The sequence below is a fragment of the Sorangium sp. So ce281 genome (assembly GCF_051527395.1).
Lineage (GTDB): Bacteria > Myxococcota_A > Polyangia > Polyangiales > Polyangiaceae > Sorangium > Sorangium cellulosum_B.
Genome location: NZ_CP150322.1, coordinates 519,043 through 980,415, shown reverse-complemented (window position 1 = coordinate 980,415; position 461,373 = coordinate 519,043). Strand labels below are relative to the sequence as shown.

The following is a 461,373-nucleotide window of genomic DNA, read 5'->3' as shown; positions in this document are numbered from 1 at the left end:
CCAGCGCAGCACCTCGGCGCTGCAGTAACCCCCGTCCTCTGCCGCAGCGAGCCGGTGCTCCGGGTTCCTGAACCCCCCCTGCTCGCTGATCCTCGCCTCCTGAACCGCCGCCACCTGGCTGCAGCCACCGGCGCAGAAGGCCCAGACGATCGCGATGGCGGTCCAGAGTCGGCTCGACACCATGCACTTCTCCATTTCCTCTTGGCTGGCTGGCCAGGGCGGTTCGTCCCACTTTCGGTGCAATTTTCCAGCCAACTCTCCCCCTGAGCAGTCCGGAGGCTAACCGCGACCGACGCAGTGGGCCAAGGAACCGGGGGCTGCGAGCGCGGTCTCCCTTCACCTTCGCTCGCAGCAGGGGCGCGGGAGGGCGCGCAGGAACTACCCACGTCAGACGTGCCGGGACGTAAAAAGTTGTCGGGGAGAGAACGCCTGGCTCAGCCACGATGCGGGCGGCCCTCGATCGGACACACGCCGGATGTCCGAGCCATGCCCCGCGGCTCGCCCGCGTCAGTTCTTCGCTTCGACGGCCTTGCCGGGCGGAAGAGGATCCCAGCGCAGGGAGTCCCCGAGGAGGTTCGAGATGCGCTTCGGGCGCTGCCCGTCGACGCGCATGACGTAGAGCCCTGGCCCCTCGCCGGAGGTGCGCGTGGAGAAGAACGCCACGAGGCGCCCATCGGGGCTGCAGGCAGGGTACCCGTTCCTGCCCTGATTCTGGGTCAACCGCACGAGGCCGCCGCCCGTCTCCCCCGAGGCGACGAGATCGGTGTTCTTCCCCACGCCGACGGCATAGATGGCCTTCACGCCGTCGGGGTGGTTGCAGAACGTGGGCGCCGAGGCGAAGAGCCCGTCCGGAGAGATCGCCTTGTCGCCGACGTAGATGCGCTGTCCGTACCTGCCCTCGCCGGAGAAGGCGAGCTTGCCGGTCGGCGTGAACACCGGGTGGAGCGCCATCCCCACCTCGGACGCCGGCTTGATGCTCTGGAGATCGGGCCCGGAGAACAGCTTGATCGTCGACCCCACCCCGATGCTGAGGGCGACCTGGGCGCGATCCTTCGAGAACGCGATCCCGTAGACCGAGCCCTTCACGGGCAGCGGCAGCGGGCCGCCGGCGGGCGTGAAGACCTTGTACTCGTCGCCCTTCACGCTCGCCGCGTAGTGGAGCTGCTCGTTCTTCCCGAACGCCGGGGCGATGGCGGTCTGGTCGGGCGGCGAGACGGCCCTGGCGTCATGGCCGTCAGCGTCGATTGTGAAGACACGCCGCAGCGAGCCCGAGCCCGAGGCGAACGTCATGTGGCTGGCGAAGCCGCCGTTCTGGCCGGTGAGGGCGCCGATCAGCTGGTCGGCCACCCGGTGCGACTCGAAGCGCACGTCGCGGAGGGGTACGATGAACTTCTTGTCGAACACCGGGGCCTGCCCGCGGTTCACCAGGAACGCCTGGCCGACGAGCTCGACCTTGTCAGCGGCGACCTTCTTGCCGCTCACGCTCACGACCGCCTCGACCCCCTTCGCGGACCACGCCTTCACGTCCACGGGGCTGTCGGAGAGGTACAGGCCTTCGGGCGCGGCGGTGTCGGGCAGCACCTCGAACTCGCCGCACAGCTCGAGGTCGCGCCGGACCACGCTGTGGATCGTCACGTCCTCGGGGTCCGAGACGAGCGACGGCAGGACGCCGATCTTCGGGAGCGGGCGCGTCGCGCCGGCCACGACCGTGATGTGGCCGAGCAGCTCGTCCGGGTTGGGCGGCGCCGCCGAGGAGGCCGGCGCCTGCGCAGGAGCAGGGGGAGCAGCGAGCGCGGCGGCGGCGAGCGCCAGGGCGCCGAGGGCGGTTCGAGCTAGTCGCATGTGGTCTCTCTACAGACGAACGTGACGCTGACCTGCTTCTGCCCGAGGTTGGGATAATTCTCGGGCGGCGGCGGCAGCGCCTGCCCCTTCGCCGCCTCGAGGGTCGCCTGCGCGGCCGCGTCGAAGGCGGGATTCCCGCTCGGCGTCAGCGTGTAGCTCACCATCTGCCCGTCGGACAGGACGATGACCGCGCGCGGCTTGTGCTTCGTGAGCTCCTCCGGCGGGAGCCCCGAGCCGTTCACGCGGAACCTGCTCGAGAACCAGCCCGCGATGCGGGCCAGGTACAGATCCACCGCGCGCGCCTTGAGGGGATCGACCTCGGTCCCCTCCTTCACGCCGTCCTCGTGGCCCTCCTGGTCGACGTTGGCGGCCGGGGCGGCATCGGTCTTCGGATCGAGCTCGGTGTCGACCTGCTTCGCGATCTCTGCGTCGGGCGGCGGCGGCGCGGTGCCCGCGTCGGCGATCTTGACCTCCGGGGGCGGGATGTCCGCCTCGGTCTTGCCCGCGCTCGGCGACACGAACGCCTTCTGCTCGACGCGCGGCTTGGGCGTCTGGCGCACCCACCGGTCGGGCAGCTTCATCTTGTCGCGCTTGCCGCCCAGCTTGAGCAGCGGCGTGTCCATGTCGAGCACCGGCACGACCTTCACCGGGATGCTCGGCCCCTTGTCGATCTCGGGCGCCGCGGCGGGCACGGCGAGATCGGCCAGGCTGACCGCGACGGCGGCCCCCGCCTGCACGGCCATCGCCACCGCGACGGCGAGCGCGATGTCCCGCGGGCGGAAGTCGCTCGCCGGCCGGCGCTGCCCCGGCGGCGTCCTCGGTCCGGGCGCGCGCGCCGCAGCCGTGCTCACGGCGCGGCTCCCCCGGGCCGCGGCGCCGTTCCCCCGGGCGGCGGCGCGCCCTCCGGCTCGATCTCCGGCTGGACGAGGAGGTTCAGCCCCTCGACCCCGGCGGCCCGGGCGGCGGCGACGACCCGCGCCACGGCGCCGTAGCGGGCGTCCTTGTCGGCGCGGATGTAGAGCTCCTTCTCCTTCTGCACGCGCCCGTTCGAGGCGAGCACGCCCTCGATGTCGGCGGTCGCGTCGTCCTCGCCGAAGAGGATCTTCTCTTCCTTCGTGACGGTCACGACGAGCTTCGTGTCCTTCGTCGGCGCCTCCTCGGCGGAGACGTTGGGCAGCTCGACCCGGAGCCCCGCCGTGAGCAGCGGGGCCGTGACCATGAACACCACGAGGAGCACGAGCATCACGTCCACGAGCGGCGTGACGTTGATGTCGCTGAAACCGCCGCCGCCCCGCCGCCTGCGCCCGCCACCGACCGACATGCCCATGATCGGCCCCGCCCCTCAGCCCTTCGGCATCACCGGCGTGGGCCGGTCGCTCGACCGCTGGAGCGCCAGCGGGATGGACTCCTGCATCCCCCGCGCGGAGAGCGACGCGATCTCCACCCAGCCCTCGCTCGCGGCCTCGAGCGCGGAGAGCAGGTCGTCGACGCGCTTGTTGAGCCCGTTGTACGCGATGACCGCCGGGATCGCGGCGAACAGCCCGATCGCGGTCGCGATGAGCGCCTCGCCGATGGCCGGGGCGACGACGGGCAGCGACGCGCTCTTCTGCTGACCGATGCGGAGGAACGCGTCCATGATCCCGTAGACCGTGCCGAACAGGCCGATGAACGGCGACGCCGCCGCGATCGACGAGAGCGTCGGCATGAGCGCGTTCGCCCGCTGCGTCTCGGTCACGATCGCCCGCTTCGCGATCGAGTCGAGGAGCCGGCTCGTGCCGACGCGGCGGCTGAGCTCCATCACGACGCGGGCGCCGGGCGCGTCCGCGTGCCGCTGCGCGAGCGCGAACAGCTGATCGGGCGAGTGGGCGTGCGCCGACTCCTGCTCGAACCGCGCCTGCAGAGAGGCGAGCCGCGCGAGCTGGAGGACCTTGAGGACGGCGATCACCCAGACGAGGATCGCCGCGAAGATCAGCAGCCAGACGACCAGGAAGACGGGACCGGAGGCGTGGAGGACCAGGGAGACGGGGTCGAGCTTGATCGGGACCGCCGTCGCCAGCTCAGGGGCGCTTTGCAGGAAGGCCATTTCGATCTCTTCGGGTCAGGGAGTCGTCGGCTCGTCAGGGTTCCGCGCGCGCGGCCCCGTTCGGTGGAGTTTGCGACCGCGGCCCCCTCTCTCGCCTGGAAGCGCGGCCGTGGCCCTCTTCAAGTTCGCCCAGCGCCGCACGCGCCACGGCGCTCAGTCCGCGAGCAGGATGTCGACCTTCCGGTCGCGCGCCCAGCCCTCTTCGTCCGTGCCGGTCGCCTCGAACTCGCCCTTCGACGAGGTCGCGATGCGGCCCTGATCGAGGCCCTTCTTGCCGAGGTACTCCGCGACGCTGCCGGCGCGCTTCTGGCCGAGGCCCAGGTTGTACTCCGTCTCCCCGCGGGGGTCGGCGTGGCCGATGAGCTTCATCCCCTTGCCCTTCAGCGGACCCGAGACGAAGCAGCGCGCGAGCGCGTCGAGCGCGCCCGCCGCCTCGCCCTCGATCGACGTCGAGTCGAACGCGAAGCGGGCGGTCGGTAGATCGCCGCAGGCCTTGAGGATCTTGTCGTCGATGCGGATCGATCCGCTCGTCGGCTTCTCGGTGTCCTGCTTCGGCGCAGGCGGGGCGGCGGTCTTCGCCACCGGAGGGGGCGCGACGTCGCTGGCAACATTCGCCGGCGGCTGCGGATCGGAGCCGCAGCCGGCCGCGAAGGCGGCAAGGGGCGCCGAGACCACGAGGATCAACGCAGGCAGTTTTGTCATGGGCATGCCGTTACCACGCCGGGAGGCGCGTTGCAGCATTTTGAGCGCCCGCCGGCGAGCCGGCGCGCCTGGATGACACCCATTCCGTTAAAGTGCCGCGATGCATCGCCCGATCCAGGCGCGGGAATATTTTGGGCACCAACGGGTTGGCCCGCCTCGCGCCCTCCGGGCCGCCGGCGCCGCGCTCCTCTCGCTCGGCGCAGCGGCGTCGGTCGCGCTCGCCGCCCCTCGCCCGGCGCGGGCCGAGGCGCCGGTGCAGCGCACGTTCTTTCGCCTGCCCTCGTCGAACGGCTTCGGCGCGGTGCTCCTCGATCTGGGCGCGGGGAGGCTCACCCACTTCCGCGAGCACCTGTTCGCCACCGAGGAGCCGCTCCTCGACGAGCGCGGCGAGGAGGTCTGGATCGGCAACCAGCCGCAGGCCGTAAGCACGCGCGATCTGCTCTACGACGCGTACTTCGGGCTGCGCTCCGACGGGCACCAGCGGTGGCTGACCGAGGTCCCCGTCGACCTCGACGCGAGCGGCTACGCCGGCTGGACCGACGGGCAGCGCGGCGGCACGGGCGTCGTCACGATGGTGCAGCGGGTCGGCAACCTCGAGTGCACCCAGCTCTTCTTCGCGCCGCAGGGCCTCCCGCAGGCGGGGTTCGTGATGGCGATGCGGGTCGAGAACCGGGGCGAGCGGCCGGCGGAGGGCGTGTCGGCGTTCTCGCTGCACAATTTCCACCTCGGCTTCGGCCGCCCGGGCGTGATGGCCGACATCGGCGAGTCGGGCGAGACCGTCGCCTACGACGCGAGCCAGGGCCGGCGCGACTTCCTCGAGCGCGCCTTCGCCGGCGTGGTGGTCGCGCGCGCGCTCGAGCCCCCCGCGCGCCACGGCGCCTCCAGGGCGGGCAGCCCGCCGGGCCTCGACGTCTACCGGATCGTCGCGGACGACGGCGGCGCCGACCTGCCGGACCTCGACGGGGCCGCGCCCACCGCGGACGGCTCCGTGAGCGCGTTCCAGTGGGACCTCGGCAGCATCGGCCCGGGCGAGGCGCGGTGGGTCGGCGTGGCGTTCGCGCACCACGGCGACCCCTCGGGCGCGGCGGACCCGCTCGTGCAGGGCGCCCTCGACGCGTACCTCGGCGCGAAGCGCGCGGCGGAGGTGGTCGCGGACGAGATCGCCGCGTACCGCGCGTTCCAGGGCGCGATCCGGGTGCCGCCCTCGGCGTCGCCCGAGGAGACGGCCTTGCTCCGGCAGTCGGCCGTGACGCTCCGGATGGCGCAGTCCCGCGAGAGCCACGCCTTCCTGCGCGAGCACCTGACGCGGGACTCCGAGCCGCGCGCCACGCGCTTCGGCACGACGCTCGGCGGCGCGCCGGCCACGCTGCCGGCCACCATCGCCCACCGCGGCCACGGCGCCGTCCTCGCGAGCCTCCCGCCGGGCGAGTGGACGGTCGCCTGGATCCGCGACGGCGCCTACGCCACCGTCGCGATGGCCGCGCTCGGCATGCAGGCCGAGGCGCGCGACGCGCTGGGATTTTACCTCGACGCGGAGGCAGGGCGCTTCCAGGGCTGGAGCGAGCTCGCGTCGTACGACATGCCGCCGTACCAGATCAGCCTGGTGCGCTACCACGGCTTCGGGGTCGAGGAGACCGACTTCAACGACTTCGGCCCGAACCTGGAGTTCGACGGGTTCGGCCTGTTCCTCTGGGCGCTGCGCCAGTACGAGGAGCTCACCGGGGATACGGGCTTCGTGGACGAGCGCTGGGCCGCCGCGTCGGCGAAGGTCGCGGACGCCCTCGTCGCGCTCATCGATCCGGACACGGGGCTCGTCCGGAAGGACTCGTCGATCTGGGAGACCCACTGGAACGGGCGCCAGCGGTCCTTCGCGTACACGAGCATCACCGCGGCGCGCGGCCTGTGCGACGCGGCGGCCATCGCGGAGCGGCGGGGCGAGGCGGACCGGGCCGCGGCGTACCGCGGCGCAGCGGAGCGGCTGCGCGCCGCGATCGCCGTGCGGCTCACGGACGCCTCGGGCGCGCTCGCCGCGAGCCTGGAGGAGCTCGCGTCGGGCGCGGGCTACTGGGACGCGGCGGTGCTCGAGGGGATCGCGATGGGCCTGTTCGATCCGCAGGGGCGCATCGCCGCCGCCACGCTCGCCGGGCTCGACGAGCACCTGCGCGTCCCCGCGGGCGCCGGGTGGTCCCGGAACGACGATCGCACCGATCACGCCGGCGCGGACGACCTGAGCCCCTGGGGCAGCGAGTACGACAGCGCCGAGTGGGTCGTGACCGACCTGCGCGGCGCCGTCGCGGCGCGGCTCATGGGGGACGTCGCGCGCTCGGAGCGGCTGCTCCGGTGGGTGCTCGATCAGTCGGCCGCGAACTACCTCGCCATCGCGGAGACCTACGACGAGATCCGCGGCACCTACAAGTTCAACGCGCCCATGGTGGGGTTCGGCGCCGGCGTCTACGCGCTCGCGCTCGCGGCGCGCGACGGGCTCGTCGTTGGCCCGGCCTGCGGCGCGTACTTCGAGGAGAGCGCCGCGAGCGGCGGCGCCGGCGGCCCCCCGAGCAGCGGCGCCGGCGGGGCGGGCGCCGCCGGAGCGGGCGCCGCCGGCGGTAGCGGCAACGACGGCAACGGCGGCGGCGGCAGCAGCGGCGATCTCCGGGAGAACGCCGGCTGCGGCTGCCGCCTCGCGAGCGTCAGCGCCGCGCCCTCGGCGCTCGCGGCGGCCGTGGCCGCGGCCGCGGCCGGCCTCACGCGACGGCGCCGGCGGGCGCGGCGCTGACGCTCGCCGAGCGCGCCCTCGGCGCTGGCTATTCCTCGCTGGTGTCGGCCTGGCGCTGCGCGTCCACAGCGGCGGGGGCCGGGGGGTCGGCGACGGCTGCCGCCATCGCGTCGGTGAGCGATATCGGCGCCTGAGGCCGCGACGCCTCCTCGGGCGCGAGCGACGGCGACGGCTGACGCTCGGGCCGGGCGCGGGCGCCCGGAGCGGCGGGCGGGCGCCCCCCCGCCCCGGAGGCCTCGCGCGCGCCCGCCTCCGGGGCGGCGCGCGGCTGCGGCGCCGTGACAGGCTCGGCGGCGCCGGCCCCATCGTCGTCGGTCGCGGGCGCGCGCGCGTCGAGCCCGCGCAGCGCCGTCCTCCGGGGGCCGGGCGCCTCGACCGGCACGCTCACCTCGCGCGCGATCTCCGCGGCCCGGGACACGCCGCGCCGCGCTGCAGGCGGCACGACGTCATCCCCCGGCGCACGCGACATCCGGCCGGCGATCAGCGTGAGCCCGACAGCGATCACCAGAGCGCCGGCCACGGTCGCCGCCGCAAGGATGCGCACGCGGGCTCGAGATCGCGCCCGGGAGGGCACCGCGACCGGCACGAGCGCGTCGTGGACGCGCATCACATCGCTCACGCTCGGCGCATCGACCCCGACCGGCGCCGTACCCGCGAGCGCGCTCGGGGCGGTCGCCGCGGTCGACTCCGCGCCCCGGGTCGCCTGTGGCGTCGTCAGGCCCACCGCCGCCGGAGCGACCGGGCCGCTGCCCGGCGCGACCGAGCCCGCCGCCGACACGCTCGACGTCGTCGTCGCGGCGGGGAGCGTCGCGGTGAACGACTTCAGCGCGAGCGACCGGAGATCCATGATCGTCGGGTCGTCGTCGCTCCGTGGCACCGAGGGCGCGCTCGATCGCCGGAGCGGCGGAGGAGGCCGGCTCGATCGCCGGCCGGCGCCTCCCGCCGGGGGCGCAGCCGCACCCCTCCCATGCGCACGGAGCATCGCACCGCCGCAGACGCTGCACTCGAGCGCAGCCCCGCCGCGCGCGTCGCTCGACACCGTGGTGACGATTCCGCAGATTTCGCAGGTAACGTCCATGAGCCCCCCGCAGGCCTCGCGACACGACAGCGGCGAGCGCCCGCCACGCCAAACTGTGATTCAAATTACATCTTGAGTATGGCGCGCGAGGGGCGGCCATGCATGCGGTCTCCGCGCGGCATTTCCGAGAATCGAGCGCGCGGCGGCGTTGCAGTGCCATCCCGGACGGTCGACATCGGACGAGAGCCGTCCTGGACCGAAGGATTCCCGGGTGGGCGCTTGCGATGCCGGCCTTCGGGCCGCTGTGGTAAGAGGCGCGCTTCGATGTGGTCGGGAGCGGACCACCGGTCCGCTCGACGTGGTCGCGGCTCCCTGCCGGGGGTCACGCGGGGGTCACGCTGACATGGGTCTGGGGGCCGCGACCGGCCTCCGAAGCGCCGGGAGGAGTTCGAGAATGGGTCTCAGCGAAACGCTGCTCGATGCGAACAAGAAATCCAAGGTCGTCGCCGACTGTTGCACGCTGGTCGACGAGGAGGTGGCTTCGAAGAGTGGACTCTCCGGCCTGGCGGTCAAGGCCGGCTACGCGGCCGTGAAGGGCATCAAGCCCGGCTTCATCCAGCAGGTGGTCGAGAAGCTCCTGCCCGAGTTCGCCAAGAAGCTCGATCCCATCTGGACCGAGGCCGCGAGCAGCGGCAACCCGAGCTCCTTCTTCACGTCGAACCGCTCGCGGATCGCCGACGCGCTCCTCAGCATCACCGACGAGAAGGCGAAGTCGTCGTCGAGCGGCGTGGTGCGCGGCACCTACGAGAAGCTGCGCGGCTCAGCGAAGAAGAACGTCGAGGAAGCCGTTCCGCGCCTCGCCCAGCTCATCCAGAAGCACACGGCCTGAGCGGCTCGGCGCAGCAGGCTCGCTTCGCGCCGGCCTGCTGCGCGCCGCGGCGAGGCGCCCCCGCGGCCGCGTGCGCGGCGGAGGGCGCCCCTGCGATCGGCGCTCAGCCAGGCTCGCCGAAGCTCCGCGCGAAGAGGTCGCGGATCGCGTCGCGGCCGGCGTCGTTGAGATCCTGCGTGCCGATGCCGGCGAAGTTCTCGCAGGTGATGCTCGGCTGCCGCGCCATCTCCCAGGCCGAGCCGCTCCAGCGGAACCAGCCGCGCTTCTCCTGATCGTAGACGAACAGCTGCTTCTTCCAGAGGCGCGCGAGCTCCGCGCCCCAGCCGGTGCCGCCGCGCACGGTGCCGTCCTCCTGGAGCGTCCCCACGACGAAGACCTGGCTGGACGCGTTGATCTGGTGCCAGATCGTCTGGAGGATGTTGCGCACGAGCGGGATCTCGCTCAGCACGCGGCCGAGGCGCCGCGACACGTAGACGAGGCTGAAGTCGCCCTTGCGCAGCTCGTCGTCCCCCAGCACGACCACGCCGCGCTGGCGCTCGAGGAGCCGGTGGCCCTCGAAGCTGTAGTTCAGCTCCTGCACCCCGTACCGCTCGGCGCACGCCCCGAACTCGGCCTCGGCCCCCTTGGCGCCGCCCGAGTGCACGCGGAAGCTCCGCGGGTCCTTCGGCCGCTCCGAGGGGGGCCGCACGTCCTCGTCGATGACGCGCATCGAGTGGGGATCGAGCCGCAGGTGGAGATCGGCGAGATCCTTGTTGCCGTGGTCCTTCAGCAGCCGCAGGCGAACCACGTCGCGCTCCGGCTGCAGGTAGACGACCACGTTGAGGTGGCGCTCGACCCGCTGGAGCGCGGCAGGCAGCTTGCCGGGAGGGCCCGCCTCGTCGACCTGGGCCGCGACCCAGACCTCGGCGGAGCGCTCCTTCGCGAGCCGCCCGAGCGCCTCCATCGCCTGCTCCGACGCGACCGCCACGTCGAAGCCGTCGACGATGATCACGTCGGGCTCGAAGTGGGCGACGCCGCGCGCGAACGCCACCGTCTCGAGCATCTTCTCGACCCACAGGTGCGCCGCCTCCTCGGGCGCGTCGACCGGCGCCTTCACGTGGCCGAGGTGCGAGTAGATCTGCCGGTGCCGCTCGACCTCGAGACGGACGGCCTCCGGCTCCTCGAGCCGCATCGACTGCGCGAGATCGTGGAAGATCTCGTCGTAGTACGCGCGGACGTGATCGACCGCGTTCTCGTGCGAGATGTGGAGGACCCGGCGATCCCGCAGCAGATCGTCGAGCGCGATCTGCACGAGCAACGCCGTCTTGCCCACGCCGGGCCGGGAGACGATGACGCCGACGTTGCCGCGACCCAGCCCGCCGTGCATCGACCCCTCGAAGACCCGCATGGGGCTCCGCTCGTTTACCTCTTTGCGGTACATGCCGACCCCCTCACTTGGCCTTCTTCGCCTGCTCTTCCCGGTATTTCTTGATGAGCTCCTCACCAAGCGCCGCCGGAAGAGGAGCATAGCGCGAGAACTCCATCGTGAACTCGGCTTTGCCCTGGGTGGCAGAGCGGAGGATCGTCGAGAAGCCGAACATGTCGGAGAGCGGCACCTCCGCCTCGACGCGGCAGAAGCCGTCTGCCTCGGTCGAACCCACGATGATGCCGCGCCGCTGCATCAGGATGCCGACGATGCCGCCCTGGTACTCGCTCGGCCCCTCGCAGGCGACCTTCATCAGCGGCTCCAGGATCTGCGGGCCGGCCTTGGGGTACGTCTCGCGCCAGGCGCCGCGCGCGGCCTCCTGGAAGGCGATGTCGGACGAGTCGACCGCGTGGGCCGCGCCGTCGTTCAGCGTGACCGACACGCCCGTGACGGGCGCGCCGATGAGCTGCCCCTTGGCGAGCATCGACACGAAGCCCTTCTCGACCGCCGGGATGAACTCGCGCGGGATCGCGCCGCCGACGACCTGATCGTCGAACCGGAACGGCGCCTCCGTCCACGGCTCGATGAAGCCGCCGACCTTGCCGTACTGACCGGAGCCGCCGGTCTGCTTCTTGTGCGTGTAGTTGAAGTCGACGCGGCGCGTGATCGTCTCGCGGTACGCGACGCGCGGCGGGCTCGTGACCACCTCGGCCGCGTACTCGCGCTTCATGCGCTCGATGTAGACGTCCAGGTGGAGCTCGCCCATGCCCTGGATGATCGTCTCGCCGCTCTCCGGATCGGCCCCGACGCGGAAGGTCGGGTCCTCCTTGGTGAAGCGGCGCAGCGCCTTCGACATGTTCGCCTGGGCCTTGTTGTCCTTGGGCGTCACGGTGAGCGAGATGACGGGCTCGGGCACGTGCATCGACGTCATCGCGACGCTCAGGGTCCCGTCCGTGAAGGTGTCCCCCGAGTTGCAGTCGATGCCGAACATCGCGACGATGTCGCCCGCGCCCGCGGAGTCGATGTCCTCCATCTCGTCCGCGTGCATGCGGACGAGCCGGCCGGCCTTGTGGCGCTTGCCCGTGCGGGTGTTCGTGATCTCGCCGCCGCGGGCCAGGTTGCCCTGGTAGATCCGCAGGTACGTGAGCTGGCCGAAGCGGCCGTCCTCGAGCTTGAACGCGAGCATCACGAGCGGCTTCTCGGAGTCGCTCGACAGGACGACCTCGGCCTCGTCCTTGTCGAGATCCACGGCCTTGTTCGTGATGTCGGCGGGCGTCGGCAGGTAGCGGGTCACGCCGTCGAGCAGGACCTGCACCGCCTTGTTCTTGTAGGCCGACCCCATCATCACCGGGACGATCTGGAGCTTCACGGTCGCCTCGCGGATCGCCTTCTGGAGGAGCTCCTCGGTGACGCGCTCCTCGAGGATCGCCTCCGTGAGCTCGTCGGAGTGCATCGAGAGCGCATCGAGCATCTCCTCGCGCGCCGCCTTCACCTCGTCGGCCATCCCGGCCGGGATGTCGCCGACGACGATCTTCTCGCCGTTCGCCCCCTCGAACCGGTAGGACTTCATCGCGACGAGGTCGACGACCCCCTCGAACTTGTCCTCGAGCCCGATCGGCAGCTGCAGCAGGACCGGGTTCAGGTTGAGCTTCTCGCGCAGCTGCGCGCGGACCCGCAGCGGGTTCGCGCCGGCGCGGTCGCACTTGTTCACGAACGCGATGCGCGGGACGCCGTAGCGGCGCATCTGGCGGTCGACCGTGAGCGACTGGCTCTGCACGCCGGCGACGGCGCAGAGGACCAGGATCGCCCCGTCGAGCACGCGCATCGCGCGCTCGACCTCGATCGTGAAGTCCACGTGGCCGGGCGTGTCGATCACGTTGATCTGATGCCCGTTCCAGAAGCAGTGCGTGGCCGCGGACTGGATGGTGATCCCGCGCTCGCGCTCGAGATCCATCGAGTCCATCTTCGCGCCGACGCCGTCCTTGCCCTTGACGTCGTGGATGGCGTGGATCCGCTTGGTATAGAAGAGGATGCGCTCGGTCAGCGTTGTCTTGCCCGAATCGATGTGGGCGCTGATCCCGATATTGCGCAGCTTGGACAGTTCGCTGATCACAGAAGGCTCCCCGCCGCGCACCCGTGAGGGCGTGCCCGTGGAGGGCGTGCGGCACGCATCGAACGTCAGCCAGGCGGCGCACTCTTGCGATCGCCCAGTCAGAAATTCGGCGCGGCTCTTAATTCGGCCCCATGGCCAGCGCCAGGGGGAAAATGATCGCGCGTGAACATTTCACGCTACTTGGCTTGAATCCTGGAAAGCCCGACCGTCTCGTCCCACTCCGATCCGTAGCCGTCGTAGTGGATGCGGTAGCGCTCTTGCCCCACGATGCCGGTGACGACCGCCGGGTACATCTGCCCGTGCCACTCGACGCGGACCCTGTCGCCGATCTTGTAGACGTTGGTCTGCGACGCCTGCAGGCCCTTGCTCCGGACCTTCGGCGGCGGGGGCGGGTGGACGACGTTGCCCTCGACGAGGCCGCGGATCCGTTCACGAGGTACAATTTCGTCCCAGATGTCATCGTACCCTTGGTAGTGGATCTTGAACTTCGTCGGACCCACGACCTCGATGACCTCGGCCGGGTAGACGTTCCCTTCCCACGTCACGAGGACGTGATCGCCGATGGCGTATTGGCGCTTGCAACCCCCCAGAACCAGCGCGAGGGCCAGAAGGAGGGCCGCAGCGTGGGCGCGCGCTGCGGGCATACTTCACGCCCGCCTTACCGTCCTCGCCGGCGCCCCGCAAGAGGCTTCGCTCAGGTACGCGCGCGGGTCGGCGCTGGACGGCGCGACGGCGCCGGGCCACGCCATGCCATGCCGTGCCGTCCTGCCGCAGGCCGCGGCATGCCGTGGTGAGCCGTCCTGCCGCAGGCCGCGCCATGCCGTGGTGAGCCGTCCTGCCGCACGCCCGCCGCGCCCCGTCCTCGACGCCCCCCAGGGCGCTGCAACGGGGCACGAACCCGTGTAGAGAACGCCCATGACCCGAGATGTTCGTCCTGGTACGGGGACCCTCTCCCGCCCGTGCCCGTGCGGCTCGGGGCGCTCGTACCGCGAGTGCTGCGCCCCCTGCCATCTGGGCGATCGCGAGGCCCCCGACGCCGTGGCGCTGATGCGCTCGCGGTACGCCGCGTTCGCCGTCGGAGACACCGCCTACCTCTGGCGGACGCTGCACATGGGCCACATCGATCGCGGGCGCGACAGGGACCAGGTGCTCCGCGAGCTGAAGGTGACGATCCACCACCACCGGTACCGGGGCCTCCAGATCCTCGACAGCCTGCAGAGCGGCGACTCCGCGTCGGTGCTGTTCCTCGCCAAGATCTTCGAGGCAGGCGTCGATCGATCGTTCGTCGAGCTGTCCGATTTCCTCCACGACGGCGAGGGCTGGCGCTACCTCCACGGCGTCGCCATCCCGCGCGCCCGCATCAGCGTCCCGCCCGACGCGCTGACGATCGCCCGGTTCTCCTCCCTCGCCAGCTGACCGGCCCTCGCCGGCCGAGCGGGCGCTCGGGCGGCCGATGCGCCCTGGGCCCGCTGACCAGGCCCCCCCGGGCGAGCGATGCGCCTCAGCCGGCCGACGGGCCCGACGCGCGGGCCTCGTGCCACCCCATCGCCTCGACCACGGCGCGGTTCTTGTCCATCCACACCGCGATGCGCTCGCGCGTCGTCCGGTAGGCGTACTCCAGGATGGCGCGCCGCGCGCGCAGGTTGGCGGGGTTGTGGAGGAACAGCAGCGCGTCGTTCCGCGCGGGCTCGAGCACGAGGACCTGCATCTTGCCCTCGACGAGCGCGCGCCCCACCGCCTGGTGGAGCCGCGCGTGCGCGCCGATCCGCATCGCCTGGTTGAAGATCCAGAGCATGCCCTTGTCGCGCACGCTCTCGCGCACCCCGTGCCCTGTCGGGACGGGGCGGTGCGCGGTGGAGACGGGCACGAGCGGGCTCACGACGATCGTGAGCTCCACGCCGGCGGCCTGCGCGAGATCGAGGTGCGCCACGTGGCCCAGCCCGCCGTCGAGGTAGTGGCGGTGCTCGACGCGCACCGGGGAGAAGAACAGCGGGAGCGCGAGCGACGCCGCGCAGGCGAGCGACACCGGGACGTGGTCGAACCCCTCGGCGCCGAAGACGACGCGCTCGCCCGAGTCGAGGTCGTGCGCCGGGATGCGCAGCGTCCGCGGCATCGCGCGGAACGAGTTCGGGATGCCGCGCCGCAGGAAGAACTCGCCGAGGAACCGCTCGTAACGGTCGAGCTGGAAGAGCCCCGCGGGGAGCGAGTCGTTGAAGCGATCGAGCTGCTCGAACAGGTACTGCTGCGCCGGCGCGTTCGGGGTCGCGTCGCCCCGGGTCGTGAGCCGGACGATCGCGTGGCGGAGCGCGACCAGGCTGGTGCTGAGCGCGCGCCGCCACTCGCCGACGTCGATGTGGAGGAGGTGGCTGCGCTCCAGCGGGAAGAAGTTGTCGACCGGATCGAGCAGGGCGCGGTAGAGCCGCTCGATCGGAATGCCGCCCGCCAGGGCCGCGGCGACCGCGGCGCCGCTGCCGTGCCCGAGGTAGAGCGAGAAGCTCTGGTTGTCGATCCCCTCGACGCCATCCTCGAGCGCCGCGAGCGCGCCGATCTGGTAGAGCGCGCCCGTCAGGCCGCCCCCTGGCAGGCAAAGGCTGACGCGCGCTCGCTTCGCCCCGGCGCGCGGGGCGGCGCGGCCCTCGCCGCTCGCGTCCACGGTCCCGGACGAGCGGCCCTCGCCGTCCCCCGCTGCGATCTGCGCGGCTCGGCTCTCGCCGCCGCCTTGGCTCCCGAACGCCGGCATCATGAGAGGTCCTTTTCCCTCGCGCGGGCCGCCCCCTCGGCGCGACGGCCGAGGACGCAGGCGAGCGCGGTCAACACGAGCGCAGAGGCGGAGCTCACCGCCACGAGCCACACCGGGCTCGCCGCGGCGTCGGGCAGCGCGGCGCCGGCGGCCGAGGGCGCGCCGTCGGCGGCCCCTGCGCCCGCCGCGGAGAGGAGCGAGAAGCACTGGATGGCGTTGTAGGTGCCGTGGAGGAGGATGGACGGCAAGAGCGACCCGCTCGCGACGCGGAGCACGCCGAGGGCCGCGCCGAAGATCCCGATCGGCAGGAACTTCTGCCACCCGACGTGGGCCACCGCGAAGAGCGCGGCCGTGATCGCGATCACGACCGGGGCGCGGTGCGTCCAGCGCAGCGGGCGGGCGAGCGCTCCCCGGAAGAAGACCTCCTCCAGCGCGGGGCCGAGCACGATGAAGATGAGGCCGAGCGCGGCCTGCTCGGGCGCGCTCGCGTCGACGAAGACCCGGACGAGCTCGGCGTCGTCGATCCCCGACGGCCAGCGCGCCTCGATCGCCGTGTAGAGCGCGGCGATGGGCCCCTCGAGCGCGAAGCCGAGCGCGATCGCGAGCGGATAGAACGCCACGTGCGTCCTGCGCACGCCGAGGAACTGCCGGATCGACGCGCGGGGCGCGTGCACCTGGAGCACGCCGAAGAGCCCGAGCAGGTACGCCGCGGCCTGGCACGCGAAGCTGCCGATGATGTCGAGCTTCGGCGCCGCCCGGAACGAACCCGCGCCGTCGAGCGCCGGCTCCATCCGGAAGGAGGAGATCAGGCCGAGCAGGAACAGGAACAGCGCGGTGACGCCCACGGTCCAGCCGATGGCCCCGGGGATCGACATCGGTCGCTCCTCGCCGCCTCGCCGGACGAGCGGGCCAGGCCCTCCGCCGCTCGGCGGAGGGTCGGGGGTGCCATGAAGATCGCTCATCGACCTCGCAGATAAGGCAGGACGCCCCGCTTCACGACCGTGTCCGTGCCGAGGCGATCGCTCGTCTCCGGGTAGTCGATCGTCGTGTGCAGCCCCCGGCTCTCGTGCCGGGCGGAGGCGCAGCCGACGATGAGCTCGGCCACGGTGGCGATGTTGCGCAGCTCGAGCAGATCCCGGGTGACAAGGTGCTTCCAGTAGTACTCGCGGATCTCCTCCTGGAGCAGGGAGATCCGCCGGGCGGCGCGCCGGAGGCGGGCGTCGGACCGGACGATGCCGACGTAGTTCCACATGGTGCGGCGCAGCTCGTCCCAGTTGTGGGCGACGACGACCTCCTCGTCGCTGGCGACCGCGTTGCCGACCTGCCACTCGGGCACATCGGGGAACGCGCTCTGCCGGAGCTCGGCGATCTGGGTGCCGAGGCGGGCGGCCGCGCGCTGGCCGAAGACGAGCCCCTCGAGCAGCGAGTTCGAGGCGAGCCGGTTCGCGCCGTGCAGCCCCGTGCACGTGCACTCGCCGATCGCCCAGAGCCCGGGGATCGTCGTCCTGCCGTAGAGATCGGTCGTGATCCCGCCGCACATGTAGTGGGCGGCCGGCACGACGGGGATCGGCTGCACGGTGATGTCGATGCCGTAGCGCAGGCACTGCGCGTGGATGGTCGGGAAGTGCTCGCGGACGAAGCTCGCGGGCCGGTGGGTGATGTCGAGCAGCACGTAGTCCGAGCCTGTCCGCTTCATCTCGAAGTCGATGGCCCGCGCCACGATGTCGCGCGGCGCGAGGTCCTTGCGCGGATCGTGGCTGGCCATGAAGGCCGTCCCGTCCGGCAGCCGGAGGATGGCGCCCTCGCCGCGCAGCGCCTCGCTCACGAGGAAGCTCTTTGCCTCCGGGTGGAACAGGCACGTCGGGTGGAACTGGTAGAACTCCATGTTCGCGATCTCGGCGCCTGCCCGGTAGGCCATGGCGACGCCGTCGCCCGTCGCGACGTCGGGGTTCGTCGTGTAGAGGTAGACCTTGCCTGCGCCGCCGGTCGCGAGCACGGTCGCCCGCGCGAGGTAGGTCTCGACGACGTGCGGCTTCGAGGCTGGCCGGTGCCGGGGCGCCGGCCGCTCCGAGTCGCGCGGCCGCGGCCCGCCGTTCAGCGCGGCGTCGGTCTCGTCGAGCACGTAGGCGCCGGCGCAGATGTCCGGCCCCCCGAACCGGGAGAGCGGGATGAGGTCGATCGCCGTGTGGTGCTCGGCGAAGCGGATGTTCGGGTTCTGCCGGGCCTGCTCGAGGAGCGCGCGCTCGATCTCGAGGCCGGTGGCGTCGGCGGCGTGCACGATCCGCCGCGCGGAGTGCCCTCCCTCGCGCCCGAGGCGCACCCGGCCGTTCTCGTGATCGAACTGGGCGCCCCGCGCGATGAGCTCGCGCACCCGCTCGGGCCCCTCCCGCGCGCAGATCTCGACGACCACCTCGTGACAGAGCCCCGCCCCCGCCTCGAGCGTGTCGGCGATGTGCGCCTCGGGGGAGTCGTCCGGGGCGAAGACCGCGGCGATGCCGCCCTGGGCGTACTTCGTGTTGGACTCGTCACGCGCGCGCTTGGTGACGATGATCACTTCGCCGTGCTCGGCCGCCTCGAGCGCGAAGGTCAGCCCAGCCACACCGCTACCGATGACGAGGAAATCGGTCGTTATCGCCACGGCCAGGAGGGTAGCAGGAGCGGGGCGCACGGAGGTAGGCCGTGGTGCGCTTCCTGCGTGCGACGGCGCTGCGGCCAGGCGCTCGGGCGGGAGGCCGGCGTGTCCGGGGAGAGCGGAGCGCCGGCGTGCGCTTGCGGAGGCGTGGGCGCGCGCTCGGGCTGATCGCGCTCATGGAGGAGCGCCTCGGCCGTTGTCGACGCGTGCCGGGGCGCGCGTCGCGCGCTCGGGCTCGCAGCGCGAGCCCATGAGCGCAGTCCATCCATCAGGAGGCGCGACTCGCGCAGCAGGTTGCGATGCGCCGTCGAGGATGCCGGAGATGCGGTGTTCCGGCACAACACGACAGGTTCCCGGAGAGCACATCAGAGCCAGCGTCCCCGACACACCCTCTGGTCGACTCGCTCGATCCAGCCCCTTCGTGAAGGGGCCTCTCGCTCAAGAGTCCTCGCTTCTGCGGTGCGCCGAGGGCACGAGCATCAGCTTCGGGCGACGCTTGCTTCGCGCTTTGGGGCCACCTGCCGGGCGTGGGTTCTTCGCCCACAAGAGGCTCTGCGACGCGGGCAGTCTGGGCCCTGACGGCGGCGCAAGCTCCTCCGCCGCCGCTTCGCGAGCTTCCCGCTCTGCGATGCAATGCACGCAATACTTCTCGGGATCCCAGTCGATGTCCTCGAGACCCAGCCGCCGTACCCACATCCGCTCCCACTCCCCCATCTTGCTCGAGCTGGGGCGCTTACCAGAGGGAGGGGGGTCGTCTCCGCGGGACCTTCGGCGCTTCGGCATGGGGCTCCTTGAATTCGGGCGGCGCCCATTCTGCCGGCAACGAATGAGCGCGCCAAGGGGATTCTTCGAATCATCGTTGCCGTTTTGCCGAGTTACGTTCAGCCCTCCGAAATTGCCACGAAATCATACCGCCTCTCATTTTTTCTTCGACGCTCGCCGCGATCAGCAGTCCAGCGGGCTCTGCTCGCCGCTCCACCCCTTCCCCGGGCAACCCGCCGCAGCCGCGGGATCCGCCGCTGCCTCCGTTCGCTCCGGCGCCCGGCCTGGCTCCCGGGAAGATCGCCGCCCCGTCCTTCGCGCCGTCACCTTCGTCCACAAGAAGGCTGCCCCCCCGGCCCGTGCTCGGCCCTCCGGGCCTGCGCGAGCTCCGGCGCGTCTGCACCGCTCCACCTGACGAGTTCAACCCACAGACCCCGCCACGCGTGCCAGGACGCACATTACCTGCTCGAGCTCGCCGTTCTCATGAGCGCAGTCCATCAGCAGGCTTGCCGCCAGGCGCAGCTCACGGTGCGCGGCGAGGATGCCGGCGATGCGCTGCTCGGACACCGAGCCCCAGAGGGCCCCCGAGCACGCGAGGAAGATGTCGCCCGGCTCCGTGTCCTCGACCTGGGCCGTCATCTCCACCGCTGCGTCGCGGCCGAGCGCGCGTGTGGCCGCGCTGGCGTGTTGTCCCAGCATGGCTGGGGCATCCGGCGAGGCGGATCCGTCCAACGCCCCACCGTCGCGCGCCGCATCCTCACGCGTTCGCGCCTCCAGCTTCCCCCCACGGAACCGGTAGATGTGCATATCGCCGGCGTAGACGATGTACGCCGCCCCTGGCGCGAGCAGTACACCGGCGAAGCTCACCTGCACGCCGCTCGGCCCCGGCCCCGGATGTTCGTCCTCGGAGCGGCCTGTTCGACGCGGGCGCATCATGAGCCGCACTTCATCCCGGCACTGCGGCGCGATCGTCTCACCAGCACCAAGGGCGTCCGCACAGTCTGCCTCGACAGCGGGTTGCACCGTCTCGATCGCCGTGCGGGAGACGACCTCTCCGCCAAGCCGGCCCGTGATCAGGAAGAGCCCCAGACAAGGCAACTCCCCAGAGCGCTCTCCGTTGCTCGCACGACGCCTCGACACAAGGGCCTCCGCCCCTGCCTCGATGGCGATCGTTGGACACACCATCGTCCACCTCGCACGCTCGTCGCAAGGACGAGCCGAGTCAGCGCGCACCACGCTCGCGGTGCGCCGGTCTCCTGTTCTGTCGCCCAGCGCGCCGCGCCGCCGCCGTGCTCCCTCGGCGTGCTCAGGCCGTCAGCGGCTGCTCGCTCGAGCTGGGAGCTCGCGGCGGGACCTTTCGCTCAGGCGCTCAAAAATCCTCGCGCACGAGACGCGCCAGTCGCACCATTTTCAGCAGCAGCCGCCTGCAGCGGCCCTTGCTCCGCCTGCTTCGCCTACCCGCCCTCGGTGGAATCTTCTCCCACCCAGGGCTCAGCCGCAGCTTCGGTCGGTTCGCCGACCGTGATGCCAGCTCCTCCATCACCGCTTCCCAGGCCGCTCGCTTCGCGATGCAGTGCTCGCAGTGCAGCTCGGGGTCCCACTCCACATCCTCGAGACCCAGCCTGCGCACCCACATCCGCTCCCACTCCCCCATCCCGCTCGGGCTGGGGCGTCTTCCGGAGGGAGGGACGTCGTTTCCACTGGAATTCCGGCGCATCGGCAGGGCGCTCCTTGGGATCGAGCGGCGCGCATACTGCCGGCCACGAACGGGCTCGCCAAGCGTTTTCGTCCAGAAATCGATGTCTTTCGATTACTTACGCGCAGCCAGGCCGGGTCGTCACAAAATCGTACGGTCGTCCTCACTTTCTCCGCCGCTCGCCGGTGGCAGGAGCCCGGCGGGCGCGGCTTGCCGCTGTACCCGTCGCCTGCGGGAGGCGCCTCGCCCGCTCGATTGCCCGCTCGATTGCGCGTCGCGCGATCGTCGGGGTCGGCTCCAGCACACTTCGCGGCGGCAGGCGGCACCAGCGACGAGGCCGCCCGCTGCCTCGTCGCTCACTTACGGAAGTTGCTGCTCCGCCGCCGCCGTGCCTGCCGCGCCCGTGCTCCCGTCCGGCGTCGCCCCCGCCGACGCCTGCGGCGCGGCTTTCACCGGCGTTATCGCCAGCTTCACCTCCGCCGTCGCTCCCTTTGCCACACCCACCGTCTGGCTCGCCGGCTCGTAGTCCAGATGCGTCGCCTCCACCCGGTGCTCGCCGGGGTCGACGAACACCTCCCCTTCCAGAGGCGCCCGCCCCAGGCCCTTGCCGTCCACCAGCGCATCCGCTCCCGCTACGGTGACCGACACCTTGAGCGCACCCACCTGCGCCCGCGACTCCGCCAGCCACTTCTCCGCGTTCGGCTTCAGCTTCGCCACACCCTTCAGCAGCAGCCAGTTCCTCAGCGCGAACGACAGGTACTTCGCTGCTTCCTTGTGCTTCTTCAGCTGGTACTCCGTGTTCCCGAGGTTGTACGCCACGTCGAACGTCGGGTTCAGCTCCCACGCCGACTCAAGCTCAGCCTCCACGGATTTCCTCGACGCCATCGCAGTCGATGAACCGCGTTCCTCGCCCCATGCAGCGCGCGCTGGCATGCAGCAAAGAAGGACGGCCACAAGGATGCTGCCCACCCCCGGCCCGTGCTCGGCCCTACGGGCCTGCGCGCGGTCCGCCCCTCCCATGTCCTGCGCTCCGCGCGGGACGGGAGGGGTCTCCGTCGCGACGGCCACTCCGCGGCCACCACCACAGCGGCGCGTCCGCCCCCTCGCGCCCCGCGGCTCCCCCGCCGCGTAGAAGTGATCTGCTGCCGGGCTGCCTTCAGCGACCGTAGGATGGTATCCGGGTTTTAGCCCCAACGCAGAAGCGGTCAGCAGACCAACGGTCCCTCCGCCCGCACCTCTTGCAGTCCACTCCAGGGTGGTGAAGTTTTCAGCGCCGGGCAGCCCGCCCTGCCGCGTCTCCGCGACAAAAGAGTCCTTACCACCCCGGCGCGGGGTGCGTCCAACCATTTCTTGTCTCCTCCTTCAGCTCAGCTGTTCGCAGAGCACCGCGCTCGTCCGTCGCTCCTCTGCATTGCGCTCAGCTATCAACAATTCTCACTCATTCTCACCGCACTGCTGCACTTCACTGGCCGCAGCTCGCTTTGCCTGTGAAGTCCCAACATTCTCCGCTCACCCCCACATCACCGGCATTTCCACCCGGCGCCGTGCTACCGCCCTCGCCCGCTGTTCCCCCGATGAAATTCGCCAGCGTCACCGCCGCGCCCGGCGCCGCCGCGTAGGCGATGCCCACCGCGTGCCCGCCTCGGCCGCCTGCTCCGGGACCGCCGGCCCCGCCTGAGCCACCTCTCCCGCCGTCGCAGCCACGGATCGAGGGGGAGATTCCCGAAGCGGCGCCGCCGGCGGCGCCGACGCCGCCATCCGCACCACTCTGACCGGCAACCCCATCCCCGCCCTTCCCCGCCTTGCCCACCGTGACGCTCACCTCCCTCAGCGCCAGCTTCGTCCCCAGGCTCACGATCCCGATGCTCGACCCGCCGGCCTTCCCGCCGCCGCCGCCCTTGCCACCACAGCCTCCGGCACCACCGCCACCGCCGCTGGCGCCCGGGCCCTCGACGGTGTTCGGGCCCGCCGCGCAAAACAGCCCCGCCTTCGATCCGCCACCACCACCTCCCCCTTGACCTCGCTTACCGGATGTGCCGCTGCTGCCATCTCCGCCAGCGATGCCAGCAAGCGTCAGCGTCGTATCGCTGCCGACGATTCCGGGATCGCCTGAAGCTCCAAGAACCCCGGGCTCTCCCTGCCGGCAATTGCCACTGGTCTGTCCATTTCCTCCGAGCCCGGATCCATCGGGGTTCGGCTCCGGCAACGGCGCTCCATCCGCACCCTTCTGCCCGTTGCCCTCCTCGATGCCCGTGAGCCCGCCGAGCCCACCGGCGCCGCCGCGCGTCTCGCCGTCGTCGCACGTCGTCACGCCGGGGTCTCCGCCGTACACGAGCTCGTCCCGTGCACACGCCGCCGATGCACTCGTCATCAGCGCGCTCGCTCCCGCCTGCGGCGCCTCCGTCGGCGTCTCGCCGTTCGCGCCATCCATCCCGTCGCCGGCCGTCACATCCACCTGCGCGAGCTCCGCCTCCACGTCCGCCACCGCCACGCCGATCGACGACTCACCCAGTTCCGTCGCGCTCGCCGCGCGCACCGCGAAGCTCCTCACCTTTGCCCCGCTCGCGCCTTCCGTCATCGTGAGCGCCGCCGCGCCCGCCGGTCCCTCGATCGCGCTACGCGCCGCCTCGCTCCACGTCCACTCCGCCTTGCAGTCGAAGCCCCCTATCACCTCGACCTTGGCCCCAATCGTCACGCTCTCCTCGAATGCCCCGCTCGCGCACGCGAGCACCCGCTTGCTCCCCGCGTTCGCAACCGCCTCCCCGAGCGACGCGTACGGGTTCGCCTTCGTCCCGTCGCCCCCCGGCTCCGCCGTCGCGCTCGCGAACACCGCGCACTCGTCCCTCACCGTGCTCGCATTCTCCCTCGGATCAGCATCGCACTCGGGGTTCGGCACGCTGCCTCCGGTGCCATCCCGCAACCCGCGGTGGTGCTCACACATCAGGGTGAACTCGCAGTCCTCCGCGACGTTGCTCCACACCGTATCGCAACCGGCGGAGCAAACGACAAACCCCACGGAGCACAGCTGCCAGCGAACTCGATTCCTCTTCATCGCACCCTCGTGTCGGCTCTTCACCATGCCCCCTGCACCACAATTCCCCTGTAACCCACCTGCGTTTCGGGCAGGACACGCACCTTGCCTGCCGCCTTGGTCCCCGAGCGCGGCCACAGCGCGTAGGTCACGGCTGCAATGGCGAGCACGCCCGACGCCGTGTACGCCACGGTGGCTGCACGCCCGAACGTGTCGACCCGCGAAGCCGTCGATCGGAGGTCAGAGCACGCTTGACTGTATGCAGCCGGTGCATCCGGGCAGCCACCACCCGCCTTGAGGATCGCATCCGCTTGCGCATGCCCATCGGCGCTCGCAGCGTTCGACGCCGCCGTCATCCCGATCCCCACGCCGAGCCACACCGCGCTCGCCGCCCCCAGCGTGATCACCGGCCCCCAGTTCCTCTTCGGCGGCAGTGGCCGCTCCACTGGCATTGCAGGCGGATGCTCCACCATCGGCGCACCGGCCGTCACGCCCGTATCCCCCTCCGTCGCCGCGCCCGCCGCCTGTGCCTCGCCCTTCGCGAGCACCATGGCCGGCGCCATGTCCCTGGCCTCTCCTTTCCTCGAAGCCGTGACAGTCGACGAGCCGCACTCCTGGCCCCACGCAACGCGCGTTGGTGTGCAGCCCAGCACGATAGCCACAAGAAGGCTGCCCACCCCCGGCCCGTGCTCGGCCCTCCGGGCCTGCGCGCGGTCCGCCCCTCCCAGGTCCCGCGCTGCGCGCGGGACGGGAGGGGCCGCCTGTACCACGGTGACGCTCGCTCCGGCGCTGCGGCTCCGCCATCGGGCCGCGTCTCGAAGCTCTCCCGCTGCGCAAAAGCGACCTGCTGCCGGGCTCCCTTCAGCGACCGTCGGATAACATCCGCTCTCGCGGCCCGACGCAGAAGAAGTCAGCAGATCAACGGTCCCTCCGCCCGCGCCTTGGGCAGTCCACTCGGTGGTGGTGAAGTTGTCAGCGCCGGGGAGCCCACCGTGCCGCGTCTCCGCGACAAAAGAGTCCCTATCACCCCGGCGCGGGGTGCGTCCAATCATTTCCTGTCTCCTCCTTCAGCTCAGCTGCTCGCGGAGTACCGCGCTCGTCCGTCGCTCCTCCGCATTGCGCTCAGCTATGAAGAATTCTCACTCACCCTCACCGCGCTGCGCACTTCACTCGCCGCAGCTCGCATTGCCTGTGAAGTCCCAACATTCTCCGCTCACGCCTGCCTCACCGGCGTTTCCGCCCGGCGCCGTGCCTCCACCCTCGCCCGCTGTGCCCCCCATGAAGTTCGCCAGCGTTACCGCAGCCCCCGGCGCCACCCCATACGCGATGCCCACCGCGTGGCCGCCTCGGCCGCCTGCTCCGGGACCGCCGGCCCCGCCTGCGCCACCTCTCCCGCCGTCGCAGCCACGGATCGAGGGGGAGGTTCCCGAAGCGGCTCCGCCGGCGGCGCCGACGCCGCCGTCCGCACCGCTCTGTCCTGCCACTCCATCTCCGCCCTTCCCCGCCTTGCCCACCGTGACGGTCACCTCCCTCAGCACGAGCTTTGTCCCGAGGCTCACGATGCCGAGGCTCGACCCACCGGCCTTCCCGCCTCCGCCGCCCTTGCCACCACAGCCACCGGCTCCACCGCCACCGCCGCTGGCGCCGGGTCCTTCCACGGGGTCCGGAGTGTCGGGGCAAAATTGCCCCGCTTTCGCGCCCCCTCCACCGCCCCCCCCTTGACCTCGCTTCCCAGTTGTGCCGTTGCCAGCGTCGCCACCAACGATGCCGGTCAACATCAGCGTCGTGGCGCTGCCGCGCTCGCCGGCGACGCCGGCGACGCCGGCGACGCCCGGCGCGCCCTCTTCGCCACGGCTGCAACTGGCCGCCGCGTCGGTTTGCCCGGCACCGCCAAGCCCGTAATCCCCGGGGTCCAGTTCCGGCAGCGGTACACCGCCGTCACCTTCTTGCCCGTTGCCATCACCCATGCCGGGGATCCCGCCAGGCCCACCTCGACCGCCGCTGCTCGTCTCGCCGTCCTCGCACATCGTCACGCCCGCCTGCCCGCCTCGAACGGCAGCGGGAAGCGAGCATGCTTTAGAACCCGTCATCCCCGGCGCTCCCTCCTGCGGCGCCTCCGTCGGCGTCTCGCCCTTCGCGCCGTCCATCCCATCGCCCGCCGTCACGTCCACCTGCGCCAGTTCCGCATCGATGTCTGCCACCGCCACGCCGATCGATGACCCGCCTGGTTCCGTCGCCCTCGCCGCGCGGACCGCGAAGCTCCTCACCTTCGCCCCGCTCGCGGCCTCCAGCAGCGTTAGCGCTACCGCGCCCGCCGGTCCCTCGATCGCGCTCCGCGCCGCCTCGCTCCACGTCCACTCCGCCGCGCAGTCGAAGCCGCCGATCACCTCGACCTTGGCCCCAATCGTCACGCTCTCCGCGAAGGCTCCGCTCGCGCACGCGAGCACTCGCTTGTTCCCCGCGTTCGCAACCGCCTCCCCGAGCGACGCGTACGGCCTCGTCTTCGTCCCGTCTCCCCCCGCTTCCGCCGTCGCGCTCGCGAACACCGCGCACTCGTCCCTCACCGTGCTCGCGTCCTGCGTCGGATCTGCCTCGCACGCGGGGTTCGGCGGTCCGCCGCCCGCTGCTTCGATCCAGTCGTGTTCTGGACACGTCAGCGTGTAGTTGCAGTCGCTGGTCACGCCCATCGACAGCGCGTCGCACCCGACGGCCGCAACCACTGCGCAGAGGGTGCCAGCCGTGATGCCACCAAGTCTTCTCACGTTCGCATCCTTTCCTTCCCGTCGCCGCTCACCACACACCAACCACTCCCAGACCTCGCTCTCCCTGCGTTACCCAAGCGGTCGGCAGCACACCCGCCGCGTTGCGCGATGCAGATGAGCGAGGCCACAGCGCATAGACCAACGCGCCTGCGGCCAGCGCACCGGACGCCGTATAGGCCACGACGGCGCCGGTGCCGACCGTTTCAGCCCGCCCCGCTCTCTCGTCGAACGTGCTGCACGCACTCGCAACATCGCTCGGCGCGTGAACGCACCCAGGCCCCTGCGACAGGATCGCAGCGCGCTGCGCATCCGCTTCGCTCCGCGCATTTCTCGACGCCACCGTCATCCCGATCCCCACGCCGAGCCACACCGCACTGGCCGCTCCCAGCGTGATCACCGGCACCCAGTTCCTGTTGTCCGGCAGCGGTCGCGGCTCCGCCAGCACCGCCGGCGGCCCCGCCACGGGCCCGACGATCCCCACATCCGTTGCGCCCCCTCCCCGCTCCGTCGTCGCTCCCGCCGCCGGCGACTCCTCGCTCTTCGCCAGCGCCGCGTCGGCCGTCTCTCCCATAACCTCCCGCACCCGCTGCTCGCACCACGCAGTTCGCGCAGGGGTGCTGACAGCGACAGCAATGAGCACGAGGATGCCCGCCCCCGGCCGGTGCTCGGCCTTGCGGGCCTGCGCACGATCCACCCCCAGGTCCCGCGCTCCGCGTAGGACGGGAGAGAGCTCGCCGGCTACGGTAGTCCGGATGCCAGCGTGTCCACGCTGCCGCCCCACGACCACGGCACCGCGCAGCTCTCCCGCCGCGCAAAAGCGATCTGCTGCCGGGCTCCCTTCAGCGACCGTCGGATAACATCCGCTCTCGCGGCCCGACGCAGAAGCAGTCAGCAGACCAACGGTCCCTCCGCCCGCGCTTCTTGCAGTCCACTCCAGGGTGGTGAAATTTTCAGCGCCGGGCAGCCCACCGTGCCGCGTCTCCGCGACAAAAGAGTCCCTACCACCCCGGCGCGGGGTGCGTCCAACCATTTCTTGTCTCCTCCTTCAGCTCAGCTGCCTGCGGAGCTCCGCGCTCGTCCGCATTGCTTTCAGCTCGCTGAAATTCTCATTTCATCTCAACCATCGTCGATCTTCACTGGCTGCAGCTCGCATTGCCCGCGAAGTCCCAGCACTCGCCCGTTGTCCCCAAATCGCCGGCGTTGCCTCCCGGACCGCCGACGCCGCCCTCGCCCACTGTGCCCGCCACGAAGTTCGACAGCGTCACCGCTGCTCCCGGCGACACTGCGTACGCAAGTCCTACCGCATGCCCGCCTCGACCGCCTGCACCGGGGCCGCCCGCTCCGCCTCGGCCGCCTCGACCGCCGTCGCAGCCGGGGATCGAGGCGCCGAGCCCCGAGCCCGCACCGCCGGTCGCGCCGGCTCCTCCTGTCGCCCCTGCCTTCCCCTGCGCTCCATCTCCGCCCTTGCCCGCCTTGCCCACCGCAACGGTGACGTCGGTCAGCGCCAGCTTCGTCCCGAGGCTCACGATCCCGATGCTCGATCCGCCCGTCTTGCCGCCCCCCCCGCCCTTTCCGCCACAACCGCCGGCGCCACCTCCGCCGCCGCTGGCGCCAGGACCAACCATCGGGTTCGCTGAGGGCCCGCAGAACAGCCCTGCTTTCGCGCCCCCGCCGCCGCCTCCCCCTTGACCCTTCTTCCCCGTTCTACCTTCACCGCCGTTGCCTCCGGCAATGCCAGCCAGAGTCAACTCCGTGCCGCTCCCAGCCTCACCGGTCTCGCCGTCAGTGCCGGGCAAACCATCTTCCCCGCGCCTGCAGTTGGAATCAGTTTGCCCAGCTCCGCCGAGCCCGTACGCCTCGGGGTTCGGGTTCGGCAGCGGCACACCATCCGCCCCTTTCTGTCCGTTACCCTCGTCGGTACCCGTCATCCCGCCGAGTCCACCGACGCCGCCGCGCGTCTCACCGTCGTCACACGTCGTCACGCCGGGCTCGCCGCCGAAGACAACGGTATTGCATGCATTCGACAGCTCTGCCGGTGCGCTCGCCCCCGCCTGCGGCGCATCCGTCGGAGTCTCACCACTCGCCCCGGCCATCCCATCGCCCGCGGTCACATCCACCTGCGCCAGTTCCGCATCGACGTCCGCCACCGCCACGCCGATCGACGACCCGCCCGGCTCCTTCGCGCTCGCCGCGCGGACGGAGAAGCTCCGCACCTTCGCCCTGCTCGCGGCCTCCGACACCGTGAGCGCCACCTTATCCGCTGGCCCTTCGATCGCGCTTCGCGCCTCTGCGCTCCACGTCCAGTCCGCCCCGCAGTCGAAGCCCCCGATTACCTCCACCCCCGCCTCGATCGTCACGCTCTCCCCGAACGCCCCGCTCGCGCACGCAAGCACCCGCTTGTTCCCCGCGTTCGCAACCGCCTCCTCGAGCGACGCGTACGGGTTCGCCTTCGTCCCGTCGCCCCCCGGCTCCGCCGTCGCGCTCGCGAACACCGCGCACTCGTCCGTCACCGAGCTCGCGTTCTTCGTCGGGTCCGCCTCGCACTCGGGGTTCGGCACGCTGCCTCCGGTGCCATCCCACAACCCACGGTGGTGCTCACACATCAGGGTGAACTCGCAGTCCTCCGCGACGTTGCTCCACACCGTATCGCAACCGGCGGAGCAAACGACAAACCCCACGGAGCACAGCTGCCAGCGAACTCGATTCCTCTTCATCGCACCCTCGTGTCGGCTCTTCACCATGCCCCCTGCACCACAATTCCCCTGTAACCCACCTGCGTTTCGGGCAGGACACGCACCTTGCCTGCCGCCTTGGTCCCCGAGCGCGGCCACAGCGCGTAGGTCACGGCTGCAATGGCGAGCACGCCCGACGCCGTGTACGCCACGGTGGCTGCACGCCCGAACGTGTCGACCCGCGAAGCCGTCGATCGGAGCTCAGAGCACGCTTGACTGTATGCAGCCGGTGCATCCGGGCAGCCACCACCCGCCTTGAGGATCGCATCCGCTTGCGCGTGCCCATCCGCGCTCGCAGCGTTCGACGCCACCGTCATCCCGATCCCCACGCCGAGCCACACCGCGCTCGCCGCCCCCAGCGTGATCACCGGCACCCAGTTCCTCTTCGGCGGCAGTGGCCGCTCCACCGGCATTGCAGGCGGATGCTCCACCATCGGCGCACCGGCCGTCACGCCCGTATCCCCCTCCGTCGTCGCCCCCGCCGCCTGTGCCTCGCCCTTCGCGAGCACCATGGCCGGCGCCATGTCCCTGGCCTCTCCTTTCCTCGAAGCCGTGACAGTCGACGAGCCGCACTCCTGGCCCCACGCAACGCGCGTTGGTGTGCAGCCCAGCACGATAGCCACAAGAAGGCTGCCCACCCCCGGCCCGTGCTCGGCCCTCCGGGCCTGCGCGCGGTCCGCCCCTCCCAGGTCCCGCGCTGCGCGCGGGACGGGAGGGGCCGCCTGTACCACGGTGACGCTCGCTCCGGCGCTGCGGCTCCGCCATCGGACCGCGCCTCGAAGCACTCCCGCTGCGCAAAAGCGACCTGCTGCTGGGCTCCCTTCAGCGACCGTCGGATAACATCCGCTCTCGCGGCCCGACGCAGAAGAAGTCAGCAAATCAACGGTCCCTCCGCCCGCGCCTTGGGCAGTCCACTCGGTGGTGGTGAAGTTGTCAGCGCCGAGGAGCCCACCGTGCCGCGTCTCCGCGACAAAAGAGTCCCTATCACCCCGGCGCGGGGTGCGTCCAACCATTTCTTGTCTCTCCTTCAGCTCAGCTGCTCGCGGAGCACCGCACTCGCCCGCCACGCCTCCGCATTGCGTTCAGCTATGAAGAATTCTCACTCACCCTCACCGCGCTGCGCACTTCACTCGCCGCAGCTCGCATTGCCTGTGAAGTCCCAACATTCTCCGCTCACGCCTGCCTCACCGGCGTTTCCGCCCGACGCCGTGCCTCCACCCTCGCCCGCTGTGCGCACCAAGAAGTTCGCCAAGGGCTTTCTTCCGAAATCGACGGCTTTTCGAGTAGTTACGCTCAGCCATGAGGGATTGTCACAAAATCGTACGGTCTCCTCACTTTCTCCCCCGCTCGCCGGTGGTAGCAGTCCACCAGACTCTGCTCGCCGCCGCGCACCTCATCCGCGGGCACACCCCTCCCCTTCGATGGCGCTTCGCGCCATCGCCAGCTCCGCCTTCCTCCACGCTTCTACGCTTCGCGGCGCAGGCGGCGCCACCGCCCGCTACCTGGTCGCTCGCTTACAGGAACTCCTGCTCCGTCGCCGTCGTGCCTTCCTCGCCCGCGTTCTCCGACACGTTGTTGCTTCCGCCTGGCCCCCCAGCGCCCGGCGTGCCGGGCATCAGCATCGTCTGCCCTTCCTGCTTCACCGCCTCGCCCCGATACGCGATCGCCAGCGACGGCCCGCCAAGGCCTCCTCCTCCGGGGCCGCCATTGCCTCCCTGACCTCCCTTTCCGCCATCGCACGCAGCTTTCGAGCCGCCTACACCCGTGCCGCCAGCTCCACCGAGACCACCGAGCCCACCCGGCTGAAGGTCGCCGCCCGCGCCTCCCTTGCCTCCGTTGCCCGCCTTCAGCACGCAGTCCTTCAGCGTCACCTTCCCCTGGACGCTCGCCAGCGCGATGCTCGCACCGCCCGCTCCACCGCCTTGCCCCGGCAGCCCGCCGCAACCGCCAGGTCCGCCACTGCCTCCGCTCGCCCCAGCTCCCCGCACGCTGCCTGGGCAGATCGCCGCACCGCCCTTTGCGCCGCCGCCTCCGCCTCCACCTTGCCCTGGCTTGCCCGCTTCGCCGCCTCCGCCGCTCACGCCTGCATAGCCCGACGAACTCAGCCTGCCGAGGCCGCTCCCGGGGACGCCAGCGTCGCCGAGGACGCCATTGTCGCCGCCCTGGCCAGTGCCACCGGCAGCACAACTCCAGTCGCCTGCCGCCGGCTCTCCGGAACCTGCTGCGCCAAGGGCGCCTGACGCACCGATGTCGCCGCCAGTGCCGTTGGTTACATTGCCATCACCGCCACCACCGCCAATCGACAGCTCCCCGCCGCACTCGTTGACCACCTGGGCGCCCCCGGCCAGCGTCGCGTCTGGCCCCGGCGTGCCATCGAGATCGCTGCACGCGTTCGTTCCGGTATTCCCGGGCGACGCCTGCGCCGGCGCCTCGCTCGGCGCATCCTCTCCCTCCGCACCATCCGCTCCCTTGCCCGCGACCAGCTCGCACCGCGCCAACTCAGCCGTTGCTCCATCCACCAGCACTGCGATCGACGACGTGCCCGGTGCCTCCGCATCCGCTGCGTGCACCGACACGTCCTCGATCCTCACGAGGGCATCGCCCCGCAGCACCTTCAGCGCGATACCTTCCTCGCCCGGCGCCACCGTCGTCTTCTGCTCCTCGCCGACCCAGGCCCACCCGTTCGCGCAGTCGAGCCCGCCGAAGATCGCCATGCCCGCGGGCACCTCAGCCGCCTCTTTAAACTCCTCCGCGCACGCGTACACCGCGCTCCCGTGCTCTCCCGCTCGCGAGATCGCGACGCTCAGCGTCTTCACGGGCGCCGCCTTCGTCCCGGCGTCCTCGTCGTCGCCGCCCGTCGACACGAACACGCCGCACGTATCGCTCACGGCGGACGTCAACTCGCTCGGAATGCACCCTTCGGGCGTGCCGCCGGCATCACCGCCCAGGAAGTGGTCGCACGTGAGCAAGTGCTCGCAGTCGTTCGTCAGTCCGAGAGATAGCGCGTCGCAGCCGCCCACAACCATGGAGGCTGCAATGCCCCAGCGCGTCCACCTCGCCACCCGCGTCTTCTTCATTGTGCTCACCATCGCCCAGCTCACCATGTTCCCACGACGAGGACACCGCCCCCGCCTGCGTGCGACTGAGGCAATACACGCAGTCCGTTCCCCACAGGTGCAGGTTGTCGAGGCCACAACGCGTAAGCGGCTGCTGCGATCGCCAGCGTGCCCGACGCCGCGTAACCGACGACGGATATAGTACCAAAGGTCTCGGCACGCTTCGTCTCGTGTCGAAGCTCGCGACACTGTTGTATCACGTGACTCGGAGGCTCGATACACCGTCCGTTTGCGTCCAGAATCGATTTCTTATGCCCATCCGAAGACTCACGCGCATTCATTGACAACACCGTCGACGTGATGCCTACCGCCAACCCCACCGCGCTCGCCGCCCCCAGCGCGATCACCGGCACCCAGTTCTTCTTCGGCGGCGGCTGCGGCTCCACCGGTCCCGCAGGCGGCTGCCCCATCACCGACCCACCAGCTGTCGCCCCCGCCGCGCTCGTGCCCCCGTCTGGCGTCGTCCCCGCCGACGCCCGCGGCTCGGCTTTCACCGGCGTTATCGCCAGCTTCACCTCCGCCGTCCCTCCCTTCGCCACACCCACCGTCTGGCTCGCCGGCTCGTAGTCCAGATGCGTCGCCTCCACCCGGTGCTCGCCGGGGTCGACGAACACCTCCCCTTCCAGCGGCGCCCGCCCCACGTTCTTGCCATCCACCAGCACTTCCGCTCCCGCCACGGTGACCGACACCTTGAGCGCGCCCACCTGTGCTCGCGACTCCGCCAGCCACTGCTCCGCTCTCGGCTTCAGCTTCGCCACCGCCTTCAGCAGCGGCCAGTTCCTCAGCGCGAACGACAGGTACGTCGCTGCTTCCTTGTGCTTCTTCAGCTGGTACTCCGTGTTCCCGAGGTTGTACGCCACGTCGAACGTCGGGTTCAGCTCCCACGCCACGAGCAGCGCCTCCTCGGCCTCTTGGTACTTGCGCTCCAGATAGAGCGACTTCGCTTTGTCGACGAGCGCCTCGGCGCGCTTCGCCGCGTCGGCGGCGCTGGCAGGCGCCGTCCCTGGCGCGGCCGACGGCGCGGCTGGCTGTGCGGCAGCGATGTCGGGGTCGGCGATCAAGGTCGCAACGGTCAGCACTACAGCAAGCGATCGGCTGGTCATCATCATGGCTCCACGCGGTCTCACTCCATCCATCCTTCGTCTTGTGGCCGCTCCGTAGGCGCAGGCGCGACGGGCGCCTGCGGAACGTGCGGCGCCGCACGCGTCGGCCGCGCGGGCACAGGCGACACCGGCGCTGGCGGCGCCGGCGGCGCTGGCGGTTGGCTCGCCGTCGCGGTGTCGTCGAGGCTTGGCTCGACCGCCTCCGGCGGTCCCGGCACCACCGGCGCCAGCAGCTCCGAGGCCGCCGGCGGCGCCTGCGTGCTCGGCGCAGGCGCCGCGCTCGGCGGCGGCGCCGGCTCCGGCTCTTTCGGCGGCTCCTCTCGCCCCAGGATCCTCGCCAGCAAGAACGGGCCGAGCACCGCGAGCACCGCGAGCAACACCATCAGCCACGTCGGCATCCACTGCCGGCGCTTTCCCGTCGTCTCCGTGGCGGCCTGCGCCTTCGGCACCGCGACCGGCGGCGGCGTCACCGGCAGCAACGACGACGGCAGCAGCGCCTTGTCGATCGGCGGCAGCGCTCGGTCCGCCCACTGGCTCTGCACCGGCACGCCCTGCTGCTGCACCGGCACGCCCTGCTGCTGCACCGGCACGCGCTGCTGCTGCATCGGCGCGCCCTGCGGCGCAGCCGCGCCCCCGAACACCGGCACTCGCTGCGTCATCGTCGCGCCGCCCGCATGCACCGGCGCGCCCTGATGCACCGGCACTCGCTGCGTCATCGTCGCGCCGTGGTGCGCCGCCGCCGCCCCGTGCTGCACCGCCGCGCCATGCTGATGCGCCGCCGTCACCTGCGGTCCTGCCGGCTGCTGCGCCGTCGCCGGAAACGGCGGCGGCACAGCTTGCGCCGGCACCGCTTGCGCCGGAAACGGCGGCGGCACCGCCTGCACCGGCAGCGGCGGCGGCACCGCGGGTTGCCCCTTGGCCAGCGCAGGCACCACCGGGAACTGGAACAGCGGCTGTCCCGTCGCCTTCTGCTGCTGCATCTCCGTCAGCGCGCGGTCAAGCTCCGGGTTGTTCTGCGCCTGCCGCAGCTTCCGCTCCGCAACCTCAGGATCCGCCTCGCGCCGGATGCTCTCGAGGTCCGGCAGGTACTGCCGGATGTCGTCGCTGTCCTTGTTGCTGCCCATCGAAGACCTCTCTCCTCAGCGACCACACACTAGAACGGCCTGCACCCCGCCGTGGCGCACGGCCCGGCTGGCTTCGCGCCCTGTTGCTTCGCAGGCGCCGCCTTCTTCCGCTCCTCGATCACCCTCAGAAACGACGGCTTTTGACGCTTCGGCATCGGGTAGAAGTCCTCGTCGTCCTCCGTCTCCGCCGCTGCCTTCACAGGCGCTGCCTTCGCCGGCTCTGCCTTCACCGCCGCCGCTTGCTCCTTGGGAGCAGGCGCCTCGGCCTCCGCTGCTGCCCGTGCCTTCTCCGCTGCTCCAGCCTCCACCACCTCGGCCGTGCTCGCCGCCGCCGCGCTCGCCGTCGCCGCGCTCGCCGCCTCAGGCGCTGGCGCCACCGTCGCCGCCTCGGCCGGCGGCGCCGCGCTCGCCGTCGCGCTCTCCACCGGCGCCGCCGTTGCCGCTGGCTCTCCCGTCACCACCGCCGGCCCGGCGTCGCGCGCCGCGCGCAGTCCCAGCACCACCCCCACGCCCCCCAGCGTCAGCGCCAGCGCCACCAGCGGTGCCAGCACGTACGCTTTCGGCGCCCGCCGCGGCTGCGTCAGCAGCGCAGCCGGCGCCGGCGTGGTCGGCGTCTCTTTCCTCAATGCCTCCACCGGTCCCGCGCTCGGCGCTGTCACCGAGCTCGGCGCCACCGGCCGCGCCGCGACCGGCCGCGCCGCGACCGGCTGCGCGGCCGGCTGCGGCGCCGATGCCGTTCGCTGCATCTCCATCAGCGCCACCGGCGGCGTCACGTACGGCGCCCCAGCATCCGGCCGCGACGGCACCACCGCCGCTGGCTGCTGCGCCATCGCCGGATACGGCGGCGACGCCGCCGCTGGCTGCTGCGCCATCGCCGGATACGGCGACGACGCCACCGCCTGCGGCCCCGTCACCGGCAGCGGCGGCGGCGCTACGTACTGCGGCGTCACGTACGGCGGCTCGACCTCTGGCCGCGACGGCGCCGCCGCTCGGTGCGTCTCTCTCCACGACGGCTGCGACGCCGCTACGTACTGCGGCTCCATCGCCGCCCTCGGCGGCGGCACCGCGTAGCTCTCCGCCCTCACCTCCACCGCCCTCGGCGGCGGCACCGCGTAGCTCTCCGCCCTCACCTCCGCCACCCTCGGCGGCGGCACCGCGTAGCTCTCCGCCCTCACCTCCGCCGGCCTTTGCGGCGGAACCCCATACCCCTGCGCTCCCGCCTGCGGCAGCGGCGGCGGCCCCGTCCGCCGCGCCATCTTCTCCGCCCACGCCCCGGACAGCTTCGCCGTCGACGGCAGCGCCTTCAGCGCCGGCAGCGGCTCCGTATGCCCCACCCCCCGCCCCCGCGGCACGCGCGACGACGGCGCGAACGGCAGCGCGCTCGCCGGCGCCACGAACTGCTCCAGCGGCGCCGTCTCTCCGTGCACCACCCGCCGCGCCCGCTTCTCGCCCTCCTGCCCCGCCTCCTCCGTCTCCTCCTCCCCCGCCCGGCCCGCCGCGCCCCTCTCCTCCTCCACCGGCGCGCTGTCCTCCAGCGCCACCCCCGCGAACGCCGCCTGACGCTCCGCCTCCAGCCGCTCCCGCGCCAGCCGCTGCGCCAGCACGTGCCCCGCAGGCACCGTCTCTCTCAACAGCCCCCGAAGGTCCCGCGCCACGTCGTCGAACCTCGGATACCGCTCCTCTCGGTCGATCGCGATGCACCGCGACACCACCGGCCACACGAACTCAGGGCAATCCGGCACGATCTCGTGCACTGGCTCTGGCGCAGCCACAAGGTGCCCTGTCAGCGTCTCCTCCGCCGTCGCCGGCTCGCTGTCGTCCAGGAACAGGTGCTTCCCCGTCAGCACCTCATAAAAAATCGCACCGAACGCGTAGATGTCCGTACGCCCATCCGGCCTCGCACGCTCCACGCGCTCCGCCTTCCTCGAGCTCGTGTACAGCATCTTCACCTGCTCCGGCGAGATGTACCTCACCGTCCCAACGTCCGGCAGATCATCGGTGTTCATCCCCCCGTCCGCGAACTTCGCTATCCCGAAGTCCAAGAGCCACACGTGCCCTTTCGCGTCCGCCTTCGTCCCCACCATGATGTTCTCGGGCTTCAGGTCGCGGTGCCATATCCCCTTCGAGTGCACGAACGTCATCGCGTCCGCCACCTGCAGCATCACGTGCATCGCGCTCAGGAAGTCCAGCCGGTACGCCTTGTTCAAGAGCTTCCTCAGCGTCCTCCCTTCGAGGTAATCCATCACGATGTACGCCACGTGATCCGGCGACACACCCGCCTTCTTCATCCTCACGATGTTCGGGTGCTTCAGCTTCGGATAGAACTTGCACTCCTGACGGAACCGCCTCGCAAAGTCCTCTCTCTTCAGGTGCCGTGGCAGCATGCACTTGATCGCCACCACATCCTCCGAGTAGTCCTCCACTGCCTTGTACACCTCACCCATCCCACCCGCGTCGATCACCTCCGTGATCCGGTAGTCAAGGAACACGTCCCCGGCCTTCAGCGCCTCCCGCGCCATCACCACACCCCCATCCCGCGCAGCACCAGCGCCGCGATCGCCGAGAACACCGCCGTGCTCGCCAGCGTCAGCCCCGCGAACAGCCACGCGTCCACCGGCGCCGCCCCCGCCGTCACGCCACCGCCGGCCCTCACCCCGCTCGTGCCCTCCGCCACCGCCTCGAACCACGCCCTGCTCTGCGGTCCCCACCCTGCCCCCGCCTCCGGCGCCCGCCCCGCTCGCCAGCTCCCTCCCCCCTCCGCCAGCTCCGCCGCGATCCGCCCGAGCTCCGCCGCGAACGCCTCGGCGCTCTGGAATCGCTCCTCCGGCCGCTTCGCCAGCGCCTTCAGCACCGCACGGTCCAGCTCCGCCGGGATCCGCTGCCCCGCCACCCGCGACGGCGGCGCCGGCGCTTCCTGCACGTGCGCGCGCAGCACCCCCAGCGCGTCCTCGACATGGGCGAACGGACCGTGCCCCACAACCAGCGTATACATCAGCAGCCCCACCGCATACACATCCGCCCGCGCGTCCACGGGCTGGCACCGCGCCTGCTCCGGCGAGGCCGTCCGCGGCGTCCCCACCAGCAGCCCGGCCTCGGTCGGATACGCCGGCCCGTCCACCGCAGGCGGCGCCCCCGGCGCCGCGCCGGCCAGGGCGCCGTCGAGCACCTTCGCGACGCCGAAGTCGAGCACCTTCGCGACCCGCGTGTCGCCCGGCGCGGCCGCCCCCGGCGCGCACAGGAACACGTTGTCGAGCTTCACGTCGCGGTGGACCACCCCCACCCGGTGCGCCGCCGCGAGCCCCGCCAGCACCTGCCGCACCCGATCGATCGCCTCGGCCACCGGCAGCGGACCGCGCCGCTGGAGCTCCTCCCCCAGCGTCCTCCCCTCGAGCCGCTCCATCACGAAGTAGGGACGCCCCGACGGCGTCTGCCCCAGATCGAGCACCGCCACCACGTGCGGCGACGACACCGCCGCCAGCGCCCGCGCCTCCACCTGCAGCCGGTCCGCGAACCGCGGATCGTGCGCCAGCGCGCGGCGGACCAGCTTCACCACGACCCGCTTCCGGAGCGCGCGGTGCTCCGCCTCGACGACCTCCCCCATGCCCCCGCGCCCGAGCACCCGGAGCGCACGGTAAGGTGTCCCTTCCAGCACATCCCCTGCGGCGCCGGAGGGCCCTGAGCTGTCTGACGTGCGGCGTGCCACCACCGGCGAGGTCTCCTGAGATGGAAATCACGACGAGGGGACCCGTTCAGACAAAGAAAATGCACGGGCGATGTCGATTCCTGAAAAACGACGTCGATTCGAGGTGTTACCCGCCCACCAAGGCCCGCCCGCCGCCCGCTCCGGCGCTCCGGCGCACGGTCCAGGCCCGCCGCCCGCCGCGACCTCCCGGGGCGCGACAAATCGATCCCGGTGTGTCGCTTTCCTTGTCTGAACCGGCCACCCCGCAGTGATTTAGGAGAAGGAACGGGCGCCGCACGCACGCGGCCCCCCCCTGCGCGAGGTCCCCATGACGCACGACGCTTCCGACCAGCACGACGACCTGGAGCCGCCCGGCGACGCCGATCCCATCGTGGAGGCCTGTCTCGCCGACGCGCTCGGCCCGTACCTCGGGGCGCTCTCCCCCGAGGAGATCGAGGATTACCGCAGGTACCTCACGGTCTTCATCACGACCCACCCGACGGCGGCGCCGCTCCACGCTCGCTTGCGGGCGAAGGGCTACGTCCCGGCCGGGAGCGGCGCGATGGCCCGCGAGGGCGGGGGCGCGAGCGAGGAGGCGGCGGCGCCCGACGACGGGACCTCCGGCGGGCGGCATTGATCAGGGACCGGCGTCCTCCTCCTTCGCTTCACCCCCCGCGGGAGCGCATCATGGCGGCGCTCCCCCTCGCTCGCCGCGTCGCCAGGGCGACCGCGCGGATCTACGGCGTGCGGACGCGCCAGGGCATCGAGGACTGCGAGCAGACGGCCTACCAGGCGCTCCTGGAAGCCGGGCTCGGCTTCGATGAAACACGCGGCGTCCCCCTCGGCATCTATGCCTGGAAGCGGGTCGCCGGCGCCGTGATGCGGCAGCTGACCCGCGACGCGCCGATCCGTCGCGCCGGCGCCGCCGCCGCGCTCGACGCGGCGGAGTCGATGCGCGACACCAGCGATCCGTTCGGCGACGACGACGACGACGCGTCGGGCCAGCTCATGGCCCATTGCCGGACGCTCGTCTTCACCCGCTTCGTGGGGGACACGGGCGAGCGGCTCAGGGCGCCCCCGGAAGACGCGCTCGCGCGCACGCGCGCCTTCGCGGCGCTCGCCGGGGCGCTCCGCGGCCTCGACGAACGGGAGGCGCGCCTCATCGAGCTGCGGTACTGGCAGGAGCTCTCGTGGGCCCAGGTCGCCGCGGCGCTAGGCGTCCACGAGAAGTACGCGACCCGCATGGACGAACAGCTGCGGAGACGCCTCCGGGGCGATCTGCAGGCGAGCCACGTCGAGGAGCCGCCGCCGAGCGAGGGGACCTGAATGGACCTCAGCGCCGGACCACCCGAGCTTCCGGAGCAAAAGGCAATTACAGGCGATAACACCGACCTCCCCCTCGAGCCCCTCTCGAGCCGCGAATCAACTGCAATTGAGCCGTAATCGAGCCGCGGCGCCCCTCCCGGGCGCGCCGCGGGCCGACTCGAAATCTCCTGCCGACCGAAAGGGCATTTACAATCTCCACACGCCCTGAGAGCGTGACGCATGGTGCATTCCCCGGCGCGTCGCCGGAGGACAACCAAGGAGGCACCATGGCCCTCAAAGACCTCTCTCCTCGTCAAATGGTCCAGATCACCGGCGCATGGCTCGACCCGGAGCGCGAAAGGCCGCGCCTCGCGTCGCTGAAGCGGTGTGCCCCGCTCATCGACGATATCGAGGAGGCGCACGAAGGCGTCTTGAAGTCGCACCGGCGGCAGAAGAAGGCGGACGACCAGATCTCCGAGATCCAGCAAAAGCTGGTCGCGACCGATCAGATCCATGATCGCAAGGCGCGCGGCGCCCATGCGGTGCTCACCGGCTTCGCCGATCTGGCCGACGATCCCGAGGACGCGGCGATCTACCTCGAGATCCGCGATCAGCTCTTCGCGGATGGGCTCAAGTTCATCGGGGCGAGCTACAGCGATGAGGCGGGCGAGGTGAAGCTCGCGCGCGACCGGCTGACGCCGGAGTCCAAGGCGGCGCTCAGGGCGCTGCCGACGCCGGGGGGCAACCTGCTCAAGGCGGTGCAAGCGTGGTTTACCGCGGGCGACGAGCTCGGCACGCTCGACGCGCAGCGGATCCACCTTTCGGCGGAGGACCGGCCGGGCGCGGCCGCGTCGCCCGGCGGGCAGCTCCGGGCGCGCAACCGCTGGATCAAGGTGGTGCGCAGCGTCCTCCAGATGCTGGAGCTCGAGGAGGCCGATGAGGAGACGGCGCGCCGGCTGCTCGCGCCGCTCCAGCGGGAGACGGCCAAGGCCGAGCGCCGCCGCTCGGGCGGCAAGGAGGAGACCGACGTGGAAGGCGGCGCGCCGCCCGACGCCAACGAGCCAGCGATCGACGAGGGAGCCCCGGCGACCGGCGTGGATTGACGAGGCCGCCCCTCCGCCGGGCCCTCCGCGCTGACTCGATCCGTTGACCACCCCCCTCCGCCGGGCCCTACGGGCTCACTCGATCCGTTGACCCCCCCCCTCCGCCAGGCCCTCCGCGCTGACTCGATCCGTTGACCGCCCCCTCCGCCAGGCCCTCCGCGCTGACTCGATCCGTTGACCACCCCCTCCGCCGGGCCCTCCGCGTTGACTCGATCCGTCACCAACCCCCTCCGCCACCCCCCTCGCAACGGATCGCGTCCGTCACCAACCCCCTCCGCCACCCCCCTCGCAACGGATCGCGTCCGTCACCAACCCCCTCCGCCACCCCCCTCGCAACGGATCACCTCGCCTCTCCCGCTCCGCGAGGCCCCTCACAGGCTCGCGCCCATCGAACAGGGCCGCAGCGCCTGCTTGACGCACCACGTCGGCGCTGCCATGACCGGCTCCCTCCGCCTCGGGCGTGCTGTTTCAGCCGCGCGCGCCGGGTCCACGCATGGGGCCGCCGGGCCGGCTGCCGCAGGCGTGGCGCGTCCTTGCCGAGGCGGACTACGCTCTGCGTTACCACACAGCAACAGGAGCCACCGAGCCGTGAAGATCCTCGTTCCGCTCAAGCGCGTCGCCGATCCGGATAACGCGAACAAGGTGAAGATCCCCGCTTCCGGGGACAAAATCGAGACGACCGGGCTCGAGTGGAAGCCGAACCCGTTCGATGAGTACGCGCTCGAAGCGGCGCTCCGCCTGACCGAGGACGGCAAGGCGCCGAAGACGCGGGCGGGCGAGGTCGTCGTCGTCACCTTCGGACCGAAGGAGGCCGAGCAGACCCTCCGCGCCGCGCTCGCCACCGGCGCCGACAAGGCCATCCGGGTCGACGCCACCGACGACAAGCTCGACGGCGACCTCGTGGCCCGCGCCCTCAAGACGCTCGTCGAGCGCGAGAAGCCCGACGTCGTGGTCATGGGCAAGCAGGCCGTCGACGGCGACTCCAACCAGGTCGGCCAGATCCTCGCCGAGCTGCTCGACTGGCCGCTCGCCTCGTTCGCCGCGACCATCAGGGAAGAGAAGGGCGCGCTCCTCGTCGGCCGCGAGGTCGACGGCGGCGTCTCCACCCTCCGCGTGCGCCTGCCGGCCGTCGTCACCGTCGACCTCCGCATCGTCGCGCCGACCAGCGTCTACTCCCAGAAGACGGCGCCCGCGTTCAAGTACAACGACGGCGTCCGCTTCGCGGCGCTCCCCGCGATCATGGCCGCCAAGAAGAAGCCCCTCGCCGAGGTGAAGCTCGCCGACCTCGCCGCGGACCAGGCGCTCAAGGTCCAGTACACCGCGTTCCAGCCGCCCCCCGCGCGCAAGGCGGGCATCAAGGTGAAGGACGTCAGCGAGCTCGTCTCGCGCCTCAAGAACGAGGCGAAGGCCCTCTGACGGGACGCAGCGAGACGAGACGGGACGAGAGGAAGGCGACAAGAGGTCGAAGACATCGAGGGTGCCGCCGACGCGGACCCCCGACCCGCGTCGACGGGTCGACGAGGTGCAGGAGGGATCATGGCTGACGTTCTCGTGGTGGCCGAGGCCGCCGATGGAAAGCTGAAGAAGACGACCCACTCCGCGGTCACGTTCGCGAGGCAGGCGGCGGCGGCGCTCGGCGGGACGTACTCGATCCTCGTGATCGGCGACGCCCTCGGCGACGCGGCCGCCGAGGCGGCGACGCTCGGCGCGGCCAAGGTGCTCGTCGCCCAGGCGAGCTCGCTCAAGGACTACGTCGCCGAGCGCTACGTGCCGACCGTCGCGGCGGCCGCCAAGGGCGCTGCCGTCGTCGTGGGCACCGCGAGCGCCTACGGCAAGGACCTGCTCCCGCGCGTCGCGGCGCGGCTCTCGGCGGGGTTCGCGAGCGACATCTCCGAGCTCCTCCCCGAGGGGAACCAGCTCAAGTACAAGCGCCCCATGTACGCCGGCAACGCGTACGGCGTCTGCACCGTCTCGACCCCCGTCCAGGTCGTGAGCGTCCGCCAGAGCGCGTTCGCCCCCGCCGAGCCCACCGGGTCGCAGTCGCCGATCGAGCCGGTCGCGGTCGTCCCGCCGAGCGCGGCGGCCGAGCGCGTCGAGTTCGTCTCCTTCGACCAGGTGAAGAGCGAGCGCCCCGAGCTCACCGAGGCCAAGGTCGTCGTCTCCGGCGGCCGCGCCCTGAAGGAGCGCTTCAACGAGATCCTCGACCCGCTCGCCGACGTCCTCGGCGCCGCCCTCGGCGCCAGCCGCGCCGCGTGCGACGCCGGCTACGCCGCCAGCGACCTCCAGGTCGGCCAGACGGGCAAGGTCGTCGCCCCCTCGCTCTACATCGCCGTCGGCATCTCGGGGGCCATCCAGCACCTCGCAGGGATGAAGGGCTCGAAGGTCATCGTCGCCATCAACAAGGACGCCGACGCGCCCATCTTCCAGGTCGCCGACTACGGCCTGGTCGCCGATCTCTTCGCGACCGTGCCCGAGCTCGTGAAGCAGATCCAGGCAGCCCGCAGCTGAATCCTCGCGCGACCGACGCAGCCAGCGCGACCAACGCGACCAACGCAACCAACGCAACCAACGCAACCAACGCAACGGACGCGACCGCGACGCGGCCACCGCGACCAGCACAACCGACCCCGCCGGGGTGCACCTCGTCCGCCCTCCAGCGAGGCAGGCGTACCCCGGCTCACCGGATGAGTCCGTCCAGCGAGGAGTTCACGTTCGCGGGCGCGATTTCCGTGTCAGGTCGCGCACGTAGCATCTTGTTCGCGTCCTGCGGCCGTGGGATCCCTTGAGCTCTATGCCCGAACGCCCGGACATGCCGATCGTCGCGGCGCTCGCGCAGGCGCGGGCATTGCTGTACGACGCGGCCACGACCACGGAGCAGCGGCGGCTCATCGGCCCCACGGTCATGGAGATCGACCGCGCGATCGTGAACCTCGATCCGACCGCGAGCGCCGCCTTCGAGCTCACGCCGCTCGCGGCGTCGGTGCCGCCGGTCGACACGGAGGTCGAGGCGCTGCGCCGCGAGGTCGAGCGGCTGCGCGTGATCACCCAGCACGAGCGCGGGCTCCTCGACGCGCTCCTCAGCGAGAGCCCGCACGGCATCATCGTCTCCGACATCCAGGGCAAGCTGATCCTCCAGAACCGCGCCTCCGAGCGGATCTGGGCCGGCAGCTCCACCGCCGAGAACGTCGAGGGCTGGGGGCGCTACCGCGCGTTCCACCCCGACGGGCGGCCGTTCGAGGGCGGCGACTGGTCGATGGCGCGGTGCCTGTCGCGCAAGGAGACCGTCCCCGCGGAGGAGATCCACTTCCAGCGCTTCGACGGCACCCACGGGATGCTGCTCGGCAGCTGCGCGCCGCTCTTCTCGCCGGAGGGCGAGATGCTCGGCGCGGTGTCCATCTTCGCCGACATCACCCAGTTCAAGCAGCTCGAGGCGGACCTCCGGGTCAGCAAGACCAAGTTCTCGACCACCCTGAAGAGCATCGGCGACGCGGTGATCTCGACCGACGGCACCGGGCGGATCGACTTCATGAACGCCGTGGCCGAGACGCTGACCGGCTGGACGCTCGACGAGGCGAAGGACCGCCGCCTGTCCGACGTCTTCCGGATCATCTCCGAGCAGACGCGCGACGACCTCGACAACCCCGTCACCGAGGTGCTGCGCCACGGCGGCATCATCGGGCTCGACGACACCACGCTGCTGCTGCGCAAGGACGGCTCGGAGCTCGCGATCGACTCGAACGGCGCGCCGATCCGGAGCGAGGAGGGCGAGCTCGTCGGGCTCGTGCTGGTCTTCCGCGACGTGACCGAGAAGCGGCTCGCCGACAAGCGGCGCTACTTCATCGGCGAGGCGAGCCGGCAGCTCGCGCTGTCGGGCCTCGACTACGAGAGCACGCTGGCCAACGTGGCCCGCCTCGCGGTGCCGCACATCGCCGACGCCACGGTGGTGGACATCGTCGAGCCGGACGGCTCGCTGGGCCGGCTCGCGGCCGTGCACGCGAGCGAGACGAAGAAGGCGCTGGGGCGGGATCTCCCGGCCCGCTACCCGACGGATCCCGAGGTGCCGCGCGCGGTGCACGCGGTGCTCCGGTGCGGCGAGTCGCTCCTGCTCCCCGAGGTCGAGGGCATGGCGTGGCAGCGCGCCGCGTCGCTGAAGCCCGGCAACGAGTGCTGGTCCGGCGCGCACGACCCGGCGTACCTCGCGCTGCTCCGGGAGCTCGGCGTCCGCTCGGCGATGATCGTGCCGCTGCGCGCCCGGGACCGGACGCGCGGGGCGATCACGCTGCTCTCGACCGAGTCGAGCCGGCGCTACACCGTCGAGGATCTCGCGCTCGCCGAGGAGCTCTGCAACTTCGCCGCGCTCGCGCTCGACAACGCCCAGCTCTACCGCGAGTCGCAGCAGGTCAACCGCGCCAAGGACGAGTTCCTCGCGACGCTCTCGCACGAGCTCAGGACCCCGCTCACCGCGATCCTCGGCTGGGCGCGCATGCTGCGGCAGGGCTCGCTGAAGCCGGACACGCACGTCCGCGCGCTGGAGGCGATCGAGCGCAACGGCACGCTCCAGGCGCAGCTCGTCGAGGACCTCCTCGACGCCTCCCGCATCATCACCGGCAAGCTGCGGCTCGACGTGATGCTGATCGACCTGCCGCCGATCATCAACGCCGCCATCGACGCGGTCCGCCACGGCGCGGACGCGAAGGGGATCGAGCTGCTCGTGCAGCTCGACCCGAACGCGGGGCCGATCTCGGGCGACCAGACGCGGCTGCAGCAGGTGGTGTGGAACCTCCTGTCGAACGCGATCAAGTTCACCCCGCGCGGCGGCAAGGTCTCGATCCAGCTCGGCAAGGCCGACGGCCTGGCCCGCATCCAGGTGAGCGACACCGGCCAGGGCATCGTGCCGGAGTTCCTGCCGTACGTGTTCGACCGCTTCCGCCAGGCCGACAGCACGAGCACGCGGCCGCACAGCGGGCTCGGGCTGGGCCTTGCGATCGCCCGCCACCTCATCGAGCTCCACGGCGGCACCGTGAAGGCGGAGAGCGCCGGGGACGGCAAGGGCGCGACGTTCACGGTGGACATCCCGCTCGCGCCCCGGGGCGCCATCGCGGCGCTCCGGCGGGCCGACGGGCTGGTCCCCCTGTCCAACGAGCTGGAGCCGACGCTCCAGGGCGTCCGGGTGCTGATGGTCGACGACGAGCCGGACGCGCGGGAGCTCGTGACCACGGTGCTGGAGCGCAAGGGGGCGAGCATCACCGCGGTCGCGACGGTCGACGAGGCGCTGTCCGCGATCGAGCGCGAGAAGCCCGACGTGATCCTGAGCGATCTCGGGATGCCCGGGGAGGACGGCTACAGCCTGATCCGGCGCCTGCGCGCGCAGAGCCCCGAGCAGGGAGGGCGCATCCCCGCCGCGGCGCTGACCGCGTACGCGAGCGCCCAGGACCGGACCCGCGCGCTGCTGGCCGGCTTCCAGTCGCACGTGCCCAAGCCGATCGAGGCGTCGGAGCTCGCGGCCGTGATCGCCAACCTGGCGGGCCGCACGGGGTAGTACCGCCGCCGACCACGTCAACGGGATCGTGGTCGTGGACGTAAACGGCCAGACGTCCGTGTGGACGCCCACGACCAGGGAGGTCGCCCCGCTCCCCGTCTTCCCGCCGGCACGTCCAAACGACGAAGGGCGACCCTCAGGCCGCCCTTCGTGAAATCCCAGATGAACTGAGTCGGGGCGAGAGGATTTGAACCTCCGACTCCTCGGTCCCGAACCGAGTGCGCTACCAGGCTGCGCTACGCCCCGTTCGCTGCCTCAAGAGCAACGCCCGCTGAACAGCGGGCGCGCAACATCGCCAAGAGCGAGCCTCTTGTCAAGACGAAATGATCAGGGCTCCACGGCCGCACCGCGGGCGCGCACGGCGTCCCCGGGAGCGCCCGCGCGCCGTAGGACAGCCAGATGACAAAAAGCGGCAAGAATTCGCTCACTTCGGGGCCGTCCCCGGCGCCCCGGACGTTTCACGAAGCCAAGAATCGTGGGAGCGCAAGAAAAATGTCCCGTCCTGACTTGCTCAGCCCGTGTTAAAGTGTCACTGGAATCCCGATGTTGCCGAAAGGAAGCAGAGAGCGAGGCGCCTGGTGCGCCGGTGAGAGCCTCGCACCCTGCTCGCGCAACTTGAGCAGGGGACCGCACGGGCGGCCCCTTCCAGAACGGACCAGGGCGACCGGCCGGCTCCGGCGGTCGTGACGTGAGAGGAGGAACAGGTGGCAATTGAGCTTCCCGCTGTACGCATTCTGATCGTCGACGACGACCGCGCGATCTGTGACTACATGCAGACGCTTCTCGAGCGCGACGGGTACCAGGTCAAGACGCTGGGCGACCCCACGACCGTGGAGGAAGAGGTGCGCACGGGCGGCTACCACCTCATCATCCTCGACCTGATGATGCCGAAGCTCGACGGCATCGAGGTGCTCAAGCGCATCCGCAAGGTCGACAACGACATCGCCGTCGTCATCTTCACCGGCTTCCCCAACCTCGAGAGCGCCGTCGCGTCTATGAAGCTCGACGCGGTCGACTACATCAAGAAGCCGTTCAACGTGGACGAGTTCCGCGAGGTGCTCGCCCGCGTCATGCGCAAGAAGGGCCTCGCGCGCACGCCCGAGGAGCAGCTCCACCGCGTCATCGGCGACACGATCAGGAACCTCCGCAAGGACAAGGACCTCACGCTGAAGCAGATGGCGCGCCGCACGGGGCTCAGCGTGTCGCTGCTGTCGCAGATCGAGCGCGCCGAGTCGTCGGCGTCCATCTCGTCGCTCTACAAGATCGCGGTCGCGCTCGAGTCGCGCATCCAGGACCTCTTCGGCCACTACTGATCCGCTCGCCGAGCGGCGACGCCTGGCCCGCCGCGCGCGCAGCGTGGACGCGCGCGCGCCCGGGCCGGCGCCGGCTCAGCGCCGCGCGCCGCGCTCGATCGCCGCGTCGAGCTCGTCGGGCGCGAGGCCGGCGATCTCCTCCACCCGCGCGCCCGCTCTGTCGAAGACGATCACGTACGGCAGCCTCGAGACCTGCTTCAGGTACCGCCGGGCGAGCGGGCTGTCCCAGTCGACGATGTCGAGCTTGCGGTACGCGACGTCCTTGCGGGCCGCGAGCACCGTGACCATGTGCGCGTCCAGCTTGCGGCAGGGCAGGCACCAGGCCGCCACGAAGTCGATGACCGTGACCTTGCCGGGGACGATCTGGGCGCCGAGGTCGGGGATGTCCGCGCCGCCGTCCTCGATCGTCCGGGCGTCCGCGCCCTCGGGGAACGTCGCCCAGCCGAGGTACTGCCCCTGGCCGGCGCCGAGCACCGCCTCGAACCCCTCGTCGGCGGCGAGCCGCTTCACGGTCCCCGCGACGTCGAACGACCGCGAGGCGGTGACGGAGATCTCGGCGCGGCGCCTGTCGAAGGCGGCCGAATAGACGCCCGGGCGCTCGCGGAGATCCGCGACGAGCTCGGCGCCGCACGCCTCGCAGTCGATCTTCCGCAGCGAGACGACCGTGGTGCTCGCGCCCTCCGGGACGGGCTGCGCGCCGCCGCAGGCAGCCGCCGCCAAGCTGCCAAAGGCGACCATCCAGCCGCCGCAAGCAGCCATCCAGCCGCCGCAGGCAGTCAAACCGAGGGCCGAGGAGAGGGCGTTCGCGCTTCGCACCGCGTCCTTCCAGGTACCTTGCCCGCCTTCGCCGCACGATGCAACGTCGTGTAGGCTGGGCCGCGATGAGCTCCGTCGTGACCCGTACCCTGCCGGCCGATCACGTCACGCCGGTCCGCGCCTACGCCGCGCTCCGCGCCCAGTCGCCGGGCCGGTCGTCGTTCATGCTCGAGTCCGCCCTGCCCGGCGAGCGCTGGGGCCGCTACGCGATCCTCGGCTACAGGGCGCGCGCCGAGACCCTCCTCCCGAGCGGGTTCGACCCGTTCGCGACGCTCGCGGACGGGCTCGCGCACGCCTCGGCGCGAGAGGCGCCGGACGCACAGGACACGGCGCGCGACCTGGCGGCCCGCGTCTGTCAGGCCTGGGTCGGCTTCCTCGCCTACGATGCGGTGCACCTGCTCCTGGGCGTCGAGCCGTGGCCCGACGAGGCCTACCTGGGACGGGTCATGAAGGACGCGACCGTCGTCGTGTTCGACAGCGTGGCGCAGACCATGACGATCGCCGGCCAGTCGCAGGGCGCCGTGAGCCGATGCGCCTGGGAGCTGTCGCACGGGCCAGAGCAGATGAGCCTCCCCGCGCTCGATCCGCAGGCGCTGCCAGAGCACGTCGAGACGCCGGTGGCCGACGAGGACTTCGCCGCGAAGGTGGCCGCCGCGCACGGCCGCGTCGCGGCCGGCGAGGCGAAGGAGGTCGTGCTCGCCCGCAGGTTCCGAGCCCCGCTGCGCGGCGCGGATCCGTTCGACGTGTACCGGGCGCTGCGGGTGCTCGCGCCGTCGGCCCACCTCTACTTCCTCGACTTCGCGGAGTCGCCGTTCGCGCCGAGGCTCACCGTGGCAGGCGCGTCGGGCGAGACGCTCGTCCGCGTCGAGCGCGCTCCGTCGGCGGGGCCGAGCGCGGGCGACGCGTCGCCCGTCGAGGCGCTGCGCGCCGCCTTCGCGCGCGGCAGCGCGGTCGGCGCGCCGGCGGCGCGCGCGAGCGGCGTCAGCCGCCGCCTCGAGGTCGGCCCGCGCCACATCTACGGCGGCTCGGTCGGGTACTTCGGGCCCGAGGGCGCGGAGATGGCGCACACGCTCGGCGCCGTCTGGGTCGAGTCGGGGTACTTCGAGACGATGACCGGCGCGCGCATCGGGGACGGGAGCGACCCGCGCGCGGCGTCGGAACGGACGCGCGGCGACGCGCGCGCGGCGCTGTCGGCGATCCGCGCGGCGCAGGAGGCGCGCAAGGCGAGCGACGCGGCCGCGGAGAAGAGGGCCGCAGACGAGAAGGCCGCAGGCGAGTAAGGCCGCAGACGAGTAAGGCCGCAGACGAGTAAGGCCGCGGACGAGAAGGCCGCAGACGACGACGCGGTCCGGAGCGCGTAGCGCGCAGCGCTCAGTCGCGCAGCTGGTTCTGGCGCGCGCGCGCGCCCGTGGGGGCGGCCCCCGTGGCGGTGCCTGGCCGCGCGAGGCGCGACGAAGCGGTGGCCTGGGGCGCGGTCGCCGCCGCGCGGGCGCCGCTCGGAGCAGGCTCGGGAGGCGCCGGCCGAGCCGGCGGCGAGGCGATCGCCTCGCGCGCGGCGGCGCGCGCCGCCCGCGCCTTGCCGGCGGCGAGCACCGCCGTGAGCACGGCCGCCCTGGCGCCGGTCGCGGCCATCGCAGGCCTCGGGCGCTCGGGCCGCGTGAGCGTCACGAACGTCGCGACGCCCATCAGCGCGACGAGGCCGGCGGGGAGGAGCCAGCCCAGGCGCGCGGGCGACGCGAGGCCGCGCGGCACGCCGGCGCTCTCCGCGCCGAGCAGCGTGTCCGGCGGCGTCGTGCGGCTCGCGGGCGGCGGCTCGGAGCCGGCCTCCGGCTGCACGACGGCGCGAGGGGCCGCCGCGCTCCCCTGCGCGAACGCCGCGACCGGCGCCCGCACCGAGGCGACCCCGGAAGCGCGCGGCGACAGGGGTGGGCGCTGGAGACCCGAGGAGGGCGGCGGCGCGTGCTCCGCGATGCGAGCGAGCGACGACACCATCTCCTCCACCGAGCGGAAGCGCCGGGCCCGGTCGCGCGCGAACGCCTTCTCGAAGAAGCCGTCCAGAGCGGCAGGCAGCCTCGGCGCGAGCCGCGTCGCGAGGGGCACCGGCGCGAGCAGGATCTTCGAGGCGACGACGCTGGCGACGTCGCCGGGGAACGGGAGGTGACCGGTCACCGCGCGAAACAGGATCGCGGCCAGCGACCAGAGATCGGTCTGCGCGTCGAGGGTCCGCTCCGCCCGGATCTGTTCCGGGCTGAGGTAGTGGAGCGCGCCCGCGCTGATCTCCGCCGCGATCTCGCCGACGAGCCGGGGCGCGAGCGCCCTCGGGAGGCCGAAGTCGAGCACCTTCACGACCTCCTCGTCGCCCTCCAGCGCGAGGAAGAGGCTCTCCGGCCGGAGGCCCTGGTGAAGGAGGCCCGCCGCGTGGGCGGCCTGCAGGGCGTCGCCGGCCTGCGCCGCGACGCGCGCGGTCTCGTCCAGCGAGAGCCGGCCGCGCCGGACGAGGCGCGCCGCGAGATCCTCGCCGGAGAGCAGGTCCATCGCCAGGTAGACCACGCCGTCCTCGGTGCCGTGATCGCGCACGCTCACGACGTGCCGCGACGAGAGCTCGGCGGCGGCGCGGACCCAGCGGTCGAGCCAGAGGATCTCCCCCGTGGCGCCGGCGTCGGGGTCGAAGAGCTTCAGGGCGACGCGAACGCCCAGCCGGAGCTCGCGCGCGGCCCAGACAGAGCCGCGGTCGCGCGCGATCCGTGCGAACGGACGCGCGAGCTGCCTCTCCAGCAGATACTTCCCCCCAACGATGGTGCCCGGTGAGATATCCATGGGTTACCTGAGCCTCCTCCCCCACCGTAAAGTTGCACATACGCCATGCGGCGCAATTTGGCGTTGCGGATCGCCGCGCGGTTTGCCTGTGCGACCGTGCGGGCGGCGGGAGCGTTCGCACCGCACGCCGCATGCGGGAAGGGGCGAGTCGTGTCGCGGAGCACTAAGGAGCCCGTCCCGGTTGGGGCGGACCGAACCCGGCCCTAGGGCTCCGAGGGCCGCGGATCCGGCGAAAACCGGAGCGGTGCGACGAAGCGCAGGTCGCCGCCCTCCGGCGCCGGGAACGTGAGCGCTCGCGCGCGCCGGAGCACGCAGCGGGTGAGCCGTTCGTCCGGGAAGCGCGACTCGGCCTCGAAGGCCTCGTCGACGGCGCCGCTGTCGGTCACGTGGAAGCGGATCGCGAGGCGGCCCCAGAGCGCCGGCGCGCCCGCGAGGGCCTCTTCGTAGCAGCTACGCCACGCGGGCAAGGCCTCGGCCAGGGCCGCGGAGATCGCGTCCGGCTGGAGCTCGCCCGGGCCAGGAGCGAGGACGGACGGCGGAGGCTCGACCGGCTCGTCGCCCGGATAGACCTGCAGCGTGGCCACGACCGTCGAGCCGGCCTTGGCCCTGGGGAGCGGGAGCGACCGCGCGCGCGCGGCGAGGCACGAGACGACGTCCGGCGCGGAGAGCGTGGACGAGGTGGCGCGCGCCCTCGTGACCTTGCCGGCGCGGCTCACCGTGAGCCGCACCGTGGTCTTGCCGTGCAGCGTCGGGTCCCGGTACGCGCGCAGGCGGTAGCACGAGTAGACGTGGATCCAGAGGTGCCGCCGGGCGATGCGCTGCACCTCGCTCGCCTTGAGCGGACCCTTCACGTGGTCGATGTCCACGATGATCCTCGGCAGCGGGTGCCCCTCGGCCGGAGGCGGCGGCGCGGGGGGATCCCCCCTGCCCCCGGCGTTCCAGCGACGCTGCTCCGCCGCCTCGGCCTGACCGCGAGGGACGAGGTGGCGGCCGAGCTTGTAGGGCGGATCGATCGCGATCGAGGGCCCCTGCGAGGCGCCGCGCGCGTCGCCCTCGACGGCCGCCGCGGACGGGTCCCCGAGGGAGGCGCCCGGCGCCGCAGGCGAGGCCGCCGGAGGCGCGGCCGGGGCGCGCGGCTCGGCGGAGGAGGCGGCCGGCGCGAGGGCGTCCACCCGCCTGGGCGGACCGGCGGCCGGAGCGAAGAGGCCGGCGGCGCGCGGGGCCGGGCGCGGCGGCGCCGGCGAGGCGCACGCGGCGAGCGCGAGGGCCACGGCGAGGAGCGGACCGCGCGCGCGGCCCGCGCCGCGCCGGGAGGCCGCGCTCAGAACCGGAGATCGCCGCGCGGCGCCTCCACCTTGCCGTCGAGCGCGTCGATCGCCTTCGCGACCTCGGGGTCGTCGACGGTGGGGACGTGCACCACGAACTTCACGTAGAGATCCCCGGGCTCCTTCGACTTGCGGGCGATGCCCTTGCCGCGCAGCCGCATCACCTGGCCGGTCTGGGTGTGCGCCGGGATCTTGAGCGTCACCTCGCCGTCGGGCGTGGGGACGCGGATCTTCTCGCCCCGGTAGGCTTCTCCCAGGGTGACGGGGACGTCGAGGTGGAGGTCGTCGCCCTCGCGCTTGAAGAACGGGTGCGGCGTGACGTGGATGTTGAGCAGCAGATCGCCGGGCTCGCCGCCGCCCATGCCCGGCGCGCCCTGGCCGCGGATGCGCAGGCGGCTGCCCTCGGCGGCCCCGGGCGGGACGCGCACCGTGACCGGCTCGGGATCGCCCTCGCGCTGGAGCTGGAGCGTCGTGCCGCGCACCGCCGACACGAAATCGATGGTGAGGTTCTGCTCGATGTCGCCGCCGCGGCCGCGCGCCGGCTGCGGGCGGCGGCCCGCGCCGGCGCCGGCGCGGCCACGGCCAAAGAGGTCGCCGAGGATGTCGCTGAGATCGCCCCCGCCGGGGGCGTTGCCGAAGATCTCCTGGACGTCGAAGCCGCCGGGGCCGCGGCCCCCGCCGCCGGCCCGCGCGTTCGCGTAGCGGCGGTAGGCGCGGGCGCGCTCGGGATCGAAGTTCTGCGAGAGGCTCTCCTCGCCGAACTCGTCGTAGAGCGCGCGCTTCGTCTTGTCGCTCAGCACCTCGTGAGCCTGGTTGATCTCCTTGAACCTCTGCTCGTTGGCCTTCCCCGGGCTCTTGTCCGGGTGGTACTTCATCGCGAGCTTGCGGAACGCCTTCTTGATGCTGTCCTCGTCCGCGTCGCGCGAGACGCCGAGCACGGAGTAGAGATCACGAGCCATGGTCGTCCGTCATCGTTCTGGTCCGCGGGAGGTGCGAGGCGCGCGGACCGCTGCGGGCCTTCATCGGGCCGAAACCTAGATCTGCCGCCGGTCCTCGTCCACTGGGCGCAGCCGCCTGCGCGAGCGCCAGCGGTGGAACGCGCGCGGCGCGGCGCGCCTCAGGCGCTCACCCGGAATGTCGTACCGGTGGGAGAGTCGGCAACCTCGATGCCGTCGCGCTCGAGCTCCTTCCGGAGGGCGTCGCCCCGCGCGAAGTCCTTCGCGGCGCGCGCCGCGGCGCGCTCGGCGAGCTTCGCCTCGATCGCCTGCCGGGTCGTGCCGAGGAGCCCGAGGCGCTGCTCCTGCGTGCGGGCCTGGTAGACCGGAGACGGCGTCTGCAGCAGGCCGAGGGCGTCGAGCGAGGACCGCAGGGCCGCGTGGAGGCGGCGCGCGAGCGGCGGGGCGGCGCGGGCGACGTCCTGGTCCTTCCCCCGCCGCTGGGCGGCGTCGGCGAGCTCGTTGGCGGCCTTGGCGACCTCGGCGATGATCGAGAGCACGACGGGGGTGTTGAGGTCGTCGTCGAGCGCGGCGGCGGCGCGGCCCGGCGCGCCGTCCGCGAGCGCGGCGAGCGCCGCGAACCCCTTCGGGAGCCGCGCCGGCAGCTCCGGCGCTTCCCCCTCGCCGGCGGCGGGCGGGCCGGCGAGCGCGGAGAGCGCGGACAGTCGATCGAGCGTCGCGTACAGGTAGTCGACGCGGCGCTCGGCCTCGACCACGCCGGGGAACACGACCCGGCCGTCGTCGCGCTTGTGGGTGTCGAACTCGAGCGGGCCCCGGTAGTGGACCGTGAGCAGGAAGTAGCGGAGCGCCTCCGGGTCGTTGCGCGCGTAGACGTCGCGGAGCTTGACGAAGTTGCCGAGCGACTTCGCCATCTTCTCCTTGTCGACGTTGACGAAGCCGTTGTGGATCCAGATCGAGGCGAGCGGCGCGTCGTCCGGGTGGGCGGCCTCGCTCTGGGCGATCTCGTTCTCGTGATGGGGAAAGACGAGATCCATGCCGCCGCAGTGGACGTCGAAGCCGGCCCCGAGGTAGCGGCACGCCATGGCAGAGCACTCGATGTGCCACCCGGGGCGCCCCTTGCCCCACGGGCTGTCCCAGCCCCACCCGCCGGGGGCGACCCCCTTCCAGAGCGCGAAGTCGAGCGGATCGCGCTTGTCCTCGCACGGACCGACGCGCGCGCCGACCCGCAGCTCGTCGAGGTTGCGCTTCGAGAGCTTGCCGTAGGAGGGGAAGCTGCGAACGGAGTAATACACGTCGCGAACGTCGCCGGGCCGCTCGACGACATAGGCCGCGCCTCGCTCGATCAGCCGCTCGACGAGGGCGATGACCTCCGGGATGTGCTCCGAGACCTTCGGCTCGACGTCGGGCGCCAGACAGCCGAGGGCGGCGACGTCCTCCTGGTACAGGCGAGCCATCCGCGCCGACAGGTCCATGGGCGGCTCGCCGGACTCGGCCGACCGCTGGAGGATCTTGTCGTCGACGTCCGTGACGTTTCGAACGTAGACGACGCGGAGGCCGCGCGCCCTCAGGTGGCGGACGAGGATATCCGGGGCGAGCGCGGCGCGGCCGTGCCCCACGTGCGCGACGTCGTAGGTCGTCGGGCCGCAGCAGTACATGCGGACCTCGCCAGGCCGCCGTGGGGCGAGCGGGGCGAGCTTCTGGGTCAGCGTGTCGTGGAGGCGCAGGGCGGGCATCGGCCGGGGGTCTATCAAGGCGGGCGGATGCTGTCACGGGCCCGCGTGCTTAAGGTGATCCCGATGCTGCCCCTCCGTGACCAACTGCCCACCCGAAGGACGCCGATCGTCAACTACCTGCTGATCGCGCTCAACCTCCTCGGCTTCTTCTGGATGCGATCGCTGATCACGGCCGGGTTCCCGCCCGACCGGCTGCTCTCGGCGTGGGGCCTCGTCCCCCGGCAGTTCCTGGAAGCGCCGGGCGACGCGTGGTGGACGGTCTTCAGCAGCATGTTCCTGCACGATCCGACGGGGTGGGCCCACCTCGGCGGGAACATGCTGTTCCTCTGGATCTTCGGCGACAACGTCGAAGACGCGCTGGGCAGGGCCCGCTACGCGGCGTTCTATGTGCTGTCCGGGATCGCCGCCGCGGGCGCGCAGATCGTCATCGATCCCGGCTCGATGATCCCCATGGTGGGCGCCTCGGGCGCGATCTCGGGCGTGCTGGCCGCGTACGCGTCGCTCTACCCGCGATCGCCGATCACGGTGCTGAACCCGATCTTCCTCCTGTGGTTCATCTTCGGGCTGTTCCTGGAGTTCCCGGCGTGGCTGGTCATCCTCGCGTACTTCGTGGTGAACCTGCTGAACGGGCTCGGCTCCATCGGCGGCGTGAGCGGCGGCGGCGTGGCGTTCTTCGCGCACCTCGGGGGGTTCGTCGCCGGGCTCTTCCTCGTCCGCGCCTTCATGACAGGGCGCGACCGGCGCGAGCACGAGCGCTGGCAGCACTTTCGCCCGTCCCCCCGGCGCCCCGCTGCGCGCCGCGTACGGGGCGCCGCGCCGTGGGACGCGCCGCGGCGGCGAGACTCCTGGTGACGGAGAGGCGGGGTCAGGAGCGACTCGAGGTGCGGCGTTCCGTACGCGGCGCGCGGCGAAAAGGCCGGTGGGATCCGAAGGATCTCGCCGGAACGGCCAGGCGGCTCGCGGTTCGCCCAGGATGCAAAAGCGTGATAGCGTCGGCCCGCAGCGATGCGACGACCCCTTCGAAGGCGCCTCACCGCCGCGGGTTCTGCGGCCGAGGCAGCGCACCCCCGAGCCTGGCTGCTCGCCGTCGCGATCGCGCTCGCCGGCTGCGGAGGGTCGTCGTTCGACGGAACGGTCTACCGCGGCACGGACGTGGCGTTCCGCGTGCCCCCGGCGCCGGCGAGCTGGAAGCGGCTCGAGGTGTCGGACGCGGCGGTGGCGTACCGCGACGACGCGAACGGGGCGACCATCGCCCTCAACGGGCGCTGCCGGAACGAGGAGGACATCCCGCTCGTCTCGCTGACCAACCACCTCTTCCTGCACTTCACCGAGCGCGAGGCGCTGAAGCAGGAGGTCGTGCCGTTCGACGGCCGCGAGGCGATGCACACCGTCATGTCGGCGAAGCTCGACGGGGTGCCGAAGGTGTTCGACATCTGGGTGCTCAAGAAGAACGGCTGCGTGTACGACATGCTCCTCATCGCCGATCCCGCCGGCTACGCCGCCAGCGAGCCGGCGTTCACGCGGATGGTCCGCGGCTTCTCGACCCTGCGCACCGATGACCGATGACGACTGATCGCAAACGGCGCGTGGCGGCGCCGCCGCCCGCCTCGAACGGCCCGCCGGCCGCCTCCTCCGGCGGGGGCTCCACCAGCGTGCCCCCGCAGAGCCCGCAGCCGAACAGCGTGCCCCCGCAGAGCCTGGCGCCGAACAGCCTGCCCCCTCCGCCGCTCCCCCCGCCCCTCGCCCGGCTCAACGAGAGCGCGGTCGGGTTCGTCGAGCACCTCGGGCAGTTCGGGCGGATGACCTGGGGGGCGCTCAGGTCGATATTCGAGCGGCCGCTCGAGATCCGCTCGACCCTCTATCAGATGGAGGCGCTCGGCGTCCGCTCGGCCGCCATCGCGTCGGTGACGGCGCTCTTCGTCGGGATGGTCATGGCGGTGCAGTTCGCCATCGGCCTGCAGAAGTTCGGCGGCATGGAGTACACCGGCCGCATCATCGGCCTGTCGTTCTCGCGCGAGCTGGCGCCGACGCTGACGGCGGTGATCGTCGGCGGCCGCATCGGCGCCGGCATCGCGGCCGAGGTCGGGTCGATGGCCGTCACCGAGCAGATCGACGCGATCCGCGCCCTCGGCGCCAGCCCGCTGAAGAAGCTCGTCTTGCCGCGGCTGCTCGCGAGCGTCGTGGTGATGCCCGTGCTCGGCGCGTTCGCGCTCGTGCTGGGCTTCGGCGGGGCGATGCTGGTCTGCGCGACCGAGTTCGGCATCCCCGCCGGCTTCTTCCTCCGGACGGCGCTCGGCTCGGTCACGTTCATGGATTACTTCAGCGGGATGTACAAGACGCCCTTCTTCGGAGCGATCATCGCGCTCGTCGGGTGCCACTTCGGGCTGATCACGCGGGGCGGAACGGAGGGCGTCGGCCAGGCGACCACGCGCACGGTGGTGGTGACGTCCATCACCATCCTGATCGCCGACTTCTTCCTGACCAAGATGTCCATCCTGCTCTTCCCGACCCGGTGAGCAGGGGCGGTCCGGGAGGCGCCCAGATGCCGCCGCCGACGTCGCAGCGAACGCTGGCCGGGCTCCTGCCGGTGCTGCTGTCCGGGGTGCCGTTCGTGGTGCCGTTCGTGGTGCCGTTCGTGGTGCCGTTCGTGGTGCCGTTCGTGGTGACCGCGTGCCAGGGGGACGCCGGGAGGGAGGGCGGGGTCGCGGAGGCGAGCGACGGCGGCGCCGCGCTCCCGGAGGGTGCGCCGGCGCCGCGGCGGCCGACGCGGCACTACCACCTCCGCCGGACGGACGACGGGTGCGAGATCTTCTGGATCGACGGGGATCTCGTCTCCGCGTCCCAGGCGGTCGTGTGCCCGGCCGACCTCGAGGTGGGCGAGCGCCTCCGCCTGACCGGCAAGACTTGCCTCCGCGAGTCGGCGCAGACCCCCGCGCGCGCCGTGCCCGTCGTCTGCCCGCTGCCGCTCATGAACATGGAGAAGGCGGACAGGGTGCCGCCCGACGCCGGCGCGCCGCCCGACGCCGGCAAGCGAGACGGCGGGTAAGCGACGGGCAAGCGACGGGCAAGCGACGGGCAAGCGACGGGCAAGACGCGGGGCCATCGAGGGCACAAGCGCGCAGCCGGCCACGTCCCTGGAGCATCGTAGTCCGGGGGGTAGCGTCATGCGACACGCGGATACCGTCGTGATCGGATCGGGCGCCGGCGGGCTCACCGCGGCGCTCGCGCTGGCGCGCGCGGGACAGAAGGTGCTCGTCGTCGAGCAGCACTACCTGCCCGGTGGGTGGACACACAGCTTCTCGTTGAACGGGTACCTGTTCAGCCCGGGAGTCCATTATATCGGCGGGCTCGGCCCGGGGGGCGCCGTGCGGCGGCTCTACGAGGGGCTCGGGCTCTCGGGAGATCTCGAGTTCTGCGAGCTCAACCCGGACGGGCTCGATCACCTGATCATCGGCGACGAGCGGCTCGACGTGCCCAAGGGCCTCGATCGGCTCATCGCCCGGCTCACGGCGCGGTTCCCGCACGAGGCCGCGGGGATAACGCGGTACTTCCGTGTCCTGCGAGCGGTCAACGACGATCTCGGGCGGCTCGAGGCGATGCTCGAGTTCCCGAGGGTGCTGCTCGCGCCGTTCAAGGCGCCGAGCCTCGTGCGCTGGGGCCTCCGCACCCAGGAGGATCTGCTGGACGCGACGATCCGCGATCCCCTGCTGCGCGCGTTCCTGTCGGCGCAGGGGGGCGATCACGGGCTGTCGCCGTCGCGCGTGGCGCTGCCGGTCCACGCGGGCATCGTCTGCCACTACATGGATGGCGGGTACTACCCGCGCGGGGGCGCGAAGCGCATCCCGCTCGCGATGATCAGGGCCCTTCGCCGGCTCGGCGGGCAGGTGCGGACGCGCGCGCGGGTGAAGCGGATCCTCGTCGAGCGAGGGAGAGCGGCCGGCGTCGAGCTGGAAGGGGGAGAGGTCCTGCGCGCGGCGAGCGTCGTCTCGAACGCGGACCCGGCGATCACCTATGGAGAGCTGCTGCCGCCCGAGCTGACCGCCCGGGAGCGCCGCAAGGTCCAGCGGATGGAGTACTCGGTCAGCCTGCTCAGCGTGTTCTGCGCGGTGGACATGGACCTCCGGTCGATGGGTTACGACTCGGGCAACTACTGGTGGTACCGCGGGCAGGACGTGGGGCGCCTCTACGAGCGCATGGAGCACCAGCTGCCGTGCGGGGCGGTGGACGGGCTGTTCCTGACCATCACGACGCTGAAGGACCCGGGCCACCCGACCCGGGGCAACCACCACACGATCGAGATGTTCACGTTCGTGCCCCACGGCCCCTTCACGCGCTGGGAAAAGACCCGCACGGGCGAGCGAGGGGCGCACTACGAGGCGTTCAAGGAGTCGATCGGAGATCAGATGATCGCGGCGGCGGAGAACGTCATCCCGGGCATCTCGCGCGCGCTCGTGTTCCGCTCGGTGGCGACGCCGCTGACCAACGACTTCTACTGCGCCACGTACCGCGGCGCCGCCTACGGCACCGCCAAGACGAGGTGGCAGCTCGGCCCGCTGTCGTTCTCCATCGGGACGAGGATCCCGGGGCTGTACCAGTGCGGGGCCAGCACGCTGAGCCACGGGGTGGCAGGCGCCGCGATGTCGGGCCTCATGGCCGCGCAGCGGATCACGGGCGCGGCGCGCGCGGAGGATCTGCTCGGGCCGGCCGACGGCTCGCTGCGGACCTACCCCGCCGATCGGCCGGAGGAGTGGCTGCACGAGCGGAGGATGGCGAGCGCGGCGGCGCAGGCGGACACGGGCGACGAGGTGCCCGAGTGGACGTGAGGGGACGTGAGCCGCGCTGCCGCCCTGTCGAGCGCTAACCGGCCGGCGTCCTGGACCGGAACGTGATCTGCACGAGCGGCATCACGTCGGGATCGTCCTGTGTCTCCCGCTCGAACTGGAGCACGTCGTAATAGCCGCACCGCGGCCTGCCCGGGTAATCGCGGCAGACCTCGGGCCGGGCCTCGTAGATGGTGCAGCCGCGGGTGGTGAGATCGAGGAAGCGGCAGACCCGGCCGAGCACCGGATCCGACTGCCGCCGGAGGATGCGCTCGTCGTTGTAGCGCTTCGTGAAGCGCGCCTCGGCGGCCTCGAGCGTGAGGCCGAAATGGCGGGCGAGCCGGCGCAGGTCGCGCGGCGTGACCTCGACCCGCTCGTAGATGGAGCAGCAGTAGGCCGGGCACTTCGAGCAATCGTAAGAGACACGGGGCTTGGCCTTGAGGGTCGTCGTCATGGATCGTGGGGGGGACGTGCCTTCACTCGTTGAAGCCGAGCTGCTCCCGCGCCTCGGTCAGGCCGTCGCTCACGGCGAAGACGATGAGGTCGCGCGCCTCCGCGTTGCGCCCGATCCAGGTGACGCGCTCCTTGCCCGCGGCGGGCGGCGCGTTCGTGTTGCCGCCGGACCAGGCGATGCCCGTGAGGACGACGTTGATGTCGCCCACGGCGAGGAACGCGGCCCGGTTCCCCCAGCCGTTGATCGCGGTGTTCAACGTCGAGGCGCGGTTGCCGATCGAGCCGATGACGTCGGCGGCGAGCACGCTGATCTTCGGATCCACGCCGCCCACCATCACCCGCTCGATGCGGCCGTGGTACTCGCGCAGGCGCCCGGCGTCCGCGCCCTGCGGCGACCACGTCGGGACGAACGCCTTCAGGTAAGCCGCGAGCAGCGGCCAGAGATCGATCGGCGCCGTCCGCGAGAAGGCCGAGGCGTTGGTCTGGAGGATCTTGACGGCGCGGTGGATGAGGGCGACCCGGACGTCCTCGCGCGGCGAGGTGACGAGCGCCTGGCCGAGGACGATCTTGGGCGGGCTCGTGGACGCCGGCACGCAGACGGCGCCGAGCGCGCCCGTCATGTAGACCTGCAGGCCGGGGAGGCCGTACGCCGCGCCGATGCCGCGCGCCAGATCGGTGATCTCGGCGTGCTGGGGCGGCAGCGGCGTCGCGCGGATCGAGTCGAGATCGAACGACACCGCGGCGTCGAGCAGCGGGCCCGTCTTGAGCAGGAGCTCCCGGAACGCCGGGGTCATGAGCTCCGGCGCGAGGTGGGCGTCGAGGCGGGCCGCGCCGGCGGCGTTGCCCGCGCCGCCCATCGCGGCGTCGCGGCCGTCGAGCGCGTCGACCGTCGCGCGCGCGATCCGCGCGGCGCCGGCGCGGCCGCGGAGCTCCGCGACCGTCGCGACCGTCGAGAAGAGGTAGGGCTCGAAGCGGCCGGTGTTGAGCGCGCGGCGCGCGTCGGCGAGGGCGCGATCGAGCAGGGTCGTCGCCGCGGCGGTCTGCTCGGTGCGCTGGTAGTAGCGGGCCAGCGCGCCGAGGGCGAAGTCGTCCTTCGGCCACGTCTTGCGGGCGGTGAGCAGCGTGGCCTCGGCCTTCTTCGCGTCCCCCATCGCCTCGTAGATCTCGGCGAGCTCCGCGGTGCGGCGGCACTTCTGCTCGGGCGCCTCCGCGGCGCTGATGAGGAGGTTCTGCTGCTCGAGCGCGCGGGCGCCGTCGCCGGCGCGCTTGTAGAGCGAGACGAGGCGCTCGCGCGCGCTCACGTCGCCCGGCGAGCGCTTCAGGATCTCCTGGTACGCGAGCTCGGCGCGCTCCGCGTTCGGGAGGTGCTCGTCGTAGAGCTCGCCGAGGCGGAGGTAGATCGCGACCTGCTTCGCGGGCTCGGGCACGAGGCGCGCGAGGCGGATCCACGCCTGCTCGGCGCCGGCCCAGTCGCCCTCGCCGGCGCAGACGTCGGCGAACGCGGACAGGGCCTCGACGTGATCGGGGTTCGCGTCGAGCGCGGCGGCGAGCGCGCGCTTCGCGGCCGCCGCGTCGCCGACGTCGGCGAGCGCCCGGCCGCGCAGGACCTCCATCTCGACCCGCTCCGCGGGATCGGTCACCGCCTCGAGGCGGCGCTCGAGGAGCGCGGCGAGCTCGGCGCGCGCCCCCTCGGCGATGTAGATGGCCCTGAGCCGCGAGAAGACGTCGGCGTACGACGGATCGACCGTGGCGACCGCCTCGAGGACGTCGCGCGCCCGCGCGACGTTCTGGACCTTGTCCTGCCAGAGCACGGCCGCGGCGTAGAGCGAGTGCGCGCGCCCCTCGGGGCCGACGCTCGCGCCCGCGGCGGACTCGAGCGCCGCGGCGGCGGCCGCCGGGTCGCCGCCGCGATCGAGCGCGTCGGCGAGATCGAGGTGCGCGACGAGGTAGTGCGGGACGAGCGTGATCGCGTGCCGGAAGAAGGCGACGGCGTCCTCGATCGAGCCCGCGAGCAGGGCGTCCCTGGCGGCGCGCACCGAGAGGGCCGCGGCCTCGGACGGGCGATCGGTGCGCTCGATGAGCTGGCGATCCGCCTCGATCGCGACGGCGTGATCCGCCTTCGCGCGGGCCTGGGCGGCCATCTGGCGCAGCGCCCAGATGCCGCGGGGCTCGTTCCTGTACGCGATCTGGACCGGCTCGAGCGCCTCCTCCCACGGGAGCACGCGCAGGCGCAGCCGCGCCGACAGGAGCGCGTGGGCGATCGCCTCCGGGCCGTCGAGGACACGGGCGATCTCGAGGGCGATCGGCTCGAGCTCCTCGTCGCGGCCCTCGCCGATGAGGTACGAGGCGACCCGGCGGAGCGTCGGCAGGTGGTGCGGCGTCTCCTCCAGGATGGAGCGGCGCCAGAGCAGGGCGCTGCCGGCGTCCTTGCGCCCGTGCTCGTCCAGCTCCGCGAGGCGCTCGTAGATCTCGAGGCGCTCCGCCGCGTCCGCCGCCTCGCGGGCGCGCGGGATCAGGGCGTCGACGAGCTCTCCCGTGCCGTGGCCCGCGACGGCCGCGCGGTAGAGGGCGATCGGCGCGAGCGCGTTGTCCCCGGCGGCGATCGCCTGGCGGGCGCACGCGGCGGCCTGCGCGAGGTCGCCGGCGCGCTCGTGGTCGAGGGCGGCCTCGAGCGCGAGGCGAGCGGCCTCGATGCCCGCGGCGGCGCGGTCGTCATCCGAGCGGCCGGCGTCGCCATCACCGCCTGCGTCGAGGGCGCGCAGGAGCTCGGCGGCGCGCTCGGCGCGCCAGGAGGCGCGGTCGGCGGGCGGCTCCGGCGCGAGCCGCTCGAAGAGCTCGCGCAGGCCGATGTCCTGGGGGCGCGAGCGGTGCGCCGTCTCGAGGAGCGACGCCGCGGCCGCGGGGTCGGCCTCGGCGACGAGGAGCGCCTCGCGGACGAGATCGTGGGCCCGCTCGAGGGGGTCGGCCGCGCCCTCGCGGCGGGTCCTGAGCCACTCGAGCAGGCCGTCGCGGTCCACCCGGGCGCGCGCGCTCCGCTCGCCGAGGTGGAGCGCGACGGGGAGCTTCGGATCGATCTGGGCGGCGCGCGAGAGCAGGCGCTCGCCCTCGTCGTTGTCGCCGCCGTCGAGCAGGCGGATCGCGGCCTCGGTGACGAGCACCGCGGCCCGCGGCCCCTCGTCGAGCGTGAGCGCGTGCTCCGCGAGGATGCGGGCCGCGCCGACGCCGCTCTCCTGCGCGGCGCGGGCGCGCGCGGCGCCCTCGTGCTGCGGGTCCGCGGCGCGGGCGCGATCGAGATCGCTCATCGCCGCGCGCTGATCGCCCGCGATCTCCGCGAGGACGGCGGCGGCGAGCGCGCTGTCGCGCTCGGACGCGACCTCGCGCAGCGACGCCACGGCCCTGGCGACGCGGGCGCCGCGATCGCCGTCGAGATCGAGCTCGAGCGCGAGCGCCCGGAAGAGCGGGCTCTCCGGCGCGGTGTCGCCGTACGTGACGACCGCGCGGGAGAAGGCGTCGCTCGCGTCGACGCCGCCCTCGGCGGGGACGGCCTCGCGCGAGAGCGCGCGACCGAGGGCCGCGGCGGCGCGAGCCCTCGGGCCGCCCAGGGGGCGCACGCCCCTCGACGCGGGCGCGCCGTCCACGACGGAGGCCACCGCGGCGTCGCCGCCGGCGTCGCTCAGGGCGGCGCTCGCGGCGGCGCAGAGCGGCGCGAACTCGGGCTCGTCGGCGAGGGCGTCGAGCCACGGGTCGATCTCGCCCGCGGCGCCGCCGGCGAGCGCCGAGAGGACGATGCGATCGGCCGGCGAGAAGGCGCCGTCGTCGTCGAGCGTCGCGTCGCGCACGGCCGCGGCGTCACCGAGCTCGATCGCCTGCGCCGCGAGGGCGCGGCGCGCCTGGCCGCCGTGCGAGCCGGCGGCGACGGCGCGGAGCGCGCCGAGCGACGCCGGGCGGGTCTCCCTGCGCGCGGCGCTCAGCGCGGCGGTGAGCCACGCGACGGCGGGCGCGAGCGAGGTGCCGCGCAGGGGATCGAGGGTCGCGAGGCCCTCGGCGAGGTCGCCGGCGCCGAGCAGGGCGCGGGCGCGGAGCAGCGCCTCGTACGGCGTGGCGGGGGCGGCGCGGCCGCGCGCCGGCCTCGGGGCGCCGCGGTGCGCTGCGACCTGAGCGCTCGCGGCGGCGAGCGGCGCGAGCTCGGGCGCCTCGGGGAGGCGGAACTTCGCGAGCACGGCGGAGGCCGCCGCGTCCGAGTCCGGCGCGGCGAGCGCCTCGCAGAAGCGCTGGACGTGCGCGCGGGGATCGGCGGGGTGCGTCCGCGCCGCGAGCTCGAAGCGTTTGTGGGCGCCCTCGGGATCCGCGAGCGGGATGCGGCAGAGCTCCGCGCCGAGCACGAGGTTGTGGCAGCGCGCGGCCGGCGTGCCGAGGACGCGGGTCTCGCTCTCCAGCGCCTCGAGCGCGGCGGGCAGATCCGCCTCGCGCATCAGGAGGCCGCGGAGCTGGCGGTGCGCGAAGATCTGGCTCGGGGCGAGATCGCGCGCCTCGGCGGCGATGGCGCGGGCGGCGGCGTCCTCCCCGGCCATCACGTAGAGCTCGGCGACGGGAAGCAGCGCGCGCGCCCGGGCCGCGGGGTCCTCGATGAGCTCGGCCTCGGAGCGGAGCCACGCGGCGCGCGCCGCCCACACGTCGCGCTGCTGCGACTGGACGAGGATCGCGCTCGCGTCCTGCTCGCCGTCGAACACCGAGGCGGGCGGCGGGATCGACGGCAGCGGCGGGAGGCTCTCGGGCGCGCGGGAAGGCGACGACAACGGCGGGCCCACAGGAGGCGCCGACGGGACGCGTGCTGACGAAGACGGGCGCGGCGGCGACGATGACCCGCGCGGCGATGAAGACGGCACGAACGACGGCGACGGCACGAACGACGGCGACGGCCGGACGTGGGACGGCGTGAACGGGCGCGGCGGCGACGACGCCGCGCGCGGCGATGAAGGCGGGCGCGGCGGCGCGAACGCGACGCCGCTGTCGGGTCTCCGGGTCGCGACGCGCGTCTGCGCGAGATCGTCCTCGAGCTCTTCGTCGGTCGGCTCGGTCGTCCCGCTGATCAGGCTGGACTCGTCCACGAGCTCGCCGGGATCGCTGTCGGCGGCGGGCTGATCCCAGCGGCTGGCGGAGGCGGACGACTGGCCGGCGTACGGCCGGGTCGTGGGCCCGGGCCCGTCGAGGGCGTTCGTCTCCTCGTCGTCGATGCCGTGCGTCTCCTCGTCGTCGAAGGCGTGCGCCTCCGAGAACCGGCCGCTGCTGGCGCCGCTGGGCGGCGCGAACTCGAACGGGGAGTCGCCGCCGTCGGGGATGGGCGTCGCGCGGTCGCCCGGCTCGGCGGTGTCCTCCTCGAACACAGGCTCCCGGCGCACCGACGGCGGCGGCAGCGGGGCGGCGGCCTGCGGGCGCGGCGCCGTGAACCTCGCGGACGGGGCCGGCGGCGGGATCTTCGGCGTCCTTTCGCCGGGCGTGAGCTCCGCGCCGAGCGACGCCTTCACGTCGCCCGGCCTGCTGCCCGAGCGGGGCGCGGCGGCGGGGCGGGGCAGCGACGGGGGGCGCGGCGGCGGGATGGGCGCCGGGGGCCGGCGCGTCCCGTGCAACGCCGGCGCCGAGGTCACGACCCCGTCGTCGGCGTCGTCGACGCGCTGATCCTCGAACAGCATGTCGAGCAGCGCGTCGCTCTCTCCGGCGCTCTGCGCGGGCCTCGCGGGCACGGGCACGGGCTCGCGGGAGAACAGCTGCTTCAGGCCGCCTTCGCCGGCGCGCTCGCCCTCCTCCGCGCCGCGGATCGACTGGATGAGCTCTTCGGGGATCTTCGCGAGGAGCGTGGCCTCCTCGACGTCGCCCTCCGAGACCGCCGCGCCGTACATCGCCGGCGGGGGGACCGTGATCTTCTCCTGCGACGGCGCGCCCTCGTCGCCGCCGCCGCCAGAGGAGCTCTTGGATTGCGGATTCTTGCTCACCGGACCCCCATGCCGAGCTTCTTCCGGAGCTCGAGGTAGCTCTGCGAGAGGACGAACGCGACCAGCTGGCGCGCGCGCTCGCTCTCGACGACGACACCGCCGAGCTGCTCGCGCGGGGTGTTGAGGATGTCCGAGAGGACCAGCGAGACGTCGCCGGCGGCGATGACGGCCATGCGGTCGATGCTCCTGCGCGCGGCCTGCGCCCAGCGGAGCGGGTCCTGCTGGCTCGAGACGATGCGCTGGCAGACGTCGGCGATGGCCTTGCGGGTCGCGCGCGACATCTCCTTGTGGATGGCGCGCGAGACCTCGCCGAAGACGGCGTAGGGCGGCTGCGGGACCGCGAAACCCGCCTCGATGCACGCGGCCGCGACGAGCGAGGCGACGGCGCTGTCGTCCCGCGTCCTGAGCGACGAGATGCCCCGGCGCAGCGCGAACGCCTCGCGCGCGATCGCCGAGCGCGAGGCGGCGTCGAGCGGCGTCGTGATCTCGGGGCCGAGCACGAGCGCCGGCAGCTGGCCGTAGACGCCGGTCGCGCCGCGAGGGCTCGGGCCGCCGACGTAGAGCTCGAAGTCCGTCTCGAAGCTGAGCGCGCCCATCCACTCGGCGACCGCCACGCGCAGCGGGTGGCCGCCGCGCGAGTCGATGCGGTCCTTCTTGCCGACGCCGAGCGACACGAGCGAGGGGCCGAGCGCCATGCAGATGGTCTCGGCCATCTTCGCGAACAGCTCGCCGACGGGCCCGGTGTCGAGCGGATCGGCGATGTCGGCCATGGCCTTGGCGTCGAGGGCGATCTGCGGCCGCGCCGGGACGCGGGCGTCGATCTTCCTGAGCTCCGCGGAGATGCCGTCGTCGATGCGGACGAGCGAGACGAGCGCGCCGAGCGTGGCCTGCCGGAGCGCCGCGTCCTGCCCCGCGCCGGCGATCTTCGCGAGGAGCGCGACCCGGTCCGCGTCGAGCGGCTCGGACGCGAGCGCCTGGATCAGCGTCGCCTTGGCGCGGCCGAGCACGCGGGTGCGGAAGGCGGGCTCGTAGTCCGTCGTGAGGACGAGATCGATCGCCTCGCCGTCGTCCGGCGCCTCTTCGAGGAGCTTCGCGACGGCCCGCTCGGCGCGGCGCGGCGCGCCGAGCTGATCCCGGTAGATGGCCATCGCGAGGCGCGCCGCCTCGATCCGCCCCTCGGGGGTGTCGCGCTCGACCATGAGCTCCTCGAGCAGGCGCGTCGCCTCGTCCCAGGAGCCGACCCGGGCGGCGACGCGGACGAGGCGCTCGCGGACGACGGGCGTCGACAGCCCGGCCCGGTGCAGGCCGATCAGCACCTCGAGCGCCCTGTCGTGCTCGCCGAGCTTCTCGTAGGCGTCGACGGCGGTGATCCCCGACATGAGGCGCTGCTCCCCCGGCGCCTTCGCGACGCGCGAGAGCTCGGCGTAGAAGGCGGCCGCCTGGCCGAGGTCGCCCTGCGCCTTCGAGATGTCGGCCGAGAGCGCCAGCGCGCCGATGTGGTCCGGCTCGAGCAGCGTCACGTTCTCGAGCGCGGCGAGCGCGTCGTCGAGCTTGCCCTTCTTGCGGAGCACGCGCGCGCGCTCCCAGAACAGCTTGCAGAGCTCGAGGTCGCTGTCCGCCACGCCGAGCCGCCTCTCGATGATGTCGAGCAGCCGATCGTCCTCGTTGCGCGCGCGGACGCGGCGGAACAGCCGGTCGAAGGCGACGCCGCGCCGCGGGTCGCGCGCGAACGCGCGATCGAAGGCGATCTCCGCGTCGTCGTGGGCCTCGGTGTGCTGGACGAGCAGGAGCCCAGCGCTCTCCCAGAACCCCGCGCCGCGCGCGTCGTCCTTGCAGAGCGCCCCGAGCTGCGCCGAGGCGAGCGCCGTCGACACGGGGTCGCGCAGCGCCTCGGACGTCGCGCGGACGCCCTCCCAGGCGGCGACGTCGTCGGGCCGCCGCTCGACGACCGCGCGGAACGCGGCGAGCGCGCGCTCGTGATCCCCGGCCGCGAAGTCCGACCAGCCCGCGAGGCCGAGCGCGGTGAGCTGCGCCTCCTCGCCGAGCGCGTCGCCGAGCCCGTGCAGCGCCGCGGCGCGGCGCCGCGGATCGCAGCCGGGGAGCGCGAGCTCGAGGTTGGCGAGCTGCGCGGGCGCGTGCTCGCCCGTGAGGAACGGCCGCGGCAGGTTCGGCTGATCGAGCGCGCCGACGATCGCGGCCGAGGCCTCCATCGCGGCGCGGGCCTCGCCCTCCATGTGCCGCGCGAGCGCGCTCCGCGCGGCGACCTCCGCCTCGCGGTCCTCGGCGCCGAGCGCGGCGCCGAGCCACTCGAGCTCGGCGTGCGGGCTCGGGTCTGCCGCGGCCCACGCCGCCGCGCGCGCCGCGGTGCGCGCGCGATCCTGGTCCAGGGTCCGCGCGAGGCGGAAGCGCTCGGCGTGCGCGATCGTCGCGGCGCCGTCGCCGCGCTCCTCGATGTAGTCGAGCGCGCGCTCGACGGCGCTGCGCTGCTCGAGGGCCGGCTGCCAGAGGAGGCGCCCGAGCGCGGCGGCCAGGGCGAGGTCGTCGCTCGCCTGCGACTCCAGCGCCTCGAGCGTCGCGAGCGCCTCGTCGGCGTCGCCGCCCTCGGCCGCGCCTACCTCGAGGCCGAACCGCGACAGCGCGAGCGCCGCCGGGTCCTCGCCCGCCTCGCCGGCGACCTCGAGGGCGCGGCGCCGGCTCTCCAGATCGCCCGCCTCGTGGCCGCGAAGGGCCCAGGTGAGCGCCGTCGCGCCGGCGCGCGGCGCCTTGCCGCGCGCCGCCTCGAGCTCCTCGACGGCGCGCCCGCGCTCGCCGGCGCGCCAGAGCAGGATCGCCGCCTCGATGTGCAGCGCCGCCGAGAGATCGGCGTCGTCGATCGCCGCGGCGCAGGCCGAGAGCGTCGCGGCCGCGGCGGTGGGGCTCCCGGCGCGCCGGTGCAGCTCGGCCAGGAACACCGCGACGACCTCGTCGTCCGCGGATCGCTCGAAGAGCGCGCGGAGCCGGCTGCGGGCGCGATCCAGATCGCCGCCGCGCGCGCTGCGCAGGGCAGCGACGAGCCACAGCCCGCGCGCGGTCTCCTCGCCCTCGACCTCGGCGAGCGCCTCGATGACCGTCGGCGAGCGCCGCGGGCCGGGGGCGCCGGGCTCGTCGCCGCGCTCGCGCCGGGTGCGGACGAGATCGACCGCGAAGGCGCCGAGCGCCCGCCCGAGCCACGCGTTCGGCGTGGCGCCGTCGTCGGCGCCGGCGTTGGCGAGCTCGGCGAAGGCGCCCTCGGCGCCGTTCGCGTCCCCCCGGAGGAGGCGGCTCCGGCCGATCTCGAACCACAGGCTCGCCTTCTCGGCCGGGTCGACGCCCGTCGAGAGCAGCCGCTTCGTCGACTCCTCGTACCAGGCCGCGTCGCCGCGGAGCGCCGCGAACGACCGGCCGAAGCGCGCGAGCACGCCCGGGTGGACGCCGGCCATGCCGGCCTGCGACAGGGCCGCCTTCGCCGCGCCGACGTCGTCCGTCCGCACCGCCCAGACGTAGGCCGCGAGCAGCAGCGCGCGCCCCCGCGCGTCGTCGCTGGCGTAGGAGGCCGCCGTCGCCTCGAGCGAGGCCGCGAACGCGGACGGGTCCTGACCGTCTCCGAGGAGATCGATCTCCAGCGCGCGGGCCGGGATGCACTGCGGGTCGGCCGCGAGCGCGCTCCGGAGCGCCGCGAGCGCGGCCTCGCGATCACTCGCGAGCGCCGCCGCCTCGGCGACGCGGAGCCACAGGGCCGCGGCGCCGGGCCCGCTCGCGCCGCGCGCGATCTCCTGCTTGGCCAGGCTGGCGGCGGCCTCGGCCTCGCCGGCGGACTCGAGCGCGGCGATGCGCGCCCGGCCGAGCAGCGTCGACTCGGGCAGCCGCTCCGCGGCCCGCTCGAGGAGCGACGCGAAGCCGCCCGTCCCGGTCCGCTGCGTCAGCTCGGCGGCGCGGAGCCACGCGTCGGCCGCGTGCTCCGGCTTGCGCAGGGTCCGCGGGACGCCGTTGGCGTCGCCGCTCGCCTCGTCGTCGAGCGCGTCGGCGATGAGCTCCGCCTGCCCCTCGAGGGCGCGCGCGAGCGCGCCGAGGTCCTCCTCGCGCCGGGCGATGACCTCGAGCGCGAGCTGCGACCTGAAGCGCGCCCGCCCCTCCAGCGCGGCGGCCGCGTCGAGCAGCTCGTAGGCGCGCTCCACGTTCTCGGTCGCCGCCGCGAGGTCGGCGAGCTCGATGAAGAGCAGCCCCTTCCACGTCGCGTCCGTCGCGAGCTCCGCGCGGGCCTCTAGCGCGCGCATCCGGCCGGCGAGGTCCCCTTCCTTGGCCGCGATGAGCTCGAGCTCGAGCCACGGGGTCGCGTCCTCCGGGTTGCTGAGCGCCGCCTCTTCGAGCGCCTCCTTGGCCGCCGCGAGGTTCTGCTCGTGGTCCTGGAGGTACGCCGCGCGCTCCCAGAACGAGCGCGCCCGCTCCTCGGGCGTGGCCGCGGCGCGCGTGAGCGCGTCGAGCAGCTTGCCGAGGTTCTTGATCGACTTGCGCCGCGTGAGGATGCGGACCAGCGCCTCGAGCGGCTCGCGGAACTGGGGATCCGCGTTGAACGCGGCGAGGTAGTCGCGCGCCGCCGTGGGCTCCTCGCCGAGCGCCTCCTCGAGCGCGCCGAGCTCGTGCAGCAAGAGCGCCTGGAGCTGCCGCTCCGGTTGCTCGCCTTGCTCCGCGCGGAGCCGCGCGATCAGGGCCGTCATGCTCTCCACCTGCCCCTCGGGTGCCTGAACCGTCATCTCGCTCGCGACGCCTCCGAACGGGGTCTCATCTGTGCGCACCGCATGACGATGGCGGAGAGTAGCGAACCGAACCTGACGGAGTAAAGCGCGCCGGGCAGGGAGCGGGCTCGAACAGCGCCGAGCGGCGTCGAGCGGCGTGCCTGGCCGCACGCGATCGGTGGGTCGAGCGGCGGACACGAGGGTGCGCGCGCTCGCGCGCGGCGCGAGCAAGCGGGCGGAGGCCGCTCGCTCGCGAGGAGGAGGAGGAGGAGGAGCGCGTGTCGGCCGGGGCGCCGCCCGCTGCGGGGCGGCTCGGTCGATCGAGCCGCCGGGGCGCGCCTGGCCCGGCTGCCGGGCTAGGCCCTGCCCAGCACGGCGTCGAGCTTGTCGTTGACCTTCGACTCGACCATGCCCTTCATCGCCTTCAGCAGGAACGGGAGATCGATCTCCACGTGGACAGCGGACGCCTCGACGCGAACGAGGCCCTTCGTCCCCTTCGCGGCGCCGCCCGGCGCCTCGAACCGGATGACGTCGCCGTCCCATCGCCACTGGATGCCGAGCTTGTCTTCCATGCCCCGCGCAAGCTCTTCCGCGCGCTTCCTGGCATCGTCCTTGGTGAGCGCGTGCTGCCGACGGATGTCGATCGTCGCCATACGGTATCTCCACTCGTTCGCGTCCACGGCGACGCGCCGCGCGCGGTACGCTCTACTTACTCGATCCGACGCGCGATCCAAAAGCCGCGCGGCGTGTCGACCGGGCCGCTCACGCCCCCCTTGGAGAGGCTGAACAGCTCGTACTCCGGCGCGGGCTCGAGCACGCCGCGCGGGATGTAGCCGAGGTCGTCGGTCGACCCCTTGTCGCCCTTCTCGATGGCGGCCTTGAAGTCCGTCTTGGCCACCTCGGCGAGCTCCCTGGCGAGCGCCAGCGCGGCGTCCTTGGAGCGCGCGGTCGGCGCCGCGCCCTGCGCGCCGCGGTACTGGATGAGCACGACGCCGAAGCGCACCTTCTTCGGCGCCTCGGCCGGCAGCGAGGGCGGCGCCTCTCCCGAGAGGAGCGTGACGCCCGCGTCGGATCGCCCCGCCGGCTCGGGGCCGCGCTCCTGGACGATGCCCTCGGCGCCGGCGTCGCTCCCCGCGTCGGCGTCGCCCGCCGCGGCCGTCGCGGGCGAGGAGGCGGCGTCGGCGTCGGCGGCGTCGGGGCCTGCGTCGGGGGGCGCGCTGGCCGCGCCGCGCCCCTCCGAGCCGCCGTGCGTGATGACGAACGCCAGCGCGCCCGCGAAGAAGAGCGTGTAGATGACCGCCGTCGAGCGCTGCATGAGCGGCAGCGCGTTAGCACAAGTGGAGGACGCTTGGCGAGGCCGCGATGGCGACACGCGCCGCCTGCCAGACGGCGTCGCCGCTCCGTTGCCACCGTTGCCGCCGCTCCCGCCCGTCCCCGGCCGCCCCCGCGTCCGTCCGTCCCCGGCTGCCCCGCGACTGCGCGCTGTCCGCTGTCCGCTTCCTGCTTCTTCCTGCTGCGGGACCACGCACGCGACATGCCCGAGGAAGTCGCCGATTTGAGGGCGCCGGCAGAAGAGGCGATCCTAAGGACCGCAACCCCTGCTAGTAAGGAGAGCGGATGTCGGGGCATCCCGGCCTTTCGCAGGCCGAACGAGCGTGGGGCGCCTGCGAAGGCGCTCGCGGCGCCGGCATCGGGTCGGGAAGCATGATCAAGGTCGAGTGCGACGGGTGCAAATCGCCGTACCAGGTCGACGAGAAGCGTGTCCCCCCTGCGGGGCTCAGGATGCGCTGTCCGAAGTGCGGTACGAGCCTGCTGGTGACCAAGGGGGGCGCAAGCGCAGCGCCCGCGCCGACGCCTGTGCCCACCCCCCCGCCGCGGGCGGGGGCGGGGGGCCTTCAGCTCTCGGAGCGGAGCGCCCCGGCGGCGCCCGAGGACGCCGATCTGCCCATGGCGGCTCCGGAGGACATCGCCTTCCCCGCGGTCGCGCCTCCCCGACGCCCCGGGCCGGCACCGACGCCGCCGCGCCGCGCGGCGCCCGCGGTGCCTGCGCCGCCCGCGCCGCCTCCTGAGCCGCCGGGTCCGGAGGTCTTCGGCGAGATCGGCTTGCCGGACGTCCCCGATCGCCCCGCCCCGTCCGATCGGCGGAACGCCAAGACCGTGCCGCAGCGGCGCGGCTTCGGAGAGATCGATCTCATGGTCGAGCTCCCGAGCCCGACGGACGCCGAGGTGCAGGGGCTCAACCCGGACGATCTGCCGGTCGTCTACGGCAATGCGTCGGTGGCGCTCCCGGCGCGATCGCGCGCGGAGTCCCGCACCGCCCCGGCGACGCCGACCGCGTTCGCCGGTACCGACCTGCCGGCGCGGGTCGAGCCGCTGCCTCCGAGCAGCCGGCGCACCCTCGGGTTCGGCGAGCGAGAGTCGACGCCGGGCGCCCCCTCGGGGCCTGGTGCGCGGGACGCGGGGCTCGGCGCGCGAAACGCCGGGGCCACCACGCAGCCGCTCGGTCGCGGGCGCACCCGCGGTGCGGGGGACGCGCCCCCGCGCGTGGTCCCGGAGTACGATTTCGGAGACCTGGACGACGACGCGCCCCCGGCTCCTCCGGCGCGTTCGAGCAGCGGATCCATGTCGTTCGGCTTCGGTGAGCTCGAGCTGCCTCTCGAGGGCGACGGCGACGCCGAGCTGCCCGCGATGTCCGCGGGCGACCTGCCCATCGTCGCCGGCGATCTGCCGAGCTCGGCCCCGGCCATCATCGGCATGCCCGCCCCGTTCTCGAACTCGGGCCTGCCCTCGCCGGCTTCCGCGCCGCTCCCCTCGCCGGCGCGCGCCGGGCTCCCGGCCGCGGCCCAGGCGGGCTTCCCTGCCCCGAGCGCCGCGGGCTTCCCCTCGAAGGCCACCGGCCCCGCCCTCCCCTCGAAGGCCGCCGGCTCCGCCCTCCCCTCGAAGGCCACCGGTACCGGCTCACCTGCAGGACCGGGGACCATCGTCGGCGCCGAGCTCTTCGACGAGGCCCCGCCGGACTACGACGACTCGCGCGTCGGCGCCGCATTCCAGGCGCCCGGGCCGCGCCCCCTCCCGCCGCAGGCAGCGCCGGAGCCGCCCAGCAGCGGCGCCATGCCGCCCGTCGACTTCGGCGCCGTTCCCCCCGCCGACTTCCTCGCCGCGCCGCCCGCCGACGCCCGCGCCTCGTCCACCACCGGCTTCGGCGCCGCGCCCGCCGCCGGCTTCGGCGCCGACGATTTCGGCGACGAGATCGCGCTCGGCGAGAGCGTCACGCAGCTCGCCCCCGGCGCCGCGCCCACCCCTTACGATCCGTCCGACCGCTCCGCGAACTTCACGCAAACGCCCGCGGACGCGGACGATCGGGGCATCGAGCTCAGCGAGCCGCACCCCAGCGTCGGGGACGAGGTCGACCTGACCGGCGCGGGCACCGAGATCGGCGACCTGAGCGCCGGTCCCGGCGCGCAGGCCGAGAAGCCCGCGGCGACCACGGAAGCACCGCCGCAGAAGTCGAAGATCAAGCGCTACGTCGTGGCGGCGCTCGCGGTCGCCGCCGTCAGCGGCGGCGCGCTCGCGCTCGTTCCGGACGTCGGCGCCTTCGGCGTGAACCTCATCAGCGACCGGCTCAACGCCTTCGCGCACGAGGGGGCGCTCGCCGAGCTGCGCCAGCGGACCCAGACGGCCTTCGCCAAGGACACCGCATCGGCCGCCAACGGCGCGCTGAACGACGCGAACGCCACGCGGGCCAATGCGCCGCGCCACCGGGCGACCATGGCCTACGCCGCGTACATCGCCTTCGCGCGGAGCATCCGCTTCGGGCACCGGACCGTCGACGACGCCTTCGGCAAGGAGATGCTCGCGCTCGCGAGCTCCCATCCGGGCGACCTGCTCTCCCTGGCCGTCGCGGCGCAGGCCGCGGCCAGCGGCGAGCTCCCGCGCGCGCGACAGGCCGCGCAGGCGCTCGCCGCGCAGCTCAAGGACGACATCGACCTCGCCGTCCTCGCGGCCGAGATCGAGCTCGCCGCCAGGGACGCCCCCAAGGCGATCGCGGCGTGGCAGCACGCGAGCGGCCTCCGGAAGAGCGCGCGCACGCTCTACGGCCTGGCCCGGGCGCAGATCCTCGCCGGGGACGCCGCGGGCGCCGAGGCGAGCGCCCGCGGCGCGCTCGCGGCCTCGCCCGACCACGTCGGGGCCCGCACCCTGATCGCGTCGGCGCTCTGGCAGACCCCGGGCCGCGAGCAGGAGGCGCTCGATCTGCTCGGCCAGGTCACCGGCGACGGTCCGACCCGGGCCGCCGCGAGCGACCCCGAGATCGTCGACGCGTACACGCTGCTCGGCACCATCCACCTCGCGAGGTCGCGCATGAGCGCGGCGGAGCAGGCCTTCGCCGCCGCGGTGAAGCTCGACCCGCAGGCAGTGCGCGCCCTGATCGGCAACGGCGAGGTGCTCTACCGGTCAGGCCGCTACTCCGAGGCGCAGGCGCGCTTCGAGGCCGCGGCCCGCGCGGACGCCCGGAGCCTCGCCGCGCAGCTCGGCAAGGCGAAGACGTGGCTGGCGCAGGAGCGCATGAAGGAGGCGAAGGACCTCCTGAAGGAGCTGCAGAAGACCCACGCGGCAGACCCGCAGGTCGCCTACTGGCTCGGGCGCACCGAGCTCGCGCTCGGCAACAAGAAGGACGCGGAGCAGGCGTACCTCGACGCCGTGAAGTCGACCGAGAACCTCCCGGAGGTCGTCGACGCTTACGTGGCGCTGGCGTCGCTCCTGTCCAGCATGGGCCGCAACGAGGCGGCGGCGGAGAGGCTGTCGGAGGCGACGGCGAAGTTCCCGGACCTGCCCGCGCTGCACAAGGCCAAGGCGGAGGTCGCGCTCCAGACCGGGCGGTACGACGAGGCCCGGCAGGAGCTCGAGCTCGCGCTCGCGAAGGAGGACGACCTCGGCAGCCAGTTCAAGCTGGGCGTGGCGTACCGTCGCCTGCGGCGGTTCGAGGACGCCGCGAAGGTCTTCGACAAGGTCACGGCGGCCGACAAGGACTACCCGGGCCTCGCGCTCGAGCGCGGGCTCCTGTTCGAGGAGACCGGCCAGAGCGAGCGCGCGCTGGAGATGTACGCCGACGCGCTCCGCAAGGCGCCGAACGACATCGACCTGAAGCTGCGCGTCGGCTCGACCCAGGTCATGGCGGGGCACGCGAGCCAGGCGGAGCCCATCCTGCGCGACGTGCTCAAGGACCGCGCGAACTCCGCGGAGGCGAACCACTTCCTCGGCCGCGCGCTCCTCGTGCGCGGCACGAACATGGCCGAGGCGCTGCGCTTCCTGGAGCGCGCCGCGGAGCTCGACCCGAACCGCGCCGAGTACCACCTCTACGTCGGCTGGGGCGCCAACGAGACGGCCCAGACCGCGCGCGCGGAGATGGCGCTGAGGCGCGCGCTGGAGCTCGACGCGGAGCTCGGCGACGCGTACTGGCAGCGCGGCGTGCTGCTGCAGAAGCAGGGGGCGAGCCGGGACGCGCTGGCGGATCTGAAGATCGCGCTGGAGAAGCGGCCGTCCCGCTACGAGGCCTACGCCACGATGGCGCTCTGCTACCAGGATCAGGGCAACTGGGCGGCCGCGGAGGAGGCGTGGCGCAAGGCGATCGCGTTCAACGACAAGGTCCCCGAGTGGCACTACCGCCTCGGCAAGATCTACGCGTCGCGCGGCAACCGGGCCGGGACCGCGAGCGAGATGGAGCAGGCGGTCACCCTGGGCGAGGCGCCGGACCGCTCGACCCCGCCGTGGCTGTTCGACGCGCACTTCCTCCTCGCCGAGGCGCTCCGCGCGGCGAACAACCGGGAGAAGGCCGTCCACCATTACCAGCGCTTCCTGGAGACGGCGCCGACCGACAACGCCTACCGGCGCGACGCGGAGCAGGCGCTGGAGAGCCTGGGGGCGGGCAAGGGGCGCTGAGGCGGAGCGAGCGGCCGACGCTCGGCTATCCTGGAGGATGCTCCCCTCTGTCAACGCCCGCCTCGCGGTGCGCGCCGACATGCCCGAGGTCGCGCGCTTCGCCGCGCAGCTCGTCCGCCTGCACCACGCCCTCGATCCGCACCGCTTCATGTGCCTGGAGCCGATCGAGCCGGGCTACGAGCGGTGGCTCACGGGCGAGCTCGCCAACCCCGACGCCGCGATCGTCGTCGCCGAGCGAACCGGCGCCGAGCCGGCGCTGGTCGGCTACGCCTACGGCCGCCGGGAGCCGCGCGACTGGAACAGCCTCCTCGACACCTGCGGCGCCCTCCACGACATCTATGTCGCCGAGCCCGCGCGCCGGCTGGGCGCGGGCGCGATCCTCCTGGAGGCCGTCATCGCGCGCCTCCGGGCCCTGGGCGCGCCGCGCATCGTGCTCCACACCGCGACGCAGAACGCCGCCGCGCAGCGCCTGTTCGAGCGGTTCGGCTTCCGTCGCACGATGATCGAGATGACGCTCGATCTCGAGTGACCTCGGCGTCCGCCCCGCCATCGGCGCGTCGGCCGACGCGTCGGCCGCTCCTCGATCCGAACCTCCGAATCCGTTGTCGCTCCCGGCGCGCTGGCCGAGGGTGATGGACTCATGCGCTCCGGCCTCCCCGGCGCGATCCCGAGAGCTCCGCGGCCGTCTGCGCCCACACCATCGTGTCGCGCGGCTCGCCCGCGGGCGTCAGGGTGTTCGCCTCGAGCGTCGTCACATGCCGGTACCCGAGCCGCCGGGGCACGGCGGCGCTCGCTGTGTTCCGCGGATCGCAGCGGATCTCGACGCGGCTCACGCCGAGCTCCTCGAGCGCGACCCGGGTCAAGCCTGCCACCGCCTCGGTCGCGTAACCGCAGCGCGTCGCCGTCGCCCGGAGCCAGTAGCCGATCTCGAGCGCGCCCGGGCCGATCCGCGGGTGGAGCCCCGTCCCCCCGAGCACGTCGCGCTCGTCGCGCATGAAGATGCCATAATGAAAGTCGCGTCCTTCCGTGAAGTCGTCCCGGAACTTCTCGAGGAGCGCGGTGGTCGCCTCCATGGAGGACGGCTCGTGCGCGGCCCACGGCATCCAGGGCCGCAGGTGAGCAAGGCTTGTGTCGATCGCCTCCCTGATCAAGAGCGCATCCTCGGGCCGCCATGCTCGCAGCGTCAGCCGAGCGGTCAGGATGCGGTCCGGCGGGCGTTCACCTGCCATCGCGTCGCTCCATGACTGTCGCCGTCATGCGCTTGACGACGAGGACGCTGTCTCGCCAACGCCATCGGCCCACGCGACGCTCACGTCCCGAACCATACGAGCCATGGAGCGCTCCGGCGTCGAGGCGAACAGGCGTCACGGCACGCAGCGTACAACGAAGACAGCCCTCGCACATCCGGTCAATCCCCGGCCACCGCAGCGATCATCGCCGTTGCACGCCGGTCCACACACCTCTTGCCGAGGACATCGACGCTACCGAGGAGCGTCTTGACATGTCCGTCATAGCAGACCATTGTCCGCCATAGAAGAGCAAGGCGGAAAACATCAGCGCGCCCTCCCGGCACACCGGGAGGAGGTCCACGTCCACGCCCGCGCGCGGACGACGGATGACCGCTCGAGCAGAGGTGCCATTGGCTGAGGTGGCGCGGACTGCGAACCATGACACGAGGAGGAAGGATGAAGATCTGAGCACGCCTCATCCCGACGGACGCGACGTCTCCCGGGTGCTCGACAGGGGTCGACCCTCGATCAGCAGAGGCCTTCCCACGCCCCACGCCGGATTCACTGCTGCCTCAGCAGCACATCACCAGCAATCCCTGCTCCCGTCGCAGCAAGCGCCCGGCCAGCGCGAACGATTGTGATCCGTTCCTGCGACAGCGCTCTGGCACGCTCCCTGCTCCCTGCCACGACGACGGCCCGTGAGCGGAGCGCCCCTTCTGCCTGAGGGCAGGAGAGCTCTTCGCCTGGGGCGCGCCATCAAGGTCACGCGGCTCCGGGCGTGGGTCGAGGCCGTGCAGGCGCGCCCCGCGGTCCGAGCCATCCAGAATCCTGTCGAGTTCTACGTGGAGCGCTTCGCGAAGTTCGTGAAGCCGGCGACGACGGCCGCCTGAGCGGCGCCGAGGGACAAGGAACATCATGTTGAAGCTCTGGGGTCACAAGAATTCTTCGAACGTGCAAAAGGTCCTCTGGGCGCTCGACGAGCTCAAGCTCGATTTCGAGCGCATCGACGCCGGCGGGCCGTTCGGGCGCGTCAAGGACGCCGACTATCTCACCCTCAACCCGAACGGGCTGGTCCCGACGCTCGAGGACGGCCCGCTGGTGCTCTGGGAGTCGCACGCGATCGTGCGTTATCTGTTCTCGCGCTACGGGTCGCCGCCGCTCCAGCCGAGCGATCTCGCCGACAGGGCGCGCGCCGACGCCTGGACCGACTGGCAGTTCGGGACCCTGTGGCCCCCGATCCGGACGCTCCTCGTGCAGCTCGTGCGCACGCCCGAAGAGCGCCGCGATCAGGCCGCGATCGACGCCGCGCGCAGGTCGACGCTCGCCGCGCTGGGGATCCTCGACAGGCAGCTGTCACGGCACCCGTGGGTCGCGGGAGAGTACTTCACGTTCGCCGATATCCCCCTCGGGGTCGCGGCGCAGCGGTGGTACAACCTGAAGACCGAGCGGCCCGCGCTGCAGCACGTCGACGCGTGGTACGGCCGCATCAAGCGCCGGCCTGGATTCGAGCGCTGGGTGGATCTGCCCCTGGGATGAGGCGCGCGCCCGCGACTCACCCCTTGCTTGGCGGCTGCGCATAGCGCGCTTCTTCAGCGTAGTACTCGGGGAACCCGACGATCTCCTGGAGCGCCGCGAAGCTCATCCGCGGGTCGGGGTGCCGGCCGGCGCGCAGGGCCGCGAGCGCCTCGCGCATGGCGGCGGCGGCGACCGAGAGCAGGGTGAGCGGATAGGCCGCGATCTTGTAGCCGATCGCCCCGAGCTCGGCCGGCGGCAGCACCGGTGTCCTGCCGTGATCCACCATGTTGGCCATCGTCGGCGCGCGCACCTCCCGGCAGAACGTTCGCATCTCCTCCACGCTCTCGGGCGCCTCCAGGAACACGATGTCTGCCCCGAGGTCGGCGAACGCCCGCGCGCGGGCCAGCGCCTCGTCGAAGCCATGCGTCTGGCGGGCGTCGGTGCGGGCCATGATGAGCACGCCGGCGCCCTCGTCGCGCGCGTCCACGGCGGCCTGGACGCGGGTGAACGCCTCGTCGCGGGGCACGACCTGCTTGCCGCGCGTGTGGCCGCAGCGCTTGGGAGCGACCTGGTCCTCGATCATGACGCAGGCCAGCCCGGCCTGCGCGTAACCGCGCACCGTGCGCTTCACGTTCATCGCATTGCCGTAGCCCGTGTCGCCGTCGCCGAGCACCGGAATCGACACGGCGCCGCAGATCGACCGCGCCTGATCGACCATCTCACCATACGAGATGAGCCCCGTGTCGGGGGCGCCCAGGCGCGCGGCGGAGACCGCGAAGCCGCTCATGAACGAGAGCGAGAAGCCGGCCTGCTCGATCAGCCGCGCCGACAGCGCGTCGAAGCAACAAGGCATGACGAGGAGGCCGGGCGAGGCGAGCAGATCGCGGAGCTTCTGAGCGGGGGACACGGCAGGGACGATACCGCGATCGACCGCCCGTGAGGCAAGCGCGAAGGGCCGAGAGGCGCCGCGCGCTCAGCCAACGCCCGCGCACGCACGAGGGAGGGACGGGGGCGCGCGCCGGCGTGCGTTCCTGTTGCGGGCACCCGGCGCCCGGGGGCAGGATGGGCCCGCGATGATCCCGCACAGGAGAGGGGCATGAGCACGGTTTCGTTGAAGGAGATCGCGATCGACGGCCGCCCTGCCAGCGTCCACGTGGGCGGGCAGGGCGAGCCGCTGCTGCTGGTGCACGGCGCCTGGGGCGGGGCGTCGATGCACTGGGCGCCTGTCTGGGAGCGATTGGCGGAGCGCTTCCAGGTGTTCGCGCCCGATCTGCCCGGCATCGGGCGCACGGACGCCCCGGGGCTCGGCTCCCTGGACGCCTATGCGCGCTGGCTCGATCGGCTCCTGGACGAGCTGGGTGTCTCCAGCGCGTGGTGCGTCGGCAACTCCTTCGGCGTCTCGGTCGTGTCGAGCTTCGCTACCCTGTTCGCGGCCCGCTGCCGAGGGCTCGTGTTCGTCAACGGCGTTCCCATCCCCCCGCTGCCGCGCCTCGTCGGCTGGCTCGGAGCGCGGCCGCTGCCCCGCCGGATGCTGCGCGCGTTGATGCGGAAGCAGACCTATGGCCCGCGGGTCCTGCGCCGCGCCTACGCCGATCCCGGCCGCGCCCCGGCTGCCCTGCGGGACGTCCTCGCGAGCGTCAATCCACCTCAGCTGGAGGCGGTGCTCGACGCCGCCATCCAGGGAGGTCTCAGTGCCCCCCTCAGCCTGAATCCCCTCCTCGTCTGGGGCGAGGCGGACCAGCTCCTCGGCAACAGCGCGGACGACGCGAAGAAGCTTCACGCTTCGCTGCCGGGGTCGCAGCTCACCTTCATCCCGGCGACAGGGCACATGCCGCAGGTGGAGAACCCCGAGGCGTTCATCGACGCGGTGTCGCGGTTCATCGAGGCGCGCGCGTCCGCCGCCCGTCCGCGCGGCTTCGGCGGCCAGGCCAGCCCGGGCGCATGAGCGCCCGGGGTGCGCAGGCGCGTCGCCCTCAGGGCATCGTGGTGACCCGATCGCGCTTTCCGAACTGGACCGCGGCGTAGAGCAGATAGAGCCCAGCGAGCCCGACGAGCACGTAGATGATGCGGCTGAGCGCGCTGAGCCTGCCGAAGAGCGCGGCAACCACGTCGAACGCGAACAGCCCGACGAACCCCCAGTTGACGGCGCCGATCACGACGAGGACGATGGCCGCCCACGTTAGCCCTGAGATCCCACGGTTGACCTGCTCCATGACCGCGGCAGAAGCATGCGCCGCGCCGCGCGAGGCGTGCACCGCGCGCCCGCTGCGGCGCGACAGCGCGCCAGGCTGACGCCGCCGGCTCGCCGCGCCCGTCGGGCCGCGGCGCTCACGCCGGCGTGACGTCGAGCAGCGAGGGCAGGATCGCGCCGGAGCCGCCGGTGAACACGACGTCGCAGAGGCCGGAGATCGCGCTCGACTCGACGTTGACCTCGGCGATGAGGGCGCCGTGGCGCTTGGCCATGGGGACGAAACCGGCGGCGGGATACACCACGGCCGACGTACCGACGACGAGCAGGAGATCGCAGCCCTCGACGCCGGCGGCCGCCGCGGCGAGATCGCTCTCCTGGAGGGCCTCGCCGAACCAGACAACGTGAGGGCGAAGGACGCCGCCGCAGCCGCAGCGCGGCAGCTCCGCCGCCGTGAAGCGGCGGGCGGAGGCTTCCGGATCGGGGGAGCCGCTGCCCGCGAAGGCGGGCGTGATGGGCACGTCGCGGTTCTCGGTCACGCTCCCGCACGAGAGACAGCGCACCTGCCACAGCGAGCCGTGGAGGCGCACCGGGCTCCGGGAGCCCGCCTGCTCGTGCAGGCCGTCGATGTTCTGGGTGATCAGGGTGAAGACCCCGCCGGCCTCCCGCCACCGCGCCTCCAGCTGCGCCAGCGCGTGATGACCCGGGTTCGGGGCGCAGCCGAGGGCGCGCTCCCGGCGGTGATTGTAGAACTCCCAGACGAGGCCCGGATCGCGCTGCCACGCCTCGGGCGAGGCGAGGCTCGTCGCCTCGTACCGCCGCCACAGCCCCCCAGCGCCGCGGAACGTGGGGATACCCGACTCCGCCGAGACGCCTGCGCCGGTCAGGACGGCGATCTTCCTGGCGCGGCACAGGGCGGACTGGAAGCGCTCGCGGCTCGTCTCGCTCATCACGGACCCCATGAGGATAGATCGAGAGGGAGACGGGCGGAGGACCCGACCCGAGCTCCCGTCGATTTCGGGTGTAAGCCGGCCGAGACGACCGCGTTTCCCTGGCACTCGGACGCGCCGAGCCCCGCCACGGCGGGCCCCGGCCGCGAGCCCCTTCGCCGGCTCGCCGGACGACCGGCGACACGCGGCGTTCACGCAGCGAAAGCGGCGAAGGGCCCGTCTCGCCCGTGGAAAATGCACGATGGGGCAGCCGCGCGTGCGGCCCCCGCAAGGACCTGTGTGTGGCGATCGGCGATGGCCGACCCACGAGGACGTACAGCAGGGATCCGCCCTCGCGATCCCCTTCAAGGAGGACACCTCATGCGCACCCGGCCCCTCGATCTCGTCGCCCCCGCCCTCGTCACCGCGCTGCTCATCGGCTGCGGTGGCTCCACGCCTGCCCCCACGGCGGCGACCGCATCGGCCGCGCCGGCCGAGGCAGCCGCCGGGCAGCCGATGCAGCCGGAGTTCGACGCGCCGCAAGACGAGGGCCGCCCGCCCACCGCCGAGCGCGAGGAGGCCGCGGCGAGCGACGCGGTCGACCGTGACGCCGCGCCCGCGGAGGCCGCGCCGCCGCCGGCCCCGCCCGTGGCGGCCGCCCCTGTGACGCCCACGCCCGGGCCCGCGCAGTCCCGGGCGACCAAGGCGGGCGCCGCGCGCGGGGCGGACGCGCGCATCCAGGTGACGGGCGGCGCGCCGGCGCCCAAGAGGGCGCCCACCCCGGCGGCGACCGCCGTGGCGCGCCCCGCGCCCCCGCCCCCGGCCGTCGCCATCACCGCGCCCGAGCCCCAGGGCAGCGAGACGTACCGGGACTACGGCGTCAACCCGGTCGAGGATCCCGCGAAGGACCGGCTCTCGACGTTCGCGATCGACGTGGACACGGCCTCTTACGCCATCGCGCGCCGCAAGATCATGGATGGCGCGCTGCCCCCGTATCAGGCCGTGCGCGCCGAGGAGTTCCTCAACTACTTCGATTACGGCTACGCGTCGCCCGCGACAGGCCCGTTCGCCGTGCACCTCGCGGCCGCGCCCTCGCCGTTCACGGCGGGCCACCACCTCGTGCGCGTGGCGGTCCAGGGCAAGCGCATGCCGGTCAAGGAGCGGACCCCGGTGCACCTCGTGTACCTCGTCGACACCAGCGGTTCGATGCACTCGCCGGACAAGATCGAGCTCGCGAAGAAGAGCCTGAAGATGCTCACCGACACCCTCAAGCCGGGGGACACCGTCGCGCTCTGCACCTATGCGGGCAGCGTGCGAGAGGTGCTCGCGCCGACCGGCATCGAGAGCAAGGGGAAGATCCTCGCGGCCCTCGCCGACCTCACCGCGGGCGGCTCCACCGCCATGTCGAGCGGCATCGATCTCGCGTACAGCCTGGCCGAGCGGACGCTCGTGAAGGGGCACGTCAACCGCGTCATCGTGCTCTCCGACGGCGACGCGAACGTCGGCCCGACCTCCCACGACGAGATCCTGAAGACGATCAAGCGCGCGAGGGACAAGGGGATCACGCTGTCCACCATCGGCTTCGGCCAGGGCAACTACAAGGATCTCATGATGGAGCAGCTCGCCAACCAGGGCGACGGCAACTACGCCTATATCGACAGCGAGGCGCAGGCGCGGCGGGTCTTCTCCGAGCAGGTCGGCGGGATGCTCCAGGTCATCGCCCGCGACGTGAAGATCCAGGTCGAGTTCGACCCGAGCTTCGTCAAGAGCTACCGGCTCATCGGCTACGAGAACCGCGACGTGGCCGACCGGGACTTCCGGAACGACAAGGTGGACGCCGGCGAGATCGGCGCAGGGCACAGCGTGACGGCCCTCTACGACGTCGAGCTCAAGGTCCCCGCGCCGAAGGGCGAGGGCGCGGCGCCGCTCGTCGTGCGCCTCCGCCACAAGGCGCCGCTCGGCTCCAACACGGCCGAGGAGACGCTGGTCAAGATGGCCCCGGGCGCCATCGCCCCCACCTTCGACGCGGCGCCGGCCGACTTCCGGTTCGCGTCCGCGGTGGCAGGGTTCGCGGAGGTCCTGCGCCACAGCCCGCACGCGCGCTCCTGGAGGCTCGCCGACATCGAGAAGATCGCGAGGGCCGCCGCGTCCAGCAAGGGGGATCAGCAGGAGTTCATCGGCATCATCCGCCGCGCCGGCGCGCTCGCCAATGGCAAGACGGACGCCGTGGCCGTGAACGCCGACTGACGCGCGCGCCGCCTCGTTCGTGGTATGCGGCGGTGATGGGATTGCTCGCGATCTGCGGCTCGATCACCGCCGATCTCATCGGCTACGGCCCGCGGCTGCCGCGCCCCGGCGAGTCGGTGCTGGGCCGCCGCTTCCTCGTCGCGCCGGGCGGCAAGGGCGCGAACCAGGCGGTCGCGGCGGCGCGCTCCGGCGCGCGCGTGCGGCTCGCGGGCGCGCGCGGCGACGACGCGCACGGCGAGCTCTGCGCGGCCGCGCTCGCCGCCGACGGGGTGGAGCTCTCCGCCGTGGCGGTCCACCGCGGCGCGACGACGGGCGTGGCCCTGATCTGCGTCGACGAGGCCGGAGAGAACCAGATCCTCGCGATCCCCGGCGCCAATGCGCTCGTGACGCCGCCCTCGCCGTGCGGGGCCTCGGTCTGGCTCTGCCAGGGCGAGATCCCGGCCGCGGCGATCGACGGCGTGCTCGCGGCAGCGCGGGCCGACGGCGCGCTGTCGATCTGCAATCCGTCGCCCGTCAACGCCATCGATCCCGAGCTCGTCGGCCGGTTCGATCTCGCCGTGGTCAACGAGCTCGAGCACGAGGCGCTGCGCGGTCACCTGCCGGAGCGCGTGGTGCTCACGCGCGGCGCGCGCGGCGCGGTGCTGCTGCCGTCGGGCGAGGAGTTCCCCGCCCTGCCGGCCCGCGCTGTCGACACGACGGGCGCCGGGGACGCCCTCACGGGCGTGCTCGCCGGCGGGCTCGCCTCCGGGATAGCGATCGAGGCCACACTCCGGTTCGCGATCGCGGCGGCGGGCATCTCGGTCGAGCGCGAGGGGTGTCAGACCTCGTATCCGACGCGCGCCGAGGTGGAGCGCCGCCTCCAGCGCTCCACGGTTCCGTGACGGCCTCTCCTCCCGGCGTCCCAGGGCACCTCGCCCATCACGCCCCCTCGCGGCGAGCGCCGCGCCTCCGGGACATGACGCTGCACCTCGCCTGCAAGGGCGGCTATCCTGGCGGCATGACGAACCTTCGCGGGCCTGCGATAGCAGCGCTCGTCAGCCTCTCGGCCTGCAGCGTCCAGGAGCGCAACTTCGCGGGCGCGGGCGGGTCGGGCGGCGGTGATGGCGCCGGGACGACCGAACATTCCAGCGCGAGCGCCGGCACGAGCTCCACCCGCACCGCGCGCACGAACCTCAGCGGCTCGCTGGATCCCACGGGACAGTCGACGCTCTGCTGCGTCGAGTAGCGGATGCTCGTGCCGCGCGCTCGCAGGCAGCTCCTCGCCGCGCTCTCGGCCGCCGCCGCGGCCGGCGCGCTCGCGGTGGCCGGCTGCGCCGAGCCCGCCGCGGTCCGCGCCGCGCCGGCCTCGCCGCGCAGCGCGGCGTCGACCGGCGCCGGCGCTGGCGACGCGTCCTCGCCCGCGGGCCCCCCGGCGGCGCCGGCGGCGGGCCCCGAGCGCCGGGCCAGCCTCCAGTACCACCTCAACGATCGCGCGTTCCCCTCGCCGCTCATCGACGCCGTCGTGGCGGGCCAGCCGGCCGTGCTGATCGTCGACACCGGCGCCTCCCACCACGTCCTCGCCCGCTGGCTCGCCGACGAGCTCGCGCTGCCCCTCTCGACCGCAGGCGACGTCGCCGTCGACCACGCGGGCAGGCCCCTCGCGGTGTCCCGCCTCGAGGACGCGAGCCTCGCGCTCTCCGGGTGGGGCCGGGTCGAGGTCTCCGCGCTGCTCGTCGTCCGCATGCCCGACGTCCTGCAGCGCATCGGCATCGGCGGCGTCGTCGCGCCTCAGGAGCTCGCGGGGCCGGGCCGCGCCGTCGTGCTCGACCTGCGCGAGGGCCGGATGACCGAAGCTCCGCGCGACGAGGCCGCACGCGCGCTCCGGGCGCGGTTCGGCGAGGCCGCCATCGTGGAGCTCGCCCGCTGCGGCGGACCGAACCAGGGCAGCGAGCTCACCGCGAAGGCGAGCGTCGAGGGGATCGCCGTCACGCTGAAGATCGACTCGGGTGCATCGCAGAGCTCGCTCTTCGCCGTCTCGCCGGCCGGCAAGAAGCTGTCGCGCCGGGCGACCGGCGATCGGAGCGCCTACGCCGCCTCAGGCAGGCACACCGTTCCCGTCCTTTCGGGCGCTCGCCTCCGGATGGCGGGGTTCGACGCCGCCGCGGAGTTCGATCTTCTTCCCGGCGAGCGGCGGGCGACCTGTCCGTCGGACGGATTTGCCGGCATGGATGTGCTCCGCACCTGTGTGCTGGTGCTCGCCGAGGACGGCGGCGTCGCGGCCTGCGCCCCGCGGTGACCCGGTGAAGGACCGCGCGACGCGCGTTCGGCGCGAGCGCGGCGCGTGATCGACGAGGCGCGCCGCGGCAACCGCGGCGCGGTCAACGAGGCGCCCCGCGGCAACCGCGGCGCGATCGGCGCCGAGCCAGCGGGCGGACCGCCATGCCTCAGCGGAGGCGCGATGCGTCGTGGTAGAAGGGGCGCACGCGTGGACGCCTCTGTCGCCGCAGCGGGGGAGAGATCCGTTCCTCCGCGAGTCCGGGGCGCCCGCGGCGCTCGGGAGGCATCATGACGACAGGTTTCGAGTTCTTGACCCAGGACGACGAGCGGCTGCTGCTGGAGAAGTCGAGCTGCGTCACCTACCGACCGGGCGAGCAGATCCTCGAGGAGGGCTCGCGAAGGCAGGGCATCTTCATCGTGCGCAGCGGCCTTGTCGGGGTCGAGGTCGCCCACCTCGGGCGCGGCGTGGCCCTCCGCCAGCTCGGCCCCGGCGCCATCTTCGGCGAGATGTCGTTCCTCGAGAGCGCCGCCGCGAGCGCCTCCGTCGTCGCCCGCGAGGAGTGCACGCTCGACGTCATCGAGGGTCCGTATGTGCACTCGCTCCTCGCCTCCGTCCCCGGGCTCGCGGCGCGCTTCTACCAGTCGCTCGCGATCATGCTCGCCCAGCGCCTCCGCGAGAACACCGCGATGCTCCCGCCGCTCCTCGTCGAGGACGTGCCGCAGGTCAACCGCTTTCACGCCGCGAGGACGGGCCAGGCCGGCACCAACAACATCCCTCCGAAGCTCATCGACACGGTCGAACAGTTCAAGTTCGAGATGATGATCGCCGACAGGATGGTGAAGGAAGCCAAGCAGCCCGAGGCGGAGATCCAGGAGAAGGTGAGCGCCGCGTGCCAGACCATCGTGTCTGCGCTGCGCGAGCACATCGAGCGCGAGCGCCACCTCGAGAAGGGCATCGGCGCCTATGTCTTCCGCGAGACGTTCTCGCTCTTCATGCTGAGCCGCACCGTCGACCGGTGTTACACGAAGCCGCGCGGCTACGCGGGCGACTTCTACACCATCGAGATGATGTACAACGACGAGCCCGCGGGCGACGGCCGCCTCGGCCGCTTCATCGACCAGTGGGGGCTCGCCATCGACGCCTGCCGCGCCGTCAAGAACCGGAGAGGCGTGCTGAGCCGCGCGCTCCGGGACGCCTGCAGCGCGCACGCGTCCGGCCCGGTCCACATCACCAGCCTCGCGAGCGGCCCCGCCCGGGAGCTGTTCGACCTCTTCGCGGACGGGGGCGAGCTGCCCGACATCAAGGCGACGTGCATCGATATCGACAACCAGGCCCTCGCCTACGCGGCCGGCATCGCCGACCAGCTCGGCGTCATGGACCGCTTCAGCTTCGCGCAGGACAACGTGGTGCGGCTGGCGCACGGCCGCGGCAGGACGGTGCTCAAGCCCCAGCACATGATCTACAGCATCGGGCTCACGGACTATCTCCGCGACGACCTGGTCGTGAGCCTCCTCAATTGCATGCACGACAAGCTCCTCCCCGGGGGCGTCGCGGTCGTGGGCAATTTCGGGGTGAACAACCCGAGCAAGGCGTTCATGGACCACGTCCTCGAGTGGGAGCTGATCCACCGCAGCACCGATGATCTCAGGACGCTGTTCGCCCGCTCGAAGTTCGGGAGCACCCCCGTGGAGGTGGTCGCGGAAGAGGCGCAGGTGAACCTGTTCGCCTTCTGCACCAAGTGGTGACTACCGGAGCCAGCGCACCTCATATTCGCACGTGGGGTGTCCCTCGAAACGGCACTTCGTGTGGAGGCTCTGGCCCCCTCGCGCGCCCGAGAGCCGGAGCGCGTTCTCCTGCCACGCCGGCACCGCGTCTCTGCAGATCTGGCGCCCCGGGTCGGACTGCGGGTCGACCCCCAGGTAAAGTATCAGCCGGAAGAACCGCTCTCCCTCGGCGAGGGGCGCGAGCCGGCCGCCGTTGAAGTACATGCCCCACATCACGCCGGCCTGCCGCATGACGAGCGCGGGCGTGCCGAGCTTGAGCAGCACCTTGTGCGCGAGCGTCAGGTCCTGCTCGGCCACGTAGGCCGCGAGATCGCGGATGACGCCGGACCGGTTGGGCCACCGCGAGATCTCGTCCGCGATCGCGTTCCAGACCGAGATGGGATACCAGCTGTGCGCCGCGAGATCGGGCGCCGTGAAGACCGCCCGCGCGGCGGCGGGCAGCTTGGCGTCGAGGGCGGACATGGCCTGGCTCCCCCACCGCGTCTGCAGGTAGGTCCTCGTGTGCATGAGCGCCGACCCCCGGATCTTCATCGCCAAAGCCGCCCGTCCAGGATAGATGCACCCGGGCGGTTGGGGCCAGCGTGGCGCGCTGCGGGCCGCCGCGCACGCGCGCGCACACGCCGACGATCGCGCGCGAAGGCGCCGCGAGCCCGCCTCCCGCCGCACACGAGCGCGCTCACTGCAGGCGCTCGGCGGTCGGAGCCGGCGGCGGGGCGTCGCCGGAGCCCTTCGCCCGTCGCGCCTGCGCGGACGCGTCGAGCACGGCGCGCACCGCCTTCGCGAGCTGCGTCGGCGTGTACGGCTTGGCGAGGAAGTGGGCGACCCCGTCGAGCAGATCGGTCTGGAGGAGGGCGTCCTCCGTGTAGCCCGAGGCGTAGAGCACGGGCAGCGGGGCGCGCGCGCGGGCGAGCATCGCCGAGAGCGCGGGGCCGCGCGCGTCCGGCAGGACCACATCGCTCACGAGCAGATGGATGGGGCCTGGATAGGCGGCCGCGAGCGCGATCGCCTCCTTGCCGCTCCGCGCCGCGAGGACCGAGTAGCCGAAGGAGCGCAGCGCGGCGACGCAGAGCTCGCGCACCTGCGCCTCGTCCTCCACGACGAGCACGGTCTCCACGCCCCCGACGGCGGCCGCTGTCGCCCTCGCAGGCTGCTCGCAGGGCACGCCGCGCACGCGCGGGAAGCAGATCGTGAAGCGCGTGCCCTGGCCGGGGGCGCTTGCGAACCAGATGTGGCCGTCGTGCTGCTTCACGATGCCGTGGCACGTCGCGAGCCCGAGGCCCGACCCCTTGCCCGGCTCCTTGGTCGTGAAGAACGGCTCGAACACGTACTTCTGGACGGCGTCGTCGATGCCCTGCCCGGTGTCGGTGACCGTGAGCTCCACGTAGTCTCCGGGCTCGATCTCTGGCCCCCACACCCCGTCGCCCGCGCCGAGCGCCCTGTTCGCCGTCTCGATCACCAGGCGGCCCCCGCCGGGCATCGCGTCGCGCGCGTTCACCGCCAGGTTCATGAGCAGCTGCTCGAACTGCCCCCGATCGATGTGGATGGGCCAGATCTGGCTCCCCGGCAGCACGACGAGCTCCACGTCCTCGCCCACGAGCGGGCGGAGGAGCGGCTCGACCCCGAGGATCAGCGCGTTCGGGTCGACCACGCTCGGCTGGATCAGCTGCTTGCGCGCGAAGGCGAGCAGCTGCCGCGTGAGCGCCGCGGCCCGCTCCGCGGCGGTGCCGATCTGCGTGAGGTGCTCGGCGATGGGCGACGCCGCCGGCACCTTGCGCACCGCGAGCTCTCTGTGCCCGAAGATCGCGGTGAGCATGTTGTTGAAGTCGTGCGCGACCCCGCCGGCGAGGCGCCCGATCGCCTCGAGCTTCTGGCTGTGCAGGAGCTGCTCCTCGAGGCGCCGGCGCTCGGTGATGTCGAGGCTCGTGCCGACCAGCCCGGTGATCGTCCCGGCGTCGTCCATGACCAGCTGCGCCGCCATCTGCACGTGGCGCAGCTCCCCGCTGGACGGGCGCACGACGCGGCACTCGACGGGGCTCGCGATGCCGAGCGGCGACGCGGTCTCCGCGCCGCCGAAGACCCGGTGGCGATCCTCGGGGTGGATGAGGCCCGCGAAGAGCTCGAACGTCGGGCGCACCGAGGGATCGACGCCGAGGATGTGGTAGAGCTCCTCGGACCAGCGGATCGTCCGCGACGCGATGTCGTAGGACCAGCTGCCCACGTGCGCGATGCGCTGCGCCTCCTTCAGCATGCGCTCGCTGCGGCGGAGCTCCTGCTCGGCGCGGCGGCGCTCGGTGAGGTCGACGACCGCGCCGAAGAAGCGCGACGGCGGCCCCGCCCCCTCGACGAGGGGCAGGCTGCTCAGCAGGCATTCCCGCACCGTTCCATCCCGGTGGCGCACGCGGAACGCGATCGCGCCCGACCCCTCTCCTGTCTCGTTCGCCAGCTGCAGGCCGGCGTGCAGCCGCTCCCGGTCGTCGGGGTGGACGGCCTCGAGGAAGGTCTCCGTCGAGGGCGTATCCGTCTCGGGATCGCGGCCCAGGATCCGGAAGAGCTGCCGCGACCAGATGATGCTGCTCTGGCCGAGCTCCCAGAGCCAGTTGCCCATCTGCGCGGCCTGCTCGCCCTCGTCGAGCCGCCGCCGCGCCTCCTCGACGAGGGCGGAGCCCCTCGCGCTGCCCGGATCTCTGGCCGGCGCGTCCGGGCCTCCGGCGGCGGCGGCGACCCGACCTGGCGCGCGGGCGTGGGCCAGCTCCCGCTCCAGCTCGGCGACGCGCGCGCGGAGCGCGTCCAGCTCACGGCTCCCAGCGGTGCTCATGGCCGTCCCGTTCCTCGCTGGGGCAGAGCGGTGCTCATGGCCGCCCATTGTATGCCGCGGGCGGCCCGCCGGGGACTCCTCATTCTGCGGCCCCGCCGCGGGCGCGCCCAGAACAGCGAGCACGTCGATCGAGCGTGAAATGAGCCGCCAAGGCGCCAAGGACGCCAAGCACAGAACAAGTCAGTAGCGTCCTTGGCGTCCTTGGCGCGCTTGGCGGCTCGAATTTCGGCTCTTTTCTGGCGGTCTTAACCCGTTCGTCGCGCTAGCTCCGCCGGCGCAGGAGCAGCGTTCGCGTGATCTCCACGACCTTTTCCTTCACCCTGCCGTCGGCCTTGCCGAGCTCGGGCGTGAACAGGTCGGCGCCCTGCGCGATCAGGGCGCGCGGCGGCGTGTTCTTCACGCCGACGATCCGGAAGGTGACGCTCCCGGCGCCGCTCCTGGCCTCTTCCCTGGCGATCACCTTCGACGCGGCGAACAGCGTGTCGCCCGCGAGCACGCCGCTCGGGTGCGCCCCCTCGTCGAGGCCGAGGTCCCAGACGCCGCACCCGGCCGTGTCGCGGCTCGAGAGCGCGAGCACCCAGGACAGCACGAGCCCCCCGTGGACGACCCGCGTCTTCGCGAAGGAGCTCGACCTGGAGTACTGCTCGTCCACGTGCAGCGGGTGGGAGTTGCGCAGGAGGGTCGCGAGCTGCATGTGCTCGCTGTCCCCGATGGTCCTGCCGACCTCGTGGGTGATCACGTCGCCGACCTCGAAGTCGTCCCACGCGCAGGCGAAGCCGCCCTGGCGCGCCGGCGGAGGCAGCGGGCCGTCGAGCTCCTCCGGCAGGCGCGCCGGCGGCGCGTCCGGCTGCGCGACCGCGTGCGGCGCGTCCGCGGGGCGCTCCGCGACGCGGCCAGGGGGCACGAGCGCCTTGCGCTCGAACGAGCAGACGAGCAGCCCGTCCTGGTTCACCACCTGGGTCCTCACGTGCACGACGCCCTTGTCCCCCGTCGAGACCGGCTTCTTGCCGAGGACCAGCGAGCTCGCGCGCAGCGTGTCCCCCGGATAGCAGGCCGCCGGGAACCGGACGTCGGTGTACGCGAGGTGCGCGATCGCCTGCTCGCTCACGTCGTGCACGCTGAAGGAGATCCCGAGGTTGAGGAGCAAGAGCGGGCTCACCGGCCTGTCCCTGAGCCCCACCGACCGGGCCGCGACGCGGCTGGCGTAGGTCGGGATCGCGTCCTGGAACGAGGCCGCGAAGAGCGCGAGCATCCCCTCGTCCACGGTGACGTCCCAGGGGTGGGCATACACCGCGCCGACCGTGAAATCGTCGAGCTTGCGGCCGTAACGAGGAGAGCGGACGCGGACCATCGGTCCGCGCGATCATGGCACAGGCGCGCTCGGCTGACGACGGCATGCGCGCCGCGCCTCCGCGCCGCGCCCACCACGCTCCAGCGCACGCGCTCGCTCGCTGGCTCACGCGCCCGGCCGCCCGGCCGCGCCCCCCTCTGCTCGTGCCCCCGCGCAGCGGCGCGCCGCGGCGGAGCGCGCCTCAGGGCAGCGGCCCTTCGAGCAGGGCGCGCGCGATGCCCTGCGCGAGCACCTCGTGCGGGCCCAGCTGGAAGAAGAGGCTGCGGGCGTCGAGCAGGAGCCGCGCCGCGGTCGAGCTCTCCGCGTAGCCGCTCGCCCCGTGGATCTGCATGCAGGCGTCGGCCGCGTCCCAGGCCACGCGGCTGGAGAAGAGCTTCGCCATCGCCGACGTGAGCTCGCACGGCTGCCCCGTGTCCGCCACGTGCGCGGCGGCGCGCGTGAGCTGCCGCGCGGCGGCGACGCGCGCGATGAGCCCTCCGAGCCGGTGCGCCACGCGCGGGAAGGAGATGAGCTGCGACCCGAACTGCACGCGCGTCTTCGCCCGCTCGAGCGCGAGCTCCAGCGCGGCCTGCGCCACGCCCACGCCGCACGCGGCCGCGTAGGTGCGGCCCGTCACGAGCGCCCGCTGGATCTGGGCGATCCCCTCGCCCTCGCGCTCGCCGAGCAGGGCCTCGCGGCCGATCTGGAGCCCCTCGACCCGGAGCTCGTAGTGCCCCATGCCGCGCTGCCCGAGCGCCCGCAGCTCGGTCCCGGCGATCCCGGCGTCCGGGAAGTCGGCGCCCGGCGCGCCGCGCCGCTTCGCGATGACGAAGAGGCTCGGCCCGAGCGGCAGCTGCCCCTGTCCTCCCGGCGTCGTGGTCCTCGCGAGGGTGAGCACCAGGTCGGCGCGGGACGCGCCGGTGACCCACGCCTTCTTTCCGATGAGGACGTAGCTGCCGTCGGTCTGGCGCTCGGCGCGCGTGACGACGCGCGCGAGGTCCGACCCGTACGCCGGCTCCGCGAACGCGAGGGCGCAGCGCGCCTCGCCGTTCGCGATGCGCGCCAGCCAGGTGCGGCGCTGCAGGTCCGTGCCGGATCGGGCGAGCAGGTCCGACGCGATGGAGGCCGTCATGGTGAGCACGCCGAAGCCGAGCGAGCCGCGCGCGAGCTCCTCGACGGCGGTCGCCATGGCGGCCACGCCGAGGCCGTCGCCCCCGTGCTCGGGCGCGGTGGCGAGCCGGAACACCCCGAACTGCCCCATGCGGCGGACGATCGACTCGGGGATGAGCCCGTTGCGGCGGTGGATCTCGGGGGCGAGCGGCTCGACGAGGCGCTCGACGAAGTCGCGCATGTTGTGCCGGATCCAGCCGATGCGCTCGTCCTCCGCGCCGGCGCTGGCGGGGATGCCCTGCTCGGCGGCCGCGCGCGCGATCGACGCGACGGCGGCGCCGGCGCCCGCGTCGCGCGCCCACGCCGCGACCGCCGGGTGGCCGATCGCCTTGGCGACCTCGTCGTCGCGGAGCTCGAGCTCGCCGAGCGGCGCGATCTCTCCGCCGCCCAGATCGACGCCGCCGCGCAGCGACAGGAGCAGCGCCCCTGCGTGCGCCTCGGCGATGGCCCTCGCCTCCCCGCCCGCCTCGCAGGCCCAGCTGGCGAGCGAGCGGCAGGCCTCGATCTCCGCGTAGAGGTGGGCGAGCGCGTGGGCGGCGACCTGGTGTCGATCGAGCAGCATCCGCGACACGTGCAGCGGCACGGCGGCGGCGCCCGCCCGGACGAAGCTCGCGCTCCTCGGCGCACCCCGGAGGGCGGTGCCCACCGCGCTCCCGACGTCCACCACCCGGTCGCGGAGGCGCCCGCGCGCGACGCGCGCGAGCTGCTCGGCGGAGGTGATCGCCTCGCGCATCCCCCCGGGACTGTCGGCCTCGAGCTTTCGAGAAACGATCGTGGCGTGTTGCTCCCGAATCGCCCTCATCCCCCAATCCCCCCGCTCGCGGACTATGACCCACGCCTCGCTTCACGGGACGCAGGACACAGCGCCTTTGCACCGCGCCACAGCCACGCTCCCCGCGGCAGACGCGGAAAGGCCTGCCGAGGATGGCACCCCAACCCGCGTTCGTCGAGCCTGGGCGCAGCCCCACTATCGCCAGGCGACAGCGCATTAAGGCCCTCCCTGAATTCACCTCGCTTCTGGCTCACGTCGGTTCAGATCGGTTCACGTCGGTTCACGTCGGTTCACGTCGGATTCACACGTTCCGTCCCGCGACGCGCAAACAACCCAGCTCCACTCCCACCCATCAGTCTGAGACGTCCCGAGCCCCCCCCGACGGCCGCCCCTCTCGGACGTACGTCAGGCCGCCCGAGCCGTCACATGGAGCTCACGGTCGGCAGCGCCGCCGAAGGCCCCCTGCAGACCCGGAGGAGCCTGTCCCCCAGCTCGACCGCCCACGACCGCACGTCGTCCGCCCGCGGGCACTGCGGCACCGCCTCGACCGCGTCCTGGATGAGCCGCTGCAGCAGCCGGGTCGTGCCGGAGAGCCCGAGCTCCAGCGCCGTGTTCGGGCGCCCGAGCGCCCCGTCGCGCCCCGCCGGCTTGCCCATGTCCTCCGGCTTTCCGACCAGGTCGAGCACGTCGTCCGCGACCTGGTACGCCTCGCCGATGCGCTGCCCGAGGTCGCCCCAGGCGGCCCCGTCCTGGCCAGCGGAGAGCGCGCCGAGGGTCGCCGCCGCCTCGAAGAGCGCGCCTGTCTTCGCGCGCCGGTAGGCCGAGAGCGGGACCTTCGCCTCCGACTCCCACGCCTGCCCGGCGATGATCCCCTGCGGCATCCCGACGCCGCCCCCGAGCACCTCGAAGAACCGGACCGCCCTGCGCGCGTCGGTCACGCCGCTCGCCATCGCGTGGAAGGCGCCGCGCGCGAGCGCCTCGAAGGCGAGCACGATGAGCTGATCGCCGGCGAGCACCGCGATCGGCTCGCCGAAGGCCCGGTGGACCGACGGCCGGCCGCGCCGGATCGGCGCGTCGTCGAAGCAGGGGAGGTCGTCGTGGACCAGCGACGCGCAGTGGATGAGCTCCACCGCCGCCGCCGCGGCGTCGGCGGCCTCCGGCGCGGGATCGCCGTACGCCGAAGCGACGGCCAGGCAGAGCCGCGGCCGGACGCGGGCGCCTCCAGGGAAGACGGCGTGCTGCGTCGCGGCCAGGAGCCCGGGCGGCGACGCGGGCGAGGAGAGCGGCTCGATGGCGGCGAGGAGGACGCGCTCGATCCGGCGATCGAAATCCATGGGGAGCGAGTCTTGGCGAGCCTCAGGGGCTTGTCAACAGTTTGAACATCAGTTAAACAAAGTATAGACAAACTACCTCCGACGCGTACACTCCGACCATGGCGGACAGGAGAGATCGCGTCGTGGTGATCGGCGGGGGGATCGGCGGTCTGACCTCGGCCGCGCTCCTTGCTTCGAGCGGGCTCGACGTGGTGCTACTCGAGCGGGCGCCGCGCGTCGGCGGAAAGATACGCGAGGTGGTCCTCGGGGACCGCCGCGTCGACGTCGGCCCGACGGCGCTCACGATGCGGTGGGTCTTCGACGAGATCTTCGCGTCGCTCGGGCTCCGCTTCGGGGACCACGTGCCGCTCCGCCGGGCCGGGACGCTCGCGCGCCACGCCTGGCCGGACGGCTCGACGCTCGACCTCTTCGCGGACGTCGAGCGCACCGCGGACGCGATCGGCGCGCTCGTGGGGGCGCGGGAGGCGGACGGGTACCGCCGGTTCTGCCGGTACGCGCGCGAGATCTTCGACGTGGTGGAGGCGCCGTTCCTGCGCGCCGAGCGGCCCACGCTCAAGACGATCGCGAGCACGGTGGGCAACCTGGGCCTCGGCGGGATGATGAAGATCGACGGGCACCGCACCCTCCACCGCGCGCTCGGCGACTTCTTCGCGGACGCGCGCCTCCGGCAGCTGTTCGGGCGTTACGCGACCTACTGCGGCTCGTCGCCGTACCTCGCGCCTGCGACGCTGAGCGTCATCGCGCACGTGGAGCGCGAGGGCCTCTGGCTCCCCGAGGGCGGCATGCGCCGCGTCGCCGAGGCGCTCGCCGCGGCGGCGGCCCGCGCCGGGGCGACGCTGCGCTGCGGCGCGCACGTCGCCGCCATCGAGGAGGGCCGCGGCCGCGCGACGGGCGTCGTGCTCGAGGGCGGCGAGCGCGTCGAGGCCGACGCCATCGTGCTGAACGCCGACCCGGCGGCGCTGCGGGCCGGCCTGTTCGGCCAGCGCGCCGCCCGCAAGGCGCCGGGGAGCGAGCCGCGCTCGCTCTCGGCCGTCACCTGGGCGCTCGTGGCCGAGGCGAGCGGCTTCCCCCTCCTCCGGCACAACGTCTTCTTCTCCGGCGACTACGAGGCCGAGTTCCGCGCGCTGTTCGACCGCGCCGAGCTCCCGCGCGACGCCACGGTCTACGTCTGTGCCGAGGACCGCGGCGACGCGCCGGCGCACGAGCCCGGCGGGCCCGAGGCCGGGGCGCGCCCGGGCGCCGAGGGAGGCGGAGAGCGGCTGTTCTTCATCCTCAATGCGCCTGCGACCGGTGATAAACACACCCCCTCATCCACGGAGATCCACGAATGGGAGCAGCGCGTGTTCCAGCAACTGCAGCGGTTCGGCCTCTCGCTGAAGAGCACGGGCGCCTCCCCGGTGGCGACGACGCCGGCGGACTTCGAGCGGATGTTCCCGGCGACGGGAGGCGCGCTGTACGGGCCGGTGTCCCACGGGTGGAGCTCGACCTTCGCGCGCCCGGCCTCGCGCTCGAAGCTCCCGGGCCTGTACTTCGCCGGCGGGAGCGCGCACCCGGGGGCGGGCGTGCCGATGGCGGCGCTGAGCGGCCAGCTCGCGGCGCGGAGCGTGATGGAGGACCTCGCTTCGACCTCGAGATCCCGAGCGGCGGCTATGCCTGGTGGTACCTGGACGCGGTGAGCGACGACGGGCAGAGCGCGATCACGATCATCGCGATGCTCGGGAGCGTCTTCTCGCCCTACTACGCCAAGGCGCGATCGCGCGGCGCCGCGGACCCGCTCATGCACTGCGCGATGAACGTCGCGCTGTACGGCGCGCGCGCCGATCGCTGGGCGCTGACCGAGCGGCCGCGGGGCGCGGTCTCCAGGTCGCCGCGGTCGCTCGCCATCGGACCGAGCCTGATGGAGTGGTCCGGGGGTGAGCTCCGCGTCTCCTTCGACGAGATCACGGCGCCTCTGCCCTCCCGGCTCTCGGGGACGGTGCGCCTCCGCCCGTCCGTGCGCGGGCCCGCGGCGGACGGCGCGCGCGATGGCGTCGCCCTGGACGGGCGGGGGCTCCACCGCTGGACGCCGATCGCGCCGATCGCGCGGGCCGAGGTCGAGCTCGCGCACCCCTCGCTGCGCTTCTCCGGCAGCGCCTACCTCGACACGAACGCCGGCGACGAGCCGCTCGACCACGCCTTCGAGCGCTGGACCTGGTCGCGCGCGGTCGGCTCGGACGGGATCGCCCTCACCTACGACGTCCGGCGCCGCGACGGCACGCGCATGCTCCTCTCGCCCGCGTTCGACGCGGCGGGCGGCGCGCGCGAGCTCCCGCCGCTCGCCCCGCGGCCGCTCGGCGACACGCGCTGGGGCATGGCGCGGGAGATCGCCGCCGACCCGGGGTCCGCGCCGCGGCTCCTCCGCACCCTCGAGGACACGCCGTTCTACGCGCGCTCCCTCGCGGCCGCGACGTTCGGCGGCAAGCCGGCGACGGTCGTCCACGAGGCCCTCTCGCTCGATCGCTTCGCCAGCCCCTGGGTGCAGCTCCTGCTGCCGTTCCGCATGCGGAGGGCGCGATGACGCTCGCGATCTGGATCGGCACGGCGCTCGCCGCCTTCGCGACCATGGAGGTGTGGGCCGCGCTCCTCCACGGCAAGGTCTGGCACCACGCGCTCTGGCGCATCCACCGCTCCCACCACACGAAGCGGCGCGGCGCCTTCGAGCAGAACGACGCGCTCGCGTTCCTCCACGCCCCGATCGCCGCCGGGCTCATCATCTACGGCTGCGACGGCGCGCCGGGGCCGCTGCGCGAGGCCGCGTTCGGCTTCGGCCTCGGCATGACCGCCTTCGGCCTCGCCTACGTCCTGGTCCACGACGGGCTCGTCCACGGGCGGCTCCCGGTCTCGGGCCTCGCGCGCGTCCCGTACCTCGCGCGCGTCCGCGACGCGCACCGCGTCCACCACGGCACCGGCGGCCCGCCGTACGGCCTGTTCCTCGGGCCCCTCGTCCTCGCGCGGCGCGCCGCCGCGGGCGGCCGCGTCCAGCGCGCCGCGCAGCGAGCGCGATAGAGCGGCGCTCAGCCGCCCCTGTTACACGCGTCGCCGAGCGGCGGTCACCCGCACAGGAGACGGGCCCAGATCGGCGTTTTCGGCGCGGAAGCGCACTCCAGTGCGCTGAGCACCGAAAACGTCGAGATGGGCCCGTATCCGACGCGGGTGACCGCCGCTCTAGCTTCAGCGGGCGCGGTAGAGCTCCCTCGCGAGCCCCGCCCCCCAGCGGCCGATGGCCCGGAGCGGCAGCGCGCTCACGACCTCGCGGTACACCTCGGGCCGCCGCGCCGCCGTCTCCCGCAAGAACCTCACGAAATCGGCAGGCTGCATCTCGTCGCGCAGCAGCGCCGCGTACGCGTCGTTGCCCATCGCGTGGAGCACGGCGAAGGCCGTGTCGAGGAGCGCGTTCATCTCCCCTGCCCTCGCCCCGCCGGCGGGCTTCGCCATGAGGGCCGCGAGCGCGCCGGTGCCCGAGTGCACAGGCGCGTCGCGCGCCGTGGCCAGCGCGCGACGCGCGCCCGGCTCCCGGACCGCCCGCGCCAGATCGGCGGCCGTCGCCGCGAGCTCGCGCACGTTCGCGCCGAAGCCGCAGAACGTCAGCGGCGAGTGCCGCGCCGCCGCGTCCCCCACGAGCCGCACCCGGCGCCCCGGCGCGCGCGGCGCGGCCGACAGCCGCGACCAGCCGGGGATGAAGCCGAACGTCGGGCGCACGAGGCGCGCGTCGCCCTCCTTGTAGCGCGAGAGGAGCCGGAAGAACCGCGCGTAGAGCGACAGGAGCGCGCCGGGCCCGACGTCCCCGGAGCGCGCGTAATAGAAGAGGTAGACCGTCGTCTCGCCCGGCCGCCCCGGGAACGCCTCCCAGAGGTGCTGCCTGCCCTCCTCGACGTCCTCCGTGGTGGCGAGGATCTCGCCGACGTCCGGCCGGATCCGCCGCTCCCCGTCGCCCTCCGAGAGCCCCGTGAGCACGCCGCCGACGGTCGGGCAGAGGAGGTCCGCGGTCGCGTAGGGGCTCGCCGCGCCGCGCGCGTCGACGAGGAGCCGCGCGGACAGCGCGCGCGGCGCGGCGCCCGGCTCCGCGTCGGCCACGGCGAGCGCGACCGCGTCCGGCCCCTCCGCGTGCCCGAGGAGCGCGTGCCCGTCGAGCAGCGTCACCCCCAGCGCCTCGGCCCGGGCCCGCGCCGCGGCGAGCAGCCCCCCCGCGTCGATGGCGTGGTCGAGCACGCCGCGCACAGGGTACGTCCCGCCGCCGTGCCAGCGGCAGAGCCCCTCGACGTAGCGGGCGATGACGAGCCGCTCGATCTCGTCCCTCGCGAAGATCCCCGACGCCGACAGCGCGGCCACCTCGGCCGTCCCGGCGTTCCACTCCCGGTGCGCGGCGCCGATCCGCGCCCGGTCGAGCACCGCGACCCGCAGCCCGGCCGACGCGAGCAGCGGCGCGAGCAGGAGCGACAGCCCGCCGCCCGCGACGACCACATCGTAATCGGCGGTCGCGCCCCGATCCGGCGGCCGCGGCGAGGGTCCCGGTCGAGGCGCCGGGGCGGCCCGCGCCGCGTCGAGGTGCTCGAGGCGCGCGAGCAGCGCCTCGCCGCCCGCCTCGCGCACGCGCCCCCGCGCCGCGTCGATCTCCCGCGCGGCTGAGCCCGGCGCGCCGCCGGCGCTCATCGCGTGGCCTCCAGAGCGCGTGTCGCGCCGCTCGCGCCGCCGCTCATCGCGCCGCCTCCAGGAGGAAGCGGACCTCGTCGAGCGGCGGCGCCGCGCCGTGCTCGCGGGCCTCCGCGGGCGCGACGGACCTGCGGAGCAGCGCCCGCAGCACGAGCCACGCCTTGCGGCCCGGCGACACCACCGCGCGCGTCGACACCGAGTCGAAGCCGCGGCGCGCGATGACCCGCCCGATGTCGGCGTAGATGAGCCGCGCCGCCTGGATCGCGGGGCGGCAGTCGCGCGGCAGCATCGGGATGCCGGCGCCCGCGCGGAGGTAGAGCACCTCCGCCTCGGCGAGCAGCCGCGCCACGAGCCGCCCCAGCCGGTCGTCGAACACCGGCCGCGCGAGCCACCCGTCCGGCGCGATCCCGGCCTCCCGCATCCAGGCGAGCGGCAGGTAGATCCGCCCGCGCCGCGCGTCCTCGCCCACGTCGCGCGCGATGTTCGTGAGCTGCATGGCGACGCCCAGGTCGCACGCCCGCGCGAGCGCGTCGGGCCCCCGCGCCCCCATGAGCGTCGACATCGTCGCGCCCACGGTGCCCGCGACGCGCGCCGCGTAGGCGTTCAGGTCCGAGAGCGTCTCGTAGCGGCGCCCCTCCGCGTCCCACGCGAACCCCTCGAGCAGCGCCTCGATGAACGCGCGCGGCAGCCCGTGCTCCGCCATGACGTGGGCGAGCGCGCGATCGACCGGGCTGTCGTCCGGCCTGCCCGCCGCGGCGCGCGCGAGCCGCTCCCGCAGCGCCGCGACCGCGGCCGCGGCCGCGGACGGCGGCGCGTTCTCCCCGAGCTCGTCGACCGCGTCGTCGGCGACCCTGCAGAACGCGTAGAACGCCGCCGCCGGCTCCCTCACCCGCGCGGGCAGGAGGAGCGCCGCCGCGGCGAAGCTCTTCGACCCCTTGCGCAAGAGGTCCCTGCACGCGGCGAAGTCCGCCGCCGACGCCTCAGGCGAGCTTCGATGCATCCGGGACCACCCGATCCAGCACGCGGGCCGACGAGAGCACCCCGGGCAGACCGGCGCCCGGGTGCGTGCCTGCCCCGACGAGGTAGAGGCGCTCGACGTCCTCGCTCGCGTTGTGGGGCCGGAAGAAGGCGCTCTGCGCGAGCACCGGCTCCGGCCCGAACGCCGCGCCCCGGAACGACAGCAGCCGGTCCTGAAAATCCTGCGGCGTGAGGAGCCGCGAGCTCGCGAGCGCGCCCTCGAGCCCCGGCAGGATCGTCGCCTCGAGCAGCGCCGAGATGGAGCGCCGGTACCGCTCCTGGGCCGTGGGCCAGTGGGTGCCGCTGAGCAGGTTCGGCACCGGGGACAGCACGTAGAACGCGTCGCAGCCGGGCGGGGCGAGCGCCGGATCGGTCGCGGTCGGGCGGTGCAGGTACAGGCTGAAGTCGTCGGCGAGCACGTGCTTCTCGAAGATGTCCTCGAGCAGCGGCCTGTACCGCGGGCCGAGGAGGATCGTGTGGTGAGCGACGTCCGGGTACTGCCGGCGCGTGCCGAAGTACCACACGAAGAGGCTCATCGAGTAGCGCTGCCGCTCGATGCGCCGGTCGGTCCAGCGCTTCCGCGCCTCGGGGGGCACGAGGTGCCGGTAAGTCCACGCCGAGTCCGCGTTCGAGACGACGACGTCGGCGGCGAGCCGCTCCCCCGACGCGAGCTCCACGCCCCGGGCGCGGCCGCCCTCCACGGAGATGCGCCGCACCTCGGCGCCGCACCGCACGGCGCCGCCGAGGCCCTCGATGAGCGATACGAGCCCCTTCACCAGGGCGCCCGTGCCGCCGATCGGGAAGTGGACGCCCCAGTTGCGCTCGAGGAACGCGATCAGGCTGTAGATCGAGGTCGTCGAGAACGGGTTCCCGCCGACGAGCAGCGGGTGGAAGCTCAGCACCTGGCGCAGGCGGTCGTCCTTCACGTGCTTCGCGACGAGGCCGTACACCGTGCGGTAGCTCTCGAGCCGCACCATGTCCGGCACGATGCGCGCCATGTCCATCCACGACCCGAACGGCACGTGCGCGAGCTCCTCGAACCCGACGCGGAAGATCGCCTCGCTCCGCCGGACGAAGCGCTCGTACCCCTCGACGTCCCCGGGTGAGAGGCGCGCGACCTCGGCGCGCATCGCGGCGGCGTCGCCCGTGTAGTCGAACGTCACGCCGTCGTGGAACCGGATCCGGTAGAACGGCGCGACGGGCCGCATGTCGATGTCGTCGGCCATCTTCCGGCCGCAGAGCTGCCAGAGCTCTTCCAGGAGGAACGGCGCCGTAATGACGGTCGGCCCCGCGTCGAAAGTGAACCCGTCCTGGCGGTGGACGTACGCGCGCCCGCCCGGCTGGTCGAGCTTCTCGACCACCGTGACGTCGTAGCCCCGCACCCCGAGCCGCACGGCCGCCGCGAGGCCCCCGAAGCCGCTGCCGATCACGACGGCGCGCGGCGCGCGCGCTCCACGGAGGACGCCGCCCGCGCGCGCCGCTCGCGGGGGAGCGGCCACCTCGTCGCCCGGCGAGGCGTCAGACCTGGCCGGATGCGCCGGATCCTGCGCCGAAGCGCTGGTGTTTTGCATGACGTTCAGTATAATGTTTGTCCTAGCCTTTGACAAAGGCGAATGACAAGCGCGAAAGACGTCGGCAGGAGGGGGTCTTTCTGGGCCTCGCTGCCCGCCGTTCCGATGCATCCCGGTGCGCCGGGCCGGCGCGGACGGCCGCGGCTCGGCGGGTCCTAGCAAGGTTTATCCAGTTGAGCCGCTACAGAATCCATGTCGTCTCGGAGATGTGTGGCGTGTCCTCGGCGACGCTGCGCGCGTGGGAGCGCCGTTATGGCGTGCCGTCCCCCGCGCGCACGGCGTCGGCGTACCGCCTGTACAGCGACGACGATGTGGCGGTGATCAAGAAGATGCGCGACCACGTGAACGGCGGGATCGCCGCGGCCGAGGCGGCGCGCATGGTGCTCGAGGCGGCGGGGCCGCGCGCGCCGGTGGGCGCGAGCGGCGGCGACGCGTTCGCCGGGGCGAGCGAGCGCATCGTCGACGCCGCGGTCCGGTTCGATCCTGACGGCCTCGAGGCCGAGGTGAACCGGGCCCTCTCGCTCGGCCCGGCGGTGACGATCTTCGAGCGCGCGCTCGGCCCGGCGCTCGAGCGCATCGGCGATCTCTGGCACGCGGGGAAGATCACGGTCGCGCAGGAGCACCTCGCCTCGCAGGTCCTCGGCGCGACGCTGCTGCACCTCCTGCGGCTCGCGCAGCCTGGCGAGAGCGGGCGTCGCGTGCTGCTCGCGGCCTTCGCCGACGAGGATCACGTGCTCGGGCTGTTCGGCATCGGCCTGCGCTTCTGCTCGTGGGGCTTCCGCTCCGTCGTGCTCGGCGCGAGGACGCCGCCCGCCGCGATCGCGCGGGCGGTCGAGGCGCTCGCGCCGGACCTCGTCGCGCTGACGGTCGCGATCCCGCCGCTCCCGCCGTCGGCGCGCGAGCTCATCGACGCCTACGCGGACGCGTGCCGGGGCGTGCCGTGGATCGTGGGCGGCGCGGGCGCCGGGGCGCTCCGGCCCTTCATCGAGGCGCGCGGCGGCCTCGTGGCGGCCGCGGAGGCGGCGGAGATCCGCGCGCAGGTCGAGTCCGCGCTGCACGCGCGGCGGCGCCGCAAGGACGGGCGCTGAGCGCGCGCTCCGCCGGCCGGGGCGTTCGCTGCGGTCAGCCCTCGACTTCCTTGCGGAGCAGATCGAGGACCCTGCTCCGCGACTCCGGCTTGAGGGCGCCTTCGGCAGCGAAGAGCACGTGGCCGTTCTTGCCGACCACGACGACGTTGCTGACGCCGCGGCGGAGCTTGTAGGCCGCGCGGAAGGAGCCGTCCCAGTCGCAGTAGACCGTCCCGCCGACCTTCCTCGACTCCTCCCGGATGGCGTCCTTCACGAAGCCTCTCGCCGGCCAGAAGTCGTAGGAGCTGACGTCGGCGATCGCGGCGACGGCGATGCCTCGCCGGTAGCGGTCGCCCTTCGTGAGCTTCGCCAGCGCTTCCTTGAGCGCCTGGTTCTGGGTCTTCGAGTCCTTGTCCTCGTAGACGATGAGGATCGGCTTGCCTTGAAGCGCCTTGATCTGGAGCGCGCGGCCGTCCGCGTCCTCGACGCGCGCGTTCGGCGCCCGGTCCCCCTCCGAGGGCAGCGCCAGCGCGGCGCCCGAGATCAGCGCGAGGGACAGCGCCGCCGCGGAGGCGACCGAGCGGAGGCGGGCGGCGAGGACGCCGCGGCGGCGGGGGGCGGGCGGGCAGGGCTGCATGTCCGGGGTTTCTAGCGCTTTCCGGGGTGCGCTCCCAGGGCTGTTCGAGTCTGACGAGTCCGTTCGCCGCCGTTCCCGCCCATCTGCCTCGAGGGGACGACGGCGCGCCGTGCTCTTGACACCCCACGTGCCGTGCAAAGATTAGGCGGTGCGAAGAGACCGGCTCTCGGAGCCAAGGTCCCGTAACGCTACAACAAATCGGCCGTCGCGAGCAGGGTGACGGCGCCGTGGGCGGAGCCCCGGCGCGCGCCGCGCGCGGCGGTCATGGAGGATTGACATGCTGCACCGAGCCACGGATTTCGATCGCGCGTTTGCCATGATGGATGAGCTTCGCCGGCGCCTCGACTGGGTGTTCGAGGAGGCGGACGCGCCCCGCGCGTCGCTCCGCGGCGATTTCGACCAGACGTCCCGGTACGTGGGTGGTCCGCGCGTTTACCTGTTCGACACGGGGAGCGCCCTTGTCGTCAAGGCCGATGTTCCGGGTCTGACGGAGAAGGATGTTCAGATCTCGCTGAATCAGGACGTCCTGACGGTGAGCGGCGAGCGCAAGTCGGATGCGCCGGAGGGCTACCTCGTCCACCGCAGGGAGCGGGGCGGAGTGCGCTTCAGCCGGAGCTTCACGCTGCCGAGCAAGGTCGATCCGGAGAAGACGACCGCCGTCCTGAAGAACGGCGTGCTGACGCTCACGCTGAACAAGGCCGCCGAGGCGCAGCCGCGTCAGATCGCGGTGACGGCGCGCTGAGAGAGCGGAGAACCGAGGAGCGAACGAAGCGAACGAAGCGAACGAAGCGGAGAGCGACGATCCTGCGACGAGCGGATCTGGAGTGTACCGAGGAAGGAGCGATGAACATGAGCACCGATCGCAGCTTGACCCACCGTGCCGAGAGCAACCCCGAGAAGATCCAGCAGCGCCCTGCGGTGGCGCCGGCGGTCGACATCTACGAGAGCGCCGACGAGCTCCTGGTCGTGGCCGATCTCCCCGGCGTGACGCAGGATCGCCTGGCGGTCCGCGTGGAGAAGGGCGAGCTCACGTTCGAGGGCCGGCGGACCGAGGCGGCCGAGCGGGAGCAGGGCGTCGAAGGCCTGCCGGACTTCCGCCGCAGCTTCGTGGTCCCGCAGGGCATCGATTCCGAGAAGATCTCCGCGGATCTCCGGGCGGGCGTCCTGCGGATCCACCTGCCGAAGAGCGCGTCGCTCAAGCCGCGTCAGATCCCGATCCGCGCGAGCTGAGGCGGTGTGTCGGGTGTCGAGGCACCGTGTTGCCGATCACCGACGGCCCCCTCCGGGGCGGCGTCGGGGCGGCGCGCGGTGCCCTTCGCGCGTACGAAGTCGAGACGAGCGGGCGCTGACGTGTCGCGTGCGCAGCCTGGAGTCACCACATCACCGAGGACCGGCGGTGTAACCTGGCGCGACATCTTCATGCTGCGTCGCTTTGCGCGCAGGCTCGAGGATCGGGTGGTGGATCAATAGCCTTTGACCGTCAGCGTCCAGGTGGCCTCGCTCCCGCACGCGGTCCCCTCGACGTGTCGGACCTCGATGGCGAACCAGAGGTGATCGTCGGGACCCGCGCGATCGTTCCAAGTGGTCGTGAACGATTCAGGCGTGCCTTGCCCTCTCACGCCGGACGTGAAGCAGTCCGGGGCATCGACTTCAAGCTCTCCCGGATATACTATCAGATCGAAGTTCATCCCCGGCGGAGAGGTGAGCGTGGCCTTGAAGACCTCGGAGCCAGGAACGTTGAACTTGTCGACGACGTAGACCTTGAACCACTTCGACGTTGTCCCTCTCTCCGTCAGCGTCACCGAGTCGCCGCCGTCATCGCCCGAGATCTCACCGAGATCCTCTGCTCCAGCGCACGTGTTCGGCGCCGCATAGTCGCACTCGGCCACCGCTCCCCCACCACCGCTGGCGCCACCATCGCCTTCATTGCTGCCCGCGTCGCTGCCCTCGCCCTCAGCGCCGCCGGCCCCGGTGGAGCCGACGCTCACGCTCGAGCTAGAGCTCGAGCTCACGGACAGGTCTTCCCCTCCGGCGCCGCCATCACCGCCGAGCCCGCCTCCGCCGGCCTGCTCCTCGTAATAGCCGGGCAGCAGATCGTCGGTGCCGTTGGCGCACGCGGCGAGGGTGAGAAGGACCGCAGGAATGACAAGCAGCCGGCCGGGCGTGTGCATTGCACGCATTCTATCTGCTCTCACGACAGCGGTCCAAGGAAGCCACGAGACAACGTGAGATACCGTAGCGTCGTTCATCACCGCCGGAAACGGAGACAACCGTTCAAGTTGTTTTCATTACCACGGACCTTAATTTCCGCGAATATCGATGAGGACTCGGCCCGAAACGACGGACGGGAACGTCCACGATACACATCTGGAACTCGATGCCTCGCGTGCCTCCGTAGAACGAGAATGAGACCTCACCTCCTGGCCCGCCCCGGAGCCCCCTCCACGCGCGCGGCCCGGACCGGGCCAGGGGCACCGCGCCGCACCACGCCGCCGCACCCCCGCTCCCGCCCGCCACGGGCCCGCGCCGTCCCGGCTGGCGTCAGCGCGCTTCCGCGACGTCCCGCATTTCGGTAGTCTCGGCGCCGCTGAAGCCCGCCCTCGACGCCTTGCTCTCACTGCGCGCGAAGACGCTGCTGGCGATCGCCGCCACGCTGCTCGGGCTCAGCTTTGCCTTGTACGGCGTTTCCTCGAGGGCGCTCCTCGCCAACTCGATGGCCGCCGAGGCGCAGGACACCCGCCGTACCGTGCACGTGGCGCTCAACCTCTTCCGCCAGGCCAGCAGCGACTTCAACGCGCGCTGGACCGACTGGAGCCAGTGGGATGACGCCTACGCGTTCGTGCAGGACGGCAATCAAGAGTTCGTTCGCTCGAACCTCGTCGCCCAGCTCTTCGACATCGCCCGGATCGATCTCGCGGTCTTCGCCGGCGCAGACGGGAACGCCGTGTACAGCACCGGCTACGACCACGCCACGAAGAGCTGGGCCCCCCTGCCGCGCGGCGTCGCGGAGCGGCTCCGCGTCGGCGATCTCCTCTTCGGGCGGGACGCGCCCAGCAGCGCCATCCGAGGCGGCATCGTCCTCCTCCCGGACGGGCCGATGCTCCTCTGCTCCCAGCCGAGCGTCGGCAGCTCCGGCCGCGGACCGGTCGCCGGCACCGTCACGTTCGGGCGCTTCTTGACCGACGCCGAGATCAAGCGCCTCACCGAGCCCGCCGGCCTCTCGCTCGCCGTGCGCCGCCTCGACGATCCCCAGTTGCCCGACGACTTCCGCGAGGCGCGCGCCGCCCTGTCCGACCGCGACCCGATCCTCGTCCGCCCGCTCGGCGGCGATCGGATCGCCGGATACACCGTCCTCAACGACATCGACGGCAAGCCGGCGCTGCTCGTGCGCGTGGACAACGACCGGGCCATCCTCAGGATGGGCCATGACACATTGCGTTATCTCGTGCTCGTGACCGTGGTCGTGGGCCTGGTCTTCGGCGGCGTCACGCTGCTGCTCCTGGAGAAGCTGGTCCTGTACCGGCTCGCCCGCCTCAGCCGGGAGGTCACGGAGATCGGCGGCGTCGGCGACCTCTCGGCGCGGGTCGCGATGCCGGGCACCGACGAGCTGTCGCGCCTCACCGGCTCGATCAACGGCATGCTGTCGGCCCTGGAGGCGAACGCGCGGCGGCAGAGCCAGCAGAAGGCGGCGCTCGAGCAGGCGAAGGCGGCGGCCGAGCGAGCTCAAGAGCGCTCGGACCGGCTCCTCCTCAACATCCTGCCGAGGACGATCGCCGATCAGCTGAAGGAGCACGAGCAGCTCATCGCCGAGCACTTCGAGGAGGTGACCGTCCTCTTCGCGGACATCGCGGACTTCACCCCGCTCGCCGCGCGGCTCCCCCCGGCGGAGCTCGTCGGCCTGCTCAACCGGATGTTCTCCTCGTTCGATCAGCTCGCCGAGCAGCACGGGCTGGAGAAGATCAAGACCATAGGAGACGCCTATATGGTCGTCGGCGGGCTGCCGGCGCAGCGCCCCGATCACGCGAGGGCCATCGCGCGGATGGCGATCGCCATGACGCACACCGTGCGCCAGTTCGTCGGCGACGACGGCGAGCCGTTCCAGCTCAGGATCGGCATCAACACCGGGCCTGTCATCGCCGGCGTGATCGGCAAGAAGAAGTTCAGCTACGACCTCTGGGGCGACGCGGTGAACGTGGCGAGCCGCATGGAGTCGAGCGGAGAGCCCGGCCGGATCCAGGTGAGCGAGGCGAGCTATTCCCTGCTCGCTCGAGATTTCCTCCTCGAGGAGCGGGGCCTCGTGGCGATCAAGGGCAAGGGCGCGATGAAGACCTATTGGCTCATCGGCGAGAACACACCGCAGTAGCGCGGCGCGCGCCACGACCCACGCTCGTTCGCGCTCGTTACCCCGCGATTGACAGGCCCCCAGCCGATTGACAGGCCCCCAGCCGATTGACAAGACCAGGCGGGCGTGCAATGGCTGCCCGCCGATGTCAGACCAGGAGCGAGGCGCCCTCATGGACAAGCAGGCCCCGAACGAGACGACGCTTCCCGTCACCGTCCGCGAACCGGGCCCCGGAGAGGACCGCGACGAGCTCGTGCGCCTCCTCTTCGGCGACGCCGCGGCGTCGGCCAGGCGGCCCGAGGAGTACGAGGCGCGCTATCCCCGGCGCGCGCTGCCCAAAGGCGCGATGGTCACCCGCTACGCGCCGAGCCCGACCGGGTTCATGCACATCGGCGGCATCTTCGTGTCGCTCATCAACAAGCGGCTGTCGCTCCAGAGCGAGGGCGTCTTCTACCTCCGCCTCGAGGACACCGACGTGAAGCGCGCCATCCCCGGCGCGCTCGACACCATCGTCGACTCCCTCGCGCGCTTCGATCTCTCCCCTCAGGAGGGCGTGCTCCGCGCGCCGGCGAAGGACGGTGGCGCGCCGTCGCGAGGCGAGTTCGTGCAGCAGGGCAACTACGGCCCCTACATCCAGACCGAGCGGGTCGGGATCTACCGGGATTACGCGATCGATCTCATCCGCCGCGGCTTCGCCTACCCCTGCTTCTGCACGGTCGAGGAGCTCGACGCCATCCGGCAGGAGCAGATGGCCCTCACGGTGAAGCCCGGGGTCCACGGCCGGTGGGCGAAGTGGCGCGACGCGCCGCTCGCCCGGGTGAAGGAGGCGCTCGCGGGCGGCACCCCGTTCGTGCTCCGGCTGCGCGCCCCGGACGACGTCTCCGGCCGCGTCGAGTGGAAGGACGGCGTGAAGGGCGTCATCTCGATGCCCGTCAACGATCTCGACACCATCCTCCTCAAGTCGGACGGCATCCCGACGTACCACTTCGCCCACGCGATCGACGATCACCTGATGCGCACGACGCACGTGATCCGGGGCGACGAGTGGATCTCGTCGATGCCGCTCCACCTGCAGCTCTTCCGCACGCTCGGCTTCAGGCCGGTCGAGTACGCCCACGTCCCGCCCATCCAGAAGCTCGATCGCGTGGAGGAGGTCGACCCGGAGACGGGCGAGACGAAGGTCTCGGACGCGCGGCGCAAGCTGAGCAAGCGCAAGGACCCCGAGGCGAACATCGCGTATTACCGGGAGATCGGCGTCCCCGAGACAGGCACCATCGAGTACCTCCTCAACATCGCCAACTCCGCGTTCGAGGACTGGCGCAAGGCGAACCCCGACAAGCCCTATTCCGCCTTCCCCCTCAAGCTCAACAAGCTCGCCCCCGGCGGCGCGCTGAGCGACATGGTGAAGCTGAAGAGCGTGAGCCAGGCGGTCGTGAGCCGGATGAGCGCCGAGGACGTCTATGCCCAGGGCCTCGACTGGGCCAGGGAGCACGACAAGGAGCTCGCCGCGCTGATGGAGCGAGATCCGGAGTACACGAAGCGCGCGCTCGGCATCGAGCGCGGCGGCAAGAAGTCGAACAAGCGCATCACCACCTGGCCCGATCTGCGGCCCCAGCTCTTCTTCTTCTACGACGAGCTCTACGACCGCGTCGACGCGCTCGATTTCCCCGAGAACGTCCCGGAGGGCGATCGCCAGCCGCTGCTCCGGCAGATGCTCGACACGTTCGACCCGGCCGACTCGAAGGAGGCGTGGTTCGAGAAGATCCGGCAGATCGCGGTGGCCTCGGGCTACGCCGGCGAGGTGAAGCAGTACAAGGCCTCTCCCGAGTCGTGGAAGGGCCATGTCGGCGACGTCTCGATGCTCCTCCGGGTCGCGGTCTGCGGCACGAGGAACAGCCCCGATCTGACCGAGGTCATGGCGGTGCTGGGCGAGCCGCGCGTGCGGGCGCGCATCGCGCGCTTCCTCTGAGGCGCGGCGTGACGAGCCCGCGGGCCGCGCGACGAGGGCGCGGCCGGCAGCGGCAGGAGGAAGAGCGATGAGCGAGGTGTGCCGGTTCGCCCCGTCGACCACCGGGCCCGCCCACCTCGGCACGCTCGCCGCGGCGCTGCTCGCCTGGCTGGACGCGCGGTCGCGGGGCGCGCGGCTGGTCCTCCGGCTGGAGGACCTCGATCCCGACCGCTGCCGGCCCGAGTTCGCGCGCGCGATCGAGGAGGATCTCGCGTGGCTCGGGCTCGATTTCGACGAGCGCGTCGAGCAGCACGCGCGGAGGGCGCACCACGAGGCGGCGATGGACCGGCTCCAGGCGCTCGGCGCGCTGTACCCCTGCTCCGCGACGCGCGAGGAGGTGCGCGCGATCGGCCGGCGCGCCCCGGACGGCGGCTTCGCCTACGACAACCGCGCGCGCGGCCGCGCGCTCCCGCCCGGCGGGTGGCGCGCGAGCGTGGAGCCGATCCGGGCGCGGCTGCCCGACGGCGTGTTCCGGCCCCTGGACGAGGGCGGGCTCGACCTGTCGCAGGAGCCCGCCCTCGAGATGGGCGATCCCGTGGTTCGCCGGCGCGACGGCGCCTTCTCCTACCAGCTGGCGGTGGTGGTCGACGACGGCGCGGCCGGCGTCACGCGCGTCGTCCGCGGGCGCGACATCGCGCCGAGCACCGCGACGCAGGCGGCGCTCCAGGCGCTGCTCGGGCTGCCAGCGCCTGTCTACCGGCACCACCTGCTCCTCCTGGAGGAGCGCGGCGGCAAGCTGGCGAAGACGCACGGCGCGGCGCGCGGGGCGGCGCTCGCCCGGAGCGCGCCCGCGCTCACCGGCGCGCTCGCCTGCTGCGTCGGCCTGCGGGATCGCCCCGATCCGTGCACGCCGGCGGAGCTGCTCCGCGAGTTCGACTGGTCGCGCGTCGCGACCGCGGACCGCGTCGTGAGCCTCCGCGACGGCTCGCTCACGCTGGCGGCGAGCGGCCCCTGAGCGGCGCGTCGATCAGGCGGGCAGCGGCGAGACGGCGCGCCCCAGCATCGGGAGCCACGTGAGGATCGCGTTCGGCCGCGGGAAGTCGTCGTCGTCGTCGTCGTCGCGCCGGCCATCACGCCCACGACGGGCGCGGCTGCCAAACAGCGTCCAGGCGCGCCACGCCTGCCCGGCGAGGTCGCGCGCCCGTCCCGACGAAGTGTCATGTCCAAGGAGCATCATGTGTGGCAGCCGCTTACCACAGGTCCAGGTCGGCGCGCCAGTGTTCCACGCCGAGGCCACGCGAACGTGACCGTCCCGAGGACCGGCCGCGGTGCCCGGACCGTCCCTGCTCCTTCACAGCGCCCGGGACATGACACTTCGTCGGGACGGGCGCGCGACCTCCGAAGAAGACGCCGCCGAGAAGGCCTGACGCGCCTCGCGTCGAGCGCGCGCAGCACATCATCGCTCCCTGCCCGGTGAGGGCCAGTCGCTCTCTCGAGGACTGTGAGGCGACCACTCCATTCGTGAGCCCCGCGGCGAGAGCGCGAGACAACTCGGCGCGAATTTGACCGCGAGCACACCCGCAATCTCGCGAGGCCGTGCGCAACAAATGCAACTGAACACAACCGAACACAACCGAACACAAATCCAGTGCGAACCAGTGCGAACCAGTGCGAACCAGTGCGAAAACGATTGCGCACCACGTACGACGCACCGCTTCCCAGATCATTCGCAGTTTGACGAGGACGTTATAATGCACACTGAGCGGCACGCGATCATACAACGCACGACGACAATCCCAGCCAGGCTGTCCGAATTGCTTGACACAGAGGTAGCCCATGACCTTACATGTCTTATGGATACGATTATCGCGTGGGCTGTTGGTATCATGATGACATGGGCCCCGCCTGGGAAGAGCTTCATCAAGGACGCGGTCGAGACGCCCGAGGAAGGCCGCGCGCGCTACCACGAGATCGCACGCGCGGCGGCGAAGGTTGCCTATGATCCCGCGTTGAAGCCGCTCTTCGGCGGCCCGCGCGGTCGAGCCGAGACGATGGCGCTGCTCTTGTCGATCGCGTACTTCGAGAGCGGTTACCGTCGCGACGTGGACCTCGGGCTCGGGAAGCTCGCGCGCGGCTCGGGGCTCGACTCCTGTCTGCTCCAGGTCCGCGTCGGCGCCGGCAAGACCCGGGAGGGGTGGTCGCACGAGGATCTCGTCGGGGATCGAGAGAAATGCTTCCGCTCTGGACTCGCGCTGATCAAGGGATCCTTCGGGGCGTGCCGCAAGCAGGAGCCGCGCGACCGGCTCAGCGCATACACGCGCGGCAGGTGCGTCGACAACGACAAGCATTCGAGGGCGCGCATCGGGCGCGCGCTGAACGTGCCGCGCGCGCCGATAACGGACGCGGCGGTGCTCGCCGCAATGCCCGGGCGCGCCCCCCTCCCCGCGGCGCCGCCGAGCGCGCCGTCCGCGACAGGGGCGGCCAGGACGGTCGCACCAGCCGGAACCGCCGGAAACGACAGCTGACGCGGCGAGGAATGAGGGGGACTGGCCAGCGCGCGAGCGCGTCGCGATCGCCCCGCGCGCGGCCGCTCCCGCCGCGCCGGACGACCCGCTGGAGGCGCGCTCAGCCCCGGATCAGGTTCGTGGCCGCCTCGGCGGTGAGGTAGCTCTTGCTCTTCATTCCCAGGCGGATCGACGACAGGCTCACGTCCGCCTCGCCCTGGAGCGCGGCGATCGTCAGCGCGTTGTGACAGTAGATGTTGATGAGCTTCGGGCTACCGCCGCTCCTCGCGTGCAGCAGCTGCTGCGACGCGAGGTCCAGCCGGAGCCCCCGCCTGCTCCCTCCGACCGAGCACATCCTGAAATCGATGTATTCGATCATCTCCTGCTGGGTCATGCCGGGCAAGAGGAGCGACTGAGCGCCGGAGTAGAGCTCGCGCGGCACGCCGTTCGAGGCGAGGGTCGCGGGGAGATCGGGGGCGCCCACCAGGATCATCGAGAGCCTGCCCGCCGGGGCGCAGCGCAGGATGTCATGGAGCTCCATCAGGAGATCGTGATCCTCCGGATCGACGCCGTCGACGACCAGCACCGCTATCGCGTCCGACCCGGCGCGGAGGAGCGCTTGCCCGAGGAACGCGTCGACGAGGAACTGCTGGCTCAGCGTCGGTGTGATGGCCGTCGCCCCCACCTGCCTGCACAGCGACACGAGCGGCCGCGTCCCGAAGAGCAGCTGCGGCTCGACCGAGAAGACCTGGATCCGCGGGACCTTGTTCTTGATCATCTCACAGACGAAGGTCCGGCCGCTCCCCGGCTCGCCCACGAGGATCGCCGGGCGCTGCCCGGCGACGATCTGCGACGCCAGCGTCCTCAAGATCCAGGCATAAGGGCCTGCGTCCCAGAAGAAGCTCGGCTGCCGGATGTCGCTGAACGGATAGCCGGTCAGCCCGAAATGATCCCGGTAGCTGTACTGGCCGGTGAAGTGCCCGACGGCGGTCGAGCTGCTCACCAGGATCGTGCCCGTCGGCGTCGCGAGCGGGCCCCTGGGCTGCGCCGGGAGCTCGCTTATCCTCGTATCGCCGAGATCCACGGGCGCGCCGAGCAGCGCGCTCTTCGGCTCCGCCATCTCTCGCGGCCTGACGCTGCTGCGCCGGAGCATCAGCATGTCCTCGAGGAACGCCACGATGTGCCCGGCCGACGGCCGCTCCTGCGGCCTCTTCGCCAAGCAGCGGCGCAGGAGCTCCGCGAGGAGCGGGTCGATGTCCGGCATCGCCAGCTTCGGATCCGGGACGGGCGCGTGGCAGTGCGCCTGGAAGCAGCCAGCGAGATCCCGCGCCGAGAAGGGCGTCCTGCCCACGAGCAGGTGGTAGAACGTGCAGCCCAGGCTGTAGATGTCCGACGGAGGCGCGATGTCCTGCCCGGTCCACTGCTCCGGGCTCATGTAGAAAGGCGTGCCCTCCAGCGTGCGGGCGGCGCTGCCCCCGAGCGGACCGCTCTCCGGATGGGACGCCAGGCCGAAGTCGGCGATCTTGAGCGTCCCCGACGCATTGAGGAGGAGGTTGGCGGGCTTGACGTCGCGGTGGGAGATGCCGTACGACGCCGCGAGCTCGAGCGCCGCCGCGGCCTCGCGCATCTTCTCGATCCCGAACTGCTCCGGCAGGCGGCCGCCGTGCTGCTTGGCCGCCTGCGCCATGGTGAGGCCGTGGACGTACTCCATGGCGATGTAGCGGACGTCCTCGTCCTCGCCGACCTGGAAGATCTGCACCACGTTCGGGTGCAGGAGGCGCGCCGCCGCGCGCGCCTCGCGCAGGAAGCGGTCGCGCCGCTCGGGATCGGTGTCCGCGCTCCCCTTCGCGATCAGCTTCACCGCGACGTCGCGCTGGAGCACGCTGTCCCTGGCCAGGTACACGGCGCCCATCGCGCCGATGCCGAGCAGCTGGATCAGCTGGAACGGTCCCAGCCACTGCCCCGCCAGGTGAGTCAGCGTACTCGCAGGCTCCGCGATCATCGGACTCTCATTCCCATCTTGCCATCAAACCCGTGCGCTCGCCGGGCGAATGCGTCGGCTTCCAGTCCACGACCCGCTCACGACCCGCACGAGGAGCTCACAGCTGCCCCGCGCCGGGCCCCGCGTCGCTCCGCGCCCGACCCCGCCCCAGGATGTGTCCCATCGTGAAGGCGGAGAGGACGAGGACCGTGACGATGATCGGCACGGCGTAGGTCGCGAGGGACGCGATGTTGGGCACGGCGCCCGCGCCGGCCGCAGCGCCCGCGCCGGCCGCAGCCTTGTCGGCGCCGCCCACCGTCATCAGGATGGCCGTGGCCATCGAGGCGGCGATCGAGAGCAGGGCGATCGCGAGCCCCGCGGCGAGGCCGCTCGGGCCGGTCGGCTCCAGCACGACGGGCGCCGCGGCCGCCGGCGACGCGATCCCCGGCGAGGCGACCGGGACCGTCACCAGCGGACCGTCCAGCTTGACGTGGACGTTGACGACCATGTCCTGGCCCGCCCACGGGATGACGAGCCCCTGCGGGCTCGCGCTCGCGACGGCAGGGGGCGCTGCGGATGCCGGGCGCGCCGCCGCCCGGGACTCTTCGTGGTGGATACCGCTGGTCATCATGGCCTCATGGGCAGGGTTGGTCTGGTAGTGCAGCGTGTCGGCGTCCTCGTCGAGCGGGCCCGGGCGCCTCTTCGCCGGCATCACCTCCGTGACGCTCGACGGCGCCGGCGCGCGCTGCTCCGAGAGGGGCGGCCGCTGCGCGGGCGCCCGCGCGGGCGCGGCGTCGGCCTTGCGACCGCCCCCGCTCGCGACGTGATCTGCGGCCGCCTTCTTCATGACGTCCGAGATCACGCCGTAGACCTCTTTCCACGCGGACTCGACGTCGCGCGTGAAGCCGTCGCCCAGCCCTTCGCGCAGCGTCCAGAGCAGCGCCTCGCCCACCACGTCGTAATGCCGATCGACGACCATGTAGCCGTGGTGCCGCACGCCGAGCGCCTGGAGCACCGGCACGAGCTTGCCCAGGTTGTTCAGCCCATCGACGGCCACGGCGAGCGTCTGCATGAGCTTCTTCTTCTGCTCGGCCATGTCGTTCTTGAACATCGGCCGCACCGACGGTTCGAGCTCGAAGAGGCGGTCGTAGAAGAGCGCGGCCGCGGCGTCCGAGATGGGCATCACCTTCGCCCACGATCGCTGCACGAGCTCGATGGTGCGCAGGCTGATCGGCGCGCCCGCGGGCGCCGCGGCGGGCGCGGGCGCGGGCGGCGGGTCGCCCTGCCAGGGCGGCACGACCCCGACGAGCGTCCGCGAGGCCTTGGTCGACGAGGGCGGCGGCACCGACTTCGGCATCTGCACCGACGGTTCCCCGGGCGCCACGCGCTGCGCCGGTTGCTGGGCGCCGATCCGCGGGGCCTCCCTCCCGGCCGGCGCCGGCGAGGGGTGCGCCTGCGCGCCGCCCACGGCCGCGTGGGCCGCGGCGGCCTTCTTCATGACGTCCGAGACCACGCCGTAGACCTCTTTCCACGCGGACTCGACCTCGGCCGAGAAGGAGTCGCCGAGCCCCTCGCGCAGCGTCCAGAGCAGCGCCTCGCCCACCACGTCGTAATGCCGATCGACGACCATATAGCCCTGGTGCCGGACGCCGAGGCCCTGGAGCACCGGCACGAGCTTGGGCAGGTTGTTCAGCCCATCGACGGCCACGGAGAGCGTCTGCATGAGCTTCTTCTTCTGCTCGGCGATATCGTTCTTGAACATCGGCCGCACCGACGGCTCGAGCGTGAACAGCCGCTCATAGAACAGCGCCGCCGCGGCGTCCGAGATGGGCATCACCTTCGCCCAGGACCACTGCACGAGCTCGATGGTGCGCTGGCTCAGGAGCTCCGGCGGCTGCGCGCTGCGCGCTTTGTTGAGGAACTCGGGCGCGCCGTAGGCCCCCGGCCCTCGCTGGGTGGCAGGCCCCGCAGAGGGCAACGCACGCGCCGCGGGCGCAGGCGCGCCGGCGCTGCGTTGCGGCTTGGCCGCATCCCCCGGCGTCGCGGCGCCGCGCGTGTTGGTCGAGGGTGCGAAGGGATCGTTCGGTTTGGCCATCGTGGTTGTCCGCTGGAGGTTACCGGGAATGCGCCGGTGAGGTGCGCGCCGTGGCGCGCGTGTTCAGAGCACAGGAGCCGCCTCTATCGCCATCCTACATCACGGGGCCGGCGCCTGCCTACGGCGCGGCGAGAGGGCTGCGCCGCCGGCGCGAGGGGCCCGTGGAAGCGCGTGCCATGCCCACCAACGCCCCACCAACGCCCCACCAACGCCCCGCCAACGCCCGACCAAGGCGCAACGAACGCACGACGAACGCGCGCAGATCGCGGCGAGCTCGCCGGGGGCGCGGCGGCGCGACGAGCGGACCGAGGCCGCGGATGTGGCGCTGGCGAACCGCACCTGTACCGGCCCCGTAGCGCTGCGCACTTCCCGAGCGACACCGCCGACGGACAGGGCATCGGAGCGGCGGCGCGCCGGAGCCGCAGAGAGCGATGGAGTTCGCGCCATCGACGCTCGATGTTCCAGAAGGGGTGAGCGTCTTATCGCCCTTGCGCTCGAGCCGCTCCGTGCCGCCGCGCTCCGGTGGAGCGACTGGGGCCCAGGGCGCGCGACGCCGCCGGGACGACCAGGACCTCTCCCGAGAGGCTCACACCAGGCGAGCAGGCAAAGCGCGCGACGAGCAGCGCTCGCCTGAAGGGGCCGGACGGCGGGCTCGCTCAGGCCGCCTCTCCGGCCTCACGCTCGGCGTCAGCGGACAGACCCTGAAAACGAAAAACGCGAGGTGGCCTTTCCGACCAATCCTCGCGTCCTCTTGCTTCTTGCTACTTGGGTCGTGGTTGCGCGGGCGGGATTTGAACCCACGACCTTCGGGTTATGAGCCCGACGAGCTACCAGGCTGCTCCACCGCGCGAGAGGGAATCTACTCACGGCCTCGCTCCGGTCAAGGATTCTCTCACGGCCCGGTGTCGATTGTGTCCATCTCCCCCTCGGAGGCTTTCCGATGCCTTCCAAGGCCTGCCGAGGGAGGCACAGCTCGGCTGCGCTCGAGCGGTCCCTTCGTCCCCCTGCCCCTCAGCCCAGCCAGTCCGGCACGAGCGGCGACGGCGCCGCCGTCGAGATCACCCAGAGCTGGTGCGCCGCGCGGGTCGCCCCGATGTGGAGCAGGTGCCGCGACTCGTCGTCCGCCGAGTAGGTCGACGCGTTCACGTCGACCAGCACCACGTAGTCGTACTCGAGGCCCTTCACCTGCCGGACCTCGGTCACCTCGACGCCGGGGCGGAACGCGAACTCGTAGGCGCGCACGCGCCGGAGGTTCGGGATCTCCGCCATCCTGAGGGCGTCGTAGTAGACGTCCGCCTGCTCGGGGTGGCGCGCCAGGATCGCCAGCGTGGCGCGGGGCTCGCGCGCGAACAGCGGGCGGATCGCGTCGGCCAGGAACGCGACGGCCGCGCCGGCGCTCGGGAAATGGTGGTGCTCGACCGGCGCCCCGCTGCGCGGGGCGAGGGGCGGCGTCGGATCCGCCAGCGGGCCCAGCACCGCGCGGGCGAACGCGAGCACCTCGCGCGTCGAGCGGTACGCGATGCGCAGCGGCTCGACGTCGACCCGCGACAGGCCGAGGTCGTCGAGCGTCGTCCGCCAGTCGCGGAAGCCGGAGTCCATGAAGAGCCGCTGCGCCGTGTCGCCCGCCAGCGTCACGCTGCGCGGCTCGGCCACGACGCCGAGCAGCACGGCGAGGTCGATCGGCGCGAGATCCTGCGCCTCGTCCACGAAGAGGTGCTCGTAGACGAGCACGTTCTTCCCCTTGCGGAGCTCGCCACGGAGCAGCTGGTACGCCCGCAGGAGGAGCGCGTCGTCCTCGGGGTCGAGCACCGCGCGGTCGTCGCTCGAGACCTCGCGCCCGTCCCCGCCCCGGTCGTCGTCGTCGTCCGCGGGCTCGTCGGCCATCGCCGCCTTGCGCTCGGCGCGGTCGCCGGGGTCGAGGTCGAGCACGGCGGGGCAGCGGTCCGCGCACCAGCGCCACGCGCGCTTCACCTGCTCCGGGCCGAACTCGGGGTCGCCCGCCGCCTCGAAGGCGGCCATCACCCGGTCGAGATCGGTGAGCACGTCCGCCCAGAAGGCGAGGGTGCCGCGCGAGTCGCGCCGCGCCCGCGCGTCGTCCTTGAGCTCCGCCGCGCGCTGCTCGAGGAGGTGGAGCATCGCCGGGTGGGTCTTGTAGCGGGTCACGACGGAGGGCGTGTTCTCCTCGATCGGCGCCTCGAGCCACGGGAACGCGCGCTTCCGGGCCGCGCGCGCCCACTCGGAGAACGTCTCGACCGCGATGCCGCCCAGGCCGAGCGCGGGGAGCGCCTCGCTGATGTACGCGCGGAGCGCGGGGCTGCCGACGATGACGAGCATCTTGTCGGCGGTGAAGCGGCGGCCTCCGTTGTAGGAGAGGAAGGCGAGCCGGTGGACGCCGATCGTCGTCTTGCCGCTGCCGGCGCCGCCCTGGATGACCACGATGCCGGCGTCCGGCTTCGAGATGAGCTCGAACTGCCGCGGGTCGAGGAGCGCCGCGATCTCCGGGAGGTGCCGGTCCTCGCGGGCGTGGAACGCCGCCCCCGTCCCGAGCCCGCCGCGCGCGCCGCCCGCCGCCGCGCGCGCGATGTCGCGCATGTCCTCGGGGCGCACCGCGCTGCCCTGCCCGCCGGAGAGCTCGGTCGCCCGCGTCGCGATCTCCCGGAAGCCGCCCGAGGGCCCGCGGACGAGCGTCCCCTGCGGCGCCGAGATGCGGTAGAGCTCGCTGTCGTCGATGGTCACGGTGCGCCGCACGAGCACGGTGCCCTCGACGTCGCGCTCGCCGAAGGTCTCCTCGTAGTCCGCGCCCTCCTCGTAGCGGTAGTAGATCTGGCTGACCGGGGCGTGGCGCCAGTCGACGATCCGCACGCCCGCGCTCGCGTCGACGAGCGTCGTGCGCCCGATGAGGACGTCGCGCTCGGGGCGGCCCTTCTCCTGGAGGCGCAGGTGGCCGAAGTAAGGCGACTTCGGATCGACGGGCTCGACGACGTTCTCGTTCCGCCGCGCGGCGATCCCTTGCAGGCGCTCCATCTGCTGCACCAGCGCCGGCACGTCCTCCAGCCGCGCCGCCGCGATCTGATCGCGCAGCGAGAGGAGCTGCTCCTCGTAGTTCTCGGCAGGCGGCGGGCGCGACGGCTTGGTCGCGGCGGTGGCGAGGTACGCGGTGACGCGGGCGAGCAGCGCCTCCTCCTCGCGGACGATCGCCGCGCCGCGCTCGCTCAGCCCGGCGCCGGGCGCGCCGTCGCTGGACGTGGGCGACGTGGGCGGCGCGGGCGGCGCGGGCCGGGCGGACGTCGTGAGGGTGGCCGAGGACGGCGCGGTGGACTGCTCTCGGGTGGGCGTGGGGCTCGTAGAACGATTCGCGGTCACGGGGATGCCGATGCGAGGGTGGATTGAGGTGACAGGCTGAGCCGGAGCGTCAGCACGCCAGACATCCGTCGCGGCCCGTTGACGCAGGAGGGTCGGACCTATTGACCGATCCGGCACAGCTCCGCAACCGCCGCGTGGGGCCCACCACGCTATCCGCGTTTCGGCGCGTTTCGACGGGCCGGCGCGCGCCTCGACGGGGCGGTTCGCGCCTCGGTGTGCCGCCGCGCGCCACGCGAGCGCCCTCGGTGCGTAACGTGCCCCGCGTCCGAGGGCGGATCCGCCGCGGGCGGTGGCGTTCGGGATTGAGGTCACGTGGGCGGACGCCGTACAAGGCAGCGATGCAAAACTGCGCGACCCGGTCCGACCGGCTCCTCGAGTTGATCCTCTTCTCGCTGCGCGATCGCGGGGCGCTCTGCGCGCTGGTCCTCGCCGCCTACCGGGTCGAGCTGACCAGCCTGCTCGACCGCGTCTCCTCGGGCTCGATCGGGGACGACGATCGGGAGGTCGCGCCGCACGCCCGGGGGGATCGCGCTTCCGGATCCCCGGCGCGCGCCCGCGCCGAGGGGCGCCGTGCGGAGGCCCGGATCAGCGAGGAGGACGCGTTCCTCATCTACGATCTGGCCGGGTGCATCGCCGAGGCGGCGGGCGCGGCCCGCCTCCCGGTCGTCCGCCGCGACGCGCTCGCCCTCCGGGAGAAGGCGGCCGAGGTGCACGCCGGCGGCGAGCGCGCTGAGCGGGACATGTTCGCGGCCGGGCTCAGGGTGATCGACCGGATCCTCGACGCGGCCCGCGCGCAGCCCTCGCCTCGGAGCGAGCCCGCGAGCAAGGACCTGAACTGAGCGGCACCGGGCGGAACGGAGCGGAACTGAGCGGCACCGGGCGGGACCGGGCGGGACCGAGCGAAAGCGTGCACGCCGGGCGCTCCATCGATGGCCTGCTCCCTGCACCGGGTGCCGCCGCGGGGCGCTCCGCCTCGGTCCCTGGGGCGGGCTCGCGTCCCGGCGGGTCGCGCTCGCGCCGAAGGACAGCATGAGCATCCCCTGCGCCGGCTCCCTCTCCGCGCCGCGAACGCTGCGAAGCCCGCTGTGGCGCGCGGCCTCGAGCGCGCCGATGCGCGTCTCCTTCGCCGGGGGTGGCAGCGACCTGCCCGGCATCGCCCGACAGGACGGCGGGCGTGTCGTGGGCGCCGCGATCGATCTGCGCGTGCGCGTCATCGTGGAGCCGTTCGATCGAGGCTGGGTGCGGCTCGAGCTCGCCGCGCGCGGCGAGGGGCGGGCGGAGCCGCGCCCGACCGAGGGCGCCGGCGGCGCCGGAGGGGCGCGCGTCCTCCTGCGCCGCCGCGCGGATCCTCCGCGCGACGATCTCGCGTTCCGCCTGATCGAGGCGACGCTCTCCGCGGCGGGCGTGGGCGACGGGGTCGCCCTGCGGGTCGAGAGCGAGACGTCGCCCGGGGCCGGCCTGGGCGGCAGCGCGTCGGTGGCGGTGGCGGCGCTGTTCGCGCTGCGCGCCTCGCTGGGAGAGGCCGTGGCGCCGGAGGATCTGGCGCGCGAGGCGGTCGCGATCGAGCGCGAGCGCCTGTGCAACGCGTGCGGCGCGCAGGATCAGGTGTTCGCGGCGTTCGGGGGGCTGCTCGATCTCGCCTTCGACGCCGGCGGCTGCTCGGGGGTGCGGCCGCTCGCGATCGGCTGCCCGGACCTCGTGCCCGCGCTCTCGGCGGGGCTGCTGCTCGTGGACACGGAGGTGCGGCGCGTGTCGGGCGAGGTGCTGGATCGGATGGACGCCGGCTCGGCGTGCGAGGCGAAGGGCGAGCTCGTGGCGGCGGCCGGCGAGGTCGCGCGCGGCTTCGAGCTCGGCTCGCTCTCGCTGGTGCTCTCGGGCATGCGCCGGGGCGCGGCCGCGAAGGTGCGCCTCTCGAGGGCGGCGAGCGCGCTCGCGCTCTCGCTGGAGCGGCGGCTCGACGGCCTCGGGGTCGAGGTCCTCCGGGTGTGCGGCGCAGGCGGCGGCGGGCACATCCTCGTGTGGGCGCCCGCCGAGCGCCACGCGCGCATCCTCGAGGCGCTCGGCCCGTGCCTCGTGCGGCGGCCCGCGCTCGGCGCCCCCGGCGTGCGGCTCGACGGGGGCTGACGCGGGCCGACGCGCGCCGCGCGGCGCTAGGCGCTCGTCCTGAGGCGGGCCTTGCGCGCGCCGCGCTCGAGCGCGAGCCCGATGAGGCGCTCGATCAGCTCGCGCGCGGGGATGCCGCTCGCCTCCCAGAGCTTCGGGTACATCGAGATCGCCGTGAAGCCGGGGATGGTGTTGATCTCGTTCACGTAGAGCGCGCGATCGGGCGAGAGGAAGAGGTCGACGCGGGCCATCCCCGACGCCTCCAGCGCGCGGAACGCGCGGAGCGCGACCAACTGCACGGCGTTCGCCTCGGCCGGGGAGAGGTCGGCCGGGATCCGGATCGTGGCCCCGTCGGCGTCGATGTACTTCGCGGCGTAGGAGTAGAACCCGTCGGCGTGCCCGACCACGATCTCGCCGGGCACGGAGGCGATGGGGTCGTCGTCGCCGAGCACGGCGCACTCGATCTCGCGCACGCCCTCGACGCCCTGCTCGCAGACGATCTTCAGATCGAACTCGAAGGCGTGCTCGACGGCCGCCTCGATCTCGGAGCGCGCCTTGACGCGCCGGACCCCGACGGACGACCCGAGGTTCGCGGGCTTGACGAAGATCGGCCCGGAGCCGGCGCTGCCGGGGGCGGAGAGGGCGGCGATCTGCTCGATGCACGCGCCGCGATCGCGGTCCCAGGCGGCCCGGCGGAGGGTGACGTGGGGCACGATGGGGATCTCCGCCTCGCGGAGCAGGCGCTTCATCACGTCCTTGTCCATCCCCACGGCGGAGCCGAGCACGCCGGAGCCGACGTACGGGACGCCGGCGAGCTCGAGGAGGCCCTGGACGCAGCCGTCTTCCCCGGTGGGCCCGTGCAGGACGGGGAAGACGACGTCGATCGGGGAGCGCGCGCCGCCCGGCACGGTCAGCGTGGCCTCGCCGGCGGGCCCGGGGTGGGCGTCGAGGGCGATCTCCGGCATCGCCTCGTTCAGCCGGGCGAGGCGGGGGTCGCGCGCCGCGCCGAGGAGCAGCGCCTCTTCCTGGAGCAGCCAGCGGCCGGACTTGTCGATGCCGATGAGCACCGGCTCGAAGCGGTCACGGTCGAGCGCCTCGACGACGAAGCGGGCGGACAGGAGGGAGATCTCGTGCTCGGCCGAGCGGCCGCCGAAGAGGACGGCGACGCGCACCTTGGCGGGGTTCCGCATGGCGGCACCCTAGCCGCGATCGCGCGCGGGGGTGAAGAAGCCGGCGACTCGAGCGACTCGAGCGACTCGAGCGACTCGAGCGACTCGAGCGACTCGAAGAAGACGGCTACTCGGAGAGGACGCGGAACGACGTGCGGACGGTCGCCATCGCGACGCGCGCGACGTGGCCGTCGGCGAGCTCGACGTCGACGGCGGTGAGCTGGCCCTGGCGCTCGATCAGCCTGGCCACGCTCACCCTCGAGCCCCGGGCGACCTCGGCGCGGGCGACCTTGACGTCCGCGAGCGCCTCCAGCTGAGCGCCGACGGCGAGGCCGTTCGCCACCTTCGCCGGCGTCTCCTCGCTCGCCCTCGCCGCTCCGGCGGGGACGATCACGGCCAGCGCCGCGACGACCGCAACGATGAGACCGCCCGTCGTGCTCCTTCGACTGCAGGTGAGCATCGGGCCCGATTCTACGCGGAAGGAGAGCGATGTCACCTGCGTTGTCACCGGATCGGGTGGTCCGTCCAGAAAGCCATCCGCGACGACATCGAGCGCGCCTGTCGGCACGGAACGCAGGGGTGCATCGTCCACCTGGGCTGCCCCCTCGGGTGGGCACCCGGACGGGGAGCTCCGCGCGCGCCGGCCGCGGCCGCCCCGGCGAGCTCCGCGACGCGACATCGAGCTCGGCAAAAAGGGTCCCAATCTGCGGACCTCGCTCGTGTCCGAACAAGGCGAGGAGGCATGATGAAGCCGCGATCGCTTATCTCAGTCACAGCCGCGCTGCTGTTTCTCGGCGTCTCGATCCCCGAAGCCGCTGCGGAGGACAGGACACCGACCAAGCAAGAGAATTACAGTTATACGTTCACCGACGATCTGCTGGATGCCTCGAACAGCTCCGCGACCGGCGCCATGCTTCAGGTCCGACAGCCCGGGCGCCGCGACAGGCTGCTCCGGCCGAGACTTCACTTCATTCCGGAGATGCTCAAGTCGGTCGAAACGATGTGATGAGGAGCACCGCCTTCTCGACGGAGCAGGAGCCGACGATGAAAGGATCACGCATCGGTCGATCCGCCCAGCCCACGGGACGGAACGGGCACCGCGCCGAAGCTAGGCTCCAGTCGATTTCCGGCGCCGCTCGCGCACCTCGCCGAGCTTGAGCACGATCTCGTGCATCCTGCGTTGCTCACTCTCCACCATCTGCTCGAGCTCGCGCTGAAACCATACGCCGAGCGTGCTCTCGATCGGGCGCGGGAGCCCCAGATCGCCCGGCTCCTCGTTCATCCACAGGAGCTGCAGCCCGGAGGCCTCCAGCTGGTTGCGCGCGTACTGCATCGCGAGCTGGATCGCCTGCACACCGTCGATCCCGTACACGCACTTGCTGCATCCGTCGTCCAGGCCCTCGAAGACGACGGGACACGCCCAGTCCACCCCAGGAGGGCTCACCTCGAACGGCCGTCCAATCTTCAAGATGATTTCTCGCCCAGGCTGACCTTCCACGCTGTAGCGACGCTCCGCGATCGGCGAATCCTTCTGATCCATGCGATGAGGCTAGTACGAGAACTCGACCGTGCACTACACGAGCCAGACAGGCCATGCTGCCGAACTCGCAGAGTCTGTACGCTCGCGGCCTCTCCTGGGGCCGCATCAGCGCGCTCCCCCGCCCTGGTCGAGGCTACGCCTCTCCGGAGCTCGGCAGCTCGGCGGGAACCGGCGTGCGGGTCCTTCTCGCGGCGGCCGCGGCGGCGACGTTCTTCCGCATGAAGTCGACGACCGGCGCGAGCACGTCCATGACCTTCCGGTCGGTCTGCGCGTGCGTCTTGGCGATGCGGTAGGCGGCATAGAGCGTCTCGCGGAACTTGACGGCAGTATAGAGCGTCGAGTCGCCGAGCTCGCCGCCCACCGAGGAGAGGCTCGCCGCGACGTCGCTGAAGAGCAGGTGCTTCTCGATCCGCTCGCGGAGCAGCGCCGTCTCGAAGCGGTTCGGGTCCATGCCTTCGTCCTGATCGGCCAGCGACTCGAATAGGGCCGGCTTCATGTCGACCACGTCGAGCACCTTGTGCAGCATCGCGTGTTCGCCGTCACGCAGCCTAGGCGCGGTCTTCCGCTGCTCCTTGGTGAGCGTCACGAGGCCGGGGAAGAGCTCGTCGAGCTTCTCGACGAACTCGGTGGCGAGGGCCTTGGCCTTCCCGGCCCGCACTCGAAACTCGTCGAGCGGCATGTCTTCCCACGTGGTCCAAGTCGAATTCTTCTTTCGCGGTGCCATGGGTTCCTCCGTCGGATGATGGGGACAAGCTGGTGGCTTAGTCGCCAGCTGCGAGGTTCGCAAGGCGGGTGACCGCTAGAGCACGTTCTCGGCGAGCGCGCGGCGCTCTCGCTGGGTCGCGAGCAGGGCCTGCTCATGGATCCTCGACGCCGGCACGACCCGAGCCGGCGAGTCCACCGAGGGCGCGATGGTCGCCGTCACCGGTCGATGGTCGCCATCACCGGTCGATGGTCGCCATCACCGGTCGATGATTGCCATCACCGGTCGATGATTGCCATCATCGGTCCACAGTCAGCAAAAGCGAAGCGATGACCGCCAAGAACCGCGCGATGACCGCCAAGAACCGCGCGATGACCGCCAAGAACCGCGCGATGACCGCCAAGAACCGCGCGATGACCGCCCTGAGCCGCTCCCCGGCAGCCCTCTTCGCCTCGTACCCTCCGGAGGCCGCTCCCACACGACCGCCGCCGAGTGGCGTACGCGTGGAGGATGCCGTCCGGGACCGCGCGATAGACACGTGGACCACGGCCGGCCGCCCGATGAAAATCGGCGACCACGTTATAATTTGGCGCGGGAAAGGTCGCGGTGGTCGGCGGGGCATCGTTGCCTTCGGCGAAGTCGTCGAGGGCCCCCGGGGCATGCCGGATCATGAGAACCCGTATTGGGCAACACCACCCGGACCCGGAGACGTAGAGGACCGCGTCCGCATCCGATACGTCACGCCGCCGGGCCTTCCACTCTGGTTCAACGAACACGAGAACGTGCTCTCCGGCCTGTCAGTCGCCCGCGCACGCGGCGGCACGGTCTTCAACGTCACCCCCGAGCAATGGGAGGCCGTCGTGGCTGCGGCTGGTGGATGGACTCAGCGAGCGCTCGTCCCAAAGACAACGCAAATCGGCTTGGCGTACCGCCATGCCGACGAAACCAATGTCCTCACCTCGCGCGCTCCCTTTGTTGAGGTAGATTTCGAGAAGATCGAGCGCGGCAATTATGGACACGCGAAAACGCAGAACGCCCTCGCCGCCTTCCTTCAGAGCCACGGTCTCCAGCCACGCTCGCCGTCCCTGAGCGAACCGGAGTACGACCTCGCCTGGGAAGTGGGTACCACGATCTTCGTGGCTGAGGTCAAAAGCATCACCGATGCGAACGAGGAACGGCAGCTCAGGCTCGGGCTCGGTCATGCCCCATGATGGACGCGGGGATCCCTCAGGGCGCCTACGGCACCCAGCTCCCGACGCCACGGAGCGACACCAGCGCGCCGACCGGCGGCGACCTGTACGCGACCCCGACGCCATCCACCGAGAAATCGTTGCGCCGGAGCGGCACCAGCGCGGCGGCACCGACCTCGAAGCCGAGCGGACCTGCCAGACTCGCCAGCGACAGCTCGATCGGCACCGCCAGCCACGTCTTCTCGACGGCGTCGTTCCGCGTGAAGCCGCTCGCCGCCACCTTCAGCCGGCCAGCGTGAACGCCGGAGCACACGTCGAAGCGCAGCACCCCAGCGCCCGCGGCCGCGAAGCAGGCGCGCACGGCGCCGCCGAGCATCGTCTCGCGGAGCTCGCCCGGCCCGAGCTCCAGCGTCTGCGGGACGAGCCAGAGCGCGCCGATCGCCGCTCGAAATCGCGTATTGCCGATGCCGAGCTCCGCGGAGAGCGCGGGCGCGAAGGGACGCACCACGCCGAACAGGCCGGCAGCCCCCGCCGCCAGCGTGAGCCGCGTGGCGCCACGTTCGGACGCCGGCGCCTCGCGCTCGCCGCCGCCGGCGCCCGCCGGCGCGGGCCGCGCGACCGGCGGCCGCTCCGCCGAGGCGCTGGGCGAAGGCGCCGGCGCTGGAGGCGCGGGCCCCTGCGGGGACGACGCCTGCCCGTCGGAGTCGAGCAGCAGCGCGAGCGTCACCGCCGCCGCCTGCTCGAGCCCGGCGCAGCTGCGGCTGCGATCGCGCAGCTCGCGCGCGCCGCTCCCGCTGCGGATGGACACGCGGAAGCCGTCGGTATCCCCGGTGAAGTCGACGAGGTAGGAGCCGCTCGCACCCGTCTCCGGCCGGCCGCGCAGCTGCTCGACGCGCTCGATGAGGCCCGCCGCGTCCGGGCAGCTCTCGGCGCCAGCGCCGCGCGTCACGCTCAGGAACGGCTCGGTCTGTGCCGTGGCGGTCCCCGAAGCCGCCAGCATCGCACCAAGAACCACGGGAAAAGCGCGACGCCTCCGCATCCGGACGACGCGAGGGTAGCCGCCGCGCGGAGCACGCGCATTTATTTGTGATCGTCCCGGGCCGGCGTCCCCACTAGGAGGCCGAGTGGTATCGTCCCTTCACAATTCCGCGCTCGAGCTGGCGGCGTCTGCTCGTCTCGCTCGCTGACAGGTCACCGGGACGTCACGGCATGAGCACACCGGACCCCGAGTTTCGAGCCCTCTACGACGCGCACTTCAACTTCGTCTGGTGCTCGCTCAGGCGCCTCGGGGTGCGCGAGGCGGACGTGCTCGACCTGGCGCAGAAGGTGTTCTTGACCGCGCATGTCAAGCTCCCCGAGTTCGAGGGTCGATCGCTCCTCACGACATGGCTCTTCGGCATCTGCCAGCGTGTTGCGAGCGACTACCGGCGCTCCGCGCGGTTCCGGCGCGAGGTCACGACGGACGCCGCGGAGATGGACCTCTACGGCGGCGCGTCCGAGGAGCTCGCGCAGAACGCGGAGTCGCGGCAGCGCGCGCAGGCGGCAGAGGCCATCTTGAACAAGCTGCCGGAGCCGCAGCGCCTCGTGTTCGTCCTCTTCGAGCTCGAGGAGAAGTCGGGGCAGGAGATCGCGGACCTGCTGGGCATTTCCGTGGGCACCGTGCGCTCGCGCCTCCGCCTGGCGCGCGAAACCTTCTCGCGCGAGGTCAAGCGACTCGCGCTGGCACAGGACACGAGCCGAAAGGAGGCCGTGTGACGGGGGATCCTGAGCGGCTGCTGAGCGTCAAGAGCGGGGCGGACCCGCTCGAGCGGGAGCTCCTGGGAAGCGTGCGCCACGTGGGTCCGCCCGAGGGCGCGAAGGAGCGCGCATGGCGCGGCATCGCGGGACAGCTGGCGGCGGGGACGGCCGTCGGCGCCACGGCCGGCTCGAGCGCCGCCGCTGCCACGAAGGCTGGCGTCGGCTCGCTGTTGCCGTCGGCCCTCTCGGTCAAGGCAGCGGCGGTGCTCGTGGGCGGCGGCCTGGTGCTCGGCGGAGGGTACTGGGCCCTCTCCTCCCCGGACGAGCCCCCTGCCCCGCCCCGCGCGGCGGCCCCGGAGCGCGCGCCCGCGGAGGTGCCGCAGGAGGTGCCGCAGGCCCCTGTGGCGCCTCTGGAGGAGCCCAAGGCGCTTCCGGAGCCGCCGCTCGATGGTCCCACCGCGGCAGAGCCGACCCGGCGGCCGAGCGGGCCGAAGCCGACGGAGACCGATCTTCTGCGCGCGGAGAGCGCGCTGCTCGCGGAAGCGCGCGCCAAGCTGCGCTCTGGAGACGTGGCGGGAGCGACGGCGCTCCTCGAGCGCCTGCGCGCGCAGTTCCCGAACGGCGTGCTCCGGCAGGAGCGCGAGGTGCTGGCCATCGACGTGCTGGCCGCGCGCGGCAACGCGCAGGAGGCGAAGCGGCGTGCTCACGCCTTCGTCAAGCAGTATCCCAAGAGCCCCCACAGCGCGAAGCTCAGGCGGTTCCTGGATCAGCCGTGAAGCGCCGGTCGGCCGCTCGCATCGTGGCGTTCGGCTGCCTTGCTGCCTCCGGGTGTGATGCGGAGATCACCTCGGTCGGCGCCTGGGCGCCTGTCGTGTCCGGATCGTCGTATATCGAGGCGGAGCTCGGAGAGCTGAGCGACGGCTTCACCGTCGGTGAAGACAGCCGCGCTTCCGGGGGCCGCTTCATCGCGCCCCCTGCCGGAATGCCCTCGGACGAGGCGCCGGGGCTCGAGCGGGCTCGCTACAGCTTCGAGGCGCCGAGCGGGGCAGAATACGTGATCTGGGGGCGGATCCACGCTCCGAGCGCCCTCAACAACCGCTTCTGGTTCCAGGTGGACGGCGGCCCCTGGTACCTCTGGCGCATCAGCGTCGGTGACATCTGGTTCTGGGACGATCTCCACGACGACACGCGCTATGGCGAGCCGCTCCGCTTCCCCCTCTCGGCGGGAGCGCACGAGCTCGTCCTCGCGAACGCCGTCGAGGGCGTCCAGCTGGATCGGCTGTACTTCACGCCGGACGGCGACGAGCCTCCAGGCAACGACACGCCCTGCGATCCGCCGCACTCGATCGAGGTCGAAGGGGAATGCCTCCCGAGCTGCGGCGCCTTGAAGGGAACCGAGTGCGGCGACGTCGCGTGCGCAGGGCGCGAATTGCTCGAAGCCTACGATTGCGCGGTGTGCTGCAGCATCGAAGGACCGTGAACCGGCGGCGCTCCCGCCATCGGGTCGGAGCTCGGCGACCGTAGACCCACCTCTTCGTACCCATCGAAACGTCTCCACGCTTCGACGACGAAAAAGGTGATCGCGCCCGAGCGGGTCTCCCACCGAGGCGGAGTAGCCAGCAGCGTCGAGCGGAGCCCTGAATGACTACATCATCGATTGAACAATTCAAGTCCCACGGAAGCGTGGGCCTGCTCGCCGCGGCGCTCGCGCTGTCGGCGTGCATCGGCAACCTGGGCAGCGAAGACGGCACATCGCCGGAGGAGGGCACGAGCGGCAGCTCGAGCAGCGGAGGCTCGGGCTCGGGGTCGGCGGGCCCCGGCGAGCCATTGAGGTGCGACGCGAGCACCATCGATCCTGGGCCTTCGCCGATGCGGCTGCTCTCGCGGGAGCAGTACCTGAACACCGTGCGCGACCTCGTCGGCGACGTGCCCGGCCTGGATGCAGCGCTCGGCCCCGCCATCGAGGCGTCGGCGTTCGGCCTCTTGCAGCCGGATGTGACGCAGGTCGAGCTCGAGCATTTCCAGGCCGCGGCGGACGTCATCGCCGCGGCGATCGTCGGCAATCCGGCGGCGCGCGACAACATCGCGCCTTGCGAGGCCGGAGCCGAGCCGAGCGAGTGTGCGCGCCGGATGGTCGTGGGCTTCGGCGCCCGCGCCTACCGCGCTCCGATCACGGACGCGGTGGACATCGAGCGACACCTGCAGCTCTTCGACGTGGGCGCGGAGACGAGCTACGAACACGGGGTCGAGCTCCTGCTCCGCGGCATGCTTCAGTCGCCGCGCTTCCTGTACCGCGTCGAGATCGGCACCTCGGAGAAGGTGAGCGATCGCGCCGTGAAGCTGTCCCCCTACGAGGTGGCCGCCCGCCTCTCGTACATGCTCTGGGGCACCCTGCCGGACGCCAGGCTGAACGAGGCCATCGAGGACGGCAGCCTGACCACGAAGGAGGGCGTCGCGGCGCAGCTCGGCTGGATGCTCGAGGACGAGCGCGGCGAGAAGCTGGTCCATCGCTTCCTCGGCAGCTGGACGCACCTGAACGGCCTGAACAGCGTGGTGAAGGACGCGGACGCCTTCCCCGAGTGGCAATCACGATCGTTCCGCGAGTCGCTGCGCGGGCAGGCCGACGCCTTCTTCGACCACGTGCTCGACGACGAGGGAGGCAAGCTGAGCGCGCTCCTCACCTCGACGACGGTCTTCTACAACAAAGATCTCGGCGGGTACTACGGCGTCACCGGCGACGACTCCTTCCAGGCGCTGAAGCGCACGGACGGCGCCACCTCGGGTATCCTGACGCTCCCGGCGCTGCTCGCCGTCCAGGCGAAGCCCAGAGAGAGCTCGCCGATCTACCGAGGGAAGTTCGTGCGCGAGGCGCTGCTCTGCCAGCAGCTGCCCGCCCCGCCGGCCAACATCCCCAAGCCGCCCGAGGTCGACCCGAGCAGCTCGACCCGAGAGCGGCTGTCGCAGCACGAGGTGGACCCGAGCTGCGTCGGCTGCCACCAGCTGCTCGATCCGATCGGCTTCGGCTTCGAGCACTACGACGCGCTCGGCCGCTACCGCGAGCTCGACGGCGGCGAGCCGGTCGACGCGAGCGGCAAGATCATCGCCACCCGCGACATGAACGGCGAGTTCGAGGGCGTGGCGGAGCTCGGCGAGCGGCTCGCGGGCAGCGCCGAGGTGGAAGAGTGCGTGGCGCGCCAGTGGTTCCGCTTCGCGATCGCCCGCTTCGAACAGGACATGGACGGTTGCTCGATGGAGAGCTTGCTCGAGACCTTCAAGGCCGCCGGCCAGGATCTGAACGCGCTCCCCCGCGCCGTCGTGGAGACGGACGCCTTCCTTTACCGCCGCGCGATCGACGCGCACACGAAGGAGATGCCATGAACCGAAGAGGCCCTATCGACCTCCGCACCCAGATCAGCCGCCGCAAGCTGCTGGGCGGGCTCGGCGCCCTGACCGTCGCGCTCACGAGCCCCGTCTGGCGGAGCGCCACGGTGTTTGGTCAGGACGCGAAGCAGCCGGGCGCCAGGCGCTTCATCGGCATCTTCTCGGCGAACGGCACCGTGCCGTCGGCGTTCTTCCCGGCAGGGGACGCGCACGAGGCGCCGCTCACGCTCGGCCCGATCCTGGCGCCGCTCGAGGAGCACAAGCAGAGGATGCTTGTGCTCAAGGGCGTGCACATGAACTCGACGGTCGAGGACGAGCTCGGCGTCCCGAGCGAGAACAAGCCCGGCGGCCCGCACATGAAGGGCCCCGGCGCGATGCTCACGGGGGGCTCCCTGCTCGCCGGCAGCTTCACGGGCGCGGGCGGCCCCGCCGGCTGGGCGGATCGCATCTCCGTCGACCAGCACATCGCGGGTCGCATCGGCGGTAACAGCCAGTTCCCGTCGCTCGAGTTCGGGGTGCGCATCGAGGGGCAGGAGCCGCTCCGCGTCATCTCGTACCGCGGTCCGAACCAGCCGAACACGGCCGTCGACGATCCCTTCCAGATGTATGCGCGCATCTTCGCCAACGCGGATCTCTCCGAGACGGAGCTCCAGCGGCTGATCGCCGAGCGCCAGAGCGTGCTGGACTTCCTCAAGGACGATATCGGCCGCCTGAAGGCGCGCGTCAGCTCCGAGGACAAGGCGCGGCTCGAGGCGCACCTCGGCGGCATCCGCAACATCGAGCAGCGGCTGCAAAGCTCGGCGGTGTCGTGCACGCCGCTCACGATGCCGGAGAAATTCGACACGCGAGCGATGGAGAACTATCCGAAGGTCGGCCGGCTGCAGACCGACCTGATGCTGCTCGCGCACATCTGCGGCATGACCCGCGTCTCCACGTTCATGTGGGCCAACGCCGATAGCTGGCAGTACTATCCCTGGATCGGCGTGAACGAGGAGCACCACGAGCTCTCCCACGCCGGCGACAACGACGCGGTCGCGAACGAGAAGCTCGTGAAGATCAACGTCTGGCACAGCGAGCAGGTGAAATACGTGCTGGATCAGCTGGCGCTCGCGAAGGAAGTGGACGGCAGCTCGGTGCTGGACAGCACCCTGCTGCTCTGGGGCAACGAGCTCGGCGTCGGCAACACGCACACGTACAAGGATATCCCCTGGGTGCTCGCCGGCGGCGCGGGCGGCTACTTCAAGATGGGCCGCACCATGAAGTACGCCGATCTGCCGCACAACAACCTGCTCGTGTCGGTATGCAACGCCATGGGCCTCGACGACGTGACCACCTTCGGCATTCCCGGCGTGTGCACCGGGCCGCTGCCGGGCCTCCTGGCCTGAGCCCCTCTTTCGGCCTCGCATCCCCGGGTGGCCCGCGCACGCCGCGCAGGACGCCGGACGGACAGGCGCCCGGCGGCAGGATCCGGGTTGCCCCGGGCGGCTTCGGCGACTACGCTCCGACACATTTGGCTTGTGAGGAACCGTGGTCCCTGCGCCAGCTCAGTCCGCGTTCTCTGATTTCGTCCTGCTTCTTCTCTCCGCAGCGCCCAAGCTCGGGCTGCCGATCGACGCGGTCCTGCGCGACGCCGCGCTCCCGCCGGAGGCGCTCCGCCAGCGCGGGTTGCCGATCTCCCTGAGCGCGGCGCGGCAGATATGGTCCTCCGCCGAGAAGATGAGCGGCAATCCGCTGCTCGGGCTGCACGCCGCGCAGGGGCTCGAGGTCGGCTCGCTCGACCTCCTGGACTACCTGACACGGAGCAGCAGCAGCTTTGGAACAGCGCTGGAACGCGTCATCCGCTTCGCTCCGCTGGTCGCCAATGGGGGCGTCCTTAGCCTTCAGGTGACCGGTCGCCGCGCGCATTTCCGCCACCTCTCGCCGGACGGCGTGCCCGCCGTCGCGGATCTCATCGTCAGCTTGATGGTGCTCCGGGCGCGGGCGTTCTCGGGCGAGCACATCCGCCCGCTGGCGGTGCGCTTCCGGCACCGCCGCGAGCGCGTCGCAGGCGAGTACGAGCGCGTCTTCGACGCGCGGGTCGAGTTCGATGCCCCCTATGACGAGCTGGTCTTCGATCGGGATCTCCTGGAGCTGCCCTTCCATTCCGCCGAGCCGCGCCTCTGTGAGATCCTCGAGGACTGCGCGGCGGCGCGCCTTCAGGCGCTCGGCAAGCCCAGCGGGGCGCCGGCGGTCGCCGCCGGCGTCCCGTCGAGCTTCGTCGACGATGTCCGACAGGCCCTCCAGACCTGCATCGCCCAGGGCAACCCGAACATCGATCGCATCGCCGAGCACCTCGGCGTGAGCTCGCGGACGCTCCAGCGGCTGCTGCGAGAGCAGGGCACGTCCCACCGCGCCCTGTTGATGCAAGCGCGAACCGAGCTGGCGGATCGGTACCTGGCCTCGTCCAACCCCACGAGGCGCGCGCTCGCGGCCGGGCTCGGCTACGCGAGCGCGCGCTCGGTGTCCCGCGCGCTGCGCCGCCGGTGAGCCGAGCTCACCGGCGGTCCCGACGGACAGGTACGCCACGCGCGCGCGGTCCATGCCGACTCAGCCGCACATCGCGCCGAGACCGCCCTGCAGCATCACGGATACCATTGAATCTGAAGCTGCCTGTTGCTCGTCGTGCTCACCTGATAGACGACGTCGTTCGCGGTGCCCGGGAACGGGATCGTGGTCGTCGCGGACCAGCTGTTCGCCGGGGCGCTCTGGGGCGCCCCGCCGTTGGCCGACACGCTGACGCCGTTCAGCGGTACGCCGTCCGCCGGGCTCATCTGCAGCGTCAGGGTCGCCGGCGTCCAGGCGGTCGGGAGGCTCGCCCGATCGATCTGGAAGCAGGACGTCCCGTTGACCGACGCGACGATCGCCGTGCTCATCGGCCCGAGGCTCTGGCAGGGGGGCGCGGGGTTCTTGTAGAACCCGAACGTGTGCTGCCGCGTGAACATCGGGACGGTCGCGCTGCCGGCGTGGTCCGCGAACACCGTGATGTCGTGGCTCCCCGTCTCGGCGAACTGGCCGACCTTCAACGAGTAGACGCCGTCGTTGGCCGTCGTGTCGCCGTGCGCCGCAGCACCGTCGTCATGGAACGACAGGGGCGTGACCGCGCCGCTCGGGCCGGTCATCTCCGCGCTGACCGTGGCGCCCAGCACCGGGCTGCCCAGGTGGCTCACCTCGGCCTCCACGATGAGCGGCGCCGCCCCGACGTTCAGCGTGCTCGGCGTGACCTGGAGCTCGATCGCGTCGGCCAGGGTCGATACCGCGGAGTAGACGTAGATGGGCTGATCCGAGGTGTTGACGGCGCAGAACTGCCAGAACCCCTCCTCGTACGCCTCCGTCAGGTGCAGGGAGAAGCGCTTGAAGTTCTCCGCCGAGAAGAAGGTCAGGTCGGAGCCAGACGCGGCGAAGTTCGCCTCGGTGATCTGGGACGTCTGGTCCCACGGGGGAAGCAGGTAGACCTCCGGCGCGGCCGCCCCGACGAAGATCATCGTGAAATCCACGATCTGCGCCGCCGAGACCAGCGTGTCCGCGCACGCGAACGACACCGGCGACTGCGGCGACGGAGGCGGGATCTGCGTCAGCCCCTGGTCGATCATGCCGCCGTCGCGGCAGTCGTTCGCCATGCGGTTGAACGCGCCGATCAGCTCGAGCTGGTCGATCGCGCTGTCGCTGTCGGCGCGCAGGTAGAGCCCGGGCGAGAACCCGTAGTTCGCCGCGATGTCGCTCATCATCGCCTCGTCCGCTCCGGACCCGAGCGCGATCGAGTGGACCTCGTCCACCCGACTGAAATAGTCCCCATAGAAGTCGCTCGGGGCAGGCGGCGTGTTGTGCTGACCGTCGGACAGCAGGATGACGCACTCGCGCGCGCTCTTGGTCGGGCTCTCGGCGATCAGCATGTCGAGCGCCTCCTCCAGGCCGGCCCCGATCGAGGTCGACCCGTCCGCGACGAGCGCGTCGACCGCCGTGTCCAGGCCGGACGCCGGCAGCGCCGTCATGGGGTACGTGATCGACGAGGTGTCGGAGTAGCTCGCCACGCCGAGCAGCTCCGTGAACGACTGCGACGCTGGCACATTGCTCGATACGAGCGTGTTCCAGTAGATCTTGGCCGCCTTCTTCGCGAGCTCGAGGCGGTCGCCGTACATGCTGCCCGACCGGTCGATGATCAGCACATGGTTCGTGTCCAGCGGGGCGACCTGGGCCAGCGCCGCGGCCCCTCCCACCACGCTCGTGAGGAGACCGCCGGCGACGCCTGCGAACATTCTGAATGACCTTCTCATCATCTCCAATCCTTCTTGAGCATCGTTCAAAACCAAATGTCTAGTTTCCGCCCACCTCTGCACCACGCAGAGCAGAGCGGCGGTCTCCCGCACAGGAGACGGGCTCAGATCGGCGTTTTCGGCGCGCAAGCGCACTCCTGTGCGCTGAGCACCGAAAACGCCGAGGTGGGCCCGTCTCCGAAGCGGGTGACCGTCGCTCTAGAGCGCCGGCGTTCAGGGCCTCCGGAACACCACCTCGAGCTTGGGGAGCCGCGCGGCGTTCGCGTTGTCGCTCGACATGAACGAGACCTCCCGGTAGTTCCCCACCTCGCTCTCGAGACGCATCAGGAAGCCGTGGTTGTTCGCGGGCGCGCTCAGCATGTCCCGCACGAGCGCCGTCACGTCGACGCGCTCGTAGTCCTGACCGTCCGACGTGCTCTGCGGCAGGAGCACCTGGTTGAGCGTCGTGGTCGTGGGCTGGTTGGCCCAGGTCACGGTGTTCTCCTGCCACGCCGAGGTGACGCGCTGGAGCAGGAAGGCGTTGGAGCCGCCATACGTCGAGTGCCCCGGGAGCAGGCCGTTCCAGGTGCCCTGGCCGTAGAGGCGCGCGTCGGGATCGGCGTAGAGGCTGAGGCGCGCCCGCTCGATCGTGGAGCCCGCCGGGATGGTCGACAGATCGAAGCGGAACAGGCTCCGGTTCACGTAACTGGTATTGCTGGAGGTCCACACCCCCGCCGTCATATTCGGGGAGCTCCCGTTGTTGGTCCCGACGCCCCCGCTCAGGCTGGTGATGGTCGCATCGATACCGTCGCTGCCGGGCTGAAGCGTCAGCCGCTCCGGCTCGTTCTCGCACCGGCCGCCGACGATGAACACGCCGCTCACCGCGTCGCACTGCGCCTCGTAGGCCGGCGTGTGACAGGCGCCGTCAGGCTCCGTGCACGAGCCGATGGGCTCGGCCCCGCAGGCGTCGATCTGCGCGCAGCTGTAGCCGCTCACGAAGTAGCCGCCCGCCTCACGGCAGCTCGCGCTGGAGCTGACGCCGCCCGTGCCGAGGTCGGTGCAGCCCTGGGACCGGCAGCACGCGCCCTTCGTCTCGAGGAGGCAGCTCGACGAGCAGCCGTCGCCGTTCTGCGCGTTGCCGTCGTCGCACTGCTCGGACGCCTGCTGCACGCCGTCGCCGCAGCAGCGCTCGACGGTCACGCCCGCGTTCTTCACGACGGAGCACTGGATGACGTCGTCCTCGGGGCCCTGGCACGTCCCGCTCACGCAGGTCTGCCCCGGTCCCGTCGTGCACTCCGCGTCGTCGAGGCAACTGCAAGGCACGGTGTCCTCGGAGTGGTCGTCGAAGCAGGCCTCCACCTCCGCGAGCCACGCCTCGGCCAGGGCGCTCGGGTGCACCAGGTTGGACGCCTCGAGCCCGTTGCTCGTGTCGTACAGCAGCGCGGTCAAATCGAACGTGGGCGTCGGGGTGTTGACGACGGCGCCGCTGAAGGCGCCCACCCGCAGCTGGTTGGCGACGGCGGAGCCCTCCGCGTCAAGGCAGCCCCAGTGCTTGAGCAGGTTGATGTGCGCGTCCTGGCACGGGAAGCTGAGGTTGCCGCGCAAGCCGCTCACCAGCCCGACGTACGTGCAGGTGCCGGTCACGAACCTCTCGGCGAGCGCGTCCTTGTCCTGCAGCCACTCCATCATGGGCCGACCTTCGATGCAGAGGTTCTCCATCGTGGACACCTGCTCTCCCAGGTTGAAGCCGAAATTGAGGACCTCCTGCACGCTGCCCGTGACGTCCTCCGTGGTGGGGGGCAGCGGGTCCTCCGCGTGGAGCGGCAGCTCGTCCTTGCACCACGCGAGGAAGTCGGCGGTCTCCGACATGGCCGGTGCGTAGCGCTTCACCTCTTCCGGCTGGTAGTTCGTCACCTGGCCGAGCGACGCGCTGTCCCACTGGTACGTCGCCTCGAGCCCGGGCTGGAAGTTGGCCTTCGCGACCGAGCCGATATCCCAGGATCGGCGCCAGTCCCAGAGCGTGAACTTCCTCGGCTTCTTGAAGAGCTTGACCTCGAGGCCGACGTGAATGCCGGCGTTGAGCGCGGCGATGAGCTCGATCTCGCTCATGCCGTAGGTGGCGATCGCGTGGGCGGGCGCGTCGGGGTTCTTGAGCCCCCAGATCACCTGCTCGGCGTACTGGGCGCCGGCCTGCGGCGCGCACGCGCCGTCGGGCGTGCAGACCTGACCGTAGCCGCAGACGGTGTCCGCGGTGGCAGCGTCGTAGTTGCAGCGGCGGGTGCACGCGCCGTCGACACACGTGCGGCCTGGCTCGCTCGCGCAGGTCGGGTTCGGGTCCGCGCTGCAGAGACACGGGACCGGCGCGCCGCCGACCGTGCACAGCTTCTTCACCGCGTCGCACGTCTCGCCGCTCGCGCAGTCGGCGTTCGACGCGCAGCCGCACGCGGACTGGAAGCCTGAGTGGAGCGGGTGGCACCCGGGACCCCTCCACTCGACGACATCGCTCTTGGTCTCGGTCACGCAACGGTACGCGCCGAAGGTGCCAGGGCACTCGGCCTCCGTGACGTCGTAGGTAACGGCTCCGGGGATCGCTGCGTCGCAGTTGCTCCCGATCTTGCGGACGGTCGACGGCAGCGTGTCGCTCACGTAGATGTCGCCGGAGGGCAGCACGGCCAGGCCGCCGGGCAGCTCGAGGACGGCGGTCGTGGCCAGGCCGTCTTGCCACACGGTGCCAGGCCCGCCGGCGACCGTGGCCGTGGCGCCGAGCGCCGGATCGAAGCGCCGGACGCGACCGGGCTTGTTGCCCTCGCCGATGAGCACGTTGCCAGCGCCGTCGATCGCGAGCGCCTGCGGCGAGGTGAGCCGAGCGGCCGTCCCGACGCCGTCCGCGGAGCCCGCGGTGCCGTTGCCTGCCACCGTGGTGACCATCGAGGTCGCGATCTCGAACCGGCGCAGCGAGTGATTGAACGCGTCGGCGATGTACAGGTTGCCGCGCCCGTCGGCGACGATGCCGGCCGGCTCGGCGAAGCGCGCGGTCGTCCCCACGCCGTCGGCGTTCCCGGACAAGGGCGCCACGCCGGCGACCGCGATGTTCGCGCCCGTCGCCGGATCGATCCAGATCAGCGTGCGGTTCGCGCTGTCGGTGACGTACAGGTGGCCTCCGACCACGGCCACGTCACGCGGCGTGCCGACCACCGTGCGGTCGGCGACCGTCGTGACCTGCCCGCTGCTCAGCGTGATCTTGCGGATCGTGCGGCTGCCGCGATCGGCGAGGTAGAGGGCGCCGTCGTGGAGCGTGATGCCCGAGATGGTGTTGAACCGCGCGGCGGTGCCCACGCCGTCGGTGGTGCCCGAGACGGTCGACCCCGCGATCGTCGTCACCGCGCCGCTCGTCAGGTCGATGCGGCGCACGGCGGTCCGGTCCGCGACGTAGAGCATGCGCGTCGACGCGTCATAGGCCAGGTCGCCGGCCTGGAGGAAGCGGGCCTGCGCGTAGCTGCCGTTCGTGAGGCTGCGCGACCCGGCGAGGCCGAAGGGCGACGACGCCACGGGGAGGCAGCAGACGCCGTGCTTCTGGCAGCCCGAGATGTCGCGGAGATCGTCGCTCCGCACGTCGGTCACGCAGGTGCCGTCGCTGTCGCACTCGTCACAGGTCTTGTTCGCGTTCCACTTGGCGGTGAAGCCTGCCTGGAAGGCGCTCTTGAGCAGCTTGGCCTGCTTCTCCTTCATGAAGGTGGCGAGCAGCTCGTACGAGAGCTTGCCTGAATCGCACCACTCCTCGGTGATCCCCGTCCAGTCGTCGATGCAGGCGCGACCGCCGGTGGCGAAGGTGAGGCAGCAGGAGTTGTTGGTGTCGAGCGGGGAGCAGCCGAGGTTCAGCTCGGACTCCTCGACGAGGCGGTTCGAGCAGTACGTCTGATCTTTGTAGTTGAAGACGGGCTTGCACTCGAGGGACTCGTCAGGGTTGCTGTTCACGAGCGCCTGCTCGAGCGAGGTGTTGAGGTCGACCACGCCGCCGGAGCCGCTCGGCTTGAGATCCACGGAGAAGCCGATGCTCGCCTCCACGCCGACCTTCAGCCGCTTGCCGAGCGGCACGCCGAGGAAGAGCTTCGCGCCCACCTCCGGGCGCACCGAGACCTCCGTCCCCGCCTCGCCCGTCACGTCCGGCGCCTGGAACGCGTGCATGTCGCGATCGAAATCGACCTCCCCGATCTTGTGGTTCGTGTGCTTGTTGAGCGCCTCCTGCAGGCGCTTGCGCATGAAATAGGCCTCGTCGTACCACTTGACCCCGGCGCCGAGCCGGAAGTACGGGATGAGGAACGCGCCGGGGACCGGGGGGAGCGGGATCTTCGTCAGCTCCTTCTCGATCGGCTTCATCTGCATATCCAGGTTGAGCGCCGCGGCCATGACGGCGGCGGAGCGCCCCTCCAGCTTCTCGGCCGGCTTCGCCGCGCTCCTGGGCCAGGTGGCCGGGCTCGGAGCGCCGCTCGGCGTGTAGTCCGCCGTGTAAGAGAAGGGCATGTATGTCCCGACGAGGAACTCCTGCGGGGACACCCGGCCGTCGTGGTCGGTGTCGAGAGATTCGACCTGATCCCCGTCCGCGAGGTAGAAGAGCCCTTTTCGCTTCGCTGCGGAGAGGCTGAGGCCGCCGCCGCCGGAGTGGCCGAATTCCTCGAGGCCGAAGGGGGCCTCGCGGTTGAACCACTTGTACCCGTCGAGCTGCATGTTGAACTCCACCCCCGGGAGGATGCTCAGCGTCTCGCCGAACGCCGTCACGGCGAAGCCGCCGGTGCGCATCTGGGCGCGCCGCTCCTCGCTCAGGTTACGCGACTCGTAGCGGCCGCCGATGCCCCAGTTGCTGTCGCCCATCCTGGCGTACGCGCCATGGCCGGCCCAGGGGATGCACATGTGCAGATCGGGCCGCTGCTTGGAGTAGCCGCCGAGGTGGTAGCCCTCGGTGTAGAGGTCGATATAACACTGGATCTTCGCGAGCAGCTCCGTCGCGTTCTCGAGGTCGCCGCCGAACTGCTCCAGGAAATCGGCGAAGCGCCCGTCGGCGATTTCGCCGGCCATCTTGTCGAGCCACTTGACGATATTGCGGGCCCATTTCGCCTTGCCCTCCTGGGTCTGCTGGACGTCGTTGGAGAGCCAGACGAGCACGCCCATGCTGCAGGTGTTCGTCGGCGTCGTGGCCGGATCGCAGAAGTCGGAGCACTCCTCGTAGGTCGTCTGGCCCTTCTGGATGACGTCCGTGCACCCGGCGTCCACGCGCTGGGTGCAGATGCACCTGCCTTTGCCGGCGTCCTCGACGGTCTCCGTGTCGGAGGCGTTGATGGCCTCGGCCGTCTTGTTGACGATCGACGAGAGGATCTGCATCGACTGCAGGACATGGAAGTTCGTCGTGATGTTCTGGAGATCGGCGCCCTTCGGGTTCGGATTCTCCGGCATCTTGCCGAGCAGGTTCGGGTCGCACGCCTTGGGCTTGAACTCGAAGCCTGAGCCTCCGCCGGCCCCGCTCGCGCTGCTGGCGCTGCTCGACGCGCTGCTGGCGCTGGTGGAGCTGGCGCTGCTCGACGCGCTCGCGGCGCCCGAGCCGGTCTCGAACCCCTCGAAGACGGCGTCCGGCCGATCGGGCTGCTGAGACCACCTCGGCCAGCTCGGTGCGCCGCTCTGGCAGCCCACGTCGTCCGCGGAGCAGAGCGCTTGCTGCACGCTTCCGATGGGCTCGTTCGGCTCGCTTGGCTCGTCGGCGCCGCCCGCGCAGGCCGATGCGACGATGCCCAGGCACAGGAGGAGCGGGAGGCGCCCCGCGCGCCTGGGCTCCGCGAGGGCGTCTCGTGATTGGATGAGCTGACGTATCAGCATGGACCTGAGAGCTGTCATTGAATCAACCCCGACGGCCTGATCGGCCGAGATGAGCGGACGTGACGCGGTCGGCCGCCGTGCCCGCTCGCGGAGCGGCTCGCGGTCTCCCATCGTTGCGTGGATTAGCTGCCTCTGGGCCGGCGGCGAAGGCGACAAACCGCGCCATGCGCTGACAAAACCCGCCACGCACCGCGCGGACCCGGTTCACCGCTTGAAAATGCGGTGGGAGCTACCCCAGCTAACCAGGCGTCCCCAGCGCCTGGAACCCCCACGACCGAACCCCCGGACCGCGACATCCATGACCTGCCCCGACGATTGCCTCACGCGCGCTCTATCGACTCGACCCGGCCCGGCGCCCCGAGCGCGCCGCCGGCGCTGGCCGCGCCCCTTCGCGACCGCGGCCCTGGCCGCCCTCGCGCTCGCGACGTCCGCGTGCGACCCGGGAACGCCCTCGCCTCCCGGCGAACAGGGCGCGCCGGACGATCTCGCGCGCTCTGCGTCGCTCGGCCTCTCCGCGAGTGCCGCGACGGAAGCCGGCGCCGCCGCGGCGCTCCCGGTCCCCGCCCCGGCGGCGCTCGGCGGAGCGCCGGTGAGCGGGTTCGCCGACCTGCACTTCCACATGATGTCGGAGGAGGCGTTCGGGGGTGGATGGCTCCACGGCAAGCACGACGGCGCCGGCGCCCTGGACGATTGCGACGGCGGCAGTCCAGGGAGCGATCACGCGCGCGTTCGACAGGATCTCAGCGCGCTCCTGGACCGGTGCCCTCAGTCGACGATGCTCGACTTTGCGAGCAGCGGCGCGCTGTCCGCGCTGCTCGGCCTGGGCGGCGGCATCGGCGGCTCGGAGGTGATCGGCCAGGCGGAGGGGACGAGCGGCGACACAGGGCTCCACCTCGAGCGAAAGCGCTCCTCCGAGGGGTGGCCGCGCTGGGACACCATCGCTCACCAGCAAGGTCACGTGAGCTGGCTGCGCGCGGCCCACGATCGCGGGCTGAGCCTCATCGTCATGTCGGCGGTGAGCTACGACTGGCTCTGCTCGATCCTGCCGGAGCAGAACCGGCAGCGGGCCTGCGACGAGATGGTGGATGTCGATCTCCAGATCCAGATGACCCACGCGCTGGCCGCGCGAAATGCCGGCTGGATGGAGGTCGCGCTCTCACCGGCGCACGCCCGGCAGATCATCGGCGCGGGCAAGCTGGCGGTGGTGCTGTCCATCGAGGCCAGCCACCTGTTCGGCCGCGACGTCGACGCGGCGAAGATGCGCGCGCAGCTCGCCAAATACCACGCCCTCGGGGTCCGGACGCTCCAGCCGGTGCACCAGACCGACAACGCCTTTGGCGGGGCGGCGCTGCACAACCCGATCTTCCAGCTCGCGCAGTACACCGAGAACTGCTTCATCGACACCGACTGCGGCGCCACCCTCGCGGGGATCACGCTGGGCATGGATGTCGACGCGAGCTGCCGCAACGTGCGCGGGCTGACGCCCCTCGGCGAAGCGCTCGTCGGCGAGATGATGGACCGGGGGATGCTGCTCGACGTCGCGCACCTCTCGGAGCGCGGCGTGGATCGGGTGTTCGAGCTGGCGCGGGCGCGCGACTATTATCCGATCTACATCTCCCACGGTCACTTCCGGGAGATCATGGCCAGGGCGGTGGCGGAAAAAGAGAAGTCCACGCCGGCGCGGGTGATCCGGATGCTCCGGCAGACCGGCGGCATCTTCGGCCTGCGCACCGCGCACGACGAGACCCGGCAGTACAGCCGCAGCTCCGTCGAGAACAGCTGTCAGGGCTCGTCGCGCTCCTTCGCGCAGGCTTACGAGTACGGGCGGCTCGGCCTGAAGGTCCCCATGGCCTTCGGGGCAGATCTCAACGGCTTCATCCAGCAGACCCGGCCGCGCTTCGGCGAGGACGGCGCCTGCTCGGCGGCGTTCCAGGCAGAGGCCGATTGCCAGGCCTGGGAGCAGCGCGAGCAGGGGCCCGGCCCCCTGGGGACGGAGTTCGACGAGAAGGGCCTGGCCCACGAGGGGATGCTGCCCGACCTCCTGGCCGACCTGGATCGCCTGGGCGTGGACACGACCGGCCTGAGGTCCTCGACAGAGTCCTTCCTCCGCATGTGGGAGCGCGCCCAGGGGCCGCGGGCCGGGATGGCCGATCCCGCCACCGATCTCGACGAGAGCGGCATCGCGCCCTTCGCGCCCGCGGAGGAGCGGGAATCTGCCTATCCCACGAAGTGCGGCGCGGCCTACTGCCCTGGATTTCAGGTGCTGGGCGGGAGCTGCCGGTTCGACGAGGAGTGCGAGAGCGGCCAGTGCACGGCCGTCGCCTGCAACGCGATCCCGGGCCGCTGCGTCTGCAACGACGACGCCGATTGCGGCGGCGGCCTCCGCTGCGCGCGGAAGACGCCTGGTGTCGGCGGCGACAACGCCTGCGAGCCAAAGAAGGCCGAGCATCAGCTGTGTACGCGCGACGGCGAGTGCGCCTCCGGCCGCTGTGGCGGGCTGATCGCCGGCGCGGGCTTCTGTTACACGCCCGGCTCGAAGGCCATCGGCCAGGGGTGCCGTGTGAACGAGGAGTGCCCCAGCAACCGCTGCGGCGATCTCACCCAGACGTGCCTCTGCCGCTCCGACGCGCACTGCGCGGCGGGCCAGTTCTGCGGGTGGGGCACCAACGAGGGCGAGTGCGTGGACAAGCGCGGCCGGGGAGCGGCGTGCACGAAAGACAACCAGTGCGCATCCGGGAACTGCAGGTTCCTCTTCTGCCGCTGACGCGTCACGCGACAATGCGTCTCCGTCGCTGAGGCGCTGGTTCCGCGGGGCAAAGCCGTATGCGGCCGCGGAAGAGACCCGACATGCGCGCCAAGGCTGGAAGTCGCGGACGGATCCCGTCCAGCCGGAGCGAGCGCACGGCGCGCGGCCCGGCCTGGACAGCAATCCTCGCGCACCGCGGTCTTACCATTCATCACCGTTTTCTATTGCCACATTTCGGGTTCGGCCTATATTCCACACCAATCAACTTTCCTACCGTCCGCCGCGCATCGGCCGCGGCGTGCTGCGGCGCTTGCGCTTCTCAAGCCCAGGACGCTCGTCCATCATCGCTTTGCTGCATCGGCCAGGGAGCGGAGCGCCGCTCCGCCGATCGGAGAAGCCAGATCACGCCTCGAGAAGCCAGGCAGCGCAGCCACGCTGGACGAGCAGCGCGCGTCGACACTGTTCCATTCGTCCGAGGGGGGGAGACATGGATGTTCGTGATATTTACGGCGTGGGAGGCCGCGACCAGGGCCGGGCGGGGCTTCCATGGAAGCTCGCGATCGCGCATGTGGTGAGCAGCTTGAAGGCCGGCGACGCCGAGCGGGTGGTCGTCGATCTGGCGGCGCTCCAGCGCGCTGCGGGCCACGACGTGACCGTGATCGCCGTCGCCGATGAGCCGGACGGCCCGCTTGCGGAGCACCTGCGGCGGCGCGGCGTCGAGGTGCAGCTCCTGCCGAAGCGCCGCGGCTTTGACGTGAGCATGACCGCCCGGCTCGTCGCGCTCTTCAGGGCGAGAGGGGCCTCGCTCGTCCATGCACACAACCAGCTGCCGCTCGTCTACGCGGCGCCCGCGGGCTGGCTCCACCGCGTCCCGGTCGTCCACACGAAGCACGGCGCCTCGGAGGACCTGCAAGGCCGGCGATGGCTGCGCAGCGCCGCCGCCGCGTTCGTCGACGCCCACGTCGCGGTCTCGCGGCCGACCGCCGAGACCCTGGTCGGCCAGGGACAGGTCAGCGCCGGGAAGCTGCACGTCATCGCCAGCGGCGTCGACCTGTCGCGGTTCGCGCCCGATCCGGTGGCCCGGGCCCGTGTCCGGGCCGAGCTCGGCATCTCGCAGCAGGCCTGGGTGCTCGGGAGCGTGGCGCGCCTCTCTGCCGTGAACAATAACGCATTGCTCCTGCGCGCGGCCGCGCAGGCGCTGCCGGAGGGCGGGCGGCTGCTCCTCGTCGGAGATGGCCCGGAGCGCGCGCGGCTCATCGCGCTCGCACACGAGCTCGGCCTGTCCGGGCGCGCGCTGTTCGTCGGCAGGCGGCACCGCATGCCCCAGATGCTCGCCGCGCTCGACGCGTTCGCCGTCTCCTCCATCTCCGAGGGCCTACCGCTCGCCGTCCTCGAGGCGATGGCCGCCGGGCTCCCCGTCGTCGCGACCGCGGTGGGCGGCGTGCCAACGGCCCTCACCGATGGGTACACGGGCTTCCTCGTGCCTTCCGGGGACGCCGAGGCGCTCGCGGCCAGGCTGACGGAGCTCCGCGACGACCCCGCGCTCGCCGCGCGCATGGGGCGATACGGCCGGAAGGTCACGCTCCAGCGCTACTCCGCTGCCCGCATGGTCGAGCGTTACATGGACCTCTACACGCTGCTGCTCGTACGGCGGCTGCACCGTGGCATGCCCGCCGTCCGGCCGAGCGACCTGCTCGCCTATGCGCGGAGCTCGTGCTTCGTGCAGCGCGCGTTCGGCGTCAGCGAGGCCGCCGAGGCGCCGGGCGGCGGCTGGAGCACGCCGCGCAGCGACGCGGCGGCCAGCGCGCGGCCGCGCTCGCCGATCGCGCTGTCGATCTGAGCGAGCGCTGCGACGCAACTCAACCTCGCCTCGGCCCTGCGCACTCGGAAGCCGGCGGGCGCGGTCCGCGGGGACACGCCTACGACGTCACAAGGTGTTCGAGGAGGATCTTGAACCCGAGGCCGATGAGAACGACCCCTCCAGCCAGGTCGAGACGCTTGCCGAGCATCGCCCCGAACCGCCGTCCCGCGAAGAGCCCCGCTGCGCTGAGCAGCGCCGTGACGACGCCAATCGTCACGACGGAGATCGCGAACGGGGCGTTCAGCATCGGCAGCGTGATGCCCACGGCGAGGGCGTCGATGCTCGTGGCGATCGCCAACACGAACATCGAGCTCAACGCGAAGGGATCGGCCGTGGTCTCGCCCTCGCCGCCGTCGTCGCCGCCGTCGCCGCGGGCTTCCCAGAGCATCTTTCCGCCGATGAACGCGAGCAGCACGAACGCGATCCAGTGGTCCCACGCTTGCACGCGCGGGCCGATCCGCGCTCCGAGCAGCCAGCCGATGACGGGCATCAGGGCCTGAGCGCCGCCGAAGAACCCCGCGACGAGCAGGACATGGCGCGCTCGAATCGCCGGAACAGACAGCCCTCGTGCCGCCGCGACAGCGGTCGCGTCCATCGCGAGCCCGAGCGCGAGGAGCAAGATCGCGCTGAAATTCACGAGCCCCTCCGCGCGTCACCGGCAGCGAGCGGGTGAACCTCGACCGTGACGTGCTGGAGGCTCGCGATCGGGACGAGCGCGTCACGGTAGGCGGAAGGCGCCAGGGGGCTCGGCACCGCGACCGAAACGATGCAGGCGCGCGCGCCGGGACCGATGTCCCACAGGTGGAGATCGACGACGCTCGCTCCTGCGAAGGTAGACTCGATGCGATCGCGGATGCGCTGAGCAAGGGGCTCGGAAGGGACGACGTCGAGCAGCTGCCTGGCCGCCTGCCGGCAGAGTCCGTAGCTCCACTTCGCGATGACGAGCCCGCCGACGATGCCCATCGCGGCGTCGAGGAACGTCCAGCCAAGGTAGCGCCCGCCGAGGAGGGCGAGGATCGCGAGCACGCTGGTCAGCGCGTCCGCGAGGACGTGGAAGTACGCCGCACGCAAGTTGTGGTCGTGCCCGTGGTGGTCGTGGCCACGGGCGTGCTCGTCGTCGTGATCGTGATGGCCATGGTCCTGGTGATCGTGGTCGGGATGGTCGTCGTGCGCCTCGTGATGGTGCTCGTCGGCGTGGAGGAGCCGCACGCTGACGAGGTTGACCGCGAGACCAACGACGGCGACGGGAAGCGCCTCGGAGAAGGCGATCGACTCGGGATGGAGGAAGCGGCGCAGCGACTCGACGACCATGAGGAGCGCGACGAGCGCGAGCACGACCGCGCTCGTGTACCCGGCGAGGGCGTGCACCTTGCCCGTGCCGAAGGAGAACGCGCTCGACCCGGACTGCTTGCGCGCGAACCAGTACGCGAAGGCCGCCATGCCGAGCGCGCCCGCATGCGTGGCCATGTGCCACCCGTCCGCCGTGAGCGCGAGCGAGTTCGTCGCATGGCCGACCACGAGCTCCGCCGCCATCATGGCGAAGGTCAGCGCAACGACCCACCGGGTCCTGGCTTCGTGCGAAGGCGCGGCGGCGCCGTGGTCGTGGGCGTGTCGAAGCTGGGCGAGCCGATCGGATCCCGTGGAGTCGCTCATCGTTGCTTCCTTCACTTCACATAGGCGCGGACGATCTGAACCAGCTCCTCCGCGGCCTCCCGCTGGGGTGCCGTCGCACGCTCCCCGTCGATGACGTGCGTACGGATGTGAGCTTCGATGAGCTCGCCCACGAGGCCGTTCAGCGCGCCACGCGCCGAGGTCACCGTCTGCAGGACCTCCGAACAACCCGCTTCGCCCTCGAGGGCCCGCTCGACCGCCTCGAGCTGCCCGCGGATCCGCCGGACGCGCGCGATGAGCTTCTTCTTGTTCTCGACCGTGTGCACGCCCATAGAATAGGGGGGTATACTATATGGGTCAAGCGCCTCGTGCTGGCTCCTCTCGGAGGCCGGCGACGGTGGCTCGGTCAGGCGCGAATTCGCCGTCACCCGTCGGGCAGGTAGCGCCTCGGGCCGAAGCCGGGCCAGCGGCCTCCATGAATCTGCCGAGTACATCGCACACGTCACCACACCTCACCAGCATCGACACGCGGCAACGCCGCACGTTTTCGTCAATTTCAACCAAGCGTCCGGGCGCGCGCGAGCGGAAGATGGATGCTTCGAGCAGCGAGCGCCGCTCGAAGCACCACGGTGAACATCGTGGTGTTCACCTCGTTCCCATGGAGGGAAGCGCCTATGCTGGGATGGTTGGGATTTCTCGCGGGCAGCGCCTTCGGCGCGTACGACATCGCCTCGGTCGAGGTCACGCGACCGCATCCATCGCTCGAGAGGGTGGTCTACGAAGTGGACGCCGGGGACAGCCCCCTCGATCGATTCTCGATCATCCACGTGAGCAAGCGCGGGGCCGGCCGCGGCTGCAGCGAGCCCGTGATCCTCTTCAGCCCCTTCACGTTTCCGGGCGAGTTCTACGAGATCAGCGAGACCGGGAGGTACGCGAAGTCGGCCGCGGGCGAGCTCGCCATGGCCGGCCACGACGTCTGGCTCGTCGACCAGCGGAGGACGGAGCTCCCGCCCGGCGCGTGCGAGTCCGGCGCGGCCGATTGCAGCGTGATGGCCGACTGGGACTTCGACACCCTCTCGAACGACGGGCTCTTCGCGCTCGCCCTCGTGCGCTCGCAGAACCCCGGCGCGCGGCCCGTCATCGGGGGATTCTCCGCGGGCGCCAACACGGCCATGGCGCTCGTCAATCGCGCGCCCCGCGCCTTCTCGGGCGTGTTTCTCTACGAGGGCACCTTCTACACCGAAGATCCGGAGATCGCCGCGCACAACGACGCGATCTGCAGCAACCTCGAGGGGGCGCTCGCCGCGGGCTCGACCTACGATCCCAGCATCGCCGTCCTCGGGCTCGCGTTGCGCGGCGCCGCCGCCGATCCTCAGGGCATGTTTCCTCTGCCCATCTTCCCCTCGGGCACGACCAACCAGCTCGCCATGCTGCTCGTCTTCGGCGCCCCGCCCCCTCCGGGCGCGCTCGCCCCGACGCCCTCGTTCGTCCGCGCCGTCGCCGATTTCGAGACACAGAGCCTCGTCTATAGCGACCAGTCCCGGCTCGAGCTCGTAGGCCCCCTCTTCGACAATTACGGCTCCCTCGCCGCCGTCCGCGATCTCGCGTGCGGGCTCTCGGGGCGCGACGCGAGCCACTTCTCGAACCTCTCCGCGTTCCGCGGCGACGTGCTCATCTACGTCGAGGGCACCGGCTTCGGCCCCGCCATGTTCGACACCGCCGGTCTCTTCGATCGCGCCGCGTCCGTCACCATCGATCACAACCCCGAGCTCGGCGAAGCGGACGTGTACTTCAACGTCCACTGGAAACAGACCTTCCTCGGGCCCTTCACGCGCTGGCTTCGCCAGAAGATCTAGGACGCACTCCGATCAGGGGCGTCAATTTTCCAAAAATAATCGACCTATTTCCGCCGTTCTCGCGCCCATGGCACCTCGACACTGCTGGCATCACAACCGGGGCAGCGAGGCGGGCCAGCCGTGGCGCTCCGTGGCGCTTGCGGAAGCCGAGGTGTGCGTCGACCAGCTCGGGGCCGCTGCTGGGGTTGCGCGACATGGCCCCGGCGCGGACCAACCGCGACCTCTGCGCGCAAACGAGGGGTGGCCCTAGCCAGTAGAGAGACGGCAGCGTCGTTGGGCTCGGCCCGTTGCCGGGGCCGAGCCGCAGTCCCAGCAGCTACGGCACGAGCGCCGCGCGTTGCTCACGCCGCCCGTAGGGAGTCACGCCCCGCGGCTTGTACACGGAGAGCGCCGTGGCCACGAGCAACGTCACCAGGGCGGCAGCAGCATCGGCCACGAGCTGGATGCGCACCTGGCGAAGATCTCCACCGGACAGCGCCGTCTCGGCCGCGACGCTCGCCACGTAGTGGATCGGCCGCGTGTGCAGCAGCAAGACGCCCGTGGCGACGACGGTCAGCAGGAGCTTGAACACGACCCAGTAGTGCCGGAGCAAGCCCCACGGCGTGCCCAGCGACTGGACCACCCCGGTGAGCAGCGAGGCGAGGCTCAGCGGAACGATGACGAGCCACGTGATCAGATCCATCGCGATGTAGGCGGCGCGCACCATCGGCGCATCCTGGCAGGTCAAACCGGCAATCGCGAGCGCGAGGAAGGCCGCGACGGAGCCGAGCCAGCCGACCGAGGACGTGACATGCGCGGTGAGCGCGAGCTTCCGGAGCGGGGGGGTCATCGTCATCATCCGTGGCCGCCTTCCAGAGGCGCGGGGCCGCGGTGACCGGCCGGCGTGTGGCTACCTGGACCACCAAGGCTCATGCCGGTGAGGTGCAGGACGACCAACAGCACGACCAGGACGACAACGATGGCCCCGAACGCCTTCACCCAGCGCGGCGTGGGAGGGGTAGACCCGCCGTCCAGCCTCAGGCCGGCGTCGGGATAACGGGGCGGGTCAGCCATGTGCATCTCCTCGGTTGAGCGTGGATGTCAGGGTCGACCTCAACTTTATCAATACACTTTGTACACGTCAAATCACTTTGTCTATGATACTGTCGTCGTGTATACTCCGGGCGTGCCGAAGCTGTGGAACGAGACGATCGAGACGCACCGCCGCGCGGTGCACGATGCGATCCTGGACACCACCGCGGCGCTGGTCGCCGAGCACGGACTGGCGTCGGTGACGATGTCGCAGATCGCCGAGGCGACCGGCATCGGGCGCGCGACGCTGTACAAGTACTTCGCCGACGTCGAGGCGATCCTGGTCGCCTGGCACGAACGGCACATCGCCGGCCACCTCAAGCACCTCGCCGCCGTCCGGGACCAGGCGGGTGACGCGGGCGCGCGGCTCGAGGCCGTGCTCGAGGCCTTCGCGCTCATCGCCCACGAGCACCCCACCACCGAGCTCTCGGCGCTCTTGCATCGCGGTGAACACGTCGCCCGCGCGCAGCAGCACCTCCGCGACTTCATCCGCGACCTGGTCGCGGAGGGCGCGAAGGCCGGTGCCTTCCGGGATGATGTCGCGCCGGACGAGCTCGCGCAGTACTGCCTCCACGCCCTGACCGCAGCCGGCAGCCTGCCGTCCAAGGCTGCCGTCCGCCGGCTTGTCGCGGTCACGCTGGCGGGGTTGCGCCCCACGCGCTGAGTCGTCCCGAGGCGGACGGCGGTCCGCGATCCGCAAGGCTCTGCCCCGCGCACGAGGCGCCCGAGCGCCCAGGGCGCCGCCTCGAGGAGCGTCACCGCGTGGCCGAGCCTCCGGAGGGATGCAGCGCGCTCGAGGCCAGCAGCCCTCCACCGACGATGGCGACGCGGGGACCTTCAACCAGTCGCGCCCGCCGGAGCTCGTGACCTGACCTTCATCAGGCCACGAGCCCCGGGCACTGCGGGCGTTCAGGCGGCGCGGGGGCGCACGTCGTAACCGGCCCCGCGCACGGCCTCGACGAGGGCGTCCACGGGCGCGCTCGTCGGATCGTGCTGCACCACGACGGTGCCCTCGCGCAGGCGCACGTCGACCTTGGCCACGGCGCCGCCGAGCTCGCGAAGCGCGCTGTCGATGTGGCGGATGCAGGACGGGCAGCTCATCCCGTCCACCTGAAGCATGGTCTCTTTCATGACGTCTTCCTTTCGGCGACCCACAGGCCGCTCACCCCCGAAGACGCAGCCATCGGGATTCATTACACGGCGCAGGAGCCGTCGCGTTTGTCGGGGGAGCTGGGCGAAGCCCCCCCAGTGCCCCGGACATGCCGGCCGTGCAGCCGCTTGCGCGGTGAGCTCCAGCGCTCTTGCCGTAATCCGCGGAGTGACCCTGCGTCTGCGCTGGTCGACAAAGAGGTGATCATGTCGACCGCATCCGTCTCCATTCCCGCCCCGCAGGACACCGACGAGGGCGCCATCTGCCGCATCGATCTGCCTGTGGAGGGCATGACCTGCGCCGCTTGCGTCCGGCGCATCGAGCGGGCCTTGCTCGCGATCGCCGGCGTCAGCGACGCGAAGGTCAACCTTGTGACCCGCACGGCCATAGTCACGTTCGACCCGTCCGCCGCGTCCACCAAGACCCTCGTCGCCGCCATCGAGAGCGCGGGCTACAGCGTCCCGGAGAGCAGCGCCGCGCCGGGCAGCACCCCCCTTGCTCCTGCCGACCGGGCAGCCGCCGCCGAGGAGAGCCTCGACGGCGAGCGGCGCGTCCTCCGGCGGGACTTCGTGATCTCGCTTGTCCTGTCCGTCCCGCTGCTCGTCCTCGGGATGTCGCACGGCCGCATCCCGGGAGCCGACGGCACGATCGGCCGGTTCGTCCAGCTCGCCCTCGCGACCGCGGTGGTCGTCGGCCCCGGCCGCAGGTTCTTCCGGCTCGCCTGGGCCGCGCTCCGGCACCGGGCGGCCGACATGAACACGCTCGTGGCCCTCGGCACCGGCGCCGCGTGGGTCTACTCCGCGATCGCCGTCGTCGCCCCGCAGCTCTTTCCCCACGCCGAGCACGGCATGCGGCCGCATGTCTACTTCGAGGCCGTCGGGGCCATCATCAGCTTCGTCCTGCTCGGCAAGCTCCTCGAGACACGCGCCCGCAAGCGCCTCACCGACGCGGTGCGTGGGCTCGTCGCGCTCCAGCCCAGGACGGCGCGGCGCCTCCGCGGCGATGTGGAGGAGGAGATCCCGGCCGCGGATCTCTCGCCCGGCGACATCGTCCGCGTTCGGCCGGGAGAGCGGATGCCGAGCGACGGCGAGGTCGTGTCCGGCACCTCGGCCATCGATGAGTCGATGCTCACGGGCGAGAGCCTCCCCGTCGACAAGAGCACCGGAGCGCCTGTGTTCGGCGGCACGCTGAACCAGAGCGGGCAGCTCACGGTGCGGATCACGAAGACCGGCGCCGACACCGCGCTCGCCCACATCGTCGAGGCGGTCGAGCAGGCGCAGGGCTCGAAGGCGCCGATCGCGCGCCTCGCCGATACCGTGAGCGCCATCTTCGTCCCGGTGGTCCTCGGCATCGCCACGCTCGCGTTCGTCGTCTGGGTCGCGATGGATCCGAGCGCGGCGGGGTTCGCTGCCGCGCTCGAGCGGTTCGTCGCCGTCCTCGTGATCGCCTGCCCTTGCGCCCTGGGCCTCGCGACACCTGCCGCCGTGGCCGTGGGCACCGGACGCGGCGCCGAGCTCGGCGTGCTCGTGAAGGGCGGTACGGCGCTCGAGGCCGCCAGCCGCGTCGATACCGTCCTCGTCGACAAGACGGGCACGCTCACGGCCGGACGCCCGCAGCTCGCGGCCGTGAAGGCGCTGGCCGAGGTCTCCGAGGACGAGCTCCTGCGCCTCGTCGGATCAGCGGAGCTCGGCAGCGAGCACCCGGTCGCGAAGGCGCTGGTCGAGGGCGCGCGCGCCCGCAACCTCCCGCTCTCCGCGCCCGAGGACTTCCGCGCCGACGCCGGACGCGGCGTGGTCGCCCGCATCGACGGCCGGGAAGTGCGCATCGGCACGGCCCGGTACCTCGCCGAGCTCGGGATCGACGCCACGCCGCTCGAGGAGCTCGCCCAGGGCCTCGCCCGGCACGGAAACACCCCGTCGTTCGTCGCCGTCGACGGCCGCCTCGCCGGTCTGGTCGCGGTCGCCGACCTGCCTACCCCCGAAGCCAAGGAGGCCGTCGCCGCGCTGCACCAGCTCGGTGTGCGCGTCGCCATGGTGACAGGGGACCGCGAGGCGACGGCGCGCGCGGTGGCGCAGCAGCTCGGGATCGACGAGGTCTTCGCCGAGGTCCGCCCCGAGGACAAGGCGCGCATCGTGCGCGAGGAGCGGGAGCGCGGGCGCATCGTCGCCATGGTCGGCGACGGCATCAACGACGCGCCAGCCCTCGCCGGCGCCCACGTGGGGATCGCGGTCGCGAGCGGCACGGACATCGCGGTCGCTGCGGCCGACGTGGCGCTGCTCCGTGGCGGCATCGCCGCCCTGCCCACGGCGCTCGGGCTCTCGCGCGCGACGTTGCGGACCATCCGCCAGAACCTCTTCTGGGCGTTCATCTACAACGTCGTCGGCATCCCGATCGCCGCCGGCGCGCTCTACCCGCTGACCGGCTGGCTCCTGTCGCCGGTCCTGGCGAGCGCGGCCATGAGCCTGTCGAGCGTCTCGGTGCTCCTCAGCTCCCTCCGGCTCCGCCGGTTCCGGCACGCGAGCTGAAATCCGCGCTCGACCGTAATGCGGCGGAGGCCCGCACCGGCGCACCGGCCGCGGATGGCGACAGCCTGGTCGTTCGGATCAATGAAAGTGACCGTGCAGGTCACATCGATCCCATCACCCCTCTCGAATCCCATCCGCCCAGATCTGTTCCAAGCATCGCCCTGTGAGCAGCCCAGACGCATGGGCCAGCAGAATGGCACGACGCATGCGCGGCGCCGGCGCTGGTTCAGCCTCCATCCGAGCCGCGAATGCGGAGCTCTCTGACATGACGAACCTGGTGAATTCGACAAGTCTCTCGCCCTGCCAGCCGGGCTCATCCTGTGCGCGCGCGAGATGAGCTCACGAGGCATCGAGAAGCATCATTGAATAAGGGGGGGACACATGGCTCACAAGGCATTCACTCTGAGCACGGCTTTCGTGAACACGGCCAGCCACGCCCAGAGCTGCGAGTCGATCTGCGTCCAGACGATCCAGTACTGCCTCCATATGGGAGGCTCGCACGCGGAGCCATCCCACATGCAGCTCATGCAGGACTGCGCCAGGATCTGCGAGACGACCGCGACGTTCCTGATGCGCGGCTCGCCGCAACACAACCAGGTCACGGCCGCGTGCGCGAGCATCTGCGAGCTCTGCGCCCAGAGCTGTGACAAGTTCACGGGTGACGCGCAGATGAGGGCCTGCGCCGACGAGTGCCGCCGCTGCGCCGCCGCATGTCAGCAGGTCGCGCAGATGCGGCCGGGCGGGGCAGCCGGCGCGGGGCACCAGAGCGTGCCCTGAGACCGGCCAGGGCGCCGCGCGGGGCGGCGCTGAACGGAACGACCTTACGCAGCGCGGTCAGCCCTGCGCGGCTTCCTCCGCCGCGGCCAGCGCTGGAGCCGCAGCAGGCGGCGCCGCGGGCGTGGCCCGGCGGAGCTCGAAGCTCCTCCACACCACGTACATCGCGGGGATCACCAGGAGCGTCAGCAGCGTGAGCGACACCAGCCCTCCCCACATGGGCGCGGCGATGCGCTTGGCCACGTCGGCCCCGACGCCATCGTCGAGCAGCACGGGGAGGAGGCCGAACACGTTGGTGAGCACCGTCATCAGGAGCGGGCGGACGCGCTTCGCGCCCGCCTCCAGCGAGGCCTGGATGAGGTCGTCGACGCTCGCCAGCGTGCCGGCTGCACGCCCGCCAGGGCTTTGACGTCCGCGCATGCTGGATTGCTCGCCTCGGGCTGCGCCAGGCCTCTCATGAAAAGCGAAGGCGGCCGGCTCCTCAGGGCTCGACGTGGATCTCGCCCATCATGCCGCGCTCGGTGTGCTCGAGGATGTGGCAGTGATACATCCACATGCCGGGCTCATCGAAGCGCGTCGCGATGCGCACCGTGGACCGCTGCGGCAGGACCACCGTGTCCTTGTTGGCGAGCTCGTCGTCGGCCAGCGGCACATCGTCCCTGGCCAGGACCTGGAAAAAGGCGCCGTGCAGATGGAACGGGTGATCCATCTCCGCGTCGTTCTTCAGGTCATAGACATGGACCGATCCGTTCCCGATGCCGATCGGCGGCACGTCCGGATACGCCTTGCCGTCGATCGTGAACGTCAGCTTGCCGTCGACATACCCCTCGTCGAACGTGATCGTCTTCTCCGCCGTCCCGCCCGGTAGCCGCTCGATGGCAGGGCCCGTCTCGGGGAGCGTGCGGCCGGACAGCCGGGATCCCTTGCCGATCCGCACCCTGGCGAGCGGCATCGGCTCGGCCAGTCCGGTGTGGTGCCCGCGCTCGTAGGGCTCGTTCATCAGGGTGAGCTCCGTTCCCGGCTCGCCCTCGGCGATCAGCAGCACGTCGTAGCGCTCGCCGGGAGAGACCAGGAGCCTCTCGGTGTCGTACGGCTTCGGGATCAGCCCGCCGTCGGTGCCGATGACACGGAACGTGTGGCCCGGGAGCGCCAGGTTGAAGAAGCGCCCGTTCGCCACGTTGACGATCCGGAGACGCGTGAGCCCGCCCGGCTGCACGTCGAGCGCTGGCATCACCTCGCCGTTGACGAGCACGACGTTGCCCTCGCGGCCCATCATGATCGTGTCGTCGTCGAGCTCTTCGTTGAAGGTCCCGTCCTTGTTCAGGAACACGTCCCCGAGCACGGCGATCTTCTCGACATCGGCCTCCGGCTCGTTCGGTCCGCGCACGCGGATCAGGCCGAAGAGCCCCTTCTGGATCTGCTCCGGCTCCATCACGTGCGGGTGGAACCAGTAAAACCCCGCGTCCCGCAGCGTGAACTGGTACGTGAACGTCTCGCCGGGCGCGATCGGCTCCTGCACGGCCATCACGCCGTCCATCTCGTTGGGCACCCGGACGCCGTGCCAGTGGATCGTCGTCGCTTCCGGCAGGCTGTTCTTGAAGTGGACGATCAGCGTGTCGCCCACGTTCGCCTCGATGAGGGGCCCGGGGACCGTACCGCTATAGGACCAGACCGCGGTGGTCGTGCCCTCCAGGTAGGTCTTCTCTGCCTCCCTGGCCTCGAGGTCGACCTCGACGATCCGGGGATCGGGGTTCCTGTCGGGCGCGGCGGCGGGCTCGCCCCAGGCATCGGGGGCGGGCGGCTCCTCTACCCGATCGGCGGCGCACCCGGCCGCGAGCAGCGACAGCAAGGCGACGCCCGAAAGAGCACGCGAAAGCCGTATCATGGCGCGCTCTCCTCGTCGGTGGGGTTGCCGGACATCTCGTTCGAGTACCCGGAGTAGACCTCGCCCACCTTGCAGCGAAGACGGTACGTGTACTCCATGTCCTCCGTCGCATCGGAATCCATGTAGGCCTTCTTCGACCCTGCGACGGTGAACGCGACGGCGTAGTCGTTCATCGGGTCCTTGCGCTCGGCCTCGATCTGATCGCACTCCGGCTGCGGCACCCACTCGACGTGAAGCACGTCCAGCATCGGCATCACGAACGACAGGACCGGCGCGTCGGGCACCGTCACCGCAGGCCCGCCGCCGCTCCCGCCGCCCTCTCCAGCGCCGGCGTGCCCCCCCGTGCCGCTCGCAGCTTCCGCACCGCCACCCCCGCCCGTACCGTGGGCATGAGAGCTTTCCGTCTCCGAGCCTCCGCACGCGGCAAGGGCGATGCTGACGGCGGCGAGGCCGATGAGGCGAGAGTAAGCCATGACTGTGTCTCCTTGTTGGTTCCTGGTGTCCCCCGAATGTAACCGATCTGGTCACAGCGGCGAGGTGCAACGGGACGCCGCCGCTCGTTCTAGGCACCAGCGGGCCAGGCGTGACGCGCGGACATATTTTTGTCGCCCGCTGGCCCGGCGGCGATGCCCGCTCCGTTCTTCGATCCGTCCGCTCACCGGCAAGGCGCACGGCCGGGCTGGCCTCCGAGCCTGGCGCGGGGTCGCGCGGCGGTGGAGGAGCTCGCTCCCGAGGCAGGCGAGCCGAGCCTCGGCGCCCGACATGTAATGGGGCGGAGGCTCGCGCGTCGTCCAAGTAGGAATGAGAGGAGAACCCATCATGTGCTACGCGACCGGCCGCTGGAACGACACCCCCGGGGTCGGCCTCCACAAGCACCACGGAACGTGAGCGGAGGGACACGAGACGATGGCAACCGCGTCGCAAAGGGTTCGGCTGATCGTCGGCGCCACGCTCGTCGCGGGGATCGCGGCGGCGTTCCTTCTCCGGCCCCATCCTCCCCGGCGCGCACCGGAGCGCGCCGCGTCGGCCGGCGCCGCGCACGCCGGCGGCAAGCCCGGCCCGGCGAGCGGATTCGCCTGCGGCTCCTCAACGCAGCGAACGGGCGGGTGTTCGCGCCAGACTTCTCCGGCCTCGACGCGCGGGTCATCGCGGTCGACGGGCTGTACACCGCCAAGCCGCTCGACCCCGCGGGGTTCGAGCTCGCGCCTGGCAACCGGATCGACCTCGACATCACCATCCCGCCGTCCGCGGCCGGCCGGCAGCTCAGCGTCGTCGACCGCTTCACCCGGCGCCCGAACGCGCTCGCGTCGATCGACGTGAGCCAGGGACCAGCGGTGCAGTCTCCCTCCTTCCCCTCGCCAGCAGCAGCCCATGTGCCCCCGTGGCGCGACACGGAGGCGATCGCCCCGCGCCTCGAATATCGGCTGGCGGCGAGGAGAGGCGGGGAGTTCGGGATCGAGTGGACGCTCAACGGCGCAGCGGCTCGCCAGCGTGGGGATCTTCCTCGTGGTCTTCGAGCTGCTGCAGTACTGGTTCCATCGCCTCAGCCACGAAGGCAACGGAGCCCTGGGGCGCTTCCTGTGGAAGGTCCACCTGGCCCATCACCTTCCGGATCGCGTGTACGTCGTGATGCACGGCGTGTTTCACCCCCTCAACGCGCTCATCTCGGCGGTGCTGATCCAGTCGACCCTGCTGATCTTGGGACTGTCGCCGCAGGCCGTCTTCGCGGCGATGTTGCTCATCGATCTCCAGACGATGAGTTCGCACTTCAACGTCGACATCCGCGCCGGATTCCTGAATTACGTGTTCATCGGCACCGAGCTGCACCGCTATCATCACAGCGCCGACATCGACGAGGCCCGGAACTTCGGGACCGTACTTCCGCTGTGGGATCTGGTCTTCGGGACGTTCGTGTACCGGCCGGACGCGGCCCCGCGCCGCCTGGGCGTCGACCGCTCCGCGGGCTATCCGCCGTCGCAGCAGTTCTGGCAGGTGCTGTCCCTGCCGTTCCGACGCTGACCTATTCGCGGCACCGGCGCCTCGATCAGAGCTCGGTCCGACGCAGCCGGAGGGCGTTGCCGATGACGGACACCGAGCTCAGGCTCATCGCGGCGCTGGCGAGCATCGGGCTGAGGAGCAGTCCGAGGACCGGGTAGAGGACGCCCGCCGCGACCGGCACGCCGAGCGCGTTGTAGACGAACGCAAAGAACAGGTTCTGTCGGATGTTGCGCATCGTCGCCCGGCTGAGCTTCCGCGCGCGCAACAGCCCGCGGAGGTCGCCGCGCACGAGCGTGATCCCGGCGCTCTCGATGGCGACGTCGGTCCCGGTGCCCATGGCGACGCCGACGTGCGCCTGGGCGAGCGCGGGCGCGTCGTTGATGCCGTCGCCGGTCATCGCCACGATGCGGCCTTCGGCCTGGAGACGCTTCACAACCGCGGCCTTCTGATCGGGCAACACCTCGGCCTCGACGTGCTCGATGCCGAGCTTCCGGGCGACCGCCTCCGCCGTCGTGCGGCTGTCGCCGGTGAGCATGATCAGGTGGATGCCCTCCTCGCGGAGGAGACGGACGGCCTCGCTGGTCGAGGCGCGCACCGGGTCGGCCACGCCGACGATGCCGGCCGCCTTGCCATCCACCGCCACGAGCATCGCTGTCTGGCCTTCTTGTCGGCGTTCCTCGGCTCGACGCGGGAGATCATCCGGCGGGATACCGAGCTCCTCGAAGAGCTTGAGGTTGCCGAGCGCGAGCGAGCGCCCGGCCACCGAGCCCACCACGCCCTTGCCCGTGATCGACCGGAACCCTTCTGCCGGCAGGAGCTCGAGCTTCTGCTCGAGGGCCCCGGCGACGATCGCTGTCGCGAGCGGGTGCTCGCTGCCGCGCTCCAGGCTCGCCGCGAGCCGGAGGATCTCGTTCGGCGGGAGGTCGCCCAGCGTCGCGACCGAGGCGAGCTTCGGCTTGCCCTCGGTGAGCGTGCCGGTCTTGTCGACGACGAGGGTGTCGACCTTCTCGAAGGTCTCGAGCGCCTCGGCGTTCTTGATCAGGATACCGGCCGTCGCGCCGCGCCCCGTCCCGACCATGATCGAGATGGGCGTGGCGAGGCCGAGCGCGCACGGGCACGCGATGATGAGCACCGCCACCGCGTTGACGAGCGCGTGGGAGAGCCTGGGCTCCGGTCCGACGAGCAGCCAGACCACGAAGGTCAGCGCCGCAATCGCGATCACGGCGGGCACGAAGTACGCGGCGACGGCGTCCGCGAGGCGCTGGATGGGGGCGCGGCTGCGCTGGGCCTCGCCCACCATCTGGACGATCCGGGCGAGCAGGGTGTCGCGCCCGACGCGATCGGCCCGCATCACGAAGCCGCCTGTGCCATTGACGGTGCCGCCGACCACGCGGGCGCCGGGCGTTTTCTCGACAGGGATGGGCTCGCCGGTGATCATCGACTCGTCGACCGCGCTGATCCCCTCGAGGACCTCTCCGTCGACGGGCACCTTCTCGCCGGGCCGCACGCGCAGCCGGTCGCCGGGCTGCACGTGCTCGAGAGGGACGTCCTCCTCCTGCCCGTCCGGCGCGAGACGCCTGGCGGTCTTCGGGGCGAGGCCGAGGAGCGCCTTGAGCGCGCTGCTCGTCCGGCTGCGGGCGCGGAGCTCGAGGACCTGCCCGAGCAACACCAGCGAGATGATGACGCTGGCGGCCTCGAAGTAGACCGGGACCGCGCCGCCGTGCCGGACGGAGTGGGGGAAGACGCCGGGCGCCAGCGTGGCCAGGACGCTGTACGCGTAGGCGGCGCCCGTGCCGATGGCGATCAGGGAGAACATGTTGAGGTGCCGAGTCCTGATCGAGGCCCAGCCGCGCTCGAAGAACGGAGCGCCGCACCAGAGCACCACGGGCGTGGTGAGGGCGAACTCGATCCAGACGAGCCCGTGGCCAAGGAGATGCTGCACCGGCTGGCCCGGGATCATCTCGGACATCCCCAGCACGAGGACAACGAGGCTCAGCGGGACGCTCACCCAGAAGCGACGGGACATGTCCACGAGCTCCGGGTTGGGCGCGTCCTCGAGCGTCACCGTGCGCGGCTCGAGGGCCATCCCGCAGATCGGGCAGGAGCCCGGCTCCGTGCGGACGACCTCGGGGTGCATCGGGCAGACGTACTCGACGCGCGTCGCCGGCTGGACCGGCTCGACCGGCTCGAGAGCCATTCCGCACGAGGGGCACGTTCCCGGCCCGGTCTGTCGAACCTCGGGGTGCATCGGGCACGTGAAGATGCCCTGGTCCAGCGTGGGCTCGCCTTCGGTCCTCGCCTGGACTGGCGCGTACCTCTCGGGCTCCGCACGGAACTTGGCGAGGCAGCGCTCGCTGCAGAAGAAGTACGTCCGACCGCCGTTCTCGTGCCGCCCCGCGGCCGTCTCGGGCGAGACGGTCATCCCGCAGACCGGATCCTTCGTCTGCTCTCGGTCCAGGTCGGCGGGAGCAGGGTGGCCGTGCTCGTGGTGATGCCCGTGGTTCATGTCGTCTCCCTCCTCGCCGACGCTCATGGTTGCGCCGCCTTACAGCCCAAGCACCACGCGGGCTCCGTTTGTAGCTTCGAACGGCCGCCCGGCGCTCCCCGCAGGAGGCGATGCCGCATGACGCCGGCGATCGCTGGCGAGCTGGTCAATGGGTTCCGTCGTTCGAGACGCCAGCTCGCCACTGCTTCGCGGTGAATGCCCGCTCAGTTCTTCGACCCGTCCGTGCCCCGGCGCTCCTCGCGGAAGTCGTCGGCCGAGAGACCGCAGCGGCGGAGGAGCCGGTAGAAGCTCTCCCGCTCGACGCCCGCGTGGGCGGCGGCCTTCAGCACGTCGCCGCGAAAGCGGCGCATCACGGCCTCCAGGTAGCGCCGGTTCATCTCCTCGCGCGAGGCGTCGACCGCCTCGCGGTACGAGAGCTGAGCGAGGTCCACATCGCTCGAGCTCGTGAGCCGGAGCGGGCTCGCCCCCTGCACCTCGGGCGGCAGCGACTCGAGGCGGATCTCGCTCGTCGTCTCGATGACCAGCGCCCGCTCGACGGCGCTCTTGAGCTCGCGCACGTTGCCTGGCCACCGGTACATCTGGAGCGCGCTCATCGCCGCCGCCGAGAACCCGCTCGCGGACGAGCGTGACTGCGGCGCCCGCTCGGCGAGGAACCGTTGCCCGAGGAGCGGGATGTCCTCCGCGCGCTCGCGGAGCGGGGGCAGCTCGACGACGCAGACGTTGAGCCGGAACCACAGGTCCTCGCGGAAAGCGCCGGTCTTGACCATGGCCCGGAGGTCGCGGTGCGTCGCGCTGATGAGCCGCACGTCGACCTTGCGCTCGCGCGACTCGCCGATCCGCCGCACCGCCCGCTCCTCGAGCACGCGCGTGAGCTTCGCCTGGACCGTGGGCCTGAGCTCGCCGATCTCGTCGAGGAACAGCGTGCTCCCGTGCGCCTCCTCGAAGAGCCCCGCCCGATCCGTGACCGCGCCCGTGAACGAGCCGCGCACGTGGCCGAAGAGCTCGCTCTCGATGAGCGAGCGGGGGATGGCGGCGCAGTTGACGGCAATGGGGCGGTGCGACGCGCGGGACGAATGCTCATGGATGGCGCGCGCCACGAGCTCCTTCCCGGTGCCCGTCTCACCCAGGATGAGCACGGTCGCGTCCGTCGGCGCCACGCGCTCGATGAGCTGGTAGAGCGCCCGCATCGCGGGTGAGCGCCCCGTCATGCCGGCAAAGCCCTGCGCTTCCGGCGCGTCGTGCTCGCCCTTCAGCACCGCGGCCTGCGCCATGGCCCGCTCGACCAGCGCGCGCAGCTCGTCCGGGTCGAACGGCTTCGTCACGTAGTCGTAGGCGCCCTCGCGCATGGCCTGGACCGCGGTCGGGACCGACGCGTACGCGGTCATCAGGATGAAAGGCACTCCGGGCCAGCGCGCGCGCACTGCCCGGAGCACCTCGAGCCCGTCCCCGTCGTTCATGCGCAGATCGCAGACGACGGTTGTGACCGGCTCGGTCTCAAGCAACTGGAGCGCCGTCCGTACGCCCCGCGCCGTCAGGACCTTGGCGCTCTTGCCGAGCACCTTCGAGAGCAGCGCCAGCATGTTCGCCTTGTCGTCGACGACGAGCACTGTCGGCTTCATGCGCGCTCCTGGCTCTCCCTAGCTTCTTCGGTGAGGACGCCCGGCAAGTCGATCACGAACAGGGACCCGCCCCCCGGCCTCGGCTCCGCCCGGATCGTCCCGCCATGCGCTGTCACGAGACCATAGCAGACCGCGAGGCCGAGGCCGGTGCCGTCGCGGCGGGTGGTGAAGAACGGCTCGAAGAGGCGCTCGCGCGCCTCCTCGGGAATGCCAGCTCCCCGATCCAGGACCTCGATCCGGTAGCCATCGTCCTGCCGCCGTCCGCGCACGATGATCTCTTCACGCTCCGAGGTTCCAGAGGTCGCCTCGCGCGCATTGGCCACGAGGTTGACGATGACCTGCCGGATCCGGAGCGGATCCACGTTGATGAAGGACGGCTCGGCGTCCACGAGCGGGGCCTGGTCGCGCCGCCCCGGCCCGCCGTCGCAGTGCGAGGCCGCGTCCCTGAGGAGCTCCTCCGCCTGCACGGGGCGCGGCGAGAGGATCGGAGAGCGCGCGTACATGAGCAGCTCCTCCGCGATCCGCTGGCAGGCCGCCGCTTCCTCATCGAGGATCGAGAGCTCCTCGCGGAGCTCGGGCTTCTCCGCCTCCTTCGCCATCGTCTTCACGTAGCCGCGGATCACGGCGATGGGGTTGTTGATCTCGTGCGCGACGCCCGCGGCGACGCGGCCGATCGCCGCCAGCCGCTCCGAGGCGACCAGGTCGGCTTCGGTGCGCGACAGCGCGTCCAGCATGCGGTTGAACGCGTCGGCCACCGCCGCGAGCTCCACGGCTGCGACCGGCTCGACGCGAGCGCTGCGATCTCCCGCCGTGACGCGTCCGGCGACGCGCTCGAGCGACGAGAGCGGCGTGGAGAAAGAGCTCCAGAGCTTGCGCCCGGCGATCAAGGCGAGCGCCGCGGCGAGCGCACAGACGGCGGTCGCGAGGATCAAGGCGAACCGGATGAACTGCTCAGCCCGGCGCTCCGCGGCCATGGCGCGCTCGTCGAAGTGAAGCGCCAGGCTGTCCGCATGCTCCGTCATCCGGTCGACGAGCGCGTTCGCGCGGTCATGCGCGTGGTGAACCTCGTGCCAGTCCTGCCGATCGATGGCGGGGAGGATGGCCGTGGAGAAGAGCTGGCTGAGCTCGCGGCTCGTCTTCCCGATGTCGTCGAGCGTCGTGGCCGCCTCGGCGTCGAGGCCGGGCCGTAGCTCGGCGAGCTTCGCGCCGAGCTCGTTCACCCAGGCATCGTGGTGCTCGACGTGCGAGCGGTCGCGCAGGATGATCGTGTGCGCCTCGTGGATGTACTGCTCGCGCGCGGTGACGCTGAGCAGCGCAGCTCGGCGCGAGGCCACCTCGAGGTCGTGGGCCTCCAGGATCGCGCGACGGGACGCGAGGCCGGTGAGCACGGTGGCGATGCCGCTCACGACGACCAAGGCGACGAGGAGGCTGATGACCAGGAGCAGCCGGCGGCGGAGTCGATAGAGGCGCTGCGGAACGGGAGGCGGAGCCATGGACGGGGGCATCCTCGCAAGCCGCGTACCGGGGCCGCAATCGGAGCGCTGACTGCGCGCGGAGCCGCCGATCAGGCCCGGCCGGCGTGGTTCCCGACCCAGCCGAGGGACGGTCTGTGACCGAAGCGGTCACAAAATCGTGACCGTCGAGGTCACCACGAGGACCGGACGCCGCGCAGAAGCCCGAGATTCCGGCGCGCGAACGCTTGGCGCGCTCGTTGCTCAGGGCCCTGCTCTCCAGGGGAAGAACCTCGGTTCCAGGAAAGCACGATGCGCCAAATCCTTCTCTCTCTGCTCGTCTCGATCCCGCTTGTGGCCTGCTCCAACAAGGAGACACCTGGCCACGACCACGAAAAAGCCGCCTCGACACAGGCTCCGGCCGCGGCGCCGCCCCCCACGAAGGCGCCCCACGACCATGCCGCGAGCACGCGCCCCCACGCGGATCACAACGCCCGTCACGGCGGCCTGGTCACGATGGAGGGCGACAACCACGTCGAGGTCGTGATCGGGGCCGACGGCGCCATCGACCTGTACGCCAGCGACGCAGTGAGGACGCCGATCCCGCCGAAGGACGTCACTGGCACCATCACGATCGAGCCCAAGGGCAAGGGCGAGAAGCAGACCCTGACGCTCGCGCCGAACGAGGCGAAGGGCTCGCTCTCGGCCAAAGGCCCGGCGCCGGACAATGCGGATTACACCTGGGACCTGAAGGTCCGCAGCGCGCCGATGAAGATGACGCTCACGGTGCCGGCCGGGGGGACGGCGGCCTTCGCGGACGCGCCCGCTGACCACCCGGCGGGCGATCACGCCCACGGCTCGCCCCACGGCGGGGTCGTCCAGTCGCTCGCAGGCGGCCACGTCGAGGTGAAGCTCGAGAAGACCGGCGACATCACGGTCTGGATGCTGGACACGGCCGAGAAGCCTCGCTCGGCGAAGGGCGTCACGGCGAGCCTCCGCCCCGTCGTCGCAGGGACGAAGGAGGTAGCGCTCGCCTACGACGAGAAGGCCGATGTCCTGCGGGGCAAGATCGACCCGATCAAGCAGGACCACGTGGACGGGGTGCTCAGCATCACGCCGGCCGGAGGAACCGCGACCTCGCTCCGGTTCGCGTTCCACCTCGAGGGTCATCCGGGGGCGGGACATGACGGCCACACGGGACACGAGGGGCACTGAGATGGCGAGCGGGCGCCCGCACCGGAGCCGACGCGCGAGGTTCGCAGCCCTGGCTGCCGCGCTGACGCTCGTGCCCGCGCCTTACGCCCGCGGCGAGACGCTGACGTGGGCCCAGGTGAAGGCGCGCGCGGAGCTGTCCCGCATGCTCGGAGAAGAACCATGATGCACAAGAAGCACCTCGCCTGTGCCGTGGCGCTCGCGATCGTTGCGTCGGTCCCGCGCGCCTCCGCGCACGGCGGCGAGGATCATGCGGCGCCCGCCGCACCAAGCGCCGCGAGCATCGGGACAGAGCACGTCGTGTCCGGGGAAACGGCGGTGTTCTCGGTCGTCATCAAATACCCGGCGAAGAAGGCAGAAGGACCGTTGCCCGCGCGCCTCTACGTCGCTCGGGCCGACTCCAGCGCGCCGGTCGAAGGCGCGCGTGTCCGCCTCGAGCTGAAGGGAGGGCTGACGTTCGCGGCGGACGCGGGGAAGACGACGGCCGCCGGTGTTTATGAGGTCGCGCTCCCCGCGGCCCCGGAGGGAGCAACGGCCAACGGGGTCGTGTCGGTCGAGGCCGGGGACGCCTTCGACCTCGTGCTCGTCGGGGACCTGCGCTTCGGCGCCATCGCGCCCGCCGCCGCGCCGACCGGGATGACGCCGGGCCGGGAGGTGCCCCTCGGCGCTCTGGCGGCGGCCGCAGGCGCGCTGGCCGTGCTCAGCGGCGGGATCGGGTATGCGCTCGGGCGGCGCTCGCGGCGGAAGCCGCCTGCCCCCACCCTTCGCCCCGAGGATCGTTCCGCGCTCCCACAGGTGGCCTCGTGAGCCGCGCCCGTCCGCCCACCGTCAGCGCCATCACCGCCGCGCTCGCCATCGCCTCGGCCCTCGCGGTCACGGGCCTCGGGGAGCGCGCCGACGCGCACGGCGGCGAGGACCACAGCGCGCCCGCGAAGCCCGCAGCCAGCGCCGCGGCGGACCCGAACGTGGCCCGGGTGCCGATCGAGACCCAGTTCCTGCTCGGGCTGCGCACCGAGCGCGCGAAGCGCGGCGCGCTGGCCACGAGCCTCGGGCAGATCGGCACGGTCGTCGCGCGCCCCGCCGGCGAGCTCGCCGTCGTGGCCCCGACGTCCGGCCGGCTCTTCCCGCCCGAGGGCGGGTTCCTCCGGCTCGGCGACGACGTGAAGAAGGGGCAGCTCCTCGCGACGCTCCGGCCGAGCCTGGGCGGCGCGGAGAGCGCGCAGCTCGGGCTGTCGCGCAGCGACGCCGCGTCCCGGGTGGCCGCAGCCGAGGCGCGGCTCGGGCTGGCGGAGCGCGAGCTCGCGCGACGCCGCGAGCTCGAGGACATCGTCGCCGACAAGGACATCCAGGCCGCCGAGGCCGAGGTGGAGATCGCCCGGGCCGAGGTCGCGCGCGCCCGGGCCGACGTCGGGGTGCTCGCGGGCGGGGCGGGTGCGCAGCGGCTCAGCGCGACGATCGACGGGACGGTGGTCTCCGGCCGCGTGAGCCCGGGCGCCCAGGTGGCGGAGGGGACCGAGCTCTGGCGCATCGTCGATCTCGCGACGCTCTGGGTCGACGTGCGCATCCCCGAGGCGGACGCGGCGCGCCTCGCGGGCGACCGCGCCGAGGTCGCGCTCGTCACGGATCCCGCGGCGCGCTTCGAGGCCAGGCGCCTCGCCGTCGCGTCGCTCGTCGACCCGGCGACCCGCACCGTCCAGGCGCTCTTCGAGTTCGACAACAAGGACCGGCGCGCGCGGGTCGGCGCGCTCGCCAACATCAGCATGGCGGGGAGCGCGCCCGTCGAGAGCGTCGTGGTCCCGGTGTCTGCGCTGCTCGATCGCAGCGGCACGCCCACGGTCATCGTGAAGATCAGCCCCGAGACGTTCGAGCTGCGCGCGGTCGCGATCGGGCCGAAATCCGCCGGCGCCGTGGGGATCACGGCCGGCGTGGCGGCGGGAGAGCGCGTGGTCGTCGATGGCGCCATGGCCGTGCTCCTCGCCGCAGGGGGCTAGCAGAAACCATGTTCGACACCCTGATCCGCTTCTCGCTCAGGAACCGCCTCTTCGTCATCGCCGCGGCGGCGCTGGTGCTCGTCTACGGGACGTATTCGCTCCTGAAGCTCCCCATCGACGTCTTTCCTGACCTGAATCGGCCGACGGTCACCCTCATGACCGAGGCTCCTGGGCTGGCGCCCGAGGAGGTGGAGACGCTGGTCACGGTGCCCCTCGAGCGGGTGATGAACGGCGCCCCCGGCGTCGAGCGCGTGCGCTCGACCTCCGGCGTCGGCCTGAGCGTGGTGTACGTCGAGTTCGACTGGTCCACGGACATCTACCGCGACCGACAGCTCGTCGCCGAGCGCCTCGCCACGGTGGCGGAGCAGCTCCCGGAAGGCATCACGCCGCAGATGGGGCCCGTCGCCTCGATCATGGGGGAGATCCTGCTGATCGGGGTGCAGGGCGAGGGGGTCTCGCCCATGACCCTCCGGACCCAGGCCGACTGGGTGATCCGGCCGCGGTTGCTCACGATCCCGGGGGTCGCGCAGGTGATCCCCATCGGCGGCGAGGTACGCCAGATCCAGGTCACGGTCGATCCGGCCAAGCTCGCGGCAGCGGCGGTGTCGCTCGACGAGATCTCGCGTGCCCTCGCGGGCGCAAACGCCAACGCCACCGGCGGTTACGTCGACCGGCGGGGGCTGGAGTTCCTCGTGCGGACGCTCGGCCGCGCCCGGACCGAAGCGGACATCGCCGCGACCGTCATCGCCATGCGGAACGGGACGCCGGTGACCCTGGCGCAGGTCGCCACGGTGCAAGAGGCGGCGCGCATCAAGCGCGGCGACGGGTCGATCGACGGCAAGCCCGCCGTGATCCTCTCGGTGCAGAAGCAGCCGGGCGCCGACACCGTCGCGCTCACCGGCAGCATCGACAGGGCCGTGGCCGAGCTGCAGAGGTCGATGCCCGCCGGCGTCACCATCAACCCGCACCTCTTCCGGCAGGCGACCTTCATCCAGAGCGCGGTCCACAACGTGGTCGAGGCGCTGCGCGACGGCGCGATCCTCGTCACGATCGTCCTCTTCCTGTTCCTGCTCAACTTCCGGACGACCGCGATCACGCTGACCGCCATCCCGCTCTCGTTCATCGCGAGCGCGCTCGTGTTCCGGGCCTTCGACCTGTCGGTCAACACGATGACGCTGGGGGGGCTCGCCGTGGCGATCGGCGAGCTCGTCGACGACGCCATCGTCGACGTGGAGAACGTGTTCCGGCGCCTGCGCGAGAACCGGGCGCTCGCCTCCCCGCGGCCGGCGATGGACGTCATCCGCGACGCGTCGAGCGAGGTGCGGAGCTCCATCGTCTTCGCGACCATCCTGGTCGTCCTGGTCTTCGTCCCCCTGTTCGCCATGAGCGGCATCGAGGGGCGGCTCTTCGCCCCGCTCGGGATCGCCTACATCGTGTCGATCCTCGCGTCGCTGGTTGTATCCCTGACGGTCACACCCGCGCTCTGCTCGTATCTCCTGCCGTCCATGAAGCGGATGAGCCACGAGGAGGGCTGGCTGGTGCGCAAGCTCAAGGCCGCGGACCGGCGCGTGCTCGGGGTGTCGCTGCGGCACCCCGGGGCTGTCATGGCGGCCGCGGGCGCGCTGGTCCTCGCCGCCGCGGCGACGGTGCCGTTCCTCGGGGGCGAGTTCCTCCCGCCGTTCAACGAAGGGACGCTCACGATCAACGTGATCGCCAGGCCCGGCACCTCGCTCGCGGAGTCGAGCCGGCTCGGCACCCTCGCCGAGCAGCTGATCCACGAGGTCCCCGAGGTCGTCTCGACGGGGCGGCGGACCGGCCGGGCAGAGCTCGACGAGCACGCGGAGGGGGTCCACTACTCGGAGATCGACGTCGATCTCCGGGCGTCCGAGCGGGAGCGGGGGGTGATCCTCGGCGACATCCGCGACCAGCTCGACAAGATCCCCGGCGTGGCGGTCAGCGTGGGACAGCCGATCTCGCACCGGCTCGATCACCTGCTCTCAGGCGTCCGCGCGCAGGTCGCGGTGAAGATTTTCGGCGAGGACCTCGGCGAGCTGCGGCGCCTCGGCAAGGCGGCGCAGGGCGCCATGCAAGGGGTCGCGGGGGTGAAGGACCTCCAGATCGAGCAGCAGGTGCTCATCCCGCAGATCGCCATCAAGGCGAACCGGGAGCGCGCGGCGCAGCTCGGCGTCAACGCGGGCCAGCTCTCGGAGCTGCTCGAGCTGGCGCTCGCGGGCAGCACGGTCACGCAGATCCTGGAGGGCCAGCGGACCATCGATGTGGTGCTGCGGTACCCGCCGGAGCTCCGCGAGGACATCGACGTCCTGCGGCGCACGCTGGTCGATACGCCCAGCGGCGCGAAGGTGCCGCTGTCCGACCTCGCCGACGTGACGGAGAGCATGGGGCCGAACCAGATCAGCCGCGACGACACGCAGCGGCGGATCGTGGTCTCCGCCAACGTGGCCGGGCGCGATCTGGAGCAGGTCGTGAGCACTATCCAGCGCGCCGTGGACGCGATCCCCAAGCCGCCGGGCTACTACGCGACGTACGGCGGGCAGTTCGAGAGCCAGCGGTCGGCGTCGCGGCTGATCGGGTGGCTCTCGATCGCGAGCCTCGCCGGGATGCTGGTGGTCCTGTACTCGCAGTTCCGATCGTGGACGGTGGCGCTCCAGATCCTCTTGAACATCCCGCTCGCGCTGGTCGGCTCCGTGCTCGCCGTCGTCCTGACCGGCGGTGTCCTCTCGGTCGCGACCCTGGTCGGGTTCATCACGCTGTGCGGCATCGCGTCGCGCAACGGCATCATGATGATCTCCCACTACATCCACCTGATGAAGGAAGAGGGGGAGTCGTTCGGCGAGGCGATGATCGTCCGCGGCTCGCTGGAACGCCTCGTCCCGGTGCTGATGACGGCGCTCACCGCCGCCCTGGCGCTCGTGCCCATCGCGCTGTCCAAAGGCCAGCCGGGCAAGGAGATCCTGCAGCCCGTGGCGGTCGTGATCCTCGGCGGCCTGCTCTCGTCAACGCTGCTCGACATCGTGGTCACGCCGGCGGTGTTCCTGAAGTTCGGCCGCAGCTCCGCCGAGCGCCTGGCGCGCGCCCGGGACAGCGCGGCCGGCGAAGCGCCAGACCTCGCCGGCGCGGCGCCGCGTGAATGCGGAGGTGTCGCGGGGGAACGCGGGGTCTGCGCCGGAGCGCCTTGAGGCGCTCGCGTCGCGTAGCGGTGGTAGGTAGAAGATTTCTCTTAATGCCGCCGGGTCCCCCGCGTCTGCGAGGTGCAGCCCGGAAGCAGAGCGCTCACGGCCGTCCGCCTGGAACCAGGCGCGCGTTGACGACCCGTGTACCTGGGTGACCGAGCTCCCGGCGATGAGCTCTTCAGGAGGAACGACCATGTCGTGGTGGAACGCTCTGACAAACACATCCCGCCCGGGGAAACGTACGTCTACGAGTTCGTGGTCCGGTACCCGGGGACGTACATGTACCATTCCCATTTCGACGAGATGACCCAGATCGCGCTCGGCGGCGTGGGGATGTTCATCGTGCATCCGAAGAAGCCCCGTGGGCCGCGCGTGGACAGGGACTTCGTGCTCATGACGCACGAGTGGAAGATCAACGCGGGGGCGCGCCGGCCGGACCCGAACGCGATGAGCGACTTCAACGTGCTCACCTTCATGAACCCGACGAGCGAGGCGATGCTCAGCACGCTCACCGTGGGCTTGGGACCGCGTGCCTCCCGCGCTCCGCCGCCTCCCACGCGGCTCGCATGCTGCTTGCAAGTTTTCCTCCTCCCTCCATCGGCGGTCCCATCCGCTTCAGCGCCTCCAGGCGTGCAGCCTCCAGCCTCGACTGGCGCCGCGCCCTTCGGGCCGCCCCGCGGTCGTGCCCGCCGCGCACCGCCCTTGCATACGTATGCGACAAGTTTCCACACCTGACCAGATCCAGGTAACTCGCGACGAGATACCGGGTCGTCAGAATTACCATTTCGGGCCTCCTCGCGGGCTCTCGTTCAGGCTCCGTCGCGATCCCGAACACCACAACAACGGAGGTTCAGATAGGGCAGGAGCAGCTACCCTCGCGCCGTCGGCAGCTCCAACCGCGCGGTCGTCAGGCCGCGCTGGCGGGCAACGCTGCTACACGTGCGGCATCGTGCACAGCGCCAGGCGTTCGGCCGTCGGCGCGCGGTAACCGTGGCCTGCCCCACAGCGCTCTCCGACGAGCCGCCCGCGCACGGGCGACGTCGTGCAGCTCCAATCGTGACGGAGAAAGTGCCGACGGCATCCGCAAGGCGAAGGCAGCGATCTGGCGCGCGCTGCGAGCCGTCGCGCTCGAGCGTGCTGGCTAGAGCTCGTCACGTCGAAGGGTGGCGGGCATGACCGCGACACCTCGGGCTACCTCACAACGCCGCCTTGCTCGCCGCCGCCGAAGGCTACGGCTGCATCCCGCCGGAGATCGACAAGCTGATCCGGCAGGCGTAGGCGAGGCGCGGCGCGTCGAGGAGAAAGAGTCAGCGGGCGGCTCGGGCGTACGCCCCCGGCGTCACCCCGGCGATGCGCTTGAAATGCCGGTGGAGCTGGCTCTGGTCGTAGAGCCCCACGCGCGCAGCGACCTCCGCCGGAGGGACTCCCCGGGCGAGCAGCGCCCCTGCGAGGCCGACGCGCCGGTAGGTCACGTACGCGTGCGGGGGAAGCCCGACCTCCTCGCGGAAGGCACGACAGAGGCGGAACTTGTCGAGTCGCGCGTGGGCGGCGAGCTCGTCGAGCGCGATCGATTCGGTGAACCGCGCATCGAGGAGCTCGCGCGCGCGCGTCACCGCGCGAGCCCACGCGCTGCGCGGACGGGGTGGATCTCGGCGCATGGTGGTGAGCTCGCACAGGGCGGCGAGCGCCTCGGACGACACACCCGCGAGCTCGAGAGGCGTCGCGTCGCCGCGAAGCAGCGAGCGATGCAACGCCGCCAACGGTGCAGCGCGCGGGTCGTGCGCGCAGAGCGCGTTCTCCGTCGGGGGCGACGCGGGAGAGTCCAGCGTCGCGCGCGCCTCGTCGACCATGCGCGCGTCGAAGATCACGACTTGAAACCGCCGCTGGCCTTGGCGGGCGTGCTCTGCGAAGACCTCTCCGGGGACCTTCACGTCGATCGTGCCCGGGCCGCTCGACCAGCGCGCGCCTCGAAGCGACCACTCGGAGCGGCCACTGAAGTGGAGCGCGGTGGCGTAGCGGTCCGTCACGCAGGTGAACAGGGGCCCGTCGCTCCGGAACTGCCCGACAGTGAGGCCGGGGAGCGCAGCCGGGCGTGAGAATGCGATCCGGCTCCGCCCGCGCTGCGCCGCCGACAGGTCCACGCCGAGGACGATACCGCGCGGCCCTTCTCGGCGCTAGGGCGTTCTCGGGCGGCTCCCTGCTCCCCAAGCACGCGCGTCGAGCCAAGATCGCCCAATCTCCTCTGGACGCTCGGTCGTAGATGGAGGGCATGAACGTCCAGCGAACAGCGCTCGTCACGGGCGCGAACAAGGGGATCGGCCTCGAGACCGCCCGCCAGCTCGGCCGCGCGAGCATGACGGTGCTCGTCGGAGCACGCGACGAGGAGCGCGGCGCGCGAGCCGCTGCGGCGCTGCGCCGAGAGGGCATCGACGCGCGCTTCATCGCGCTCGACGTGACGGACGCCGCGAGCGTCGCCGAAGCGCATCGCACGATCGAGCGCGACCTCGGGCGGCTGGATGTCCTCGTGAACAACGCGGGCATCCTCCTCGGCCGCTCCACGCCGAGCGCGACGCGACTCGACGAGGTGCGCCACGTGTTCGAGGTCAACGTCTTCGCTGCCATCGCCGTGACGAATGCGATGCTCCCGCTGCTCCGACGAGCGTCGCCCGCGGCGCGCATCGTCATGGTGTCGAGCGGGCTCGGCGGGCTCGCGAACCACGGCGACCCAGCGTGGGAGTACGCGTCGTTCAACGCCATCGCGTACCCCGCCTCCAAGGCGGCGCTCAACATGGTGACGGTGCAGTATGCGAAGGAGCTCGCCCCGACGGGCATCAAGGTCAACGCCGCGGACCCCGGTTACACCGCGACCGACCTGAATGGCCACCGCGGCACGCAGACCGTCGAGGAAGGCGCCCGCGCGTCCGTGAGGCTCGCGCTCCTCGACGACGCCGGCCCGACCGGCGGGTTCTTCGACGCGCGCGGCCCCGTGCCCTGGTGAAGAGAAGTGCGTGACGAAAGGAGCAGGACAACATGACGACGATGGTGACGTTTTCGTTGGGGAACGCGGGGCAGATGAAGGGCGCCCTCTCCGAGCCGCCTGGCTCGGGCAAGGTCGGGGGGCTCGTCGTGGTCCACGAGTGGCACGGCCTCAACGAGGTGATGCGAGCGCACTGCCAGCAGTTCGCGCAGGCGGGCTTCCTCGCGCTCGCCCCCGACCTCTATCACGGCAAGCTCGCCGAGAACGACGAGGAGGCGGCGAAGCTGATCGGCGCCTTCGACTTCCAGAAGGCCGTAGGTGAGCTCGGCCACGCGGTCGGCTACCTGCGCTCGCATCCGCGGTGCAACGGGAGGGTCGCGGTCGCGGGCTTCTGCTTGGGTGGCGCGCTCACCCTCGCTGCGGCACGTTACGTGCGGCCGGCCCTGGAGGCGGCGGTCCCGTTCTACGGTCTTCCGCGGATCGCACCGGAGGAGTTCGCCGAGGTGAAGACGCCCATCTGCGGGCACTACGCCAAGGTGGACGACTGGGCGAACCCTTCCGTAGCCGAAGAGATCCAGAAGGCGGCGCGCTCCGGTGGAGGCGCGATGGATCTCTACGTCTACGACGCCGGCCACGCGTTCATGCGCTCGACCGATTCGTCCAAGTTCGAGCCGAAGAGCGCCGCGCTCGCGTGGCAGCGCACGGTCGAGTTCCTCCACACGCACATTGGCTGACGCGTCAGGGGGCATCTCAGGCCCCTGTGTCGATCGGGTGGTTACGGCGTTGGCGCTTTCGGCGTTGACGCCGGCCGCGCTAGAGATCTGTCTGCGGGTCCGCACCGATCTCGAGCAGCGGCGTGCGCGGCAGGAAGCCCTCTGGCAGCAGCGCCTCGAGCGTGCACGCTACGAAGCAGAGCGCGCCGCTCGGCAGTATAGGAGGGTCGGTGGGAGCCAAACACATCAGCGCATCCGCCGTCCCGTTCACAACCTGGGCAAGACGGGATACAACGTTGTCACCCTGCATGGGTGGCGCCGCCGTGGCTTGGTGCAAGCTCGCCGGATCGAAGGGCAGTGGGCAATAATCGTCGACAAGGTGGAGCTACGACGGCTTCGTCGACTCCGTCGTGAACACCCTTTACCGCCGAGCAGGAAGGCCTCGAAAGGAATGTGACAGGAGTTGCATCAGGCGTGGTCGATCACCATCAGGCTTTCCATCGGTCGCACGGAGACGTGGATCTCCGATCGGACCGGGCACAAGTCGAGCAGCCAGATCCACCACGACAAGCGCGCCGCGCGCAAGGTCGCGGAGCTCGGCCTGGGCGCCTTCGCCCCCCCTGGATGAAGCGATCCCCGAGCTGACCGGCAAGGGCGGCTCGGTAGCGGGCGGCGGCCCAGTGTCCGAGGAAACGGGCTCAGTGAGCAGCGCGATCTCCATCGCGGCCGCGCCGCTCCACCGGGCGCTGACCGGGGGCGACCTTGCCGCCGCTGCAACGGCAGAAGCGGATGCGCCCGAAGGCGGCGCGTTGGGCCACGCCTCGAGAGCACCCGGCCAACAACGAGCCACAACCATTCGAAATTATTGTTCTTTCTTCCAATTCCACATCGCCGCCGGGGAAGAACCATAAGGTCCCGGCGGGCTCCACGTCCCAGGCGCGCCTTGTGTGGCGCGCGACGAAACGTCTCAGAAGGCAAGGCCCGAAGTGAGACATGCCGGGCGGTGTTTCATGCGCAAGCTCCCCCGCCCCCGTCTTGGCGGATGGCCAGCGCCCCCCGCGCGCTGCCGCGCACACCCCCACCCCGGCGCGTGCCCCCCGGATCCCCCGTCACTCACTCTTCCCGGGACCAAGGCATGAACCCGGTCGCCAGGCACTTCACCGCCGCCGCCAGCTCGATCGGCTCGATCGGCTTGGGCACGTGCATCTGGTAGCCGGCCGCGAGCGCCCGCACCCGGTCCTCGGTCCGCGCGTACGGCGTCAGCGCCAGCGCCGGCGTGCGCCCCACCTTGCGCGGCAGGAGATCCCGCACCCGCCGGATCAGCGAGTAGCCGTCCTCCCCCGGCATCCCGATGTCGACGACGAGCAGCGCCGGCTCCGACGTCTCCAGCAGCTTCAGCGCCTCGTTGCTCGACGTCGCCGTGCTGACCTCGGCCCCGCAGCGCCGCAGCACCGCCGAGAGCATCGCCAGCGTGTCGGGATCGTCGTCCGCGATGAGCACCCGCACGCCGGTGAGCCGCGGGAACGGGTTGCGCGGGTCCGGCGCGATGCCCGCGTTCGTGAGCGCCGTCGCGGTCGCGCCCGTCGAGAGCGGCAGCTGCACCGTGCACGTCGTCCCGCGCCCCGGGCCGGCGCTCGTCACGCGCACCATGCCGCCGTGCAGCCCGACGATGTGCCGCACGATCGACAGCCCCAGCCCGAGCCCCCCGTGCCGGCGCGCGCCGCTGTTGTCCTCCTGCCGGAAGCGCTCGAAGACGTGCGGGAGCGAGTCCGCCGAGATGCCCTCTCCGTCGTCGATCACCTTCACCTCGGCGAAGCGCTCGTCCTGCGAGAGCTGCACCTGCACGAGCCCCCCAGGGCGCGCGAACTTCACCGCGTTCGAGAGCAGGTGCCACACGACCTGCTGGAGCCGCGCAGGGTCGCCCTCGACGAACACCCCCTCCGGATCGAGCCTCGTCTCGATCGCCACGCCCTTGCCCGCGGCCGACGGGAGGATCGACTCGACCGCCGTCTGCACCGGCAACGTCAGCTCCACCGCGAGCCGCTCGATCTTCAGCGTCCCCGTCACGACCTGCGACGCGTCGAGCAGCTCGTCGATCAGCGTCACCTGGTGCTCGGCGTTGCGCTCGACCGCCGACAGCGCCCGCGTCTCCGCGACCCGGTCGAGCGAGCCCGCCTGCATCATCCTCGCCCAGCCGAGGATCGCGTTGAGCGGCGTCCGCAGCTCGTGCGACACCGTCCCGAGGAACTCGTCCTTCAGCCGGTTGGCGTCCTGCACCTCGCGGTACAGGCGCGCGTTGTCGAGCGCGAGCGCGGCCCGGTGCGCCACCTCCTCCGCGAAGGCGACGTCGGACCGCTCGAAGAACCGGCCCGACTCCGACGACACGAGCGAGATCGCGCCGAGGATCCGCCCGCGCGCCCGGAGCGCCACCACGAGGTACGAGAGCGGCGCGAGCGTCCGGTTGGCCGTGGCCTCCTCGCTCGTCATCGCCTCGTTCAGCAGCACGTCCCCGCGGACGTCCGCGTAGAGCTCCGACCGGCCCGTGCGCAGCACGCGCGCCACCGGGCCCGGCTCGCCGTCGACCCGGCTCGGGTGGAAGTACCGGAGCAGCGGCTCCTTCAGCGGGCTCACGTGCGCGGCCGCGACGTGGCGCAGGCCGAGGCCGTCGTCGATGTCGACCAGGCAGAAATCGGCGAGCACCGGCAGGACGAGCCGCGCGAGCGACTGGAGCGTGGCCGTGAAGTCCAGCGACGCGGCGAGCGCCGTGCTGAGCTCGGCCAGGAACGCGAACCGCCGCGCCGCCTCCTCGGCCTCGGCACGCGCCGCCTGCACCCGGATCAGCCGGGCGCGCTCCTCCTCGGCCCGCTTGCGATCGGTGATGTCGCGGTGGATGCCGACGAGGAACAGCGGGCGACCCTCCTGGTCGTGGACCGCGTACGCCGTGATCTCGATCGGCACCTCGGAGCCGTCGCGCCGCACGCACGGGACATCGCCGACGAAGGTGCGCGCGTCCTCGATCTGCTGGAGGATCCGGGCCGTGCTCTCCTCGCGGACATCCTCGCGGTGGAGGAGCGCCATGCTCTTGCCGACGATCTCCTCGGACAGGTAGCCGAAGATCGACTCGGCCTCGCCCATCCAGTACCGGATGTTGCCCTCGACGTCCGTGACGAGGATGGCCTCGGGCATCTGCTTCAGCACCTCGTGCGAGAGGTGCATGGCCTCCTCCGTCTGCAGCGCGGAGAGGCGCGCCCGCTCGAGCGCCTGCGCGCTCTGCTGGACCAGCGCGAGCATGAACGCCCGGTCGTCCTCGGTGAACGACTGCGGCGCAGAGAAGCCGAACCCCACGGCACCGAGCACGCGCCCCTCGAGGAAGAGCGGGATCGCGGCGTACGCGCGCTCGCCCGTCGCGACGCAGCACGACGCGAAGCCCGGCTCGAACTCGCCGAAGCGCCCCTCCGACTCGAGGAAGATCGGCTGCCGCTCCCGGACCGCGCGCGCGAGCGGCAGCTCCGCGCCGAGGTCGAAGCTCTTGAAGCGCGCGATCTGCGCCTCGAGGTAGCCCGTCGAGCGCACCGTCTCGAGCTCGCCGCCGAGCCCGGCGCGCAGCGCCACCACGCCGGTCATCGCCCCGGCGGCCGCGACGACGTCGCTCGCGAGCACGCGGAGCACCGCGGGCGGCGTGATCGCGTCGGACAGCGCGGCCGTCACCGCGAAGAGCCACGCGGCCCGGTCCGCGCTCCGCTCCGCGGCGTGGCGCGCCTCCTCCGCCTTCCGGTAGAGGTAGGCGTTGTCGAGCGCCAGCGCCACGCGGTGCGCGAGCTCGGCCGCGAGCACGAGATCGTCCGCGGAGTAGATGCGGTTCGACTCCGAGACGCCGAACGACAGCACGCCGAGCTTGCGGCCGCGCGCGATGAGCGGCACCGCCATCGCCGACCGCGTGCCGAGCTGCTCCAGCGCGGCGGCGCGCTCGGCGGCCTCGTCGCTCTTGTCGCGATCGAGCTCGTGCAAGAGCTCGGACTCGCCGCTGTGCAGCACCTTGGCGATGCCGAGGCGCTCCTCGGCGTCGGGCGAGATCGCGCGCAGGAGCCCCTCGCGCTCGGGGTTCACGTGCCTCGCGGCGACGCGGCAGAACCGCCGCCGCGTCGCGCCCGCGTGGCCCGCGCGATCGGACCCCGCCGGGTCGGAGTCCGCGGCGGCGCGCTGGCGCCGGGCCGCGTAGATGCCCGCCACGGGCGCCGGGTCGAACCCGTCCGGGCCGGGGAGCCAGAGGTCGGCCTGTCCAGATTCACGCGGTTTCCGAGGAGCATCGACCCGAGCACGGTGCCACCCTCGCCAGGCGACGGCGGAGCTCCTCCGACGTGGCCGGTTGCGCGGCCACGGTCGGCAGGTGCGGGAACCAGCAGGGTCGACGTTCCGGACGTAACGTTCCTATGATGCCTTCTCCCATGACACGCATCGACCATGCCGGCACCAGGGAGCATCGAGGCATGGCGTAATACTCTAGGAGCGCGACCCACGCGATACCCAACGAACTCATTGAAATTCAATGGATTTGAGAGGGCGCTCCGGGATGACGCCATCGCGCGATGACGGTCAGAATTGTGCTGGAATCCATGATTGGATTGACAACTGTGAACGCGCATGCTGCCCTTGCTTACCTCTTGGGGTGCCCGGCCCCAAGCGGCGCAGCAATTACACGGGGTCATCCAAGCCAAGGAACATAGCAAATGAACAGCCAAGATCAGGTGAAGGAGCTCGAGCAACTTGAGGTCATCGAGTCGAACGAGCTGAAGATCGGAAACGCGTTCCACATGTTCCGGTTCGGCGTGACTTCGGACGATGTGGCGCAGCAGGAGACGGAAAAGTCCGAAGAGTAGTCACCTCGATGACCCGGTGCCCCGAGAGAGGCACCGGGTCATCGCCTTCCGAGAGCCGACAATGGACCACGAGATCGAAGGGCGCTCGGACGACGCTGGGCCCCCCGGAGGGGACGCGCTGCTGCTATTCCCGCCGTCGACCGAGGCGCGGCTATTCCCTTACCTCAGCCTCCCGATGCTGACAGCCTACCTGCGCCGCGCGGGGCTGGCCGTGAGGCAGCGCGATCTCAATATCGAGCTCGCCTTCGCGCTCTTCAGAGAGCCGGTGCTCGGCCGGTACCTCGAGCACAAGCTGGATGAGACACCGTCTTGCGCGCCCCTGCGCGACGCGTACCGCATCGAGATGGCGCACTACCTGCGCGGCGTGTGTAACACCTTGCGCGCACGCGTCTTCGACAAGGCAGCTTCGATTCAGGAGGGCGGCTCGGCGGTCCGACTGATGAGCCATGGCATCGAGCTGCTGCTCGAGGGCTCCGCCCTCAAGCGCGCGTTCAGGTCGCTGCCCGCGATGGGTTTGGCGCTCGAGGCCTTCGGCGAGCCGGCGGTGGAAGATCTCGGCGCCTGCGCTCTGCGGGAGCTGCTCGCGGGCGCGCTCGGTGAGCGCCCCCCGGCCATCGTCGGGGTCTCGGTGGCGTTCTTCAGCCAGATATGGCCATCGCTCCTGATGGCCCGGTGGATTAAGGCGCGCTTCCCGGACACGCTCGTCGTCTTCGGTGGGCAGCAGATCCTGCTACGCCATGAGGCCATGGCGCGCGTCCCCGCTATCGCAAGGTACGTCGACTGCCTCGCGACAGGGGCCGGAGAGAATACCCTGGTGTCGCTCGCCCAGGCCGTGGCCGGAGAGTGCCCGTGGTCGGAGGTGCCGTCCGTGACGTGGCTCGACGACCGGGCGCCGCCGCGGATGGATCCGGCCCCGGCCATCGATACCCTCCCTCCTCCGGATTTCAGCGACCTCCCTTGGCGGCGCTACCTGATGGATTCGATCCAGATGCCGCTCATCACCTGCGTCGGATGCTTCTGGGCCCGCTGCGCATTCTGCTCCTACGGCAACCGCTCGCGGAAGCTGGGATATCAACAGAAGGCACCGGAGCAGATCGCCGCCGAGTGCGAGCACATCGTCGAGACATACGGCGTGCGACGTATCAACCTCGTGGACGAGATGACGAACCTCCCGGTCGCCATCAAGGCGATGCGGCGGCTCGCGCGCCGCGGCATTCACATTGAGTTCAGCGTCCGCTGCCGGTTCGAGAAGCAGCTTTTGGATATCGGGTTCTGTCATGAGCTACGCGCGCTGGGCTGCGTCCAGATGGCCGTCGGCTACGAGACCACTTCGCAGCGGCTGCTGGACAAGCTGGAGAAGGGCGTCCACGCCGCCGACTACCAGCAAATCATCGACAACCTCCATGCCGTGGGTATCGAGCTCCGCCTCTCGGTCATGGGAGGCATCCTCGACGAGACCCCCGAGGAGCTGGCCGCGTCCGAGGCCTTCCTGACGAAGAACGCGGACAAGATTGGCATCGACGTGATGCAGATGCTCATCGTCGAGCCGGGCACGCGTCTTTCCGAGGATCCCGCACGCTACGGCCTCGCCCTCGAGGAGGGAGCAGCGCTGCAGGGCAACGCGCTGCTCAGCTATGGCCAGGGGCGGGTCGGCTACCGGCTCCGTGTCATGGAGGGCGACCCCTCCTTCGAGGAGCGCCAGGAGCGGTTCCTGAGCATCCACCACAACGTGCACCCGAGGAAGAACGACGACCTCCCGCCGGAGCGCCGGCACCCTCGCCGGAGCGCGCCGGTCTTTGCGCTCAGGCTGTTCCCCTGGGCGCGGCCTCTGCGCGCGCGGCTGGACGGCGGTCCGCCCGGGACCTTCCTGGTGAACCTGTTGTGGCAGACCTTCCACCGGCTCCCTCCAGCGCTCCACACGGAGGGTGACACGCTTGTCGCCACCGACGGGGACGGCGCTGCGCTGCTGGGCCGCCTGCGGGCGACCGGCGCGGGCGAGCCTATCCCCGAGCAGAGGACCGCATGACGACGAACGAGATTCGATTCCGCACGACCGAGCGGCTGGGGCTGGGTGTCGGCATGGACCTGCCGTGGGGCGAGCCCATCGGCTTCGAGCGCGACCCGGTGCGCGGCGAGACCGTCACGCTGAAGGTGCACCGCTTCCTCGACCGCTATCAGCGATGCTTCAATTACATGATCTTTGCGTTCCAGCCGGGGAACCGGAACCGACTCCGCGCGGAGGACTACTTCCCGGCCTATGACGCCCTGTTCGCCGCCGCGCCGGACATCGCACATCGCGCCCTTCATCACACGCTGCTCAACATGGCGACGCTGGAGCCGTACGACCGTCGGCCCGTCATCGAATTCACCAATACCCTCGTCGAGCGCTACGGCTTCTTGTGGATCGTCGAGGACCTCGGGCTGTGGTCCATAGCCAACAAGGCGCTGCCGTACCCGCTGCCGCCCTTCCTGACCGAGGAGGGGCTCGCCGCCTGCATCCAGAACGTGCGCGCCTGGCAGTCGGCCCTAGCGGCCCCGCTCTCGGTGGAGTTCCCCGGATTCACCGAGGGAGCCACGATCTCGGTGGGGGACATCGACGCCTTCGACTTCTTCCGCACCGTCGCCCACGAGACCGGCTCGCCCGTAACCCTCGATATTGGGCACATCCTCAGCTATCAGTGGCTCAAGGGCCGCGTAGGCGAGCGCCGCTTCGACGGGCTGGACCGGCTGCCGCTCGGGTCCTGCCACGAGTTCCACCTATCCGGGTGCCAGATCGTGGGTGACAAGTTCCGGGATCTTCACCACGGCGTCCTGCTCGATGAGCAGCTCGAGCTACTCGAGTACCTGCTGCCCCGCTGCCCGCAGGCGCGGGCGGTCACCTTCGAAGATCCAAAGTACCGCGAGGACGGGGAGCTGCTCCCGAAGTCAGTCCGCAACTTCGAGCGGCTTAAGGCCATCGTGGCCGCCTGGTCCGAGGAGCCTGCCCATGCCTGAACCGCTCCAGAGCGCGCTCTATCGGCTGCTGCACCACCGGAGCTTCCGCGACGATTTCCTCGCCGGTCGGTTCGACGCGCTCGGCCTGGAACCGCGCGAGCTGTGTTTGCTGCGCCCCATCGACAGGGCCGAGCTCGTGACCCTGAGCGAGTCCATCTGCCGCAATGTACTCCGGGGCGAGCTGAAGTTTGAGGGCGGGATGCGCGGAACGTTTCCGGACCTGTTCTCGCTCCTGGAGCGGAAGGGGTGCGCGCCCCTCGAGGTCATCTACCGCTTCGTCGAGTCGCCAGAGTACGAAGACGTGCGGCAGGTGCCCTACGCGGGCGCCGGCATCTCCATCGAGGAGGCGTTTTTCGAGTTCCTGCGCCGCGAGGGGACGCTCCTGACGCTCGCGCCGTACGCGCCGCTGCTGCTCACCCACGAATTCCTGACGGGCATGCTGGCCATCCTGGTGATCAACCGGGACCCCAGCTTCGAGCTCCGCACCCCGCTCATTCGATCGAACGGCGCAGCGCGCTACGCCGTCCAGCGCTATCCGCTCGATTACGCCCGGAGCCTGACCGAGCGCCCGCTCTCGGCGGACGAATCGGGCCAGGTCATTTTCCTCTACGCCGCCGCGCCCGGTCGATTGTTGCGCGGGCCCTCGACTGCCGCGGCCGTGGCCCTCGTCGAACGCGGCCGCGAACGGCTCGACGAGACCGCACGCACGCTGGCCGAGCGGGGCGTCTCGACGACGGTAGCCTCGCTCTCCGCCCTGGCCGACGGCCTGGCGCGCCTGGGGGTCATCGCGTGAGGCGCCGCGAGGTCATCTCCTTCGAGGAGCACGGCGAGGTGCTCGCGCACTGGCACCGCTCAGGCTGGCGCGAAGAAACGGTGGTCGTGCTCGATCGCCACCTCGACCTCAAGCGCATCCGCCCACGCCAGCTCTCGCGCGTACGGGAGGCGGCGCGGGGTGGCTCGCTAGACGCGCTGAACCGGGATCTGCCCTTCCGCGACGATGAGCGCTTCCCGTATGGGCTGGACAACTTCCTGTACGCGGCGGCGGACGTCGGGCTCATCCGCCGGGTCATATGGGTGCTGCCCGAGGAGCGGCCTCTCGACGCGCGTCAGCTTGGCGCGGCGCTGTGGAATGCGCTGTCGCTGCTGCCAGGTCATGGCCACCAGGTGGCCGCCACGTTCAGGGCCGGCGCGGCCTCGGCGCGGGCGACCGTCGGTCCGCTCGTCATCGAAGCCACGACGCTGCGCCGGCTAGGCGGGCTGGACCTCGTCGGGGCGCGACTGGACGTGGATCTCGACTACTTCTACAATGGCGGCGAGCGGCCCGTACACAGCGTGGCGAACGTGGTGACCGCGGTCTCCGCGCTCGGGTTGCTCGATGAGCCGCCGACGATGACGTACTCTATCTACAGCGGCTTCATGCCCGATTCCTTCCGTCCGCTCGGTGAGGCGCTATCGCGAGCCATGGGCTTTGCGTTCGTCCCGTCGTCCCCGCGGGGTCGGCACGCTGAGCGATCGATGGAGGTCATCGCGGGCGGGTCGCCGCTCTCCGATGACGCGCTGGACGCGCTGACCAGCGAGGAGCTCCTCCCGCTCGGCGGGCCAGGGATGGCGCTGCGGGCGCTCCTGTGCGCGCGCGCCGGCCGCCTCGCCGACGCGGAGGAGAGCCACGCGCAGGCGCAGGCCCTCGGTGATCGCGCGACGTGGCCCGCTTACGAGCTGGGGCTCAAGTTCCTGGCGCGCCACCAGCACGGCGCGGCCGCGGCATGGCTGGCGCGCGCCGAAGGAGAGCTCGTCGACACGATCCAGGCGCACGGCCTGGCCCTCCGGGCGCTGGCCGAGTGCAAGCGCCAGAATTTCGAGGAGTGCCTGGCGTTGACAGCGCGGTGCTTGGAGGAGCTTCCGCTGCGGCGGGAGCCCTATCAGCTGGCGGAGATCGCGGCGTCACGCCTGGGCCGTCAGCGCGAAGCAGCACACGCCAGGAACGGGTTGGCCCGGTTGACGACAACGTACGAGGAGGCCTTCCTGTGAGCTTCTCTCTCCCGGGAATCGGTCGCGAGGAGTTCTTTCGGGACTACTGGCGAAAGCGCCCCCTCTTCATCAAAGGTGGCGCGCTCCATCTGCTGGAGCGACCCGTCGAGGAGGCCGAGCTGGACGAGGCGTTCACGCTCCTGGAGACGGTCGCGCCGGGAGAGCTGAAGCGCTCGGGCGACGACGTCATCTTCGGGCAGCACATCGACCGGGTGGTCCCGCGGCTGCGGGCCATCGCCAGACAGCTCCACGCCGAGTTCGGCTGCACTAGCGTCGGGTTCGATGGCATCAAGGCGAACGACGGCCACAGCATCGGAAGCCACTTCGACACGAGCGACAATTTCGTCCTCCAGCAGTGGGGGATGAAAATCTGGCGGCTCCACGCGCCCGACTTCATCCAGCAGGAGATCGTTCGCCAGCGGATGCTCCACGCGCCCGATGTGGGCTCAGTCTTCATGCCCGAGGACGCTCTCGAGTACACGCTGGAGCCAGGGGACCTGCTCTACATCCCCATCCTCTGGGCGCACTGGGGCGTATCACGCGGCCCCTCCACGAGCGTATCGCTGCGGTTCAACAGCGAATCAGGGGCGCAGCTCATGCCCCTGTTGACCGAGGTGCTCTCTCTGGACCAGCGCTTCTGGTCACCCATGCCCACCGCCGAGCTCACCGACTTCTCGGATCCCTCACCCGCAATGCCCGCTCGCGTCAAGGCCTGGTTCGCCGGCATAGGGGAAGCGCTCCGGGATCCCGTCGTGCTAGAAGAGGTCGAGCGCCGCTTTTGGCGTGCGCGGGCCCGGCGCATCCGGGTTCTCGCGGGCGTGGAGGCGGAGGCGGCCCCTGCGCCGGCCCCCGCCAAGGACGAGCTGCACCTTGACATGGACCGGGTGCGGTCCCTACTGCAGCCGCCGCTGCCGCGGCCGGACCTGGGCAGACTGGTGCTCCCTGAGACCGAGACGCGCGAGAATCAGAAGCTGCGCGAGTGCGTCTACCGGCCGTATCTCAAGCGGCTCCTGCTCACGTGCGCGAAGGCATACCCACTCCTCCGGGATCCGGCACACAAGCGCTCGCTGGCGACGCTCGTCAGCGCATTCGTGGGGCTGAAGCCGGGGGACATCCGCGAGACGGTGCTCGGGCCGGAGCTGACATCGTGGATCTGGCGCATGGCCGAAGCCATCGAGTTTGCTTACCCGCCGCGGGTGGAGCTCATCGTGCGGCACCTGGGGAGCTTTCTGCTGCCCGTCCTGCTGGCGAACGGGGCGTTGCCCGAGAGCGAGCCGATCTTGCTGGCACCGTCCGGGCGCGGCGAGCTGCACCTCTTCTTCCCGGTGCTGCGCGCGCTGGAGGTGCCGCTCGCATTGCCCGAGGTGCTCCCGGTCGTCCGCGAGGGCGGTGCGCTCCGGGTCGGCGGCGCATCGCCCTTCGAGGTGTCGGTGGCCGCGCTGCTGGGCCAGGAGCGCCCGGCACGCGGTGACGTGACGCTGTCGCCGCTACCGACCGCGCCGGGCGGGCGCGTGTTGCTGATGCGGACCAGCGGTTGGTATACCGAATTCTTCCCTAAGCGCGAAGATCAAGGCCGCGTGAGCCCGCTCCACCTCGATATCACCGACGCGGACCTCGATGAATTCCGCGCGTCAATGACGCGCGGGCTGGGGCTCGTCCGCGAGCTCTGGCCGGCAGCCCACGCGGAGCTTGAGGAGGGTATCCGCCTCGTGCTGCCGGTCAGCTCGCGCGGGCTGGATCCGAACAACGGGAGCGTCGCGGGCTTTCGCGGGCTCATCGCTTCGAGCGCGCGGCCGGACTACATGATAGCGCAGACGCTGGTGCACGAGACCGCGCACAACAAGCTGAGCTCGATTCTCGACGTCTTCCGCCTGGCGACGAACCCGGATGACGAGCTCCACCCATCGCCCTTTGTCCCGATGCCCCGGCCGATGTCGGCGCTCTTTCATGGCGTCTTCTCGTTCATCCAGGATCTGCACATGACCCGCCGCATGCTGAACGGAGGCGTCCCGAGCCCACCGGAGGCACCGATGGAGAAGTACCTCCAGAAAATCGAGGGGCGGGTGAAGGTGGCCATCGGAACCATCCTGCGGCACGCGCGGCTGACCTCCGAGGGCGACGCGATCGTCGCCGGCATGGAGCGGGCGCTGGCGGTGTGATGGACGTCCGCTCCTACCATCGCGTCCAGATCGAACAGGATGGGGTCTCCGCCCGTCTGGGCACCGCGCGGCCGGATCCGCTCCTGCTGCCCCACGACGCGCTGGAGCTCTCGGCCCAGCAGTGGCGCCACGCGCTTGACGAGGCGCTCGCACCCTGGGCGCGGCACCTGGAGTCCCGGGAACTGATTCTCGATTCCCGCGTCGTTCGCAAGCGTGTCGCGGAGCGGGAACTGGTCACAACACTCACTGCCATGCTGGTGAAGTGCGTCGTCGAGGGACCGCGCTCGCGCGTGCCGGTCGTCTGGCAGGCGGCAGCGCCAGACGCCGGGCTGGATCCGCTCGAGGAGAAGCTCCGCGCCGCGCTCGCCTCTGGGCAGATTGTCGAGGAGATCCGCGCGGCGGTGGACGGCATGCCGCTCGCTGCTGTGGAGCGGTGCCCGGTGGTGCTGGATCCGTGGATCGCCTCGACCCTCATCCACGAATGCATCGGCCACAGCTCCGAAGCGGACAACTACCTCGAATCGATGGTCCCGGCCGGCTTCCGGCTGGGCTACCGCTGGACCGAGCTCCCACTGCGCGTCGTGGACGATCCCGGGCTCGCCGGACACCTGGGCAGCTATCAATTCGACGACGAGGGATCCCCGGCGAGACGGACCGAGCTAATCCGCGACGGCATCTGGAACGATCTGCTGTACAGCCGGGAGACCGCCGAGCGGCTGGGCGTCGAGCGATCGGGCAATGGGCGGCGCACCCCCGGCGCGCCGCGCGCGCTCCCGCGGATGTCGGTGATGTATGTGGAGCCGGGCACGGCGTCGCGCGAGGCACTCGTGGCGAGCGTAGAGCGAGGCGTGTACTGCGTGGGCGCAATCGGCGGCTGGTCGACCGGGCGCGACTTCATCGTCCGGCCGGTCTACGGTCTGAGGATCCGTAACGGGATCCTGACCGGTGAGCGGGTGCGCTGCTTTGACATCGTGGACGACAAGGCAGCGGCGATGGCGCAGCTGAGCGGCCTTGCGGACGACCTGACCTTCATCGATCATGCGTTTGGCGGCTGCGACAAAGGCGGGCAGGACGAACTGTCGATGAGCCAAGGCGCGCCGCACCTGGCGCTGCGGGAGGCAGTCCTGAGACCTATCATGAAGGTGAAATCGTGACCGAGCCCTCGCACACCAAGCGGCCCCGCCTCACCATCATGACCATCTCGCTCGGCGTGTTCGCCAGCGTGATGAGCACGACGATGCTGTCGATCGCGTTCGTAGACGTGGCGCGGAGCCTCCGGGTCACGTACGCGACGCTGCAGTGGCGCAACGGGGTGTTCTTCTCGTTCTTCGCGGTGGGCCTCCCGTTCTTCGGGAAGCTGGCGGACCGCGTCGGGCTTCGGCGACAGTTCTTCTTCGGCATTGCCCTCTTCGTCGCCGCGTCGCTGTTGAGCGGGCTGACGCGCTCATGGCCGCTGTTCCTCGTCTTTCAGGCGCTTCAGGGGCTGGCCGACGCGATGATCGTCCCGGCGCTGATGGGACTCATTCGCGTCCTCTTCCCGCCGGAGCGCACCGGCTGGGCCTTCGGCTGGTTCGGCGGCGTGCTCGCGGTGGCGTCGTTCATCGCGCCGCTTCTGGGCGGCTTCGTGGTGCAGTACGCGGCGTGGCCGGTGATCTTCTACTCTCTCTCCGGCATCGGGCTCGTGTGCCTGATAAGCTCGGCGCTGGTGTTGCCACGCGTGGCCCCGCCGCCGGAGCGACCCGCGGGCCGGCTGCCCGTCTGGGCCGCGCTTACCCTGCTGGCGGGCATCTTCTGTGCGCAGGGCGTGGGCACGATGTCGGGTCTGGCTCGCCTCGTGCTGATGGTGGCGCTGGCGCTCACGGTTGCCATCTTCATGTACCTCGAGCGCACCGCCGACGCGGCCTCGACACTGCTGCCCCGTGGCGCGCTGGGCAACGCCGTCTTCCTTATCGGCTGCATGCGGGTATTCCTGCTTTACCTGGCGAGCGGCGGAGTTGGCCTGTTCGCGCCGAGCTACCTGCGCCAGGTGCACGGACTGACCCCGGACGTGGTCGGCCGGCTCTTGCTGGTCGAGCCGCTGCTGGCGCTGCCGCTGTCGATGTGGGCGGGCCGCGCGGCGGACCACCGCCCCTACTTGGCGATTGCCGCGGGGCTTGGCCTGTCGGTCGGCGGCTGCCTCTCTTTCCTGGGGACGCTGCATCCGCCTATGCCCTGGTACGCGCTGGGTGCCTCCTACGTGCTGCTGGGCCTCGGCTCGACGCTGGCGATGCCCGCGCTGGACAAGATCGCGCTGCTGTCGGTGCCCGAGAAAGAGTCTGCGCATTATATGGGCACATTCCAAATGGTGCAGTTCGGCACGGGGGCTTTCGCGGGCGTCCTCTTCGGGCCGCTGGCTGAGCGCGGGGGTTCCGGCCTGCCCACCGCCGAGGGCTTCGCGTGCGTTGCGCTGCTAAGCGCGGCGCTGCTCGTGACCGGGCTCGGAACGGTGTTCCTGGAGCGGCACGTCGTATCGCGGAAGCAGGTATCCCCGATGGACCAGCCGGTGCAGGCGGAGTGAGCGGCTGGTCGTCCGTGCCTCGCTCGTTGGAGCCTCTCCCAGCGAAGAGGATCGGAGAGTTCCAGCAGCTCGCAGGATACTTCGCCCTGGTTTCTCGAAGAAGGGCAGGTCATATCGCGCTCGCCCATCGATAGATTCGCACCATCCCGTCCGTGCACGCCGCGGCCACATGCCGCCCGTCCGGGCTCATGGCCACGCACTCGACGGCGTCCGCACACTCTCCGAGCACGCGCAACGCCTTCCCCGAGGCTCCCTCCCAGGCTCGCACCGTGCCATCAGACGAGCCTGAAACCACGATCTCACCGCGGGGGTCGAAGACCATGGAAGCAATACGCATTGTATGAGCTGTGAGCGTCTTCTTCAGCTCCCAACCCGCCGTGTCCCAGAGCCGGATCGCTCCGTCATATCGAAGCCGAGATGGTATCCGCGGTAAACAACCCCGAAGCCGCCCTCACCGACGACTTCGTCAACGCGGTACTTGCCCTCGATGGTCGTGCCCACCCAGCCGAAGAGATCCGCCAGCTCCTGCATCGTGCAGCACGAGCACAGCATAGGGGGCGAAGCACCCGCGGATCGATCTTTGTGCTTTACGGGGGCAGCGCAGAGCGCCGCAGTGAACCGCGGCCGGCGTCTACAGATCAGCCCGCTGCCGCCGGATCCCCCCTTTCTTCTCTTCAACGGGCGTCCAGGCGGTGAGCGCCGGGGTGGGGGTGTGCGCGGCAGCGCGCGGGGGGCGCGCTGGAGCACCGAACGAGGTGCCATAAGGTCCAAGCCGGCTCCACGTCCCAGGCGCGCCTTGTGTGGCGCGCGACGAAACGTCTCAGAAGGCAAGGCCCGAAGTGAGACATGCCGGGCGGTGTTTCATGCGCAAGCTCCCCCGCCCCCGTCTTGGCGGATGGCCAGCGCCCCCCGCGCGCTGCCGCGCACACCCCCACCCCGGCGCGTGCCCCCCGGATCCCCCGTCACTCACTCTTCCCGGGACCAAGGCATGAACCCGGTCGCCAGGCACTTCACCGCCGCCGCCAGCTCGATCGGCTCGATCGGCTTGGGCACGTGCATCTGGTAGCCGGCCGCGAGCGCCCGCACCCGGTCCTCGGTCCGCGCGTACGGCGTCAGCGCCAGCGCCGGCGTGCGCCCCACCTTGCGCGGCAGGAGATCCCGCACCCGCCGGATCAGCGAGTAGCCGTCCTCCCCCGGCATCCCGATGTCGACGACGAGCAGCGCCGGCTCCGACGTCTCCAGCAGCTTCAGCGCCTCGTTGCTCGACGTCGCCGTGCTGACCTCGGCCCCGCAGCGCCGCAGCACCGCCGAGAGCATCGCCAGCGTGTCGGGATCGTCGTCCGCGATGAGCACCCGCACGCCGGTGAGCCGCGGGAACGGGTTGCGCGGGTCCGGCGCGATGCCCGCGTTCGTGAGCGCCGTCGCGGTCGCGCCCGTCGAGAGCGGCAGCTGCACCGTGCACGTCGTCCCGCGCCCCGGGCCGGCGCTCGTCACGCGCACCATGCCGCCGTGCAGCCCGACGATGTGCCGCACGATTGACAGCCCCAGCCCGAGCCCCCCGTGCCGGCGCGCGCCGCTGTTGTCCTCCTGCCGGAAGCGCTCGAAGACGTGCGGGAGCGAGTCCGCCGAGATGCCCTCTCCGTCGTCGATCACCTTCACCTCGGCGAAGCGCTCGTCCTGCGAGAGCTGCACCTGCACGAGCCCCCCAGGGCGCGCGAACTTCACCGCGTTCGAGAGCAGGTGCCACACGACCTGCTGGAGCCGCGCAGGGTCGCCCTCGACGAACACCCCCTCCGGATCGAGCCTCGTCTCGATCGCCACGCCCTTGCCCGCGGCCGACGGGAGGATCGACTCGACCGCCGTCTGCACCGGCAACGTCAGCTCCACCGCGAGCCGCTCGATCTTCAGCGTGCCCGTCACGACCTGCGACGCGTCGAGCAGCTCGTCGATCAGCGTCACCTGGTGCTCGGCGTTGCGCTCGACCGCCGACAGCGCCCGCGTCTCCGCGACCCGGTCGAGCGAGCCCGCCTGCATCATCCTCGCCCAGCCGAGGATCGCGTTGAGCGGCGTCCGCAGCTCGTGCGACACCGTCCCGAGGAACTCGTCCTTCAGCCGGTTGGCGTCCTGCACCTCGCGGTACAGGCGCGCGTTGTCGAGCGCGAGCGCGGCCCGGTGCGCCACCTCCTCCGCGAAAGCGACGTCGGACCGCTCGAAGAACCGGCCCGACTCCGACGACACGAGCGAGATCGCGCCGAGGATCCGCCCGCGCGCCCGGAGCGCCACCACGAGGTACGAGAGCGGCGCGAGCGTCCGGTTGGCCGTGGCCTCCTCGCTCGTCATCGCCTCGTTCAGCAGCACGTCCCCGCGGACGTCCGCGTAGAGCTCCGACCGGCCCGTGCGCAGCACGCGCGCCACCGGGCCCGGCTCGCCGTCGACCCGGCTCGGGTGGAAGTACCGGAGCAGCGGCTCCTTCAGCGGGCTCACGTGCGCGGCCGCGACGTGGCGCAGGCCGAGCCCGTCGTCGATGTCGACCAGGCAGAAATCGGCGAGCACCGGCAGGACGAGCCGCGCGAGCGACTGGAGCGTGGCCGTGAAGTCCAGCGACGCGGCGAGCGCCGTGCTGAGCTCGGCCAGGAACGCGAACCGCCGCGCCGCCTCCTCGGCCTCGGCCCGCGCCGCCTGCACCCGGATCAGCCGGGCGCGCTCCTCCTCGGCCCGCTTGCGATCGGTGATGTCGCGGTGGATGCCGACGAGGAACAGCGGGCGACCCTCCTGGTCGTGGACCGCGTACGCGGTGATCTCGATCGGCACCTCGGAGCCGTCGCGCCGCACGCACGGGACCTCGCCGACGAAGGTGCGCGCGTCCTCGATCTGCTGGAGGATCCGCGCCGTGCTCTCCTCGCGGACGTCCTCGCGGTGGAGGAGCGCCATGCTCTTGCCGACGATCTCCTCGGACAGGTAGCCGAAGATCGACTCGGCCTCGCCCATCCAGTACCGGATGTTGCCCTCGACGTCCGTGACGAGGATGGCCTCGGGCATCTGCTTCAGCACCTCGTGCGAGAGGTGCATGGCCTCCTCCGTCTGCAGCGCGGAGAGGCGCGCCCGCTCGAGCGCCTGCGCGCTCTGCTGGACCAGCGCGAGCATGAACGCCCGGTCGTCCTCGGTGAACGACTGCGGCGCAGAGAAGCCGAACCCCACGGCGCCGAGCACGCGCCCCTCGAGGAAGAGCGGGATCGCGGCGTACGCGCGCTCGCCCGTCGCGACGCAGCACGACGCGAAGCCCGGCTCGAACTCGCCGAAGCGCCCCTCCGACTCGAGGAAGATCGGCTGCCGCTCCCGGACCGCGCGCGCGAGCGGCAGCTCCGCGCCGAGGTCGAAGCTCTTGAAGCGCGCGATCTGCGCCTCGAGGTAGCCCGTCGAGCGCACCGTCTCGAGCTCGCCGCCGAGCCCGGCGCGCAGCGCCACCACGCCGGTCATCGCCCCGGCGGCCGCGACGACGTCGCTCGCGAGCACGCGGAGCACCGCGGGCGGCGTGATCGCGTCGGACAGCGCGGCCGTCACCGCGAAGAGCCACGCGGCCCGGTCCGCGCTCCGCTCCGCGGCGTGGCGCGCCTCCTCCGCCTTCCGGTAGAGGTAGGCGTTGTCGAGCGCCAGCGCCACGCGGTGCGCGAGCTCGGCCGCGAGCACGAGATCGTCCGCGGAGTAGATGCGGTTCGACTCCGAGACGCCGAACGACAGCACGCCGAGCTTGCGGCCGCGCGCGATGAGCGGCACCGCCATCGCCGACCGCGTGCCGAGCTGCTCCAGCGCGGCGGCGCGCTCGGCGGCCTCGTCGCTCTTGTCGCGATCGAGCTCGTGCAAGAGCTCGGACTCGCCGCTGTGCAGCACCTTGGCGATGCCGAGGCGCTCCTCGGCGTCGGGCGAGATCGCGCGCAGGAGCCCCTCGCGCTCGGGGTTCACGTGCCTCGCGGCGACGCGGCAGAACCGCCGCCGCGTCGCGCCCGCGTGGCCCGCGCGATCGGACCCCGCCGGGTCGGAGTCCGCGGCGGCGCGCTGGCGCCGGGCCGCGTAGATGCCCGCCACGGGCGCCGGGTCGAACCCCTCCGCCCCGGCCACGAACGCGGGATCGCCGTCCAACGGCGGCGGCGGCGGCACGGAGCCGACCAGGCCCATGGTGTCCGCGGCGCCACGCTCGATGAGATCGACCGTGCACCAGTCCGCCAGGTAGGGCACCGACAGACGCGCGAGCCGATCGAGGATCGTATGAGGATCAAGCGATCCGGTGAGCTGCTCGCTCGCGTCCGCCAGGAACATCAGCTCATTATGGATCGCCCCTCCGCGGGGGGGCTTCAGGACCTGCCATGCCATGGCGGTCTCGCTAGGGTTGCCTTCACGCTCCATGGGGTCGCCGGCGGCCCGCATCGTAGCGAGGGCCGATCGCAGAAGCCAGCGGCGCAGGAGAGAGCGCGGCGCCTAACCGTCGGAGACGAGCCGCGCGCGGGCGCGGCGGACGAGCGCCTGGACGGCGCGGTGCGATTCGTCGCGCACCTCGCCGACGTCCTGGCCTACCGTGGCGATGGGCGCGCCGACCTCGAGCGCCACCGGGATACGTCGCGCACGGCTCACCCGGGCCATGTGCGTCGTGAACGACTCGTCGGCGTAGGAGGACTCGGCGCCGCCGTACACGAGCCCCACAGGGACGATCTCCGCGCCGACGCGGCATGCCGCGGTGAAGCCGCCCGCGCGGAAGGGCCGCACCTCATCTCCGGCGAACGTGGTCCCCTCGGGGTAAACCATCACACCACGGCCGCCCTTGAGCGCGGAGGACATCGCCTGGACGACCGCAGAGCCGCTGCGCTTGCTGGAACGGTCCACGAAGAGCGTTCCGACGCGGCGCGCCGCCATGCCGATGACCGGCCATCCGGCGAGGTCGGCCCGGCTCACGACCGTGGCCTCGAAGAAGGCGAGCGTGATCATGATGTCGAGCGCGGAGCGGTGGTTCATCACGAACAGCCGGCCGAGCCCAGCGGCGTCGCGTCCAGGGCAGTACCCGGCGCCCGCCGGATCGGCCGCGCCGGCGGCGCGCCCCGCCGCGAGCTCACCCTGGAAGAGGCCGCCCGCGCGCACGTCGAGCCCGTAGAGCTTCAGGAGCGCGCGCCCATACCGGCGCATCCATGTGTGGAGGACCACTTCGCGGTCGGCCGCGGGCGAGATCGCTGTGTCGACCTCGAGCAGGCCGTACATGCCGAAGGTGAGGCCGACGAAGCCAGCCGTGCGGAGAGGGAAGCGGAGGGCGTCGAGGGGACGAGCGCTGACCATGCGTCGGATGTCCTGCCCGCTCGGGGCGATCGTGGAACCAGGCTTCGGCGAGGCGGAGGCGCCGGGCGCGCCCCGGCTCGCGCGGCGAGGGCGCCTGCCGGCGGCACCCTATTTCACGCTTGCGCCTGGAGAAAGCCCCGTCACCCGCCCGTGGCGGGAGCTCCGTCGAGCAGCCGCTTCAGCACGTCGTTCACGACGGCCGGGTTCGCGCTGCCCCCCGTCTTCTTCATGATCTGGCCGACGAAGAAGCCGAACAGCGCGGTCTTGCCGGCGCGGTACGCCGCCGCCTGCTTCTCGTTCGCGGCGATGACCGACGCGGCGACCGCCTCGATCGCGGCCGCGTCGCTCATCACGGCCATGCCCTTGTCGCGGACGATGTCGCCGGGCGCCCGGTCCGTGCCGGCCATCTCCATGTAGACCTCCTTGGCCTGCTTGCCGCTGATCGCGCCCTCGTCCACGAGGCGGAGCAGCGCGGCCACCTGGCCGGGGGCGACCGGGAACGCCGCGGAGAGCCCCGTCGTCCGGGTGTCGCGCAGCACCTCGCCCTGGACGAAGTTCGCGACCTTCACGGCGTCGCCGTGGAGGCGCGCGGCCTCCTCGAAGAACGCCGCGATCCGCGGGTGGCCGGTCAGGACCGACGCGGCGTACGGGGTGAGGCCGAGCGACTCGGTGAAGCGGCGCCGCTTGTCGGCCGGCGGCTCCGGGAGCGCGCCGCGCACGCCGGCGAGGAACGCCTCGTCCACGACGAGCGGCGGCAGATCCGGCTCGGGGAAGTAGCGGTAGCCGGACTCGTTCTCCTTGTCGCGGAGGAGGTACGTCTCCTTCTTCTCGGCGTTGTACCCGCGGGTCTGCTGCCGGACGCGGCCGCCCTGCTCGATGAGCGCGATCTGCCGCCGGATCTCGAGGTCGATCGCCTCGGCGACGAAGCGGAACGAGTTGATGTTCTTGAGCTCCGTCCGCGTGCCGAGCTTCGTCTCCCCCACCTTGCGGACCGAGACGTTGGCGTCGCAGCGGAAGCTGCCCTGCTCGAGGTTGCCGTCGTTCACGCCGATGAACATCAGGATCTCGCGCAGCCGCTTCAGGTACTCGGCCGCCTCCGCGCCCGAGCGGAGGTCGGGCTCGCCGACGATCTCGATGAGCGGCGTGCCGGCGCGGTTGAGATCGACGACCGACAGGCCGCCGATGCCGTGGACGTTCTTGCCGGCGTCCTCCTCCATGTGGACGCGCGTGATCCCCGCGCGCGTCTTGCCCGCCTCGGTCTCGATCTCGAGCTGGCCGCGCAGCGCGAGCGGCCGATCGAACTGGCTGATCTGGAAGCCCTTCGGCAGGTCGGGGTAGAAGTAGTTCTTCCTCGCGAAGACGCTGCTCTCCTGGACGGCGCAGCCGAGCGCGAGCGCGGCGCTCACCGCCATCCGGACCGCCTCGCGGTTCAGGACCGGGAGCGCCCCCGGGAGGCCGAGGCAGACCGGGCACGTGTGCGTGTTCGGCGGGTCGCCGAAGCTGGTCGCGCAGCCACAGAACGCCTTGGTCCGGGTGAGGAGCTGCGCGTGGACCTCGAGCCCGATGACCGCCTCGAAGGAGCCGTACGTCGTCGCCATGACCCGGCCTTCTAGCAGAACCTCGGCCGGACGAGAGGCGAGATGCCCGGCTCAGTGATCCGCGTGGTCGCGCGAGAGGCCAGGGTGCGTCGGGTCGCCCGGCTCGTGGCGCTTGTTCGCCGTCAGCCGCGAGCCCGATCGATCCGAGAGGCTCATGAGGAGATCGCGCCGGTAGATGAACTGCTCGCGCGAGTCGTAGGGCACCGCGTGGAGGCCGGTGTCCATGCGGATGGCGTCGACGGGGCACGCCTCGACGCAGAAGCCGCAGAAGACGCAGCGGAGCTCGTCGATGACGAAGCTGCTCGGGTACCGCTCGTAGCCCTTCCGCCGATCGCCGTCGGGGTACTCGGCCGGCTCGATCGCGATGCACTGCGCCGGGCACGCCGTCGAGCAGCAGAGGCACGCGACGCAGCGGGGCGAGTTGTCCTCGCGCAGCGTGAGCCGGTGGATGCCCCGGAAGCGCTCCGGGTAGGGGCGCTTCTCCTCGGGGTAGCTGATCGTCGTGACGCCCGGCTCGAGCGCGTGGAGCACCGGGTCGGGCTTCTGGCCGAGCACCATCTCCTTCGTGTTCTTGAAGAAGTGCTTCATCGTGATCCCCAGGCCCCTGACCACCTCGGGGATGTAGGCCTGGACGTCGGCGCTCCGGGTCGGGCGCGGGATCGGCTTGCCGGCGATCGGCCTGCCGGCCGGCTTCGTCCACGTGGTGCTGGGGGTAGCTCTCGCCATGTGAGATCCTCCTCTATGCCTGCTGCGGCGACGCCTTGGTGCCCCCCGCCGCCGCCGCGAACCGGGAAGCGGTGGAGTTGACGGTGCGCTGGCGCTCGATCGGCTCGAGGAGGCCGGCGATCAGCGCCACGACCGCCGCGAACCCGCCCAGGGCGACGATCGCGTGGGTGACGTCCGCCGCGACCTGGAGACCGCCGACGAGCCCCGCGGGCGCCGAGTCGACGGCCAGCACGACGATGCCCGTGACCATCATGTTGACGATCGTGAGCGGCAGGAGCTTCGTCCAGCCGAGCCGCATCACCTGGTCGTAACGGAAGCGCGGCAGCGTCCAGCGGAAGAAGACCTGCACCCACGCCATGAGGATCGTCTTGCCGAAGAACGCCAGCACGTAGGTCAGGCTCACGGCGACGTGGGTCATCTTGTACTGGAAGAGCGTCGCGTCGCCGAAGGCGATGTTGATGCCGTCGCGGTCCAGGAACGGCAGGTGGTAGCCGCCGAAGAAGAGCGTGACGAGGAGCGCGCTCGACGTGATGAGCTCCACGTACTCGCCCGTCATGAACATGCCGAACTTCATCCCGGAGTACTCGACGAAGTAGCCGGCGACGATCTCGCTCTCGCCCTCGGGCTGATCGAACGGGATGCGCTTCGTCTCGGCCGCGAGGGCCGCGAGGAACAGGATGAACGCGAGCGGCTGGACGAAGATCCCCCACGCGTGCTCGGCCTGCCACTGCACCATGTCGCCGAGCCGGACGCTGCCGTAGATGATGAAGAGCCCGACGACGCTGAGGCCCATCGCGACCTCGTAGCTGACCATCTGGCTCGCGGCGCGCAGGCCGCCGAGCAGCGAGAACTTGTTGTCGCTCGCCCAGCCGGCGAGCGCGGCGCCGATGATGCCGGTGCCCGCCATCGCGAAGATGTAGAGGATGCCGACGTTGAGGTCCGCGACCTGGAGGTTCACGACGTGGCCGCCGCACGTGAACGCCTGGTCGACCGTCCGCTTGAGCAGCGGGAGGTCCCCGAAGCCGAAGACGCCGTCGCCGTTGTCCTCGAAGCAGAGCTTGTCGCCGAACGGGATGACCGCGAACGTCACGAGCGCCGGGAACATCGCGAGCAGCGGCGCGAGCGAGTGGAGGAGCCGGTCGGCGTTCTTCGGGATGAAGTCCTCCTTCCAGATCATCTTGATCGCGTCGGCCGCGGCGTGGAGCGTGCCGAGGAGCCGCAGCGGGATCTTGCCCTCGGGCACGCGCAGCGCCGCATAGGCGCCCGTCACGAGCAGGAGCGCGCCGAGCAGCACGCACGCGATCCGCGCGACGACGGGCGCCGCCGTGAGCGGGACCGCCTGCGTCAGGAAGAAGACCGCGACGTGGGCCATGACGCCCCCGTAGAAGATGCTGCGCGGCTCGACGCGGGCGAGCGCCTCTTCGGCCGGGTTGATCGGGCCGCCGCTGCGGGCCGACGCGCAGAACACGATCAGCCCGAGCCAGCCCACGGCCACCGCGAACTGCGCGGCGGCCACCATCGTCTCGGCCGCGGCAGGCGCGGACGCCGGGCGCGTCGCCGTGAACACGGAGAGGGCCGCGAGCAGCGCCGGCGGGAAGAACACGATGCCCCGCACGACCAGGGACGGCAGGTAGACGACCGCCCGGTTCGGGCCGACGCGGTCCTGCACCATCGCGCCCTGGCGCCGGTCGGCCCAGGTGGCGATCGCCGCCATGTTCAGCAGGAACAGGACGACGATGAGGATCTTGACGATCGCGAGAACGAGCTCGACGCTGGTCATGCCGTGGCCTCCGTCTTCTTCGGCTCGACCCGCGCGCCGTCGGCGACGGCGGGCGCCGGCGCGGCGTTCGCAGAGGGCGCCGCGGCCCCGGCTGGCCCACCAAGCGCCGCGCCGGGCGGCATCGCGCGGCGGAGCTCGGCCAGGGTCTTCCACCCGGTCTCGTACCCGAGCGCGCGCCCGAGCCGGCCGATGAGCTCCCAGGCCGGGCGCGCGTCGCCGTGCGGGAGCAGCGCCCGCTCGCTCCGCTGCGCCAGGCCCTTCCCGTTCACGTACGTCCCCTCGGCCTCGGCCCAGGAGCACGCCGGCAGCGCGACGCGCGCGGCCTTCGCGAGCGGCCCCTCGTGGGCGGCGATCGTCACCACCCCCTTCAGCCGCGAGAACGCCCGCTGCGCCTCGCCCGCGTCGACCTCGAGGTCCGACCCGAGGGCGAGCACGTACGCGTAGTGCCCGGACGCGATCCCCTGGAGCAGCTCCGCGACCGGGCGCGGCGGGGTCGCCGCCGCGATCTGCACGGCGCCGCGGGTGTTCGGGTTCTTGTCCTCGCTGATGAGGATGTCGTCGCCCTGGCCGAGCGGCTTGCCCGACACGAAGAAGTCGGTCGCGCCGAGGTACGTCGTGGCGAGGTGGTAGAGCGCGAAGTTGTCCTCGTTCGAGTGCTGCGCCGACAGGACGATCGCGACCTTCTGCGGGTCGTCGCCGTGGCCGGCGAGCTGCTCCTTGGCCGCGGCGAGCGCGTCGTCGAGGCTCGCGTCGTCGTTGCCGACGAGCGCCGTGAGCAGCCGGCCATCGACCGCGTGCCGGTACGAGAGCATGCCCTCGTCGCACATCCAGTACGTGTTGACCGCCATGTTCTCGCGGGGGCGGTGCCGGTACGGCGTGTTGTTGCGCGGATCGTAGTCGAGGTAGGCGTTGCAGCCCGTCGCGCAGCCCTGGCAGACGGTCCGGGCGCTGCGGAGGAACCAGACGCGCGCCTTGAACCGGAAGTCGCGCGACGTGAGCGCGCCGACCGGGCAGACGTGCTCGGTCATGAGCGTGTAGTTGTGGTCGAGCTCGCGCCCCGGCGAGACCGTGATCTCCCCGAGATTGCCGCGCTCGCGGACGGAGAGCACCGGATCCCGGGCGAGCTCGTTGCAGACGCGGATGCACCGCGTGCAGACGATGCAGCGCTCGGCGTCGTACACGATGGTCGGGCCGAAGGTGACCGCCTTCGGCTTGTGCACGGGCTCCTGCCGCATCCGCTTGCCCTTGCGCTGGTGCTCCAGCCAGTAGTCCTGGAGGCGGCACTCGCCGGCCTGGTCGCAGATCGGGCAGTCGACCGGGTGGTTCAGCAGCAGGAGCTCCTGCACCGCCGAGCGCGCCTCGGACACGTGGTCGCTGTTGTCGGACAGCACCTCCATGCCGTTCGCGCAGGCCATCTGGCAGGCCGGCTGGAGCTTCGGCTTCGCCGCCGGCACGTAGTCCTGCTTCGCCGCGTCCCAGCGGAGGATGTCGAGGCTCATCGCCGGCCGCCCCGGCGGCGGCATCACCTCGACCAGGCACATCCGGCAGTTGGCGGCGACGCTGAGGCCCGGGTGCCAGCAGTAATGGGGGATGTCGATCCCGGCGCGGTGCGCCGCGCGGATGATCGTGTCACCGCTCTCGAAGGGGATCTCCCTTCCGTCGATCTTGATCGTAGGCATCGTGCTCTCGATTCCCGGCGGGGCCGCGGAGGGCCCTTGCTTTCCTAAGTCGATGACGGGAGCGCTCCTCGCGCCGTCGCTAGTGGTCGCACTCCCCGCCGATCATGTTGAGGGAGCCGAAGGTCGGCACGACGTCGGGGATCATCAGCCCGGTGATGAGCTGGGAGAGCCCCTGCGTCGTGGCGAAGCACGGCGGACGGATGCGCACGCGGTACGGCGTGCCGCTGCCGTCGGACACCAGGTAGAAGCCGAGCTCGCCGTTGCCGGCCTCGGTGTACGAGTAGCACTCGCCCGCGGGCACCTTGATGCCCTCCATGACGATCTTGAAGTGCTGGATGGTCGCCTCGATGGTCGTGTAGACCTCCTCCTTCGGCGGCAGCACAATGCGCGGATCGTCGATGTTGACGGGCCCCTCGTCGGGCATCTGCTCGAGCGCCTGCTCGATGATCCTCCCCGCCTGGCGGATCTCCTCCTGGCGGCACATGAACCGGTCGTAGTTGTCGCCCCGCGTGCCGACCGGCACGTCGAAGTCGAAGCGGTCGTAGACCATGTACGGGTTCGCCCGGCGCACGTCGTAGGGCACGCCGGTCGCCCGAAGCACGATGCCGGTCCAGCCGAGCGCGAGCGCGTCCTCCTGCGAGATCTGCCCGACGCCGTCGAGGCGGTCGAGGAAGATGCGGTTCTTGAGGATGAGCTTCTCGGCGTCGTTCACGAGCGCGAGCACGCGCGCGAGGCCCACGCGGACCATCGCCTTGAAGTCGGCCGTGGGCGGCCGCGCCATGCCGCCGACGCGGCCGAAGCTGTGCGTCAGCCGCGCCCCCGTCTCCTCCTCGAAGATCTCCCAGAAGATCTCGCGCGCGCGGCACAGGTAGAGGAACGGCGTGAAGGCGCCGAGCTCCATGGCCATGGCGCCGCTGCAGATCATGTGATCGCAGATGCGCGCCAGCTCGCCGAGGATCACGCGGTAGTACTGGCAGCGCTCGGGCACCGTGACGCCGAGCATCTTCTCGACCGCCAGCGCGAAGCCGACGTTGTTGAGCATCGGCGAGACGTAGTTGAGCCGGTCGACGTACGGGAAGACCTGCGACCACGTGCCGCGCTCGCACATCTTCTCGAAGCCGCGGTGCAGGTAGCCGATCTGCACGTCGGCCTTGTTGATCGTCTCACCGGACAGCTCGAGCACGATGCGCACCGTGCCGTGCATCGCCGGGTGGGACGGCCCCATGTTGAGGAGCATCGGCTCGCTCGGTAGGTCGAGCTCGGCCTCGTCCAGCTCGCGATCCAGGGGTTCCATGGGTCAGCTCCGCTCCTCCAGCGCGCCCGCGCGCTTGCCGTTGCTCACGGCCTCGTCTCCGTCGATCGACGCCCCAGGGCCGTGCAGCGCGAAGTCGTGCGACTGGCGGCCGAAGCTCATGCCCTCGTCGGGGCCGAACGGCGGCAGCTTGCCGGTGTTCGGCACGTCCCGGAACGGGATGAGCGGCTGGATGCGGTTGGCCGGGTAGTCCTTGCGCAGGGGGTGCCCCTCGAACTCCGGGTACATCAGGATGCGCCGGAGATCCGGGTGCCCCTTGAAGACGATGCCGAGCAGGTCGTAGCACTCGCGCTCGAACCAGTTCGCGCCCTTCCACACCGGGACGATCGAGTCGATCTCGGCGCCGTTGCCCTCCTCGTCGCCGACGCGCGCCTTGATCCGGACGCGGTGGTTGCGCTCGAGCGACCGCAGGTGGCAGACCACCTCGAAGCGGGGCACGTCGCCGCGCCAGAGGTAGTCGACCGCGGTCAGGTCGACGAACATGTTCATCAGGGTCCGCGGGTCGTTGCGGAGGAACAGGGCGGCGTCGCGCCACACGGCGGGATCGAGCACCGCCGTGTCGTCGCCGAACTGCGAGTGCGTCTCCAGGACGGCGCCCGGGAACTGCGCCGTGAGGAGCTCTAGGACCTTCTTGCTCATGGCAGGCTCCGCTCCTTGCGCTGGAGGGCGATGAGGTGCTCCGTCGTCTGCGCCGGGTCCTCGCGCGGCTTGACGATCGCCGGCGTGCGATCGCCGCGCGCGATCTTGTCCTGGAGCAGCATGAGGCCGTCGAGCACCGCCTCGGGGCGCGGCGGACAGCCCGGCACGTAGACGTCGCAGGGGATGATCTTGTCGATGCCGGCGAGGGTCGTGTAGTTGTCGTAGAAGCCGCCGCACGAGGCGCACGTGCCGAAGGCGAGCACCCACTTCGGGTCCGCCATCTGCTCGTAGATGCGCTTGAGCGCGGGCGCCTGGCGCTGGCTGATGGTCCCCACCACCCAGAGCAGGTCGGCCTGGCGCGGCGAGAAGCGCGGCACCTCGGCGCCGAACCGCGCCATGTCGAAGCGCGGGCTCGCCATCGCCATGTACTCCATGCCGCAGCAGGCCGTCACGAACGGGTACTGGAACAGCGAGTACTTCTTCGCCCAGTTCAGCAGCGCGTCCACGCGTGTGGTCGCGAAGCCGTGCTCGGAGCCCTCCATCACCCGCGTCGAGGGCCCACCGGCCTTCACTTCTCCCATTCCAGAGCTCCCTTCTTCCACACGTACACGAGCGCCACGACGAGCAGCGCGACGAACGAGCTCATCGTCGCGAGGCCCGTCCACCCGAGCGTGCGGAACTGGACCGACCACGGGTAGATGAGCACCGCCTCGATGTCGAACACGACAAAGAGGATCGCCGTCAGGTAGAACTTCACGCTCGGCTTGACGAACCGCCCGCCCGTCGAGTCGCTGCCGCACTCGTACGGGATCATCTTCTCGGGCGTCGGGTTCCTCGGGCCGAGCAGCGACGTCAGCGTGAACATCGCGAGCGCGATGATCGCGGCGACGAGAAACAGCAGGAACAGGGGGATGTAGGTGGCCATCGAGAGAGCACTCCTACGCGTCGACCCCCTGGAGGGGTCGACCATCTCGCCGAGGCGCGCGGCGTCTCGGGGCGAGACCTCGGGGCCCGCGGCCCCGAACCATGCAGTCCAAAAGGTGAGAGCGACGCGGCGATGCTGCCTGAAGCAGCAAAAATCCGAGCGATCCCGGCTTAATCCGCGCCGGATCTAGTCGTCCGCCGCGGGGGTGTCAATGGAGGCGGTCGGTCAACTGGTGGGCAACGCGCGGGCCGCGATCCTAGGAGCGGTTCGCGGCCAGGACCAGCCCTCGCCACGCGGTGAGCGCCGTCCCCAGGGTGGCCTCGATCTCCCGGATCTCCTCCACCATGTCGGCGTCCGCCACGCCCACGCTCCGCGCCTCGCGGACGCAGGCGAGGGCGGCGACGAACTTCTTGCGCTGCACGAACGCCCGCGCGAGCAGCGGCCAGATCTGCTTCGGCGGGGCCCCGAGGTTGGCGGCGCGCCGGAGGGGGCCGATGGCCTCGCCCGCCCGGCCGTCGTCGAGCATGGCCTCGCCCAGCCGGCGGAAGATGTCGCCGGCCGCGGCCCCGTCGTGCGCGTACTGGACGGCGAGGCGCATGACCTCCTCGCCCTGGTGCTCCTCGCCGAGCTTGACGCACGCGGTGCCGAGGAGGCCGAGGCCCTTGGCGATCAGGCTGCGGGCGTCCGGGGTGAGCATCTGCCCCTCGGGCGTGCGCAGGAAGATCGCGAGCGGGGCCGGCCAGGTGCCGAGCAGCTGGATCACCTTCGGGAAGTCGCCGCGCTGCGAGGCGACCTCGGCCTCGGCGACCTTCGTGAGGTCGATGGCGGAGCGCGCGCCGGCCGACGCGCGCTCGAGCTCGTCGCGCACGTGCGAGCGGATGCGGGCGCGGAACTCGTTGAGCTCGTGGGTCTCCTCGATGCCGTCGCGCAGGAGGAGGAGGCGCGAGGTCTTCCCCTCGACGGCGAGCTTGCGGAGGCTGTAGCCGTAGAGCGGGGCGAGCAGCAGGTAGCGGACGCCGATGTGGAGCTGGATGCCCTCGAGGTCGGTGTCCCGCTCGGGCGCGGGCGGCGTGGTGTCCTCCGTGAGGAGGGCGCCGACGAGGCGGTGGCGGAAATCCGCGAGCGTGAGCCGCTGGACGTCGCCGTCGATGTCCTCCTCGCCCGGCGGCGCGATAACGAAGTCGACCAGGGTGTTGTCCGGGTTGCGGCGGTCGACGGTGAGCGCCGTGATGCGGGCGCCCGTAATCATCGAGAAGGCAAAGAACGCCTCGCCCACGATCTCGCAGAGCGCCTGGAAGCTGCCGATGCCGTCGCCTATGCGCTCGAACCAGCCGTCGGTCCGAACGGCATCGAGAGAGAACACGCGTTCCTTTGGCATGGTTCGACCCGGATCACAGGGGCGCGTCCCGGACGACGGGCGCAAGTCCCAAGGGGGCCGAGACTCGCACGGGCGGGCGCCGCTCTCAAGAAAACTCCTAGGGCGTGCGCGTCGACACCTCGCCCGCGTACCTCGCCCGCGTCGCTCACCGACGAGAGCGCTGGCCGCCTTCCATGGCTCCCTGTCTCTCCATGCCGCTCCACCTGCCCCCACGCGCGCCGAGCCGCGCCTCCCCTCCCCGGCCCATGGCCCCCGAGCCCCCCGGGCCCGCCGCAGCGACCGACCCGCCACAGCCGCCGTGCCGCCCCGCTCCCCGCCGGCCGGCGGGTCACCGAGCGGGGCGCGCCCCGCTCAAGGGACAGCGGCGATGTTGAGGGTGAGATTGCCGGAAGCGGCGCGCCGGCTGTCGCCGATGATCGTGATCACCTGCCCTTCGGTGAGGGTCACGGTCACGCGCGAGCTGGCCATGACCGCGTTGTCGTTGCACGCGAGCTCGGGGCCGGAGCAGCTGTCGCCGTCGTGCACGTGAAGGACGGTGTCGAAGTTCGACGGCAGCGTGTCGATGACGTAGGTCCCGTCCGCCGGCGCGGTGAAGCGATAGACCCTGTCGTTGCCGCTCGACGGGACGCAGCTCGGTGTGGCCGAGTTCGGCTGGAACAGGGTGGAGCCCATCGCCGTCTGCGGGACCGTCGAGCCGAGGTCGATGGGGTTCCCGCAGGTGCCGTCCCCATCGAACAGGCTGATGTTGAGCGTGAACGCGCCCGCGGCATCGGCTTCAGCGCCGTCGACCGCGACGACGGTCTCCTGCCCCGCGGCGAGCGGCACCACGAGCCGCGACTGGACGACCACGGCGTTGTCGTTGCAGCCGAGCACCTCCCCGCCGCACGAGCCGGCGCGCACGTGGACGACCGTGTCGAAGCTCGATCCGAACGTATCGAAGACGTACAATCCGTCGGCCGGCGCCGTGAAGCTGTACGCCCTGTCTGCGCCGCCGGGCATGCCGCACGGCGCGCTCACGTAGTCGCCGGCGCCGACGGTCGTCCCCGACACGGTCTGCGGGACGACCGACTCCAGCGCCATCTCCGGGCACGGGGGGCTCGGGGTGCCGCTCACGTTGAGCGTGTACGCGCCGTGCTTCCCGGACGCGCCGTCCACGACCACATACGCCGTCTGCCCCTGCGCGAGGGGCGTGGACACCTGCGATTGGTACGACAAGCCCTCCGCGTCGTCGCTGCACCCCAGCAAGGCGCCCGTGCAGCTGCCGTCGTGAACGTGGAGCACCGTGTCGACGGTCGAGCCGATCGTATCGAATGTGTACCGGCCGGCGATGGGCGCCGTGAAGCTGTAGCTGACCTCGGGGGAATTGCCCTTGGCGCAGTCCGGCGGGGGCTGGAGGACGTCGTCGAGGCCTGACGTGCGGCCCGTGACCGTCTGCGGGTAGGTGGAGCCGAGATCCACCATGGGGCACGCGGGCGGAGCCCACGCGGCGACGTTCAGCGTATAGGGCCCACGCGCGCCCTCGAAGCCGTCGATGACGGCCACCACCTTCTGGCCGGCGCTGAGCTCCACCGTGGCGCGCGACTGCGACCCTTCTCCTGAGTCGTCGGAGCAGGTGAGCACGTCGCCATCACACGCGCCGTCGTGCAGCTCCAGGATCGTGTTGAACCCGGAGCCGAAGGTATCGAATACATACTTCCCGGCCGCCGGCGCCGTGAAGCTGTAGCTCGCGTCGGGGCTGTCTGCGACTCCGCAACTCGGCCGGATCGCGTCGCCGAAGTGCTCGGTGTTGCCGGTGACGGTCGCCGGGAGCGCAGCGTCTATCACCCACCCAGGGCACTTCGGCGGATCGGCCTTCACCATGTTGAGCGTGAAATCGCCTTCCGCTCCGTCGAAGCCGGTCACGACGATGAGGACCTGCTGGCCCGCCTCGAGGACCGCGCGGACCCTCGATTGGCGGACCCCGGTGGCCATGTCATCGTTGCAGGCGAGCTGAGCGCAGGTGGTCGCTCCCAGCACCCCGATGGCCGTATCGAAGGTGGAACCGACGGTGTCCAGCGTGTATGTCCCCGCCACGGACGGCGTGAAGCGATAGACCCGCTCCGACGAGCCGGCGGCCACGCACGCGAGATCGTAGTTCGTCTCGCCGCCGACGGTGGTCCCCGTGATCGTCTGCGGGAAGATGTCGCTGAGCTCGTCGTACGTCCCGAGGACGCAGGTGCAGGCGCCTGCCTGGCATACCGCCCCTCGCCCGCACGCGACGCCGCAGGCGCCGCAGTGGAGCTGGCTCGTCTGCAGATCGGCGCACGCGCCTTTACACGCCGCGAGACCTGCAGGGCAGGCGCAGGCGCCCTCGGCGCACAGCTGGGCAGGCGCGCAGCTGGACTCACACTCGCCGCAGTTGCGCCTGTCGCTCAGCACATCCACGCAGGCGCCGTCGCACTCCGTGAGGTCACCCGCGCATGCGCAGGAGCCGTCCGCGCAGACGCGCCCCTCCGCGCACGCGACGCCGCAATCGCCGCAGTTCCGCAGGTCGGTCTCGAGGTTCACGCATTTGCCTGAGCAGTCGGTCTGGCCTTCTCCGCACTTCTCTCCGCCCCCGACGCCGCTCCCTATGCCGCCGCCGCCCTCGCCGCCGCCGCCCTCGCTGCAGCGGCCCTTCACGCAGAGCTGCCCCTCTTCGCAGGCGCCGCCGCACGCGCCGCAGTGCTCGGCGTTCGCCTGGAGCTCGACGCACTCTCCATTGCACCGCGACAGCCCGTCAGGGCACTCGCCCGACGCGCTGGGGCTCTCCGCGCAGGACGCCGCGAGGACGCCCCCCGCAGCCAGGAGCAGCGCGGCGGACGACAGGGCGGGCCTGGGGCGCGATCCGGATCTGTTCATAGCCATCCTTGGGGGTGCGTGGCCGCTCGAGGCGCGCGGATAACGAGGCGCGCGCCAGGATACGCCCACGGCCGACGCATCCGCAACCGGCGGGGGTGCTCGGCTGGCGGCGCGCAGGTCGAGCCGCGGCCCGGACCGCGCTCGCCGCGCCGCGGAGAGGCGCCCTCGCGGGCTCGACGCGACAGATGCCGTCGTCAGGCCGGCCCCAGGGCACATCCAGCGCAGACTCAGAGCTTGGCGATCTTCAGCGTGAAGTCGCCGGACGCGCCGTTATACCCGTCGACGACCACGGTGATGGTCTGGTTGGGGGCGAGCACCATCTGTACCTTCGACGCTTGCGAGCTGGTCAGATCGTCGTTGCATTGTAGCTCGGTGCCGGCGCAGCCGCGCGCGTGGACGTGAAGGACGGTGTTGAACGACGACCCGATCGTGTCGATGACATAGGTGCCCCGGATCGGGGCGGTGTAGGTGAACACCGTCTCCGGAGAGGACACGGTCGCTGCGGACACGCATTTCGGCCGCACCGCGTCGGGCTGGCCGCGCGTGGAGCCGGTCCTGGTGAGCGACAGCGGCGATCCGAGGTGGATCGCCGTCGCGCAGGTCCCCGGGCCGGTGAACCGGTCCACCTGGAGCACGTAGTCGCCGGAGCTCGTGCCGAGGCCGTCGACGACGGCGAGGACGGTTTGATCGGCGGCCAGGCCGAGGGCGACACGCGACTGCTTCCCGTCCGTGTTGTCGTTGCACCCGAGCGACGTCCCCTTGCAGCTCTCGTTCAAGATCTGGAGTATCGTATCGAAGCTCGATCCGAACGTGTCGAAGATGTAGAGCCCGTCCTCCGGCGCGGTGAAGCGGTAGATCATGTCGGGAGCGTTCGACGAGGAGCCGCAGGCCGGGCGAACGGACTCGGGCCGCTCCGCGGTGCTCCCTGTCACGAGCTGCGGGACGACGGAGCCGAGATCGATCGCCGTCGAGCAGGTGCCGCCGCCGGAGAACGGCGCAATGTTGAGCGTGAAATCGCCCGACGCGCCCGCGGCGCTGCCGTCCACGAGGAGGACGATCGTTTGCCCCTCGTCGAGCTCCAGCGTCAGCCGCGACGGCGAGCTTCCCAGCGCGTCGTCGTTGCACGCGAGCTCGGCCCCGGAACAGCTGCCGTCGAGGACGGAGAGCGCCGTATCGAGGCTCGATCCGAACGTATCGACGATGTAGGTGCCGGCCGCGGGCGCGGTGAAGCGGTAGGTCACCTCGCCGGCGCCGCTGCCGCAGCTCGGGCGCAGGACGTCGGCCGCATCCGCGGTGCTCCCCGTCACCGTCTGAGGCACCGTCGAGCCGAGATCGATCAGCGGGCACGGGAGGACGAAGGTCTGGCTCACGTTGAGCTGGAAGGCGCCGGAGGCGACTGCAGCGTAGCCGTCCACGACGACGGCGATGGTCTCTCCCTCGCGGAGCATCACCTTCACCTGCGATTGCCGGCCAGAGGTGTCGTCGTTGCACGCGACGCTCTCGCCGCTGCATGTCCCCTCGTGGACGTGCAGGACCGTGTCGAAGGAGGAGCCGAAGGTATCGAAGGTGTAGAGCGCGGTCGCCGGCGCGGTGAAGGCATAGGTGGCCTCGGGGCCGCTGTCGCTGGTGCAGGGCGACGGGACGGCGCTCACGCGATCCGGGATAGCCGTGGTGCCCGTCACCGTCTGCGGAAACGTGGCGCCGAGCGTGAGCTCCGGACAGGGAGGCGGCACGAACTCGGAGACGTTGAGCGTGAATGGCCCGGAGCCGCCGTCGATGCCGTCGACGACCGCGACGACCGTCTGGCCCTCGGCGAGGCTCGCGACGAGGCGCGACGTCTTGGCTCCCATGGCATCGTCGTTGTCATTGCAAGAGATGACCGTCCCGGAGCAGGACCCCCTGCGCAGCTCGAGGACGGTATCGAACGTGGAGCCGGACGTGTCGAAGACGTACCTGCCAGCGCGCGGCGCGGTGAAACTGTAGCTCGCGTCGGGGGTGTCGATTGAACCGCAACCCGTCGAGACGGCGTCGCCGAGCCCCCAGGTGTCCCCGGTGACGCTCTGCGGGAGAGCCGTCGTGAGGGTGTCGAGCGGGCACGCCGGCGGCGCCATCCGGTCGAGGTGAAGGGCGAAGTCGCCCTGCGCGCCGTCATAGCCCGAGACGACGAGGAGGACGCTCTGCCCTTGCTCGAGGGCCACCGAGGCGCTGCCCGTCACGGCTCCCCCGTGATCGTCGTTGCACGCGAGCTCCTCGCAGGCGTCGAAGTCCAGGACGCCGATGGCGGTGTCGTAGCTCGACCCGGCGGTGTCGAACCTGTACCTGCCGGCCTCCTCCGCCGTGAACCTGTAGACGAACTGGGTCGAGCCGACTCCCATGCAGGCGAGCGGGAAATAGGTCTCCGCGCCGACCGTGGTGCCCGTCAGGAGCCGAGGGACCGTCGAGCCGATGTCCTCGTAGTCGCCGGCGGCGCAGGCGCACGCGCGCTCCCGGCAGAACAGCCCCGGGGCGCACGCCGCGCCGCACGCGCCGCAATGCGCCGGGTCGACGGCCAGATCGACGCACCTGCCGCCGCAGACCGCGAAGCCCTCGTCGCAGGCGCACGCCCCCTCGACGCACGTCTCGTGGAGAGGGCAGCGGGCCTCGCAGGCCCCGCAATGCAGCGGATCGCTCTCCACGTCCACGCAGCCGCCGCCGCACGCGGTGAAGCCGGAGGCGCAGCGGCAGGCGCCGCCCTCGCACCGCTGTTCGGCCGCGCATTCCTGGCCGCAGCCCCCGCAATGGGCGGCGTCGGTGGCGAGGTCGACGCAGCCGCCGCTGCACGCCACGAGGCCGGAGGCGCACAGCTCGCCGCCCGCTCCGCCCGCTCCGCCCGCTCCGCCCGCTCCGCCCGCGCCGCCCCCGCCGACGCACACGCCCGCCTCGCACCGCGTCCCGCTCGCGCAGACGCCGTCGCAGCCGCCGCAGTGGTCCGGATCGGCCTGCGTGTCGAAGCACGCTCCCGCGCACGGCGTGAGGCCGTCATCACACGGCGCGGCGGCCGAGTCCCCCGCGCAGGACGCGGCGAGGGCGGCAAGGGCGACAAGCGCCGCGATCGTCAGCCAGAGCGCCGTCGACGACGGCTCGAATCTGGCGCGCAATCCGGGGTGACTCATGAACATCCTTCGGCGGACAGGCCGGCCACCGCGTGGCTCCGAGAGATCCGGCGCCGAGGATACGCCTCTTCGCTTTCGCGCTGCAATCGTCGATCACCGCACTTCCCCGCGCGCGCGTTCGACCTCCACGGGCGTCAGGCGGCCGGGAGATCCGGCATCGGAGCGGCCTCGTCGGATGTCGGCTGACGCGCCTGGATGGCCTCCAGCGCCACAGCGCCCGTCTCGGGCCCCGGCGCGTCTTCGGCCTGCAGCTCGGGGCCGAGGAAACGAGCGATCGGCTCGAAGAGCTCGACGCCGGTATAGGCGCCGACGGCCAGATCGCCGTGACCGTAATCTTCCCGCGCTCCGAAGTCGCGCCCGAGCACGAGAAAGCGCTTCGGCGTCTCCGGACGATCGCGCCCCCATGCGTCGAACGCCGCGCGCACCGCCGAGGCGGGGGCTATCCTGTCGGCGCTGCCCGCGATGAACAGGGCCGGCGCCGCGACCGAGGCGAGGCCGTCCAGGACCCTCTCGCCGTCCACGCGGATCTCCCCGTCGCTCGCCATCCACGCGGCAAAGTCGGCGTTCAGCGCTGCTGGGATGTCTTCGATGCAGTTGACGAGCGCGAGCCGCGTGACGCCGGGAGGCACGTTGCGCGGGTTGGCCACGGCGTGATGGATCGGCGTCGGCAGCCACTCCGACGCGAACGCGACGCTGCGCGCCATGAGGCGGAGCGGGACGCCCGGCAACAGCCGGCCCGGCAGGATGCGCATGAGGCGCACCGGCGTGGTGAGCCGGCCAGGCGAGCCGACGAGGACGACCCGGCGGACCCGATCGCCGGCGACGCTCCGGCCAAGCGCCGCATAGAGGAGCATGCCCCCCATGGAGAAGCCGACATAGTCCAGCGAACGGGCGCCGGTGCGTTCCAGGATCGCCTCGATGGCGCAGGGAAGATCGTACCGGACCATGGCGGAGAACCGGACGCTGCGGCGCTCGGCGCGGGTGAGGAGGCGGCCGCTGCGCAACGTCAGCAACCACACGTCGCGCCCGAGCGTGGCGAGGTGGCGAGCGAGCGAGTAATCGGGGTGGATGTCCTGGTTCCTGTGGTTCGCGGCGAGCCCGTGGACCAGCAGGATCGGCGGCAGGTCCGGCTGCGCCGCCGCGCCGTCCGGGCGCGGGACGCGGCGGATCTCGATCGTCGCGCCATCCTCGGTCCGCAGGGCCTCTTCCACGCTGTACTCGAGCGGCAGCGTCAGCCGCTTGACCCAGTAAAGGAGGTGCGCCCACAGCCCGATCGCCGCCAGCGCCGCGAGCGCCAGCGCCACCAGGACGGTTGCCCCGAATGTCCAGACCATACGGTCAATCTACCTGCTGGCGCTGCTTCCGCATGCAGGCAACCTCGACATTCTTTTCACCAGGCAGGATGGACGGAACACAGGCCAGTCGCTCGTCGAAGCCGCAACCCAGTTCGCTCGCCTGGATGATCATGAATCCATGGGAACAGCACGTTTCACGATCATCTCCTGCAGCGCGTGAAAAAGTCACACAGCGTCCCGGAAGCCACTCCATCCCATCGCGCCGGACAGCACGTGGGGCGACTGCCCCTGGCGGAAACGCACGTTGGCAGCGGCTCGTTTTCCCTGGGATTCGCGTCTCGCGGGGACATGATCATGTGCCCAGGCCTACCGCGGCGCGAGATCGAGAGCTCCAGCACAGGCGTGCACAAAGGTTCCAGATCTACCAGCCCGGAACGTGGCATGCGGATCGCAACACACGAGGGCGAGGAGAGAGCTGGCAAGGGTCCCGTAAGCACCCGGGAAAGGGGGCACGGCAGGAAGAACGCCGCAGCAGAGCTCGGGGGGGCTCGGTTGCGGCGCTCTTCTTGCCGTGCCGTCTGCCGGACGGCCGCGCTCACGCGCTTGCCGGAGACAAAATGAAAAAAGCGCCTCGCGGACCTGGGGGGGGAAGGTCTCCGCGACGGCGCTCGCCTGTCATTTTGCAGGCTCTGTGCCGACCCACGTCGAACAGAGTTTCAAATACTTACACCCAGCACAACCAGCCACCATTGCATGGCTGAAAATCACAGTTGCAATCCGATTCAAATTCGAAGGCCCTCGCGTTCTCGATCTGATCGAGGTTGTAGCTGTCCCGGACGGAAATCTGCCGCGCGGGGCGTGTTCACTCGTCCCAGTGGCGGCAGACCGGCTTCACGCCGCACCCCTGGCAGCGGACCGGATCGCGCCGCGACGGGCATTGCTGGAGCATGCCGAGGTGGCAGAGGGCGAAGTCGTACTTGACGGGGTCGGCTGGATCGAAGCCGCGGAGGGCCGCGGTGATCTCCTCTGCCGTCTTCCAGGTGGCGCCCCTGCGATCGGTGAGCCCGATGTTGTAGCCGAGCTTCTCGATGTGCGTGTCGACCGGGATGAGGAGGGCCGACGGGGGCACCGGCCACAGGCCGAGGTCCACGCCGTCCGCAGGGCGGATCATCCACCGCAGCAGGAGCATGAGCCGCTTGGCGGCGCTGCCCTTCTCGGGATCGGGGAGGATGTGCGCGGCTCCGCGGTCGTCCGGGCGCCGGTCGAGGCCGCCGGCGCGTCGGATCGCCCGCACCCAGGCCCCGAGGGCCTGGCGCAGGTCGCGGGTGCGCGAGAGCTCGGCCGCAAAGGCGGCGCCGAGCGAGCCCGAGGCCCGCTGCACCCGCCGCGCGCCGACGATCAGCCCGACGAGGTCGCGATCGCGGTAGATCCGGTGCCGGAAGCCGCGCAGCCGCGCCGAGACGGCCCGGGCGTCGTCCGCGGTGAGGGCGATCTCCGGCCCGAGGCGATCGAGCGCCTCGCCGATCTTGGCGTGCAGCGCCTTCACGTTGCCGAAGGCGAGCGACGCGGCGATGAGCGCCACGAGCTCCTGATCGGCCGGGTCCGTGTAGCGATGAACGAAGGAGACCGGGTCTCGCGCGCGGCGCTCCTCGACGGCGCACCGCGCGCGCACCCCGTCGAGCGCCGCCTTGACCGCGGCGCCCCGCGCGGCGTCGCCCGGCCGGGGCGCCGCCTTGACCGCGGCGTCGCCCGGCCGGGGCGCCGCCTTGCCGCTCCCGCGCGCCCTCACGGCGACCCCGCGTCCGGCGCCGGCTCGGCCACGACCGGCTCGGCGTTCGCGGCGCGCTCTTGCGCCTCCCGGTCGTGCTCCAGCGCGGGGAGCGACACGACGAACGCGCTGCCGCGCCCGTCGTCGGTGAGCGGGCTCTCGACCCGCACGGCGCCGCCATGGCTCTCGGCGATGTGCTTCACGAGCGCGAGCCCGATCCCGCTGCCGCGCACCTGCCGCTCGCTCGCCCGCCGCCCGCGCGCGAAGCGCTCGAAGATGTGCTTCTGCTCGTCGGGATCGATGCCCGGCCCGCGGTCGCTCACCCGGATGGTGACCTGCCTCGCCTGGCGCGTCAGCGCGGCGAGGCGCCCGCCGCCCCCGCCCTCGACCTCCACCGCGACGGCGACGCGGCCGCCGTCCTTCGCGTACTTGAGCGCGTTGTCGAGCAGGTTCACGAGGGCGAGCTCGAGCGCGCGCGCGTCGATCAGCGCCTCGGGCAGCCCGTCGGCGATCGTGAGCTCGACGGTCATCTCCTCGCGCTCGGCGCGGTAGCGGTACATGTCGACGGCGCGCGTGGCCACCTCGGCGACGCTCCCGCGCGCGAACTCGTAGGCGGCCTTGCCCCGCTCGACGCGGGCGAAATCGAGGACGTTCTCGATGAGCGCGGTGAGCCGCTCGCTCTCGCTCACGATGATCTGCAGGTACTGGCGGCGCTTCTCGTCGTTGGGGACGCGGCCGCCGAGGAGGAGCTCGCCGAACATGCGGACGAGCGAGAGCGGCGTCTTGAGCTCGTGGGACACGTTCGCGACGAAGTCGCTCTTCAGCGCCGCGAGCCGCCGCTCGTTCACGGAGGCGAGCACCACGATCGCGAGCCCGGCCAGCGCCACCAGGGCCGAGAAGCCGACCATCAGGATCTCGATCAGGCGCTGCCGCTCGACCTTCTCGCCGAGCTCCTCGGCCGTGGTGAGCGCCATCTGGAGGCGCCAGTTGTAGAGCGTGGTCGGGAAGGGGCGCCCGACGGTGAACTCGCCGCCGATGATGGGCGGGCCGAACACGATGCGGCCCTCCTCGTCGATGACGTTCATCCGGCTCTTCTCGCGATCGAGGTCGCGGAACAGCCGGGGCATCACCTCGTGGACAAGGCGCGGCACCTCGTGCCACGCGACGACGAGGAACCTGCGCCCCGCGTGCTCGCGCTGCCAGTAGCTCACGAGCAGGCTCTGCTGATCGATGACGTGGTGGAGGTGGCGCAGCTCGGTCGTGTCGCCCCCGAAGTTCATCTGCGGCAGGAGGCGGGCGAGCAGGAGCTTGCGGAAGGCGTCGTCCTCCCGCCCGGACGCGCCGCGCGAGGCGAACGCGAGCACGTCGTGCGCCGCGTTGTCCATGTCGAGGACCAGGATGGCGCGCACGGTCGGCGTCTCGCGGGCCGCCGTGGGGAGCCACCGCCGCGCGATGACCGAGAGGTTCGCCACGTCGACGTGCGCGGCGACGACGCTGTCCTGGGCGATGATCAGCTTGTCGAGCCGGTCGACGCGCTCGTCGGCGAGGGTGAGCGTCGCGTCGAAGACGGTCTGCTGCCGCGCCTTCTCGATCTGCAGCGTCGTGCGCAGGGCGATCCCGCCGAGCACGAGCACGGCGACGACGATGGCGGGGACGAGGGCGAAGTACGGGACGCGATGGCGCTTCCCGGCGGAGGGGAGGAGGTCCATCGCTCGGCTCCGCTAGCGGGCGGCCTGCTTCGCCCCCGCGGTCACGAGGCCGGGCTCGAGGACCACGCCGCGCGCCCCGACGAACTCGGCGAACTGCTGGCCGATGTAGGTGAGCGCGTTGCCGTCGCTCTCGGAGAACGGCTTGCCGTCGAGCGGGTTTCCGATCTCGAGGAGGCCGAGGTAGCGGCCCGCGAGCTCGACGGGCGCGCAGATGACGCTCCGGAGCTCGACGCCGATCGCCTTCCACCGCTCGTCCATGGCGCGCTCGTCCTTGGCCGCGTCGGGCACCACGACGGCGCGCCTCGACCGCATCGCGGCCAGCGGGAGCGGCGCCCGCTCGGACAGCCTGGCGAGGAGCGCGCTCTTGCCGCCGTACTGCCGGACGACCACGAACTCGCGCCGGTTGATGTCGAACAGCGACACGAGGCCGAAGGCGCACGGGATCTTGTCGAGCGTGAGCGCGAGGATGAAGTCGGCGCCCGCGAGGGTGTCCTGGAGGAAGTGCAGGTCGCTGCACGCCTCGAACAGCTCGGCGATGAGGTCGTCGCCGGAGAGGCGCCCGTTCTTCGGAGGGAAGGAGGAGCGCCGCCGCGGCGGCGCCGGCGTGGGGGTAGCGACCTCGGGCGGCTCCGGGACGAGCTGGAGACGTGGCGGCGCCCCCTGCTGGTCGGCCGGCACCGCGAGCAGCACCACGTCGGCCGGCGGCGTGAGGGCTGGCCGCGGCAGGTCCGCAGAATGCGCGGCGACCGGCGGCGCAGCGTCCGCAGGCGGCGCAGCGTCCGCAGGCGGCGCAGCGTCCGCAGGCGGCGCAGCGTCCGCAGGCGGCGCCGCGTCCGCAGGCGGCGCAGCGTCCGCAGGCGGCGCCGCGTCCGCAGGCGGCGCAGCGTCCGCAGGCGGCGCCGCGTCCGCAGGCGGCGCGGCAACCGGCGGCGCTACGTCCGCAGGCGGCGCGACGGCCGGCGGTGAACCATCCGCAGGCGGCGCAGCAGCTGGCGGCACGGCGACCGGCGGCGCCACGTCCGCGGGCGGCATGGCCGGCGGCGGTGCGGTGCCGCCGGTGCGCGGGCGGAACTGGATCTCGGGCTCGGCCGAGCGCCAATCTTTCCAGGCGAGGGTCGCGAGCGGGCTGCGCTGAGGCCGGCCGTCGAAGACGTGATCGAACACGGCGATATGGATGAACTTGCCCGGCCGCGCGTCGTCGATGCGCTGCCGTGCGCGCTCGAGCCGATCGACCAGCAGCGCGCTGACGAGATCGCGCGGGGTGCCGGTCGCGACCGCATAGACGAGCTCTCGGTAGGTGAGCGGCGAGCGCTCGGACGGGTTCTCCTCGCGCTGCGAGATGAGCTGATACGGCGGCAGCTCCGCGGGCGCTCGCTCCGGCTCGGCGCCTCGCTCCTGCGGCGCATCCCGCCCCGGCGCGGCCTCCCCGCCTTTCGCCGGTTGCGCCTGGGCGCCCGCTGGCTCCGGGACGAGGAGCGCGGTCCCCATCGAGATGAACGGGACCGTGGGCGCGATCGGGCGCTTCCTTGCGACACGCTCCGCAGGCTCGGCCGGCTTTGGAGAGGCCGCCCCGGCCGGGGAGGCGCCCGCCGGCGTGTCGGTCCCGTCCGTCAGCGCCGCGTCGTCGGGGGCGCGCTGCACGACGTACCGCACGCGCGTCGCCGGATCGATCGCTCGGTAGCCGCTCTCCAGCAGATCCACCGAGAAATTGTTGAGCGGGCCGCCATCGCCGCGGAGCGCCCGGGCCTTCTGCAGCGCGGGCTGCCACTGCGGGGCCTCGACGCACACCTTCCTGCTCGGCGGAGCGTTCTGGCCTAACGACGAGATCTCGACGAACCAACGCATCGTTTGCGGTTCCAATCCGCGCTGGCGCTGACTGGGTGGCGCGCTCTGGCGCGAAGATCGTTCTACTCGACGCGCGCGAGAGGGGTCAACGCGCAGGCCGCACGGGAGCGCGCAGAGGGCGCGCGGACGCCTTTGGAGGATGGCGCGAAATCTTCTCAACCGGGACCGGCAAGAAGAATCAGGCCTGTCCTGAAATCGCGCCGCCCGCGCGGCGAGGCGAGGCGCCCGCCGCCGAACCCGTTCGCCCACTGAACGGCCGCCGGGTATCCCCGCGTGGGCAGGAGGTCACCCGCTGTCGAGCCGCGCGCGCCATGACGCGCGCGGTGAATGGGACCACCCCGCGTCGTTCGTCTCCAGGCCATCCGCCGTCCTGCGCACAAGCGGGATACCCCGCGTACATCCGATCCAGCCCGGAGGACGCTCCGCGCTCCCGAGTCGAGCGCGGCGCGGAGCTTCGCGACGTCGAGGCCAATCGCGGCCGTGTGGCGCTCGAGCGCCGCGCGGCCGGGCCCATTCTCGGACGGGTCCTCCCACAGGCGCTGCGCCATCGCCCAGAAGCCGGCCTCGCCCTTCTGCCGGAACGCCTCGATCGACGCCTCGGCGGCGAGGGGCGCCCGCGCGTGGGAGGGGAGCGGGTTGTGCTTGAAGACGACGCGCAGCTGAGCGCCGTACTTCCTTTCGAGGCCGTCGACGGTCGGGGCGACCTTGCGACAGAACGGACACTCGAAGTCCGAGAACATGACCAGCGTGACCGGCGCGCCCGGGTTGCCCCGGATCGGCGACCCGTCGACAGGCACCTTCCACACGGTCGTATCCTCGGGGGCCGGCGGCGAGGGCGGCTTCGGGGCCGGAGCGGGCGCCTTGTTCTGCTCGGACAGGGCCGCGTAGACGCGCTCCTGCGGGACGCCGGATCGCCGGAGCTCCTCGGCCGCCCGGAGCTGCCCGTCGATGAGGGTCCGGAACTTGTCGAGAGGCCACGCCCCGCTGACGAACACCCCGTTGACGAAGGTCGCCGGGGTCCCGTGGATGCCCAGGCCCTGGCCGGCCTCGAGGTCCCGGTCGATCTTCGGCGCGTGCCGCTGCTCGTCGAAGGCCGCGCGGAACGCCGCCCGATCGGCGCCGGCCTCGGCGGCCCACGCCTCGAACGACTCCGGCCGGAGGAGGCAACGGAAAAAAAAAGAGCGCCCGCTCGACGGCGGGGGGGGAGACCGTCACGGGCGCTCTGCAGCTGCTCATTGAGCAGGATGCGGGCCAAGAGCTTCCCTTCCGAGTTCGTGGACTTTCGCTAGTAAAATGTCTTTCCCATTTCAATCCTGAAGCAGCCGCTTGCAAACGTGCTGGGCAGAGCTGGCGGCGCCACGTTCGTGGGCGGGCTCCTCGGGTCAGGCTGCGTGAAAGTCGTGTAAAAGAGCCGCGTGTCACCGTCCAGCGCCGACCCTGGTTCCCCCTCGCCGCCCGGAAGCGCAGCTCCCCGACCGAGCAGCGCCTCCCCCGACGGAACGGACGGAACCAGCGACACCGAGACCACCGCCTCCCGGGGCGCCGGCCCGGCGGTGCCACCCGGCTGGCTCGATCGCCTGGTCGCGGCCTGGCCGCGCGTCGATCCGATCCTGTTCGCCGCCTACGCGGGGGCATGCGTCCTCTACGCCGCCGTCGCGTTCTACAGCGCGATGCACCAGCAGACGGGCGGCATGTGGTCGGCGCCGCTCGACGACGTCTTCATCCACTTCGATTACGCCCGCGCCACCGCGCGCGGGTACCCGTTCGAGTGGTCCGAGGGCAACGGCTTCTCGAGCGGGAACACGAGCCTGAGCTACCCGTTCGTCCTTGCCCTCGGTTATCTCGTCGGCTTCCGCGGCGTCCTGCTGATGCAGTGGGCGGCGATCGTCGCGTGCACCTCGATGCTCGGCTTCCTGCTCGTCGGCGCGCGGCTCCTCGAGCCCGTCGGGCGCTGGGCGAAGTACCTGCTGCCGCCCGTGGCGCTCTCCATCGGCGCGCTCGACTGGTCGCTGTTCAGCGGGATGGAGAACGCCTTCCACCTCGGCGCCTGGGCGCTCGCCACCCTCGCCGCGCTCTCGGTCGCCCGCGCAGCCGACGCGCCGCGCGAGCCGGCAACGCGGGTGACGCGGACGACGCGGACGACGCGGACGACGCGGACGACCGACGACGTGCGCGCCGCGGCGCCGCCGAAGCGCCTCGCCCACCTCGGCTGGGCCGCCGGCCTCGCCGGCGCGCTCCTTTACGCCACCCGGCCGGAGTCGGTCGTCTGCGTGGCGGCGCTGGGTGTGTACGCGGCCATCGCCGTGAAGCGGGCCCACGGCGCGCGCGCGGCGATCGCGACCCTGCTCCGGACGTCGGTGCCCGGCGCGCTCGCGTGCCTCGCCCAGGCGGTCGCCAACCGCGTGTTCACCGGCGAGTGGGCGGCGAGCGGCGCCATCGCCAAGCTGGCGCTGAACAACCCGTACATGACGTCCTCCGAGAAGTGGGACACCTACGAGTTCCTCGCGACGTACGTCGTCGCCCGCAACACCAACCACCACTTCTCGGACGCCCTCCCCTGGGGCTGGCTCGTGCCCGCCGTCGCGCTCGTCCCCCTCGCCTCGCGCAAGACCCGCGGGGCCGCGGCGCTGCTCTGGGTCCAGGTCGTCGGGTGGCTCGCGCTCGTGTCCCTGAACGGTCAGGTCCGCTGGCAGAACGAGCGCTACACCATGCCCGCGGTCGCCTGGCTGCTGGTGCTCGCGGCGATGGGGCTCGCGCTGCTCGTCGCGCGCGCCGCGTGGGCCAGCGGCGACGAGCGCCGCCAGGAGCGGCCGGAGAGCGCCCCGGCCGGGCTCAGGGCGCGGCTCGGGGCCCTCGGCGGCCTCGCGGCCGCGGCCCGCGGCGGCGCCGTGGCGCGCGGCCTCTGGTGCGCGCGCGTCGCGCTCGCCCTCGCCGTGGCCGCTCTCTTCTGGGCGCACCAGCTGCCCAGGATGCGCGACCAGATCTGGTTCTTCGGCCGCGCCAGCCGCAACATCCGCGATCAGCACCTCGTCGCCGGCAAGCTCCTCGCCCAGCTCGACGTGCGCCGCGTCCTCGTCGGCGACGCGGGCGCGCTCCTCTACGCGTCGGACCGGCCCGGCCTCGACCTCATCGGGCTCGGCGGCTACCACGATCTCCCGTTCGCGCGCGCGGGCGTCCACGGCCTGGGCGCCTCGCTGGAGCTCATCGAGCGCATCCCCGCCGACGATCGCCCCGACACGCTGGCCATCTACCCGGGCTGGTGGGGCAACCTCCCGGCCATCTTCGGCAGGCGGATCGCCGCGATCCCCGTCGTCGGCAACGTGATCTGCGGCGGCGCGGAGAAGGTCATCTACCAGGCCGACTGGAGCCCGCTCGCGTACGGCGAGGCGCCCGCGTCGATGCGCGAGGACGAGCGGATCGTCGACGAGCTCGACGTCGCCGACCTCGTGAGCGAGCGGGAGCACGGCTACGCCTTCCCGCGGCCTCAGGCCGGCTTCGTCGGCTTCAGCGTCCTCCCGGATCCGCGCGGATCAGGGCACGATCGCTTCGACGCGGGGCGCGCCATCCCGGGCGGCAGGAGCGAGGCGGCCCGCCTGCGCGCCCCCCGCGAGGGCCAGGGCAGGCTCGTGGTCCGCACCGCCGCGCCCCGCGCCGCCACGATCCGCGCGACGGCGGACGGCCGGGAGATCGGCCACCTCGCGCTCAAGAGGGGCGACGGCTGGACCGAGGCCTCGCTCGACCTCCCCGAGGGCCTGCCCGAGACGTTCACGCTCACGCTCACGCCGGTCGACGGGGAGTGGGTCGATCACCACGTCTGGATCCTCGATCGCCCCGCGCGCGGCGCCGGCGCGCGCCCGCTCGCTGGACAGTGACGTGCGCGCCGGCCTGCCCCGCGACCCCGCGCAATGGATCGCGCTCGCGCTCGCCCTCGCCGCGGTGCTCGCCGGCGCCTGGCTCCTCCGCCGCTCGCCCGCCGCCGCGCGGGCCGGCCCCGCGCCTCCACGCCCCGGCGCCGCGCGCTCGGGCCGCGACCCCGCGCCCCGCTCCGGCGCGGCCCTGGGCGCCGCGATCGCCGCGGCCCTCTCGGTCGTCGCGGCGCTGCTCTCGGCCGCGTACGTCGCGGTCTACCTGCGGGGCGGCCCCCGCATCATCGACGCGACCAGCTACTGGCTCGAGGCGCGCGCGATGGCGGCCGGCTACCTCGCGTGGCCCCTCGACGAGCCCGCGGCCTCCGTGCTCGGTCGCTTCCTCGTCCGCAGCGACGCGGCGGGCGACACGATGGCCGGGCCCTCCGGCGCGAACTGCGCGGCCGAGGTCGCGGTCCTCTTCCCCCCGGGCTACCCCGCCCTGCTCGCGCTGGGCTTCCTCGCGGGCGCGCCGCTCGCGGTCGGCCCAGCGCTCGCCGCGGCGCTCGCGATCGCCACCTACGACCTGGCCGCGCGGTTCGCGCCGGAGGGCCCGGCCCCGTCCGGGAGCGCCGCGACGATCCGCTTCGTCCCGCTCGTCGCCGCGCTCTTCTCGGCGCTCTGCGCCGCGCTCCGCTACCACACGGCCGACACGATGTCGCACGGGCTCGCGGCCCTCTGCTTCACCGTCGCGCTCGCGTCGGCGCGGCGCGCGCTCGACGAGGCCCGCGCCGCCGCATCGACGGGCGCCGCGACGGGGCCCCTCGGTCCGGCGGTCCGCGCCGCCGCGCTCGCCGGGCTCGCCGCCGGCTGGCTCGCGGCGACGCGCCCGCCGAGCGCGCTCGCCCTCGCCGCGACGCTGCCCTTCGTGATCCTGCCGGCGATCGCGCCGGGGAGCGCGGCGGCCGGTCCGCGCGAGGGCAATCCGCCGCCGCGCCCCTCGCCGCGGCTCGCGCGGCTCGCCGCGGCGATGGCGCTCGGCGCCCTCCCCGGCCTCGCGCTGCTCGCGGCCCACCAGCGCGCCGCGACGGGCGCCTTCGCCTCGTCGCAGGCCGCGTACTACGCGGTCTCGGACGGCCCGCCCGGCTGCTTCCGCTACGGCTTCGGCGCCGGCGTCGGCTGCCTCGGCGAACACGGCGACTTCGTCCGTCACAACCTCGCGGAAGGATACGGCTTTCTGGCTGCTGCCGGCACGACGCTGCGCCGCCTGAAGCTCCACCTCGTGGACGCGCTCAACGCCGAGCCGCTCGCGCTGCTCGTGCTCGCCGGCGCCGTGATCGCCTGGCGGCGGCCGCGCTCGCGCGCCCTCGCGATCGCCCCGCTCCTCCAGATCGCCGCGTACGCCCCCTTCTATTTCGACGGCAACTACCCGGGAGGCGGCGCGCGCTTCTTCGCCGACGTGCTGCCGGTGGAGCACGTCCTCGCGGCGATGGCCGCCCTCGCGCTCGCCGAGCGCGCTGCGACGGCGGCGCGCGCGGAACGCGGCCCCGCGCGCCGGCGTGGCGCGCTCCTCCCGACAGCGCTCGTCCCGACAGCGCTCCTCCCGACAGCGCTCGTCCCGACAGCGCTCCTCCCGGCGGCGCTCCTCGCGGCGGCGCTCCCGCTCGCCGGCTTCGCCTTCCGCGCGGGCTTCGAGCACGCCGCGCTCCGCGATCGCGAGGGCGGCTTGCCCATGTTCGACCCCGCCGCCGTCGCGCGCGCGGGCGTCTCGCGCGGCCTCGTGTTCGTCGACACCGATCACGGCTTCAACCTCGGCTTCGATCCCGCGCCGGAGGACGTCGCGGTGCTGCGCTACCGGGGCGACGCGATCGACCGCATGGCGTGGGAGGCCCGCGGTCGCCCCCCCGCGTACCGCTACCGCTTCGCAATCCCGGACGGAGGCGGCCTCGCCTCGGTCTCGATCACGCCGCTCGTCTTCGACGCCGAGCCGCCCGGCGAGGCCCGCATCGAGGGCGAGTCGCTGTGGCCGCCCCGCGACCAGCGCGGCGCCTTCGCGCTGCCCGAGCACGCCGGCGGCACGTGCGCGTCAGGCGGGCGCCTGCTCGCGGTGCACGCGGCGGGGCGCGGCGAGGCCGTCGTCCGGGTCGGCCTGCCCGCCCCCTGGCTCCGCGGCGCCCGGATCAGCCCGCGCGTGGCGCTCTCGGGCGCCGGCGCCGGCGAGGTGCGCCTCCTCGTCGACGGCGTCCAGCGCCACGTCTGGCGGGTCGGGCCCGCCGCGCCGAGCCCCCCGGGCGCGCCGCTCGCCTGCGCCGAGCTCCCGCCGCACCCGATCCCGGAGGATGCCGTCGGAATCGAGCTCGCCCTCGCCCGCGAGGACGCGGCGGCGACCGGGGAGGCGGAGCAGGGGGAATCCAGGCAGGGGGGAAACGAGCAGGGGGAAGCCCTCTTCGCGCTCGACGCGCTCTCCGTTGTGGGCGGGAATTCGGTTGACCGCTAGTCCCGTAACATGCGAGCTTTTCATAGGATTCTGTTGTCGTGCGGCTCCTGGAGCGGCGCATCCCCTGGAGCACTGCGGTGGAAAGCGGCAAGTCGAGCGCCGGCGGCGGTCCGCTCGGGTGGGGGAGGTGGACCATGACGAAAAGCGAGCTCATCGACGCGATCGCGGGACGGGGGGAGCTCACCAAGGCTCGAGCGGAGCTCGTGGTGAACTGCGTCTTCGACGCGATGACGCAGGCGCTCCAGCGCAACGAAGGCATCGAGATCCGCGGGTTCGGCAGCTTCACGGTCAGGCCGTACAAGCCCTACAGCGGCAGGAACCCGCGCACGGGCCAGCCGGTGCCCGTGCCCGCCAAGCGCCTTCCGTTCTTCAAGGTCGGCAAGGAGCTCAAGGAGCTCGTCAACGCGAGCCGCGCGTACGCGATCTCGGGTGACGACGACGACGACGACGACGACGACGAGGAGACCGACGACGAATGAGGGGCCGCGCGGCGCGTCCATGACGTGACGCGCCGCACGACGTGACGGCGTCGCACGCGGCGCCCTGATCGCGCCCCACGCCCTCGTCGCCGGCGCGCCGAGGCGCGTCGCCCCCTGGCGGGCGGTTCCGCTGCGCGGTAGAAGCGGGCCCCCATGGTCCCCGCCGAACGTCAGCTCCAGATCCTCTGCAAGGGTGTCGTCGACCTCCACGTCCGAGCCGAGCTCGAGGAGCGGATCCGCGAGGGCAAGCCGCTGCGCGTGAAGGCCGGCTTCGACCCGACGCGGCCCGATCTCCACCTCGGCCACACGGTGGTGATGCAGAAGATGCGGGAGTTCCAGGAGCTCGGACACCACGTGGTCTTCGTGGTCGGCGACTTCACGGCGATGGTCGGCGATCCGACCGGCAAGAACGAGCTGCGCCCGCGGCTCTCGCGCGAGGAGGTCGTCGCCGCGGCGGAGACCTACCAGGCGCAGGCGTTCAAGGTCCTCGACAAGAACAGGACCGAGGTCCGCTACAACTCCGAGTGGCTGAACAAGCTCGATCCGACGCAGATGATCGAGCTCTGCGCGAAGTACACCGTCGCCCGCATGCTGGAGCGCGACGACTTCAAGAAGCGCTACGAGGAGGCGCGGCCCATCTACGTGCACGAGTTCATGTACCCGCTCCTCCAGGCCTACGACTCGGTCGAGCTCGAGGCCGACATCGAGCTCGGCGGCACCGATCAGCTCTTCAACCTGCTCGTGGCGCGCGACCTGATGCCCCGCTACGGCAAGCGCGCCCAGATGGTGATGACGATGCCGCTCCTCGAGGGCACGAACGCGCGCGTCGAGGACGGGAAGGTCGTCGGCGCCAAGATGTCGAAGAGCGCGGACAACTACGTCGGCATCACCGAGCCGCCGTTCGACATGCTGCAGAAGCTGATGCTCGTCGATGACGGCGTGATCTGGCGGTACATGGAGCTCCTGTCGTCGCGCCCGCCCGAGGAGATCGCCGCCCTGCGGGGGGCGGTCCTCCGCGGCGAGCAGGGCGTCATCGCGGTGAAGGAGCTCTTCGCGCAGGAGATCGTCGCCCGCTTCCACTCGGCGGAGGACGCGCGCGCGGCCCTCGAGCGGCGCCGCAGCGTCGCGGCCGGCGGCCTGCCGGAGAACATCGAGGAGCTCCAGGTCGCGAGCGACCGCGACACGATCCCGATCGGCAACGCGCTGGCGCTGGCGGGGCTCGCCGAGTCGACCTCCGCGGCGCGGCGCCTCGTGAAGGGCGGCGCTGTGCACCTCGAGGGCGAGGTGGTCAAGGACGAGCAGCTCAAGCTCGAGCGTGGGAAGCGCTACCTGGTCCGCGTCGGCTCGAAGAACCGCCGCTTCGCCTACCTCGTCGTTGGCTGACGCGCCCGGGCGAGCGCCTCGCCGGCGCGCCGTGCTCGGCGGTGTCCTGGGCTGCGCCCTCGGCCTCGCGCTGCCCTCGTGCGGCGGCGCGCCGCGGCCGCCCGCCCGGCCGAGCCCGCCGCTGCCGCCGCTCGCCACGGCGGACCTGACGCGCCTCCTGCCGCAGGCGGGGCTCAGGTGGCTGATCCTCGTCCGGCCCCGCGAGGTCGCGGCGGTGCCGTGGCTCATCCCGTCGATCGCGCTCGTGGCGCCCGAGGAGAACCTGGCCCGGCACGCCCGCGCGACCGGCGTCGATCTGCGGCAGGTGCGCGAGGCCGCGATCGCGTCGTACGCGGGCGCGGGGCCGGCGGGCGGCGCCACGCTCTACGTGGCGCGCCACAGCGGCGACCCGCGCGCCATCGAGCGCCTCTTCCGGCGGCGGCTCACGGGCAAGGAGCGGCGCGCGCTCGATCGCCCGGACGTCGTGCGCGTGACGGGCGACATCGGCACGAAGCCGCACGCGCTGGTGCTGCTCGGCGAGGACGTGGCCTGCGTGCAGGACGGCGGCAGCCCGCTGCGCGGGCCGGCGCGCGTCGCGTCGCTGTACGCGCTCGGGCGCCTCAAGCGCTCGCCGGCGGCGCTCTCGGGCGGCCCGCTGCGCGCGCTCGAGGCCCGCCTCGGCCCGGCGCCCGTGCGCGCGTTCGCGCCGGGGCCGTTCGACGGGGAGCTCGCCCGCGGCGCGCGGGGGCTGCTCGCGGCGGCGACCGCCGTGGGCGCGGCCGCGAGGCCGAGCGCCCGCGAGGGGATCGCGCTCGCGATCGCGGTGGCGGGCGACTTCTCGACGAGCGGGGAGGCCGCCTCGGAGGAGCTGCTCGCGGCCTGGAACGAGCTGGCGGGCGGCTCGTTCGGCCACCTGCTCGGGCTGGACGCGCCGGTCGAGCCGCCGCTCGCCACCCACGCGCCGGACGCGGTGGCCGTCGCGGTCGAGCTGAACCCCCGGGCGCTCGCCCGGGGGCTCGCGGCGGCGACGGGCGAGCGGCTCGCCGAGATGCTGCGGTAGGCGCGGCGGCGCCTCACCGGTAAATTGGGTGCCGTCAGCGCCATGCCCACCACGACCAGCGGCTTCTTCCTGCAATGCGCCTCCCGCGGCACGCTCGAGCTCCTCTTGCCCGCCGCCGACGCGCCGTTCGGCGTCGAGCACCACCGCCGCGAGGACGCCTCCGGGCCGTGGCGGCGCGTGGCGACGTTCGCCAGCGGCCTCGGCCCGGTCGAGGCGGTGTCGCTCATCCAGAGCAACTTCGGCGATCCAGGCCACCTCGAGGCGGTGGCGCGCATCGGGGATCGGCTGGCCGCGTTCTGGTGCGCGCCCTCGAGCGAGCCGTCGTGGAGCGAGCCGCGCTTCTTCGCGGACGGCGCGGCCGGCGACCCCGCCCTGATCCAGGGCGGCTTCGGGGGCAAAGGCAACTTCGAGCTCGTGGTGCCCCACGCGGGCGGCGGGATCGCGCACTACCACCGCGACAACGACACCGCGGAGCTCGGCTGGCGCGGCCCGGTGATCTTCGGCGAGGGGCTCGGTCGATTCGAGGCGGTCGCGATGATCCAGCGCGTGGCCGGCGCGCCGCACGGGCCCCACGCGCCCGGCGACCTCGAGGTCGTCGCGCGCGCCGGCGATCGCCTTGTGATGTTCCGGCGCTCTCCCGGGTCCGGGGCTGCGTGGCACGGCCCGGAGGAGGTGGTCTCCGGGGTCCGCGGGGCACCGGCGCTCGTCCGGAGCACGATCGGCGGACCTGGGACGCTCGAGCTGTTCTCGCCGCTCGCGCGCGTGGGGCTCGCGCGGTGGTGCCGTGACGACGGCGCCCCCGGGGCGCGCTTCCGCGGTCCGACGGTGTTCGCCACCGATCTGGGCCGGTGCGAGGCGGTCTCGGTGATCGAGAGCTGGCCGCTCGGGCGAATCGAGCTCGCCGTGCGCGCCGAAGGGCGGATCGTCCATGCGACGCGCGACGGCGCGGTCTGGTCGCAGCGCGCGATCGTCGGCAACGCGTCCCCTCCCCCGGCAGATGTCCCTTCTCCGGCGACGCTCCCTCCGCCTGCCCCAACGACGAATCGCCCGCCTGCTGCGACGACCTCTCGCCCACCCGCCGCCACGACGAATCGCCCGCCCGCGGCGACGACCTCTCGCCCACCCGCCGCCACGACGAATCGCCCGCTCCCCTCCACGAGCTCGCCTCCGCCCGCGCCGCTCCCCACCGGCGCTTCGCCGCGGCTGCGCGCCGGGCCGCACCGGGCGGGGTTCCGGCGCATCGGCGCGCTCTCGCTGTCGGCGGACGCCTGCTACCCCGACACATGGCCGTTCCAGGGCGCGATTTACCGGTGCCCCGCGCGGAGCGCCGCGCTGCTCTACTACCCCGCGTCCGCGGACGGCGAGGAGGCGCCGCTCTCCCCGGGAGGCCCGTTCCCGGTCATCGCGATCGCCCACGAGCGGCGCCTCGCCACGAGCGCGGCCACCGCCGGGTCGCCCGCGGGTCTTGCCCAGGACTACCGCCAGCTCGCCGGCGTGATGGCGCACCTCGCGCGCTGGGGCTTCGTCGTCGTCGCGCCCGATCTCTCGTGGCTCACGCCCGACGACGCGCCGCTGCGCCGCGCCGCGGTGCTCCGGGACGCGCTCACGCACCTCCGCGCCGGCTCCCGGGGCCCGCTCCTGGCCGACTTCGCTCGGGTGGGCCTGCTCGGCCACGGGCTCGGCGCGCAGGCGGCGCTCACGCTCGCGCTCGACGCCGCTTGCCCGTTCGACGTCCGCGCCCTCGCGCTCCTCGCGCCGGCGGGCGCCCCCGAGCGCGCGCTGTCCATCGACGCGCTCGCGCCTCGGCCGGTGCTGGTCGTCCGCGGCACCGCGGACCCCATCGCCGCCGCGGTCCCGGCGGCGCTCTACGACCGCGCGCGCGCTCCGAAGCACCTCGTGACCGTGCCCGGCGCGAACCACTTCGGCTACACGACGTCGCTCGGCCTCGCCGAGCCGCTCGACGGCCACGCCGGGCTCTCGCGGCGCGAGCAGCAGGCGATCGCGATGGGCTACCTCGCCGCGTTCTTCAATGGCTACCTCCGGGACGCGCGCGGCGACCTCGACGCGCTCTCGGGCAAGGCGTCGCTCGATGGGCTCGAAGCACGCGAGATCCCGGTCAGCGCCGAGGTGCCTGACGGAGCGGCTGGCTCCTAGGCGCAGCCGGCGAGGCCGCGGCCGGACGCGCGATCGACGCGATGCTACTTTCCGTCGCGTGTACCAGCTCGGCGGCCTCGTCGTCACGCTCGTCAACGGCCTCCTCGGCCTGATCCTCTGGCGGCGGCTGCGCGCGGCGTTCCCTCGACATGGGGCGATGATCAGCGGGCTCTGCGCCGCCGGGCTGCTGCTGGCCGCCCTCCCGGCGCTGCTCATGGCCGCGGCGAGCTTCTCGGGGCTGCGCGCGCTCCAGCGCCACGCGCCGGAGCCGCTGGCGCTGATCGCCATGGGCGCGCAGGTGGGCCTGCTCCTCTACGGGTCGCTCCTCGGGCTCGCCGCGCTCGCGAGCGCGGCCGTCCGGGCGCTCCGCCGGCTCCGGCCGCCCCGGAACGCCCGGCCTGCGGCCGATGCCCAGCCTGCGATGAACGCGCAGGCCAGCGCCGGCGCTCAGGCCGATCCAGCCGCTCAGGACGTCCGCGGGCCTGCGGAGGTCGAGGCCCGGCCGGAGGCCGTCGACGAGCGCCGCCGCCGCCTCGTCGTCGGCGCGACGTGGGCGCTTCCCGCGGCGGCGGTCGCGGTGTCGATGGGCGGCGTGCTCGCGTCGCGCCAGCGTCCGGTCGTCGTGAGGCTCGCGCTGCCGGTGCGCCGCGAGCTGACGAGCCTGCACGGCGTCACCATCGCGCAGCTCAGCGACGTGCACGTCGGCAGCTTCATGGACGCGGAGCGGCTCGACGAGCTCCGCGACGCCATGAACGCGATCCGCGCGGACATCCACGTCGTCACGGGCGATCTGCTCGATCACCACGTCTCGCAGCTCGAGCTGTCCGCGCGGCTGCTCCGGGGCCTGCGCCCCGCCCGAGGGCAGCTCTTCTTCTGCATGGGCAACCACGAGTACATCGCCGCCCGGTCGGCCAGCGCGGGGGCGATCGTGAAGGGCCTCGAGGAAGCGGGCGCCCAGGTGCTCGTCGACGAGGCGCGGGAGGTCCGCATCGGCGGCGATCGCCTGTGGATGGGCGCCATCGACTACCCGAGCCGCGCGCGCCCAGGAGAGCCCGCCCGGCGCCCGACGCGCGACGGGCTCGATCGAGCGCTCGGCCAGATGCGGGACGACGGCGCGCCGCGCGTCCTCCTCAGCCACCACCCGGGCACGTTCCGCACCGCGCGCGAGCTGCCGTTCGATCTGATGCTGTCCGGCCACACGCACGGCGGGCAGATCTCGCTCGGCCGGATCGGCGATTACGCGCTCACGCCGATGCTGCCCGCCGGGCTCTACCACAACGGGCATTACGAGCACCGGGGCCGTCGCCTCCACGTCAACGCCGGCGCCGGGGGCTGGCTGCCGGTCCGCATCAACTGTCCACCGGAGATCACGCTCGTCGAGCTCGTGCCCGCCTGACGCCGCAGCCTCGTGGATGCGCCCAGCCGCCCTCGGCTACAGCGTCACCTCGAACGGCGCGCGCGCGAGCTCCTCGCCCGTCTCCGACCGCACGATCGCCGTCCACTCCCCCGCCTTCCGCGCCCCGCGCGTGAACGCCCACGTCCGCCACCGCGGCGACGGCCCGACCCCGAGCGTCACGTTCCCGACCGGCTCCCCGCCGCCCGGCGGGACGAACGCCACCGTCACCTCGCCCTCCACGTCGCCCCGGTTCTCGACCTCCAGGTACGCATAGAGCCGCGGTGTCTCCGGCGCGTGGAACGTCGTCCCCGGCGCCACCGGCTCGCGGTCCTTCACCCCCTCCGCGATCACCAGCCGCTTCACCTTCAGCTCCGCCGCCCCCCTCCCCTTCTCCTTGGCCTCACGGCTCCCCTTGCCCCCCTTGTCCGCCACGACGCTCGCGTCCGGCGCGGGCGCCGTCACCGTCGCGGCCGGCAGGCCTGCGGGCGCCGCCGCCGTGGCGGCTGCAGGCTCGGGGCACTGCGTCACCGCGGGGCACGCGGCAGCGGCCGGCGCCGGAGGCCGCGCGTCGTGACGCTCGCCGCAGCCGACGAGCGAGACCGTGCAAAGCGCCAGATACGTCATCCGTCGAGCCATCTTCATTGCCATCGAAGCACTCCTCCGCGATCCGGGGCGTCCCGGCCTCGCCACCGGATATGGCAAGGCGTGGACCGCTTCTGGCTCATTGAAATCACTGAAGATTTTGGCTGACCTGTGGTCGCTCGGCCGCGCTCCGTGTGTCCATCGAGACGGCCGACCCGCGCGGCCGCGATCGACCCGAGCCCCCGGCCTCCTCGATTCGACGCGCGGACGAGGTACCGACCGCGAGCTTTCGCTCGCGTCGAGAGATCACCCGCCCGGCTTCCCTCCAGAAGCGGGGTCAATCCCGTCCGCCCGCATCCGCTCGGCGCTCGCCGGCCCGGCCACGGTGCCGGCCGGGTGCACATACCACCCGGCCGGATCCGCCTTGTCCGGATCGTCGCGGACCTTGAGGACGGTGAACATTCCCCCCATGTCGATGTACGAGAATGGCCCGGCCCCGCCGCGCATCGGCAGGCTGTTCGCGGGGATCGGCATGGACATCTCGCCCATGCCGCCCATCCCCGTGGTCCCCATCGTCATGTAGCCGGGCATCACGCGGCGCATCCGCCGATCGAGCGCGCGGGTCTCGGCGCCGACCATGTTCGGCAGGCCATGGCCCATCTGCATCATCGTGTGATGGGTCATGTGGCAGTGCACCGCCCAGTCGCCCGGCTCCTCGGGGACGAACTCGATGACCCGCGTGCTGCCCACCGGGACCAGGACCGTCGTCTCCGGGTACTGGGCCGACTCGGGGACAAACCCGCCGTCCGTCGCCGTGACCTGGAACGACAGGCCGTGCAGGTGGATCGGGTGGTGATCCATCGGGCCGAGGTTCCCGAGGCGCACGCGCACGCGCTCGCCGCGGCCGACGACGAGCGGCGCCGTCGCGGGGAACGCCTTGCCGTTGAACGTGAGGACGTTGAAATCGCTCATCGCGTTCGGGTCGGGCCGGCGCGCCCCCGCGTTGATCTTCCACTCGTGCGTCATCAGCACGAAATCCCGGTCCACGCGCGGCCCCCTGGGCCTCCTCGGGTGCACGACGAACATCCCCACCGCGCCCAGCGCGATCTGGGTCATCTCGTCGAAATGCGAGTGGTACATGTACGTCCCCGGATACCGCGCGACGAACTCGTAAACATACGTCTCGCCGGGCTCGATCGGGCGCTGGGTGAGCCCGGCGACTCCATCCATGCCGTTCGGCAGCACGAGGCCGTGCCAGTGGACCGTGGTGGCCTCCGGCAGGGAGTTCGTCACGTAGATGCGCAGGCGATCGCCCTCGACCGCCTCGATGGTCGGGCCGGGCGTGCTCCCGTTGTAGCCCCACACCTCGCTCTTCAGGCCGGGGGCGATCTCGTGCTCGAGGGGGCCGGCGACGAGGTGGCCGACCTTCACGCCGTCCACCACGCGCAGCGGGAGCGTGCTGCCGTTCGGCGTCACCACGGCGGGCTGCCCCCCGGGCGCCGCGGTCCGGCGAGGCGGGGCCGTAGCGGCGCCCGCGGCGGGCGGCGCGCCAGGGCGCTGCTGCGCGTGGGCGAGCCCTTGCGTGAGGATGGCGGCGCCGGCGGCCAGACCGCCCGCGTGGATGAAAGCACGTCGATCCATGTCAATGCCCTCCTTCGCCGGTGGCCGGGGCCCTCGGCATCGCCGCGGGAGCTCCGGCCCCCGCGGCCTCGACGCGGCGCCCTGCCAGGAGCGCGTCGAACGCAGCCTTCGCCGTCCAGTGCTCGCGCAGCGCCTCGACCGCCGCGAGCTCGGCGTCGAGCTGCGCTCGGCGCGCCGAGAGCAGCTGGAAGACCCCGACCTGCATCGCGTTGTACTGGAGCAACGTCTGCTCCATCACCCGCTTGCGCGCCGGGAGGATCACGCGCGCGTAGTGCCGCGCGCGCGCGTGCGCGAACGAGAGCCGGCTCTGCGCCTCGCGGACCGCCGAGCGGACGTCGACGGCGCGCCCGTGGTAGCGCTCGAGCAGGCCGTCGAACTCCGCCGCCTGCGCGGCCTCGGCGCCCTGCCGCCGATCGAAGAGCGGGAGCGAGAGGCGGACCCCGGCGCCGAGGGCCCACGGGTGCTCGTGCGCCTCGCCGCCCGCGCCGAGCTCCCGCTCGCCGTGCACGCCGATCGCCACGTCCGGCACCCAGCCCTCGGCGCGCAAGGCCCCGGCGCGCCCCGCCGCCGCCTCGAGCCGGCTGCGCAGCTCCGCGAGCTCGAGGCTCGCCCTCAAGGCCAGCGACTCCGCGCGCGGCGGCGTCGCGAGCGCCTCGGGGGCCGCGGGGACCGCGCCGGCGATCGTCCAGGAGGTCGCCGCGCCGGAGAGGCCGAGCAGCCGGGTGAGCCGCTCGCGCTGCGAGAGGAGCTCCAGCTCCATCTGCGCGGCCGTGACGCGCGCCTCCTCGTAGCCCGCCTCCTGCGTCGCCACGTCGAGCTCCGGGACGTTGCCCGCCTCGAAGAGCGCGCGGGCGGCGTCGCGGGCCGCGGCGAACGCGTCGAGCGCGCGGTTCGCGATGCCGAGGCGCTGCTCCGCCGCCTGCGCGGCGTAGAACGCGGCGCGCACCTGGTAGCCGAGATCGACGACCGCGCCCGCGGCGCGGTAGCGCGCGGCCTCGTGCTCCGACCGCGCCGCCCTCGCGTGGAGCGGCGAGAGGAGCGCCGACGTGAGGTCGATCTCGACCGCGAGCTCGAGGTGCGCGTGCTCGACCCCCTCCTGCAGCGGCGTGACCTCGATCGCGATCTCCGGGTTCGGCAGCTTGCCCGCCTGCTCGAGGTTGCCCCGCGCGACGCCGACCTCCTTCAGCACGGCGCGCAGCTCGCGGTTGTTGAGCAGCGCGATCCGCACCGCGGCGTCCGCGGTGAGCGGCTGCCGCGGCGCCTGGCCGAGGGCGCGCGCGCCCTCGGCCGGCGCCGGATCGACCTCCTCCGACGCCGCGCTCGGCGGGAGCTCGACGCGGGACAGCTCGCGGATCCGCGCCATGTCGGCGGTCGACGACGGGGCGGCGCAGCCGGCCGCGGCCGCCGAGGAGAGCGCGAGGCCCGCCACGAGCGGCAGGAGGCGCGGGGCGAGCGCGCGCGATCGCCGGCGTTCAGTGCGCATGGACGGGCTCCTCGGGCGTGGCAGCCGCCGGGCCGCCCTCCGGCGGCCTCGCCGGCGCCGGGCCGTGATGATGGTGGTGCTGGTGAGGGTCGGCGCCGGCGCCCGCGGCCCCCGCCGGCTCGAGTCCGACCCAGCCCGCGGCGGGCTCGCCGGGCAGCGGAGGCTCCTCCGAGAGGGCGACGCCGATCCGCGGCGAGGGAGCTTCCGCGGCCTGCGGCGAGGCAGCAGAGGACGCGGGGAAGCTCGCGGGAAGGCTGCGCGGCGCGCAGCCGGCGAGCGCAGCGACGAGCATCAGCAGGGCGTTCGGGCCGGCGGGGTGAGGTGATTTCATGGAAGCCGCTCCAGCGTGGCGAGTGCGATCACGTGCGGGGCCCGAGGGCGACCGCGCCCCGCACCGGCTTCATGCCGCATTTGAGCTCGAGCGCTCCAGAACTCAGCGCAGGAAGTTGGATCGCCAACAGTGTCGTCCCGGGTTGCATGCATGGCCGACGCGCGCGGCCCGGCGGTATTACACGTCGCCGCCCCTGGCCGCGCGCGGTCAGGCGTGGATGTACACGAGCGTCCCGCCCTTGTCGCTGAACGCGGCGTGCCAGCCCTCGGGGACGGGGGGCTCGGTCCACGCGAACAGCCACGCCGCGTCGGCGGGCGCGAGGTTCACTCGACCCGCCGAGCAGCCACAGCAGCTCAACGCGCGCGCTCCCCCTCGCGTCGCCGAGCGGCGTTTACCAGCGCGGGTCGCCGTCGATCAGCCAATCCAGCGCCCGTCGGGTCTCCTCGGCGACAGGCCCGTCGTACCGGTGGCCGGCCTCCTTGCTGCGCGCCACGCGAGCTGGCACCCCTGCCTTGTCGAGGCGCGCCGCGGCCGCGGCCGCGGCGCCGCCGCACCCGGCCTGCGCGCAGACGAAGAGGACCCGCTGCCCGCCGCCGTCCGCGAACGCCTTGGCCGTCGCCGGGGTCCACTTGTCGTGTCCGCCCTCGACCAGCACGAGGCGCGGGAAGAGCGCCGCCCGGCGCGCGGCGATCGCAGAGCCCATGATCGCGCCCAGCGAGAAGCCTGTATAGATCACCGCGCCGGGATCCACGTGCTCGGGAAAGCGCGCCCGCAGCGCCGCGAGCCCCGCGTCGATCTCCTTCTCCAGGCGGGCGTTGCTCTCGTAGGTGAAGCGGACGTCGCTCGCCGACGGCGAATCGGGCCGCGCGACGCCCCTCGGGCACAGGACGAAGACGCCGTCACCCACGATGTCGCGCCACACCTGGCACTGCCACTCGGGCCGATCGTAGTTGCCGTGCGACGCGATGAGCACGGGACGCCGCGCGGTGGCGCCGATCGGCACCGACACCACGGCGCTCGGAAACCCCTCGACAGGCAGCTCCACGAACGGCGCGCCCGCGCGGAGCGGCGCAGCCCCCGCAGCAGCGGCCGCCGCGTCCCCGGCGGCGGCCGCCGGCGTCGCGCCGCCGTCCGCGGCCTGCGCTGCCTCTTCCCGCGCCGGGGCGGGCGCGACGCTGGGCGGCGCGGGCGCCGGACCGGCGGAGCGGCCTGGGCGGTCACAGCCGAGCGCCGCCGCCGCAAGGAGCGGAAGCGACACGAGCGAGAGGAACAGGAACGCGACAGGGAACGCCATCCGACCCAGAGGATGACGCTTTCCTACGGGAGCGCCTCCGCGAGCTTGTCCGCGAGCGGAGCGCCCCAGCCGGTCGGATAGTCCCAGCCGGGCCCCGCGCTGAACCCCTCGGCGGTCTTGCCCTCGGTGATGTCGCGGAACGCGGCCTGCACGCCCGCATCGGTGTAGAGCGCCCGGTTCAGCCACCCGGCGACGGGCTTGCCCTGCGCGATCCGGTGGCTGTTCACCGACGCCATCAGCCCGGCGAACACCGGCGCCGCGAACGAGGTGCCGCCGCGCTGATCCCACTCGCCCAGGAAGTAGAGCCAGTACGGGAAGTTCGACGACGCGCCCAGCGCGACATCGGAGACCGCGCGCGTGCCCTGCGCGTCCGTCACGACGCTCTCCTGCCACCACGGCGTATCGAAGGCGCGCGATCGGCCCGAACCGGAGCCGCTCCACGCCACCTCGCGCGCGACCTCGCCGCCGTCGCCGAGCTCGAGCACCGTCCCGCCGACGCACGTCACGTACGGGCTCGACGACGGCACGTCGGGCCTGCTCGAGTCGCCGCTCGCGACGACGATCGTCATCCCGAGCGCCGCGCCCATGCGCGCCGCCTCGTTGTATTGCTCCCGGATCGGCTGCGCCTCCGTCTCCTCGCGGTGCGCGAACGACGTCGAGAGCACCGACACCTCGCCGGCAGCGATCGCCTCGTTCCACGCATAGAGGATGGAGTGGGTGCGCGCGTCCGGCCCCTGGTACGCGACGAGCTCCGCCATGGGCGCCATCGCGCCCGACCACTGCATGTCCAGCGTGCTCTCGACATAACGCGTGGAGATCGGATCCGCGGTGACCACTTCGACGGGGTTGTTTCGCGAGAGAATGCCGAACGACTGCCAGAACGACTGGAGATCCCGGGTCTTGAACGTCGCCCCGACCACGACGCCGAGCTTCACGCCCTGCCCGCCGTGGCCGCCGGTGTGGAGCCCTTCGACCCCGTAGGCCCGCGCGATCTGCGCGGGCGTGTACCCCTGCTCCGGCTCCGGCGGAGGGTCCGTCTCGATCGCGCCCCCCTCGGGCGGGAGCGGATCGGTGTCAGCGGGGATCTCGACCGAGATGACGCCCGACGCGAGGTCGATGATCCGCTGCGGCGGCCTGAGCGGATCGAGCGCGCCGAACGTGCGGAGCGGCTTGCCGCCGGCCGCGGGGTTCTCGCGCTCGAAGTCGCGGAGCTCGGTGTCAAACGCGGTGTTGAACTGCTCGACCGTGCCCGCGAACTCGAGCAGGAGCCGGTTCTTGGACCGCCGCCGGATCTCCATCCCCTGCTGGACGAGCCAGTCTTCGACGGCCGCGACGTCGCTCTCGGACGGGGCGTGGCGCTCCATCCAGGTCTCGACCGACATGTACTTCCGGAACGTGTCCGGCTTCCCGGGATCGTACATGTCCTCGATCGCGCTCTCGAGCCCGGGGACATCCCGGGTCGGGAACCCCATCAGCGCGCGGAAGCGGTCCTCCTCCGGCGCCGCGCCGAAGTCCATGTAGATCCCCGCGAGCGGCCGGGGAAGGCCGCTCGGGAGCACGGGTCCGTCTTTTCCGCACGCCGTGCCCCCGAGGGCGAGCAGCGCAGCGCACCAAACCGAGAGCGAACGCATCGACGAGGCCCTGCGAGCGAGGGGGGAAGGAGTCCGTCAGGCGAGGCTCAGCACCACACGTGCTCGATGAGGTAGCAGGTGTAGGTGCCCGGCAGCCATGTCTCGGGGCGCCCGCCGGTCACGTTGTCGACACAGTCCTCGCAGAAGGCGTGGATGCAGTCGGGGTCGGTGTTCTGCGGCTTCGCCCCGGGGCCCGCCGGGGGCTCCTCGGAGTAGAAGAACCCGTCGGTCCTCAGCTGGTCGAGCTCGCTCTCCGACAGCTTGCCGAAGGCGGCCTCGTTCGAGGAGATGCTGAACCGATCGCCCGACGCCTCGGTCAGGACGGGCGCCGGGTAGTCGCCGTGGTCCGCCTGCTCGATGGCGGCCATCTGCTCCGAGAGCAAGATCTCCTTGCCGTTGCCGGTGGAGAGCTTGATGCGCGCGTAGTCGATGGCCCCCCCGGAGTAATCGAGGGCGTAGACCGTGTCTCGGCTCATGTCGAGGTTCAGGAACTCGCTCGTCTCGAGGGCCTTCGAGACCTCCGCCTGGGTGATCCGCTCGTGCGTCACCGCGTCATCGGCGGGAGCCTCCTCCGACGCGCTGCATCCGGCAAACCCGGCCACTGCGATGACGCCAAGCGCAAGACTGAGAGCGAGCGATTTGGAAGAACGGATGGTCAGTCGAATCATGATGGAGTTCCTTTCTTATGGGCTCACTGACGGCGCTCGCCTGGCCTCGCGCGGGCCAGCGGGAGCTCCCCCATGTCGGTCCTGCGTCGGTCCTGCAAACGATCGCTTGCTTGTCGGACGCCACGACTCCGGCGAGTCGAGTGGAATGAGGGGAAGATGAATTCATTTCAACGGTGCCGCAGGCCCCCCATACCTGGCAAGTAATTTCCCGGCGGGAAAGAGAATTCCATCGTTCTTTCTACCGCACAGTGGTCGGGACGGTGCACCGTGCGGGGCCTCGCTTACCCCGAGCCGCAGACGGGACATGACCCGACTCAGGGGTTGCCGTGGAAGCCGGCCGCGGACATACCGGAGCCTACATGGTGGACGTGGCCAGATCGCCGCTCGGTTCAGCTGCTGTGTCCGCCGAGGCTGCCGTCGTGGTCCTCGACGGCCCGCTCGGGACCGAGCTCGCCGCGCGCGGGGTCGCGACGCCGGCGCCGCTCTGGAGCGCCGCGGCCCTGCTCGATGCGCACGGCCGCGACGTGGTCCGCGCGATCCATCGGGATTACGCGCGCGCAGGCGCGACGGTGCACACGGCGAACACGTTCCGCACCAAGCGGAGGCAGGCGGGCGCCGCCTGGGCCGAGCTGGCCGCGCGCGCGGTCTCGCTGGCGCGCGAGGCCGTGCGCGGCGAGGGCCCACAGCACCGGGTCGCCGGCAGCATCGCGCCGCTCGAGGATTGCTACCGGCCCGATCTGAGCCCTGCCGACGCGCGGCGCGAGCACCGCGAGCTCGCGCAGGCGCTCGCGAGGGCGGGCGTCGACCTCCTCCTCTGCGAGACGTTCCCGCATGTCGGCGAGGCGCTCGTGGCGCTGGAGGAGGCGGTCGCCACGGGCGTCGAAGCCTGGGTGTCGTTCACGGCGGGTCCGGGGTTGGATCTGCTCTCGCCCGAGGACATCGGGCTCGCCGCGCGGGAGGCGGCCTCCCGCGGCGCGAGTGCCGTGCTCGTCAACTGCACCCCTGCGACTCGCACGCTCGCGCACATCGAGCGGCTCGCGGCGTGCGGCGTCCCGTTCGGGGCCTACGCGAACGCGGGCGCCGAGGCCGAGGGGCTCGGCTGGGGCGTTGGCGTCGACCAGCGCGGCTCGGCGGCCGCGCGTTATGCGGAGCTCGCGCGCCGCTGGATCGAGGCGGGCGCCACGATCGTGGGCGGGTGCTGCGGGACGGGGCCCGGGCACATCGCGGCGCTGCGCGCGCTCGTCGACGGGGCGAGGCCCGCGCGCGAACCGGCGGGATCGCCGCGCTGAGGCGGCGCGCCCAAACGCCGGTTGCTCCCCCCGGGGCGACGTGCCACCGGTTGTCCGACGAGCCGGGCGGCGCCAGCGCGAAGCGGCGCGGCGCCCGGCAGACACGATCCATCGCCTGAGACAGCACGCCGTCGCGATCGGCGACGACCCACGGACACGGAGCACAAGATGATCGATCTCTATTACTGGCCCACCCCGAACGGCTGGAAGATCAGCATAATGCTCGAGGAGACGGGCCTCCCCTACAGGCTCGTCCCGGTCAACATCGGGCGGGGCGAGCAGTTCAAGCCGGAGTTCCTCGCGATCAGCCCCAACAACCGGATGCCCGCCATCGTCGATCACGACCCGCCGGGCGGCGGGGCGCCGATCTCCGTGTTCGAGTCGGGCGCGATCCTGCTCTACCTCGCGGAGAAGACGGGCAAGTTCATCCCCTCGGACGTCCGCGGTCGTTACGAGGTGACCCAGTGGCTCATGTGGCAGATGGGCGGTCTCGGCCCCATGAGCGGCCAGGCGGGCCATTTCAGTCACTATGCGCCGGAGAAGATCCCCTATGCGATCGAGCGCTATACCAACGAGGTACGCCGGCTCTATGGCGTGATGGACAAGCGGCTCGCGGACCGGCCTTTCCTGGCGGGCGAGTACTCGATTGCCGACATGGCGAGCTATCCCTGGGCGATGCCGCACGAGCGGTACGGGGTGTCGGCCGACGAGCTCCCGAACTTCAAGCGGTGGCTCGATGCGGTGCGCGCGAGGCCCGCCGTCGAGCGCGGGCTCGCGGTCGGAAATGAGCTGCGGAACGCGAGCCAGCCGATGGACGACGAGGCGAAGAAGTGGCTGTTCGGGAAGAAGCCCGAGGCGTGAGCCGCCCGTCCCGCACGCGCAGAGCCCGCGCCCCCCGCGATCGCGCGGTGGTGCGCCCTGGGCGCGCGGCGCCTCGCTGACGGACTGCGGCCGGGGCGGACAGACCAAGCGTCAACGCGCCGTCCAGCACGCCAGCGCGCCGCGGGCGACGCACCACAGAGCGTCCTGAGCAGGGCGGGGCCACCAGCGCAGCGCGCCCTGCCGTCAGGGCTTCACGGGGCGCGCGGGGCCGCTGGTGCGCCCTGGCTGGACCCGACACGTCCTTTCGCCGGAGAAAAGGGGAATGAGCGCGCCCCGACGATCCGCTCACCCCGGATCGCGCGGGCTCCGCTGCGGGGCGCCGATCGCGCTGCATTCACGCCCTCGCGGACGTCAAGCACGCCGGGAGCGGAAACGTCTGCACAGCTCCACCAGGCACACACTCTGCTCTGCGGTGAGCCGAGATGTCTGGGCCTGGTGGGCCCTCGCGGACATCGGGGGGAAACGATCATGTCGATGCATAGCAAGATGCTGGTGCCTGCATTTCTTCTGGCGGCTCTGGCCGCCGGTTGTACGGTGAATACGGACGAGGCGGACTTCGATCAAACCGATCTCGGTGACGACGAGATCGGGGCCGTCGACCAAGCGTTGGAGGAGGAGAGAGGCGGATTCGTGGGGATGGGCGCGGCGCAGCTCGCGCCCGGACAGGCCCAGATGGGCCCGAGCAAGGGCGTGCTCGGACCCAGCAAGGGCGTGCTCGGACCCAGCAAGGGCGTGCTCGGACCCAGCAAGGGCCAGATGCTCCCCAGCAAGGGCGAGATGTTCCCCAGCAAGGGCGCGCTCGGACCGAGCAAGGGCGAGATGTTCCCCAGCAAGGGCGCGCTCGGACCGAGCAAGGGCGCGCTCGGGCCCAGCAAGGGCGAGGTGTTCCTTGGCAAGGGCACGCTCGTGCCGAGCCAGGCCGGGATATTCCCCGGGCAGGCACAGGTGCCGTCCAAGGCCGGGTTCGGCGGTTATGCCGGCCAGCAGTCCAGCCATGGGATCCAGGGCTATGCTGGCCAGCAGTCCAGCCATGGGATCCAGGGCTATGCTGGCCAGCAGGCCAGCCTCGGCCAGGCCGCCATCTCCCAGTCGGGCGTTCATGGCCAGTCGGCCGCCCTCGGGCAGCTCGCGCCCGGCCAGCAAGGCCAGATCACCGCGCCCGGCCAGCAGGGCCGGCCCTAACGCCTCGCGCGCGCGCTCATCGCGCTCCCAGGAGAGCGCGCCCGGCCGCGCGCACCTCCCCCGCGCTCGATCGCCCAGATTGCCCCGACCGCCAGATCGGTCGGGGCACTGTTCTGGAGATCCGCAGCGGTCTCCACCACCTCTGCACCATGCCGAGCAGAGCGGCGGTCTCCCGCACAGGAGACGGGCCCAGATCGGCGTTTTCGGCGCGGAAGCGCACTCCGGTGCGCTGAGCACCGAAAACGCCGAGGTGGGCCCGTATCCGAAGCGGGTGACCGCAGCTCAAAAAACGACGGTGCGACGGCCTTCGACGATGACCCGCCGCTCCAGGTGCGCCCGGACGGCGCGAGAGAGGACGAGCCGCTCCACGTCACGCCCCATCCGGGTCATCTCCTCGGGGCCCATCTGGTGATTCACGCGCGCCACGTCCTGCTCGATGATCGGCCCCTGATCCAGGTCCCGCGTCGCATAGTGCGCCGTCGCGCCGATGAGCTTCACGCCGCGCGCGTGCGCCTGGTGGTAAGGCTTCGCGCCCTGGAACGCCGGCAGGAACCCATGGTGGATGTTGATGACGGGCGGCGCCTCATCGAGCATCTGCTCGGAGAGGATTTGCATGTACCGCGCCAGGACGACGAGATCGACATGGTGCCTCCTCAGCAGGTGAAGCACCTGACGCTCCTGCTCGCGCTTGGTCTCCGGGGTGATCGGGATGCAGAAGAAAGGGATTCGAAAGCTCTCGGCCACCGCCTCGAGCGTGGGGTGGTTGGAGATCACGAGCGGGATCTCGCAGCGCAGCTCGCCCGCGCGCTGCCGGAGCACCAGATCGTAGAGACACGCAGGATCCCTCGTGACGAGGATCGCCATCTTCGGGACGTGATCGCTGTATTCCACCGACCATCGCGCCGAGAGCGACGCGGCGAGCTCGCGAAAGGCGGCCTCGATCGCGCCGCGGGTGGCCGAGCCGCCCAGGGCGGCGACGGCGGCCGGCGAGGCGAGGCCGGACAGATCGACGACGAGACGCATGAAGAAGCGCGGGCCCTCGTCCATGAACGCATCGGTGTGATTGCTCGCGTCGATGATGTTCAGGCCGATGTCGTAGAAGAACCCCGCGAGTCGCGCGACGAGCCCGGGCTGGTCGGGAGCGGCGATGAGGAAGGTTGCGTGAACGGGACCCATCATACGGGTCATGTAGCTCGCCCCGAGGCGGAGGCGCAAGCGCGAGGGCCGGGAGGGACCGCGGGCGGGCGGCTGCCTGGCTGCCTGCCGCGCGCTAGCGCCCCTCGCCGCTCTCGGAGGACGGCGGCCCAGACGGATCATCCACGAGCCTCGGCGCCAGCGTGGAGAGCTCCGCCCAGGGGATGCGCACGGTCCGCTCGACGTCGCGCAGGTGCGCGCTGTCGTTGTAATAGATGAGGTGCCAGGCCTCGGCCCGACCCCAGCGCCGCCTTCGCTGCCAGTGGGTGAGCGAGGTGTGGCGGGTGGCGAAGTGCGCGCTCGGGAAGGCGAGCGCGTTCATCCTGAAGAAGTGGAGGAACGCGACGTCGATGAAGCCGCCGTGGGTGACGACGACGATCGTCCGCCCCTCGTGCTCACGGGTGACGCGATCGAGGGCGACGGAGACCCGAAGCATGAACTGAGCCCAGCTCTCTCCACCGGGGCTCGCCGGCCGGTACGGCTCGCGCTCGAAATCGATCGCGTAGCGCACCATCGCCTCGCCGACCGGCATCCCGTCCGCCTCGCCGGGGCGGAGCTCCTGGACCTCGTCGTCGAGCGTGACGGGCAGCCCCAGGGCGGGAGCGACGATCTCGGCCGTCTGCTGCGCCCGGCGATAGGTGCTGGCGATCAGGACGTCGGCGGGGATCTCGCGCGTCGCGGCCAGGCGATCGCGCAGGCGCTCCGCCTGGAGGACGCCGAGCTGCGTCAGCCCGGTGTCCCCGCGCATCCCGCCCACGATATGGTTCACGTTGACCAGCGCTTCTCCATGCCGGATGAGATAGAGGTTCGTCACGATCTGAGCCTCCGAGGCGCGCGACCTTGTGGGGGGGAGGGCCGCGCGGGGCGGTCCGCGCTCGCTAGGAAGAGCAAGGCCCCCCTCGAATGTCAAGGGTTTGTACCGCGGCCGCGCGGGCGCTCAGGGACAGCCGTGGAAGAGCGCGAAGAGGGCCGCGCTCTCGGAGCAGACCTGCTCGTCGCGCAGGGCGCTGCAGAAGTCGTCCTCCGTGAGGAAGGCCTTCTTTCCGGTGCTGCCCTCGATGCAGGAGATCGAATAGACGAACCGCGAGGCGCCCTCCCCGGGCAAGCCTGGGATCTCCAGCTCGGAGCCTTCGCCCACCTGCGAGCCGCTGCCTCCGGCGTCCTCCGGCGGATCGACGCCGAGCAACGGGAGCACCAGGATGGGAAAAATGCTGAAGAGACCGGCCACGAAATTCGGGATCATGGGTTTACCTCCAACGTCGATGGAAAGGCATCCTCGTACGAGGTAGCCATTTCAGCTGTCAAATCCAACATGCATCCGACAGGCCAGCTCGGGTCGTGTCCGCCCATTGCACAGCGCGCGCGAGCGCGGGGCGAGCCCGCGCGCGCGAGCGTTCGTTCGAATGCGCGGGCCGCCTGCCCCGTCCGGGTCGGAGGAGCGCGCGGGCCGCCGCCGCGCCGTCACGCCGCGCCGGACCGGCCCGCCCGGGCGCGGCGCGCTGCACCGCCCTTGCCAGCTCGCTCGGACATGGCCTACAAGGCGGGCCATCTGAAGGAGACCCTCATGCACCGTCGCAGCTTCATCGCGGCCGCGCTGCTCGGCTTCGCGGCCCTCGCCGGGTGCGGGCCGCGCTGGCGCGTCGTGACCCAGGCGAGCCCAGACACGTTCGTCGGCCAGCGGTATTTCGCCCTGATGCCCATCGACTACGTGGGCCTGTTCATCCTCGACCAGCGCGAGGACCAGTACCTCGCGAGCAAGGACGCGGACGATCACCAGCGCTTCGTGGCGGACAAGGAGTCCATCAACGAGGAGTTCACGAAGGCCCTGGTCGCCGCCGCCCAGGAGGAGGGCATCGAGGTCGCGCCGTCCGACGGCCCCACGTCGGCGCCGTTCGTGATCAAGCCCTATGTCGGCTACATGAATCCAGGCTTCTACGCCGTCGTCTCCTCGGCCCCGAGCCAGATCCGGCTGACGCTCCGGCTCACGACGCCGGACGGCCGGGTGCTCGATGAGGTCCAGCTCTCGAGCCGCACGGCGTCGCCCATCCCGAACACGAACCTGACCTCCGCGGACGCGGACAAGCTGAAGCCCGGCGGCCGCTGGCGCGAGGACGCGCGCGTGCTCGGCGCGTATGTGGCGCGCTACCTGGCGTCCCGCGTCAGCCTCTAGGCCCGCGCCGCCCGGGCGCTCCCCCGCTTCACAGCAGCACCCCGCGGAGCAGGAGCTCGGCCACGCTGAAGTAGATCACGAGGCCGGAGACGTCGACGAGGGTCGCGACGAACGGGGCCGAGGCGCTCGCCGGGTCGAAGCGGAGCGCCCGGAGCACGAACGGCAGGAGCGCCCCCGCCAGCGTGCCCCAGGTCACGACGCCGACCAGGCTGATCGCGACGGTCAGGGCGAGGAGCGTGTAGTGCGGGCCATAGGCCCCGAACAGCTTCTCCCAGGCGATGACGCGCGCAAAGCCGATGGTCCCGAGGATCCCGCCGAGCGCGAGGCCCGACGCGAGCTCCCGGCGGCTGACGCGCCAGAAGTCGACGAGCCGGATCTCGCCGAGCGCCATCGCCCGGATGACCAGCGTCGTCGCCTGAGAGCCGGAGTTGCCCCCGCTCGAGATGATGAGCGGCACGAAGAGGGCGAGCACGACGGCGCGGGCGATCTCGTGCTCGTAATACCCCATCGCCGTGGCGGTGAGGAGCTCGCCCACGAACAGCGCGGACAGCCAGCCCGCGCGCTTGCCGAGCATCCTGGAGAGGGGGGTCCGGAGGTAGGGCGCGTCGAGCGCCTGCATGCCGCCGAGCTTCTGGATGTCCTCGGTCGCCTCCTCTTCCACGACGTCCACGATGTCGTCCGCGGTGACGATCCCCTTCATCCGACCCTCGCTGTCGACGACGGGTATCGCCACGAGATCGTGCTCCGCGAAGGTCCGCGCCACCGCCTCCTGGTCGGCGTCCTCGTTGACCGACACGACGTCGGTCTTCATCACGTCGCTGACGCGCCGGTCGCCGGGGGCGATCATGAGCTGCCTGAGCGACACCACGCCGCGCAGCCGCTGCTCGGCGTCGAGCACATACCCGTAGTAGATGGTCTCGAGGTGATCCCTGGCCTGCCGCTTCAGATAGCTGATCGCCTGGTCGACCGTCGCCTCCGGCCGCACGCGCGCGAACCACGGGCTCATCAGCCCGCCGGCCTCGTCCTCGGCGTACGCGAGGAGCGCGATCACCTCGCGCCGCGTCGGGTCGTCGAGCAAGGAGAGGAGCTCCGCCTGGTCGGCCGGTGACACCTCGAGGAGGAGGTCCGCCACGTCGTCGGGCGCGAGCAGGCGGAGCCACAGCTTGCGTTCGCCCTTCGTGAGGCCCACGAGGAGCGCGGCCTGGTCGGCCGTGGGGAGACCCTCGAAGAAATCCTCCGCCTCCTCGCGCCGCAGGCGGCGATAGGCCTGCACCCGCTCCTCGTTCTCCAGGGCCGACCAGGACAGGGTCAGATCAGCCGCCGTGAGCGCCTCGGCCGCGTTGAAGGGCGGGCGTTCCATCATCGCCTCACCTCGTCGAGCGCCTGGCCCGCCCCGTCGGCGTCGCCCGGCAGAAGATGCTCATTCGTGAGGGCCCAGCGGCAGGCTCGACCCTGGAACCACGGTTAGCAACGGGCGCGCCACGGCCGCCCCTCCCTGGGAGCCCCGGCACGCACAGCGCCGCGCCCCCCCCGCCTGCGCCGCCGGACAGCGGGGCGCCTGGGGCAGCCGGCAACTTCCTGGCTCCCTCGGGCGTCTTCTCGGCGCTCGGCGCTCGACGACGCGCATGGCGCGTTTTGGCGGGAACCTACCGTATCTCCCAGGATGCAGGCGCTTTCTCCGGCCTGCGTGGAGCCTGCCGGCGCTCAGGCGCGCGCGGGCGGGTCGAGCCGATCGACCCCGAAGCGGCGCAAAAGGCGGCAGAGCGGGACGAGCGGCAGCCCCACGATGGCCGCCTCGTCGGCGTGGCGCACGTCGTCGAACAGCCACGGTCCGTGGTTCTCGAAGAGGTACCCTCCCGCGCTGCCGATGGGCCGATCCAGCTCGACATAGCGGCGGATCTGCGCGCGGCCGAGCGGGCGGACGCGGAGCTCCACCGTGACGGTCTCGGCCAGCGTCCGCGGCTCGCCGGCCGCGAGCGGCACCCCCGGCGGCGCGTGCACCGCGACGGCGGTGTGGAGCGCGTGGACGCGCCCCGAGAGCCGCCCGAGCTGGTCAGCCGCCTCGTCGAGCGAGGCCGGCTTGCGGAGGAGCTCCCCATCGAGCTCGAGCGCCTGATCGGCGCCGATGATCAGGGCGCCTTGCCGCGCGCGCGCGAGGCTCAGCGCCTTGCCCTCCGCGAAGAGGCGGGCGCACGCGAGGGGCGACGTCCCCTCGGGCGCGATCTCCTCGAACGCCGGCGCGACGGCCTCGTACGCGAGCCCGAGGCGATCGAGGAGCGCCCTCCGGAACGGAGACGTGGAGGCGAGGACGACCGGAAACATGGTCGGCTCCATGACACGGAACGACGCGCGCGCCGAGAGGAACCGCCCGCCTCGCCCCTCGCGCTCCTCCAGCCCCTCGCGCTCCTCCCGCTCCTCCCGCGCTTCACCCGCGCACCCCTGCTCTTCACGCTCTTCGCGGCGTTCGCACCGATTTGCTGTTATTTACCAAAAATTATCGAGAAATGGCAGACGGCGAGGATTCTCAGCAATGGTTAAACCCGCTGGGCACACGGGAATAACGGCAGGAATTCCCGCCGTCAGGTGTCGCCTGAATTACCCATCATGCATTTCATTAAAAAGCAGCTTGCACTCGGACTCTACAGCACGCGACAGTACGCCAATGCAGCAACTCAACACAAGGCACCTCGTCACACTCTCTCTCGTCGCGCCGGGCATCGGGCTCTCCGTGCTGCTCGCCGCCTCGCCGGCGAGCGCAGCGACGTACGAGGTGGGGCGAGGCAAGCCTTATGCGAGCCTCGCGGAGGTCGCCCCTCGCCTCGCTGCCGGGGACGTGGTTCTGGTCGAGGGCGACGCGACCTATCCGGGGGATCTGTTCTTCAAGAAATCGGGCACCGAGGCGCAGAAGATCACGATCCGCGGCGTTCGCGTGAACGGCCGCCGCCCCGTCCTATCGGGGGGGAAGAACACCGTCGTCTTCGCTGGCAATCACTATACCTTCGAAGGCTTCGATATCACCGGCGGCTCGGGCCGCTGCGTGTTCAACAAAGCGCACGACATCACGATCCGCGACTCGGTGGTGCACCATTGCGCCGGGCACGGGATCCTCGGCGCCGACTCCGAGTCGGGCTCCCTCACGCTGGAGTACGTCGAGGTCTATGCCTGCGGCTCGGGCGACACCAGGCACCCCATCTACATCGCGACCGACGAGGAGACGCGCCTCGGCTCGGTGTTCCGCATGCGGCACTGCTACGTGCACGACGGCAATGGCGGCAACAACGTGAAGAGCCGCGCGGAGCGGAACGAGATCTATTACAACTGGATCGAGGGCGCGAAATACCACGAGCTCGAGCTGATCGGGCCGGACGGCCAGGACGAGGGGCTCGCGCGCGAGGACTCCGACGTCGTCGGCAATGTCATCGTCAAGACCGGCCAGCACTTCGCCGTGCGCGCCGGGGGCGACGGCACGGGGCAGACGTGGGGGCGCTTCCGGTTCGTCAACAACACGTTCCTGCTCGCCCCCGGGTCGCGGCCGGCGATCAGGATGTTCGACGGGATCGAGAGCGTCGAGCTGAGCAACAACGTGTTCTATCGGCGCGGCGGCGGCGGCGTGGAGGTCTATGTCGACAGGAGCGCGACCTGGAAGAGCGGGACGGCGTTGATCTCGGGCGCCAACAACTGGGTGCCCACCGGCTCCTCGGCCATCCCCGCGGCGTGGACAGGCACGGTGCGGGGCACCGACCCCGGCTTCACCAACCTCAGCGCGCTGGATCTCCGACCGGCGTCGAACAGCCCGCTCGTCAACGCCGGCTCCAGCGCGACGCCGAGCCCGGCAGGGCACCCGTTCCCGAAGCCGCTCACCGTGCCGCAGTCCTCGCCCAAGAGGGGCGGCCGCGCGACCAGCGGACCGCTGCTGCGTCCGGTCGCTGGCGCGATCGACATCGGCGCCTACGAGTCCGGCTCCAGCCTCGCGGCGTTCGCGATGAGGGCCGCGGACGGCGATCGAGACCTCGACGACGGCGACAGCAGCCCCGCGGAGGAGGCGTGGAACGTCGGCGGCGATGCCGCCCCGAGCGACGGTGAGGCGGACGCCAGCGACACCGACGACGTCGATGCCAGCGACGTCGATGCCAGCGACGCCGACGCCAGCGACGTCGATGCCAGCGATGCCGACGCGTCCGCCGGCGACTGCGCCGCGGACGGCGACGACACCGCCGCGTGCTCCGAGGCCGCGCAGGGCAACGCGGACGCCGCGCACGACGCCCACGCCAGCGCGTGCAGCGTCGGCGGTGCGCTCGCGGGCGGCCCGGTCGCCGGATCGGGGGCGTTCCTCGCCGGGGCGGCGGCGCTCCTCGGCGCCGCCCTCCGGCGGCGCGGTCGCCGCGCCAGGGCGTGAGCCGCAGCGCGAGCCCTCAGGCGACGCGCGCGCGCAGCGAGCGACGCGCGGACGCCGGGTCGGGCAGCTGAAACGCCGCGGAGCTCTCCCCGCCGCCCACGTGGATCGTGAGCGCGGTCGGGGGGAGCGCCGCGAACAGATCCTCGTCGGTCCTGTCGCCGCAGAGCGCGATCACCACCGCATCGGGCCCCATCATGGCGAGCACCCGCGGCACGATCACCCCCTCACGAATCAGGGGCTAGCCGATGGTGCTCGTCGGGCGCGCCCTGATCGCTACCGGTCGATCCGGATCGACGGCGCCGTGTTCTCCGGAGGGCTGGGCTTCGATGTGGCCGTGGGCGTTGCAGGGCGAACGGGCCTGCCCCAGTTTCGCCTGCCGCCCGAGCTCGTGTTCGACGGCGGGTCCTCGGTCTTCGCAGGCGCCGCCACCTGCGCGAGCCGCGCGACGGTCTGCACGGACATCTCCGACGGCCCCTGGACGATGGAGTAGGGCTGGAAGCCTTCCTTCTGCAGGGTCAGCCGGCGAGGCGACGCGCGCACCTGCTCGTTCGCGATCGAGAGCTGGAGCGGCGTCTGCCCGAGCGATTGCCCGTCCTCCAGGACGTCGGCGCCCGCCGGGATCGACTCGATGATCAGCATGAACGAGGGCGCGCCCTTGTGCTCGGTGGGCGTGCTGGTCGCCGCGGGCGCGGTCGTCGGCGCGGTCGTGACCTCGGGCGTGGCCTCGGGCTGCGCGGGCTTGCGGGTCAGCGCGAACGCGCCCGCCGCCACGACGACCGCGCCGATCGCGACAAAAATCACCGCCTTGCGCCCGCCGCCGGAGGGGGCCTCCTGCGCGCCGGTCGCGCCCTTGGACGCGCCCGCCGCGGTCGCGGCGGCGCCCGGGCCCGAGCCGACGCCGGAGGTGCGCCCGCTCGGATCGTCGTCAGTCGACGGCGCCGGGAGCGTCACCGCATCCTTGAGCGCTTGCACTGTGGACGAACGCGACGAGATCTGCACACCGGGCAGCGACTCGAACGAGGTGATCTGCGTGCCGCCGAACGCGGTCGTCACGCCCATGCCGCGGGCGCACTCGCCGAGGCCCTGGATGAGGGCGTCCATCGTCGCGGGCCGGCCGTCCGGATCCTTCGCGAGGCAGCGCATCACGAGCGCCTCGAGCGGCTCCGGGATGTCGACGTCCGGGTTCCGCTCCTTCATGCGCGGCACCGGCTGCTGGAGGTGCGCCATCAGGATCTGGATCGACTTCTCGGACTCGAACGGGACCTTCCCGCAGAGCATCTGGTAGAGGATGACGCCGAGCGAGTAGATGTCGGTCCTGAGATCGACCTTGCCGTGCGAGATCTGCTCCGGCGACATGAAGCGCGGCGAGCCCAGGAACGCGCCCTGCTGCGTGAGCTCCTCCGAGTCGTCGCCCAGCTGCTTCACGAGGCCGAAGTCGAGGATCTTGACCGCCTCCTCCGCGTCCTCGTTGGAGACGAGCATGATGTTCGACGGCTTGAGGTCGCGGTGGACGACGCCGTGCTTGTGCGCCTCGCGCAGCCCGCGCGCGATCTGCCGCGCGATGCGCATCGCCTCGGGCGGCGGCAGGCGCCCCTGCCGGCGCACGCGCCGGAAGAGCGTCTCGCCCTCGAGGAACTCCATCGCCATGAAGAACCGGTCCTGATCGTCGGCCTCGATGCGGCCGTAGTCGAAGACGGTGACGATGTTCGGGTGCTGGAGGCGCGCGAGGATGCTCGCCTCGAGGAAGAAGCGCTTGTGGAAGTTCGGGTCGAGCTGCCGCGAGGCCTGGTTCGGGATCAAGACCTTGATCGCCACCGGGCGCCCGAGCGGCATCTGCTCGCCGCGATAGATCGTGCCCATGCCGCCGGTCGCGAGCTGGGAAAGGATCTTGAACTTTCCGTTGAGCACCTTTCCGAGCAACGGATCGATCGGCTCGCTGCGCGCTACTTCATCGACGACGTTTTCGTTGGCACCACTCATATGAACTCCGTCGCCTTCCCCGTGCGGGCGCGGGCGAGCCCTCCCCTCGGTGACGATGCCTCGCGATGCGTGAGCCTGGACCTCATGATCGTGGGGAGCGTCGGCGCGTGGGGCCGTCGGGGCAGTCTAAACGGAAGAAATGTCCTTGGCGACCTTTCCTCGATCGCCTCCACGATCGCCCCGTTCGTGAGGCAGGTGCCCCCGGTCGAGAGGCCGATCGAGAGGCCGTCCGGGAGGCGCCGCACCATGCGCCGTGCGCCATAGCCCCGATTGACGGGAACCGCCAGTTGCTGGCATCGAGCGTCTGCATCGCACCTTCGCGCCACGAGATCCTGCGAGCAGAGTACACTGCTCCGCGCCCGCGCGATGCTCTTCCGATCATCCTTGGCGGGCGCCGCCGCCGGACGCCGGCCGGTGCGCGCCGGACGTCCCTGCCGGCCTTCTCGCCCTCCCGGGTGGGGACGAGGTAGTAGAGGAGGATGCGACCGGATCGCGCCGTGCTGCGCTGGTGGAGGGGGAGAGAGTACCGGCGCCTACTCGACGTGGCCGCGTCCGAGCTCGCCGGCTCGCGCCACGCCGACGCGGAGGCGACATGCGCGCGGGCGCTCCGGATCGCCGAGGAGATCTACGGGGACGGGGACGCCGAGCTGACGGCGCCGCTCTACGCGCTGAGCTCGGCGCGGCTCGCGCAGGGGCGGCTGGACGAGGCGCGCGCGAGCTCCGCGAGGGCGATCGCCATCGCCGAGGCGGCGGCGAGCGCCGATCCGCCGCTGCCGAGGCTGCTCGAGCAGCTGGCCGCCATCCTCGAGCGGCAGGGCGAGCTCGAGGACGTCGAGGCGCTGTTCCGCCGGATGCTCGCGGGCTACGAGCGGATGCGCGACCCCGACCCCGTCGAGCTGTCGGCGCTGCTGAACCGGCTCGGCCTGCTGCTCGGCAGGCGGGGGGCCCGCGCCGAGGCGGCGCCGCTCTTCCGGCGGGCGATCGCGCTGCGGGAGGGGGCGCTCGGCGCCCGTCACGCGCTCGTCGCGGAGGCGCTCTACAACGCCGCCACGTTCCTGGAGCTGGAAGAGGACCTCCCGACCGCCGAGCGGGAGGTGATGCTCCGGCGGGCGCTCGAGATCGCCGAGGCGGGGACGGGCGTGGAGGGGGGCCTCCTCGCGTCGATCCTGCACAACCTGGCGGCCGCCCGGGAGGCGCTCGGGGATTCGGCCGAGGCGGCGGCGCTGTACGAGCGCGCGCTCTCCGCGCGGGAGGCGCTGGTCGGGGCCGCCCACCCGTTGCTCCGGCCGACGCTGGTCCGGCTCGCGCAGGTCCACCACGCCGCGGGGCGGCCGTCCACGGCGCTGCCGCTGTACGAGCGGGCGCTGGCGCTCGCCGAGGCGGAGCTCGGGGCGGATCACCCGGTGGCCACGGCGATCGGGGCCTGGATGGCCGAGGCGCGGAGCCGGAGCTGACCCTGCCGCGCCCGTCGATCAGCGCTCGGACGACGCATCGCCGCCGTCGCGCCAGCGCTCGACGAGCTCCGGGAGGACGGTCGAGGCCATCTGGAGCAGGTGCGCCATGTGGTGTTCGGGCGTGTTGCCCCGGAACCCGCGGACATGGAGCTCGCCCACGCTCGCCTCGGTGGTCGGGATCATCTGCTTCTCGAGCTTCTTCGAGACGGCGCCCTCGGCCGCGCGCAGCCGCAGGTGCGGGGGCGCGTCCGACGCGGGCGACCGCTCGACGTGGCGCCCCGCCGCGGCGTCGAGCAGGTAGCTGGCCGTGGCGGTGGAGCTGGCGTACGCGATCGGGTCGATCTCCGAGTGCGTGATGGTGAACAGCAGCTTCTCCGAGGCGGCGAGCTGCGCGGCGCGCGCGAACGAGGCGAGCTGCAGCGAGTTGAGCCCGCTCGGCTGCTCCGGGACGAAGCCGCAGTGGATGCCGTCGGTGACGAGGATCGCGTCGAGGGGCTCGGCGCCGCGGCGGAGCTCCAGGATCTTGGCGACCGCGCCGTAGCCCGCGCTCCACGAGGAGAGGGCGACCCGGCGGAGCCGCGGGGTCGGCAGCCCGCGCTGCGCGAGCGCCCGGTCGATGTCCGCGAGCAGGCTCTCGTAGACGCCCGGCGTCGCGTAGAAGTCCTCGTACGCGCCCGAGCCGATGCCGAGGTTGATGACGGCGACCGCGGCGTTCAGCCCGGCGACCTCGGCGCTCTCGCGGACGAGCTGCGTGTTGCCGTGGAAGTGCAGCAGGAGATCGTAGCTCGACCCGGTGGGCCTGAACGTGTCGGGCGTGAAGAGCACGCCGCCGCGGATCGACGCGTACCCGTCGTGCTTGATCGCGGGCAGCGGCGTCGCCGGCGCGGGCGGCGGCGCCGGCGGCTGCAAGCGCGCGAGCCCCTCCGGCGCGACGGCCGCGCTCGCCCCGGCGTCCTCGCGCGAGGAGCGCAGCGCGAGCAGCGACGCGCGGTCGACGGGGCTCATGGCGCGGAAGGCCTCGGCGGAGGCGATCGGCATCCGCGCGGCGATCCCGCGCGCGGCGGCGGCGACGACGACGATCACGGTGGCCGCGGCCAGGACGAACGCCCCGAGGGCGCGCCACACGCGCGCGCGGCGCTCGCCCGGCGAGGGTGCGGACCAGGAGCCGTACGGCCCGGCCCCGGCCATGGGGAAGGGCGGCGTCCCCTGCGGCGTTGGCGGGGTGAAGCCGGGAAGGAACGCTTGCTCCTCCGGCGCGGGGGCCATGTCGAGGGGGGGCAGGTCGAGGGGAAGACCGCGATCCGGGCAACGCTGGACCACGGTCACGGGCGGCGGCGTGGGCGTCGGCGACAGGTCCGCAGGCGACCCGTCAGCGCGCACGTTTCCGTTCATTTCGATACCCCTCCCTTACAACGGGGATGTAGCGCCCGGCCCTGGCTCGCCAGGCGCTGCGTCTGTTCCGTGAGCGCGCCGCATGGCGGCAGCGCGCTGCGTTTCTGCTCCTGCCGTGAGCCCGGGAGGCGTCGCGGCAGGCGGAGCATCGACCAGTACGGTCTCGAGCTCAAGCGGCAACCGTGCCGTACGCGCATATTTAAGCGTGGCCGCAATACCCTGGCCCCTGCTGGAACACGCGTGGGTGAGCCTGTCGGGCGGCAAAGCGAGGGAGCGGGTGGGGTGCGCCCGGGGCTGCGCGGGTGCGCGCGAGCGGGAGCTGGGGACGTGAGCACGCCGGCGACGAAACGCGCACTTGCGCCCCTGTCCGGCACCCACCAAGGTGCTCGGCGCTTGCTCTCCCGCGAGGTCCGCTTCCTGCTCGCAGCGACGCTGCTCCATGCCGCCATCCCGCTGCTCGCGCGGATCGCGGGCGCCCCGGGGCCGCCGCTCGAGGCCCGCTCGAGCGGCGCGCGCCGCGAGGTGGAGATCGAGATAGAGCCCGTCGCGCCGCGCGCGCCGGAGCAGGACGAGGCGCGCGCGCCCACGCCGCCCACGCCGGACGAGGCACGGCCGCGCGAGGCGGAGCCGGTCCTCGGCCGGACGGCGCGCCGCGAGCGGCGGCCGCTCGCTCCACAAGCGCGGCCGGCGCCGGCGGAGGCGCCGGTCGAGCCGCGGGAGGGTCCCGTGGCGCCACCGGCCCCGGCGCCATCGAGCGAGTACGACGGGCCGCCGACCGCCGAGGCGCCGCGCGGGGTCGCCGGCCTCGGGGGGGCGCCGGTGTGGCAGCTGCCCGGCGTCCTGCCGGATCGCGCGCCGCCGGCGCCGGCGCCGACCGCGCCGGCCGCGCCGCGCGAGGTCTCGGCGGACAGGGCCGGCGAGCTGCTGCGCGAGGCGATGCGCGATCGGGACAAGACGCTGGGGCTGGATCTGCCGGCCGCCGGCACGGTCGCGTCCGTGGTGGCGGACGCGGTGCGCAGCGCCGAGACGCCCGCGACGGCGCGCGCGGTGTTCGAGGTGCACCTGAGCGGCGCCGGCGCGGTGCTCGGGGTGCGCGCGCTGTCGTCGACGGCCGGAGCGGCGGCGCTCTGGGCGCGGGTGGCGCGCGAGGCGGCGGCGCAGCTCACCGGGCGCGTGCTCGCGATGACCGCCGCGTTCGCCAAGGGGGCGAAGGTCTACGTCACGGTGAGCTCGTCGGTGCAGATGCCGAGCGGCGCCACGTCGGGCGGGATCCACCACCAGGGCGCGGGCTTCGGGTTCGACGTCGCCGACATCGGGGCCCGGCCCCGCCGCCTTGTCCAGTCGAGCTTTCGCGTCGAGGCGATCGACTGAGGCGATCGCGCGCCGACAGAGGCGCGCGACGCGCGGGAGCTCGGGCGATCAGCGGCCCCTGCGCGCCGTCCAGCGCCTGGTGCGCGCGGCGCTCGCGGCGAGGCCGATCCAGAGCAATCCGAGCAGGCTCAGCGCCGCCGGGGCGCCGGTGAGCCAGACGAGCGCTGGCAGCGGCGGGCGCGTCGGACAGGGGCGGCGCGTGTCGAAGCGGCAGGCCTGGTGCCGATCGAGCTCCTCCGCAGCGGCGCGGACCTCGGCGACGTCGTCTGGCAGGCCCCGCAGGGCCGCGGAGGCCATCATGTACGCCGCAGAGGCGGCGCGATCGTACGCCGGGTCGGCCGGCACGCGGTCGCGGACGAGCTCGCTCAGCCGGGCGGCGCGCTGCGCCGGCGCCTGCTCGGCCAGCGCTCCGGCGAGGTGCCGAGCGAGCGCCTCGTCGAGCTGCAACGCGCAGGCGACGGCGCGATCTTCCCCAGGCGTGAGGTAGACCGTCTCGCCCGACGCCGTCTGGCGCGGCTCCGTGCCGGACACCGCGACCGGCTTGCGCAGCGCCACCCGCGCCCCGCGGACGCAGCCCGGGACCCTCGGGAGGGCGCGCAGGTGCACCGCGGCGTAGCGCTGGTACGCGACGCCGGCGATCGCGCCGAGCGAGAGCGCCAGCGCGAGGAGCGCGGCGACCCAGCGCGCGCCGGCGCGCGCTCCTGCGCCGGCGCGCGCCGGCGGCGCGGCGCGCTCCTCGACGGGCTCCGGCGCGGGAGCCGGCTCGCCGGAGGGCTCTCGAGACGACATGGCCCGCGGTATGGACAGCCGCGGCGACGCTGTCAATGCGCCGTCACGAGGGGGGCTCCGCGCCGGCGAGGCGCGCCACCTGCGCCCACGCGCGGGCCGCCCCCTCGTGCCCGGTCGCGGCCGCGAGCTGCGCCAGGAACTGCGCGCACGCCTGCTCGCCGTGGGGATCCTCGGCCTCGCGGGCGCGCGCGAGGGCGCTCAGCGCCTCGAGGAGCGCGCCCTCCGTGCGGCCCGCGGCGGCCAGCGCGACGCCGTACGCGAGCAGCGCCCGGGCGCGCTGCGAAGGCGACGCGTCGGCCTCCGCGGCGATCCGGAAGCGCCGGAGCGCCTCCTCCTTCGCGCCGCGCCCGAGCGAGATCAGGCCGGTCATGCGCTCCGCCAGATCGAGGTGCTCGCCGGTGCGGCGGAGCTCGCCCACGAGCCGCTCGAGCGTGCGGAGGTCGCCCTGGACGAGCGCCTGCTTGGCCAGCTCGGCGAGGCGGACCGCGATGTCGTTCATCGACATGACGGGCGACTCCGTGGTCTTCGCGAGCAGATCTCCGGAAGCGTCGCCGCACGGAAGGCCGACGTCCGGGGAGGTCGCGTCGGCAAAGTCCGCGGACGTGTCGTCCGGTTGCGCCGCGGGCGCGCCGGCGACGTCGCCCGCGCCCTCGCCGCGCGCGCCCTCCGCGGCGAGCGCGTCGGGGCGGGAGCGCTCGCCGACCGGCGCCGCGCGCTGCGGCTCCGGCGCGTCGCCGACCACCTCGATGGGCGTGCGGTAGGTGGGCGGCTGGCTCGACGAGCTGTCCGGCGCCCCGTCCCGGTGATCTCTCGCCGTCTCCTGCTCGTCGGCGAACGCGAGCAGCTCCGCGGCCGAGCCCTCGAGCAGCGCGTCGCCGGCCGCGCGCCCGGCGCGCCCGGCGAGATCGGCCGCGGAGCGCCGATCGCCCGCCTTCGCGGCGTGCCACGCGGCGTCGGCGAGGCCGAGCACGCCGGCGTGATCCTCGACGACCCGCGCCGCGGCCAGGTGCCACGCGGCGCGCTCGCCCGGCGGGACGCCCGCGAGCAGGGCGTCGCGCAGCGTGCGCGAGGAGAGCCGCAGCCAGCCAGGCTCCGGCCGGAAGAGCCAGCCGGCGCCGAGCAGCGCCGCCTGGACCGCGGCGACCTTCGGGGCGCCGGTGCCGTCGCACAGCGCGTCGATCGCCGCGTCCGACGCGTCCCCGCCGAGCGTCGCGAGCGCGGTGAGCACCGTGCGCTGGCCGATCGCGAGCAGGCGCAGGCGGCCCTCGATCGAGCGGAGCGCGGGGGGCGCGGCGAGCTCGGCGCCGGTCATCGTGCGCGGGGGCCTGCCCCGCCCGGCGCTGCGCCGGCGCGGCCCGACGCTCCTGCCGATCCAGCGCAGCGCGCCGCTCTCCAGCGCCTCGCAGAGGAGCTCGCGCACGGCCAGCGGGAACGCGGGCGCGCGCGCGGCCCAGCGGCGCGCGCCCGCCTCGTCGATGCAGCCGTCGAGGAGGCGGCGGACGAGATCCTGCGCGCCCGGCGCGGAGAGCGGCCCCAGCGTGACCGTCGCGGCCGGGGTGAGCGCGGTGAGCGGCGCGGGGAGCGGATCCGAGCGCCCGAGCCGGGCGACGGCGCGCGGGCCGCCGCCCGGCGAGAGGGCGAGGGCGATCGCGTCGAGGCTCGCGGCGTCGACCTCGGAGACGTCGTCGACGGCGAGCAGGCCGACGCGGACGTCGGACGGGGCGAGCCACACGGCGAGCACCTCGGCGGCGATCCTCGGCTCGACGCCCTCGCCGGCGAGGAGCCGGGCGAGCGCTGGCTTCAGCCGATCCGGGAGCGCCGGCGCTCCGGCGCGGCCCTTCTCGGCGCGGAGCGCCGCGCGCGCGAGGGCGCGCCGGAGCGCGCCGAACGGCTCGCGCGAGGCCCCGATCGGCGCGACGAACAGGCTCCGCGACGGCGCGAGCAGCCGCTCCAGCTCGTGGAGCAGCCGCGTGCCGCCGGCGCCCGGCTCGGCCCGGACGATCGCGAGGGAGCCGGGGGGCACGGCGAGCTCGGCGAGCTCGGCGTCGCGGCCGATGAGCGGCGGCTTGCACAGGCGCGCCACGCTCTCGGCGACCTGCCTGCGCAGCGGCTGCTGCGCGTCGAGGCGGAGGCCGCGCACCCGGCGCGCGCCGTCGATGCCGCGGTGGGCGCCGAGGGTCATGAGCTCGCCCGAGGTCACGGCGGGGAGCGCGGGATCGACGAGCACGTCGCCGGGGAGCGCGACGCGGGCGAGCATGACGGCGACGAGCAGCGGCTGCCCCCAGGAGAGCGCGGTGAAGCGCCCCGCCTCGCCGACGTAGGTCATCTCGCCCTGCGCGATGCCGACCGCGAAGCGCGCGTCGGGGAGCACCGCCGCGTCCTCCGCGGCGAGGGCGGCGAGCAGCACCGCCTCCTCGACGTCGTCGGGGGTGAACTCGAACGAGAAGGTCTGCGCGCTCCAGGCGCACAGGGTGGCGCCGAGCGCCTCGGCGCGCTTCTTCAGCGCGAGCGCCCTCGCGAGGTAGCTCTCCTCGCCGCGCGCGGCGCCGCCGGCGGCGCGCGCGGCGCCCCTCTGGCGCGACGGCGGCGCGTGCGCCCGCGGCGCGCCGCGGCGGCCGGGCCACGGCGCGACCGCGTCCGTGCTGTCTGGCTGCGAGAGGGCCGCAGTACCTCGAAAGGACACGACGATGCGCTCCGGCATTGCGGCGAGTGTAGCGGGGCGCGGAGGGCGCGGGGGCGGTTCTCGGCGCGCGCGCCGCGGTACGATGGATCCTCGATGCGCTCGTCTCCCCCGCGCGCCGTGAGGCTGGGCGCTCGCCCTGCGCGCGCCGTCGCGCTCGTCACCGCGGCGCGCGCCGTCGCGCTCGCCGCCGTGACGCTCCCCTCCCCCGCGGCCGCGAACGGCGTCTTTCCCTCGGCGGACCAGATCGTGTTCGACCCGGCGGATCCAGCGCGCGCCGTCGCCCGGATGACGTACGGCCTGCTGACCACGCGGGACGGAGGCGCGAGCTGGCGCTGGATCTGCGAGGGCGCGGTCGGGTACGACGACACGGGCGGCCAGTCCCCGCCCATCGCGGCGGCGGCGAGCGGCCGCGTGCTCGCCGCGCTGGCCGACGGGATCGCGGTCGGCGCCGAGGGCGGCTGCGCCTGGGCGCGCGCCGCCGAGCTCGCGGGGCGGGAGGTGATCGATCTCTCGGTCCGGCAGGGCGATCCGTCGCACGTCGTCGCGGTGGCCGCGGGGACCCGGCACGGCCTCTGGGCGTCGCGCGACGGCGGCGCGAGCTGGACCGGCGCGGGGGCGCCGCTCCCGGCGGGCTTTGTGGCCCGGACGGTCGACGTCGCGCCGTCGGATCCGCGGCGGGTCTACGTGAGCGGCCTCGCGAGCGAGGGCGACGCCGTCAAGGGGGTGCTCGCGCGCTCGGCCGACGGCGGGGAGACGTGGCAGACCGCGGCGGTGCCGGGGAGCACGACGTCGCGCGAGCCGTACATCGCGGGGGTCGATCCGCTCGACGCCGACGTGCTGTACGTGCGGATCGCGAGCGCGCCGGGGCGCCTGTTCGTCTCGACGGACGGCGGGGCGGCCTTCGCGCCGGTGTTCGCGACCGAGGGCTTCGTGCGCGCGTTCGCGATCTCGCCGGACGGCGCGACGGTGGCGGTGGGCAGCGACATCGACGGCGTCTTCCGCGCGCCCTCGTCGACGCTGGCCTTCGAGCGCGTCTCGAGCGTCGCGCCGCGCTGCTTCGCCTGGACGGAATCGGGCCTCTACGCATGCGCGAGCGAGTTCCTGGACGGCTTCACGATCGGCCGCTCGCTCGACGGCGGCGCGACGTTCGAGCCGCTGCTCCAGCAGAGCTGCATTCGTGGTCCTCTGGAGTGCGCGGCGAGCACAGCGGTCGGAGCGGTCTGCCCGACGGACTGGCCGAGGATCGCGCTGATGACGGGCCACCGGGACTGCACGCCGGATGCCGGTTCACCCGCGGCCGGCGGCGGCACGAGCGCCGTCTCGACCGGCGCAACCGGCGCCGGCGCCGCGGCGGCGAGCGGCGGAGGCCCGGCGAGCGGCGGAGGCCCGGCGACCACAACGGGCTCGGGCGGAGCGCCGGATGGGCCAGGCGGCGGGGCGCGGCCGAACGACGCGGGCTGCGGCTGCCGCACCGGCGGCGCGGAAGAGGGCCGGGCCGGCGCAGTTGCCGCTGCGTGCCTGGCGGCGGCCGCGGCGGCGCGACGGAGGTCTCGACGCCCTGGCGTCGTCGTACGAGGGGTGCTCGGCTGGGCCAGGACCAAAGCGGAGGGCCTCGTGGAGCCGCTCCGACAGGGGAGGCGTCAGGGAGAGATGACGACCCGCTGCGCGGCCGTCCCGACGTCGCCGTTCGGGTCCTCCAGCGTGATCTCGATGTCGAGCGCTTGTCCCCGGACGGCCTCGACCGGGAGCCCCCGGTCCACCTGAAAGCGCACGCCATCGATCTCGCAGCGGTCCTCCCCGGCCTTGTGCATCGTGACCTGCGCGGTGAAGGGAAGGAGCTCGAACTCCAGCTCGGGGAAGCGCCCCTCCACGGTCAGGCGCGAGCCCATCTGCCGGAGGCCGGTCACGCGCAGCGCGAGCCACACGTGATGGCCCCCTTGAGGGCCCGCCTCGATCGGCACCACCTCGCCAGGCTCCAGCGAAGCGAACGCGCTTTCCCCCTGCCCGATCACGACCGCAGGGTCGCCAGAGCCCGGCGTCTTGCATGCATCGCTCGCCGACGCGATCCACAGCGGATCGTAGTCGGTGAGGGCGGAGGGGGCGATGAAGGGCTCGACGCACGCCCCCGCCGCGCAGGTCGCGCTCGCCGCGCAGGTGGTCGCGCAGCACGCCTCGTCGAGCGAGACGGGCAGGAGCAGACGCCGCCCGCCGGCCGCGCGGGTCGCGCCCCTCCGCGTCACGAGGGGAGCGGCCTCGCCGTCGCGGAACGCCGCGATGGACAGCTCGATCTCCGCGCCGTCGGGCGCTGGCCCGACCACGAGCTCGGCCGGGAGCGACAGCTCTCCCCTGCCATACGAGAGACGCTCGGTGCCCGTGACGACGCCATCCACCTTCGTGGTCGTCTCGATGTGATCGAACTGGAAGCCGACCGCCATATCCGTGGTGAGACCGATCACCACGAGCGCGTCAGCCGCCTCGCCCGCACAGCCCGCGGAGCACAGGAGGAGCAGCGCGAGCAGCGTCTCGTGGGTCGGCCGCACGCTCACCTGAGGACGCTCAGCTCGACGTGCGCGACGAGCGCTTGCGGCGCCGCGCAAGCCAGCCTGCCGCCGCGGCGAACACGGCGAGCGGCGCGGTGAGGGAGGCCTTGCTCGCAGGCCTGGCGGCGCACATGCCGGCTGCGAGGTTCCCGTCGATGCCGTCTGGACCGATGGTGACCTCCGCTTCGGCCTTCACGCTGATGCCCTGCGCGAGCAGCGCGTTCACGCACGCCGGGATCTGCGATCCGGCGATGATGTACTTCCCGTTGCAGAAGAGCGCGCCGTCACCGCTGCAGGAAGCGTCGCAGTTCGCGCGGAACTCGTGCTCGCAGTCCTCGAATTCCTCGTTCTGACACGTGGTCTGGCAGTCCATGTTCGCGTCGGCCGTGCACGAGCCCCCGCAGCACTCGATGCAGTGCTGGTAGCAGCCGCCATCCACCGTCACGCACTTGGCGCCGCACTCGCTGTCGCAGTTCGCGTCCCACGTCGCGGCGCACTGGGCGGCGTCGACGGCGCCACCGCACTCGACGTCCCGCGTGGTGGTGCACTCGACGAAGCAGTTGTGGGAGCAGATGACATTGATGCCCCTGTCGCAGTCCGCGCTGCACTGCTCGGTGCAGCTGTCCGTGCAGCCCGCCTCCGCCGAGAGGGTGCACTCCGTCTTGCAGACCGGCACGAGCTTCGTGGCGCACGCGGTCTTGTAGATCCCGAGCTCGCTGCAGCCCGCGGTGCACTCGCCCGTGACGCGCACTTCGCAGTTCGACAGGCCCTCGAAGCGAATGTTGCCGCACTCCGGGACACCCGCGCTCGCCGGGAGAGCGGCCGTGAGACAGACGGCGATGCCGGCCAACCCGAACCACATGGATCTTCGCATAGGTGAACTCTCCTCCTCTACGGCCGCGAAAACTCGATCCTACACAAGGCGATCGCGGCGCGGAAGCGACATCTCCGCGGCGCACGTTTGCGGCGCATAGGAGGCGTTGTTGTGTTGTGTACGCGGGTACGCGGAGCGCATGTGGAGACGTGGAGACGTCGAGACGCGTGTTGAGGTGGATCCACGTGAATGGGGGTCACGGGCGCGGCGCGCTGGTGTCACCTGGCGCGCGTCGCTGTCACCTGGCGCGCGGCGCGCGGGGCTCAATCGGCGGGCCAGGGGTTCGGCGGCTCCGCCGGCGTGTAGGGCTGCACGTTCGCCTCCGCCGTGATGAGGTTCTCGATGAACAGATCGACGTAGCGCAGGTCGTCCTCGACGTCGGGGTCCGGGTGATCCGCGAGCCACGCCTCGACGTTCGGCCGCAGCACCTCGAGCGTGCGCCGCGCGGTGCGGGGGTCGGCGTCCGCGGCGAGCTGGGAGGCGAGCTCGAACCCGGCGAAGAGGTTCAGCATCACGAAGCCCTTCTCGACGGTGTCGCCGGAGAAATAGCCGGCCTCCGGCGGCGCGTCGGGCGCGCTCGGCGCCTCGATGTCGACCTCCTGCGCGTGCGCCTCGCCCGTCAGCGGGTGCCGCCACGACAGCGCGAGGCTGCCCACGGCGCGCGGGTCCTCGACGCCTTGCTGGTCGGGCTTCGGCACGAGCTCGAGCAGGATGGCACCGCCGCCGCCGCGCCGGCCGGAGCCGACGGGCTCCGCGGCGCTCGTCCGGCCGGCGAGGAAGAGGCTCGGGATGTGCACGGCGCCGCCGCGCTCGCCGCCCTGCCAGCCGTTCGTGCCGTACGCGCCGCGCACGACGTAACCGTCGCCCACGGCGACGTCGAGCTCCACGTCGAGCGCCAGCGGCACGAGGAACGTCTTCACCTCCTCGGCGAAGACCTCCTCCACCGCCTTCGGGTCCTCGAGGAAGTAGAAGTTGCCCGCGCCGACCTCGCTGATCCCGCGCATCGCGTCGACGTCGAACTCGGCCCCGACGCCGATGGCCGTGAGGCCGATCCCCTTCTCCGCGTACCCGGCCGCGAGCGACACGAGCCGCTGAGGCGAGGTGAGCCCGGCCGTGGCCACGCCGTCGGAAAGGAAGATCACGCGGTTCTGCCAGGCCGGATCGAGGTGCTGCTCGGCGAGCGCGTACGCGGTGAAGAGCCCCTCGTACAGGTTGGTCGACCCCCGCGCGGTCAGGCCCTCGAACGCCTCCGTGAGCGCCTCCCTGTCCGAGCCCTCCGCCTGCTCGAGGACGACCTCGGCCGCGTCCGAGTAGCGCACGAGCGAGATCCGGTCGGTCGGCTCGAGGGCGTCGATCATCTCGACGAGCCCCGCCCTGACGTAGGCGATCGGGTCGCCTTGCATCGAGCCGCTCGTGTCGACGGCGATGACGAGGTGCAGCGGCGGCCGCTCGAGCGCGCCGAGGTCCACGGGCGAGTTCATCCCGATCTGGATGAGCGTGCAGGGCGACCCGCTGATCATGTTGCCCATGATCCCGAGCAGCCCGTGCATGCACACGTCCTCGCCGCAGGTCGCGGCCGGGTAATCGAGCTTGTGCTCCGCGAAGAAGCCGACGTCGTCGAGCGTGTCCGGCCCGGGGATCTCGCCGTCCTCGAGGATCTGCCGGAACAGGCCGAAGTCCTGCGCGCCGCCCTGGGAGACGCCCGCGCTGCCCGGGGACGGGGACCCGGGAGGGCCCTGGGGGAGGGCCCTGCCGCCGGATTCGCCGTCTGAAGACGCGCAGCCGGCCGCGCCGAGCGCGGCGGCGGCGCCGAGCGCGAGCACCTCATGCATTCGGATCTTCATGGCGTGACCTCCTACGGCGCCGCGGTGGCGGCGACCAAGACCGACTCGAGCAGGCGGGGTTGATCGACGGGGACGGTGAAGCACTCCGCGTCGCGCACCGGCATGTCGTCGGCGCGCACGAGGAAGAGCGTGCCGGCGCCCTCGGCGAGCGCCGCGCTCTCGCCGGGCCGCAGCGAGACGACCCCGGAGACGCCGTCGCCGAGCAGCGACGCCTCGAGCGGCTCGACGAGGCTGCCGCACGCGTCGTGGAACGCGCCGCAGGCCGCGAGCGGCGCGAGATCGGCCGTGAAATGGGCGCCTGGCAGCCGGCCGACCATCGACCAGCGGGCGAGCACGTTGCCGCGCAGCGCGAGCACCGCGTGCGTCTCGCTCTCGATGTGGAGGCCGCGCGCGAACGCCAGCTGGTCCTGCAGGAGCTCGGGGTACCTGCCGCCGTCGATCGCGACGGCGCTCACATGGAGGACGTCGCCCTCGCTGAACGGGATCGCCTCGGCAGGGGCGCAGAGGAAGAAGGTCTCGCCGCGATCGAGCGTGAGGGCGTGGCACCCGTCCGGCGACGACGTCACGCCGGTGAGGACCCCTGCCCTGCGGACGGGCACGGTCCAGTCGAGCCCGCTCCCCTCGGCAGAGGCGCCGCATGCGCCCGCGGGAGACGGCGTCTCGATGGGCGGCGCCGGGAAGATCGCCGGGTGCTCGACGAGCTCGAGCCTGGCCCCGGCGCGCTGCAGCGTGATCATCCGATCCATCTGCGGGGTCTCCGTCGATGTGACGAGCTCCTGCTCCGGAAACTCCGCGACGGACCACGCGAGGAGCGTGAGCGGCAGCCCGTCGGCGTCGATCAGATAGGCGTCGCACCCCGCGTTGCCCAGCGGGAGCGCGCGGCCGGGCGCGATGAGCCAGGTCTCGGCGTTCGCGAACAGATCGCGCGAGAGGGCGCTCGTCGGGTCGTCGAGCAGGACGTCGCAGTCGACCCGCACCGACTCCCGGAGGCGCCGCACGCGGATGAGCTGCTCGCTCCCGGTCGTGTTGCCGATCACGAGCGACGCGAGCTCCTGCGGCTCCCGCGGCCCGCACCCCTCGGAGTCGCCGCACGTGATCGGCTGCTCTTTGCTCGTGGCCACGCAGGCCAGGCTGCCCGCCATCAGCGCCAGGCGGTGAGCGACCGGGCGCGCGGGCTCCGGCCGCCCCATCGCCTCGCCGAGCACGCGGTACGAGATGAGGAGCAGCGGCAGCGCGATGAGATCCGTCGGGTCGACGGTGATCCGCCACGGAAGCGGCGTGAGCGCCATGAGCCCCTCGACCGCGCGGGCGGCCTCCGGAGCGAGCTTGATGACCGAGAAGACGACGCCGATGGCGACGTGCGCGCCGAGGAATCCCCGGCGCGAGGTCACGCGGAGCAGCGAGGCGAGGACCGCGGGCGCGACCAGGAGCCCGGCGAAGTCGCTGAGCTTCCCGGTCAACCACCCAGGGAGCAGGCCGGAGCCCTTGAGGGCGTGATCGTTGAGGACGAGGAGCGCCAGGGCTCCTATCCACAAGGGGTGAAGGAGCGTTCGAGTTGAGCGCAGATCTCGAGCCATCGGGAGCTCTCTTTCCGTGCGATCAGAGGCCATCGCGGGTGGCCGAGCAAGCGAGCGGGGCGCTCGCCGAGGTCCGGCCCCAAGCAAGCGCCATACCCTGAACAAACAAACATCAATTCAGCCAATTACAAAGCAACGCGGCCGCGCGCCCCTGACGCCGGTGTCAGGCGTCAGGGGCGCGCAGCCATGGTTCGCGTGCCCGCGGAGCCCGAGCGCGTGGCCGCTCCCGAGCGCCGGATGTAGAGAAAATTTGAACAGGGAGGCGGGGAGACGGGGAGCTTGGTGGGATTTTACTCCCCGCCTCCCGGCCTCCCTGTGAATTTCCCGAAAAATTCGAGGGGATGCTTCAGGGCCTGAGGACGACCTTCACGCAGTCGTCGAGCTTCTTGTTGAAGATCTCGTAGCCTTGCGGGGCGCGCGAGAGCGGCAGGCGGTGGGTGATGATGTCGTCCGCCCGGAGGTGGCCGTCCTCGATGTGCTTGAGGATCCGGTCGATGTAGTTGTGCGCCGGCGCCTGGCCGGCGCGGAGCTTCAGGCCCTTGTCGAAGAGCTGGCCCAGCGGGAAGTTGTCATAGGACACGCCGTAGACCCCCACGACCGGCACGACCCCGCCCCGGCGCACGGCGCTCATGGCGAGCCGGAGGGCCGATATCGTCCCGACCTGGCCGTGAAGGGCGCTGGAGGCCTTCTCGAGGAGGCCGCGGTGCGCCTCCATCCCGACCGCGTCGACGCACACGTCCGCGCCGCGCCCGCCCGTCATCGCGCGGATCGCCTCGACGGCGTCGACCTTGTCGACGTGGACGGTCTCGGCCTTGGCGATCTCGCGGGCCGTCTTCAGGCGGTACTCTTCCCGATCGACGCCGATGACGCGCGCCGCGCCGCGGAGCCAGGCGCACTTCATGGTCGCGAGGCCGACAGGCCCGCATCCGAACACGGCGACCGTCTCTCCCCCCTTGAGCTCGGCCCACTCGATCGCCGTCCACCCGGTGGGGAGGATGTCGGTCGTGAAGAGGACCTGCTCGTCGGTGAGGCGCTCAGGCACCCTCCGTGGACCGAAGTCGGCGTAAGGGACGCGCACGTACTCGGCCTGACCTCCGCTGTAACCGCCGTAGAGGTCCGTGTACCCGAAGAGGGCGCCGCCCTTGCCCTCGAGCGTGCCGCCCTCGGGGCCGTAGTGCCTGGGGTTGGAGCTCTCGCAATGGACGGGGAGCTCCGCCTGGCAGAAGAAGCAACGCCCGCACGCGATGGGGAACGGGACGACGACCCTGTCGCCCTTCCGCAGCTTCGTGACCTGCGGGCCGATCTCCTCGACGACGCCCATGAACTCATGGCCGAGCACCATGGGCTTCGCCTGGGGGAAGAAGCCGTTGTAGATGTGCAGATCCGAGCCGCAGATCGCGGTCGCGGTGACGCGCACGATGACGTCGGTGGGCTCTTCGAGCCGGGGATCCGGGACGTCCTCGACCCGGACGTCCGAAGGTTTGTGGAAAACCAGGGCCTTCACGGTGCCTCCTTTCGGGTGACACATCGGTACGGGGCGCTCGGCGGCTCCACCGGCCGAGCCGGCGCACGGACAGCGGAACCACAGCGCTGGCTCGCATAAAGCGAGCCACGGAGCAGCGGCGCGCCTGCAGAAGGCGGGAGCTGCGGGCCACGGCGAGCGCGAGCGGGGTGCTCTGCCCCACCGTGGCGGTCTGTCGCGATGCCGCGGAGCGACGCGGAACGACGACGGGCCGGGCGCGGCCGGCGCCCCTGCCGAGCGCGGGCCGCCGCTCCTCCGCGACCCGCTGGCACCGCCGCCCGCGCCGATGTCTACTCCTCTCCGATGCTTCCGATGCTCCCCTCGTCCCCCGAACCGCTCCTCGGCGCGAGCTTCGTCCGCGAGCTCGAGGTGCTCCAGCGGCGGCTCGAGATCCGCGCCCGCTCCGGCGGCGCGGGCGAGCACCTCGCGCGGCGCCGCGGCGGCTCGGCCGAGTTCAAGGAGCACCGGGCGTACGCGCCCGGCGACGACATGCGGCGGATCGACTGGGCCGCGTACGCCCGCACCGGGGAGCCGGTGCTCAAGCTGTTCCGCGCCGAGGAGGACGTCATCGCCCGCATCGTGTGCGACGCCTCGGCGTCCCTCGACTTCGGGGAGCCCACGAAGCTCGACGCGGCCCGCCGGCTCGCGGCCGCGATCGGCTACATGTCGCTCGCGCGCTCCGAGCGCGCGCAGCTCTTCGTGGCGGGCGACGGCATCGCCCGCGAGCACGCGCCGGTGCGCGGGCGCGCGGGGCTCGCCGCGCTCCTCCGCGCCCTCGACGGCGTGAGGGCCTCCGGCGGGACGCACCTCGCGCGCGCCATCGACGCCGTCGTGCGGCAGAGCGCGCGGCCAGGCCTCCTCTGCGTCGTCTCCGACTTCTTCGACCCCGGCCCGGTCACCGCCGCGCTCGGGCGCGCGGCGCAGGCCGGCCACGACGTCGCGGCCCTCCAGGTCGTCGCCGCCGACGAGCTCGAGCCGAGCTTCGAGGGCGACCTGACGCTCGAGGACGCCGAGACGGGGGCGCTCGTCGACGTGACCCTGGACGCCGCGGCCCTCGCCGCCTACGCGGCCCGCTTCGCCGGCCTGTGCGAGGCGCTGCGCGCCTTCGCCCGCCGCCACGGGGCGACGTACGTGCGCGCGCGGAGCGACGAGCCGCTCGAGGGCGCAGTACGCCGCTTCGTCGCGAGGGGCGTCGACTGACGTGGCCGCCCCGCTCGCACAGGCCTCCGCGGGCGCCCCGCTCGCGCTGCTCTCGCCCGGCGGCCTGTGGCTGCTCGCGCTGCTCGGCCCGCTCGTCCTGCTCTACATCCTCAAGATCAAGCGGAGCCGCCGGCGCGTCCCCTCGACGTGGCTCTGGGCCGCCGCGCAGCGCGATCTCATGGCGCGCGCGCCCTTCAGGAAGCTCATCGCCCAGCTGCCGCTCGTCCTGCAGGCGCTCGCGCTCGCGCTCCTCGCCCTCGCCCTCGCCCGCCCCGCCTCGCGCGGGCGCGAGCTCACCGGCGATCACGTGGCGATCGTCCTCGACACGAGCGCCTCGATGTCCGCGGCCGCTCGAGGGCCGGCCGGCGAGGCGACCACGCGCGTCGAGCTCGCGAAGCAGCTCGCCAGGGACCTCCTCTCCGGCCTCGCCCCGGGCAGCGACGCGCTGATCGTCGAGGCGGGGCGCGACGCGCGCCTCGTCGCTGCGCTCGATCGCGATCTCGTCCGGCTCAAGACGGCGATCGACCCCCTCGCGGCGCGCGACGTCGAGGGCGACCTCGAGGCCGCGGTGGCGCTCGGGATCGACCGGCTCCGCCAGCTCGGCGGCGCCCGCCGGGTCGTCGCGATCACCGACGGCAACCTCGCCCGCCCCGCCTCGCTGCGCGGCGCGTCGCTGCCGGTGGAGGTCATCACCGTGGGCGATCCGGTCGACAACGCCGCCATCGTCCGCGTCGACGTGCGCTCCGGGAGCGCGGTGGTTGGCGCGAGCGGCGCGAGCGGCGCGGACGGCGAGCGAGCGGAGCAGCGCGAGGAGGTGCAGGCCTTCCTCGTTGTCGCGAACTTCGGGGCGCAGCCGCGCGACGTGTACGTGACGATGCGGCAGGACAACGCGTCGGACGTGCTCGGCTCGCGGCGCGTGCTGGTCAAGCCGGGCGAGCGCCTCCCGGTCGTGCTCACGTTCCGCCCGTCGCCAGGCGACTACCGCAAGGGGCTCGTCTTCGAGCTCTCGCCGCGCGACGCGATGCCGCTCGACGACGTCGCCTACGGCCGCGTGCCGGCCGGCGACAAGCTCCCGGTGTTCCTCGCGTCGGCCGGCAAGGAGGGCCCGGGCGGCGACGCCCAGGGCGCGCAGCCGGGAGCGCCCCCCGGCGGCTCCGTCTGGCTCGAGCGGGCGCTCGCGTCCGATCCGATGACCTCGGTGACCTCGGGCGCGCTCGCGGATCTGCTCGGGAAGCCCGGGCTCGATCCCGACACGTTCGTGGTGATCGACGGCGCGTGCCCGCCCGATCCTCCGGGGGGCGATCTGCTGATCGTGAACCCGCCGCCCGGGCGCTGCGCCGGCACGCTCGTCGGGCAGACGCTCGATCGCCCCACGCTCACCTCGTGGGACACGGCGGATCCGCGGCTGCGCTTCCTGACGCTGGACGGCGTGAACCTGCGCGCGGCCTCGTCCCTCACGCCGGAGGCGGCGACGCAGGAGCTGATCCGCGCCCAGGAGGGCACGATCGCGACCGACATCTCCACCGCCTCGCGGACCGGCACGCTGCTCGGCTTCGACGTGGGCGAGAGCGACTGGCCGCTCAAGGCGTCGTTCGTGCTGTTCGTGCGCAACCTGCTCGAGCAGGCGCGCGCCCACCGCGCCCACGGCATCACAGGCCCCGCGCGCACCGGCGAGCCGCTGCGCGTGAGCGTCCCCGCGACCGCGCGGGACCTCCAGGCCATCGGCCCTGCGGGCGAGCGGCTCGAGGTCGCGCAGCGCGCCGGCGTCGCGGTGGTCGCGGAGACGCCCCGCGCCGGCTTCTACCGCCTCGCCTGGCAGGGACCGCAGGCCGGGTCCGTCGTCGTTCCGGCGAACCTCACGAGCGTCGCCGAGAGCGATCTCACGCCGAGGCCGCTCCTCGCGGAGGGCGGCGGCGAGGTCGCCGTCTCCAGCGCGGCGGGACAGCCGGACGCCCACGTCGAGTGGACCTGGCTGCTCGCGCTCGCGGCGCTCGCCTTCGTGGTCTTCGACGTCTGGTATTTCACGCGCGCGCCGCGGAGCGTCCGAGGCCACGGCAGCCCTGCCGCCTGAGCGACACTGCGGGAAGTCCGGCTGGGAAGCGAACCGCCATGGCGCCGAGGGCGCCATGAAACCAGGGGAACAGGAGGGGGAATGCGGGGACGGCCCTTCCGATCTCCTCTTGGCGGCCTTGCCGTCATGGCGGCTTTTCTGCTGATCCGGGGCAACTTCCCGCACCCGTGTGAAGACACCAATAGGTGTGACGGCGCCCGGCTCTCCGGGAGTCCGCGCACGCCCTTGACAAGCGATGTCCCGCTGGCTCTGCTAGCGCACATGGGCACGAAAGAGGGCGAAGGCGTCGGCGGCAAGTACATCCTCATCGAGGTGCCGAATTTCAACAACGCGGCGAGCGAGGCCGAGGCGATGTCGTCGTATCTGCGCCTCGGCGCGGTGAAGGACCCGACCATCGCCGCGAGCCCGGGCGCGCCGCGCGCCTCCGGCGAGGACCTCGCGGCGCTCGTCACGTCGTTCGTGGACGACGACCGCGTGCGTGACGGCTGCCCTCAGTTCACCCCGGTCGCGGAGCGACAGGCGGAGACGGCGAAGCTCCACACAAGGGGTGGCTGGCGAGACCACTCCGACGGAAACCGCATCACGACGACCCGCGGCGACAAGGTCGAGATCGTGCAGGGCAACTACCGCATGCTGGTTCGCGGCCGGCAGGACCACGACTCCGGCTGGGACGTCTCGGGCGGGCACGTCTCGGAGACGGGCATCACGTTCGAGGGCAGCAGCGAGATTCGCTGGGTGCAGAACTACGACGGTACGTGGCGCGTGATCGAGGAGAGCATCAAAGGCGACGTCTTCACGACGTACCACGGCGACACGCACGACGTCTATTCGGGCAACCTCAAGGAGAGCATCACCGGGAGCGCGGCGCCCGCGAAGGGCAAGGAGAACCCTCGCATCACGGATCGGACGTGGGCGCGGTCGATCGAGTCGTACACCGGCTCCTCGGCGCTGCCGGTGCCGTCGATCAAGGACGAGACCTGGGCCGACGTCATCGAGTCGACGACCACCGCCATGACCATGCGCGACACGACCGAGTGCGCCGGCGCGATCGAGAGCACGACGAAGGCCACGTCGATGGCGAGCACCACCACCGTCACCTCGATGACCGACACGACCACGGCGTCGTCGATGACGAGCACCACGGTGTGCCCGTCGATCAAGGACACGACCATCGGAAACACGGTGTCCACGATCATCGGGTCCGAGACGGAGATCGTGTCGGGTGATGTGGAGGAGCTGACGATCGGGAGCGAACAGTCGATCACGATCGGGACGGTGCTCGACATCACGCTCGCGCTGATGATGGACATCTGCATCGCCGGCAAGATCGAGGTCAACGTCGGCGCCGGCATCTCGGTCGATCTGGCCGCGACCTACGAGATCACGCCGAAGAAGATCCAGGCAGCGGCGCAGAGGCTCGCCACGGGCACGACCCACACCCAGGTGGGCGCGCAGCACAGCTTCCTCTGACGGCGCCCTCGGATCCGGCGCATGAAGATCAAGAACCTGACGCCCCTCGCCTCCGGCGTGAAGCCCTCGTCACGGCGCCCGCCGCGGCCGGAGGTCACGCTCATCGTGCGCGGCACGTTCGAGCTCGTGCACGGCGCCGCTGCCGCGCTGCCCGAGGGGGATCCGCTGCTCGTGCAGGAGCCCCTGTCGGCCGAGCGCCACCGGCCGGAGGACGACGCGCTCTCCGGTGACATCGTGTATCCCGGAGACTTCGCGGACTTCAAGCCGCTCGCCGATCTGCTGCTCCTCGGCACGTGCCACGCGCCCTCCGGCCGCCCCGTGGCGTCGTGCCCTGTCCGCTTCGCGGTCGGCGATTTCTCGAAGGTCCTGCAGGTCGTCGGTCCGCGGACCTGGGTGCCGGGCGTCCTCGGAGACTACCCATCGGACCCGGCCCGCTTCGTGAAGATGCCGGTCGCGTACACGCACGCGTTCGGCGGACCGCGCCACGCGGCGAACCCGGTGGGGAAGGGGCTGGACACCCCGGAGCTGCCAAACATCGAGTCTCCGGGCGAGCCGATCAAGAGCCGCGGTGACCGCCCGGCGCCCGCCGGTTTTGGCCCGCTCTCGCCGCGCTGGCCCGAGCGCGCCCGGAAGCTCGGCTCCGCGTACGGCCCGGAGTGGCGGAAGGAGCGCGCTCCGTACCACGCAGAAGACTTCGACGTCGGCCATTTCAACGCGGCGCCCGGCGACCAGCAGGTCCCCTTTCTCCGCGGAGACGAGGCGCTGTCGTTCGCGAACCTCCACCCCGACCGTGTGCTCTTCGAGAGCGCGCTCCCGGGCCTGCGCGTGCGCGCCTTCCTGATGGACACCACCGGTCGCTTCCGCGAGGTGCCGATGGTCCTCGATACGCTGTTCGCCGACCTCGACGCCCTCCGCCTCTCGCTCGTGTGGCGCGGCGTCGATGCCGTGCCCGACGCCGAGCTCCGGGGCGTGCGCACGGTGCTGTTCGCGTCCGAGCCGATGGCGAGCCCCAGAGAGCCCGAGGCGCGGTACCGCGCGGCGCTCGAGGCGTTCGAGCGCGATCCGGTGAAGGAGAGCGTGCCAACCTCGTTCGGCGACCCGTGGGCCGCGGTCGATCCCGGTCCGGCGGCGCCGGAGAAGCCCGTGGACCCGCGGCTCGCCGCGCAGCTCGACGAGACGCTCGCGACGTTGCCGTCCGGGTTGCGTGCGGCGATCGCCAGGGCGGTGACCGCCGGCGGCGCGCACACCGGGCGGCGCGGCCTCGATCTGCCCGCCAGGGTCGCCGCCGCGCTGGCAAACGCGCCTTCGCCCGCCGCGCCGCCGCCGGCCGAGGCGCCCTTGACGGATGCGAGGATACGGCCTGTGCTCGCAAGGCGCCTCGCGCAGCTCCGCGGGCTCGCGCTCGAGGCGCGGGCGTCCGGCGCGGCGGTCCCCGGGCTCGAGGCGCTGGAAGCGGCGCTGCGCGATCCCCGCCTGGGCGGCTTTCCCGAGGGGGATCCGGGGGCAGCGAAGGACGCGGACACGCCCTCGCGGGGGGGCGACTCCTCCGGGCGAGACTGGTCCGGCCGCGATCTGCGCGGCGCGAACCTCGAGGGCGCGCGCCTCGATGGAACGCTCCTCGCGCGCGCGGATCTCCGCGGCGCGCGCCTCGCGGGCGCGAGCCTGAGGCAAGCCGTGCTCGCCGAGGCGCAGCTCGGCGACGCGGATCTCTCCGGGGCCGACCTCGCGCAGGCGCAGCTCGCGCGCGCGCGGGCGAGGGGCGCGCGGCTCACGAGAGCGCGGCTCGACGGCGTCTTTGCCGAGGAGATCGATCTGGAAGGCGCCGATCTCGAGGGCGTCGTCGCAGAGCGGGCGCTCCTCCAGCGCGCGAGCCTGACGGGGGCGCGGCTCGCGGGAGCCGCGCTCACACAGTGTCTGTTCGAGGGCGCGCGGCTCGAAGAGTCGGCGTGGATCGGCGCGAGCCTGCTCCGGTGCATGCTGACGCAGATCGCCGGCGACCGCGCCGACTTCACCGACGCGAAGCTCGGGCGCTCGGGCTTCTCGGACGCGCGGCTGCGGCGCGCGCGGTTCACCGGCGCACAGGGCCCGGCCAGCGTGTGGGTGCGCGCGGATCTCACGGATGCAGACTTCAGGTATTCTTCCTTTCACGACGCGTGCTTCTCGGAGGTGGAGGCGGCGGGCGCGCGCTTCTCGGGCGCCGATCTGCGCAGAGCCCGCTTCGATCGCGCGCGCCTCGAACAGGCCAGCTTCGATCGCGCCAACCTGTTCGGCGTGGACCTGCGGAGAGCGACGCTCACGCGCGTGTCGTTCCGGCAAGCGAGCCTGTTCGAGGCGGTCCTCCTGGGCGCCGCGGGCTCGAGCGCCGATTTCGCCGGCGCGAACCTCACCCGGGCCCTCCTGGATCCATCATGACGCCCGAAGAGCTGATCCGTCGCATGCGCGAGACCGACGGCCTCGCCGGCAAGCGGGTGACCCGGTTCGACCTGCGCGGGCGCGATCTCACGGGCGCGCGCATGCCGCGCGCCCGGCTCGTCGACGTGCACCTCGGCGGCGCGGCGCTCTCGGGGGCGGATCTGGCCTCTTCGGAGTGGGTCCGGTGCATCCTGCGCGACGCCGTGCTCGAAGGGTCGAACCTCGAGGGCGCGTCGTTCGCGGCGTGCGACCTGCGCGGGGCGCAGCTCCGCGGCGCGGTCCTGCGCGGCGCGAAGCTGGTGAGGGCGCCTGTCCGCGGCGCGGATCTCACCGGCGCGGACCTCGGGGGCGCGATGCTCATCAGCGCCGATCTGACGGGCGCGAAGCTCGACGGCGCGCGGCTCGATCAGGCGCGGCTCGACATGGCGAAGCTCGCCGGCGCGGCGCTCGGCGGCCGCACGATCGACGGGGCGTCCTTCCAGAAAGCGGACCTCACCGGCGCGGACCTGAGAGATGCCCGCATCACGGGGGCGTCGATGTTCGGCGCGATCCTCCGCGGCGCCGATCTGTCGGGCGCGGCGCTCGAACGCGTGGTGCTGGTCCAGGCCGATCTGCGGGGCGCGCGCCTGCCGGCCCGCATGACGCGATGTGTGCTCGACGGCGCGCTCTTCGGCCCCGGCGAGGCCGCGGGCGTGGCGGCGCCGGGGACCGACCTCGGTGCGGCGAAGCTCGCGGGCGCGGATCTCGCGGGCGCGGATCTCGCGGGCTCGTCGCTGCGCGGGGCGGATCTGCGGGGCGCCGACCTGCGCGGGGCCGATCTCACCGGGGCGGTCCTGGCGAGCTGTGATCTCACCGGCGCGGACCTGACCGGCGCCCGCCTCGAGCGCGCCTATCTGCAGGGCGCGGTGCTCGCCGGGCAGAGGCTCGCCGGCGCGGACCTGACGGGCGTCGTGCTGCTCGACGCCGATCTGTCGAACGCCGATCTGGAGGGCGCCCGCCTCGTCCGCGCGGTGCTGGACGGTGCCAGTCTGGCCGGAGCCAACCTCACGCGCGCGCTGCTCCAGCAGACGCTCCTGCGCGGAGCGTCCCTCGCGGGGGCGCGGCTCGAAAGAGCCATCTTCGATCGCACCGACTTCACCGGAACCGATCTCGCGAACGTGCCGCTCGCCGGCATGACCCTGCGCGCCTGTGGCTTCATCGAGGCGCAGCTCGCGGGCGCGGACCTTCACGGCGCCGATCTCTCGGGGAGCAACTTCACCGACGCGGATCTCGCGCAGGCCAACCTGGAAGGCGCGGATCTCCGGGGCGCGACGCTGCTGCGCGCGAAGCTCGGCGGGGCCCGCCTCGCGGGTGTGCGGGCCAAGCTGGCGTTCTTCGGGGAGGCCGAGCTCCGGGGAGCGCACCTCCAGCGCGCGGAGCTGCGGCGGTCCGTCCTCTCGCGCGCCTCGCTGGACGGGGCGGATCTGACAGGCGCGGACCTCGCCGACGCCGTGCTGGCCGAGGCGCACGCGGCCGGAGCGTCGTTCCGGGGAGCCCGCCTCGCCGGCGCGGATCTGTCGCATCTGGCCGCGGAAGGGGCCGACTTCTCGGACGCGGACCTCTCGGGCGCGAACCTGCACGCGCTGCGCGCGGAGAAGGCATCGTGGGGCGGCGCTCGCAGGACCGGCGCTCGCGGGACCGACGTCGATCGTTTGGAGGCCGAAGCGTGGCGCCCGCCGCCTCGGCAGGAGGACAGGACATGAGCCAGCGTGCCACAGCCGAGGTGATCACCCCCGATTTCCCGCGCGCAGAGACAGAAACTCTGGGCCCTGCAGAGGTGCTGTCGATCGAGGCCGGCGACGTGCTCGTGGTCCTGTCGAACGGCGCCGAGCGATACGCCACGATGGCGTTCGTCTCGCCGTACGAGCCGGCCGTCGGCGACGTGCTGCTCGTGATCGGCAAACGCGACGATCTCTATGCGATCGGCGTGCTGCGCGGCTCCGGGCGCGCGGTGCTGCGGTTCTCCGGCGACGTCGATCTCGCGGCCGAGGGGGGCACGCTGCGGCTCTCGGCCGATCGGGGCGTGGAGATCCGGAGCCCCGAGGTGACGGTGCACGCCTCCCGCGTCACGACCTGGGCAGAGACCCTGATCCAGCGGGCCACGAACCTGTACCAGCGCGTCGCGTCGATGCTCGAGGTCGAGGCGAAGGAGGCGCGCACGGTGGTCGCGGGCAGCTCCGTGCTCCAGGCCAGGACAGCCACCATCGTGACCGACGAGACGGCCACGGTGCAGGGCAAGCAGGTACACCTCGGGTGATCGCGCCATGTTGCCCGTAGCGAACCGAGGAGCAGGCCAGTTCATCGCCGCGCCCGACGTGTGCAGGACGCCGCCGGTCGGGGTGCCGATCCCGTACGTCAACGTCGCCTTCAACGCGATGGCGACGGTCTTCGCGGCGAACGTGCTCACCTCGATGATGCCGTCGCTGACCGTGGGCTCGGTGATCCCGATGTCCATCGGCGACGAGCCCGGCGTGATGCACCCCACGATCAAGGGCGCGGCCGTCGTGACGGCGTCGTTCACCAACGTGTTCTTCAACTTCCTGCCTGCCGCGCACCTCGCGTCGCTGACGGCGGGCAACAACTTCAACGCGCCGCTCGGCCTCATCGCCGTGCCCAGCGCCACGAACGTGTTCACGATGCGCGCGGGCATCGGCGGGTCGTTGCAGGGCGCGCTGGAGGTCGCGGTCGCGCTCGCGCCCGGGGCCGCCGGCGACGGGCTGTCCGGCGAGATCCTCGCGCCGGGCGTGGGCTGCGTGGCCCTCCCGCGGATCGCCATCGACGGCCCGGCGCTCCTCCACCGCGAGATCGGGCGGCTCCGCGCCCGCGGCATGGAGGTGCTGGTGCTGGACCTGCGCGGCAATCCGGGCGGCGACGTGAAGGCCGCGGTGGAGATCGCCGGCGGCTTCCTCCCCGTAGGCACGCTGCTGGCCACCGTCATCGACGAGGACGGCGACGCGGCCGAGCACCGCGCGCGGCCGGGAGCGCCGTATACGATGCCCCTCGTCGTGTGGGTCGACCGCTTCACGGCCTCCGCGGCGGAGCTCGTCGCGGCGTGCTTGCAGGCGCACGGGCGCGCGGTCGTGGCGGGCGAGGCGACCTACGGAAAAGGCACGGCGGCGATGTGGGACGCGGGGAGCGCGCGGCGCGGGGCCCGCGTGAGGCTGCCGGACGGGCGGGAGATCTCGACCGGCGGCGTGTTGCCAGATACGGGGTGAGCGCACCGAGCAGGACGATCAGCGCCGCTTGCGCTTGGCCGCTGTCTTGCTCGGCCTGTTCGTCTGCTTCGTGATCGAGGTCCTCGTCGTGGTCGGCCGGGTGGGGGTGGATTGCCGCTGCGCCGTGCGTGACATCGTCGCGCTGTGGAGGCTCCCGACGCTGCTGTTGTCGAGCTTCTTCCTCTTGGAGGGCGGCGAGCGCTCGCCGGAGGCCTCTTTACCGCCGGCGTCGTCACCGCCGGCGTCGTCCTGATTGTCGGTGTCCTGGTTGCCGTCGTCGCCGTCCTCGTCGTCGTCGCTGCTGTCCTCGTCGTCGTCGTCGTCGCTGCTGTCCTCGTCGTCGTCGCTGCTGTCCTCGTCGTCGCTGCTGTCCGGCTCGAAGTCGCTCGCGGCCTCCTGCTCGCTCTCGGGTTCGTCGCCGGCCTCGTCCAGGGTCTTCGCCAGGCCCGACGGCTCGAGGACGAGCGCGTCCATCATCTCGTCGGCCGCCTTCTGATCCGCGGGGTCGTCGCTGACCACGATGACCATCGCCCCATGGTCCGATAGCACCCGGCCCTGCGCGAGGGCGAAGTGCTCTCCCGTGGCCTCCCAGCCACCGCCGCTCCTGGAGTAAAGCTCGTCCTTTTCGACGAAGGCGGTCTTCGGCTTCTCGTTCCTTTTTCCGGGCAGCACGGTCATGAGCGCCGCTTTGCGGACCACGAAGCGCGAGCTGACCACGGCCTTGTCGGCCACCATCGTCCGCTTCCTGTCGAGGAAGGCGCCTTGCCGGTCCTCACCGGACGCGGCCTTCTCCTGAGCTGCAGCTTGCTCCTCCAGCCGGTCGGCTTCTGCGAGGAGCGCCGACGCTTCCGGACGATCCTTGCCCTCTGCTGCTTCGCGGAGCCTCCGCGCGCGATCCCTGCCCTCTGCTGCGTCGCGGAGCCTCCGCGCGCGATCCCTCCTCGTCTCGGCGCGCGTCACCCGACGGGCCGATTTCTGCTTCTGGATGAACGCCTGTTCCCGGGCGCGGAGGCTCTGGTAGACCTGTTCCTTGGTGTCGGCGTTGAGCTCGAGGGTCTTCTTCTGAGCGTCGTCGAGCGATGCCTTCTTCTGCGATAGCGTGGTATCCAGCGCGGCCAGTCGCCGCTGGAGGGCCGCGATGTCCTTCTTCGCGTTCGCGCGGGTATCGTGGTTCTCCAGGCTCCTCAGGTCCTTCTCGATGCCCTTGAGCTTTTTCTTGAGCGTCGCCCTGGAGGGGGGCTTCTTCTCTGGCTCCTTGGCTCCGCGCTTGCGCTTGCCGGTGTTCGTGCTGGAGAGCTTCGTGACAGCATTCTTCGCGCCCTCGCTGGCGCGTCGGGCCTTGATCGTCTTGTACCTCCAGCGGGCGTTCTCCACATCGGTGTGGATCTTCTCGATCGTGTTCGTCTTCGATTCCGGATCGAGGTTGAGCATCCCGGGTGGGAGCGACTCGTCGAAGCGCTCCCCGCTGCTGGTCACGACGTCCTGGCCCGCCAGGTAGTGGTCCCCGAGGAAGACCCACATGTGCTCGTCGTCCTTCGATGCGTGCTTGTACGCGGGCTCGACTTGCGCGAACACCGGCCGGCGATCGTTCACGCCCGCGGCGGTGCTGAGCCCCCCTTTGCCCGGCTTGGTGTGCACGTTGACGAGCTTGAGCGGCTTCGCTGAAGGACGGTCCTTCCGCTTGATCGTGTACGCGATGAGGGGGCGCGACTTGCCGGAGGGCGTCTTCACGGTGGCGACGTCCGTGGTCTGGACCGGCTCGCCGGCGACGACCTTGGGTCTCCCCTTCTCGCTGGCGCTGTGGGTCGGGATGTACTCCACGCCTTCGACCTGGAGCTTCGCCGTGCGCACGACGACGGGATATCGCTCCTTTTGCGCGTGCTTGTCCGATCCGGTGTGGAGGCGCGGCCCGAGGTGGAGCTCGTACTCGCCGTCGATCCCTGCCTTCCTGGCCGCGTCCTCGAAGGCCTCCTGGAACGCCTCGCCGTTGTTGATCTCGTGGATCACGAGCCCATCGATCGCATGCCCCGCCTGCATCGCGCCGACGAGCATGTCCACCAGGTACTGGGCCTTGGCGTCCTTCTCGCCCTCGCCGCGTATCTCCTTGTCCTTGTTTCGCTTGCTGTAGTAACTGTCCTGCTCGGTCTCCGACGGAGCTTCGTCGAAGATCGCCTCGTCGAAGCCTTCCTCGTCGTCGATGTCGAGCAAGCCGGGGTTCTTGATGTCCTTCCGCGCGCCGAAATGGGACGCGTTCCACGTACCGAGGACGAGCCTGCCGATGCCCTTGTCCCCGTCGAGCGTCAATTGCCGTCTCACGGGCTGGCCGCGGCTATCCGCCGCATCGTCCTGCACGAGATGATCGAAGATCGATCCATCGATGCTGCCCCGCGGCTGGCCGCTGCTCTCGTCCTCCTCGTCCCCCTCGCTCGCTCTGAGCCAGCCGCCGCCTCCGTTCCAGCCGCCGTCGAGGAGATCGTCCTCGTCACCCCGGCGATGGACGCTGGAGTCATCGTCGGAGAGGTACACAGGGGCGTCATCGTCGCCCTGCCTCTCGTCATGCCTCGACGTCGATACATCGGAGAAAGACTGCACGACGGTGGGCCGCCAATCTCCTGGCCGGCCCGGCTCCTGGATCAGGATGTCGATCCGGCCGCTCCGGTTCTCGATCCGGCGCTGGATGCGTTCCCGCGTGTCTTCGTCGACCACGATGACCGTGCCGTCCGTCAGTTGCATGCCCCGCAGCGTCTGTGGGCTGACCGCCATGGTCTCGCTGCCCTCCATGACCACGATCTCCACAGGGTCGCTCCCTTCGAGCGGCGTCGCGTCCGAGACCTCGTCGGTGATGGTGACGCGCCCGCTGGCAGAGGAGAGGGTGATGTGCCCCATGGCCGCAGGGTAGCTCATCTGCCCCGCGCGTTGCGGTTGCTTGTGCCCCGTGAGGGCCACGCGAACAGACGTCAGCGCGCCTTGTCGGTCATGCCGAGGGCCGTGCCAACCTCGTATGGACGAGGGAACGTCAGGCTGTCCAGGCGCTCGATGACCGTGCTCCATGGATCTTCGGGGGCGAGGTCGGGACCGGTGAACTGCCGTGGTCTTCGACGTCTGGTACTTCACGCGCGTGCCGAGGCCGCTGCAAGGCCGCGGCAGCCCTGCCGCCCAGCGCTGCGGCGGGTCAGCGGAAAGATCGCCAGGGCGCCAAGGCCGCGCCGCGAGGGGCCAGAGGCCCTACCCGGCCATCTCGGCGGATAGGGTCTTCGTCTCGATATCGACCCACAGCTGGAAGCCCCCGGCCTCGAGCTCCTTCGCGTAGAAGATCTTCGGGTAGAGCCGGCCGTTGAGCCTCATTCCTCGCTTGCAGCTCGCCACGATCGCCGCCCTGGTCGCGGCGAACAACGTGGCCACGTTGGTCTTCTTCGCCACCGGGCGGATCGTGACCTGCTCGAGATCCTGACCGCGCTGACGCGCACCGGCGAACTCGAGCAGATTTGCGGCCTCACGGTCGAAGAAGCCCCAGTCCTGCGCGCTGGCCGGCGCCCTCCGCGACGCCAGGTACACCAGCTGATAGCCGCCTTTCAGATACTCGTGAGCCGCGAGACGGCTCGCTTCGACGACGGAGAGCATCGCGCCGCCGTGCGCTCCCTCGAAGCGCTGGAGCACGAGGTGCGCCTTGTGGGTACGAGCGACGTCGGTGATCGTCTCGAAGAGCACCACCGTCGGAATGAATGCCTCTATCGTGGCCATGCGGCGCCTCCAGGGGTGAACGCGTCGTCACTCTCCGAGATCTACATGATACACCACCGGTGGCAACGAACCACACTCTGCCCTGGGCAACCACCCTCACGGCGATCCCGCGAGGCTCCCCTCGGGTGAGCTCTCGTATCCCCGGCTCGGAAGGTTCCTGGTAATCTCGATGAGCTTGGCTCCTGTCCTTTTCCACCGGCGGGCGTCGCCCGCGGGCGCATCCCCCGGAGGTCCCATGGTTACCCAGCGCCGCCCGTGCCGTTCCAGTCGCGCGTTCCCCACCGCGCCTCAACACCCGCCGCCTTTGCCGTGGGCCGCGCGCACCGGCCTGGGTGGGTGGCCTCTCGGCGGCGCGGCGTTGCTCCTCGCGCTGCTCGCGGCGGCCTGCGCCGGGGGCGAGCTCGGGGACGGCGCGAGCGGCGGCGGCGCGAGCAGCGGGGCGGGAGCGAGCGGCACGGGCGGCACGCGCAACCCGATCTGCGAGGTGGGCACGAGCGCCGGCGAGGTGCAGGCGCCCGAGCACCGGATGGTCCTGCCCGGGCAGACGAGCTGGTACGCATCGCCGGTGGTGATGGACCTCGACGGCGACGGTCAGAACGAGCTCATCGCCGCTTACTATTCGCTCTTCGTCTTCGACTCGAGCGGGAAGGAGATCGATCGCGCCGAGGCCGGGGAGGACCGGGTTTACGCGCCGCACGTGGTCGCCGACCTCGAGGGCGACGGCGCGATCGACATCGTTTATGGCAACGGTCATCAGGTCTTCGCATTCGAATGGAAGGACGGGCTCGCGCCGAAAGCCGGGTGGCCGGTGGACACCACCACGGCGGGCAACGTCCCCGAGGTGCGCGGGCTCGCCGCGGCGGATCTCGACGGTGACGGCACCATCGAGGTGGTGGCGACGACGACGCAGACCGCGACCACGGAGGACGGCGGCGCGCAGGTCTTCGTCTTCAGCGCGGATGGGTCGCTCTATCGGCCCGCCGCCGCGGGCGCCGCCTTCGCGGCCTGGCCTCGGTACAACAACCAGAGCGGCCCGGGGAACGACGCCGATCGCAACGGCATGGGGCACTCCGGGTTCGGGTGTTATGGGCTCAACGTCGGCATCGGCGACATCGACGACGACCCGGAGCTCGAGATCCTGGCCACCTACGACAACCACCACATCCAGGCGTTCAACCACGACGGCGTGGCCATCGACGCCGCGCCGTATTTCAAGAACCGCGACGACGCGTTCGCCGACCAGCCGCTGACCTGGGGCCAGTTCATCCGCTGGGCGGACCCGAAGGTGGAGGGCGATCATTACCATCTCCATACCGGGACGTGGCCGCACCCGAGCTCCGCCGAGTGGCTGCAATGGACCGCGTCGCCGCCGAACGTGGTCGATCTCGACGGGGACGGGCGGAACGAGGTCGTCGGCGTACCGAACGTCGAGATGCACGAGCCCTACGAGACGCAGGCGTATGCGGTGATGGTGCTCGAGGGCGCGCACGGCGACGGCAGCCGATCGGCGATGCGCAAGCCCGGGTGGGAGACGCTCCCGCGCGGCGGGAGGCCGCTCGCGATCGACGGTTATTACCCGCCGAACGGCGTGCCCTCGCCGACGACGGTGAACCTCCAGGGGGACGCGCGGCCCGAGATCATCGTCCCGATGAACGACGGCTACCTCTATGCGTTCGGCCCCGATGCGTCGCTCCTGTGGCGATACAACTACATGCACGGCAAATCGATCATGTTCGCGACCGAGGCCACCGTGGCCGACCTGAACCAGGACGGATCACCCGAGGTCTTGCTGGCGACGTACGGCGCTCCCGACGTGCTCGACTCGGGCAACCTCGTGATCCTCGGCGCGAACGGCGCGGTCCTGCACGACGTGCCCCTGCCGAACCCCGGCAGCAACGGCAACGGCAACGGCGCGCCCGCCGCGCCGGCGGTGGGTGATCTCGACGGAGACGGCCAGCTCGAGGTCTTCGTGCAGACCTTCGAGCACGGGATGGATGTCTTCACGATCCCGGGATCGGCGGCCAATTGCATGCCCTGGCCCACCTCGCGAGGTGGCCCGCTGCGCACGGGTCAGCCCTCGCGGTGACCCGCGCCCTCCTGACCTGCCGCAGGCGGGATCCATGGCCCGATCGGCTCGACCACGAGACGAGCGCAGTCCGCCTCGGTGAGCTGGCGCCTCAGGGCGCGTCGCCCTCGTCCTCGTCGAGCCCTTCCCACCATTCGGCCAGGTCGATCTCGACGACCTCGAACGGCGCCGCGCGCACCTTCTCGTCTCGTCCGTGCAGCCCCAGCTCGACCCACCGCCCGTTCTCGAGCTGGCTGACCAGCAACGTCCGCCGGACGGGATCCACGTACCACAGGTGAGGCACGCCGATCTCGGCGTAGAAGCGGCGCTTCACGAGGTTGTCGTAGCCCGCCGTGCGCGGCGAGAGGATCTCGCAGCACCAGTCGGGAACGAGGGAGATGGGTTCCGCGGGCCGCGGCGGCGCGGGCATGCGCGCGCGGCGCCAGCCCGCGACGTCGGGCGATATCTCCGGCGCACGCTCGATCTGGATGCCCGGCTCGGAGAGGATCCACCACCCTCCCGGACCGCCCCTGCCCCGCTGGTAGGGGTTCTTGAGGTCGGCCGTGATCAGGTCCTCGATGTTCGCGTGAACGAAGCGGGGACGCGGAAAGGCGTACAGCGTGCCGTCGATGATCTCGCCCCGCCAGCCGGGCGGCAGCTCGTCGAGATCGGCGAGCGTGGCGGACCGGACGAGCTTCTCGGCGAGGTTCATGCGCGACCTGCGCGAGCATACACCACCGCGCCCTCCGGGGCCGGGGCTCCCGAGCAGGCTCGGTGGCGCCGAGCGAACGCCGGCACACCTCCCACGGGTCGATGCCGCCCCCTCGCGCGGCGCTCTATGCGCTTCAGCCGGGCGACGGCTCGTCCGCGGGCAGGCTCTGAAGCCAGGTGACCGCCTCGTCCCAGCGGAAGGCGCGCCTCGGCTCGGCTTCGCGGAGCCGCTGCCATTCCTCGCCCTCGTCGTGGGTGATGATGCGCGATGCGGGGTCGTCCTCGACGGCGAGGGCGATGAGCCAGTCCGTGGTCATCGGCATCTTTCCAGGGATGATCTTGAAATCGGCGATCAGTTGGCCACCGAGGGTACGCTGCTTCGCCAGCTCCCAATCGCGGTCCGTCGGATACCGCTGGCACAAGCCGTCGGCCCATCGAGCTGCGGTCGGCTGATCGAGGTGGATGTCGACGACCCGGACCCGGTGCACCAGGAGAAAGTCGTCGAACGCTATCCCCGAGAACTGCTCGCCGCTCTCCACCCGCTGCTGCCGCCGTCTTTCCAGGTACACCTGCGCATGGACCAGGACCTCGACACCTTTGCTCCTCGCGAGACGGCAGAGGTCGCGAATGGCCCTCGGGCTGCGCGCTGCGTTCGTATCGATCCACAGCCGCACGTCAGGGATCCTTCGAGGAGCCGTCGCCGATGCCGAGCTGCGCCTCGAGGTCCGCCTCCGTCCAGGCTTCCCAGCGGCCCTCCGGCCTGGAGCGCAAGAACCAGAGATACCCGCCGCCCTGCAAACCGAGCTTGTCTCGCATCTCCGCAGGGAGCTGCGTGTAACCGTCGGGCGTGACCCACTGCTCATCGGCGCCGCTCTCGCGCGCGTGGGCGCGGAGCCTGTCGAGCGAGCGCGAAGGCTGCCGCGCAACGAGCGTCTCCCCCTCGGGGGAGCGGCTGAACCGGAGCACCTCCGGGCCGTCGAAGACCTGGACGTGGCTCTCGAGAAACATCTGATCGACGATCCCGCGTTGCACCTGCTCGCGCAGGATGTCGCGGACGAGCTCCTGGTTCTCGGGATGCAAGCTCATCTCCGGCTCCTCGATGGCAACAAGGCCGGCACGGGACGTGAGCACGGCCGCGACGAGGGCGACCACCTGCTGCTCGCCCGAGCTGAGCTCGGAGAGCCGTAGGATCTGCTTGCCCCGGACCTCGAAGCGCAGATCGGTGATCTCCCCGCCCGCCACGGGCGCGCGGAGCACGGAGATCTCTCGATCCGACAGGGTCTTGAACCGATGGATGAGCTCCACGAAGACGCGCCAGCGCTCCGTCTCCTCCGGATCGAGCGACGTTGCCAGCGCCAGGAGGCGTTCGGCCGTGGTGGCGGACAGCGTGCTGCCCCCCTCGTCGCGCGCCCCCCCCTCACCGATGGCCCGGAAGTCTCGACGACGAGCATCCAGCAGGAAGAACGGCTTGCTCCCGGGGCCGAGCGGCGCCTCCAGGGCGTTCTGCAGCGGGGAGATCTCATCGATTTGCAGAACGTCTCCCGTGCCATCCTTCAGTACGACACCGCCCGCGTTCTTGCCCGCTCGCGGCGCCTCCCAGAAGTTCGCGGGGGCGGAACGCCTCCTCTCCAGCCGCAGGAGGACGTCGTTGCCCGACGGGGTCAGCGTGACGCGGAGCGCGCCGAGGCGCGCATCATCGAAGTGAACCTCCACCCGCTGCGGGTCGCGAACACCGGGAGGCCAGCTCCGGTGGTTCATCCACAAGCCGAAGTGTTCGTCACGAAACCCCCACGGCAGCTTGCACGCTGCATCCGGGCTCATCCCGCCAGCGCCAGCGACCGCGCGCAAGCAGTACGAGGCGACCCGAAAAAACAGGTCGATCGCCGCGAGCGCATTGGATTTGCCGGCCCCGTTGGCCCCGTGAAACACGGGCATCTCGTCCGCCACGCCGTCGGACGTGAAGACGATCTCCGTGGGCTCTCGAAACGTCCGGAAATTTTCGATCACGAGCCGCGCGATGCGCAGCGACGGTGTAGCGCGAGCGTTCACCCGCCAGAGCAGAGCAACACGCGGGCCGCGAGGTCAAGCCATGCATCCGCCGGGCCCTGCTCCAGCCAGTCCGGCGCTCGCTCACCCCACCGCTGCGCCCGGACCGCTCAGCGGCTCGTGCCGGTCCTCAAGGGCAGGCCGCCTGCTCGCCGTGAGGCCGGCCCCGGTGCACCCGGTGTACCCGGCGGCGCGACGACCACCGGCGGCTCGGCCGGCTCCGCTCCTCCACCCACCAGGATGCGCGCGGCGTCGCGCCATGGCCCGCAGGGACACAGGGCTCCTCGCAAGGAAGCCACTCCCCCGCGAGCGACACGCCGCGCGCGTCCTCCAGGACGCCCCGCGCCCTCAGCCACGCGGCGAGCGCCTCGCCGAGCTCGCGCATGCTCGACCAGCGCGAGGACGGCTCCTTCCGCAGCCCGCGCTCCACGATCGCCCAGAGATCCGCGTCGAGGCCGCACGTGTCGACGAGCGACGGCACCGCGTCCTGCAGCACCGCCCGCAGGCCGTCCAGCGCGTTCTTTGACGAGAACGGGGGCCGGCCCGACAGGAGCTCGTACAGCATCGCGCAAAGCGACCAGATATCGGCGCGGCGATCGATGTCAGGGACGGCGAGGACCTGCTCCGGCGGCATGTAGTCGGGGGTGCCGAAGACCTCGAAGCTCGCCGACGCCTGGCTCGCCTCGCGCTCGGAGACGATCTTCGCGACGCCGAAATCGACGATCTTCGGCTGGAGCCGGCCGCCGCGGCGGCGCACCAGCATCACGTTGTCCGGCTTGAGATCGCGGTGGACGACCCCCTTCTCGTGCACCGCGTGCATCGCGCCCGCGACCGGGAGGAGCAGCGCGATCGCCCGCTCCGGCGTCATCGCCACCTCGCGCGAGAGCGCGCTCCTCAGCGACTCGCCCTCGATGAGCTCCATCACCAGGTAGGGGTCCCCCGCCGCGGTCTCGCCGAGGTCGAAGATCCGGACGACCTCCGCGTGGTTCAGCCGGCCGGCGGCGCGCGCCTCGCGGACGAAGTACTCCGCGAGCTCCGGCGACCGGAGCTCGGGCCGCATCAGCTTGATCGCGACCTCCGACCCGAGCGCCACGTGCGTCGCGCTCCAGACCGTGCCCATCGCCCCCTCGCCGATCCTGCGGACCAGCCGGTACTTGCCCGCGACGAGATCCCTCTCCTGGTGGTGCGCGTGGTGGTGCGCGCTGGGCGCGGGCTCGCCCAGCCCCTCGTCGAGATCCCATGCGCCGCCGTCCGTGCCGCTCCAGGTGTCCGTGGTCTCGATGCGCGACATGATCTCTCCTGCCCCGGCTGCGCGGCCTCGCCGCGCCACGACCGCTCTTCACCGCGCCAAGCAGACGGCGTGCCATCCCTGACAAACATGGAAAGGTGCTCCGATGCGCCGGAGCGCCCCATGAAACCCGCGCGACACCGACAGAGACGCCCCACGGCTGCGCCCATGGGGCACTCGGCCACACCCGCCGAAGCGGCGTCCCCGGGCCCCCGCAAAGATGATTTACTGCGGCTCCCCCGCATGCGGACCGAACGGAGGCCTCCCTGATCCCGGCGGCCGCGCTGCGCGCCCTCCCCTGCGCCGCCACGCTCGCCGGCGCGCTCGTCTTCGCGGCGCTGCTGCGCCTCGCCCTCCGGCGCGGCGCGCTCCGCCGCCCGATCCTGCTCGGCTGGATGGTGGCTGGCGCCCTGCCGGCGCTCTACGTGGGCCTCGTCTGGTGCGGCCTGCTCCCGGACGCCCATCTCCGGCTCGCGCGGCCCTGGGGCGCGCTGCTCGCGCTGGGCGCCACGTCGTTCATCGCGCTCCGGTACCTCGCGCTCGCGCTCGCCTCGGCGTACGCCCGCCGGCAGGGGGCGTGGCGCGCGCGGCTCGGCGACTTCCTCGCCCCCTTCGCCGCGTTCGCCGCGGCCATGGCCGTGGCCGGGCCAGAGCTTGGCCGGCCACTCGACCGGCTCACCGTCCTGATCGCGATCGATCGCAGCCGCTCGATCGACCTCGTGCCGAGCGCCGACCGGCGCGTCGCGCAGGAGCTCTCCGTCGCCGAGCTCGGCATGCGCGAGGACGATCGGATCGCCACCATCGCGTTCGCCGCGGGCGCGGCGACCGAGGATCCGCCGCGCCCGCGCTCGCAGCTCGCGGCCCCGCAGCGGGTCGCGCTCGGCCGGGACGGGACGGACCTCGCCGCCGGCATCCGGCGCGCGCTCGCCGAGGTGCCGCCGGACTCCGCGGCGCGTGTCGTGCTGCTCAGCGACGGCGTCGCGACCCGCGGCGACACGATGGCCGCGGCCGCCGCCGCCGTCGCTGCCGGCCTCCCGATCGACGTGATCCCGCTCGAGCAGCGGCTCGTCCCCGACGTCCGCGTGGTCGCCCTCCGCGCGCCCGCGCGGGCCGACGAGGGGGAGGCGCTCGATCTGCGGCTCGTCACGTCGTCGCCGTCGCCGGCCGAGGTCGAGATCCGCCTCCGCCGCGACGGCGAGCTCATCGCCCGCACCGAGGCCTCGATCGCGGCGGGAGAAGACGTGCTGCGCATCCGGGAGAAGGCGCCGGGGCCCGGGCTGCACCGCTACGACGTCGAGATCACCGCGAAGGATCCGAGGCTCGACGAGGCGGCCGAGGACAACGCGGCGAGCGCGTTCCTGCGCGTCCGCGGGGCCGCGGCGGCCCTCGTGCTGGAGGGCGACGCCGGGCAGGGCGCGTTCGTCGCGCGGGCGCTCGCGGACGGCGCGTTCCGCGTGGACGAGGGCGGCCTGAGCCGCGTCCCCGCCGATCTCGGCGAGCTCGCCGGCTACGACGTCGTGGTGCTCAGCGACATCCGCGCGTCGGATCTCTCGCCGGGCCAGATCGACGCGCTCGCGAGCTACGTCCGCGACCTCGGCGGCGGGCTCCTCCTGATGGGCGGCGATCGCAGCATGGGGCCGGGCGGCTACGCGCGGACGCCGCTCGAGGAGATCTCGCCCGTCGCGTTCGACCTGAAGCAGGAGCGGCGGCGGGCGAGCCTGGCCGAGGTGATCGGCATCGACATCTCCGGGTCGATGGCGGCGACCGCCGGCGCCCACACGAAGCTCGAGCTCGCCAACGAGGCCGCCGCCCGGTCGGCCTCGCTGCTCGGCCCCGGCGATCGGCTCGGCGTCGCGCACGTCGACACGGCGGTGCGGTGGAGCGTGCCGCTCGGGCCGGTCGCGGACGGCGCCGCGATCGAGAAGGCGATCCGCGCCGTGGGCCCGGGCGGCGGCGGCATCTACGTCGACATCACCCTCGAGGCGGCCTACCAGGCGCTCGACCGGGACACCTCGAGCCTGAAGCACGTGCTGCTCTTCGCCGACGGGTCGGACGCGGAGAACATGGGGCCGTGCCGCGCGATGGTGGAGGCGGCGATGCGCCGCGGGACGACGACGAGCGTCGTGGCGCTGGGCCAGGGCAACGACGTGCCGGAGCTCGAGGCGCTGTCGCGCATCGGCGGCGGCCGCTTCTACCTCGTCGAGGACGCCACGCGGCTGCCCGCGGTGTTCACGCAGGAGACCATCATGGCGGCGAAGAGCGCGATCGTGGAGGAGCCGTTCCACGTCGCGCTGGGCGCGCCGTCGTCGATCACCGCCGGCGTGCCGTTCGGCGAGGCGCCGCCGCTCGGGGGCTACGTGGTGACGGTCGCCAAGAGCCGATCGGCGGTGCTCTTGTCCGGGCCGGAGGGTGATCCGGTGCTCGCCGTGTGGTCGGCGGGGCTCGGCCGGGCCGCCGCGTTCACGAGCGATCTCAAGGGCCGCTGGGGCGCCGCGTGGACGCGCTGGCCCGGCGCGGCGCGGATGATCGCGCAGGCCGCGCGCGACGTGACGCGCAAGGAGGAGGATCCGCGCGTGCGCCTGGAAGCGGACGCGTCGGGCGGCGAGCTGTCGGTGCGGGCGAGCGTGATCGGCGACGACGGGCGTGCGCAGTCGTTCCGCCGGCTGGTCGTGCACGTCGCGGGGCCCGACGGCTTCTCGCGAGAGCTGCCGCTCGAGGCGACGGGCGCGGGCGCGTACACGGCGAAGCTTCCGCTGTCGCGGCCGGGGACGTACGTGGCGGTGGCCCGGGACGAGCTCACGGGGGAGGCGGTCGGGACGACGGGGGCGGCGATGACCGCCGGCGAGGAGCTGCGCCCGACGGGCAGCGATCTGTCGCTGCTCGGGCGGATCGCGGAGTTCACCGGGGGCAAGCGGCGCGACACGCTCGCGGGCATCTTCGAGGATCGGGCGTCGAAGCGCTTCGCGTACCGGGACGCGACGCCGAGCCTGGTGTTCTTCGCCGCGCTCGCGCTGCTGCTCGCGGTGGCGGCGCGGCGGCTCGCGCTGCCGGAGGCGGCGGCGGCGTGGCTCGCGCGGGCGGGAGAGCGGCTCCGCGCGGCGCGGTGGGGAGCCGCCGCGGAGCCGGCCGCCGCGGGCGCGACCGTGGGGGCGCTGCTGTCGGCCAGGGAGCGGGGGCGCGAGCGGCGCGAGGGCGCGCAGGCGGGACCGGCGCTGCGCGATGACGGGCGCGGCGGGGGCGAGCCGGCGCGGGGGGCGCCCGGGGAGCCGGCGCAGCCGGTGCGGGCGCCGACGCAGCCGGGGCAGGCGGCAGCGCAGCCGGCGTGGACGGCGCCCACGCGGAGGCCAGCGCAGGCGGGATGGAGGGCGCCGCCCGAGGGGCCCGCGCCCCCGGGATCCTTGGGGCCCGAGCAGGCGGGATGGCCGGCAGACCAGGCAGCCGCGCGGCAGGAGCAGCGCGGAGCGGCCGCAGCGCCTGCGGCGCGGCGAGCCATGCACGAGACCCCGGCGCCCGCAGACCGCGAGGCGGCGCGCGAGGGGCGGCCGCTCACCGCGGCGGAGAAGATCCTGGCGCGCCGCCGCGGGCGGCAGTGAACGTGTCACGCAGGCCCGCCTCATGAGCTCTCGTCGGCGGCTCGACCCGCTCGTGACGGCGGAGGGCGAGCGCGCGCTGAGCGTCGGCGTGAAGGCGCTGCGGAGCGTGCTCGGGGCCGCAGAGGCTGCCAGGATCGACGGGAGCTCGCTCGCCCGAGCGCACGGGCTCACGCCGGAGGAGCTGCGCAACCCCGACTTCCGGCTCTCCTATCGCCGGTGGATCGCGCTCTGGGACGATGTCGTCGAGAGGGCCGGCGATCCGGGCGTCGGGCTCCGCGCCGCGGAGGCGCTCTCGATCGGCCACTGGGATGTGATGGACTACGTCGTCGCGTCGAGCGACACGGTGGGCGACGCCTTCCAGAGGTTCTCGCGGCACTTCGCCGTCATCAGCACGGCCGTGCGCCATGTCCTTCACGTCGATCGCACGGAGGCCCGGCTCGTCCGGGAGCACGTACCCGGCGCGCCCCCGCACCGGGTCGCGACCGAGTTCGGCTTCGCGAACATCGTCCTTCGCTTCCGCGCGCTCGCCGTCACGCCGTGGTCGCCTTCCTCGATCCAGTTCCGTCACCCGCGCTGCGCCGAGCTCGAGGCGTACACCCGGATCTTCGCTTGCCCGGTTCGATTTCGAGCGCCCGGCGACGCGATCGTCCTCCCGCGCGCGGCGCTCGCGACGCCGATGAAAGGGGCCGCCCCCGAGCTCTGTGCCGTCCTCGAGCGCCACGCCGCCCTCCTCGTGCAAAAGCTCCCGCCCGCCCAGGCGAGCCTCGTGGAGCGCGCGCGGCACGCGCTCGCCCTCGAGCTGCACGGCGGAGCTCCCAAGCTGGCGACGGTGGCGAAGCGGCTCGGGCTGAGCGCGCGCACGCTGCAACGACGCCTCTCGGAGGACGGCGTTCCCTTCCGAGCGCTCGTCGAGAAGACCCGCGAAGAGCTCGCGCTGCGCTACCTGGAGGATCCCGCCCTCGGGCTCGCGGAGATCGGCTCGCTGGTGGGCTTCTCCGATGTGAGCGCGTTCTACAAGGCCTTCCGGCGGTGGACGGGGAGCACGCCGGGCCAGCTCCGCGAGCGCTCCGTGGCGTAGCCGAGGGCACCGCCGGACAATCGATTGGCGTGGCGGCACAATGCCCGGGGCGGCCCGGGCTCGTACGCTCCGGTCATGCGCTCGTTCGCCCGCCGCTGTTGTCTGACGTGCGTCGTGCTCGCCTCGGGCTGTCTGGATCCGGGTGCGCCTGGAAACCTCGTCCCGAGGACGGTCGCGGAGGACGACACGCTGCCTCGCTTCACCCTCCGCGACGGCGCCCTCATTCACCTTCGCACGCAAGGGGACCCGAAGAACCCCACCCTCATCACGCTGCACGGCGGCCCCGGCGGCGACATGCGCGGCATGCTCGGCCTCGGCGCGCTCGCCGAGCGGTACTTCGTCGTCCACTGGGATCAGCGAGGCACCGGTCTCTCGGAGCGCGTCCCTTCATCGGACTTCACCGTCGAGACGTACGCGGCGGATCTCCACGAGCTCGTCCAGCGCTTCTCCCCCGACGCACCGGTCACGCTGTTCGGGCATTCGTGGGGCGCCATGTACGCGGCCCTCTATATCCAGCGGCACCCCGACCGCGTCGGAGAGGCCGTCCTCAGCGAGCCGGGCTTCCTGAACGCGGCGATCGCGAACGAGACCGAGCTCTTCACGTTCGGCCTCACCGCCGAGGGGCTGAACGATCTCGGTTGGTCTGAATGGGCCATGAGCCCCGACGGAGACGCGCGCGCAGACTTCCTCCTCTCGTTGGGACAGGGCTGGTCGCAGCCAGGGTATTACGAAGATCCGGACGACCCGGACAACTTCAAGGCCTTCCGCCTGGGCGCGCGCGCGATGCGGGACCTGCAGAGCTCGGCGAAGACGGACGGAGCGTGGGACTTCGATTTCTCTTCCGGTCTCGATCGCTTCTGCAGGCCGGTGACCCTGATCGGAACGACGATCAACACCGTCATCGGGTTCGAGCAACAAGAGCGCCGCCACGCCCCTCTTTTTTGCGACGTCGAGCTCGTCCGCATCGAAGGTGAAGACCACGGCTGGGTGAACAAGCACCCCGATCGTGTCATGGAGGTCCTGCGCGCCCATCTCGGCGCATACGAGGGGGCGAGATGAGGGCCGTCGCCCTCGCCGCGGCGATCGCCGCGACGGCGGTCTCCGCGGTCGCGTCGGCCGCGCCCATCTGCGGGTATCAAGGGGAGCAAGAGAGCGCGACGCACGTCAATCTCGGATGGAACTCCGCGCCCGCTCTGGAGCTCGCCTACGGGCGAGCGATTCCGATGGAACGGCTCGTGCGCCGCCTCGACCTCGAGATCGGGCTGACGCTGCCGGTCTTCCTCGTGCCGGCGCTCGACTCCTTCCGCCTGGAGCCGGCGGCGCGCGCGACGCTCTTGCAGCACGGCGGCTGGGGGCTCGCCGGGCGCCTGGGGCTGCCGGTGCAGACGGGCGACAACCAGACGTTTCGGTTCGTGAGCGTGGGCGCGCACCCCGGGCTCGCAGGCGGGTATTTCCAGCGCGGCTGGTTCATCGCGCTGGAGGTGGATTACACGGCGATCCTGAGCACGTACATCGCGGCGAGCGATCGCGCGCGCGCGACCTACGAGGGCATTCGCGACGGCTTTTATGCGCCCGCGGGGGGCTACCTCGACGCGAGCCTCGCCTTCGGGTTGTCGATCGGCTCGAGCGTCGAGCTCGGGCTGCGCGCGGGCTATCGCTCCACCCACGGCCTCGAGCCGCCCCCGCTCGTCCCCTTCCGCGCCGAAGTGGGCGTGTCCTACGCGTTCGGAGCGTCGGCGGCGGCGCCCCCCCGAGAGATCACGCAGTAGCGTGGCGCACGGGCGGCCCTCCCCCGCTCGCCTGTGACATGGATTCTCGTCCATCGCGAGGCGGACGCGACGTCGGGGGAGACCGTGTACTTTCGGCGCCACCCAGGCGGCGGCCGCGCTCACGCAGCGAGGACGTCGGAGTAACGATAGGGGGCGTCCGAAACGATAGGGGGCGTCCGAGGAGAACGCGTGCGCGATCCGCTCCGCTGGGACGCCGCCGCGAACCAGCGCCTTGCGGGCGTGCTCGTTCATGTGAGCTCTGGCCCGCATTTCGCGGCGAAGGCTATCGCGCGCCTCGGCCAGGCCGGCTGCCAGCGACTCCCGGCACCGCGCCAGCACCTCCCGGCGACTCCCCAGCAACCCCGGGACGCGTGCCAGCACCCGCCGGTACGGCTACCCGGACCCGCTGGTGCGGCTACCCGGACCTGCTGGTGCGGCTCCTCCGACCTGCTGGTACGCTTCCTCCGACCTGCTGGTACGCTTCCTCCGACCTGCTGGTACGCTTCCTCCGACCTGCTGGTACGCTTCCTCCGACCTGCTGGTACGCTTCCTCCGACCTGCTGGTACGCTTCCTCCGACCTGCTGGTACGCTTCCTCCGACCTGCTGGTACGCTTCCTCCGACCTGCTGGTACGCTTCCTCCGACCTGCTGGTACGCTTCCTCCGACCTGCTGGCACGATTCCCGGCCGTCTCGACGGCGCTGGCCGCGCTCTCCGGCCCGCTGGCCGCGCTCCACGGTCTGCTGGGTTCGCGCCCCGGCCTGCTGGGACGCGTCTCGGGCCCGCCGCCACGCGGCGCGAAGCGCCGCCGACAGCAGCGGCTTGCTGGGCCGTATGCGTACCGCACGGCGTCCTGAGTACCCTGCGGGTTCATAAGATAGGCTCTCTCCAGTTCTCGAGCATGAGCGGGTACCCCGCATCTTGGATCTTGACGAAATGGCGCGTGTTTCCCGTTGCGACGGGAAGCCCATGACGGATCGCCGTCGCTGCAATCAGGGTATCCTCGATCGTCAATTTGCTCCCCAGGCGTTCAAGATCGGCTCGGATCCGGCCCGCGAGCTCGGCTACCGTGGGGTCAAGCCACAAGACCTCTGCTCGCGCCAGCAGCGACAAAAATTGTTGAATCCGATCGTCACGACCCACGCGCGAATAGCCGTAAACTACCTCCATCACGGTGACCACTGAGAGCGTATAGCGTCCGAGCTCTGCGTGATACTTGCGCGCCCTCTCTGCGACGATCGGATCCTTCGCCTTGAGGATCTCGGACCAGATGTCCGTATCAAGAAGGGTTCTCGTCGCCATTGAAAGCCTCGCGCCCCTGGTGGCGCGACATGATCGCGACCTGGTGGATCTCGTCGGCGAGCTCCGGCTCGTCGGCGAGCAGTCCTAGGAACGGATCGTCCGGTGGGTTCGCCAGCCCCGCCGGCTCGCTCCGGGTGCCGCCCAGCTCCCGAACGATACGTTCGATGAGCGTGCGCTGCGCATCGGTCGGAAGACTACGGATCTCCTGGAAAATTTGCTCGGCGTCCATCATGCCCAACCTCCACTTCCGCCGCTGTCCAGTCTAGCATGTCGCGCCGTTCCCGCCGTTCCCGTCGCGGCAGCCGCGCTGGGGACGCAGGCAGCGCCGGAGGTGGGGCCTCCGTCAAGGGCAGCCTCGGAGCGAACGGTGGCGCAGGGATCGCAAGGGCAGAGGCTGCAGCCGCGCCCGACTGCGCCCCACCCCTGCCCAGTCGAGCGCGATCCCTGGCGGACGGAGCGCCTTCGTACCGAGTGCCGTCGTCATGAGGCCCCGCGCATCCCGGCGGTGGAAGCGGGCCCGGATCGAGCGCGAGGCAGGCGCCGGTGGATTGCGCTCCCGCTGCGCACGTGTCCACGGCTCTCCTTCGTCGGGCCTGGGAGGCCGCGGTCACGCAGGCCCACCCGTGCACCATGAGGCCCGGCGGCCCAACGACCTCGAACTCACCGGCGACACCCGCAGGAACGACGTGCCATCCTACCACGGGCGTCCCCGGAACCGAAGGGCGTCCGCAAGACAAGAAGCGGGCGTCGTCCGGTGCAGTTCGTGTTTGGGCGGCCGGCCGCGGATGGATGCTCGTGGGTGGTCTCGCTGTCTCGTGCGTCGAGCTGAGGGCGTGAGTTGGGCGGCCCGCCCGGCTGGTGGCTCCACGTGCTCGGGTGCTGGTCACGCACGATGCAACCTCCTCAGGGAGTGAGCTCCGCGGCGTGATCCAAGTCCACGAACATCGCGGAGTGGTCGGATACGCCGCGAACCCGCAGTTCATGCGAGTAGGCAACTGCGCGTACCGCTCCAGCAAGGTCGGGCGACGCAAGCACATGGTCGAGGCGGAACCCGTTGTTCGCGTTGCTCACCCAGGAAAACTCGCGACCTTGCGGGTTTCTAGTTCGCCAGATGTCGACCCACCCTTGTCCCAAGAGTCCCGCGAAGTGCTTAGCGCACAATAGAGTGGCGCCGGACTCGTCCTCGTAGTGCAGGCCAGTGTTAAAGTCTCCCACAAGCAGTGCGCGCCCACCGAGAAGCTCGGTTCGCCCGAGAAGCCAGTCGAACAGTGGCGCCTTGGCCTTCATGTTGGGGGAATACAACCCGCATACGATCAAGTCATCGAATACCGCAGTAACCGACCGATGCTCGTAACCTGCTGGGATCCCCACTGGTGGCCGAACGTAAAACGGACGACGTGCGGCCACGAGAACGGAATTCTGCTGCAGCCGCGTGGTTGCCACGGATTGGTGAAGGAGTCCGTGCTTTTGAAGACCTGCCTGAATCGCACTCCCAGTGCTGCCCGGTCGGAACTCGGTCACGACCGCGATGTCCGGGAGCAGTGCCTCCAAATGCTGAAGAATCTGCGGCACGCGCCTGCCACCGCCATGCTGGATGTTCCAGGTCACGATCCGCATGCCATCATCCTCGCCGCAGTCCTGCGCTCGTTCCGCCGCCCAACGCTCAGCATCAGCGGCGGCGCGTAGCGCCGTCCGCTGCATGCTGTTGTTAGGCGTCTCGTCTCCCGGTGTCTTCATGATCCTTCATCTCTTCGCTCGGTTACAGTTGCTCCAGCAATCCCGCGACACAGTTCAACTGCTGCCTCACTTGTGCTCCGTGGGTGGTCCGGGCGCTCGTCGCCACTCACACCTATGGAAGTAGTGAGTGCGCGTCGGCCGGTCACCAGTCTTCCAGGAGCGCATCGCGCTGCTCGCGGGAGCCGATCGACGACGCTTCGACCGCCTTCCGCAGCGACTTCAGGTACCGCCGCGTGTCCCGGTCGTCGTCGAGGACGGCAGCGACCTTCCTAACCGCCGGGCGGCTGTGAACGATCGCAAACATCGTCTCCAACGACGCGTTCTGCTTTTCGAACAGGCGCGCCATCGCCTTGGCGAGACGCTCACACTTGTCCCAGTCCCTCCAGTACGACGACGACGGCGCGAACTCCCGCAGCCACTCCCATTCGTCGTACTCGAGGCGCGAGTTGCCGGCCGCGTCGTACGTGGGCTGGAAGCATGCGGCGAAGAGCGGCGACTTCAGGTTGCCTTCCCAGAAGGCCAGCGTCAGACCGAATGCAGCCACCCGCGACGGGAATACCCCGGCGCTGGCCGTTCCGGCATTCCACACCGTCGCTAGCCGCGACTGGGTGTACTTCGGGCTTACGAAGCGGCTGCCAAGCTCGAGGTCGGCGAGCGATGGAGCCGAGAGGCTCTCAAGCCACTCCAGCACGGCATCGCGTTGACCACCGAGAGCGGACCGCCACGGCCACGAGAGCTGAAGTTGCTCCGACGCGATCGCGGAGAGGCCTCGAAAGACCGCCGCCTTCCCTCCGAAGCGGATGAGCGCGTCCACCGACACATCGCGCCCCGCGGAAATGATGGCGTCAACGATCGCTGCGCGCTCTTCGTCCGGCAGGCTCATGCCACCAAGCTGGGAGAGAACCTCCCCACTTCGATTGCCTACTTGCCGCCAGAGAACGGGCGAGGACGCGAGTTGATGGTTCGCACCGACGACGGTAGGCAGATACGCTGCCTGCGCATCCCCGAAGGACTCCAGGTCGCTCGAGGTTAGAAGGAGCACAGCAGCGCGAAGCACGCGTTCTCCAACCTCCGTCAGCGCGCCCCCCAACAGCGACAGGACGAGCGCTACACCCTCCGATCGAGAGTCCTCAAATAGCCGCCGCGTCTGCTCCTCGAGCGTCGTGGCGATCGGGGCGAGGTCGTTGTCTCGATGCCCACTGAGGTCTTGAAGAAGCTCGCGCCGCGCAGCGGCACCTGACTCCGCGTTGGCCCGGTCGAACACCATGCCGACGAGGCGACTACGCACGCCGGGGGCGATGTCCTTCGCGTCCACGACGCTCGCGAGAGCGGTCCGCGCCGACGAGCCCGGTGCGTGCCACGCGCCGAAGAGCGGAGCGAGACTCGGCACCACGCCTCGTGAAGCATCGGCCCCTGCAGCGGCATCAAGCCATGAGCGAAACGTCGATTCGCCTCGCTTGTCTCCTTCAAGAAAGAGCTCGACCCATGCATCTACGGTGCCGGGGGTTCGAAGGTCGAGCACGAGCGCCGCGCCTGCGCTCTTGCGAAACTGCGACGACGGGACCGCTCGCGGGACAGCCTGAAGGTCCATCAGCGCACCAGCCACCGAGCGGGGCATCAGTGCGCCCGTGCAGAACGAGAAGCGCGCCCGGGCCGCCGGCCAAAGATCCTCCCACAATCGAAGGATCGTGAGTTCGAGTTGACCGGCCTTCTCCACGGTCACGATCACCGGGCGTGCTTGGCCGAGCACAGCTCCGACGAGAGCGCCGGCTGCCGTCGGATCTGCGAAACCGTCGACCTTGCCACCATCGCCCGCTCCCTCGAGCTCGATCGGGATCGCTGCTGCACTTTCCACGCCCTCCTGTTGAGGCCGGCGGAACTTCGAGACGAGGCTCGATGCGGATGTCTGCGGGAGCTGCTCACGAGACAGCAAGAGGGAATGCGTCCACACGCAGCCGGGTCGCTGCATCTCGGGTGCGTACCAAGTCTTCGCGAAGACGAAGAACTCACTCCCAGGCAACGGATACCCCGTGAGGTATTCGTCGAAGCCCGGATGCATGGCGGGACCGGACATGTCGCTCAAGACCAGCATCGCCCGTGCAGAGTCGGCGCTGAGAGACACCGAGCTGCTCAGCAGGCGGTGCCCATCGCGGTAGCCGTGAATCGCCTGGTGGATGCTCACGGGAGGCATGGCCTACCTCTCCTCCAAGAGCCACGCGATCGGCTTGGTGATGTCCTGACCGGCCTCATTGCCGTGCAGCACCTTGATTCGTTTCAGTGCGTCGTCGAGATCGAGCAGCGCCCTCTTCTGCTCGTCCACCGTGATGTCACCTCCTTGCGCGCTCACGCCGAACACCGTGTGCTCAAGGCGGTCATCGTTCGACTCGAGGAACTGCCGCAGCAGCGGCATTTCGCGCGCCAGGTACTCGTGCGGCGTCCCGGTGAACGATGCCTTCTCGACGAGATCCCATGCCGAGATGACAACCGCGACCCGCACCTTCCTCGCAGCGCTTTCGAGGGCGAACTGCAGCAGTTCGACGAGAGCCACCTGCGTCGGCAGCTTCTCGATCGACCACGGCTCGATGGCGCTAGGCGACGCGCTGCCGCCGGCCACAGCGGGCTGGGTAGGCGCACCGTCGAGTACGGCGCTGAGCTGCCGCGAGTACGTAATCCGCGTGCCCTCCTTCACCCGAGGGTGGACAAACAGCACGAAGCCCGTCGCTCGCTGGATATTCTCGTGGTGGCCCACGGCGATCTTGCGGTCACGGAGTTGCTGCTCGAACGCCTCACCCGAGAGGTCCGGTACGGTGAGTTCGAAGTCGGTAGTGCCGCTCGCAAGGCTGAGAACCACCAACTGCTCGTGTTCAAGCTTGGTGCGCTGGACCTGCGAACACGCCTGCCAGTCCGTCGTGATCTGATGGAGGTACGTCCGATCGACGCTCAGCCCCTTGAGCTTCAGGCGCGTCTCACTGCTGCGGTCGTCCAGGACATGCCAGAGCGCCGCCAGGAACGTCGTCTTCCCCGAGCCCGGCAGACCCATGAAGAGTAGGTTTTCTGCGGTGCTCAAGACTCCCTCCTTGCGGAGTGCCGCCAACCGTACTTTGCGAATTCACGGGCATCGATCGGAGGGGCGTTCTGGGGCGCCGCGCCTGCGCCCACAGCGACGGGCGTCGTCCAAGCAATGAAGGCATCTACCAAGCCGTCGTTCAGGGGCACCTTGCTCTGGTCGACTTCGGGCCTCGCGGCGATACGCCGGAATCCAAGGTGGGGGACTCGATCCCCGAACTTCGTTCTAAGCTTCGTTTCGGTCGTGTTCAGGAACTCGACGGCTGCTTCACCTGCCTCGACAACGCGATCGAGCTTCGAGAAGACGAACTCTACTCGGCAGCGACTCCCGATCATCTTCGCGTCGAGGAAGCTCTCAAGAATGCTTGATGCATCCGACTGTGCGTTCGTCCTCTGCGCGTTGACGGCGAGGCGCGCACCGTCCACGAGTACGACGATCGTGTTGGCGCGATGGAGGAAGGTCAGTCGCTCGCAGTCCTCTCGTGAATACTTCGCGAGTCGAAAGAGTTCCCCGGAGATCGCCGAGAGCAGGACATGGCGCCGCTTCGCGCCGGGATCGGTTCCGCGCAGAGCGAGGTGGTAGTAGGCGGCTTCGTCGGAAACCGGAGTGTGAGGCGTATCAGGGTCCGCGCCGCCGGAGGCGAGGCGGTTGAGGTAGCAGATCTGCTCGAAGCCAAGCAGCGAGCGCGAGCCTGCGAACTGGAATCCAGCGAACGGGCCGTCGCTCAATCGCTCATAGAGAGAGGCAAGCGCCGTCGTCTTCCCACTCTCGGAAGCTCCCGCGAAGACAACGAGATGAGCCGGCGAGCGCAGGGTCACCGCATCGGCGTCCTCGCTGCTGAGTTCGTTGCCCGCGTACACATCGATGAAGGCCGGCGCGGGCTCCTCGACCGGGGCGTTGGCGGCGGCGGCCTCTGCGGAAGGAGCATCAGCCATATCAGTCCTCCGTGGCTGCGAGGGTGCGCAGCAAGACGGCTTCTACGTAGGCCTGCTTTGCAACGACCTCCGGCGAGAGCGGTTTCGTGGCAGCAACGCCGCCGGTCTTCTCGAAGTACTGCTGCCAGTTCGCCGTGCCGCTCCTTGCCCGCTGCAATAGAGCGAGCGACAAGGGCGCGAGGTCCAACGCGCGCTCGGGGAGGTCAGCGGTCCGCGTCTTCGACCAGTCGTCGGAGACGGCGTTCACGTACACGTTGAGCGGCTGGTCCTTGTTTCTCCCCTTGGTCGAGCTCACAACCCTCTCCAAGAACGCAGTAACCTCACGCGGCCCCAAGGCAGCGTCGGTGAGGTCGGCCAGCTCCCACCCAGCAGTGAGGGGCACCTCGTCTTTCAGCGCACTCCATGGCTTGTGGAGGTCCCGACTGCATCCGCCCTCCAACCACCACAGGATGTTGGTCTCCTCGTCTGCGCAGCGAAGATCGTGCGCAGCGTCGGCAAGAGCGCTCTCCGAGCGATGCACGGCCTCCAGGATGGTCTGAAAGGCCGTCGCGAAACTCTGGCGCAGGTGATTGTGGTCAGGAACGTTGGTCTCGATCGTCTTCGAGAAGGCCTTCTCTTCCTCGGCAGTCAGGAGGGTCGAGTCAAAGCCCTTTCGGCGTCGCTGACGCCTCGCCAGTTCCTGGAGAGCGGAGAGCACCTCCAGGCTGATCTCCTCCAGAGGCCCCTCCGCGATGCGAAGGCGTGATGCGGCGAGAGCAGCACCTGCGAGAACGGCCGTGCGAGGGTTGTCGTCCTCCTCATCGCGCGTCACAACGTGGACGAGTGCGGCTCCAGCGAGCACCTGCTGCTCAAGTTCGTTGTTGCGCTGCTGAAAAGCAGGATCGTGCTTGCGAAACGCCGCCAAGAAGGGCTCGCGCGACGTGACCTCCGGCAGTCCCTGGAAGATGCGAACCGTCTCGAGAACCGCATCGTCCTTGTCGTGGAGAGTCGCGCTCCACTCCTCGACGCCAGCCCATCGGCTCTTAAGAACGTCACCGTTCGGTTCGATGCGGACCAGCCGATACCACTCTGCGAAGTTCTTGTGCATGGGCGCTACTCTCCGACCTGCGAGTTACGAAAAGGGTTGAAGGGCGCCCGGTCGTCATGGCGCTGTTCAGTCTCATCCCACAGCTCCGCGAGACGCTGTGCCTCCACCGCCCGCTGGAAGACCTCGAGGAACACGGTGCTGGGAGGCAAGGCGTCATCTCCCTCGCGCATCAGCCCGAGCGTCAGCGCGATCTGGTACCGATCAAGCGTCGGAAGCCTGAGGAAACGGAACGTGAGTCGCTGCTTGTGGTCCTCAGCGCTGGGGTTCGCGTCGACGGCCGGTGTGGCGGGGACCTCGACCGGAGCGGGAACAGGCCGAGCGACCTGGGCAACCGCCGCCGAGGGGGCCTGCTGGGGGCTTGCGGCTACGGGACGGCGGCGCGGAAACCCGGGCCACTTGAACTCGCGGTACTCCATGCCGCTGTTGGGGTCGTACTCGGCGACGAATCTCGTCTCAGGCTGATGCCAGCGCCGCTGGTACAAGCGCAGGCCGATGTGTTCCTCGTCGCGTCGCTCGATCTCGAGCACGTTGTATGTGGGAACCCACGCAGGCTCGCGACGCTCTGGATGCATGGCGCCGGCGACAAGACGGACCCTGTCGTTGATCACGTCCACGCGCTGGGCGTGCTTGTGTCCGAAGAGCTGGATGTGAACCTTGGACTTCAGGTGGTCTTCGACGGGATCTTGGTCGAGGAACCACTCGGGCGGGTGGTGGCAGAGCGTCAGGTGCAGGACGCCGTTCTCACGCTGCACGCCAGCGTAGGCGGTTCCGAGGACCATCTTCCCCTTGTCGTCCTCGGCGTTCGACACGTAGGCGCTGCAAATGCCACGCATGCGAATCGTCGTGCCACACGCGAGATGGAGATCGCGCTGCCAGTACGGCGCCTTGGCCGAGATCTCACACCCGTAGGGTTGGGCGAACACGTTGTACTCGGCCAGCGGCGCGAGGAGCGCGCTCGCCGACTGGGTGTCGGAGAAGTACTCGCGCAGCTTCGAATCGATCGCTGGGCCGGCGAGAGCACGGATGCTCTGGTGGAGTATCTTCGTGATCACGCCACCGGCGAGCCTTCGATCAACATCGTGATTGCCCGGTACGACGGACACCTGCTGCTCCTCGCACCCGACGGCATCGCAGACCTTTCGTAGCCACGCTGAGGCGTGCTGGTACTCCTCCTTCCTCCCTGAGAAGGCGATGTCCCCGGTGACCAGCACGCTGGTGGCGGCACCGAGCTTCGTGGTCAGCTCGGTGGCGTCGCGGAGCAGCTCGTCACGAACGTTCTGGTCGACGTCGTGAACGTTCCCCGACGAGCCGGTGAAGTGGATGTCCGAGAGATGTACGAGGACGAGTTTCTCCATACGGTCAGCCCCCCAGGACCTTCAACGCGGCGGTCTTCGGATCCGCGAAGTAGGTCGGAGCGACGTGCTTCATGAGACCGAACACCGCGCCAAACTGGGAATCGAATCTTCTCATGCGTCTGGACCCTCGGAACGCCTAACGACTGGGGCTTGTGCTGCCGTGCGCTGTGCCTCGCTCCGCTCGCCACAGCGCACGGTCAGCACCAAGCCCTTGTTAGGCGGAGTTTGCATCGGCTTCGATCTGAAAGGACGTTCCCAGAACCAGGCCGGCGGAAAGGACCAAGTCCGCGATGTAGGTCCAAGCCTCCTTCACGGTTCGCTTGCGCCCATCTACAAGGCATTCGCGAAAGCCGGTGGTCATGCCCGGGGAGACAAAGTCCCTGACGCTCGGACGAGCAAAGGCAACGAGAGGGTTGGAAACCGGCCGTGCGGGAGCGAAGCTGAACATGCCATCCACACGAGCCTCGGGCGTGGCTCCCCAGTAGAGGCGATATTTGACCTCCGAGCTGCCAGCCAAGGGCTGGCACGAGGCGCGCTCGTCGTCATCATCCCAGCCTTCGATCCCACAGGCCCCACGTAGTCCCTCACCGTCCGTATTTCCATCGGTATAGGCCAGTGGCTTCAGGGTGGCTTCGACGAACGACTGCGCCACGCGCCCAGTCAGCGTCCTGGGCCCGCTGCGAATTCCGTAGGACACGCTGTCCGAGACCACGAAGACGGTATCCAAAACAAAGGAGCCGCCGACGTTTGATCCGAACAGCACGACGTCTCCGCGATGCAGATCTCGCAGGTAGGTGGGCGTCCCGTCCCTCCTGACTTGTTTGCAGCACGAGTAGATGAACGGACCATCGAACACGAATGGATCCGTATTCTGAAGACCGGCTCGTCCTGGAAAGGTCACGGCCCGCGGTGCAAACGCCGTATGCGCTTCGCCTCCGTCAGTCAGCGCGATGCCCGTCGCAGGGGCCTCCCACTCACCCCAGAAACTGAGCCGCGTCGCGCTTTCGGAATGACCGGACACGGATGCGTTGAAGGTACCCGGCGCAACCAGGAAGCTCCGACGATGCTCTCCGGTGTTCCAGGGCTTGATCCCTGGGCCTTGGTGAGCCGGCTGGCGGCCAGGGTGCATAAACTGAACGAGTCTCGGCATGTTCATTGCTCCGTGTGGATCTCCCGCCTAACGCCTCGCCAATCTGCTGCGGGGCGGGCTGCCGCGCGAAGCGCGGTTGCCCGAACCGGCAGCCGCATTGGCTTGTTCGGCGCCCGGTCAGGAAGAACGAATCACGCGACCACCACCGCGGCTTGCGTTCTCCCGTCGTCATCTCGAAGGGCTGCGCGTCTTTCGTCGGCGCGCGGGCTGCCGCCCCGATGCCGCCCCGAGGCGCTTCTGAATCGCCGCTTGGGTTTGGCGGGGCAGCGTCGCGAGGTACTCCTCCGACAACGCACGAAGCATCGCGTCCGGCAACGCGAGCACCGCCTGCGCCTCGGTGAGCCCGGCGAGGCGCTGCTCGGGGGCGAGCCCCGCGAGGCGCTGCTCGGGCGCGTACGCCTGCAGCACCTGCTCGGGGGCGAGCCCCGCGAGGCGCTGCTCGGGCGCGTACGCCTGCAGCACCTGCTCCGGGGCGAGCCCCGCGAGGCGCTGCTCGGGCGGCAGCCGCGCAACGAGGCGTGCCAGCGCCTGCTCGAAGCTCTCGACGACCCGCTTTTCGTCCTTCATGTGCCGCTTCCTCTGCCCCGGGAGGGGGTGTCGAACTTGCTCGACATGCTCCAGGAGCGCCCAGAACACCGCGACCTCCGCCGGGGAGAGCGCCGGGATGCCGCCGGGGTCGGCGACCATCCCAGGGGTCACAGTGTACAGCAGATGCTCGCCCTCGCGAGCGTTGGCGGGCACCGTCTCCACCACCCGCAGCGGGAAGACACCGAGCCGCCCCTCGTGCGTGCCCGGCCCGGTCGGTGTGAGCGCGCAGCCGAGCGACATCAGCGCCTCGGTGAAGCGCGGGGTCAGGCGGGGCGCGAGCACGCGGAGGGCGACCGCGGCGGGAGCTTCGATCTCGGCCACCACGAGGTACTGGAGCGCGTACGCGAGGAGCATGCGCGCGTCGTCGCGCTCGAGCTCGTCGGTCGGCCCCTTGAAGTGCACGAGCGTGTGCTCGGCCAGCTCGCCCACCACGCTCGTGAGCAGGCGCGGCCTGGGTGGGGCTCCGCGACGGCTGCGACGGAGGATGACGATGTCGACGCGGAGCGGCTCGCGGGCGAGCTGGAACTCCGAGATGCACTGGTACCAGCCCTCGGGGAGCACGTGCTCCAGGAGCGCGACGAGCACCGGGTGCCAGGCGGTGTAGACGCGAACACGCCGCTGTCGCTGCGAGGATCGAACCTCGCGCGTCGTCGCCGTGCGGTTGCCCTTCGCCATCAGGAGCAGCGCTACCACGACCGTCGCCGGCCGGCGACTTCGTGGCGTGGCGCGGTGACATCGGCGACGGCGTGCTTTGCCCCGCGGCGTTCCCGCCCGCATCAGGTGTTGGGCGACAACAACCGTCGGCTACGCGCTCTGGCGCCGAACGCCTTGCCGTTCAGCGGCCCGCCCGCTGCAACGGCTTGTTCGGCGGCACGTTGTCGGGGAAGGCGAACAACTCCAGCCTTTCTGCGAGTGGCAGCGCCAGTTCGAGGTCGCGGTCCAGGACCGCCAGTGCGCGCTGCCGACGCAGGAGATGTAGGGGGGAGGCGCATCGTCGGAATGCACGGGCTTGTTAGGCGCGGCCACCTTTAGACCGCGTTGGGTGGCGAGACCGATGAGACCTGGAGAAAGCTAGCGAGGTGCGGTCCAGCTGAGCGAAAAATCGTTTCAAAATCTCGTCGCGCACGGCCGCTGCCTACCGTCTTTGCTTCTTCGCGTACACAGGCGCCCGCGGCATGCATCACGAGGTCAGCGATCTCCAGGCCGGCGAGGCAGGCCGCCTTGTCAGCGAAGTACTTGTGGAAGGGAAGCACCGTATTCACGCCGTCGTCTTCGGCGTTCATGTGGTCGTACGCTCCCAGAAAGCGCTGGATGAGGGGGTTCGTCCGCTGGGCGCTCTCGACGATGACGTGAACTTCGCTGAAGGGCCAGAACGTCGGAGCGAGCGCATCCAGGCGCTTCAAGCATGCTGCAACAACAAGCTGGAAGTTCGGGATGGTGACTTCGATCTGCGTCTTGCAAGAGATCACTGCGGCCATCCGCCCAACCTGCGCGGCTTGAAAGAACGCAGAAACAGCGGCTTTCTGTCTGCCAGTGAACCGGTCCTTCGATGCGTGCAAGGGGCCTCTCTTGTTCGGGAAGGCACGCACTTTCATTTCGCGCCAAGGAGCATCGACGGACGATCGGTAGGCGTCAGCGCGAACAACGCAACCACCCAGTCCGAACACGGGATGGTTTCTATCCGCTAGAGTCTCGCCGCCAGTCTCGTCGAGGAATACCAGCAACCCGTCCGTGGGAACGGAGACGGGACCGGCAAGTGTATTGAGAACGATGTCGTCAGCCATCATCGAGTCCCCATAGCATACTCATCGGAAAACTCAGATGCCTTCAATGACGTTGCGTCACGTGTTACCTCGACCTCGCTGCGCAGCGTGTAGGGGGCAGAGTCCTTTCGCCACCACATGCGCGATCGAGAGCTCGTATTTGGAAGTCGCGAATGTGGGTGCCTCCTCCTGGCCCGCCTTGGCACAGTGCCCGCCCGCCGAACGTGCTGTTCACCTGCGGCCGTCGGCGCCGCAAGGGCGCGGCATCGCCGCATCCGCAGCAAGCAGGCCGTCTGGTGCAACAGCACGTTAGGCGCCTCTATATCGTCCATCACGCGAAACTTTCACTCTACCCTATAACGCAGTTTTGTCTTGACATCTTCGCAGAAATTCCTTGCCTCCACTGCCGCTTTGTCGCAAATGTGCTGTTCAGCACTGACCGGCGGGGCGACGGTACTCGAGGAGGGCGCGGTTGCTGGTGTAGGAGGCAGAGCGACTGGCGTGGCGGACGCTTCCGGAGCTGGCACAGGAGAAGTCGAAACGGGCGTTGGTGGAGATACCGTTGTGGTCGACAACGGCACCGGCGAACGGGCACGTGCGGTCGCACAGGCAGTGTTCATTTCTCTCTGCTTCTCGTTCATGGATGCGGCGTATTCGTCGTATAACTTGATCTCGTCATCGTTGCCCGCTCCTATTACGAATGCGGATAGAACCCCGCCAAGCGCGGTCGCACCGGCCGTGATTGTGCCCATAACGGTGGTCGGCGTGGCATCTGAGGTCAAAGTGGTCGAATTGACATGCTGATTGTTGGCCAAGATTGTGGTTGTGACCGCACCTCCAGCGCCGATCAAAGTAGTTATGAGAACCCCAGCATTCTTCTGGGTGACAGTTCGCTTCTTCAGCCAGAGCTGCTGTTGCTTAATTGCGAGACCCACATTGTTGCAGGTCGTCCTTGCCACGACGACAGGATCGTTGTCAATGTGTGCTACAAGGCTGGGTTGCCTTAACTCGCCGGGTGGAGCGGTTGTCGATTGGGGTTCCGGTAGACTACCAGCGCAAGCTGCAAAGATTAGAGTGAATGGTACGGTCAAGGACGAAAGGGAATGTCGAATGGCCATATTGTCAGTTGCTCCTGTGTTAACGCCAGACATGTTGAGGGGTTGAGGCAGGCGAAGGTGTTCCCGGGATGAGCGCTTGGTCTGTCGTGTGTGCATAATGCCAAGACAAGCGGGGGTAGATTTGAGCGGTGCACGGATGAGGGATCTTCCATGTGCGCCTAACGTCGCAATCATCTGTGCCGCGCGATATATCTTCGCATTTTTGCATGTAGGCTGCGAACCGCGGTGCCCGATCACCGTGTTCTCGCGGATGAGTCGCGGCACCCCGCAGCATATCTAGATATCCCCGCGGATAGGTCGCGATCTTCCGCAGGCTATCTGCGCATCTCCGGAGATAGGCCGCCGCTACACAACTACGTATCGCCGTTGATGGGCTTCGGACGGCGACGGTGTGCCGAGAAGCAAGATGCGCGCCTGTGATTGATTGCCTCGGGCGACTGATGTGCGGCCCAAATATCCGCTGGCCGCCGCAACTCGCGCCCGCCCTGCGCCGATAAGGGTCACTGCGGGTCCGATGAACCGGCCCCAACCAATCGGAACCACCCCCATGACCCTCATCGAAGCCGTGCGCGCCACCATCCGGCGCCTGCATTACTCGCCGCGTACCGAAGAGGCGTATGTCCACTGGATCCGGGCATTTATTCGCTTTCATCACGGCAAGCACCCACGGCAGATGGGCGCGGAAGAGGTCACGGCCTTCCTCAACGATGTTGCGGTCGCGCGCCGCAGCGCGGCGTCCACGCAGAACCAAGCGCTGTGCGCGCTCCTCTTCCTTTACAAGCGGGTCCTCGACCTGCAGATACCCCGGCTCGAAGCGCTCGAGCGTGCCCGCCGGCCGGAGCACCTCCCCACGGTCCTCTCGCGAAAGGACGCTCTCACCTTGCTCGAGCACCTGATCCCACCTTTTCGACTCATCGGCGAGCTCCTCTACGGAAGCGGCCTCCGCCTCCTCGAAGCGCTTTCGATTCGCGTCAAAGACGTCGACCTTGATCGACGGCAAATCATGGTGCGCCGCGGGAAAGGACAGCACGACCGGCCGGCCTTGCTCCCCGCTCGGGCGCGCGACGAGCTGCAGGCCCAGCTCGACGCCGTGGCGCAACGGCACAAGAAGGAACTCGCGGCTGGCCGCGGCGAGGTCGACCTGCCCCACGCTCTGCGAGCGAAGATGCCAGGAGCAGCCACGAGCCTCCCCTGGCAGTACCTCTTCCCCGCCTCTCGCCCTTGCACCGATCCAGCGACGGGTCGACAGGTCCTCTACCACCTGCACGAATCGGCGGTGCAAAGGGCCGTGAACAATGCCGGACGGGCGTCGGGGCTCACCAAGCGCGCGACATGCCATACCCTCCGCCACAGCTTCGCGACCCACCTGCTCGAGGCGGGCACCGACATCCGGACGATCCAAACATTGCTCGGCCACAAGGATGTACGGACCACGATGATCTACACCCACATCGTCGACCGCGGTCCTCTCGGCGTGATCAGTCCTCTCGACCGATGACCGCCGCTTCCGCGTGGAGCGCCTTGAACTCCGATCCCACCCCCACGTGCCGTCCCCACGCATCGTGGAAAGGTAGCCTAGCCGACGGCTGGCCCATCTTGTCAAGGAGGCCAGCGCAGGACCGTACGGTCTCTACACCGGACGAAGGCGCGAGCGGGTCCTTTATGCCCTACCCCTCCGAAGCGAAGGAGTGCCCCTGCGACCTCCCGGCCGGTCAGCGACGGGGCTGTTCAGGTTGCCGCAGTTCGCCGAGTTCTCCACCACGCGGGACGGCGTCCGAAGCCGCAACAACGCACGCGCCGGCGATGCGCCAGGTGGAGAAGGGCGCGGATGGCCGCGGGCTGTCGAGGTGCGGACACTGGGGATTGACTGTCAGGTGCCGGCGGGACGTTTGCGCGGCCGACCTCGCTTGATCTCGGGCATCGCGGCGCTGCGGAGAAGAACCCCAGGCGACACATCGAGCGCGTTCGCGAGCCTGACGAGCGTGCCGAGGCTCATGCTCTGCCGCCCAACCTCGATCGCCTGCATCGTCCGCAGCTCGATCCCGGCCGCTTCCGCGAGCTGCTCCTGCGTGATGCCGCGCTGCTGGCGTATCCGCCGCAGGTTCGCCGCGATGTAGAGCAGGAGGGTATCGAGCGTGAGCGTTCGCACGCCCTTCGCGTACTCCCGCGCCGGGTTTAGAATAACGATCCAGCAGATCGGATTTCCTTGACCTGCCGGCTGTCAGTTCGTAACGTGGCGAGACCACAAAAGTGCCGCCCGCGGGTGCTGCTAACACCCCGGGCGGCGTGGCCGAACCCCGCTTCCACGAGGTCCGACATGGAAACCGTACGTCTACGCTCTGACCAGGGCCAAGAGATCGATCCGTCCTCCCGTCGCCGTCCCCGTCCCGCTGCTCTCAGCCGGCTCGCCCGCCCGACCAAACCCCTCCGTCACCAGCCCCCTCACCCCGCCGTCTACCTCGACCCCACCGCGCTCCTCGAACAGCGCCCGCTCATCCGCAGCGCGCTGCGCGCCCGCGGCGTCCGCGCGGCGGATCTCGACGACGTCACGCAGGAGACCGTGCTCGGCGCCTTTTGCAGCATGCGCGCCGGCCGCTTCCGGCCGTCCCCCGATCAGCCGCCGGGCGACGCGTTGCGCGCCTGGCTGGTCGCGGTCGCCCTGCGGCAGGCGTCGCACCACCGCGACAAGGCGTACCGCCGGCACGAGGTGCCCGCGGTCGATCCCGATCGGCTCGCTCCCCTCGCAGCTCCCTCTCCGGAGGCGCGCATCGTCGCGCGCGGGCTGCTCCGTGCCTTCCACCGCCTCCGCACGGAGCTCCGCGAGGTCCTGGCGCTCACCGCCGCCGGCCTGACGACGCGCGAGATCGCGGCGACGCTCGCGATCCCGAGGCCGACGGTGGCCACGCGCCTCCGCCTCGCGCGCCGCCTCTTCGCCCGCTCGCTCACCCGCGCTCGGAGGTGGCCCCGATGAGCGGCGCACCCGTCGACGCCCCCGCCGAGACGGCGGCCGAGATCCCGACCGCGACCGAGGCCGGCCTGCTCGAGATGGTGCTCGGCATCCCGGCCGTAGGGGCGCGCATCCTTGGCGCGGCCGCCCTGCCGTCCCTCGGTCGCCTCTCTCCGGCGGCCATCGCCGAGCGAGCCCAGATCGCGCTGCTCGACGCGACGCGGCTCGCGGCGGCCTTCGAGCTCGGCCGCCGCGCCCACGCCGCGCGGGCTCGCCGAGGCGCGCGCCTCACCGACGCCGCGCGCGTGGCGCGGTACTTCGGGCCGAGGCTCGCGCCCCTCGTTCACGAGGAGCTGTGGATCGCGGCGCTCGACAGCCATGGCCGCGTGCGCGAGACGCGCATGCTCGCCCGCGGCGTCGACGACGCCGTCCACGCAGGCCGCTCGACCATTCTGCGCACGGCGCTTGACATGGCGGCCGTCGGCTTCGTCCTGGCCCACAACCACCCGAGCGGCGATCCGACGCCGACCGCGGAGGACCACGCGATGACCGAGGAGCTGCGCGATCTCTCCTACGCGCTGAACGTCCCGCTCCAGGCCCACGTCATCGTCACGCCGAGCGGACGGTACCACGCCGTCCTGGAGTAGCCATCGCGGAGCCATCTCCGCGACCACGTAGAGCCGTGGCGCGCTACGCGAGCGCTCCGCCGGCGTGCACCGGCGCTGCCGGGTGCCCCGGCGGGAGCCCGATGCGCTGCCGCACCTGCGCGATGCCGACGCCCACGCCCCCTGCTGCGAGCGCGAGCGGCCACGGCTTCCCGGTCGTCTGCCGGATGAACGCGCGCACCCGCCCGACGTCCTCGAGCACCGCCGTCAGCCGCGCCGGATCGTTGAAGTTGTTCACGAAGGCGTTGGCGAGCGCCTGCTGCCCGCTCGTGTTGTCCGCCCGCCCGTCGCTGCCGTATTGCGCCATGAGGAGGTGGGCCATCGGGGGCGACACCCCGGCGAGCAGGATGTTGTTGAACCGGTCGGTGGGCCCGCCGTGCCGCGCGTAGAAGCGATCGAAGGTGCGCGTCATCCAGTCGGCGTCGAACGGGCGCTCGCCGTGCTGCACGATGCACTCGACCAGGTTGCGCGCCATCTTGTTGCCGTTGTTGGCGCCCTGGCCGCCGATCGGATCGATCGACATCGCCGTGTCGCCCAGCGGCGTCACGATCCGGCCGGAGGGCAGCCGTCCGACGGGCTTGCGCACCGCGTGGACGACCCGCCCGTTCTGCCATCCGTGCTTGTCCGACAGCTCGGCGCTCCTGAACCACTCGTAGTCCCAGGGGATGAGCTCCTTCATCAGCCCCTTGGCGATCGCGACGATCTCCTCGCCTGACCTCGCGCCCTGGAACCTGTCCAGCGGCCCTCCGGGCACCGCCTCGAAGAGACAGTTCCAGCTCGGTCCCACGTCCTTGTGGTGGTAGGGCACCCAGAACGCCTCCCCGAGGCCCGCGAACAGGTTGAACTTGACCGGGAGCATGGGGATGCCGTCGAACCCGAGCTTCGGGCCGGTCACGCACATCATGACGACGTTGCGCTGCGCCTCCGTGTGGACGTTGCGCGCGGCGTCGCGCTCGAACAGGTTGCACAGATCGCCGCGTCCAGCAGCGACGACGGTGAGGTCGTTCTCGGCGGCGATCGTGTCGAGCCGCGCGATCGTGACGGGCTCGATCACGATCTTGCCGCCCCGCCGCTCGAGCTCGAGCATCCACCGGTGGCTCTGGAGCCGGAGATCGATCGCCAAGAAGGGCCGCTCCAGGCGCCCCGCCAGCGTCAGGAGGCGGTTGCCCGGGGCGGCGCACGCGGTCACCTGGGCGCCGTGGCCCTGGGGCGCGGCGTCTTCCCAGAAGGCCAGGCCGAGCTCGCGCTCGAACGCGAGCGCCACGTCGAACCGCGCCGCGATGCCGGTCGGCTTCGACTCGTTGAGCCACTGCTCGGGCGTCCGATCCGAGTAGAGCGTCACCTCGTAGCCGGCCTTCACAAGGGCGTGCGCCGCGAGCAGGCCGGCCTGTCCAGACCCCACGATAGCTATCTTCCGCATGAGGAACCCCCGGGTTGGTTGGTCTGCGCTCGCCCCCACGGGCGACGCGCGCCGAGCCCTCCGAGTCGGTTCGCCGTCAGGGCCACAGCAGGCGTCGCGAGCAAGGAAAGCCCAGTCAAGAGAGACCGTATCACCCGAGCCAGCCCCGCAGGAAGCGCCCCCCTCGCGCGCTCGCAAGCGCCGTCGCCGCGCATCGCCGCGCATCGCCGCGCATCGTTCCCCGTTCCCCTCGCGCGCTCCCCTTCCGCGTTCCCCGCCGGAGAGAGCCCTCGGGGGGAGGGGGCGTCGCGCGGGGGGGTGAGGGGGAGGGCCCCACGAACCCGAGCGCCGGCCCGCACCGCAGCGACGCCTCACGGACTCCCCACCTCCGTACAGCCGGCCATTGCCACCAAAAGGCGCGAGTTCGTGGGAGGGCCCCCTCACCCCCCCGCGCGACGCCCCCTCCCCCGAGGGCTCCCCTGCAGTCGGTCCATGGAGCGCCCCCGCCACCGAGCCCGCCCGCCGGTTGCGAGGCGCAGCCGCTTGGAGTAGCGTCCGCGCCGCCGCGGGGCCGGGCGATCCAGTTCGCCCATCTCCAGCGGACGAGCCGGGCGTCTGGTGCGCGCCCCGGCTCGCGCGGCTCCCTCCCGCGCACAGGAGACGAGAATGGCCCGAGGTTCGACAACGACGCGCAGCGAATCGGACGCTGCCGAATCGCTCATCGGACGGGGCGCCCGCATCCGCGGGCGCGTCCATGGCGACGGCTCGCTCCGGGTCGAGGGGAGCGTCGAGGGCAACATCCAGCTGTCTGGCGACCTCGAGATCGAGGACGGGGCGACGGTCACCGGCGACGTCGAGGCGAGCTCGCTCGTCGTCTCCGGCCAGCTCACGGGGGACGTGGCGTCGCGCGGCCCCGTCACGATCCGGGCGACCGCGCAGTACGCCGGAAACGTGGGCGGCAGCGAGGTGATCCTCGAGGAAGGCGCGGCGTTCGCCGGCCGCATCGAGGCGGAGTTCGACCTCCCGGCCGAGCTCTCGGAGCGGACGACCGGCGGGCGCGGGCAGGCCCCGCGGCGTGAACCGGCAGGGCGGTAGCGCGCGTTGACGGACGAAGAATCGCGCCGCGAGGGCGCGGCGAGGAGCACGAACGTGGCGGGTACGATCATCGGAAACGGGCTCACGATCGAGGGCGAGATCACCTCCGACGAGGAGGTGATCGTCGCCGGGACGGTGCGCGGAAAGCTCACCGTCGAGGGGCCTCTCACCATCGACGCAGGGGCGCTGATCGAAGCGGACATCGGGGCGGCGTCGCTCCAGGTGGGCGGCAACGTGACCGGCAACGTCACGGCGGCCGATCGCGTCGATCTGCTCGCCGGCGGTCGCCTCGTCGGCGACGTGAAGGCGTCGCGGCTGACCATCGCGGACGGAGCCTCGTTCAAGGGCAACGTCGACATGGACGTGTAGCCGATGACCGCCCAGTCCTCGATCGGGCCGACGACGGCCATCCGCGGCAACGTGCAGGGCGACGGGGATCTCGAGATCCTCGGCCGCGTCGAGGGGAGCGTCGTCATGACCGGCGACGTGACCATCGGCGAGGGCGCGCTCATCCAGAGCGACGTCCGCGGGCGGCGCGTCGTCGTCCGCGGCGCCGTCGCCGGGAACATCTCCGGCGACGAGGCCGTGATCCTCGAGCCCGGCGCGCGCGTCGTCGGCGACCTCGGCGCGCCGCAGATCGGCATCCACGCGGGCGCCCTGGTGCGCGGCAACGTCACCACCGGCGCGCCGCTCGCCGCGGCCCCCGCCCCCGCCCCGGCGCGGGTCGCCGCCGCTGCACCTGCGCCGCGCGCCGCGGCGGCGCGTCCGGCGCGCGCGCCGGCGGAGCAGCGCGCGCCCGCGCCGCCCGCCCGGCCTGCACCGCGCGCCGCGCCTGCCCCCGCGCGCCCCGCTCCGGCGGCGCGCCCCGCCCCGGTCGTCGAGGCGAGGCCCGCTCCTGCGCCGGAGCCGCGCCTCGCGGCCGTTCACGACGACGAGGAGGCCGATCTGTCGGCCTCGGCCGCCGGCGAGGGGGACGAGCCCGAGGCGGCCGAGGGCGCCGGCGGGCCGCCGCCGCCCGTGGTCCCCGCGCTCCGGAAGGGGGCCGCGAAGGCCTCGCTGCGCAAGCGGGGCGGCCGGTGAGCGCCGCCGGCGCCTCGGAGCAGGAGCGGCTCGTCGCGCTGCTGCGCGAGCGCTCGTTCGAGCAGAAGCGCGTCGTCCTCGCGTCCGGCCGGGAGAGCGACTTCTTCATCGATTGCAAGCAGTCGGTGCTGACCGCCGAGGGCCACGCCCTCGTCGGCTCGCTCATGTTCGAGGCGCTCGGCGCGCTCCCGCGGTGCGAGGCCGTCGCCGGCGTCGAGCTCGGCGGGTGCCCCCTCGCGAGCGCTGTGTCGCTCACGAGCTTCCTGCGCGGCCGCCCCCTCCCCGCGCTCTACGTGCGCAAGGAGGTCAAGGACCACGGCTCGCGGCGCCTCGTCGAGGGCGATCGCGGCCTCGTGCCCGGGATGCCCGTCGCGATCCTCGAGGACGTGATCACGACGGGCGGCTCGACGCTGAAGGCGGTCGAGAAGCTGCGCGCCGCGGGCGCCTCGGTGGTCGGCGTGATCGCCCTTGTCGACCGCCTCGAGGGCGGCGCGGAGGCGATCCGCGCGGCGGGGCTGCCGGTCGTCGCGATCTGCACCCGCCGCGACTTCATCCCGGACAACCCGGCCGGCTGAGGCTGCGCGACGCGCGGCCTGGCCGAGGCGACGGGGCGCTGCCCGTCACCTCGGCTGCGGCGCGCGGCCCGCCGCCTCGGCTGCGGCGCTACTCCGCCGCCTTCGCCTGCTGCTCGCCGAGGAGCGGATAACCGAGCGCCTCGCGCTGCGCGACGTACGTCTCGGCGACCGCCCGCGCGAGCGCGCGGACCCGGCCGATGAAGCGCTGCCGCTCGGTGACGCTGATCGCGCCCCGCGCGTCGAGGACGTTGAAGCGGTGGGCCGCCTTCACGACGAAATCGTAGGCCGGGAGCACCAGCGCCTTCCTCGGATCGATCGCCGCCCCCTTCGCCGCCGGATCCGCGCCCCGGTACAGGAGCCGCTTCACCTCGGCCTCGCACACGTCGAACGCCGCGAAGTGCTCGGCGATGTCGGCCTCCTCGAAGTTGTAGGTCGACCACTCCCACTCGGCGCGCTGGTAGATGTCCCCGTAGCGCACGATCTTCCCGCCCCTGTCCGAGTAGACGACGTCGTAGATGCTGTCCTTGTCCTGCAGGTACATCGCGATCCGCTCGAGCCCGTAGGTGAGCTCGCCGGACACGGGGCGGCAGTCGATCCCGCCGATCTGCTGGAAGTAGGTGAACTGCGAGATCTCGAGCCCGTCGATCCACACCTGCCAGCCGAGCCCCCACGCCCCGAGCGTCGGCGACTCCCAGTCGTCCTCGAGGAACCGAACGTCGTGATCGAGCGGGTTCGTGCCGATCGCCCGCAGCGACTCCAGGTAGAGGTCCTGGATGTCGATCGGGCTCGGCTTGAGGATCACCTGGAACTGGTGAAACTGCTGCATACGGTTCGGGTTCTCCCCGTAACGACCGTCCGCGGGCCGCCGGGAAGGCTCGACGAAGGCCACATTCCAGGGCTCGGGGCCGAGCGCGCGCAGGAACGTCGCCGGGTTGAAGGTGCCGGCGCCGACCTCCGAGTTGTACGGCTGCACGATGAGGCAGCCGCGATCGGCCCAGAACTTCTGCAGGGTGACAATGAGGTCTTGGAAGGTCATGGGAGGGCCGGTTCTTAGCCTGGATCGCCCGCGCAGGCGACGCCCCGCGTAGCGTCACCCGCACGGTCCGCCCGGCGCGCTGCCTCCCGGCCCGCGCGCCGCGCGCCGGACGCCGCACCGCCGCCATCCACCGCCGCCCGCGACCGCCCCGTCGAGGACGGCCCGCCTGGATCCGCCCCTGCCCCGCGGAGGCCCGCAGACTGCTTGCGGTTGACCGGCGAGCGGCGTAGGTTCCCGCGCAATTATATGGGAGCCCATGGTTCTTCGACGGCGCGCCGGAAGAGCCCCGCGCGGCAGGCCCCCGGCGGGCCCGACGCGCAGCGGGTCATGGATGCGATCCGCGCGATCGTGCAGCGCCTGCGCGTCTCGTCGCGCGCGTGCGAGCGGCAGCTCGGCCTGAGCAGCGCGCAGCTGTTCGTGCTGCAGCAGCTCGATCAGGCCGCCGCGTCCTCGATCGCCGAGCTCGCGCAGCGCACGCTGACGCACCAGAGCTCGGTGTCGGTCGTTGTGACGCGCCTGGCCGAGCGGGGGCTCGTCACCCGGCGCGCCTCGCTCGAGGACGCGCGCCGGACCGAGATCTCGCTCACCCCTGCCGGCCGCGCGCTGCTCCGCCGCGCGCCCCGCACCGCGCAGGCCGAGCTCGTCATCGCCGTCGACCGCCTGCCCATCGACGAGCGCAGCGCGCTCGCGCAGAGCCTCACCACCCTCGCCCGGGCGCTCGGCGTCGGCGACGAGGCCCCCCCGCTGTTCTTCGAAGGCGAGGAGACCCCCGCCGGAGCCAAACCCAAAGCGACACACCGCGAGGAGAGCTGAATTGTCCAGATTGAACGGCCCGCCCCCACCAGTCACCGAGAGCATCCCTGTCGCCCCGTCGATGGGCCCGACCCTCGAGGACCTCCGCGTCCCCGCCCCCAGCGCCGCCGTCGACCGGCGGGTCGTCCTCGTCAGCGGCCTCGCGATCGCGCTCGGCGGCGTGGCCTTCCTCGCGGCGGAGCTGCTCACCGCGCTCATCGCCGTCATCACGAACCTCGCGTTCTTCGGCCGGCTGTCCGCCGCCCCCGCGTCGCCCGCCGAGCACAACCTGGGCCTCCTCGTGCTCGTGGTGCCGATCGCCGGCGCGCTCGTCGTCGGCGTGATGGCGCGCTACGGCTCGCAGGCGATCCGCGGCCACGGCATCCCGGAGGCGATGGAGCAGGTGCTGTTCAACCAGAGCCGCATCCCGCCGCGGATGACGCTGCTCAAGCCGCTCTCCGCGGCGATCGCCATCGGCACCGGCGGTCCGTTCGGCGCGGAGGGCCCCATCATCGCGACCGGCGGCGCGCTCGGCTCGCTGGTCGGGCAGCTGCTCCGGATCACCGCGGACGAGCGCAAGACGCTGCTCGCGGCGGGCGCGGCGGCGGGCATGTCGGCGACCTTCGGCAGCCCGGTGGCGGCCGTGCTGCTCGCGATCGAGCTCCTGCTCTTCGAGTACCGCCCGCGCTCGGTGATCCCCGTCGCCCTCGCCGCGACCACGGCGACGGCGGCGCGCCTCTGCGCGGGCCACACCGCGCCCGCGTTCGAGATGGCGTCCGTGGCGCCCTCGACCGGCCCCGCGCTCGCCTTCTACATCGTGCTCGGCGCGGCGCTCGGCCTCGCGGCGACGGGCGCCACCCGCGCGATCTACGCGATCGAGGAGGCGTTCGAGCGGCTGCCGTTCCACTGGATGTGGTGGCCGGCGATCGGCGCCGTCGCGATCGGCGTCGTGGGTTACTTCGCGCCCCAGACGCTGGGGGTCGGGTACAGCAACATCGACGACATCCTGAGCGGCCGCCTGGCGCTCGCCGCGCTCGTGTCGCTGTCGCTGATGAAGTTCATCTCCTGGTCGATCGCGCTCGGCAGCGGCACCTCGGGCGGGACGCTCGCGCCGCTCTTCACCGTCGGCGGCGGGCTCGGCGCGATGCTCGGCCTGGCCGCGACCGCGCTCCTCCCCGGGCTCGGCGTGGACGCGCGCGTCGCCGGGCTCGTCGGGATGGCGGCGATCTTCGCGGGCGCGTCCCGGGCGCTCCTCGCGTCCGTCGTCTTCGCCTTCGAGACGACCCGGCAGCCGATGGGGCTGCTGCCGCTGCTCGGCGGCTGCAGCGCGGCCTTCCTCGTCTCCAGCCTGCTGATGCGGCACTCCATCATGACGGAGAAGATCGCCCGCCGCGGCGCGCGCGTGACGGTCGAGTACGCGGCCGATCACCTGGCGCAGATCACCGCCGGCGAGGCCGCCTCGCGCCCCGTCGTGACGCTCGCCGCCGACGATACGGTCGAGGCGGCCCGCGCCTTCCTGCTCTCGCAGGCGGCGGGCTCTCGCCACCAGGGCTTCCCGGTCGTGGACGACCGGGGGGAGCTCGTCGGCGTGGTCACCCAGCGCGATGTGCTCACCGAGCAGGCCGGTACCATCTCGATCCGCCACCTGGTCCGGCGGCCGCCCGCCGTGGTGTTCGAGGACAGCTCCCTGCGCGAAGCCGCCGATCACATGGTCACCGAGGGGGTGGGGAGGCTCCCTGTCGTGTCCAGGCATGCCCCCCGCAAGGTCCTCGGGATCCTGACGCGCAGCGACCTGCTCGACGCGCATCGGAGCCGGATCGACGCCGGCCAGCGCCGCGAGCAAGCCCTTGCCGCCGCGAGGCGCGCAGGTCCGGCCATCCCGGACCGGGCCACCGTGGGGCAGAGCTAGTCCAGCTAGTCCACGAAGTAATCGCGATCGCCTGCCAGCCCCTGCTCGAGCGCGGCCATTCCCTTGGCGACGTCGAGCTTCACGCCCTCTCGCTGGAAGCTCATGCCCATCGCGTAGAGCGTCTTGAACAGGTTGTGCGAGCGGCACTGCTCGCCCATCTGGCCCACACGCACGATGTTGAGGCCGAAGGCGCCCGAGATCTCGACGCGGAAGGCCTTGGTCATGTACTCGCGGATCCGCGCGCTGTCGACGCCGGGCGGCAGCTTGATGGCGAGCACGCTGTTGAGGCGCACGTCCTTCGACGCGAACAGCTCGAGCCCCATGGCCTCGAGGCCCGCCTGCATGGCCAGAGAGCTCATCTCGTGGCGACGGAACCGCCGCTCGAGCGTCTCCTCGCAGACGAGGCGCAGCGCCTCGTGCAGCGCGAGCACGCCGGGCACCGGCGCCGTGTAGTGGTACTGCTGGTAGCCCCAGAACCGCTGCGCGCGCGTCGCGTCGTAGCACCAGTGCGGGCGCGGCAGGGGGCGCTCCTCGACGACCTTCCACGCGTCCTGCGAGAACGCACAGGCCGAGACGCCCGGGATCGACGACAGCGCCTTCTGCCCGCCGACGATGCCGACGTCGATGCCCCACTCGTCCATGTGCACCGGCATGGCCGTGAGCGTGACCACCGCGTCGACGATCGTGAGGGCGCCCTGCGCCTTCGCGAGCTTGCAGATCTCCGGCATCTCGACCATGCGGACGCCGCAGGACGTCTCGCCGTGCGCCATCGTGACCACGTCGTAGCGCTGCTTCTTCATCGCCTCCCGCACGTCCGCGAGCGTCACGGGCCGCCCGGGCGGCCCCTCGAGGAACGTGACATCGGCGCCCACGCCGAGCGCCATCTCGCCGAGGCGCCCGCTGAACGTCCCCACCTTCAGGCAAAGGACCTTGCGCCCGGGCCAGCACAGGTTCGCCACGGCCATCTCCATCGCCGCGGACGCGGGCCCGGCGAGGCCGAGGATCTTGTCGCTGCGCGTCTGGAACGCATAGGCCGCCATGTACTTCACGTTCTGGATGACGCGATCCATGGTGGGGCCGAGGTGATTGATGATGACCCCATTCGCCTGGGCCACCGCCTGCGGGATGGGCACTGGACCGGCGCCCATGAGCAGCAGCGGCTCGGACGGCAGGATCGCGGCGAGGGGCGTGATCGGCGGGGGCAGGATCGAGAACGACATGGCCAGGACCTTGGGTAAAAGCGCGGAGCGCGCTAGCAAGCCCAAAGCCTCCTGCGGCGTCAAGCGTTACCCGGCGAGCGGGCGCGGCGCCGGCGGAAACGCGGCGCCGGACTGAGCGCAGGCCGCCGAAGGCCCTGCTCGTCGTACGACCCTGGGGGAGGGCCGTGCGACGAGCAGGGCCCCTCCGGCCGGCCGAGCGGGACGGAGCGCGCCGCGCCGCCCGGGCCGAGATCGCGCTCAACGGCCGCGACGCCTCCTCCGCGCCCCCTGCTCCCGGCCCGAGGTGCTCCCGGGCGTTACAGATCGGGGCGGCGGATCCAGAGCTCCTTCATGCAGCGCCGCGGGCCGGTATCGGGCGTGGCGCCTCAGGCGAGGATCGCCCCGCCCGCTCATGCCACCGTACGGCGCCGCACGATCGCCTGATAGCCGGCGGTCAGCAGGATGGCGCCGATGAGCGACATGAAGAAGCCGGCCGGCTCACCCTCACGGTACATGAACAACATGCGGCCGAGCAGCCCGCCGATGAAGGAGCCGACCACGCCGATGATCATCGAGACGACCCACCCGCCCGGCTCCCGTCCAGGGACGATGAGGCGCGCCAGAGCACCGACGACGAGGCCAAACAGGAGAAAGAGAATGAACGACATGATGAACCTCCCAGAAAGGAGCGAGGCGCTCCTCGTTGCTATGCAGGCTGTTCAGCAAACGCCGCGCCACGCCCTGGAGTCCCGGCTCTCCACAGACGCCCAGCCGAGCTGAACGCCGCGGACAGAGCGCTCGCGTCACCGCATTCACCGCGAAATCCGACCGCAGCGCGGCGCGCCCCCGGGAGAGCGGGGGCCGTCCGGTCGGAGCGAGGGATTGCTTGCTTGTCCACCGCGTGGCGTATTGCCTCAGGCGAGCCGAGAGGCAGAGCGCGGGCGAGGTAGCCTGCCCCAATCGCCCTTCCGCGTCCTCGAAAAGGCCGTTTGCGATGGGATGGCGCACCGGTTGCTAGATCCCGAGGTTGCCAATGCGAGGTCGACGGCGGCGGCGCGCAGCAGAGAGGCTCTGCGGCGGCCGCGCCACGAGGAGGATGCAATGAGCAACGCAAGCGATCGCAATGAAGGGGCCGCCGAAGAGCTGGGCGGCAAGATCAAGAAGGGCCTCGGCCAGCTGCTCGGCGACGAGCAGATGGAAGCGGAGGGCCGCGCCAAGGAGCTCCGGGGAAAGGGACAGAAGGAGGACGCCAAGGCGAACGAGCGCGCGGAGGGCGCGATCGAAGAGGCCGCCGGCGCGATCAAGAACCGAGTCGGCAAGCTGGTCGACGACGAGCAGATGGCCGCCGAAGGGAAGGCCAAGGAGCTCAAGGGAGAGAACCGGCAGAAGGCCAATCAGTAACCAGCGAGAGGGCGCGCCCTGGCGCCGCCCGCCGGAGCTCCGGCGGGCCGCCTCCGGCGCCGCCCTGGCCGCTCACCCCTCACCAGACGCGCGCGCGCGGCCGTCTCCGGCGCTGGCCCGCGGGCCCGGCCGTCACGCCTCCGTCGCCGAGACGCCGTGCCGCTGGAGGAGCTCGCGCAGGTGGCTGCGGTCCATCCGCGCCGCGCGGGCGGACCGCGAGAGGTTGCCGCCGTTCGCGCGCACGAGCGACGTGAGGAACGTGCGCTCCCAGCGCGCCACGGCGCGCTCCTTCGCCTCGCGGAACGACAGGCTGAGCTCGTCATCCCGGGGCGCCGGGAGCGCCGGAGCGCCGCTGTCCGCCCCCTCGGAGCCCATCACGGCTTCGCGGAACAGCGCGGGATCGATCATCAGCACCGCGCGCTCCACCGCGCCGCGGAGCTCGCGGACGTTGCCCGGCCAGTCCTGCCGCATGAAGGCCTCCAGCAGCTCGCCGGGGGGGCTCTGGTCCTGCCCCTGCGCGAGCTGCCGGTAGAAATGCGCGGTGAGCAGCGCGATGTCGTCGGGGCGCTCGCGCAGCGCGGGGACGCGGAGGCGGACGATGTTGAGCCGGTAGTAGAGATCCGACCGGAAGTTTCCGCGGTTCACCTCCTGGCGGAGATCGCGGTTGGTCGTCGCGATGATCCGGATATCGAGCTTGGTCGGCTCGATGGTGCCGATGCGCCGGATCTGCCGCTCCTCGAGCACGCGCAGGAGCTTCGGCTGCATGTCGAGCGGGAGCTCGCCCATCTCGTCGAGCAGCACGGTGCCGCCCCGCGCCGCCTCGAAGGCGCCGGCGCGCGCCGCCTGCGCGCCCGTGAACGCCCCCTTGGCGTGCCCGAAGAGCTCGGCCTCGATGAGCGTCGGCGGGATGGATCCGCAGTCGATCACGACGAACGGCCCCCCCGCGCGCGGGCTGCTCTCGTGGATCGCCTCGGCGAGCAAGCCCTTGCCCGTGCCCGTCTCGCCCTCGATCAGCACCGTCGAGTCCGACGCGGCGATCCGCGGCAGCGCCCCGAAGATGCGGCGCATCGCGGCGCTCTGCCCGAGCACCCGGCCGTACCGCTCCTCGTCGCCGAGCGGCTCGCGGATCTCCTCGGCCAGCGGCTCGAAGCGGAGCGTGGACTGCCCGACCCCGAGCGAGGCGCCCGGCAGGAGATAGGCCGCCTCGACGCGGAAGCCGGAGAGGGTCGTGCCGTTCTTGCTGCCGAGATCGCGGAGCAAGAACCCGCGCGGGGTGACCGAGATCACGCAATGATGCCGCGACACCGCCCGGTCGGTGAGGATGAGCTGGTTGCCGGGCGCCGTGCCGATCACGAACTCCGTCGCGTCCGACGTCTGGGACGCCCCGGCGTCCGGGCCGGCGGTCACCTGCACGCGGAAGCGGCTGAACGCGATCTCCCTGGAGCGGACCTTGAGGAGCGCCGTCTCGGCGCTCGGGTGGACTTTCGGCTCGGACGCCATTTCGCCAGTCTACCACAGGGAGCGCTGCGCGAGATCGCCCGCCGGCCCGCTCGCCCCGGCGCGCGCAGCAGCGCCGCGTGGCGTTGACGTCAGCGCGCCAGCGCCGCGCCCCGGCGGCTCGCCCCGGGAGAGCGCTGGCTCGCCACCGTCAGGGCCTTTGAACCCGTCACGATAACGTGCCGGACAGGGGCGATATGGGCCCCATCGTAAACACCATTTCTTTTGTCGTTCCTTCCGGAAGGATAGGAGGGGTGACCGGCGGCCGGGCCCGGCAGTCACGGCAGGCGCGCGCTCACCGGCGCCGTGGCGAGCCCGCCTCTCGCGGCGCCGTCGCGCCCGCGTGCTCCCCTTGTCGCTGCGGCGCGCGGCGGCTAAGAGGTCTCCCCATGATGCGAGGCGCGCGCAGCGATATCACGAAGGCCGTCGGCGACACGCCGATCGTCAAGCTGAACCGGGTCACGGAGGGGCTCGAGAGCGACATCTATGTGAAGTGCGAGTACCTGAACCCGGGCGGCAGCCACAAGGATCGGGTCGCGCTGAACATGATCCGCGACGCCGAGGCGAACGGGCTCAAGCCCGGCGGGACGATCGTCGAGGCGACCAGCGGCAACACGGGCGCCGCGCTCGCCATGGTCGCGGCCATCCGGGGATACAAGTGCGTCTTCGTCATGCCGGACAAGATGTCGCAGGAGAAGATCGCGACGCTGCGCGCCTATGGCGCCCGCGTCGTGGTCTGTCCCACCGCCGTCGAGCCCGACGACCCGCGCAGCTACTACCAGGTTGCGAAGCGCATCGCCGACGAGACGCCGAACTGCTTCTACGCGAACCAGTACCACAACCCGTCGAACCCCGAGGCCCATGTCCGGTCCACCGGCCCCGAGATCTGGGCGCAGTGCGGCGACGAGCTCGACGTCTTCGTCGCCGGCATGGGGACAGGGGGCACCCTGAGCGGCATTGGCAAGTTCCTCAAGGAGAGGAAGCCGGAGATCAAGATGGTCGGCGTCGACCCGGTCGGCTCGCTCTATTACGATTACGTGAAGACCAAGCGGATCACGAAGCCGTTTGCCTACAAGGTCGAGGGGATCGGCGAGGATTTCTTCCCGAGCACGATGAACCTCGAGATCATCGACGAGATCATCCGGGTCGACGACAAGGAGTGCTTCCTCATGACGCGGGACCTCGTGCGGCTCGAGGGCCTCTTCGTGGGCGGCTCCGGGGGCGCGGCGGTGGCCGGCGCGATCAAGTACGCGCGTCAGAGCGGGAAGAAGGAGAACATCCTCGTCCTTTTGCCCGACGGCGCGTCCAAGTACATCTCGAAGATCTTCAATGACGACTGGATGCGAGAGAACGGCTTCCTCGAGGAGGACAAGGGCCTCGGGACGGTGCGCGACCTGCTCGCCGTCAAGCCCAGCGGGGCGGTGGTCACCGCCGACGCGAACGCCCGGGTCCGCGAGGTCATCGACATGATGAAATCGCACGGGATAAGCCAGCTCCCGGTGACCCAGGACGGCAAGCTGCGCGGGATGGTCCACGAGATCGACCTGCTCCGGCACCTCGTGACGGGGAGCGGCACGCTCGACTCGAGCATCGGCGGGCTCGTCGAGAGCGACTACGCGACCGTGACGCCCGCGACGAAGGTCGAGCTCCTGAAGGGCGTCCTGAGCGACGCGAAGATCGCGCTCGTCGTCGACAAGGAGACGGTGCTCGGCGTCGTGTCCAAGATCGACCTCATCGACTATCTTGCCCGCAAGGCGACGCCGGCCATCGGCTGAGCGCCCGGGCTCCGGCTGGAAAGGGACCATTGCGGTGACCTACGATCTCGACACGGTGCGGCGCGCGCTGCACGACCATATCGCGAAGGAGATCCTGCTGCGCAAGGCGCCGCTCGCCCTGGACGAGGATCTGTTCGCCGGCGGGTCCGGCTTCGACTCGATGTCGCTCACGCGGGTGCTCGTGTTCATCGAGCAGCGCTTCGGCGTGAAGATCCCGGACGAGGAGGTGGACCTCGACGCGGTGTCGACCGTGGACAGCATGGCGCGCTTCGTCGCCGGCCGCATCGCGGCCGCGCAGGGCTAGCGGGGAGCGCGTGGCCGGCACGTTCCGCCTGCGCGCCGAGGACCTGGCCGCGCGCGGCGACGCCGTCGCGCTCGCGTCGCGCGGCGCCGCGATGACCTACGCCGAGCTCGCGGCGCGCGCGGCGGCCGTGGGCGCGGCGCTCGCCGGGGCCGGCGTGCGCCCGGGGGACCGGGTGGCGCTGCTCTCGCTGGGCCGGGCGCACGACGAGCCGGTGGCGCTCGCCGGGGTGCTCACGGCCGGCGCCGTGGCGGTCCCGCTCGACGCGACCGCGCCGCCTGCGCGGCTCGGGCGGATCGCGCGGGCCCGGGGGTGCCGGGCGCTCGTGCTCGACGCCGCGGCCGCGGGCCTCGCGGACGGCATCGACGCCGAGCTCGGCGGCGGCCTGCCGCGCGTGGAGCTCGACGCCGAGGGGCGCGCGCTGCGCGGGGCCGCGCGCACCGACGCGGGCGGCGACGGCGGCGTCTGCGACGACCGCGCGCAGGACGTCGCGTGCATCCTGCACACCTCGGGCAGCACGGGCGAGCCGAAGCCGGTCCCCATCACGTGGGCCGGGCTCGACGCGTTCACGGCCTTCTGCATCGACCTCGTCGGGCTCACGCCGGCGGATCAGGTCCTCCGCGTGGCCGAGCTCGTCTTCGATCTCGCCTGGTTCGACCACCTCGCGACGTTCCGCGCCGGCGCGACGCTCGTGACGATGGCGCGGCGCGATCTCGCCTCGGGCCGCGCGCTCCGCGACGCGGTGAGCGCGCTCGCGCCGACGGTCATCTACGGCGTGCCCTCGATGTTCATGAAGCTCGTCGCGGCGCTCCCCGCGGCGGACGCGGGCGCGCCGGCGCCGGCTTTCACGCTCTCGCCCCCCGTGCGCGCCATCCTCTTCGCCGGCGAGGTCTTCCCGCCGCGCGAGCTCGCGGCGCTCGCGGCGCGGGCGCCCGGCGCGGCGCTTTACAACCTCTACGGCCCGACCGAGACGAACGTCTGCACGTTCCACCGGGTCGACCGCGCGGCGCTCGACGGGGCGAGCGAGGTCCCGATCGGCGTCGCGTGCCCCTACGCCGCCTGCGCGCTGCTCGCGCTGGACGCGGACGACGAGAGCGGCCGGGTCATCGAGGGCCCCGGGACGGGCGAGCTCGTGGTCTCGGGGCCGACGACCGTGGACGGCGGCCCGTACCGGACCCGCGACCGGGTGGAGCGCAAGGCCGACGGGCTCTTCTACTTCCGCGGCCGCATCGACCGGATGGTGAAGATCCGGGGCTACCGGGTCGAGCCGGGCGAGGTCGAGGCCGCGCTGGCGTCGCACCCCGCGGTGCGCCAGGCCGCGGTGATCGCCGTGGAGGACGCGCGGCTCGGCAAGACGCTGCGCGGCTTCGTCGCCCTCGCAGGGGACGCGGACGACCGCTCGCTCAGGCTGTACCTTGCGGAGCGGCTGCCCCCGTACATGGTCCCTGAGAAGATCGTCGCGATGGACGAGCTGCCGCGGACGTCGACGGGGAAGATCGATTACCGCGCGCTGCCCGGGTGAGCAAACATCACGGCTTCTTTCTCAGGCTCATGCGCGTGCGGGAGAAGGCGAGGCCGCGCAGGACCAAGGCGAGGCCGCTCTCGACCCGGCACGTCGGGCACACGCCCAGCATCGGGGCATTGGCGGCAGCGGATGACCCTGGCTGACCATCCGCCATCGAGGCACTTCCGGTTCGGAACAGGGAGATTGTCATCCGCCGCCGGCTCTGAATGACGACGGCGCGCAGGCCGCTCGAACGGAGCCCGCGGCCGCGCGCCGGCTCACGCCTGCTCCCGCTTCACCGACCTGTGGGAGCCAGGCACGGCCCGGGTGGCGAGCACCACGCGGTTCCAGGCGTTGATCGTCACCACGGCCCAGGTGAGATCCATGATCTCCCGCTCCGAGAAGTGCTGGCGTACGGCGTCATAGACGCGATCGGGCACGTGCTCTGCCGCGACGAGCGTCACCGCCTCGACCCACTCGAGGGCGGCCCGCTCGCGCTCGCTGTAACAGGGCGCTTCGCGCCACGCGCTCAGCATGTAGAGCCGCCGCTCGTCCTCACCTGCGGCCCGCGCTTCCTTCCAGTGCAGATCGATGCAGTAAGCGCAGCCGTTGATCTGCGAGGCGCGGAGAAACACGAGGGGGATCAGCGTCTTCTCCAGCCCGCAGCGCTTGACGTAGGAGCTCAGCCCGAGCATCGCTTGATACGCCTCGGGGGCGACGCTCTCGTAATTCATGCGTGATTGCATGGGTCCATCCTCCGTGGTTTCCGTCCGCCCGCGCGCCGGCCACCCCGCGCGCGGGCACCTGGCACGACTGCGGGAGGTCGCCCTGAGAAGCGAACCGCCAGGGCGCCGAGGCCGCCAAGAAACCAGGGAAATAAGAGGGGAATGCCGGGACGGCCCTCCCCCTCTTCTCTTGGCGGCCTCGGCGCCTTGGCGGTTTTTCTGCTGATCCGGGGCAACTTCCCGCAGTAGAGCTAGAACGCATTTTCTAGGCAGCGCGCCGGGCGAGCGCGAGATCCACTTCGTCCCGATCGGCTGGATCCACGTGCGGGGCGCTCAGCGCTGGCGCAGCGCGGCCTTCAGCCGCCGGACGCCCTCGGCGATCTCGTCCTCGGGCAAAGCCGCGTAGCCGAGCAGCAGGGCTCCCCGTCCGGCGGAGCGCGTGCGAAGCTCGGACAGCGCGACGCACCGCACGCCGCTCGCCGCCGCGCGCTCGGCCGCAGCGCCGTCCGCGCGCCCGGTAGGCAGCCAGCCGAGGAGGTGCATGCCGGCGGGCGCCGGGCCGACCTCGAGCAGCCCCGACAGCTCTCGCTCCGCCGCCGCGACCAGCGCGGCCTGGCGCCGCTCGTACAGCACGCGCATGCGGCGCACGTGGCGCGCGAAGTGGCCCTCGATCATGAAATCGGCCAGGACCGCCTGCTCCAGCGAGGGCGACGACACATCGGCCAGCGCCTTGGCCGCGACGAACGCGTCGACCAGCCCCTCCGGCACCACGAGGTAGCCGAGCCGCAGCGACGGCGAGAGCACCTTGCTGAATGTCCCCGCGTAGATCACCCGCGCGCCCGGCGACAGGCCCTGAAGGGCGGCGAGCGGCCGGCCCGCGTAGCGGAACTCGCTGTCGTAGTCGTCCTCGAAAACCCAGCCGCTCGACGACCTCGCCCAGTCGAGGAGCGCGCGTCGGCGCTCGAGGCTCATCGTCACGCCCAGCGGGAACTGGTGCGCCGGCGTCACGACGGCGAGCCGCGCCGAGCGCGATCGCCGGACGGCCGTCGCCACGTCGAGCCCCTCGCTGTCCACCGGGACCGGCACCGGCGTCGCCCCGGCCGCGATCAGGGCGCTGCGCGCCGCGGTGTAGCCCGGATCCTCGACCCAGACCGGATCGCCGGGATCGAGCAGCACCTCGGCAGCGAGCGAGATCGCCTGCTGGGCGCCGCTGACCACGATGACCTCGTCCGGCGTGCACCGCACGCCCCTCGCGGTGACGAGGTAGTCGGTGATCGCCCGGCGCAGCGGCGCGTACCCCTGCGGCTCGCAGCGCGTCAGGAGCGCCTGCCACGAGCGGTCCCAGCGCCGGCTCATCAGCCGGCCCCAGGCGGCGGCAGGGAAGGCGTCGAACGCGGGCACGCCCACCTGGAACGCCCAGCCGGCAGGACCGCGCGGCGCGGTGGCGCGCAGGAACGGCGACGCCGCACCCGCCACGAGCGCGCCGCGCCGCGAGAGGGAAGCGCCATCCAGCGAGGGCGCTGGCTGCGGCTCGGAGCTCGGCCGGGCGAGCAGGACGCGCTCCGGCGGCGCGTCGGCGACGTACGTCCCGGAGCCGATCCGGCCGCGCAGGTACCCCTCCGAGAGGAGCTGCGCGTACGCGCCGAGCACCGTGTTGCGCGACAGGCTGAGGTGCGCCGCGAGCGCCCGGGTCGACGGCAGCTTGCTCCCGGACCGCAGCCGCCCGGCGACGATCGCCCCGCGCACCGCCTCGTAAACCTGCCGGTGGAGCGGGGCGCTCGACGCCGGATCGAGCACCACAGCCGCCACCGCGCCCGCGGGCGGAGAGGTCCGCCGCGGCCGCTTCGCCGAGGTCTTCCGCGTCAACGACACGCTCTCCGACGCCTCGGAGGAGGGTCGGGGGAGGGCTCGCCGGGCGGCCCGCGCCGCCCGCCCCTCCCGCCGGGGCGCGTCAGTGCGCCCCGATCTTCGCGCCCGCGCTCGCGCGGGCCGACGCCGACGCCTTGAAGCTCGGCTTGGGGATCGAGATCTTCGGCGCCTTGATCTGCACGTTCACGCTCGGCGGCGTCACGCGGACGCTCGGCGCCTTGACGTGCACGTTGGCCTTCGCGTTGGCCTTGGCAGCGGCGCCGGCCCCCGCGTGAACGTGGACCTTCGGGTCGATGTCGGCCTTCGCCTTCAGGTCGGCTTGCGCGAGGGCGTGGACGTGCGCGTCCCAGTCCGTCTTCACGCGCACCTTCACCCGCGGGGCGCGCGCGTGGACGGCGAACGCCGCCCCGGCCCGGTAGCCGCACAGGGCCACCGCCGAGCGACCCGCGTTCCGCACCGCGATGGTCAGCTTCAGCGGATCGGCGGCGAGCGCGAGCTTGCCGGTCAGGTACGCCCCCGCGGTCACCCCCGCGGCCGCGGTCGCGGCCACGTCCGCGGTCGCGACCGCCGGAGCGAGGACGACGACCTGCGGCGCCTCGGCCACCACGCCGAGCGTGATCTTGCGCTCGCCGATGTCGATGGGCTTCAGGTCGGCGTCGAGCACATAGACGCGGACCTCGCCGCTCACCTCGTCGACCAGGAGCTCGAGGCGGTCGTCGCCCACGATCTCGATGCGCCCGCCGTGCGGGCCGAGCTTGCCCTCCGGCAGCCCGAGCTCCGCCGACGCCTTGGCGTTGGCGAAGAGCTCGGCCGTGCCGCCGGCGGGCACGTGCAGCGTCCCGTTCCACGGCTTGCCGGCGACGTTGAGCGTGTAGCCGATCTCGGTGAGATCCGCCTCCAGCTTGGGGCCGGCGGCGACCAGGAGGCCGGTCTTCGCGTCGAGCGTGAGCGGCACCGTCTTCTCCCCCGAAGCGTCCTTCCACACCAGCGTGCCGCTGACGTCCTCGCGGATCGGCTTGCCGTCCGGACCCGTGACCGCGGCCTTGACGTTCCCGTCGGCAGCGACATTGAAGGCGGCCTTGCCGCTCTCGTGCTCCTCGACGTAGGCGCCTTCGCCGATCGCCGACTCGGCGGTGGCGGTCACCTCGACCGTCGCGTTCGCCTCAGCCGGCTGCTCGCCCTTGCCGCAAGCAGCCGCGGCGGCGATCAGCAGCAGGGCGAGCACTCCGGAAACCTTGGTGATCTTCATGAAATCCTCCTCTGTACCAGCGAACCCTCGGCGCGAGCCGCGACTTCGCTTGAGCCGAGACGCCGAGGCCTGAACCTCCCCGGGCGCGCCGGCTGCGGAGCCCATCATACGCCGAGATGCCCTGAAAGGCGCGGACGAGCACGAATATCGGTAGGAATCAAAAGATCCAGGGAAACAGAGGTAGGACAATGGCACTCACGGCCGCCAAGCGGCCGTGTCGTGCCTACCGGCGATTCGTTCAGGCAGCGAGCCGTGCGTCCACGTTGAGCGCGATGATCGATGATCGATCGCCGATGATCGGTGGCCGATGATCGGTGGCCGCCCGCGCCCCGGCGCCGTGTTCAGGGGCTCTCGGCGCCCTGATCTCCGCCCATGTCCAGGATCTGCGGGCACTTGCGCGCCACCGCGTCACACTCCGGAGGAGCCGCCTCGAGCGAGCTCAGCGCCGAGTCGCACGTGAGCGCCCGGACCCGCTGCGTCTGGGCGAGCAGGCAGACCTCGTACTCGGCCACCGTGGCGGAGCAGCCGGCGCGGTGCTCGGTCGGAGGCATGCAATCCGCCGCGTGGTCGTCCTGATCCGCGGCCGCCTCGTCGGCCGTGGAGAGGCACTCGTCCTTCACCGTGCTGCACGGCTGCCCGACGGCGGGAGACGCGACGAGCCCCAGGTACTCACAGGCATCTTCCTTGGAGAGCTTCACCCTCGCCGCGAGCGAATCGCAGGCGGATTGGACATCATCGGCCGTCAGATCCCTGAGCTGCTTGGAGCTCACGGCGCTGTCCGTCGGGGCGGAATCTGCGCCTTCGCCGCCGCACGCGGCGAGGGACAGGACGGTCAACAAGGCCCCGAGATGAGTCGAATGCTTCATTCGTTGGTTCCCTTTCTAAGTGCGGCCGCCAGCGCGGGCCGTGAGCGCACCGGGAGCAAACCGTGTACCGCGAGCTCAGCTGTGCACGATGGGATCGCACGGCGCGGTCGAAGCTCGATGAAACGGGACAACGACATCGGAGATGTCGAATCCACCAAGCGGGGAAAGCAGGCGATCCCCGGCGGTCCGCGCGCCGCGAGAGAACCGAGACGTCCCCGCCCGAGCGCCGCGCGAGCCACGCTCCGCTGCCTGATGTGTAGTCGCCTGTCGGTGCGGCAGCCCCGCCGCGCGGCGTTCGTGCGATGAGCTGGCCTCCACACAGACCTGTTGTACGGTCGGCCGCGCCGTGACATCATCGCGCGCCGTAGGGTGGATGTACTCAGCTCCAGCGTGGATGTCGGGAAACCGCTTTTGACCTACCACCTGGGGCGAATCCAGGCCCGGGCCAAGGCTGCGTCGGCCCCTCGATGATCACGACGCCGAGCTCGGGACAGGCCAGGCACCCCCCGGATGTCCCGGTGTCCATCGGGCCGTGGCGGGTGCTCGCGCCGCTCGGCCGCGGCGGGATGGGGGTCGTCTACCGCGCGCAGCACAGCGTCACGGGCGCGCTCGCGGCGCTGAAGACCGTCTGCGTGGGCGACGAGAGCCTCGTCTCCAGCATCCGCCGCGAGATCCACGCGCTCCGGGGCGTCGAGCACCCGGGCGTCGTGCGGGTGCTCGACGAGGGGGTCCAGGGCGGGATCCCGTGGTACGCGATGGAGCTGATCGAGGGGCGCACGCTCCGCGATCACAACCAGGAGCGCTGGCGCGCCCGCGGGAGCGTGAGCAGCGAGCCGACCGTGAGCGTCTCCACGGCCATGAACGCGCAGGCCAGCACCGCGACGGCGGAGATCGCGCCCGCGTCGATCATCCCGCGCTCGTACCAGCCCTTCGCGCCGCGGCCGTTCCACCGCGCGGCGGGCGGCGCGCTCCGCCAGGCGCTGACGCTCCTCCGCGCGATCTGCCGGCCGCTCGCGTACGTCCACGGCCGGGGCCTGGTCCACCGCGATCTCAAGCCCGACAACGTGTTCATCCGCCCGGACGGCACGCCGGTGCTCTTCGACTTCGGCCTCGCCTTCCAGTTCGAGGGGCACACCGGGCGCGACGTGCTCCAGGCGGGCGGCAGGCTGATGGGCAGCCCCGACTACATGTCCCCCGAGCAGATCCGCGGCGACCTCGTCGACGCGCGCGCGGACCTCTACGCGCTCGGCTGCATGATCTACGAGGCCGTGACCGGGGGCGTCCCGTTCCTCGGCGACTCGAGCTCCGTCGTGCTGTCCATGCACCTCTACGCCGAGCCGCTCCCGGCCTCCGAGCTCGTCGCCGACGTGCCTCCCGCGCTCGACGCCATCATCGCGCGGCTCCTGAAGAAGCGCCCCGAGGACCGGCTCGGCTACGCCGACGAGGTCGCGACCGCCCTCGCCGAGCTCGGCGCGGCCGACACGCCGCCGCGCGACTGGAGCGGCACGGCGCGCGCGCGGGTGCGCGTGCGCGTGCCGAACGCGCAGCCGTACCTGTACCGGCCGCGCCTCGCCGGGCGCGGGGAGGCGCTGCAGCAGATCACCGCGGCGCTCGAGCGCGCCCACGAGCAGCGCCAGGGCAGCCTCGTCGTCGTCGGCGGCGAGAGCGGCGTGGGCAAGACGCGCCTCGCCGTCGAGGCGGCGCACCAGGCGGCGCTCAACCGCATGGCCGTGGTCACGGGCGCGTGCGCGGCCGTGTCCGCCGAGGTCGAGCGCGAGGGCGCGGTCAAGGCCGCGCCGCTGCACCCGTTCCGCCCGCTGCTGCTCGCGGTGGCCGACCGGTGCAACGAGCTCGGCCCCGCGGGCTACGACGCGCTGCTCGGCCCGCGCGGCAGGGTCCTCGCGCCGCACGAGCCGTCGCTCGCCCAGCTCCACGGCCACGACCGCTACCCCGAGCCGCCCGAGCTGCCGCCGGACGCGGCCCGCTACCGGCTGCGGACCGCGCTCGCCGACACGCTCGCCGCGTTCGCCGCGACGCGGCCCGTCCTGCTCGTGCTCGACGACCTCCAGTGGGCCGACGAGAACTCGCGCGCCGTCCTCGAGCACCTCGACGCCGACTACTTCGCGGCCCATCCCGTCGTCCTCCTGTGCGCTTACCGGACCGAGGAGACGTCGCCCGCGCTCTCCTCGCTCCTCGGCGCCCCCTGGGCCTCGCGGCTCGAGCTCGGGCGGCTCGACCGCGGCTCGGTCGGGCGGATGGTGCGCGACATGCTCGCCCTGGACGAGCCGCCGGAGGCGTTCGTGCAGTACCTCTTCGAGCAGTCGGAGGGGAACCCGTTCTTCATCGCCGAGTACCTCCGGGCCGCGATCCAGGAGCGGGTGATCTACCGGGACGAGGCCTACGCGTGGCGGATCCGCGCGGGCGCCGAGGGCGCCGCCGCAGAGCGGCTCGCCCGCGCCGCGCGCGAGAGCCAGCCGCCCGCGCCGCTGCCGCTGCCGGGCTCGCTGCGCGAGCTCGTGGCGCGCCGGCTGTCGGGGCTGAGCCGGGAGGCGCTCGCGCTCGCGCGGCTCGCCTCGGTGCTGGGCCGCGAGCTCGAGGAGCGCCTGCTGCTCGGCGCCGCGGGCCTCGCCGAGGTCGACGCCATGGACGCGGTCGCGGAGCTCGCCCGCCGCCACGTGCTCGAGGAGACGGATCCGGGGCGGCTCGGCTTCGTGCACGACAAGCTGCGGGAGATCGTCTACGCGGGCATCCCCGAACCGGAGCGGCGTGCCCTGCACGCCGCCGCCGCGCGCGCAATCGAGCAGCGCCACCGCGACGCGCCGGGCCTCGCGCTGTCGTACCCGCTCCTCGCCCACCACTATGGAATCGCGGGCGCCGTCCAGAAGACGCTGGAGTACCTCGACAAGGCGGGCGCCCAGGCCCTCGCGACGGGCGCCTCCGGCGACGCGGTGGATTTTTACAAGAGGGCGCTCGACCTCGACGGCGCTCACCCGCCGGAGGAGCGCGCGCCGCCGCTCCGGCGCGCGCGCTGGGAGCGGCGGCTCGGCCAGGCGCACTACAACCTCGGCGATCTGCTCGGCGCGGAGCGGCACTGCGCGGCGGCGCTGGAGCTGCTCTGCCGGGACGAGGCCGCGTGGCTCCGCGCGGGGGAGCGCGCGGCGAGCGGCCGCGCGGGCCTCGGGCAGCGGCTGCGCCCGGCGATGGCCTCGCTGAAGCAGCTCGGCCTGCAGCTCGCGCACGTCGCTGGCCTGCCGGCCCCGGTCGCGCGCGACGCGGCCGAGCGCGAGCGCCTCGCCGAGGCGTCGCTCGCGGCGGAGAAGCTGTCGGAGACCTACCTGTTCCGCAACGAGCCGACGCTCGCCTTCCTGGCCGCGCTGGCGGCGACCAACGCCGCGGCGCGGCTCGGCCCGTCGCTCGCGCTCGCGCGCGGGTACGCGACCCTGAGCGTCGCGTTCGGGTACGTCCCGTGGAAGGCCGTCGTCGACGCGTACGCCGCGCGCGCGACGGCGGTCGCCGCGGCGCTCGACGACCCGCAAGGCGTCGCGTTCGTCTCGTGCCTGCGCGGGCTGACGGCGCTCGGCGAGGGCCGGTGCCGCGACGCGCGGGCGCTGCTCACCCAGGCCGAGCGGCTGGCCGATGCGCTGCACGACCGCCGCCGCAAGGAGGAGTGCATCACGCTGCTCGCCGGCGTGGCGTACTCCGAGGGCCGCTGGAGGGAGGCGCTCGACCTGTACGGCGCGCTCGTGATCGCGTCGCGCGAGAGCGACAACGCGCAGGGCCACATCTGGGCGGAGAGCGGGCGCGCGCAGTGCCGGCTGCTGCTCGGCGACGGCGAGGGCGCGATCGCCATCTTCGACGCGCTGTCGGCCGAGGTGCAGCGGCTCGGCGACCGCACGCAGCAGATCACGCACGGCCAGGTCGCGCTGGGGCACCTGCTCCGCGGCGCGCAGGGCGAGGCCCGCGCGGCCGCCGAGCGGACGCTCCCCATGCTCCGCGAGGGACAGCCGGCGGGCTACCACTGCCTGTACGGCTATGCGGCGGCGTGCGAGGTGCTGCTCGCGCTGCTCGAGGGCGCGCCTGGCCCGGCGGAGCGGCGCGAGCTCTCGCGCCTCTCTGCGGAGGCATGCCGCGCGCTCGGCCGGTACGCGCGCATCTTCCCCCTCGGCCGCTCGACCTCGCTCCGCCTGCGCGGCCTCGCCGCGTGGCTCGCCGGCGGCCACGCGCGCGCGAGGCGGCTCTGGGCCGCGGCGATCGCCGACGCCCTGCAGCGCGGCCTGCCCGTCGAGGAGGCGCGCGCCCGCTTCGAGCTCGCGCGGCACCTCCCGCGCCGCGAGCCGGAGCGCGAGCGCCAGATCGCGCGCGCCGCCGCGGTCTTCTCCGCGCTCGATCTCCAGTACTGGCGCGACCGGGTGGCCCGGCTGCACGAGCGCTAGGACCTCGCGTCCCGGACGAAGAACACAAAAAAAGAGCGCCCATTCGACGGCGGGGGGGGGAAGCCGTCACGGGCGCTCTGCCCTTCAGCTTTAGCAAGACACGGGCCAAGGGCCCGACCTTGCTCGATTCATGGAGTTGACCTTAAGGATGCTCCTGACGTCTTTCGAACCTGAGGTTCTGGATTGCAGGTCTGAACACGATGGCCGCGCGGGGACGCGGCTCGATCCGGCGAAGCTCGGAGACGAGAGATGTGATGTCCGGGCGCGGATAGAGCACAGGCATCCTCCAGTGTGAGCGCCCGTCGCATGATCGGTGAGGTCGGCGCTACAGGGAGCGCTCTGGTCACCGTGGCGGCGGGTGAGATCCGCCCGGAGCACCTCACCCGTGCGCCGGCGGCGCGGCGGCGGCGGTGAGCCGTATCACCGCGTCAGGAGCCCGCTCCGGGGAGCACCGCCTCGATCGTCCACGTCCCCCTGCGACAGAGCGGTGGACGAGGCTCCCCAGGGCCTCTCCTCGAGTCCATCGCCTCTGTCTGGAGCGGACGCCACGCGGGCGCGCCGAGCGCGGATGATCGCTTTGGACCGTGGTCACAACCACAGATCGGGGCCGTTCACCGCAGCACGCACGGCGCGATGACAACCGCTGAATTCCCCCTCTCACGAGCGCGTCTAGCATCGCGTCCGATCGCGAATCGGAGCGTTCCCGTCGCGCCGCTCACCGAGGCAGACCGAGCAGAGAAAGCGGCTCGCCCCCGGCGCTCACCCGCCGTCACGTGAGGCGCAGAGGCCATCCGCCAGGAACTCCGGAATAATCCATGTGCCTAGAACACCTGAGCTACCGCCGAGACGGAGCGAGAGGGGGCCGAGACGTCAGGCCATCACTGACGTTATCCGTTGGACAATGTATCGACCCAGGGTATACACCGACGATCATTGACGGCATGTTCCCAACACACCGGCAAAACACACAGGGAATCCATGCATTATCTCCGGCGCCCGTGCCCTGGACGACGAATTTCCGCGTCGACTGGGAGACGATAAGGCCTCATAAAGGAAGGCGAACAGGCGTCACCGCGCATCTCTCGGAGGATCGGAAAGTTCTACACGGTAGAGCGCCACCATTCATCACCGGCGCAGGCGCCCCAAGCAAACAGGGTGAGCTACGTCCATAATCGCCAGTGACCGCGCGAAGCCAGGGCGACACACCGGCGACAAGCACGTTCAACGTGCGGCACTCGACATCGTGAAACCTACTCAACACATCTCCTCTCGACCGCCCTACCCGCCCGCTGCCGCACCGGCATCGGAGCGGACTCCCTACCAGCCGATCTCGGCGATCGTCGGCTCATCGCACTATCGGGCCCTGTCGGACGACGCGTTGAAAGACGAGGACAACGCCGCGTGGGTGCTCGGCCTCGCGCCCGACGTGAAGCGGGCGTGGCTCGACCGCATCCGCTGGATCCGGATCGTCGATCGCCTCGCCGAGAACGAGCGCATCGAGCCCCACGCGCGGCGGTTCAGCCGCTTCATGGTGGCGTGGAGGCGCGTCCGTTCCTGCGGCTTCGTCGATCCGTGCTGCCCCTTCGCGCGCGAGCTCTCTGCCATCCACGCGCTGTGGCTCCGCCGCCCCGCGCTCGATCCTCCCGACCCGGACGAGATGCAACCGCGCTCGCTCGCCGCCTGGGACGCCTACTTGCTCGCCCTCGCCGACTACCACGCTCCCAGCCTGCTCATCCGCACCCTGAAGGAGCACGACACGATGCTGGTGCGGCTGTCAGGCCATATCTTTCAGCTGGTTCCGTTCCTGACGAAGGAGCACTGGGGCGCTGCCGGGGAGTTCGGCCGGCTCGATCAGTTCTTCAACAACCTGAGGGACATGCAGGAGGACGCCGATCGCGGCATCTGCTACCTGCCCGAGGAGGAGCTCGCGCGCCACGGGGTCACGCGCGCTCAGGTGATCTCCGGGCGGTGCGTCGACACGCCCGGATACCAGGCCCTGATGCGGTACTGGCTCGATGAGGTCATGCCAGCGCTCTACGCGCGGGCGGCGCCGTTCATCGAGGCGCGCGGCCTCCACCCCTCGCTCCAGATCATGAGGGAGTGGAGCCTGCGCCGTTATGCCCGCATCACACGGGTGTTCCGCGCGACCGGCTTCGATCACCGCCGGTTCCCCGCGCGGTACTGGGCCGAGGTGCGGCGCGACCTCGCCGAGCGGCGGCAGCTCCTCCGCGCTCACCCCGTGTAACGCCTCACCGTCGAGAGGAGCGCGTCCGGCTCGAACGGCTTGCCGAGCCACGCGTCCGCGCCGACCTCGGCCGCCCGCCGGTGCGCGTCCGCCGCGGCGGTGAGCACGACGATGGGCGCCTGACGCCCGTGCCGGACCTCGAGCTCGCGCGCGAACTCCGGGCCGTTCATCACCGGCATCTTCATGTCGAGCAGGATGAGATCCGGCAGGTCGTGCTCCAGCTTGGCCAGCGCCTCGCGACCGTTGCACGCGATCTTGACCCGGTAGCCGTCCTCCTGGAGCACGAGGGAGACGAGCGCCACGAGATCCGCGTCGTCCTCCACGAGGAGCACCGTCTTTGCGTGTCTGTCGCTCATCGTCGATCGGCCACGGGGGCCTCGCTGCTGAGTGGAAGGGTGAAATAGAACGTGCTGCCGCTGTCCTCCTCGCTCTCGAACCAGATACGACCGCCGTGGCGGGTGATCATGTCCTTCGCAAGGAACAGCCCTATCCCCATGCCGCCGTAGTCGTGTCGCGTGTCCGTGTGCGCGCGGAAGAAGCGCTCGAAGATCCGCTCCTGCCTGTGGGCGGGGATGCCGACGCCCTGGTCGCGCACGGACACGACCGCCTCGAAGCGCGGCGCCGCGCCGTGCCGCTGCGAGAAGAGCGCGGCGTCGCAGGAGGACGGCGGCGACGACGCCGGCGCGCGCTCGGCGACGGCGACGGTCACCTCGACGTCGCCGCCGTCGGGCGAGTACTTCACCGCGTTGTCGAGGAGGCTCGCGAGCACCTGGCGCAGCCGCTCCGGATCGGCGCGCACGACGGGCGGCCGCTCGGCGTCGAGCGACAGCCGCACCCGGTGGCGGCTCGCCGACTTCGCGACGCGATCGACCGACTCCTGCACGAGCTCCTTCAGATCGACGTCCTCCTCGGAGACCTGGAGCACGTCGAGCGTGACCTGCGAGATGGCCAGGAGATCGTCGACGATGCGGTTGATCCTGTCCGCGCCGCGGTCGATGGCCTCCAGCATCTTGCGGCGCGGCGCCGGCAGATCGTTCGTGTTGCGCAGGAGCGCGAGCGCGTATCCCTTCATGATCGCGACCGGCGTCTTGAGCTCGTGCGCGCCGACCCGGATGAACTGATCCTTGACGAGATCGAGCTCCATGAGCTCCGTCACGTCGCGGGCGACCGCGACCGCGCCGAGGACCGCCCCGCCCTCGCTGCGGATCGGCGCCGCGCTGGTCCTCAGGAAGACGTCGCGGCCCGCGCGGCCTTCCGCGAGCACCTGCTCTTCCTGCACGATGGTCTCGCCGGCGAGCGCCCGCACCATGGGCAGCTCGTCGCGCGTGAAGGCGCGGCCGTCGCTGTGGCGCATCCGGCCGAGGTCCATCACCTCCTCGACCATCCGGCCGGCCTGCTCCGAGCGGCCCGAGAGGCCGAGCAGCCTGAGCCCCGAGGCGTTGATCATCGTCAGCCGGCCCTGGCGGTCGCACGCGAACACCCCCTCGACGAGGTTGTCCAGCACGGCCCCGAGCTGCGCCGCGCGCTGCGCCGCGTCCTGCAGCAGGCGCTCGCGCTCCGCCAGGTAGCTCCGCGTGCGCCGGGACGACTCCTCCAGGCGATCGACCATCGCGTTGACGCCGCCCGCCAGCGCGCCGATCTCGTCCTTGAAATAGATCGGGATCCGCTCCAGCCGGTCGACCTCGCCGCGCTGGACGATCTTCTGGATGACCGCGGCGACCTGCTGGAGCGGGCCCGCGAGGGCGCCGGCGAGGAAGCCCGCGCAGACGGGCGCCCAGGTGACCGCGACCATCGAGAAGATCGCCAGGGTGAGCTTCAGGCCGGGCTTGGCCGGCCCCGCCGTCTCGCCGAGCACCATCGCCGCCATCCAGCTCGTCGGCGCGATGGCGAGGCAGGCGCCGAGGATCACGAGGCGGACGGCGAGCGAGTACCCCTTGCCGGGCATGGAGAGGCCGCGCTCGCGCGCGATGAGCGAGATCACGCCGGCGGCGGGGGCGAGCAGGCGGCCGAGGATGCTGTAGGCGAGCGGCAGCGCGGCCGCGAACAGGGCCAGCGCGAACAGGGCCAGCGCGACGCCGCGCTGGACGCCGAGGGGGCTCTGGTCCGGCGCGATGAGGTAGAGCGCCATCGTGACCGGCAGGTACAGGAGCCCCCACGACACGGCCCAGACCGTCGCGAACGCGAGCGGGGTGTCGTAGGCGGCGTTCGCCGCGGCGAGGACGACCTCCTCCGGGGGCGCCGCGCCGCCGCTGCTCGTGTCCTCGACGCCCGCGCCGCTCTGGAGGCGATGGGCCACGGCGTACTGCCGCAGGCGCTCGATCGGGCGCAGCATGTGGACGAGCAGCGCGATCAGCCCCCCGGTCTTGACGAGGTACATGAGCCCGATCAGCCCGAGCAGCCGCGCCTGGACCGCCGAATCCACGACGCCGAGGAGGCGCAGGTGAGCGACCGGGACAAGCAGGCTGTACGGCAGCTCGATGCCGAATGCATAGGCCACGACCCGAGGCGTGAACGACAGAGTCCGCGACCTCCCCGGATTCCAGATTCTAGCCCAGGCGGCTCGGCTGATGGCCACGTCCGTCACCCCCCTTGTTGAAGCATGGCTGCGGGGTCCGCGCCTCTGGGGCCTCTCCGCGCCAAGTTGATGAGTCAGGTCGCCAGGCAGCTTTGCTATGAGACCAACGAGCGAGTTGTCGACCGTTTTGCGCAGCGGCTCATGTCGATTCGCTCGACTCCCACTCACACGTTCCGTCCGGGCGCGGGAGTTCTGCGATTTTCCTGATCAGCTCAGGGCGTGCCTTATGGCGTTCCTGGTGATCAGGAAAAGAATGGTGAGCACGTGGCGCGCGCGCAGGCCGCTCGCCTCACCGCGGTAGACGGGACGCACGCTGACCTCGCAGACGCGGAGCCGGCGAGCCGCGAGGGCGGCGAGCAAGTCGTTCGGATAGCCGTAGCGGGGCCAGAGGCCGTCGAGGTCGAGCGCGTCGATCGCGCGGGCCGAGATGGCGGTGTACCCGCACTGGCTGTCGGAGAGGGCGTCGAGCCCCGCCGCGCGGCGGGTGAGCGCGGCGAGCGCCGCCGTCGCGGCGAGCCGCTGGAGCGGCATGACGCGCCACACGTCGGGGTGGCGCAGCCGATCGCCCTTCACGTAATCGGCTTCGCCCGAGGCGATCGGGGCGACGACGCGCGGGAGATCGCGCGGATCCATCTGCCCGTCGCCGGCCATGACCGCGACGGCCGAGGCGCCGAGGGCGCGAGCGCGCCGGTAGCCAGCGACGATCGCCGCGCCGACGCCGCGGCACTCCGGGTGGACGAGCACCTCGAGGCGCTCGTCCCCGACCGCGCGCGCCATCTCGGCTGTGCCATCTCGACTGGCGTCGTCCACGACGATCACGTGGTCGACAAAGGCGGGGACCGACGCCGCTGCCTCGGAGATCCATCGCGCCTCGTCCCGCGCGGGGATGACCACCGCGACACGCGCACCGTGGAGCACGCGGATTCCTAGCGGAGCGAGCGGCCTCCGGCAACGCGATCGACGCCGCGACGACACGCTCGGCGCCGCGGCGCGAGCCGTGCGCGCCGGACGTATTACCTGCCAGCGCTCTTGCGGAGCTCGGCGTAGGAGCCGCCGGGCGTGGCCGTCTCGACGGGCAGCCCGGCCGGCCCCCACCCCGGCTCGGTGATCGCGCCGAACGCGTCGCGCGGCCCCTCGAAGCCGGCGCGTTGCTCGATGACGGCCGTGTAGCCGGCCGACACCATGGCCTCGGCCGCGCGCATCGAGCGCTGTCCGGACTTGCAGCCCACGATGATCTTCGCGTCGCTGGGATAGAGGGCGCGGACCACATCGAGGAAGTCGGGGTTCTGCTTCATGCCGCCGGCGCCGGCGTGCATGAGCGGCACGTTGTGCGCGCCGCTCGGGTGCCCGGCCGCATACTCGGGCTCGCTCCGAACGTCGAGGTAGAGATACCCCTCCTCGTCGATGAGCTTCTTGGCCTGCTGGGGGGATACACGCTTGATGTCCGCCATGGGGCGCAGTCTACCCCCGGCGCGGCGCGCTCGTCAGAACGTATGAATGAAGAGCCCGCTGCGGAGCTTCGGCTCGAACCACGTGCTCTTCGGCGGCATGAGCAGCCCCGCGTCGCTCACCGCGAAGAGCTCGTCGATCTGCGTGGGATAGAGGTGGATCGCCATCGTGAACGCGCCCGAGTCGACGCATCGCTCGAGCTCGGCGACGCCGCGGATGCCGCCGACGAAATCGACGTGCTTGTCCCGGCGGGGGTCGCTGACGCCGAAGATCGGGCCGAGGATCTGGTCCTGGCAGATGGAGCAGTCGAGCGAGGCCACCGGGTCCTTCGCGTCGAACGACCCCGGGCGGACCCTGGCGGTGTACCAGCGGCCGCCAAGGTAGAGCCCGAAGGTCCGCGGCTCGGCCGGGGTGGCGGCCGCGCCGTCCCTCGCCGGCGCGACGTCGAGCCGCTCGCCGAGGGCCGCGAGCAGCGCCTCCGCGCTGCGGCCGGCGAGGTCCCGCACGACGCGGTTGTAGGGCATGATGTTCATCTGGTCGTGCGGGAAGACCACGGCCAGGAAGACGTCGTGCTCGCCGCCGTCGCCGCGCAGCTTCCTGTGGACGCGCGCCGCCGCGGCGCTGCGGTGGTGGCCATCGGCGACGTAGAGCGTCGGGATCGCCTGGAAGCGCTCCTCGAGGTCGGCGGTCGCCGCGCGGCCGAGGACCCAGAGCTTGTGCCCGACGCCGTCCGCGGTCGTGAAATCGTAGATGGGCGGCGACTGCAAGGCGTCCGCGACGGCGCGGTCGATGCCCGCGTCGGCGCGGTACGTGAGGAACACCGGCTCGTCGTGGGCGCCGAGCTCCTCGATGTGGCGGGTGCGGTCGTCCTCCTTGTCGGGGCGCGTCTTCTCGTGCTTCTTGATGACGTCCTGCTCGTACTCGGCGACCGCGGCGCAGCCGACGACGCCGATCTGCCGGTGATCACCCATCCTCTGGGCGTAGAGGTAGAGGTGCGGCTCCGGGTCCTGCGCGAGGTCGCCGCGCGCGATGAGATCGGCGAGGTTCTGCGCGCCGCGGGCGTAGACGGCGTCGTCGTGCTCGTCCGTCCCCTCGGGCAGGTCGATCTCGGGGCGGGAGACGCGGAGGAAGCTGTGCAGGCCTCCCGCCGCGAGGACGCGCGCCTCGGCGGTCGAGATGACGTCGTACGGCGGGCTCGCGACGCGAGCCACCTGGGCCTGGGGGGGTCGGTAAGCGCGGAAAGGTCGGACGGTAGCCACGGGGAGCGACTAGCCCAGCGGCCTGGGCGCGTCGAGGCGGCTCGCGCGGCGGGAGCTGCGGCGGGGCGGGCAGGCGCGGAGCCCTCGGCGTCGGCCCGGAGCCCCGGCGACGGCGACGCTGATGGCCGCGCGCGGCGCGTGCTAGGAGGGATTCGCGCCGCGAGCCGCTCTCATCCGCTCGCCGCCGCACCATCCCGCCCGCGCGCAGCCGCGCGCCGCACGAAGAGGAACCTTGTCCAGCTCCGGTGAGTCCTACCCTCCGCCGCGCTATTCGACCCTCCCGCCCGGCTCGGCGGACGACGATCTCCCCCTGCCGGGCGAGATCACCTCGTTCTCCAGCTCGCGATCCCGCCGCCTGATCGCCGTGGGGGGCGGCCGCGGGGGCGTCGGCAAGGCGACGCTCGCGGTCAACCTGGGGGTGTACTTCGCGCAGCTCGGGCGCGACGTGATCATCATCGACACCGACGCTTACAGCCCGGGGCTGCACGCCGCGCTGGGGATCGAGGCGCCGCCGCTCGTCACGCGCGAGGACATCGAGGAGGGCAAGGCCGAGCCGATCGCGACCACGGTGCCCGGGCTCCGGCTCGTCCCGACAGCGTACGACCCGATGACGGCCACGCCGCTCCGGCCGAGCCGCGCCGCGTACTGGATAAAGATGATCCAGGAGCTCGACGTCGACTACGTGATCGTCAGCCTCGGCGCGGCGACCGGCTCCTCGACGCTCGACCTCTTCCTGCACGCCGACGTCGGCATCTGCGCCACAACGCCCGAGCCGCTCGCGGTCGAGCACTCCTACCGCTTCTGCCGCGCGCTCTACCAGCGCACCTTGCGCCGGGCGCTCATGAAGGAGCGCTTCAAGATCCGGCTCGTGGAGAAGGTGGCCGCGTCGCTGCCGGCGCTCGCGACGCCGCGCGACTTCATCATGGAGGTGAAGCGGTTCGACGAGGGGGTCGCGTCGCTCGCGGCCGCGCAGCTGCCGCGGGTGAAGCCGCACCTCGTGGTCAGCCAGACCCGGCACCGCTCGGACCTGGAGCTCGGCCCCGCGATGAGCGCCGTCTCGGAGCGCTTCCTCGGCATCTCCCTCGACTACCTCGGGCACATCGAGCACGACGACGCGGTGTGGCTGACCGCGCGCCGGCGCCAGCCGCTCCTCATCGACAGCCCGACGTCGAAGAGCGCGCGCAACCTCGAGCGCGTGGCCCGGCGCATCCTCGCGCTGCTCGCCGCGCGCGACTCCCGCCCGGCCGAGGCGCACGCCCGCGCCCTCGCCGCCGCCTCGAAGAGCGCCGCGCCGCCGACGCTCTACGAGGCGCTCGGCCTCGCGCGGACGGCCGCCGACGACGAGATCCGGCGCGCCTACAAGCGCCAGCGCGACACCTACCGGGAGGGGAGCCTGCCCGTGGTCAGCGTGCTGAGCCCCGCGGTGCTCCAGAGGGAGCAGGCGCGCATCGAGGAGGCGCACGACACCCTCCTCGATCCGGTGCGCCGCCGCGCGTACGATCTCTCGACCTACCCGGACGATCCGCGCACGCAGCTCGGCCCGGTGCGCGCCGAGAACGCCGCCGCCGCGGCCGAGCTCGCCATGCTCCAGGCCGAGCTCGCGCGCGAGATCAACGCCGAGACGCAGTTCAGCGGCGCGCTGCTCCGCAAGGTGCGCGAGTCGCAGGGGGTCGAGCTCACCGACATCTCGCAGCGGACCAAGATCTCGCTGGCGCACCTCCAGGCGATCGAGAACGAGGCGATAGGCGACCTGCCCGCGACCGTCTACGTACATGGATTCGTTCAGGAAATTGCCAAGTACCTGCGGCTCGATCCGGCGCAGGTGGCGAAGACCTACATGCGTCGCCTGCGCGAGATCTCCGCGGGCTCGCGCGCCAAGCCGCATGGCTGAGGCGTCGCGCGGAAGCGACGGGGCGGCGCGGATCGGAGGCGGGCGCGACGGGCGCGGCGCGTGCGGCACATCAGAACGCGCCGGCGGGGATCTCGCGTTCTCGGCGCTCGCGTTCGCGCTCGCGCTGCTGCCGCGGCTCTACGTGGCGATCGCGTGGGCGCGCGAGCCCGTGTGGGACGGCCATTACTACGATTTCGGCGCGCGCCGCATCGCCGCCGGGCTCGGCTACTCGGACGATCTCATCGTCGGGGGCCAGGCGGTCTGGCACCCGTGGTGCCATTATCCGGTCGGCTACAGCGGGTTCCTCGCCCTCGTCTACCGGCTGTTCGGCGCCGGGCCGCACGCGGCGACCGTCGCGAACGCGGTGACCGGCGCGCTGCTCGTCGTCGTGGTCCACCGCCTCGCCCGGTACGCGACCACGCCGGCGCGCGCCCGCGTGGCGGCGCTCCTCGCGGCGCTCTCGCCGGGGCTCATCGTCTATGCGGCGCTCGTCATGACGGAGCCGCTCGCGGCGCTCGGCCTGGTGACGGCGCCCTGGCTGCTCGCGCGCGACGCCGCGCGCGGTCGCCCGGCCCGCGGCGCGGTCCTCGCGGGCGTGGCGCTCGGGCTCTCGGCGCTGGTGCGGCCGCAGAGCCTGCTCTGCGCGCCGGCGCTCGCGCTGCTGGCCATGCGCGGCCCGGCGGCGTCCGCGCCCGGAGGAACGGCGGCGACGGCGACAGGAGGGGCGGCCGCGTGGAAACGCGGCGCGCTCGCGGCGGCGCTCGCGGCCGCGACGGCCCTCGCGGTGGTGGCGCCGTGGACGATCCGCAACTGCCGCGTGATGGACGGCTGCGCGCTCGTCTCGACGAACGGCGGCTGGAACCTCGCCATCGGCGCGTTCCCGCGCGCGACGGGCCGCTTCGAGACGCTGCGCGCGGGCGACGGCTGCCCGATCGCGCGCGGCCAGGTGGCGCAGGACCGCTGCTGGATGGCCGCGGGGCTTCAGTGGATCAAGGAGGATCCCGGTCGCTGGCTGGCCCTGATCCCGAGGAAGCTGGGCTTCACCTTCGATCACGAGTCGTTCCCGATGGGCTATCTCGGCGAGGCGAGCCCTGCGGCGTGGCCCGAGGAGCGGCGCGCGGCGGGGCGCCGCGTGCTCACGGCGTCGCACCTCGCCCTGCTGTCCGCCGCGGCGCTCGGGGTCGTGGCGATGCCGCGGCGGGAGCTCGTCGCGCAGCTCCTCGCGCTCGCGGCGGTGCTCGGGCTCGTCGCGTGGGGGGTGCTCGGCGACGGGCACGCGTTCTGGCCGCTCGCGGTGGCGATCCCGCTGATCGCCGCGCTGCCGCTGCCGGGCCGGCCCGCGAACGGGGGTGTCGTCGGCTACCTGGCGTTCGCGGTCGCGTCGGTGGCGCTGACGCACGCCGTGTTCTTCGGCGAGGACCGGTATCACATGGTCGTGACGCCGGCGCTGTGCATCCTCGCGGCGTGCGCGCTGCGGCGATGCGCCACGAGATCCTCGTGGATCTCTTCAGAAACCGACCTTCCCCCGCCGCCGAGATCCTCGGCGTCACGCTCCTGACCTACGCATGAACGGCCGCCACCACACGCGCGTTACCGGCCGCCGGCCTCCGCGTCCGCGCCGGTCGTATGCTCCTGCTCCGCCACCAGCGCGATCTCGATCCGCCGGTTCCTCGCCCGCCCTGCCGCCGTGTCGTTCGGCCCGACCGGGCTGAACTCGCCATAGCCGACCGTCGACAGGCTCCGCGGCGACATCCCGCGCTCGACGAGCCGCTTGACCACCGCCGTTGCCCTCGCCGCCGAGAGATCCCAGCTCGACGAAAACCTCGCGCTCTTCATCGCCTTCCGGTCGTTGTCCGTGTGCGCGGCGACCTGAAAGCGAAAGGCCGGCATCGTCCGGAGCACGCCGGCGATCTCGTCCAGCGCCGCCCGCCCTCGCTGCGTGAGCTCGGCCCTCGCGCCGTTGAACAGCGCGTCGCTCGGCACCTCGACGACGAGCTGCCCGCCGCGGAGCCCGACACGGACCTTCCCCGCGAAGGCCGCGCCCTTCAGCCGCTCCACGGCGTCGCGGATCCCGGCCGCCCGCGCCTCCGCCGCCGCCTGCTTCCGGCGCAGATCGTCGAGCTTGGCCCGCGTCTCCGCGAGCTCCGCCGACAGGCTGCCCCGCTCCCCGGCGAGCTGCCCCACGCTCTGCCCGGCGCTCCGGAGCCGCGCGGACAGCTCCTCGTTCATGGCGGCGAGCTCGTCGAGCCGCCGCTCGAGCCCCGCCTCGGCCGTCGTCACCTCGGACAGCCTGAGATCGCGCGCCCGGAGGTCGTCCGAAAGGCGCGCCAGCTCCTCCTCGATGACGGCGGCCTGCGCGGACCGCTCCGCGGCCTCGGCGCGGGCGCTCTGGGCCTCGGCGCGGGCGCTCTGGGCCTCGGCCCGCGCCTTGTCACCCGCCTCGCGCTCTCTCTGGATCTCCGCGCGCGCCTCGTCGTACAGCCCCTGCCGGACGAGGCAGCCCGGCGTCGCCAGCCCGAGCAGGCCGGCCGTGAGGAGCCGCGCCGCCGCAGGCGAGCGCCGCGAGAGCCACGTCGGGATCCTGCCGGACGTCGTCGTGTCTTTCATGCGTCGCGCGCACTCTGGCACGAAACCACGGGCGCGACGAAATCGTGGCAAACGTTCCCCGCGCGCCGCCGCGCGAGCGGTCGCGCGGCGTCCCACGGCGCGCGATCCCCTGGTACCCTCGGCGGCGTGATGCCTCGGCGAGCTTGGTTTTCCGTGGGCGCCCTCGCGGCGACGACGCTGGTCGGCAGCGCCGCGGCGGCGTTCCCGCACGTCGTCCGCAAGGGCGAGACCCTCGCGCAGATCGCGGAGCGCACCTACGGGCGCGTGCAGATGGAGCAGGTGCTCGTCGCCGCCAACGCGCTCGACGCGGGCGCCGGCGTGCCGATCATGCCCGGCCTGCGGCTGGAGGTGCCCGCGCTCGGCCACCACCGCGTCACCGCGGGCGAGACCTGGGCGATCCTCGCGGAGCGGCTGCTCGGCACCGCCGACCGGAGCGACGTCCTCGCGATCTCGAATGATACGTGGCCCTGGCTCGAGCCGACCGACGGGCAGGAGATCATCGTGCCGTACAACCTGCGGTACGTCGTCGGCCAGCACGACACCCTGCTCACCATCGCCTATCGCTTCCTGGGCAAGCGGGACCAGGCGTGGATGCTCGACAAGTACAACCACCTCAAGCAGGACCCGCTGCGCCGCGGCATGGTGATCCTCGTCCCGCTCACGGATCTGCCGCTCACGGCCGAGGGCAAGGCCGAGGCCGCGAGCTCCGGCGCGCTGGTGCGCTCCGAGGGGGCCGGCCGCGCGCGCGACGCCCAGCGCCGGGTCGACGCCGAGCTGCCGCAGCTCGCCGGCGACGTGCGGAGCGGCCGCTACATCGACGCCGTGGCGCGGGCGAGCCGCCTGCTCGGCTACGGCGATCTCGCCCGGGTGCAGATCGCCACGGTGCAGCGGCACCTGCTCGAGGCCTACGTCGCGCTCGACGCCACAGGGCTCGCCGAGACCGCGTGCGCCGCGTGGCGCGAGGCCGACCCCGCCGCGCGGCTCGATCCCATCGAGCTCAGCCCGAAGATCGTGCGCGCCTGCACCTCGTCGACGGAGCTGCACCTCAGGGCGCCTTCGCCGGATCCCGCGCCGCCGATCCCGGCGGACGCGGGCGGTGGGCGGTGACCTCGCTGCAGCCCGCGCCCGATCGCCTGCCCGCCGGGCACGGCGTCGCGTCGCGGTACACCGTCGAGTCCGTCATCGGCGAGGGGGCCTCCGGCGTCGTCTACCGCGCCACCCGCGACGAGGACGGCCAGCGCGTCGCGCTGAAGGTGATCCACAGGCACCTCTCGGGCACGCCCCAGATCTTCAGGCGCTATCACCGGGAGGCCGCCATCCTGGAGCGCGTCGAGGGCCCTCACGTCGTCCGGATGCTCGACTTCGTCGAGGAGGGCGGGCTCCTCGTGATCGCGCTGGAGCACATCGACGGCAGCTCGCTCGAGGAGCTCCTGCGGGACCACGCGCCGATCGAGATCGACCTGGCGATCGAGATCGCCCTGCAGATCTGCGCCGCGCTGGAGACGGCGCACGCGGCGGGCGTGGTCCACCGCGATCTCAAGCCGGCCAACGTGCTCATCGAGCGCCCGGACGGGCGCGCGGGCGCCGCGCCGTCACCCTTCGCGGGCCGCGTCCGGGTGGTCGATTTCGGGCTCGCGAAGGTGGTGCACGGCGAGCAGCAGACGACCGGGCTCACCGAGAAAGACATGATCTTCGGGACGCCGGAGTACATGGCGCCCGAGCAGGTGCGCGGGGAGGACGTCGACCCGCGCAGCGACATCTACGCGCTCGGCTGCATCCTCTACGAGATGGCGGTCGGCGCCGTGCCGTTCAACAAGCGGACGCCCATCGCCGTGATGACGGCGCAGATCGCCGAGCAGCCGCTGCCGCCGCGCGCCAGCGAGCGCTCCGGGCTCATCTCGGCCGGCCTGGAGGCCGTCATCCTGAGGGCCCTCGCCAAGAGCCCTTCCGAGCGGCACCCGAGCGCCAGGGCGTTCGCCGACGCCCTGCGCGCCTGCCGAGAAGAACGGCGCGTCGTGCACCACACCCCCGCGAGCCTCGCGGACGCCGTCTCGATCACCGATCTCGCGCTCGAGCGGACCGGCCTGGATTACGCCGCGCCCGTCCAGGACGGTGCTTCCGTCTCGGGCGTCGGCCACGTCGACAAGCCGGTGACGCCCAGGGAGAGCGCGGTGCGCAGGGCGCTACCCGAACGCACGGCCGCGGTGGTCCGCGAGACGCCCGCTGGCCCTGCTCCGACGGCGGGCGGCGCGTCGCGTGAGCTCATCCTCTGGACCGTGGTGGCCATTCTCTGCGCGGCCGCGGGCATCGTGGTCGGCACGCTGTTCGGGGCGCGCTAGGACGCGCTGGAACGCAGCTGAAACGCAGCTGGGACGTGCCTGGCGCGCCGCCATCGGGGGCTGCGGCTATGGCGTGGAGCGCGAGGATCGTGGTAATCGTTCTCATGCGTTCCTTGCTGTCCGGCGGCGCAGCCCTCGCGGCTCTCCGCTCTGCTCGGCCCCGGCGGCGGCGCGCTCTCCCCTGCGCCGCCGCCGCGCTCGCCCTCTTCGCCCCCGCGGCCGCTTCGGCGTACGACTCGCTCGCCGTGCCGTGCGCGGACGACCCGCTCCAGTGCGCGCGGGGACCGCTCACGTTCCAGCGCAAAGACGCCATCCCGCTCGGGCTCGACTTCGATACAGGCTGGGTCCCGCCGGGCTCACCGCTCCAAGTCAGCCTCGGGGCGGCGGTCTACGCCGACACCCAGATCTCGTTGAGCGGAGCGCTCGAGGCGTCGTGGCCAGAGGCGCTCGCGCTCAAGGCGCCAGGCGCCCCGGAAGGAGGCGTGTTCAGCTGCGATATCGGACTCGATGTCAGCGCACAGGGACGCATCAGCGTTTCCGTCCTGGGCCAGGACTTCGACTGGACGGGTGATATCCCCTATGTGCCCCAGATCGATTTCCGGGTGCACGCCCGAGAGCAGTTCGACGCCTGGGGCTGGGAGCCGGGCATCACGCTGGAGAGCTCCACCGCGCTGCAGCGCGTTGCGTCCGTGTCGCTCGGCGACCTCATCGGCGGCTCGATCCCCGGCATCGACGGGAGGTTCGAGCTCGACATCGCGATGGATGTCGCGGCCCGCTACACGACCCATCGCGTGGCCATCGAGACGCTCGATCAGGCGACGGTGAGCGGAGGCGACGTCACCTCCGAAGGCGGAGCCTCCTCCGTGGACTACCTGGGAGGCCCGTCGGTCGAGCTCAACGTTCGTCCGGAGGGCTCGGTGCGGTACGACGGCACGCTCCACCTCGTCCCCGCGTTCGGCGTCAGCCTGCTGGGCCGCTCGTGGTCGATCCCGCTCGCCGACATCCCGCTCGCCTTTCCGCTCACCGAGCGCGAATGGGTCTTCGAGAGCGAGCGCGTCCATGTGCCGCTCCCGGACCTCGCGCTGGACAAGCAGGAGATCGATTTCGGCGCCGTGGAGGTGGGGCAGGCCAACGTGGAGCTCGTCCGGCTCTCGAACGCGGGGGAGGCGCTGCTCGATGCCGTCGTGACGACCGACGACGCGGAGAGCTTCGAGCTCGCGGACGCGGCGCTCGGGATCGACCCGGAAACGGAGATCGACCTCGCGATCCGCTTCGCGCCGAAGGCCAGCGGCGAGTTCGCGGCGACCGTCCTCGTCGAGTCCAACGACCCCGACCGGCCCGTGCAGAGGATCGCGGTGCGAGGGATCGGCGTCGGCGAGCCGGAGGCCCCGGCAGGCGGCGGCGAGCTCGCGGAGGAGGACGGCGGCTGCGCCTGCCGCGCGTCCGGGGGCGCGCCGCGCGGCAGTGCCGGCGGCCGGCCCTGGGCGGCCGCCGGCCTGTCGCTTGTCGCGCTCGCGGGCGGCCTCAGGCGCCGGCGGCGCGCGGCCTGAGGCTCACGCCGCGCTCGGCGGGCCCACGGCGATCTTCCGCCGCGTCGACACGGCCGCGATCTCCTGCAGCTCCTCGCCGCGCAGCGTCTCCTTGAGCACGAGCGCCTCCGCGACCGCCTCGAGGCCCTCGCGGCGATCGACGAGCAGCTGCTTGGCCTTCAGGTACATCTCGCCGAGCCGCTCCCTCACCTCCTCGTCGACCTCGCGGGCGGTCTCCTCGCTGCACGTGCGCTCCTCCTGGAGCACGCCGAGCATCGGCGCGCCGACGGTGCGCGCGAGCGCGGCCAGCCCGAGGCGCCGGCTCATCCCGAGGCGGGTCACCATCTCGCGGACGAGCGCCGTCGCGCGCCCGAGATCGTCGTGCGCGCCGCTCGACACCTGCCCCAGCGCGAGCTCCTCCGCCGCCCTGCCCCCGAGCATCACCGTGACGCGCGACTCGATCTCCTGCTCGGTGACCAGCTGGCGCTCGTCGCGGGGCACCTGGATCGTGACGCCGAGCGCGCCGATCGTGCGGGCCACGATGGACACCCGCTCCACCGGATCGGCGGCCGGCAGCGCGAGCGCGACGAGGGCGTGCCCGGCCTCGTGGTAGGCCACGCGCCGCCGCTCCTCCGCGGTCATGATCTGCCCGCGGCGCCGGAGCCCGAGCTGCGAGCGATCGAGCGCCTCGTCGAAATCGGCCTGTCCGATCTCCCTCGCGCCGCGCCGCGCCCCGGACAGCGCGGCCTCGTTGACGATCTTCGCGAGATCGGCGCCGACCATGCCCGGCGTGCGGCGCGCCACGAGCCCGAGATCGACGTCGCTCGCGAGCGGCACCCGCCGCGCGTGGACGGCGAGGATCGCCTCGCGGCCCCGCAGATCGGGCCGATCCACGATGACCTGGCGATCGAAGCGCCCGGGCCGCAGGAGCGCCGGATCGAGCACCTCGGGGCGGTTGGTGGCGGCCATCAGGATCACGGTGGTGCGCGCGTCGAAGCCGTCGAGCTCGGCGAGGAGCTGGTGGAGCGTCTGCTCTCGCTCGTCGTGGGTCGCGAGGGCGCCGAGGCCGCCCCGGGTCCTGCCCACGGCGTCGATCTCGTCGATGAACACGATGCTGGGCGCGCTCTTGCGCGCCTCCTCGAAGAGCTCGCGGACCCGCGCGGCCCCGAGCCCCACGAACATCTCGACGAACTCGCTCGCGTTCAGCGAGAAGAACGGCACGTTCGCCTCGCCCGCCACCGCCCGCGCGAGCAGCGTCTTGCCGGTGCCTGGCGGCCCGATGAGCAGGAGGCCGCGCGGGATCCGCCCGCCCAGCGAGCGGTACCTCGAGGGCTCCTTGAGGAAGTCGACGACCTCGACGAGCTCGTCCTTGGCCTCGTCGACGCCGGCCACGTCCGAGAAGCGCACCGGATCCTGCCTGGATCGATCGTAGATCTTCGCCTTGCTGCGCAGGAACCCGAGCGGCCCGCCGGCCCCCTGCCCCGCCCGCCGCAGCATCATGAAGAACGCCACATTGATGAGGAGGAGCGGCAACATCCAGATCGCCACCTGCACCCACACCGACGTCTGGGGGCTCTTCGCCTCGATGCGGACCTGCTTGTCGAGCAGCGCCCTCACGAGCGGCTCGTCCTCGACGCCGGGCAGCCGCGTCACGCGGACGCGCTCCTCCGGTCGTTGCGGGCTCTCGCGGCGGATCAGCTCGATCTCGTCGGGCTTCACGATCGCAGCGGAGATCTCCCCGCGCCGCACCTCGGCGACCGCCTCGTCGTACGGCACGAACGGGCGCCCTCGTGACCTGACGATCCCGGAAAGGACCAGGATCCCGATCGCGATCAGCAGGTACCCGAGCCACGCGCGCGACGCCGGCCTCTTCTCGTCAGCCATTCCACGGAGCTGATGTGCGGCGGGCGTCGCATCGGCAAGCCCTCGCCCCCGGAAGAACGGGAAAGCCCACGAGAAAGGCGCGCGAGGGAGGGAGCCGAGGAGCGTCCCCGAGCGCGGCTCGGCGCGCCGCCGGCGCGCGGCTGCCGCGCGTCCACCCCGCAGCGCCGACGCACGGCAGCCGCGCGTCCACCCGCAGCGCCGACGCGCCGCTGCCGCGAGGTGATCGCCCGGTGGATCCAGGCTAAGAAGCGACACCGTGCCGCTCGCCTCCGACCGCGCCTCGCTCGCCGCGTTCCCCATCGACTGGGGCGGGCTCGCCCCGCTCCGCCTCAAGTCGCGCGCCGTCGCCGAGGGCGTCTACGCCGGCATGCACCGGAGCGTCCGCAAGGGCGCGGGCGTGGAGTTCGGCGGCCAGCGGCCCTATGTGCCCGGCGACGATCTCCGCTTCTTCGATCGCCGCGCCCTGCTCCGCCACGATCGCCTCATGGTGCGCGAGTTCGAGACCGAGACCGATCGCGCCCTGTGGCTGTGCGTCGACGCGACCGCCTCGATGTCGTACCGCGGCCGGCGCGCGCCCGGCGCCAAGCTGGCCTACGCGGCGCTCATCGCCGCGGCCATGGCCCGCGTCGCGCTCGCCACCGGCGACCCGGTGGGGCTCGCCTGGCTCGGCGGCGCCGGCACCCACGGCCTGCCCGCGATGGCGGGGCGCGAGGCGTTCGAGCGGATCGTCGGCGCCCTCGAGGCCACCTCCGCCGCCCAGGACTGGAGCGGCGACGCCGGCGCCGTCGAGCGCGCGCTCGCGCCCATCGCGAAGAAGGCCCGCCGCGGCGCCGTCGTCCTGCTCATCTCGGATCTCATCGATCTCGCTCATGAATCCGGCGCGGCCCCGTCGGGCGCCGATCGCGCGCTCTCGGCGTTCACGTCGCTCAGCACCGGCGGCCGCACGCTGATCGCCCTCCAGGTCCTCGATCCCAGCGAGGCGACGCTCGACTTCGAGGGCAACGTGCGCCTCCGCGCGCTGGAGGGCGGCGCGGTCGTGGAGGCCGACGCGGGCGCGGTCCGCGCGCAGTACCAGGCGCGCCTCGCCGCCCTGGCCGAGGCCTGGTCGCGGGCGCTCGCGTCGCGCGGCGGCCGCCTGCTCCGCGCGACGAGCGCCGATCCTCCGACCGACGTCGTCCGCGCGCTCGTGCAGGCGATCGCCGAGGTGCGCCGATGAGCTTCGTCACGCTCGGCGCGCTGCTGGTCGCGCTGCTCGTCGGCGCGCCGGTCGCCGCGCACCTCCTGCGCCGTCGCCGCGCCGAGGAGCGGCCGTTCCCGCCGGCGCGCCTGGTCCCGCCCACGCCGCCGGCGGCCCGGCGCCGGAGCCTCCTCGAGGACCGCGCCCTCTTCGCGACCCGGGCCGTCTCGGTGCTCGCGCTCGCGGTGCTCGGCGCGACGCCGCTCCTGCGCTGCTCGCACCTGTCGCTCAGCCGCAGGGCCGGCGCGTCGGTCGCGCTCGCCATCGTCGTCGACGACTCGCTCAGCATGCGGGCGCGCCCGGACGGCGCCGAGGGCGCCGCGCGCGACGGGCGGTCGATCAACGATTCCTCGCACGCGCCCTCGCGGTTCGAGCGCGCGCTCACGGCCGCGCGCGAGCTCGCCGGCGGCCTCGCTCCCGGCGACGCCGCGGCGCTCGTCCTCGCGGGCGCCCCGGCCCGCGTCGCCCTCGCGTCGACCACCAACCTCGCCGCCGTCGGCGAGGCGCTCGCCGCGGTAGCGCCGTCGGACCGCGCCACCGACATCGACGGCGCCCTCGCGCTCGCCCGCGATCTGCTCCGTGGCCTGCCGCAGAGCGACAAACGCATCGTGCTCCTCAGCGACCTGGCGGACGGCACGCCCGGCGCCCCGCCCATCTCGGGCACCCCCGACATCGCCACGTGGGTGCCGCTCCAGGAGCTCGAGGCGACGGGCCAGGACTGCGGGATCGTGCGCGCCGATCGAGCCGGCCAGAAGGCGCGCGTCCGCGTCGTCTGCACCGCCGCGTCGACCGCGGCGCGCGGGCCCGACGTCGCCGTCGCGCAGCGAGACGGCGGCGCGGACGCGCCGCCCGCCGCGGGCTCGGCCGCCGCAGGCGCCTCGGCGACAGGCGCCTCCGCCGCGGCGGGGCGATCCCTCGAGGTGCGCGCCGGCGACGCCGTGCTCGGCAAGGTCGCGCTCGATCCGGCCCTGCGTGCCGAGGAGCTCTCGATCGACCTCCCGGCCGGGACGCCCGAGATCCTGATCGCCGCGCTCACCGGCGGCGACGCGATCGCCGAGGACGATCGCGCCCCGATCATCTCCGCCGGCGGCCCGCTCTCGATCGCGGTCGTGGTCGACCCCGCGACCACGCACGTCGAGACGGGCGGCCCGCCGCCGCTCGAGCAAGCCCTCTCGGCGCTCGACCTGGAAGCGCAGATCAGGCCGCTGCCCTCGGTTCCGGAGCACGCGGACGAGCTGGCCGCGCACGCGGGGCTCATCATCGACGATGCGCCCGGCTTCACGCCGGAGGTGCGCCGCTCGCTCGCCGCGTGGGTCGAGCGCGGCGGCGTCGCGCTGCTGACGCTCGGCCAGCGCGCCGCCGCAGCGCCGCTCGGCGCCGGGTTCGAACCGCTGGTCCCGGGCGTCGTCCGCTGGTCGGCCTCCCCGGTGCCCGGCGTGGATCCGGCGACGGCGGGCTGGCTCGGCCCGTCCGCGCCCGGCCTCGCCGACGTCGCCCCGCGCGGCCGGGCGACGCTGGGCGCGGAGGCCTCGGAGGGCGCCGAGGTGCTCGCCCGGTGGGCGGACGGCGCCCCGTTCCTCGTGCGCCGCCCGCTCGGGCGCGGCGTGGTGCTGTTCATGACGCTGCCGCTCAGCACGGAGGAGAGCGACGTCGCGCTGCGGCCCGCGTTCCTGTCGTTGCTCGACGGCTTCGTCGGCGCCGCGCGCGCCCGCGGCGGCGCGCGGCGCCTCGCCGCGGGCGAGCTGTGGACGTTCGACGGCTACCACGACGTCAAGGTCGAGCGCGTGCGGGTCGACCGCGACGGGGCCTCGCAGGGCTCGCGGTCGCGCGAGGCGCTCCCCGTCGCCGAGGTCGAGCGGCGCCTGCGCGTGTCTCCGCCGCTCGCCGGCCTCTACGAGCTCACCCTGGACGGCGAGCGCTCGACGCGCGTCGTGTCGGTCCCGGAGCGCGAGATCGACCTCCGCCCGCGGCGCGTCGCCGAGAGCGCCCGCGCGGCCGAGCTGGGCGGCATGGCCGCATCCATCGACGGGTCGCCCTACGTCGCGCTGCTGCTGCTCCTGTTGCTCGCGGTCGAGCTCTTGCTGCGCGCCATCGGAGGGCGGCAGGAGCCGGCGGAAGGCCAGGCGAGCTGAGGCTGGCCCCCTCCGGCGCGCTTGCCCGTGCCTGCCGGCGCGGAGCAGCCGGCGTCGAGTCGCGTCAACCGACCGCGCCGCACCGCGCTGCCGCGCTCAGTGCGTCTGCCAGTGCGGGGGGATCTCGTCGGCCGGCGCGAACTCGGTCTTGGCCGGCGCGGCGGGCACGCTGGCGGCCCGGCGAGGCCCGTTCGGCTTGAAGCTGTGCTCTGCAGCGGGGAACGAGCGCGACTGCACCTCGTCCACGTAGGCGCGCGTCGCCTCCACGATCTGGTCGCCGACCTCGGCGAAGCGCTTCGCGAACTTCGGCGTCAGCTCGCGGAACATCCCGAGCAGGTCGTAACAGACGAGCACCTGCCCGTCGCAGCCGGCCCCGGCGCCGATCCCGATCGTCGGGACGGAGACCGCGGCGGTCACCTCCTGCGCGAGATCCGGCGGGATGGCCTCGAGCACGATCGCGTAGGCGCCCGCCTCGTCGAGGACGCGCGCGTCGGCGATGAGGCGCTCGGCCGCCTCGTCGCCCTTGCCCTGCACCTTGAAGCCGCCCATCGCGTGCACCGACTGCGGCGTGAGCCCGAGGTGGCCCATCACCGGGATGCCCGCGGCGACGATCCGGCGCACGTGCTCGGCGATCTCCTCGCCCCCCTCGAGCTTGATGCTCTCGAAGCTGCCCTCCTTCATCATGCGCCCGGCGTTCTCGAGCGCGTGCATCGGAGAGAGCTGGAAGCTCATGAACGGCATGTCGCCCACGACGTGGGCCCGCCGCGCGCCACGCGCCACCGCGCGCCCGTGGTAACAGATCTCCTCGACCGTCACGGGGAGCGTCGTCGTGTGCCCCTGCACGACCATCCCCAGCGAGTCGCCGACGAGCAGCAGATCGGCGCCGCCCTCGTCGAGCAGCCGCGCCATCGTGAAGTCGTAGGCCGTCACCATCGCGATCGGCGAGACCCCTTTGCGCGAGCGGATCTCGGGGACCGTGACCTTCGTCGAGCGCTGCGCTGGCCTGCGTGCGCTGCCGCCACCGTTGCCTTGCGGACCGTACATGTGCCTCCGGGTCGCGGCCGCACCCGCGGTCCACGCCTCGGGACAAGCTAGGGCGGCGCCCGCTGCGGGGCAAGACGCGGCGCGCGGCGGTCGCGGGCCGGGAAGCCGCAATCTTCAGCGTTCTCGCCTGGTTGCCGTCTGGTCGCCGCCCGGCAGGGGCGAGCGGCCAGGACGCCGCGCAGCGGCGCGATCACAGGAGCGGCCGGATCAACCGTGGCGGGGGCCGGCGCCGCGGACGGGGTGCGCTGCCCCCGTCGTTCGCGACCCACCCGGAGGCGTGGACCTCGGGTTGGTCAGCGCGGTCAGGACGTGATCGCGCCAGGCGCCGTCGATGAACAGGTAATCGCGCGCGTACCCCTCGACGGCGAAGCCGAGGCGCCGGAGCAGCCGGCCGCTGCGCTCGTTGTGCGGCAGGTAGTTCGCCATCACCCGGTGGAAGCCGAGCGTGTCGAACATGTACGCGATCGCCGCCTCGATCGCCTCGAACATCAGGCCCGAGCCCACGGCGCGCTGGTCGAGCGAGTAGCCGAGGGTCGCGGCCTGGAAGGCGCCACGGACGAACTGCGTGAAGTTGCAGACCCCGATCACCTCGCCGCCGGGGGCGCCGCGCCACTGCAGCGCGAGCCGGAGCGCGCGATCCGCGGCGAAGTCCTCGTGGTCGCGGAGGAGGCGCTCGCGCCAGAACGCCTCGGTGTAGAAGCCCTCGGGGCGCGGCGGATCCCACCGCGCCAGGTGGTCGCGGTTGCGCTCGAAATAGGCGAGGTAGCGGCCAGCGAGCTCGACGGGAGCGATGAAGAGGCGCAGCCGCGGGGTCTCGATGCAGACGGGGCTCTTCAAGGGGCCTCCAGCGCGGCGCGCCTAGGACAAGGTCCCTTCGTCGAGGCGTCGCATCCCTTCGAGGAGCAGCGCCTCGGGTGACGCGGTGATGCTGCGGGTGCTGGGCGAGAAGCTCGGGTCGAGGCGGAAGTCGCCCTCCCGGAGCGTGAGCATCCGGTAGAACGCGTCCTCGCCCTGCGCGCCGGCCCAGAGCGCATGGACGACCTGCCCATCGGCGAAGTGGATCTCGCCGGCCATGGAGTTCGCCTGGATCTTGAGCGCGCACGTCTTCCGGCCGTGCCAGAAGATCTGGATCATGTCCGGCAGGCCCATCTCGGCGAGCGAGCCGGACACGCCGCGGGGGACGGCGGTCGTGGAGCGCCGCTCGATGAGCTGGCGGAGCTTGGCGGCCATGACGTCGGTCGACGCCGGCTTCGAGACGAAGTCGTCGACGCCGAGATCGAAGGCGCGCTGGGCGGTCTGCCGGTCGGTCTTCGCGGTGAGGATGACCCACGTCTTGTCGCGGCCGAAGCCGAGCTTCAGCGCGTCGGCGCGGAGCGCGAGGCCGGCGTCGGGCTCCTCGAGGTCGATCTCGCTGACGACCACCTCGATGTCCTTCGTCTCGAGCTCACGGCGCGCCTGCGCCACGTTGCGCGCGATCGAGACCTCGAAGCCCTGCTCGAGCAGGCGCAGCTCGAGCACCGTCGTCTCCTCGGGATCCGGGTCGACGATGAGCGCCTGGTGCCGATCGGAGAGCAGCTTCGCGCGCATGTCGTCGCCCGTCATGACCTGGCGGAAGAGATCGACGATGTTCGGATCGAAGATGGTGGCGCGGTACTGCGCGAGCACGTCGCAGGCCTCCGGCGGGCGGAGCGCCTTGCGGTACGGGTTGCGCGGGTTCTGCGTGAGATCGGCGTAGGTGTCCGCGACCGCGAGGATGCGCGCGCCGAGCGGGATCTCCTTGCCGGACAGGCCATCGGGGAAGCCGCTGCCGTCGTAGCGCTCGTACATCATGCTGATCGCCGAGACGACCTCCTGCGGCAGCCCCACCGACTCCATGAGGTGCGCCGGAAGATCGACGCTCTTCGTCGCGGCGAGCCGGTGCCCCTCGTACTCGGCCACGTTGAGCGCGGTGAGGTGGTACGGGCCGTTCTTGCCGAGGTCGTGCAGGTAGGCCGAGGCCACGTAGCTCGCGACCGTCGTCGGCGGCAGGCCGATGCGCTCGCAGAGCTTGCGCACGATGCGGGCGACCGTGGAGGAGTGGCCTCGAAGGTCTTGCCGCGCGTTCTCGAGCAGGCTCACGAGGACGTTGAGCGTCTCGACGTACGCGTGGGTCGTCGTCGGATGCGGCGGCGGCGGGGGCGGCGCCGCGGCGACCGGCGCGGAGATCGGCGCGGGAGCGACGTGCTGCTGGGGGGGCGGCGATGGGGGCACCGGCGTGGGCGGGGGCCCGGCCGGGGCCACGCGGGGCGGTGCGGAGGGCGCCCGCATCACCGCGGGCACCTGCGGCGCCGTGACGAGCGCCGCAGGCACCGGCGCCGCCTGCGTGGGCGCCGCGTGCGCCGGCTGCACGTGCATCGCCTGCGGGTGCATCGGCGCCGCCTGCGTGGGCGCCGCGTGCGCCTGCAGCCCGTGCATCGTCTGCCCGTGCATCGTCTGCCCGTGCGCCGGCTGCGGGACCACCGCCGGCACGTGCGTCATCGACGCGCGCTCGTGCGTGATCGAGGCGCGCTCGTGCGTCATCGACGCGCGCTCGAACGGGTTATTGCTGTTGGTGTAGAGGATCTCGTCGAACGAGTTGACCGGGCGCAGCAGCGAGTTGAACGCGGTCGTGTCGCCCCGGTAGTGGTACGCGATGGCCGCGCGGACCGCCGCCGGCCTGGCGACGATGGCGCGTACGTCCCGCACGCCCGCGGCGAGCCGGATCTCGTGCAGCGCGACGTCGTTGTCGGGATCCGCCGTCGCGACCGAGAGCGTCGTGTTCCGATCGTCGAGCAGCACCGGGAAGACGCCGTGCAACGTCGCGGTGATCGCCGAGACCTTGGCGAGCACGCGGGGCTCGATGATCGCCTTCGAGAGCTTCTCGGTCGAGACGAAGCGGGTGTTGTGGACGGTCGCGATGAACTTCAGGAGCTCGGCCTCGTTGACGATGTCGAGCTCGATGATGACGTCCTCGATGCGGCCGCGCGTACGCATCGCGTACTCCACCGCACGACGGTGATCGTCCGGGGTGATGCGCCCCTCGAGGACGAGGCGATCGGCAATCCGCTGGTTCAATCCTTGAACGGAAGCCATCGAAACCCTGATTCTACCCAGAAATTGGAGGTGGCGCGCCCAAGAACCCTCGCGGAACGGGAGCACGCGGGGAGAGCTGGCCAGCCGCTCGCGGCGTATGCAGCCATGGGGTGCGCTCGAGGAATGAGAGCAGAGCTCGGCGCGGCGCGCGAGCCCCGTGAGCACTCCAGCCGACGCCGGTTGGCTGGCGATGCCCGCGCGACCCGATACGCTGCGACGTGGAAGTGAAGACTGGCTCCGGGTAGGCGCGCGCGCCACGTCCGGCGCGGCTCGCCAGCCCGGTGAGCCGGGGGCGAAGGGCAAAACGCCTCCCGAGCCGCCGCGAGCGCGCTTCGCGAGATGGGCGGCGCGCCCGGGGTCGGGGTTGGATCCCGCCCTGGGCGCGCCTGCAAGCCGCTACTCCTCGTTCACGGCCGTGAGCGTCTCCTCGGGACGCGGCCGGGGGGCGACGTACGGCGCTTGCGCCACCGGCTCGCCCTCGACCACGACCTGGAGGCGCTTGTAGGCAGGCAGCCCCGTCCCGGCCGGGATCAGGCGGCCCATGATGACGTTCTCCTTGAGACCGCGGAGATCGTCCGTCTTGCCGTTGATCGCGGCCTCGGTGAGCACCTTGGTCGTCTCCTGGAACGACGAGGCGCTGATGAACGACTCGGTCGACAGGCTGGCCTTGGTGATGCCGAGGAGGAGCGCCTCGGCGATGGCGGGCTTGCCGCCGCGCTCGAGCACGGTCTCGTTCTCCTTCTCGAAGATGTGCTTCTCGACCTGCTCGTCCACCAGGAAGTTCGTGTCGCCGACCTCGCGCACCCGGACCCGCCGGAGCATCTGCCGGACGATGACCTCGATGTGCTTGTCGTTGATGCCGACGCCCTGGAGCCGGTACACCTGCTGGATCTCGTTCACGAGCCAGGCCGAGAGCTCCTTCTCGCCCTTCACCCGGAGGATGTCGTGCGGGTTCGGCGGGCCGTCCTGGAGGGGGTCGCCCGCGCGCACCCGGTCACCCGGCTGCACCTGGATGTGCTTGCCCTTCGGGATCAGGTACTCGCGCGCCTGATCGCCGAGCGCGTGCCCGTCCGGCGAGTACGGCGTGATGATGACCTTCCGCTTGCCCTTCGTGTCCTTGCCGAACGTGACCTCGCCGTCGATCTCGCTGATGATCGCGTGATCCTTCGGCTTTCGGGCCTCGAACAGCTCGGCGACGCGGGGCAGACCGCCGGTGATGTCCTGCACCTTCGTCGTGTCGCGCGGGATCTTGGCGATGACCTCGCCGGCCTCGATGAGATCCCCCTCCTGCGCGACGATGTGGGCGCCGACAGGGAGCAGGTAGCGCGCCTCGAGCTCGCTGTTCGGGAGCTTCAGCGTCTTGCCCGACTCCGGGTCCTTCAGCGAGATGCGCGGGCGGACGTCGGCCGCCTTCGACTCGATGACGACCTTTCGCGAGAGGCCCGTCACCTCGTCGAGGCGATCCTGCACGCTGACGCCCTCGATGAGGTCGCCGAACTTCACCACGCCGGAGACCTCGGTGAGGATCGGCGTCGCGAACTGGTCCCACTCGGCGAGCAGCTCGCCGGGCTTGGTGCGCTCGCCGTCGGCCTTCTTGAGGATGGCGCCGTAGACGAGGCGGTTGTGCTCGCGCTCGCGCCCCGTCTCGTCGACCACCACGATCTCGCCGTGGCGGTTCATGACCACCATGGTGCCGTCCTTCTTCTTCTGGACGACCGCGCGGCGGAGGCGGACGGTGCCCTCGGTGCGGGCCTCGAGGTAGCTCGCCTCGATCTTGCCGCGCGCCGCGGTGCCGCCGATGTGGAAGGTGCGCATCGTGAGCTGCGTGCCCGGCTCGCCGATCGACTGGGCGGCGATGATGCCCACCGCCTCGCCGATGTTGACCCGGTAGCCGCGCGCGAGGTCACGCCCGTAGCACAGCGCGCAGACCCCGCGGCGGAGCTGGCACGTGAGCACCGAGCGGATGACGACCTCCTCGATGCCGGCGTCCTCGATGGACCGCACCGCCTGCTCGTCGAGCTCGGTGTTCGCCGTGATCAGCACCTCGCCGGTGAGCGGATCGACGACGTCCTCCAGCGCGACGCGGCCGAGGATGCGGTCGCCGAGCGGCTGGATGACCTCGCCGGCCTCCTCGAGCTTCGCCACGCGGATGCCGTCGAGCGTGCCACAGTCGAACTCGGAGATGACCGCGTCCTGCGCCACGTCGACGAGCCGCCGGGTGAGGTACCCGGAGTTCGCCGTCTTGAGCGCCGTGTCGGCGAGCCCCTTCCGGGCGCCGTGCGTCGAGATGAAGTACTGGAGCACGCTGAGACCCTCGCGGAAGTTCGCGGTGATCGGCGTCTCGATGATCTCGCCGGACGGCTTGGCCATCAGGCCGCGCATCGCGGCCAGCTGCCGGATCTGCTGCGTGGAGCCGCGCGCGCCGGAGTCGGCCATGATGTAGATCGGGTTGAAGCTCGGCTCGATCGACTCCTTGCCCGTCTCGTGGTCGACGACCGTCTCCTTGCCGATGCCGGCCATCATCTCGGTCGTGACCTGGTCGGCGATGCTCGCCCAGATATCGACGATCTTGTTGTACCGCTCGCCGTCGGTGATGAGCCCCTCCTGGTACTGCTCGACGACGCGCTCGACCTCCTTCTGCGCCTCGCCGAGGAGCACCTTCTTGGCCGGCGGGATCACCATGTGATCCATGCAGATCGAGATACCCGCCCGCATCGCGTGGTCGAAGCCGAGCGTGCGGAGCCGGTCCGCGAGGAGGACGGTCTCCTTGTTGCGGTGGATGCGGTAGCAGACGTCGATGAGCGCCGAGAGCGCCTTCTTGTCGAGGGTCTTGTTCGCGTACTCGAACGCGACCCCCTTCGGGAGGACCTCGGAGATGATGACGCGGCCCACCGTCGTCTCGACGATGCGGCGCTTCACGTGGCCGAACTCGTCGAGCTGCGGGTTGCCCTCGTCGTCGATGATCGGGACGCGGACGCGGACGCCGGCGTGCAGCGCGACCTCGCCGTTGTCGTACGCCATCCGCACCTCCTCGAGGGAGGCGTAGACGCCGCGCAGGTAGCCCTGCGCCACGCCGTCCTCGCCGAAGGCGAGGGTGTCCGCGCGGTACGACCCCTTCTCGAACTTCCGCTCGCGGGTCGCGTAGTAGAGCCCGAGCACGATGTCCTGCGTCGGGTTGATGATCGGCTTGCCGCTCGCGGGCGAGAGGATGTTGTTCGTGCTCATCATGAGCACGCGCGCCTCCATCTGCGCCTCGACCGACAGCGGCACGTGGACCGCCATCTGGTCGCCGTCGAAGTCGGCGTTGAACGCCGCGCAGACCAGCGGGTGCAGCTGGATCGCCTTGCCCTCGATGAGGACGGGCTCGAACGCCTGGATGCCAAGGCGGTGGAGCGTCGGGGCGCGGTTCAGGAGCACCGGGTGCTCGCTGATGACCTCCTCGAGGATGTCCCAGACCTCCGGGCGCTCCTTCTCCACCATCTTCTTGGCGCTCTTGATGGTGTTGACGTAGCCGCGCTCTTCCAGCTTGTTGTAGATGAACGGCTTGAAGAGCTCGAGCGCCATCTTCTTGGGCAGGCCGCACTGGTGCAGGCGCAGCGTCGGGCCCACGACGATGACGGAGCGGCCCGAGTAGTCGACGCGCTTGCCGAGCAGGTTCTGGCGGAACCGGCCCTGCTTGCCCTTCAGCATGTCGGAGAGCGACTTGAGCGGGCGCTTGTTCGGGCCGGTGATCGTCTTGCCGCGGCGGCCGTTGTCGAACAGCGCGTCGACCGCCTCCTGCAGCATCCGGCGCTCGTTCCGGATGATGATCTCCGGCGCGTTCAGCTCGAGGAGCCGCTTCAGGCGGTTGTTGCGGTTGATGACGCGGCGGTAGAGGTCGTTGAGATCGCTGGTCGCGAAGCGGCCGCCGTCCAGGGGGACGAGCGGGCGCAGATCCGGCGGGAGCACCGGGATCACGGTCAGCATCATCCACTCGGGCCGGTTGCCGCTCTCACGGAACGCCTCGACGACCTTGAGGCGCTTCGCGAGCTTCTTCCGCTTGGCCTCGCTGGTCGCGGCGCGCATCTCCGTCCTGAGCAGCTCCGCCAGGCCGTGGACGTCGACCTGCTTGAGCATCTCGAGGATCGCCTCGCCGCCCATGCCGGCGCTGAACTTGTCGTCACCGTACTCGTCGAGGAGCTGCAGATACCGCTCCTCGCTCAGGAGATCGCCCCGCATGAGGCCAGTCTCCTTGGGATCGATGACGATGTACGCCTCGCAATAAAGCACCTTCTCCAGGTCCTTGAGCGTGATGTCGAGCATGTTGCCGATGCGCGACGGCAGGCTCTTCAGGAACCAGATGTGGGCGACCGGCGTGGCCAGCGAGATGTGCCCGAGCCGCTCGCGCCGGACCTTCGACTGGATGACCTCGACGCCGCACTTCTCGCACACGATGCCACGGTGCTTCATGCGCTTGTACTTGCCGCAGTTGCACTCGTAGTCCTTCACAGGCCCGAAGATCTTGGCGCAGAACAGACCATCGCGCTCCGGCTTGAACGTCCGGTAGTTGATGGTCTCCGGCTTCTTCACCTCGCCGTGCGACCACTCGCGGATCTTCTCCGGGCTCGCGAGCGAGATGCGGATGGCGCTGAACGACAGCGGGTCCTTGGGCTTCTCGAAGAAGCTGAAGATGTCACGCATGGAGACCTCCGGAGACAGAAACGAAACCGATGAACCTGTCCGCGCCCACTGTTTGAGCCTTCGGGAGCGCGCCGCCCGCGCGGCGCGCCTCCCCTGCCGTCACCGAGAAGGCGCGCGGCGCTCGTGACGTGACCAACTGCATCACTCCTCTTCCTCCGCGGCCGACGCCTCCACGCCTGCGCTCGTCTCGACCAGCTCGACGTTCAGGCACAGCGACTGGAGCTCCTTGATGAGCACGTTGAAGCTCTCCGGCAGCCCCGCCTCCAGGGTGTAGTCCCCCTTCACGATGGCCTCGTACATCCGGGTGCGGCCCATCACGTCGTCGCTCTTCACGGTGAGGAACTCCTGCAGCGCGTAGGCCGCGCCGTAGGCCTCCATCGCCCACACCTCCATCTCGCCGAGCCGCTGCCCGCCGAACTGCGCCTTGCCGCCGAGGGGCTGCTGCGTGACGAGCGAGTAGGGCCCGATCGAGCGAGCGTGGATCTTGTCGTCGACCAGGTGGTGGAGCTTCAGCATGTACATGATGCCCACCGTGACGTTCTGATCGAAGGCGTCGCCCGTGCGCCCGTCGAAGAGGATCGCCTGACCCGAGGTCGGGAGACCTGCGAGATCGAGGGCGCCCTTGATGTCCGACTCGTGCGCGCCGTCGAACACCGGCGATCCCATGAACACGCCCTCATCGACCGTCTTGACGAAGCGCTTGACGTCGCCGTCGTCGAGGTTGTCGAAGAAGCCGTTCATCGTCTCGTCGCCCGCGTAGATGGCCTTCAGGTGCTCCTTGATCTCGGCGCTCGCCCGCTGCTGCTCGATCATCTGCGTCAGCTGGTTGCCGAGCTCGAAGGCGCCCCACCCGAGGTGGATCTCGAGGATCTGACCGACGTTCATGCGGCTCGGCACGCCGAGCGGGTTCAGCACGAGATCGACCGGCCTGCCGTCCTGCAGATACGGCATGTCCTCCTCGGGGAGGATGCGGCTGATGACACCCTTGTTGCCGTGGCGGCCCGCCATCTTGTCGCCGACCTGGAGCTTGCGCTTGATGGCGATATAGACCTTCACCATCTTGATGACGCCCGGCGGCAGCTCGTCGCCCTTGGAGAGGCGATCGATCTTGTCGCGGAAGTGCTCCTCGCGCGTGCGGACGAGCTCCTCGAGGTCGCGCAGGATCTGCTGGACCCGCTCGGCGTCGTCGACGGGGATCTCCCCCCAGTACTTGCGGGGGATCTCGGCGAGCGAGGGCTCGTCGATGATGGCGCCCTTCTGGAAGAGCACCTTGCCCTTGTCGTCGACGAGCTTGCCCGTCGCCTCCTTGCCGAGGAGGAGCTCGCGGATGCGGCGGAAGAACGAGTCGCGGAGGATCTTGATCTCCTCGTCGCGCGTCCGCTCGATCCTGGCCCGCTCCTGATCCTCGATGTCCCGCGCGCGATCGTCCTTCTCGGTCCCCTTGCGCGAGAACACGCGGGCGTTGATGACGATCCCGCCGACGCCGGGCGGCACCTTGAGCGAGCTGTCGCGGACGTCTCCGGCCTTCTCGCCGAAGATCGCCCTGAGCAGCTTCTCCTCGGGCGAGAGCTGGGTCTCGCCCTTCGGCGTGATCTTGCCGACCAGGATGTCGCCCGGCCGCACCTCGGCCCCGATGCGCACGATGCCGGAGTCGTCGAGGTCCTTGAGCGCCTCCTCGCCGACGTTCGGGATGTCGCGGGTGATCTCTTCCTTGCCGAGCTTCGTGTCGCGGGCGACGCACTCGAACTCCTCGATGTGGATCGAGGTGAACACGTCGTCCTTCGCGATGCGCTCGGAGACCAGGATCGAGTCCTCGAAGTTGTAGCCCTGCCACGGCATGAACGCGACGAGCACGTTCTGGCCGAGCGCGAGCTCGCCCATGTCCGTCGACGGGCCGTCGGCGAGCACGTCGCCCTTCTTCACCACCTCGCCCGTCCTGACGACCGGCTTCTGCGTGTAGCAGGTCGACTGGTTCGAGCGCTGGAACTTCATGAGGTGGTAGATATCGGGCACCTCGGCGCCCTCGCCCTCGGCGCGGACGACGATGCGCGTCGCGTCGACGCTCTCGACGACCCCGGGGCGCCGCGCGATGACGCAGACGCCGGAGTCGCGGGCGAGCCGCTCCTCCATGCCGGTGCCGACGAGGGGCGCGTGCGACACGACGAGGGGCACGGCCTGACGCTGCATGTTGGCGCCCATGAGCGCGCGGTTCGCGTCGTCGTGCTCGAGGAACGGCACGAGCGCGGCGGCGACCGACACCATCTGGTTCGGCGCGACGTCCATCAGCTCGACCATCTCGGGCGTGACGATCTTGAACTCGCCGTTGTAGCGGGCCGAGACGAGCGACTCCTTGAAGCGGCCGCCCTCGTCGAGGTTCACGGTCGCCTGCGCGATGTACTTGCCCTCCTCTTCGAGCGCGGAGAGCCAGATCACGTCCTCGGTCACCCGGCCGTTCTCGACCTTCCGGTACGGCGTCTCGACGAACCCGAACTCGTTCACGCGGGCGAACGTCGACAGCGACGCGATGAGGCCGATGTTCGGACCTTCCGGCGTCTCGATCGGGCAGATGCGGCCGTAGTGGGTCGCGTGGACGTCGCGCACCTCGAACCCGGCGCGCTCGCGGGTCAGGCCGCCCGGGCCGAGCGCCGAGAGGCGGCGCTTGTGGGTGACCTCCGAGAGCGGGTTGGTCTGGTCCATGAACTGCGAGAGCTGGGAGCTCCCGAAGTACTCCTTCACGACCGCGCTGACCGGCTTCGCGTTGATCAGATCGTGGGGCATGAGCGTGTCGATCTCCTGCGACATGCTCATGCGCTCCTTGATCGCGCGCTCCATGCGGACGAGGCCGATGCGGTACTGGTTCTCCATCAGCTCACCGACCGCGCGCACGCGGCGGTTGCCGAGGTGATCGATGTCGTCGACCGAGCCGCGCCCGTTCTTGAGCTCGATCAGGTGACGCACGGTCTCCAGGATGTCCTGGGGCGTGAGCACCGTGAGATCGAGCCCCGGCCGCTCGTCCTCGGGGACATCCCGGTAGAACTTGTAGTTCAGCTTCAGCCGGCCGACCTTCGACAGGTCATAACGCTCGGCGTTGAAGAACAGGTTGTGGAACAGGGTCTTGGCGGTCTCGAGCGTCGGCGGATCGCCCGGCCGCAGCCGCCGGTAGATCTCCAGGATCGAGTCCTCCATCGTCTTCACCTTGTCGGTGAGCAGCGTGTCGCGGAGGTACGAGCCGACGTTCAGGCCGTCGATGAAGAGGATGCGGAACTGCTCGATGTTCGCGTCGCGCAGCCGCTCGAGCTTCGCCTCGGTGAGCTCCTCGTTCACCTCGACCACGACCTCGCCGGTCTCCGGGTCGACGATGTCGTGCGCCGCGACCTTCCCGACGAGCTCCTCCGGCTCGAGGCTGAGCCGCTCGAGCTTCGCCTCCTTCATCTTCCGGATGGCGGCACGGGTGAACTTGGTGTTCTTCTTGACGATGACGTCGTTGCCGATCTTGATGTCGCGCGTCGTCCGCTGACCGGCCAGGAGATCGTACTCGATGCTCTTCGCGTACTTTCCACCCTTCTCGAGGTACACGGTCTCGGTCGAGTAGAAGTAGTTCAGCAGGTCCTGCGTCGAGTACCCGAGCGCGCGCAGGAGCACCGTCGCGTGCATCTTCCGCCGGCGATCGATGCGAACATAGATGATGTCCTTCGGGTCGAACTCGAAGTCGAGCCACGAGCCGCGGTACGGGATCACGCGCGCGGAGTAGAGCAGCTTGCCGCTCGAGTGCGTCTTGCCCTTGTCGTGATCGAAGAAGACGCCGGGGCTACGGTGCAGCTGGCTGACGACGACGCGCTCGGTGCCGTTGATGATGAACGTGCCCGTCTCGGTCATCAGCGGGAGCTCGCCGAAGTAGACCTCCTGCTCCTTGATGTCGCGCACGATCCGCTCCCCGCCGTCGCGGGTGTCGTAGATCATCAGCTGGTTCGTGACCTTGATCGGCGCCGAGTAGGTCATACCGCGCTGGCGGCACTCATCGACGTCGTACTTCGGCGGCTCGAGGTTGTACGAGACGAAGACGAGCTCGCTCGTGCCGTTGAAGTCTTTGATCGGGAAGACCGAGCGGAACACCGCCTGCAGCCCGACCTCCTCCCGCTCGTTCGGCGGAACGCTCATCTGGAGGAATTTGTCGTAGCTCGACTTCTGGATGTCGATCAGGTTGGGGACGTCGATGATGCGACGAACGCGACCCAGGTTCTTACGGACGCGGAAGTTGGATTGGACGACCGACGGCATCGATTTCCTCCGGCTCACACGAGCGGTGCGGGGCGGGCGCACGGCTCGAACCGAGCAACGAACACGAAGCTACGCACGAATGGCGAGCGAGCGTCCCCAGGGAATGAGGACCCAAAACATCTTGGTTGTGGGGGCAGAGCGGACCGCGTGGCGACCCATTGAGCTCCGACGTTGGCCGAGGACCCGCACCCGCGGTCCTCTTCAGGATTGACCGAGGACCCGTACTCGCGGCCCTCTTCAGCGTTGCGCGAGGGCCCGCAAACGCGGTCCCGTTCATCAGACAAAAGCGGGACGTGCGGCAGGGACGACCGCCCCTGCCGCCGTCCGCCGGCGGATCCCGATTTCCCTTGCAGGGAGCGGTGATCGTTACTTGAGCTCGACGGTAGCACCTGCCTCGACGAGCTTCTTCTTCATCTCCTCCGCGTCCGCCTTGGAAACCTGCTCCTTGACGGTCTTCGGCGCGGCCTCGACCAGGTCCTTCGCCTCCTTCAGGCCCAGACCGGTGATCTCGCGGATCGCCTTGATGACGCCGATCTTGTTGCTGCCGGCGTTCGCGAGGATGACGTCGAACTCGGTCTGCTCCGGGGCCTTCTCGGCCGGAGCGGCGGCCGCCGGGCCGGCCGCGACGGCGACGGCCGCGGGGGCAGCCTTGACGCCCCACTTGTTCTCGAGGTCCTTGATGAGCTCGGCGATCTGGATGACAGGGAGGTTGGAGAGGTAATCGACGACCTGCTCGCGCGTGATCTCAGCCATTGCAAGACTCCTTCAAACTCTTCTGCGCGCCCCGGGGAGGGGGCCATGTAAACCAAAACCAGACGGGCGCAAGGCCCAATTGATACGAAAGCACCCTCTCAGGCCTGCTTGCCCGCTTCCTCTTCCTTCGCCTTCAAGAGATAGGCGAAATTCTGGAGAGGCGCGTTGAGCTGCTGCACGAACTGCTGGAGCGGCGCCTGCAGCGTCGCGAGCAGCATGGCACGAAGCTCATCCTTGCCGGGCATCGTCGCGAGCTGCGTCTCGACGGCGTCCCCCGAGAGGATCTGCCCCTCGATGAGCCCCGCCTTGATCTGCAGCTTCTGGTTGTCCTTGCGGAACGCCTTGACGACCTTGGCTGCCGCGCTCGGATCCTCGTAGCTCCAGGCCACGCCGGTCATGCCGGTCAGGCTCTTCGAGAGGGTCTTCGCCCAGGGGTGCTCCTTGATGGCGTGGCGGACGAGCGTGTTCTTCACGACCCGGTACTCCACGCCGGACTTCCGGAACTCATCGCGAAGCTTGGTGACCGCCTCGACGTTCATCCCCTTGAAGTCCAGGAAGACCGCGGAAGTCATCCGCTCGAACTTCTGCCGGACGGAGCCGATCAGCACTTCCTTCTGGGATCGTTCCATGGGCTACGCCTCCTCCGTCTTGCCGATGAAGTGGACCGGGTCGATGCGAACCCCGGGGCCCATCGTCGAAGACATCGTGATGCTCCGGAGGTAGATGCCCTTCGCCGTCGCCGGCTTGGCCCGGACGAGCGCCTGGATCAACGCGTCCGCGTTCACGTGGAGCGCGTTCTCCGCGAAGGAGACCTTGCCGATCCGCGCGTGCACGATGCCCGCCTTCTCGACGCGGTACTCCACCTTGCCGGCCTTCGCCTCCGAGACGGCCGTCTTCACGTCGAACGTCACGGTCCCGACCTTCGGGTTCGGCATCAGGCCGCGCGGACCGAGGATACGGCCGAGCTTGCCCACCAGACCCATCATGTCGGGCGTGGCGATCACGCGATCGAAGTCCATGAAGCCTTCCTGGACCTTGTTCACGAGATCCGCCTCGCCGACGAAGTCGGCGCCGGCCGCCTCGGCCTCCTTGGCCTTCTCGCCCTTGGCGAAGACCAGGACCCGGAGCGACTGCCCCGTCCCATGCGGGAGCACGACCGCGCCACGGACCATCTGGTCCGCGTGCCGCGGGTTGACACCCAGCCGGACCGCGAGGTCCACCGTCTCGTCGAACTTGGCGGGCGCCGCTTGCTTCACGAGCGCGCACGCCTCCTGCAATGTGTACTTTCGAGCGCGGTCGACGACTGCCCGCGCTGCGACTTTCTTCTTGGCGACTTTCGGCACATGCCCTCCTTCTTAACGGCTCTCGCCTCCCACGGTGCGCCTCAAACTACCGTGGTAAGTCTTGCTTCTGGCCCGCTGGACGCCCCTCTCGGGGCGCCAGCGCGGCGGGGCGCTGCATCCCCGAGACGGCGGGGAGCGCCACGACCACCTCAGTCGACGACGTCGATGCCCATCGAGCGCGCCGTGCCCGCCATGCTGCGCATCGCGGACTCGAGGTTCGTCGTGTTCATGTCCTGCATCTTGAGCTGGGCAAGCTCCTGCAGCTGCTTGTGCGTGACCTTGCCCACCTTGACCTTGTTGGGCTCCTTGGAGCCCGCGCCCGGCTTCTTCTTCGTCTCCAGCCCCGCCGCCTTCTTGAGGAGCACGGAGGCCGGCGGCGTCTTCATGATGAACGTGAACGAGCGGTCCGAGTAGACCGTGATCACCACCGGGATGATCATGTCCCCCTGCGCCGCCGTCCGCGAGTTGAAGTCCTTGCAGAACGCCATGATGTTGACGCCGTGCTGGCCGAGCGCCGGACCGACGGGGGGCGACGGGTTGGCCTTGCCCGCCGGAAGCTGCAGCTTCACGTACCCTGTGACTTTCTTCGCCATGATGAATCTCGCACCCTATCGAACCGCCGCCCGACGGGCGGTCTACCATTCAGAGAAACAGCGAAGCACCGCGGAGGCGCGGTGCTCGCCCGCAGGTTTGCAGCCGTCCGTTCCTGGCTAGCGCTTCTCCACGGCTGAGAAGTCGAGCTCAACGCTGGTGGGTCGGCCGAAGATGCTGACCTTCACCTTGAGCTTCTGCTTGTCCATCTTCACGTCATCGACCGTGCCGGTGAAGTTCGCGAAGGCGCCGTCGAGGACCCGCACCTCCTCACCCACCTCGAACGTGAGCCGCGGCTTCGGCTTGACCGCCCCTTCGACGATCCCCCGCCGGAGATTGTCGATCTGGACGATCGGGACCTCCTGCGGCGTCTGGTTGCCGATGAAGCCGGTCACCTTGGGCGTGTCCTTGACCAGGTGCCAGACCTGCTCGTTCATCTCCATCTCCACGAAGATGTAGCCGGGCAGACTGAGCTTCTGACGAACGCGGGTCTTACCGCCGGGACGGTTCTCCGTGACCGTCTCGCTCGGGATGAGGATCTCGCCAAACCGATCTTCCAGGCTGTACTGCTTCACGCGCTGCTGGAGCGCGTCGCGCACCTTCGCCTCGTATCCCGAGTAGGTATGGATGACGTACCACTTCTTGGCCATGGCGCTTGATTCCCTCAGGGTCTCCCTGCTTCAGCTTCCATCGCCGTAAACGATGTTGGTCACGAATGCCCAGAAGCGGTCGAGCAGCGCCAGGTAGAGGGTCGCCACGGTGGTCGTCGCGATGACGACGAACGTCGCATTCGTCACCTCTTTCTTGGTCGGCCACTTCACCTTCGCCAGCTCGGCGGCGACATCGTCGCTCCAGGCGCGAAGCTCGGCGTTGCGGAACGCGCGCAACACGACGACCAGCGCGATGACGCCGCCGGCGATCATGCCGTACGTCGTCTTGTCGTCGTCACCCACCGCGGAGAGCGCCGGCAGCGCCCGGCTGAACCAGTCCTTGTTGGCGAGGGTCGCCCAGACGCCATGGACGACCTTGCCGAGCAGGTAGGCGAGCAGCATCCCCGCGGCGAAGAAGCCGGCGAGCACATAGCGCTCCGAGCCGAGCTGAGCGGCCGCGACCTCCTCGTCCTCGGCCTCGTCGGCGTCGTTCGATTCATCGGCACGCGGCGCCCCGGCGTCCTTCGCGTCAGCAGCCCCCGTCCCCTCGCTCTGCGTCACGAGGGACGAGTCCTCGGCAGGCGAGCCCGGTCCGGATTCTTCCGGCGCCTCGTCCCCCGCGACCTTCGTCGGCGGCTTGTCTTTTTGACCCTTCGCCATAACAACACCAAACGCGCCGACCCGCGGCAGACAACTGCCTGCTCGGTGAGGATCCAGGGGGCGGCCCTGAGGCGCCCACATCCCCCGGCAGGGGCAGAGAGGCTCGAACTCCCGACCTGCGGATTTGGAATCCGCTGCTCTACCAACTGAGCTATACCCCTAGAATCGCTGCGCCTTCCCGAGCACTCGTTCACTTCGTCTCGTCGTGAACCGTGTGCTTCTTGCACTGCTTGCAGAACTTCTTGAGCGACACCACCTGGTCCGGCGCCTTCGTGGTCTTGTAGTTCCGCGACTTGCACTCGCGGCAGGCCAGTGAGACGGCGATGCGCGCCGCACGCCACCCACCGGCCTGCTCGCCCACGTCGGCCTCCTACGCGAGGATCTTGGTGACGACGCCGGCGCCCACCGTCTTGCCGCCCTCGCGGATGGCGAAGCGCATCTGCTCCTCCAGCGCGACCGGGGCGATGAGCTCGATCGTCATCGTGATGTTGTCGCCCGGCATCACCATCTTCACCCCCTCGGGGAGGTTCACCGTGCCGGTCACGTCCGTCGTCCGGATGTAGAACTGCGGCCGGTAGTTGGTGAAGAACGGCGTGTGGCGCCCGCCCTCCTCCTTCTTGAGGACGTACACCTCACCGGTGAACTTCGTGTGCGGCGTGATCGACCCGGGCTTCGCCAGCACCTGGCCGCGCTCGATCTCTTCCTTCTCCACGCCGCGGAGCAGACATCCGACGTTGTCGCCCGCCTGCCCCTGATCGAGCAGCTTGCGGAACATCTCGACGCCGGTCACGACCGACTTCTTCGTGTCCTTGAAGCCGATGATCTGCACCTCGTCGCCGACCTTGATCACGCCGCGCTCGATGCGGCCCGTGGCCACCGTGCCGCGGCCCTTGATCGAGAACACGTCCTCGATCGCCATCAGGAACGGCTTGTCGATGTCGCGCACCGGCTCGGGGATGTAGCTGTCCAGCGCGCTGAGCAGCTGCTGGATCGTCTCCTCCCACTTCGGGTCGCCCTGAAGCGCGGGCAGCGACGCGCCACGGACCACCGGCGCGTTGTCCCCGTCGAACTTGTACTTCGACAGGAGCTCGCGGACCTCCATCTCGACCAGGTCGAGCATCTCCGGGTCGTCCACCGCGTCGCACTTGTTGAGGAACACGACGATGTGGTTCAGGCCGACCTGCCGGGCGAGCAGCACGTGCTCGCGCGTCTGCGGCATCACGCTGTCGAGCGCCGACACGACGAGGATCGCCCCGTCCATCTGCGCCGCGCCGGTGATCATGTTCTTGATGTAGTCGGCGTGCCCGGGGCAGTCGACGTGCGCGTAGTGGCGGTTCGCCGACTCGTACTCGACGTGCGCCGCCGCGATGGTCACCGTCTTCGTCTCGTCACGGACCGTCCCGCCCTTCGCGATGTCGGCGTACGAGATCGCCTTCGCCAGGTTGCGCTTCGACTGCACCTTGACGAGCGCCGCCGTGAGCGTGGTCTTGCCGTGGTCGATGTGGCCGATGGTGCCCACGTTCACGTGCGGCTTCGTACGAGTGAATTTCTCCTTGGCCATCGAGATGTCTCCTGCCGAAATGAAGTTCGCGGCTGCGTTTCGCTGTCCTCGCTGGAGCCCACCATCGGGATTGAACCGACGACCTCGTCCTTACCAAGGACGTGCTCTGCCAACTGAGCTAGGTGGGCAAACGACCGACCACGGAGCGGGCGACCGGGTTCGAACCGGCGACGTTCAGCTTGGAAGGCTGACGCTCTACCAACTGAGCTACGCCCGCGGGCTTCCGTCGAGAGTGACCCCGGCGGATCTGGTTCCTGGTCGGACCGCCTTCGGAGCGAGACGTCGCTCCGGTGGAGGGTGATGGATTCGAACCATCGTAGGCATTGCCGGCAGATTTACAGTCTGCTCCCTTTGGCCGCTCGGGCAACCCTCCAGATTTTCTCTATTTATTAGATTTTACCGGCTTTGTCTCTGCCTTGACCTCCCGAACCACCGACCTGTTGCCCTGCATCGGAGCTGACGAGGGGACTTGAACCCCTAACCCCCTGCTTACAAGGCAGGTGCTCTACCGATTGAGCTACGCCAGCGGCATCCACCCGCTGCCCGTCCCCGGGCTCCGGGAAACGTGCGTGCTGACCTAGCGAAATGTCCCAAGACCGATCACTTCTGTGCGAGCAATCAACTCCCGGCCCTGCTGGACCGCCTGCCTGCACGGTTCGGAGTGTCCCGACCGGGCTGGACCGCAGCGAGGTGAAGCTGTTGGTGCCGCTCACGTCGCTCCGAAGGTAGACGAGTCCCGCGAAGGGAGGAGGCTCTTAGCCCCCTGCAAGAGACGTGTCAAGCGGTGTGCATCGTTTTCGTCCGTTTCGCTGGAATCGGCTGCGAGAGCGCTGTCTGACCGCGCCGTCGAGCTGGGCGGTCCAGAGCGCCGGCGTCCTCCGACGGCGCCGATCTCGCTCGAGCGCTCCCGATTTTCAAGGGCGGACGTCTGAGGAGCACGCTCCCGCGGCGCGCGGCGCAGCGGCGAGGCGCTCACGCAGCTGCTCGCCCGGGCCGCGAGCCCGCGCCGAACGCCGCGCGCTGCGACGGCGCGCCTCGGGCAAGCAGCCGCGTGAGCGCAAACGCTAGCGAAGACGAAGGGCGCGAAGACGACGACGAGGACGAGGGCGCGCGTCGGCCGCGCCTCGGGCGAGCGAGAGGTCCCTTGCGCTCCGCTCGCGGCTGCTGCGATCCTGCCCGGCGCACGCTCGCCCGGGCGCGCCGCGGAGCGGCCCGAGGCGACGATCGCGTTCCGTCATGCTTCGGGGGTAGAGGTTCGATCGCATGGAATGTCCCGCTTGCCATCAGCCAAACATCGATGGGGCGCGCTTCTGCGCCACGTGCGGCGCGCTCCTCCCTGTCGCGCCGGTGGAAGCAGACCCGCTCATCGGCGCCATCGTCGGCGGCCGGTTCCGCATCATCGGCGTGCTCGGCGAGGGCGGGATGGGCCGCGTTTACGACGGCGAGCAGCCGATGGGGACGTCGGTGCGGAAGGTCGCCATCAAGACGCTCCTCTCGCAGCACGCGAAGGATCCGCAGGTGGTCGCGCGCTTCATGCGGGAGTGCGGCACGGTCAGCGAGCTCGAGCACCCGAACACCATCAAGGTCTACGACTTCGGGCAGACGAACACCGGGGAGCTCTACATCGCGATGGAGCTCCTCAACGGGCAGTCGCTGGAGACGGCGCTCGAGCGGGGCGGCGCGCTCTCTCCCGAGCGCGTCGATCGCATCATCGCGCAGACGTGCGGGTCGCTCCAGGAGGCCCACGAGAAGGGGATCGTCCACCGCGACCTGAAGCCCGCCAACATCTTTTTGACCAAGCGCGCCGGCGAGGAGGACTACGTCAAGGTCCTCGACTTCGGCATCGCGAAGCGCGACGAGCGCAGCGCCAAGGCCGAGCAGAAGCTGACCCAGCAGGGGACGGTGCTCGGCACCCCGCCGTACATGAGCCCCGAGCAGTTCACGGGGACCGAGCTCGACGCGCGGAGCGACGTCTACTCGCTCGGCGTGCTGACCTACGAGATGCTCACCGGGCGCCTGCCGTTCGACGCCGACACGCCGTGGGCATGGGCGACGCAGCACATGACGGCGCAGCCGTTCCCGTTCGAGGCCGTGCCGATGGGCGCCGCGGCCCCGCCGAAGATGAAGGCGGCCGTCATGAGGGCCCTCAGCAAGAGGCGCGAGGACCGGCAGCAGTCGGCGCGGGAGTTCTACGAGGATCTCACGATCGGCGCGGGCGCCCGCCTCTCGGTGCTCGCGGCGGCGCCGCGGACCCTCGTCGGGAGCGAGGCGCCGACCAGCGGGACGGCGCTGATGCCGTCGCGCTCGGGTCAGACGCAGCTCGGGGAGCCGCTGTTCGTCGCGGGGCCGCCCACGGGATCGGGACCGCTGAGGACCGTCGTCAACCATCAGGCCCATCAGGCCGCGACGGTCATGGATCAGGCGGTCGTGCCGGCGCACCCGGCCGTGCCCACGGGCAGCGGCCAGGTGTTCCCCGCGCCGCCGCCGGCGCCGCAGAAGAGCAAGGCAGCCCCGATCCTCGCCGCGGTCGCGGCCGTCGCGGTGCTCGGCGTCGTGGGCGTCGTCATGATGACGAAGGGGAGCGGCGGGAGCACGACGGAGGAGAGCACGTCGACCGCGATCCCGCTGCCCACGGGCGCGCCGTCGGTGACCGTGGCGTCGGATCCCGTGGGCACGCCCACGAGCACGCCCACCGCCACCCCGGAGCCTCCCCCGCCCGAGCCCACCGGCCCGGACAAGGCGGCTCCGGACAAGACGGCTCCGGACACCCCGAAGAGCACGTCGACGCCGACCGCGACCACCGGGCCCAAGGTGCCGCCGCCCGGCAACGAGAAGGCGGAGCAGGAGTGCAGGGCCGCGATCAACCTGGCGAACGGCGGCAACACCGATCTCGCAGTGAAGCGCTTCGCGTCGTGCGATGGCCCCAAGAAGGCCGAGGCGAGGGCCGCCATCAGCGCGAGCGCCAAGCGGGCAGTCGCGTCCAAGGGGTGTGCGGCGAAGTCCCACGCCTTGGCCGCCGCGCGGATCGGGGCGGGTGAGGCGATGTCCCAGCTGCCAGCGCAATGTCGGTAAAGGCGGCGGGCCGGATCGGACACAACGCTCAGCGGGTCCCGGCTGTTCCAGGCTTGCCTTGACGCCTGATTTTGACCGGTGCTAGATCCTGCCTCGACAGTTCTGAAAGTTCAGTGGACGCCGCGTCCTGGCTTAGTTTGGTCGGCGCTTGACTTTGGAACATGGGGGAGAAGGTCGCTCACGGGAAATGGGCAGTAAGATTCGTTTGGCCGCGCCTCGAATGAGCTGGCGCGACATATGTCGATCCAAAGAGTTCGCTGGGCGATGGATCGCCCTTGACAATGTCAAATACGTTCAAGGCTGTTCCCAGCCGGCCGAAGCCGACGTCGTGGACGCCGACGATGACCTGGCCGACTTGTGCGCGAGGATGCGCGAGGCCGACCGCACGGCGTGTGCGATCCTCTTCGTCGAGGACGACACCGGAGTACCTGCGCGGGTCCAGCGACTGCCGCAGCTTTGGCGCCGCGTCGCCCATCACTGATCCGCCGGAACATTCTCACCCGCCCAGTCCGGCCGTCTGACGACGGCGAGCGCCCTCGGGAGCGTCTCAGCGAACCGAGCGTGCCTCGGGACGCCCACGCTCCTGGCGTTCGCCGCGCCGAACGTCGGTCGCGCGCCGGTCCCCGCCTCGGGACGCCGCGTCCGCCCTGCCGCCAGCCGATCTTCGGCTACTTGAGGATCGGCTTCAGCAGGGTCTTGCCGTCCTTGACGACGACATCGTAGTCGACGGACTTGGCCGGGTTCGTCGCACGCAGCTTCGCGGCCTGCGCGCGGAGGCTCTCGGCCAGGCGCTCGTAGGTGACGCCGGCCGTCGACTCACGCGCGGCGCGCTTCGTCTCGACGTACTTCGCGTAGATCTGACGCAGCCGCTGCTCCGGGAGCTCGTCGTCGCGCGCAGCCGATCGCTGCGGGGGCGCGGGTCGCGCGCGCACCGCGGCGTCGAGGCCGGCGCGCGCGGCCTCCGGGGGGCGCGACGGCGTCCGCGGCGCCGTATGCCGAGCGCCGCTCGCCGCGCCGGCCTCGGCGGCGGGCGGCGCGGTGGAGCGGCGGCGCCGGGCCGACGGCGGGCGCTCCGAGTGGACGCGCTCCTGCCGCCTCGCTCCGGTGCCCTTCGCTTCGCCCGCAGCGGTCGCTGGGGCTTCGGCCGGAGCGCCAGGAGAAGGCTTGACGGGGCCCGGGGGCGGCGGTCGCTTCGGAGCGGGCGGAGGCTCGGGCGCGACGTCCGTCAACGCGTCCGGGGGCCCGGCCGCGGCCTTCGCCGCGTCGCCGGCCTTGGTGCGCTGAGCGCGCATCTCCGCCGCGAGCTCGGCGAGCCGCTGACGGCTGTTCGCGCCCGCCGCAGGCTGAGCCTTGTCGGCGGCCGGGCGCGCCGGCGGCCTCGCGCCTGCTGGCGAGGCCTCGGCCGGCTTCGCCTCTGCCGGCTTGCTCTCCGCCGGCTTCTGCTGGGGCCTGGTCAGGCCGAGCCCCCGGGGCAGCCCTCCCAGCGGCGCGGGCTTCACGGCCGCGGCGGCCTGCGGCATGGCAGGCGGCGCGAGCGCGGGGCGCACCGGCGAGCTGGCGGGCGCCGCGCTCGACGCCTCCGGCGCGGTCAGCGGCGCGACCGCGGCGCGGGGCGCGGGCTGCTCGGCGGCCAGCGCGGCCAGCGATCGCTTTCCCAGAAGCGACGCGGCGGGCAAAGGCGGGGGCGCCAGCGTGACCGCCTCGTCGTCGACGTCGATCTCGTCTTGATCGCCGCTGTCATCGGCGCGGTGGACCGGCTCGCGCGCTGTCTCCTGCTCCTCGGCGAGCTCCGCGTAGCGCTCTGCCCGCTTGCGGCCGACGATCGTGAGCGCTTCCTTCGCTCCGACCCGCTTCGCTGCGCGGATGACGTCGCGGCGGTACGTGCCGTTCTCGATCTCGCGCGAGATGCGGCCCCAGTACTGCTGGAACGTGTTGTAGCGCTGGATCAGCATCTGGAACTTGAACCGGAGCCCGGTGTTCCTGATCTGCTCCCGCCGCATCACCCAGATGCGACGCTCGACGTCCTTGCGCGGGATGAGCGGCTCCAGCCGTTCGATCCCCATGAAGTACTGCTCGTAGAGCGCGCGCAGCCGCTCGATGCGCGTCTCCAGCTCCTCGAGCTCCCGTTCGACCTCGCCCGATTCCATCGCGGCTAGAGGGGCGTGATGCGCAGGTTGTCGAAGCAGACCGGCGCATCCCATGCGTTGAAGCCCATGTGCTCGTGCCCTGGACCGGAGAGCGGCGCAGGGTCGCTGAGCTCCAGGTACTCGACGTCGTTCACCGACCAGGAGAGGGTCCTGCCGTCACGACGCTCTATCCGGAAGCGATACGGTTGCCCCGGCGCGACTGGCCGCGCGCGGTCGTCGTCGCTGTCCGGATCCACGTCGATCTCCAGCCGTTCGGCGCTGTGCTCGTCGAGGCGCGCGAGCACGTGCTTCGTGTTCTTCCACCCTCCGAGGATCACGAGGTAGCTCGTCGCGTTCGTGTAGCTCGCCGCCGTCGCCCCGCTCCGACCGTCTCCCCAGAGCTCGACCTTGAGATCACCGTCCGGGGCCTCGGCGATGGCGTCGAACTCGATCCGGGCGTTCTCCGGCAGCGGCCGCTTCAACCACACGCCGCGGTTCCTCGCGGCGCGCACGCAGAGCTGCCCCTCGTCGATGGCCCACTTTGGGCTCAAGGCGTTCCAGTCGGCGCCGAGCGCCGGCCGGTTGAAGTCGTCCTCGAACACGCCCGCCCCCGGCGCTCCCGGAGCGGCGCCCGCGGTCTGCGAGGAGACCGTCGGCGCGACCGTCCCGGCTGGCCGCGCGCTCACGTCCCCCGTGGCCGGCCCTTCGGGAACACACGCCGCGCTCACGAGCAGTCCAGGCACTGCGAGGACCCCGACGGTGGCACGGCCAGAGAGCACGGAATCGATGCTAGCAGCGGCGCGCGCGGACTTCGAGAGCCGCTTCGCGGGCGCCCCGTCGACAGGGTGGGGAGAACATCGCGCAGCGCCGGCGGCCCGGGCACATCGAGATCGCCCGGCGCGGTTGGACCCGCGTCAGCGAACGCTTTGGCTCGCTGCGTCATGCGCGAGAGACGATGCTTGATGGTCCCCAAGCCCAGGCGTAAGGAGAGGCGCCATGCATCCCATCCTGTTCCGCGTCCCGCTGCCCGCCTGGACCGTGCCCCTTCTCTGGGTCTTCCTGATCGCTGCGGGCATCGCTTTCGCGGGCGCGATCGGGCTGCTCATCGCGAAGAACAAGCCAGGCGCGACGGCCGCGGGCATCGCAGGCGTCGCGCTCGCGGCGATCGCCTCCCAGGTCACGGAGCAGACCTACACCCTGGGTCCGCTGCCCATCTATAGCTACGGTGTCATGCTCGGGCTCTCGCTCGTCGTCGGCTGGTACCTGACGCTCGGGCTCGCGGAGCGCGACGGCCTGCCGAAGGAGACGATGGCCAACTGCTACGTCGTCACCGCCGGCGCCGCGGTCATCGGGTCCCGCGTGCTCTACATCCTCACGAACCTCGACGAGTTCGACTCGTTCAGCGCGATGTTCGACATCCGCCGCGGCGGGCTGGTGGCGTACGGCGGCTTCCTGGGCGGCTTCCTGGGCTCGTACCTGTTCCTGCGCTCCCATCGCATCCCGCTGCTCCCCTGGGCCGACGTCGCCGTCCCGAGCCTCGCCTCGGGCCTGATGATCACGCGCATCGGGTGTTACCTCTTCGGCTGCGACTTCGGCCGGCCGCTCGGCGAGACGGCGCCCGCCTGGCTGAAGAAGCTCGGCACGTTCCCGCGCTGGGCCGAGGGCACGCTGGACCACGGCAGCGGGTCCCCGGCGTGGGTGCAGCACGTCAAGGAGCGCGGGCTGGATCCGAGCTCCGAGGCGTCGCTCGCCGTGCACCCGACGCAGATCTACGAGGCGCTCGTCGGCGCAGGGCTGCTCGCGCTCCTGCTCCTCGCGCGCCGCCGGCAGAAGTTCCGTGGCGAGATCTTCCTCATCTTCACGTTCTCCTACGGCGTCTGCCGCTACCTGCTCGAGCTCCTCCGCGACGACGCGGAGCGCGGCTCGATCCCTCCGTCGCTTTCGGAGCACGTGTTGCTCCCGGCCGGCCTCGTGATCTTCGCCGTGGCGTACACGATCGGGTTCTCCCACCTCCTCCGCGACAACACGGTGCGCAAGGTGACGCAGGTGCTCTCCTTCGTCCCCGCGATCGCCCTGTACCTGGCCCTCAGGCCGGAGACGTTCGCCGCCTCCGCGACCCTCCAGTACTCGACCTCCCAGGCCGTCGCGCTGGCGACGGGGCTCGCCGCCTCGATCGCGTTCGCTGTCTATCACAAGGCCGCCCTGGACCACCCGGAGCAGGCGATGGCGCTCAGCCTCCCGGGGAGCCCCGCCGCGGCCGCCGACAAGCAAGCGGACGGCGACGACGACGAGGACCAGGACGACGAGGACGAGGACGACACGCCGGGAAAGAAGCGGACCGCGCCGTCGAAGGCCGGCGACGCGCCGCCGCGGGCCAGGCGCGGCAGCGCAAAGGACGAAGGCCGGGCGACGGCCCGCGAACACGGCGCCGCCGAGGCGCCCGACACCACCGGAGAGGCATAGACCGTGAAGATCGCATTCGGAGAGGGCAAGCTCGTACCGGCCGTCGTGCAGGATCGGCTGACCGGGCAGGTCCGGATGCTCGCGTACATGACGCGGGAGTCGCTCGCCAGGACGCTCGAGACGGGGCGCGCCACCTTCTTCAGCCGATCGCGCGGCGAGCTCTGGGAGAAGGGGGCGACGAGCGGCAACACGCTCGCCGTGACGAGCGTCCACGCCGACTGCGACGGCGATGCGCTCCTGATCCTCGCGGAGCCCCGCGGCCCGACGTGCCACACGGGGAGCGCGAGCTGCTTCTTCCGGCAGGTCGATGCCCGCGGCGACGGGGAGCCCGAGGCCGCCGACGAGGGGCAGGACGCGTCCGCGCTGCTCGAGTCCCTCGAGCGCGAGATCGAGGCGCGCAAGGCGTCGTCGGCGACGAAGAGCTACACCCGGAAGCTGCTCGACGGAGGGGCGCCGCTCATCGGCGCAAAGCTCGGCGAGGAGGCCGGCGAGCTGGCCCAGGCGATCGCCGGAGAGAGCGACGAGCGCGTCGCGTCCGAAGCGGCGGACGTCATCTACCACCTGCTGGTCGGCCTCGCGTCGCGCGGCGTCCCGCTGCGCGCGGTGCTCTCGGCGCTCGCGTCACGCATGGGCACGAGCGGCCTCGTCGAGAAGGCGTCGCGGGCACAGAAGGACAGCTCGGGAAAGCCGTGACGCGCCGCGCGCCGCTGCCTCGATGCGGCGGCGGCGCACGCGAGAGCGAGGCGGCAGGCGGCGAGGCTTCGCCGCCGCAGCTGCGCGCCGGCCCCCGCCCTCCGTGAGGGCGGCGGATGGGCTATTCTGGAGGGGTGAGCCCGTTCCGTGAGCCGCCCGGCATCGAGCTCGGCCCGCTGGAGGTCGGCCTCGGGCGCGCGGCGCGGCGAGCCATGGTGGGCCTCATCCCGAGCGGAGGACGGCTCATCGCGCCGGACGGCTACGCGCGGCCCCTCCACGGCGAAGGCGGCTCCTGGCGCGGCCGCTCGCACACCGCAGGCGCGCTGGGCTCCCTGGGGCTCTTGCTGGCGTCGGCCTGCGCCTTCGTCGCGGCGACCGGCGGCTGGCAGCTGCGCGGCCTCGAGGCCACGGCGGTGACGGTCGCGCTCGTGATCGCGGGCGGGGTCTCGCTGGCCGCGGTGCTGCGCGCCGTCGATGCGCCGCGCGACCGGCTCACCGTGCGCGGCGCGGTGGTCGGCAGGGCGGCGAGGCGCGCGCTCCGCAGGGCAGGGCGCCTCGCGCGCCACGCGGAGCGCGCGCCGGACAGGTTCGGCCCTCGCCGCGTCGCAGCGCTGCGCAAGACGTTATCCATGCTCGCCGATCCGCTCATCGCGGACTGGATCCCCGCGGACGTGCGCGGCCGCGCCGAGCTCCTCCTCGCCCGCGCCATCGCCGCGAGCGTCGGCCCGCGCTGGGCGCGCGAGGCCAGCGTCCGGACCGAGGTCCGGGCGCTGCTGCTCGCCGCGGCCGATCACCTGATCGAGCCGACGCCGGCCCGGCAGGACCTGCTCGTGCTGGCAGAGCGCACGGAGCCCGCCCCGGCGCCGCGCGACGCACGTTGGCCACAGCGCGTGACCGCCGCGGCGCAGATCCGCTGCAGGGCGCCGTCGCCCCCCGTCCCCTCCGACGCCGTCGCCGAGGACGCCGCGGCGGAGGTCGATCTCGACGCGACCGATTCCTCCGGTGAGGCGATCGATCATGCTAGGGTGCGCTGCTGAAGGGCGCGTCGCCGACGCCTCGGGAGGCATCGGCGGCGTTGCAGGAATCCCGTGAATCCACCTCGATTCCGGAGCTCTTCACGCTCCCGGGCCATCCCCCTGCCCCCTGCGCTCGGCCGCGCCCACCTCGCGCTCTGGTGCGCGTTGCTCCTGGGGACGTGCCCGAGGCGCGCGCTCGGGCAAGGCGCGGTGGGCGCCGGCGCAGAAGCCACGGCGCAGGAGCGAGCGCCGCGCGCTTCCGCGCCCCCCCACGCGGCAGCGCTGTCGCCCGGCGCGGCAGCGCTGTCGCCCGGCGCGGCGCTCCAGGAGAGGCATCGCGTCCGGTACACCCTCGACGGCATCGAGATCCGAGGCAACGTGCGGACCGCCGCGCGCGTGATCCTCCGCTACGTCAGGTTCCGCGCGGGGGACCTGCTCGACGTCGAGGATCCGGAGATCGAGCTCACGCGCTACCGCCTCCTCGGGACCGGGTTCTTCGCGTCGGTCGGGTTCTCGCTCCGCAAGGGGGCCGAGCGCGGGAGCGCGACGCTCGTGATCGATGTCGTCGAGCGCAACACGTTCGTCGTGCAGGACCTCTGGCTCGGCATCGCGGCCGACGAGGACACCGCGGGCAACGCGAAGCCGCTCTCCGCGTTCACTGGCGTGCAGGTCGCCGAGACCAACCTCGCCGGGACAGGGATCACGCTCGGCGCCGGCGTCGGGCTCGCGGCGGACCAGCTCGCGCTGAGGACCCGCTTCGTCGACCCCGCCTTCGTGGGGACCCGCTGGTCGGCCACGGTGACGGTGCTCTACAACGACGCCCGTGACTTCTTCGGCAACCGGGACGTCCTCTTCGAGTCCCCGTTGCTCGAGCAGCGCGAGGTCACCGGCTACGCCGTCGTCGCCTACAAGCGGTTCGGCGCGACGCTCGGCACGGGTCACGACGTCTCCTCCTCCTCGCGGCTGTCGCTCGACTACCACCTGGAGCAGATCGACGCGACCGTGCCCACGGTCGCCTCGCACATGCGCGGCAACAGCCGCGAGCCCATCGAATTCGACATCCTGGGCGGCAAGACGGTGCTCTCGTCGCTGCACGCCGCGATCGATCACGACACGCGCGACGCGCCCTTCCTCGCGACGCAGGGCACGCTCGCGTCGGTCTCGGTCACGGTGGGCGTACCGCCGTTCGGCAGCGACTACGGCTACCAGAAGTTCGAGTTCGGCGCGCAGCGCTGGTTCCGCCTGCCGCTGCGGCACGTGCTCCGCGTCGAGGCGTTCGCCGGCGCGATAGCCGGGGACGCGCCCTTCTTCGAGAAATTCTACGTCGGCGATCTCACCGACCTCCTGCCGGATCGGCTGCTCGATCTCGCGCCCGATCGGAGGCAACCGCCGAACTTCCTCGGCACGGACATCATCGAGGTCCGGTACGGGGACTTCGCCGCGAAGATCGAGGCGGAGTACCGCATCCCGGTCTACGCCGGCCGCGGCTCCATCTACGGCGTCGATCTCTTCGGCGCCGCGGGCCTGTACGGCCTCGCGACGCGCCGCGAGTTCACCGATGCGCCGAGCGGATACGGGGGCTTCGCCCGCGTGCCCGTGGACGTCACCTACAACCTCGGTCTGCGGGTCGACACGGCGGTCGGCGGGGTGACGCTCGCGTTCTCGAACCTGCTCGGGCTGATCCCGGCGCGGCGCGGTGCGCGGAAATGATCTGCTCGATCTGCTCCCAAGCACATCGCGGATCGAAGCGCGCGACGCGCGACGCGCGGCGCGCGGGCGGAGGCCGCCGTACCTGGCGCCTCCGAGAGGCGCGGCGAGCGCTCGTGGCGCTCGGCCGCGGAGCGGCGCGCTGGCTCGGGATCGCGCTGCTCGCGGCGCTCGCCCTCCGGGCGAGCTGGTCGATGGCCCAGGAGGGGCCGGGGCCCAAGGACATCGCGGACGCGGACGCGCAGCAGGCGCTCGGCGCGCCGGCCGCGCTGCCCACCCGGGTGGCGAGCCTCACGCTCGACAAGACGATCGTGCAGCTCACCGTGGGCTTCCGCGACGTCGTCGACGGCGAGATCTCGAAGAAGCTGCTCAGCGGGCTCCCCACCGTCATCACGATGCGCGGCTACCTCTTCCACGAGAGCGGGGGCAACCCTGTCGCGCTCGCCGCCAAGAGCTGCAGGATCGTCTACGACCTCTGGGATGAGGTGTTCCGGATCCAGCTGATCCAGGCCGGAGGTCAGTCGAGCACGGTCGCGATCAACGTCGAGGGCGTGCTCCGCAACTGCGCCGAGGCCCGGCGGCTGCCGCTCGTGGAGCGGTCGCTCGTCCGCGACGGCAGCCGCTATTTCGTCGCCGTGCTGATCGAGGTGAACCCCATGAGCGCCGAGATGCTCGATCGCATCAAGCGGTGGGTGACCCGGCCGCCCGGCTCGACGGCGATCGGGCCGGGCGACTCGCTGTTCGGCTCCTTCGTCGGCCTGTTCGTGACGCGCATCGGCAACGCCGACCGGAGGCTCGCCTTCCGCACGCAGCCCTTCTTGCCGCCGGTGCCGCCGCCCAGCCCGCCTCCTCCTCCCCAGCGGTCTCCCGGCCGCTGAGCCACGCGCGCGGCCGCCTCGCTCGGCGTCACGCCCCTCGCCCGCCGGGCGGCGCGCCGGTCTACACTCGTCGCGCGGACGCTCTGTTCGCGTCGGCTCCACCCCCATGCGCCTCTTTCCCATCGCGCTCGATCTCAACGGCCAGCGGGCGCTCGTCATCGGCGCGGACGGCGACGCGCCGTACACCGTGGAGCGCCTCCTCTCGGCGGGCGCTCGCGTCTCCGTCGTCGCGCCAGGGCAGGTCGACGGGGCCATCGAGCGAGCCAGCCGGGAGGGGCGGCTCGATCTGCGCCGGCGAGCATTCCTGGAAAGCGACCTCGCCGGGGCGGCGATCGTGTTCCTCGTGCCGGGCGACGAGGCGCTCTCGCGGCGCCTCCACGGGGAGCTCGCGGGCGCCGGGCGCCTCGTCTGCACGCTGGATCGCCCCGAGGTGTCGAACTTTGTCAATCCTTCGGTGGTCTCTGCCTCCGGGCTGACGATGAGCTTCAGCAGCCATGGCGTCAGCCCTGGAACGATACGGCGCATCCGGGAGGACCTCGGCGCCCTCTTCTCGGATCCTCGGTTCGCCCGCTACATCGAGGCGCTGCGCAGGCTCCGCGAGAGCCTCCCTCGGGGCCCCGAGCGGGCCGCGCGCATGCGCCGGGCGACCCTGGGCTTCGGGCTGGAGGCGAGGCTTCGGTTCCCTGCATGGCTGGAGCGGGGCGACGAGCCTTGATGTCCGAAGAGGCCGCGCCGGAGCGGCGGGGGCGCGGGCTTCGGTAATTCGGTAACAGAGAGCGCGCGGCCCCCGGATGAACGCGAAACCCCTTGTGTAGAGCGGCCTTCAAGGCTTAAGTGGGCGCCCACGCGACACTATCCGCGCAGGAGGGCTTACGGTATGCGTTCACGATCGGGCCGGCTGACGATGTTGACCTCGGCGGCGATGGTCTCTGGGCTCCTGACGCTGACGGGCGTCAGTCCGGCATCTGCGCAGACGGATGCCAAGCCGGCAGCGCCCCCGGCAGGTAAGCCGGCCGCTGCGGCGGCTCCTGCGAAGCCAGCCGCCTCCGCGGCGCAGGCGCCCACCCCCGCTGCGACGCCGCCCGCGGCCGGCGCGACACCTCCCGCGGCCGGTGAGCCCGCGACGAAGGTGACCACCACCAAGCCGAAGAAGGCGCTGACCGAGAAGCAGAAGAAGGACGAGGCGAAGAAGCTCTACAAGGAGGCCGAGGCCAGGTTCGACAAGGGCGAGTACGCCGTGGCGGCCGACCTGTACCGCCAGGCGGACGAGCACGTGCCCGGCGCCGCCCCGAAGTACAAGCTCGCCATGTCGCTCGACAAGCAGGGCCTCGTCACCGAGGCTGTCGCGGCCTGGCAGGCCTTCCTCGATTCGAAGCCGGACGCCGAGAAGTTCAAGGAGAAGATCGCCGAGGGCCAGACGCGCGTCGAGGCCCTGAAGAAGACGCCGGCGAAGGTGAAGGTCGCGACCGTCCCGGAGGCGCCGCCTGGCCTCAAGGTCGCGGTCGACGGCGTGGCCCAGACCGGCAAGGAGCTCTCGGTCCCGCCCGGCAAGCACACCCTCACCGTCTCCGCCGAGGGGTTCGCCGACGCGAGCCAGGAGCTCGAGGTCACCTTCGCCGAGGCGCGCGAGGTCAACGTCACGCTGACGCCGCAGGCGCCGGCGCCGGTCGCTGCGGCGCCCGCGCAGCCCCCGCCGCCGCCCGCCGACGTGCCGCCCGCGCAGCCGCCGCCGCCGGCCGCGCCGATCGAGTCGCGCTCTCCGGTGCCGGCCTACGTCACCCTCGGGCTCGCGGGCGCCGGTGTGGTGGTCGGGACGATCTTCGGCATCCAGGCGCTCGGCGCGAAGAGCGACTTCGATGACGCCCCGACGACCAAGACCGCGGACAAGGTCGATCGCTTCGCGCTCATCGCGGACATGTCCTTCGCGGTGGCGCTCACGTTCGGCGTCACCGGCGCGGTCCTGCTCCTCAGCGACGACCCGGCCCAGGCGAAGGCCGCAGCGTCGAGCGTGACGAAGAAGGCGTTCGTCACTCCGTTCGTCAGCCCGACAGGCGGCGGCGCCGCCGCGCGGTTTACCTTCTAAGGGGACTACTATGTGGAAGAAACAGCACCTTCTCGCGATGGCGCTCTGCGCTGGCGCGCTCTCGGCGCTCGGGATGGGCTGCGAGCTCATCGCCTCGGTCGATCGCTCGCGCATCCCGGGGGACGAGAACGTCCCCAGCGACGGATGTTCCGACGGCACGATGAACAACGAAGAGACCGATGTCGACTGCGGCGGTTCCATCTGCCCGAAGTGCGACACCGCCAAGGCGTGCACCGCAGCCACCGACTGCGCGAGCGGCTTCTGCGCCGACGACGTCTGCTGTGACGCCGCCTGCGACGCGGAGTGCGACGCCTGCACCGCCGCGCTCAAGGCGTCGGGCGACGACGGAGCGTGCGGCCCCTCGAAGGCCGAGACCGCGTGCGGCGAGGCGACGTGCTCCGAGGGCGTCGAGACGAGCCGCGGCACCTGCGACGGGGAGAGCGTGGAGTGCGCGCCCGGCGAGGAGAAAGCGTGCGAGGAGTTCGCCTGCGATGAGGCGGCCAGCGCCTGCTTCACCGAGTGCATGGAGGACGCGCATTGCGCGAAGTGCCACGAGTGCGCAGACGGCGCCTGCGTGCTGGCCGCGGCCGGCACGGAGGGCCTGGGCTGCGACGAGGGCCAGGCGTGCGACGCCGCGGGCGAGTGCAAGCCCGCGAACGGTCAGGAGTGCGACGCCGAGAGCGAATGCGCCAGCGGGCTCTGCGTCGACGGCGTCTGCTGCGACACCGCCTGCGACACGGCGTGCATGGCCTGCAATGTGAAGGACCTGGAGGGCACCTGCTCGAACGTCCTGCTCGGCAGCGAGGACGGGGCGGACTGCAGCGGCATCAACGTCTGCGACGGCAAGGGCGCCTGCAAGCTGGCCGGCGGCGAGGACTGCACGACGAACGAGCAGTGCGCGAGCGACAAGTGCCTCCCCTCCGTCTTCACGTGTGACGAGATCCCGACGCCCTGAGCTCTCCCCGGCTCCCGCCGGGCTCCCTGTGGAGCCCGGCGGAGCTCACGCCTCGAACGTCCCTCTCACACGCGCGCTGATCTCTCCTGCCCTGGAGCTCGAAGGCGGGCCCAGCACCGTCATCGACTCGGCTTCCCCCTCGAACAGCCCGCCGTCCCCGAGCTCGCCCTCCGCGGCCTCCGCCTCGTAGACAGGCACCATCGCGGCCTCCTCCCAGCGGCTCTTGAGCCGCTCCGCGAGCTTCGCGAGCAGCTCCCGCGTCGTCTCCCGGTCCGTGGCGGACAGGACCACCGCGTTCGGGTGCCCGAGGAGCAGCCGCCGCCCCTCCGCCGGGGCGATCAGGTCCGCCTTGTTGAACACCACGATGCGGGGGATGCCGATGAGATCGAGCTCGGTCAGCAGCGCCTCGGTCGTCTCGATGTGCTGGTCGCGCGCGGGATCGCTCGCGTCCACGACGTGGAGCAGGAGGTCGGCGTCGGCGGCCTCCTCGAACGTCGCCCGGAAGGCCGCGAACAGGTCCTTCGGCAGCTCCCGGATGAAGCCGACGGTGTCGGTGATCACCACCTCGCGCTCCTCGGGGAAGCGCAGCCGCCTCGAGCGGGTGTCGAGGGTCGCGAACAGCTTGTTCTCGGCGAGCACGTCGGCGCCGGTCAGCGTGTTCAGCAGCGTGCTCTTGCCGGCGTTCGTGTAACCGACGATCGAGACCACCGGCACGCCGAGCCGGGCGCGGCGGCGGCGGCGCTGCTCGCGCTGGCGGGAGAGCCGCTTCAGCTGCGCCTCCAGGAAGCTGACGCGCTCCTTCGCGCGGCGGCGCCCGATCTCGAGCTTCGTCTCGCCCGGACCGCGCCCGCCGATGCCGCCCGTCAGGCGAGACAGGGAGTCGTCCTTCTGCCCGAGGCGAGGCAGCGTGTACTTCAGCTGGGCCAGCTCGACCTGGAGCTTGCCGTCCGACGACTCGGCCCGCTGGGCGAAGATGTCGAGGATGAGCTGCGTCCGGTCGAGCACCTTGAGATCCGTGTGCTTCGCGATCGCCGAGGCCTGGGAGGGGGTCAGATCCCGGTCGAAGACCAGCGTCTCCGCGTCGAGCTCCGAGGCGCGCAGCACGACCTCGTCCAGCTTGCCCTTGCCGAGCACGAGCCGCGGGTCGAGCCGATCGCGCAGCTGGAGGACCGTGTCCGCGACGTCGACGCCCGCGGTCCCGGCGAGCTCGGTCAGCTCGCGCAGGCTCTCCTCGGCCCGTGCGAGCGCGCCCGCCTTGGATTTCTCGGCGACGTGGACGAGGATCGCGCGGCCGTCCTTCGCCGCGACCGACCGCGTGCGCGACCGCTTCGTGAACTCGTCCTCGAGCGCCTGGATGAGCGCGCCGAAATCGACGTCGGCGCGACCGATCGCGACGGGGCCCACGGTCCGATACGGCAGCGCCGCCTCCCGGCGGCCGTCGCCGCGCCCCTCGGCCTCGTCCACGGTCACCGTGACCGCTTCCTTCCCGTGGACGGGCACGTTGTACGCGTACTGGAGGGTCCGCGGCTCACCCTGCGGGGTGAGCTGCACGGCCGCGACCAGGTCGAGCCGGAGGCGGACGAGATCCACGAGATCGTCCCGGGTGAGCGGCTCGTTGAAGAGGTGCGTGTGGACGAGCCGCAGCGCCCTGAAGCGGCCCTGCGCGGCGCGGAGGCGCCCGATGTCCGGCAGCATCAGCCGGGTCGCGTCGCCGACGATGACGTAGTCGATCTCGCCCGAGCGGTGCACCAGCGCGCCGACCTGGCGCCCCGCCTCATGCGACGCCTCGGCGAGCGCCTTGATGAGCTCGGGCGTGGCGATGCTGGCGAGCGGGACCTTGCGGCGGTAGATGCGCTCGAGGGTCTTGGTGGCCTGGGGGCTGAGTCCGGTGGTGTTTCCGTAGAGGGTGGGCATTCGATAGTCGAAGGGGGATGTCGCTCCCGCTCACTCGATTTCATAACGCACGCGGGGCCGGTCCGCGACCAGGGGCACCGCGGATCTGCGTGCGGAGCGCGCATTTTCTCGTCGCTCGTCCCCCTTCCGTCGCCTCCCCGTCCGTCGTCGCCTCCCGCCCGGCGCGCTCCTCCAGGTTCCTGTGGAGGCCGCGCGCGAGACGAGGCTACCCTGCGCCGCGATGGCCATCCTGACCCCCCTCTCGCTCGCGGATGCCCGCCGCATCGGCGCGCTCTACGGCCTGGAGATCGCCGACGTGCGCGGCCTGCTCGCCGGGAGCGTCAACTCCAACTTCGCGCTGACGCTCGCCGGCGGCCGCGGACAGGTGTTCCTGCGGGTCTACGAGGAGCAGCAGCTCGGCGCCGCGTCACGCGAAGCGCGCATGCTCGAGCACCTCGCGGCCGGGGGCGTCGCCACCCCGCAGCCGCTCCGGCGCCGCGACGCGGCGCCCTCCGACGCGGCGTCCGTGTCGGAGGGCGCCGCGTCGGATGGCGCCGCGTTCGTCGCGGAGCACGCTGGAAAGCCGGTCGCGCTGTTCCCGTGGGTCGCGGGATCGTCGCTCTGCCAGGCGCGCGTCACGCCGGACGCGACCCGCCGCGTCGGCGCGGCCCTGGCGCGGGTGCACCTCGTCGGCGCCTCGTTCGAGGGGGCGAACACCAGCCGGTTCGACCTCGACGGCCTCGACCAGCGGCTCCGGGGGCTCCGTTCCCCTGCGCCCGCCACAGGCGCGACGTCGGCGCCCCCCGCTCCCGCCCCGGCCCTCCCGCCCGACGTGGCCGCCGCCGTCGACGAGCTCACCGGCCGGCTCGAACGGGTCCGCGCCGCGGCGCCGCGGACCCCCGGCCCCCAGACGCTGATCCATGGCGACCTCTTCCGCGACAACGTGCTCTGGGAGGCCGGCGAGATCTCGGCGCTGCTCGATTTCGAGAGCGCCTCGCGCGGGAGCGCCGCGTTCGACCTCGCCGTCACGATGCTCGCGTGGTGCTTCGGCGACGATCTCGACCCGGATCTCGTGTCCGCGCTCGCCGCCGGCTACACGGCGGTGCGGCCGCTCTCAACCGAGGAGCGCGACCGTCTGTTCCACGAGAGCGTGATCGCGGCGCTGAGGTTCTCCATCACGCGCATCACCGATTTCGAGCTCCGCCCGAAGGGCAGCGGTGTCTACAAGGACTTCCGGCGCTTCCTTGCGCGGCAGCGGGCGCTCGATCGCCTCGGCCCGGAGGGGCTCCTCGCGCTGCTCGGCGTCTGATCCGCGCCGACGCGCGCCCGGTCCACACCGGGCCCGCGCCTGACGTCTCCCGCTGTCCGAGCACCGTCCGCTCGCCGTCTGCTCGGCGCCTCCGCCGTCCGATTCAGGCCCGATGATTCAGGCCCGATTCAGATGTGAGCGGAGGTCGTCTGTGATTTTGCGTTAACTTCGCTGCGCCTGGCGATGGCGGCGTTGCGCGGTCCCGGCCCGGCCGTTACCTTCGCCGGATGGCACAGGTCGGAACGCTCGATTTCAAGGGCTTCATCGAGAGACGGAAGGGCCAGCGCGCGGGCGGCGGGGACGGCGCGGGCAACGCGTATGCCTACGTGTCCGACAAGAACACGCGGCTCGCCTTCGAGAAGATGCGTCCGGTCGAGCTCGCCGTGACTGCCGCGGTCAGGCTGTTCAAGACGGTCGGCAAGAACGAGCTGCTCGGCCACGCCGTCAAGGTCGGCCCCGCGCAGTTCCCGCGCGTCCACAAGCTCGCGGTCCACTGCGCCGAGACGCTCGGGATCACGACCCCGACGATCTACATCGTCAACAGCCCCACCCTCAACGCGGCCACCTACGGGACGAACGACGACTCGTTCATCATGGTGCACTCGGCGCTGGTCGATCATTTCACCGACGACGAGCTGCTCAGCGTCATCGGCCATGAGTGCGGCCACATCCACAACAGCCACGTGGTCTACCTGACCGCCATGCACTACCTGACGCGGATGGCGTCGGTCTTCGTGAAGTGGATCGTCGGCCCGGCGATGCTCGCGCTCTCCGGCTGGTCGCGCCGGGCCGAGGTCACCTGCGACCGCGCCGGCCTGCTCTGCGCGAAGAGCCTCGACGTCTCGACGCGCGCGCTCACCAAGCTCGCGCTCGGCTCGACCAAGCTGTACGAGGAGCTCAACCTCGAGGCGTTCATCGCCCAGCACGAGGAGGGCAAGGGCGGCGTCGGCAGGTTCGCCGAGTTCACGGCCAGCCACCCGTGGCTGCCGAAGCGCGTCCTCGCGCTCCGGGCCTTCGCCGAGAGCGAGCTCTACAAGCGCCACGCCGGGCTCGGCGCGGGCGGCCTCTCCATGGAGGAGGTCGACGAGAAGGTGCACGAAGTCATCAAGATCTGGGGCTGAGGGGCTCCCGCTCCTGGCAAGGCGCAAGGCCGAGGTAGACGCACATGCTCGAATCCTTCCACAGCCGCAAAGACGACGTGACCGGGGCGCTCAGGGAGCTCGTGACGTTCGCCGAGTCCCTCGGCGCCAAGAGCGTCGCGGCGCGCATCTCGAACGATCTCGTGAAGAAGCTCGACGCCGATCGGTTCCACCTCGTCGTGGTCGGCGAGTTCAACCACGGCAAGACGACGTTCGTGAACGCGCTGCTCGGCGCCTCGATCCTCCCCGTCGGCGTGACGCCCACGACGGCGGTGATCCACCACCTCGAGTACGCGGCCGATCCGCGCGCCGAGGTGGTCTACGCGTCGGGCGAGCGCACCGGCCTGCCGTTCGAGGACGTGCGGGCCTTCACCGTCGGCGGCGAGCGCTCGTCGAGCGCCGGCGAGGTGAAGTTCCTCGAGGTGGGGTACCCGGCCGAGCTCCTGCGCGAGCGCGTGGTCCTCGTCGACACCCCCGGGGTGAACGACCTCTCGCTCCAGCGGGCGGACATCACCTACAGCTACATCCCGCGGTCGGACGCCGTGCTGTTCCTCATCGACGCAGGCCAGCCGCTCAAGGAGAGCGAGCGGGTCTTCCTCCAGGAGAAGCTGCTCGGGCAGTCGCGCGACAAGATCCTGTTCGTCGTGACGAAGCGCGACATCTGGAGCCAGGACGAGGAGGTCGAGGCGCTCGCCTACATCCGGAGCGAGCTCGGGAAGCTCGTCAAATCGCCCGTGGTCTTCCCGATCTCGAGCGAGCGGGCGCTGGAGGGCGATCGGCCCGGCAGCGGGATGCCGGAGCTGCTCGATCACCTGACCCGGTTCCTCGCCGAGGAGCGCGGGCGCATCCTGCTCGACAACGCGCTCGGCGAGGGCCTCGAGTCCGCGCGCCTGCTCGGCAAGGGCGTGGACGCGCGGCGGCGGGCGACCGCGATGTCGCGCGACGAGCTCAGCCGCCGCATCGAGATGATCGAGAAGGACCTGGCCGGCCAGTCGCGCACCATCGAGGAGCGGCGCGCCGGCATCCGCGAGGAGGTGAGCGCCATCCGGGCGTGGGTGCACCGCGATCTCGATCGCTTCGTCGACGACGTGCTCCGGCAGCTCCCGGCGATCATCGACGAGGCCCACACCGACGAGATCAAGGTCTACCTCGGGGCGTTCCTGGAGCGCACGTTCGCCGAGTGGGCGCAGGCCGAGACGAAGGAGATCGCCACGGCGCTCGAGGCGCTCGCCGAGAAGACGATCGCGCTCGTGCGCGAGGACGCGCACGACGTGGCGAAGCGGGTCAGCGAGGCGCTCGGCGGCGACGTGAAGACGCCGAACGTCGAGGTCGACACGTTCGGCTACGACGTCGGCGTCTTCGCGCTCTTCACCATCGGCCTCGGCGTGATGTTCACGAACGCCCTGCTCGGCGGGATCCTGGCGCTCGCGGCGCCTGTCCTGGCCGTGTACGTGAAGGAGAAGGTCGAGGCCGAGACCCGCAAGAAGGCGAAGGAGATGGCGCCGATCGCGCTGCGCGAGGCCGCCACCCGGATCGGGCCGAAGCTCGACGAGATGATCCAGGAGTTCGCGAGCCGGCTCGACGCGTGGGTGGTCACGGCCGGCCAGGAGCTGCACCGGGAGGTCATCGAGGTCCTCAAGGCGGCGCGCGAGGAGCGGGTCCAGGCCGAGCCGAGCAGCGAGAGCCAGCTCGAAGCGTGCGACGCCCAGGCCGAGGCGCTCCGGGCGCTGACGTCGCGCCTGGAGGGGCTGCGGAGCGCGCTCTGGACCGTCGAGAACGGCGAGAGCAGGCCGATCCCCCCGCCCGTGTCCAGCGTGCCCAACGCGCCCGGCGGCTCGGCCTGAACTCGGCTTGAGCGAGCGCACGCCTCCTGACAAGGGAGGAGGAGGAGGAGATCCGGCCCAGCCCGACCTCCTCCGCCCTGCGCCGTGGCCATATCCAATCGTCGGGCGCTCATGCGAGAATGCGGCCGTGCAGCTCGACTTCGCAGCCCGTGAAGTGACGATCAAGCTCGTCTATTACGGCCCGGCGCTCAGCGGCAAGACGACGAACCTCGTCTCGCTGCACGGCCTCGCCGGGTCAGACGCTCGCGGACGGCTGATGACGCTCGAGACGCAGGACGATCGGACGCTGTTCTTCGATCTCCTGCCGCTCACCTTCCGCGCGAAGGACGGCGACGTCTCGCTCCGCATCAAGCTGTTCACCGTGCCCGGCCAGCCGATGCACGCCGCCACGCGGAGGCTCGTGCTCCAGGGCGCGGACGGGGTCGCGCTGATCGCCGACTCGCAGATCTCCGAGACGCAGCGCAACGCCGAGGCGTTCTTCGATCTCCGCCAGAACCTGCGAGAGAACGGCCTCGATCTCGCGAGGATGCCGCTCGTCATCCAGTTCAACAAGCGCGACCTGCCCGACATCCGGAGCGACGAGGAGCTGGCGCGGCTCGCCGCGCGGGGCAAGGAGCCGGTGTACAAGGCCGTCGCGACCCGCGGCGTGGGCACGGTGGAGACGCTCATGGGTCTGCTCCACCTCACGTGGGAGACGCTCGATCAGACGCATCAGCTCTCGAAGCGGCTGTCGATCAGCGGCGAGGAGCTCCTGAACAGCGCGGCGCGCCAGCTCGGGGCGACGAGCTCGGTGAACGACCTCCTGGCGAGACGAATGGGCGGCAGCCTCGAGAAGAGCTCCCGGATCGTTCCATGAGGCCCGACGCCCACAAGGGGACGCCGGCGGATTTCGGTCTCGACGACGACGATCTCCTCGGCATGCCGGGCTCCGCGCCGATGCCGTCGGCGCGCGTCGCGGACGGGCCCAGCTCCTCGAAGCGCGACGGCGCGTCCAGCGCGCCTGAGCCCTCGACGCTGCCTCCCCCCGCGGCGGCGCCGGTGGTCGACCTGGTCGGCATCGGCCCCCTCTCGCTCGAGGATCTCGTGGATCGCCAGGCCCTCGGGGAGATGGCGGCGTCATTTCACAAGCTGTTCGGCCTGCCGATCCGGATCCAGTCGATCAACGGCGCAACGCTCGCGGAGTCGGGCGCGCTCGCGCCGCTCCCGCCGCTCGGCGGCCTGACCGGCGAGCAGGAAGGCCGGCGAGCGAGCGTGGCGCCGGCGGATCGGACGGCGAGGCAAGGCGCGCCGGCCGGCAGCGAGGTCGCGGATCCCTGCTTCGAGGGCGCGCTCTACCAGGTGTTCCCGATCGAGTACGACGGGCGTGCGATCGGCCGGTCGATCCTGGGCCCCTACCTCCCCGACGGCCTCGACGATCCCCCTGCCGCGCAGATCGAGGCGGCGTCCCAGCTCGATCTCGCGCCTGCGGCGGAGGGGCGGCCGCGGGCGCCGCGGCTCCGGCCGGAGCGGCTCGGCGCGATCGCGGACCACCTCCGCTCGGTCCTCGATCTGATCCTGTTCAGCGGGCACAAGTCGCTCCTCACCTCGACGATGCACGTCGCGTCGATCCGCGAGAGCTTCCGTGAGCTGTCGCAGAAGAACGCCGAGCTCGAGCAGGCGTACGAGCGGCTGAAGGAGCTCGACCGGCTCAAGTCGAACTTCCTGGCCACGGTGTCGCACGAGCTCCGGACCCCGCTCACGTCGATCATGGGGTACAGCGAGATGCTCGCCGAGGGCATCGGCGGGCCTCTGACCGATGAGCAGCGCGAGTTCATCGATACGATCCGGTCGAAGAGCGAGCAGCTGCTCGGGCTCATCATGAGCCTCCTGGATCTCTCGAAGCTGGAGAGCGGCACGTTGATCGTGCATCGCACCGAGGTGGCCGTCGGCCCGGTGCTCGTCGAGGCGGCGTCGACCATCGCGCCGGCCGCCTCGAAGAAGGGCGTCGAGCTCCGGATCCAGGCCGAGGACGATCTCCCGCCGGTGCTGGGGGACGGCGACCGGCTGCGCCAGGTGTTCATCAACCTCGTCGAGAACGCGGTGAAGTTCACCGAGGCGGGGGGCGAGGTGCTGCTCGTCGCGCGCGCCGTGAGCGAGGACGTGGACGACCTCCCCGGGCTGGTGCTCGTCGCGCCGCTCCAGCAGGCGGTCGAGATCCGCGTCGTGGACACGGGCATCGGCATCCCTGCGGGCGAGCGGCTGAAGGTGTTCGACCCGTTCTACCAGATCGATCAGAGCTCGACGCGGGAGCACGGCGGCACGGGGCTTGGTCTCTCGATCGTCAAGCGCCTGGTCGAGGCGCACAGCGGCACGGTCCGGATCGAGCCGAACGAGCCGCACGGCACCGTGTTCGTGGTCAAGCTGCCCACGGTCGCCGGCTCGCCGGCGAACAGCGTCCTGCCGCCCATCTTCCAATGAGCGGGCTCCCATGAGCGGGCGCTCCGAGTGGAAGCGCATCGACATGCTGCGCGCCGTGCTCGGGGGCGCGACGGGCGACCACGTGCTGTGCGGCATCGGCGATGACGCCGCGATCCTCGCGCCGGTAGCCCCGCGGGACGGGGCCCTCCCGGGCGCCCCGGAGCCGCTCGTCTGGACGGTCGACAGCGCCGTCGAGGGCGTCCATTTCCGGCGCGATCTCCTGGGCTTCGAGGATCTCGGCTACCGGGCGACGATGGCCGCGGCGAGCGATCTCGCGGCGATGGGGGCGCGCCCGGTCGGCCTGCTCGCCGCGCTGGTGCTGCCTCCAGACGTGAGCGACGACGACCTCGGCGCGCTGGCGACGGGTCAGCGCGCCGCGTGCGACGAGATCGGCACGGCGATCATCGGCGGGAACCTCTCGCGGGGCGGCGAGATCTCGATCACCACGACGGCGCTCGGCGTCGCGGCGCTGCCGCTCCGGCGCGACGGCGCGCGGCCTGGCGACGCGCTCGCGCTGGCGGGTCCGGTCGGCCTCGCCGCGGCCGGTTTTGCGCTGCTCGACCGCGGCGTCGCCCCGGCCGGCGCGGCGGCTGAGCTGGCGCTCCGCGCGTTCCGCCGTCCTGTGGCGCGCATCGAGGCGGGCCTCCGCGCGGCGGCGCGCGCCCGCGCGGCGGTCGACGTCTCCGACGGCCTCGTCGCGGACGTGGCGCACCTCGCGCGCGCGAGCGGCGTGCGTGCGCTGCTCGATCCCGCGGCGCTCGTGAGCGCCGACCTCCGCGACGCCGCCGCGCTGCTCGGCGCGGACGCGCTGGATCTCGCGCTCTACGGCGGCGAGGACTACGCGGTCGTGGTCGCGGGCCCCGACGTCGGGCAGCTCGCCGGCTTCGTGGCCATCGGCCGCTGCGCGCCGCGCGAGGAGGGCGCGAGCGACGTCGCGCTGGTCGGACCGGACGGGCAGCTCACGAGCCTCGTGGCGCGGGGGTACGACCACTTCGCCTGAGTCTGTCTGTTCCAGCGGCAGCGCTCGCGGGTGGTGCTGTCATTTGCCCAGAGAGGGTTCACATGAAGGCGGTAAGTCGGGAAGATCATTGAGATTTTCTTCCCGCCTTACCGCCTTCATGTTCAAATGACAGCACTACCCGCTCGCGAGCGCGCCTGGCATTCTCCCAACCGCGTCCGCGGCGCTCGCGAGCGCACCTCGGGTTCTCCCGACCGCGTCCGCGGCGCTCGCGACCGCGCCTGGCGCTCCCCCAGCCGCGTCCGCGGCGCTCGCGAGCGCGCCTCAGGTTCTCCCGACTGCGTCCGCGGCGCTCGCGTGCGCTCCTGGGGTTCTCCCGACCGCGTCCGCGGCGCTCGCGCCTCGGGTTCTCCCGGCCGCGTCCGCGGCGCTCGCGCTCACCCGCCGAGCGGCGCGGCCTCCTCGGGCGCCACCGGGGCCTCGCCCTCCGGCTCTGCGGGCGGCGCGTCGGCCTCGATCTGGCCGGGCCGCCGTGAGGACGGGCGCACCCGCGCGGCCAGCTCCGGGTGGCCCGCGAGCCGGAACAGCCCCACGAGGAACGTCGCGGCGCGGCTGAACCGATCGTCGTACGCCGCGATCGCGGCGGTCTTGGCGAGCAGCGTCGCCTCGGCCTCGCGCGCCTCGCGGGCCACATCTTTCAGGTGGCCGCGGAGCGCGCCGCGCAGGCCCTCGATCCGGAGCACCGTCTCCTCGGCGTCCCAGCGGATCCCCTTGCGGCGCGGCTTCGGCAGGTCCCTGGCGCCGAGCGCGCGCGCCACCTCGCCGGCGAAGCGCTCCAGCTGCGCCGGGTCGCGCGGCGTCGCGTCCGTGAAGCCGAGGCGCGCCAGCGCCGCGGCGCCGTACAGGCCGGTGAGCCACTCGCGGAGCTCGGTCAGCTCGGTGTACAGCGCGGCGGCGGCCTCGTCGCGGGCCTCCCGCGGGGCCGCGTCGTCGGCGAGCTCCGCCTGGTGCGCCTCGTCGGCCGCCACCATGCGATCGCGCGCCTCGGCGAGGGCGCGCGCGACGATGTGCGTGAAGAGCGAGACGTCCGGCATCTTCTCTCCCTTGCGCAGGTGCGGAGAGAGCAGCGCCTCGAGCTCCGCGGCGATCCGGCCGGCGTGGGTCTCGCCGGACGCGACGACGGAGTTGGCGCTCTTCTGACGATCGGTGACCAGCTTCGAGGGCATGACAGCTCCTTCCCGTGGGGATCGATGCGCGGCGGCGGGCGCCATCGCCCGCCGCTGCGGCGCGGAGGAACGCCGCGCAACCGCGCAGGCTACAGGGTCCGGCCGCGCGCCCTCCATGGCCGGGCAGGTTTGCGACGCTCGAGATCGCCGGATCGGGGTGGGGTGCCGCGACCCGGGACGAGGCGGTGCCCGGGCCGCCCGGCTCAGTTGCACTCGGGGGGCGGCGTGGTCCCGGCGAGGCTTGCTCGGATCTGGGTGAGCGCCTTGGCGCGCGGGGTTTTCCCGCTCTTCACGAGCTTCTCGATCCCGGCGCACAGATGCGATGCCGTCGCCGCCTTCGACTTGGCTTCCGGCGACTTGCCCGACTTGGTGGCGACGGCGTGGAGCGCCGTGCAGCACGCCTGGATGGAGGCGCCTCCCCCCCGTGACGTCGTCGTCCCCGTCGCCTCGGCTTTCGCCGCCCCCGCATCTGCGTCTGGCGCAGCAGCGGGCTCGGCGGAAGCCGCCGCCGCCGGCTCCTGGTCCGCCGCCGGCTCCTGCGTCGCTGTTGCCGTCGGCACCGGATCGGCTGCCACGGGCGCGACTGTCGGTGTAGGCGCGGGGATTGTCTCCGGCTCTGCTTCTTCTTTCCGGCAGGAGCTCGACAGGATGCTGCAGACAAGAGCGACGAAGGCGATGGACGAACGCGACCGGCTCATGCCCCGTCTTCTACAGAGCTTCTCCGAGCGCATCCATACGGCTGCCCGGGTACAAGCCCGTACGGCCCCCCCCGCCGCCCCCGCCTCCCCCCAACCGCTCGGCCATCTCCCCCACCCTCCCCCTTCCCCCCCGAGTCGGCGGGGGTGGGGGTGACGAGGGAGGGGCCGGCGGGGGAGGGCCCCACGAACCCGAGCGCCGGCCCGCATCGCAGCTCAGCCCCTCAGATCCGTCTCCCCCCGTTCACGAAGCAATAGCCACGAAAAGGCGCGAGTTCGTGGGAGGGCCCCCCGCCGGCCCCTCCCTCGTCACCCCCACCCCCGCCCGTCGCAGCTCAGCTGCATCCCATGCTGTTGCCGCAGTTGAGGCACTTGTAGCAGGCCCCGTTCCTCACGGTGATGTGCCCGCAGCCGTCGCAGACCGGCGCGTCGCCCATCATGTCCTCGAGCTGCGCGTCGAGCGCGCTCGCCGCCCGTCCCCCGCCCTCGACCAGCGCCGCCGCGGCCGGCGCGCTCGACGAGAACGACGCCACGCCGCTCTCCTGCGCCCGCGACTCGACAGGGTCCTCCATGGCCGAGGTGACCGGCTGGACGTGGGCGAGGTCGTAGCGGTTCAGGTACTCGACCCCGAGCACGCGGAAGAGGTAGTCCACGATCGACGTCGAGATCTTCACGTAGTCGTGCCCCTCGACGACGCCCTGCGGCTCGAAGCGGGTGAAGGTGTACTGCTCGACGAAGGTCTCGAGCGGCACGCCGTACTGGAGCCCGATCGACACCGCCATCGCGAAGCAGTTCATCATCGAGCGGAACGCGGCGCCCTCCTTGTGGAGGTCGATGAAGATCTCACCGAGCGTCCCGTCGTCGTACTCGCCGGTGCGGAGGTAGATCTTGTGCCCGCCGACGCGCGCCTCCTGCGTGAAGCCCTTGCGCTTCCTGGGCAGGCGGAACCGCTCGGGCGCCGCCGCCGAGGGCGACCGCGGGCGCGCCTGGCTCGCCAGCGCGGTCGCTGCCTGGACGACAGGCGCGGGGACCTCGGCCTTGCCCTTGCTCTCCTTGCCGTCGCTCGAGCTCGAGGTCGACGAGAGCGGCTGCGACGCCTTGCAGCCGTCGCGGTAGAGCGCGACCGCCTTGAGCCCGAGGCGCCACCCCTCCTCGTAGATCCGCTGCACCTCCTCGACCGTCGCGTCGTTCGGCAGGTTCACGGTCTTCGAGATGGCGCCGGACAGGAACGGCTGCGCGGCCGCCATCATGCGGACGTGCGCCATCGGCGCGAGGTACCGCCGGCCCTTCCTGCCGCAGCGGTTGGCGCAGTCGAACACCGCGTAGTGCTCCTCGCGCAGGTGCGGCGCCCCCTCCACCGTCATGCGGCCGATGATCGTCTCGTTCGCCTCCTCGATCTCCGCGGCCGAGAAGCCGAGGTGCTGGAGCAGCGAGAAGCCGAAGCGCGCCCGCGACTCCTTGGAGACGCCGAGCCTGTCATAGGCCTCCTCGCCGAGGATCCAGGGGCCGAAGGCGAGATCCAGATCGAAGACGCCGGGGATCGCGGCCTCGACCTTCGCGAGGTCGTCGCTCGTGAGCCCCCGCGCCTTGAGCGACGCCCGGTTCACGTGCGGCGCCGCCAGGAGCGTGTTCGTGCCGGAGACGTAGGCGACGATCTCCTGCACCTCGGCCTCGGGGTAGCCGAGCCGCCGGAGCGCCTCGGGCACGGACTGGTTCACGATCTTGAAGTAGCCGCCGCCGGCGAGCTTCTTGAACTTCACGAGCGAGAAGTCGGGCTCGATGCCCGTCGTGTCGCAGTCCATCAGGAGGCCGATGGTGCCGGTCGGGGCGAGCACCGTCGCCTGGGCGTTGCGGTAGCCGTGCTCCTGCCCGATCCGGACCGCCTCGTCCCAGTCGGCGCACGCGGCCCGCCAGAGCGACTCCGGGCAGCGGTCGCGGTCGATCGCGTAGGCGGCGTCCCGGTGCATGCCCATCACCCGGAGCATCGGCTCGCGGTTCCTGGCGAAGCCGGCGAACGGCCCCTTCGCGGCGGCCATCTCCGCCGAGACCCGGTAGGCGTGGCCGCAGAGGATCGCGGTGAGCGCGCCCGCGACCGAGCGCCCCTGATCGGAGTCGTACGGGATGCCCTGCAGCATGAGCAGGGTGCCGAGGTTGGCGTAACCGAGCCCGAGCGGGCGGTAGTCGTGCGAGTTCTTCGCGATGCCGCGGGTCGGGTACGCCGAGAAGTCGACGAGGATCTCCTGGGCGACGAAGAACACCCGCACCGCGTGGCGGTAGCCCTCGATGTCGAACGAGCCGTCCTCGCGGAGGAACTTGGTGAGGTTCAGGCTCGCCAGGTTGCAGGCCGAGTCGTCGAGGAACATGTACTCCGAGCACGGGTTCGAGGCGTTGATGCGCGCCGTGTTCGGGCAGGTGTGCCAGCGGTTGATGGTCGTGTCGTACTGCACGCCCGGATCGGCGCAGCCCCACGCCGCCTCGGCGATCTGGCGCCAGAGATCCTTGGCGCTCAGCGTGTCGACGACCTCGCCGGTCGTCCGGGAGCGCGTCTCCCACGCCGCGCCCGTCGCCGCCGCGCGCATGAACTCGTCGCTCACGCGCACGGAGTTGTTCGAGTTCTGCCCGCTCACCGTGTGGTACGCCTCGCCGTTGAAGTCGGAGGGGTACCCCGCGCCGATGAGCGCCATCGCCTTCTTCTCCTCGCGGACCTTCCACTGGATGAAGTCGACGATCTCCGGGTGGTCCATGTCGAGGCAGACCATCTTCGCGGCGCGCCGCGTCGTGCCGCCGCTCTTGGTCGCGCCGGCGGCGCGGTCGAACACCTCGAGGAAGCTCATGAGCCCCGAGCTCGTCCCGCCGCCCGAGAGCTTCTCCTGCTTCCCGCGGATCGCGCTGAAGTTCGTCCCCGTCCCGGACCCGTACTTGAACAGCCGGGCCTCGCTCTTCACGAGGTCGTAGATGCTCATCAGGTCGTCCTGGACCGCCTGGATGAAGCACGCGGAGCACTGCGGCCGCTCGTAGGCGTTCCGGGTCTCGACGATGTCGTCGACCGCGCCCGCCCCGTTCGTTCGAGGCGCCGACGCCTTCCCGTTGGCGCTCCCGTTCCCCGCGTCGGCCGAGGCCTCGTTCCAGGCGAAATTGCCGCCCGACCCCTCGATGCCGTACCGGTGGTAGAGCCCGCAGTTGAACCAGACGGGCGAGTTGAACGCGCCGTACTGGTGGACGAGCAGGTAGGCGAGCTCCGCCTCGAAGGTGTCCGCGTCCTTCGCCGAGGCGAAGTAGCCACCGAAGTGCTCACCCGCCTCGCGGATGGTGCGCGCCAGCCGGTGGACGACCTGGCGGACGCTCGTCTCGCCGAGCTCCTTCTTGCCGTGGATCCCCGCCTTGCGGAAGTACTTGGAGACGACGATGTCGGTCGCCAGCTGCGACCAGCCGGCGGGGATCTCGGCCCCTTCCATCTTGAAGACGACCGAGCCGTCGGGGTTGGTGATGACGCTCGAGCGGCGCTCCCAGGTGACCTCATCGAGCGGATCCGCGGCCCGGTGCGTGAACCGCCGGTCGAACCCGAGCCCGCGGGGGCGCGAGGCCCCCTTCTTCGCGCCCTTCTTCGAGGCTGCGCCGTCGACCTGCGCCTTGGCGGCCCCCCCGGTCACGGGACGAGCCTCCCCCTCTTCCTTCATCCGTGCCGTCATCTTGCCGTTCCCGGCGGGGAGCTTACCGCCGTCACCCACAACTGCCGACTGGGCCATTTCCAAGTCCTCCTGTGAACCACCGCACCTGGCGGTGACCCGGGTCCTACCGAAAGCACAAAGAGTTCCCTGGAGAAGTCCGAGGCCTCATCGCCTCGATCTCCACAGGTCTCGTCGCTTCTCCCCTACTACCTGCTCGAACGTTCCGTCTTCAGACCAGTGAGCATAGTTTCAGGTGCCATGCCTGAAAGGCGTGCGCCGACATGCGGGAGCGCCTGACCGCTTGCTATCCAAACTCGCGAACGGTCCGTGCGTCAAGGAGAACCGCTACATGTTGGGATCTCCCTCCGAACAGGGCCCACATATAGGGCCTCTCTGTCCGGTACGGGATTCCTAGCGATCCGTGATCAGCTCTGAACAGGTGCTACCCACCGGGCGCACAGATTACGCACAGCTTCTCCCGCGAGAAAATCCGCCTCTTCCCGGGAATGCGCCAACCAACCACCCGCTCTTCCACGGAGCCGGGCAAGGCGCGGGCGCGCGCCGGGCGCGGCGTGGTCCCCCGGCCGTCGCCGCCTAGTCCAGGTCGCCGGCCTCCGCGCAATACGCGAGCACCCGCTCCCCCTCGCAGTGGACGGCGAGCGCCACCTCCTGGGCGATCCCTCGAAGCCCGAGGAGCTGGAGCAGCGTGGGCACCGGCGCCGGCAGCAGCGGTGGAGGTGGGATGTACCGCGACGCGCGCACGATGGCCGGCTCGATGGCCGCCGCCTTGGGCCCGATCATCTGGCGCAGCTCGTGGAGCGCCCGCTCGAACCCGCCGAGCATGTCGACGAGGCCGCGCGCCTGCGCGTCGGCGCCGCTGTAGACGCGCCCCTGCGCGAGCGGCTCGATCTCCTCGACCGGGCGGCGGCGGCCGCGGGCGACGACGCGGAGGAACGCGGCATAGATCGCGTCGAGCTCGCGCTCCACCACCGCCCGCTCCCCCGCGTCGAGCTTGCGCGACGGCGAGAACAGGTCGGCCCGCGCGCCGCGCTTCACGACGTCGGTCGAGACGCCGAGGCGCTCGAGCAGCGGACCGAGCGCGAAGCGCGCCGAGACCACGCCGATGCTCCCCGTGATCGTCTGCGGCTGCGCGACGATCGCGTGCGCGGCCGCCGCCACGTAGTAGCCGCCGCTCGCCGCCACGTTCGACAGGCACGCCACGACGGGCTTCACCTCCGCGAGGCGGGTGACCTCGTGGTGGATCCTGTCGGACGCGAGCGCGGAGCCGCCCGGCGAGTCGATGTGGAGGATGACCCCCTGGACGCGCGGGTTCTGCCGCGCCGCGCGCAGGCTCGCGACGAGCCGCTCCTCGCTGGCCAGGGAGGCGCCCCGGAAGCGGGCGCGGCTGACGATCGCGCCGTGCACCTCGACGACGCCGAGGATGGGCCGAGGCCACACCGGCGTCATCGAGAGGGCGCGCCGCGCGCCCAGGTAGCGGTCCGCCGACACGAGGCGCTTCTTCGAATGCCGCGCTGCAGCGCGAGCGCCTCCGCCGCCTCCACCCGATGCGCGGTCCGCGTCTTCGGCGCCGATCTCGGCGCGGCGCGGCGCAGCGGTCGCGCAGGGGAGCGACCCCGCCGCGAGCATGTGATCGAGCTCGTCCTCGTACGCGACCGCGTCGACGATGCCCCGCGCGACGGCCTGCTCCGCGCCGAAGGGGGCCTCGTCGATCCACAGCGCGGCCGTCTCGCGATCGACGCGGCGCCCCTGGGCGAGCGCCGCGGTCAGGTCCCCGAGGCGCCCGTCGAGCAGGGCGCCCACCTGCTCGCGCTGCGCGGCGCTCATCGTGTCCCGCACGAGCACCTCGCCGGCGTTCTTGTACATCCCCTTCGCGAACACCTCGGGCTCGACGCCGATCTGCTCCAGCGCGCGGCGCACGTAGCGGCCCTCCACCGCGAACCCGAGCGGCGACACCATCGTCTCGGGCCCGACGACGATGGCCCGCGCGGCCGAGGCGAGCAGGAGCGTCGTGGTGTCGGCGCCCATCGGCAGGTAGGCGACGATGTCCTTGCCCCCCGCCCGGATCTCGAGGAGCGCGTCCCGCAGCGAGGCCGCGACCGCCGGCCCCGCGTGCACCGACCGCATCCGGAGGAGCAGCCCCGCCGGGCGCGGATCCCTCATCAGGTGCTTGCCGAGCTCGCGGACGCGCTCCACCGAGAGCGGAGCCCTCTTCCTCCGGCGCCACGGGAGCGCGAGGCGGACCCGGGGGGGCTGCAGGTCGACCACGCGGCCGTCGATTTCGAGGACGACATACCCGCCCCGAGGTGCAGCAAACGCCCAGCGGAGCGCGCTGACGGGGAGCAGCAGCAGGCGGAGGACATTGACGAGCAGGGCAGCGATCACCGGAGGCTCCTCGGAATCAGGGGGACAGGCGACGGAGAGGCGGCTCGGCGTCCGCCGGCGGTCACGATGGGGTGGGGAGGGAGACAGGGTGTGCAGGAACCGGTCCGCGCGGCGCGGGATCCGGCGGTGAGGTCGGCGTTCGCCTGGCCCCGGCGCTGGAACTGGAAAGAGAGAGCGTGACGCAAGGGCCCACCCTGTGGCTACACTGTCGCTCCAAGTTTCGAAGGGGACGGCGAGCCGATGTGGGTTACGTCTTGAAGAAGTCGTCCTCTCTCTTTCAGACCAGCCCAGCAAGCCGCGGGCCGTAGGCCCCCGGCGCCCTGGGTGGCAGACCCCCTCCACCGAACGTGCATCCCGAGCAGAGCGCCCCCGCCCCGAGCCAGCTCCCCCTGCCACCGCCGTCCACCCTGCGGCTCGTGCCCCTCGGAGGGCTCGGCGAGGTGGGGATGAACTGCCTCGCGCTCCAGCAGGCGGATGGGCTGCTGCTCATCGACTGCGGGGTGACGTTCCCGAGCACGGACCTCGGCGTCGACGTGTACCACCCGCGCTTCGATCACGTGCTCGCGCTCCGCGATCAGGTGCGCGGCATCGTGCTGACGCACGGCCACGAGGACCACATCGGCGGGCTGCCGTTCCTCCTGCGTCACCTCGACGTCCCGGTCTGGGGCCCGCCGCACGCGCTGGAGCTGGTGCGCTACCGGCTCGCGGAGCACGCGCTCGAGGACAAGGTGCGCCTGCTGCCCACGCAGGTCGGGCGCGAGGTCGCGATCGGCGGCTTCGTCGTGGAGCCGCTCCGGGTGACGCACTCGATCGTCGACGCGACGGCGCTCGCGATCCACACGGCCGCGGGGCTCGTCGTCCATACCGGGGACTTCAAGCTGGACCCGACGCCGCTCGACGGCGAGCCGACCGACGAGGCCCGCTTCCGCGCGCTCGGCGACGCCGGCGTCCGGCTGCTCCTGTCCGACAGCACCAACGTGGACTCGCCCGGCGAGGCGGGGAGCGAGCGCGCCGTCGCCCACGCGCTGGCGGAGCTCGTCGAGACCGCGCCGGCGCGCGTCGTGGTCGGCGTCTTCGCCTCGAACATCCAGCGCCTCCTCGCCCTCGGTCAGGCCGCGATCCGCGCGCGCCGCAAGATCTGCCTGCTCGGCCGCAGCGTGCAGACGCACGTGCGGGCCGCGCAGACCGTGGGGAGGCTCCCGTGGCCGAGCGACCTGCTCGTCCCGCCCGAGGTCGCCTCCTCGATGCCGCGCGAGCGGCTCCTCGTCATCGCGAGCGGCACGCAGGCCGAGCGGGCCTCCACGCTGACGCGGTTCGCCTCGGGGACGCACCCGCACCTGCGCCTCGAAGAGGGGGATCGGGTGGTGCTCTCGAGCCGCGTCATCCCGGGCAACGACCGCCCGGTCGTCGACATGATGGCCGGGCTGCTCCGCCTCGGCGTCGAGCTCGTGACGTGGTCGACGGATCGGCGCGTCCACGCGAGCGGGCACGCGCACCGGACGGAGCAGGCGCGCATGATCGACCTCACCCAGCCGCGCGGCTTCCTCCCCGTGCACGGCGCGCTGCACCACCTGACGCGGCACGCGGAGCTCGCGCGGGAGCGCGGCGTGTCCGAGGTGCTCGTCGCCGAGAACGGCCACGTCGTCGAGATCGGCAAGACGCAGCCGCTCGGCCGGAGCGGCCGGGCCGTCGCCGGCCGGGTGGCGACGGCGGGCGGCGAGGAGCTCGGGGAGGAGGTCCTCCGGGAGCGAGCGAACCTCGGTCGCTCCGGGGTGGCCTTCGTGTCGCTGGTCGTCGATGTGCACGGCGCCCTCGCGGCGCCGCCGCAGGTCCTCGCCCGCGGGGTCACCGGGGAGCTCGAGGGCGGCGCGCTGAGGGCCGCGGCGCGCGCGGTCGCGCAGGCGGTGAACGACTGCGAGCCGCGCGCGCGGCGACGTGACAACGACATCATCGAGATCGCCCGGCTCGCGGCGCGCCGGACGCTCGAGGCGAAGCTCGGGAGGCGCCCGCTGGTGACGGTGGCGCTCACGCGCCTGTGACGCCGCTCGAGGGGAGCCCCCCGCCCTCGGGCGGCGGTGGCGCCGGAGCCGGCGGCGGCGGCGGCGGCGAGAGGCTCTCCGCGCGAGATTTCCTGGGTCCAGTGCTGCTCTCCCACATCGAGCGCGTCCGCGCCGATGCGCGGCGCGTCGTCGCCGCGAGCGAGCAGGGCGAGAGCGCGGAGCCGGACGCGGAGGCGGTGCACGACTTCCGGGTCTCGCTTCGCCGGCTCCGGACGCTGCTCAAGCCGGCGCGACGCATCTACGGCAGGAGGCGGCTCCGCCCCGTGGCCGAAGGGCTCCGTGAGTTCGCGCGGGCGACCGGCGCGCTGCGCGACGAGGAGGTGCTGCGCGAGACGCTCACCGCGCTCGATCTGGACGAGGCGGCCCGGGCGGCCGTCGCAGGATGGGTCGCGCAGCGCGCGGGCCGCGAGCGCGAGGCGAGGACCCACGTCGTCGAGCTGCTCCGGCAGGATCGCCCGGACGACGCGGGCGCGACCCAGGCCGATCCGCCAGCGGGCGACGCGGGCGCGACGCAGGCCGATCCGCCAGCGGGCGACGCGGGCGCGACGCAGGCCGACGCGCCGGCCGCGGGCGAGCGGCCCCGGCTGGAGCATCACCTCGCGCGCCTCGAGCGGCTCATCTCGCGCCGGAAAGCGAGGAAGCGCGGCGCCGAGGCGCTCGCGAGGCGAGCGATCGGTGATGCCCTGGACGACGTGCGCGCGCTCGCCGCGAGCGACCCGGGCGACGGCGCGGCCATGCACGCGCTCCGGATCCGCTTCAAGCGGCTGCGCTACTCCGCGGAGACGTTCTCGCCGCTCTTCGGAGAGCGCGCCGAGCGCACCGCGAAATCCGCGTCACGGATGCAGCGCCGCCTCGGCCAGCTGCACGACGCCGACGAGGCGCTCGCGCAGATGAGGAGAGCGGAGGAGCTGGCGCCCGACGCGCGCGCGCCCGTCATCGAGGCGCTCGTCGCAGAGCGGGCGCGGCTCGCTCACAAGGCGACGGAGGAGCTCGCGCGGGAGATCGAGACGCTCGCATCGCTCTGGTCGGGCGATCCCCGCGCGCTCCCGCGCGGATGACGCAGCGCACGGGGCGCGGCGCAGCAAGGAGCGTCGCGGCAGGCGCGCTTCGGACGGGGCGAAGGGGCACCGGGATTGCCGGCTGCGGAGCTCGCCGTGCGGGCGGGCGCTTCGTGGTACCGTCGGTCGGGCTCCTTCGAACCGAGGCGAAGCCCGCCGATCCCGGAGGTCGTGTTGCGCCGCTCTGCCTTCCAAAGCGTCACCGCGCTCGTCGCTCTCCTCGCGGCGAGCGCCTGCACCCAGGACTTCGACCAGTTCGAGCCCGAGCTCTTCCCGGGACCGTCCGGGAGCGGCTCCGGCGGGGCCAGCAGCTCGGGCGGAGCTGCCAGCAGCTCGGGCGGAGCTGGAGGAGGCCAGACGTCGGCTGGGAGCACCACGACCAGCAGCAGCGGCGCCGGCGGCGGCGAGCGGTGCACCAACGGCGAGGATGACGACGGCGACGGCGCCGTCGACTGCGCCGACGACGACTGCGGCGGGTTCGCCTGCGTCGCCGTGCCCGAGGGCTGGCAAGGGCCCGGCCTCCTGTACCAGGGCCCCGAGGCCGCGGACGTCGCCTGCCCCGAGGGCTTCCCCGAGCGGGTGGACGTGGGCGGCCGCGATCCCGTCGACACACCCGCGACCTGCAGCCCGTGCGCGTGCGGGGCGCCGACCGTGGCGTGCGAGACGCCCGCGGTCACGGTGTACACGCGTGGCGCGTGTGGCGGGGCGGACGTGACGCTGCCGGTGCAGACGGAGGACTGCATCAACATCGGCGGTGACTTCCAGGCCGGCAGCTACAGCGGCGAGGCGCCCGGCGTGGATTCGGCGACGTGCGCTCCGGCGGGCGGCGAGGCGACGTTGCCGCCGCCGCGCTTCGGGATCGAGGGGCTCGTGTGCGCCGCCGCGTCGGACGCCGGCGGATGTGAGGCCGACGAGGCCTGCGCCCCGCGAGAGATCGATGCGCCGTTCGAGCAGGGCGCCTGCGTCTGGCGCGACGGCGAGCGGAGCTGCCCCGAGGGGTTCGGCGAACGACACGTGTTCGCGAGCTCGATGGTCGACGACCGCGGCTGCACGCGATGCACGTGCGACACGGGCGGCGTGCGCTGCGCGGCGACGCTGACGCTCTTCGAGCAGAGCCGCTGCCGGGGGCCCGGTGAGACCGTGCCGTTCAACGGGGCCTGCGTCGACGACCCGCCCCCCGCCGCCTCGGTGTCGATCGAGGTGACCGGAAGCGGCAGCTGCCAGCCGCGCGGCGGCGCCCCCAGCGGCGAGGTCGAGGAAGGCGACGACAGGATCACCGTCTGCTGCGCCCGCTGAACGAGCGAAGCACCGCGCTGGCCGCGCGGCGCTGAACGGCGCCGCGCGGCGCGCAGCGCGCCTACTGCCGGAAGATCTCGACGCGCTCGAGGACGACGTCCTGGTTGGGCCGATCGCGCGTGGTCGCCACGTTGGCGATGCGGTTGACGATGTCCTGCCCGCCCACGACCTTGCCGAACACCGTGTGGCGGTTGTCGAGGTGCGGCGTCGGCCCGTCGGTGATGAACCACTGCGCGCCGTTCGTGTTCTTGCCGGCGTTGGCCATGGAGAGCACGCCGGCGCCCTCGTGCCGTAGCGAGGGGTTGAACTCGTCGGCGAACTTGTACCCGGGGCCGCCCGTGCCCCAGAGCTGCGCCTTGTCCGGGTAGCGCGAGAGCGGGTCGCCGCACTGGATCATGAACCCCGAGATCACCCGGTGAAAGCGGACGCCGTCGTAGCAGGGAGTCCCCTGCATCCCCTGGCCGGTCTTCGGATCGGTCCAGTTGATGGTGCCCGTGGCGAGGCCGACGAAGTTCTTGACCGTGTTGGGGGCGCCCTCCTCCTCGAGCCGGACCGTGATGTCACCGAGCGAGGTCTTGAGCCGAGCGTGGAGCTTGCCGGTGCCGGGCACGTTGATCGGGGGGAATTCCATCAGGCCTTCTCCTTTTTTTGGCCGCCGAGGCGGCGCCGTCAGTTCTTGGCCGCCGAGGCGGCGCCGTCAGCCGAGGGAGGTGAGCCGCGGGCCCCCCTTCCTGCGTTCTGCTGCGGCGGTCTTATCTCATCTGGCGCCGCGAACGAGCGGCGAAATGACCTCACGCGCGCTCGAAGAGCGTCGCGATGCCCTGGCCGACGCCGATGCACAGCGAGGCGACCCCGACCTTGGCGCCGCGCGCGCGCATCGCATGCACGAGGGTGCAGGCGATGCGCGCGCCCGAGCAGCCGATCGGGTGCCCGAGCGCGATCGCTCCGCCGCGGACGTTGACGCGCGCCGGGTCGAGCTCGAGCGCGCGCGAGCACGCGAGCGCCTGCGCCGCGAACGCCTCGTTGAGCTCGAAGAGGTCCACGTTGGGGACGCGCAGCCCGGTCCGCTGGAGGAGCTTCTTCACGGCCGGGATCGGCCCCTCCCCCATGAGGTTGGGATCCACCCCGGCGGTCGCCGTCGCGATCACCCGCGCGCGCGGCGTCGCGCCGGCGGCCTGCACGGCGTCGCCCGAGGCGAGCAGGAGGGCCGCGGCGCCGTCGTTGAGGGGCGACGAGTTGCCCGCCGTGACGGTCCCGCCCTCGCGGAAGGCCGGCTTGAGCTTCGACAGCGCCTCGAGCGAGGCGTCGGCGCGCACGCCCTCGTCGCGCTCGAACAGGACGGGATCGCCCTTCTTCTGGGGGACGAGCACGGGGACCACCTCGGCGGCGAAGCCCCCCGACTCCCAGGCGAGCGTGGCGCGCTCGTGCGAGAGGAGCGCGAACCGATCCTGCTCGTCGCGGCTGATGCCGTGCTTCTTGGCCACGTTCTCGGCCGTCTCCCCCATCGACTGGAGCTCGAACCGCGCGGCCATCCGCGCGTTCGGATAGCGCCAGCCGAGGGTCGTATCGTAGACGGTCGGCGCGCTCCGCTCGAAGCGCTCGGCCTGCTTGGGCATCGTGAACGGCGCGCGCGTCATGCTCTCGACGCCCCCCGCGATCGCGCAGTCGGTCTCGCCGGTGGCGATCATCCGCGCGGCGTCGGCCACCGCCTCGAGCCCCGAGCCGCAGAGGCGATTCACCGTGACGCCCGGGACTTCGTAAGGGAGACCGGCGAGCAGCGCGGCCATGCGCGCGACATTGCGGTTGTCCTCTCCGGCCTGGTTCGTCGCGCCGAAGACGACGTGATCGAGGCGCGGCGCGAGCGAAGGGTTGCGCCGCACGAGCGCGTCGAGGACGTGCGCCGCGAGATCGTCGGGGCGGACCGTCGCCAGGGCGCCGGCGTAACGGCCGATAGGGGTCCGGACAGCATCGACGACAAAGACAGGGCGCAGGGCAGCAGCCATGACGAGAGCGTAGCGTCGCCTGGTCAGCGCGCAGCGGGAGATCGCGCGCGCCCTGGAATCTCCGCTCGGCTCGACGCGCGCCGCGCCGGCGTCGATGTCGCGTGTGCCCGCCCGGTCACGCCAGGGGTGAGCACAGCGACGGATCGAAAGGCCGGCGCGGACGCCGACCGATCGGCCCGATCCGTCCTGCACAGGGTGAAGGGGCGGCGCGCAGCGGCTCAGTAGCTATCGCTGGATCCGCCCCCGCCGGAGCGACCGCCGCCGCCGCCGCCGAACCCGGATCCGCCGCCGCCGCTGCGGCCGCCACCGCCGCCTCGGAAGAGGATCGCCTGGAGGACGAGCCACAGGAACCAGCGGAAGGAGGGCGAAACCAGCGCGAGCACGAGCGCCGCCACGATGGCGACGACCGTCACGCCGACCTGGATCGGCGAGACCGGGGCGGGCGCCGGCCGGGCGCCGGGCGCCGGCCGCCGTTCCGCCTCGGGTGTCCCGGCGACGAGCGTCCTGGCGATCTCTGCCGTTCCCTGGTCGATGGCGTCGCGGAATCGATCCTGCCTGAGCAGCGGGTTGATGGTCTGCCGGATGATGTCGTTCGACTGGAGATCCGTGAGCGCACCTCCCACGCCCTTGCCCGTCTCGATCCGGACGCGCCGCTCGTTCGGGGCGATCACGAGGAGAACGCCGTTGTCGGCCCCGCGCTGGCCGAGCTGCCAGGTGTTGAAGGCCTCGTAGGCGACGTCCTCGATCGTCTCGCCTTCGAGGGAGCCGGCCACGAAGGCGACGATCTCGAACCCTGTCTCGCGGCGGATGCGATCGAGCTTCGCGTCGAGGGCGCGGATGTCGGACGGATCGAGCCGCCCGGCGGTGTCGACGACGTGCCCCGTGAGCGCCGGCGGCGTGAAGTCGGCCAGGGCCGGCCGCGCGACGAGCGCGCAGACCAGCGCGAGCGCGGCCGCGACGGCTCTGGCCACGGCGCGCAGCCGCGCCCCGCTCGTGCCGATCCGGCGCATCGCCGCGCCCCTCATCAGAACGAGACCTTCGGCGCCGACTGGACCTCGGGAGAGGCGGTGAAATAGACGCGCGGCTTGAACGGCTGGCCCGTCGCCTTGTTCACCACCTGGCCCCGGATCTTCAGGAGCTCCGCGTTGTACTCGCGCGCCGCCTGGTTGTACTCCTGGCGCGCTCGGAGGATCCGGTTCTCGATCCCCTCCAGCTGGACCTGGAGGCCGTGGAAGCCCTGGTTCGCCTTGAGATCAGGGTATTGCTCCTGCACCATGAGGAGCCGCGAGAGCGAGCCGCTGAGCTGCTCCTGCGCCTTCTGGAAGGCCTGCACCTTCTCCGGATCCGTCAGATCGTCGGCCTTGAGCTGGACGCTGGTCGCGCGGGCGCGCGCCTCGGCGACGCTCGCCAGCGTCTGCTCCTCGTGCTTGGCCGACCCCTTCACGACCGCCACCAGGTTCGGGACCAGGTCGTAGCGCCGCTGGAGATCTGCCTCGAGATCGGACCATTTCTGGGCCGCGATCTGATCTTTCTCGACCAGCACGTCGTAGCGCTGGCAGCCGACGACGGACGTCATGACGGCGAGCACCGCCAGGAACAGGGAGGCCACCGCGAGGCGCTTCCGAAATGTCGATTTGTGAACAATCCGCATGACTGGCTCCAGGGTCGCTTGCATTACCCGCCGGGGTTGCGTCGCGAGGCGCCTTGCAAAACCCGGCCCCATGGCGCTCGCGGCGGGCTGGCGCGCTGCGGCGGGCCCGCGACGTGATACCCTTTCCCTGTCGTGCCCTCGGCCGGCGCGCTCCACGCACCGCGCAGGAGGGCCTCAGGGAAGCCACACGCGTGGCGCGCCGCCACAGTCGCCCATGACGATGAGCCACCGCCCGCGCATCGCAGCCCATTCGCTCAGCCCCGCAGCGTATGCGCCGTACGGCGACATCCTCATGGCCTCGCCGCACGGCGAGCCCGGCAGGCCTGCCAACCAGGGGACGGCGCGGCGCTTCGATCACCTCGCCGCGATCGAGAACCTCCGCCCCGGGCAGGCCTCGCTGAACGTCTCGGTGTTCCGCTGCGCCCCGCGCTCGAGCTTCCCGCTCCCGATCGCCCTGCTCGAGAAGCACCCCGGCACGACCCAGGCGTTCGTGCCGATGAGCGCGCGGCGCTACCTCGTCGTCGTGGCCCTCGGCGGCGACCGGCCCGAGCTCACGACGCTCGGCGCCTTCATCGCCCACGGCGCCCAGGGCATCACCTATCGCCCCGGCGTGTGGCACCACCCCATGATCGCGCTCGACGCCGAGGCCGACTTCGTCTGCCTGGCCTGGGAGGACGGCTCTCCCGGCGACTGCGCCGTGGTCGAGTACGCAGAGAGCGAGCGGATCGCGGTCGCGATCGACCTGCTATAGAGGCGCCCCCCGCCATGCGCCGCTCGACCCCCAATTGCTCGTTCGTCGCGCAGGAGCAGCGAAGGCTGCTCGCCGCGCTCGACTCCCTCGACGTCGCGGGCGTCGCCCGCATCCTCGAGGAGTTCGTCACGAACGAGCGCAGGGCCCGGCTGCGCGGCGTCATCGCGGCGCGGCTCGACGCCGTCACCGTGGCCATGGATGCGCCGCACGATCCGCACAACGGGGCCGCCGTGCTCCGCTCCTGCGACGCGTTCGGCCTGCAGCGGCTGCACATCATCGAGCGGGCCGAGCAGTTCCTGGTCTCGAACACGGTCTCGCGCGGCTCCGAGCGCTGGGTCGACGTGCGCACGCACGCGACCACCGAGGCCGCGATCGCCGCGCTCCGCGCCTCGGGGCACGAGCTCGTGGCGACCCACCCGGAAGGCGAGCTCACCCCGCGCGACCTCTCGAGCATCCCCCGCCTCGCGCTGGTGCTCGGCAACGAGCGCGACGGCATCCGCCCCGACCTGGCCGCCGCCTGCGCCCGCGCCGTGCGCGTCCCGATGCGCGGCTTCGCGGAGAGCCTCAACGTGAGCGTCACCGCGGCGATCCTGCTCGAGCACGCGACGAACGGCCGTCCCGGCGACCTGCCGGAGCCCTACCAGATCACGCTCTACGCGCGCGCGCTGGTGCTCACCGTCCCCCACGCGGCGGAGATCCTGGCCGCGCGGGGCATGCCCCTGCCCCTGCCCCTCGGAGGAACGCCGCCCCCTCCCCCGAAGCCGCGCGGCCCCAGGCCGCGGAAGCCGCCCGCGCCGCCCGCGCTCGAGACGCGCAGCGCCGGCGCCCCGCGGGAGCCCGAAGGCGGATAACATGCAGCCCCCCATGCGAAGCCCCGGTCCCCCGCGGCGCGCGCCGCGCGCCCGTCGCGCCGCGCCGCGCCTGCCGGCGTCTCGCGGCCTCCGCGCGCGCCTCGCCAGCGCGGCGCGCGGCGCCGCCGCCCTCGCCCTGCTCCTCGCCGGCTGCATCGAGGTGCCGCCGCCCCCGCCCAGGCCGCCCCTCCAGCCGAAGGACATCCAGGTCCCCGAGGGCGTCGGGCTCGAGATCGCCTGCACACCGACGGGCGTCGAGCTCTGCTTCGACGCCCGCGACAACAACTGCAACGGCGTGATCGACGAGGGCTGCGGGCTCCACACCGGGATCCTCCAGTTCACGATCGCCTGGGAGGAGCCCGAGGCCGACGTCGATCTCAACGTCTATGACCCGGCGGGAGAGCTCGCGCGCGTCGGGGAGCCGACGGCGAGCGGCCTCATGAAGGACCGTGACTGCCCGCGCGTGAGCGGCGAATGCCAGGAGCAGAACGTGGAGAACGTCTTCCTCACCGAGGGCGAGCCGGCGCGTGGCCGCTACCGCGTCGTCGTGCGGCTCGACAAGCTGAACGACGCGACGGCCCCCATCCGCGTCCGCCTGAGCGCGCGGGTCGGCCAGCGGTCGTACAGCATGGCGCTCGATCTGTCTCCCTCCGCCGCGACCGAAGAGAAGAGCGTCGAGTTCACGCTCTGAGCCGTTCGCGCGGCGCGCCGCCCGCGCCCCCGCCGCGCGAGGCGCCCCAGCGCGCACCGACGTATCCGCCCTTGCAAGAACAGAAATCCGGCGAAGGAGCCCCGCGCGTTCCTGCGCCGCCGCGCGGTTGACGTCCGGCAGCCGCCCACCTTAAAAGATGTGGCCATTTTACACCTGGAGACGCCCCGCGAATGAATCCCACGTGGATGCTCACATTGCTCGTCGGCCTCTTCGCCGCCTTTGCGTGGAGCGCCAACCGGCGTTGGCAGCTCCTCAAGGTCGGGCGCGGGGAAGACCGGCTCGACCGGATCGCCGAGCGCCTCAAAGGCACCTGGGAGTACGCCTTCCGGCAACGGAAGATGGGTTACTACCCGCTCGCCGGGCTGGCGCATAAGCTCATCTTCTTCGGATTCCTGGTTCTCCTGCTCCGGACGCTGATCCTGTGGGGGCGCGGCTTCGACCCGTCGTTCGATCTGTGGATCCTGGGGCACGAGCCGGTGCGGCTTCCGGGCATCGGCGCGGTGCCGCTCGGCGGAATCTACGAGTTCGTGAAGGACGTCATGGCCACGCTGGTCGTGCTCGGCGCGCTCGTGTTCATCTACTACCGGGCGATCAAGCGCGAGCGGCGCATGACCCTGTCCGGCGAGGGGCTCCTCATCCTCGGCATCATCGTCACGATGATGGTGAGCGACATGCTCTATGACGGCGCCTCGCTGGTGCTCCACCACCGCTGGTCCACGGCGGCGTGCGGCCCCGCGGACGCGGCGCTCTGCGAGCGCGTCGCCACCGTGACGGCCCCGTTCGCGGGCGTCCCCGCGGACCCGGCGGCGCTCCGCTGGCACCTGTTCCCGGCCCCGGCGGGCTCGCTGTTCGCCGTCCTCCTGAGCGGCGCCGGCCCGGGGGCGCTCGTCGTGCTCGCGCACATCGGGTTCTGGACGCACGTCACGCTGGTGCTCGTGTTCCTGAACCTGCTCCCGCACTCGAAGCACTTCCACATCATCACGTCGATCCCGAACGTCTTCACGCGCGACATCGGGGCGCGCGGCCGGCTGCCGCTCGTCGCGGGCACCGCCGAGGCGATCGGCGAGATGGTCATGAAGGCGGCCGAGGAGCCCGAGAAGGCGGCCCCGGTCGGCGTCTCGCGAATCGAGGATTTCACCTGGAAGGCGATCCTCGACTTCTACACGTGCACCGAGTGCGGCCGCTGCAGCGACAACTGCCCGGCCCACAAGACGGGCAAGATCCTGAGCCCCAAGCAGCTCACCCTGGACCTGCGCGATCACCTGTACGGCCGAGAGGGGGAGTTCATCAGCAGGCCGGGCGGCCCGCGAGGCGAGCAGCGCGCCGCCGGCGACGGCCACGCGGCGCAGGCGAACGGGACCGACGGGGCGGCGGCGCAGGACGGGCAGGCGGCGGAGACGCAGGAGCACGCGGAGCAGGCGGCGCCGGAGAACCCGGTCCCGATCCCCGAGGTCGCGTACAAGCCGGTCGACCTCGTGGCGGACGTCGTCCATCCGGACGTGCTCTGGGCGTGCACGACGTGCCGGGCCTGCGAGGAGCAGTGCCCGGTGATGATCAGCTACGTCGACAAGATCGTCTCCATGCGCCGCCACCTGGTCCTCGTGAAGGGCGAGTTCCCGGCGGAGCTCGGGAATCCGTTCAACGCGATGGAGGTCAACGGCAACCCCTGGAACCTCGCGCGCATCGACCGCGGCAACTGGGCCGAGGGGCTCGAGATCCCGACCATGGCCGAGAAGCCGCAGGCCCCCGTGCTCTACTGGGTCGGCTGCGCGGCGAGCTACGACGACCGCGCGAAGAAGATCGCCCGCGCGACCGCCAGGCTCCTGAAGGCCGCCGGCGTCGACTTCGCCATCCTCGGCCAGGAGGAGACCTGCACCGGCGATCCGGCGCGCCGCGCGGGCAACGAGTACCTCTTCGCGATGCTCGCCGAGCAGAACGCCGCGACCCTGAACGGCTACAAGGAGCAGGGCGGCATCCGGAAGATCGTCACGACCTGCCCCCACTGCTTCAACACGCTCGCGAACGAGTACCCCGACTTCGGCGCGAAGTTCGAGGTCGTGCACCACACCGACTTCCTGCTCGGCCTGGTCGCCGAGAAGAAGCTCGTCCCCAGCAAGCCGGTCGAGGGGAAGGTGGTCTTCCACGACTCCTGCTACCTCGGCCGCTACAACGACGTGTACGAGCAGCCGCGCGACATCCTGAAGCGCATCCCCGGGTTGCAGCTCGTCGAGGCCGAGGGGTGGAACCGGCAGAAGGGGCTCTGCTGCGGCGCCGGCGGCGCGCAGATGTGGATGGAGGAGCAGAACAAGGACCGCATGAACGTCAAGCGGACACTGCAGCTGCTCCAGACGGAGGCGAAGACCATCGCGACCGCCTGCCCGTTCTGCCAGACGATGATCACCGACGGCCTCAAGGATCAGTCCAAGGAGGAGTCGATCCGCCAGCTCGACGTGGTCGAGCTGCTCGAAGAGAGCTGCGCTCTCGACCGCTCGGCCGGCAGCCGCCCGGCCACCGCCCAGGACGCCGCCGAGACGGCCGCGTCCGCCAGCGCCTGATCCGCCAAATTCCGCTGTCATTGCACACAAGAACGACGCGTCATGCAGGTTATGACGCGTCGTTCCAACGCGTTCGCCTACATCTGCGCCCTGGACCAAGCCTGATGGTGTTCAGGCGCAGCCTTCTCGTGCGTCCCGTCTCGGCCTGAGCTAGATTCGGCCCTGCCGCCGGAGGTGGATGTGATTGAAGGCGCTCTGAAGGGGACCGCGAACCTGGATCCCTGCCCTACGCCGGAGGGGACCGCAAGTGCGGATTACCGGCTCACGGGGACACTGGCCCATCCGATTTGCGTCTCGGTCGACGCGATCGCCGACAACGCGCTGCGTGCGCGCCAAGCAGCCTCAGGCGCAACCGAGCACCGCTGCGACGTGTGCGACAGGGCCATCGCGGGAGAACCGCACGGGCGCGGCCTCTACGTGTGGTCGCGCGGCGACGAGCTCCGGTTCGAGGAGCCCGCCCTGTGCTGCCTCTGCTCGGTCGCCATCGGGATGACCGCGCTGTCCGCCTGGAACGTCGAAGAAGAAGAGGGCTGATCGCCCGCGGCCTGCCTGAAGGCGCGGGCCTCCGTCGCCCGCCGGACGGATCACCGCACGTCAGAACGCCTCGCCGATCGCCAGGTTCACGGCGATGGGCAACACATCGAACAGCTTGCCCGGGGGCCGCTCGTCCTCGGGCCAGCCTGCTGCCTCTGTCTCGTTGCAGACGCCGAGCACCTGCAAGCAGGGGATGCGGTAGCCGACGTCGAAGCGCAGCGGTCCGACCGGCGTGACGTAGCGCAGCCCGAAGCCCGCCGAGAGGTGCAGGCGCTGCGCTCCCGAGCGGAACAGCCGGTGCTCCCGGGTGACGTCGCCGGCGTCGGCGAAGATCACCGTACCGAAGCTCTCGCCGAGCGGTATCCGCAGCTCCAGGCTCGTCTCCCACAGCAGACGGCCTCCGATGGGGACCAGCGGGGCGTCCTCCTCGTCGGCGCTGCCGCCGGCCCTCAGGCTCGGCACGCGGGCGTGCGGGCCGACCTCGTTGTACCCGTATCCGCGGTTGCTGGTCGCGCCGCCGCTGAAGAACCCGCGGAACTGCATCAGCTGAAGGTCGGCCCCCACGTCTCTCCGGCAACGGTCCCTGTCCACGCCCGCGAGGGCGTCGCACCGGGCAGGATCCACGGAGGCGTCGCCGTAGTCGCCCGTGAACAGCCAGCCGGTCATCAAGCGGAAACCCAGCGTCCATCTCCTCGAAACAGGGAGGTAGGCGCGAAACTCGGGCTGAAGGCGGATGTCGCGCGCGGAGTGAAACCGCCTGTCCCGCTCGTCCTGCGCCTTCTCGCCGACCAGGGCCTCCGCGATCGCGGTGTCGAACGCCAGATGGCCGGCCAGCTGCGTGTCCAGCGCGATGTAATAGCCGTGATGGGGGGTGACCCTATCGGGCTTCCCCGCCTCGTTCAGCCGGCGGTCATAGGACACCAGCGCCTGGAGGTAAGGGATGAAGAGGGTCCCGAACCCGGAGGGCAGCCGCGCCGAATTGTAGGTGAACGGGCTGTTCAGCTGGACGTTGTAGAGGAGGGCCGCGTTCAGGTCCGATTTCAGGAAGGGCCGCTCGACGCCGATGGAGCCGACGTACTCGCGGTAGCCGACGATCGCGTGCTCCGGAGCCTCCTGGGCAGCCCCTGGTGCAGCGCCTGCCCCCCCCTCGCCGGCGCCGCCCTGCCTGTCCGGCTTGGTGCAGAACTCACCTGTCTGGGGGCAGTAGAGCTTGAACGAGCCGCGCAGCACCGCGGCCGTGCGCCGCTCGATCGCCCCGGGCTGGCGGAGCTCGGTCCGGAGCTGGATCTCCGGCAAGAGGCGGAACGTGTCCCCGAGCTCCTTGCCGAGCAGGTTCGAGAACTCCACCGGGTAGAAGACGAGCCCCGGCCGGGCCTCGACGCTGAAGCGGCGCAGCCCCCCGAGGAAGTTGCGATCTTCCCACCCGGCGACGAGGTGCGCCTCGACGCGCGAGCCGACCTCGGCGCCTCCGCCGAGCTTCACGGCGCGCAGCGCGGCCGGCTGCACGGAGAAGGTCACGGGGACGACCGGGTTTTGGGGCTGTCCGGGCGGCGCGAGCTCGGGCTTCACGGCGACGGCGCCGAACACGCCGAAGTCGGCGAGCGCCTGCTCTGCGTCCGCCAGATCCGCGGTCGAGAAGCGCTCGCCCTCCTCGACGCCGATCGCCGTCCTGACGGGCCCCTCGGGCAGCTCGCCGAGCCCCTCGAGCTTGACCTTGCCGAACCTGCACTCGGGGCCGAGCTCGATCGTGTAGCGGATCCGCGCCTCGTTCTTCACGAGGTCGACGTCGACGTGCCCCTCCACGTTCGCGTAGGCGAAGCCGCGATCCGTGAGGACCCGGAGCAGGTCCTTCTTGAGCTCCTCGTACCGCGCCTCGTCCAGGCGCTCGCCGACCTTGAGCTCGTCCTTCGCCTCGGTCACCGGCCGGCCGATGTCCCTGCCCTTCTCCAGGGTCCAGTCCCGCCACGCGAGATCCACCGACGCGATCTTCACCGGCGCGCCCTCGGAGACGACGATGCGCACCCGCACGCGCCCCTGCTTGCCGGGGCCGCCGAACCGCTGCACCCGCGCCGCCCGCACCCGCGCCCCGTAGAACCCGCGCGCGCGGTAGTACCGCTCGATGCGGGCCAGGTCCCGCTCGAGGACGAACCGGTCGAAGCGCTCGTACTCGACCGTGAGCGCGTCCCAGACGCTCAGGATCGGCACGGGCTCGAGCGCGCCGCCGAGGAGGCGCGAGCTCTCGGCCGTCGCGATCCGCGCGGCGAGCTCGTCGCCGCTGATCACGTCGACGCCCTCGAACGAGACGTCCTCGATGGCGCACCCGCTGAGGTCGGGACGCGTACACGCCGGCGGTTGACGCGAAGCGGCACAGGCGGAGGCCCCCAGCACGGCGAACATCACGAGCGCTGCGGCGGCGGGACGAGGCATCGGGACCCGGACAACGGAGAGAGAACTTTCGGCTGTGCCGGCCGAAGCGCAATCGCCCCGAGGTGCGCGATGGCGAGGATTCAACGTTACGCCTGTGTTTTCGATATGCTGCGTCCGCTTCGGCCGCCGGGGACCTCGCTCCAGTCTGGGCGGCCTTCGGAGAGCGGCGCGAGCGAGGGAGAGCCTACGAGATGGCAGAGCCGACGCAAAAGGAACCTGGTGCCGGTGGGTACCTCGGACATGGATTGCCGCACGAACCTGGGCCTCACGGGGTGCCCACGAGCGCCGGCGCGCCGTCTGCAGGCCCGGCCCCCGAGGAGCGGCGTGGCGCCCTGAAGGTGCTCGTGGCGATCGGCGGTCTGGCCTGCGCCGGCGCGATCGCCGTGCCGGCGGCGAGCTTCATCGCGGCTCCCGCCGCAGGCAGCGCCGGCGCCGCGGGCGGGCGCGAGCGCTGGGTCCGGGTCGGGCGCCTCGCGGACCTCCCGCCGGGCGAGCCGCGGCGGCTCAAGGTGATCGGCGAGGAGCGCGACGCCTTCACGGTCGCGAAGGACCAGATGCTCGGCGCGATCTGGGTCATCCGGGAGGGCGAGAAGATCCGCGCGATGAGCGCCACGTGCCCCCACCTCGGCTGCGGGATCGAGCTCAACGACGACAAGAAGAGCTTCAACTGTCCGTGCCACGCGTCGCGCTTCGGCCTGTCGGGTGCGCCTCAGACGGGGCCGTCCCCGCGCCCCATGGATCCGCTCGCGACGCGGGTCGTCGACGGCTGGCTCGAGGTGGACTTCCGGCGCTACCGTGACGGGGTCGCCGAGCTCCAGGAGATCGCAGGATGAGCCTCGGTGACTGGCTGAACGAGCGCATAGGGCACCGCGAGCCGCTGCGCCGGTTCCTCGACGCGCCCATCCCCGGCGGCGCGCGCATCGGTTACGTGTGGGGAGGCGCCCTCGCGCTGCTGCTGCTCGTCGAGGTCGTCACGGGCGCGCTGCTCATGTCGGCGTACGCCCCGAGCGCGACCACGGCGTGGGCGAGCGTCGCGCACATCAACTTCACCCTGCGCGCCGGGTGGCTCATCCGAGGCCTCCACTACTTCGGAGCGCAGGCGCTCGTCATCTTGATCGCGATCCACGTGGCGCGGATCGCGCTCCACGGGGCGTACCGCGCGCCGCGCGAGATCGGCTGGTTTTTGACCCTCGGCCTGCTCGGCGTGATCCTCGGCTTCACCTTCACGGGCAACCCGCTCCCGTGGGACCAGGACGGCTACTGGGGCGCGCGCGTCGAGACGGGCATCATGGGCTCGGTCCCGGTGGTCGGGCCGTTCACGCAGCAGCTCGTCATCGGCGGGAGCTCGCTCGGCCACCTGACGCTGACGCGGCTCTACGGCCTGCACGTCTTCGTGCTGCCGGCGGTCATGGCCTTGCTGCTCGCCGCGAGCTTCGCGCAGTTCCGCAGGCACGGCTTCGGCACGCCGCACGGCGCCGACCTCGGCAAGGCGGATCGGTTCTACCCGAAGCAGCTCGGCCTGATCCTGCTGGCCGTGGCGCTCGTGCTGGTCGTCGTGTTCGATCTCGCGGCCATGGAGCACGGCGCCCCGCTCGAGGCGCCCGCGGATCCCGTCAGCGACTACAACGCCCGCCCCGCCTGGTACTTCCGCCCGCTCTTCGAGCTGCGCAAGTACTTCCCTGGCTCGCTGGAGCTCATCGCGACCGTCGGCCTGCCGGGGGTGGTCGGGCTGTACCTTGCCCTGCTGCCGTTCATCGACAGGAAGCCCGGCCCGCTCCGCGCGCGGCTGCCGGCGCTCGCGCCGCTGTTCTTGATCGGCCTCGGGGCCGTCGGCCTGCTGGGGAAGTCGTTCGTGAAGGACGCGAAGGACGAGGGCTTCCAGCGCTCGGAGGCGCAGAGCGCCGCGCGGACCGCGCGCGCGGTGGCGCTGTTCAAGCAAGGCGTCCCGCCCGAGGGAGCGCTCGCGATGCTCCGGAACGACCCGGAGACGCGCGGCGAGGACCTCTACAAGAAGGAGTGCGCGAGCTGCCACCGGCTCAACGATCTCGGCCCGCCCAAGGACAAGCAGACGGCGCCGGACCTCACCGGGTTCGGGACGAAGGCCTGGGCGCTCGAGGTGCTGAGGGATCCCGACGCCGACCACCTCTTCGGCAAGACGGCGTTCAAGGAGATGATGCCGTCGGCGGTGAAGCCGCCCGCGGATCCCGAGGCGGCGAAGGTGTTCACGCCGATGAGCGCGGCCGACCAGGAGACGATCGCCGCGTTCCTCGAGGGGCAGGCGCGCGGGGAGCCCGGCGCCGGGACGCCCGGCGAGAAGATGGTCCGGCAGCGGTGCACGAGCTGCCACCGGCTCGACGGCAAGACCGACGACGAGGAGTCGGCCGCCCCCGAGCTCCGCGGCTGGGCCTCGGTCGCGTGGATCGAGGCGCAGATCACGAACCCCGGCAGCGGCAAGGCCTACCCGCCGGCCGCCATGGCGAAGGACCTGGAAGGCCACATGCCGGCGTTCGAGGAGAAGCTCTCCGCGAGCGACCGGAAGGTCCTCGCCGCCTGGGTGTACCGCCGCGGCCGCGGTGAGCCCGGGACGACGGTCGCCGCCAAGGCGCCCGACACGAAGCCCTGAGCGAGCCGCCCGCCGGCGCTCGCTGCCCCACCCTTTCCTCCTCTCGATCTTCTCCCTCTCGATGAGCGCCGCCGCGGCGCGCGCGGCTCGTGGACGCTCGCGCGGCTCGTGGACGCGCGCCGATCCGTTCGGGTCAAGGCGCGCGCTGACAGGCGCTCGCGCGGGCGCTCCGGCGCGACGGGCCGGCACGCGCGGTGCTGCGCGTCCCGAGAGGGAGGGTCGGTGGCGACATTGTGCACGGTCGCCTCCACGCCGGCGTGCGCGCGGCGCTCGCCCCGCGCGCACGCTGGCGTGCGCGCGGCGCTCGCCCCGCGCGCGGGCGGCGATCGAGCCCCAGAAAGAGCAGGACCCGTGGACCTGGATGCGGCTGTGAAGCACCACTTCCTGTGGATCGCGGGCACGATGATCGCGTCCGCCGCCTACTTTCAGGCGTCGGGGGTGTCTCACTTGATCGGGAGGACGATCATCCCGGACAGAGCCGCAAGGCTCGCTTCCACGCCCCCTGCGTCCCGCCCCGCGCTGCGCGACGGCCTCCACGCGACGAGCGCTGAAGTGATCCTCCAGCGCAACCCGTTCGACTCGGCGACGGGGCCGCTCCTCCCGCCCCCGGGCGGCGCTCCCGAGGAGCGCGCGCCCGCGGCGCACGGCGATCCGTGGAGCGATCCGACCTGCGACGCCGGACGCGTGGTGCTCATCGCGGCGTCGCAGGACGCGGCGTGGTCGTTCGCGGCCATCGAGGGCCCCGACGGGCAGACGCAGCTCCGCCGGCTCGGCGGCGACGCGGCGGGAGGCACGCTCACGCGCATCGCGTGGGACCGCGTCTGGATCACCGCGGGCGGCGCCCGCTGCCAGATGCAGCTCGGGAAGCTCGGGAAGAGCGCGCGCGAGGAGGCGCCCGCGCCGCAGCCTCGGCCTCAGGCGAGGCCGGTCGGGAGCGACAACAACCTGAACGCGATCCCGCCGGAGATCGCCGCCCGCATCCGGCGGGTGAGCGCCACGGAGTTCAACGTCGACCGCGCGGCGGTCGATCAGATCCTCGAGCAGCAGGCGCTGCTCATGCGCTCCGCCCGGGTGACCCCGGAGCGACGAGGCGACCAGGTCGTCGGGCTGAAGCTCAGGATCAGGCGAGGCTCGCTGCTGGAGACGCTCGGGCTGGAGAGCGGAGACACCCTGAGGTCGATCAACGGCTTCGACGTCACCGATCCCCAGAAGGCGCTGGAGGCCTACGCGCGGCTCCGGACCGCGAACCGCCTGTCCGTCGCGATCGAGCGCGGCGGGCAGCTGATGACGGTCGACTTCAACATCCGCTGAGGACCCGGGCCGGGCGCGCGCGGAGCTCAGCCGAAGGCGTCGACGGCCGCCCTGGCCGCCTGGCCCGAGAGCGACGGCGGCGCGATCGCTTCCCACCACGCCGCCGCGTGCTGCTCGGTCCACTCCGCGTCCATGCGGAGCGCGGCGAGCCGCTCGGACAGCTCGCGCGCCGATCGCGGCCGCCGCGCGGGGTCCTTCTCGAGGCAGTCGAGCACGATGCGGTCGAGCGCGGGCGGGATCGCGCGCGCCGCGCGCTTCGAAGGCGCGACGGGCGCCTCCGTCGCGTGGAGCAACATCGTCTTCATCGCCGTCTCGGCCTCGAACACGAGGGCGCCGGTGAGCAGCCAGTAGGCGACGCACCCGAGCGCGTAGAGGTCGGCCCGGCCGTCGATCGGGCGGTCGCCCAGCACCACCTCCGGGGCCATGAACGCGGGCGTGCCGGTGATCGCGTTGTCCGCCGTCAGCTTGGAGGGATCCGCGTCCTTCCTGCGCTGGGCCACCAGCCCGAAGTCGAGCACCTTCAAGAAGTCGAGATCTGCGCCGTAGCGGCACAGGAAGAGGTTGGCGGGCTTGATGTCGCGGTGCACGAAGAAGGCCTTGTGCGCCTCGTGGAGCGAGTGGCAGGCCTGCCGGAGCAGGTGGACCACGCGCGCGGGCGGCTGCGGGCCGTCCAGCTTGACGAGGGTGTCGAGGTCCATGCCATCGAGCAGCTCCATCACGTAGTAGAACGACCCGTCGCGGGAGACGCCGAAGTCGAAGATCCCGATCGTGTGCGGCGATCGGAGCGCGGCGGTCGCCTGCGCCTCGCGCTCGAACCGCGCCTTCGCGTTGCCGTTGCTCGACGGCTCGCCCTGGAACGCCTCGGGCCGGATCAGCTTCACGGCCGCGGGGCGGGCGAGCATCCGGTGCTTCGCCCGCCACACCTCGCCCATGCCGCCGCCGCCGAGCCGCTCGACGAGCCGGTAGCTGCCGAGCTCCCGCGCCGCGTCGAGCTTGCGCCCGAGCCCGAAGACGACGCGCGACACGAGGACGGAGAGCGCGAGCGCGATGACGCTCGGGAAGAAGCGGCGGAGCATCGCCTCGCCCGAGGGCGGCTCCATGAAGCCCGAGCGGACGAGCACCCAGAGGCAGGCCGGATCGGTGAGGATCGCCAGCGTCGAGGTGAACAGCGTGCGCACGCTCGGGGCGGGCACGATGATGGGAAACATGAGCACCCAGACGGCCACCGGCGGCCATCCCGGCAACACCGGCCCCTCCGGCCACGGCTGCGCGTTGGAGATGACCGAGAGCAGCGCGGCGCCCAGGATCTTGTAGGCGAACGAGAGATCGACGATCCGCGGCGGCGACAGGAGCCCCTTCCGCGCGATGACGAAGAGCGCGGCCGAGACCAGCATGAACGGCAGGAAGACCGCGACGCGGATCGGGTACGGGCCGAGCTCGAGGCCCGGGAAGATCTCCGACACGAGGAAGCCGAGGGAGCCCGCCACGATCGTGCAGAGCGCCATCCACGCGACGCGCCTCGTCGCCTCCTGCTCGAGGTCCGGGGGCAGGCGCGACGACAGCCACTCCCAGCGCGGCCTCGCGCAGGCGTTGCTGGCGTCGGGGCCGAGGAAGACGGTCTCGCTCATGGAGTCGCGCGCGCGGCCCACGGCCGCGCCGGTCTGCTCTAGAGGAGGAGGAAGGCGGCGGGAATAGAAGAGTCGCGCGCGAGGCGCACGCCTCCCGGCGCGCGCACGGCCGGGCGTCTTCGCGCGCAGGCGGGCTCGGCCAGCCCGCGCGGGGAGCGTTACTTGATGAAGACCTGCGCGGCCGCGATCCCCGCGCCCTTCGTCGCCTTGAGGATCACCTTGCCCGGGCCGCCGATCGGCAGGGGGTTCTTCCAGCAGCCGGAGGCCTTGCCCCCGAGCGTCGCCGCGGCGCCGCTGGTGCTGTCCTGCGCGAGCACGACGGGCGGCAGCGCGGGCGCGGGCTGCGAGACGAGCTGGATGTCGAGCTCCTGGACCCCGAGGCCGATGCCGACGACCGTGTAGCACTTGCCGGGCGAGATGTTGATCTGCTGCTCGAGCGCCTGGCCCTCCTGGAACTGCCCCGCGAACGGCCCGCCGTCCGGCTTCATCCCCGGGGCCTCCGTCGTGCCCATCCCCTGCAGGATCGGCGTCGCGGCCACCGCGGCGACCGGCGGGATCGGCGTCGCGGCGGAGCCCGCGGGCGCGGCGGTGGTGGTGGGCGTGGGCACCGCCGTCGCCGGCGTGGTCGGCACGGCGGAGGCGCACCACTGGCCCGGAGGGCACGGGTTGTTCGGGTCGATCGTCGGCTCGGGGGTCGACGAGCACGCGAGCGCTCCGAGCGCGGCGAGCGAGAGCGGGAGTACGTGGAAGACACGCATCATGAGAATGCTCCTTCGATGGGCATGAGCTCGCCCGATCGCAGAACGAGTGCCAGCGCTTCTTACACCGGCTGCGGTTCGACGTGTGGGTCGAGCTCATGAAGCAGCGATCTCGACAGCGCGCGGGTGCAAGCGTGCGGAAAAGGGGGCAGCCGGATGCAACCGGGCGCGACCGGACGCAACCGGACGCAACCGAACGCGACCGAACGCGACCGAACGCAACCGAACGCGACCGGACGCAAACAACGCAACGGCGCCGCTTTGCGCCCCGCGCGTGGCATGCTACCGAAGTCGGGCACGCGTGGTCTTGCAATCCCGAGTAGCTAAACTATACACGTGATCCGCGTCATCTGCGTGGGGACGGCAGTGCGCGCCCAGTGGCGGACTCCGCAGCGTGCCTTGCCTCCTGGCCCTCTGGCCCGGGCGGCGTGCTCACGCCGCACAGGGCCCGAGCCGCTGCGTCCCGTGCGCCCGGCGTCGTCGCGCGGACAACGCGCATCGCCGGAGCAGTCATGAGCCAGGATCAAAAGCCCCCTCCCGCCGAAGGCAGCGCCCTCTGGTACAAGGACGCTATCATCTACGAGGTCCATGTCCGCGCGTTCAGCGACTCGAACGCGGACGGCATCGGCGACTTCGAGGGACTCGTCGACAAGCTCGATTACCTCCAAGATCTCGGCGTCACCGCGATCTGGCTCCTGCCCTTCTACCCCTCTCCGCTGCGCGACGGCGGATACGACATCGCGGATTACGCCAGCATCAACCCGTCTTACGGGACCCGGCGCGAGTTCGCCCGCCTCCTGCGCGAGGCGCACCGCCGCGACATCCGCGTCATCACCGAGCTCGTCCTGAACCACACCTCGAACGAGCATGAGTGGTTCCAGCGGGCGCGGACCTCGCCCAAGGGCTCGCGCTGGCGCGATTTCTACGTGTGGAGCGACACGCCGCACCGCTACAAGGACGCCCGGATCATCTTCAAGGACTTCGAGACATCGAACTGGGCCTGGGATCCGGTCGCCAACGCCTATTACTGGCACCGCTTCTACTCCCACCAGCCCGATCTCAACTTCGAGAACCCGGACGTCCACGCCGCCGTCTTCAAGGTGGTCGACTTCTGGCTGGAGATGGGCGTCGACGGGCTCCGGCTCGACGCCGTGCCGTACCTCTACGAGCGCGAAGGGACGAACTGCGAGAACCTGCCGGAGACGCACGAGTTCTTGCGGAAGCTCCGGCGTCACATCGACGCGAATTTCGCCGATCGCATGCTCCTCGCGGAGGCCAACCAGTGGCCCGCCGACGCCGCGGCGTACTTCGGGAGCGGCGACGAGTGCCACATGAACTTCCACTTCCCGCTCATGCCCAGGATGTTCATGGCGGTCGAGCTCGAGGACAGCTTCCCGATCGTCAACATCCTGAAGCAGACGCCCGTGGTCCACGAGACCTGTCAGTGGGCGACGTTCCTCCGGAACCACGACGAGCTGACGCTCGAGATGGTGACCGACGAGGACCGGGACTACATGTACCGCGTCTACGCGCAGGAGCACACGGCGCGGATCAACCTGGGCATCCGCCGGCGGCTCGCCCCGCTCATGAAGACGCGGCGCAGGATCGAGCTGATGAACGCGCTGCTCTTCTCGCTGCCGGGGACCCCCGTCCTCTACTACGGCGACGAGATCGGGATGGGCGACAACATCTATCTCGGCGATCGCGACGGGGTGCGCACGCCGATGCAGTGGAGCGCCGATCGGAACGCCGGATTCTCCAGGGCGAACCCGCAGAAGCTCTATCTGCCGATCATCATCGACCCCGAGTACCACTACGAGGCGATCAACGTCGAGGCGCAGCAGCAGAACCCGGCCTCGCTCCTCTGGTGGATGAAGCGGCTCATCACCCTGCGCAAGCAGAACAAGGTGCTCGGCCGCGGGACGATCGAGTTCCTGCACCCGGACAACGGCAAGGTGCTCGCGTTCATCCGCGCGCACGCGGACGAGCGGCTGCTCGTCGTCGCGAACCTCTCCCGGTACGCGCAGCACGTCGAGCTCGATCTCGCGCGCTTCGAGGGCATGGTGCCTGTCGAGCTGTTCGGCAGGAACCGCTTCCCGGAGATCACGAGCCGCGGTTACCCCCTGTCGCTCGGTCGGCACGACTTCTTCTGGTTCGCGTTGGAGCCGGCCACGCCGGCGATCTCCGCGGGCGACGCCGAGGCGGCGCCCGCGATCGCGGCGAAGGGCTCGTGGCGGGCGCTCCTCTCCCCGGAGGGGCGCAGGGTGCTCGAGCCGGCGCTCGGGAAGTTCATCGCGGCGCGGCGCTGGTTCCGCGGCAAGGCGCGCACGCGGCGCGCCACGACCCTCGCGGACGTCATCCCGATCGTGCGCGGCGAGCAGACCGCGGCGGAGCACTACCTCCTGCTCGCGCGCGTCGAGTACACGGACGGCTCGCCGGAGACGTATGTCGTGCCGATCGGCTTCGCCACGGGCGACTACGCGCGGACGCTCGCGACGCGCACGCGCCACGCGGTGATCGCGGACGTCACGATCCGCGATCCCGAGCCGGAGAGCGCGGCGGCGCCGGAGGGCGTCCTCTACGACGCGCTGGCGACCCCGGAGTTCGCCGCGCTCGTCCTCGCCGCGATCCGGGTGCAGGGGGTCGCGACGGGCTCGCTCGGCGAGCTCCACGCGCTGCCGCTCGGGACGACGCTCGAGGCGCTCGGCGCCGAGGGAGAGCTCCCGGCGCGCATCTCCGAGAGCGAGCAGAGCAACACGACCATCATTTACGGCGACAAGCTCCTCCTCAAGATCTTCCGGCAGGTCGAGGAGGGCATCAACCCGGAGCTCGAGATCGGCCGGTTCCTGACGGAGCACCAGTTCCCTGCCACGGCGCGGCTCGCCGGGGCGATCGAGTACCAGGCCCGCGGTCGCGAGGCGACCACGGTGGCGATGCTCCAGGAGTACGTGCAGAGCCAGAGCGACGCGTGGACGAGCACGCTCGAGGCGCTGAACCGCTTCTTCGAGCGGGTGCTCGCCGACGAGGAGACCGCGAAGAGGGGCGCGCCGCCGATGCCGACCGGCACGCTGGTCGACGCGTCGCGCGCGACGCCGCCGCCGCTCGTGAACCAGCTCATGGGCACCGAGCTCGTGAGGATGCGGCTGCTCGGCGAGCGCACCGCGCAGCTCCACCTCACGCTCGGCAAGCAGAGCAAGGACCCCGCGTTCGGGCAGCAGTCGTTCTCGACGCTGCACCAGCAGTCGATCTTCCAGTCGGCGCACGGCATGCTCGCGCGCACCTTCGCGCTGCTGAGGAAGCGTGAGCGCTCGCTCCCCGAGAACGTGCGGGAGCAGGTGGCGGCGATGCTGCCGCGCGAGGCCGAGATCAACGCGAAGCTCCAGCAGATCGTGTCGAGGAAGTTCGACATGCCCCGCATCCGGACGCACGGCGACTTCCACCTCGGCCAGGTGCTCTCGACGGGCGACGACTTCATCCTGATCGATTTCGAGGGGGAGCCGGCGAGGCCGCTGAGCGAGCGCCGCTACAAGCGCGGCCCGCTCCGGGACGTGGGCGGGATGCTGCGCTCGTTCGACTACGCCGGCTCATCGGCGCTCCGGGACGCTCGCCTCCGGCCGGAGGACGTCGCCGTCCTCAAGCCGTGGACCGACGCCTGGGTGGCGTGGATCTCCGCGAGCTACCTCGCGGGATACATGGAGACGGTCGCGCGCGCTCAGGCGACCGCCGAGCCGCGGACCGACGAGACGGCGGCGTACGTGCCCGCGAGCGACGCGGACACGGTGCTGCTGATCGACTTCTACATGCTCGAGAAGTGCATTTACGAGGTCGGCTACGAGCTCAACAACCGGCCTGACTGGCTGGACATCCCGCTGCGCGGGCTGGAGCGTCTGATCACGCCCAGAGCATAGGAGCGCTGGTGGCGCGATGATCCGGCTGGAGCTCGCGGGCATGCATACGCGGTTGCACTCGACGTTGTGCGGCTCGTGCCCGCAGGGCCCGACGGGTTGCTGCGCCAGCCCGCCGGGGGTCGAGTGGTCGGACATCGGGCGGATCGTCTCGCTCGGCGGCGCTGGCTGGCTGCTCGAGCAGATGGCCGCGGGCAACCTGCGCCCGGGCCAGCGCGGCCTGCTCATCCTGCGGGTCGAGCCCCAGGGCAGCGATGGCAGAGCGCTCCCCAAGAGGTGCGCTTTCCACGGTCATGAGGGCTGCACCATCCCCCCCGAGCGGCGCGCGGCGACGTGCAACTACTATGTTTGCGATGACGCCTTCGCGCACGGAGGCGAGCCTCGCGGGGCCCCTGAAGCGCTGGCCGGCCGCAAGGCGCATGACGCGCTCGTGGATCTCTACGGGAGCTGGGATCTCGATCTCGCCGCCCGCATACGCGAGCGCTGGCCGGACGGGCCTCCGTGGAACCTCGATTTCCTCGACTGGCTCGGTCGAGAAGTCCGCCGCCTCGCCGCCAGGGCCGCGCCCTCCATGCGTGTCCTCCGGGCCGGCACCTGAAGTATCCCCTCGAATTTTCAGGGAAAACTCACAGGGAGACGGGGAGCAAGAGCCCACCCGTCTCCCCGTTCGATTTCCCACCAAAAATGCCAACGAAGGAGCGGAGTTTGTCAGGCCCGGCAAACGAACCTGCGCCCGCTCCAGCGCGGCGGTCGCCCGCCGCTCTAGTTCGAAGGGATCGCGCTGACGTCCTGACGCCGGAGCGCGACGGTGCGCTCGACGACGTCCGACGCGGAGAGCTGCAGGAAGATCGACACGTCGACCCAACCGGCCCTGGACACGACGACGACCTGCATCCCTTGAGGCAGCTCGACGCTGAGGGGCGTCTTGCCGAGCATGGTCCCGTTCCAGCTCACGTTCGCGTCCGCGGGCTCGCTCTTGATCGTGACCTTGGCCTTCATCGGGCTCGGTTCGGTCGCCGACGCAGCCGTGGGCACCGGGGCAGGCTGCTCCAGCGCGCCGGGCCCCAGCGAGCGCTCGCGGAACATCACGAAGGCCCCCGCGGCGAGCAGCGCGACCACCCCGAGCACAGAGGCGAGATACCCGCGCTGCCGCCAGGACGAGGCGCGCCCCACCGTCGCGCCCAGGCTGCCGGGATCGACGGCCGGGGGCTCGTGATGATGGTTGGCGGGGAGGCTGTGGCTCTGATCGCTCAGGAGGGGTAGACCGGCCGCGGTCGCGGAGGGCCACATCGAGCGGTTCATCCCCATGACCATCGAGGCGCGGGGGAACTCTCCGACCATCGAGGCGCGGGGGAACTCTCCGACCATCGAGGCGCGCTGGATGTCGCCCGCGACGTCCATCGAGGTCAGGTACTCGAACTGCGCGGTGACCTGCTGGCGCACGAGCGCCCTGCTCTCCGCGAACATCTCGAGCACGTGCGCGCCGAGCTGCTCCGTGCGGACGTCCTCGCCCGAGCCCCGCAGGTAACTCTCCAGCGCGTCGCCCATCTCCTGCGCGGTGGCGAAACGTCGATCGGGATCCCGCTGGAGGGCCCTCGCCACGATCTCGTCGAGCGCCGGGTCGATGTCCGGCACGACGGTGGAGAGCCGCGGGATGTCCCGCGTGAGCAGCTGGTGCATCACGGCCACGTGATCGCCATCGAACAGCCGGCGCATCGCCAGGAGCTCCCAGAGCACGATGCCGATGGCGAAGATATCGGCCCGCCGATCGACGTCCCCGCTCGCCATCGCCTGCTCGGGCGCGGCGTAGGCCATCTTGCCCTTGAAGGTTCCGCTCTCGGTGTGCGCCGCGTTGAGGGCCGCCTTCGCGACGCCGAAATCGACGATCTTCACAGCTCCGTCGTACGTGACGAAGATGTTGTGGGGCGAGACGTCGCGGTGCACGATGCCGAGCAGACCGCCATCGAAGTCCGCGAGCTCATGCGCGTAGTGCAACCCGCGCAGCGCCTCGGCGATGACCCTGACCCACGCCCCCCGCGTGAAGCTCGCGGCGCCAGGACAGCCGCTCACAACCGCCCTCACGACGTCCTTGAGCGGCTGGCCCTCGAGGTACTCCATCACGATGAAGTACCCGCCGCTCTCGCCCCCGATCTCGTAGGTCTGAACGACGTTGGGGTGATTGAGCCGGGCCGAGAGCTTGGCCTCGTCCAGGAACATCAGGACGTAGCGCGGGTCATCCGCCATCCCGACGCGGAGACACTTCACAACTACGAGCTTGTTGAACGACCCGGGCCCGCGGGAGACGGCCAGAAACACGTCTGCCATCCCACCACGACCCAATTTTGCAATCAGGCGGTATCGACCAAGCAAGCTGTTGCTCGCTTGCTGGGTCGAAGAGATGGTTTGACCGCCTGAATTCACGACATCCCCCGCTATAAGAGCTTAATTAGCCCGTTGACCTGGAGTTTGCAAAGACTTTTACGCCTGGAAACAATCCGCGCCGCCTGTAGACGCGTGCCGCGTTGCTCCATCGCCTGACCATCCATCGTGATGTCCTGGCGCAGCGCTCCATCGCCGGATTGCTGCGCCAGGTCACCCCTCCCGCGCCGCAAATGTCATGGTCCTAACGAAATGACCCCGATCGAACCGGCTCGCACGTGACCACACACACACCGGGTGCTCCTGTCGGCACACCCGGTGTTCCGCCACCGCTCCATTGTACACCAGGCGCTTCAGGAGCGGTGGAACTGGATGCGTGTCGCAGGTCGATCCTTGAGGCCCCTCAGGGTCGCACGAGACCAGCGGAGCACAGGCCCGCTGGCACGAGAACGGGCCAGTCAGTAATGGCGCATACATGTTCGAGGTCGAGGGCGACGGCTCCTGAGCGGACAGGACGACCTCGGCTTCCCTGCGGAGCTCGGGGCTCCGCAGGGAATCGACGTCCGCCCTGCGCGGAGCTCCCTACCAGGCTGTCCTGGTCGTTCTGTGGAGGAGAGCTACCAAGGGTCCTGCGCCCAGAACCTGCGCACGACATCGAGCGTGGCGTCGAGCTGCTCGAAGTGCGGGAGACCCAGCGTGGGCGCGATGCGGGCGGCTTCCACGCGGGCGTTCCGCTGCGTGAGCTCGGCGAGGCGCTCGAAGCCCGAATACGGGTCACGGTCGTGGAGGATCAGGGTGGCGACGGGCAGACGCGCATAGAGGCGCTGGAGAGCGTCGTCCGTGAACAGGGCACCGGCGATGAACGCGAGGGGGGCCTGGTGGGCAAAAGGCTCCTTCGACGCGCGGATGGCATAGTCGACGAGGCCCGGATCCGGCGCGCCGACGAAGCTCTTCTTCAGGAACCAGCGAATGCTGGGCGGCGCAGCCAGCACGCGAAAGAGCGCCTCCGCGGCGTAGGGGACGCGCGAGACAGCCCGGAGGAGGGCGCTCGATCCGGGAGGTTCACGGCCGAGCCCCGTCGGGGAAATGAGCACGAGGCTGTGAACAATGCTCATCTCCTCGCAGGCGACGGCGGCGGCGAACTCCGAGGAGAGGGAGAGCGCGATGACGTCGGCGCCGCCCGGCGCGCGGACCACGTCCGTGAGGAAGCGGCGCAGCGCGGCGCGGTAGAGCTCGCGATCGTACACGCGGTCCGCCCGCTCCGAGAGGCCGAAGCCGGGAAGATCGAGCGCATAGACGGGCCGCTCGCCGCGGAGCGCATCGAACAGGGGCGCCATCTCCCTGGACGAGGCGGCCGCGTCGACCCCGTGCACGAGCACCACGGGGCGCCCCGCAGCGCGGGCGTCCACGTAATAGGCGAGGCGCCCCGCGCTCCACGTATCGACGTGCCGTACCTCCGCGTCGAGCGCAGGGGCGAGGGGCGCGCGCTCCGCGGGGCGGAGCGCGCTCGGCACGAGCCGATCGACGAGCCCCTCGAGGCTCATCGCGCGTGCGCTCACGTCTCCCCCGGCGGCAGCATTCCCTCGTTGTCCGCGCGCTCGAGGTCGGCGATGCTCGGGTTCCTCGGCGCCGGACGCGACTTGACGCCGCCGTCACCGGGCCTCGCCTCCTGGCCCGCGTCGCTGCGCTTCTCGCGCTCGCGACGCTCCGCTTGACCAGCGATCTCCTGCGCTGCGCGCACCAGCCGATCCAGGCGATCCACCTCCAGCTGATGGCGAGATCCATCGGGGCCACCGTGCCGATCCTCGAAGCGGTGGTGCCCGGCGTCAGCGCGGCCATGAGACACCGTGCGATCAGGTCGAACCGTCATGCTCAGCTCCTTCCGCACGAGGTCAAAGCACGGACCGTGCCCCCGCGGACCGCGGCCCCAGCAGCGCTCGTCGAGCCGACATCGGGCTGAACAGGGGCCAAGACGCCTCGAATGTGACCATTTGCCTCGGTCACCCTCGTCATCCCCTGATGGCAGCAGGGGAAGCAGGCGACGAGCCGTGGCACGAACGGATGGAACCCGGCCTCGACGCCGATCCTAGGAGACATCGTCGCCAGTCGACCTCGCTGTGGCTGCGCCGCCGAAGCGGAGTTTGCGCAGGTCCTGGAAGGTCTGGCGCGGATGGAGAGGGCGGCCGGCGCCGCCGCGCCGGCGCTGGAGGTAGAGGGGAGCTGCCCGGCCGCGATTCCCGGGCTCCGGACGTCAGCCGGCGACTTCGAGCTTCCGGCCGGCCGGCTTGTTGATGTCGGCGAAGAAGTCGTTGCCCTTGTCGTCCACCACGATGAAGGCGGGGAAATCCTCGACCTCGATCTTCCAGACCGCTTCCATGCCGAGCTCGGGGTACTCGAGCACCTCGACCTTCTTGATGCAGTCCTTCGCGAGGCGCGCGGCCGGACCGCCGATCGAGCCCAGGTAGAAGCCGCCGTGCTTCTTGCACGCCGCGGTGACGGCGGGCGAGCGGTTGCCCTTCGCGAGCATGACGTAGCTGCCGCCGCTCGCCTGGAAGAGGTCGACGTACGCGTCCATCCGGCCGGCCGTGGTGGGGCCGAACGAGCCGGAGGCGTAGCCCGCGGGCGTCTTCGCGGGCCCGGCGTAGTAGACCATGAACTCCTGCAGGTAGCTCGGCATGCCGTCGCCGCGATCGAGGCGCTCCTTGATCTTCGCGTGCGCGATGTCCCGCGCGACGATCATCGGGCCGCTCAGCGAGAGCCGCGTGCGGATGGGGTACTTCGAGAGCTCCGCGCGGATCTCGCTCATGGGACGGCGGAGGTCGAGCTTCACGACCTCGCCCTCGAGATCCGCGTCGGTGGTGTCGGGCAGGTACTTCGCGGGATCGGTCTCGAGCTGCTCGAGGAAGATGCCCTCGCGCGTGATCTTGCCGAGCGCCTGACGATCCGCAGAGCACGAGACGGCGATGCCGACAGGGCACGAGGCGCCGTGGCGCGGCAGGCGGATGACCCGGACGTCGTGGCAGAAGTACTTGCCCCCGAACTGCGCCCCGATCCCCGTCCGCTGCGCGAGCTCGAGCACCTTCTGCTCGAGCTCGCGGTCGCGGAAGCCGCGCCCGCGCGCGTTGCCGTCGGCCGGGAGCGTGTCGAGGTAGCGCGCGGAGGCGAGCTTCGCGACCTTGAGCGTGTACTCGGCCGACGTGCCGCCGACGACGATGGCGAGGTGGTACGGCGGGCACGCCGCGGTGCCGAGCGCGCGGATCTTCGCCTCGACGAAGGAGAGCAGGCTCTCCGGGTTCAGGAGCGCCTTGGTCTCCTGGTAAAGATAGCTCTTGTTCGCGGAGCCGCCGCCCTTCGCCATGAACAGGAGCTTGTAGGCGTCGCCGTCCGTCGCGAAGATCTCGATCTGCGCAGGGAGGTTGTCGTTCGTGTTGACCTCCCGGTACATGTCGAGCGGCGCGAGCTGCGAATAGCGCAGGTTCTGCGCGCGGTAGGTCTCGAAGACGCCGCGCGCGATCGCCGCCTCGTCGCCGCCGCCCGTGAAGACGAGCTGGCCCTTCTTGCCCATGACGACGGCCGTGCCGGTGTCCTGGCACGACGGGAGCACGCCCCCCGCGGCGATGCTCGCGTTCTTGAGGAGCTCGAGGGCGACGAAGCGATCGTTCGAGGAGGCCTCGGGATCGCCGAGGATCCGCGCGAGCTGCGCGAGGTGACCGGGCCGGAGGAGGTGGGCGATGTCGCGCATCGCCTCGCGCGCGAGCAGGGTGAGCCCCTCCGGCTCGACCTTGAGGAACGTCGAGCCGGCGGCCTCGAAGGTCGAGACATGGTCGCGGCTGACGAGGCGGTACGGGGTCTCGTCATGGCCGAGGGGGAGCATGTCCTGGTACTGGAAATCGGTCATCGTTCGGGTCTCCGGGGAAGCAGAGGAGCAGAGGAGCAGAGGGGCAAAGGGGCAGAGAGGCAGAGCGGCTGCGGGTCCCTCCTTCTTTGCATGGCTCCCGCCCCGGGCTCAACACCCACCCAGCGCCGGCCGTCACGCGGGGAGCGCGCGCTCGACGTCGCCGAGGACGGCCGAGATCGACCGCAGGAGCGGCTCCCGGGCGCTCCGCAGGAAGAAGTGTCCGCCGGGGAACATCTCGACGCGGAAGGCCCCGCGCGTGTGATGGCGCCAGCCCTCGAGATCGGCGCGGCACGCGCGCTCGTCGTCGAGGCCCCCGAACGCGGAGATCGGACACTCGAGCGGGGCCCCCGGGACGAACGGCTCGACCTCGTTGACCGCGAAATCCGCGCGCAGGACAGGCAGGAAGAGCGCCAGGAGCTCCGGGTCGCGGAGCACCTCGTCGGGCGTGCCCCCCATGCGGCGGATCCGCTCCAGAAACTCGGGCTCGGGCAGGCCGTGGAGCGGATCCGAGCCGCGAACGTGAGGAGGGCGCCGGCCGGACACGAAGAGGTGGCGCGGCAGCGGTGCGCCCCGGCGGCGGAGCTCGCGCGCGAGCTCGAAGCAAACGAGCGCGCCGAGGCTGTGGCCATACAGCGCGAACGGCTTCGTGAGCCATGGCTCGAGCGCGGTGGCGAGGGCCTGGACGAGCGGCGAGAGGCGCTCGAACGGCGGCTCGCTCGTGCGCGCCTCCCGGCCGGGGAGCTTGAGCGGGCAGAGCTCCGTGTGCGCGGGGAGCTCGCGCCACCAGGCGCTGTAGATCGACGACCCGCCGCCCGCATAAGGCGCACAGAAGAGTCGAAGCCGGGCAGCAGGGTTCGGCCGCGGCACGCCGACCCAGGGGTCGCGGCTCGGGCTGGGGGTCGTCGTCACGGGCCGCTCAGCGTAGCTCGCCCCCCGCGGCGCTCGCTCCCTACCATTTGCTGCCCAGGGCGACGCGGATGGTGGCGACCTTCCCCTGATCGAGGCCGAAGCCGAGGTCGTCGTCGAGCGCGACCAGCGCGCCGACGCGGGTGAAGGAGCCCTTCACGAGCGGCTCCCAGCCGACGAACGGCTCCGCCGCGAGCTGGGCTGAGTTGCTCGAGGAGAGAGGGAACGCCGCCTGAAGGCGCATGCCGATGCCAAAGTTCCCGAACGGGCGGAACTCGATCTCGTTTCCCTGCTCGATCACGGTCTTCGTGTCCTCCCCGTCCCGGGTCGGAAAGAAGACCTGACTCGCGAGATCGTGGGTGAAGAACAGGACCTTGCCGACGTTGATCTCGGTCCCGACGCGCGCCCGGAAGGCCCAGTGGGCGAGCAGCACCCGTTGCGCATCGAAGTAAGCCCGCGCGGGGAAGTTCGCCACCGACGCGACCTCGAGCTCCGTCCCCGGGTGCGGGTGGAGCGGGATCGTCAAGCTCATGCCGCCGAAGAGCGCGAGGATGGGAAGGGCGTTGGCAGCGTAGTGGAGGCCGAACGTGGGATTGCCGATGAAGAACTGGCTGTATCCTGCGCCGCTCGTGAACCGCCTGCCGAACAGGTCTGTCGACTGGGGGCCCGAGACGTCGCCGTAGGCGAACGGGATCTCCGCGTCGAGGTGGAGGCCCGCGAAGAGCTTGTACTGGGCGGCGGCGGTGATGGCGACGCCGAGCCGCGACGACTCCTCGACGGAGGCCTCTTCGCCGGCAGCCGCCGCGATCTCCTGCTGGTAAGACGAGCTGAGGACGTCGATCTCGAAGCCGAACCGGCCTCCCTGGCTCTTCGCCCAACGCTCCTTCGTCTTGTCCGTGACGGGCTGCCGCGGCGCCGCCTCTTGCCCGAGCGCAGGCGCGGCCAGGGAGAGCATGAGGAACAGGGTCCCAAGAGACGCTTTGGTCGTGCTCACCTGGTGTCTCCCATCTCGTTCTCGACTCGCTGGCAGCGCGGGTGATTGACCACCTTGTCGCACCGTCGCCGCGGCGTCGCACGGGAGAGGCCCCCATGACCGCGGCGATCGCCCGGATCAATGCAGCTCCAGCGCGCTGGATGCAAGCGTTTTGACCGTCGCGACCCTGCGACGCTCTGCGTCGGTCCTAGAAAGAGCCCGCGAGCTCGAGAGACGCCGGCGCGATCGTGAGCCTCACCGGAGGAGATGACGCGCGCTCTCCATCGCCGCGCTCCGGGCCTGCACCAGCGACAGTGAGGTAGATCGAGATGCCGCCGGCGAGCACGGCGGCGCCCGCGAGCAGGTCGGTGGTGAGCGCGAGCGCCTCGCTCCTCGCCCGCGCTCGCTCGACGGCGCGGGCGGCGCCGGGATACCGATCGAGCTCCGCGTCGAGGTCCCCGGAAGCGCCGAGCGCGAGGACCCCGGTGGCGGCCGCGCCCACGGCGAGCGCGCCGGTCGCGAGCCAGGGGAACACGGGCACGCTCCGCTGCTGGCGAGGCGCGCGGTCCATCCGCAGCGCGCCCGGCGGCGCCGGCGGCGGAGCCGGCGCGCCGCCCGCACCCTCGCCGGAGTCCCGCAGGGCCCGCGCTTCGGGGAGCGCGATCTTGAGCCGAACGTGATCGCCGCCGGCCACGTCGACGACCCTCAACACGGCCGGGCGGCCCGGCGCCTCGGCGGCGATGCGGCGGCGCCCGGCGCTCATCAGGAGGGGCTCAGGGAGCGGCGTCTTGCCCGCCGGCACGCCGTCCACGGAGATCTCGACGTCCGGCGCCGAGGTCGAGATCTCCACCGTCGCGACGCGGCTCCGCAGGACGGCGATGTCCCGCGCCACCTCGGCCCGCCGGCCGCCCGGGATCCGCTCGCCACCGTCGGCGAGGTACCTCTCGAAGGCGCGCAGCGCGCAGGCGTAATCCTTCAGCTGATAACACGTACCCGCGATGTTGTAGAGCACCTGATATGCGGGCGCGAGCTCGTAGGCGCGGCGAAACTCGGTGAGCGCAGCGCCATAATCCACCTCGTTGTAGAGCTCGACGCCTCGCCGGAAGCGGGCGTCGGCCTCCTCGGTCTTGTCACCGGCAGGCTGAGCGAGCGCGCCGAGCGGGGCGCTGAGCACGATCGCGGCGCAGAGGGCGAGCGCTCTCGGGGTCTTCATCGGGCGTACGGGCTCTCCAGATCGATCCCCCGCTTCGGCTTCTGCTCGGCAGACGGCGGCGCGGGCGCGCTCGACGGCGGCGCGGCGGACGCAGGCGGCGCCGTGGCGACGCTCACCGGGGCGCTCCGACCGACGGCGGCGAGCCTCCCTGGCTGCGCTTGCGGTTCGCTCTTCAAGGCGAGGCTCACGACGAGATCGTTGCTTGCCGTGACCTTCTCTTCCTGCGCGAGGAAACCCGGCGCCTCCGCGCGGATGACGTGCGCGCGGCCATCCCTGGCGAGGCGGCCCTCGTAAGCGCCGGTCGACATCGGCGAGCCGTCGATGGAGACCTTCGCGTCGACCGGCGAGACGCGGACGACGAGGCGGATGGCCTCTTCCTGCTTCGGAGAGGGCTCCGCCGCGGGCTGCGCGGCGACCTGCGCCTTGTGGTGATCGCTCGCGGCGATCCTCCATGGCTGCGCGCGCAAGACCCCGACGCTCACGGCTCCGCCGATGGCGACGAAGGTGACCGCGATCACGACGATCGCGCGGTTCGGGCGCGCGGGGCGCTCCTTCGCGCCGGTCATGCTGACCGAGGGCAGCATCGAGCTCCCGTCCGAGGAGGCGCTGACCGCCGCAGGCGCGGTCAAGGTGGGCGTCATCGACATCGGACCGGCGCTCAGCTTCGGCAGGTCGGGCGTCAGCGTGACCCTCGGATAGCTCCCGGTCCAGCGCACGCCGCGCAGCTGCTCCTCCACGACTTGCTTGATCCGCGCCCGGTCGTCGGCGAACTGGCCGGCGACGATCTCGCCGGCCTCCCGCGCGGACATGCCCCGGTGGCGCTCGCCGAGCCAGCGCTCGAGATCCGCCTGCAGCTCGGCCGCGGAGGCATAACGGTCCTCGAGCGCGGGCGCGAGCGCCTTCTGGCAGATCCGCTCGATCTCGGGGTCGAGCTCGACCCCGGACGCCTCTTCCGGGAGCCTCGGGACCTCTCCGATGGCGAGCCGCCCGAGGATCGCGAGGTCGTTGAAGCCCTTCCACATGCGCCTCCGGGCGATCGCCTCCCAGAGGATCACCCCCACCGAGAAGACGTCGGAGCGCCGGTCGACGCGCTCTCCGCGCGCTTGCTCCGGCGACATGTACGAGACCTTGCCCTTGAGCGTTCCGGTGCGCGTCTCCGTCAGCGAGTCGGCCGCCTTGGCGATGCCGAAGTCGACCACCTTGATCACGCCATCATAGGTGACGAAGATGTTCTGCGGGCTCACGTCGCGGTGGACGACGTGGATGGGTGTTCCGTCGAAATCGCGCAGGTTGTGCGCGTAATGGAGCCCGGCCAGCGCGTCGCACAGGACGCGAACCTGGAGCGGGAGCGGGACCTTGTCGTGCCCCATGCGGGAGCGAATGCTGCCGAGCGGCTGGCCGTCGAGGTACTCCATGGCGATGAAGAAGCGCGCTCCCTCGTCGCCGACCTCGTACGTCTGAACCACGTTCGGATGATTCAATCGGGCCGCGAGCCGCGCCTCGTCGAGGAACATGGCCAGGATGTCGGCGTCCTCCACGAGCTCGGGCCGCACCCGCTTCAGCACGACGAGCTTGTTGAATCCCACGGGGCCCTGGGCGACCGCGAGGCAGACGTCGGCCATGCCTCCCCTGCCGATCTCGGCAATCGGGCGATATTTCCGCCAACCATTGGGATCGCTGGGAGCGCTCATTCGACCTGTGCCGGATCGATCCCCCGAGGGAGGCCAGCCCGGACCGGAGAATGCCCGCGACCTGTTACCTCGAAGCGGCCGTCATGTGACGTTCTCGCGAATGCGATGGCCTGTCAGCGACGGTTTCGCCACGTCCCTGTCGGCCGGACAGCACAGTCCTGCTTGACAGAGACGATTCCCTTGCCATCGGGTGATTGCAATGAACCACGAGCGCAGCCCCGTCGATTCACCACCTGCCGCCGCCCTCGCGCTGGCCATGGGCGCGCTCGCCACGAGCGCCCTCGCGTGCTCGCTCATCATCGAGCAGCGGGACGTGCAATGCACTTCCGACGCGGACTGCGCGCAGTTCGACGGCGCCATCTGCAATCGGACGGACAGCACCTGCGTCCCCTCGTCGAGCGGCTCAGCCGGCGGCGAGGGCGGCGATCCGCCAGGCGGGTGCGCGGCGGCCGACAAGCCGACCGTCGAGATCACCGGGGACATCACGGAGGATTTCACGCTCAGATGTGACAAGAAGTACATCCTCAAGGGCCAGGTGAACGTCTCGGCCGGGGCGACGCTGACCATCGAGAAGGGCACGACCGTCCTCGGCGAGACGAACCCGCAGGTCCCCGCGACGCTCGTTGTGCACCCCGGCTCCAAGCTCATCGCCGTGGGCACCCGGGATGAGCCCATCGTGTTCACGAGCAGCAAGGCCCCCGAGGATCGCATGGCCGGCGATTGGGGCGGCGTCCTCCTCCTCGGCAACGCGCCGACCAACCACGTGGACGCGAACGGCGCACGCACCCCGGGCCAGATCGAGGGGTTGACGAACAACGGGCGATACGGGGGCATCGACGAGAACGACTCGAGCGGCACGCTCAAATACGTGCGCATCGAGTACTCCGGGGTGAAGATCGCGCCGAACAACGAGATCAACGGGCTCACCCTCGGCGGGGTCGGCAGGGGGACGATCATCGATTTCGTCCAGGTGAGGCACGTGTCCGACGACTGCTTCGAGTTCTTCGGGGGCACGGTGAACGCAAAGCACCTCGCCTGCCAGTACAGCGGCGACGACGCCTTCGACTGGGACCAGGGTTATCGCGGGAAGCTCCAGTTCCTCGTGGCGCAGCTGGACCCGAGCGTCGCGGAGGAGACGAACGGGTTCGAGGGGGACAACGACCCGCTCGCGCTCACGCCGGCGCTCGAGCCTCGGAGCGAGCCGACGATCTACAACGCGACGCTCTGCGGGAAGGGCGTGGACGTGGACAAGGAGCAGTACGGCATCCTCCTCCGCCGGTCGACGAAGGCGAACATCGCCAACACGATCGTCACGGGCTTCGAGTCGGGCCTCGACGTGCGCGACCCGGATCCCGAGCAGAACATAGCGAGCTCGATCTTCTTCAACCTGGTGAATGACCTCGCCTACGCCGAGACGAGCGACGGGACAGGCATCCTCCAGGACGACGACGGCGGCTTCGATGAGATCGCGTTCCTGAGCGAGCCCGGTCGGAAGAATCGGGAGGAGGACCCGGGCATCCAGGGCTGCTTCGACCCGTCCGCGCCCGTGTTCGGTCCCGCGACGTCCCTGACCCAGGACGCGGTCGCGCCGCCGGACGGGTTCTTCGACACGAGCGCCGCGTTCATCGGGGCGTTCAAGGATGCGAGCGACACATGGGCCACCTCGGGGAAGTGGGCCGTGTGGAGCCCGAACTGAAGTATCTTCCCGGATTTTTCGGGAAAATTCTCGGCTAGCGCGGGCAGCGCTCCAGCCGCCGGGCGAGGTTCCCGCGCTCCACCGACCCCGCGCCCCCCCGCGCGCGCAGCGCGAGCGCGAGCGAACGCGGGAGATCGAGGGCCACGCCGCGCGCGCGCATCTCCAGATAGGACCGCTCGTAATCGCGTGGGACCCGCAGCGACCAGTTGTGGTCGCCCACCGTGCCGGGCGTGTTGTAGATCTCCTTCATCCCGAGCAGATCGGCGAAGAAGACCATCACGTTCGACGCCGGGCTGGCGAAGAGGTCGGCGATCTTGGCCTGCGCCAGCGCGCGAGGGTCGGACGCGAGCGCGCGCGCCATCGCGCCCTCCTCGGCCGGCGAGGGCGCGAGGCGCGTCGCCAGGTACGCCGCCTGCCGCCCCAGCGCCGAGGCGCGCTCCCAGGTGTCGAGGAGCCTCCAGAGCGGCGGCGTGTCGTGGGTCCCCACCATGATCCAGTCGGCGGGCGCGGCGTTTTCGCTGCGATAGACGTCCTTCGGGTTGTCGAGATCGGCCTTCTGCGTGACCCGGAAGCGCCCCAGCCCGTGCCGATCGAGGACGGCCCCGAGCGGGAAAGGGAGCGTGCTCAGGACCTCGCACACGACGTCGGAGATGGCGCGCCCGCGGGCCTCCGCGCAGCGCGCGATCGTGTCGAAAACGACGCTGTAGCGCCCGACCTGCTCCGGGGACAGCGAGGTGACCCAGTCGTCCGCATACCGGGGCACGGCGCGGTTCAGCTGCCCGGGAGAGACGATGGCGTACCGCGCGAGCAACGGGTGCTCCGGCAGATCGGGCGACGAGAAGAGCCGCGCCCCGCCCTGGACGGCGCGGAGGGGATCGGGGGCGTCGGCCGCATAGACCCAGGGACAGACGAGCCCGTGCGGGTGATCGAGGCGCACCCCGTCGAACTCGTCGAACATCTTGTCCATCCGCGCCCGGACGAGCGCGAGCCCGCCGGACGACGCGTCGGCGTACTGCGCGGGATCCAGGACAGGGTAGCTCCACACCTGGCCCTCCGGGTTGGTCCGGCTCGGCGGCGCCCCCATGAGATACCCCCTGAGGAAGACCGATTGATACGCCCAGGCATCCTGAGGCGAGTAGCCTATCTGCAGATCGCCGTAGAGCTTGAGCCCGAGCTCGGCCGTCACCGTCCGGAGCGCCGCGTGCTGCTCGTGCGCGAGGAGCTGGCAAAACGCGTAGAAGCGGAGCTCGTCGCGGTACCGGTCGAGGAGCGCTCTCCTGCGCTCCTCGCACGCGACCACCTCGCCAGGGCCGGGCGCGTAGAGGCGCCGGTCCAGCTCCGGCTCGCCAGACCAGCCGTGAAACCAGCCGCTCCGGTGCTCGGCGCAGAGGGGGCCGTAGAGCCCGTCCCGCTCGAGCCACGCCGCGTTCCGCCGCGTAAAGGCGTCGAGGCGGCGCTCGAGGTCGGCGAGCTCGCCGAGCTCGCCGCGCCTCCGCCGGCCCTCGAACGACGCGTACGCCTCGCGGAGCGCGGCGCGCTGCGCGCGGTAGGCATGGCCGTGCTGCGCGCGAGCCTCGCTGCCAGGAGGCCGCCCGGCGACGATCTCCCGGAGCGACTCGGGGCGGAGGAGCGCGCCAGAGGGGCCGTCCTCGACCAGCCGGGCGAGCGCGATCGACAGCGTGCTCCGCGAGAAGATGGCGCCGTCGTACGGAGACGCGTTGTCGGCAGAGGTCTCCCCCTGCGGCCCCAGCTGGACGCCGTCGAAGCCGAGATCCCGCGCGAACCGGAGGAATCGGCGCCCCCCCTCGGTATTCGGGGACCCGCGCCCGATGTCCTCCGCGTCGTCCGAGGGAAAGCTCGGATCGTGGATCGCGAGCACGAGGTTGCGGATGCCCAGCAGCCCGAGCGCGGCCCCGACGAGCCCCCGCTCGTCATCGCCCCATCGAGCCTCGGCCGGCGCCGCATCGCCCCTGTCGTTCCCGACGTCCTTCATCGTGGCAAGGTATAGCGATGAACGGATCGGACCGCCAACACGCAAGGCGAAGAGACCCTCCTGCCTCGGTGATGTGATTACACCGCTGTACGGCAAACCCCGAAGGCCGCTGTCAGGCCCCGAGGCGCGTGCCTGCCGCGACTCCCGAGGTCGCGCTCGCGGCCTCCACCATCGGCAGCGTGAAGAAGAACGTGCTGCCCTCGCCCACCTTGCTCTCGACCCAGATCCGCCCGCCGTGCACCTCGACGAGCGCCTTCGCGATCGAGAGGCCGAGCCCCGTGCCCTTGTGGGCCGTCTCCTTCGCCTGCCAGTAGCGCTCGAAGATCCGCGCCCGCTGGTCCTCCGGGATGCCCGGGCCCGTGTCGCGCACCGAGAGGCGCACCTCCCGGCCCCACGGCTCGGCCCGGACGGCGACCTCGCCGCCGGCCGACGTGAACTTGATCGCGTTGCCGACGAGGTTGGCGATCACCTGCAGGATCCGCTCGCGATCGCAGAGCGCCCGATCGACGCCGAGCTCGACGCTCTGCTCGAGGCGCAGCGACTTCTCCGCCGCCTCCTCCCGCAGGAGCTCGATGGCGTCGCCGAGCAGGCCAGCGACGTCGTGGGGCACCGGCTGGATCGAGATGTGGCCGCCGTCGAGCTTCGCCAGGTCGAGCAGATCGCGGATGAGGCGGTTCATGCGATCGGCCGCCTTCTGGATGCGCTCGACAGGGCGCCGCACCTCGACCGCCTCGTCCGCGCCCGGCAGCTTCCGGCGCAGGAGGCTCGTGTTCATGACGATGGTGGCGAGCGGGCTCTTGAGATCGTGCGACACCACCGCGACAAGCTCCTCCCGGGCCCGGATCGCCCGCTGCGCGCTCTCGTACAGCCGCGCGTTGTCGATCGCCAGCGCGGCCCTGCGCCCGAGATCCTCGGCGAGCGCCCGGTCCTCCACGCCGTACAGGAGATCGTCGCGGCCGGACGCGATGGTGAGCACGCCGAGCATCGTGCCGCGCGTGACGAGCGGCACGGAGATGTAACGCCGGAGGCCGAGCTCCATGAGGAGCGCCTCGCTGGCCGACACCGGCGGCTCGCTGTCGTACGAGCCGCGCTCGCTCTCCGGGGCGAGGGGCGCGCCCGCGACCTCGCAGAGCGCCGCCTCGCCCGTCTCCAGCACGCGCGCGACGCCGGACGGGAGGACCGAGTCCATCGGCGTCTGGCCCTGCAGGAGGCGCGCGAGCTCGCTCTTCTGGGGATCGGCGTGGACGACGACCGCGCGCCGGAGCATCGCCTCGCGCTCGATGATGTCGACCATGCACCAGTCCGCGACGAACGGGACCGGCAGGCGCGCGACGCGCACCAGCGTCGCCTCGTAATTGAGCGAGCTCGAGAGCAGCCGGCTCGCCTCCGAGAGGAACGCCGCGCGCCGCTGCGCCGCCTCCGCCGCCGCGCGCCCCGCCTCCGCGGCGGCGAGGTTCCGCGCCCGCTCGCGCTCGTTCTCGATCATGCGGGCGTAGAGCAGGCGGTGCACCAGCGCCGTGCGGAACGTCGCCGTGAGCCGGCGCATCATGCCCCGGTACCGGGGCGCGAACGGGGGCTCGCTCTCGAAGCAGAGGAGGAGGCCGGACGCGCCGCTGTCGCCCTGCCCCTCCAGCGAGAAGTGCCACGTCACGAGCCCGGGCCGCGCGAGCTCGGGGTACGGCAAGGAGAGGCCCGCGCCCGCGCCGCTGGGCCCGCCCGCAGGGGCGGGCGAGCGCGGCGGGATGGGCAGCGCGCGCGAGCTCGCCGACAGGCCGGCGGCGTCGAGGAGCCGCGGGGCGAGCGGGGCCGGCTCGACGAGCACGAGCACGGCGATGCAGCTCAGGCGCTCGGCGAGCCGCTCCAGGAAGACCCCCATCGGCTGGTGCGGATCGAAGAGGTCGAGCGCCGCGACCGTGAGCTCCTGGAGGACGCTGAGGAGCGCCAGCCGTTCCTCCTGGATCTCGTGCTCTTCGCCGCTCGCCATGACAGGGCTCCAACCGCTCCCGCGCTCAGGCCCCCAGGGCGAGCACGACAGCGGTCTTGTTGTGAAACTGCGGTACGCCTCGGCCCAGCGTACCGACTTCGCCAAAGGTCAGACATCCCATCACCGGGACGCTCTCGCCGAGCTCGCTCTCGAAGGTCGCCAGCTCGTCGCGCACCGTGTCGCCGAGCATCATGCACCGCGAGATGCAGTCGAACACGAACGCGCCGGCGATGGGCCCGGCCACCGCGTCGCGCGCCGTGGTCGCGGCCTCGCGCGCGGCGCCGACGAGGCCGATGGGGTCGCCCTCCATGACGCGGATGAGGCACCCGTCCGGGACCTCGCCGACGCAGTAGAGCCCCCCCGGCGAGACGACGCGCAGCGGATCGCGGATGACGTGCTCGCCGTCGGCCTGCGGGATGCCGAGCGGGTGGGTCATGGCGAACGTGGCGAAGCCGTCGATGTTCACCTGATCCCCCCTCGCCCGCGCGGTGCGCTGGTAGACCGAGAAGGCGCCCTCGTACTCGAGCTCCGCGAGGACCGTCCCCTCGGCGCGGGTGACCATCGTGGGCGGGCCATACGGCCGGAAGCCGTGGCGGATGCCGGTCGCCATGCGCGCCGGCGAGTCGATCGCGACCACGACCACGCTGTCCGAGTAGGCCCTGCCGCCCGCGAACTGCGCGGTGCGCACGAAGCGGAGGTTGTCGCCCGCGCCGCCGCCGGCCCAGACGACGCCCGTCCCGCCGACCTCGACCGCGCCGCGCACCACGTCGGCCCCGTTGCCCGTGACCGCGTCCGGCAGCACGATGAGCGCGCGGCTCCACCCGGGCGCGACGGACGACGGAAACCTCTCGAGGGCGCGCGAGGCGGCGAGCACGCCGGCGCGCCGCCCGTCCTGGCTCACCGGCTGCGCGACCCCGACGCCGACGCGCACGGTCTCCGAGGTGACAAGCCCCACCACGAGCCCCTGCCGGAGCAGCCGGCTGCCGGCAAAGACGCCGGCAGTGCAGCACCCCGCCCAGGGGACGCCCGGCAGCTGGCTCGTGACGGCCGCGGCGAGCGCGTCGGCGTCGTACTGGTCCGTCGATAAGACGAGCGCGAATGCCGGTCGCGCCGCGTGCTCGGCGCGGGAAGACCCGCGGAGCGCCGCCGCCACGGCCTCTGAAGCAGCCTCCTTCGGATCCGCCGCGGAGCTCGCCCCGACAAATACCTGTGTCGCCATGTTCCCTCCCTCCCTCGGAATTTCGGCACTCGCGTTATACTGGAGATTCATCCGATCGTCACGGCGGGTGGTTGTCCCGTGATGGCATCCGTACAGGGCGCTCCCGTTCGTCGAGCGACTCACGATTTTCCCGGCGCGACGCTCCTCGCCGAAGAGCCAGGCAGAGCCGTGAGGAGGCCCGCGAAGCGCTGTTCTGCGAGGAGAGGGGGGCGCCTGAGACCGAGGGGGCAGGCCCCTCATCCTCCGATAAGACAACGCGCGCTGCAAGCGCGGCAGACACGCCGGACACACCCGAGTCGGCCGTACAGGAGCAATCAGGGCCTTGCGCAAATACCGGACAACACGGCACCACACGCCAGGATCGTGGCATTGCGAACCGCGCTCGATGGGGCCTTGATGCCCGAGGCGGAATCAAGGCGAGTCCACAGCGCGCTGCCAGGCGAGGCGTGGTCGTTCCGTCCGACGAGAGACGGTGAACCCCGGAACCTCGCCGGTAATGGGATGATCCGGGAACAAGCTCAGGGATTCGCCCGCAAGAGCGAGTACGTCAGGGGATGCCAGAACCCGCCCTGCTCCGCCCCCGGAGCGGCCCCGACGGCGACAAGCACGAACCCCTGACCGTCCCTGATGTCCGCCGCCGGCACGTCGCTGCTCGCCAGGATCTCGCGCATCGGCACCGACGACGTCACCATCCCCTCGATGGGATCGCGGGTCTCGATCGCGACCTCGTCGAGCGCGCCGAGGTCGCCCACGGAGAACCCGGTGGACGGTGGGAACGGCGCGATCGCGCCGTAGGAGAGGTCCTGCGCGAGCGTCACCCCGGTCGCGTCGTCGCGCCCGGGCGCCAGCGCCACATGGACCACCGGCGTCGCCGTGCTCGCGTGCGCGACCTGCAGGCTCACCCTGCCGAAGCTCGTCCGCCGCGACATGGCGACCGCGACGAGGCCGGCGGTCGGCGTGTCGATCGCGTAGGCGTCGCCGCAGCCTTCCTTCTCGCTCTCGTGCGTGTGCCCCTCGCCGCCGAGGCATCCGGTGGCGACCACGAGGAGGCTCTTCTCCTCGGCGAACACGGGCGCCGGGAGCACGGGGAGCCCCGCGGCCACGATCGGGGCCGCGCTCTCCGCGGCGAGCGCGAGGATCTCCGCGCAGTCGAGCCCCTCCGTCGCGCGGAGGTCGCCGGCGATCACGTGCGCGCGCAGGCTCGTCCCCTCGGGGATCGCGGCGCCGAGCGGCTCGATCTCCTGGGCCCGGGCGAACGGGAGGCCCGCGGCGGCGCCCGGCCAGGGGTCCACTCCGGCGCCGGTCCCGTCGGGGTACGCGAGGAAGCAGAAGCGGACGGCGTCGTGATCGCTGATGCCGTTCACCACCGTGAGCTTCGTCGGCCCCGGCGGCTCGACCGCGCCGCCGCCCGCGCCCGTGGTCGTCGTCGACGCGCCGCTCGTGGTCGCTGCCGGGCCGCCGCCGGCGCCGGAGGTGCTGGCCCCGCCCGACGGATCCCGGCCGAGGACGCCGTGGTCCTGCGTGCAGCCTGCCGCGACGGCAAGCGAGATCCCCCCGAGGCAGGCCCATCCGGACGAACGAACTCGGTGCAGCACGCTGCGAGCTTACCGTGCTAGGCGGGGTCGATGCGGGTCCATCTCACCGCGCCAGCCGCCGCCGCCGTCCGCCGCGGCCACCCATGGGTCTACCGAGACGGCATCGCGGACGGCGGCGGACACGGGAGCAAGCGCGGCGAGGGCAAGCGCGGGGAGCGCGCGCACCGCGGCGGCGCCGCGGCGTCGGGCGACGTCGTCGAGCTGTCGGCCGAGGGGGCGCCGTTCCTCGGGCGAGGGCTCTGGGACGCGGACTCGGCGATCGCCGTCCGCGTCTTCCAGCGCACGCAGGCGCCGCCGCTCGACGAGCGGGCCGTCGCGGAGCGGCTCGATCGCGCCTTCGCCCTGCGCGACGGCTGGTTCGCCGGCCGCGACACGACGGCCTACCGGCTGTGCAACGGCGAGGGGGACCGGGTGCCGTCGCTCGTCATCGATCGGTACGACCGCGCCGCGGTGATCCGCCTCGACGGCGACATGCTGGCGCCCTGGCTCGATCGCCTGCTCCCGCACCTCGCGCGCGCGCTGGGCGCCCGCGGCGTGCGCTCGATCGGCCTGCGCGCGCGCGCGCAGGCCGCGGGCGAGGACGCGGACGGGAAGAAGCTCGCGCACCTGCACGGGCCGCCGCTGCCGGATCGCCTCTTCGTGAGGGAGACGGGGGTCGCGATGGAGGTCGATCTCGCGCGCGGCCAGAAGACGGGGGCGTTCCTCGACCAGCGCGACAACCGCGCCCGCGTGCGCGCGCTCGCGGCCGGGCGCCGGCGCGTGCTGAACCTGTTCAGCTATGCGGGGGGCTTCTCCGTGGCCGCGGCGCTCGGCGGCGCGGGCCGGGTCACCTCCGTCGACTCGGCGTCGGCCGCGCACGCGTCGGCGCAGCGCACGTTCCGCGAGAACGGCGTGGATCCGGCGGCCCACGAGTTCGTGACGGCGGACGCGTTCGACTTCCTCGAGAAGGCCCGCGCGCGCGGCGACCGGTACGATCTCATCATCTGCGACCCGCCGAGCTTCGCGCCGAGCGAGCGCGCCAAGCCGCGCGCGCTCGGCGCCTACCGGCGGCTGCACGCCGCGGTCGCGCGCGTGCTGGATCGAGGTGGCGTGTTGTGCGCGGCGTCGTGCTCGAGCCACATCACGGCGGAAGACTTCCTGGCGACGCTGGACGACGCCACGCTGGAGCGGGACGACCTGCGGATCCGGGCGATCCACGGGCAGCCGGAGGACCACCCGACGCTGCCGGCGTGGTGGGAGGGGCGGTATCTGAAGTTCGTGGTGCTGGAGTGACGCGCTGACACGCCCGCCGGATTCGCCCCCGGTGACGCGGGCGCTGCCGGCCTAGCGGAAACGGCTGCCGCTGGAATTCGCCAGTGACCACGGCGCTGCCGGCGCGGCGGAAACGGCTGTCCCTGGAATTCAATGTCGTTCACCAAGGCATGACCGACAGGCGCCGCGGCCGTATCGGCTCCACCGTCCGGCGCTCCGCGGGATCGGCAGCATCGCGTCTCGACGCTTCCGAGCTCCTCCAGAGAGCGGCCTTTCCGGGCCACGCTACTACACTGGCCCAGTATTGTCCATTACTCAGCCAACACACGGTTCACGCGCGCCACCCGCGTGACACGCGACGATAGCGAGCGATAAAGTCGATTCGAAGCAAGGAATCGATCGAGCGTACCGCCATAGCCCGCGGTATCTTTGGAGACGAGCCGCGCCGAGCGCTCCAGGAGCTCGGACGCGGCAGACAAGGGGGATCTATCATGACGACGCTGAAGATTACCCCGGAGCAGATGCGCTCGCGCATCGCGCGGTTCGGCGAGCTCCGGGCTCACGTGAATCACACCACGGACACCAGCATCCCACAGGAGGCGTTCGACGCCGTGAACCCTCCTCTGTATCTCCTGATGGCGCACGCGGCGGGGGACGCGCGCGAGGGGACGGGGCCGGCCATCGTCGGCCCCAAAGGCATGAGCGTGGGCATCGTCAGCTGCAGGCCTGGCGACAAGGTCCCTCTGCACGCACACCGTCGCTCGAGGGAGGTATTTCTGTGCCTCGCTGGACGCTTCGCGCTGCGCTGGAACGAGGGCGCCACGGACGAGACGACGCTCGAGCCCTTCGATATGATCGACGTGCCCGTGGGCGTCTACCGGCAGTTCGAGAACGTCGGCCAGGAGCCCGGGCTGCTCCTCGCCATCATCACGGACGAGCGCGAAGACGAGCCGGGCGACATCGTCATCGCGCCCGAGGACAGGGCGCGCTTCGCCGAGCGCTTCGGGCCCGCCATCCTGGAGAAGCTCACGGCGACGACTGGTATGCTCTTCACCGATCCTCCCAAAGAGTAGCGCCTGCCCTCGCGGTCCCTCCGCGGACAGCCTCCGCCGAGCCACGGAGGCGCCGGCTGTTCAGGGCCAGACGCGGTCCCCGGCCGGCGCGGCCCCGGGCGCCCGCCGCGCCGCGCCGACCAGCGCAGGGCGTGTCACAGATGAACTTATTTAGGCGAGAGCTCGGGCGGGAACTCGGGCGGGAACTCGAACATGATCGAGATGAGCCTTCCGTTCGTCGCACGAACGATTTTGATCATTCCGCTTGGCAATACTAAGATAAAGGATCATTATTAATACTGTAGACCAAAAAAAGGTGTCGCCGGGGGAGGCGAAGACGTCGAGTTCTCGCGTGATGGTTCCGTGACAGGCGTACGCCTGATGCGCGCTCGGGGATGAGTTGCGCGCTCGGGAGGAGGAGCGCCATGTCACCGAGGACATCGCTGAGCCGACAGCCGGCGCGCGAGCGAATGGAGTGCCTGACAACCTGCATGGGTGCCGCCTACGCGGCGCGCGTGAGCCCATTGCAAGGGCCTCTCCGAACGCTCGGAGCGGGAGGAGGGAGGTGCTCTCTAACATCAACGGACAGGAGGGCATGCGCCATGGTTGAGCTGACGTACGCGCCACTTTCCTTCGAGCAAGAGACGAAATGGCTCCTTGCTCGAGTCCATGGTCCCGCGCCGGTCATCCATGAAGGCGGCGCGGCCTGGCTCGACGGGGATCTCGATGTACCCAGATTGCGCCGCGCCGTCGAGGAGATCGCGGCGCGCCACGAGCCGCTCAGGACCTCCTTTGTCGAGCGCGAGGGAGAGCCCGCGCAGGTCGTCAGGCCCGCGGTGGCGATCGACCTCGGAGAGGTGGACCTGGCCCCGGACCTACAGCCCACCTCGGACGAGGCGGCGCTCGCGGCCGCCCGCGAGGAGGCCGCTCGCCCCTTCGATCTCGAGCGTGCCCCGCTCTGGCGGGTGACGCTCATCCGGGCGCACCCGCGCCGCCACCTGGTCGCGCTGTCCATGCACGGCCTCGTCTGCGACGGCGCCTTCAGCGTGGGACTGTTCTTCTCGGAGCTCTGCGCCCTCTACCATTCCATGACGCCTCCGGCGCTGCCCATGCGTTATCAGGACCACGTCCGGCGGCAGCTCGACCGCGCCGCCGGCGATCGTCTCGACGCGCGGCTCGACCACTGGACACGGGAGCTCGCCGGCGCGCCGACTGCCCTGGATCTTCCGACGGACCGGCCGCGGCCCGCCGTGCATGCCTTCGACGGAGGGTCGGTCGAGCGCGCGCTCGACCGATCGCTCCTCCAGCGCCTCGAAGCGGCGGCCCTGGACGAAGGAGCGCGCCTGTTCACCGCGCTGCTCGCGGGGATGCTGGCTGTCCTGCACCGGATCACCGGCGAGGAGGATGTCTTGATAGGCACGCCCCTGCCCGGGCGCGATACGCCGGACGTCCGGGAGCTCATCGGCCTCTTCGGCGGCCCGGTGATCGTGCGGGGCAGGTTCGGCGCACAGCCCTCGTTCCGACAGCTCCTGCGCCAGGTACACCGCTCCATCGAGGAGGGCAGAGCGAACAGCGAGGTTCCCGCCAGGGCGCTGCTGGAGAAGCTCGCCGCGCCGCGCGACCCGGGCCGCACGCCGCTCGTCCAGGTCCTCTTCGCGGCGACGCCCCCGAGCCCCCCGCCGTGCAATGGGCCGCTGCTGACGCTGACCCGGACGAACCTCGATCTGCCGTACGTCGGTCATGATCTCGTGGTGAGCGTCGAGGACGCCGCCGCAGGGGTCGTCGCGCGGCTCGATTACCGCCGCGATCTCTTCGAGCAGGCGACCGCGGTCAGGCTGCTCGAGCACTGGCAGGCGCTGCTCGGCGGCGCTGCCGAGGCCCCCGATCAGCGGATCTCGGATCTGCCTCTCCTGTCGGCCGACGCGCGGCGGCAGCTCCTCGTCGACTGGAGCAGCGGCGCGGCGACGGCCCCGCCGCGCGAGCTGGTCCACGAGCAGGTCGAGGAGCAGGCGCGCCGCGCCCCTTCCGCCGCCGCGGTGGCGTTCGACGGCGAGCGGCTCACGTATGCCGAGCTGGATCGGCGGAGCAACCAGATCGCCCACCTCCTCAGGAAGAGCGGCGCCGGGCCTGGCGCGCTCGTCGGCATCTGCCTGGAGCGCTCGCCGGACATGATCGTGGCCGCGCTCGGCGTGCTCAAGGCGGGGGGCGCGTACGTCCCGCTCGACCCGGCCTATCCGGCGGCTCGGCTCGCGTTCATGCTGGAGGACGCGAAGGTGTCGGCGCTCCTGACCAGCGACGACCTCGCCTGCCGCGTGCCGAGCCGCGGGCTCAGCGTCGTTCGCCTCGACGCGGATCGGGCGATGCTCGATCGCGAGCCCGTGGACAAGGTGCCTCCGGCCGCTGGCCAGGCGCCGGACGACCTGGCGTATGTCATCTACACGTCGGGCTCCACGGGCCGGCCGAAAGGGGTGCTCGTGGAGCACCGCGGGCTCACCAACCTGGTCGCCTGGCACAGGCGGCGGTTCGCCCTGTCCAGCACGGATCGAACCACCCTCATCGCGAGCCCGGGCTTCGACGCCTCGGTCTGGGAGACGTGGCCCGCGCTCTGCGTCGGCGCGTGCCTGTACATCCCCTCCGAGCCCCTCCGCCGCTCGCCCCTGGAGCTCCAGCGGTGGCTGATCGAGCAGCAGATCACCGTCTCCTTCGTCCCCACCCCGATCGCCGAGGAGCTGCTGCGC

344 protein-coding genes, 7 tRNA genes and 2 pseudogenes (2 of these 353 cut by a window edge) are annotated in these 461,373 nt (G+C 71.7%); 150 read left to right on the top strand and 203 right to left on the bottom strand.

The window, feature by feature from the left end:
• From WMF27_RS03635 to WMF27_RS03610, 6 genes are all read right to left on the bottom strand, one after another.
• On the bottom strand, positions 1-183 hold the beginning of the coding sequence (locus WMF27_RS03635; protein ID WP_437943834.1) for a hypothetical protein. It extends 390 nt beyond the left edge of the window; only the first 183 of its 573 coding nucleotides appear in the window; it begins with the start codon at positions 181-183; the stop codon falls past the left edge of the window.
• Positions 184-507: 324 nt separating this feature from the next.
• Positions 508-1,842, bottom strand: a complete 1,335-nt coding sequence (locus WMF27_RS03630) for a tolB protein (protein ID WP_437943833.1) — start codon at positions 1,840-1,842, stop codon at positions 508-510.
• Positions 1,833-2,693: a TonB C-terminal domain-containing protein gene (locus tag WMF27_RS03625; RefSeq protein ID WP_437943832.1), complete on the bottom strand. Its 861-nt coding sequence runs from the start codon at positions 2,691-2,693 to the stop codon at positions 1,833-1,835. The genes WMF27_RS03630 and WMF27_RS03625 overlap by 10 nt, the downstream gene beginning before the upstream one ends.
• A complete protein-coding gene (locus tag WMF27_RS03620) occupies positions 2,690-3,163 on the bottom strand; it encodes a biopolymer transporter ExbD (protein WP_437943831.1) in 474 nt (157 codons plus the stop codon). Before WMF27_RS03620 ends, WMF27_RS03625 begins: the two co-directional genes overlap by 4 nt.
• Before the next feature lie 21 nt (positions 3,164-3,184).
• The gene (locus WMF27_RS03615; RefSeq protein WP_437943830.1) at positions 3,185-3,925 is read right to left on the bottom strand and encodes a MotA/TolQ/ExbB proton channel family protein; all 741 of its coding nucleotides are present in this window, start codon (positions 3,923-3,925) and stop codon (positions 3,185-3,187) included.
• Positions 3,926-4,078: 153 nt separating this feature from the next.
• On the bottom strand, positions 4,079-4,627 hold the full coding sequence (locus WMF27_RS03610; RefSeq protein ID WP_231864667.1) for an OmpA family protein: 549 nt from the start codon (positions 4,625-4,627) through the stop codon (positions 4,079-4,081).
• A gap of 100 nt (positions 4,628-4,727) precedes the next feature.
• Between WMF27_RS03610 and WMF27_RS03605 the strand changes: the two genes are divergently transcribed.
• Complete coding sequence (locus WMF27_RS03605; RefSeq protein ID WP_437943829.1) at positions 4,728-7,400, top strand: glycoside hydrolase family 15 protein; 2,673 nt, start codon at positions 4,728-4,730, stop codon at positions 7,398-7,400.
• A 28-nt stretch (positions 7,401-7,428) separates the two neighbouring features.
• On the opposite strand, the gene WMF27_RS03600 is transcribed toward WMF27_RS03605, so the two are convergent.
• Positions 7,429-8,277 carry a hypothetical protein gene (locus WMF27_RS03600; protein WP_437943828.1) on the bottom strand — a complete coding sequence of 283 codons (849 nt, stop codon included), beginning with the start codon at positions 8,275-8,277 and terminating at the stop codon, positions 7,429-7,431.
• 595 nt (positions 8,278-8,872) lie between these two features.
• Here WMF27_RS03600 and WMF27_RS03595 point away from each other — a divergent pair.
• The gene (locus WMF27_RS03595) at positions 8,873-9,307 is read left to right on the top strand and encodes a DUF6918 family protein (RefSeq protein WP_437297728.1); all 435 of its coding nucleotides are present in this window, start codon (positions 8,873-8,875) and stop codon (positions 9,305-9,307) included.
• A gap of 103 nt (positions 9,308-9,410) precedes the next feature.
• Here the strand turns inward: WMF27_RS03595 and WMF27_RS03590 are convergent, their stop codons facing one another.
• From WMF27_RS03590 to WMF27_RS03580, 3 genes are all read right to left on the bottom strand, one after another.
• Positions 9,411-10,727 carry a hypothetical protein gene (locus WMF27_RS03590; protein ID WP_437943827.1) on the bottom strand — a complete coding sequence of 439 codons (1,317 nt, stop codon included), beginning with the start codon at positions 10,725-10,727 and terminating at the stop codon, positions 9,411-9,413.
• A 10-nt stretch (positions 10,728-10,737) separates the two neighbouring features.
• Positions 10,738-12,825 carry an elongation factor G gene (gene fusA, locus WMF27_RS03585; protein ID WP_437761657.1) on the bottom strand — a complete coding sequence of 696 codons (2,088 nt, stop codon included), beginning with the start codon at positions 12,823-12,825 and terminating at the stop codon, positions 10,738-10,740.
• 176 nt (positions 12,826-13,001) lie between these two features.
• The gene (locus tag WMF27_RS03580; protein ID WP_437761658.1) at positions 13,002-13,469 is read right to left on the bottom strand and encodes a Tudor-knot domain-containing protein; all 468 of its coding nucleotides are present in this window, start codon (positions 13,467-13,469) and stop codon (positions 13,002-13,004) included.
• Positions 13,470-13,740: 271 nt separating this feature from the next.
• On the opposite strand from WMF27_RS03580, the gene WMF27_RS03575 reads away from it, so the two are divergent.
• The gene (locus tag WMF27_RS03575) at positions 13,741-14,241 is read left to right on the top strand and encodes a YchJ family protein (RefSeq protein ID WP_437761659.1); all 501 of its coding nucleotides are present in this window, start codon (positions 13,741-13,743) and stop codon (positions 14,239-14,241) included.
• Positions 14,242-14,326: 85 nt separating this feature from the next.
• Here the strand turns inward: WMF27_RS03575 and WMF27_RS03570 are convergent, their stop codons facing one another.
• The 16 genes from WMF27_RS03570 to WMF27_RS03495 all read right to left on the bottom strand — a co-directional run bounded on the left by WMF27_RS03570 (position 14,327) and on the right by WMF27_RS03495 (position 38,229).
• Positions 14,327-15,568: a patatin-like phospholipase family protein gene (locus tag WMF27_RS03570; RefSeq protein WP_437761660.1), complete on the bottom strand. Its 1,242-nt coding sequence runs from the start codon at positions 15,566-15,568 to the stop codon at positions 14,327-14,329.
• Positions 15,565-16,440: a CPBP family intramembrane glutamic endopeptidase gene (locus tag WMF27_RS03565; protein ID WP_437761661.1), complete on the bottom strand. Its 876-nt coding sequence runs from the start codon at positions 16,438-16,440 to the stop codon at positions 15,565-15,567. The genes WMF27_RS03570 and WMF27_RS03565 overlap by 4 nt, the downstream gene beginning before the upstream one ends.
• Positions 16,441-16,523: 83 nt before the next feature.
• Entirely contained in the window at positions 16,524-18,203 is a 1,680-nt protein-coding gene (locus tag WMF27_RS03560) for an L-aspartate oxidase (RefSeq protein WP_437761662.1), read from the bottom strand.
• A 1,176-nt stretch (positions 18,204-19,379) separates the two neighbouring features.
• The gene (locus WMF27_RS03555; RefSeq protein ID WP_437761663.1) at positions 19,380-20,057 is read right to left on the bottom strand and encodes a PP2C family protein-serine/threonine phosphatase; all 678 of its coding nucleotides are present in this window, start codon (positions 20,055-20,057) and stop codon (positions 19,380-19,382) included.
• 958 nt (positions 20,058-21,015) lie between these two features.
• Positions 21,016-21,540, bottom strand: a complete 525-nt coding sequence (locus WMF27_RS03550; RefSeq protein WP_437761664.1) for a PEGA domain-containing protein — start codon at positions 21,538-21,540, stop codon at positions 21,016-21,018.
• A gap of 577 nt (positions 21,541-22,117) precedes the next feature.
• Positions 22,118-23,707, bottom strand: coding sequence for a hypothetical protein (locus tag WMF27_RS03545; RefSeq protein ID WP_437761665.1), 1,590 nt, complete (start codon positions 23,705-23,707; stop codon positions 22,118-22,120).
• Between the two features lie 20 nt (positions 23,708-23,727).
• On the bottom strand, positions 23,728-24,237 hold the full coding sequence (locus tag WMF27_RS03540) for a hypothetical protein (RefSeq protein WP_437761666.1): 510 nt from the start codon (positions 24,235-24,237) through the stop codon (positions 23,728-23,730).
• A gap of 615 nt (positions 24,238-24,852) precedes the next feature.
• Positions 24,853-26,448, bottom strand: coding sequence for a hypothetical protein (locus tag WMF27_RS03535; RefSeq protein ID WP_437761667.1), 1,596 nt, complete (start codon positions 26,446-26,448; stop codon positions 24,853-24,855).
• 28 nt (positions 26,449-26,476) lie between these two features.
• Positions 26,477-27,142: a hypothetical protein gene (locus WMF27_RS03530; RefSeq protein WP_437761668.1), complete on the bottom strand. Its 666-nt coding sequence runs from the start codon at positions 27,140-27,142 to the stop codon at positions 26,477-26,479.
• 439 nt (positions 27,143-27,581) lie between these two features.
• On the bottom strand, positions 27,582-29,162 hold the full coding sequence (locus WMF27_RS03525) for a hypothetical protein (RefSeq protein ID WP_437761669.1): 1,581 nt from the start codon (positions 29,160-29,162) through the stop codon (positions 27,582-27,584).
• 20 nt (positions 29,163-29,182) lie between these two features.
• Entirely contained in the window at positions 29,183-29,692 is a 510-nt protein-coding gene (locus tag WMF27_RS03520) for a hypothetical protein (RefSeq protein WP_437761670.1), read from the bottom strand.
• 1,002 nt (positions 29,693-30,694) lie between these two features.
• On the bottom strand, positions 30,695-32,257 hold the full coding sequence (locus tag WMF27_RS03515; RefSeq protein WP_437761671.1) for a PGRS family protein: 1,563 nt from the start codon (positions 32,255-32,257) through the stop codon (positions 30,695-30,697).
• 20 nt (positions 32,258-32,277) lie between these two features.
• Positions 32,278-33,405, bottom strand: a complete 1,128-nt coding sequence (locus WMF27_RS03510; protein WP_437761672.1) for a PEGA domain-containing protein — start codon at positions 33,403-33,405, stop codon at positions 32,278-32,280.
• 14 nt (positions 33,406-33,419) lie between these two features.
• The gene (locus WMF27_RS03505) at positions 33,420-34,523 is read right to left on the bottom strand and encodes a hypothetical protein (protein ID WP_437761673.1); all 1,104 of its coding nucleotides are present in this window, start codon (positions 34,521-34,523) and stop codon (positions 33,420-33,422) included.
• Between the two features lie 29 nt (positions 34,524-34,552).
• Positions 34,553-37,042, bottom strand: coding sequence for a protein kinase domain-containing protein (locus WMF27_RS03500; RefSeq protein ID WP_437761674.1), 2,490 nt, complete (start codon positions 37,040-37,042; stop codon positions 34,553-34,555).
• Positions 37,042-38,229 (bottom strand): serine/threonine-protein kinase, encoded by a 1,188-nt coding sequence (locus WMF27_RS03495; RefSeq protein ID WP_437761675.1) that lies wholly within the window; start codon positions 38,227-38,229, stop codon positions 37,042-37,044. Before WMF27_RS03495 ends, WMF27_RS03500 begins: the two co-directional genes overlap by 1 nt.
• 304 nt (positions 38,230-38,533) lie before the next feature.
• Here WMF27_RS03495 and WMF27_RS03490 point away from each other — a divergent pair, with 304 nt between their 5' ends.
• The 6 genes from WMF27_RS03490 to WMF27_RS03465 all read left to right on the top strand — a co-directional run bounded on the left by WMF27_RS03490 (position 38,534) and on the right by WMF27_RS03465 (position 46,152).
• Positions 38,534-38,842, top strand: coding sequence for a hypothetical protein (locus WMF27_RS03490; protein ID WP_437761676.1), 309 nt, complete (start codon positions 38,534-38,536; stop codon positions 38,840-38,842).
• Between the two features lie 50 nt (positions 38,843-38,892).
• Complete coding sequence (locus WMF27_RS03485) at positions 38,893-39,531, top strand: sigma-70 family RNA polymerase sigma factor (protein ID WP_437761677.1); 639 nt, start codon at positions 38,893-38,895, stop codon at positions 39,529-39,531.
• A 266-nt stretch (positions 39,532-39,797) separates the two neighbouring features.
• A complete protein-coding gene (locus WMF27_RS03480) occupies positions 39,798-40,613 on the top strand; it encodes a hypothetical protein (RefSeq protein WP_437761678.1) in 816 nt (271 codons plus the stop codon).
• 588 nt (positions 40,614-41,201) lie between these two features.
• Positions 41,202-42,029, top strand: coding sequence for an electron transfer flavoprotein subunit beta/FixA family protein (locus tag WMF27_RS03475; protein WP_437761679.1), 828 nt, complete (start codon positions 41,202-41,204; stop codon positions 42,027-42,029).
• A gap of 120 nt (positions 42,030-42,149) precedes the next feature.
• A complete protein-coding gene (locus WMF27_RS03470; RefSeq protein ID WP_437761680.1) occupies positions 42,150-43,121 on the top strand; it encodes an electron transfer flavoprotein subunit alpha/FixB family protein in 972 nt (323 codons plus the stop codon).
• A 283-nt stretch (positions 43,122-43,404) separates the two neighbouring features.
• On the top strand, positions 43,405-46,152 hold the full coding sequence (locus WMF27_RS03465; RefSeq protein ID WP_437761681.1) for an ATP-binding protein: 2,748 nt from the start codon (positions 43,405-43,407) through the stop codon (positions 46,150-46,152).
• Positions 46,153-46,324: 172 nt separating this feature from the next.
• On the opposite strand, the gene WMF27_RS03460 is transcribed toward WMF27_RS03465, so the two are convergent.
• A tRNA-Pro gene (locus tag WMF27_RS03460) sits at positions 46,325-46,398 on the bottom strand.
• Between the two features lie 458 nt (positions 46,399-46,856).
• Between WMF27_RS03460 and WMF27_RS03455 the strand changes: the two genes are divergently transcribed.
• Positions 46,857-47,465: a response regulator gene (locus WMF27_RS03455; RefSeq protein ID WP_012233257.1), complete on the top strand. Its 609-nt coding sequence runs from the start codon at positions 46,857-46,859 to the stop codon at positions 47,463-47,465.
• Between the two features lie 75 nt (positions 47,466-47,540).
• Here WMF27_RS03455 and WMF27_RS03450 read toward each other — a convergent pair whose 3' ends face one another.
• The gene (locus WMF27_RS03450) at positions 47,541-48,281 is read right to left on the bottom strand and encodes a TlpA family protein disulfide reductase (protein WP_437761682.1); all 741 of its coding nucleotides are present in this window, start codon (positions 48,279-48,281) and stop codon (positions 47,541-47,543) included.
• 77 nt (positions 48,282-48,358) lie between these two features.
• On the opposite strand from WMF27_RS03450, the gene WMF27_RS03445 reads away from it, so the two are divergent.
• Positions 48,359-49,561 carry a chorismate-binding protein gene (locus tag WMF27_RS03445; RefSeq protein ID WP_437761683.1) on the top strand — a complete coding sequence of 401 codons (1,203 nt, stop codon included), beginning with the start codon at positions 48,359-48,361 and terminating at the stop codon, positions 49,559-49,561.
• Positions 49,562-49,652: 91 nt separating this feature from the next.
• Here the strand turns inward: WMF27_RS03445 and WMF27_RS03440 are convergent, their stop codons facing one another.
• The 4 genes from WMF27_RS03440 to cysS form a co-directional block, all read right to left on the bottom strand.
• On the bottom strand, positions 49,653-51,098 hold the full coding sequence (locus tag WMF27_RS03440) for a protein kinase domain-containing protein (RefSeq protein ID WP_437761684.1): 1,446 nt from the start codon (positions 51,096-51,098) through the stop codon (positions 49,653-49,655).
• A gap of 203 nt (positions 51,099-51,301) precedes the next feature.
• Positions 51,302-52,369 (bottom strand): AgmX/PglI C-terminal domain-containing protein, encoded by a 1,068-nt coding sequence (locus WMF27_RS03435; protein WP_437761685.1) that lies wholly within the window; start codon positions 52,367-52,369, stop codon positions 51,302-51,304.
• Positions 52,370-52,419: 50 nt separating this feature from the next.
• A complete protein-coding gene (locus tag WMF27_RS03430; protein WP_437761686.1) occupies positions 52,420-53,382 on the bottom strand; it encodes a DnaJ C-terminal domain-containing protein in 963 nt (320 codons plus the stop codon).
• 158 nt (positions 53,383-53,540) lie between these two features.
• Entirely contained in the window at positions 53,541-55,112 is a 1,572-nt protein-coding gene (gene cysS / locus WMF27_RS03425) for a cysteine--tRNA ligase (protein WP_437761687.1), read from the bottom strand.
• A gap of 63 nt (positions 55,113-55,175) precedes the next feature.
• On the opposite strand from cysS, the gene WMF27_RS03420 reads away from it, so the two are divergent.
• From WMF27_RS03420 to WMF27_RS03400, 5 genes are all read left to right on the top strand, one after another.
• Positions 55,176-55,964: a rhomboid family intramembrane serine protease gene (locus WMF27_RS03420; RefSeq protein WP_437761688.1), complete on the top strand. Its 789-nt coding sequence runs from the start codon at positions 55,176-55,178 to the stop codon at positions 55,962-55,964.
• 153 nt (positions 55,965-56,117) lie between these two features.
• Positions 56,118-56,678: a hypothetical protein gene (locus tag WMF27_RS03415; RefSeq protein ID WP_437761689.1), complete on the top strand. Its 561-nt coding sequence runs from the start codon at positions 56,118-56,120 to the stop codon at positions 56,676-56,678.
• Positions 56,675-57,628 (top strand): MlaE family ABC transporter permease, encoded by a 954-nt coding sequence (locus WMF27_RS03410; RefSeq protein WP_437761690.1) that lies wholly within the window; start codon positions 56,675-56,677, stop codon positions 57,626-57,628. The genes WMF27_RS03415 and WMF27_RS03410 overlap by 4 nt, the downstream gene beginning before the upstream one ends.
• A gap of 26 nt (positions 57,629-57,654) precedes the next feature.
• On the top strand, positions 57,655-58,158 hold the full coding sequence (locus WMF27_RS03405; protein ID WP_437761691.1) for a hypothetical protein: 504 nt from the start codon (positions 57,655-57,657) through the stop codon (positions 58,156-58,158).
• Between the two features lie 118 nt (positions 58,159-58,276).
• Positions 58,277-59,935 (top strand): phytoene desaturase family protein, encoded by a 1,659-nt coding sequence (locus WMF27_RS03400; protein ID WP_437761692.1) that lies wholly within the window; start codon positions 58,277-58,279, stop codon positions 59,933-59,935.
• Between the two features lie 34 nt (positions 59,936-59,969).
• On the opposite strand, the gene WMF27_RS03395 is transcribed toward WMF27_RS03400, so the two are convergent.
• The 5 genes from WMF27_RS03395 to WMF27_RS03375 all read right to left on the bottom strand — a co-directional run bounded on the left by WMF27_RS03395 (position 59,970) and on the right by WMF27_RS03375 (position 72,441).
• A complete protein-coding gene (locus tag WMF27_RS03395; protein WP_437279621.1) occupies positions 59,970-60,386 on the bottom strand; it encodes a YkgJ family cysteine cluster protein in 417 nt (138 codons plus the stop codon).
• A gap of 22 nt (positions 60,387-60,408) precedes the next feature.
• Positions 60,409-66,375 carry a hypothetical protein gene (locus tag WMF27_RS03390; protein ID WP_437761693.1) on the bottom strand — a complete coding sequence of 1,989 codons (5,967 nt, stop codon included), beginning with the start codon at positions 66,373-66,375 and terminating at the stop codon, positions 60,409-60,411.
• The gene (locus WMF27_RS03385; protein ID WP_437761694.1) at positions 66,372-71,144 is read right to left on the bottom strand and encodes a hypothetical protein; all 4,773 of its coding nucleotides are present in this window, start codon (positions 71,142-71,144) and stop codon (positions 66,372-66,374) included. The genes WMF27_RS03390 and WMF27_RS03385 overlap by 4 nt, the downstream gene beginning before the upstream one ends.
• A gap of 338 nt (positions 71,145-71,482) precedes the next feature.
• A complete protein-coding gene (locus WMF27_RS03380; protein WP_437761695.1) occupies positions 71,483-71,779 on the bottom strand; it encodes a polyhydroxyalkanoic acid system family protein in 297 nt (98 codons plus the stop codon).
• Positions 71,780-71,835: 56 nt separating this feature from the next.
• Positions 71,836-72,441 carry a peptidyl-prolyl cis-trans isomerase gene (locus WMF27_RS03375; RefSeq protein WP_437943826.1) on the bottom strand — a complete coding sequence of 202 codons (606 nt, stop codon included), beginning with the start codon at positions 72,439-72,441 and terminating at the stop codon, positions 71,836-71,838.
• Positions 72,442-72,743: 302 nt separating this feature from the next.
• On the opposite strand from WMF27_RS03375, the gene WMF27_RS03370 reads away from it, so the two are divergent.
• Together WMF27_RS03370 and WMF27_RS03365 are read left to right on the top strand one after the other, a co-directional pair.
• A complete protein-coding gene (locus WMF27_RS03370) occupies positions 72,744-77,063 on the top strand; it encodes a tetratricopeptide repeat protein (RefSeq protein ID WP_437943825.1) in 4,320 nt (1,439 codons plus the stop codon).
• 37 nt (positions 77,064-77,100) lie between these two features.
• Positions 77,101-77,592, top strand: a complete 492-nt coding sequence (locus tag WMF27_RS03365; protein ID WP_437761698.1) for an N-acetyltransferase family protein — start codon at positions 77,101-77,103, stop codon at positions 77,590-77,592.
• 109 nt (positions 77,593-77,701) lie between these two features.
• Here the strand turns inward: WMF27_RS03365 and WMF27_RS03360 are convergent, their stop codons facing one another.
• The gene (locus WMF27_RS03360; protein WP_437943824.1) at positions 77,702-78,292 is read right to left on the bottom strand and encodes a GNAT family N-acetyltransferase; all 591 of its coding nucleotides are present in this window, start codon (positions 78,290-78,292) and stop codon (positions 77,702-77,704) included.
• A gap of 698 nt (positions 78,293-78,990) precedes the next feature.
• On the opposite strand from WMF27_RS03360, the gene WMF27_RS03355 reads away from it, so the two are divergent.
• Both WMF27_RS03355 and WMF27_RS03350 read left to right on the top strand, forming a co-directional pair.
• Positions 78,991-79,182 (top strand): hypothetical protein, encoded by a 192-nt coding sequence (locus WMF27_RS03355; protein WP_437943823.1) that lies wholly within the window; start codon positions 78,991-78,993, stop codon positions 79,180-79,182.
• Between the two features lie 25 nt (positions 79,183-79,207).
• On the top strand, positions 79,208-79,828 hold the full coding sequence (locus WMF27_RS03350) for a glutathione S-transferase family protein (protein WP_437761701.1): 621 nt from the start codon (positions 79,208-79,210) through the stop codon (positions 79,826-79,828).
• Between the two features lie 16 nt (positions 79,829-79,844).
• Here the strand turns inward: WMF27_RS03350 and WMF27_RS03345 are convergent, their stop codons facing one another.
• A complete protein-coding gene (locus tag WMF27_RS03345) occupies positions 79,845-80,714 on the bottom strand; it encodes an isocitrate lyase/PEP mutase family protein (RefSeq protein WP_437943822.1) in 870 nt (289 codons plus the stop codon).
• A 189-nt stretch (positions 80,715-80,903) separates the two neighbouring features.
• Here WMF27_RS03345 and WMF27_RS03340 point away from each other — a divergent pair, with 189 nt between their 5' ends.
• Positions 80,904-81,752 (top strand): alpha/beta fold hydrolase, encoded by an 849-nt coding sequence (locus WMF27_RS03340; protein WP_437943821.1) that lies wholly within the window; start codon positions 80,904-80,906, stop codon positions 81,750-81,752.
• 28 nt (positions 81,753-81,780) lie between these two features.
• Here the strand turns inward: WMF27_RS03340 and WMF27_RS03335 are convergent, their stop codons facing one another.
• Together WMF27_RS03335 and WMF27_RS03330 are read right to left on the bottom strand one after the other, a co-directional pair.
• The gene (locus WMF27_RS03335; protein ID WP_437943820.1) at positions 81,781-82,020 is read right to left on the bottom strand and encodes a DUF378 domain-containing protein; all 240 of its coding nucleotides are present in this window, start codon (positions 82,018-82,020) and stop codon (positions 81,781-81,783) included.
• Between the two features lie 115 nt (positions 82,021-82,135).
• Complete coding sequence (locus WMF27_RS03330) at positions 82,136-82,945, bottom strand: SIR2 family NAD-dependent protein deacylase (protein WP_437943819.1); 810 nt, start codon at positions 82,943-82,945, stop codon at positions 82,136-82,138.
• A gap of 360 nt (positions 82,946-83,305) precedes the next feature.
• Between WMF27_RS03330 and WMF27_RS03325 the strand changes: the two genes are divergently transcribed.
• The 5 genes from WMF27_RS03325 (at position 83,306) to WMF27_RS03305 (ending at position 89,173) form a co-directional block, all read left to right on the top strand.
• Positions 83,306-85,171 carry a vWA domain-containing protein gene (locus WMF27_RS03325; protein WP_437943818.1) on the top strand — a complete coding sequence of 622 codons (1,866 nt, stop codon included), beginning with the start codon at positions 83,306-83,308 and terminating at the stop codon, positions 85,169-85,171.
• A gap of 35 nt (positions 85,172-85,206) precedes the next feature.
• Complete coding sequence (locus tag WMF27_RS03320) at positions 85,207-86,052, top strand: ribokinase (protein WP_437943817.1); 846 nt, start codon at positions 85,207-85,209, stop codon at positions 86,050-86,052.
• A 116-nt stretch (positions 86,053-86,168) separates the two neighbouring features.
• Positions 86,169-86,396: a hypothetical protein gene (locus WMF27_RS03315; RefSeq protein WP_437943816.1), complete on the top strand. Its 228-nt coding sequence runs from the start codon at positions 86,169-86,171 to the stop codon at positions 86,394-86,396.
• A gap of 3 nt (positions 86,397-86,399) precedes the next feature.
• On the top strand, positions 86,400-87,446 hold the full coding sequence (locus WMF27_RS03310; RefSeq protein WP_437943815.1) for a retropepsin-like aspartic protease: 1,047 nt from the start codon (positions 86,400-86,402) through the stop codon (positions 87,444-87,446).
• Between the two features lie 269 nt (positions 87,447-87,715).
• Positions 87,716-89,173 carry a cyclic nucleotide-binding domain-containing protein gene (locus WMF27_RS03305; protein ID WP_437761710.1) on the top strand — a complete coding sequence of 486 codons (1,458 nt, stop codon included), beginning with the start codon at positions 87,716-87,718 and terminating at the stop codon, positions 89,171-89,173.
• On the opposite strand, the gene WMF27_RS03300 is transcribed toward WMF27_RS03305, so the two are convergent.
• The 5 genes from WMF27_RS03300 to WMF27_RS03280 all read right to left on the bottom strand — a co-directional run bounded on the left by WMF27_RS03300 (position 89,174) and on the right by WMF27_RS03280 (position 96,633).
• Entirely contained in the window at positions 89,174-89,743 is a 570-nt protein-coding gene (locus WMF27_RS03300) for a hypothetical protein (protein WP_193790775.1), read from the bottom strand. It abuts the gene before it with no gap.
• 145 nt (positions 89,744-89,888) lie between these two features.
• Positions 89,889-92,027: an ATP-binding protein gene (locus WMF27_RS03295; protein WP_437943814.1), complete on the bottom strand. Its 2,139-nt coding sequence runs from the start codon at positions 92,025-92,027 to the stop codon at positions 89,889-89,891.
• Positions 92,028-92,289: 262 nt separating this feature from the next.
• Positions 92,290-93,378, bottom strand: a complete 1,089-nt coding sequence (locus WMF27_RS03290; RefSeq protein ID WP_437761712.1) for a MaoC family dehydratase — start codon at positions 93,376-93,378, stop codon at positions 92,290-92,292.
• 181 nt (positions 93,379-93,559) lie between these two features.
• A complete protein-coding gene (locus tag WMF27_RS03285) occupies positions 93,560-95,329 on the bottom strand; it encodes an acyl-CoA dehydrogenase family protein (protein ID WP_437943813.1) in 1,770 nt (589 codons plus the stop codon).
• A 392-nt stretch (positions 95,330-95,721) separates the two neighbouring features.
• Positions 95,722-96,633, bottom strand: a complete 912-nt coding sequence (locus WMF27_RS03280) for a polyprenyl synthetase family protein (protein ID WP_437297672.1) — start codon at positions 96,631-96,633, stop codon at positions 95,722-95,724.
• Positions 96,634-96,731: 98 nt separating this feature from the next.
• On the opposite strand from WMF27_RS03280, the gene crtD reads away from it, so the two are divergent.
• From crtD to WMF27_RS03265, 3 genes are read left to right on the top strand one after another with little or no spacing between them, the layout of a single operon-like run.
• Complete coding sequence (crtD, locus tag WMF27_RS03275; RefSeq protein WP_437943812.1) at positions 96,732-98,309, top strand: 1-hydroxycarotenoid 3,4-desaturase CrtD; 1,578 nt, start codon at positions 96,732-96,734, stop codon at positions 98,307-98,309.
• The gene (locus tag WMF27_RS03270) at positions 98,306-99,190 is read left to right on the top strand and encodes a carotenoid 1,2-hydratase (RefSeq protein WP_437943811.1); all 885 of its coding nucleotides are present in this window, start codon (positions 98,306-98,308) and stop codon (positions 99,188-99,190) included. The genes crtD and WMF27_RS03270 overlap by 4 nt, the downstream gene beginning before the upstream one ends.
• Positions 99,187-99,678, top strand: a complete 492-nt coding sequence (locus WMF27_RS03265; RefSeq protein ID WP_437943810.1) for a beta-carotene hydroxylase — start codon at positions 99,187-99,189, stop codon at positions 99,676-99,678. Before WMF27_RS03270 ends, WMF27_RS03265 begins: the two co-directional genes overlap by 4 nt.
• Positions 99,679-99,843: 165 nt before the next feature.
• On the opposite strand, the gene WMF27_RS03260 is transcribed toward WMF27_RS03265, so the two are convergent.
• From WMF27_RS03260 to WMF27_RS03250, 3 genes are read right to left on the bottom strand one after another with little or no spacing between them, the layout of a single operon-like run.
• The gene (locus WMF27_RS03260; protein ID WP_437943809.1) at positions 99,844-101,322 is read right to left on the bottom strand and encodes a lycopene cyclase; all 1,479 of its coding nucleotides are present in this window, start codon (positions 101,320-101,322) and stop codon (positions 99,844-99,846) included.
• Between the two features lie 43 nt (positions 101,323-101,365).
• A complete protein-coding gene (locus WMF27_RS03255) occupies positions 101,366-102,322 on the bottom strand; it encodes a phytoene/squalene synthase family protein (protein ID WP_437761719.1) in 957 nt (318 codons plus the stop codon).
• Positions 102,303-103,910, bottom strand: a complete 1,608-nt coding sequence (locus WMF27_RS03250) for a phytoene desaturase (protein ID WP_437761720.1) — start codon at positions 103,908-103,910, stop codon at positions 102,303-102,305. The genes WMF27_RS03255 and WMF27_RS03250 overlap by 20 nt, the downstream gene beginning before the upstream one ends.
• Before the next feature lie 173 nt (positions 103,911-104,083).
• Here WMF27_RS03250 and WMF27_RS03245 point away from each other — a divergent pair, with 173 nt between their 5' ends.
• Positions 104,084-104,998, top strand: coding sequence for a MerR family transcriptional regulator (locus tag WMF27_RS03245; protein WP_437761721.1), 915 nt, complete (start codon positions 104,084-104,086; stop codon positions 104,996-104,998).
• 34 nt (positions 104,999-105,032) lie between these two features.
• On the opposite strand, the gene WMF27_RS03240 is transcribed toward WMF27_RS03245, so the two are convergent.
• The gene (locus WMF27_RS03240) at positions 105,033-105,614 is read right to left on the bottom strand and encodes a YtfJ family protein (RefSeq protein ID WP_437761722.1); all 582 of its coding nucleotides are present in this window, start codon (positions 105,612-105,614) and stop codon (positions 105,033-105,035) included.
• A gap of 277 nt (positions 105,615-105,891) precedes the next feature.
• On the opposite strand from WMF27_RS03240, the gene WMF27_RS03235 reads away from it, so the two are divergent.
• Positions 105,892-106,356 carry an Hsp20/alpha crystallin family protein gene (locus WMF27_RS03235; protein ID WP_437761723.1) on the top strand — a complete coding sequence of 155 codons (465 nt, stop codon included), beginning with the start codon at positions 105,892-105,894 and terminating at the stop codon, positions 106,354-106,356.
• 107 nt (positions 106,357-106,463) lie between these two features.
• Positions 106,464-106,844, top strand: coding sequence for an Hsp20/alpha crystallin family protein (locus WMF27_RS03230; protein WP_437761724.1), 381 nt, complete (start codon positions 106,464-106,466; stop codon positions 106,842-106,844).
• Positions 106,845-107,077: 233 nt separating this feature from the next.
• Here WMF27_RS03230 and WMF27_RS03225 read toward each other — a convergent pair whose 3' ends face one another.
• The gene (locus tag WMF27_RS03225) at positions 107,078-107,785 is read right to left on the bottom strand and encodes a hypothetical protein (RefSeq protein WP_437761725.1); all 708 of its coding nucleotides are present in this window, start codon (positions 107,783-107,785) and stop codon (positions 107,078-107,080) included.
• 437 nt (positions 107,786-108,222) lie between these two features.
• Here WMF27_RS03225 and WMF27_RS03220 point away from each other — a divergent pair, with 437 nt between their 5' ends.
• The 3 genes from WMF27_RS03220 (at position 108,223) to WMF27_RS03210 (ending at position 112,919) form a co-directional block, all read left to right on the top strand.
• Positions 108,223-109,977, top strand: coding sequence for an adenylate/guanylate cyclase domain-containing protein (locus tag WMF27_RS03220; RefSeq protein WP_437761726.1), 1,755 nt, complete (start codon positions 108,223-108,225; stop codon positions 109,975-109,977).
• 151 nt (positions 109,978-110,128) lie between these two features.
• Positions 110,129-111,925 carry a glutamate--tRNA ligase gene (locus tag WMF27_RS03215; protein WP_437761727.1) on the top strand — a complete coding sequence of 599 codons (1,797 nt, stop codon included), beginning with the start codon at positions 110,129-110,131 and terminating at the stop codon, positions 111,923-111,925.
• A gap of 67 nt (positions 111,926-111,992) precedes the next feature.
• Positions 111,993-112,919: a glutamate--tRNA ligase family protein gene (locus tag WMF27_RS03210; protein WP_437761728.1), complete on the top strand. Its 927-nt coding sequence runs from the start codon at positions 111,993-111,995 to the stop codon at positions 112,917-112,919.
• Positions 112,920-112,931: 12 nt separating this feature from the next.
• Here WMF27_RS03210 and WMF27_RS03205 read toward each other — a convergent pair whose 3' ends face one another.
• On the bottom strand, positions 112,932-113,141 hold the full coding sequence (locus WMF27_RS03205; protein WP_437761729.1) for a hypothetical protein: 210 nt from the start codon (positions 113,139-113,141) through the stop codon (positions 112,932-112,934).
• Positions 113,142-113,790: 649 nt separating this feature from the next.
• Here WMF27_RS03205 and WMF27_RS03200 point away from each other — a divergent pair.
• A complete protein-coding gene (locus WMF27_RS03200) occupies positions 113,791-114,429 on the top strand; it encodes a hypothetical protein (RefSeq protein ID WP_437761730.1) in 639 nt (212 codons plus the stop codon).
• Between the two features lie 100 nt (positions 114,430-114,529).
• Here the strand turns inward: WMF27_RS03200 and WMF27_RS03195 are convergent, their stop codons facing one another.
• The 4 genes from WMF27_RS03195 to WMF27_RS03180 all read right to left on the bottom strand — a co-directional run bounded on the left by WMF27_RS03195 (position 114,530) and on the right by WMF27_RS03180 (position 121,847).
• Positions 114,530-116,410, bottom strand: coding sequence for a protein kinase domain-containing protein (locus WMF27_RS03195; protein WP_437761731.1), 1,881 nt, complete (start codon positions 116,408-116,410; stop codon positions 114,530-114,532).
• Positions 116,411-116,507: 97 nt separating this feature from the next.
• Positions 116,508-118,484 carry a globin family protein gene (locus WMF27_RS03190; protein WP_437761732.1) on the bottom strand — a complete coding sequence of 659 codons (1,977 nt, stop codon included), beginning with the start codon at positions 118,482-118,484 and terminating at the stop codon, positions 116,508-116,510.
• Positions 118,485-119,257: 773 nt separating this feature from the next.
• Positions 119,258-119,334, bottom strand: a tRNA-Met gene (locus WMF27_RS03185).
• A 161-nt stretch (positions 119,335-119,495) separates the two neighbouring features.
• Entirely contained in the window at positions 119,496-121,847 is a 2,352-nt protein-coding gene (locus WMF27_RS03180) for an ATP-binding domain-containing protein (RefSeq protein ID WP_437761733.1), read from the bottom strand.
• Between the two features lie 338 nt (positions 121,848-122,185).
• Between WMF27_RS03180 and WMF27_RS03175 the strand changes: the two genes are divergently transcribed.
• A complete protein-coding gene (locus tag WMF27_RS03175) occupies positions 122,186-122,686 on the top strand; it encodes a hypothetical protein (protein ID WP_437761734.1) in 501 nt (166 codons plus the stop codon).
• A 190-nt stretch (positions 122,687-122,876) separates the two neighbouring features.
• Complete coding sequence (locus WMF27_RS03170; RefSeq protein ID WP_437761735.1) at positions 122,877-123,971, top strand: GHMP family kinase ATP-binding protein; 1,095 nt, start codon at positions 122,877-122,879, stop codon at positions 123,969-123,971.
• A gap of 26 nt (positions 123,972-123,997) precedes the next feature.
• Here WMF27_RS03170 and WMF27_RS03165 read toward each other — a convergent pair whose 3' ends face one another.
• Entirely contained in the window at positions 123,998-125,140 is a 1,143-nt protein-coding gene (locus WMF27_RS03165) for a D-alanine--D-alanine ligase family protein (protein WP_437761736.1), read from the bottom strand.
• Between the two features lie 106 nt (positions 125,141-125,246).
• Positions 125,247-125,579: a hypothetical protein gene (locus tag WMF27_RS03160; RefSeq protein ID WP_437761737.1), complete on the bottom strand. Its 333-nt coding sequence runs from the start codon at positions 125,577-125,579 to the stop codon at positions 125,247-125,249.
• A 282-nt stretch (positions 125,580-125,861) separates the two neighbouring features.
• Here WMF27_RS03160 and WMF27_RS03155 point away from each other — a divergent pair, with 282 nt between their 5' ends.
• Positions 125,862-126,125 (top strand): hypothetical protein, encoded by a 264-nt coding sequence (locus WMF27_RS03155; RefSeq protein WP_437761738.1) that lies wholly within the window; start codon positions 125,862-125,864, stop codon positions 126,123-126,125.
• A gap of 102 nt (positions 126,126-126,227) precedes the next feature.
• Here the strand turns inward: WMF27_RS03155 and WMF27_RS03150 are convergent, their stop codons facing one another.
• From WMF27_RS03150 to WMF27_RS03140, 3 genes are all read right to left on the bottom strand, one after another.
• The gene (locus WMF27_RS03150; RefSeq protein WP_272097664.1) at positions 126,228-126,659 is read right to left on the bottom strand and encodes a DUF6968 family protein; all 432 of its coding nucleotides are present in this window, start codon (positions 126,657-126,659) and stop codon (positions 126,228-126,230) included.
• Positions 126,660-126,792: 133 nt separating this feature from the next.
• The gene (locus WMF27_RS03145; protein WP_437761739.1) at positions 126,793-127,383 is read right to left on the bottom strand and encodes a hypothetical protein; all 591 of its coding nucleotides are present in this window, start codon (positions 127,381-127,383) and stop codon (positions 126,793-126,795) included.
• 75 nt (positions 127,384-127,458) lie between these two features.
• On the bottom strand, positions 127,459-127,584 hold the full coding sequence (locus WMF27_RS03140) for a hypothetical protein (RefSeq protein WP_437761740.1): 126 nt from the start codon (positions 127,582-127,584) through the stop codon (positions 127,459-127,461).
• A gap of 107 nt (positions 127,585-127,691) precedes the next feature.
• Between WMF27_RS03140 and WMF27_RS03135 the strand changes: the two genes are divergently transcribed.
• On the top strand, positions 127,692-128,573 hold the full coding sequence (locus tag WMF27_RS03135; protein ID WP_437761741.1) for an EVE domain-containing protein: 882 nt from the start codon (positions 127,692-127,694) through the stop codon (positions 128,571-128,573).
• Positions 128,574-128,598: 25 nt separating this feature from the next.
• On the opposite strand, the gene WMF27_RS03130 is transcribed toward WMF27_RS03135, so the two are convergent.
• On the bottom strand, positions 128,599-129,552 hold the full coding sequence (locus tag WMF27_RS03130) for a hypothetical protein (RefSeq protein WP_437761742.1): 954 nt from the start codon (positions 129,550-129,552) through the stop codon (positions 128,599-128,601).
• 209 nt (positions 129,553-129,761) lie between these two features.
• Between WMF27_RS03130 and WMF27_RS03125 the strand changes: the two genes are divergently transcribed.
• The 6 genes from WMF27_RS03125 (at position 129,762) to WMF27_RS03100 (ending at position 136,196) form a co-directional block, all read left to right on the top strand.
• Positions 129,762-130,307: an RNA polymerase sigma factor gene (locus tag WMF27_RS03125; RefSeq protein ID WP_437761743.1), complete on the top strand. Its 546-nt coding sequence runs from the start codon at positions 129,762-129,764 to the stop codon at positions 130,305-130,307.
• Entirely contained in the window at positions 130,304-131,065 is a 762-nt protein-coding gene (locus WMF27_RS03120; protein ID WP_437761744.1) for a tetratricopeptide repeat protein, read from the top strand. Before WMF27_RS03125 ends, WMF27_RS03120 begins: the two co-directional genes overlap by 4 nt.
• Positions 131,062-131,769 carry a hypothetical protein gene (locus WMF27_RS03115; RefSeq protein ID WP_437761745.1) on the top strand — a complete coding sequence of 236 codons (708 nt, stop codon included), beginning with the start codon at positions 131,062-131,064 and terminating at the stop codon, positions 131,767-131,769. The genes WMF27_RS03120 and WMF27_RS03115 overlap by 4 nt, the downstream gene beginning before the upstream one ends.
• A gap of 161 nt (positions 131,770-131,930) precedes the next feature.
• Positions 131,931-133,667 carry a DUF1592 domain-containing protein gene (locus tag WMF27_RS03110; RefSeq protein ID WP_437761746.1) on the top strand — a complete coding sequence of 579 codons (1,737 nt, stop codon included), beginning with the start codon at positions 131,931-131,933 and terminating at the stop codon, positions 133,665-133,667.
• Positions 133,664-135,055: a DUF1552 domain-containing protein gene (locus WMF27_RS03105; RefSeq protein ID WP_437761747.1), complete on the top strand. Its 1,392-nt coding sequence runs from the start codon at positions 133,664-133,666 to the stop codon at positions 135,053-135,055. The genes WMF27_RS03110 and WMF27_RS03105 overlap by 4 nt, the downstream gene beginning before the upstream one ends.
• A 142-nt stretch (positions 135,056-135,197) precedes the next feature.
• The gene (locus WMF27_RS03100; protein WP_437761748.1) at positions 135,198-136,196 is read left to right on the top strand and encodes an AraC family transcriptional regulator ligand-binding domain-containing protein; all 999 of its coding nucleotides are present in this window, start codon (positions 135,198-135,200) and stop codon (positions 136,194-136,196) included.
• A 95-nt stretch (positions 136,197-136,291) separates the two neighbouring features.
• Here the strand turns inward: WMF27_RS03100 and WMF27_RS03095 are convergent, their stop codons facing one another.
• Both WMF27_RS03095 and WMF27_RS03090 read right to left on the bottom strand, forming a co-directional pair.
• The gene (locus WMF27_RS03095; RefSeq protein WP_437761749.1) at positions 136,292-137,962 is read right to left on the bottom strand and encodes a VWA domain-containing protein; all 1,671 of its coding nucleotides are present in this window, start codon (positions 137,960-137,962) and stop codon (positions 136,292-136,294) included.
• A gap of 231 nt (positions 137,963-138,193) precedes the next feature.
• Positions 138,194-143,824 (bottom strand): DNRLRE domain-containing protein, encoded by a 5,631-nt coding sequence (locus tag WMF27_RS03090; RefSeq protein WP_437761750.1) that lies wholly within the window; start codon positions 143,822-143,824, stop codon positions 138,194-138,196.
• A 298-nt stretch (positions 143,825-144,122) separates the two neighbouring features.
• On the opposite strand from WMF27_RS03090, the gene WMF27_RS03085 reads away from it, so the two are divergent.
• A complete protein-coding gene (locus WMF27_RS03085; RefSeq protein WP_437761751.1) occupies positions 144,123-146,588 on the top strand; it encodes a membrane dipeptidase in 2,466 nt (821 codons plus the stop codon).
• Positions 146,589-147,057: 469 nt separating this feature from the next.
• Positions 147,058-148,410: a glycosyltransferase gene (locus WMF27_RS03080; protein ID WP_437761752.1), complete on the top strand. Its 1,353-nt coding sequence runs from the start codon at positions 147,058-147,060 to the stop codon at positions 148,408-148,410.
• Positions 148,411-148,489: 79 nt separating this feature from the next.
• Here WMF27_RS03080 and WMF27_RS03075 read toward each other — a convergent pair whose 3' ends face one another.
• From WMF27_RS03075 to WMF27_RS03065, 3 genes are read right to left on the bottom strand one after another with little or no spacing between them, the layout of a single operon-like run.
• Positions 148,490-149,068 (bottom strand): manganese efflux pump MntP, encoded by a 579-nt coding sequence (locus WMF27_RS03075; protein ID WP_437761753.1) that lies wholly within the window; start codon positions 149,066-149,068, stop codon positions 148,490-148,492.
• Complete coding sequence (gene dmeF / locus WMF27_RS03070; RefSeq protein WP_437761754.1) at positions 149,065-150,084, bottom strand: CDF family Co(II)/Ni(II) efflux transporter DmeF; 1,020 nt, start codon at positions 150,082-150,084, stop codon at positions 149,065-149,067. Before dmeF ends, WMF27_RS03075 begins: the two co-directional genes overlap by 4 nt.
• Positions 150,085-150,095: 11 nt before the next feature.
• A complete protein-coding gene (locus WMF27_RS03065) occupies positions 150,096-150,374 on the bottom strand; it encodes a metal/formaldehyde-sensitive transcriptional repressor (RefSeq protein WP_437943808.1) in 279 nt (92 codons plus the stop codon).
• 342 nt (positions 150,375-150,716) lie between these two features.
• Here WMF27_RS03065 and WMF27_RS03060 point away from each other — a divergent pair, with 342 nt between their 5' ends.
• Complete coding sequence (locus WMF27_RS03060; RefSeq protein WP_437761756.1) at positions 150,717-151,898, top strand: hypothetical protein; 1,182 nt, start codon at positions 150,717-150,719, stop codon at positions 151,896-151,898.
• A 316-nt stretch (positions 151,899-152,214) separates the two neighbouring features.
• Here the strand turns inward: WMF27_RS03060 and WMF27_RS03055 are convergent, their stop codons facing one another.
• Together WMF27_RS03055 and WMF27_RS03050 are read right to left on the bottom strand one after the other, a co-directional pair.
• Positions 152,215-152,733, bottom strand: coding sequence for a hypothetical protein (locus WMF27_RS03055; RefSeq protein WP_437769903.1), 519 nt, complete (start codon positions 152,731-152,733; stop codon positions 152,215-152,217).
• Entirely contained in the window at positions 152,733-152,951 is a 219-nt protein-coding gene (locus tag WMF27_RS03050) for a hypothetical protein (protein WP_437761757.1), read from the bottom strand. The genes WMF27_RS03055 and WMF27_RS03050 overlap by 1 nt, the downstream gene beginning before the upstream one ends.
• A 112-nt stretch (positions 152,952-153,063) precedes the next feature.
• On the opposite strand from WMF27_RS03050, the gene WMF27_RS03045 reads away from it, so the two are divergent.
• Positions 153,064-153,633 (top strand): TetR/AcrR family transcriptional regulator, encoded by a 570-nt coding sequence (locus WMF27_RS03045; protein ID WP_437761758.1) that lies wholly within the window; start codon positions 153,064-153,066, stop codon positions 153,631-153,633.
• 245 nt (positions 153,634-153,878) lie between these two features.
• Here the strand turns inward: WMF27_RS03045 and WMF27_RS03040 are convergent, their stop codons facing one another.
• Positions 153,879-154,100 carry a heavy-metal-associated domain-containing protein gene (locus WMF27_RS03040; RefSeq protein ID WP_437761759.1) on the bottom strand — a complete coding sequence of 74 codons (222 nt, stop codon included), beginning with the start codon at positions 154,098-154,100 and terminating at the stop codon, positions 153,879-153,881.
• Between the two features lie 225 nt (positions 154,101-154,325).
• Here WMF27_RS03040 and WMF27_RS03035 point away from each other — a divergent pair, with 225 nt between their 5' ends.
• Together WMF27_RS03035 and WMF27_RS03030 are read left to right on the top strand one after the other, a co-directional pair.
• On the top strand, positions 154,326-156,644 hold the full coding sequence (locus WMF27_RS03035; protein ID WP_437761760.1) for a heavy metal translocating P-type ATPase: 2,319 nt from the start codon (positions 154,326-154,328) through the stop codon (positions 156,642-156,644).
• Between the two features lie 381 nt (positions 156,645-157,025).
• Complete coding sequence (locus WMF27_RS03030) at positions 157,026-157,421, top strand: four-helix bundle copper-binding protein (RefSeq protein WP_437943807.1); 396 nt, start codon at positions 157,026-157,028, stop codon at positions 157,419-157,421.
• Between the two features lie 57 nt (positions 157,422-157,478).
• Here WMF27_RS03030 and WMF27_RS03025 read toward each other — a convergent pair whose 3' ends face one another.
• The 3 genes from WMF27_RS03025 to WMF27_RS03015 all read right to left on the bottom strand — a co-directional run bounded on the left by WMF27_RS03025 (position 157,479) and on the right by WMF27_RS03015 (position 159,776).
• On the bottom strand, positions 157,479-157,838 hold the full coding sequence (locus WMF27_RS03025) for an efflux RND transporter permease subunit (RefSeq protein WP_437761762.1): 360 nt from the start codon (positions 157,836-157,838) through the stop codon (positions 157,479-157,481).
• Positions 157,839-157,899: 61 nt separating this feature from the next.
• Entirely contained in the window at positions 157,900-159,303 is a 1,404-nt protein-coding gene (locus WMF27_RS03020; protein WP_437943806.1) for a multicopper oxidase family protein, read from the bottom strand.
• A complete protein-coding gene (locus WMF27_RS03015) occupies positions 159,300-159,776 on the bottom strand; it encodes a hypothetical protein (protein WP_437943805.1) in 477 nt (158 codons plus the stop codon). The genes WMF27_RS03020 and WMF27_RS03015 overlap by 4 nt, the downstream gene beginning before the upstream one ends.
• Positions 159,777-160,809: 1,033 nt before the next feature.
• On the opposite strand from WMF27_RS03015, the gene WMF27_RS03010 reads away from it, so the two are divergent.
• Complete coding sequence (locus WMF27_RS03010; RefSeq protein ID WP_437943804.1) at positions 160,810-161,322, top strand: sterol desaturase family protein; 513 nt, start codon at positions 160,810-160,812, stop codon at positions 161,320-161,322.
• A gap of 25 nt (positions 161,323-161,347) precedes the next feature.
• Here WMF27_RS03010 and WMF27_RS03005 read toward each other — a convergent pair whose 3' ends face one another.
• The 3 genes from WMF27_RS03005 to WMF27_RS02995 form a co-directional block, all read right to left on the bottom strand.
• A complete protein-coding gene (locus WMF27_RS03005) occupies positions 161,348-163,807 on the bottom strand; it encodes a heavy metal translocating P-type ATPase (RefSeq protein WP_437944516.1) in 2,460 nt (819 codons plus the stop codon).
• A gap of 203 nt (positions 163,808-164,010) precedes the next feature.
• Complete coding sequence (locus WMF27_RS03000; protein ID WP_437761768.1) at positions 164,011-165,426, bottom strand: sigma-54-dependent transcriptional regulator; 1,416 nt, start codon at positions 165,424-165,426, stop codon at positions 164,011-164,013.
• On the bottom strand, positions 165,423-166,919 hold the full coding sequence (locus WMF27_RS02995; RefSeq protein WP_437943803.1) for a sensor histidine kinase: 1,497 nt from the start codon (positions 166,917-166,919) through the stop codon (positions 165,423-165,425). The genes WMF27_RS03000 and WMF27_RS02995 overlap by 4 nt, the downstream gene beginning before the upstream one ends.
• 270 nt (positions 166,920-167,189) lie before the next feature.
• Between WMF27_RS02995 and WMF27_RS02990 the strand changes: the two genes are divergently transcribed.
• The 5 genes and pseudogenes from WMF27_RS02990 to WMF27_RS02970 all read left to right on the top strand — a co-directional run.
• A complete protein-coding gene (locus WMF27_RS02990) occupies positions 167,190-168,092 on the top strand; it encodes a hypothetical protein (protein WP_437943802.1) in 903 nt (300 codons plus the stop codon).
• Between the two features lie 159 nt (positions 168,093-168,251).
• The gene (locus WMF27_RS02985) at positions 168,252-168,896 is read left to right on the top strand and encodes a hypothetical protein (protein ID WP_437943801.1); all 645 of its coding nucleotides are present in this window, start codon (positions 168,252-168,254) and stop codon (positions 168,894-168,896) included.
• Entirely contained in the window at positions 168,893-170,080 is a 1,188-nt protein-coding gene (locus tag WMF27_RS02980) for an efflux RND transporter periplasmic adaptor subunit (RefSeq protein ID WP_437943800.1), read from the top strand. Before WMF27_RS02985 ends, WMF27_RS02980 begins: the two co-directional genes overlap by 4 nt.
• Positions 170,081-170,088: 8 nt before the next feature.
• On the top strand, positions 170,089-173,277 hold the full coding sequence (locus tag WMF27_RS02975) for an efflux RND transporter permease subunit (RefSeq protein WP_437943799.1): 3,189 nt from the start codon (positions 170,089-170,091) through the stop codon (positions 173,275-173,277).
• A 204-nt stretch (positions 173,278-173,481) separates the two neighbouring features.
• Positions 173,482-173,802, top strand: a pseudogene (locus tag WMF27_RS02970) (multicopper oxidase domain-containing protein); the annotation flags it as partial.
• A 776-nt stretch (positions 173,803-174,578) separates the two neighbouring features.
• Here the strand turns inward: WMF27_RS02970 and WMF27_RS02965 are convergent.
• A complete protein-coding gene (locus WMF27_RS02965) occupies positions 174,579-175,412 on the bottom strand; it encodes a helix-turn-helix domain-containing protein (protein WP_437761775.1) in 834 nt (277 codons plus the stop codon).
• A gap of 128 nt (positions 175,413-175,540) precedes the next feature.
• Between WMF27_RS02965 and WMF27_RS02960 the strand changes: the two genes are divergently transcribed.
• Together WMF27_RS02960 and WMF27_RS02955 are read left to right on the top strand one after the other, a co-directional pair.
• Positions 175,541-176,269: an SDR family oxidoreductase gene (locus WMF27_RS02960; protein ID WP_437761776.1), complete on the top strand. Its 729-nt coding sequence runs from the start codon at positions 175,541-175,543 to the stop codon at positions 176,267-176,269.
• A 32-nt stretch (positions 176,270-176,301) separates the two neighbouring features.
• Complete coding sequence (locus WMF27_RS02955) at positions 176,302-176,982, top strand: dienelactone hydrolase family protein (RefSeq protein WP_437537058.1); 681 nt, start codon at positions 176,302-176,304, stop codon at positions 176,980-176,982.
• Positions 176,983-177,061: 79 nt separating this feature from the next.
• On the opposite strand, the gene WMF27_RS02950 is transcribed toward WMF27_RS02955, so the two are convergent.
• A complete protein-coding gene (locus tag WMF27_RS02950; protein WP_437761777.1) occupies positions 177,062-177,271 on the bottom strand; it encodes a hypothetical protein in 210 nt (69 codons plus the stop codon).
• 153 nt (positions 177,272-177,424) lie between these two features.
• Between WMF27_RS02950 and WMF27_RS02945 the strand changes: the two genes are divergently transcribed.
• Entirely contained in the window at positions 177,425-177,589 is a 165-nt protein-coding gene (locus tag WMF27_RS02945) for a hypothetical protein (protein WP_437761778.1), read from the top strand.
• 485 nt (positions 177,590-178,074) lie between these two features.
• On the opposite strand, the gene WMF27_RS02940 is transcribed toward WMF27_RS02945, so the two are convergent.
• Entirely contained in the window at positions 178,075-181,191 is a 3,117-nt protein-coding gene (locus WMF27_RS02940; protein WP_437761779.1) for a GAF domain-containing protein, read from the bottom strand.
• A 497-nt stretch (positions 181,192-181,688) separates the two neighbouring features.
• On the opposite strand from WMF27_RS02940, the gene WMF27_RS02935 reads away from it, so the two are divergent.
• Genes WMF27_RS02935 through WMF27_RS02915 form a run of 5 tightly spaced genes read left to right on the top strand, consistent with a single transcriptional unit; the run spans position 181,689 to position 186,860 of the window.
• Positions 181,689-181,838, top strand: a complete 150-nt coding sequence (locus tag WMF27_RS02935; protein WP_437761780.1) for a hypothetical protein — start codon at positions 181,689-181,691, stop codon at positions 181,836-181,838.
• Positions 181,801-183,864 carry a B12-binding domain-containing radical SAM protein gene (locus WMF27_RS02930; RefSeq protein ID WP_437761781.1) on the top strand — a complete coding sequence of 688 codons (2,064 nt, stop codon included), beginning with the start codon at positions 181,801-181,803 and terminating at the stop codon, positions 183,862-183,864. Before WMF27_RS02935 ends, WMF27_RS02930 begins: the two co-directional genes overlap by 38 nt.
• A complete protein-coding gene (locus tag WMF27_RS02925) occupies positions 183,861-184,832 on the top strand; it encodes a multinuclear nonheme iron-dependent oxidase (protein ID WP_437761782.1) in 972 nt (323 codons plus the stop codon). The genes WMF27_RS02930 and WMF27_RS02925 overlap by 4 nt, the downstream gene beginning before the upstream one ends.
• The gene (locus tag WMF27_RS02920) at positions 184,825-185,625 is read left to right on the top strand and encodes a hypothetical protein (RefSeq protein ID WP_437761783.1); all 801 of its coding nucleotides are present in this window, start codon (positions 184,825-184,827) and stop codon (positions 185,623-185,625) included. The genes WMF27_RS02925 and WMF27_RS02920 overlap by 8 nt, the downstream gene beginning before the upstream one ends.
• Positions 185,622-186,860 carry a hypothetical protein gene (locus WMF27_RS02915; protein ID WP_437761784.1) on the top strand — a complete coding sequence of 413 codons (1,239 nt, stop codon included), beginning with the start codon at positions 185,622-185,624 and terminating at the stop codon, positions 186,858-186,860. Before WMF27_RS02920 ends, WMF27_RS02915 begins: the two co-directional genes overlap by 4 nt.
• Here the strand turns inward: WMF27_RS02915 and WMF27_RS02910 are convergent.
• Positions 186,788-187,291 (bottom strand): hypothetical protein, encoded by a 504-nt coding sequence (locus WMF27_RS02910; protein ID WP_437944571.1) that lies wholly within the window; start codon positions 187,289-187,291, stop codon positions 186,788-186,790. The genes WMF27_RS02915 and WMF27_RS02910 overlap by 73 nt on opposite strands.
• Between WMF27_RS02910 and WMF27_RS02905 the strand changes: the two genes are divergently transcribed.
• Genes WMF27_RS02905 through WMF27_RS02895 form a run of 3 tightly spaced genes read left to right on the top strand, consistent with a single transcriptional unit; the run spans position 187,172 to position 191,576 of the window.
• Positions 187,172-189,019 carry an aKG-HExxH-type peptide beta-hydroxylase gene (locus WMF27_RS02905; protein WP_437944515.1) on the top strand — a complete coding sequence of 616 codons (1,848 nt, stop codon included), beginning with the start codon at positions 187,172-187,174 and terminating at the stop codon, positions 189,017-189,019. The two genes, WMF27_RS02910 and WMF27_RS02905, sit on opposite strands and share 120 nt — an antisense overlap.
• Positions 189,019-190,173 (top strand): TldD/PmbA family protein, encoded by a 1,155-nt coding sequence (locus WMF27_RS02900; RefSeq protein WP_437769905.1) that lies wholly within the window; start codon positions 189,019-189,021, stop codon positions 190,171-190,173. The genes WMF27_RS02905 and WMF27_RS02900 overlap by 1 nt, the downstream gene beginning before the upstream one ends.
• A complete protein-coding gene (locus tag WMF27_RS02895; protein ID WP_437761786.1) occupies positions 190,170-191,576 on the top strand; it encodes an MFS transporter in 1,407 nt (468 codons plus the stop codon). The genes WMF27_RS02900 and WMF27_RS02895 overlap by 4 nt, the downstream gene beginning before the upstream one ends.
• Positions 191,577-191,685: 109 nt before the next feature.
• Here the strand turns inward: WMF27_RS02895 and WMF27_RS02890 are convergent, their stop codons facing one another.
• From WMF27_RS02890 to WMF27_RS02785, 22 genes and pseudogenes are all read right to left on the bottom strand, one after another.
• Entirely contained in the window at positions 191,686-191,898 is a 213-nt protein-coding gene (locus tag WMF27_RS02890; RefSeq protein ID WP_437944514.1) for a WD40 repeat domain-containing protein, read from the bottom strand.
• Between the two features lie 38 nt (positions 191,899-191,936).
• Positions 191,937-192,107, bottom strand: coding sequence for a hypothetical protein (locus tag WMF27_RS02885; protein WP_437761788.1), 171 nt, complete (start codon positions 192,105-192,107; stop codon positions 191,937-191,939).
• 435 nt (positions 192,108-192,542) lie between these two features.
• Positions 192,543-195,944, bottom strand: coding sequence for a GAF domain-containing protein (locus WMF27_RS02880; protein WP_437761789.1), 3,402 nt, complete (start codon positions 195,942-195,944; stop codon positions 192,543-192,545).
• Between the two features lie 105 nt (positions 195,945-196,049).
• Complete coding sequence (locus WMF27_RS02875; protein WP_437761790.1) at positions 196,050-196,895, bottom strand: lysophospholipid acyltransferase family protein; 846 nt, start codon at positions 196,893-196,895, stop codon at positions 196,050-196,052.
• 140 nt (positions 196,896-197,035) lie between these two features.
• Positions 197,036-198,493 carry an Asp-tRNA(Asn)/Glu-tRNA(Gln) amidotransferase subunit GatB gene (gatB, locus tag WMF27_RS02870; protein WP_437761791.1) on the bottom strand — a complete coding sequence of 486 codons (1,458 nt, stop codon included), beginning with the start codon at positions 198,491-198,493 and terminating at the stop codon, positions 197,036-197,038.
• Positions 198,494-198,544: 51 nt separating this feature from the next.
• Positions 198,545-199,219: a NuoI/complex I 23 kDa subunit family protein gene (locus tag WMF27_RS02865; RefSeq protein WP_437761792.1), complete on the bottom strand. Its 675-nt coding sequence runs from the start codon at positions 199,217-199,219 to the stop codon at positions 198,545-198,547.
• 13 nt (positions 199,220-199,232) lie between these two features.
• Positions 199,233-200,999: a complex I subunit 1/NuoH family protein gene (locus WMF27_RS02860; protein ID WP_437943798.1), complete on the bottom strand. Its 1,767-nt coding sequence runs from the start codon at positions 200,997-200,999 to the stop codon at positions 199,233-199,235.
• The gene (locus WMF27_RS02855) at positions 200,996-202,678 is read right to left on the bottom strand and encodes a 2Fe-2S iron-sulfur cluster-binding protein (protein WP_437943797.1); all 1,683 of its coding nucleotides are present in this window, start codon (positions 202,676-202,678) and stop codon (positions 200,996-200,998) included. The genes WMF27_RS02860 and WMF27_RS02855 overlap by 4 nt, the downstream gene beginning before the upstream one ends.
• 79 nt (positions 202,679-202,757) lie before the next feature.
• Complete coding sequence (locus WMF27_RS02850; protein WP_437744025.1) at positions 202,758-203,972, bottom strand: NADH-quinone oxidoreductase subunit D; 1,215 nt, start codon at positions 203,970-203,972, stop codon at positions 202,758-202,760.
• A gap of 3 nt (positions 203,973-203,975) precedes the next feature.
• On the bottom strand, positions 203,976-204,629 hold the full coding sequence (locus tag WMF27_RS02845) for an NADH-quinone oxidoreductase subunit C (protein ID WP_437761796.1): 654 nt from the start codon (positions 204,627-204,629) through the stop codon (positions 203,976-203,978).
• Complete coding sequence (locus WMF27_RS02840; protein ID WP_437769906.1) at positions 204,626-205,171, bottom strand: NADH-quinone oxidoreductase subunit B; 546 nt, start codon at positions 205,169-205,171, stop codon at positions 204,626-204,628. Before WMF27_RS02840 ends, WMF27_RS02845 begins: the two co-directional genes overlap by 4 nt.
• A 26-nt stretch (positions 205,172-205,197) precedes the next feature.
• Positions 205,198-205,554, bottom strand: coding sequence for an NADH-quinone oxidoreductase subunit A (locus WMF27_RS02835; RefSeq protein WP_437297602.1), 357 nt, complete (start codon positions 205,552-205,554; stop codon positions 205,198-205,200).
• A gap of 256 nt (positions 205,555-205,810) precedes the next feature.
• Positions 205,811-206,917, bottom strand: a complete 1,107-nt coding sequence (locus tag WMF27_RS02830) for a hypothetical protein (protein ID WP_437943796.1) — start codon at positions 206,915-206,917, stop codon at positions 205,811-205,813.
• 366 nt (positions 206,918-207,283) lie between these two features.
• Complete coding sequence (locus tag WMF27_RS02825; protein WP_437943795.1) at positions 207,284-209,812, bottom strand: MXAN_6577-like cysteine-rich protein; 2,529 nt, start codon at positions 209,810-209,812, stop codon at positions 207,284-207,286.
• 227 nt (positions 209,813-210,039) lie between these two features.
• Complete coding sequence (locus WMF27_RS02820) at positions 210,040-212,964, bottom strand: MXAN_6577-like cysteine-rich protein (protein WP_437943794.1); 2,925 nt, start codon at positions 212,962-212,964, stop codon at positions 210,040-210,042.
• 134 nt (positions 212,965-213,098) lie between these two features.
• On the bottom strand, positions 213,099-214,298 hold the full coding sequence (locus WMF27_RS02815) for an alpha/beta fold hydrolase (protein WP_437943793.1): 1,200 nt from the start codon (positions 214,296-214,298) through the stop codon (positions 213,099-213,101).
• A 4-nt stretch (positions 214,299-214,302) separates the two neighbouring features.
• A complete protein-coding gene (locus WMF27_RS02810) occupies positions 214,303-214,431 on the bottom strand; it encodes a hypothetical protein (RefSeq protein WP_437761801.1) in 129 nt (42 codons plus the stop codon).
• Positions 214,432-215,121: 690 nt separating this feature from the next.
• The gene (locus tag WMF27_RS02805) at positions 215,122-216,048 is read right to left on the bottom strand and encodes a TIGR02757 family protein (protein ID WP_437943792.1); all 927 of its coding nucleotides are present in this window, start codon (positions 216,046-216,048) and stop codon (positions 215,122-215,124) included.
• Entirely contained in the window at positions 216,045-217,736 is a 1,692-nt protein-coding gene (locus WMF27_RS02800; RefSeq protein ID WP_437943791.1) for a sensor histidine kinase, read from the bottom strand. Before WMF27_RS02800 ends, WMF27_RS02805 begins: the two co-directional genes overlap by 4 nt.
• A 12-nt stretch (positions 217,737-217,748) precedes the next feature.
• Complete coding sequence (locus tag WMF27_RS02795) at positions 217,749-219,524, bottom strand: GAF domain-containing protein (RefSeq protein ID WP_437943790.1); 1,776 nt, start codon at positions 219,522-219,524, stop codon at positions 217,749-217,751.
• Positions 219,525-219,736: 212 nt separating this feature from the next.
• Entirely contained in the window at positions 219,737-220,531 is a 795-nt protein-coding gene (locus WMF27_RS02790; RefSeq protein WP_437944513.1) for a DsbA family protein, read from the bottom strand.
• A gap of 6 nt (positions 220,532-220,537) precedes the next feature.
• Positions 220,538-220,714 (bottom strand): annotated as a pseudogene (locus tag WMF27_RS02785) (DsbA family protein); the annotation flags it as partial.
• Between the two features lie 282 nt (positions 220,715-220,996).
• On the opposite strand from WMF27_RS02785, the gene WMF27_RS02780 reads away from it, so the two are divergent.
• The 7 genes from WMF27_RS02780 to WMF27_RS02750 all read left to right on the top strand — a co-directional run bounded on the left by WMF27_RS02780 (position 220,997) and on the right by WMF27_RS02750 (position 232,374).
• A complete protein-coding gene (locus WMF27_RS02780; protein WP_437943789.1) occupies positions 220,997-223,453 on the top strand; it encodes a hypothetical protein in 2,457 nt (818 codons plus the stop codon).
• Between the two features lies 1 nt (position 223,454).
• Positions 223,455-225,923: a hypothetical protein gene (locus tag WMF27_RS02775; protein WP_437943788.1), complete on the top strand. Its 2,469-nt coding sequence runs from the start codon at positions 223,455-223,457 to the stop codon at positions 225,921-225,923.
• A 134-nt stretch (positions 225,924-226,057) separates the two neighbouring features.
• Positions 226,058-226,402: an HU family DNA-binding protein gene (locus WMF27_RS02770; protein ID WP_436624988.1), complete on the top strand. Its 345-nt coding sequence runs from the start codon at positions 226,058-226,060 to the stop codon at positions 226,400-226,402.
• A 153-nt stretch (positions 226,403-226,555) separates the two neighbouring features.
• Complete coding sequence (tyrS, locus tag WMF27_RS02765) at positions 226,556-227,785, top strand: tyrosine--tRNA ligase (RefSeq protein WP_437761807.1); 1,230 nt, start codon at positions 226,556-226,558, stop codon at positions 227,783-227,785.
• 31 nt (positions 227,786-227,816) lie between these two features.
• On the top strand, positions 227,817-228,824 hold the full coding sequence (locus WMF27_RS02760; protein WP_437943787.1) for a hypothetical protein: 1,008 nt from the start codon (positions 227,817-227,819) through the stop codon (positions 228,822-228,824).
• A gap of 42 nt (positions 228,825-228,866) precedes the next feature.
• Positions 228,867-230,978 carry an alpha/beta hydrolase gene (locus WMF27_RS02755; RefSeq protein ID WP_437761809.1) on the top strand — a complete coding sequence of 704 codons (2,112 nt, stop codon included), beginning with the start codon at positions 228,867-228,869 and terminating at the stop codon, positions 230,976-230,978.
• A gap of 58 nt (positions 230,979-231,036) precedes the next feature.
• Complete coding sequence (locus WMF27_RS02750; protein ID WP_437761810.1) at positions 231,037-232,374, top strand: metallophosphoesterase; 1,338 nt, start codon at positions 231,037-231,039, stop codon at positions 232,372-232,374.
• 36 nt (positions 232,375-232,410) lie between these two features.
• On the opposite strand, the gene WMF27_RS02745 is transcribed toward WMF27_RS02750, so the two are convergent.
• The 7 genes from WMF27_RS02745 to WMF27_RS02715 all read right to left on the bottom strand — a co-directional run bounded on the left by WMF27_RS02745 (position 232,411) and on the right by WMF27_RS02715 (position 239,884).
• Positions 232,411-233,022 carry a DUF2914 domain-containing protein gene (locus tag WMF27_RS02745; RefSeq protein WP_437761811.1) on the bottom strand — a complete coding sequence of 204 codons (612 nt, stop codon included), beginning with the start codon at positions 233,020-233,022 and terminating at the stop codon, positions 232,411-232,413.
• A 240-nt stretch (positions 233,023-233,262) separates the two neighbouring features.
• Positions 233,263-234,597 carry a multicopper oxidase family protein gene (locus tag WMF27_RS02740; RefSeq protein ID WP_437761812.1) on the bottom strand — a complete coding sequence of 445 codons (1,335 nt, stop codon included), beginning with the start codon at positions 234,595-234,597 and terminating at the stop codon, positions 233,263-233,265.
• Position 234,598: 1 nt separating this feature from the next.
• Positions 234,599-236,080, bottom strand: coding sequence for a TolC family protein (locus WMF27_RS02735; RefSeq protein ID WP_437761813.1), 1,482 nt, complete (start codon positions 236,078-236,080; stop codon positions 234,599-234,601).
• Complete coding sequence (locus WMF27_RS02730) at positions 236,070-236,411, bottom strand: hypothetical protein (protein WP_437761814.1); 342 nt, start codon at positions 236,409-236,411, stop codon at positions 236,070-236,072. The genes WMF27_RS02735 and WMF27_RS02730 overlap by 11 nt, the downstream gene beginning before the upstream one ends.
• 391 nt (positions 236,412-236,802) lie before the next feature.
• Entirely contained in the window at positions 236,803-237,705 is a 903-nt protein-coding gene (locus tag WMF27_RS02725; RefSeq protein ID WP_437761815.1) for a hypothetical protein, read from the bottom strand.
• A 23-nt stretch (positions 237,706-237,728) separates the two neighbouring features.
• Positions 237,729-239,264 (bottom strand): S53 family peptidase, encoded by a 1,536-nt coding sequence (locus WMF27_RS02720; RefSeq protein WP_437761816.1) that lies wholly within the window; start codon positions 239,262-239,264, stop codon positions 237,729-237,731.
• A gap of 119 nt (positions 239,265-239,383) precedes the next feature.
• Positions 239,384-239,884, bottom strand: coding sequence for a hypothetical protein (locus WMF27_RS02715; RefSeq protein WP_437761817.1), 501 nt, complete (start codon positions 239,882-239,884; stop codon positions 239,384-239,386).
• A gap of 479 nt (positions 239,885-240,363) precedes the next feature.
• Here WMF27_RS02715 and WMF27_RS02710 point away from each other — a divergent pair, with 479 nt between their 5' ends.
• From WMF27_RS02710 to WMF27_RS02700, 3 genes are all read left to right on the top strand, one after another.
• Positions 240,364-241,293, top strand: coding sequence for a homocysteine S-methyltransferase family protein (locus tag WMF27_RS02710; protein WP_437943786.1), 930 nt, complete (start codon positions 240,364-240,366; stop codon positions 241,291-241,293).
• 168 nt (positions 241,294-241,461) lie between these two features.
• The gene (locus tag WMF27_RS02705) at positions 241,462-242,154 is read left to right on the top strand and encodes a glutathione S-transferase N-terminal domain-containing protein (RefSeq protein ID WP_437761819.1); all 693 of its coding nucleotides are present in this window, start codon (positions 241,462-241,464) and stop codon (positions 242,152-242,154) included.
• A gap of 495 nt (positions 242,155-242,649) precedes the next feature.
• Positions 242,650-243,357 (top strand): hypothetical protein, encoded by a 708-nt coding sequence (locus tag WMF27_RS02700; protein WP_437761820.1) that lies wholly within the window; start codon positions 242,650-242,652, stop codon positions 243,355-243,357.
• Between the two features lie 282 nt (positions 243,358-243,639).
• On the opposite strand, the gene purU is transcribed toward WMF27_RS02700, so the two are convergent.
• The 3 genes from purU to WMF27_RS02685 all read right to left on the bottom strand — a co-directional run bounded on the left by purU (position 243,640) and on the right by WMF27_RS02685 (position 245,794).
• Positions 243,640-244,533, bottom strand: coding sequence for a formyltetrahydrofolate deformylase (purU, locus tag WMF27_RS02695; protein WP_437769908.1), 894 nt, complete (start codon positions 244,531-244,533; stop codon positions 243,640-243,642).
• Between the two features lie 94 nt (positions 244,534-244,627).
• A complete protein-coding gene (locus WMF27_RS02690; RefSeq protein ID WP_012233128.1) occupies positions 244,628-245,365 on the bottom strand; it encodes a histidine phosphatase family protein in 738 nt (245 codons plus the stop codon).
• Positions 245,366-245,488: 123 nt separating this feature from the next.
• Positions 245,489-245,794 carry a hypothetical protein gene (locus tag WMF27_RS02685; RefSeq protein ID WP_437761821.1) on the bottom strand — a complete coding sequence of 102 codons (306 nt, stop codon included), beginning with the start codon at positions 245,792-245,794 and terminating at the stop codon, positions 245,489-245,491.
• A gap of 321 nt (positions 245,795-246,115) precedes the next feature.
• Between WMF27_RS02685 and WMF27_RS02680 the strand changes: the two genes are divergently transcribed.
• Entirely contained in the window at positions 246,116-246,721 is a 606-nt protein-coding gene (locus WMF27_RS02680; RefSeq protein ID WP_437761822.1) for a hypothetical protein, read from the top strand.
• Positions 246,722-246,749: 28 nt separating this feature from the next.
• Here the strand turns inward: WMF27_RS02680 and mgtE are convergent, their stop codons facing one another.
• A complete protein-coding gene (mgtE, locus tag WMF27_RS02675; RefSeq protein WP_437761823.1) occupies positions 246,750-248,084 on the bottom strand; it encodes a magnesium transporter in 1,335 nt (444 codons plus the stop codon).
• A gap of 341 nt (positions 248,085-248,425) precedes the next feature.
• A complete protein-coding gene (locus WMF27_RS02670) occupies positions 248,426-249,043 on the bottom strand; it encodes a Maf family protein (protein ID WP_437761824.1) in 618 nt (205 codons plus the stop codon).
• 340 nt (positions 249,044-249,383) lie between these two features.
• On the opposite strand from WMF27_RS02670, the gene WMF27_RS02665 reads away from it, so the two are divergent.
• Positions 249,384-251,117: a right-handed parallel beta-helix repeat-containing protein gene (locus WMF27_RS02665; RefSeq protein WP_437943785.1), complete on the top strand. Its 1,734-nt coding sequence runs from the start codon at positions 249,384-249,386 to the stop codon at positions 251,115-251,117.
• A 16-nt stretch (positions 251,118-251,133) separates the two neighbouring features.
• On the opposite strand, the gene WMF27_RS02660 is transcribed toward WMF27_RS02665, so the two are convergent.
• The gene (locus tag WMF27_RS02660; RefSeq protein WP_437943784.1) at positions 251,134-251,331 is read right to left on the bottom strand and encodes a hypothetical protein; all 198 of its coding nucleotides are present in this window, start codon (positions 251,329-251,331) and stop codon (positions 251,134-251,136) included.
• A 59-nt stretch (positions 251,332-251,390) separates the two neighbouring features.
• Complete coding sequence (locus tag WMF27_RS02655) at positions 251,391-253,097, bottom strand: serine/threonine protein kinase (protein WP_437761827.1); 1,707 nt, start codon at positions 253,095-253,097, stop codon at positions 251,391-251,393.
• A gap of 479 nt (positions 253,098-253,576) precedes the next feature.
• Between WMF27_RS02655 and WMF27_RS02650 the strand changes: the two genes are divergently transcribed.
• Positions 253,577-254,551, top strand: coding sequence for a tetratricopeptide repeat protein (locus WMF27_RS02650; RefSeq protein WP_437943783.1), 975 nt, complete (start codon positions 253,577-253,579; stop codon positions 254,549-254,551).
• A gap of 18 nt (positions 254,552-254,569) precedes the next feature.
• Here the strand turns inward: WMF27_RS02650 and WMF27_RS02645 are convergent, their stop codons facing one another.
• Positions 254,570-255,943 (bottom strand): hypothetical protein, encoded by a 1,374-nt coding sequence (locus WMF27_RS02645; RefSeq protein ID WP_437761829.1) that lies wholly within the window; start codon positions 255,941-255,943, stop codon positions 254,570-254,572.
• Between the two features lie 393 nt (positions 255,944-256,336).
• On the opposite strand from WMF27_RS02645, the gene WMF27_RS02640 reads away from it, so the two are divergent.
• On the top strand, positions 256,337-257,314 hold the full coding sequence (locus WMF27_RS02640) for a hypothetical protein (RefSeq protein ID WP_437943782.1): 978 nt from the start codon (positions 256,337-256,339) through the stop codon (positions 257,312-257,314).
• A 48-nt stretch (positions 257,315-257,362) separates the two neighbouring features.
• Here WMF27_RS02640 and WMF27_RS02635 read toward each other — a convergent pair whose 3' ends face one another.
• The 7 genes from WMF27_RS02635 to WMF27_RS02605 form a co-directional block, all read right to left on the bottom strand.
• Positions 257,363-258,103, bottom strand: coding sequence for a hypothetical protein (locus WMF27_RS02635; protein ID WP_437943781.1), 741 nt, complete (start codon positions 258,101-258,103; stop codon positions 257,363-257,365).
• A 43-nt stretch (positions 258,104-258,146) separates the two neighbouring features.
• Positions 258,147-260,804, bottom strand: a complete 2,658-nt coding sequence (locus tag WMF27_RS02630; protein WP_437943780.1) for a hypothetical protein — start codon at positions 260,802-260,804, stop codon at positions 258,147-258,149.
• Between the two features lie 1,622 nt (positions 260,805-262,426).
• Positions 262,427-263,332 (bottom strand): hypothetical protein, encoded by a 906-nt coding sequence (locus WMF27_RS02625; RefSeq protein ID WP_437943779.1) that lies wholly within the window; start codon positions 263,330-263,332, stop codon positions 262,427-262,429.
• Positions 263,333-263,342: 10 nt separating this feature from the next.
• On the bottom strand, positions 263,343-264,200 hold the full coding sequence (locus WMF27_RS02620) for a hypothetical protein (protein WP_437761834.1): 858 nt from the start codon (positions 264,198-264,200) through the stop codon (positions 263,343-263,345).
• Positions 264,201-264,463: 263 nt separating this feature from the next.
• Positions 264,464-266,044, bottom strand: a complete 1,581-nt coding sequence (locus WMF27_RS02615; RefSeq protein ID WP_437943778.1) for a vWA domain-containing protein — start codon at positions 266,042-266,044, stop codon at positions 264,464-264,466.
• 11 nt (positions 266,045-266,055) lie between these two features.
• Positions 266,056-267,579: a hypothetical protein gene (locus WMF27_RS02610; RefSeq protein WP_437943777.1), complete on the bottom strand. Its 1,524-nt coding sequence runs from the start codon at positions 267,577-267,579 to the stop codon at positions 266,056-266,058.
• A gap of 388 nt (positions 267,580-267,967) precedes the next feature.
• The gene (locus tag WMF27_RS02605) at positions 267,968-269,125 is read right to left on the bottom strand and encodes a zinc-dependent alcohol dehydrogenase (RefSeq protein ID WP_437943776.1); all 1,158 of its coding nucleotides are present in this window, start codon (positions 269,123-269,125) and stop codon (positions 267,968-267,970) included.
• Between the two features lie 321 nt (positions 269,126-269,446).
• Between WMF27_RS02605 and WMF27_RS02600 the strand changes: the two genes are divergently transcribed.
• The 7 genes from WMF27_RS02600 (at position 269,447) to WMF27_RS02570 (ending at position 279,550) form a co-directional block, all read left to right on the top strand.
• Positions 269,447-270,343, top strand: a complete 897-nt coding sequence (locus tag WMF27_RS02600) for a DUF58 domain-containing protein (protein WP_437761838.1) — start codon at positions 269,447-269,449, stop codon at positions 270,341-270,343.
• A 1-nt stretch (position 270,344) separates the two neighbouring features.
• Complete coding sequence (locus tag WMF27_RS02595; protein ID WP_437943775.1) at positions 270,345-272,414, top strand: vWA domain-containing protein; 2,070 nt, start codon at positions 270,345-270,347, stop codon at positions 272,412-272,414.
• A 261-nt stretch (positions 272,415-272,675) separates the two neighbouring features.
• Positions 272,676-273,884, top strand: a complete 1,209-nt coding sequence (locus WMF27_RS02590) for a hypothetical protein (protein ID WP_437761840.1) — start codon at positions 272,676-272,678, stop codon at positions 273,882-273,884.
• A 21-nt stretch (positions 273,885-273,905) separates the two neighbouring features.
• Positions 273,906-276,296, top strand: a complete 2,391-nt coding sequence (locus tag WMF27_RS02585) for a DUF2169 domain-containing protein (RefSeq protein ID WP_437943774.1) — start codon at positions 273,906-273,908, stop codon at positions 276,294-276,296.
• Entirely contained in the window at positions 276,293-278,038 is a 1,746-nt protein-coding gene (locus tag WMF27_RS02580) for a pentapeptide repeat-containing protein (protein WP_437943773.1), read from the top strand. Before WMF27_RS02585 ends, WMF27_RS02580 begins: the two co-directional genes overlap by 4 nt.
• A complete protein-coding gene (locus WMF27_RS02575) occupies positions 278,035-278,592 on the top strand; it encodes a DUF3540 domain-containing protein (RefSeq protein ID WP_437761843.1) in 558 nt (185 codons plus the stop codon). The genes WMF27_RS02580 and WMF27_RS02575 overlap by 4 nt, the downstream gene beginning before the upstream one ends.
• A 7-nt stretch (positions 278,593-278,599) precedes the next feature.
• A complete protein-coding gene (locus tag WMF27_RS02570; protein WP_437943772.1) occupies positions 278,600-279,550 on the top strand; it encodes a S41 family peptidase in 951 nt (316 codons plus the stop codon).
• Between the two features lie 18 nt (positions 279,551-279,568).
• Here WMF27_RS02570 and WMF27_RS02565 read toward each other — a convergent pair whose 3' ends face one another.
• Positions 279,569-282,454 (bottom strand): hypothetical protein, encoded by a 2,886-nt coding sequence (locus WMF27_RS02565; protein ID WP_437943771.1) that lies wholly within the window; start codon positions 282,452-282,454, stop codon positions 279,569-279,571.
• A gap of 321 nt (positions 282,455-282,775) precedes the next feature.
• Positions 282,776-283,291 carry a hypothetical protein gene (locus tag WMF27_RS02560; RefSeq protein ID WP_437943770.1) on the bottom strand — a complete coding sequence of 172 codons (516 nt, stop codon included), beginning with the start codon at positions 283,289-283,291 and terminating at the stop codon, positions 282,776-282,778.
• Between the two features lie 235 nt (positions 283,292-283,526).
• On the opposite strand from WMF27_RS02560, the gene WMF27_RS02555 reads away from it, so the two are divergent.
• Positions 283,527-285,377 (top strand): FG-GAP repeat domain-containing protein, encoded by a 1,851-nt coding sequence (locus WMF27_RS02555; protein WP_437943769.1) that lies wholly within the window; start codon positions 283,527-283,529, stop codon positions 285,375-285,377.
• Between the two features lie 91 nt (positions 285,378-285,468).
• On the opposite strand, the gene WMF27_RS02550 is transcribed toward WMF27_RS02555, so the two are convergent.
• The 4 genes from WMF27_RS02550 to WMF27_RS02535 form a co-directional block, all read right to left on the bottom strand.
• Entirely contained in the window at positions 285,469-286,068 is a 600-nt protein-coding gene (locus tag WMF27_RS02550; RefSeq protein ID WP_437943768.1) for a Uma2 family endonuclease, read from the bottom strand.
• A gap of 133 nt (positions 286,069-286,201) precedes the next feature.
• Positions 286,202-286,741: a hypothetical protein gene (locus WMF27_RS02545; protein ID WP_437761849.1), complete on the bottom strand. Its 540-nt coding sequence runs from the start codon at positions 286,739-286,741 to the stop codon at positions 286,202-286,204.
• Position 286,742: 1 nt separating this feature from the next.
• On the bottom strand, positions 286,743-288,116 hold the full coding sequence (locus WMF27_RS02540; RefSeq protein WP_437943767.1) for an AAA family ATPase: 1,374 nt from the start codon (positions 288,114-288,116) through the stop codon (positions 286,743-286,745).
• A gap of 127 nt (positions 288,117-288,243) precedes the next feature.
• Entirely contained in the window at positions 288,244-289,404 is a 1,161-nt protein-coding gene (locus tag WMF27_RS02535; protein WP_437943766.1) for a serine/threonine-protein kinase, read from the bottom strand.
• Positions 289,405-289,796: 392 nt separating this feature from the next.
• On the opposite strand from WMF27_RS02535, the gene WMF27_RS02530 reads away from it, so the two are divergent.
• From WMF27_RS02530 to WMF27_RS02515, 4 genes are all read left to right on the top strand, one after another.
• Entirely contained in the window at positions 289,797-292,994 is a 3,198-nt protein-coding gene (locus WMF27_RS02530) for a VWA domain-containing protein (protein ID WP_437943765.1), read from the top strand.
• 22 nt (positions 292,995-293,016) lie between these two features.
• On the top strand, positions 293,017-294,072 hold the full coding sequence (locus WMF27_RS02525) for an AraC family transcriptional regulator (protein WP_437943764.1): 1,056 nt from the start codon (positions 293,017-293,019) through the stop codon (positions 294,070-294,072).
• Between the two features lie 75 nt (positions 294,073-294,147).
• Complete coding sequence (locus tag WMF27_RS02520; protein WP_437943763.1) at positions 294,148-295,131, top strand: alpha/beta fold hydrolase; 984 nt, start codon at positions 294,148-294,150, stop codon at positions 295,129-295,131.
• Positions 295,128-295,841 carry a hypothetical protein gene (locus tag WMF27_RS02515; protein WP_437943762.1) on the top strand — a complete coding sequence of 238 codons (714 nt, stop codon included), beginning with the start codon at positions 295,128-295,130 and terminating at the stop codon, positions 295,839-295,841. Before WMF27_RS02520 ends, WMF27_RS02515 begins: the two co-directional genes overlap by 4 nt.
• An 869-nt stretch (positions 295,842-296,710) precedes the next feature.
• Here the strand turns inward: WMF27_RS02515 and WMF27_RS02510 are convergent.
• From WMF27_RS02510 to WMF27_RS02455, 12 genes are all read right to left on the bottom strand, one after another.
• Complete coding sequence (locus tag WMF27_RS02510; protein ID WP_437943761.1) at positions 296,711-297,142, bottom strand: type II toxin-antitoxin system VapC family toxin; 432 nt, start codon at positions 297,140-297,142, stop codon at positions 296,711-296,713.
• Positions 297,120-297,374 carry a hypothetical protein gene (locus tag WMF27_RS02505; protein ID WP_437590638.1) on the bottom strand — a complete coding sequence of 85 codons (255 nt, stop codon included), beginning with the start codon at positions 297,372-297,374 and terminating at the stop codon, positions 297,120-297,122. The genes WMF27_RS02510 and WMF27_RS02505 overlap by 23 nt, the downstream gene beginning before the upstream one ends.
• Before the next feature lie 671 nt (positions 297,375-298,045).
• Positions 298,046-298,879, bottom strand: a complete 834-nt coding sequence (locus WMF27_RS02500; protein WP_437943760.1) for an endonuclease/exonuclease/phosphatase family protein — start codon at positions 298,877-298,879, stop codon at positions 298,046-298,048.
• A 142-nt stretch (positions 298,880-299,021) separates the two neighbouring features.
• Complete coding sequence (locus WMF27_RS02495; RefSeq protein WP_437943759.1) at positions 299,022-301,061, bottom strand: hypothetical protein; 2,040 nt, start codon at positions 301,059-301,061, stop codon at positions 299,022-299,024.
• Between the two features lie 12 nt (positions 301,062-301,073).
• Positions 301,074-301,946 carry a TRAFAC clade GTPase domain-containing protein gene (locus tag WMF27_RS02490; protein ID WP_437943758.1) on the bottom strand — a complete coding sequence of 291 codons (873 nt, stop codon included), beginning with the start codon at positions 301,944-301,946 and terminating at the stop codon, positions 301,074-301,076.
• Positions 301,943-302,881 (bottom strand): TRAFAC clade GTPase domain-containing protein, encoded by a 939-nt coding sequence (locus WMF27_RS02485; protein WP_437943757.1) that lies wholly within the window; start codon positions 302,879-302,881, stop codon positions 301,943-301,945. Before WMF27_RS02485 ends, WMF27_RS02490 begins: the two co-directional genes overlap by 4 nt.
• Before the next feature lies 1 nt (position 302,882).
• Positions 302,883-303,968: a GTPase-associated system all-helical protein GASH gene (locus tag WMF27_RS02480; RefSeq protein ID WP_437943756.1), complete on the bottom strand. Its 1,086-nt coding sequence runs from the start codon at positions 303,966-303,968 to the stop codon at positions 302,883-302,885.
• 5 nt (positions 303,969-303,973) lie between these two features.
• Positions 303,974-305,323 (bottom strand): metallophosphoesterase, encoded by a 1,350-nt coding sequence (locus WMF27_RS02475; protein WP_437943755.1) that lies wholly within the window; start codon positions 305,321-305,323, stop codon positions 303,974-303,976.
• A gap of 214 nt (positions 305,324-305,537) precedes the next feature.
• On the bottom strand, positions 305,538-306,473 hold the full coding sequence (locus WMF27_RS02470; RefSeq protein WP_437943754.1) for a hypothetical protein: 936 nt from the start codon (positions 306,471-306,473) through the stop codon (positions 305,538-305,540).
• Positions 306,474-306,641: 168 nt separating this feature from the next.
• A complete protein-coding gene (locus tag WMF27_RS02465) occupies positions 306,642-307,736 on the bottom strand; it encodes a hypothetical protein (protein ID WP_437943753.1) in 1,095 nt (364 codons plus the stop codon).
• A gap of 353 nt (positions 307,737-308,089) precedes the next feature.
• Positions 308,090-308,848 carry a DUF3800 domain-containing protein gene (locus WMF27_RS02460; protein ID WP_437943752.1) on the bottom strand — a complete coding sequence of 253 codons (759 nt, stop codon included), beginning with the start codon at positions 308,846-308,848 and terminating at the stop codon, positions 308,090-308,092.
• Positions 308,849-309,168: 320 nt separating this feature from the next.
• Positions 309,169-309,783: a hypothetical protein gene (locus WMF27_RS02455; protein ID WP_437943751.1), complete on the bottom strand. Its 615-nt coding sequence runs from the start codon at positions 309,781-309,783 to the stop codon at positions 309,169-309,171.
• Positions 309,784-310,489: 706 nt separating this feature from the next.
• On the opposite strand from WMF27_RS02455, the gene WMF27_RS02450 reads away from it, so the two are divergent.
• Positions 310,490-311,440: an integron integrase gene (locus WMF27_RS02450; protein WP_437335414.1), complete on the top strand. Its 951-nt coding sequence runs from the start codon at positions 310,490-310,492 to the stop codon at positions 311,438-311,440.
• 372 nt (positions 311,441-311,812) lie between these two features.
• On the opposite strand, the gene WMF27_RS02445 is transcribed toward WMF27_RS02450, so the two are convergent.
• Positions 311,813-312,091, bottom strand: a complete 279-nt coding sequence (locus tag WMF27_RS02445; RefSeq protein ID WP_437943750.1) for a helix-turn-helix domain-containing protein — start codon at positions 312,089-312,091, stop codon at positions 311,813-311,815.
• A 168-nt stretch (positions 312,092-312,259) separates the two neighbouring features.
• On the opposite strand from WMF27_RS02445, the gene WMF27_RS02440 reads away from it, so the two are divergent.
• Both WMF27_RS02440 and WMF27_RS02435 read left to right on the top strand, forming a co-directional pair.
• On the top strand, positions 312,260-312,913 hold the full coding sequence (locus WMF27_RS02440) for a sigma-70 family RNA polymerase sigma factor (RefSeq protein WP_437943749.1): 654 nt from the start codon (positions 312,260-312,262) through the stop codon (positions 312,911-312,913).
• Positions 312,910-313,536, top strand: a complete 627-nt coding sequence (locus tag WMF27_RS02435; protein WP_437943748.1) for a JAB domain-containing protein — start codon at positions 312,910-312,912, stop codon at positions 313,534-313,536. The genes WMF27_RS02440 and WMF27_RS02435 overlap by 4 nt, the downstream gene beginning before the upstream one ends.
• Before the next feature lie 43 nt (positions 313,537-313,579).
• Here WMF27_RS02435 and WMF27_RS02430 read toward each other — a convergent pair whose 3' ends face one another.
• The gene (locus WMF27_RS02430; RefSeq protein ID WP_437943747.1) at positions 313,580-314,974 is read right to left on the bottom strand and encodes a styrene monooxygenase/indole monooxygenase family protein; all 1,395 of its coding nucleotides are present in this window, start codon (positions 314,972-314,974) and stop codon (positions 313,580-313,582) included.
• Positions 314,975-315,619: 645 nt separating this feature from the next.
• Here WMF27_RS02430 and WMF27_RS02425 point away from each other — a divergent pair.
• Genes WMF27_RS02425 through pyrE form a run of 4 tightly spaced genes read left to right on the top strand, consistent with a single transcriptional unit; the run spans position 315,620 to position 317,703 of the window.
• Positions 315,620-316,048 (top strand): bactofilin family protein, encoded by a 429-nt coding sequence (locus WMF27_RS02425; protein WP_437761876.1) that lies wholly within the window; start codon positions 315,620-315,622, stop codon positions 316,046-316,048.
• Positions 316,049-316,102: 54 nt separating this feature from the next.
• Complete coding sequence (locus WMF27_RS02420; RefSeq protein WP_012233083.1) at positions 316,103-316,417, top strand: bactofilin family protein; 315 nt, start codon at positions 316,103-316,105, stop codon at positions 316,415-316,417.
• A gap of 3 nt (positions 316,418-316,420) precedes the next feature.
• Positions 316,421-317,128, top strand: coding sequence for a bactofilin family protein (locus WMF27_RS02415; protein WP_437761877.1), 708 nt, complete (start codon positions 316,421-316,423; stop codon positions 317,126-317,128).
• Positions 317,125-317,703, top strand: a complete 579-nt coding sequence (pyrE, locus tag WMF27_RS02410) for an orotate phosphoribosyltransferase (protein ID WP_437761878.1) — start codon at positions 317,125-317,127, stop codon at positions 317,701-317,703. The genes WMF27_RS02415 and pyrE overlap by 4 nt, the downstream gene beginning before the upstream one ends.
• An 88-nt stretch (positions 317,704-317,791) precedes the next feature.
• Here pyrE and glyQ read toward each other — a convergent pair whose 3' ends face one another.
• Positions 317,792-318,739 (bottom strand): glycine--tRNA ligase subunit alpha, encoded by a 948-nt coding sequence (gene glyQ / locus WMF27_RS02405; protein ID WP_437943746.1) that lies wholly within the window; start codon positions 318,737-318,739, stop codon positions 317,792-317,794.
• Positions 318,740-319,066: 327 nt separating this feature from the next.
• Between glyQ and WMF27_RS02400 the strand changes: the two genes are divergently transcribed.
• Both WMF27_RS02400 and WMF27_RS02395 read left to right on the top strand, forming a co-directional pair.
• Complete coding sequence (locus WMF27_RS02400) at positions 319,067-319,552, top strand: MarR family winged helix-turn-helix transcriptional regulator (protein WP_437761880.1); 486 nt, start codon at positions 319,067-319,069, stop codon at positions 319,550-319,552.
• Positions 319,553-319,613: 61 nt separating this feature from the next.
• Positions 319,614-321,440 carry a chloride channel protein gene (locus tag WMF27_RS02395; protein WP_437769910.1) on the top strand — a complete coding sequence of 609 codons (1,827 nt, stop codon included), beginning with the start codon at positions 319,614-319,616 and terminating at the stop codon, positions 321,438-321,440.
• 5 nt (positions 321,441-321,445) lie between these two features.
• On the opposite strand, the gene WMF27_RS02390 is transcribed toward WMF27_RS02395, so the two are convergent.
• Positions 321,446-322,660, bottom strand: coding sequence for a pyridoxal-phosphate-dependent aminotransferase family protein (locus WMF27_RS02390; RefSeq protein WP_437761881.1), 1,215 nt, complete (start codon positions 322,658-322,660; stop codon positions 321,446-321,448).
• A gap of 389 nt (positions 322,661-323,049) precedes the next feature.
• On the bottom strand, positions 323,050-323,307 hold the full coding sequence (locus WMF27_RS02385; RefSeq protein ID WP_437761882.1) for a GlsB/YeaQ/YmgE family stress response membrane protein: 258 nt from the start codon (positions 323,305-323,307) through the stop codon (positions 323,050-323,052).
• 433 nt (positions 323,308-323,740) lie between these two features.
• On the opposite strand from WMF27_RS02385, the gene WMF27_RS02380 reads away from it, so the two are divergent.
• A complete protein-coding gene (locus WMF27_RS02380; RefSeq protein ID WP_437943745.1) occupies positions 323,741-324,040 on the top strand; it encodes a CsbD family protein in 300 nt (99 codons plus the stop codon).
• Between the two features lie 132 nt (positions 324,041-324,172).
• On the opposite strand, the gene WMF27_RS02375 is transcribed toward WMF27_RS02380, so the two are convergent.
• Positions 324,173-325,540, bottom strand: coding sequence for a sigma 54-interacting transcriptional regulator (locus WMF27_RS02375; protein ID WP_437761884.1), 1,368 nt, complete (start codon positions 325,538-325,540; stop codon positions 324,173-324,175).
• A gap of 386 nt (positions 325,541-325,926) precedes the next feature.
• Here WMF27_RS02375 and WMF27_RS02370 point away from each other — a divergent pair, with 386 nt between their 5' ends.
• The 3 genes from WMF27_RS02370 to WMF27_RS02360 are packed head-to-tail and all read left to right on the top strand — an operon-like array spanning position 325,927 to position 329,135.
• Complete coding sequence (locus WMF27_RS02370; RefSeq protein WP_437943744.1) at positions 325,927-327,312, top strand: cystathionine beta-synthase; 1,386 nt, start codon at positions 325,927-325,929, stop codon at positions 327,310-327,312.
• A gap of 34 nt (positions 327,313-327,346) precedes the next feature.
• On the top strand, positions 327,347-327,616 hold the full coding sequence (locus tag WMF27_RS02365; RefSeq protein WP_012233072.1) for an acyl carrier protein: 270 nt from the start codon (positions 327,347-327,349) through the stop codon (positions 327,614-327,616).
• A 10-nt stretch (positions 327,617-327,626) separates the two neighbouring features.
• Positions 327,627-329,135, top strand: coding sequence for an AMP-binding protein (locus WMF27_RS02360; RefSeq protein ID WP_437943743.1), 1,509 nt, complete (start codon positions 327,627-327,629; stop codon positions 329,133-329,135).
• 260 nt (positions 329,136-329,395) lie between these two features.
• Here WMF27_RS02360 and WMF27_RS02355 read toward each other — a convergent pair whose 3' ends face one another.
• The 4 genes from WMF27_RS02355 to WMF27_RS02340 all read right to left on the bottom strand — a co-directional run bounded on the left by WMF27_RS02355 (position 329,396) and on the right by WMF27_RS02340 (position 333,826).
• Positions 329,396-329,863 (bottom strand): carboxymuconolactone decarboxylase family protein, encoded by a 468-nt coding sequence (locus WMF27_RS02355; RefSeq protein ID WP_437943742.1) that lies wholly within the window; start codon positions 329,861-329,863, stop codon positions 329,396-329,398.
• Positions 329,864-330,175: 312 nt separating this feature from the next.
• Positions 330,176-331,714: a PLP-dependent aminotransferase family protein gene (locus tag WMF27_RS02350; RefSeq protein ID WP_437761888.1), complete on the bottom strand. Its 1,539-nt coding sequence runs from the start codon at positions 331,712-331,714 to the stop codon at positions 330,176-330,178.
• A gap of 79 nt (positions 331,715-331,793) precedes the next feature.
• Positions 331,794-332,960 carry a hypothetical protein gene (locus WMF27_RS02345; protein WP_437943741.1) on the bottom strand — a complete coding sequence of 389 codons (1,167 nt, stop codon included), beginning with the start codon at positions 332,958-332,960 and terminating at the stop codon, positions 331,794-331,796.
• A gap of 341 nt (positions 332,961-333,301) precedes the next feature.
• A complete protein-coding gene (locus tag WMF27_RS02340; RefSeq protein WP_437761889.1) occupies positions 333,302-333,826 on the bottom strand; it encodes a hypothetical protein in 525 nt (174 codons plus the stop codon).
• A 467-nt stretch (positions 333,827-334,293) separates the two neighbouring features.
• Here WMF27_RS02340 and WMF27_RS02335 point away from each other — a divergent pair, with 467 nt between their 5' ends.
• A complete protein-coding gene (locus WMF27_RS02335) occupies positions 334,294-338,259 on the top strand; it encodes a serine/threonine-protein kinase (RefSeq protein ID WP_437761890.1) in 3,966 nt (1,321 codons plus the stop codon).
• Between the two features lie 1,243 nt (positions 338,260-339,502).
• On the top strand, positions 339,503-340,504 hold the full coding sequence (locus WMF27_RS02330; RefSeq protein WP_437761891.1) for a squalene/phytoene synthase family protein: 1,002 nt from the start codon (positions 339,503-339,505) through the stop codon (positions 340,502-340,504).
• Here the strand turns inward: WMF27_RS02330 and WMF27_RS02325 are convergent.
• From WMF27_RS02325 to WMF27_RS02305, 5 genes are all read right to left on the bottom strand, one after another.
• Positions 340,492-340,860, bottom strand: a complete 369-nt coding sequence (locus WMF27_RS02325; protein WP_012233064.1) for a response regulator — start codon at positions 340,858-340,860, stop codon at positions 340,492-340,494. The two genes, WMF27_RS02330 and WMF27_RS02325, sit on opposite strands and share 13 nt — an antisense overlap.
• Positions 340,857-343,001 carry a HAMP domain-containing sensor histidine kinase gene (locus tag WMF27_RS02320; RefSeq protein WP_437761892.1) on the bottom strand — a complete coding sequence of 715 codons (2,145 nt, stop codon included), beginning with the start codon at positions 342,999-343,001 and terminating at the stop codon, positions 340,857-340,859. Before WMF27_RS02320 ends, WMF27_RS02325 begins: the two co-directional genes overlap by 4 nt.
• A gap of 285 nt (positions 343,002-343,286) precedes the next feature.
• Positions 343,287-343,997 carry a glycosyltransferase family 2 protein gene (locus WMF27_RS02315; protein ID WP_437761893.1) on the bottom strand — a complete coding sequence of 237 codons (711 nt, stop codon included), beginning with the start codon at positions 343,995-343,997 and terminating at the stop codon, positions 343,287-343,289.
• Between the two features lie 95 nt (positions 343,998-344,092).
• Positions 344,093-344,530, bottom strand: coding sequence for a rhodanese-like domain-containing protein (locus WMF27_RS02310; RefSeq protein ID WP_437761894.1), 438 nt, complete (start codon positions 344,528-344,530; stop codon positions 344,093-344,095).
• A 33-nt stretch (positions 344,531-344,563) separates the two neighbouring features.
• The gene (locus WMF27_RS02305) at positions 344,564-345,787 is read right to left on the bottom strand and encodes a DUF1015 domain-containing protein (RefSeq protein WP_437761895.1); all 1,224 of its coding nucleotides are present in this window, start codon (positions 345,785-345,787) and stop codon (positions 344,564-344,566) included.
• Positions 345,788-346,019: 232 nt separating this feature from the next.
• Between WMF27_RS02305 and WMF27_RS02300 the strand changes: the two genes are divergently transcribed.
• A complete protein-coding gene (locus tag WMF27_RS02300) occupies positions 346,020-347,678 on the top strand; it encodes a helix-turn-helix domain-containing protein (RefSeq protein WP_437761896.1) in 1,659 nt (552 codons plus the stop codon).
• Positions 347,671-349,236, top strand: a complete 1,566-nt coding sequence (locus tag WMF27_RS02295) for an ArnT family glycosyltransferase (protein WP_437761897.1) — start codon at positions 347,671-347,673, stop codon at positions 349,234-349,236. The genes WMF27_RS02300 and WMF27_RS02295 overlap by 8 nt, the downstream gene beginning before the upstream one ends.
• Positions 349,237-349,268: 32 nt before the next feature.
• Here the strand turns inward: WMF27_RS02295 and WMF27_RS02290 are convergent, their stop codons facing one another.
• Positions 349,269-350,285 (bottom strand): OmpA family protein, encoded by a 1,017-nt coding sequence (locus WMF27_RS02290; RefSeq protein ID WP_437761898.1) that lies wholly within the window; start codon positions 350,283-350,285, stop codon positions 349,269-349,271.
• Positions 350,286-350,438: 153 nt separating this feature from the next.
• Between WMF27_RS02290 and WMF27_RS02285 the strand changes: the two genes are divergently transcribed.
• The 3 genes from WMF27_RS02285 (at position 350,439) to WMF27_RS02275 (ending at position 354,174) form a co-directional block, all read left to right on the top strand.
• Positions 350,439-351,392, top strand: coding sequence for a LysM peptidoglycan-binding domain-containing protein (locus WMF27_RS02285; protein WP_437761899.1), 954 nt, complete (start codon positions 350,439-350,441; stop codon positions 351,390-351,392).
• Positions 351,389-352,624, top strand: coding sequence for a serine/threonine-protein kinase (locus WMF27_RS02280; protein WP_437761900.1), 1,236 nt, complete (start codon positions 351,389-351,391; stop codon positions 352,622-352,624). The genes WMF27_RS02285 and WMF27_RS02280 overlap by 4 nt, the downstream gene beginning before the upstream one ends.
• A gap of 104 nt (positions 352,625-352,728) precedes the next feature.
• Positions 352,729-354,174, top strand: coding sequence for an Ig-like domain-containing protein (locus WMF27_RS02275; protein WP_437761901.1), 1,446 nt, complete (start codon positions 352,729-352,731; stop codon positions 354,172-354,174).
• A 3-nt stretch (positions 354,175-354,177) separates the two neighbouring features.
• Here WMF27_RS02275 and ftsH read toward each other — a convergent pair whose 3' ends face one another.
• Positions 354,178-356,037: an ATP-dependent zinc metalloprotease FtsH gene (ftsH, locus tag WMF27_RS02270; protein WP_437761902.1), complete on the bottom strand. Its 1,860-nt coding sequence runs from the start codon at positions 356,035-356,037 to the stop codon at positions 354,178-354,180.
• A gap of 256 nt (positions 356,038-356,293) precedes the next feature.
• Here ftsH and WMF27_RS02265 point away from each other — a divergent pair, with 256 nt between their 5' ends.
• A complete protein-coding gene (locus WMF27_RS02265; protein WP_437761903.1) occupies positions 356,294-357,253 on the top strand; it encodes a DUF58 domain-containing protein in 960 nt (319 codons plus the stop codon).
• Entirely contained in the window at positions 357,250-359,406 is a 2,157-nt protein-coding gene (locus WMF27_RS02260) for a VWA domain-containing protein (protein ID WP_437761904.1), read from the top strand. The genes WMF27_RS02265 and WMF27_RS02260 overlap by 4 nt, the downstream gene beginning before the upstream one ends.
• A gap of 96 nt (positions 359,407-359,502) precedes the next feature.
• Here the strand turns inward: WMF27_RS02260 and panB are convergent, their stop codons facing one another.
• From panB to WMF27_RS02170, 18 genes are all read right to left on the bottom strand, one after another.
• Positions 359,503-360,450 (bottom strand): 3-methyl-2-oxobutanoate hydroxymethyltransferase, encoded by a 948-nt coding sequence (gene panB, locus WMF27_RS02255; protein ID WP_437761905.1) that lies wholly within the window; start codon positions 360,448-360,450, stop codon positions 359,503-359,505.
• A 207-nt stretch (positions 360,451-360,657) separates the two neighbouring features.
• The gene (locus WMF27_RS02250) at positions 360,658-361,287 is read right to left on the bottom strand and encodes a GNAT family N-acetyltransferase (protein WP_437761906.1); all 630 of its coding nucleotides are present in this window, start codon (positions 361,285-361,287) and stop codon (positions 360,658-360,660) included.
• A 21-nt stretch (positions 361,288-361,308) separates the two neighbouring features.
• Entirely contained in the window at positions 361,309-363,561 is a 2,253-nt protein-coding gene (locus WMF27_RS02245; RefSeq protein WP_437943740.1) for an HD domain-containing phosphohydrolase, read from the bottom strand.
• 396 nt (positions 363,562-363,957) lie between these two features.
• Entirely contained in the window at positions 363,958-368,241 is a 4,284-nt protein-coding gene (gene rpoC / locus WMF27_RS02240) for a DNA-directed RNA polymerase subunit beta' (protein ID WP_437761908.1), read from the bottom strand.
• A 141-nt stretch (positions 368,242-368,382) separates the two neighbouring features.
• Entirely contained in the window at positions 368,383-372,519 is a 4,137-nt protein-coding gene (gene rpoB / locus WMF27_RS02235) for a DNA-directed RNA polymerase subunit beta (protein ID WP_437761909.1), read from the bottom strand.
• 366 nt (positions 372,520-372,885) lie between these two features.
• The gene (rplL, locus tag WMF27_RS02230; protein WP_437297491.1) at positions 372,886-373,272 is read right to left on the bottom strand and encodes a 50S ribosomal protein L7/L12; all 387 of its coding nucleotides are present in this window, start codon (positions 373,270-373,272) and stop codon (positions 372,886-372,888) included.
• A 98-nt stretch (positions 373,273-373,370) separates the two neighbouring features.
• Complete coding sequence (gene rplJ / locus WMF27_RS02225) at positions 373,371-373,901, bottom strand: 50S ribosomal protein L10 (protein ID WP_437761910.1); 531 nt, start codon at positions 373,899-373,901, stop codon at positions 373,371-373,373.
• Between the two features lie 3 nt (positions 373,902-373,904).
• Entirely contained in the window at positions 373,905-374,615 is a 711-nt protein-coding gene (gene rplA / locus WMF27_RS02220; RefSeq protein ID WP_012233042.1) for a 50S ribosomal protein L1, read from the bottom strand.
• 149 nt (positions 374,616-374,764) lie between these two features.
• Positions 374,765-375,208, bottom strand: a complete 444-nt coding sequence (gene rplK / locus WMF27_RS02215; protein WP_437761911.1) for a 50S ribosomal protein L11 — start codon at positions 375,206-375,208, stop codon at positions 374,765-374,767.
• A gap of 117 nt (positions 375,209-375,325) precedes the next feature.
• The gene (gene nusG, locus WMF27_RS02210; RefSeq protein ID WP_012233040.1) at positions 375,326-375,856 is read right to left on the bottom strand and encodes a transcription termination/antitermination protein NusG; all 531 of its coding nucleotides are present in this window, start codon (positions 375,854-375,856) and stop codon (positions 375,326-375,328) included.
• Between the two features lie 30 nt (positions 375,857-375,886).
• Positions 375,887-376,516 (bottom strand): preprotein translocase subunit SecE, encoded by a 630-nt coding sequence (gene secE, locus WMF27_RS02205; protein ID WP_437761912.1) that lies wholly within the window; start codon positions 376,514-376,516, stop codon positions 375,887-375,889.
• An 88-nt stretch (positions 376,517-376,604) separates the two neighbouring features.
• Positions 376,605-376,677: transfer RNA gene (locus tag WMF27_RS02200), tRNA-Trp, on the bottom strand.
• A 29-nt stretch (positions 376,678-376,706) separates the two neighbouring features.
• Positions 376,707-376,877, bottom strand: coding sequence for a 50S ribosomal protein L33 (gene rpmG / locus WMF27_RS02195; RefSeq protein WP_012233038.1), 171 nt, complete (start codon positions 376,875-376,877; stop codon positions 376,707-376,709).
• 9 nt (positions 376,878-376,886) lie between these two features.
• On the bottom strand, positions 376,887-378,077 hold the full coding sequence (tuf, locus tag WMF27_RS02190) for an elongation factor Tu (RefSeq protein ID WP_437761913.1): 1,191 nt from the start codon (positions 378,075-378,077) through the stop codon (positions 376,887-376,889).
• Positions 378,078-378,129: 52 nt separating this feature from the next.
• Positions 378,130-378,205 (bottom strand) — tRNA-Thr (locus tag WMF27_RS02185).
• 16 nt (positions 378,206-378,221) lie between these two features.
• A tRNA-Gly gene (locus WMF27_RS02180) sits at positions 378,222-378,294 on the bottom strand.
• Between the two features lie 74 nt (positions 378,295-378,368).
• Positions 378,369-378,450 (bottom strand) — tRNA-Tyr (locus tag WMF27_RS02175).
• A gap of 81 nt (positions 378,451-378,531) precedes the next feature.
• Positions 378,532-378,604: transfer RNA gene (locus WMF27_RS02170), tRNA-Thr, on the bottom strand.
• A 736-nt stretch (positions 378,605-379,340) separates the two neighbouring features.
• Here WMF27_RS02170 and WMF27_RS02165 point away from each other — a divergent pair.
• Both WMF27_RS02165 and WMF27_RS02160 read left to right on the top strand, forming a co-directional pair.
• Positions 379,341-381,149 (top strand): serine/threonine-protein kinase, encoded by a 1,809-nt coding sequence (locus WMF27_RS02165; protein WP_437761914.1) that lies wholly within the window; start codon positions 379,341-379,343, stop codon positions 381,147-381,149.
• Between the two features lie 187 nt (positions 381,150-381,336).
• Positions 381,337-381,630, top strand: a complete 294-nt coding sequence (locus WMF27_RS02160) for a hypothetical protein (protein WP_437761915.1) — start codon at positions 381,337-381,339, stop codon at positions 381,628-381,630.
• Between the two features lie 187 nt (positions 381,631-381,817).
• Here WMF27_RS02160 and WMF27_RS02155 read toward each other — a convergent pair whose 3' ends face one another.
• Complete coding sequence (locus WMF27_RS02155; protein WP_437761916.1) at positions 381,818-383,296, bottom strand: MXAN_5187 C-terminal domain-containing protein; 1,479 nt, start codon at positions 383,294-383,296, stop codon at positions 381,818-381,820.
• 5 nt (positions 383,297-383,301) lie between these two features.
• Complete coding sequence (locus tag WMF27_RS02150) at positions 383,302-384,054, bottom strand: hypothetical protein (RefSeq protein ID WP_437761917.1); 753 nt, start codon at positions 384,052-384,054, stop codon at positions 383,302-383,304.
• A 217-nt stretch (positions 384,055-384,271) separates the two neighbouring features.
• Between WMF27_RS02150 and WMF27_RS02145 the strand changes: the two genes are divergently transcribed.
• The 8 genes from WMF27_RS02145 to WMF27_RS02110 all read left to right on the top strand — a co-directional run bounded on the left by WMF27_RS02145 (position 384,272) and on the right by WMF27_RS02110 (position 393,070).
• A complete protein-coding gene (locus WMF27_RS02145; RefSeq protein WP_437761918.1) occupies positions 384,272-385,738 on the top strand; it encodes a prolipoprotein diacylglyceryl transferase in 1,467 nt (488 codons plus the stop codon).
• A gap of 3 nt (positions 385,739-385,741) precedes the next feature.
• Positions 385,742-386,431: a bifunctional phosphoribosyl-AMP cyclohydrolase/phosphoribosyl-ATP diphosphatase HisIE gene (gene hisIE, locus WMF27_RS02140; protein ID WP_437761919.1), complete on the top strand. Its 690-nt coding sequence runs from the start codon at positions 385,742-385,744 to the stop codon at positions 386,429-386,431.
• 134 nt (positions 386,432-386,565) lie between these two features.
• The gene (locus WMF27_RS02135) at positions 386,566-387,468 is read left to right on the top strand and encodes a hypothetical protein (RefSeq protein ID WP_437761920.1); all 903 of its coding nucleotides are present in this window, start codon (positions 386,566-386,568) and stop codon (positions 387,466-387,468) included.
• A gap of 51 nt (positions 387,469-387,519) precedes the next feature.
• A complete protein-coding gene (locus WMF27_RS02130) occupies positions 387,520-389,157 on the top strand; it encodes a BamA/TamA family outer membrane protein (protein ID WP_437761921.1) in 1,638 nt (545 codons plus the stop codon).
• A gap of 113 nt (positions 389,158-389,270) precedes the next feature.
• A complete protein-coding gene (locus WMF27_RS02125) occupies positions 389,271-390,032 on the top strand; it encodes a hypothetical protein (protein WP_437761922.1) in 762 nt (253 codons plus the stop codon).
• 106 nt (positions 390,033-390,138) lie between these two features.
• Complete coding sequence (locus tag WMF27_RS02120) at positions 390,139-390,747, top strand: precorrin-2 dehydrogenase/sirohydrochlorin ferrochelatase family protein (RefSeq protein ID WP_437761923.1); 609 nt, start codon at positions 390,139-390,141, stop codon at positions 390,745-390,747.
• 162 nt (positions 390,748-390,909) lie between these two features.
• Positions 390,910-392,115 (top strand): PEGA domain-containing protein, encoded by a 1,206-nt coding sequence (locus tag WMF27_RS02115; protein WP_437761924.1) that lies wholly within the window; start codon positions 390,910-390,912, stop codon positions 392,113-392,115.
• Positions 392,116-392,125: 10 nt separating this feature from the next.
• Entirely contained in the window at positions 392,126-393,070 is a 945-nt protein-coding gene (locus tag WMF27_RS02110; protein WP_437761925.1) for a hypothetical protein, read from the top strand.
• A 45-nt stretch (positions 393,071-393,115) separates the two neighbouring features.
• Here WMF27_RS02110 and hflX read toward each other — a convergent pair whose 3' ends face one another.
• On the bottom strand, positions 393,116-394,984 hold the full coding sequence (gene hflX / locus WMF27_RS02105) for a GTPase HflX (RefSeq protein ID WP_437761926.1): 1,869 nt from the start codon (positions 394,982-394,984) through the stop codon (positions 393,116-393,118).
• Positions 394,985-395,204: 220 nt separating this feature from the next.
• On the opposite strand from hflX, the gene WMF27_RS02100 reads away from it, so the two are divergent.
• The 6 genes from WMF27_RS02100 (at position 395,205) to thiL (ending at position 402,712) form a co-directional block, all read left to right on the top strand.
• On the top strand, positions 395,205-396,272 hold the full coding sequence (locus tag WMF27_RS02100) for a homoserine kinase (protein WP_437761927.1): 1,068 nt from the start codon (positions 395,205-395,207) through the stop codon (positions 396,270-396,272).
• Between the two features lie 227 nt (positions 396,273-396,499).
• The gene (locus tag WMF27_RS02095) at positions 396,500-397,393 is read left to right on the top strand and encodes a M48 family metallopeptidase (protein ID WP_437761928.1); all 894 of its coding nucleotides are present in this window, start codon (positions 396,500-396,502) and stop codon (positions 397,391-397,393) included.
• Between the two features lie 44 nt (positions 397,394-397,437).
• A complete protein-coding gene (locus WMF27_RS02090) occupies positions 397,438-399,255 on the top strand; it encodes a dynamin family protein (protein ID WP_437761929.1) in 1,818 nt (605 codons plus the stop codon).
• A gap of 127 nt (positions 399,256-399,382) precedes the next feature.
• Entirely contained in the window at positions 399,383-400,111 is a 729-nt protein-coding gene (locus tag WMF27_RS02085; RefSeq protein ID WP_272097502.1) for a GTP-binding protein, read from the top strand.
• On the top strand, positions 400,108-401,712 hold the full coding sequence (locus WMF27_RS02080) for a sensor histidine kinase (RefSeq protein WP_437761930.1): 1,605 nt from the start codon (positions 400,108-400,110) through the stop codon (positions 401,710-401,712). Before WMF27_RS02085 ends, WMF27_RS02080 begins: the two co-directional genes overlap by 4 nt.
• Before the next feature lie 10 nt (positions 401,713-401,722).
• A complete protein-coding gene (thiL, locus tag WMF27_RS02075) occupies positions 401,723-402,712 on the top strand; it encodes a thiamine-phosphate kinase (RefSeq protein WP_437761931.1) in 990 nt (329 codons plus the stop codon).
• A gap of 395 nt (positions 402,713-403,107) precedes the next feature.
• Here thiL and WMF27_RS02070 read toward each other — a convergent pair whose 3' ends face one another.
• From WMF27_RS02070 to sppA, 4 genes are all read right to left on the bottom strand, one after another.
• Positions 403,108-403,896, bottom strand: a complete 789-nt coding sequence (locus WMF27_RS02070) for a hypothetical protein (RefSeq protein WP_437761932.1) — start codon at positions 403,894-403,896, stop codon at positions 403,108-403,110.
• A gap of 203 nt (positions 403,897-404,099) precedes the next feature.
• Complete coding sequence (locus WMF27_RS02065) at positions 404,100-404,471, bottom strand: hypothetical protein (RefSeq protein WP_437761933.1); 372 nt, start codon at positions 404,469-404,471, stop codon at positions 404,100-404,102.
• A 455-nt stretch (positions 404,472-404,926) separates the two neighbouring features.
• Positions 404,927-408,337 carry a vitamin B12-dependent ribonucleotide reductase gene (locus WMF27_RS02060; RefSeq protein WP_437761934.1) on the bottom strand — a complete coding sequence of 1,137 codons (3,411 nt, stop codon included), beginning with the start codon at positions 408,335-408,337 and terminating at the stop codon, positions 404,927-404,929.
• A 516-nt stretch (positions 408,338-408,853) separates the two neighbouring features.
• A complete protein-coding gene (sppA, locus tag WMF27_RS02055) occupies positions 408,854-410,662 on the bottom strand; it encodes a signal peptide peptidase SppA (protein ID WP_437761935.1) in 1,809 nt (602 codons plus the stop codon).
• A gap of 347 nt (positions 410,663-411,009) precedes the next feature.
• On the opposite strand from sppA, the gene WMF27_RS02050 reads away from it, so the two are divergent.
• The 3 genes from WMF27_RS02050 to WMF27_RS02040 all read left to right on the top strand — a co-directional run bounded on the left by WMF27_RS02050 (position 411,010) and on the right by WMF27_RS02040 (position 415,076).
• Entirely contained in the window at positions 411,010-412,701 is a 1,692-nt protein-coding gene (locus WMF27_RS02050) for a ribonuclease J (RefSeq protein ID WP_437761936.1), read from the top strand.
• Complete coding sequence (locus WMF27_RS02045; RefSeq protein WP_437761937.1) at positions 412,698-413,780, top strand: CHAD domain-containing protein; 1,083 nt, start codon at positions 412,698-412,700, stop codon at positions 413,778-413,780. Before WMF27_RS02050 ends, WMF27_RS02045 begins: the two co-directional genes overlap by 4 nt.
• Before the next feature lie 174 nt (positions 413,781-413,954).
• A complete protein-coding gene (locus WMF27_RS02040) occupies positions 413,955-415,076 on the top strand; it encodes a hypothetical protein (protein WP_437761938.1) in 1,122 nt (373 codons plus the stop codon).
• A gap of 61 nt (positions 415,077-415,137) precedes the next feature.
• Here the strand turns inward: WMF27_RS02040 and WMF27_RS02035 are convergent, their stop codons facing one another.
• From WMF27_RS02035 to WMF27_RS02020, 4 genes are all read right to left on the bottom strand, one after another.
• Entirely contained in the window at positions 415,138-415,707 is a 570-nt protein-coding gene (locus WMF27_RS02035) for a peptidylprolyl isomerase (RefSeq protein ID WP_437761939.1), read from the bottom strand.
• Between the two features lie 160 nt (positions 415,708-415,867).
• Positions 415,868-417,079, bottom strand: a complete 1,212-nt coding sequence (locus tag WMF27_RS02030) for a thiolase family protein (RefSeq protein WP_437761940.1) — start codon at positions 417,077-417,079, stop codon at positions 415,868-415,870.
• A 218-nt stretch (positions 417,080-417,297) separates the two neighbouring features.
• Positions 417,298-418,104, bottom strand: coding sequence for a TPM domain-containing protein (locus WMF27_RS02025; protein ID WP_437761941.1), 807 nt, complete (start codon positions 418,102-418,104; stop codon positions 417,298-417,300).
• A complete protein-coding gene (locus WMF27_RS02020) occupies positions 418,104-418,730 on the bottom strand; it encodes a LemA family protein (protein WP_437761942.1) in 627 nt (208 codons plus the stop codon). Before WMF27_RS02020 ends, WMF27_RS02025 begins: the two co-directional genes overlap by 1 nt.
• 220 nt (positions 418,731-418,950) lie before the next feature.
• On the opposite strand from WMF27_RS02020, the gene WMF27_RS02015 reads away from it, so the two are divergent.
• The 5 genes from WMF27_RS02015 to WMF27_RS01995 all read left to right on the top strand — a co-directional run bounded on the left by WMF27_RS02015 (position 418,951) and on the right by WMF27_RS01995 (position 424,133).
• Positions 418,951-419,481, top strand: a complete 531-nt coding sequence (locus WMF27_RS02015) for an ureidoglycolate lyase (RefSeq protein WP_437761943.1) — start codon at positions 418,951-418,953, stop codon at positions 419,479-419,481.
• Between the two features lie 14 nt (positions 419,482-419,495).
• A complete protein-coding gene (locus WMF27_RS02010) occupies positions 419,496-420,332 on the top strand; it encodes a TrmH family RNA methyltransferase (RefSeq protein WP_437761944.1) in 837 nt (278 codons plus the stop codon).
• A 13-nt stretch (positions 420,333-420,345) separates the two neighbouring features.
• Positions 420,346-421,023: a hypothetical protein gene (locus WMF27_RS02005; RefSeq protein WP_437761945.1), complete on the top strand. Its 678-nt coding sequence runs from the start codon at positions 420,346-420,348 to the stop codon at positions 421,021-421,023.
• Between the two features lie 206 nt (positions 421,024-421,229).
• Complete coding sequence (locus tag WMF27_RS02000) at positions 421,230-423,599, top strand: (Fe-S)-binding protein (RefSeq protein WP_437761946.1); 2,370 nt, start codon at positions 421,230-421,232, stop codon at positions 423,597-423,599.
• A gap of 369 nt (positions 423,600-423,968) precedes the next feature.
• Complete coding sequence (locus tag WMF27_RS01995) at positions 423,969-424,133, top strand: hypothetical protein (RefSeq protein WP_157906386.1); 165 nt, start codon at positions 423,969-423,971, stop codon at positions 424,131-424,133.
• A 60-nt stretch (positions 424,134-424,193) separates the two neighbouring features.
• On the opposite strand, the gene WMF27_RS01990 is transcribed toward WMF27_RS01995, so the two are convergent.
• Positions 424,194-426,560, bottom strand: a complete 2,367-nt coding sequence (locus WMF27_RS01990; RefSeq protein ID WP_437761947.1) for an autotransporter assembly complex protein TamA — start codon at positions 426,558-426,560, stop codon at positions 424,194-424,196.
• Positions 426,561-426,832: 272 nt separating this feature from the next.
• On the opposite strand from WMF27_RS01990, the gene WMF27_RS01985 reads away from it, so the two are divergent.
• From WMF27_RS01985 to gspC, 3 genes are all read left to right on the top strand, one after another.
• Complete coding sequence (locus tag WMF27_RS01985) at positions 426,833-427,393, top strand: ubiquinol-cytochrome c reductase iron-sulfur subunit (RefSeq protein WP_437761948.1); 561 nt, start codon at positions 426,833-426,835, stop codon at positions 427,391-427,393.
• Positions 427,390-429,183 (top strand): cytochrome b N-terminal domain-containing protein, encoded by a 1,794-nt coding sequence (locus WMF27_RS01980; protein WP_437761949.1) that lies wholly within the window; start codon positions 427,390-427,392, stop codon positions 429,181-429,183. The genes WMF27_RS01985 and WMF27_RS01980 overlap by 4 nt, the downstream gene beginning before the upstream one ends.
• Positions 429,184-429,534: 351 nt before the next feature.
• Positions 429,535-430,494, top strand: coding sequence for a type II secretion system protein GspC (gspC, locus tag WMF27_RS01975; protein WP_437761950.1), 960 nt, complete (start codon positions 429,535-429,537; stop codon positions 430,492-430,494).
• Positions 430,495-430,520: 26 nt separating this feature from the next.
• Here the strand turns inward: gspC and WMF27_RS01970 are convergent, their stop codons facing one another.
• A complete protein-coding gene (locus WMF27_RS01970; RefSeq protein ID WP_437761951.1) occupies positions 430,521-432,122 on the bottom strand; it encodes a serine/threonine-protein kinase in 1,602 nt (533 codons plus the stop codon).
• A gap of 158 nt (positions 432,123-432,280) precedes the next feature.
• Positions 432,281-432,883 carry a hypothetical protein gene (locus WMF27_RS01965; RefSeq protein ID WP_437761952.1) on the bottom strand — a complete coding sequence of 201 codons (603 nt, stop codon included), beginning with the start codon at positions 432,881-432,883 and terminating at the stop codon, positions 432,281-432,283.
• A 509-nt stretch (positions 432,884-433,392) separates the two neighbouring features.
• Here WMF27_RS01965 and treS point away from each other — a divergent pair.
• Together treS and WMF27_RS01955 are read left to right on the top strand one after the other, a co-directional pair.
• On the top strand, positions 433,393-436,788 hold the full coding sequence (gene treS, locus WMF27_RS01960) for a maltose alpha-D-glucosyltransferase (RefSeq protein ID WP_437761953.1): 3,396 nt from the start codon (positions 433,393-433,395) through the stop codon (positions 436,786-436,788).
• Positions 436,789-436,828: 40 nt separating this feature from the next.
• Positions 436,829-437,383, top strand: a complete 555-nt coding sequence (locus WMF27_RS01955) for a hypothetical protein (protein WP_437943739.1) — start codon at positions 436,829-436,831, stop codon at positions 437,381-437,383.
• A 164-nt stretch (positions 437,384-437,547) separates the two neighbouring features.
• Here WMF27_RS01955 and WMF27_RS01950 read toward each other — a convergent pair whose 3' ends face one another.
• The 8 genes from WMF27_RS01950 to WMF27_RS01915 all read right to left on the bottom strand — a co-directional run bounded on the left by WMF27_RS01950 (position 437,548) and on the right by WMF27_RS01915 (position 447,845).
• Complete coding sequence (locus WMF27_RS01950) at positions 437,548-439,206, bottom strand: protein kinase domain-containing protein (RefSeq protein ID WP_437761955.1); 1,659 nt, start codon at positions 439,204-439,206, stop codon at positions 437,548-437,550.
• Positions 439,207-439,781: 575 nt separating this feature from the next.
• Positions 439,782-440,723, bottom strand: a complete 942-nt coding sequence (locus WMF27_RS01945; protein ID WP_437761956.1) for an alpha/beta fold hydrolase — start codon at positions 440,721-440,723, stop codon at positions 439,782-439,784.
• Complete coding sequence (locus WMF27_RS01940) at positions 440,720-441,034, bottom strand: hypothetical protein (RefSeq protein WP_437761957.1); 315 nt, start codon at positions 441,032-441,034, stop codon at positions 440,720-440,722. Before WMF27_RS01940 ends, WMF27_RS01945 begins: the two co-directional genes overlap by 4 nt.
• 381 nt (positions 441,035-441,415) lie before the next feature.
• Positions 441,416-443,062: a fumarate hydratase gene (locus tag WMF27_RS01935; protein WP_437761958.1), complete on the bottom strand. Its 1,647-nt coding sequence runs from the start codon at positions 443,060-443,062 to the stop codon at positions 441,416-441,418.
• Between the two features lie 132 nt (positions 443,063-443,194).
• Positions 443,195-443,971 carry a thioesterase II family protein gene (locus tag WMF27_RS01930; protein WP_437761959.1) on the bottom strand — a complete coding sequence of 259 codons (777 nt, stop codon included), beginning with the start codon at positions 443,969-443,971 and terminating at the stop codon, positions 443,195-443,197.
• Between the two features lie 40 nt (positions 443,972-444,011).
• On the bottom strand, positions 444,012-444,962 hold the full coding sequence (locus WMF27_RS01925) for a hypothetical protein (protein WP_437761960.1): 951 nt from the start codon (positions 444,960-444,962) through the stop codon (positions 444,012-444,014).
• Between the two features lie 187 nt (positions 444,963-445,149).
• A complete protein-coding gene (locus WMF27_RS01920; protein ID WP_437761961.1) occupies positions 445,150-446,154 on the bottom strand; it encodes a PEGA domain-containing protein in 1,005 nt (334 codons plus the stop codon).
• Positions 446,151-447,845, bottom strand: coding sequence for a serine/threonine protein kinase (locus WMF27_RS01915; protein ID WP_437761962.1), 1,695 nt, complete (start codon positions 447,843-447,845; stop codon positions 446,151-446,153). The genes WMF27_RS01920 and WMF27_RS01915 overlap by 4 nt, the downstream gene beginning before the upstream one ends.
• A 199-nt stretch (positions 447,846-448,044) precedes the next feature.
• Here WMF27_RS01915 and WMF27_RS01910 point away from each other — a divergent pair, with 199 nt between their 5' ends.
• Positions 448,045-449,541 (top strand): hypothetical protein, encoded by a 1,497-nt coding sequence (locus WMF27_RS01910; protein WP_437761963.1) that lies wholly within the window; start codon positions 448,045-448,047, stop codon positions 449,539-449,541.
• A gap of 34 nt (positions 449,542-449,575) precedes the next feature.
• Here the strand turns inward: WMF27_RS01910 and WMF27_RS01905 are convergent, their stop codons facing one another.
• The 4 genes from WMF27_RS01905 to WMF27_RS01890 all read right to left on the bottom strand — a co-directional run bounded on the left by WMF27_RS01905 (position 449,576) and on the right by WMF27_RS01890 (position 456,332).
• Positions 449,576-451,534 carry a 4-alpha-glucanotransferase gene (locus tag WMF27_RS01905; RefSeq protein ID WP_437761964.1) on the bottom strand — a complete coding sequence of 653 codons (1,959 nt, stop codon included), beginning with the start codon at positions 451,532-451,534 and terminating at the stop codon, positions 449,576-449,578.
• 112 nt (positions 451,535-451,646) lie between these two features.
• Positions 451,647-453,518, bottom strand: a complete 1,872-nt coding sequence (locus WMF27_RS01900) for an ATP-binding protein (protein ID WP_437761965.1) — start codon at positions 453,516-453,518, stop codon at positions 451,647-451,649.
• A 25-nt stretch (positions 453,519-453,543) separates the two neighbouring features.
• Positions 453,544-454,737 carry an FIST signal transduction protein gene (locus tag WMF27_RS01895; protein ID WP_437761966.1) on the bottom strand — a complete coding sequence of 398 codons (1,194 nt, stop codon included), beginning with the start codon at positions 454,735-454,737 and terminating at the stop codon, positions 453,544-453,546.
• Positions 454,738-455,255: 518 nt separating this feature from the next.
• The gene (locus tag WMF27_RS01890; protein ID WP_437761967.1) at positions 455,256-456,332 is read right to left on the bottom strand and encodes a hypothetical protein; all 1,077 of its coding nucleotides are present in this window, start codon (positions 456,330-456,332) and stop codon (positions 455,256-455,258) included.
• A 30-nt stretch (positions 456,333-456,362) separates the two neighbouring features.
• Between WMF27_RS01890 and WMF27_RS01885 the strand changes: the two genes are divergently transcribed.
• The 3 genes from WMF27_RS01885 to WMF27_RS01875 all read left to right on the top strand — a co-directional run.
• Complete coding sequence (locus tag WMF27_RS01885; protein ID WP_437761968.1) at positions 456,363-457,604, top strand: class I SAM-dependent rRNA methyltransferase; 1,242 nt, start codon at positions 456,363-456,365, stop codon at positions 457,602-457,604.
• Positions 457,605-458,074: 470 nt separating this feature from the next.
• A complete protein-coding gene (locus WMF27_RS01880; RefSeq protein WP_437761969.1) occupies positions 458,075-458,656 on the top strand; it encodes a cupin domain-containing protein in 582 nt (193 codons plus the stop codon).
• Between the two features lie 581 nt (positions 458,657-459,237).
• A protein-coding gene (locus WMF27_RS01875; protein ID WP_437761970.1) for an amino acid adenylation domain-containing protein crosses the window boundary here: on the top strand, positions 459,238-461,373 show its 5' portion. It continues 9,429 nt past the right edge of the window; 2,136 of the gene's 11,565 nt are visible here — the first part of the coding sequence; its start codon is at positions 459,238-459,240; its stop codon lies off the right edge, out of view.

Excerpts from the sequence above, each read along its gene's own strand:
- WMF27_RS03630 (WP_437943833.1), bottom strand. The coding sequence starts at position 1,842 with ATGCGACTAGCTCGAACCGCCCTCGGCGCCCTGGCGCTCGCCGCCGCC.
- WMF27_RS03620 (WP_437943831.1), bottom strand. The coding sequence starts at position 3,163 with ATGTCGGTCGGTGGCGGGCGCAGGCGGCGGGGCGGCGGCGGTTTCAGC.
- WMF27_RS03615 (WP_437943830.1), bottom strand. The coding sequence starts at position 3,925 with ATGGCCTTCCTGCAAAGCGCCCCTGAGCTGGCGACGGCGGTCCCGATC.
- WMF27_RS03610 (WP_231864667.1), bottom strand. The coding sequence starts at position 4,627 with ATGACAAAACTGCCTGCGTTGATCCTCGTGGTCTCGGCGCCCCTTGCC.
- WMF27_RS03605 (WP_437943829.1), top strand. The coding sequence starts at position 4,728 with ATGCATCGCCCGATCCAGGCGCGGGAATATTTTGGGCACCAACGGGTT.
- WMF27_RS03595 (WP_437297728.1), top strand. The coding sequence starts at position 8,873 with ATGGGTCTCAGCGAAACGCTGCTCGATGCGAACAAGAAATCCAAGGTC.
- WMF27_RS03590 (WP_437943827.1), bottom strand. The coding sequence starts at position 10,727 with ATGTACCGCAAAGAGGTAAACGAGCGGAGCCCCATGCGGGTCTTCGAG.
- WMF27_RS03580 (WP_437761658.1), bottom strand. The coding sequence starts at position 13,469 with ATGCCCGCAGCGCGCGCCCACGCTGCGGCCCTCCTTCTGGCCCTCGCG.
- WMF27_RS03575 (WP_437761659.1), top strand. The coding sequence starts at position 13,741 with ATGACCCGAGATGTTCGTCCTGGTACGGGGACCCTCTCCCGCCCGTGC.
- WMF27_RS03570 (WP_437761660.1), bottom strand. The coding sequence starts at position 15,568 with ATGATGCCGGCGTTCGGGAGCCAAGGCGGCGGCGAGAGCCGAGCCGCG.
- WMF27_RS03565 (WP_437761661.1), bottom strand. The coding sequence starts at position 16,440 with ATGTCGATCCCCGGGGCCATCGGCTGGACCGTGGGCGTCACCGCGCTG.
- WMF27_RS03550 (WP_437761664.1), bottom strand. The coding sequence starts at position 21,540 with ATGGCGTCGAGGAAATCCGTGGAGGCTGAGCTTGAGTCGGCGTGGGAG.
- WMF27_RS03545 (WP_437761665.1), bottom strand. The coding sequence starts at position 23,707 with ATGAAGAGGAATCGAGTTCGCTGGCAGCTGTGCTCCGTGGGGTTTGTC.
- WMF27_RS03540 (WP_437761666.1), bottom strand. The coding sequence starts at position 24,237 with ATGGTGCTCGCGAAGGGCGAGGCACAGGCGGCGGGCGCGGCGACGGAG.
- WMF27_RS03525 (WP_437761669.1), bottom strand. The coding sequence starts at position 29,162 with ATGAAGAGGAATCGAGTTCGCTGGCAGCTGTGCTCCGTGGGGTTTGTC.
- WMF27_RS03520 (WP_437761670.1), bottom strand. The coding sequence starts at position 29,692 with ATGGTGCTCGCGAAGGGCGAGGCACAGGCGGCGGGGGCGACGACGGAG.
- WMF27_RS03515 (WP_437761671.1), bottom strand. The coding sequence starts at position 32,257 with ATGAAGAAGACGCGGGTGGCGAGGTGGACGCGCTGGGGCATTGCAGCC.
- WMF27_RS03510 (WP_437761672.1), bottom strand. The coding sequence starts at position 33,405 with ATGATGATGACCAGCCGATCGCTTGCTGTAGTGCTGACCGTTGCGACC.
- WMF27_RS03505 (WP_437761673.1), bottom strand. The coding sequence starts at position 34,523 with ATGGGCAGCAACAAGGACAGCGACGACATCCGGCAGTACCTGCCGGAC.
- WMF27_RS03500 (WP_437761674.1), bottom strand. The coding sequence starts at position 37,042 with ATGGCGCGGGAGGCGCTGAAGGCCGGGGACGTGTTCCTTGACTACCGG.
- WMF27_RS03490 (WP_437761676.1), top strand. The coding sequence starts at position 38,534 with ATGACGCACGACGCTTCCGACCAGCACGACGACCTGGAGCCGCCCGGC.
- WMF27_RS03485 (WP_437761677.1), top strand. The coding sequence starts at position 38,893 with ATGGCGGCGCTCCCCCTCGCTCGCCGCGTCGCCAGGGCGACCGCGCGG.
- WMF27_RS03480 (WP_437761678.1), top strand. The coding sequence starts at position 39,798 with ATGGCCCTCAAAGACCTCTCTCCTCGTCAAATGGTCCAGATCACCGGC.
- WMF27_RS03470 (WP_437761680.1), top strand. The coding sequence starts at position 42,150 with ATGGCTGACGTTCTCGTGGTGGCCGAGGCCGCCGATGGAAAGCTGAAG.
- WMF27_RS03465 (WP_437761681.1), top strand. The coding sequence starts at position 43,405 with ATGCCCGAACGCCCGGACATGCCGATCGTCGCGGCGCTCGCGCAGGCG.
- WMF27_RS03440 (WP_437761684.1), bottom strand. The coding sequence starts at position 51,098 with ATGGATATCTCACCGGGCACCATCGTTGGGGGGAAGTATCTGCTGGAG.
- WMF27_RS03430 (WP_437761686.1), bottom strand. The coding sequence starts at position 53,382 with ATGGCTCGTGATCTCTACTCCGTGCTCGGCGTCTCGCGCGACGCGGAC.
- cysS (WP_437761687.1), bottom strand. The coding sequence starts at position 55,112 with ATGCCCGCCCTGCGCCTCCACGACACGCTGACCCAGAAGCTCGCCCCG.
- WMF27_RS03420 (WP_437761688.1), top strand. The coding sequence starts at position 55,176 with ATGCTGCCCCTCCGTGACCAACTGCCCACCCGAAGGACGCCGATCGTC.
- WMF27_RS03415 (WP_437761689.1), top strand. The coding sequence starts at position 56,118 with ATGCGACGACCCCTTCGAAGGCGCCTCACCGCCGCGGGTTCTGCGGCC.
- WMF27_RS03410 (WP_437761690.1), top strand. The coding sequence starts at position 56,675 with ATGACGACTGATCGCAAACGGCGCGTGGCGGCGCCGCCGCCCGCCTCG.
- WMF27_RS03405 (WP_437761691.1), top strand. The coding sequence starts at position 57,655 with ATGCCGCCGCCGACGTCGCAGCGAACGCTGGCCGGGCTCCTGCCGGTG.
- WMF27_RS03400 (WP_437761692.1), top strand. The coding sequence starts at position 58,277 with ATGCGACACGCGGATACCGTCGTGATCGGATCGGGCGCCGGCGGGCTC.
- WMF27_RS03395 (WP_437279621.1), bottom strand. The coding sequence starts at position 60,386 with ATGACGACGACCCTCAAGGCCAAGCCCCGTGTCTCTTACGATTGCTCG.
- WMF27_RS03385 (WP_437761694.1), bottom strand. The coding sequence starts at position 71,144 with ATGACGGTTCAGGCACCCGAGGGGCAGGTGGAGAGCATGACGGCCCTG.
- WMF27_RS03380 (WP_437761695.1), bottom strand. The coding sequence starts at position 71,779 with ATGGCGACGATCGACATCCGTCGGCAGCACGCGCTCACCAAGGACGAT.
- WMF27_RS03375 (WP_437943826.1), bottom strand. The coding sequence starts at position 72,441 with ATGCAGCGCTCGACGGCGGTCATCTACACGCTCTTCTTCGCGGGCGCG.
- WMF27_RS03370 (WP_437943825.1), top strand. The coding sequence starts at position 72,744 with ATGTCGGGGCATCCCGGCCTTTCGCAGGCCGAACGAGCGTGGGGCGCC.
- WMF27_RS03365 (WP_437761698.1), top strand. The coding sequence starts at position 77,101 with ATGCTCCCCTCTGTCAACGCCCGCCTCGCGGTGCGCGCCGACATGCCC.
- WMF27_RS03360 (WP_437943824.1), bottom strand. The coding sequence starts at position 78,292 with ATGGCAGGTGAACGCCCGCCGGACCGCATCCTGACCGCTCGGCTGACG.
- WMF27_RS03350 (WP_437761701.1), top strand. The coding sequence starts at position 79,208 with ATGTTGAAGCTCTGGGGTCACAAGAATTCTTCGAACGTGCAAAAGGTC.
- WMF27_RS03340 (WP_437943821.1), top strand. The coding sequence starts at position 80,904 with ATGAGCACGGTTTCGTTGAAGGAGATCGCGATCGACGGCCGCCCTGCC.
- WMF27_RS03335 (WP_437943820.1), bottom strand. The coding sequence starts at position 82,020 with ATGGAGCAGGTCAACCGTGGGATCTCAGGGCTAACGTGGGCGGCCATC.
- WMF27_RS03330 (WP_437943819.1), bottom strand. The coding sequence starts at position 82,945 with ATGAGCGAGACGAGCCGCGAGCGCTTCCAGTCCGCCCTGTGCCGCGCC.
- WMF27_RS03325 (WP_437943818.1), top strand. The coding sequence starts at position 83,306 with ATGCGCACCCGGCCCCTCGATCTCGTCGCCCCCGCCCTCGTCACCGCG.
- WMF27_RS03320 (WP_437943817.1), top strand. The coding sequence starts at position 85,207 with ATGGGATTGCTCGCGATCTGCGGCTCGATCACCGCCGATCTCATCGGC.
- WMF27_RS03315 (WP_437943816.1), top strand. The coding sequence starts at position 86,169 with ATGACGAACCTTCGCGGGCCTGCGATAGCAGCGCTCGTCAGCCTCTCG.
- WMF27_RS03310 (WP_437943815.1), top strand. The coding sequence starts at position 86,400 with ATGCTCGTGCCGCGCGCTCGCAGGCAGCTCCTCGCCGCGCTCTCGGCC.
- WMF27_RS03305 (WP_437761710.1), top strand. The coding sequence starts at position 87,716 with ATGACGACAGGTTTCGAGTTCTTGACCCAGGACGACGAGCGGCTGCTG.
- WMF27_RS03300 (WP_193790775.1), bottom strand. The coding sequence starts at position 89,743 with ATGAAGATCCGGGGGTCGGCGCTCATGCACACGAGGACCTACCTGCAG.
- WMF27_RS03295 (WP_437943814.1), bottom strand. The coding sequence starts at position 92,027 with ATGAGCACCGCTGGGAGCCGTGAGCTGGACGCGCTCCGCGCGCGCGTC.
- WMF27_RS03290 (WP_437761712.1), bottom strand. The coding sequence starts at position 93,378 with ATGGTCCGCGTCCGCTCTCCTCGTTACGGCCGCAAGCTCGACGATTTC.
- WMF27_RS03285 (WP_437943813.1), bottom strand. The coding sequence starts at position 95,329 with ATGAGGGCGATTCGGGAGCAACACGCCACGATCGTTTCTCGAAAGCTC.
- WMF27_RS03280 (WP_437297672.1), bottom strand. The coding sequence starts at position 96,633 with ATGGATTTCGATCGCCGGATCGAGCGCGTCCTCCTCGCCGCCATCGAG.
- crtD (WP_437943812.1), top strand. The coding sequence starts at position 96,732 with ATGGCGGACAGGAGAGATCGCGTCGTGGTGATCGGCGGGGGGATCGGC.
- WMF27_RS03265 (WP_437943810.1), top strand. The coding sequence starts at position 99,187 with ATGACGCTCGCGATCTGGATCGGCACGGCGCTCGCCGCCTTCGCGACC.
- WMF27_RS03260 (WP_437943809.1), bottom strand. The coding sequence starts at position 101,322 with ATGAGCGCCGGCGGCGCGCCGGGCTCAGCCGCGCGGGAGATCGACGCG.
- WMF27_RS03255 (WP_437761719.1), bottom strand. The coding sequence starts at position 102,322 with ATGCATCGAAGCTCGCCTGAGGCGTCGGCGGCGGACTTCGCCGCGTGC.
- WMF27_RS03250 (WP_437761720.1), bottom strand. The coding sequence starts at position 103,910 with ATGCAAAACACCAGCGCTTCGGCGCAGGATCCGGCGCATCCGGCCAGG.
- WMF27_RS03240 (WP_437761722.1), bottom strand. The coding sequence starts at position 105,614 with ATGCAGCCCTGCCCGCCCGCCCCCCGCCGCCGCGGCGTCCTCGCCGCC.
- WMF27_RS03235 (WP_437761723.1), top strand. The coding sequence starts at position 105,892 with ATGCTGCACCGAGCCACGGATTTCGATCGCGCGTTTGCCATGATGGAT.
- WMF27_RS03230 (WP_437761724.1), top strand. The coding sequence starts at position 106,464 with ATGAGCACCGATCGCAGCTTGACCCACCGTGCCGAGAGCAACCCCGAG.
- WMF27_RS03225 (WP_437761725.1), bottom strand. The coding sequence starts at position 107,785 with ATGCACACGCCCGGCCGGCTGCTTGTCATTCCTGCGGTCCTTCTCACC.
- WMF27_RS03215 (WP_437761727.1), top strand. The coding sequence starts at position 110,129 with ATGGACAAGCAGGCCCCGAACGAGACGACGCTTCCCGTCACCGTCCGC.
- WMF27_RS03210 (WP_437761728.1), top strand. The coding sequence starts at position 111,993 with ATGAGCGAGGTGTGCCGGTTCGCCCCGTCGACCACCGGGCCCGCCCAC.
- WMF27_RS03205 (WP_437761729.1), bottom strand. The coding sequence starts at position 113,141 with ATGATGCTCCTTGGACATGACACTTCGTCGGGACGGGCGCGCGACCTC.
- WMF27_RS03200 (WP_437761730.1), top strand. The coding sequence starts at position 113,791 with ATGATGACATGGGCCCCGCCTGGGAAGAGCTTCATCAAGGACGCGGTC.
- WMF27_RS03195 (WP_437761731.1), bottom strand. The coding sequence starts at position 116,410 with ATGATCGCGGAGCCTGCGAGTACGCTGACTCACCTGGCGGGGCAGTGG.
- WMF27_RS03190 (WP_437761732.1), bottom strand. The coding sequence starts at position 118,484 with ATGGCCAAACCGAACGATCCCTTCGCACCCTCGACCAACACGCGCGGC.
- WMF27_RS03175 (WP_437761734.1), top strand. The coding sequence starts at position 122,186 with ATGCAAAACTGCGCGACCCGGTCCGACCGGCTCCTCGAGTTGATCCTC.
- WMF27_RS03170 (WP_437761735.1), top strand. The coding sequence starts at position 122,877 with ATGAGCATCCCCTGCGCCGGCTCCCTCTCCGCGCCGCGAACGCTGCGA.
- WMF27_RS03165 (WP_437761736.1), bottom strand. The coding sequence starts at position 125,140 with ATGCGGAACCCCGCCAAGGTGCGCGTCGCCGTCCTCTTCGGCGGCCGC.
- WMF27_RS03160 (WP_437761737.1), bottom strand. The coding sequence starts at position 125,579 with ATGCTCACCTGCAGTCGAAGGAGCACGACGGGCGGTCTCATCGTTGCG.
- WMF27_RS03155 (WP_437761738.1), top strand. The coding sequence starts at position 125,862 with ATGATGAAGCCGCGATCGCTTATCTCAGTCACAGCCGCGCTGCTGTTT.
- WMF27_RS03150 (WP_272097664.1), bottom strand. The coding sequence starts at position 126,659 with ATGGATCAGAAGGATTCGCCGATCGCGGAGCGTCGCTACAGCGTGGAA.
- WMF27_RS03145 (WP_437761739.1), bottom strand. The coding sequence starts at position 127,383 with ATGGCACCGCGAAAGAAGAATTCGACTTGGACCACGTGGGAAGACATG.
- WMF27_RS03135 (WP_437761741.1), top strand. The coding sequence starts at position 127,692 with ATGACCGCCAAGAACCGCGCGATGACCGCCAAGAACCGCGCGATGACC.
- WMF27_RS03130 (WP_437761742.1), bottom strand. The coding sequence starts at position 129,552 with ATGCTGGCGGCTTCGGGGACCGCCACGGCACAGACCGAGCCGTTCCTG.
- WMF27_RS03125 (WP_437761743.1), top strand. The coding sequence starts at position 129,762 with ATGAGCACACCGGACCCCGAGTTTCGAGCCCTCTACGACGCGCACTTC.
- WMF27_RS03110 (WP_437761746.1), top strand. The coding sequence starts at position 131,931 with ATGACTACATCATCGATTGAACAATTCAAGTCCCACGGAAGCGTGGGC.
- WMF27_RS03105 (WP_437761747.1), top strand. The coding sequence starts at position 133,664 with ATGAACCGAAGAGGCCCTATCGACCTCCGCACCCAGATCAGCCGCCGC.
- WMF27_RS03095 (WP_437761749.1), bottom strand. The coding sequence starts at position 137,962 with ATGTTCGCAGGCGTCGCCGGCGGTCTCCTCACGAGCGTGGTGGGAGGG.
- WMF27_RS03090 (WP_437761750.1), bottom strand. The coding sequence starts at position 143,824 with ATGCTGATACGTCAGCTCATCCAATCACGAGACGCCCTCGCGGAGCCC.
- WMF27_RS03085 (WP_437761751.1), top strand. The coding sequence starts at position 144,123 with ATGACCTGCCCCGACGATTGCCTCACGCGCGCTCTATCGACTCGACCC.
- WMF27_RS03080 (WP_437761752.1), top strand. The coding sequence starts at position 147,058 with ATGGATGTTCGTGATATTTACGGCGTGGGAGGCCGCGACCAGGGCCGG.
- dmeF (WP_437761754.1), bottom strand. The coding sequence starts at position 150,084 with ATGAGCGACTCCACGGGATCCGATCGGCTCGCCCAGCTTCGACACGCC.
- WMF27_RS03065 (WP_437943808.1), bottom strand. The coding sequence starts at position 150,374 with ATGGGCGTGCACACGGTCGAGAACAAGAAGAAGCTCATCGCGCGCGTC.
- WMF27_RS03060 (WP_437761756.1), top strand. The coding sequence starts at position 150,717 with ATGCTGGGATGGTTGGGATTTCTCGCGGGCAGCGCCTTCGGCGCGTAC.
- WMF27_RS03055 (WP_437769903.1), bottom strand. The coding sequence starts at position 152,733 with ATGACGATGACCCCCCCGCTCCGGAAGCTCGCGCTCACCGCGCATGTC.
- WMF27_RS03050 (WP_437761757.1), bottom strand. The coding sequence starts at position 152,951 with ATGGCTGACCCGCCCCGTTATCCCGACGCCGGCCTGAGGCTGGACGGC.
- WMF27_RS03040 (WP_437761759.1), bottom strand. The coding sequence starts at position 154,100 with ATGAAAGAGACCATGCTTCAGGTGGACGGGATGAGCTGCCCGTCCTGC.
- WMF27_RS03035 (WP_437761760.1), top strand. The coding sequence starts at position 154,326 with ATGTCGACCGCATCCGTCTCCATTCCCGCCCCGCAGGACACCGACGAG.
- WMF27_RS03030 (WP_437943807.1), top strand. The coding sequence starts at position 157,026 with ATGGCTCACAAGGCATTCACTCTGAGCACGGCTTTCGTGAACACGGCC.
- WMF27_RS03025 (WP_437761762.1), bottom strand. The coding sequence starts at position 157,838 with ATGCGCGGACGTCAAAGCCCTGGCGGGCGTGCAGCCGGCACGCTGGCG.
- WMF27_RS03020 (WP_437943806.1), bottom strand. The coding sequence starts at position 159,303 with ATGATACGGCTTTCGCGTGCTCTTTCGGGCGTCGCCTTGCTGTCGCTG.
- WMF27_RS03015 (WP_437943805.1), bottom strand. The coding sequence starts at position 159,776 with ATGGCTTACTCTCGCCTCATCGGCCTCGCCGCCGTCAGCATCGCCCTT.
- WMF27_RS03005 (WP_437944516.1), bottom strand. The coding sequence starts at position 163,807 with ATGAACCACGGGCATCACCACGAGCACGGCCACCCTGCTCCCGCCGAC.
- WMF27_RS03000 (WP_437761768.1), bottom strand. The coding sequence starts at position 165,426 with ATGAAGCCGACAGTGCTCGTCGTCGACGACAAGGCGAACATGCTGGCG.
- WMF27_RS02995 (WP_437943803.1), bottom strand. The coding sequence starts at position 166,919 with ATGGCTCCGCCTCCCGTTCCGCAGCGCCTCTATCGACTCCGCCGCCGG.
- WMF27_RS02990 (WP_437943802.1), top strand. The coding sequence starts at position 167,190 with ATGCGCCAAATCCTTCTCTCTCTGCTCGTCTCGATCCCGCTTGTGGCC.
- WMF27_RS02985 (WP_437943801.1), top strand. The coding sequence starts at position 168,252 with ATGATGCACAAGAAGCACCTCGCCTGTGCCGTGGCGCTCGCGATCGTT.
- WMF27_RS02975 (WP_437943799.1), top strand. The coding sequence starts at position 170,089 with ATGTTCGACACCCTGATCCGCTTCTCGCTCAGGAACCGCCTCTTCGTC.
- WMF27_RS02960 (WP_437761776.1), top strand. The coding sequence starts at position 175,541 with ATGAACGTCCAGCGAACAGCGCTCGTCACGGGCGCGAACAAGGGGATC.
- WMF27_RS02955 (WP_437537058.1), top strand. The coding sequence starts at position 176,302 with ATGACGACGATGGTGACGTTTTCGTTGGGGAACGCGGGGCAGATGAAG.
- WMF27_RS02950 (WP_437761777.1), bottom strand. The coding sequence starts at position 177,271 with ATGCAGGGTGACAACGTTGTATCCCGTCTTGCCCAGGTTGTGAACGGG.
- WMF27_RS02935 (WP_437761780.1), top strand. The coding sequence starts at position 181,689 with ATGAACAGCCAAGATCAGGTGAAGGAGCTCGAGCAACTTGAGGTCATC.
- WMF27_RS02930 (WP_437761781.1), top strand. The coding sequence starts at position 181,801 with ATGTGGCGCAGCAGGAGACGGAAAAGTCCGAAGAGTAGTCACCTCGAT.
- WMF27_RS02925 (WP_437761782.1), top strand. The coding sequence starts at position 183,861 with ATGACGACGAACGAGATTCGATTCCGCACGACCGAGCGGCTGGGGCTG.
- WMF27_RS02920 (WP_437761783.1), top strand. The coding sequence starts at position 184,825 with ATGCCTGAACCGCTCCAGAGCGCGCTCTATCGGCTGCTGCACCACCGG.
- WMF27_RS02900 (WP_437769905.1), top strand. The coding sequence starts at position 189,019 with ATGGACGTCCGCTCCTACCATCGCGTCCAGATCGAACAGGATGGGGTC.
- WMF27_RS02890 (WP_437944514.1), bottom strand. The coding sequence starts at position 191,898 with ATGGTCTTCGACCCCCGCGGTGAGATCGTGGTTTCAGGCTCGTCTGAT.
- WMF27_RS02885 (WP_437761788.1), bottom strand. The coding sequence starts at position 192,107 with ATGCAGGAGCTGGCGGATCTCTTCGGCTGGGTGGGCACGACCATCGAG.
- WMF27_RS02880 (WP_437761789.1), bottom strand. The coding sequence starts at position 195,944 with ATGGCATGGCAGGTCCTGAAGCCCCCCCGCGGAGGGGCGATCCATAAT.
- WMF27_RS02875 (WP_437761790.1), bottom strand. The coding sequence starts at position 196,895 with ATGGTCAGCGCTCGTCCCCTCGACGCCCTCCGCTTCCCTCTCCGCACG.
- gatB (WP_437761791.1), bottom strand. The coding sequence starts at position 198,493 with ATGGCGACGACGTACGGCTCCTTCGAGGCGGTCATCGGGCTCGAGGTC.
- WMF27_RS02865 (WP_437761792.1), bottom strand. The coding sequence starts at position 199,219 with ATGGCGAGAGCTACCCCCAGCACCACGTGGACGAAGCCGGCCGGCAGG.
- WMF27_RS02860 (WP_437943798.1), bottom strand. The coding sequence starts at position 200,999 with ATGACCAGCGTCGAGCTCGTTCTCGCGATCGTCAAGATCCTCATCGTC.
- WMF27_RS02855 (WP_437943797.1), bottom strand. The coding sequence starts at position 202,678 with ATGCCTACGATCAAGATCGACGGAAGGGAGATCCCCTTCGAGAGCGGT.
- WMF27_RS02850 (WP_437744025.1), bottom strand. The coding sequence starts at position 203,972 with ATGGAACCCCTGGATCGCGAGCTGGACGAGGCCGAGCTCGACCTACCG.
- WMF27_RS02845 (WP_437761796.1), bottom strand. The coding sequence starts at position 204,629 with ATGAGCAAGAAGGTCCTAGAGCTCCTCACGGCGCAGTTCCCGGGCGCC.
- WMF27_RS02840 (WP_437769906.1), bottom strand. The coding sequence starts at position 205,171 with ATGGAGGGCTCCGAGCACGGCTTCGCGACCACACGCGTGGACGCGCTG.
- WMF27_RS02835 (WP_437297602.1), bottom strand. The coding sequence starts at position 205,554 with ATGGCCACCTACATCCCCCTGTTCCTGCTGTTTCTCGTCGCCGCGATC.
- WMF27_RS02825 (WP_437943795.1), bottom strand. The coding sequence starts at position 209,812 with ATGAACAGATCCGGATCGCGCCCCAGGCCCGCCCTGTCGTCCGCCGCG.
- WMF27_RS02820 (WP_437943794.1), bottom strand. The coding sequence starts at position 212,964 with ATGAGTCACCCCGGATTGCGCGCCAGATTCGAGCCGTCGTCGACGGCG.
- WMF27_RS02815 (WP_437943793.1), bottom strand. The coding sequence starts at position 214,298 with ATGGTCTGGACATTCGGGGCAACCGTCCTGGTGGCGCTGGCGCTCGCG.
- WMF27_RS02810 (WP_437761801.1), bottom strand. The coding sequence starts at position 214,431 with ATGATCATCCAGGCGAGCGAACTGGGTTGCGGCTTCGACGAGCGACTG.
- WMF27_RS02800 (WP_437943791.1), bottom strand. The coding sequence starts at position 217,736 with ATGGACCTCCTCCCCTCCGCCGGGAAGCGCCATCGCGTCCCGTACTTC.
- WMF27_RS02770 (WP_436624988.1), top strand. The coding sequence starts at position 226,058 with ATGACGAAAAGCGAGCTCATCGACGCGATCGCGGGACGGGGGGAGCTC.
- tyrS (WP_437761807.1), top strand. The coding sequence starts at position 226,556 with ATGGTCCCCGCCGAACGTCAGCTCCAGATCCTCTGCAAGGGTGTCGTC.
- WMF27_RS02755 (WP_437761809.1), top strand. The coding sequence starts at position 228,867 with ATGCCCACCACGACCAGCGGCTTCTTCCTGCAATGCGCCTCCCGCGGC.
- WMF27_RS02745 (WP_437761811.1), bottom strand. The coding sequence starts at position 233,022 with ATGGCAATGAAGATGGCTCGACGGATGACGTATCTGGCGCTTTGCACG.
- WMF27_RS02740 (WP_437761812.1), bottom strand. The coding sequence starts at position 234,597 with ATGGATCGACGTGCTTTCATCCACGCGGGCGGTCTGGCCGCCGGCGCC.
- WMF27_RS02735 (WP_437761813.1), bottom strand. The coding sequence starts at position 236,080 with ATGCGCACTGAACGCCGGCGATCGCGCGCGCTCGCCCCGCGCCTCCTG.
- WMF27_RS02730 (WP_437761814.1), bottom strand. The coding sequence starts at position 236,411 with ATGAAATCACCTCACCCCGCCGGCCCGAACGCCCTGCTGATGCTCGTC.
- WMF27_RS02725 (WP_437761815.1), bottom strand. The coding sequence starts at position 237,705 with ATGGCGTTCCCTGTCGCGTTCCTGTTCCTCTCGCTCGTGTCGCTTCCG.
- WMF27_RS02710 (WP_437943786.1), top strand. The coding sequence starts at position 240,364 with ATGGTGGACGTGGCCAGATCGCCGCTCGGTTCAGCTGCTGTGTCCGCC.
- WMF27_RS02705 (WP_437761819.1), top strand. The coding sequence starts at position 241,462 with ATGATCGATCTCTATTACTGGCCCACCCCGAACGGCTGGAAGATCAGC.
- WMF27_RS02700 (WP_437761820.1), top strand. The coding sequence starts at position 242,650 with ATGCATAGCAAGATGCTGGTGCCTGCATTTCTTCTGGCGGCTCTGGCC.
- purU (WP_437769908.1), bottom strand. The coding sequence starts at position 244,533 with ATGGGTCCCGTTCACGCAACCTTCCTCATCGCCGCTCCCGACCAGCCC.
- WMF27_RS02685 (WP_437761821.1), bottom strand. The coding sequence starts at position 245,794 with ATGATCCCGAATTTCGTGGCCGGTCTCTTCAGCATTTTTCCCATCCTG.
- WMF27_RS02680 (WP_437761822.1), top strand. The coding sequence starts at position 246,116 with ATGCACCGTCGCAGCTTCATCGCGGCCGCGCTGCTCGGCTTCGCGGCC.
- mgtE (WP_437761823.1), bottom strand. The coding sequence starts at position 248,084 with ATGATGGAACGCCCGCCCTTCAACGCGGCCGAGGCGCTCACGGCGGCT.
- WMF27_RS02670 (WP_437761824.1), bottom strand. The coding sequence starts at position 249,043 with ATGTTTCCGGTCGTCCTCGCCTCCACGTCTCCGTTCCGGAGGGCGCTC.
- WMF27_RS02665 (WP_437943785.1), top strand. The coding sequence starts at position 249,384 with ATGCAGCAACTCAACACAAGGCACCTCGTCACACTCTCTCTCGTCGCG.
- WMF27_RS02655 (WP_437761827.1), bottom strand. The coding sequence starts at position 253,097 with ATGAGTGGTGCCAACGAAAACGTCGTCGATGAAGTAGCGCGCAGCGAG.
- WMF27_RS02650 (WP_437943783.1), top strand. The coding sequence starts at position 253,577 with ATGCGACCGGATCGCGCCGTGCTGCGCTGGTGGAGGGGGAGAGAGTAC.
- WMF27_RS02645 (WP_437761829.1), bottom strand. The coding sequence starts at position 255,943 with ATGAACGGAAACGTGCGCGCTGACGGGTCGCCTGCGGACCTGTCGCCG.
- WMF27_RS02635 (WP_437943781.1), bottom strand. The coding sequence starts at position 258,103 with ATGTCGTCTCGAGAGCCCTCCGGCGAGCCGGCTCCCGCGCCGGAGCCC.
- WMF27_RS02630 (WP_437943780.1), bottom strand. The coding sequence starts at position 260,804 with ATGCCGGAGCGCATCGTCGTGTCCTTTCGAGGTACTGCGGCCCTCTCG.
- WMF27_RS02620 (WP_437761834.1), bottom strand. The coding sequence starts at position 264,200 with ATGCGAAGATCCATGTGGTTCGGGTTGGCCGGCATCGCCGTCTGTCTC.
- WMF27_RS02615 (WP_437943778.1), bottom strand. The coding sequence starts at position 266,044 with ATGAAGATCCGAATGCATGAGGTGCTCGCGCTCGGCGCCGCCGCCGCG.
- WMF27_RS02600 (WP_437761838.1), top strand. The coding sequence starts at position 269,447 with ATGCTTCCGATGCTCCCCTCGTCCCCCGAACCGCTCCTCGGCGCGAGC.
- WMF27_RS02590 (WP_437761840.1), top strand. The coding sequence starts at position 272,676 with ATGGGCACGAAAGAGGGCGAAGGCGTCGGCGGCAAGTACATCCTCATC.
- WMF27_RS02585 (WP_437943774.1), top strand. The coding sequence starts at position 273,906 with ATGAAGATCAAGAACCTGACGCCCCTCGCCTCCGGCGTGAAGCCCTCG.
- WMF27_RS02580 (WP_437943773.1), top strand. The coding sequence starts at position 276,293 with ATGACGCCCGAAGAGCTGATCCGTCGCATGCGCGAGACCGACGGCCTC.
- WMF27_RS02575 (WP_437761843.1), top strand. The coding sequence starts at position 278,035 with ATGAGCCAGCGTGCCACAGCCGAGGTGATCACCCCCGATTTCCCGCGC.
- WMF27_RS02570 (WP_437943772.1), top strand. The coding sequence starts at position 278,600 with ATGTTGCCCGTAGCGAACCGAGGAGCAGGCCAGTTCATCGCCGCGCCC.
- WMF27_RS02565 (WP_437943771.1), bottom strand. The coding sequence starts at position 282,454 with ATGAGCTACCCTGCGGCCATGGGGCACATCACCCTCTCCTCTGCCAGC.
- WMF27_RS02560 (WP_437943770.1), bottom strand. The coding sequence starts at position 283,291 with ATGGCCACGATAGAGGCATTCATTCCGACGGTGGTGCTCTTCGAGACG.
- WMF27_RS02555 (WP_437943769.1), top strand. The coding sequence starts at position 283,527 with ATGGTTACCCAGCGCCGCCCGTGCCGTTCCAGTCGCGCGTTCCCCACC.
- WMF27_RS02550 (WP_437943768.1), bottom strand. The coding sequence starts at position 286,068 with ATGAACCTCGCCGAGAAGCTCGTCCGGTCCGCCACGCTCGCCGATCTC.
- WMF27_RS02535 (WP_437943766.1), bottom strand. The coding sequence starts at position 289,404 with ATGTCGCGCATCGAGACCACGGACACCTGGAGCGGCACGGACGGCGGC.
- WMF27_RS02530 (WP_437943765.1), top strand. The coding sequence starts at position 289,797 with ATGGTGGCTGGCGCCCTGCCGGCGCTCTACGTGGGCCTCGTCTGGTGC.
- WMF27_RS02525 (WP_437943764.1), top strand. The coding sequence starts at position 293,017 with ATGAGCTCTCGTCGGCGGCTCGACCCGCTCGTGACGGCGGAGGGCGAG.
- WMF27_RS02520 (WP_437943763.1), top strand. The coding sequence starts at position 294,148 with ATGCGCTCGTTCGCCCGCCGCTGTTGTCTGACGTGCGTCGTGCTCGCC.
- WMF27_RS02515 (WP_437943762.1), top strand. The coding sequence starts at position 295,128 with ATGAGGGCCGTCGCCCTCGCCGCGGCGATCGCCGCGACGGCGGTCTCC.
- WMF27_RS02510 (WP_437943761.1), bottom strand. The coding sequence starts at position 297,142 with ATGGCGACGAGAACCCTTCTTGATACGGACATCTGGTCCGAGATCCTC.
- WMF27_RS02505 (WP_437590638.1), bottom strand. The coding sequence starts at position 297,374 with ATGATGGACGCCGAGCAAATTTTCCAGGAGATCCGTAGTCTTCCGACC.
- WMF27_RS02500 (WP_437943760.1), bottom strand. The coding sequence starts at position 298,879 with ATGAAGACACCGGGAGACGAGACGCCTAACAACAGCATGCAGCGGACG.
- WMF27_RS02485 (WP_437943757.1), bottom strand. The coding sequence starts at position 302,881 with ATGGCTGATGCTCCTTCCGCAGAGGCCGCCGCCGCCAACGCCCCGGTC.
- WMF27_RS02480 (WP_437943756.1), bottom strand. The coding sequence starts at position 303,968 with ATGCACAAGAACTTCGCAGAGTGGTATCGGCTGGTCCGCATCGAACCG.
- WMF27_RS02475 (WP_437943755.1), bottom strand. The coding sequence starts at position 305,323 with ATGGAGAAACTCGTCCTCGTACATCTCTCGGACATCCACTTCACCGGC.
- WMF27_RS02470 (WP_437943754.1), bottom strand. The coding sequence starts at position 306,473 with ATGCCGAGACTCGTTCAGTTTATGCACCCTGGCCGCCAGCCGGCTCAC.
- WMF27_RS02465 (WP_437943753.1), bottom strand. The coding sequence starts at position 307,736 with ATGGCGAAGGGCAACCGCACGGCGACGACGCGCGAGGTTCGATCCTCG.
- WMF27_RS02460 (WP_437943752.1), bottom strand. The coding sequence starts at position 308,848 with ATGATGGCTGACGACATCGTTCTCAATACACTTGCCGGTCCCGTCTCC.
- WMF27_RS02450 (WP_437335414.1), top strand. The coding sequence starts at position 310,490 with ATGACCCTCATCGAAGCCGTGCGCGCCACCATCCGGCGCCTGCATTAC.
- WMF27_RS02440 (WP_437943749.1), top strand. The coding sequence starts at position 312,260 with ATGGAAACCGTACGTCTACGCTCTGACCAGGGCCAAGAGATCGATCCG.
- WMF27_RS02435 (WP_437943748.1), top strand. The coding sequence starts at position 312,910 with ATGAGCGGCGCACCCGTCGACGCCCCCGCCGAGACGGCGGCCGAGATC.
- WMF27_RS02430 (WP_437943747.1), bottom strand. The coding sequence starts at position 314,974 with ATGCGGAAGATAGCTATCGTGGGGTCTGGACAGGCCGGCCTGCTCGCG.
- WMF27_RS02425 (WP_437761876.1), top strand. The coding sequence starts at position 315,620 with ATGGCCCGAGGTTCGACAACGACGCGCAGCGAATCGGACGCTGCCGAA.
- WMF27_RS02415 (WP_437761877.1), top strand. The coding sequence starts at position 316,421 with ATGACCGCCCAGTCCTCGATCGGGCCGACGACGGCCATCCGCGGCAAC.
- glyQ (WP_437943746.1), bottom strand. The coding sequence starts at position 318,739 with ATGACCTTCCAAGACCTCATTGTCACCCTGCAGAAGTTCTGGGCCGAT.
- WMF27_RS02400 (WP_437761880.1), top strand. The coding sequence starts at position 319,067 with ATGGATGCGATCCGCGCGATCGTGCAGCGCCTGCGCGTCTCGTCGCGC.
- WMF27_RS02395 (WP_437769910.1), top strand. The coding sequence starts at position 319,614 with ATGGGCCCGACCCTCGAGGACCTCCGCGTCCCCGCCCCCAGCGCCGCC.
- WMF27_RS02390 (WP_437761881.1), bottom strand. The coding sequence starts at position 322,660 with ATGTCGTTCTCGATCCTGCCCCCGCCGATCACGCCCCTCGCCGCGATC.
- WMF27_RS02385 (WP_437761882.1), bottom strand. The coding sequence starts at position 323,307 with ATGTCGTTCATTCTCTTTCTCCTGTTTGGCCTCGTCGTCGGTGCTCTG.
- WMF27_RS02380 (WP_437943745.1), top strand. The coding sequence starts at position 323,741 with ATGAGCAACGCAAGCGATCGCAATGAAGGGGCCGCCGAAGAGCTGGGC.
- WMF27_RS02375 (WP_437761884.1), bottom strand. The coding sequence starts at position 325,540 with ATGGCGTCCGAGCCGAAAGTCCACCCGAGCGCCGAGACGGCGCTCCTC.
- WMF27_RS02370 (WP_437943744.1), top strand. The coding sequence starts at position 325,927 with ATGATGCGAGGCGCGCGCAGCGATATCACGAAGGCCGTCGGCGACACG.
- WMF27_RS02355 (WP_437943742.1), bottom strand. The coding sequence starts at position 329,863 with ATGCAATCACGCATGAATTACGAGAGCGTCGCCCCCGAGGCGTATCAA.
- WMF27_RS02345 (WP_437943741.1), bottom strand. The coding sequence starts at position 332,960 with ATGAAGATCACCAAGGTTTCCGGAGTGCTCGCCCTGCTGCTGATCGCC.
- WMF27_RS02340 (WP_437761889.1), bottom strand. The coding sequence starts at position 333,826 with ATGAAGCATTCGACTCATCTCGGGGCCTTGTTGACCGTCCTGTCCCTC.
- WMF27_RS02335 (WP_437761890.1), top strand. The coding sequence starts at position 334,294 with ATGATCACGACGCCGAGCTCGGGACAGGCCAGGCACCCCCCGGATGTC.
- WMF27_RS02325 (WP_012233064.1), bottom strand. The coding sequence starts at position 340,860 with ATGAGCGACAGACACGCAAAGACGGTGCTCCTCGTGGAGGACGACGCG.
- WMF27_RS02310 (WP_437761894.1), bottom strand. The coding sequence starts at position 344,530 with ATGGCGGACATCAAGCGTGTATCCCCCCAGCAGGCCAAGAAGCTCATC.
- WMF27_RS02295 (WP_437761897.1), top strand. The coding sequence starts at position 347,671 with ATGGCTGAGGCGTCGCGCGGAAGCGACGGGGCGGCGCGGATCGGAGGC.
- WMF27_RS02290 (WP_437761898.1), bottom strand. The coding sequence starts at position 350,285 with ATGAAAGACACGACGACGTCCGGCAGGATCCCGACGTGGCTCTCGCGG.
- WMF27_RS02275 (WP_437761901.1), top strand. The coding sequence starts at position 352,729 with ATGCGTTCCTTGCTGTCCGGCGGCGCAGCCCTCGCGGCTCTCCGCTCT.
- ftsH (WP_437761902.1), bottom strand. The coding sequence starts at position 356,037 with ATGGCTGACGAGAAGAGGCCGGCGTCGCGCGCGTGGCTCGGGTACCTG.
- WMF27_RS02260 (WP_437761904.1), top strand. The coding sequence starts at position 357,250 with ATGAGCTTCGTCACGCTCGGCGCGCTGCTGGTCGCGCTGCTCGTCGGC.
- panB (WP_437761905.1), bottom strand. The coding sequence starts at position 360,450 with ATGTACGGTCCGCAAGGCAACGGTGGCGGCAGCGCACGCAGGCCAGCG.
- WMF27_RS02245 (WP_437943740.1), bottom strand. The coding sequence starts at position 363,561 with ATGGCTTCCGTTCAAGGATTGAACCAGCGGATTGCCGATCGCCTCGTC.
- rpoC (WP_437761908.1), bottom strand. The coding sequence starts at position 368,241 with ATGCGTGACATCTTCAGCTTCTTCGAGAAGCCCAAGGACCCGCTGTCG.
- rpoB (WP_437761909.1), bottom strand. The coding sequence starts at position 372,519 with ATGCCGTCGGTCGTCCAATCCAACTTCCGCGTCCGTAAGAACCTGGGT.
- rplL (WP_437297491.1), bottom strand. The coding sequence starts at position 373,272 with ATGGCTGAGATCACGCGCGAGCAGGTCGTCGATTACCTCTCCAACCTC.
- rplJ (WP_437761910.1), bottom strand. The coding sequence starts at position 373,901 with ATGGAACGATCCCAGAAGGAAGTGCTGATCGGCTCCGTCCGGCAGAAG.
- rplK (WP_437761911.1), bottom strand. The coding sequence starts at position 375,208 with ATGGCGAAGAAAGTCACAGGGTACGTGAAGCTGCAGCTTCCGGCGGGC.
- nusG (WP_012233040.1), bottom strand. The coding sequence starts at position 375,856 with ATGGCCAAGAAGTGGTACGTCATCCATACCTACTCGGGATACGAGGCG.
- secE (WP_437761912.1), bottom strand. The coding sequence starts at position 376,516 with ATGGCGAAGGGTCAAAAAGACAAGCCGCCGACGAAGGTCGCGGGGGAC.
- tuf (WP_437761913.1), bottom strand. The coding sequence starts at position 378,077 with ATGGCCAAGGAGAAATTCACTCGTACGAAGCCGCACGTGAACGTGGGC.
- WMF27_RS02165 (WP_437761914.1), top strand. The coding sequence starts at position 379,341 with ATGGAATGTCCCGCTTGCCATCAGCCAAACATCGATGGGGCGCGCTTC.
- WMF27_RS02160 (WP_437761915.1), top strand. The coding sequence starts at position 381,337 with ATGGGCAGTAAGATTCGTTTGGCCGCGCCTCGAATGAGCTGGCGCGAC.
- WMF27_RS02155 (WP_437761916.1), bottom strand. The coding sequence starts at position 383,296 with ATGGAATCGGGCGAGGTCGAACGGGAGCTCGAGGAGCTGGAGACGCGC.
- WMF27_RS02145 (WP_437761918.1), top strand. The coding sequence starts at position 384,272 with ATGCATCCCATCCTGTTCCGCGTCCCGCTGCCCGCCTGGACCGTGCCC.
- WMF27_RS02120 (WP_437761923.1), top strand. The coding sequence starts at position 390,139 with ATGCGCCTCTTTCCCATCGCGCTCGATCTCAACGGCCAGCGGGCGCTC.
- WMF27_RS02115 (WP_437761924.1), top strand. The coding sequence starts at position 390,910 with ATGCGTTCACGATCGGGCCGGCTGACGATGTTGACCTCGGCGGCGATG.
- WMF27_RS02110 (WP_437761925.1), top strand. The coding sequence starts at position 392,126 with ATGTGGAAGAAACAGCACCTTCTCGCGATGGCGCTCTGCGCTGGCGCG.
- hflX (WP_437761926.1), bottom strand. The coding sequence starts at position 394,984 with ATGCCCACCCTCTACGGAAACACCACCGGACTCAGCCCCCAGGCCACC.
- WMF27_RS02100 (WP_437761927.1), top strand. The coding sequence starts at position 395,205 with ATGGCCATCCTGACCCCCCTCTCGCTCGCGGATGCCCGCCGCATCGGC.
- WMF27_RS02095 (WP_437761928.1), top strand. The coding sequence starts at position 396,500 with ATGGCACAGGTCGGAACGCTCGATTTCAAGGGCTTCATCGAGAGACGG.
- WMF27_RS02090 (WP_437761929.1), top strand. The coding sequence starts at position 397,438 with ATGCTCGAATCCTTCCACAGCCGCAAAGACGACGTGACCGGGGCGCTC.
- WMF27_RS02080 (WP_437761930.1), top strand. The coding sequence starts at position 400,108 with ATGAGGCCCGACGCCCACAAGGGGACGCCGGCGGATTTCGGTCTCGAC.
- thiL (WP_437761931.1), top strand. The coding sequence starts at position 401,723 with ATGAGCGGGCGCTCCGAGTGGAAGCGCATCGACATGCTGCGCGCCGTG.
- WMF27_RS02070 (WP_437761932.1), bottom strand. The coding sequence starts at position 403,896 with ATGCCCTCGAAGCTGGTCACCGATCGTCAGAAGAGCGCCAACTCCGTC.
- WMF27_RS02060 (WP_437761934.1), bottom strand. The coding sequence starts at position 408,337 with ATGGCCCAGTCGGCAGTTGTGGGTGACGGCGGTAAGCTCCCCGCCGGG.
- WMF27_RS02035 (WP_437761939.1), bottom strand. The coding sequence starts at position 415,707 with ATGGAATTCCCCCCGATCAACGTGCCCGGCACCGGCAAGCTCCACGCT.
- WMF27_RS02030 (WP_437761940.1), bottom strand. The coding sequence starts at position 417,079 with ATGGCTGCTGCCCTGCGCCCTGTCTTTGTCGTCGATGCTGTCCGGACC.
- WMF27_RS02025 (WP_437761941.1), bottom strand. The coding sequence starts at position 418,104 with ATGAGGGGCGCGGCGATGCGCCGGATCGGCACGAGCGGGGCGCGGCTG.
- WMF27_RS02020 (WP_437761942.1), bottom strand. The coding sequence starts at position 418,730 with ATGCGGATTGTTCACAAATCGACATTTCGGAAGCGCCTCGCGGTGGCC.
- WMF27_RS02015 (WP_437761943.1), top strand. The coding sequence starts at position 418,951 with ATGAGCCACCGCCCGCGCATCGCAGCCCATTCGCTCAGCCCCGCAGCG.
- WMF27_RS02010 (WP_437761944.1), top strand. The coding sequence starts at position 419,496 with ATGCGCCGCTCGACCCCCAATTGCTCGTTCGTCGCGCAGGAGCAGCGA.
- WMF27_RS02005 (WP_437761945.1), top strand. The coding sequence starts at position 420,346 with ATGCGAAGCCCCGGTCCCCCGCGGCGCGCGCCGCGCGCCCGTCGCGCC.
- WMF27_RS02000 (WP_437761946.1), top strand. The coding sequence starts at position 421,230 with ATGCTCACATTGCTCGTCGGCCTCTTCGCCGCCTTTGCGTGGAGCGCC.
- WMF27_RS01990 (WP_437761947.1), bottom strand. The coding sequence starts at position 426,560 with ATGCCTCGTCCCGCCGCCGCAGCGCTCGTGATGTTCGCCGTGCTGGGG.
- WMF27_RS01980 (WP_437761949.1), top strand. The coding sequence starts at position 427,390 with ATGAGCCTCGGTGACTGGCTGAACGAGCGCATAGGGCACCGCGAGCCG.
- WMF27_RS01970 (WP_437761951.1), bottom strand. The coding sequence starts at position 432,122 with ATGAGCGAGACCGTCTTCCTCGGCCCCGACGCCAGCAACGCCTGCGCG.
- WMF27_RS01965 (WP_437761952.1), bottom strand. The coding sequence starts at position 432,883 with ATGATGCGTGTCTTCCACGTACTCCCGCTCTCGCTCGCCGCGCTCGGA.
- treS (WP_437761953.1), top strand. The coding sequence starts at position 433,393 with ATGAGCCAGGATCAAAAGCCCCCTCCCGCCGAAGGCAGCGCCCTCTGG.
- WMF27_RS01955 (WP_437943739.1), top strand. The coding sequence starts at position 436,829 with ATGCATACGCGGTTGCACTCGACGTTGTGCGGCTCGTGCCCGCAGGGC.
- WMF27_RS01940 (WP_437761957.1), bottom strand. The coding sequence starts at position 441,034 with ATGACGGTTCGACCTGATCGCACGGTGTCTCATGGCCGCGCTGACGCC.
- WMF27_RS01935 (WP_437761958.1), bottom strand. The coding sequence starts at position 443,062 with ATGACCGATTTCCAGTACCAGGACATGCTCCCCCTCGGCCATGACGAG.
- WMF27_RS01920 (WP_437761961.1), bottom strand. The coding sequence starts at position 446,154 with ATGAAGACCCCGAGAGCGCTCGCCCTCTGCGCCGCGATCGTGCTCAGC.
- WMF27_RS01915 (WP_437761962.1), bottom strand. The coding sequence starts at position 447,845 with ATGAGCGCTCCCAGCGATCCCAATGGTTGGCGGAAATATCGCCCGATT.
- WMF27_RS01910 (WP_437761963.1), top strand. The coding sequence starts at position 448,045 with ATGAACCACGAGCGCAGCCCCGTCGATTCACCACCTGCCGCCGCCCTC.
- WMF27_RS01905 (WP_437761964.1), bottom strand. The coding sequence starts at position 451,534 with ATGAAGGACGTCGGGAACGACAGGGGCGATGCGGCGCCGGCCGAGGCT.
- WMF27_RS01900 (WP_437761965.1), bottom strand. The coding sequence starts at position 453,518 with ATGGCGAGCGGCGAAGAGCACGAGATCCAGGAGGAACGGCTGGCGCTC.
- WMF27_RS01895 (WP_437761966.1), bottom strand. The coding sequence starts at position 454,737 with ATGGCGACACAGGTATTTGTCGGGGCGAGCTCCGCGGCGGATCCGAAG.
- WMF27_RS01885 (WP_437761968.1), top strand. The coding sequence starts at position 456,363 with ATGCGGGTCCATCTCACCGCGCCAGCCGCCGCCGCCGTCCGCCGCGGC.
- WMF27_RS01880 (WP_437761969.1), top strand. The coding sequence starts at position 458,075 with ATGACGACGCTGAAGATTACCCCGGAGCAGATGCGCTCGCGCATCGCG.